General features: G+C 52.2%; 469 protein-coding genes, 10 tRNA genes, 2 other RNA genes, 5 pseudogenes, 2 riboswitches and 1 other annotated feature (1 of these 489 only partly in view). Of the genes and pseudogenes, 273 read left to right on the plus strand and 213 right to left on the minus strand.

The genetic code is table 11. The annotated features are described in order from the left end of the window. Positions 1 to 6: 6 nt before the first annotated feature. The 3 genes from csgF to csgD are packed head-to-tail and all read right to left on the minus strand — an operon-like array spanning position 7 to position 1,493. A complete protein-coding gene (csgF, locus tag JQ822_RS03510; RefSeq protein ID WP_213132297.1) occupies positions 7 to 420 on the minus strand; it encodes a curli production assembly/transport protein CsgF in 414 nt (137 codons plus the stop codon). 25 nt (positions 421 to 445) lie between these two features. Further along, on the minus strand, positions 446 to 838 hold the full coding sequence (gene csgE, locus JQ822_RS03515) for a curli production assembly/transport protein CsgE (protein WP_016152600.1): 393 nt from the start codon (positions 836 to 838) through the stop codon (positions 446 to 448). Positions 839 to 842: 4 nt separating this feature from the next. Further along, positions 843 to 1,493 carry a biofilm master transcriptional regulator CsgD gene (csgD, locus tag JQ822_RS03520; RefSeq protein ID WP_135322390.1) on the minus strand — a complete coding sequence of 217 codons (651 nt, stop codon included), beginning with the start codon at positions 1,491 to 1,493 and terminating at the stop codon, positions 843 to 845. 763 nt (positions 1,494 to 2,256) lie between these two features. On the opposite strand from csgD, the gene csgB reads away from it, so the two are divergent. From csgB to JQ822_RS03550, 6 genes are all read left to right on the plus strand, one after another. After that, positions 2,257 to 2,712, plus strand: a complete 456-nt coding sequence (gene csgB / locus JQ822_RS03525; protein WP_213132298.1) for a curli minor subunit CsgB — start codon at positions 2,257 to 2,259, stop codon at positions 2,710 to 2,712. A gap of 40 nt (positions 2,713 to 2,752) precedes the next feature. Further along, positions 2,753 to 3,202 (plus strand): curli major subunit CsgA, encoded by a 450-nt coding sequence (gene csgA / locus JQ822_RS03530; RefSeq protein ID WP_135322388.1) that lies wholly within the window; start codon positions 2,753 to 2,755, stop codon positions 3,200 to 3,202. Between the two features lie 60 nt (positions 3,203 to 3,262). Then, positions 3,263 to 3,595 carry a curli assembly chaperone CsgC gene (gene csgC, locus JQ822_RS03535; RefSeq protein ID WP_213132299.1) on the plus strand — a complete coding sequence of 111 codons (333 nt, stop codon included), beginning with the start codon at positions 3,263 to 3,265 and terminating at the stop codon, positions 3,593 to 3,595. Positions 3,596 to 3,745: 150 nt separating this feature from the next. Then, positions 3,746 to 4,066 (plus strand): type 1 fimbrial protein, encoded by a 321-nt coding sequence (locus JQ822_RS03540; RefSeq protein WP_213132300.1) that lies wholly within the window; start codon positions 3,746 to 3,748, stop codon positions 4,064 to 4,066. Positions 4,067 to 4,166: 100 nt separating this feature from the next. After that, positions 4,167 to 4,709 carry an O-acetyl-ADP-ribose deacetylase gene (gene ymdB, locus JQ822_RS03545; RefSeq protein ID WP_213132301.1) on the plus strand — a complete coding sequence of 181 codons (543 nt, stop codon included), beginning with the start codon at positions 4,167 to 4,169 and terminating at the stop codon, positions 4,707 to 4,709. Then, positions 4,645 to 6,132 (plus strand): phospholipase D family protein, encoded by a 1,488-nt coding sequence (locus JQ822_RS03550; RefSeq protein WP_446714997.1) that lies wholly within the window; start codon positions 4,645 to 4,647, stop codon positions 6,130 to 6,132. Before ymdB ends, JQ822_RS03550 begins: the two co-directional genes overlap by 65 nt. A 15-nt stretch (positions 6,133 to 6,147) precedes the next feature. On the opposite strand, the gene mdoC is transcribed toward JQ822_RS03550, so the two are convergent. Beyond that, entirely contained in the window at positions 6,148 to 7,308 is a 1,161-nt protein-coding gene (mdoC, locus tag JQ822_RS03555) for a glucans biosynthesis protein MdoC (protein WP_213132303.1), read from the minus strand. A 271-nt stretch (positions 7,309 to 7,579) separates the two neighbouring features. Between mdoC and mdoG the strand changes: the two genes are divergently transcribed. The 3 genes from mdoG (at position 7,580) to JQ822_RS03570 (ending at position 11,938) form a co-directional block, all read left to right on the plus strand. After that, a complete protein-coding gene (gene mdoG / locus JQ822_RS03560; RefSeq protein WP_213132962.1) occupies positions 7,580 to 9,115 on the plus strand; it encodes a glucans biosynthesis protein MdoG in 1,536 nt (511 codons plus the stop codon). Then, positions 9,108 to 11,636: a glucans biosynthesis glucosyltransferase MdoH gene (gene mdoH, locus JQ822_RS03565; protein ID WP_213132304.1), complete on the plus strand. Its 2,529-nt coding sequence runs from the start codon at positions 9,108 to 9,110 to the stop codon at positions 11,634 to 11,636. The genes mdoG and mdoH overlap by 8 nt, the downstream gene beginning before the upstream one ends. 74 nt (positions 11,637 to 11,710) lie before the next feature. Continuing rightward, positions 11,711 to 11,938: a YceK/YidQ family lipoprotein gene (locus tag JQ822_RS03570; protein ID WP_213132305.1), complete on the plus strand. Its 228-nt coding sequence runs from the start codon at positions 11,711 to 11,713 to the stop codon at positions 11,936 to 11,938. Here the strand turns inward: JQ822_RS03570 and JQ822_RS03575 are convergent, their stop codons facing one another. The 3 genes from JQ822_RS03575 to JQ822_RS03585 form a co-directional block, all read right to left on the minus strand. After that, the gene (locus JQ822_RS03575; protein WP_213132306.1) at positions 11,939 to 12,313 is read right to left on the minus strand and encodes a MysB family protein; all 375 of its coding nucleotides are present in this window, start codon (positions 12,311 to 12,313) and stop codon (positions 11,939 to 11,941) included. A gap of 81 nt (positions 12,314 to 12,394) precedes the next feature. Continuing rightward, complete coding sequence (gene mdtG, locus JQ822_RS03580) at positions 12,395 to 13,615, minus strand: multidrug efflux MFS transporter MdtG (RefSeq protein WP_213132307.1); 1,221 nt, start codon at positions 13,613 to 13,615, stop codon at positions 12,395 to 12,397. 153 nt (positions 13,616 to 13,768) lie between these two features. Next, positions 13,769 to 14,689, minus strand: a complete 921-nt coding sequence (locus JQ822_RS03585) for a Kdo(2)-lipid IV(A) acyltransferase (RefSeq protein ID WP_213132308.1) — start codon at positions 14,687 to 14,689, stop codon at positions 13,769 to 13,771. A gap of 222 nt (positions 14,690 to 14,911) precedes the next feature. Between JQ822_RS03585 and trhO the strand changes: the two genes are divergently transcribed. Beyond that, on the plus strand, positions 14,912 to 15,964 hold the full coding sequence (gene trhO, locus JQ822_RS03590) for an oxygen-dependent tRNA uridine(34) hydroxylase TrhO (RefSeq protein ID WP_213132309.1): 1,053 nt from the start codon (positions 14,912 to 14,914) through the stop codon (positions 15,962 to 15,964). Between the two features lie 47 nt (positions 15,965 to 16,011). Here trhO and JQ822_RS03595 read toward each other — a convergent pair whose 3' ends face one another. From JQ822_RS03595 to mdtH, 9 genes are all read right to left on the minus strand, one after another. Continuing rightward, positions 16,012 to 16,587 (minus strand): YceI family protein, encoded by a 576-nt coding sequence (locus tag JQ822_RS03595; RefSeq protein WP_213132310.1) that lies wholly within the window; start codon positions 16,585 to 16,587, stop codon positions 16,012 to 16,014. A gap of 1 nt (position 16,588) precedes the next feature. Next, positions 16,589 to 17,155, minus strand: coding sequence for a cytochrome b (locus JQ822_RS03600; RefSeq protein ID WP_213132311.1), 567 nt, complete (start codon positions 17,153 to 17,155; stop codon positions 16,589 to 16,591). 261 nt (positions 17,156 to 17,416) lie between these two features. Beyond that, the gene (locus tag JQ822_RS03605; protein WP_213132312.1) at positions 17,417 to 17,530 is read right to left on the minus strand and encodes a YceO family protein; all 114 of its coding nucleotides are present in this window, start codon (positions 17,528 to 17,530) and stop codon (positions 17,417 to 17,419) included. Positions 17,531 to 17,581: 51 nt separating this feature from the next. Then, positions 17,582 to 18,700, minus strand: a complete 1,119-nt coding sequence (solA, locus tag JQ822_RS03610; protein ID WP_213132313.1) for an N-methyl-L-tryptophan oxidase — start codon at positions 18,698 to 18,700, stop codon at positions 17,582 to 17,584. 113 nt (positions 18,701 to 18,813) lie between these two features. Continuing rightward, complete coding sequence (bssS, locus tag JQ822_RS03615) at positions 18,814 to 19,068, minus strand: biofilm formation regulator BssS (RefSeq protein ID WP_135322372.1); 255 nt, start codon at positions 19,066 to 19,068, stop codon at positions 18,814 to 18,816. A gap of 341 nt (positions 19,069 to 19,409) precedes the next feature. Next, a complete protein-coding gene (dinI, locus tag JQ822_RS03620; RefSeq protein ID WP_213132314.1) occupies positions 19,410 to 19,655 on the minus strand; it encodes a DNA damage-inducible protein I in 246 nt (81 codons plus the stop codon). A gap of 75 nt (positions 19,656 to 19,730) precedes the next feature. Beyond that, entirely contained in the window at positions 19,731 to 20,777 is a 1,047-nt protein-coding gene (gene pyrC, locus JQ822_RS03625) for a dihydroorotase (RefSeq protein ID WP_213132315.1), read from the minus strand. Between the two features lie 105 nt (positions 20,778 to 20,882). Next, on the minus strand, positions 20,883 to 21,443 hold the full coding sequence (locus JQ822_RS03630) for a lipoprotein (protein ID WP_213132316.1): 561 nt from the start codon (positions 21,441 to 21,443) through the stop codon (positions 20,883 to 20,885). A 115-nt stretch (positions 21,444 to 21,558) separates the two neighbouring features. After that, positions 21,559 to 22,767, minus strand: a complete 1,209-nt coding sequence (gene mdtH, locus JQ822_RS03635; RefSeq protein ID WP_213132317.1) for a multidrug efflux MFS transporter MdtH — start codon at positions 22,765 to 22,767, stop codon at positions 21,559 to 21,561. A 258-nt stretch (positions 22,768 to 23,025) separates the two neighbouring features. Here mdtH and rimJ point away from each other — a divergent pair, with 258 nt between their 5' ends. The 4 genes from rimJ (at position 23,026) to murJ (ending at position 26,879) form a co-directional block, all read left to right on the plus strand. Beyond that, positions 23,026 to 23,610, plus strand: coding sequence for a ribosomal protein S5-alanine N-acetyltransferase (gene rimJ / locus JQ822_RS03640; RefSeq protein WP_096757569.1), 585 nt, complete (start codon positions 23,026 to 23,028; stop codon positions 23,608 to 23,610). Between the two features lie 35 nt (positions 23,611 to 23,645). Beyond that, complete coding sequence (locus JQ822_RS03645; protein WP_213132318.1) at positions 23,646 to 24,296, plus strand: YceH family protein; 651 nt, start codon at positions 23,646 to 23,648, stop codon at positions 24,294 to 24,296. Position 24,297: 1 nt separating this feature from the next. After that, complete coding sequence (locus JQ822_RS03650) at positions 24,298 to 25,221, plus strand: Gfo/Idh/MocA family protein (RefSeq protein WP_213132319.1); 924 nt, start codon at positions 24,298 to 24,300, stop codon at positions 25,219 to 25,221. Between the two features lie 122 nt (positions 25,222 to 25,343). Then, positions 25,344 to 26,879 carry a murein biosynthesis integral membrane protein MurJ gene (gene murJ / locus JQ822_RS03655; protein WP_213132320.1) on the plus strand — a complete coding sequence of 512 codons (1,536 nt, stop codon included), beginning with the start codon at positions 25,344 to 25,346 and terminating at the stop codon, positions 26,877 to 26,879. An 85-nt stretch (positions 26,880 to 26,964) separates the two neighbouring features. Here murJ and flgN read toward each other — a convergent pair whose 3' ends face one another. From flgN to flgA, 3 genes are all read right to left on the minus strand, one after another. Then, entirely contained in the window at positions 26,965 to 27,387 is a 423-nt protein-coding gene (gene flgN, locus JQ822_RS03660) for a flagella biosynthesis chaperone FlgN (RefSeq protein WP_135322364.1), read from the minus strand. 3 nt (positions 27,388 to 27,390) lie between these two features. After that, positions 27,391 to 27,684, minus strand: coding sequence for a flagellar biosynthesis anti-sigma factor FlgM (gene flgM, locus JQ822_RS03665; RefSeq protein ID WP_213132321.1), 294 nt, complete (start codon positions 27,682 to 27,684; stop codon positions 27,391 to 27,393). Positions 27,685 to 27,777: 93 nt separating this feature from the next. Then, positions 27,778 to 28,437, minus strand: coding sequence for a flagellar basal body P-ring formation chaperone FlgA (gene flgA, locus JQ822_RS03670; RefSeq protein ID WP_213132322.1), 660 nt, complete (start codon positions 28,435 to 28,437; stop codon positions 27,778 to 27,780). A gap of 157 nt (positions 28,438 to 28,594) precedes the next feature. Between flgA and flgB the strand changes: the two genes are divergently transcribed. The 11 genes from flgB (at position 28,595) to flgL (ending at position 38,491) form a co-directional block, all read left to right on the plus strand. Then, positions 28,595 to 29,011 (plus strand): flagellar basal body rod protein FlgB, encoded by a 417-nt coding sequence (gene flgB, locus JQ822_RS03675; protein ID WP_096757563.1) that lies wholly within the window; start codon positions 28,595 to 28,597, stop codon positions 29,009 to 29,011. Between the two features lie 3 nt (positions 29,012 to 29,014). After that, a complete protein-coding gene (flgC, locus tag JQ822_RS03680; protein WP_096757562.1) occupies positions 29,015 to 29,419 on the plus strand; it encodes a flagellar basal body rod protein FlgC in 405 nt (134 codons plus the stop codon). An 11-nt stretch (positions 29,420 to 29,430) separates the two neighbouring features. Further along, entirely contained in the window at positions 29,431 to 30,129 is a 699-nt protein-coding gene (gene flgD, locus JQ822_RS03685) for a flagellar hook assembly protein FlgD (protein ID WP_213132323.1), read from the plus strand. A gap of 26 nt (positions 30,130 to 30,155) precedes the next feature. Beyond that, on the plus strand, positions 30,156 to 31,412 hold the full coding sequence (gene flgE / locus JQ822_RS03690; RefSeq protein ID WP_213132324.1) for a flagellar hook protein FlgE: 1,257 nt from the start codon (positions 30,156 to 30,158) through the stop codon (positions 31,410 to 31,412). Positions 31,413 to 31,432: 20 nt separating this feature from the next. Beyond that, the gene (gene flgF / locus JQ822_RS03695) at positions 31,433 to 32,188 is read left to right on the plus strand and encodes a flagellar basal-body rod protein FlgF (RefSeq protein WP_213132325.1); all 756 of its coding nucleotides are present in this window, start codon (positions 31,433 to 31,435) and stop codon (positions 32,186 to 32,188) included. A gap of 13 nt (positions 32,189 to 32,201) precedes the next feature. After that, positions 32,202 to 32,984: a flagellar basal-body rod protein FlgG gene (gene flgG, locus JQ822_RS03700; protein WP_213132326.1), complete on the plus strand. Its 783-nt coding sequence runs from the start codon at positions 32,202 to 32,204 to the stop codon at positions 32,982 to 32,984. 57 nt (positions 32,985 to 33,041) lie between these two features. After that, a complete protein-coding gene (locus JQ822_RS03705; RefSeq protein WP_213132327.1) occupies positions 33,042 to 33,740 on the plus strand; it encodes a flagellar basal body L-ring protein FlgH in 699 nt (232 codons plus the stop codon). Between the two features lie 12 nt (positions 33,741 to 33,752). After that, the gene (locus tag JQ822_RS03710) at positions 33,753 to 34,850 is read left to right on the plus strand and encodes a flagellar basal body P-ring protein FlgI (protein ID WP_213132328.1); all 1,098 of its coding nucleotides are present in this window, start codon (positions 33,753 to 33,755) and stop codon (positions 34,848 to 34,850) included. Continuing rightward, entirely contained in the window at positions 34,850 to 35,800 is a 951-nt protein-coding gene (gene flgJ, locus JQ822_RS03715) for a flagellar assembly peptidoglycan hydrolase FlgJ (protein WP_213132329.1), read from the plus strand. Before JQ822_RS03710 ends, flgJ begins: the two co-directional genes overlap by 1 nt. 64 nt (positions 35,801 to 35,864) lie before the next feature. Next, positions 35,865 to 37,523 (plus strand): flagellar hook-associated protein FlgK, encoded by a 1,659-nt coding sequence (gene flgK / locus JQ822_RS03720; protein WP_213132330.1) that lies wholly within the window; start codon positions 35,865 to 35,867, stop codon positions 37,521 to 37,523. A gap of 14 nt (positions 37,524 to 37,537) precedes the next feature. Beyond that, complete coding sequence (gene flgL, locus JQ822_RS03725; protein ID WP_213132331.1) at positions 37,538 to 38,491, plus strand: flagellar hook-associated protein FlgL; 954 nt, start codon at positions 37,538 to 37,540, stop codon at positions 38,489 to 38,491. A 78-nt stretch (positions 38,492 to 38,569) separates the two neighbouring features. On the opposite strand, the gene JQ822_RS03730 is transcribed toward flgL, so the two are convergent. Further along, on the minus strand, positions 38,570 to 39,769 hold the full coding sequence (locus tag JQ822_RS03730; RefSeq protein ID WP_213132332.1) for an MFS transporter: 1,200 nt from the start codon (positions 39,767 to 39,769) through the stop codon (positions 38,570 to 38,572). A 21-nt stretch (positions 39,770 to 39,790) separates the two neighbouring features. Between JQ822_RS03730 and JQ822_RS03735 the strand changes: the two are divergent. Then, positions 39,791 to 40,815 (plus strand): annotated as a pseudogene (locus JQ822_RS03735) (LysR family transcriptional regulator). 40 nt (positions 40,816 to 40,855) lie between these two features. Here the strand turns inward: JQ822_RS03735 and rne are convergent. Continuing rightward, on the minus strand, positions 40,856 to 44,116 hold the full coding sequence (gene rne, locus JQ822_RS03740) for a ribonuclease E (protein ID WP_213132333.1): 3,261 nt from the start codon (positions 44,114 to 44,116) through the stop codon (positions 40,856 to 40,858). Positions 44,117 to 44,815: 699 nt separating this feature from the next. On the opposite strand from rne, the gene rluC reads away from it, so the two are divergent. Further along, complete coding sequence (gene rluC / locus JQ822_RS03745; protein ID WP_213132334.1) at positions 44,816 to 45,769, plus strand: 23S rRNA pseudouridine(955/2504/2580) synthase RluC; 954 nt, start codon at positions 44,816 to 44,818, stop codon at positions 45,767 to 45,769. 53 nt (positions 45,770 to 45,822) lie between these two features. Here rluC and JQ822_RS03750 read toward each other — a convergent pair whose 3' ends face one another. Further along, positions 45,823 to 46,407: a Maf family protein gene (locus JQ822_RS03750; RefSeq protein WP_213132335.1), complete on the minus strand. Its 585-nt coding sequence runs from the start codon at positions 46,405 to 46,407 to the stop codon at positions 45,823 to 45,825. A gap of 197 nt (positions 46,408 to 46,604) precedes the next feature. On the opposite strand from JQ822_RS03750, the gene yceD reads away from it, so the two are divergent. The 14 genes from yceD (at position 46,605) to ptsG (ending at position 59,101) form a co-directional block, all read left to right on the plus strand. Next, positions 46,605 to 47,126 (plus strand): 23S rRNA accumulation protein YceD, encoded by a 522-nt coding sequence (gene yceD, locus JQ822_RS03755; protein ID WP_213132336.1) that lies wholly within the window; start codon positions 46,605 to 46,607, stop codon positions 47,124 to 47,126. Between the two features lie 16 nt (positions 47,127 to 47,142). Further along, on the plus strand, positions 47,143 to 47,316 hold the full coding sequence (gene rpmF / locus JQ822_RS03760) for a 50S ribosomal protein L32 (protein ID WP_003036242.1): 174 nt from the start codon (positions 47,143 to 47,145) through the stop codon (positions 47,314 to 47,316). A gap of 122 nt (positions 47,317 to 47,438) precedes the next feature. Next, the gene (gene plsX, locus JQ822_RS03765; protein WP_213132337.1) at positions 47,439 to 48,515 is read left to right on the plus strand and encodes a phosphate acyltransferase PlsX; all 1,077 of its coding nucleotides are present in this window, start codon (positions 47,439 to 47,441) and stop codon (positions 48,513 to 48,515) included. 80 nt (positions 48,516 to 48,595) lie between these two features. Further along, entirely contained in the window at positions 48,596 to 49,549 is a 954-nt protein-coding gene (gene fabH, locus JQ822_RS03770; protein WP_213132338.1) for a beta-ketoacyl-ACP synthase III, read from the plus strand. Positions 49,550 to 49,564: 15 nt separating this feature from the next. Further along, the gene (gene fabD / locus JQ822_RS03775) at positions 49,565 to 50,494 is read left to right on the plus strand and encodes an ACP S-malonyltransferase (protein WP_213132339.1); all 930 of its coding nucleotides are present in this window, start codon (positions 49,565 to 49,567) and stop codon (positions 50,492 to 50,494) included. A gap of 12 nt (positions 50,495 to 50,506) precedes the next feature. Beyond that, positions 50,507 to 51,241 carry a 3-oxoacyl-ACP reductase FabG gene (gene fabG, locus JQ822_RS03780; RefSeq protein WP_135322345.1) on the plus strand — a complete coding sequence of 245 codons (735 nt, stop codon included), beginning with the start codon at positions 50,507 to 50,509 and terminating at the stop codon, positions 51,239 to 51,241. A 154-nt stretch (positions 51,242 to 51,395) separates the two neighbouring features. Beyond that, positions 51,396 to 51,632: an acyl carrier protein gene (gene acpP, locus JQ822_RS03785; protein WP_000103754.1), complete on the plus strand. Its 237-nt coding sequence runs from the start codon at positions 51,396 to 51,398 to the stop codon at positions 51,630 to 51,632. A gap of 85 nt (positions 51,633 to 51,717) precedes the next feature. After that, positions 51,718 to 52,959: a beta-ketoacyl-ACP synthase II gene (gene fabF, locus JQ822_RS03790; protein ID WP_213132340.1), complete on the plus strand. Its 1,242-nt coding sequence runs from the start codon at positions 51,718 to 51,720 to the stop codon at positions 52,957 to 52,959. Positions 52,960 to 53,099: 140 nt separating this feature from the next. Further along, complete coding sequence (gene pabC / locus JQ822_RS03795) at positions 53,100 to 53,909, plus strand: aminodeoxychorismate lyase (RefSeq protein WP_213132341.1); 810 nt, start codon at positions 53,100 to 53,102, stop codon at positions 53,907 to 53,909. A 2-nt stretch (positions 53,910 to 53,911) separates the two neighbouring features. Further along, the gene (gene yceG, locus JQ822_RS03800) at positions 53,912 to 54,934 is read left to right on the plus strand and encodes a cell division protein YceG (protein ID WP_213132342.1); all 1,023 of its coding nucleotides are present in this window, start codon (positions 53,912 to 53,914) and stop codon (positions 54,932 to 54,934) included. Beyond that, on the plus strand, positions 54,924 to 55,565 hold the full coding sequence (gene tmk, locus JQ822_RS03805) for a dTMP kinase (protein WP_213132343.1): 642 nt from the start codon (positions 54,924 to 54,926) through the stop codon (positions 55,563 to 55,565). The genes yceG and tmk overlap by 11 nt, the downstream gene beginning before the upstream one ends. Then, positions 55,562 to 56,566 carry a DNA polymerase III subunit delta' gene (holB, locus tag JQ822_RS03810; protein ID WP_213132344.1) on the plus strand — a complete coding sequence of 335 codons (1,005 nt, stop codon included), beginning with the start codon at positions 55,562 to 55,564 and terminating at the stop codon, positions 56,564 to 56,566. The genes tmk and holB overlap by 4 nt, the downstream gene beginning before the upstream one ends. Before the next feature lie 10 nt (positions 56,567 to 56,576). Further along, a complete protein-coding gene (locus JQ822_RS03815) occupies positions 56,577 to 57,374 on the plus strand; it encodes a metal-dependent hydrolase (protein ID WP_213132345.1) in 798 nt (265 codons plus the stop codon). Positions 57,375 to 57,667: 293 nt separating this feature from the next. Then, positions 57,668 to 59,101 carry a PTS glucose transporter subunit IIBC gene (ptsG, locus tag JQ822_RS03820; RefSeq protein ID WP_213132346.1) on the plus strand — a complete coding sequence of 478 codons (1,434 nt, stop codon included), beginning with the start codon at positions 57,668 to 57,670 and terminating at the stop codon, positions 59,099 to 59,101. 55 nt (positions 59,102 to 59,156) lie between these two features. Here ptsG and JQ822_RS03825 read toward each other — a convergent pair whose 3' ends face one another. From JQ822_RS03825 to mtfA, 5 genes are all read right to left on the minus strand, one after another. Continuing rightward, a complete protein-coding gene (locus JQ822_RS03825; protein ID WP_213132347.1) occupies positions 59,157 to 60,935 on the minus strand; it encodes an aminopeptidase P family protein in 1,779 nt (592 codons plus the stop codon). Between the two features lie 15 nt (positions 60,936 to 60,950). Continuing rightward, positions 60,951 to 62,405 carry an AMP nucleosidase gene (locus JQ822_RS03830; protein ID WP_213132348.1) on the minus strand — a complete coding sequence of 485 codons (1,455 nt, stop codon included), beginning with the start codon at positions 62,403 to 62,405 and terminating at the stop codon, positions 60,951 to 60,953. A gap of 118 nt (positions 62,406 to 62,523) precedes the next feature. After that, positions 62,524 to 63,840: a shikimate transporter gene (shiA, locus tag JQ822_RS03835; RefSeq protein ID WP_213132349.1), complete on the minus strand. Its 1,317-nt coding sequence runs from the start codon at positions 63,838 to 63,840 to the stop codon at positions 62,524 to 62,526. A 221-nt stretch (positions 63,841 to 64,061) separates the two neighbouring features. Further along, positions 64,062 to 64,137, minus strand: a tRNA-Asn gene (locus JQ822_RS03840). Positions 64,138 to 64,237: 100 nt separating this feature from the next. Continuing rightward, on the minus strand, positions 64,238 to 65,035 hold the full coding sequence (gene mtfA / locus JQ822_RS03845) for a DgsA anti-repressor MtfA (protein WP_213132350.1): 798 nt from the start codon (positions 65,033 to 65,035) through the stop codon (positions 64,238 to 64,240). A gap of 93 nt (positions 65,036 to 65,128) precedes the next feature. Between mtfA and JQ822_RS03850 the strand changes: the two genes are divergently transcribed. Next, a tRNA-Ser gene (locus JQ822_RS03850) sits at positions 65,129 to 65,218 on the plus strand. Between the two features lie 169 nt (positions 65,219 to 65,387). Here the strand turns inward: JQ822_RS03850 and JQ822_RS03855 are convergent. Continuing rightward, on the minus strand, positions 65,388 to 66,566 hold the full coding sequence (locus tag JQ822_RS03855; protein WP_213132351.1) for a porin: 1,179 nt from the start codon (positions 66,564 to 66,566) through the stop codon (positions 65,388 to 65,390). A 399-nt stretch (positions 66,567 to 66,965) separates the two neighbouring features. On the opposite strand from JQ822_RS03855, the gene JQ822_RS03860 reads away from it, so the two are divergent. The 3 genes from JQ822_RS03860 to JQ822_RS03870 all read left to right on the plus strand — a co-directional run bounded on the left by JQ822_RS03860 (position 66,966) and on the right by JQ822_RS03870 (position 69,613). Next, a complete protein-coding gene (locus JQ822_RS03860) occupies positions 66,966 to 67,661 on the plus strand; it encodes a phosphohydrolase (RefSeq protein ID WP_213132352.1) in 696 nt (231 codons plus the stop codon). 73 nt (positions 67,662 to 67,734) lie between these two features. Continuing rightward, positions 67,735 to 69,165, plus strand: coding sequence for a DNA cytosine methyltransferase (locus JQ822_RS03865; protein WP_213132353.1), 1,431 nt, complete (start codon positions 67,735 to 67,737; stop codon positions 69,163 to 69,165). Beyond that, positions 69,146 to 69,613, plus strand: a complete 468-nt coding sequence (locus tag JQ822_RS03870; RefSeq protein WP_213132354.1) for a very short patch repair endonuclease — start codon at positions 69,146 to 69,148, stop codon at positions 69,611 to 69,613. Before JQ822_RS03865 ends, JQ822_RS03870 begins: the two co-directional genes overlap by 20 nt. Here JQ822_RS03870 and yedA read toward each other — a convergent pair. Then, complete coding sequence (yedA, locus tag JQ822_RS03875; protein ID WP_213132355.1) at positions 69,605 to 70,525, minus strand: drug/metabolite exporter YedA; 921 nt, start codon at positions 70,523 to 70,525, stop codon at positions 69,605 to 69,607. The two genes, JQ822_RS03870 and yedA, sit on opposite strands and share 9 nt — an antisense overlap. A 175-nt stretch (positions 70,526 to 70,700) precedes the next feature. Between yedA and JQ822_RS03880 the strand changes: the two genes are divergently transcribed. Together JQ822_RS03880 and JQ822_RS03885 are read left to right on the plus strand one after the other, a co-directional pair. Then, the gene (locus tag JQ822_RS03880; RefSeq protein WP_213132963.1) at positions 70,701 to 71,615 is read left to right on the plus strand and encodes a DUF808 domain-containing protein; all 915 of its coding nucleotides are present in this window, start codon (positions 70,701 to 70,703) and stop codon (positions 71,613 to 71,615) included. Between the two features lie 77 nt (positions 71,616 to 71,692). Further along, positions 71,693 to 71,872 carry a YodC family protein gene (locus JQ822_RS03885; protein WP_213132356.1) on the plus strand — a complete coding sequence of 60 codons (180 nt, stop codon included), beginning with the start codon at positions 71,693 to 71,695 and terminating at the stop codon, positions 71,870 to 71,872. Positions 71,873 to 72,078: 206 nt separating this feature from the next. On the opposite strand, the gene yodD is transcribed toward JQ822_RS03885, so the two are convergent. Beyond that, positions 72,079 to 72,306 carry a YodD family peroxide/acid resistance protein gene (gene yodD, locus JQ822_RS03890; protein WP_096757522.1) on the minus strand — a complete coding sequence of 76 codons (228 nt, stop codon included), beginning with the start codon at positions 72,304 to 72,306 and terminating at the stop codon, positions 72,079 to 72,081. A gap of 163 nt (positions 72,307 to 72,469) precedes the next feature. Here yodD and dsrB point away from each other — a divergent pair, with 163 nt between their 5' ends. Then, positions 72,470 to 72,658, plus strand: a complete 189-nt coding sequence (gene dsrB, locus JQ822_RS03895) for a protein DsrB (RefSeq protein ID WP_213132357.1) — start codon at positions 72,470 to 72,472, stop codon at positions 72,656 to 72,658. A 55-nt stretch (positions 72,659 to 72,713) separates the two neighbouring features. Here dsrB and rcsA read toward each other — a convergent pair whose 3' ends face one another. From rcsA to fliF, 14 genes are all read right to left on the minus strand, one after another. Further along, entirely contained in the window at positions 72,714 to 73,337 is a 624-nt protein-coding gene (gene rcsA / locus JQ822_RS03900) for a transcriptional regulator RcsA (RefSeq protein WP_213132358.1), read from the minus strand. Positions 73,338 to 73,617: 280 nt separating this feature from the next. Further along, positions 73,618 to 74,412: a flagellar biosynthetic protein FliR gene (gene fliR / locus JQ822_RS03905; protein WP_213132359.1), complete on the minus strand. Its 795-nt coding sequence runs from the start codon at positions 74,410 to 74,412 to the stop codon at positions 73,618 to 73,620. 8 nt (positions 74,413 to 74,420) lie between these two features. Then, on the minus strand, positions 74,421 to 74,690 hold the full coding sequence (gene fliQ / locus JQ822_RS03910; RefSeq protein WP_003030425.1) for a flagellar biosynthesis protein FliQ: 270 nt from the start codon (positions 74,688 to 74,690) through the stop codon (positions 74,421 to 74,423). A gap of 9 nt (positions 74,691 to 74,699) precedes the next feature. Continuing rightward, positions 74,700 to 75,437 (minus strand): flagellar type III secretion system pore protein FliP, encoded by a 738-nt coding sequence (gene fliP / locus JQ822_RS03915; protein WP_213132360.1) that lies wholly within the window; start codon positions 75,435 to 75,437, stop codon positions 74,700 to 74,702. Then, complete coding sequence (fliO, locus tag JQ822_RS03920; RefSeq protein ID WP_213132361.1) at positions 75,437 to 75,814, minus strand: flagellar biosynthetic protein FliO; 378 nt, start codon at positions 75,812 to 75,814, stop codon at positions 75,437 to 75,439. The genes fliP and fliO overlap by 1 nt, the downstream gene beginning before the upstream one ends. Then, a complete protein-coding gene (fliN, locus tag JQ822_RS03925; protein ID WP_196208834.1) occupies positions 75,814 to 76,227 on the minus strand; it encodes a flagellar motor switch protein FliN in 414 nt (137 codons plus the stop codon). The genes fliO and fliN overlap by 1 nt, the downstream gene beginning before the upstream one ends. Then, positions 76,224 to 77,228 carry a flagellar motor switch protein FliM gene (fliM, locus tag JQ822_RS03930; protein WP_213132362.1) on the minus strand — a complete coding sequence of 335 codons (1,005 nt, stop codon included), beginning with the start codon at positions 77,226 to 77,228 and terminating at the stop codon, positions 76,224 to 76,226. Before fliM ends, fliN begins: the two co-directional genes overlap by 4 nt. 4 nt (positions 77,229 to 77,232) lie before the next feature. Next, positions 77,233 to 77,700, minus strand: coding sequence for a flagellar basal body-associated protein FliL (gene fliL / locus JQ822_RS03935; protein WP_213132363.1), 468 nt, complete (start codon positions 77,698 to 77,700; stop codon positions 77,233 to 77,235). Between the two features lie 104 nt (positions 77,701 to 77,804). After that, positions 77,805 to 79,019 (minus strand): flagellar hook length control protein FliK, encoded by a 1,215-nt coding sequence (fliK, locus tag JQ822_RS03940; protein ID WP_213132364.1) that lies wholly within the window; start codon positions 79,017 to 79,019, stop codon positions 77,805 to 77,807. Further along, positions 79,016 to 79,459, minus strand: coding sequence for a flagellar export protein FliJ (gene fliJ / locus JQ822_RS03945; RefSeq protein ID WP_213132365.1), 444 nt, complete (start codon positions 79,457 to 79,459; stop codon positions 79,016 to 79,018). The genes fliK and fliJ overlap by 4 nt, the downstream gene beginning before the upstream one ends. Before the next feature lie 21 nt (positions 79,460 to 79,480). Then, entirely contained in the window at positions 79,481 to 80,851 is a 1,371-nt protein-coding gene (fliI, locus tag JQ822_RS03950; RefSeq protein WP_213132366.1) for a flagellar protein export ATPase FliI, read from the minus strand. After that, positions 80,851 to 81,558: a flagellar assembly protein FliH gene (gene fliH, locus JQ822_RS03955; RefSeq protein ID WP_213132367.1), complete on the minus strand. Its 708-nt coding sequence runs from the start codon at positions 81,556 to 81,558 to the stop codon at positions 80,851 to 80,853. Before fliH ends, fliI begins: the two co-directional genes overlap by 1 nt. Continuing rightward, positions 81,551 to 82,546: a flagellar motor switch protein FliG gene (gene fliG, locus JQ822_RS03960; protein WP_048211311.1), complete on the minus strand. Its 996-nt coding sequence runs from the start codon at positions 82,544 to 82,546 to the stop codon at positions 81,551 to 81,553. The genes fliH and fliG overlap by 8 nt, the downstream gene beginning before the upstream one ends. Further along, positions 82,539 to 84,209, minus strand: a complete 1,671-nt coding sequence (gene fliF / locus JQ822_RS03965) for a flagellar basal-body MS-ring/collar protein FliF (RefSeq protein ID WP_213132368.1) — start codon at positions 84,207 to 84,209, stop codon at positions 82,539 to 82,541. Before fliF ends, fliG begins: the two co-directional genes overlap by 8 nt. 216 nt (positions 84,210 to 84,425) lie before the next feature. Here fliF and fliE point away from each other — a divergent pair, with 216 nt between their 5' ends. Next, the gene (fliE, locus tag JQ822_RS03970; protein ID WP_213132369.1) at positions 84,426 to 84,740 is read left to right on the plus strand and encodes a flagellar hook-basal body complex protein FliE; all 315 of its coding nucleotides are present in this window, start codon (positions 84,426 to 84,428) and stop codon (positions 84,738 to 84,740) included. 26 nt (positions 84,741 to 84,766) lie between these two features. On the opposite strand, the gene JQ822_RS03975 is transcribed toward fliE, so the two are convergent. From JQ822_RS03975 to JQ822_RS04080, 22 genes are all read right to left on the minus strand, one after another. Continuing rightward, on the minus strand, positions 84,767 to 86,062 hold the full coding sequence (locus JQ822_RS03975) for a tyrosine-type recombinase/integrase (RefSeq protein WP_213132370.1): 1,296 nt from the start codon (positions 86,060 to 86,062) through the stop codon (positions 84,767 to 84,769). Between the two features lie 45 nt (positions 86,063 to 86,107). After that, positions 86,108 to 86,353: an excisionase family protein gene (gene xisR, locus JQ822_RS03980; protein WP_213132371.1), complete on the minus strand. Its 246-nt coding sequence runs from the start codon at positions 86,351 to 86,353 to the stop codon at positions 86,108 to 86,110. Positions 86,354 to 86,361: 8 nt separating this feature from the next. Beyond that, complete coding sequence (locus tag JQ822_RS03985) at positions 86,362 to 86,562, minus strand: hypothetical protein (protein ID WP_047355335.1); 201 nt, start codon at positions 86,560 to 86,562, stop codon at positions 86,362 to 86,364. 191 nt (positions 86,563 to 86,753) lie between these two features. Further along, positions 86,754 to 87,122, minus strand: coding sequence for a DUF551 domain-containing protein (locus JQ822_RS03990; protein WP_213132964.1), 369 nt, complete (start codon positions 87,120 to 87,122; stop codon positions 86,754 to 86,756). A 9-nt stretch (positions 87,123 to 87,131) separates the two neighbouring features. Continuing rightward, positions 87,132 to 87,371, minus strand: a complete 240-nt coding sequence (locus JQ822_RS03995; RefSeq protein WP_213132372.1) for a DUF4222 domain-containing protein — start codon at positions 87,369 to 87,371, stop codon at positions 87,132 to 87,134. After that, a complete protein-coding gene (locus JQ822_RS04000) occupies positions 87,334 to 87,771 on the minus strand; it encodes a hypothetical protein (RefSeq protein WP_244848686.1) in 438 nt (145 codons plus the stop codon). Before JQ822_RS04000 ends, JQ822_RS03995 begins: the two co-directional genes overlap by 38 nt. Beyond that, complete coding sequence (locus JQ822_RS04005) at positions 87,771 to 87,989, minus strand: TraR/DksA family transcriptional regulator (protein ID WP_213132373.1); 219 nt, start codon at positions 87,987 to 87,989, stop codon at positions 87,771 to 87,773. The genes JQ822_RS04000 and JQ822_RS04005 overlap by 1 nt, the downstream gene beginning before the upstream one ends. Positions 87,990 to 88,080: 91 nt before the next feature. Then, positions 88,081 to 88,617, minus strand: a complete 537-nt coding sequence (locus JQ822_RS04010) for a hypothetical protein (protein ID WP_213132374.1) — start codon at positions 88,615 to 88,617, stop codon at positions 88,081 to 88,083. Continuing rightward, positions 88,614 to 88,832, minus strand: coding sequence for a hypothetical protein (locus tag JQ822_RS04015; protein WP_213132375.1), 219 nt, complete (start codon positions 88,830 to 88,832; stop codon positions 88,614 to 88,616). The genes JQ822_RS04010 and JQ822_RS04015 overlap by 4 nt, the downstream gene beginning before the upstream one ends. A gap of 2 nt (positions 88,833 to 88,834) precedes the next feature. Continuing rightward, positions 88,835 to 91,279: a Dam family site-specific DNA-(adenine-N6)-methyltransferase gene (locus JQ822_RS04020; RefSeq protein WP_213132376.1), complete on the minus strand. Its 2,445-nt coding sequence runs from the start codon at positions 91,277 to 91,279 to the stop codon at positions 88,835 to 88,837. Further along, complete coding sequence (locus JQ822_RS04025; RefSeq protein ID WP_006809793.1) at positions 91,276 to 91,428, minus strand: DUF1317 family protein; 153 nt, start codon at positions 91,426 to 91,428, stop codon at positions 91,276 to 91,278. Before JQ822_RS04025 ends, JQ822_RS04020 begins: the two co-directional genes overlap by 4 nt. Next, on the minus strand, positions 91,425 to 91,853 hold the full coding sequence (locus JQ822_RS04030; RefSeq protein WP_213132377.1) for a regulator: 429 nt from the start codon (positions 91,851 to 91,853) through the stop codon (positions 91,425 to 91,427). The genes JQ822_RS04025 and JQ822_RS04030 overlap by 4 nt, the downstream gene beginning before the upstream one ends. After that, entirely contained in the window at positions 91,850 to 92,530 is a 681-nt protein-coding gene (locus JQ822_RS04035; RefSeq protein WP_213132378.1) for a lambda exonuclease family protein, read from the minus strand. The genes JQ822_RS04030 and JQ822_RS04035 overlap by 4 nt, the downstream gene beginning before the upstream one ends. Beyond that, positions 92,527 to 92,733: a MarR family transcriptional regulator gene (locus JQ822_RS04040; protein WP_213132379.1), complete on the minus strand. Its 207-nt coding sequence runs from the start codon at positions 92,731 to 92,733 to the stop codon at positions 92,527 to 92,529. The genes JQ822_RS04035 and JQ822_RS04040 overlap by 4 nt, the downstream gene beginning before the upstream one ends. Further along, on the minus strand, positions 92,730 to 93,647 hold the full coding sequence (locus tag JQ822_RS04045) for a recombinase RecT (protein WP_047718940.1): 918 nt from the start codon (positions 93,645 to 93,647) through the stop codon (positions 92,730 to 92,732). The genes JQ822_RS04040 and JQ822_RS04045 overlap by 4 nt, the downstream gene beginning before the upstream one ends. Positions 93,648 to 93,656: 9 nt before the next feature. Further along, positions 93,657 to 93,935 carry a host nuclease inhibitor GamL gene (gene gamL, locus JQ822_RS04050; protein WP_213132380.1) on the minus strand — a complete coding sequence of 93 codons (279 nt, stop codon included), beginning with the start codon at positions 93,933 to 93,935 and terminating at the stop codon, positions 93,657 to 93,659. Beyond that, positions 93,932 to 94,441 carry an HNH endonuclease gene (locus JQ822_RS04055; RefSeq protein ID WP_213132381.1) on the minus strand — a complete coding sequence of 170 codons (510 nt, stop codon included), beginning with the start codon at positions 94,439 to 94,441 and terminating at the stop codon, positions 93,932 to 93,934. The genes gamL and JQ822_RS04055 overlap by 4 nt, the downstream gene beginning before the upstream one ends. A gap of 46 nt (positions 94,442 to 94,487) precedes the next feature. Beyond that, a complete protein-coding gene (locus tag JQ822_RS04060; protein ID WP_110108189.1) occupies positions 94,488 to 94,697 on the minus strand; it encodes a cell division protein FtsZ in 210 nt (69 codons plus the stop codon). Beyond that, positions 94,694 to 94,858 carry a hypothetical protein gene (locus JQ822_RS04065; RefSeq protein WP_213132382.1) on the minus strand — a complete coding sequence of 55 codons (165 nt, stop codon included), beginning with the start codon at positions 94,856 to 94,858 and terminating at the stop codon, positions 94,694 to 94,696. Before JQ822_RS04065 ends, JQ822_RS04060 begins: the two co-directional genes overlap by 4 nt. Further along, positions 94,855 to 95,103, minus strand: a complete 249-nt coding sequence (locus JQ822_RS04070) for a DUF7446 family protein (RefSeq protein WP_032936036.1) — start codon at positions 95,101 to 95,103, stop codon at positions 94,855 to 94,857. Before JQ822_RS04070 ends, JQ822_RS04065 begins: the two co-directional genes overlap by 4 nt. Positions 95,104 to 95,254: 151 nt before the next feature. After that, positions 95,255 to 95,575, minus strand: a complete 321-nt coding sequence (locus JQ822_RS04075; RefSeq protein ID WP_213132383.1) for a hypothetical protein — start codon at positions 95,573 to 95,575, stop codon at positions 95,255 to 95,257. Between the two features lie 152 nt (positions 95,576 to 95,727). Then, positions 95,728 to 95,798, minus strand: a tRNA-OTHER gene (locus JQ822_RS04080). 295 nt (positions 95,799 to 96,093) lie between these two features. Here JQ822_RS04080 and JQ822_RS04085 point away from each other — a divergent pair. Continuing rightward, on the plus strand, positions 96,094 to 96,333 hold the full coding sequence (locus JQ822_RS04085) for a hypothetical protein (RefSeq protein WP_213132384.1): 240 nt from the start codon (positions 96,094 to 96,096) through the stop codon (positions 96,331 to 96,333). A gap of 164 nt (positions 96,334 to 96,497) precedes the next feature. Here the strand turns inward: JQ822_RS04085 and JQ822_RS04090 are convergent, their stop codons facing one another. Further along, positions 96,498 to 97,190 carry an XRE family transcriptional regulator gene (locus JQ822_RS04090; protein ID WP_124047604.1) on the minus strand — a complete coding sequence of 231 codons (693 nt, stop codon included), beginning with the start codon at positions 97,188 to 97,190 and terminating at the stop codon, positions 96,498 to 96,500. Positions 97,191 to 97,317: 127 nt separating this feature from the next. Between JQ822_RS04090 and JQ822_RS04095 the strand changes: the two genes are divergently transcribed. The 49 genes and pseudogenes from JQ822_RS04095 to JQ822_RS04330 all read left to right on the plus strand — a co-directional run bounded on the left by JQ822_RS04095 (position 97,318) and on the right by JQ822_RS04330 (position 131,385). After that, positions 97,318 to 97,569 carry a transcriptional regulator gene (locus tag JQ822_RS04095; protein WP_001514164.1) on the plus strand — a complete coding sequence of 84 codons (252 nt, stop codon included), beginning with the start codon at positions 97,318 to 97,320 and terminating at the stop codon, positions 97,567 to 97,569. Between the two features lie 29 nt (positions 97,570 to 97,598). After that, positions 97,599 to 98,144, plus strand: coding sequence for a toxin YdaT family protein (locus JQ822_RS04100; protein ID WP_213132385.1), 546 nt, complete (start codon positions 97,599 to 97,601; stop codon positions 98,142 to 98,144). Between the two features lie 85 nt (positions 98,145 to 98,229). Continuing rightward, positions 98,230 to 99,129, plus strand: a complete 900-nt coding sequence (locus JQ822_RS04105) for a replication protein (RefSeq protein WP_213132386.1) — start codon at positions 98,230 to 98,232, stop codon at positions 99,127 to 99,129. Further along, on the plus strand, positions 99,126 to 99,815 hold the full coding sequence (locus tag JQ822_RS04110; RefSeq protein ID WP_213132387.1) for a replication protein P: 690 nt from the start codon (positions 99,126 to 99,128) through the stop codon (positions 99,813 to 99,815). Before JQ822_RS04105 ends, JQ822_RS04110 begins: the two co-directional genes overlap by 4 nt. A 1-nt stretch (position 99,816) precedes the next feature. After that, positions 99,817 to 100,116, plus strand: coding sequence for a protein ren (locus JQ822_RS04115; RefSeq protein WP_213132388.1), 300 nt, complete (start codon positions 99,817 to 99,819; stop codon positions 100,114 to 100,116). Then, positions 100,113 to 100,391 (plus strand): flagellar FlbD family protein, encoded by a 279-nt coding sequence (locus JQ822_RS04120; protein ID WP_244848687.1) that lies wholly within the window; start codon positions 100,113 to 100,115, stop codon positions 100,389 to 100,391. The genes JQ822_RS04115 and JQ822_RS04120 overlap by 4 nt, the downstream gene beginning before the upstream one ends. Before the next feature lie 86 nt (positions 100,392 to 100,477). Then, positions 100,478 to 100,735: pseudogene (locus JQ822_RS04125) on the plus strand (ead/Ea22-like family protein); the annotation flags it as partial. An 11-nt stretch (positions 100,736 to 100,746) separates the two neighbouring features. Further along, a complete protein-coding gene (locus JQ822_RS04130) occupies positions 100,747 to 101,502 on the plus strand; it encodes a DUF551 domain-containing protein (protein WP_213132389.1) in 756 nt (251 codons plus the stop codon). A 35-nt stretch (positions 101,503 to 101,537) separates the two neighbouring features. Then, the gene (locus JQ822_RS04135; RefSeq protein WP_129256431.1) at positions 101,538 to 101,786 is read left to right on the plus strand and encodes a DNA polymerase III subunit theta; all 249 of its coding nucleotides are present in this window, start codon (positions 101,538 to 101,540) and stop codon (positions 101,784 to 101,786) included. Continuing rightward, positions 101,783 to 102,406, plus strand: coding sequence for a hypothetical protein (locus tag JQ822_RS04140; protein ID WP_213132390.1), 624 nt, complete (start codon positions 101,783 to 101,785; stop codon positions 102,404 to 102,406). Before JQ822_RS04135 ends, JQ822_RS04140 begins: the two co-directional genes overlap by 4 nt. Before the next feature lie 179 nt (positions 102,407 to 102,585). After that, positions 102,586 to 103,041, plus strand: coding sequence for a YbcN family protein (locus tag JQ822_RS04145; RefSeq protein ID WP_213132391.1), 456 nt, complete (start codon positions 102,586 to 102,588; stop codon positions 103,039 to 103,041). After that, positions 103,041 to 103,211 (plus strand): NinE family protein, encoded by a 171-nt coding sequence (locus JQ822_RS04150; protein WP_213132392.1) that lies wholly within the window; start codon positions 103,041 to 103,043, stop codon positions 103,209 to 103,211. Before JQ822_RS04145 ends, JQ822_RS04150 begins: the two co-directional genes overlap by 1 nt. Beyond that, entirely contained in the window at positions 103,204 to 103,518 is a 315-nt protein-coding gene (locus JQ822_RS04155; RefSeq protein WP_213132393.1) for a hypothetical protein, read from the plus strand. The genes JQ822_RS04150 and JQ822_RS04155 overlap by 8 nt, the downstream gene beginning before the upstream one ends. After that, on the plus strand, positions 103,511 to 104,152 hold the full coding sequence (locus JQ822_RS04160) for a recombination protein NinG (RefSeq protein ID WP_213132394.1): 642 nt from the start codon (positions 103,511 to 103,513) through the stop codon (positions 104,150 to 104,152). Before JQ822_RS04155 ends, JQ822_RS04160 begins: the two co-directional genes overlap by 8 nt. Before the next feature lie 165 nt (positions 104,153 to 104,317). Then, entirely contained in the window at positions 104,318 to 104,434 is a 117-nt protein-coding gene (locus JQ822_RS24305; RefSeq protein WP_244848688.1) for a hypothetical protein, read from the plus strand. Further along, positions 104,431 to 105,120 carry a bacteriophage antitermination protein Q gene (locus JQ822_RS04165; protein ID WP_213132395.1) on the plus strand — a complete coding sequence of 230 codons (690 nt, stop codon included), beginning with the start codon at positions 104,431 to 104,433 and terminating at the stop codon, positions 105,118 to 105,120. Before JQ822_RS24305 ends, JQ822_RS04165 begins: the two co-directional genes overlap by 4 nt. 121 nt (positions 105,121 to 105,241) lie before the next feature. After that, positions 105,242 to 105,316: transfer RNA gene (locus tag JQ822_RS04170), tRNA-Asn, on the plus strand. Between the two features lie 5 nt (positions 105,317 to 105,321). After that, positions 105,322 to 105,396 (plus strand) — tRNA-Thr (locus JQ822_RS04175). Between the two features lie 219 nt (positions 105,397 to 105,615). After that, positions 105,616 to 106,122, plus strand: a complete 507-nt coding sequence (locus tag JQ822_RS04180) for an HNH endonuclease (RefSeq protein ID WP_244848689.1) — start codon at positions 105,616 to 105,618, stop codon at positions 106,120 to 106,122. A gap of 102 nt (positions 106,123 to 106,224) precedes the next feature. Then, a complete protein-coding gene (locus tag JQ822_RS04185) occupies positions 106,225 to 106,449 on the plus strand; it encodes a class II holin family protein (RefSeq protein WP_001752682.1) in 225 nt (74 codons plus the stop codon). After that, positions 106,427 to 106,921, plus strand: a complete 495-nt coding sequence (locus JQ822_RS04190; RefSeq protein WP_213132397.1) for a lysozyme — start codon at positions 106,427 to 106,429, stop codon at positions 106,919 to 106,921. Before JQ822_RS04185 ends, JQ822_RS04190 begins: the two co-directional genes overlap by 23 nt. Beyond that, a complete protein-coding gene (locus tag JQ822_RS04195; protein WP_213132398.1) occupies positions 106,918 to 107,379 on the plus strand; it encodes a lysis protein in 462 nt (153 codons plus the stop codon). Before JQ822_RS04190 ends, JQ822_RS04195 begins: the two co-directional genes overlap by 4 nt. Positions 107,380 to 107,520: 141 nt before the next feature. Further along, on the plus strand, positions 107,521 to 107,952 hold the full coding sequence (locus JQ822_RS04200) for a hypothetical protein (protein WP_213132399.1): 432 nt from the start codon (positions 107,521 to 107,523) through the stop codon (positions 107,950 to 107,952). A gap of 148 nt (positions 107,953 to 108,100) precedes the next feature. Next, positions 108,101 to 108,304, plus strand: a complete 204-nt coding sequence (locus JQ822_RS04205) for a hypothetical protein (RefSeq protein ID WP_213132400.1) — start codon at positions 108,101 to 108,103, stop codon at positions 108,302 to 108,304. A 3-nt stretch (positions 108,305 to 108,307) separates the two neighbouring features. Further along, on the plus strand, positions 108,308 to 108,958 hold the full coding sequence (locus JQ822_RS04210) for a hypothetical protein (protein WP_213132401.1): 651 nt from the start codon (positions 108,308 to 108,310) through the stop codon (positions 108,956 to 108,958). Beyond that, entirely contained in the window at positions 108,955 to 110,514 is a 1,560-nt protein-coding gene (locus JQ822_RS04215; protein ID WP_213132402.1) for a terminase, read from the plus strand. Before JQ822_RS04210 ends, JQ822_RS04215 begins: the two co-directional genes overlap by 4 nt. 80 nt (positions 110,515 to 110,594) lie before the next feature. After that, on the plus strand, positions 110,595 to 111,977 hold the full coding sequence (locus tag JQ822_RS04220) for a DUF1073 domain-containing protein (protein ID WP_244848763.1): 1,383 nt from the start codon (positions 110,595 to 110,597) through the stop codon (positions 111,975 to 111,977). Next, positions 111,931 to 112,911 (plus strand): phage minor head protein, encoded by a 981-nt coding sequence (locus tag JQ822_RS04225; protein ID WP_213132965.1) that lies wholly within the window; start codon positions 111,931 to 111,933, stop codon positions 112,909 to 112,911. Before JQ822_RS04220 ends, JQ822_RS04225 begins: the two co-directional genes overlap by 47 nt. A 102-nt stretch (positions 112,912 to 113,013) precedes the next feature. Then, on the plus strand, positions 113,014 to 113,781 hold the full coding sequence (locus JQ822_RS04230; protein WP_213132404.1) for a hypothetical protein: 768 nt from the start codon (positions 113,014 to 113,016) through the stop codon (positions 113,779 to 113,781). A gap of 66 nt (positions 113,782 to 113,847) precedes the next feature. Further along, positions 113,848 to 115,242, plus strand: a complete 1,395-nt coding sequence (locus tag JQ822_RS04235; RefSeq protein WP_213132405.1) for a DUF2213 domain-containing protein — start codon at positions 113,848 to 113,850, stop codon at positions 115,240 to 115,242. Between the two features lie 3 nt (positions 115,243 to 115,245). Beyond that, the gene (locus JQ822_RS04240) at positions 115,246 to 115,680 is read left to right on the plus strand and encodes a hypothetical protein (protein WP_047500243.1); all 435 of its coding nucleotides are present in this window, start codon (positions 115,246 to 115,248) and stop codon (positions 115,678 to 115,680) included. A gap of 10 nt (positions 115,681 to 115,690) precedes the next feature. Beyond that, a complete protein-coding gene (locus JQ822_RS04245) occupies positions 115,691 to 116,776 on the plus strand; it encodes a major capsid protein (RefSeq protein WP_213132406.1) in 1,086 nt (361 codons plus the stop codon). A gap of 9 nt (positions 116,777 to 116,785) precedes the next feature. Further along, positions 116,786 to 117,151, plus strand: a complete 366-nt coding sequence (locus JQ822_RS04250) for a hypothetical protein (RefSeq protein WP_213132407.1) — start codon at positions 116,786 to 116,788, stop codon at positions 117,149 to 117,151. Positions 117,152 to 117,153: 2 nt separating this feature from the next. After that, positions 117,154 to 117,534 carry a DUF7370 family protein gene (locus JQ822_RS04255; protein ID WP_213132408.1) on the plus strand — a complete coding sequence of 127 codons (381 nt, stop codon included), beginning with the start codon at positions 117,154 to 117,156 and terminating at the stop codon, positions 117,532 to 117,534. Continuing rightward, positions 117,534 to 117,704, plus strand: a complete 171-nt coding sequence (locus tag JQ822_RS04260; protein WP_213132409.1) for a hypothetical protein — start codon at positions 117,534 to 117,536, stop codon at positions 117,702 to 117,704. The genes JQ822_RS04255 and JQ822_RS04260 overlap by 1 nt, the downstream gene beginning before the upstream one ends. Continuing rightward, a complete protein-coding gene (locus JQ822_RS04265) occupies positions 117,701 to 118,018 on the plus strand; it encodes a DUF6527 family protein (protein WP_149381435.1) in 318 nt (105 codons plus the stop codon). Before JQ822_RS04260 ends, JQ822_RS04265 begins: the two co-directional genes overlap by 4 nt. Before the next feature lie 9 nt (positions 118,019 to 118,027). Then, complete coding sequence (locus JQ822_RS04270) at positions 118,028 to 118,378, plus strand: hypothetical protein (RefSeq protein WP_213132410.1); 351 nt, start codon at positions 118,028 to 118,030, stop codon at positions 118,376 to 118,378. A 2-nt stretch (positions 118,379 to 118,380) separates the two neighbouring features. After that, positions 118,381 to 118,845: an HK97 gp10 family phage protein gene (locus JQ822_RS04275; protein WP_213132411.1), complete on the plus strand. Its 465-nt coding sequence runs from the start codon at positions 118,381 to 118,383 to the stop codon at positions 118,843 to 118,845. Next, entirely contained in the window at positions 118,842 to 119,225 is a 384-nt protein-coding gene (locus JQ822_RS04280) for a phage tail termination protein (RefSeq protein WP_213132412.1), read from the plus strand. Before JQ822_RS04275 ends, JQ822_RS04280 begins: the two co-directional genes overlap by 4 nt. Before the next feature lie 64 nt (positions 119,226 to 119,289). Next, entirely contained in the window at positions 119,290 to 120,033 is a 744-nt protein-coding gene (locus JQ822_RS04285; RefSeq protein ID WP_213132413.1) for a phage tail tube protein, read from the plus strand. A 57-nt stretch (positions 120,034 to 120,090) separates the two neighbouring features. Further along, positions 120,091 to 120,762 carry a DUF6246 family protein gene (locus JQ822_RS04290; RefSeq protein ID WP_213132414.1) on the plus strand — a complete coding sequence of 224 codons (672 nt, stop codon included), beginning with the start codon at positions 120,091 to 120,093 and terminating at the stop codon, positions 120,760 to 120,762. 12 nt (positions 120,763 to 120,774) lie between these two features. Continuing rightward, a complete protein-coding gene (locus tag JQ822_RS04295) occupies positions 120,775 to 123,858 on the plus strand; it encodes a tape measure protein (RefSeq protein ID WP_446714998.1) in 3,084 nt (1,027 codons plus the stop codon). Beyond that, complete coding sequence (locus tag JQ822_RS04300; protein WP_213132415.1) at positions 123,858 to 124,355, plus strand: hypothetical protein; 498 nt, start codon at positions 123,858 to 123,860, stop codon at positions 124,353 to 124,355. Before JQ822_RS04295 ends, JQ822_RS04300 begins: the two co-directional genes overlap by 1 nt. Next, entirely contained in the window at positions 124,355 to 124,825 is a 471-nt protein-coding gene (locus JQ822_RS04305) for a hypothetical protein (protein WP_213132416.1), read from the plus strand. Before JQ822_RS04300 ends, JQ822_RS04305 begins: the two co-directional genes overlap by 1 nt. Next, positions 124,788 to 125,204 (plus strand): NlpC/P60 family protein, encoded by a 417-nt coding sequence (locus tag JQ822_RS04310; RefSeq protein WP_213132417.1) that lies wholly within the window; start codon positions 124,788 to 124,790, stop codon positions 125,202 to 125,204. The genes JQ822_RS04305 and JQ822_RS04310 overlap by 38 nt, the downstream gene beginning before the upstream one ends. Then, the gene (locus tag JQ822_RS04315; protein WP_213132418.1) at positions 125,191 to 127,665 is read left to right on the plus strand and encodes a host specificity factor TipJ family phage tail protein; all 2,475 of its coding nucleotides are present in this window, start codon (positions 125,191 to 125,193) and stop codon (positions 127,663 to 127,665) included. Before JQ822_RS04310 ends, JQ822_RS04315 begins: the two co-directional genes overlap by 14 nt. 58 nt (positions 127,666 to 127,723) lie before the next feature. Then, positions 127,724 to 129,799: a tail fiber/spike domain-containing protein gene (locus JQ822_RS04320; RefSeq protein ID WP_213132419.1), complete on the plus strand. Its 2,076-nt coding sequence runs from the start codon at positions 127,724 to 127,726 to the stop codon at positions 129,797 to 129,799. A gap of 61 nt (positions 129,800 to 129,860) precedes the next feature. After that, positions 129,861 to 130,892 (plus strand): acyltransferase family protein, encoded by a 1,032-nt coding sequence (locus tag JQ822_RS04325; RefSeq protein ID WP_213132420.1) that lies wholly within the window; start codon positions 129,861 to 129,863, stop codon positions 130,890 to 130,892. A gap of 103 nt (positions 130,893 to 130,995) precedes the next feature. Next, the gene (locus JQ822_RS04330) at positions 130,996 to 131,385 is read left to right on the plus strand and encodes a HumD family translesion DNA polymerase (RefSeq protein WP_213132421.1); all 390 of its coding nucleotides are present in this window, start codon (positions 130,996 to 130,998) and stop codon (positions 131,383 to 131,385) included. Positions 131,386 to 131,587: 202 nt separating this feature from the next. On the opposite strand, the gene yedF is transcribed toward JQ822_RS04330, so the two are convergent. Beyond that, the gene (gene yedF, locus JQ822_RS04335; RefSeq protein ID WP_000790504.1) at positions 131,588 to 131,821 is read right to left on the minus strand and encodes a sulfurtransferase-like selenium metabolism protein YedF; all 234 of its coding nucleotides are present in this window, start codon (positions 131,819 to 131,821) and stop codon (positions 131,588 to 131,590) included. Further along, complete coding sequence (gene yedE, locus JQ822_RS04340; RefSeq protein WP_213132422.1) at positions 131,818 to 133,023, minus strand: selenium metabolism membrane protein YedE/FdhT; 1,206 nt, start codon at positions 133,021 to 133,023, stop codon at positions 131,818 to 131,820. The genes yedF and yedE overlap by 4 nt, the downstream gene beginning before the upstream one ends. 185 nt (positions 133,024 to 133,208) lie before the next feature. On the opposite strand from yedE, the gene yedD reads away from it, so the two are divergent. Beyond that, positions 133,209 to 133,622, plus strand: a complete 414-nt coding sequence (yedD, locus tag JQ822_RS04345) for a lipoprotein YedD (protein ID WP_213132423.1) — start codon at positions 133,209 to 133,211, stop codon at positions 133,620 to 133,622. Positions 133,623 to 133,662: 40 nt separating this feature from the next. Here yedD and amyA read toward each other — a convergent pair whose 3' ends face one another. The 4 genes from amyA to fliD form a co-directional block, all read right to left on the minus strand. Beyond that, the gene (gene amyA, locus JQ822_RS04350) at positions 133,663 to 135,150 is read right to left on the minus strand and encodes an alpha-amylase (protein ID WP_213132424.1); all 1,488 of its coding nucleotides are present in this window, start codon (positions 135,148 to 135,150) and stop codon (positions 133,663 to 133,665) included. Positions 135,151 to 135,218: 68 nt separating this feature from the next. After that, positions 135,219 to 135,581: a flagella biosynthesis regulatory protein FliT gene (gene fliT, locus JQ822_RS04355; RefSeq protein WP_213132425.1), complete on the minus strand. Its 363-nt coding sequence runs from the start codon at positions 135,579 to 135,581 to the stop codon at positions 135,219 to 135,221. Continuing rightward, entirely contained in the window at positions 135,581 to 135,988 is a 408-nt protein-coding gene (gene fliS / locus JQ822_RS04360; RefSeq protein ID WP_213132426.1) for a flagellar export chaperone FliS, read from the minus strand. The genes fliT and fliS overlap by 1 nt, the downstream gene beginning before the upstream one ends. Before the next feature lie 15 nt (positions 135,989 to 136,003). Continuing rightward, a complete protein-coding gene (gene fliD / locus JQ822_RS04365) occupies positions 136,004 to 137,407 on the minus strand; it encodes a flagellar filament capping protein FliD (protein WP_213132427.1) in 1,404 nt (467 codons plus the stop codon). Between the two features lie 255 nt (positions 137,408 to 137,662). Here fliD and JQ822_RS04370 point away from each other — a divergent pair, with 255 nt between their 5' ends. The 8 genes from JQ822_RS04370 to sdiA all read left to right on the plus strand — a co-directional run bounded on the left by JQ822_RS04370 (position 137,663) and on the right by sdiA (position 145,047). Next, entirely contained in the window at positions 137,663 to 139,168 is a 1,506-nt protein-coding gene (locus JQ822_RS04370; RefSeq protein WP_213132428.1) for a FliC/FljB family flagellin, read from the plus strand. Between the two features lie 162 nt (positions 139,169 to 139,330). Further along, on the plus strand, positions 139,331 to 140,050 hold the full coding sequence (locus JQ822_RS04375) for an RNA polymerase sigma factor FliA (RefSeq protein WP_096757498.1): 720 nt from the start codon (positions 139,331 to 139,333) through the stop codon (positions 140,048 to 140,050). A gap of 57 nt (positions 140,051 to 140,107) precedes the next feature. Next, a complete protein-coding gene (gene fliZ / locus JQ822_RS04380) occupies positions 140,108 to 140,659 on the plus strand; it encodes a flagella biosynthesis regulatory protein FliZ (protein ID WP_213132429.1) in 552 nt (183 codons plus the stop codon). A gap of 100 nt (positions 140,660 to 140,759) precedes the next feature. Continuing rightward, a complete protein-coding gene (gene tcyJ / locus JQ822_RS04385; RefSeq protein WP_135322307.1) occupies positions 140,760 to 141,560 on the plus strand; it encodes a cystine ABC transporter substrate-binding protein in 801 nt (266 codons plus the stop codon). Between the two features lie 107 nt (positions 141,561 to 141,667). Beyond that, positions 141,668 to 142,654: a D-cysteine desulfhydrase gene (gene dcyD, locus JQ822_RS04390; protein WP_213132430.1), complete on the plus strand. Its 987-nt coding sequence runs from the start codon at positions 141,668 to 141,670 to the stop codon at positions 142,652 to 142,654. Between the two features lie 21 nt (positions 142,655 to 142,675). Next, positions 142,676 to 143,344 carry a cystine ABC transporter permease gene (gene tcyL, locus JQ822_RS04395; protein ID WP_135322305.1) on the plus strand — a complete coding sequence of 223 codons (669 nt, stop codon included), beginning with the start codon at positions 142,676 to 142,678 and terminating at the stop codon, positions 143,342 to 143,344. Then, positions 143,341 to 144,093 (plus strand): L-cystine ABC transporter ATP-binding protein TcyN, encoded by a 753-nt coding sequence (gene tcyN, locus JQ822_RS04400; RefSeq protein WP_213132431.1) that lies wholly within the window; start codon positions 143,341 to 143,343, stop codon positions 144,091 to 144,093. The genes tcyL and tcyN overlap by 4 nt, the downstream gene beginning before the upstream one ends. Before the next feature lie 231 nt (positions 144,094 to 144,324). Then, positions 144,325 to 145,047: a transcriptional regulator SdiA gene (gene sdiA, locus JQ822_RS04405; RefSeq protein WP_213132432.1), complete on the plus strand. Its 723-nt coding sequence runs from the start codon at positions 144,325 to 144,327 to the stop codon at positions 145,045 to 145,047. Between the two features lie 66 nt (positions 145,048 to 145,113). On the opposite strand, the gene JQ822_RS04410 is transcribed toward sdiA, so the two are convergent. Together JQ822_RS04410 and JQ822_RS24585 are read right to left on the minus strand one after the other, a co-directional pair. After that, positions 145,114 to 145,338, minus strand: a complete 225-nt coding sequence (locus JQ822_RS04410) for a DUF2594 family protein (RefSeq protein ID WP_213132433.1) — start codon at positions 145,336 to 145,338, stop codon at positions 145,114 to 145,116. A gap of 19 nt (positions 145,339 to 145,357) precedes the next feature. Beyond that, entirely contained in the window at positions 145,358 to 145,405 is a 48-nt protein-coding gene (locus tag JQ822_RS24585; RefSeq protein ID WP_418222342.1) for a hypothetical protein, read from the minus strand. Positions 145,406 to 145,797: 392 nt separating this feature from the next. Here JQ822_RS24585 and uvrY point away from each other — a divergent pair, with 392 nt between their 5' ends. From uvrY to JQ822_RS04440, 6 genes are all read left to right on the plus strand, one after another. Beyond that, positions 145,798 to 146,454, plus strand: coding sequence for a UvrY/SirA/GacA family response regulator transcription factor (uvrY, locus tag JQ822_RS04415; protein WP_003834023.1), 657 nt, complete (start codon positions 145,798 to 145,800; stop codon positions 146,452 to 146,454). After that, positions 146,451 to 148,283 (plus strand): excinuclease ABC subunit UvrC, encoded by a 1,833-nt coding sequence (uvrC, locus tag JQ822_RS04420; RefSeq protein ID WP_213132434.1) that lies wholly within the window; start codon positions 146,451 to 146,453, stop codon positions 148,281 to 148,283. Before uvrY ends, uvrC begins: the two co-directional genes overlap by 4 nt. A 55-nt stretch (positions 148,284 to 148,338) precedes the next feature. After that, positions 148,339 to 148,887 carry a CDP-diacylglycerol--glycerol-3-phosphate 3-phosphatidyltransferase gene (gene pgsA, locus JQ822_RS04425; protein WP_135322300.1) on the plus strand — a complete coding sequence of 183 codons (549 nt, stop codon included), beginning with the start codon at positions 148,339 to 148,341 and terminating at the stop codon, positions 148,885 to 148,887. A gap of 151 nt (positions 148,888 to 149,038) precedes the next feature. Next, positions 149,039 to 149,114 (plus strand) — tRNA-Gly (locus JQ822_RS04430). 52 nt (positions 149,115 to 149,166) lie between these two features. Beyond that, positions 149,167 to 149,240, plus strand: a tRNA-Cys gene (locus tag JQ822_RS04435). 12 nt (positions 149,241 to 149,252) lie between these two features. Next, positions 149,253 to 149,339, plus strand: a tRNA-Leu gene (locus tag JQ822_RS04440). A 177-nt stretch (positions 149,340 to 149,516) separates the two neighbouring features. On the opposite strand, the gene JQ822_RS04445 is transcribed toward JQ822_RS04440, so the two are convergent. Next, on the minus strand, positions 149,517 to 151,706 hold the full coding sequence (locus JQ822_RS04445) for a hypothetical protein (protein WP_213132435.1): 2,190 nt from the start codon (positions 151,704 to 151,706) through the stop codon (positions 149,517 to 149,519). Between the two features lie 257 nt (positions 151,707 to 151,963). Between JQ822_RS04445 and JQ822_RS04450 the strand changes: the two genes are divergently transcribed. Beyond that, positions 151,964 to 152,707 (plus strand): hypothetical protein, encoded by a 744-nt coding sequence (locus JQ822_RS04450; protein WP_213132436.1) that lies wholly within the window; start codon positions 151,964 to 151,966, stop codon positions 152,705 to 152,707. A 41-nt stretch (positions 152,708 to 152,748) separates the two neighbouring features. Here the strand turns inward: JQ822_RS04450 and JQ822_RS04455 are convergent, their stop codons facing one another. The 4 genes from JQ822_RS04455 to JQ822_RS04470 all read right to left on the minus strand — a co-directional run bounded on the left by JQ822_RS04455 (position 152,749) and on the right by JQ822_RS04470 (position 157,813). Then, positions 152,749 to 153,984 carry a cytochrome P450 gene (locus JQ822_RS04455; protein WP_213132437.1) on the minus strand — a complete coding sequence of 412 codons (1,236 nt, stop codon included), beginning with the start codon at positions 153,982 to 153,984 and terminating at the stop codon, positions 152,749 to 152,751. Continuing rightward, positions 153,981 to 155,594, minus strand: coding sequence for a Dyp-type peroxidase (locus JQ822_RS04460; protein WP_213132438.1), 1,614 nt, complete (start codon positions 155,592 to 155,594; stop codon positions 153,981 to 153,983). Before JQ822_RS04460 ends, JQ822_RS04455 begins: the two co-directional genes overlap by 4 nt. After that, on the minus strand, positions 155,576 to 157,183 hold the full coding sequence (locus JQ822_RS04465) for a hypothetical protein (protein WP_213132439.1): 1,608 nt from the start codon (positions 157,181 to 157,183) through the stop codon (positions 155,576 to 155,578). Before JQ822_RS04465 ends, JQ822_RS04460 begins: the two co-directional genes overlap by 19 nt. A gap of 285 nt (positions 157,184 to 157,468) precedes the next feature. Then, entirely contained in the window at positions 157,469 to 157,813 is a 345-nt protein-coding gene (locus JQ822_RS04470; protein WP_213132440.1) for a hypothetical protein, read from the minus strand. 204 nt (positions 157,814 to 158,017) lie between these two features. On the opposite strand from JQ822_RS04470, the gene JQ822_RS04475 reads away from it, so the two are divergent. The 6 genes from JQ822_RS04475 (at position 158,018) to JQ822_RS04500 (ending at position 162,056) form a co-directional block, all read left to right on the plus strand. Further along, complete coding sequence (locus JQ822_RS04475) at positions 158,018 to 158,704, plus strand: DUF1571 domain-containing protein (RefSeq protein ID WP_244848690.1); 687 nt, start codon at positions 158,018 to 158,020, stop codon at positions 158,702 to 158,704. A 13-nt stretch (positions 158,705 to 158,717) separates the two neighbouring features. Continuing rightward, a complete protein-coding gene (locus JQ822_RS04480; protein WP_213132441.1) occupies positions 158,718 to 159,188 on the plus strand; it encodes an SRPBCC family protein in 471 nt (156 codons plus the stop codon). A gap of 240 nt (positions 159,189 to 159,428) precedes the next feature. Next, positions 159,429 to 160,571: a transglutaminase-like domain-containing protein gene (locus tag JQ822_RS04485; protein WP_213132442.1), complete on the plus strand. Its 1,143-nt coding sequence runs from the start codon at positions 159,429 to 159,431 to the stop codon at positions 160,569 to 160,571. After that, the gene (locus tag JQ822_RS04490) at positions 160,549 to 160,905 is read left to right on the plus strand and encodes a mercuric transporter MerT family protein (RefSeq protein ID WP_213132443.1); all 357 of its coding nucleotides are present in this window, start codon (positions 160,549 to 160,551) and stop codon (positions 160,903 to 160,905) included. The genes JQ822_RS04485 and JQ822_RS04490 overlap by 23 nt, the downstream gene beginning before the upstream one ends. Then, the gene (locus JQ822_RS04495; protein WP_213132444.1) at positions 160,902 to 161,183 is read left to right on the plus strand and encodes a heavy-metal-associated domain-containing protein; all 282 of its coding nucleotides are present in this window, start codon (positions 160,902 to 160,904) and stop codon (positions 161,181 to 161,183) included. Before JQ822_RS04490 ends, JQ822_RS04495 begins: the two co-directional genes overlap by 4 nt. Positions 161,184 to 161,390: 207 nt before the next feature. Next, positions 161,391 to 162,056, plus strand: coding sequence for a YecA/YgfB family protein (locus tag JQ822_RS04500; protein WP_213132445.1), 666 nt, complete (start codon positions 161,391 to 161,393; stop codon positions 162,054 to 162,056). A gap of 27 nt (positions 162,057 to 162,083) precedes the next feature. On the opposite strand, the gene tyrP is transcribed toward JQ822_RS04500, so the two are convergent. Then, complete coding sequence (gene tyrP, locus JQ822_RS04505; RefSeq protein WP_213132446.1) at positions 162,084 to 163,295, minus strand: tyrosine transporter TyrP; 1,212 nt, start codon at positions 163,293 to 163,295, stop codon at positions 162,084 to 162,086. 213 nt (positions 163,296 to 163,508) lie between these two features. Between tyrP and JQ822_RS04510 the strand changes: the two genes are divergently transcribed. Next, positions 163,509 to 163,748 (plus strand): YecH family metal-binding protein, encoded by a 240-nt coding sequence (locus tag JQ822_RS04510; protein WP_213132447.1) that lies wholly within the window; start codon positions 163,509 to 163,511, stop codon positions 163,746 to 163,748. A gap of 45 nt (positions 163,749 to 163,793) precedes the next feature. Here JQ822_RS04510 and ftnA read toward each other — a convergent pair whose 3' ends face one another. After that, positions 163,794 to 164,291 (minus strand): non-heme ferritin, encoded by a 498-nt coding sequence (ftnA, locus tag JQ822_RS04515; protein ID WP_016153456.1) that lies wholly within the window; start codon positions 164,289 to 164,291, stop codon positions 163,794 to 163,796. Positions 164,292 to 164,485: 194 nt separating this feature from the next. After that, positions 164,486 to 164,821 carry a YecR family lipoprotein gene (yecR, locus tag JQ822_RS04520; protein ID WP_213132448.1) on the minus strand — a complete coding sequence of 112 codons (336 nt, stop codon included), beginning with the start codon at positions 164,819 to 164,821 and terminating at the stop codon, positions 164,486 to 164,488. A 269-nt stretch (positions 164,822 to 165,090) separates the two neighbouring features. On the opposite strand from yecR, the gene JQ822_RS04525 reads away from it, so the two are divergent. Then, the gene (locus JQ822_RS04525) at positions 165,091 to 165,729 is read left to right on the plus strand and encodes an RpiB/LacA/LacB family sugar-phosphate isomerase (RefSeq protein WP_213132449.1); all 639 of its coding nucleotides are present in this window, start codon (positions 165,091 to 165,093) and stop codon (positions 165,727 to 165,729) included. Between the two features lie 34 nt (positions 165,730 to 165,763). On the opposite strand, the gene JQ822_RS04530 is transcribed toward JQ822_RS04525, so the two are convergent. Next, positions 165,764 to 167,185, minus strand: a complete 1,422-nt coding sequence (locus JQ822_RS04530) for an MFS transporter (protein ID WP_213132450.1) — start codon at positions 167,183 to 167,185, stop codon at positions 165,764 to 165,766. A 128-nt stretch (positions 167,186 to 167,313) separates the two neighbouring features. On the opposite strand from JQ822_RS04530, the gene JQ822_RS04535 reads away from it, so the two are divergent. Then, positions 167,314 to 167,565 (plus strand): DUF2766 family protein, encoded by a 252-nt coding sequence (locus tag JQ822_RS04535; RefSeq protein WP_135322286.1) that lies wholly within the window; start codon positions 167,314 to 167,316, stop codon positions 167,563 to 167,565. 80 nt (positions 167,566 to 167,645) lie between these two features. Here the strand turns inward: JQ822_RS04535 and JQ822_RS04540 are convergent, their stop codons facing one another. Beyond that, complete coding sequence (locus tag JQ822_RS04540) at positions 167,646 to 168,149, minus strand: non-heme ferritin-like protein (RefSeq protein WP_213132451.1); 504 nt, start codon at positions 168,147 to 168,149, stop codon at positions 167,646 to 167,648. 501 nt (positions 168,150 to 168,650) lie between these two features. Between JQ822_RS04540 and JQ822_RS04545 the strand changes: the two genes are divergently transcribed. From JQ822_RS04545 to otsA, 6 genes are all read left to right on the plus strand, one after another. After that, a complete protein-coding gene (locus JQ822_RS04545; RefSeq protein ID WP_213132452.1) occupies positions 168,651 to 169,208 on the plus strand; it encodes a DJ-1/PfpI family protein in 558 nt (185 codons plus the stop codon). A 317-nt stretch (positions 169,209 to 169,525) separates the two neighbouring features. Then, positions 169,526 to 170,515: an arabinose ABC transporter substrate-binding protein gene (locus JQ822_RS04550; RefSeq protein WP_096757470.1), complete on the plus strand. Its 990-nt coding sequence runs from the start codon at positions 169,526 to 169,528 to the stop codon at positions 170,513 to 170,515. Positions 170,516 to 170,580: 65 nt separating this feature from the next. Then, on the plus strand, positions 170,581 to 172,095 hold the full coding sequence (gene araG, locus JQ822_RS04555; protein WP_213132453.1) for an L-arabinose ABC transporter ATP-binding protein AraG: 1,515 nt from the start codon (positions 170,581 to 170,583) through the stop codon (positions 172,093 to 172,095). 14 nt (positions 172,096 to 172,109) lie between these two features. Next, entirely contained in the window at positions 172,110 to 173,096 is a 987-nt protein-coding gene (gene araH, locus JQ822_RS04560; protein WP_135322282.1) for an L-arabinose ABC transporter permease AraH, read from the plus strand. A 164-nt stretch (positions 173,097 to 173,260) separates the two neighbouring features. Next, positions 173,261 to 174,064: a trehalose-phosphatase gene (gene otsB, locus JQ822_RS04565; protein WP_213132454.1), complete on the plus strand. Its 804-nt coding sequence runs from the start codon at positions 173,261 to 173,263 to the stop codon at positions 174,062 to 174,064. Next, on the plus strand, positions 174,039 to 175,460 hold the full coding sequence (gene otsA / locus JQ822_RS04570; RefSeq protein ID WP_213132455.1) for an alpha,alpha-trehalose-phosphate synthase: 1,422 nt from the start codon (positions 174,039 to 174,041) through the stop codon (positions 175,458 to 175,460). The genes otsB and otsA overlap by 26 nt, the downstream gene beginning before the upstream one ends. Positions 175,461 to 175,477: 17 nt before the next feature. On the opposite strand, the gene uspC is transcribed toward otsA, so the two are convergent. Further along, complete coding sequence (uspC, locus tag JQ822_RS04575; RefSeq protein ID WP_213132456.1) at positions 175,478 to 175,906, minus strand: universal stress protein UspC; 429 nt, start codon at positions 175,904 to 175,906, stop codon at positions 175,478 to 175,480. Positions 175,907 to 176,701: 795 nt separating this feature from the next. Here uspC and flhD point away from each other — a divergent pair. The 6 genes from flhD to cheW all read left to right on the plus strand — a co-directional run bounded on the left by flhD (position 176,702) and on the right by cheW (position 182,117). After that, positions 176,702 to 177,043, plus strand: coding sequence for a flagellar transcriptional regulator FlhD (flhD, locus tag JQ822_RS04580; protein ID WP_137399382.1), 342 nt, complete (start codon positions 176,702 to 176,704; stop codon positions 177,041 to 177,043). Then, positions 177,040 to 177,624, plus strand: a complete 585-nt coding sequence (flhC, locus tag JQ822_RS04585) for a flagellar transcriptional regulator FlhC (protein ID WP_135322278.1) — start codon at positions 177,040 to 177,042, stop codon at positions 177,622 to 177,624. The genes flhD and flhC overlap by 4 nt, the downstream gene beginning before the upstream one ends. 125 nt (positions 177,625 to 177,749) lie before the next feature. Beyond that, positions 177,750 to 178,637, plus strand: a complete 888-nt coding sequence (gene motA, locus JQ822_RS04590) for a flagellar motor stator protein MotA (RefSeq protein WP_213132457.1) — start codon at positions 177,750 to 177,752, stop codon at positions 178,635 to 178,637. Then, on the plus strand, positions 178,634 to 179,563 hold the full coding sequence (motB, locus tag JQ822_RS04595; protein ID WP_135322276.1) for a flagellar motor protein MotB: 930 nt from the start codon (positions 178,634 to 178,636) through the stop codon (positions 179,561 to 179,563). Before motA ends, motB begins: the two co-directional genes overlap by 4 nt. A gap of 4 nt (positions 179,564 to 179,567) precedes the next feature. Then, the gene (gene cheA, locus JQ822_RS04600) at positions 179,568 to 181,592 is read left to right on the plus strand and encodes a chemotaxis protein CheA (RefSeq protein WP_213132458.1); all 2,025 of its coding nucleotides are present in this window, start codon (positions 179,568 to 179,570) and stop codon (positions 181,590 to 181,592) included. 21 nt (positions 181,593 to 181,613) lie between these two features. Continuing rightward, a complete protein-coding gene (cheW, locus tag JQ822_RS04605; protein ID WP_115258791.1) occupies positions 181,614 to 182,117 on the plus strand; it encodes a chemotaxis protein CheW in 504 nt (167 codons plus the stop codon). A gap of 69 nt (positions 182,118 to 182,186) precedes the next feature. On the opposite strand, the gene JQ822_RS04610 is transcribed toward cheW, so the two are convergent. After that, positions 182,187 to 183,446, minus strand: coding sequence for a dicarboxylate/amino acid:cation symporter (locus JQ822_RS04610; RefSeq protein WP_213132459.1), 1,260 nt, complete (start codon positions 183,444 to 183,446; stop codon positions 182,187 to 182,189). Positions 183,447 to 183,711: 265 nt separating this feature from the next. Here JQ822_RS04610 and tar point away from each other — a divergent pair, with 265 nt between their 5' ends. From tar to bglB, 9 genes are all read left to right on the plus strand, one after another. Next, a complete protein-coding gene (tar, locus tag JQ822_RS04615) occupies positions 183,712 to 185,373 on the plus strand; it encodes a methyl-accepting chemotaxis protein II (protein WP_213132460.1) in 1,662 nt (553 codons plus the stop codon). A 153-nt stretch (positions 185,374 to 185,526) separates the two neighbouring features. Then, a complete protein-coding gene (gene cheR / locus JQ822_RS04620; RefSeq protein ID WP_213132461.1) occupies positions 185,527 to 186,399 on the plus strand; it encodes a protein-glutamate O-methyltransferase CheR in 873 nt (290 codons plus the stop codon). Beyond that, positions 186,396 to 187,445: a protein-glutamate methylesterase/protein glutamine deamidase gene (gene cheB, locus JQ822_RS04625; RefSeq protein ID WP_213132462.1), complete on the plus strand. Its 1,050-nt coding sequence runs from the start codon at positions 186,396 to 186,398 to the stop codon at positions 187,443 to 187,445. The genes cheR and cheB overlap by 4 nt, the downstream gene beginning before the upstream one ends. A 16-nt stretch (positions 187,446 to 187,461) precedes the next feature. After that, positions 187,462 to 187,851: a chemotaxis response regulator CheY gene (gene cheY / locus JQ822_RS04630; protein ID WP_045444172.1), complete on the plus strand. Its 390-nt coding sequence runs from the start codon at positions 187,462 to 187,464 to the stop codon at positions 187,849 to 187,851. Between the two features lie 13 nt (positions 187,852 to 187,864). Then, on the plus strand, positions 187,865 to 188,509 hold the full coding sequence (gene cheZ / locus JQ822_RS04635) for a protein phosphatase CheZ (protein ID WP_213132968.1): 645 nt from the start codon (positions 187,865 to 187,867) through the stop codon (positions 188,507 to 188,509). Positions 188,510 to 188,668: 159 nt separating this feature from the next. Beyond that, on the plus strand, positions 188,669 to 189,820 hold the full coding sequence (gene flhB, locus JQ822_RS04640; protein ID WP_213132463.1) for a flagellar biosynthesis protein FlhB: 1,152 nt from the start codon (positions 188,669 to 188,671) through the stop codon (positions 189,818 to 189,820). Beyond that, on the plus strand, positions 189,813 to 191,891 hold the full coding sequence (flhA, locus tag JQ822_RS04645; protein ID WP_213132464.1) for a flagellar biosynthesis protein FlhA: 2,079 nt from the start codon (positions 189,813 to 189,815) through the stop codon (positions 191,889 to 191,891). The genes flhB and flhA overlap by 8 nt, the downstream gene beginning before the upstream one ends. Beyond that, entirely contained in the window at positions 191,891 to 192,283 is a 393-nt protein-coding gene (gene flhE, locus JQ822_RS04650) for a flagellar protein FlhE (RefSeq protein ID WP_213132465.1), read from the plus strand. Before flhA ends, flhE begins: the two co-directional genes overlap by 1 nt. Before the next feature lie 270 nt (positions 192,284 to 192,553). After that, positions 192,554 to 193,693: a beta-galactosidase BglB gene (gene bglB, locus JQ822_RS04655; RefSeq protein WP_213132466.1), complete on the plus strand. Its 1,140-nt coding sequence runs from the start codon at positions 192,554 to 192,556 to the stop codon at positions 193,691 to 193,693. On the opposite strand, the gene mrdA is transcribed toward bglB, so the two are convergent. Together mrdA and argS are read right to left on the minus strand one after the other, a co-directional pair. Further along, entirely contained in the window at positions 193,665 to 195,602 is a 1,938-nt protein-coding gene (gene mrdA, locus JQ822_RS04660; RefSeq protein ID WP_213132467.1) for a penicillin-binding protein 2, read from the minus strand. The genes bglB and mrdA overlap by 29 nt on opposite strands. 183 nt (positions 195,603 to 195,785) lie before the next feature. Beyond that, positions 195,786 to 197,519, minus strand: a complete 1,734-nt coding sequence (argS, locus tag JQ822_RS04665) for an arginine--tRNA ligase (protein ID WP_213132468.1) — start codon at positions 197,517 to 197,519, stop codon at positions 195,786 to 195,788. Positions 197,520 to 197,757: 238 nt separating this feature from the next. Between argS and JQ822_RS04670 the strand changes: the two genes are divergently transcribed. Together JQ822_RS04670 and cutC are read left to right on the plus strand one after the other, a co-directional pair. Beyond that, entirely contained in the window at positions 197,758 to 198,324 is a 567-nt protein-coding gene (locus JQ822_RS04670) for a VOC family protein (protein WP_213132469.1), read from the plus strand. 2 nt (positions 198,325 to 198,326) lie between these two features. Beyond that, positions 198,327 to 199,073 (plus strand): copper homeostasis protein CutC, encoded by a 747-nt coding sequence (gene cutC, locus JQ822_RS04675; RefSeq protein WP_213132470.1) that lies wholly within the window; start codon positions 198,327 to 198,329, stop codon positions 199,071 to 199,073. Positions 199,074 to 199,240: 167 nt separating this feature from the next. On the opposite strand, the gene cmoB is transcribed toward cutC, so the two are convergent. The 5 genes from cmoB to JQ822_RS04700 are packed head-to-tail and all read right to left on the minus strand — an operon-like array spanning position 199,241 to position 202,819. Then, positions 199,241 to 200,209, minus strand: coding sequence for a tRNA 5-methoxyuridine(34)/uridine 5-oxyacetic acid(34) synthase CmoB (gene cmoB / locus JQ822_RS04680; RefSeq protein WP_213132471.1), 969 nt, complete (start codon positions 200,207 to 200,209; stop codon positions 199,241 to 199,243). Beyond that, positions 200,206 to 200,949 (minus strand): carboxy-S-adenosyl-L-methionine synthase CmoA, encoded by a 744-nt coding sequence (gene cmoA, locus JQ822_RS04685; protein ID WP_213132472.1) that lies wholly within the window; start codon positions 200,947 to 200,949, stop codon positions 200,206 to 200,208. The genes cmoB and cmoA overlap by 4 nt, the downstream gene beginning before the upstream one ends. A 40-nt stretch (positions 200,950 to 200,989) precedes the next feature. Then, complete coding sequence (locus tag JQ822_RS04690) at positions 200,990 to 201,385, minus strand: MAPEG family protein (protein WP_003833847.1); 396 nt, start codon at positions 201,383 to 201,385, stop codon at positions 200,990 to 200,992. 52 nt (positions 201,386 to 201,437) lie between these two features. Then, positions 201,438 to 202,256 carry a DUF72 domain-containing protein gene (locus JQ822_RS04695; RefSeq protein WP_213132473.1) on the minus strand — a complete coding sequence of 273 codons (819 nt, stop codon included), beginning with the start codon at positions 202,254 to 202,256 and terminating at the stop codon, positions 201,438 to 201,440. Beyond that, positions 202,253 to 202,819, minus strand: a complete 567-nt coding sequence (locus tag JQ822_RS04700; protein ID WP_213132474.1) for a hydrolase — start codon at positions 202,817 to 202,819, stop codon at positions 202,253 to 202,255. Before JQ822_RS04700 ends, JQ822_RS04695 begins: the two co-directional genes overlap by 4 nt. 264 nt (positions 202,820 to 203,083) lie before the next feature. Here JQ822_RS04700 and aspS point away from each other — a divergent pair, with 264 nt between their 5' ends. The 4 genes from aspS to ruvC are packed head-to-tail and all read left to right on the plus strand — an operon-like array spanning position 203,084 to position 206,629. Then, on the plus strand, positions 203,084 to 204,856 hold the full coding sequence (gene aspS, locus JQ822_RS04705; protein ID WP_213132475.1) for an aspartate--tRNA ligase: 1,773 nt from the start codon (positions 203,084 to 203,086) through the stop codon (positions 204,854 to 204,856). 1 nt (position 204,857) lies between these two features. Continuing rightward, positions 204,858 to 205,301, plus strand: a complete 444-nt coding sequence (gene nudB, locus JQ822_RS04710) for a dihydroneopterin triphosphate diphosphatase (protein ID WP_213132476.1) — start codon at positions 204,858 to 204,860, stop codon at positions 205,299 to 205,301. Positions 205,302 to 205,329: 28 nt separating this feature from the next. Continuing rightward, positions 205,330 to 206,073 carry a YebC/PmpR family DNA-binding transcriptional regulator gene (locus tag JQ822_RS04715; protein WP_213132477.1) on the plus strand — a complete coding sequence of 248 codons (744 nt, stop codon included), beginning with the start codon at positions 205,330 to 205,332 and terminating at the stop codon, positions 206,071 to 206,073. Positions 206,074 to 206,107: 34 nt separating this feature from the next. Next, a complete protein-coding gene (ruvC, locus tag JQ822_RS04720; RefSeq protein ID WP_006176048.1) occupies positions 206,108 to 206,629 on the plus strand; it encodes a crossover junction endodeoxyribonuclease RuvC in 522 nt (173 codons plus the stop codon). On the opposite strand, the gene JQ822_RS04725 is transcribed toward ruvC, so the two are convergent. Then, entirely contained in the window at positions 206,626 to 207,231 is a 606-nt protein-coding gene (locus tag JQ822_RS04725; RefSeq protein WP_213132478.1) for a YebB family permuted papain-like enzyme, read from the minus strand. The two genes, ruvC and JQ822_RS04725, sit on opposite strands and share 4 nt — an antisense overlap. Positions 207,232 to 207,434: 203 nt before the next feature. Between JQ822_RS04725 and JQ822_RS04730 the strand changes: the two genes are divergently transcribed. The 4 genes from JQ822_RS04730 (at position 207,435) to ruvB (ending at position 210,646) form a co-directional block, all read left to right on the plus strand. Beyond that, a complete protein-coding gene (locus JQ822_RS04730) occupies positions 207,435 to 208,130 on the plus strand; it encodes a hypothetical protein (protein WP_213132479.1) in 696 nt (231 codons plus the stop codon). 120 nt (positions 208,131 to 208,250) lie between these two features. After that, the gene (locus tag JQ822_RS04735; RefSeq protein WP_213132480.1) at positions 208,251 to 208,913 is read left to right on the plus strand and encodes a hypothetical protein; all 663 of its coding nucleotides are present in this window, start codon (positions 208,251 to 208,253) and stop codon (positions 208,911 to 208,913) included. Positions 208,914 to 209,015: 102 nt separating this feature from the next. Further along, positions 209,016 to 209,627 carry a Holliday junction branch migration protein RuvA gene (gene ruvA / locus JQ822_RS04740; protein WP_213132481.1) on the plus strand — a complete coding sequence of 204 codons (612 nt, stop codon included), beginning with the start codon at positions 209,016 to 209,018 and terminating at the stop codon, positions 209,625 to 209,627. Between the two features lie 8 nt (positions 209,628 to 209,635). Beyond that, a complete protein-coding gene (gene ruvB, locus JQ822_RS04745) occupies positions 209,636 to 210,646 on the plus strand; it encodes a Holliday junction branch migration DNA helicase RuvB (protein WP_213132482.1) in 1,011 nt (336 codons plus the stop codon). Between the two features lie 80 nt (positions 210,647 to 210,726). Here ruvB and znuB read toward each other — a convergent pair whose 3' ends face one another. Beyond that, entirely contained in the window at positions 210,727 to 211,512 is a 786-nt protein-coding gene (gene znuB / locus JQ822_RS04750) for a zinc ABC transporter permease subunit ZnuB (protein ID WP_213132483.1), read from the minus strand. Further along, complete coding sequence (znuC, locus tag JQ822_RS04755) at positions 211,509 to 212,264, minus strand: zinc ABC transporter ATP-binding protein ZnuC (protein ID WP_135322252.1); 756 nt, start codon at positions 212,262 to 212,264, stop codon at positions 211,509 to 211,511. The genes znuB and znuC overlap by 4 nt, the downstream gene beginning before the upstream one ends. A gap of 78 nt (positions 212,265 to 212,342) precedes the next feature. Here znuC and znuA point away from each other — a divergent pair, with 78 nt between their 5' ends. From znuA to lpxM, 3 genes are all read left to right on the plus strand, one after another. Beyond that, a complete protein-coding gene (znuA, locus tag JQ822_RS04760; protein WP_213132484.1) occupies positions 212,343 to 213,287 on the plus strand; it encodes a zinc ABC transporter substrate-binding protein ZnuA in 945 nt (314 codons plus the stop codon). 15 nt (positions 213,288 to 213,302) lie between these two features. Further along, entirely contained in the window at positions 213,303 to 214,622 is a 1,320-nt protein-coding gene (gene mepM, locus JQ822_RS04765; protein ID WP_213132485.1) for a murein DD-endopeptidase MepM, read from the plus strand. Positions 214,623 to 214,741: 119 nt separating this feature from the next. Continuing rightward, on the plus strand, positions 214,742 to 215,713 hold the full coding sequence (gene lpxM / locus JQ822_RS04770) for a lauroyl-Kdo(2)-lipid IV(A) myristoyltransferase (protein ID WP_213132486.1): 972 nt from the start codon (positions 214,742 to 214,744) through the stop codon (positions 215,711 to 215,713). A gap of 51 nt (positions 215,714 to 215,764) precedes the next feature. On the opposite strand, the gene pyk is transcribed toward lpxM, so the two are convergent. Together pyk and JQ822_RS04780 are read right to left on the minus strand one after the other, a co-directional pair. Next, positions 215,765 to 217,207 (minus strand): pyruvate kinase, encoded by a 1,443-nt coding sequence (gene pyk / locus JQ822_RS04775; protein WP_096757427.1) that lies wholly within the window; start codon positions 217,205 to 217,207, stop codon positions 215,765 to 215,767. Positions 217,208 to 217,328: 121 nt separating this feature from the next. Then, positions 217,329 to 218,198 (minus strand): MurR/RpiR family transcriptional regulator, encoded by an 870-nt coding sequence (locus JQ822_RS04780; RefSeq protein WP_213132969.1) that lies wholly within the window; start codon positions 218,196 to 218,198, stop codon positions 217,329 to 217,331. Positions 218,199 to 218,564: 366 nt separating this feature from the next. Between JQ822_RS04780 and zwf the strand changes: the two genes are divergently transcribed. From zwf to kdgA, 3 genes are all read left to right on the plus strand, one after another. Further along, positions 218,565 to 220,040 carry a glucose-6-phosphate dehydrogenase gene (gene zwf, locus JQ822_RS04785; RefSeq protein ID WP_213132487.1) on the plus strand — a complete coding sequence of 492 codons (1,476 nt, stop codon included), beginning with the start codon at positions 218,565 to 218,567 and terminating at the stop codon, positions 220,038 to 220,040. 234 nt (positions 220,041 to 220,274) lie between these two features. Continuing rightward, complete coding sequence (edd, locus tag JQ822_RS04790) at positions 220,275 to 222,086, plus strand: phosphogluconate dehydratase (RefSeq protein ID WP_213132488.1); 1,812 nt, start codon at positions 220,275 to 220,277, stop codon at positions 222,084 to 222,086. Positions 222,087 to 222,122: 36 nt separating this feature from the next. Further along, positions 222,123 to 222,764, plus strand: a complete 642-nt coding sequence (kdgA, locus tag JQ822_RS04795) for a bifunctional 4-hydroxy-2-oxoglutarate aldolase/2-dehydro-3-deoxy-phosphogluconate aldolase (protein ID WP_213132489.1) — start codon at positions 222,123 to 222,125, stop codon at positions 222,762 to 222,764. A 67-nt stretch (positions 222,765 to 222,831) separates the two neighbouring features. Here the strand turns inward: kdgA and purT are convergent, their stop codons facing one another. Next, positions 222,832 to 224,010 carry a formate-dependent phosphoribosylglycinamide formyltransferase gene (gene purT / locus JQ822_RS04800; RefSeq protein ID WP_213132490.1) on the minus strand — a complete coding sequence of 393 codons (1,179 nt, stop codon included), beginning with the start codon at positions 224,008 to 224,010 and terminating at the stop codon, positions 222,832 to 222,834. 131 nt (positions 224,011 to 224,141) lie between these two features. Between purT and yebG the strand changes: the two genes are divergently transcribed. The 4 genes from yebG (at position 224,142) to ptrB (ending at position 227,820) form a co-directional block, all read left to right on the plus strand. Continuing rightward, positions 224,142 to 224,432 carry a DNA damage-inducible protein YebG gene (gene yebG, locus JQ822_RS04805; protein ID WP_196209269.1) on the plus strand — a complete coding sequence of 97 codons (291 nt, stop codon included), beginning with the start codon at positions 224,142 to 224,144 and terminating at the stop codon, positions 224,430 to 224,432. A 119-nt stretch (positions 224,433 to 224,551) separates the two neighbouring features. Then, positions 224,552 to 224,905 (plus strand): protein YebF, encoded by a 354-nt coding sequence (yebF, locus tag JQ822_RS04810; protein ID WP_213132491.1) that lies wholly within the window; start codon positions 224,552 to 224,554, stop codon positions 224,903 to 224,905. Between the two features lie 93 nt (positions 224,906 to 224,998). Next, a complete protein-coding gene (locus JQ822_RS04815; protein WP_213132492.1) occupies positions 224,999 to 225,658 on the plus strand; it encodes a tellurite resistance TerB family protein in 660 nt (219 codons plus the stop codon). 86 nt (positions 225,659 to 225,744) lie between these two features. Continuing rightward, positions 225,745 to 227,820 carry an oligopeptidase B gene (gene ptrB, locus JQ822_RS04820; protein ID WP_213132493.1) on the plus strand — a complete coding sequence of 692 codons (2,076 nt, stop codon included), beginning with the start codon at positions 225,745 to 225,747 and terminating at the stop codon, positions 227,818 to 227,820. On the opposite strand, the gene exoX is transcribed toward ptrB, so the two are convergent. The 3 genes from exoX to JQ822_RS04835 form a co-directional block, all read right to left on the minus strand. Then, positions 227,802 to 228,464: an exodeoxyribonuclease X gene (gene exoX / locus JQ822_RS04825; RefSeq protein WP_213132494.1), complete on the minus strand. Its 663-nt coding sequence runs from the start codon at positions 228,462 to 228,464 to the stop codon at positions 227,802 to 227,804. The genes ptrB and exoX overlap by 19 nt on opposite strands. 23 nt (positions 228,465 to 228,487) lie before the next feature. Continuing rightward, positions 228,488 to 229,144: a carbon-nitrogen hydrolase family protein gene (locus tag JQ822_RS04830; protein WP_213132495.1), complete on the minus strand. Its 657-nt coding sequence runs from the start codon at positions 229,142 to 229,144 to the stop codon at positions 228,488 to 228,490. Positions 229,145 to 229,250: 106 nt separating this feature from the next. Then, on the minus strand, positions 229,251 to 229,475 hold the full coding sequence (locus tag JQ822_RS04835; RefSeq protein ID WP_135322237.1) for a DNA polymerase III subunit theta: 225 nt from the start codon (positions 229,473 to 229,475) through the stop codon (positions 229,251 to 229,253). A 144-nt stretch (positions 229,476 to 229,619) separates the two neighbouring features. Here JQ822_RS04835 and yobA point away from each other — a divergent pair, with 144 nt between their 5' ends. The 5 genes from yobA (at position 229,620) to pphA (ending at position 233,797) form a co-directional block, all read left to right on the plus strand. Next, complete coding sequence (gene yobA / locus JQ822_RS04840; RefSeq protein ID WP_213132496.1) at positions 229,620 to 229,994, plus strand: CopC domain-containing protein YobA; 375 nt, start codon at positions 229,620 to 229,622, stop codon at positions 229,992 to 229,994. A gap of 4 nt (positions 229,995 to 229,998) precedes the next feature. Next, on the plus strand, positions 229,999 to 230,871 hold the full coding sequence (gene copD, locus JQ822_RS04845; protein WP_213132497.1) for a copper homeostasis membrane protein CopD: 873 nt from the start codon (positions 229,999 to 230,001) through the stop codon (positions 230,869 to 230,871). A gap of 16 nt (positions 230,872 to 230,887) precedes the next feature. After that, positions 230,888 to 231,226 (plus strand): YebY family protein, encoded by a 339-nt coding sequence (locus JQ822_RS04850; protein ID WP_213132498.1) that lies wholly within the window; start codon positions 230,888 to 230,890, stop codon positions 231,224 to 231,226. Positions 231,227 to 231,798: 572 nt separating this feature from the next. After that, the gene (locus JQ822_RS04855; protein ID WP_213132499.1) at positions 231,799 to 233,079 is read left to right on the plus strand and encodes a hypothetical protein; all 1,281 of its coding nucleotides are present in this window, start codon (positions 231,799 to 231,801) and stop codon (positions 233,077 to 233,079) included. 76 nt (positions 233,080 to 233,155) lie between these two features. Then, a complete protein-coding gene (pphA, locus tag JQ822_RS04860; protein WP_213132500.1) occupies positions 233,156 to 233,797 on the plus strand; it encodes a protein-serine/threonine phosphatase in 642 nt (213 codons plus the stop codon). Here pphA and JQ822_RS04865 read toward each other — a convergent pair whose 3' ends face one another. The 5 genes from JQ822_RS04865 to yebS form a co-directional block, all read right to left on the minus strand. Next, the gene (locus tag JQ822_RS04865; RefSeq protein ID WP_213132501.1) at positions 233,798 to 233,989 is read right to left on the minus strand and encodes a YebW family protein; all 192 of its coding nucleotides are present in this window, start codon (positions 233,987 to 233,989) and stop codon (positions 233,798 to 233,800) included. Positions 233,990 to 234,091: 102 nt separating this feature from the next. Continuing rightward, positions 234,092 to 234,328: a YebV family protein gene (locus JQ822_RS04870; RefSeq protein ID WP_161959030.1), complete on the minus strand. Its 237-nt coding sequence runs from the start codon at positions 234,326 to 234,328 to the stop codon at positions 234,092 to 234,094. A 100-nt stretch (positions 234,329 to 234,428) separates the two neighbouring features. After that, entirely contained in the window at positions 234,429 to 235,850 is a 1,422-nt protein-coding gene (gene rsmF, locus JQ822_RS04875; protein WP_342344227.1) for a 16S rRNA (cytosine(1407)-C(5))-methyltransferase RsmF, read from the minus strand. 75 nt (positions 235,851 to 235,925) lie between these two features. Then, positions 235,926 to 238,559: a PqiB family protein gene (locus tag JQ822_RS04880; protein ID WP_213132502.1), complete on the minus strand. Its 2,634-nt coding sequence runs from the start codon at positions 238,557 to 238,559 to the stop codon at positions 235,926 to 235,928. Beyond that, entirely contained in the window at positions 238,528 to 239,811 is a 1,284-nt protein-coding gene (yebS, locus tag JQ822_RS04885; RefSeq protein ID WP_213132503.1) for a membrane integrity lipid transport subunit YebS, read from the minus strand. Before yebS ends, JQ822_RS04880 begins: the two co-directional genes overlap by 32 nt. Before the next feature lie 128 nt (positions 239,812 to 239,939). On the opposite strand from yebS, the gene JQ822_RS04890 reads away from it, so the two are divergent. From JQ822_RS04890 to htpX, 4 genes are all read left to right on the plus strand, one after another. Beyond that, positions 239,940 to 240,437 (plus strand): GAF domain-containing protein, encoded by a 498-nt coding sequence (locus tag JQ822_RS04890; protein ID WP_213132504.1) that lies wholly within the window; start codon positions 239,940 to 239,942, stop codon positions 240,435 to 240,437. A gap of 96 nt (positions 240,438 to 240,533) precedes the next feature. Continuing rightward, the gene (proQ, locus tag JQ822_RS04895) at positions 240,534 to 241,220 is read left to right on the plus strand and encodes an RNA chaperone ProQ (RefSeq protein ID WP_135322174.1); all 687 of its coding nucleotides are present in this window, start codon (positions 240,534 to 240,536) and stop codon (positions 241,218 to 241,220) included. Between the two features lie 19 nt (positions 241,221 to 241,239). Then, positions 241,240 to 243,288, plus strand: coding sequence for a carboxy terminal-processing peptidase (gene prc / locus JQ822_RS04900; RefSeq protein ID WP_213132505.1), 2,049 nt, complete (start codon positions 241,240 to 241,242; stop codon positions 243,286 to 243,288). 193 nt (positions 243,289 to 243,481) lie between these two features. Then, a complete protein-coding gene (gene htpX / locus JQ822_RS04905) occupies positions 243,482 to 244,363 on the plus strand; it encodes a protease HtpX (protein ID WP_045444014.1) in 882 nt (293 codons plus the stop codon). 45 nt (positions 244,364 to 244,408) lie between these two features. On the opposite strand, the gene JQ822_RS04910 is transcribed toward htpX, so the two are convergent. Next, positions 244,409 to 245,782, minus strand: a complete 1,374-nt coding sequence (locus tag JQ822_RS04910; RefSeq protein ID WP_213132506.1) for an MFS transporter — start codon at positions 245,780 to 245,782, stop codon at positions 244,409 to 244,411. Positions 245,783 to 245,957: 175 nt separating this feature from the next. Between JQ822_RS04910 and kdgR the strand changes: the two genes are divergently transcribed. Continuing rightward, complete coding sequence (kdgR, locus tag JQ822_RS04915) at positions 245,958 to 246,749, plus strand: DNA-binding transcriptional regulator KdgR (RefSeq protein ID WP_213132507.1); 792 nt, start codon at positions 245,958 to 245,960, stop codon at positions 246,747 to 246,749. A gap of 115 nt (positions 246,750 to 246,864) precedes the next feature. Here the strand turns inward: kdgR and JQ822_RS04920 are convergent, their stop codons facing one another. Continuing rightward, entirely contained in the window at positions 246,865 to 247,104 is a 240-nt protein-coding gene (locus JQ822_RS04920; protein ID WP_003833776.1) for a YobH family protein, read from the minus strand. Positions 247,105 to 247,267: 163 nt separating this feature from the next. Here JQ822_RS04920 and mgrB point away from each other — a divergent pair, with 163 nt between their 5' ends. From mgrB to rlmA, 6 genes are all read left to right on the plus strand, one after another. Further along, a complete protein-coding gene (gene mgrB / locus JQ822_RS04925) occupies positions 247,268 to 247,411 on the plus strand; it encodes a PhoP/PhoQ regulator MgrB (RefSeq protein WP_181617173.1) in 144 nt (47 codons plus the stop codon). 74 nt (positions 247,412 to 247,485) lie between these two features. After that, a complete protein-coding gene (locus JQ822_RS04930) occupies positions 247,486 to 247,767 on the plus strand; it encodes a YebO family protein (RefSeq protein WP_213132508.1) in 282 nt (93 codons plus the stop codon). Between the two features lie 638 nt (positions 247,768 to 248,405). Beyond that, positions 248,406 to 248,549, plus strand: coding sequence for a DUF2627 domain-containing protein (locus tag JQ822_RS04935; RefSeq protein ID WP_003034983.1), 144 nt, complete (start codon positions 248,406 to 248,408; stop codon positions 248,547 to 248,549). Positions 248,550 to 248,561: 12 nt separating this feature from the next. Continuing rightward, entirely contained in the window at positions 248,562 to 248,771 is a 210-nt protein-coding gene (cspE, locus tag JQ822_RS04940; protein WP_001062678.1) for a transcription antiterminator/RNA stability regulator CspE, read from the plus strand. A 219-nt stretch (positions 248,772 to 248,990) separates the two neighbouring features. Then, complete coding sequence (gene ftsI / locus JQ822_RS04945; protein ID WP_213132509.1) at positions 248,991 to 250,736, plus strand: peptidoglycan glycosyltransferase FtsI; 1,746 nt, start codon at positions 248,991 to 248,993, stop codon at positions 250,734 to 250,736. Between the two features lie 63 nt (positions 250,737 to 250,799). Continuing rightward, positions 250,800 to 251,609, plus strand: a complete 810-nt coding sequence (rlmA, locus tag JQ822_RS04950; RefSeq protein ID WP_213132510.1) for a 23S rRNA (guanine(745)-N(1))-methyltransferase — start codon at positions 250,800 to 250,802, stop codon at positions 251,607 to 251,609. Here rlmA and mntP read toward each other — a convergent pair. The 5 genes from mntP to manX all read right to left on the minus strand — a co-directional run bounded on the left by mntP (position 251,606) and on the right by manX (position 255,792). Next, positions 251,606 to 252,172, minus strand: coding sequence for a manganese efflux pump MntP (gene mntP, locus JQ822_RS04955; RefSeq protein ID WP_213132511.1), 567 nt, complete (start codon positions 252,170 to 252,172; stop codon positions 251,606 to 251,608). The two genes, rlmA and mntP, sit on opposite strands and share 4 nt — an antisense overlap. Positions 252,173 to 252,288: 116 nt before the next feature. Beyond that, positions 252,289 to 252,389, minus strand: a riboswitch (yybP-ykoY riboswitch). Between the two features lie 197 nt (positions 252,390 to 252,586). Then, the gene (locus tag JQ822_RS04960; protein WP_096756707.1) at positions 252,587 to 253,045 is read right to left on the minus strand and encodes a DUF986 family protein; all 459 of its coding nucleotides are present in this window, start codon (positions 253,043 to 253,045) and stop codon (positions 252,587 to 252,589) included. A 61-nt stretch (positions 253,046 to 253,106) separates the two neighbouring features. Beyond that, positions 253,107 to 253,958 (minus strand): PTS mannose transporter subunit IID, encoded by an 852-nt coding sequence (locus tag JQ822_RS04965; protein ID WP_135322164.1) that lies wholly within the window; start codon positions 253,956 to 253,958, stop codon positions 253,107 to 253,109. A gap of 12 nt (positions 253,959 to 253,970) precedes the next feature. Further along, on the minus strand, positions 253,971 to 254,771 hold the full coding sequence (locus JQ822_RS04970) for a PTS mannose/fructose/sorbose transporter subunit IIC (protein ID WP_096756709.1): 801 nt from the start codon (positions 254,769 to 254,771) through the stop codon (positions 253,971 to 253,973). 58 nt (positions 254,772 to 254,829) lie between these two features. After that, entirely contained in the window at positions 254,830 to 255,792 is a 963-nt protein-coding gene (gene manX, locus JQ822_RS04975) for a PTS mannose transporter subunit IIAB (RefSeq protein ID WP_213132512.1), read from the minus strand. Positions 255,793 to 256,107: 315 nt separating this feature from the next. On the opposite strand from manX, the gene JQ822_RS24590 reads away from it, so the two are divergent. After that, complete coding sequence (locus tag JQ822_RS24590) at positions 256,108 to 256,266, plus strand: protein YoaL (RefSeq protein ID WP_446714999.1); 159 nt, start codon at positions 256,108 to 256,110, stop codon at positions 256,264 to 256,266. After that, positions 256,254 to 257,813 (plus strand): CNNM family cation transport protein YoaE, encoded by a 1,560-nt coding sequence (gene yoaE, locus JQ822_RS04980; protein ID WP_213132513.1) that lies wholly within the window; start codon positions 256,254 to 256,256, stop codon positions 257,811 to 257,813. The genes JQ822_RS24590 and yoaE overlap by 13 nt, the downstream gene beginning before the upstream one ends. Positions 257,814 to 257,819: 6 nt before the next feature. On the opposite strand, the gene JQ822_RS04985 is transcribed toward yoaE, so the two are convergent. The 4 genes from JQ822_RS04985 to pabB all read right to left on the minus strand — a co-directional run bounded on the left by JQ822_RS04985 (position 257,820) and on the right by pabB (position 263,040). Beyond that, positions 257,820 to 259,418, minus strand: coding sequence for an EAL domain-containing protein (locus JQ822_RS04985; RefSeq protein ID WP_213132514.1), 1,599 nt, complete (start codon positions 259,416 to 259,418; stop codon positions 257,820 to 257,822). A gap of 130 nt (positions 259,419 to 259,548) precedes the next feature. Continuing rightward, on the minus strand, positions 259,549 to 260,913 hold the full coding sequence (gene sdaA / locus JQ822_RS04990) for an L-serine ammonia-lyase (RefSeq protein WP_213132515.1): 1,365 nt from the start codon (positions 260,911 to 260,913) through the stop codon (positions 259,549 to 259,551). 183 nt (positions 260,914 to 261,096) lie between these two features. Next, positions 261,097 to 261,675, minus strand: coding sequence for a CoA pyrophosphatase (locus JQ822_RS04995; RefSeq protein ID WP_213132516.1), 579 nt, complete (start codon positions 261,673 to 261,675; stop codon positions 261,097 to 261,099). A 3-nt stretch (positions 261,676 to 261,678) separates the two neighbouring features. Beyond that, positions 261,679 to 263,040 (minus strand): aminodeoxychorismate synthase component 1, encoded by a 1,362-nt coding sequence (pabB, locus tag JQ822_RS05000; protein WP_213132517.1) that lies wholly within the window; start codon positions 263,038 to 263,040, stop codon positions 261,679 to 261,681. A gap of 83 nt (positions 263,041 to 263,123) precedes the next feature. Between pabB and JQ822_RS05005 the strand changes: the two genes are divergently transcribed. After that, positions 263,124 to 263,309, plus strand: a complete 186-nt coding sequence (locus JQ822_RS05005) for a YoaH family protein (RefSeq protein ID WP_213132518.1) — start codon at positions 263,124 to 263,126, stop codon at positions 263,307 to 263,309. Between the two features lie 6 nt (positions 263,310 to 263,315). On the opposite strand, the gene JQ822_RS05010 is transcribed toward JQ822_RS05005, so the two are convergent. Next, on the minus strand, positions 263,316 to 263,660 hold the full coding sequence (locus tag JQ822_RS05010) for a RidA family protein (RefSeq protein ID WP_213132519.1): 345 nt from the start codon (positions 263,658 to 263,660) through the stop codon (positions 263,316 to 263,318). 142 nt (positions 263,661 to 263,802) lie between these two features. On the opposite strand from JQ822_RS05010, the gene JQ822_RS05015 reads away from it, so the two are divergent. The 5 genes from JQ822_RS05015 (at position 263,803) to rnd (ending at position 270,245) form a co-directional block, all read left to right on the plus strand. Beyond that, the gene (locus JQ822_RS05015) at positions 263,803 to 265,713 is read left to right on the plus strand and encodes an ATP-dependent DNA helicase (RefSeq protein WP_213132520.1); all 1,911 of its coding nucleotides are present in this window, start codon (positions 263,803 to 263,805) and stop codon (positions 265,711 to 265,713) included. Positions 265,714 to 265,771: 58 nt separating this feature from the next. Further along, a complete protein-coding gene (gene tsaB / locus JQ822_RS05020) occupies positions 265,772 to 266,467 on the plus strand; it encodes a tRNA (adenosine(37)-N6)-threonylcarbamoyltransferase complex dimerization subunit type 1 TsaB (RefSeq protein ID WP_213132521.1) in 696 nt (231 codons plus the stop codon). Positions 266,468 to 266,570: 103 nt separating this feature from the next. Then, complete coding sequence (locus JQ822_RS05025; RefSeq protein WP_213132522.1) at positions 266,571 to 267,155, plus strand: Slp family lipoprotein; 585 nt, start codon at positions 266,571 to 266,573, stop codon at positions 267,153 to 267,155. Between the two features lie 204 nt (positions 267,156 to 267,359). Beyond that, positions 267,360 to 269,045, plus strand: coding sequence for a long-chain-fatty-acid--CoA ligase FadD (gene fadD, locus JQ822_RS05030; RefSeq protein ID WP_213132523.1), 1,686 nt, complete (start codon positions 267,360 to 267,362; stop codon positions 269,043 to 269,045). An 84-nt stretch (positions 269,046 to 269,129) separates the two neighbouring features. After that, positions 269,130 to 270,245: a ribonuclease D gene (gene rnd, locus JQ822_RS05035; protein ID WP_213132524.1), complete on the plus strand. Its 1,116-nt coding sequence runs from the start codon at positions 269,130 to 269,132 to the stop codon at positions 270,243 to 270,245. A 159-nt stretch (positions 270,246 to 270,404) separates the two neighbouring features. On the opposite strand, the gene minE is transcribed toward rnd, so the two are convergent. From minE to minC, 3 genes are read right to left on the minus strand one after another with little or no spacing between them, the layout of a single operon-like run. Continuing rightward, positions 270,405 to 270,671 carry a cell division topological specificity factor MinE gene (minE, locus tag JQ822_RS05040; RefSeq protein WP_003833739.1) on the minus strand — a complete coding sequence of 89 codons (267 nt, stop codon included), beginning with the start codon at positions 270,669 to 270,671 and terminating at the stop codon, positions 270,405 to 270,407. Positions 270,672 to 270,674: 3 nt separating this feature from the next. After that, the gene (gene minD, locus JQ822_RS05045) at positions 270,675 to 271,487 is read right to left on the minus strand and encodes a septum site-determining protein MinD (RefSeq protein ID WP_213132525.1); all 813 of its coding nucleotides are present in this window, start codon (positions 271,485 to 271,487) and stop codon (positions 270,675 to 270,677) included. A 23-nt stretch (positions 271,488 to 271,510) separates the two neighbouring features. Next, the gene (minC, locus tag JQ822_RS05050) at positions 271,511 to 272,218 is read right to left on the minus strand and encodes a septum site-determining protein MinC (protein ID WP_213132526.1); all 708 of its coding nucleotides are present in this window, start codon (positions 272,216 to 272,218) and stop codon (positions 271,511 to 271,513) included. A gap of 126 nt (positions 272,219 to 272,344) precedes the next feature. Here minC and JQ822_RS05055 point away from each other — a divergent pair, with 126 nt between their 5' ends. The 3 genes from JQ822_RS05055 to JQ822_RS05065 all read left to right on the plus strand — a co-directional run bounded on the left by JQ822_RS05055 (position 272,345) and on the right by JQ822_RS05065 (position 273,906). Continuing rightward, the gene (locus JQ822_RS05055) at positions 272,345 to 272,638 is read left to right on the plus strand and encodes a YcgL domain-containing protein (protein ID WP_213132527.1); all 294 of its coding nucleotides are present in this window, start codon (positions 272,345 to 272,347) and stop codon (positions 272,636 to 272,638) included. A 69-nt stretch (positions 272,639 to 272,707) separates the two neighbouring features. Then, the gene (locus JQ822_RS05060; protein WP_213132528.1) at positions 272,708 to 273,367 is read left to right on the plus strand and encodes a fumarylacetoacetate hydrolase family protein; all 660 of its coding nucleotides are present in this window, start codon (positions 272,708 to 272,710) and stop codon (positions 273,365 to 273,367) included. A gap of 92 nt (positions 273,368 to 273,459) precedes the next feature. Next, on the plus strand, positions 273,460 to 273,906 hold the full coding sequence (locus JQ822_RS05065) for a YcgN family cysteine cluster protein (protein ID WP_196209307.1): 447 nt from the start codon (positions 273,460 to 273,462) through the stop codon (positions 273,904 to 273,906). A gap of 29 nt (positions 273,907 to 273,935) precedes the next feature. On the opposite strand, the gene JQ822_RS05070 is transcribed toward JQ822_RS05065, so the two are convergent. The 3 genes from JQ822_RS05070 to nhaB form a co-directional block, all read right to left on the minus strand. Continuing rightward, on the minus strand, positions 273,936 to 274,277 hold the full coding sequence (locus JQ822_RS05070) for a DUF1971 domain-containing protein (RefSeq protein ID WP_213132529.1): 342 nt from the start codon (positions 274,275 to 274,277) through the stop codon (positions 273,936 to 273,938). Between the two features lie 110 nt (positions 274,278 to 274,387). Further along, positions 274,388 to 274,918 (minus strand): disulfide bond formation protein DsbB, encoded by a 531-nt coding sequence (dsbB, locus tag JQ822_RS05075; RefSeq protein ID WP_213132530.1) that lies wholly within the window; start codon positions 274,916 to 274,918, stop codon positions 274,388 to 274,390. 141 nt (positions 274,919 to 275,059) lie between these two features. Then, positions 275,060 to 276,604, minus strand: a complete 1,545-nt coding sequence (nhaB, locus tag JQ822_RS05080; RefSeq protein ID WP_213132531.1) for a Na(+)/H(+) antiporter NhaB — start codon at positions 276,602 to 276,604, stop codon at positions 275,060 to 275,062. Between the two features lie 237 nt (positions 276,605 to 276,841). Here nhaB and fadR point away from each other — a divergent pair, with 237 nt between their 5' ends. After that, a complete protein-coding gene (gene fadR, locus JQ822_RS05085) occupies positions 276,842 to 277,561 on the plus strand; it encodes a fatty acid metabolism transcriptional regulator FadR (RefSeq protein ID WP_213132532.1) in 720 nt (239 codons plus the stop codon). 40 nt (positions 277,562 to 277,601) lie between these two features. On the opposite strand, the gene JQ822_RS05090 is transcribed toward fadR, so the two are convergent. After that, positions 277,602 to 279,134 carry a SpoVR family protein gene (locus JQ822_RS05090; protein ID WP_213132533.1) on the minus strand — a complete coding sequence of 511 codons (1,533 nt, stop codon included), beginning with the start codon at positions 279,132 to 279,134 and terminating at the stop codon, positions 277,602 to 277,604. Positions 279,135 to 279,456: 322 nt separating this feature from the next. On the opposite strand from JQ822_RS05090, the gene JQ822_RS05095 reads away from it, so the two are divergent. From JQ822_RS05095 to JQ822_RS24595, 3 genes and pseudogenes are all read left to right on the plus strand, one after another. Further along, positions 279,457 to 280,755 (plus strand): D-amino acid dehydrogenase, encoded by a 1,299-nt coding sequence (locus tag JQ822_RS05095; RefSeq protein WP_213132534.1) that lies wholly within the window; start codon positions 279,457 to 279,459, stop codon positions 280,753 to 280,755. Between the two features lie 12 nt (positions 280,756 to 280,767). Further along, complete coding sequence (gene dadX / locus JQ822_RS05100) at positions 280,768 to 281,838, plus strand: catabolic alanine racemase DadX (RefSeq protein WP_213132535.1); 1,071 nt, start codon at positions 280,768 to 280,770, stop codon at positions 281,836 to 281,838. Beyond that, a pseudogene (locus JQ822_RS24595) lies at positions 281,799 to 281,942 on the plus strand (hypothetical protein); the annotation flags it as partial. The gene dadX and the pseudogene JQ822_RS24595, both read left to right, overlap by 40 nt. Here JQ822_RS24595 and JQ822_RS05105 read toward each other — a convergent pair. Then, the gene (locus tag JQ822_RS05105) at positions 281,886 to 283,619 is read right to left on the minus strand and encodes a potassium/proton antiporter (RefSeq protein WP_213132536.1); all 1,734 of its coding nucleotides are present in this window, start codon (positions 283,617 to 283,619) and stop codon (positions 281,886 to 281,888) included. The pseudogene JQ822_RS24595 and the gene JQ822_RS05105 sit on opposite strands and share 57 nt — an antisense overlap. 97 nt (positions 283,620 to 283,716) lie before the next feature. Continuing rightward, entirely contained in the window at positions 283,717 to 284,631 is a 915-nt protein-coding gene (gene ldcA / locus JQ822_RS05110; protein ID WP_213132537.1) for a muramoyltetrapeptide carboxypeptidase, read from the minus strand. A gap of 98 nt (positions 284,632 to 284,729) precedes the next feature. Here ldcA and emtA point away from each other — a divergent pair, with 98 nt between their 5' ends. Then, a complete protein-coding gene (emtA, locus tag JQ822_RS05115; RefSeq protein WP_213132538.1) occupies positions 284,730 to 285,341 on the plus strand; it encodes a membrane-bound lytic murein transglycosylase EmtA in 612 nt (203 codons plus the stop codon). A gap of 11 nt (positions 285,342 to 285,352) precedes the next feature. Here the strand turns inward: emtA and ycgR are convergent, their stop codons facing one another. After that, entirely contained in the window at positions 285,353 to 286,087 is a 735-nt protein-coding gene (gene ycgR / locus JQ822_RS05120) for a flagellar brake protein YcgR (RefSeq protein WP_213132539.1), read from the minus strand. A gap of 198 nt (positions 286,088 to 286,285) precedes the next feature. Between ycgR and JQ822_RS05125 the strand changes: the two genes are divergently transcribed. Next, positions 286,286 to 286,540, plus strand: a complete 255-nt coding sequence (locus tag JQ822_RS05125) for a GlsB/YeaQ/YmgE family stress response membrane protein (RefSeq protein ID WP_213132540.1) — start codon at positions 286,286 to 286,288, stop codon at positions 286,538 to 286,540. A 41-nt stretch (positions 286,541 to 286,581) separates the two neighbouring features. Here JQ822_RS05125 and JQ822_RS05130 read toward each other — a convergent pair whose 3' ends face one another. The 15 genes from JQ822_RS05130 to JQ822_RS05200 form a co-directional block, all read right to left on the minus strand. After that, the gene (locus tag JQ822_RS05130) at positions 286,582 to 288,552 is read right to left on the minus strand and encodes a TonB-dependent receptor plug domain-containing protein (protein ID WP_213132541.1); all 1,971 of its coding nucleotides are present in this window, start codon (positions 288,550 to 288,552) and stop codon (positions 286,582 to 286,584) included. Positions 288,553 to 288,575: 23 nt separating this feature from the next. Beyond that, positions 288,576 to 289,433 (minus strand): ModD protein, encoded by an 858-nt coding sequence (gene modD / locus JQ822_RS05135; protein WP_213132542.1) that lies wholly within the window; start codon positions 289,431 to 289,433, stop codon positions 288,576 to 288,578. Next, entirely contained in the window at positions 289,430 to 290,242 is an 813-nt protein-coding gene (locus tag JQ822_RS05140; RefSeq protein ID WP_213132543.1) for a class I SAM-dependent methyltransferase, read from the minus strand. The genes modD and JQ822_RS05140 overlap by 4 nt, the downstream gene beginning before the upstream one ends. Before the next feature lie 9 nt (positions 290,243 to 290,251). Beyond that, on the minus strand, positions 290,252 to 291,013 hold the full coding sequence (locus JQ822_RS05145; protein WP_213132544.1) for an ABC transporter ATP-binding protein: 762 nt from the start codon (positions 291,011 to 291,013) through the stop codon (positions 290,252 to 290,254). Then, on the minus strand, positions 291,010 to 291,996 hold the full coding sequence (locus JQ822_RS05150; protein WP_213132545.1) for a FecCD family ABC transporter permease: 987 nt from the start codon (positions 291,994 to 291,996) through the stop codon (positions 291,010 to 291,012). The genes JQ822_RS05145 and JQ822_RS05150 overlap by 4 nt, the downstream gene beginning before the upstream one ends. Then, on the minus strand, positions 291,996 to 293,018 hold the full coding sequence (locus tag JQ822_RS05155) for an ABC transporter substrate-binding protein (protein WP_213132546.1): 1,023 nt from the start codon (positions 293,016 to 293,018) through the stop codon (positions 291,996 to 291,998). Before JQ822_RS05155 ends, JQ822_RS05150 begins: the two co-directional genes overlap by 1 nt. Positions 293,019 to 293,225: 207 nt before the next feature. Then, entirely contained in the window at positions 293,226 to 294,938 is a 1,713-nt protein-coding gene (locus JQ822_RS05160) for an alpha,alpha-trehalase (protein WP_213132547.1), read from the minus strand. A gap of 170 nt (positions 294,939 to 295,108) precedes the next feature. After that, positions 295,109 to 296,539, minus strand: coding sequence for a dihydroxyacetone kinase phosphoryl donor subunit DhaM (dhaM, locus tag JQ822_RS05165; RefSeq protein WP_213132548.1), 1,431 nt, complete (start codon positions 296,537 to 296,539; stop codon positions 295,109 to 295,111). A gap of 10 nt (positions 296,540 to 296,549) precedes the next feature. Beyond that, positions 296,550 to 297,182, minus strand: coding sequence for a dihydroxyacetone kinase subunit DhaL (gene dhaL / locus JQ822_RS05170; protein WP_213132971.1), 633 nt, complete (start codon positions 297,180 to 297,182; stop codon positions 296,550 to 296,552). Between the two features lie 11 nt (positions 297,183 to 297,193). Beyond that, entirely contained in the window at positions 297,194 to 298,264 is a 1,071-nt protein-coding gene (dhaK, locus tag JQ822_RS05175; protein WP_213132549.1) for a dihydroxyacetone kinase subunit DhaK, read from the minus strand. Positions 298,265 to 298,590: 326 nt separating this feature from the next. After that, positions 298,591 to 299,865, minus strand: coding sequence for a Glu/Leu/Phe/Val family dehydrogenase (locus JQ822_RS05180; RefSeq protein ID WP_213132550.1), 1,275 nt, complete (start codon positions 299,863 to 299,865; stop codon positions 298,591 to 298,593). A gap of 323 nt (positions 299,866 to 300,188) precedes the next feature. Then, entirely contained in the window at positions 300,189 to 301,157 is a 969-nt protein-coding gene (locus tag JQ822_RS05185; RefSeq protein ID WP_213132551.1) for a Csu type fimbrial protein, read from the minus strand. A 13-nt stretch (positions 301,158 to 301,170) separates the two neighbouring features. Further along, positions 301,171 to 303,444 (minus strand): fimbria/pilus outer membrane usher protein, encoded by a 2,274-nt coding sequence (locus tag JQ822_RS05190; protein WP_213132972.1) that lies wholly within the window; start codon positions 303,442 to 303,444, stop codon positions 301,171 to 301,173. A 55-nt stretch (positions 303,445 to 303,499) separates the two neighbouring features. Continuing rightward, on the minus strand, positions 303,500 to 304,219 hold the full coding sequence (locus JQ822_RS05195; RefSeq protein ID WP_213132552.1) for a fimbrial biogenesis chaperone: 720 nt from the start codon (positions 304,217 to 304,219) through the stop codon (positions 303,500 to 303,502). Positions 304,220 to 304,233: 14 nt separating this feature from the next. Continuing rightward, positions 304,234 to 304,764, minus strand: a complete 531-nt coding sequence (locus JQ822_RS05200; protein WP_213132973.1) for a Csu type fimbrial protein — start codon at positions 304,762 to 304,764, stop codon at positions 304,234 to 304,236. Positions 304,765 to 305,081: 317 nt separating this feature from the next. On the opposite strand from JQ822_RS05200, the gene JQ822_RS05205 reads away from it, so the two are divergent. Both JQ822_RS05205 and JQ822_RS05210 read left to right on the plus strand, forming a co-directional pair. Then, on the plus strand, positions 305,082 to 305,795 hold the full coding sequence (locus JQ822_RS05205) for a response regulator transcription factor (RefSeq protein ID WP_213132553.1): 714 nt from the start codon (positions 305,082 to 305,084) through the stop codon (positions 305,793 to 305,795). A 2-nt stretch (positions 305,796 to 305,797) separates the two neighbouring features. After that, a complete protein-coding gene (locus JQ822_RS05210) occupies positions 305,798 to 307,264 on the plus strand; it encodes a sensor histidine kinase (protein ID WP_213132554.1) in 1,467 nt (488 codons plus the stop codon). 160 nt (positions 307,265 to 307,424) lie between these two features. On the opposite strand, the gene JQ822_RS05215 is transcribed toward JQ822_RS05210, so the two are convergent. The 3 genes from JQ822_RS05215 to pth form a co-directional block, all read right to left on the minus strand. Further along, positions 307,425 to 308,141 (minus strand): YebC/PmpR family DNA-binding transcriptional regulator, encoded by a 717-nt coding sequence (locus tag JQ822_RS05215; RefSeq protein ID WP_213132555.1) that lies wholly within the window; start codon positions 308,139 to 308,141, stop codon positions 307,425 to 307,427. A 522-nt stretch (positions 308,142 to 308,663) separates the two neighbouring features. Next, positions 308,664 to 309,758: a redox-regulated ATPase YchF gene (gene ychF / locus JQ822_RS05220; protein ID WP_181617137.1), complete on the minus strand. Its 1,095-nt coding sequence runs from the start codon at positions 309,756 to 309,758 to the stop codon at positions 308,664 to 308,666. A 115-nt stretch (positions 309,759 to 309,873) separates the two neighbouring features. Beyond that, on the minus strand, positions 309,874 to 310,458 hold the full coding sequence (gene pth / locus JQ822_RS05225; RefSeq protein ID WP_016153302.1) for an aminoacyl-tRNA hydrolase: 585 nt from the start codon (positions 310,456 to 310,458) through the stop codon (positions 309,874 to 309,876). A 274-nt stretch (positions 310,459 to 310,732) separates the two neighbouring features. Here pth and ychH point away from each other — a divergent pair, with 274 nt between their 5' ends. Next, positions 310,733 to 311,011, plus strand: a complete 279-nt coding sequence (gene ychH / locus JQ822_RS05230; RefSeq protein WP_213132556.1) for a stress-induced protein YchH — start codon at positions 310,733 to 310,735, stop codon at positions 311,009 to 311,011. A gap of 45 nt (positions 311,012 to 311,056) precedes the next feature. Here the strand turns inward: ychH and JQ822_RS05235 are convergent, their stop codons facing one another. The 12 genes from JQ822_RS05235 to lolB all read right to left on the minus strand — a co-directional run bounded on the left by JQ822_RS05235 (position 311,057) and on the right by lolB (position 322,864). Further along, entirely contained in the window at positions 311,057 to 311,866 is an 810-nt protein-coding gene (locus JQ822_RS05235) for a cytochrome c1 (RefSeq protein ID WP_213132974.1), read from the minus strand. A 4-nt stretch (positions 311,867 to 311,870) separates the two neighbouring features. Next, a complete protein-coding gene (locus JQ822_RS05240) occupies positions 311,871 to 313,043 on the minus strand; it encodes a cytochrome b (RefSeq protein WP_213132557.1) in 1,173 nt (390 codons plus the stop codon). Position 313,044: 1 nt separating this feature from the next. Next, positions 313,045 to 313,593, minus strand: a complete 549-nt coding sequence (gene petA / locus JQ822_RS05245) for a ubiquinol-cytochrome c reductase iron-sulfur subunit (RefSeq protein ID WP_213132558.1) — start codon at positions 313,591 to 313,593, stop codon at positions 313,045 to 313,047. A gap of 25 nt (positions 313,594 to 313,618) precedes the next feature. After that, positions 313,619 to 314,059 (minus strand): pseudoazurin, encoded by a 441-nt coding sequence (locus tag JQ822_RS05250; protein ID WP_213132559.1) that lies wholly within the window; start codon positions 314,057 to 314,059, stop codon positions 313,619 to 313,621. An 18-nt stretch (positions 314,060 to 314,077) separates the two neighbouring features. Next, positions 314,078 to 314,899 (minus strand): ABC transporter ATP-binding protein, encoded by an 822-nt coding sequence (locus tag JQ822_RS05255; protein WP_244848695.1) that lies wholly within the window; start codon positions 314,897 to 314,899, stop codon positions 314,078 to 314,080. Further along, the gene (locus JQ822_RS05260) at positions 314,896 to 315,960 is read right to left on the minus strand and encodes a FecCD family ABC transporter permease (RefSeq protein WP_213132560.1); all 1,065 of its coding nucleotides are present in this window, start codon (positions 315,958 to 315,960) and stop codon (positions 314,896 to 314,898) included. The genes JQ822_RS05255 and JQ822_RS05260 overlap by 4 nt, the downstream gene beginning before the upstream one ends. 65 nt (positions 315,961 to 316,025) lie before the next feature. Then, entirely contained in the window at positions 316,026 to 317,078 is a 1,053-nt protein-coding gene (locus tag JQ822_RS05265; protein WP_213132561.1) for an ABC transporter substrate-binding protein, read from the minus strand. A gap of 201 nt (positions 317,079 to 317,279) precedes the next feature. Next, a riboswitch (cobalamin riboswitch) is annotated at positions 317,280 to 317,507 on the minus strand. A 243-nt stretch (positions 317,508 to 317,750) separates the two neighbouring features. Beyond that, the gene (locus JQ822_RS05270) at positions 317,751 to 318,266 is read right to left on the minus strand and encodes a GNAT family N-acetyltransferase (protein ID WP_213132976.1); all 516 of its coding nucleotides are present in this window, start codon (positions 318,264 to 318,266) and stop codon (positions 317,751 to 317,753) included. A gap of 108 nt (positions 318,267 to 318,374) precedes the next feature. Next, complete coding sequence (gene dauA / locus JQ822_RS05275) at positions 318,375 to 320,054, minus strand: C4-dicarboxylic acid transporter DauA (protein WP_213132562.1); 1,680 nt, start codon at positions 320,052 to 320,054, stop codon at positions 318,375 to 318,377. Between the two features lie 124 nt (positions 320,055 to 320,178). Beyond that, the gene (prs, locus tag JQ822_RS05280) at positions 320,179 to 321,126 is read right to left on the minus strand and encodes a ribose-phosphate diphosphokinase (protein ID WP_001518537.1); all 948 of its coding nucleotides are present in this window, start codon (positions 321,124 to 321,126) and stop codon (positions 320,179 to 320,181) included. A 266-nt stretch (positions 321,127 to 321,392) separates the two neighbouring features. Further along, the gene (ispE, locus tag JQ822_RS05285) at positions 321,393 to 322,244 is read right to left on the minus strand and encodes a 4-(cytidine 5'-diphospho)-2-C-methyl-D-erythritol kinase (protein ID WP_213132563.1); all 852 of its coding nucleotides are present in this window, start codon (positions 322,242 to 322,244) and stop codon (positions 321,393 to 321,395) included. Then, the gene (gene lolB / locus JQ822_RS05290) at positions 322,241 to 322,864 is read right to left on the minus strand and encodes a lipoprotein insertase outer membrane protein LolB (RefSeq protein WP_213132564.1); all 624 of its coding nucleotides are present in this window, start codon (positions 322,862 to 322,864) and stop codon (positions 322,241 to 322,243) included. Before lolB ends, ispE begins: the two co-directional genes overlap by 4 nt. Positions 322,865 to 323,075: 211 nt before the next feature. Here lolB and hemA point away from each other — a divergent pair, with 211 nt between their 5' ends. The 6 genes from hemA to kdsA are packed head-to-tail and all read left to right on the plus strand — an operon-like array spanning position 323,076 to position 328,380. Then, positions 323,076 to 324,332, plus strand: a complete 1,257-nt coding sequence (gene hemA, locus JQ822_RS05295; RefSeq protein ID WP_213132565.1) for a glutamyl-tRNA reductase — start codon at positions 323,076 to 323,078, stop codon at positions 324,330 to 324,332. A gap of 41 nt (positions 324,333 to 324,373) precedes the next feature. Next, positions 324,374 to 325,456 carry a peptide chain release factor 1 gene (gene prfA / locus JQ822_RS05300; protein ID WP_213132566.1) on the plus strand — a complete coding sequence of 361 codons (1,083 nt, stop codon included), beginning with the start codon at positions 324,374 to 324,376 and terminating at the stop codon, positions 325,454 to 325,456. Then, on the plus strand, positions 325,456 to 326,289 hold the full coding sequence (prmC, locus tag JQ822_RS05305) for a peptide chain release factor N(5)-glutamine methyltransferase (RefSeq protein WP_213132567.1): 834 nt from the start codon (positions 325,456 to 325,458) through the stop codon (positions 326,287 to 326,289). The genes prfA and prmC overlap by 1 nt, the downstream gene beginning before the upstream one ends. Next, on the plus strand, positions 326,286 to 326,678 hold the full coding sequence (gene sirB2, locus JQ822_RS05310; protein WP_213132568.1) for an invasion regulator SirB2: 393 nt from the start codon (positions 326,286 to 326,288) through the stop codon (positions 326,676 to 326,678). Before prmC ends, sirB2 begins: the two co-directional genes overlap by 4 nt. A 2-nt stretch (positions 326,679 to 326,680) precedes the next feature. Beyond that, positions 326,681 to 327,490, plus strand: a complete 810-nt coding sequence (sirB1, locus tag JQ822_RS05315; protein ID WP_213132569.1) for an invasion regulator SirB1 — start codon at positions 326,681 to 326,683, stop codon at positions 327,488 to 327,490. A gap of 35 nt (positions 327,491 to 327,525) precedes the next feature. Continuing rightward, on the plus strand, positions 327,526 to 328,380 hold the full coding sequence (kdsA, locus tag JQ822_RS05320; protein WP_135322095.1) for a 3-deoxy-8-phosphooctulonate synthase: 855 nt from the start codon (positions 327,526 to 327,528) through the stop codon (positions 328,378 to 328,380). A 107-nt stretch (positions 328,381 to 328,487) separates the two neighbouring features. Here kdsA and chaA read toward each other — a convergent pair whose 3' ends face one another. Further along, on the minus strand, positions 328,488 to 329,588 hold the full coding sequence (gene chaA, locus JQ822_RS05325; RefSeq protein WP_213132570.1) for a sodium-potassium/proton antiporter ChaA: 1,101 nt from the start codon (positions 329,586 to 329,588) through the stop codon (positions 328,488 to 328,490). A 402-nt stretch (positions 329,589 to 329,990) separates the two neighbouring features. Here chaA and JQ822_RS05330 point away from each other — a divergent pair, with 402 nt between their 5' ends. Continuing rightward, positions 329,991 to 330,686: a gamma-glutamylcyclotransferase gene (locus JQ822_RS05330; protein WP_213132571.1), complete on the plus strand. Its 696-nt coding sequence runs from the start codon at positions 329,991 to 329,993 to the stop codon at positions 330,684 to 330,686. A 48-nt stretch (positions 330,687 to 330,734) separates the two neighbouring features. Here JQ822_RS05330 and JQ822_RS05335 read toward each other — a convergent pair whose 3' ends face one another. Continuing rightward, positions 330,735 to 330,980: a DUF1883 domain-containing protein gene (locus JQ822_RS05335; protein WP_096756773.1), complete on the minus strand. Its 246-nt coding sequence runs from the start codon at positions 330,978 to 330,980 to the stop codon at positions 330,735 to 330,737. A gap of 262 nt (positions 330,981 to 331,242) precedes the next feature. Beyond that, positions 331,243 to 331,596, minus strand: a complete 354-nt coding sequence (locus tag JQ822_RS05340) for a DsrE/DsrF/TusD sulfur relay family protein (RefSeq protein WP_213132572.1) — start codon at positions 331,594 to 331,596, stop codon at positions 331,243 to 331,245. Positions 331,597 to 331,771: 175 nt separating this feature from the next. Here JQ822_RS05340 and JQ822_RS05345 point away from each other — a divergent pair, with 175 nt between their 5' ends. Then, positions 331,772 to 333,157 carry a YchO/YchP family invasin gene (locus tag JQ822_RS05345; protein ID WP_213132573.1) on the plus strand — a complete coding sequence of 462 codons (1,386 nt, stop codon included), beginning with the start codon at positions 331,772 to 331,774 and terminating at the stop codon, positions 333,155 to 333,157. Positions 333,158 to 333,164: 7 nt separating this feature from the next. On the opposite strand, the gene narL is transcribed toward JQ822_RS05345, so the two are convergent. Both narL and narX read right to left on the minus strand, forming a co-directional pair. Further along, positions 333,165 to 333,815 (minus strand): two-component system response regulator NarL, encoded by a 651-nt coding sequence (gene narL / locus JQ822_RS05350; protein WP_003020756.1) that lies wholly within the window; start codon positions 333,813 to 333,815, stop codon positions 333,165 to 333,167. Next, positions 333,808 to 335,604: a nitrate/nitrite two-component system sensor histidine kinase NarX gene (gene narX, locus JQ822_RS05355; protein ID WP_213132574.1), complete on the minus strand. Its 1,797-nt coding sequence runs from the start codon at positions 335,602 to 335,604 to the stop codon at positions 333,808 to 333,810. Before narX ends, narL begins: the two co-directional genes overlap by 8 nt. A 340-nt stretch (positions 335,605 to 335,944) precedes the next feature. Between narX and JQ822_RS05360 the strand changes: the two genes are divergently transcribed. The 6 genes from JQ822_RS05360 (at position 335,945) to JQ822_RS05385 (ending at position 346,147) form a co-directional block, all read left to right on the plus strand. Further along, on the plus strand, positions 335,945 to 337,336 hold the full coding sequence (locus tag JQ822_RS05360; protein ID WP_213132575.1) for a NarK family nitrate/nitrite MFS transporter: 1,392 nt from the start codon (positions 335,945 to 335,947) through the stop codon (positions 337,334 to 337,336). A gap of 396 nt (positions 337,337 to 337,732) precedes the next feature. Next, the gene (locus JQ822_RS05365; protein ID WP_213132576.1) at positions 337,733 to 341,476 is read left to right on the plus strand and encodes a nitrate reductase subunit alpha; all 3,744 of its coding nucleotides are present in this window, start codon (positions 337,733 to 337,735) and stop codon (positions 341,474 to 341,476) included. Then, positions 341,473 to 343,011 (plus strand): nitrate reductase subunit beta, encoded by a 1,539-nt coding sequence (gene narH / locus JQ822_RS05370; RefSeq protein WP_213132577.1) that lies wholly within the window; start codon positions 341,473 to 341,475, stop codon positions 343,009 to 343,011. The genes JQ822_RS05365 and narH overlap by 4 nt, the downstream gene beginning before the upstream one ends. Then, the gene (gene narJ / locus JQ822_RS05375; RefSeq protein WP_213132578.1) at positions 343,008 to 343,718 is read left to right on the plus strand and encodes a nitrate reductase molybdenum cofactor assembly chaperone; all 711 of its coding nucleotides are present in this window, start codon (positions 343,008 to 343,010) and stop codon (positions 343,716 to 343,718) included. Before narH ends, narJ begins: the two co-directional genes overlap by 4 nt. Continuing rightward, positions 343,718 to 344,395 carry a respiratory nitrate reductase subunit gamma gene (narI, locus tag JQ822_RS05380; RefSeq protein WP_213132579.1) on the plus strand — a complete coding sequence of 226 codons (678 nt, stop codon included), beginning with the start codon at positions 343,718 to 343,720 and terminating at the stop codon, positions 344,393 to 344,395. The genes narJ and narI overlap by 1 nt, the downstream gene beginning before the upstream one ends. A 237-nt stretch (positions 344,396 to 344,632) precedes the next feature. Beyond that, on the plus strand, positions 344,633 to 346,147 hold the full coding sequence (locus tag JQ822_RS05385) for a tetratricopeptide repeat protein (protein ID WP_213132977.1): 1,515 nt from the start codon (positions 344,633 to 344,635) through the stop codon (positions 346,145 to 346,147). Between the two features lie 90 nt (positions 346,148 to 346,237). Here JQ822_RS05385 and JQ822_RS05390 read toward each other — a convergent pair. The 6 genes from JQ822_RS05390 to JQ822_RS05415 form a co-directional block, all read right to left on the minus strand. Further along, positions 346,238 to 346,367, minus strand: a non-coding RNA gene (locus tag JQ822_RS05390) — RtT sRNA. Positions 346,368 to 346,412: 45 nt separating this feature from the next. Further along, a tRNA-Tyr gene (locus tag JQ822_RS05395) sits at positions 346,413 to 346,497 on the minus strand. Positions 346,498 to 346,534: 37 nt separating this feature from the next. Beyond that, positions 346,535 to 346,619: transfer RNA gene (locus tag JQ822_RS05400), tRNA-Tyr, on the minus strand. Positions 346,620 to 346,649: 30 nt separating this feature from the next. Continuing rightward, a non-coding RNA gene (locus JQ822_RS05405) (RtT sRNA) lies at positions 346,650 to 346,790 on the minus strand. 166 nt (positions 346,791 to 346,956) lie between these two features. Then, the gene (gene purU / locus JQ822_RS05410; protein ID WP_045443630.1) at positions 346,957 to 347,799 is read right to left on the minus strand and encodes a formyltetrahydrofolate deformylase; all 843 of its coding nucleotides are present in this window, start codon (positions 347,797 to 347,799) and stop codon (positions 346,957 to 346,959) included. Positions 347,800 to 347,853: 54 nt separating this feature from the next. After that, complete coding sequence (locus tag JQ822_RS05415) at positions 347,854 to 348,309, minus strand: YchJ family protein (RefSeq protein ID WP_213132580.1); 456 nt, start codon at positions 348,307 to 348,309, stop codon at positions 347,854 to 347,856. A 111-nt stretch (positions 348,310 to 348,420) separates the two neighbouring features. Between JQ822_RS05415 and rssA the strand changes: the two genes are divergently transcribed. The 3 genes from rssA (at position 348,421) to galU (ending at position 351,542) form a co-directional block, all read left to right on the plus strand. Next, positions 348,421 to 349,326, plus strand: coding sequence for a patatin-like phospholipase RssA (rssA, locus tag JQ822_RS05420; RefSeq protein ID WP_213132581.1), 906 nt, complete (start codon positions 348,421 to 348,423; stop codon positions 349,324 to 349,326). A 90-nt stretch (positions 349,327 to 349,416) separates the two neighbouring features. Beyond that, complete coding sequence (rssB, locus tag JQ822_RS05425) at positions 349,417 to 350,430, plus strand: two-component system response regulator RssB (protein WP_213132582.1); 1,014 nt, start codon at positions 349,417 to 349,419, stop codon at positions 350,428 to 350,430. A 203-nt stretch (positions 350,431 to 350,633) separates the two neighbouring features. Beyond that, the gene (galU, locus tag JQ822_RS05430) at positions 350,634 to 351,542 is read left to right on the plus strand and encodes a UTP--glucose-1-phosphate uridylyltransferase GalU (RefSeq protein ID WP_096756793.1); all 909 of its coding nucleotides are present in this window, start codon (positions 350,634 to 350,636) and stop codon (positions 351,540 to 351,542) included. Positions 351,543 to 351,681: 139 nt separating this feature from the next. Here the strand turns inward: galU and hns are convergent, their stop codons facing one another. Then, positions 351,682 to 352,095 carry a histone-like nucleoid-structuring protein H-NS gene (gene hns / locus JQ822_RS05435; RefSeq protein ID WP_096756794.1) on the minus strand — a complete coding sequence of 138 codons (414 nt, stop codon included), beginning with the start codon at positions 352,093 to 352,095 and terminating at the stop codon, positions 351,682 to 351,684. Between the two features lie 646 nt (positions 352,096 to 352,741). Between hns and tdk the strand changes: the two genes are divergently transcribed. Continuing rightward, positions 352,742 to 353,359: a thymidine kinase gene (gene tdk, locus JQ822_RS05440; protein WP_005126397.1), complete on the plus strand. Its 618-nt coding sequence runs from the start codon at positions 352,742 to 352,744 to the stop codon at positions 353,357 to 353,359. A gap of 233 nt (positions 353,360 to 353,592) precedes the next feature. Here the strand turns inward: tdk and adhE are convergent, their stop codons facing one another. Next, entirely contained in the window at positions 353,593 to 356,271 is a 2,679-nt protein-coding gene (adhE, locus tag JQ822_RS05445) for a bifunctional acetaldehyde-CoA/alcohol dehydrogenase (RefSeq protein WP_213132583.1), read from the minus strand. A gap of 487 nt (positions 356,272 to 356,758) precedes the next feature. Between adhE and JQ822_RS05450 the strand changes: the two genes are divergently transcribed. The 7 genes from JQ822_RS05450 to JQ822_RS05480 all read left to right on the plus strand — a co-directional run bounded on the left by JQ822_RS05450 (position 356,759) and on the right by JQ822_RS05480 (position 364,798). Continuing rightward, positions 356,759 to 357,406: a YchE family NAAT transporter gene (locus JQ822_RS05450; protein WP_196209003.1), complete on the plus strand. Its 648-nt coding sequence runs from the start codon at positions 356,759 to 356,761 to the stop codon at positions 357,404 to 357,406. A gap of 770 nt (positions 357,407 to 358,176) precedes the next feature. Next, the gene (gene oppA / locus JQ822_RS05455) at positions 358,177 to 359,808 is read left to right on the plus strand and encodes an oligopeptide ABC transporter substrate-binding protein OppA (RefSeq protein WP_213132584.1); all 1,632 of its coding nucleotides are present in this window, start codon (positions 358,177 to 358,179) and stop codon (positions 359,806 to 359,808) included. A gap of 234 nt (positions 359,809 to 360,042) precedes the next feature. Beyond that, a complete protein-coding gene (oppB, locus tag JQ822_RS05460; RefSeq protein WP_096756798.1) occupies positions 360,043 to 360,963 on the plus strand; it encodes an oligopeptide ABC transporter permease OppB in 921 nt (306 codons plus the stop codon). 18 nt (positions 360,964 to 360,981) lie between these two features. Continuing rightward, complete coding sequence (gene oppC, locus JQ822_RS05465) at positions 360,982 to 361,890, plus strand: oligopeptide ABC transporter permease OppC (protein ID WP_096756799.1); 909 nt, start codon at positions 360,982 to 360,984, stop codon at positions 361,888 to 361,890. A gap of 11 nt (positions 361,891 to 361,901) precedes the next feature. After that, positions 361,902 to 362,915 carry a murein tripeptide/oligopeptide ABC transporter ATP-binding protein OppD gene (gene oppD / locus JQ822_RS05470; RefSeq protein ID WP_213132585.1) on the plus strand — a complete coding sequence of 338 codons (1,014 nt, stop codon included), beginning with the start codon at positions 361,902 to 361,904 and terminating at the stop codon, positions 362,913 to 362,915. Then, positions 362,912 to 363,916, plus strand: a complete 1,005-nt coding sequence (oppF, locus tag JQ822_RS05475) for a murein tripeptide/oligopeptide ABC transporter ATP-binding protein OppF (protein WP_135322073.1) — start codon at positions 362,912 to 362,914, stop codon at positions 363,914 to 363,916. Before oppD ends, oppF begins: the two co-directional genes overlap by 4 nt. Before the next feature lie 45 nt (positions 363,917 to 363,961). After that, entirely contained in the window at positions 363,962 to 364,798 is an 837-nt protein-coding gene (locus JQ822_RS05480; RefSeq protein ID WP_213132586.1) for an ion transporter, read from the plus strand. Between the two features lie 36 nt (positions 364,799 to 364,834). On the opposite strand, the gene JQ822_RS05485 is transcribed toward JQ822_RS05480, so the two are convergent. Together JQ822_RS05485 and cls are read right to left on the minus strand one after the other, a co-directional pair. Further along, positions 364,835 to 365,164 carry an HI1450 family dsDNA-mimic protein gene (locus JQ822_RS05485; RefSeq protein WP_213132587.1) on the minus strand — a complete coding sequence of 110 codons (330 nt, stop codon included), beginning with the start codon at positions 365,162 to 365,164 and terminating at the stop codon, positions 364,835 to 364,837. A gap of 34 nt (positions 365,165 to 365,198) precedes the next feature. Beyond that, entirely contained in the window at positions 365,199 to 366,659 is a 1,461-nt protein-coding gene (gene cls / locus JQ822_RS05490; protein WP_135322070.1) for a cardiolipin synthase, read from the minus strand. Between the two features lie 142 nt (positions 366,660 to 366,801). Here cls and JQ822_RS05495 point away from each other — a divergent pair, with 142 nt between their 5' ends. Beyond that, positions 366,802 to 366,975: a YciY family protein gene (locus tag JQ822_RS05495; protein WP_135322069.1), complete on the plus strand. Its 174-nt coding sequence runs from the start codon at positions 366,802 to 366,804 to the stop codon at positions 366,973 to 366,975. 52 nt (positions 366,976 to 367,027) lie between these two features. Here JQ822_RS05495 and JQ822_RS05500 read toward each other — a convergent pair whose 3' ends face one another. Next, positions 367,028 to 367,324: a YciI family protein gene (locus tag JQ822_RS05500; protein WP_213132588.1), complete on the minus strand. Its 297-nt coding sequence runs from the start codon at positions 367,322 to 367,324 to the stop codon at positions 367,028 to 367,030. A gap of 215 nt (positions 367,325 to 367,539) precedes the next feature. Here JQ822_RS05500 and tonB point away from each other — a divergent pair, with 215 nt between their 5' ends. Then, positions 367,540 to 368,265, plus strand: a complete 726-nt coding sequence (gene tonB, locus JQ822_RS05505) for a TonB system transport protein TonB (RefSeq protein ID WP_213132589.1) — start codon at positions 367,540 to 367,542, stop codon at positions 368,263 to 368,265. A gap of 80 nt (positions 368,266 to 368,345) precedes the next feature. On the opposite strand, the gene yciA is transcribed toward tonB, so the two are convergent. The 4 genes and pseudogenes from yciA to JQ822_RS24315 form a co-directional block, all read right to left on the minus strand. Further along, the gene (gene yciA, locus JQ822_RS05510; RefSeq protein ID WP_096756806.1) at positions 368,346 to 368,747 is read right to left on the minus strand and encodes an acyl-CoA thioester hydrolase YciA; all 402 of its coding nucleotides are present in this window, start codon (positions 368,745 to 368,747) and stop codon (positions 368,346 to 368,348) included. A gap of 154 nt (positions 368,748 to 368,901) precedes the next feature. Then, on the minus strand, positions 368,902 to 369,441 hold the full coding sequence (locus JQ822_RS05515) for a septation protein A (protein WP_213132590.1): 540 nt from the start codon (positions 369,439 to 369,441) through the stop codon (positions 368,902 to 368,904). 56 nt (positions 369,442 to 369,497) lie between these two features. After that, positions 369,498 to 370,241: a YciC family protein gene (locus JQ822_RS05520; RefSeq protein ID WP_213132591.1), complete on the minus strand. Its 744-nt coding sequence runs from the start codon at positions 370,239 to 370,241 to the stop codon at positions 369,498 to 369,500. Positions 370,242 to 370,269: 28 nt separating this feature from the next. Beyond that, positions 370,270 to 370,356, minus strand: a pseudogene (locus JQ822_RS24315) (YkgJ family cysteine cluster protein); the annotation flags it as partial. A 279-nt stretch (positions 370,357 to 370,635) separates the two neighbouring features. On the opposite strand from JQ822_RS24315, the gene ompW reads away from it, so the two are divergent. From ompW to JQ822_RS05550, 6 genes are all read left to right on the plus strand, one after another. After that, positions 370,636 to 371,274, plus strand: coding sequence for an outer membrane protein OmpW (gene ompW, locus JQ822_RS05525; protein ID WP_213132592.1), 639 nt, complete (start codon positions 370,636 to 370,638; stop codon positions 371,272 to 371,274). Positions 371,275 to 371,571: 297 nt separating this feature from the next. Then, the gene (arsR, locus tag JQ822_RS05530; protein WP_213132593.1) at positions 371,572 to 371,925 is read left to right on the plus strand and encodes an As(III)-sensing metalloregulatory transcriptional repressor ArsR; all 354 of its coding nucleotides are present in this window, start codon (positions 371,572 to 371,574) and stop codon (positions 371,923 to 371,925) included. Positions 371,926 to 371,976: 51 nt separating this feature from the next. Next, positions 371,977 to 373,266: an arsenic transporter gene (locus JQ822_RS05535; protein ID WP_213132594.1), complete on the plus strand. Its 1,290-nt coding sequence runs from the start codon at positions 371,977 to 371,979 to the stop codon at positions 373,264 to 373,266. A gap of 12 nt (positions 373,267 to 373,278) precedes the next feature. Continuing rightward, complete coding sequence (gene arsC, locus JQ822_RS05540; RefSeq protein WP_213132595.1) at positions 373,279 to 373,698, plus strand: glutaredoxin-dependent arsenate reductase; 420 nt, start codon at positions 373,279 to 373,281, stop codon at positions 373,696 to 373,698. 163 nt (positions 373,699 to 373,861) lie between these two features. Then, positions 373,862 to 374,137 (plus strand): hypothetical protein, encoded by a 276-nt coding sequence (locus tag JQ822_RS05545; protein WP_213132596.1) that lies wholly within the window; start codon positions 373,862 to 373,864, stop codon positions 374,135 to 374,137. Between the two features lie 101 nt (positions 374,138 to 374,238). Further along, on the plus strand, positions 374,239 to 375,702 hold the full coding sequence (locus JQ822_RS05550; protein ID WP_213132597.1) for a GGDEF domain-containing protein: 1,464 nt from the start codon (positions 374,239 to 374,241) through the stop codon (positions 375,700 to 375,702). Between the two features lie 41 nt (positions 375,703 to 375,743). Here the strand turns inward: JQ822_RS05550 and trpA are convergent, their stop codons facing one another. The 6 genes from trpA to trpL form a co-directional block, all read right to left on the minus strand. Beyond that, positions 375,744 to 376,550, minus strand: coding sequence for a tryptophan synthase subunit alpha (gene trpA / locus JQ822_RS05555; RefSeq protein ID WP_213132598.1), 807 nt, complete (start codon positions 376,548 to 376,550; stop codon positions 375,744 to 375,746). Beyond that, the gene (gene trpB, locus JQ822_RS05560; RefSeq protein WP_213132599.1) at positions 376,550 to 377,743 is read right to left on the minus strand and encodes a tryptophan synthase subunit beta; all 1,194 of its coding nucleotides are present in this window, start codon (positions 377,741 to 377,743) and stop codon (positions 376,550 to 376,552) included. The genes trpA and trpB overlap by 1 nt, the downstream gene beginning before the upstream one ends. A gap of 10 nt (positions 377,744 to 377,753) precedes the next feature. Next, positions 377,754 to 379,112: a bifunctional indole-3-glycerol-phosphate synthase TrpC/phosphoribosylanthranilate isomerase TrpF gene (trpCF, locus tag JQ822_RS05565; protein WP_213132978.1), complete on the minus strand. Its 1,359-nt coding sequence runs from the start codon at positions 379,110 to 379,112 to the stop codon at positions 377,754 to 377,756. A gap of 3 nt (positions 379,113 to 379,115) precedes the next feature. After that, a complete protein-coding gene (gene trpD, locus JQ822_RS05570; RefSeq protein ID WP_213132600.1) occupies positions 379,116 to 380,711 on the minus strand; it encodes a bifunctional anthranilate synthase glutamate amidotransferase component TrpG/anthranilate phosphoribosyltransferase TrpD in 1,596 nt (531 codons plus the stop codon). Then, complete coding sequence (gene trpE / locus JQ822_RS05575; protein WP_213132601.1) at positions 380,711 to 382,273, minus strand: anthranilate synthase component I; 1,563 nt, start codon at positions 382,271 to 382,273, stop codon at positions 380,711 to 380,713. Before trpE ends, trpD begins: the two co-directional genes overlap by 1 nt. 23 nt (positions 382,274 to 382,296) lie before the next feature. Then, positions 382,297 to 382,391, minus strand: a sequence feature (Trp leader region). Further along, positions 382,368 to 382,595: a trp operon leader peptide gene (gene trpL / locus JQ822_RS24600; protein WP_446715000.1), complete on the minus strand. Its 228-nt coding sequence runs from the start codon at positions 382,593 to 382,595 to the stop codon at positions 382,368 to 382,370. (Overlaps the previous feature by 24 nt.) Between trpL and rnm the strand changes: the two genes are divergently transcribed. The 3 genes from rnm to rluB all read left to right on the plus strand — a co-directional run bounded on the left by rnm (position 382,551) and on the right by rluB (position 385,022). Continuing rightward, positions 382,551 to 383,429 carry an RNase RNM gene (gene rnm / locus JQ822_RS05585; RefSeq protein WP_213132603.1) on the plus strand — a complete coding sequence of 293 codons (879 nt, stop codon included), beginning with the start codon at positions 382,551 to 382,553 and terminating at the stop codon, positions 383,427 to 383,429. The genes trpL and rnm overlap by 45 nt on opposite strands. Continuing rightward, a complete protein-coding gene (locus JQ822_RS05590; protein WP_096756817.1) occupies positions 383,426 to 384,046 on the plus strand; it encodes an L-threonylcarbamoyladenylate synthase in 621 nt (206 codons plus the stop codon). The genes rnm and JQ822_RS05590 overlap by 4 nt, the downstream gene beginning before the upstream one ends. Before the next feature lie 100 nt (positions 384,047 to 384,146). Next, positions 384,147 to 385,022, plus strand: coding sequence for a 23S rRNA pseudouridine(2605) synthase RluB (rluB, locus tag JQ822_RS05595; protein WP_213132604.1), 876 nt, complete (start codon positions 384,147 to 384,149; stop codon positions 385,020 to 385,022). A 41-nt stretch (positions 385,023 to 385,063) separates the two neighbouring features. Here the strand turns inward: rluB and cobO are convergent, their stop codons facing one another. Together cobO and JQ822_RS05605 are read right to left on the minus strand one after the other, a co-directional pair. Further along, complete coding sequence (gene cobO, locus JQ822_RS05600) at positions 385,064 to 385,654, minus strand: cob(I)yrinic acid a,c-diamide adenosyltransferase (RefSeq protein WP_213132605.1); 591 nt, start codon at positions 385,652 to 385,654, stop codon at positions 385,064 to 385,066. Continuing rightward, positions 385,651 to 386,412, minus strand: a complete 762-nt coding sequence (locus tag JQ822_RS05605; protein WP_213132606.1) for a YciK family oxidoreductase — start codon at positions 386,410 to 386,412, stop codon at positions 385,651 to 385,653. Before JQ822_RS05605 ends, cobO begins: the two co-directional genes overlap by 4 nt. Positions 386,413 to 386,633: 221 nt before the next feature. On the opposite strand from JQ822_RS05605, the gene sohB reads away from it, so the two are divergent. Then, positions 386,634 to 387,680: a protease SohB gene (gene sohB / locus JQ822_RS05610; RefSeq protein WP_213132607.1), complete on the plus strand. Its 1,047-nt coding sequence runs from the start codon at positions 386,634 to 386,636 to the stop codon at positions 387,678 to 387,680. A gap of 56 nt (positions 387,681 to 387,736) precedes the next feature. Here sohB and JQ822_RS05615 read toward each other — a convergent pair whose 3' ends face one another. After that, positions 387,737 to 387,988 carry a YciN family protein gene (locus tag JQ822_RS05615; protein WP_213132608.1) on the minus strand — a complete coding sequence of 84 codons (252 nt, stop codon included), beginning with the start codon at positions 387,986 to 387,988 and terminating at the stop codon, positions 387,737 to 387,739. 400 nt (positions 387,989 to 388,388) lie between these two features. Between JQ822_RS05615 and topA the strand changes: the two genes are divergently transcribed. The 5 genes from topA (at position 388,389) to acnA (ending at position 395,726) form a co-directional block, all read left to right on the plus strand. Further along, positions 388,389 to 390,986 carry a type I DNA topoisomerase gene (gene topA, locus JQ822_RS05620; protein WP_213132609.1) on the plus strand — a complete coding sequence of 866 codons (2,598 nt, stop codon included), beginning with the start codon at positions 388,389 to 388,391 and terminating at the stop codon, positions 390,984 to 390,986. 195 nt (positions 390,987 to 391,181) lie between these two features. Then, entirely contained in the window at positions 391,182 to 392,156 is a 975-nt protein-coding gene (gene cysB / locus JQ822_RS05625; protein WP_115258322.1) for an HTH-type transcriptional regulator CysB, read from the plus strand. A gap of 295 nt (positions 392,157 to 392,451) precedes the next feature. Continuing rightward, the gene (locus tag JQ822_RS05630; protein WP_244848701.1) at positions 392,452 to 392,592 is read left to right on the plus strand and encodes a YmiA family putative membrane protein; all 141 of its coding nucleotides are present in this window, start codon (positions 392,452 to 392,454) and stop codon (positions 392,590 to 392,592) included. A 2-nt stretch (positions 392,593 to 392,594) separates the two neighbouring features. Next, the gene (locus JQ822_RS05635) at positions 392,595 to 392,765 is read left to right on the plus strand and encodes a hypothetical protein (protein WP_213132611.1); all 171 of its coding nucleotides are present in this window, start codon (positions 392,595 to 392,597) and stop codon (positions 392,763 to 392,765) included. Positions 392,766 to 393,050: 285 nt separating this feature from the next. Beyond that, positions 393,051 to 395,726, plus strand: coding sequence for an aconitate hydratase AcnA (gene acnA / locus JQ822_RS05640; RefSeq protein WP_213132612.1), 2,676 nt, complete (start codon positions 393,051 to 393,053; stop codon positions 395,724 to 395,726). Positions 395,727 to 395,790: 64 nt separating this feature from the next. Here acnA and ribA read toward each other — a convergent pair whose 3' ends face one another. Then, positions 395,791 to 396,381 carry a GTP cyclohydrolase II gene (ribA, locus tag JQ822_RS05645; RefSeq protein ID WP_096756827.1) on the minus strand — a complete coding sequence of 197 codons (591 nt, stop codon included), beginning with the start codon at positions 396,379 to 396,381 and terminating at the stop codon, positions 395,791 to 395,793. 198 nt (positions 396,382 to 396,579) lie between these two features. Between ribA and pgpB the strand changes: the two genes are divergently transcribed. From pgpB to yciH, 5 genes are all read left to right on the plus strand, one after another. Then, the gene (pgpB, locus tag JQ822_RS05650) at positions 396,580 to 397,344 is read left to right on the plus strand and encodes a phosphatidylglycerophosphatase B (RefSeq protein WP_213132613.1); all 765 of its coding nucleotides are present in this window, start codon (positions 396,580 to 396,582) and stop codon (positions 397,342 to 397,344) included. A 149-nt stretch (positions 397,345 to 397,493) separates the two neighbouring features. Further along, positions 397,494 to 397,802, plus strand: coding sequence for a LapA family protein (locus tag JQ822_RS05655; protein ID WP_135321995.1), 309 nt, complete (start codon positions 397,494 to 397,496; stop codon positions 397,800 to 397,802). Between the two features lie 6 nt (positions 397,803 to 397,808). Continuing rightward, positions 397,809 to 398,978, plus strand: a complete 1,170-nt coding sequence (gene lapB / locus JQ822_RS05660; RefSeq protein ID WP_213132614.1) for a lipopolysaccharide assembly protein LapB — start codon at positions 397,809 to 397,811, stop codon at positions 398,976 to 398,978. A gap of 187 nt (positions 398,979 to 399,165) precedes the next feature. After that, positions 399,166 to 399,903 carry an orotidine-5'-phosphate decarboxylase gene (pyrF, locus tag JQ822_RS05665; RefSeq protein WP_213132615.1) on the plus strand — a complete coding sequence of 246 codons (738 nt, stop codon included), beginning with the start codon at positions 399,166 to 399,168 and terminating at the stop codon, positions 399,901 to 399,903. Continuing rightward, the gene (yciH, locus tag JQ822_RS05670) at positions 399,904 to 400,230 is read left to right on the plus strand and encodes a stress response translation initiation inhibitor YciH (protein WP_213132616.1); all 327 of its coding nucleotides are present in this window, start codon (positions 399,904 to 399,906) and stop codon (positions 400,228 to 400,230) included. It begins immediately after the preceding gene. Positions 400,231 to 400,333: 103 nt separating this feature from the next. Here yciH and osmB read toward each other — a convergent pair whose 3' ends face one another. From osmB to fabI, 7 genes are all read right to left on the minus strand, one after another. Then, complete coding sequence (gene osmB / locus JQ822_RS05675; RefSeq protein ID WP_003020583.1) at positions 400,334 to 400,552, minus strand: osmotically-inducible lipoprotein OsmB; 219 nt, start codon at positions 400,550 to 400,552, stop codon at positions 400,334 to 400,336. Positions 400,553 to 400,814: 262 nt separating this feature from the next. Continuing rightward, complete coding sequence (gene yciT / locus JQ822_RS05680; protein ID WP_213132617.1) at positions 400,815 to 401,567, minus strand: DNA-binding transcriptional regulator YciT; 753 nt, start codon at positions 401,565 to 401,567, stop codon at positions 400,815 to 400,817. A 96-nt stretch (positions 401,568 to 401,663) separates the two neighbouring features. Further along, entirely contained in the window at positions 401,664 to 401,846 is a 183-nt protein-coding gene (locus tag JQ822_RS05685) for a YciZ family protein (protein WP_213132618.1), read from the minus strand. Positions 401,847 to 402,029: 183 nt separating this feature from the next. Beyond that, entirely contained in the window at positions 402,030 to 404,021 is a 1,992-nt protein-coding gene (pdeR, locus tag JQ822_RS05690) for a cyclic di-GMP phosphodiesterase (protein ID WP_213132619.1), read from the minus strand. A gap of 263 nt (positions 404,022 to 404,284) precedes the next feature. Then, positions 404,285 to 406,219, minus strand: a complete 1,935-nt coding sequence (locus JQ822_RS05695; RefSeq protein WP_213132620.1) for an exoribonuclease II — start codon at positions 406,217 to 406,219, stop codon at positions 404,285 to 404,287. Positions 406,220 to 406,308: 89 nt separating this feature from the next. Continuing rightward, positions 406,309 to 407,466 (minus strand): carboxymuconolactone decarboxylase family protein, encoded by a 1,158-nt coding sequence (locus JQ822_RS05700; RefSeq protein ID WP_213132621.1) that lies wholly within the window; start codon positions 407,464 to 407,466, stop codon positions 406,309 to 406,311. A gap of 216 nt (positions 407,467 to 407,682) precedes the next feature. Next, positions 407,683 to 408,471, minus strand: coding sequence for an enoyl-ACP reductase FabI (fabI, locus tag JQ822_RS05705; RefSeq protein WP_213132622.1), 789 nt, complete (start codon positions 408,469 to 408,471; stop codon positions 407,683 to 407,685). Positions 408,472 to 408,788: 317 nt separating this feature from the next. Between fabI and JQ822_RS05710 the strand changes: the two genes are divergently transcribed. After that, positions 408,789 to 409,478 carry an EAL domain-containing protein gene (locus JQ822_RS05710; protein WP_213132979.1) on the plus strand — a complete coding sequence of 230 codons (690 nt, stop codon included), beginning with the start codon at positions 408,789 to 408,791 and terminating at the stop codon, positions 409,476 to 409,478. A 41-nt stretch (positions 409,479 to 409,519) separates the two neighbouring features. Here the strand turns inward: JQ822_RS05710 and sapF are convergent, their stop codons facing one another. The 9 genes from sapF to pspF form a co-directional block, all read right to left on the minus strand. Then, the gene (sapF, locus tag JQ822_RS05715; RefSeq protein WP_135321982.1) at positions 409,520 to 410,326 is read right to left on the minus strand and encodes a peptide ABC transporter ATP-binding protein SapF; all 807 of its coding nucleotides are present in this window, start codon (positions 410,324 to 410,326) and stop codon (positions 409,520 to 409,522) included. 1 nt (position 410,327) lies between these two features. Then, complete coding sequence (gene sapD / locus JQ822_RS05720) at positions 410,328 to 411,320, minus strand: peptide ABC transporter ATP-binding protein SapD (protein WP_213132623.1); 993 nt, start codon at positions 411,318 to 411,320, stop codon at positions 410,328 to 410,330. Then, a complete protein-coding gene (gene sapC, locus JQ822_RS05725) occupies positions 411,320 to 412,210 on the minus strand; it encodes a peptide ABC transporter permease SapC (RefSeq protein ID WP_213132624.1) in 891 nt (296 codons plus the stop codon). Before sapC ends, sapD begins: the two co-directional genes overlap by 1 nt. Continuing rightward, entirely contained in the window at positions 412,197 to 413,162 is a 966-nt protein-coding gene (gene sapB / locus JQ822_RS05730) for a peptide ABC transporter permease SapB (protein WP_213132625.1), read from the minus strand. Before sapB ends, sapC begins: the two co-directional genes overlap by 14 nt. Further along, positions 413,159 to 414,802 (minus strand): ABC transporter substrate-binding protein SapA, encoded by a 1,644-nt coding sequence (gene sapA, locus JQ822_RS05735; protein WP_213132626.1) that lies wholly within the window; start codon positions 414,800 to 414,802, stop codon positions 413,159 to 413,161. The genes sapB and sapA overlap by 4 nt, the downstream gene beginning before the upstream one ends. A gap of 268 nt (positions 414,803 to 415,070) precedes the next feature. Beyond that, positions 415,071 to 415,700 carry a helix-turn-helix transcriptional regulator gene (locus JQ822_RS05740; protein WP_213132627.1) on the minus strand — a complete coding sequence of 210 codons (630 nt, stop codon included), beginning with the start codon at positions 415,698 to 415,700 and terminating at the stop codon, positions 415,071 to 415,073. 123 nt (positions 415,701 to 415,823) lie between these two features. After that, complete coding sequence (locus JQ822_RS05745; protein WP_213132628.1) at positions 415,824 to 416,792, minus strand: threo-3-hydroxy-L-aspartate ammonia-lyase; 969 nt, start codon at positions 416,790 to 416,792, stop codon at positions 415,824 to 415,826. A 27-nt stretch (positions 416,793 to 416,819) separates the two neighbouring features. Then, positions 416,820 to 417,215 (minus strand): RidA family protein, encoded by a 396-nt coding sequence (locus tag JQ822_RS05750; RefSeq protein WP_213132629.1) that lies wholly within the window; start codon positions 417,213 to 417,215, stop codon positions 416,820 to 416,822. A gap of 177 nt (positions 417,216 to 417,392) precedes the next feature. Beyond that, complete coding sequence (pspF, locus tag JQ822_RS05755) at positions 417,393 to 418,382, minus strand: phage shock protein operon transcriptional activator (protein ID WP_213132630.1); 990 nt, start codon at positions 418,380 to 418,382, stop codon at positions 417,393 to 417,395. Positions 418,383 to 418,537: 155 nt separating this feature from the next. On the opposite strand from pspF, the gene pspA reads away from it, so the two are divergent. The 15 genes from pspA (at position 418,538) to JQ822_RS05830 (ending at position 432,948) form a co-directional block, all read left to right on the plus strand. Beyond that, on the plus strand, positions 418,538 to 419,206 hold the full coding sequence (gene pspA / locus JQ822_RS05760; protein WP_135321973.1) for a phage shock protein PspA: 669 nt from the start codon (positions 418,538 to 418,540) through the stop codon (positions 419,204 to 419,206). A 54-nt stretch (positions 419,207 to 419,260) separates the two neighbouring features. Further along, complete coding sequence (gene pspB, locus JQ822_RS05765; RefSeq protein ID WP_135321972.1) at positions 419,261 to 419,485, plus strand: envelope stress response membrane protein PspB; 225 nt, start codon at positions 419,261 to 419,263, stop codon at positions 419,483 to 419,485. Continuing rightward, the gene (gene pspC / locus JQ822_RS05770; RefSeq protein WP_213132631.1) at positions 419,485 to 419,844 is read left to right on the plus strand and encodes an envelope stress response membrane protein PspC; all 360 of its coding nucleotides are present in this window, start codon (positions 419,485 to 419,487) and stop codon (positions 419,842 to 419,844) included. Before pspB ends, pspC begins: the two co-directional genes overlap by 1 nt. Positions 419,845 to 419,852: 8 nt before the next feature. Continuing rightward, entirely contained in the window at positions 419,853 to 420,083 is a 231-nt protein-coding gene (gene pspD / locus JQ822_RS05775; protein WP_213132632.1) for a phage shock protein PspD, read from the plus strand. Positions 420,084 to 420,247: 164 nt separating this feature from the next. Beyond that, complete coding sequence (locus JQ822_RS05780; RefSeq protein ID WP_213132633.1) at positions 420,248 to 421,957, plus strand: sugar phosphorylase; 1,710 nt, start codon at positions 420,248 to 420,250, stop codon at positions 421,955 to 421,957. Between the two features lie 13 nt (positions 421,958 to 421,970). Next, positions 421,971 to 423,263, plus strand: a complete 1,293-nt coding sequence (locus JQ822_RS05785) for an ABC transporter substrate-binding protein (RefSeq protein WP_213132634.1) — start codon at positions 421,971 to 421,973, stop codon at positions 423,261 to 423,263. A 20-nt stretch (positions 423,264 to 423,283) separates the two neighbouring features. After that, positions 423,284 to 424,165 carry a carbohydrate ABC transporter permease gene (locus tag JQ822_RS05790; protein WP_135321967.1) on the plus strand — a complete coding sequence of 294 codons (882 nt, stop codon included), beginning with the start codon at positions 423,284 to 423,286 and terminating at the stop codon, positions 424,163 to 424,165. Then, positions 424,152 to 424,994, plus strand: a complete 843-nt coding sequence (locus tag JQ822_RS05795) for a carbohydrate ABC transporter permease (protein WP_213132635.1) — start codon at positions 424,152 to 424,154, stop codon at positions 424,992 to 424,994. Before JQ822_RS05790 ends, JQ822_RS05795 begins: the two co-directional genes overlap by 14 nt. Positions 424,995 to 425,021: 27 nt before the next feature. Then, positions 425,022 to 426,074 carry a zinc-dependent alcohol dehydrogenase gene (locus JQ822_RS05800; RefSeq protein WP_213132636.1) on the plus strand — a complete coding sequence of 351 codons (1,053 nt, stop codon included), beginning with the start codon at positions 425,022 to 425,024 and terminating at the stop codon, positions 426,072 to 426,074. A 16-nt stretch (positions 426,075 to 426,090) separates the two neighbouring features. Continuing rightward, positions 426,091 to 426,879 carry a sugar phosphate isomerase/epimerase family protein gene (locus JQ822_RS05805; protein WP_213132637.1) on the plus strand — a complete coding sequence of 263 codons (789 nt, stop codon included), beginning with the start codon at positions 426,091 to 426,093 and terminating at the stop codon, positions 426,877 to 426,879. 10 nt (positions 426,880 to 426,889) lie between these two features. Then, positions 426,890 to 427,945 (plus strand): Gfo/Idh/MocA family protein, encoded by a 1,056-nt coding sequence (locus JQ822_RS05810; RefSeq protein ID WP_213132638.1) that lies wholly within the window; start codon positions 426,890 to 426,892, stop codon positions 427,943 to 427,945. Beyond that, positions 427,942 to 430,218: a glycoside hydrolase family 65 protein gene (locus JQ822_RS05815; RefSeq protein ID WP_213132639.1), complete on the plus strand. Its 2,277-nt coding sequence runs from the start codon at positions 427,942 to 427,944 to the stop codon at positions 430,216 to 430,218. The genes JQ822_RS05810 and JQ822_RS05815 overlap by 4 nt, the downstream gene beginning before the upstream one ends. After that, entirely contained in the window at positions 430,215 to 430,883 is a 669-nt protein-coding gene (gene pgmB / locus JQ822_RS05820) for a beta-phosphoglucomutase (RefSeq protein WP_213132640.1), read from the plus strand. Before JQ822_RS05815 ends, pgmB begins: the two co-directional genes overlap by 4 nt. 10 nt (positions 430,884 to 430,893) lie before the next feature. Then, positions 430,894 to 431,976, plus strand: coding sequence for an ABC transporter ATP-binding protein (locus JQ822_RS05825; RefSeq protein WP_213132641.1), 1,083 nt, complete (start codon positions 430,894 to 430,896; stop codon positions 431,974 to 431,976). A gap of 66 nt (positions 431,977 to 432,042) precedes the next feature. Beyond that, the gene (locus JQ822_RS05830; RefSeq protein WP_213132642.1) at positions 432,043 to 432,948 is read left to right on the plus strand and encodes an OmpG family monomeric porin; all 906 of its coding nucleotides are present in this window, start codon (positions 432,043 to 432,045) and stop codon (positions 432,946 to 432,948) included. A gap of 31 nt (positions 432,949 to 432,979) precedes the next feature. On the opposite strand, the gene JQ822_RS05835 is transcribed toward JQ822_RS05830, so the two are convergent. Then, positions 432,980 to 433,990: a LacI family DNA-binding transcriptional regulator gene (locus tag JQ822_RS05835; protein ID WP_213132643.1), complete on the minus strand. Its 1,011-nt coding sequence runs from the start codon at positions 433,988 to 433,990 to the stop codon at positions 432,980 to 432,982. A gap of 227 nt (positions 433,991 to 434,217) precedes the next feature. On the opposite strand from JQ822_RS05835, the gene pspE reads away from it, so the two are divergent. The 4 genes from pspE to tyrR all read left to right on the plus strand — a co-directional run bounded on the left by pspE (position 434,218) and on the right by tyrR (position 438,824). Then, positions 434,218 to 434,535: a thiosulfate sulfurtransferase PspE gene (pspE, locus tag JQ822_RS05840; RefSeq protein WP_213132644.1), complete on the plus strand. Its 318-nt coding sequence runs from the start codon at positions 434,218 to 434,220 to the stop codon at positions 434,533 to 434,535. 142 nt (positions 434,536 to 434,677) lie between these two features. Next, positions 434,678 to 436,075, plus strand: coding sequence for a YcjX family protein (locus JQ822_RS05845; protein ID WP_213132645.1), 1,398 nt, complete (start codon positions 434,678 to 434,680; stop codon positions 436,073 to 436,075). Next, complete coding sequence (locus tag JQ822_RS05850; protein WP_213132646.1) at positions 436,072 to 437,133, plus strand: YcjF family protein; 1,062 nt, start codon at positions 436,072 to 436,074, stop codon at positions 437,131 to 437,133. The genes JQ822_RS05845 and JQ822_RS05850 overlap by 4 nt, the downstream gene beginning before the upstream one ends. Before the next feature lie 146 nt (positions 437,134 to 437,279). After that, positions 437,280 to 438,824 (plus strand): transcriptional regulator TyrR, encoded by a 1,545-nt coding sequence (gene tyrR / locus JQ822_RS05855; protein ID WP_213132647.1) that lies wholly within the window; start codon positions 437,280 to 437,282, stop codon positions 438,822 to 438,824. Positions 438,825 to 438,876: 52 nt separating this feature from the next. On the opposite strand, the gene tpx is transcribed toward tyrR, so the two are convergent. Further along, positions 438,877 to 439,383 (minus strand): thiol peroxidase, encoded by a 507-nt coding sequence (gene tpx, locus JQ822_RS05860; RefSeq protein ID WP_213132648.1) that lies wholly within the window; start codon positions 439,381 to 439,383, stop codon positions 438,877 to 438,879. 113 nt (positions 439,384 to 439,496) lie between these two features. Here tpx and ycjG point away from each other — a divergent pair, with 113 nt between their 5' ends. Continuing rightward, positions 439,497 to 440,462: an L-Ala-D/L-Glu epimerase gene (gene ycjG, locus JQ822_RS05865; protein WP_213132649.1), complete on the plus strand. Its 966-nt coding sequence runs from the start codon at positions 439,497 to 439,499 to the stop codon at positions 440,460 to 440,462. On the opposite strand, the gene mpaA is transcribed toward ycjG, so the two are convergent. Further along, positions 440,437 to 441,165: a murein tripeptide amidase MpaA gene (gene mpaA / locus JQ822_RS05870; RefSeq protein ID WP_213132650.1), complete on the minus strand. Its 729-nt coding sequence runs from the start codon at positions 441,163 to 441,165 to the stop codon at positions 440,437 to 440,439. The two genes, ycjG and mpaA, sit on opposite strands and share 26 nt — an antisense overlap. Before the next feature lie 184 nt (positions 441,166 to 441,349). On the opposite strand from mpaA, the gene mppA reads away from it, so the two are divergent. Both mppA and JQ822_RS24540 read left to right on the plus strand, forming a co-directional pair. After that, positions 441,350 to 442,963 (plus strand): murein tripeptide ABC transporter substrate-binding protein MppA, encoded by a 1,614-nt coding sequence (gene mppA, locus JQ822_RS05875; protein ID WP_213132651.1) that lies wholly within the window; start codon positions 441,350 to 441,352, stop codon positions 442,961 to 442,963. 86 nt (positions 442,964 to 443,049) lie between these two features. Continuing rightward, a pseudogene (locus JQ822_RS24540) lies at positions 443,050 to 443,154 on the plus strand (thioredoxin family protein); the annotation flags it as partial. A gap of 64 nt (positions 443,155 to 443,218) precedes the next feature. Here JQ822_RS24540 and JQ822_RS05885 read toward each other — a convergent pair. Beyond that, positions 443,219 to 443,989, minus strand: coding sequence for a DeoR/GlpR family DNA-binding transcription regulator (locus JQ822_RS05885; protein WP_213132652.1), 771 nt, complete (start codon positions 443,987 to 443,989; stop codon positions 443,219 to 443,221). A 119-nt stretch (positions 443,990 to 444,108) separates the two neighbouring features. On the opposite strand from JQ822_RS05885, the gene JQ822_RS05890 reads away from it, so the two are divergent. Further along, on the plus strand, positions 444,109 to 444,492 hold the full coding sequence (locus JQ822_RS05890; RefSeq protein ID WP_213132980.1) for a VOC family protein: 384 nt from the start codon (positions 444,109 to 444,111) through the stop codon (positions 444,490 to 444,492). Between the two features lie 38 nt (positions 444,493 to 444,530). Here the strand turns inward: JQ822_RS05890 and JQ822_RS05895 are convergent, their stop codons facing one another. After that, entirely contained in the window at positions 444,531 to 445,562 is a 1,032-nt protein-coding gene (locus tag JQ822_RS05895; protein ID WP_213132653.1) for a mechanosensitive ion channel family protein, read from the minus strand. Positions 445,563 to 445,810: 248 nt separating this feature from the next. On the opposite strand from JQ822_RS05895, the gene JQ822_RS05900 reads away from it, so the two are divergent. After that, positions 445,811 to 446,071 carry a DUF2534 family protein gene (locus tag JQ822_RS05900; protein WP_135321944.1) on the plus strand — a complete coding sequence of 87 codons (261 nt, stop codon included), beginning with the start codon at positions 445,811 to 445,813 and terminating at the stop codon, positions 446,069 to 446,071. Between the two features lie 55 nt (positions 446,072 to 446,126). Here JQ822_RS05900 and uspE read toward each other — a convergent pair whose 3' ends face one another. Next, a complete protein-coding gene (gene uspE, locus JQ822_RS05905) occupies positions 446,127 to 447,077 on the minus strand; it encodes a universal stress protein UspE (protein WP_213132654.1) in 951 nt (316 codons plus the stop codon). A 137-nt stretch (positions 447,078 to 447,214) separates the two neighbouring features. Further along, positions 447,215 to 447,925 carry the 3' portion of a site-specific integrase gene (locus JQ822_RS05910; protein WP_213132655.1) on the minus strand. Its footprint extends 576 nt past the window's final position, so 711 of the gene's 1,287 nt are visible here — the last part of the coding sequence; its start codon lies beyond the right edge, outside the window; its stop codon occupies positions 447,215 to 447,217.

A 447,925-nucleotide genomic window follows, 5' to 3' on the forward strand; every position in this document is an offset into this window, starting at 1 on the left:
TATATCTTAGAAATCGGCTGACTGTGTTTGTAAACCCGACACTTCTATTGTCGATGTTTTCCCCGTTTTCCTGTCCGTGACATTGAGCTGCAGTTGTCCATCTCGGTTGGCGATATCAATGATAAATTCATTGGTTACCATCCTACCCGGCTTGCCCGTATTAATATTAGTGAGCAGCCCACCAAGAATTTGTGACTGGATAGCTTGGGTAAAGTTATCCAGCGCTGATGGGGTTTCAAAACCGAAATCATCACCACTCGGGTCTTTATATGAGTTTTGCGCCTGCGCACTGTTCAGCAAAAAAGCGCCGTTGTTAGGGTTGCCACCAAAGTTTGGGTTACGGAACTGGAACGTCATGTTTCCGGCCCAACTTAATGGTGAAATTAGCATGAGCAAAACCACTGCATGTTTGACACGCATGAAAGCCTCCGGACAAAATCATTTTTTAGAATTCATCGCGCGCTAAATCGCTCGTGCTTAATAGTGTTTGATCTATTTGCCGGCGATTTAATGCTTCCTCAGTTTCAGCCAGTGCGAAGACTACGATTTTGTCGAAGTCTCTTTTTGTCGGGAATAGAAAAGTCTGGAAGATAACGTCCTGATTGACCGTTATGGTGATCCAACTTCCCCAACGTGCACTGGGCCTTTCATTGATAGTTAAGTTTCCTGTGTACTTACTTTCCCACTTGTCGCTAAATGCACGATAAAAATCATGCCCGATCGAAGAGACAGTGTGGTCGGTTAACAGTCCGGGAACCTCCACTTCTACAGCGGCGTGTAGATTCCCGGCAGCAAGAAATAAATTTGCTGCCACAATCCAGGTCAAATAGCGTTTCATGGCTTTATCGCCTGAGGTTATCATTTGCCCACGAGACCGCCTGCGTACGATTTTTAACAGCTATCTTTTTGAAAAGATTATAAAGATGTGTTTTCACCGTATTTTCACTGATAAACAGTGAGCGTGCGATTTCAATATTTGAGGCGCCGATACGCAGTTTATTAAGGATTTCTTTTTCACGATGCGTGAGTAATGCCGACTCTGTACTGTTGTAACGGTAGTTTCCAGAATGTGTGATCAGGTAGCTGGCGAGTTTTTGCGAAAAGTAACATTCGCCTCGCAAAACACCTTGTAACCCGTTCACCACACGCTGTTCATCTTCTGCTGCGTAAAACACACCATTGATATGCGGCCAGTTTTCAATATCCCGGTAAGGATAATCATCGGGTGTATTCAACAATAACGTCTTTATATTGTTGTTTTTTCTACTTAAGTTATCTTGCCAGTAATGGATCAGTTTTTTATCTGCCTCCATCATATCCAGTAAAACAATGCAGCTGGCGGAAATATCGTCCAGAGAACGTTGAATATTATGTAGTTTTCCGGTGAGCGCCAGCGATTGCTTTAAATGTTGTAATAATGCAGTTGCCTGCAGAGATGGTTTAGTGATCAACAATAATGTATGACCATGAATACTATGGACTTCATTAAACATGATGAAACTCCACTTTTATAGTCGCACACCTGACAGCTGCCTCTACTAAAATAGAGGCACCAGAAGTACTGACAGATGTTGCACTGCTGTGTAGAAATAAAATATCGACCCAAAGGGGTGAAAATATTAAAACAAATGGACTTCAACTGATTTCAATCTAGCTATTACAAATCTTAAAGCAAGTGTTAAACTTGTTACAGGATGTAAATTTATATATTAAAATGTGATTTTAAGGTTTTTATTGAGTTTAGATTTGATAGGAAAGTTGTACATTTTACTGTTATTGCACAGATTTAAAAAATCATACAAATTATATCAATATATTGATTTTAATGATTTTTATTTATGGTTCTTTAGTTTTAGTATTCTAATGATTTCTTAATTCTTTGTCTCAGTTTACGTTGAGCAATTTTCGATAGAAAAAAATGATGTTTGTCACGACTTGCGCCAGTGACTATCTAGGCAACGCGCTGCGAGGCCCTGAATGCGTTGAAGACTGATTTTTTATGATGCTGCATAGAAATGCAATCCCCACGCGGAACAAGAAATAAAATCTATACAGATAACAGCGTTATTGGCTGCTAATTAGTACTTTGGGGTGAATCTGGATATAAAAATACCACTCGTGGGTGAGTTATTTAAAATGTTTCAACGGACATACTCTTCATCGTAACGTGGCGTTAACAAAAATAAGTCACGTTAACAACAAAACTTGAGTGGTAAATAATTTAACTTCATGTACGACCAGGTCCAGGGTGACAACATGAAAAACAAGTTGTTATTTATGATGTTTACAATGCTGGGTGTGCCTGGGATTGCATCCGCAACAAGTTATGATATGGCTAATTCAGAATATAACTTTGCGGTAAATGAATTAAGCAAGTCTTCATTTAATCAGGCAGCCATTATTGGTCAAGTTGGCACTGCGAACAGTGCAAATACACGCCAATCGGGCTCGAAGCTATTGTCGGTCATTTCTCAAGACGGTGCAGGTAACCGAGCTAAAATAGACCAGACAGGATCATATAATCTTGCATATATTGATCAGGCGGGTAGTTCCAATGATGCGAGTATTAAACAAGGCTCTTACGGTAATACGGCAGTTATTATCCAGAAAGGTTCTGGGAATAAAGCAAATATTACCCAGTACGGTACACAAAAAACAGCAGTTGTGGTGCAGAGACAGTCGCAAATGGCCATTCGCGTAACTCAACGCTAATCCATTAGCGACGTTTAAATCAATCCGATGGGGGTTTACCATGAAACTTTTAAAAGTGGCAGCATTCGCAGCAATCGTAGTTTCTGGCAGTGCTCTGGCTGGTGTTGTTCCGCAATGGGGCGGCAATCATCATGGCGGCGGTAATAACAATGGCCCGGACTCTTCAATGAGTATTTACCAGTATGGTTCTGGCAACATTGCGAATGCGCTGCAAAGTGATGCACGTAAATCTGATGTGACCATCACCCAGCATGGTCGTGGTAACGGGGCAACCGTCGGACAAGGTGCTGATGACAGTACCATTAGTCTGAAACAAACTGGCTTTAATAACAGCGCTGACATTAATCAGTGGAATGCGAAAAATGCTGATATTAGCGTGACCCAATATGGTGGTCGCAACGGTGCAGTGGTTAATCAGACAGCGTCTGACTCCAATGTTCTGGTTCGTCAAGTTGGTTTTGGCAACAACGCCACTGCTAACCAACATTAATTCAGTCTTCTGATTGAGAATAAACAGGGCGAAAGCCCTGTTTTTTTTCGGGAGTATATTATGCACACGCTATTACTAATTGCCGCGCTCTCAAATCAAATTACGTTCAATACCACTCAGCAAGGCGAAATGTACACCATTGTTCCTCAGGTTACGTTAACCCAGCCGTGCGTGTGCCAGGTACAAATTCTGTCGTTACGCGAAGGGAAGGGGGGGCAAAGCCAGACACAGCAGAAAACAACGCTATCTTTACCCGCTAATCAGCCGATTGATTTAACCAAACTCAGTTTAAATATTTCAGCTGAGGATTCGGTCAAAATTGTGGTCACCGTTTCGGATGGGCAATCCCTGCATCTCTCACAACAGTGGCCAGATTCATCCAGCCATTCTTGATGTGTTGAAGTATTTGCATAAAGGGTGTGGCTGAGAGCGCATTGCTGTTCTATGAATATAGAAACGTGAATATGTTTTTATCGGGTCGTTAATCGCAGCGGTGAAGGATCATACCGATCTCTCAAGATAGTTAATCATTGAGGAGCCTTTATGTGTACTTTAGCGAACAGAATTCTAAGTATTGGCATAGGTGTTTTTTCTCTTTTTACACTCTCGGTAAGCGCTCAACAAATCTCAAATGGTGGGGTTATTCATTTTCGCGGAGAAATAGTGGAACCACCTTGTGAAGTCAATACCCATCAACAACAGATTGAAATGTCATGTATACGTGACGGTAAGATGCACAGCAGTCGCTTTAACACGCAACAGGTGATGATGGCCCCCCAGAGTGTTAAGCAAATAGCGGCGGTGAAAATGCAATATCTCAATGAGCAGAAAAATCTCGCTATTCTTAACATTGAATATAAATGAATCGTTCTGGCGTAGATATGCAAAGGTATGGTTAAAAATTGAGATTTCCTGGAAAACCCTGCTGTACACTGAGTAGAGGGTGTTTTGTCAGGGGAAATTTATGCAATCGCGTGTTCATGTGTTACAGGGCGACATTACGACGATCGCTGTTGATGTGATCGTCAATGCCGCCAATTCGTCACTGTTGGGAGGCGGCGGCGTGGATGGGGCCATTCATCGCGCTGCCGGCCCTGCACTGTTGGAGGCCTGCAAACAGGTTATCCAGCAGCAGGGAGAATGTCCGACTGGTCATGCGGTGATCACTCTGGCGGGCAATCTTCCTGCGAAGGCGGTGATCCATACCGTGGGACCCGTGTGGCAAGGGGGGCATCATCATGAAGCTGAACGGCTCGAAGAGGCCTATTTAAACTCGTTGCAACTGGCGTTAGCTAATGGCTATCAATCCATTGCTTTTCCGGCGATAAGTACGGGAGTGTATGGTTACCCGCGCGCTGCAGCAGCAGAGATAGCCGTGAAAACGGTGTTGAAGTTTACTACCCGCCGGGCGCTACCTGAGCAAATTTACTTCGTTTGTTTTGATGAAGAAACGGCTCAACTTTATAACAGATTACTCACCCAGCAAGGCGATGATAACCCGGCCTGATATGACGCGACTTGAGCGTGCGATTACTCCTCTTTGCGCCAGCCATCCTGAACTGTGCGGCATTCTTGCGCTGGATGATAGCCTGGACGCGTTCGCTGCCCGCTATCGGCTAACCGAAATGGCGGAACGCTCCCTGGATGTGCAGTATTACATCTGGGAAAACGACATGTCCGGGTTGTTGTTGTTTTCGGTGTTGCTGGCTGCGGCGAAACGTGGAGTTCGGGTTCGTTTACTGCTGGATGACAACAATACGCCGGGTCTGGATGACACGCTGCAATTACTGGATAACCACCCTAATATTGAAGTCCGCCTGTTTAACCCTTTCTCTTTTCGCATATTGCGCGCCGTGGGTTATTTAACCGATTTCGCCCGACTTAACCGCCGCATGCACAATAAAAGCTATACCGCCGACGGGGTGGTGACGCTCGTGGGGGGACGCAATATCGGCGATGCCTATTTTGGCGTCGGTGAACAACCGCTATTTTCTGATTTAGACGTCATGGCCGTTGGACCGGTGGTTAAAGAGGTCGCGGATGACTTTGAACGTTACTGGCAATGCCAGTCCGTTTCGACACTCAAAAAAGTGCTCTCACTGTCTGAGCCAGAGCCTACCCAGCGTATTGATCTGCCAGAGTCCTGGTATAACGATGATATGACTCGCCGCTATCTGAATAAGCTGGAAACCAGCCAGTTTATGGCCAGCCTCGATCGGGGGGCGTTGCCACTGATTTGGGCCAAAACGCGCCTGCTCAGCGACGACCCGGTAAAAGGCGAGGGGAAGGCACCGCGCCATTCGCTATTACCTCAGCGCTTGTTTGATATTATGGGCTCACCCACCGAGCGTATTGATATTATTTCCGCCTATTTTGTACCCACCCGTGCGGGCGTGGCGCAACTGCTTCGTCTGGTGAGAAAAGGGGTAAAGATTGCCATTTTAACTAATTCGCTGGCGGCGAATGATGTGGCGATTGTCCATGCGGGCTACGCGCGCTGGCGAAAAAAATTGCTGCGCTATGGTGTGGAGTTGTATGAACTTAAACCGACACGCGATCGTACCACGGTTGTTCACGATCGCGGATTAACCGGTAATTCAGGTTCCAGTTTGCATGCTAAAACGTTCAGCATTGACGGGCGTAAAGTCTTTATCGGCTCGCTTAATTTTGATCCGCGCTCCACATTGCTCAACACCGAAATGGGTTTTGTGATTGAAAGCGAAACCCTGGCGGCGCTGATTCATAACCGTTTTATGCAGAGTCAGTATGATGTTGCCTGGCAATTGCGTCTCGACCGCTGGGGACGGATTAACTGGGTTGACCGCCAGCAGGGTACTGAGCAGGTGCTGAAAAAAGAACCCGCCACCAGATTCTGGAAGCGGGTATTGGTGAAGCTGGCATCCGTACTACCGATTGAATGGTTGCTCTGAACCTTATCGTGAAAGCTAACCGGCAACTGCCTTGTTTTTGTCCTGCTTAACCGGCGGTTTTCCCGAAAACAGAAACTTCAGCACCGGTATACGTAAATGAATTTCGTACAGTATCACCGCAATCCCGACCACAAACAGCAGTCCGCAGAGAAAACCCAGCAGATTCGATGAGATATATGGCGTGATATACGCGCCGAAAAACAGCGTTAACGGATGGTGTACCAGATAGATAAACAGCGACGCATTGACGAAATAGGTGACGCGCGCAGACTGAAAATTCAATAAGCGATAGCCGAGCGAGAAGACAACGTTAACCATCCACAGTCCCATCACCATGGTTATCACGTATTCGGTTTCGTACATCCAGGCGTCACCGTTGCCGTAGCGTTGGTTAAGCAGGTAGGCCACAAAAGCGATTCCCGCGCCTAGCGTGCAGCCACGCGAGGGGGTGGTGAACAGCGTTTTCAGATTGGAGTTGGTGAACGCCAGCGCGCCGAGCATAAAGAAAGGCACATAAAACAGCGATTGCATGACCACAAAATTAAACATGCCGTCGCTGAGTATAGAAGGGTAGAGGATAAAAATAGTCCGCCTGACGATGGCATACCCCACACCGAGCAAGGCAAAAATCAGCGTTAGTTTCGCCATTGATACCGGGGCGGCGCGGTTTTCCTCTGCGCGCTCCTGCGCTTTTTTCATTTGGGTGAAAACCCACATGCTTACGGTTGTCAACACCACCAGGACCAGTAAAAACCACAGATGAGAAATAAGCTCCCAGGCAAGGGCGTTGTATTTATCGTATCCACTGAGGGTATGCCAGCTGTCTGCTTTTCCCTTCACATATTGCAGCATGATAAATTGCGGCAGGGTGAGCAATGGAATCGCGGTCAACATCGGGATCCCTACGCGTTCAACACGTACTTTCCACCAGCGTTTTAATGGATAACGTAAAAAAAGCATGTAGGAAAAATAACCTGAAATAACAAAAAACACCTGCATGCGAAACGCATGGATGAAGTCGTTAAACAGGGTCAGCCACAACGACGGCTCTGCACTGTTCACGTGCCAGGTGTGTGTGGAATAGATCAATGAGATATGGAATGGGATCCCCAACAACATCAGCCAGGCGCGGATGGAGTCAAGAAAATATTCACGCGGTGGGGGTACAGGGCTCATAGACAGTTACGTATTCTCAGACTTTTCGTCTTATCCCTAAGACGAATAATGGTTACATTCGAGGGCAACCCTACACGAAGTCCAACAACCTGTCTCCAAGATAAGCACGCAAAGTGAAAACAGGCAGATGAACCTGATTAAACCATGAGCCAGCGCGCGAACAATACAGGGATTCAGTTGTCGGAATACCCGATTATCCATTAAAATGGATCGGATCAATATAAGCACACAAAGGGGGAAGTGCTTACTAATTATGAAACATAAACTACAAATGATGAAAATGCGTTGGTTGGGTGCAGCAGTGATGTTAACGCTGTACACATCATCGAGCTGGGCATTCAGTATTGATGATGTGGCAAAGCAAGCTCAATCCTTAGCCGGTAAAGGCTATGAGGCGCCAAAAAGTAACTTGCCCTCCGTTTTCCGCGACATGAAGTATGCGGATTATCAGCAGATCCAGTTTAATCACGATAAAGCCTACTGGAGCAATCTCAAGACCCCATTTAAGCTCGAGTTCTACCACCAGGGTATGTACTTCGACACGCCGGTCAAGATCAACGAAGTTACCGCTACTGCGGTAAAGAGAATCAAATATAGCCCGGATTATTTTAATTTTGGCGATGTCCAGCATGATAAAGACACGGTAAAAGATCTCGGCTTCGCCGGGTTCAAAGTGCTGTATCCGATCAACAGCAAAGATAAAAACGATGAAATCGTCAGCATGCTCGGTGCCAGCTATTTCCGCGTCCTGGGGGCCGGTCAGGTCTACGGTCTGTCCGCACGCGGCCTTGCTATAGATACCGCACTGCCTTCCGGTGAAGAATTTCCCCGCTTTCGCGAGTTTTGGATCGAGCGTCCAAAACCCACTGACAAACGTTTAACCATTTATGCATTGTTGGATTCTCCACGGGCAACCGGGGCCTATCGTTTTGTGATTATGCCGGGCCGTGACACGGTAGTGGACGTTCAGTCCAAAGTTTACCTGCGCGATAAAGTGGGCAAGCTGGGCGTGGCGCCGCTGACCAGTATGTTCCTGTTCGGGCCGAACCAACCTTCTCCGGCGACCAACTACCGTCCTGAGTTGCATGACTCTAACGGTTTGTCTATCCATGCTGGCAACGGCGAGTGGATTTGGCGTCCGCTGAATAACCCGAAACATCTCGCGGTGAGCAGTTTTGCGATGGAAAACCCGCAAGGGTTTGGTCTGCTGCAACGTGGTCGCCAGTTCTCGCGTTTTGAAGATATCGACGACCGCTACGACCTGCGTCCGAGTGCCTGGGTAACGCCAAAAGGCGACTGGGGTAAGGGGAAAATTGAGTTAGTCGAAATTCCAACCAACGATGAAACTAACGACAACATCGTCGCCTACTGGACGCCAGATCAACTGCCTGAAGCGGGCAAAGAGATGAACTTCAAGTACACGCTGACGTTCACTCGCGATGAAGACAAACTTCATGCACCGGAAAACGCGTGGGTACAGCAGACGCGTCGTTCTACTGGTGATGTCAAACAATCAAACCTCATTCGTCAGCCTGATGGTACGATTGCGTTTATGGTGGATTTTGCCGGCACAGAAATGAAAAAACTGCCGCAGGATACCCCAGTTACCGCGCAAACCAGCATTGGCGACAACGGTGAGATCGTTGAGAGCACTGTAAATTACAACCCGGTTACTAAGGGTTGGCGTCTGATGCTGCGCGTGAAAGTGAAAGATGTGAAGAAAACCACTGAAATGCGTGCTGCGTTGGCCAATGCCGATCAGACGTTGAGTGAAACCTGGAGCTACCAGTTACCTGCCAATGAATAAGACAACTGAGTATATTGACGCAATGCCGCTTTCGGATATCGAGAAAGCGGCACTGCCGAAAACTGACATCCGCGCCGTTCACCAGGCGCTGGATGCCGAGCATCGTACTTACTCGCGCGAAGACGATTCACCGCAGGGGTCTGTTAAAGCTCGTCTTGAGCAAGCCTGGCCGGACTCTCTGGCTAAAGAGCAGTTAATTAAGGACGATGAAGGGCGCGACCAACTGCAGGCCATGCCGAAGGCTACGCGTACATCGATGTTTCCCGATCCCTGGCGTACCAACCCGGTAGGCCGTTTTTGGGATCGTCTGCGTGGACGCGACGTCACGCCGCGTTATCTCTCGCGTTTGACGAAAGAAGAGCAAGAAAGTGAACAGAAATGGCGTACCGTCGGAACTATCCGCCGCTACACGCTGTTGATCTTAACGCTGGCGCAAACGGTCGTCGCCACCTGGTATATGAAGACTATTCTTCCTTATCAGGGCTGGGCATTTATTAATCCGGCTGACATGATGGGACAGGATCTGTGGGTCTCCTTTATGCAACTGCTGCCCTATATGCTACAGACCGGTATCCTTATTCTATTTGCCGTGCTGTTCTGCTGGGTATCGGCAGGGTTCTGGACCGCGCTGATGGGCTTCCTGCAACTGCTGATTGGGCGCGATAAGTACAGTATTTCCGCGTCAACGGTAGGGGATGAAGCCTTAAATCCAGAGCATCGCACCGCGCTGATAATGCCTATCTGTAACGAGGACGTTGACCGCGTATTTGCAGGTCTGCGTGCCACGTGGGAGTCGGTTAAAGCTACAGGCAATGCTGCGCATTTCGATGTCTACATTCTGAGCGACAGCTATAACCCTGATATCTGCGTGGCGGAACAAAAAGCGTGGATGGAGCTGATTGCCGAAGTACAGGGTGAAGGGCAGATTTTCTACCGTCGTCGCCGTCGTCGTGTGAAGCGTAAAAGTGGCAACATTGATGACTTCTGCCGTCGTTGGGGGAATCAGTACAGCTACATGGTCGTTCTGGATGCTGACTCCGTGATGAGCGGTGACTGCCTGACCGGTCTGGTGCGCCTGATGGAAGCGAACCCTAATGCAGGTATTATTCAGTCTTCGCCGAAAGCGTCCGGAATGGACACGCTGTATGCGCGCTGCCAGCAGTTTGCTACCCGCGTGTACGGGCCGCTGTTTACCGCCGGGCTTCACTTCTGGCAGCTCGGTGAGTCGCACTACTGGGGTCATAACGCGATTATTCGCGTGAAGCCGTTTATCGAGCACTGTGCGCTCGCACCGCTACCAGGTGAAGGCTCGTTTGCGGGATCGATCCTCTCTCATGACTTCGTGGAAGCGGCGTTAATGCGTCGTGCAGGCTGGGGCGTGTGGATTGCATACGATCTGCCGGGCTCTTATGAAGAGCTGCCGCCAAACTTGCTGGATGAGCTGAAGCGTGACCGTCGCTGGTGTCATGGCAACCTGATGAACTTCCGTCTGTTCCTGGTGAAAGGGATGCACCCGGTTCACCGCGCGGTGTTCCTGACGGGCGTGATGTCTTATCTGTCTGCCCCGCTGTGGTTTATGTTCCTCGCGCTGTCTACCGCCTTGCAGGTGGTGCATGCGCTAACGGAACCGCAATACTTCCTGCAGCCGCGTCAGCTGTTCCCGGTCTGGCCGCAGTGGCGTCCTGAACTGGCGATTGCGCTGTTTGCCTCGACCATGGTGCTCTTGTTCCTGCCGAAGCTGCTGAGTATTTTGCTCATCTGGTGCAAGGGGACGAAAGAGTACGGCGGTTTTGTTCGCGTCACGCTGTCTCTGCTGCTGGAGGTTCTTTTCTCCGTGCTGCTGGCGCCGGTGCGTATGCTGTTCCATACCGTCTTTGTGGTCAGCGCTTTCCTCGGCTGGGAAGTGGTGTGGAACTCGCCGCAGCGTGATGACGACTCCACTCCGTGGGGTGAAGCGTTTATGCGTCATGGATCACAACTGCTGCTGGGTCTGGTATGGGCTGTCGGCATGGCCTGGCTTGATCTGCGCTTCCTGTTCTGGCTGGCGCCGATTGTCTTCTCGCTGATCCTGTCGCCATTCGTTTCGGTGATTTCCAGCCGTTCAACGGTCGGATTACGTACCAAGCGCTGGAAGCTGTTCCTGATCCCGGAAGAGTATTCTCCTCCGCAGGTGCTGGTGGATACGGACAACTATCTGGTGATGAACCGCAATCGCTCGCTGGATGACGGTTTTATGCATGCGGTATTTAACCCGTCATTTAACGCGCTGGCAACGGCGATGGCGACCGCGCGTCACCGCGCCAGTAACGTGCTTGAGATTGCGCGTGACCGTCATGTCGAGCAGGCGCTGAACGATACGCCGGAGAAACTGAATCGCGATCGCCGCCTTGTGCTGCTGAGCGATCCGGTGACCATGGCGCGTTTACACTATCGGGTCTGGAACTCACCGGACAGGTATTCTTCGTGGGTTAATTATTATCAGGGGATTACCCTGAACCCGCTGGCGCTCAGGAAAAAGTAGACGTCCTGAAATGTAAAAATACCGGCCTGGCGCCGGTATTTTTTTATGCGGTTACAACGTTAATGAGGGTTCAGATGCGAATACTTGCCGTTAGTGTCATGGTCTTCTTGCTGAGCGGGTGCGGCAGTATTATTAGCCGGACGATCCCAGGACAGGGACACGGAAATCAATACTATCCCGGCGTGCAATGGGATGTCCGCGATTCGGCGTGGCGCTATGTCACCATCCTCGATCTACCTTTTTCGCTGGTGTTTGATACGCTGCTGCTGCCCCTTGATATCCACCACGGGCCTTATGAGTAATTATCGCTCATCCCATTCGTCGGCTGCCGTTTGACCCTCTTCGGTATCAAGAGGTGGTTCAAGCTGAAATTCACCTTCATCCCACTCGTGGAGGGTGTTTTCTTCCAGCCACTCCTGGCGAATTTCAATCTCATCATAATCGCCATCAAAGACGCTTTGCGCTGCTTCACCGCTGAGCATCGGCAAACATTCGCCTTCCTCATCTTCGTCGGCGAAAAATTCGGCCTGCCACATAATGTCACCATCCTGTAGCACATATTTTTGTACGTTCAGTTGTTGAACGCTGGCGTCGTCAGGTTCAAGGTCGGGGTTATCAGCCAGAAACTCTTCACGGGCAGCATCAATGGCTTCTTCCAGCGTGGCATACATGGTCATCAGCGTCTCCCTTTGATTTAATGAAGTATTCAGGGAAATAATAGTTGATTCTTCGATAGTTCAAGTATGAATGCGCAAAAATCATTCTGCGCGCTGGGCTTCCCGACGTCGGCGCAGGCTGTTCCATGAGTAGATGGCGTTGAATAAGACGACGCCTGCGGTGACGCAGAAGACGGCGCGAAAGCCATAGTTGGCTGAAATAGCCGCACCCATCAGCGGCCCTGTCACGTTGCCAATATCACGAAACGACTGGTTGTAACTGAAAATACGTCCGGCTATTTGGTTGGTTGAGTTATAAACCAGCAGCGTTTGCACGGCAGGCAATAGCGCACCGTCGGCTGCGCCGAGTAGAAAACGCAGAACACCGAGCTGCCAGGGGGTCTGTACAAATGACATCGGGATAAGCAGCAGCACGGAAATGACCAGCGCGACAATCAGGATCTTCTCCGGGCCGATTCGGTCACCCAGTTTGCCCAACCGCGGCGCGCTGATTAAGGCTGCCACGCCGGGAATGGAAGCGATCATGCCGCTAATAAACGCGATATTGCTGACGTTACCGGCAAGTTCCCGCACATATAACGTCAGAATGGGCGCGATAGACCCGGTCGCGACCTGGATTATCAGGGTGGTGATGAACAGACTCAGCACCAGCTTTGGATTTTTTAGGGAGCCGACGACGTCCCGAATGTGCAGCATCTCTTTTTTACTGATTGGTTGAAAATTCTCACGGATAAAAAATAACGTCAGAATAAAACAGAGCAGCAGCACGCTGGCGGTAATAAAGAAAACGGGGCGCAGTCCATACTGGTCGGCAAGTAAGCCCCCCGCCAGCGGACCCAGCAGTGCGCCGCTGACGCCGCCAGTTGATAACGTTCCCAGCGCCCAACCGCTTTTATTACGCGGAACCTGGGTGGCGATCAACGCATTGGCATTGGGAATAAACCCACCAAGCAGCCCTAACAGCGCACGCAGGATTAAAAACTGCCAGATATTTTGCGCCAGCCCCATTAACAGCATCACGATAGCCATCCCCAGCGCTGAACGCAGGAGCATGATCTTTCTGCCTTTGCGATCCGCAAGACCACCCCAGAAAGGTGAAGCGATAGCTGAAAAAAGAAAAGTAATGCTGAACACCAGACCCGACCACATGTTCAGGGCACCGTGTCCCGTTACGCCGAGGCTTTCGACATACAGGGGTAAGAATGGCATCACCAGGCTAAATGCCGCGCCGGTTAAAAAGCAACCGAGCCAGGCAACCGTGAGATTGCGTTTCCAGTTTATGGGGACATCTGAGGGTGACATAGCGATCCGCAGTATGGCGCGCTGTTTGCGCTATCGTTTGAAGATAAATAAGCAGACTAATTATGCGCCTGGTTGATAGTCACCGCAACGCGAAGAGCAGTTAAACCTAAACGGGTGATGTGAGGCGTTGCAGCCCGCGGGCTGCAACCGGGTTCAGTACAGGGAGGGAGCACCTTCAGGGCGCGTTTTGAAGCGGCGGTGTAGCCACATATATTGCTCCGGTGCCATCATGATGCATCGCTCGATAATTTTGTTCATCCATGCGGCGGTGGTTTCAGCGTCGTCGAGCGGTGGCGAACATTCTGGCGGTAGCATAATTAGCTGATACCCTTTGCCGTCGGGCTTACGGCGGGGAACAAATGGTACCAGACACGCATTGGACATCCGTGACAGCATCCACGTACCTGACGTCGTCGCGGCTTGTTCCACGGCAAACAGCGGCACAAAGACGCTGGCACGGGGACCGTAGTCGTGATCCGGCGCATACCAGACCACTTCACCTTTCTTCAGTGCTTTGATCATCCCTTTCAGGTCTTTGCGATCGAGCATTGATTTATTGGAGCGCATACGCCCCCAGGTTTGCAGCCAGTCGAGCAGCGGGTTGTCGTTGGGGCGATACACACCGATACCGGGTTCCTGTAAACCAAACTGGCGTGCGCCCAACTCAAGCGTCAGAAAATGCAGACCGACTAACAGGATCCCGCGCTGCTGCGCCTGAACGTCGCGGATATGCTCCATACCGATGACCTCGGTCCAGCGCGTAATGCGACGGTCGGACCAGAACCAGGCCATGCCGGTTTCCACGACGCCCATACCGACGGACTCAAAGTTTTTTACCACCATCTGCTGGCGTTCTTGCTCGCTCATGTGTGGGAAGCACAGTTCCAGATTACGCGAAACAATCTTTGCCCGGCGTTTCATCACATGTAACGCCAGGCGACCTAATGCACAGCCCAGCTTATAGAGGAACGGATAGGGTAACTGCACGATCAACCAAAGGATGCCAATACCTAGCCAGGTTAACCAATAACGTGGATGCAGTAGCGCAGCCGAGAACTTGGGTAAATTCGTCATGTCTATCCTGTCATTAAACGACCAATGCTCTGTATTGTCGCATTTTTTCGCGCGTATCAAAAATTTGTGACGGGAGAATGGTTGAGTTTTCGTCAATTGTTGTGACGTTTTTATCATGGAGTAGGAAATGTAGCGTAAAATGTGTGGATGTAAATTAGCAATGTTTGCTTTATGATGCCGGCCGATTTTCATCTTTTTTATTGATTGCAGGATTCGTACACCATGCCAGTGTTACACAATCGCATTTCGAATGACGCGCTCAAAGCCAAAATGTTGGCTGAGTCTGAGCCGCGCATCACGATTTCGTTCTATAAATATTTCACCCTCGTGGATCCCCAGCACACCCGTGATGCATTGTACCAGCTGTTCACCGGGCTGAACGTCTTCGGGCGCGTGTATCTGGCGCACGAAGGTATTAACGCACAAATCAGCGTGCCGCAAAGCAAGGCTGAGGCCTTTCGCCAACAGCTGTACGCCTTTGATCCTGCGTTTTCCGAGCTGCGTCTTAATATTGCGCTGGACGATGACGGAAAATCGTTCTGGGTACTGCGCATGAAGGTCCGTGAGCGCATTGTGGCAGATGGCATTGATGATCCAGCTTTTGACGCCAGTAACGTCGGTGATTATCTGAAAGCGGCAGAAGTGAACGCCATGCTTGACGATCCTGACGCGGTGTTTATTGATATGCGCAACCACTATGAGTATGAGGTGGGGCATTTTGAGAACGCCATGGAGATCCCGGCTGATACGTTTCGCGATCAGTTGCCGAAAGCTGTTGAAATGATGCAGGAACATAAAGACAAAAAAATCGTGATGTACTGCACGGGCGGTATTCGCTGTGAGAAGGCCAGCGCCTGGATGAAACACAACGGATTCAGCAAAGTCTGGCATATTGAGGGCGGTATTATTGAATACGCCCGCAAAGCCCGTGAGCAGGGACTTCCGGTACGCTTTATTGGTAAAAACTTTGTTTTTGATGAGCGTATGGGAGAGCGGATCTCTGAAGATGTTATTGCGCATTGTCATCAGTGTGGGGTGGCGTGCGACAGCCATACCAATTGCAAAAACGACGGCTGCCATCTGCTGTTTATTCAATGCCCGGCCTGCGCCGAGAAGCATAAAGGGTGCTGCAGCGACCTGTGTTGTGAAGAGAGTACGCTGCCGGAAGAGGAGCAACGCCGCCTTCGCGCGGGTCGTGAGAACGGCAATAAGATCTTTAATAAATCCCGCGGTCGTCTGAATACCAAACTGGGTATTCCGGATCCTACGCGATAGCATTATGCCGGATGATGGCAGCAGCCTCATCCGGCATAAATAAGACGTTATTTCTGCTGAACGCCTTCCACCGAGATGATTAAATCGACTTCCTGCGAAGCAGGGCCGAGGTCGGTAGTGATGTTAAAATCCTTCAGTTTAATTTTCCCTTGTGCTTCAAAGCCCGCACGGGTGCCACCCCACGGATCGCCTCCCTGACCGATGAGTTTCGCATCCAGCGTGACCGGTTTGGTGACGCCGTTCAGAGTCAGATCGCCGGTGATATCCAGATCGTTACCTGCTTTCTTCACGCTGGTGGAGGTGAAGGCCGCCTGTGGGAATTTTGCCACGTTGAGGAAATCTGCGCTGCGCAGGTGCTTGTCACGCTCAGCGTGGTTGGTGTCAACGCTGTTGGTGTTAATGGTGACGTTCACCTTATCGGCGGCAGGATTTTTTTCATCGAAGGTAAAAGAACCGTCGAAGTCTTTAAAGGTGCCATACAGCCAGCTGTACCCCAGATGCTGAATACGAAAATTAACAAAGGCATGTTGTCCTTCTTTGTCGATTTTGTAATCTGCCGCGATGGCCGAACCGGTGGTAAACAGCAAAGAAGCGAGAGTCAGTCCCAGCAGGTTTTTTTTCATTTTAAGCTCCATAGTCAGATGACGATTTTCCCAACATGCGATTAAGGGTATCGTCGTTATCGATAAAGTGATGTTTCAGGGCCATTAGCCCATGCAGAAGCGACAAAACCACAACGGTCCAGGCAAGCCACAGATGCAGACTACCGGCGAGATCGGCCTGAACGCCCGCGTTGGCAAGGGTGGCGGGGACCTCAAACCAGCCAAAGACGCTGATCGCCTTGCCGTCTGCGGTCGAGATCAGATACCCGCTGATGACGATAGAAAACAGCAGAATATATAAGCTGAGATGGCCCAGGGCCGCCGCAAGGCGCGTTAAACGGGAGTAACTTTTAAGCGCCGCAGGGGGAGGGGAGAGCAGTCGCCAGACCACGCGTATCACCAGCCCCATCATCAGCAGCACGCCGATGCTTTTATGCAGTTCAGGCGCCTGGTGATACCAGCCATCGTAATAGCTGAGCGTGACCATCCATAAACCCAATGCAAACATGCCATACACGGCCAGCGCCACCACCCAGTGCAATGCGGCTGACACCACGCCATAGCGCTGTGGACTATTATTGAATTGCATAAGCACACCGATAGATATTTCAGAAGTGAATGAAAATGGCGTGTAAAAGACATTAATGCAACTAATAAATAACAATAGTGATGATATTTATTTTTAATTCAATAAATTTGATTTATTGATGAGTTAATCATCAGGTGTTTAGAGAAAGGTGGCAGGTGATGCTTGCTTTGCCGGCAGTTGATAGGTTTTTGATTGTTCAATTAATTGCAATGAAAATTAAGGTAATTTCAGTTACTGTAAATTATTGTCAATAAGATAAGGTCAGAAAAACATAATATATATCACGTCCATGATCGCCAGCAGTGACCATAAAATAATGTAGAGCATCAAATGCTCGCGAATATTATTAACCAGATAGTTAATGATGCGGCGCATCAACATTATTCCTCAAATAAAAATGGCCTCAATGACGAGGCCATGTTGTGGTTATTGTTTAAAACGGCTCAGTTTGAACGGCGTCAGGTCAAAGGCTGACGGTTTGTCCTGGGCAAAATCGGCAGCAATTTCCCCCAGCACCGAGGCAAACTTAAAGCCGTGACCGCTCAGCCCGGTAATAATAAGCGTGTTGTCATGCCCAGGCAGTGTATCAATAATAAAGTCTTCATCCGGGGAGTTATCGTAGGTGCAGGACGCACCGTGCAGACAACATCCCACGCCAGGCAGAACAGAACGCAGGAACGGGAAGGCTTCTGAACCATCGCTGGCGACAGCGGCAAACGCTTTACGCTCTTCGGCTGAGTGAATGACCTGTCCACCGTTATGTTTACCAATCTTCAGTTCGTCATTCTCGGCCGGGAAACCGTAATATTGATCGCCATTAGGCAATTCGCCGGTGAAGGCCGGAAAGTTGTTTTTAACGCTGTAGCGCCCGTCGGCCTGATACCACGCGAACACTTTACGCACTGGTTGTATCGGCAGTTCCGGTACTAATGCCTGCACCCAGGTTCCGGCGCTGACCAGCGCTTTTTTCGCGTGGTAGTCGCCGTCCGCTGTCTCAACCGTTACGCCATCATCATGATGGTGAATTGCGGTGACCGGGCATTTAAACAGCTGTGCGCAGCCTGATTCTTCAGCCAGGCGGATCCAGGTCTTAATGGCTAACTCACTGCGCAGAAAACCTGAATCGGCCTCAAATAAACCAATATAGTTTTCCGGGACACGAATTTCGGGCCAGCGAGCCATGATGGCAGCGGCGTCCAGTTGTTCCACGTTGAGCTGCCACTGTTTTGCACTTTGCGCCACGTTAGATAAGAACGTTGAATCTGCCGGGCCGAGGTTGATCACGCCAGAACGAACAAAAACAGGTTCTTCATTATGTTTGGTGAGTTCATCCCACAATGTCTGCGCACGCAGTACCAGCGGAACGTATTTTTCACCTTCACCATAAGCATGACGAATTAAACGTGTATCGCCGTGGTGGCTACCCTGTTGATGCGGTGGCATATGTGCATCGATCATCAGTACATTCAGACCGGCGCGCGTGGCATAGTATCCGGCGGCGGCGCCTACGGAACCGCTGCCAATAATGATTAAGTCGTATCTCATCCGCTTCTCTCTGCAATCGCGATAGTATACCCTAAATAACTGACCCGTATTATTCAACCATGAAATAAGAAAGGCACCGTTACGGTGCCTTTTGATGGTTGGGTGCATCAGATTTAATGACGCTGATACTCATTCGCTGGGAAATCACCTGATTCAATTTTGGCGATTCCGGCTTCTAATATCGAAATAAATTGCCTGGCAACATCAGTGGTTAACCAGAGCGTTTGACCAACTTCAGTCCCATCCGGGTCCGGGCGATTCGGGGTCTGGTAGTGCAAACGCAGCATCAGCGCATCGTAGCTATCAACAGTGCTGATGTCCCATCCTACAAGCGGATGAGTCTGAATGACTTCATTATTCTTTTCCATCATGCCCCCTAATTCGTGTTACTAGACAACGGTTTTCGAGGTTCAATGCGTTTTTTCTGAAGCAAGTTCAGTATATCAATAAATAAGGGTATTCACTGAAAATTTAAAGAGGGCAGGGCATAATTTTTTTGTTTTAAGTGTTATCTGAACGATAAACCGGCATGTTATTCATATTTTTTTAGCATGTTGTGCAGTTATTTTGTGGTTTTGACTAAAAGGTAATCAGTGTGAAAATAAACATTATCTGATTTGTTGGGGGGAGATTGCGCGAAACCGGTAAGGTATGTGGAAATAAAAAAGCCGGGGCGACCCGGCAAAAAAACATCACGGTATATCATTTTTTATTCATTAATGAACCAGTCATCCGCGCTTTCCCATGTCTCTTGCAGGATCTCGCTGATGCGTTCTTTGTCTTCTTTTGTCGCGCCAATGACCGACAGATTGTTTGTGCCAGCATAACGGACGGTGACGTTACCTTCGTTATCCGGAAAACGATGGTGAATACGACGGGAGAGTTCACCTGCCAGCGCGTCAATGGCGCCAGCAGGCAAAGGTGAAGTTTTGGCAATAGTGACTTCAATACGCATAATAGCCCCCTGTTGAATATACTGGTTATTTATACAGTTAACTTCACCAGTTGACAACAGTTGGCGACAATTATTTTAGCGTTTCACTGACCAGCTTACTGTTTCACCACCGAGGAAAGGCACCAGCGTGTCATCGTCCAGCGGGATGCTTTCCGCTATCTGCTGTTCTTCTTTGACCAGTTCAATAAAGGTGTCGTTAACCGGCAATCCGTAGAACTGAGGGCCGTTAAGTGAACAGAAGGCTTCAAAATGGGCCAGCGCGTTCATCTCTTCGAAGACGGTGGCATAACTACCGAGCGCGGTAGGCGCGTTAAAGCAACCGGCGCAGCCGCAGCTGGATTCCTTACGATGACGTGCATGGGGTGCCGAGTCAGTTCCGAGGAATGCACGGCTGAAACCGCTGGCGACCAGTTCACGCAGCGCCTGCTGGTGGACGTTACGCTTGAGGATAGGCAGGCAATACAGATGCGGACGGATCCCGCCGACCAGCATATGGTTGCGGTTAAACATCAAATGCTGCGGGGTAATCGTCGCTGCCAGCAGGTCGTTACCGTCACGCACGTATTCTGCGGCATCTTTGGTGGTGATATGTTCAAACACCACTTTCAGCGCGGTCAGACGCTGGCGCAATGGTTCCATCACCGTCTCAATAAAGCGTGCTTCGCGATCGAATATATCGATATCCGCATGCGTCACTTCACCGTGCACCAGCAAGGGCATACCGAGTTTTTCCATCCGCTCCAGCACCGGCATGATGGCATCAATAGACGTCACGCCGTGAGTGGAGTTGGTGGTGGCATTGGCCGGGTAGAGTTTAGCCGCGGTGAAAACGCCTTCGTTGAACCCACGTTCCAGCTCGTTGGGATCCAGCGTGTCTGTCAGATAGCAGGTCATTAACGGGGTGAAGTCTTGTCCGGCGGGTACGGCATCCAGTATACGCTGACGGTAAGCGATGGCTGCGTCAACCGTAGTGACGGGCGGTGCCAGGTTCGGCATGACAATCGCGCGTCCATAAATTTCACTGGTATAGGGCACGACAGTTTTCAACATGTCGCCATCGCGAAAGTGTAGATGCCAGTCGTCTGGGCGGCGGATCTTTAATACCTGGGATGGTGCAGTCATCAATATGCTCCGGCTGAGGATAGTCTTTTTTGCCGGAAACGAAGGATAAGCGGAAACGTTTTCGTTTGCACGAAAAAAAAGGGCGCTAATGCGCCCTCTGGTGTGTTAATCGGTGAACGGAATGATGATTTCGCCCGGTTTCACCTCAATGCCTTTCGCCAGTTTTTTCGCCAGCGCCTCGCCTTCACTGCTGTCTTCACGCAGGACGTACGCCGGTTGCTGGTTGAAATAATTTTGCAGCGACTGGTTTAAGTACGGCATCAGGGTTTGCAATACCGACTGCATTTTTTCTGGCGTAACGGTCGCATCAACCACTTCCATTTCTTGCAGATAAATAGCGCCTTTTTCTTTATTGAAGACCGGTAACGCTTTTAACTTCAGCTTCATCGTCGCTTTCTGGCTGCCAAACAGGGAGTTCATGTCCAGGTTGGCGTCACCGGTCAGGGTGACTTTATTGGGTTCTTCACGACCGATCTGGCTGGTGAGGTTGCTTAAAACAATGTGGGCTTCAGCCACGCCGGGCAATCCAATATCTTTAGAAAAATTATTATGCTTTGCCAGCGCCTGATTAATTTCTTGCTCGCTTACCGTGTATTGTGTGAGTTGATTACAACCAACCAACAGGCCGCTGACAATCAGTGCAGCAGCAAAAAAAAACTTTTTCATGGGGTTCCTCAACATGATGCTTATGGCGTAATCGTGACACAAAGCAGCATCCAGTACCAGCGCCCCGGACGCCAGCAGAAAAAGCTGAAAAGGTGTCCGTGCGCTGGCTTACGCGTCAGGCATCAGGTTCCAGCATGCCGCGCGACGGGCGTTTATGGCTGAACTGCCAGCCCAGCGCCAGGAAGGTAATAAGGCCGATAACGCCCAGCATCATCCACGGTAATTCGGGCTGTGACAGCGCCTTACCCATATCAAACAGCCAGCCGCCGCCGATGTAGCCTATCGCCCCGCCGATGGCGAGTCCCAGTCGGCTAAAGCCCATATAGCTTCCCCTGGCTCGCGCACTTGCCAGCGACGCGCTAAGCGTTTCACGTGCCGGTTCAGCAATAATTGAGCCGATATAGAATGTGCAGATCAGGGTGAATAACTGCTGTAAGTTTCCGACCAGACCAATCGGCATCATGCTGAGAGACATGATTAACAGACCGGCCATTAAACGGTGTTCGAGGCGAAAACGTTTTTCGCTCCAGCGGGCAATCGGGTAGAGCAGCGTTAAAGAGAGGCACGCTTCGATGGCGTACATCCATTTGACGGCAGCGGGTGAACCGGCAATGTCATTAACCATAATCGGCAGCATCAGCATCACCTGGACTGCCAGCATGTAGTAACCCGCCAGCGTCAGGACGTAGGTGACGAATCGTTTGTCGCGCATCACGTGACTCATTCCTTCGCGCACCGGAATTTTCACCGTCGACAGCTTCCAGGCGGGAAGCAGCCAGGCGTTAAACGCGGCGCACAGGATGAACAGAATGGCACCGGTGGCGCAGACCAGTCGGAAATCGTACTGCAGCAGCCAGCTCCCCAGCAACGCGCCAACGACCGCCCCCGCGCTGTCCTGCATCATCAGGATGGAGAAGAAGCGCCCGCGCTTTTCCGGGCGGATCAGTTTGACCACCAGCGCCGAACGGGGAGGGTCGAACAGCGTACCGCCTAGCCCGGAGAGAAAACAGGAAAACCACAGTAGCCAGGGTTCATGGGCGATCCCCATTGTGGCGAACCCGGCGGCGCGCATCAGCATGCCGGTGACAATCATTGGCTTTGCGCCAAAACGGTCAGCAATGGCCCCGCCAAAAATCCCCAATCCCTGCTGAATAAATTGACGTAACCCGAGAGCGATACCGACCATCACGGCGGCCCAGCCCATTTGGTCGACGAAACGAATTGAGATCAGCGGGAATACAACGAAGAAACCCAGCACGACCAGCATATTATCGATGAGCAGGAAGTATTTACCCAGGTTCCTCGCCTGCGAGACTTGCGACATTTCCCCTCCAGGGAAAAACTCGTCACTCTACTGAGAGTTTTAACGGTAAGCCTGTCTATTCTGCGGTGTTGTCACACCTTTTCCCACCCTCGGCGGGACAATATTTTTTTATCAAAAGTCCGTCTTGATAGAGAGTTTTCATCAAAATGTGTGAATAATTCAAGAAATGGTGTTTTGCTCTTTTCATCGGGCATATTTGTACAGGTATAGTATCGCGAATAGCGTATTGAAGACGTTACGGGAAGGAGTAGGTATAGAATGTTTGGCTATCGCAGTAACGTGCCAAAAGTGCGCTTAACCACGGACCGCCTGGTCGTGCGTTTAGTGCATGAGCGTGATGCCTGGCGTCTGGCAGATTATTACGCAGAAAATCGTCATTTCTTAAAACCCTGGGAACCCATTCGCGATGAAAGCCACTGCTATCCCTCTGGCTGGCAGGCGCGTTTAAGTATGATTACCGAGTTTCATAAACAAGGCTCTGCCTGGTATTTTGCGCTGCTCGACCCGGAAGAGAAAGAGATTATCGGCGTCGCAAACTTCTCCAACGTCGTGCGTGGCTCTTTTCACGCCTGCTATCTCGGCTATTCCATTGCGCAGAAGTGGCAAGGGCAGGGGTTGATGTACGAAGCCCTAGTTGCGGCCATTCGCTATATGCAGCGCACGCAGCATATTCATCGCATTATGGCGAACTATATGCCGCACAATAAACGTAGCGGCGATTTGCTGGCGCGACTTGGTTTCGAAAAAGAAGGTTATGCAAAAGACTACCTGCTGATTGATGGGCAGTGGCGCGATCATGTGCTGACGGCGTTAACAACATCAGAATGGACCCCCGGTCGCTAAGCCGCAGCAGTATTGGCTGATTAATGGAGAAGACGATGAAATACGAATTAACCACTACCGAAGCGCGCGTGATTGGCTGTTTGTTAGAAAAACAGGTCACCACCCCAGAACAATATCCGCTTTCCGTCAATGGCGTTGTGACCGCCTGTAATCAAAAAACAAATCGTGAGCCGGTGATGAACCTGTCTGAATCGGACGTGCAGGATCAGCTCGACAATCTGGTAAAACGCCATTTTTTGCGTACGGTGAGTGGGTTTGGTAATCGCGTCACCAAATACGAACAGCGCTTCTGCAATTCCGAGTTTGGCAATCTTAAGCTCAGCGCCGGTGAGGTGGCGATAGTCACCACGCTGTTACTGCGCGGAGCGCAGACGCCGGGTGAGCTGCGGAGTCGCGCATCCCGCATGTATGAATTCAGCGATGTGGCGGAAGTGGAATCGACGCTGGAACAACTGGCCACCCGCGAAGATGGCCCTTATGTGGTCCGTCTGGCGCGTGAACCGGGTAAACGCGAAAGCCGCTATATGCATCTGTTCTGTGGAGACGTCGATGAGACGGTTGCGACAGCAGCAGACGAGCCTCCGGTAGCATCCAGCGATTTGCTGGCACGCGTTGAGGCGCTGGAAAGCGAAGTGGCAGAGTTAAAGCAGCGGCTCGAATCATTGCTGGCGCATCTGGGAGAGTAATGTGAAAAAACTTCGTATTGGGGTCGTTGGTTTGGGCGGCATTGCGCAAAAGGCCTGGTTACCTGTGCTGGGGAGTTCCGCTGACTGGACGCTGCAAGGGGCATTTTCACCTTCGCGGGAAAAAGCGCAGCGAATCTGCGATACCTGGCGGATACCTTACGTTGACTCACTGGTGAATCTGGCGAAAACCTGCGATGCGGTATTCGTACACTCCAGTACCGCGACTCACTATGCGGTAGTCAGTGAACTACTGAATGCCGGGGTTCATGTGTGCGTGGATAAACCGCTGGCGGAAAACCTGCGCGATGCGGAGCAACTGGTTGAGCTGGCCGCGCGGAAAAAGCTGACGCTGATGGTGGGGTTTAACCGCCGGTTTGCGCCGCTGTATCGGGAGTTAAAGTCGCAGTTAAACCAGGCGGCCTCTATCCGCATGGATAAGCATCGTAGCGATAGCGTTGGACCACATGATTTGCGTTTTACGCTGCTGGACGACTATCTGCACGTGGTCGATACCGCATTGTGGCTGGCGGGAGGGAAGGTGCAGCTAAATGGCGGTACGCTGTTAACCAACGAGTCCGGGGCCATGCTTTATGCAGAACACCATTTCTCCGTCGATCAGTTACAGATAACGACCAGTATGCATCGCCGCGCGGGCAGTCAGCGGGAGAGCGTGCAGGCGGTCACCGACGGCGGGTTAATTGCCGTCACGGATATGCGCGAATGGCGTGAAGAGCGCGGCCATGGCGTGGTTTTGCAACCGATACCCGGCTGGCAAACGACGCTGGAGCAGCGAGGCTTTGCCGGATGTGCACGCCATTTTATTGAATGCGTGCAAAATCAGACTGTTCCTGAGACGGCAGGTGAGCAGGCGATTATGGCTCAGCGCGTGGTGGACAAGCTGTGGCGGGATGCGATGGCCGAATAACCCCCTGTAACATCTGGCGGTAGTAATTCAGCATAATCCAGGTACTATATGCCCACTCAAAATAACCCCTTATTCTGACAGCGAATGTGGGGTTTTGCCTCAGAGTCTGGAATACAACATAGATGAATTTATTAAAGTCGCTGGCAGCCGTCAGCTCGATGACGATGTTTTCACGCGTGCTGGGTTTTGCGCGTGATGCGATCGTCGCCAGAATCTTTGGCGCAGGGATGGCGACAGATGCCTTTTTTGTGGCGTTCAAACTTCCTAACCTGCTGCGCCGTATTTTTGCTGAAGGTGCTTTTTCTCAGGCGTTCGTGCCTATTCTTGCAGAGTACAAAAGTAAGCAGGGTGAAGATGCCACCCGCGTGTTTGTTTCCTACGTGTCAGGGCTACTGACGCTGGCGCTGGCCGTCGTGACGGTTGCCGGGATGCTCGCTGCGCCGTGGGTGATCATGGTTACCGCGCCAGGATTTGCCGATACCGCCGACAAATTTGCGCTGACCACTCAGCTGTTGCAGATAACCTTTCCTTATATCTTATTGATTTCGCTAGCCTCGCTGGCGGGTGCGATTCTTAACACCTGGAACCGCTTCTCCATTCCGGCGTTTGCGCCGACGTTTCTCAACATCAGCATGATCGGTTTTGCGCTGTTTGCCGCACCGTATTTTAACCCACCGGTGCTGGCGCTGGCGTGGGCCGTGACCGTTGGCGGTGTGCTGCAACTGGTGTACCAGCTGCCGCATTTAAAGAAAATCGGTATGCTGGTGCTGCCGCGCGTGAACTTCCGTGATGCCGGCGCGATGCGCGTGGTGAAGCAGATGGGCCCGGCGATCCTCGGCGTTTCTGTCAGCCAGATTTCCCTGATTATCAATACCATTTTTGCCTCGTTTCTGGCTTCCGGTTCGGTTTCATGGATGTACTATGCCGACCGTTTGATGGAGTTCCCGTCAGGCGTGTTGGGGGTGGCGCTGGGGACTATCCTGCTGCCCTCATTGTCGAAAAGTTTTTCCAGCGGTAATCATGATGAGTATTGCCGATTGATGGACTGGGGTCTGCGCCTGTGTTTCCTGCTGGCCTTACCTAGCGCGGTGGCGTTGGGGATTCTGGCAAAACCGCTAACGGTTTCGCTGTTCCAGTACGGTAAGTTTACCGCTTTTGATGCTTCCATGACCCAGCGTGCGCTGGTGGCGTATTCGGTCGGGCTGATTGGCCTGATTGTGGTGAAAGTACTGGCACCCGGTTTTTACTCACGTCAGGATATTAAAACGCCGGTGAAAATCGCCATCGTCACGCTGATTATGACCCAGGTGATGAACCTGGTGTTTATCGGGCCGTTGAAGCATGCCGGGCTGTCGCTGTCGATAGGTCTGGCGGCGTGTCTGAACGCTTCGCTGCTGTACTGGCAACTGCGCAAACAGAAAATTTTCACCCCTCAGCCGGGCTGGGCCTGGTTCCTGACGCGACTGGTGATCTCTGTACTGGTCATGTCAGCGGCGCTGGTGGGAATGCTCTGGATCATGCCTGAGTGGTCACTGGGGACGATGTTGTGGCGTCTGCTGCGGCTGATGGCGGTGGTGCTGGTCGGGATTACGGCCTACTTTGCCGCACTGGCCGTGTTGGGCTTTAAAGTGAAAGAATTTGTGCGCCGGACGGCGTAATGATCGGATTGCCGGATGGCGGCGTTGCGACGTATTCGGCCTACTGAATGTGTAGGCCATAACGCTGCGCGTCATCAGGCAATGACTAAATTGAGAATTTCTTTCCGCCGCGATGGGCTGAGGATGTCTGACCGTTAGCGCCATACAGGGTCGGTTCCTGGTGCGGTTTCAGCACCTCGAGCGCCTGTTGATTCCGCTCGATTTGCCCTTCCAACAGCCAACCATTATGCTGGTTGAGATCGCGTAAATGCTGCGTTTTAGTGGTAATCGTTTGCCAGCGTTGGGCAATATCATCATTGGCGCTGCGCGTCGCGTCGTGCTCAAGACGGCGCTGCTGCTCCAGGTAATCCAGGGTCGCCAGCAAAGAACTTTTTTCTTCTGTAATGCGCTGTAGCTGGCTACCGCTGATGTGGCCTGCGGACAGTTGCTGCTGCTCAGCATCCATCACTGTTTTCAGGTCATTCAGGACAGTCGTCATCTGATCAAGTATTTCTGACAAACGAGTCATACTTTATTTACTCTGTAAGTAGCTCTGTGCCTCGCGGATCAGCGAGTCGGCAATTTTTCCGGTATCCATTTTCAGCTCACCGTTACGGATTGCGGTTTTCAGTGCTTCGACGCGCTCCATATTGATGTCGTTGGTGCCAGGCTGCATCAGCTTGGCCTGCGCGTCGCTCAACATTACGCTGGTGCTGTTCGTCGTTGATATTTTTTCCTTGCGCGCTTTCTGGACCGCAGTGTCGCTGGTTTCGCGCGGCTGGACAGTGCTGACTGGCTTCAATGGTGAGGTACGATCAATGCTCATTTTTTTTATCCTCATCGAGGGGTTGCGCTATAGCGACCCGCTTTAATCATTGGTTGATTATCTATCGGCATCCGCTAAAAAATCTTTAACCTATTATAGGTTAATAAGAATATTCCCATCAGAATCGACGACGCCGCTTACTACCTGGCCGGAAAGCATCCGCACTCTGGCGTTTTGGGCAACCGCCGCATTGTTCAGCGCCTTGCCCTCCGCATTCACGCGAAAACCCTCGCCATTGGCGATAACCAGCACCCGCTGACCTGCTTTTATCCGCCATGCCTGACGCAGCATAGTGAGCTGTATCGGTTGACCCAATACCAGATCGCGTAGGCTCACCGCGTCCTGCACCTGGTTAATGTCCAGCACGGTGCGCGGCGGTAGTTGATCCAGTCGACCCCGTTTTAGCGTCACGCTGGCTGGATTAAGCGCGCTGCCCCGGGCAATGGGGGCGGCAGCAACAACGTAGTCGCCCGTAGCCTGCACGTTCACCTGCAGGTATCGCTTTTCATTGCCACATCTGGCCAGCACATTCACGTTGCCCCACATTTTCGCACTGCCAGACACACTTAACGCAGGCTGCTCGCAGCCAGGTAATAAATTAGGTGGCGTACGGATAGTGACGACGACCTCATCGCTAAACCCTGCCAGCCGCTGGAAAAACCATGCCGTCAGTTGTGAATTCAGGTCTTGCGCCAGCGTCAGGGGGCTGAACAGCAGTGCTACCACGGCTATTCCGCGTTTAAACGTTTGCATCAATACCTCTCGTTTTTTCAGGCAGTGGCTGGATTTTACCTGTGTGACGCAGTCATCAACGCAACAAATAGCGACGCATTTTGCGTTTATTCCAGCGATAACGCGCGCGTAATGGGATTTAAGCTGTCGGCTGAATTTTGTCATTTGCGGAGGAGATATGCTCGACAAGCTCGACGCCGCCTTACGTTTTCAACAGGAAGCGCTGAATCTACGCGCTCAACGCCAGGAAGTATTAGCGGCCAACATTGCCAACGCCGACACGCCGGGGTATCAGGCGCGCGACCTGGATTTCGCCAGTGAATTGAAAAAAGTCATGGTGCGTGGTCGGGAAGAAACCGGCGGTGTTTCGTTGACGTTGACCTCTGCACAACATATTCCGGCCCAGACACTTTCTGCACCCTCGACGGAGCTGCTTTACCGTATTCCAGACCAGCCGTCGCTGGATGGCAACACGGTGGATATGGACCGGGAGCGTACGCAGTTTGCGGATAATAGTCTGAAGTATCAAATGGGACTCACCGCATTGGGTGGACAAATAAAGGGCATGATGACCGTGCTGCAAGGAGGGAACTGATTCGTGGCGTTGTTAAATATTTTTGATATCGCAGGTTCTGCGCTGACCGCGCAATCCCAGCGTCTGAACGTGGCGGCCAGCAACATGGCGAATGCGGACAGCGTGACGGGACCTGACGGCCAACCGTACCGCGCAAAGCAGGTTGTTTTTCAGGTTAACGCCGCACCCGGTGCGGCAACCGGTGGCGTAAAAGTCGCTGACGTCATTGAAAGCCAGGCGCCAGATAAACTGGTTTATGAACCGGGTAATCCGCTGGCCGATGCGAATGGTTACGTAAAAATGCCCAATGTGGACGTGGTCGGGGAGATGGTCAACACCATGTCAGCCTCGCGTAGCTATCAGGCAAACGTCGAAGTGCTCAACACCGTGAAAAGCTTGATGCTTAAAACGCTGACACTGGGCCAGTAAAGGAGCCGTACATGTCAATTGCTGTAAAAATGAATGACCCGAGCAGTACGGGTGTTAATGCCACCAGTAATAAAAGTTCGCTGACGGGCAACAACGCCGCCGATCTGCAAAGCAGCTTTTTGACGCTGTTAGTCGCGCAGCTAAAAAACCAGGATCCGACCAATCCTATGCAAAATAACGAGCTTACCACCCAGCTGGCGCAAATTAGCACCGTAAGCGGGATTGAGAAGCTGAATACCACGCTGGGGTCGATCTCCGGGCAGATCGATAACAATCAGTCGCTGCAGGCCAGCACCCTGATTGGTCACGGCGTTATGATCCCAGGTACCACTATCCTGACCGGTAAAGGGACGGAAGAAGGGGCAACCACCACCACGACACCGTTTGGCGTTGAGCTGCAACAGGCTGCCGACAAGGTCACTGCGACTATTACCGACAAAGACGGCAAAGTGGTACGCACGATTGATATTGGTGAGCTGAAAGCGGGGGTTCATACCTTCACCTGGGACGGCACCATGACGGATGGCACGTCGGCACCGAGCGGTTCATACAATGTGGCGATATCCGCCAGCAATGGTGGCACACAGCTTGTGGCGCAGCCGCTTCAGTTTGCGTTGGTGCAGGGGGTTATTCGCAGCAACGGCGGTAATACGCTGGACCTTGGCACCTATGGAACCACCACCCTCGACGAAGTACGGCAGATCATCTAAGCCTTCACACTTATCAGGAGTAAGTCATGGCCTTTTCTCAAGCGGTCAGCGGTCTGAACGCTGCAGCGACCAACCTCGATGTCATTGGTAACAACATCGCCAACTCCGCGACCTACGGGTTTAAATCCGGTACCGCTTCCTTTGCGGATATGTTTGCCGGTTCTAAAGTAGGCCTGGGCGTTAAAGTAGCGGGTATTACCCAGGACTTTACCGATGGCACCACCACCAATACCGGGCGCGGCCTGGACGTTGCCATCAGCCAGAACGGTTTTTTCCGTATGGTCGACAGCAACGGTTCTGTTTTCTACAGCCGTAACGGTCAGTTCAAGCTCGATGAAAACCGCAATATCGTCAATATGCAGGGTTTGCAGCTGACGGGCTATCCGGCAACCGGTACGCCGCCGACGGTACAGCAGGGCGCGAATCCGGCACCGATTACCATTCCCAATACGCTGATGGCGGCAAAAACCACCACCACCGCGTCGATGCAGATCAACCTGAACTCGACCGATAAGGTGCCAACGAAGACGCCATTTAGCGCAAGTGATGCGGACACCTACAACAAAAAAGGCACCGTGACCGTTTTCGATAGTCAGGGTAACGCCCATGACATGAATATTTTTTATGTCAAAAATGCGCAGAGTAACACCTGGGAAGTTCACACCCAGGATGCTTCGACCGGAGACGCTGCAAAATCTGCAGGGTTTATGCGTTTTAATGAGAATGGTGTGTTTTTAGGTATGAGCGCCACGGCCACCGAGGCGGTACCGACTCCTCCTGCACCAGCGTGGCCAACGAATATCGCGATTCAAACCGGTATGATTAATGGCGCAGACACCGCAAATTTCTCTCTGAGCTTCCTCAACTCCATGCAGCAGAACACCGGTGCTAACAACATCGTTGCCACTAACCAGAACGGTTACAAACCGGGCGATCTGGTGAGCTACCAGATTAACGATGACGGCACCGTGGTCGGTAACTACTCCAACGAACAGAAGCAAATTCTGGGGCAGATCGTGCTGGCTAACTTCGCCAACAACGAAGGACTGGCTTCTCAGGGTGACAACGTCTGGGCCGCGACTCAGTCCTCCGGCGTCGCACTGCTGGGCACCGCAGGCACCGGTAACTTCGGCACGCTGACCAACGGCGCACTGGAAGCATCAAACGTGGATTTGAGTAAAGAACTGGTGAACATGATCGTCGCCCAGCGTAACTATCAGTCGAACGCGCAGACCATCAAAACCCAGGATCAGATCCTCAACACGCTGGTCAACCTGCGCTAAGCGCCTGACGGGATGGCTTAATGGATCACGCAATTTATACCGCCATGGGCGCGGCCAGTCAGACGCTGAATCAACAGGCGGTGACGGCCAGCAACCTGGCAAACGCCTCAACGCCGGGCTTCCGGGCGCAGCTTAATGCGCTGCGTGCGGTGCCGGTTGAAGGACTCTCTTTACCGACGCGTACGCTGGTGGTGGCTTCCACGCCGGGGGCAGATATGACGCCGGGCCAGATGGACTACACCTCCCGTCCGCTGGATGTTGCATTACAGCAGGATGGCTGGCTGGCAGTGCAGACCGCTGACGGCAGCGAAGGGTATACCCGCAATGGCGCTATTCAGGTAAGCCCAACCGGGGAACTGACGATTCAGGGGCATCCGGTGATTGGTGAAGCTGGACCGATTGCGGTACCGGAAGGTTCAGAAATCACCATCGCCGCCGACGGGACAATTTCTGCGCTGAATCCCGGCGATCCGGCGAACACGGTCGCGCCTGTCGGGCGTCTGAAGCTGGTCAAGGCGACGGGGAGTGAAGTGCAGCGTGGCGATGACGGTATGTTCCGTCTGAGCGCGGCGGCACAGGCGACTCGTGGTCCGACATTACAGGCCGATCCCAGCATCCGCGTGATGTCGGGGGTGCTGGAAGGCAGTAACGTCAAGCCAGTTGCCGCGATGAGCGACATGATCGCCAGCGCCCGCCGCTTCGAAATGCAGATGAAGATTATCAGTAGCGTGGATGATAACGCAGGTCGCGCCAACCAACTGCTGTCGATGAGTTAACACAGGACATTTTATGATCAGTTCATTATGGATCGCCAAAACCGGCCTGGATGCGCAGCAAACCAACATGGATGTGATTGCCAACAACCTGGCAAACGTCAGCACTAATGGTTTCAAGCGTCAGCGTGCGGTATTTGAAGATCTGCTGTACCAGACTATCCGCCAGCCTGGCGCGCAGTCTTCTGAACAGACCGTATTGCCTTCAGGTCTGCAAATCGGTACCGGTGTGCGCCCGGTAGCGACCGAGCGTTTACACAGCCAGGGCAACCTGTCGCAAACGAACAATACCAAAGATGTGGCGATTAAAGGCCAGGGCTTTTTCCAGGTCATGCTGCCGGATGGGACGTCAGCCTATACGCGTGACGGTTCTTTCCAGGTGGATCAGAACGGTCAACTGGTGACGGCGGGCGGTTTTCAGGTTCAGCCGGCGATCACCATTCCGGCGAATTCGCTCAGTATCACTATTGGGCGTGACGGTATCGTCAGCGTAACCCAGCAGGGACAGGCTGCGCCGGTACAGGTAGGCCAGCTCAACCTGACCACCTTTATGAACGATACCGGCCTGGAAAGCATTGGTGAGAACCTGTACACCGAGACGCAATCCTCAGGTGCGCCGAATGAGAGCACGCCGGGGCTTAACGGCGCGGGTCTGCTGTATCAGGGCTATGTTGAAACCTCTAACGTCAACGTGGCGGAAGAGCTGGTGAATATGATCCAGGTTCAGCGTGCTTACGAAATCAACAGCAAAGCGGTGTCGACCACCGATCAGATGCTGCAAAAACTGACGCAACTCTAACGTGTTGTCCGGTGGGGTGAAAGCCTCACCGGCACACTGATGTAGAAGATGAAGGCAATGCGAAAATACGCGCTTCACCCATACCCGATTACGGCCCTGCTGGTGGTTTCACTGACAGGATGTGCCTGGATCCCGGCCACGCCTCTGGTGCAGGGCGCGACCTCTGCTCAGCCGGTACCCGGCCCAGCGCCGGTGGCGAATGGATCAATATTTCAGTCGGCTCAGCCTGTTAACTATGGCTATCAGCCGCTATTTGAAGACCGCCGTCCGCGCAATATTGGCGATACGCTGACTATCGTATTGCAGGAAAACGTCAGTGCGAGCAAAAGCTCCTCGGCTAATGCCAGCCGTGATGGCAAGACGAACTTTGGTTTTGATACCGTACCGCGCTATCTGCAAGGGCTGTTTGGTAACGAACGTGCCGATGTGGAGGCCTCCGGCGGGAACTCCTTCAATGGCAAAGGTGGCGCGAATGCCCGTAACACCTTTAGCGGTACGCTGACCGTGACCGTCGATCAGGTACTGGTCAATGGCAATTTACACGTTGTGGGTGAAAAGCAGATCGCCATTAATCAGGGCACTGAATTTATCCGCTTCTCCGGGGTGGTTAACCCGCGCACCATCAGTGGCAGTAACTCTGTTCCGTCAACCCAGGTTGCGGATGCGCGTATCGAGTATGTCGGTAACGGCTATATCAACGAAGCGCAGAATATGGGCTGGTTGCAGCGTTTCTTCCTTAATTTGTCGCCGATGTAAGCGAGGTCTTCAGTGCTTAAAACTCTTGTTGCAATGGTCCTGCTGTTGGCAACCTCACTGGCTCATGCCGATCGTATTCGCGATCTGACCAGCGTTCAGGGCGTGCGTGAAAACTCGCTGATTGGCTACGGGCTGGTGGTGGGACTGGACGGTACGGGTGATCAGACAACCCAGACGCCGTTCACCACCCAAACGCTCAATAACATGCTTTCTCAACTGGGGATCACCGTGCCGACCGGCACCAATATGCAGTTGAAAAACGTGGCGGCAGTAATGGTCACGGCATCTTTCCCGGCGTTTGGACGCCAGGGACAAACCATTGATGTCGTGGTCTCTTCAATGGGTAATGCCAAAAGCCTGCGCGGCGGGACGCTGCTGATGACTCCACTGAAAGGGGTCGATAGCCAGGTGTATGCGCTGGCACAGGGTAATATTTTAGTCGGTGGCGCGGGTGCGGCGGCGGGGGGCAGTAGCGTGCAGGTGAACCAGCTCAACGGTGGACGTATCACCAACGGGGCCACCATTGAACGCGAGTTACCCAGCCAGTTTGGTGGGGGTAACAGCATCAACCTGCAGCTGAATAATGAAGATTTCACCATGGCGCAGCAGATAACCGACACCATCAACCGCTCGCGTGGTTTTGGCAGCGCAACGGCGCTGGATGCGCGCACGATTCAGGTGCGTGTGCCAAGCGGCAATAGTTCGCAGGTGCGCTTCCTCGCCGATATCCAGAATATGGAAGTAAACGTGACGCCGCAGGATGCGAAAGTGATTATCAACTCACGTACCGGGTCCGTTGTCATGAACCGCGAAGTCACGCTGGACAGCTGTGCCGTTGCCCAGGGCAATCTGTCGATTACGGTGAATCGCCAGGCCAACGTCAGCCAGCCGGATACACCGTTTGGTGGTGGGCAAACCGTGGTGACGCCACAAACCCAGATCGATATGCGCCAAAGCGGCGGCTCGTTGCAGAGCGTGCGCTCCAGCGCCAATTTGAACAACGTGGTTCGCGCACTCAATGCCCTCGGTGCCACGCCAATGGATTTGATGTCAATCCTGCAATCAATGCAAAGCGCGGGCTGTTTACGCGCCAAACTGGAAATCATCTGATGATTGGTGACAGCAAACTGCTGACCAGCGCCGCCTGGGATGCACAATCGCTGAATGAACTGAAAGCGAAGGCGGGTCAGGATCCGGCGGCAAATATCCGTCCGGTCGCCCGCCAGGTTGAAGGGATGTTCGTGCAGATGATGCTGAAAAGTATGCGTGAAGCGCTGCCAAAAGACGGGGTCTTTAGCAGCGACTCGACGCGCTTATACACCAGTATGTATGACCAGCAGATAGCTCAGCAGATGACGGCAGGCAAAGGCCTCGGGCTGGCAGAAATGATGGTTAAGCAGATGACCGAAGGGCAGGCGGCGCCTGCGGATGACGCGCCGCAGGTGCCGATGAAGTTTTCACTGGAAACGGTGACCAGCTATCAAAATCAGGCGCTGACGCAGATGGTGCGTAAAGCGTTACCGAAAGCAACGGAAAGCAATGATGAGCCGCTGTCGGGCGACAGTAAGGACTTCCTCGCTCAACTCTCGCTGCCGGCAAAACTGGCGAGTCAGCAAAGTGGGGTGCCGCATCATCTTATTCTGGCGCAGGCAGCGCTGGAATCCGGATGGGGGCAGCGACAAATCCGCCGTGAGAACGGTGAGCCGAGCTTCAACATTTTTGGCGTGAAGGCCACTGGAAGCTGGAAAGGGCCAACCACCGAAATCACCACCACCGAATATGAAAACGGTGAGGCGAAAAAGGTAAAAGCCAGATTCCGTGTCTATAGCTCTTACCTTGAAGCGCTGTCGGATTATGTCGGGCTGATATCGCGTAATCCGCGCTACGCCGCAGTCACCGGTGCGGCTACCGCGGAGCAGGGTGCACAGGCACTACAGAATGCAGGCTATGCCACCGACCCTCACTATGCGCGTAAATTAACCACGATGATCCAGCAGCTGAAGTCGATGAGCGAGAAAGTGAGCAAAACCTACAGCAGCAATCTCGACAATCTGTTTTAAATAGCTCAAGTCTACCCACCCGCTGCCGATAATAACGAGTATTGAAGGATTACAAGGAACCTCCATGTCCAGCTTGATTAACAACGCCATGAGTGGTCTTAGCGCAGCGCAGGCCGCGTTGAATACTGCCAGTAATAACATCTCCAGCTATAACGTGGCCGGGTATACCCGACAGACGACCATTATGGCGCAAGCGAACAGCACGCTGGGTGCGGGGGGCTGGGTTGGCAATGGCGTCTATGTTTCTGGCGTGCAGCGTGAGTATGACTCATTCATCACAAATCAGTTACGTGCAGCGCAGAACCAGAGCAGTGGCCTGACTACGCGTTATGAGCAAATGTCGAAAATCGATAATCTGCTCTCCAGCAAAACCAGTTCTATCTCTACCTCGATGCAGGGCTTTTTCACCAGCCTGCAGACGCTGGTCAGTAACGCGGAAGACCCGGCGGCGCGTCAGGCGCTGATCGGCAAAGCGGATGGTTTAGTCAACCAGTTTAAAACCACCGATCAGTATCTGCGCGATCAGGATAAGCAGGTTAACACCGCGATTTCCGCAAGCGTTGACCAGATCAACAACTACTCGAAGCAAATTGCCAGTCTCAATGACCAAATCTCTCGGCTGACCGGCGTCGGAGCGGGGGCTTCGCCTAACGATCTGCTGGATCAGCGTGACCAGTTGGTGAGCGAGCTGAACACGATTGTCGGCGTCGAGGTTAGCGTTCAGGATGGCGGCACCTACAACGTCACCATGGCGAATGGCTATTCTCTGGTGCAGGGCAGCAACGCGCGTCAGCTTGCGGCAGTACCGTCCAGCGCCGATCCAAGCCGGACCACCGTGGCGTATGTTGATGGGGTTGCCGGTAATATTGAAATCCCGGAAAAACTGCTGAATACCGGTTCACTGGGCGGATTGTTGACTTTCCGGTCTCAGGAGCTGGATCAGACACGTAATACCCTCGGACAGTTGGCGCTTGCGTTTGCCGACGCGTTTAACACCCAGCATAAAGAAGGTTTTGATGCCAACGGCGATCAGGGCAAAGACTTCTTTGCTATCGGCAGCCCGTCCGTGCTCAGTAATGCCAAAAATACGGGAACTGGATCGTTAACAGCAAAAGTCACTGACGGTTCTGCTGTACAGGCTACAGATTATAAAATTGCTTTTGATGGCACAGACTGGCAGGTTACCCGCCTTGCAGACAATACCAGTTTTAAGGCTACCGTCACTGGTGGAAAAATGTCTTTTGACGGGATGGAAATCACAGTAGGTGCCGGTGCGAAAGCGAACGATAGCTTTATTCTGAAACCCGTGAGTAATGCCATCGTTGATATGAAAGTCATGGTGACCGACGAGTCGAAAATCGCCATGGCTGAAGTGTCCAAAAACGACCTTGATCCGAATGTTGATAAAGGTAAGAGCGATAACCGCAACGGTCAGAAACTGCTGGATTTGCAGACCAAGGCCACGGTCGGGAATAAAACCTTTAACGACGCCTACGCCACGCTGGTGAGCGATGTGGGGAACAAAACCGCGACGCTGAAAACCAGCGCCACCACCCAGAACAACGTGGTGACACAGCTTTATAAGCAGCAGCAGTCTATTTCCGGGGTTAACCTCGACGAAGAGTACGGTAATTTACAGCGCTATCAGCAGTACTACCTGGCTAATGCGCAAGTGCTGCAAACCGCGAATGCGCTGTTTGATGCACTGATTAATATTCGATAAGGGAGAGGGACACAATGCGTATCAGCACCCAGATGATGTACCAGCAGAATATGCGCGGCATCACTAACTCTCAGGCTGAATGGATGAAGTTTGGTGAGCAAATGTCGACGGGCAAGCGGGTGATCAACCCGTCTGACGATCCGATTGCTGCGTCACAGGCTGTCGTACTGTCTCAGGCTCAGGCACAAAACAGCCAATATACGCTGGCGCGCACGTTTGCGACGCAGAAAGTGTCGCTGGAAGAGAACGTATTAGGACGGGCAACGACGGCGATTACCACTGCTCAGGAAAAGATCGTCAGCGCCGGGAACGGTACGTTAAGTGACGATAACCGGGCATCCTTAGCCAAGGATTTAGAGGGGATCCGTGACCAGCTAATGAATCTGGCAAACAGTACCGACGGCAATGGTCGCTATATTTTTGGCGGATACAAAACAGAGTCCGCGCCGTTTGCGCAGACAGATGGTGCCTACAGTGGCGGCACAACAAATGTAACCCAGCAGGTGGATGCAGCCCGTTCGATGGTGATTGGCCACACCGGGGACAAAATTTTTAATTCCATAACCAGTAATGCTGTTCCTGAACCTGACGGGAGCAAGTCAGAAACGAATTTATTTGTCATGCTGGATACCGCCATTGACGCATTAAAAACGCCAATTGAAGGCAATGATGCAGAAAAAGCAAAGGCCGCAGCTGCGATTGATAAAACCAGCCGGGGCCTGAAGAACTCGCTCAATAACGTTCTGTCTGTGCGGGCTGAATTAGGCACGCAGCTCAGTGAACTGAGTTCACTGGATTCGCTGGGGGCCGATCGTGCGTTAGGGCAAACTCAGCAGATGAGTGACCTGGTGGACGTGGACTGGAATGCGGCAATTTCGTCCTACGTGATGCAGCAAGCTGCGCTACAAGCATCCTATAAAGCGTTTACTGATATGCAGGGAATGTCGTTGTTCCAGCTAAATCGCTAACGCCTGTTTTTGAAACATATCATGAAACTGGATATGTTTGTCTGCCCGCTCCACTTACACCCCGGAGCGGGCATTTTTTTAGGCCGTTGTTGTCCGATTTGCCGCCGGGTGACCTGTTAGCCTTATCACTAGCGCAATCGCGCCGCTGACGGTCGCCAGCCCGACAACCCCTTCCCAGTTCGCCAGAGTGTATACCTGACTTCCGAGGATTGAACCCAGCGCCATGCCGATGAACACCAGGGTAAACAGCAGGGCGTTCAGGCGACCCCGGGCCTGAGGCTCCAGGTTATAGACCAGATTTTGATGGGCCACCAGGCTGGATTGCAGGCCAAGATCAAAGCCGACCGCTGAAAATGCAATCAGCAACCACTGTCCCTGTACCGGCAGAGCGGGCAGTAAGAACATCAGCGCGAATGAAAGCGTCACTAACAATGCGCCCAGTTGAGTCACTTTTTCGCTACCCACCCTGTCCGCAAGATACCCTGCTAGCGGTGCTGCAAACGCTCCCGCAGCCCCGGCGATGCCAAAAGCACCGGCCACTGCGCTGCCCATGTGATAGTGCTCAGATAACATCACCGCCAATGTTGACCAGAAGGCGCTGAAGGCAATTGACAGGAATCCCTGAGCCAGCGCCGCCTGGCGCAGCGCAGGATAACGTTGCCAGAGTTTAGCCATTGAGATCATTAATGATGGATAGCTCAGCGTGGAATGGGTCGCAAAGCGAGGCAGCATTTTCCACATTACGGTGGTAATCATGGCAATACTGACGGCGGCGAGTTGATACATTTCTCGCCAGCCAAACGCTTCGCCCACCAGGCCGCTGACGGTGCGTGAAAGTAAAATTCCCAGTAACAGGCCGGTCATCACCGTTCCCACCGTTTTTCCCTGTTTGCCCGCAGGTGCAAGAATGGCCGCTGCGGGAACGATGTCCTGCGCCATGGTTGCCGCTACCCCTATCAACAGGCTAATTATCAGCAGTGAATGCAGTTGTCCACTAAAGCTACAGGCCAGAAGCAGCGCAGCAAGTAATACGCTCTTCAGCAGGATGAGCGTCCGGCGGTCATAGCGGTCGCCGAGCGGCAAGAGAAACAAAATCCCCAGCGCGTACCCCGCCTGGGTGAACGTCGGCACCAGCCCCATACCGGTGAGGCTTAAAGTCAAATCCTGGCCGATCAATGGCAGAAGTGGCTGGGCATAGTAGATAGCCGCCACGCTGAATCCAGCGCCTGACGCCAGAACAAATATGATCCAACGGGAAAATGCAGTAGATGTGTTCACAAATGATTCCTCAATCACAGGATGTGCGGCTATTTTTATCCTTCAGTGAGTGGTGCGGTAGCGAGCGCAGTGGTAAAACAGTTATACGTAATACGTATGAAGAAATTGAGAATGATTAAAAATGAACGTATAGACAGGGTGGAACTCATGCGCACATTTGTGCGCATCGTTGAGGCAGGCTCGCTTTCAGCAGCGGCAAAACAGATGGGACAACTCAGGCTACCGTCAGTCGGCGGTTGCAATCCCTGGAAACACTGCTGGGTGTAAAACTGATTTTACGCACCACCCATGCGATGAAACTGACCGATGACGGCGAACGAGGATATCAGCATGCTAAGCATATTATCGACGCCTGGCTGGCACTGGAAGATGGGCTGAATGTCACGGAGGATGAACCGGTTGGCACGCTGCGGGTGCGGGCGCCACATGCGTTTGGTCAGCAACAACTGCTCGAACCGTTGCTGCAATTTCTTGCCCGCTATCCACAGTTATCGGTGGAGTGGATGCTCAATGACAAAACCGTCGATTTTCTTAGCGACAATATTGACTGTGCGATCCGGGTTGGCGCAGAAGTCGATCCGGCAACGGTCTCTGTGCTACTGGCCGAGGTCCCCCGTAGCCTGGTGATCAGTCCGGCATTACTGGCGCAATATGACGACATTACGTATCCCGAGCAGTTATCAACGTTACCGTGGATTGCTGTAAACACGTTTTATCAGCACAGCATTTCCCTAACCGAACGGCAGCGTAGCCATTCTGTCACGGTAGATATTTCGCCCCGATTAAGCACGGACAGCATTTATGTCGCCAGAAATGCAGCCCTGGCGGGACTGGGAGTGACTATTGTGTCAAGCTGGATGGTCGAGGAAGATATTGCCAACGAACGACTGGTTGCGCTGCTACCCGAATGGCATGCGGCGTCGTTGCCTGTGCATCTGGTCTATCCCTGGGCGCGTTACTATCCGACCCGATTACGCAAATTTTTAGCCTTAATGAAGGATGTTATGCCGCAGCTAACGGGGATGAAACGCGTAGAACCGATATAAAAAAGCCGACCCGGAGGTCGGCTTTGATGTTGATTACGGCTTACTCAACAGACTGTGGACGCGTTGCTGGCGCAGTAGCCTGATGCGTGGCGCTGTGGCCGCCAGCTGCACCTTTGCCTTCGAAGCCGAAAGCAGGGCGCTGCCAGTCGCTCTGACGCGGTGCTTCCGGCACATAGTCCGGCGCAGGTGCGCGGGTCATCGGTGCGGTTGCATGGCTGTGAACCGTTTTAGGTTCAGCGACAACAGAGGCACGTTCTACAACGGCTTCAGCGATAACGGCTGGGGCAACAGCGACTTCTTCCTGCACAGCAGGGGACGCTGTAGCGATCTCGACTACCGGCTCAACCACTTCAGGCTGGGCGGCGGCGACATTAACCTGGACAGGTGCTTCGACAACCGGTGTTTCTAACACCTCTGCCACTGGCTCGGCTGCAGCAACAATTTCTTCAGCAACCGGTACGTCGGCTTCAGCGATGACCTGCGGTTGTTCCAGAACTGGCGTCGCAATAACGTCTGGATGCGTGGTTTCAACCACCACTTCCTGAGGTTCGGCAACGGCGGTTTCGGTGACAGCCGGTGCTTCTGTTACTGCTACGGCTTCAACTACAGGCTCAACGACCGCGGCAATGGTTTGTTGTTCAGCGACAACCGGCTGCACCTGTGCAACTTCCTGCTCATGCTGTTCTTCAACCTGCAACTCCTGCGCACGAACAACAGGGTAGCTGATCCATACTTTACCCGATGCTAATTCCGGGGACGCACAGGCGACCGTTATCGGCATCGGCGACTGCACCGGGTAACGTTCGTCACGATAGCGACGACGACGCTGGCCGCTTACGCGCAGATGGCGAGGCGAACGACGAGAACGACGTGGCATGCCGTTGGAATCACGTGCTTCGCTGTTGTCTTCATGCTCTGGTGTGACGACAGCAGGTAGGTCGACTTTTGCCAGTTCAGTACGCTGAGCGACAGCAGCCTGCACAACAGGCTCTGCCACAGCAGCTTCAGCAACAACGGCAGCGGTCGCGACTTCAGCTTCGACGGTTGCGCTATCGGTGAAACGCACCTTCTGGTTCAACTGACGCTGTTTACGGCGAGTCTGAGGCTGACGAACGCGCTCTTCCTGATCCGTATCCTGTGCCGGTTGTTCAGCCAGGTTCAGTTCTTTAACGTCCTGCGGGGCCTGACGCTTGTCATCGTTACGACGGCGGTTGCGTTCACGGCGCGGAGCCTGCTGCTCGTCCCCTGACTTCGCTTTGTCAGCGACGTCGGCGGACTGCTGGCGGTTATCGCGTGCTTCCGCATTTTGTTGCTGTGGCTGGCGACGGTTACGGCGATTTTCATCGCGGTTTTCGCTGCTTTCAGAACGTTCATTGCGGTTGTCACGATCGCGGTTATCACGTTCGCCACGGTTATCGCGATTATCACGGCGATCGTTACGATCGTTACGGTCACGACGATTATTCTGACGAGGCTTACGACGATCCTGCTGGCGTTCAGATTTCTCCTCGACTTTCGGCGCAGGCTGCTCAACCGGCTTCGCTTCTTCACTGCCACCGAAGATTGACTTCAGCGCGCCAAGGATACGACCAAACAAACCAGGCTGCTCTGATCCGGCTGCAACAGCGGCGGCTTTTGGTGCGGCAGCCGCTGCTTTAACGGCAGGCTCCTGCAGAGCAGGGGCTGGTGGCACCTCCGGCATGGCGAAGGTCGCCAGCGCAGGCTGTTCAGGCTGTTTACGCTCGACATACTCTTCTTCTGTCGGCAATGCCATCTCTTCTTCGTGCAGTTTCGGCAGCAGATAGCTCAGCGTCGACGTCTCTTCACCTTTACGCACGCGCAGAACAGAGTAGTGCGGCGTTTCCATTTGATCGTTTGGCACGATCACGCAGCGCACACCGTTCTGGCGGGTTTCAATGGCATTGACAGCAGTACGTTTTTCGTTGAGCAGATAAGACGCAATCGGCACCGGGACAATCGCGTGGACTTCCTGGGTGTTTTCCTTCAGCGCTTCTTCTTCAATCAGGCGCAGAATTGACAGCGACAGTGATTCGTTATCACGCACGGTGCCGGTACCGCTACAGCGCGGGCAGACGTGGTGACTGGACTCACCCAGCGACGGGCTCAGACGCTGACGGGACATCTCCAGCAGGCCGAAGCGAGAGATATGGCTGATCTGGATACGCGCACGATCCTGACGTACCGCTTCACGCAGACGGTTTTCAACCGCACGCTGGTGGCGTACTGGGGTCATGTCGATGAAGTCGATAACAATCAGGCCGCCGAGGTCACGAAGACGCAGCTGGCGAGCGATTTCATCGGCCGCTTCAAGGTTGGTATTAAATGCGGTCTCTTCGATATCGCCCCCACGCGTGGCGCGTGCGGAGTTGATATCAATTGCGGTTAGCGCTTCGGTGCTATCGATAACGATAGAACCGCCGGAAGGCAGGCGCACTTCGCGCTGGAACGCAGACTCAATTTGAGACTCGATTTGGTAGTGGCTGAACAGCGGAATTTCACCGGTATACAGTTTGATTTTGCTGCTGAAATCCGGACGACCCAGCGCGGCGATGTGCTGACGCGCCATCTCCATGACTTTCGGGTTGTCGATGAGGATTTCGCCGATATCCTGACGCAGATAATCGCGGAAGGCGCGAACGATGACGTTGCTTTCCTGGTGGATCAGGAACGGCGCTGGACGGCTCTCCGCAGCTTTTTGAATCGCTTCCCAGTGCTTCAGGCGGAAGCTCAGGTCCCATTGCAGCGCCTCTGCAGATTTACCAACGCCCGCAGTACGCACGATTAAGCCCATGCCATCAGGCAATTCGAGGCTTGCCAGCGCTTCTTTGAGTTCAGTCCGGTCGTCGCCTTCGATGCGACGAGAGATACCACCCGCACGTGGGTTATTTGGCATCAGAACCAGATAGCTACCCGCCAGGCTGATAAAGGTAGTCAGCGCAGCGCCTTTGTTGCCGCGTTCTTCTTTATCAATCTGAACAATGACTTCCTGACCTTCGCGCAACACATCTTTAATGTTGGGACGGCCATGGGAGTTGTAGTTAGCGGGGAAATATTCGCGGGCAATTTCTTTTAACGGGAGGAAACCGTGACGTTCAGCGCCGTAATCAACAAAAGCGGCTTCCAGACTCGGTTCAATACGGGTAATTTTACCTTTATAGATGTTGGCTTTTTTCTGCTCGTGTCCAGGACTTTCGATATCCAGATCGTACAGACGCTGCCCATCTACAAGGGCGACACGCAACTCTTCTTGCTGAGTCGCGTTAATTAACATTCTTTTCATCGTAACTTACTCATTATTCTTACATTGACGACTAAGCTGCGGGCAGAGTAATGCCTTTCCGGGTGTGAACCGATGGCCTCGTGTCTATTCGCGTCGCCAACCTCACGGTTATCGTCAGCTCAAAGAGGCGCAGAGTGTCGGTTGCCTGTATTTCATACGGAAACACAGCGCAATTATCAGGGGAACAGTCTGGGTGTTACTCTCCAGAGACGCTTCCATTGTGCTCGTCGTCTTTCACGCTGTCGTTGCGTTGGCTTCATCTTCTCACCCCAGCCACTTACCAGAGTAAGCTCCTGGGGGTTCCCAGACTTGCCGCCTTCCTACAACGCGAAATTCATAGAGCACTTACCGGTAAGGACTGCAACCCGCAGCCCGCTAACTGCCTGAAAGATCAATACGTCTTACGCCATTGCTGCGTTGATGATCGGTCGGGCAAAATTGGGTCATTCCGGAAAAGTTCTTGTTTTAACAAGATTCAACACGGAGACGACCTCATTATTCCACTGCTAACCTTGTTATAGCAAGATGACTTTTGCCATTTATCACCCGGTTACTCACAGTTTTTACACTTCCGCAGAGTGATTGGTTTAATAACCACCAAATCGAAACTGTTAAACCTGTGTAATAGGGTATAGCAGTTAATATAAGCATAGAAAAATGTGTGGCGCGAATCTTGATGGCTATTTAAAATCAGCGCCCATGAAAACAGAGACTCCAGCCGTAAAAATAGTTGCCATTACCGCCGACGAAGCAGGGCAACGCATCGACAACTTTCTACGCACCCAGCTTAAAGGCGTGCCAAAAAGTATGATTTATCGCATTTTGCGTAAAGGCGAAGTGCGGGTGAATAAAAAACGCATTAAACCTGAATACAAGCTCGAAGACGGGGATATTGTGCGTATTCCGCCAGTGCGCGTTGCTGAGCGTGAAGAAGAGGCGATTTCGCCGCATCTGCAGAAGGTCGCCGCGCTGGCCGACGTTATTCTGTATGAAGATGACCATATTCTGGTGCTTAATAAACCATCAGGCACGGCCGTGCATGGCGGCAGCGGATTAAGTTTTGGTGTGATCGAAGGCTTGCGTGCGCTACGCCCGGAGGCGCGTTTCCTGGAGCTGGTGCATCGTCTTGACCGTGACACCTCCGGCGTGCTGTTGGTCGCCAAAAAGCGTTCTGCACTGCGATCGTTGCATGAGCAGTTGCGTGAAAAAGGGATGCAAAAAGATTACCTGGCGCTGGTAAGAGGCCAGTGGCAGTCGCATGTCAAAACCGTACAGGCGCCGTTGTTAAAGAATATTCTGCAAAGCGGTGAGCGAATCGTGCGGGTGAATCAGGAAGGTAAACCGTCGGAAACGCGATTTAAAGTGGAAGAGCGCTATGCGTTTGCCACGCTTGTGCGCTGTAGCCCGGTGACCGGACGTACGCATCAGATTCGCGTGCATACGCAATTTGCCGGGCATCCTATTGCTTTTGACGATCGCTATGGCGACCGTGAGTTCGATAAGCAGCTGGCCGGTACAGGGCTGAATCGACTGTTTTTGCACGCCGCAGCACTGAAGTTTACCCATCCGGGGACCGGTGAGGTCATGCGTGTTGAAGCTCCGATGGATAATCAACTGAAACGCTGCCTTGAGGCATTACGCCGCAAAGCCTGATAACGTGTTGCTTGTCTGGCCTACGGGATTGCGCCTGTAGGCCAGCACATTAATTAGGCCTTCAACGGGTTCATCTCTTCGCGACGCAGCATCTGACATAACGCGATCAGCGGCAGACCCACCAGCGTATTGGGATCGCGGCCTTCCAGACGTTCAAAGAGCGCAATACCTAATCCTTCACTTTTAAAACTGCCGGCACAATGTAACGGGCGCTCTTTGCGCACGTAGTCGTCAATTTCCGTTTCGCTTAAATGACGGAAATGAACATCGAACGGTTCGACTTCGGTTTGTAAGTGCCCGTTGGCAGAATTATACAGCGCCAGCCCGGTGTAAAACGTCACAATATTGCCGCTGGCTTTGGTTAATTGTTGCCTGGCTTTTTCTTCTGTTAACGGCTTTCCGGTTATTTCTCCATCAAGCACACAAATTTGATCGGAGCCAATAATGAGATGTGATGAGTAGCGGTGGGCAAGAGATTGCGCTTTTTCCTGTGCCAGACGTAGCACCAAATGCCGTGGTGTTTCGCCGGGTAAAGGCGTTTCATCAACCTCAGGCGCTGCGCATTCAAACGGGATGGCCAGTTTTTCGAGCAAGGCGCGACGCCAGGGAGAGGTGGACGCAAGAATGAGTTGAGGCATATTTTTTCCCTCGCATATAGCGTATTGATGAGAGCCATTTTAAACTAGGGCCCTCGACCTTCAAGCTGACTGTTATGGCCTGGCTTGAACGATTTTAAGTCGATGACCCGCAATGTGTGCGAATTATTGGCAAAAGGCAACCGCAGGCTGCCTTTTTCTTTGACTATATGACGTTACAAAGTTAATATGCGCGCCCTATGCAAAAGGTAAAATTACCCCTGACTCTTGATCCGGTTCGTACGGCTCAAAAACGCCTCGATTATGAAGGTATCTACACTTCTGATCTGGTAGAGCGCGTCACCGATTTTGTAGTCAGTGTGGACAGTGATGTGGAATGCTCCATGTCGTTCGCGATCGATAACCAACGTCTTGCCGTTATTACCGGTGATGCGAAGGTCTCGGTTACGCTCGCATGTCAGCGTTGCGGGAAACCGTTCCCACTTCATGTTCACACAACATATTGTTTTAGTCCTGTTCGTTCTGACGAGCAGGCTGAAGCACTGCCGGAAGCGTATGAGCCGATTGAGGTTAACGAATTCGGCGAAATCGATCTGCTTGCAATGGTTGAAGATGAGATTATCCTCTCCTTGCCGGTAGTTCCGGTGCATGATTCTGAACACTGTGAAGTGTCCGAGGCGGACATGGTCTTTGGTGAATTGCCTGATGAAGCGCAAAAACCAAACCCATTTGCCGTATTAGCCAGCTTAAAGCGTAAGTAATTGAGGAGTAAGGTCCATGGCCGTACAACAGAATAAACCAACCCGTTCCAAACGTGGCATGCGTCGTTCTCATGACGCTCTGACCGCAGTCACCAGCCTGTCTGTAGACAAAACTTCTGGTGAACAACACCTGCGTCACCACATCACTGCCGACGGTTTCTACCGTGGCCGTAAGGTAATCGCTAAGTAATCACGCATGGCTCAATGAATTTCCCACTTCGGTGAGAAAAACAAAGAGTACCAGCGTGATGAAGCTTAGTGAGGCTTTCCCCGGGTAACTGGGGAAACACCTAACCGGGCAGCGACGATACCTTGACACGTCTAACCCTGGCGTTAGATGTCATGGGGGGCGATTTTGGCCCTACCGTGACAGTGCCTGCAGCACTGCAGGCACTGAATTCTAATTCGCAACTCACACTTCTTTTAGTCGGGGATCCCGATACAATCACGCCATTACTTGCCAAAGCTGACTTCGAACAACGTTCACGTCTGCAGATTATCCCTGCTCAGTCAGTTATTGCCAGTGATGCCCGGCCCTCGCAGGCTATCCGCGCCAGTCGTGGTAGCTCAATGCGTGTTGCCCTGGAGCTCGTGAAAGAAGGTCGTGCAGAAGCCTGTGTGAGCGCCGGTAATACGGGCGCGCTAATGGGACTTGCGAAGCTATTACTCAAACCTCTTGAGGGGATTGAGCGACCTGCGCTGGTGACGGTGTTACCGCATCAGCAAAAGGGCAAAACGGTGGTGTTGGATTTAGGCGCTAACGTCGATTGCGACAGTACGATGTTGGTGCAATTTGCCGTCATGGGCTCCGTGCTGGCAGAGGAAGTGGTTGGGATTGCCAATCCTCGCGTTGCATTGCTCAATATCGGTGAAGAAGAAACTAAGGGTCTCGACAGTATTCGGGATGCTTCTGCTGTGCTAAAAACAATCCCTTCCATCAACTATATCGGCTATCTTGAAGCCAATGAGTTGTTGACTGGCAAAACCGATGTACTGGTTTGTGACGGGTTTACAGGCAATGTCACATTAAAGACGATGGAAGGTGTTGTAAGAATGTTCCTCTCACTGCTGAAATCTCAGGGTGAGGGTAAAAAACGGTCGTGGTGGCTGCTGTTATTAAAACGTTGGTTACAAAAAAGCCTAACGAGGCGATTCAGTCACCTCAACCCCGACCAGTATAATGGCGCCTGTCTGTTAGGATTGCGCGGCACGGTGATCAAAAGTCATGGTGCGGCCAATCAGCGAGCATTTGAAGTCGCGATTGAACAGGCAGTGCAGGCGGTGCAGCGACAAGTTCCTCAGCGAATTGCCGCTCGCCTGGAATCTGTATACCCAGCTGGATTCGAACTGCTGGACGGTGGCAAAAGCATACGCTCTCGGGGGCGCTGATAACAGTGCGTTTGGGAGTGCAGTCAACGTACCAGTGATTTGCTCGTAGCGGTATATAACCAAAAAGTGACTGAGCGTACATGTATACGAAGATTATTGGTACCGGCAGCTTTCTGCCTGAACAAGTGCGTACTAACGCCGATTTGGAAAAAATGGTTGAGACATCTGATGAGTGGATTGTCACTCGTACAGGTATCCGTGAACGCCATATTGCTGGCCCAAATGAAACCGTTGCGACCATGGGTTTTGCTGCCGCAAACCGCGCACTGGAAATGGCTGGCATCGATAAACAACAAATTGGTCTGATTGTGGTTGCGACCACTTCATCAACGCACGCTTTTCCAAGTGCGGCGTGCCAGATCCAAAGTATGCTGGGAATCAAAGGCTGTCCGGCGTTTGACGTTGCGGCGGCATGTGCCGGTTTTACTTACGCTCTGAGCGTTGCCGACCAGTATGTTAAGTCTGGTGCGGTGAAGCATGCTCTGGTCGTTGGGTCTGATGTGCTGGCACGTACCTGTGATCCAACCGATCGCGGGACGATCATTATCTTTGGTGATGGTGCGGGTGCAGTAGTTCTGAGCGCGTCAGAAGAGCCGGGTATTCTCTCCACGCATTTGCACGCTGATGGGCGCTATGGCGAACTGCTGACGCTGCCTAATGCCGATCGAGTCAACCCGGAAAACCCGATTCATCTGACCATGGCGGGTAACGAAGTATTCAAAGTGGCTGTTACCGAACTTGCGCACATCGTTGATGAAACGCTGGCAGCAAATAATCTTGACCGCTCTGCGCTGGACTGGCTGGTACCACATCAGGCAAACCTTCGCATTATCAGTGCTACGGCGAAAAAGCTGGGCATGTCGATGGATAATGTCGTGGTAACGCTGGACAGACATGGCAATACGTCAGCGGCTTCCGTGCCGTGTGCGTTGGACGAAGCCGTCCGTGACGGGCGAATTAAAGCCGGTCAGCTGATATTGCTTGAGGCCTTCGGGGGTGGATTCACCTGGGGCTCTGCGCTGGTTCGTTTCTAGTATAAGGATTTTAACATGACGCAATTTGCATTTGTGTTCCCGGGTCAGGGTTCTCAAACCGTTGGGATGTTGTCTGAAATGGCAGCAGCCTACCCAATTGTTGAAGAAACTTTTGCTGAAGCTTCAGCTGCGCTGGGCTATGATCTGTGGGCGCTGACTCAACAGGGACCGGCCGAAGAATTGAATAAAACCTGGCAGACGCAGCCGGCATTGTTAACCGCCTCAGTCGCGCTATACCGCGTATGGCAGCAGCAGGGGGGGGCAACTCCTTCACTGATGGCAGGTCATAGCCTGGGTGAGTACTCGGCGCTGGTTTGTGCGGGTGTCATCAGCTTTGCTGATGCGGTACGCCTGGTTGAACTGCGTGGGAAATTCATGCAGGAAGCGGTGCCGGAAGGCACTGGCGGCATGTCTGCTATTATTGGTCTGGACGATGCTTCCATCGCGAAAGCGTGCGAAGACTCAGCCGAAGGTCAGGTCGTATCACCGGTTAACTTTAACTCACCGGGTCAAGTGGTTATTGCCGGGCATAAAGAAGCCGTAGAACGTGCGGGTGCCGCCTGTAAAGCCGCGGGCGCGAAACGCGCTCTGCCGCTGCCGGTTAGCGTGCCGTCTCACTGCGCGCTGATGAAACCTGCTGCAGAAAAACTGGCCGTTGAATTGCAGAAAATCACGTTTAACGCGCCAACTGTACCGGTTGTGAACAATGTTGACGTGAAGTGTGAAACCAACGCGGATGCGATTCGCGACGCGCTGGTTCGTCAGTTGTACAGCCCGGTTCAGTGGACCAAAACCGTTGAGTTTATGGCGTCCCAGGGCGTAGAGCACTTGTATGAAGTAGGGCCGGGCAAAGTCCTCACCGGTCTGACAAAACGTATTGTTGATACCCTGACTGCTTCGGCACTGAATGAGCCGGCGGCGCTGTCTGCGGCGCTTGCGCAATAAAAGAGGAAAACCATGAGTTTTGAAGGAAAAATCGCGCTGGTTACCGGTGCAAGCCGTGGCATTGGCCGCGCTATTGCTGAAACACTCGTTGCCCGTGGCGCGATCGTTATCGGCACTGCAACAAGCGAAAGCGGTGCGCAGGCCATCAGCGATTACTTAGGTGAAAAGGGTAAAGGTCTGATGTTGAATGTGACCGATCCTGCATCTATCGAATCTGTTCTGGGAAATATTCGCGCAGAATTTGGGGAAGTCGATATTCTGGTTAATAATGCCGGGATTACTCGTGATAACCTGTTAATGCGCATGAAAGATGACGAGTGGAACGATATCATCGAAACCAACCTGTCATCTGTTTTCCGTCTGTCAAAAGCGGTAATGCGCGCTATGATGAAAAAGCGTCATGGTCGTATTATCACTATTGGTTCTGTGGTTGGTACCATGGGAAATGCAGGTCAGGCCAACTACGCTGCGGCGAAAGCGGGTTTGATCGGCTTCAGTAAATCACTGGCGCGTGAAGTTGCGTCTCGTGGCATTACTGTAAACGTTGTTGCTCCGGGCTTTATTGAAACGGACATGACGCGTGCGCTAACTGATGAGCAGCGTGCGGGTACGCTGGCGGCAGTTCCTGCGGGGCGCCTCGGCTCTCCAAATGAAATCGCCAGTGCGGTTGCATTTTTAGCTTCTGACGAAGCAAGTTACATCACAGGTGAGACTTTGCATGTCAACGGCGGGATGTACATGGTTTAACCACGATTAAAAATATTTGCGTTATTAGGGCGAATGGCCTCAAAATAACGTAAAATCGTGGTAAGACCTGCCGGGATTTAGTTGCAAATTTTTCAACATTTTATACACTACGAAAACCATCGCGAAAGCGAGTTTTGATAGGAAATTTAAGAGTATGAGCACTATCGAAGAACGCGTTAAGAAAATTATCGGCGAACAGCTGGGCGTTAAGCAGGAAGAAGTAACCAACAATGCTTCCTTCGTTGAAGACCTGGGCGCAGATTCTCTTGACACCGTTGAGCTGGTAATGGCTCTGGAAGAAGAGTTTGATACTGAGATTCCGGACGAAGAAGCTGAGAAAATCACTACCGTTCAGGCAGCCATTGATTACATCAACGGTCACCAGGCGTAAGTGAACATCTCCAGGCGGTCATTCGACCGCCTGAGTTTTATCTTTTTATCCCACTTGAATTATTTTCCCTCCCTGGAGGACAACCGTGTCTAAGCGTCGTGTAGTTGTGACCGGACTGGGCATGTTGTCTCCTGTCGGCAATACCGTAGAGTCTACCTGGAAAGCTCTCCTTGCCGGTCAGAGTGGCATCAGCCTGATCGACCATTTCGATACTAGCGCCTATGCAACGAAATTTGCTGGCTTAGTAAAGGATTTTAACTGTGATGACATTATCTCGCGCAAAGAACAGCGTAAGATGGATGCCTTCATTCAATATGGAATTGTCGCTGGCGTTCAGGCCATGCAGGATTCTGGCCTCGAAATTACGGAAGAGAACGCCCACCGTATTGGCGCCGCTATCGGCTCTGGTATTGGCGGTCTCGGTCTTATCGAAGAAAACCATACCTCTCTGGTAAACGGTGGACCGCGTAAGATCAGCCCGTTCTTTGTTCCGTCGACGATTGTTAACATGGTGGCGGGTCACTTGACCATCATGTACGGCCTGCAAGGGCCAAGCATCTCCATCGCGACCGCCTGCACTTCAGGCGTGCACAACATCGGTCATGCCGCGCGTATCATTGCATACGGCGACGCAGATGCGATGGTTGCGGGTGGTGCAGAAAAAGCCAGTACCCCGCTGGGTGTAGGTGGTTTTGGCGCAGCACGTGCGCTGTCTACGCGTAATGATAACCCGCAAGCGGCCAGCCGCCCGTGGGACAAAGAGCGTGACGGTTTTGTGCTGGGCGACGGCGCAGGTATGGTGGTACTGGAAGAGTACGAGCATGCAAAAGCGCGCGGTGCAAAAATTTATGCTGAAGTGGTCGGTTTTGGGATGAGCAGCGATGCTTACCATATGACTTCACCACCGGAAAACGGTGCGGGTGCTGCACTGGCGATGGTCAATGCACTGCGTGACGCGGCTATCGAGCCAGGTCAGATTGCTTATGTCAACGCACATGGCACGTCTACGCCAGCAGGCGATAAAGCAGAAACTCAGGCAGTGAAATCTGTCTTTGGCGATGCGGCACGCAGCGTAATGGTCAGTTCGACCAAATCCATGACCGGACATCTGTTGGGTGCTGCGGGCGCGGTAGAGTCTATTTTCTCTATCCTGGCGCTGCGTGATGGCGTTGTTCCGCCAACCATCAACCTGGATAACCCGGATGAAGGTTGTGACCTGGACTTCGTACCTCACGAAGCGCGTCAGGTTAGCGGCATGGAGTATGCACTGTGTAACTCCTTCGGCTTCGGTGGTACTAACGGATCACTGATCTTTAAAAAGATCTAAGTTCCGGCTGATGACGCATTTGTGCCCTCGCTAAATGAAAAAGGTCCGCTTGTCGGGCCTTTTTTTATTCGATTTTTCGTTCTTGTCCTGGGTTACTCATCCTGCCAAACTAGCGGACCACGAATAAGGAGCCAGCCACTATGTTCTTAATTAATGGTCGTGAGCAGGATACTCTGGCTGCAAGCGATCGCGCGACGCAGTTTGGTGACGGGTGTTTTACCACCGCGCGAATTATTGACGGTAAAGTGTGCTTCCTTTCGGCGCATCTCCAGCGTTTACAAAACACGTGTCAAAAGTTGCTCATCCCCTTCGATAAGTGGTCAGATTTGCAGGATGAAATGCAAAGACTTGCTGCCGGGCATACGCGTGGCGTGCTGAAAGCGATCATTAGCCGTGGTAGCGGGGGCAGGGGATACAGTGGCCTAAACTGCCATTCTCCTACGCGTATTCTCTCTACTTCTGCCTTTCCTGCACATTACGATCGTTGGCAGAAAGAGGGGATTACTCTCGCATTAAGCCCTGTGCGTCTGGGACGCAATCCAATGCTTGCCGGTCTTAAACATCTGAACCGACTGGAACAGGTGCTGATTCGTTCTCATCTTGAGCAGACAGACGCCGATGAAGCGCTGGTTCTTGACAGTGAGGGATGGGTTACGGAATGCTGTGCGGCTAATGTGTTCTGGCGTAAAGACGATGTGGTTTATACCCCGCGAATGGACCAGGCAGGCGTAAACGGCATTATGCGACAATTCTGTATGCGGATGCTGGCACAATCACCGTTCAGGATTGTCGAAGTGTATGCCCGGGAAGAGGACGTGATGCAGGCTGATGAGATGATCGTCTGTAATGCATTAATGCCAGTGGTTCCCGTGCGTGCCTGTGGCGACAAATTGCTGTCTTCACGTTTGTTATTTGATTTTTTAGCCCCACTTTGTGAGCACCCAAATTAGTCATGAAAAAATTGTTACTCGTTGTTCTTTTATTGTTGGTTGTGCTGGGCATTGCCGCGGGAGTGGGAATGTGGAAAGTTCGCCATCTGGCGGACAGTAAGCTCTTAATTAAAGAAGAGACGATTTTTACGCTGAAAGCGGGTACGGGCCGTCTGGCGCTGGGCGAACAACTGTATGCCGATAAGGTTATTAATCGTCCGCGCGTATTCCAGTGGCTACTGCGTATTGAACCCGATCTTTCGCATTTTAAAGCCGGGACCTACCGCCTGATGCCTGATATGACAGTACGGGAGATGCTGCAACTGCTTGAAAGCGGTAAAGAAGCACAGTTTCCGTTACGTCTGGTTGAGGGCATGCGCCTGAGCGATTACCTCAAACAGCTGCGTGATGCGCCGTACATCAAGCATACCCTGAGCGATGACAACTACGCGACCGTTGCTGAGGTGTTAAAGCTGGAAAATCCTGAATGGGTAGAAGGCTGGTTCTGGCCGGATACCTGGATGTACACCGCCAATACCCCGGATGTGGCCCTGCTGAAACGCGCGCACCAAAAAATGGTTAAAGCGGTTGATAGCGCCTGGGAAGGGCGTGCAGAAGGTCTGCCGTATAAAGATAAAAATCAGTTGGTGACCATGGCGTCGATCATTGAAAAAGAAACCGCTGTCGCCAGCGAGCGCGACCAGGTGGCCTCGGTATTTATTAACCGTCTCCGTATTGGCATGCGCTTACAAACCGATCCGACAGTGATTTATGGGATGGGCACACGGTATAATGGTAAATTGTCGCGTGCCGATCTGGAAACGCCGACCGCGTATAACACCTATACCATTACCGGCCTGCCGCCAGGCCCGATTGCTATGCCGGGCGAAGCCTCTTTGCGGGCTGCCGCACATCCGGCGAAAACGCCGTATCTTTATTTCGTGGCTGACGGCAAAGGTGGTCACACATTTAATACCAATCTTGCCAGCCACAACCGGTCAGTGCAGGATTACCTGAAAGTGCTTAAGGAAAAAAATGGGCAGTAATTATATCGTCATCGAGGGCCTGGAAGGCGCCGGAAAAACCACTGCGCGCGATGTGGTGGTGGAGACACTTGAGCAACTCGGTATTCGCGATATGGTTTTTACCCGCGAGCCCGGTGGAACACAGCTGGCAGAGAAATTAAGAAGTCTGGTGCTGGATATCAAATCAGTCGGTGATGAGATTATTACCGATAAAGCCGAAGTGCTGATGTTCTATGCCGCACGCGTTCAACTGGTAGAAACCGTGATTAAGCCCGCGCTGGCAAAAGGCGCCTGGGTGATTGGCGATCGTCACGATTTGTCGACCCAGGCCTATCAGGGCGGCGGACGCGGCATCGATCAAAACATGCTGGCAACCCTGCGTGATGCGGTGCTCGGTGATTTTCGTCCAGACCTGACGCTCTATCTGGATGTAACGCCTGAAGTCGGTTTAAAGCGTGCTCGCGCCCGTGGTGAGCTGGACCGCATTGAACAGGAGTCTTTTGACTTCTTCAATCGTACCCGTGCCCGCTATCTGGAACTGGCGGCGAAAGATTCCAGCATTCGTACTATTGATGCTACGCAGCCGCTTGAGGCTGTCATGAATGATATCCGTCGCACCATTACTCACTGGGTGCAGGAGCAGGGCGCATGAAATGGTACCCATGGTTACGACCCGATTTTGAAAAACTGGTCGCCAGTTATCAGGCGGGTCGCGGTCACCATGCGTTACTGATTCAGGCGTTACCGGGCATGGGTGACGACGCGCTGATTTACGCCCTCAGCCGCTATCTGATGTGCCAACAGCCAGAAGGGCATAAAAGCTGTGGGCACTGCCGTGGCTGTCAGTTGATGCAGGCAGGAACGCATCCTGACTATTACTCACTGCTACCGGAGAAAGGCAAAAGCACGCTGGGCGTTGATGCGGTGCGCGAAATCAGTGAAAAGCTGTACGAGCATTCGCGCCTTGGCGGTGCGAAAGTGGTGTGGATCCCTGATGCCGCCCAGCTAACGGATGCCGCGGCCAATGCCTTGCTAAAGACGCTGGAAGAACCCCCGGCGCAGACCTGGTTTTTTCTTGCTTGTACTGAGCCTGCTCGTTTGTTGGCCACACTACGCAGTCGCTGCCGATTGCATCACCTTGCGCCCCCGATGGAATCGTATGCAGTTTCCTGGCTGGCCCGTGAAGTGACCGCCGCGCAGGATGCGCTTCTGAGCGCATTACGCCTGAACGCCGGGTCTCCAGGGGCCGCATTAACGCTGCTTCAGGCAGAAAGCTGGGCGCACCGTAGCGATTTCTGCGCGGCGCTGGCGAATACCTTGCACTCTGGCGACTGGTATCTCCTGCTGGCGGCGCTGAACCATGAACAGGCCGCGGCCCGTTTACACTGGCTGGCCACGCTGTTTACCGATGCGCTTAAGCGCCCGTATGGCGTTGCTCATTTAACGAACCCTGATGCGCTGGCATTGATATCATCAATTGCTGAACGGTTATCTGTCGCCCAGATTCAGGCGATACTCGGTGACGTTTGTCATTGTCGCCAACAGTTGCTAAACGTGACGGGTGTAAATCGTGAACTGGTATTAACCGATCTTATCCTGCGTATTGAGCATTACCTGCAACCAGGCACCGTGCTGCCTGTTCCCCATCTTTGAGAGAGACATTATGTTTTTAGTCGACTCACACTGCCATCTTGATGGCCTGGATTATCAATCTTTGCATAAGGACGTGGATGACGTGCTGGCGAAAGCGGCGGCACGTGATGTGAAGTTTTGTCTTGCCGTGGCGACAACCTTACCCGGATACCGCAGTATGCGCGACCTGGTCGGCGAGCGCGACAATGTGGTTTTCTCCTGCGGCGTGCATCCGTTAAATCAGGATGAAACCTATGATGTAGAAGACCTGCGCCGCTTTGCCGCTGAAGAGGGCGTGGTGGCGATGGGCGAAACCGGGCTGGATTACTTTTACACCCCGGAAACCAAAGTTCGCCAGCAGGAGTCGTTCATTCATCACATCCAGATCGGTCGTGACCTACAAAAGCCGGTGATCGTCCATACCCGCGATGCGCGAGCCGATACCCTGTCGATTCTGCGCGAAGAAAAGGTGACGGATTGTGGCGGCGTACTACACTGTTTTACAGAGGACAGAGAAACTGCGGGCAAGCTGTTGGATCTCGGATTTTATATCTCTTTTTCCGGCATCGTCACGTTCCGTAACGCTGAGCAGTTACGCGACGCTGCGCGTTATGTTCCTTTGGATCGTTTGCTGGTTGAGACTGATTCCCCGTACCTTGCGCCGGTACCGCATCGTGGTAAAGAGAACCAGCCGGCTATGGTTCGCGATGTCGCAGAGTATATGGCCGTATTGAAAGGTGTTGCCGTTGAAGAACTGGCGCAAATCACCACTGATAACTTTGCCCGCCTGTTTCACATCGACGCTTCTCGCCTGCAATCTATCCGCTAACTGAGTTTTTTTAAAGCTCGTAATTAATAAGTAAAGCGAGTAAAGTTCACCGCCACAAAATGGGCGGTGAATAACCAGTTAGACACATTCAGATACTCATTTTATCGGATTGTGCGAATTTGGCGGTTATCTACAGCTGAATTGTGATAACCGTCAAACAAAAACAAACTGAATTATTTTACTCTGTGTAATAAATAAAGGGTACTTAGATGCCCTGTCCACGGCGAGGCTCTCCCCCCTCGCCAATGCGTGAGAACGTAGAAAAGCACAAATACTCAGGAGCACTCTCAATTATGTTTAAGAATGCATTTGCTAACCTGCAAAAGGTCGGTAAATCGCTGATGCTGCCGGTATCCGTACTCCCGATTGCAGGTATCCTGCTCGGTGTCGGTTCCGCTAACTTCAGCTGGCTGCCAGCCGTTGTATCGCACGTAATGGCAGAAGCAGGCGGTTCTGTTTTTGCAAACATGCCGCTGATTTTCGCTATTGGTGTAGCATTAGGCTTCACCAACAATGACGGTGTTTCCGCACTGGCGTCAGTGGTTGCCTACGGCATCATGGTTAAGACCATGTCTGTGGTTGCGCCGCTGGTTCTGCATTTACCTGCTGAAGAGATCGCAGCAAAACACCTGGCCGATACCGGTGTTCTCGGGGGGATTATCTCCGGTGCGATAGCAGCGTACATGTTCAACCGTTTCTACCGCATCAAACTGCCTGAGTATCTTGGCTTCTTTGCCGGTAAGCGCTTCGTTCCAATTATTTCTGGTCTGGCTGCCATCTTTACGGGTGTTGTCCTGTCCTTCATTTGGCCGCCGATCGGTACTGCTATCCAGACGTTTTCCCAATGGGCTGCCTACCAGAACCCGGTTGTCGCGTTCGGTATCTATGGCTTCATTGAACGCTGCCTGGTACCGTTTGGTCTGCACCATATCTGGAACGTTCCATTCCAGATGCAGATCGGTGAATACACCAACGCTGCAGGCCAGGTGTTCCACGGCGACATCCCTCGCTATATGGCGGGTGACCCGACTGCGGGTATGCTGTCTGGCGGCTTCCTGTTCAAAATGTACGGTCTGCCGGCTGCTGCTATCGCTATCTGGCACTCTGCAAAACCAGAAAACCGCGCGAAAGTGGGCGGTATCATGATCTCCGCAGCGTTGACCTCGTTCCTGACCGGTATTACCGAGCCGATCGAGTTCTCCTTCATGTTCGTGGCGCCGATCCTGTACATCATCCACGCGATTCTGGCAGGTCTGGCATTCCCGATCTGTATCCTGCTGGGTATGCGTGACGGAACGTCGTTCTCTCACGGTCTGATCGACTTCATCGTTCTGTCCGGAAACAGCAGCAAACTGTGGCTGTTCCCGATTGTCGGTATCGGTTATGCGATTATTTACTACACCATCTTCCGTGTGCTGATCAAAGCGCTGGACCTGAAAACCCCAGGTCGTGAAGACGCGACGGAAGACAGCAAATCCGCGGCGACTGGCGAAATGGCTCCGGCCCTGGTTGCTGCGTTCGGCGGTAAAGAAAACATCACTAACCTCGATGCGTGCATCACTCGTCTGCGTGTCAGCGTAGCTGACGTTGCCAAAGTGGATCAGGCTGGCCTGAAGAAACTGGGTGCTGCGGGTGTGGTGGTTGCTGGCTCCGGTGTTCAGGCTATCTTCGGCACCAAGTCCGATAACCTGAAAACTGAAATGGATGAATACATCCGTAACAGCTAAGCAGTAAGATGTTGGGGAGAACTAAGGCAGCCTGCGGGCTGCCTTTTTTAATGCATTAATTGGCCTGAACGCGAATTGGCGCGGTGGCAGCAAATAGCCATGGACGCGCGCTGCTGTCCACGCGTGGCGACAACGTTTCTCTGACCTGCTGATGGTAATCATCGATCCATTGTTTTTCTGCATCGCTCAACAGATGCAATTCAACCAGATTCAGGTCGATGGGTACCAGCGTCAGCGTGGAGAAGCGGCAAAAACCTGGGCGACTCTCGATAATCTCTACCTGATTCTCAATGCGGATACCGTATTGCCCGGCCAGATAATAACCCGGCTCGATGGTAATAATATTGCCTGCGACCAGAGGCCAGGGGTTCACTTTCTTCGCAATGCGGTGCGGTTGCTCATGGATCAACAACTGGTGCCCCACGCCGTGTCCCGTGCCATGATCGAAATCCAGACCCAGCTCCCAAAGTGCCCGACGGCTAAACGCATCCAGCTGATGCCCCTGAGTGCCACTGGGAAACTGCAGCGTGATCAGCGATAAAAAGCCTTTCAAAACGGCGGTGTAATGCAGCCGACGCTGCGGATCCTGTGGGCCGAAGGCGAGGGTGCGCGTTGTATCCGTGGTGCCGTTTTGGTACTGACCGCCGGAATCATTTAAATACATTGCCTGAGAGGTGATCGGCGTATCGGTTTTTTCGCTGGAATGATAATGACACATCGCCGCATTGCTGGCTGATGCTGAGATAGTGCCAAAACTCTGCTCAATAAACCCCGGCTGTTGCTGGCGAAACGCCAGCTGTTTTGCCTGCGCTTCCAGTTCGGTTACCGGATTACCTGCCGCCTCACGCAATGGCACTTCATGCGCCAGCCAGGCGAGGAAATTCACCCAGGCGGCACCATCCTGCTCATGGCATTCGCGGTAACCTGCCAGTTCAGTGCTATTTTTATGCGCTTTGATCAGGGTGATGGGATCGGGTGCCCAAAGGAGTTCGCCGCCGTGCTCCTCAATAGCAAAACGCAGCGCCACCGGCGCATAGTCTTTATCGACCAGGAAGCGTTTTCCGTGGGCAAGCTGCTGGCAGCGAGGCAGGAAATGATCCTGTGGGGTAATCGTCAATGTGTCCAGCAGCGAATCAGGTAACTGCTGCGTTTTTTTGGCATCAACAAACCACTCCAGTTCACCGCTGCGATGCAGCAGGGCAAACGAAAACGGCACCGGAACCATGTTAAGATCTGAGCCGCGTACATTGAGCAGCCAGGCTATGTTATCGGGCAGGGTAATCGCCAGAAAGTCAGTCTGATGTTGAACAAGTTGCTCGACGATCCGCCCGCGTTTTTGCGCACTGCTTTCACCGCTAATCTCAATGGGCATTTCGCGGATGATACCGCAGGGAGCCGCTGGCCGATCGAGCCAAACCTTGTCAAAGGGGTCAGTTTCAAGAGCGACTAGTTCGCAATGAGTTGCTGATAACGCCTCAAACTGGCTGTTGACCATCAGCAGAGGCTCAAAGCCAATACGGGTGCCAGCGGCAACGTTCGACTGCAAATAATCGGCCAGCGGTTCGTCGTGTAAATGATGAATTTCGAAGTCATCCAGGGAAACTTCGCTGCGCACCTGGACCTGATAGCGCCCATCGACAAACATTAATGCGCGATCGCGCAGCACCAGCGCCAGGCCAGCAGAGCCGCTAAAGCCGGTCAGCCAGGCCAGTTTATTGTCGTGTGGCGTGCAGTCCTCGCTCTGATGAGCATCGGCGCGTGGAACAATCATACCATCCAGTCCCTGCGCTAACAGCAAATTACGCAGAGCGGAAAGGGGAGTTGAGTTATGCATAGTTACCTTCAGGCCTTAACGGAACGGCGGTTCGTTGAACGTGCGTAATTTGCGGGAGTGCAGGCGATCACCCTCGGCGCGAAGACGATCGATTGCCCGGATACCAATCTGCAGGTGCTCGGAAATTGCGCCCTCATAAAAACGGTTGGCTTGGCCCGGGAGTTTAATCTCACCATGCAGCGGTTTATCGGAGACGCAAAGCAGGGTGCCGTAAGGCACGCGGAAGCGGTAACCCTGGGCGGCAATCGTGGCGCTCTCCATATCGATAGCGACGGCACGGCTGAGGTTAAAGCGCAGCGCAGAGGCAGAGTAGCGTAGCTCCCAGTTGCGATCGTCGGTGGTGACGACGGTACCGGTGCGCAGTCGCTGTTTGACCTCTTCACCGGGCATGCCGCTGACTTCTTTGGTGGCGTCATACAGTGCGCGCTGTACTTCGGCGATGCTCGGAATTGGAATATCCGGCGGCAGCACGGCATCGAGCACGTGATCGTCACGCAGATAGGCGTGAGCCAGAACATAATCACCAATTGCCTGGCTTTCACGCAGGCCGCCACAGTGTCCAATCATTAGCCAGACATCAGGACGCAGGACCGCCAGATGATCGCAAATGGTTTTGGCGTTTGACGGACCGACGCCGATATTCACCAGCGTGATCCCCTGACCGTCGGCGGTGATTAAATGCCAGGCGGGCATCTGGTGTTTCTTCCAGGCAAGATCGGAAATGGCTTCTTCCGGGGCTTCGGTTTCGGCAGTGATCCAAATTCCACCTGCGCATGACAGTGCAATATACGGGCTGTCCGGGTCGAGGATCTGGCTGCAGCCCCAGCGCACAAACTCATCGACATAGCGGGTGTAGTTAGTGAACAGCACAAAGGGTTGAAAATGTTCCACCGGCGTGCCCGTGTAGTGACGCAGGCGCGCCAGTGAAAAATCAACGCGTCGGGCGTCGAAGTGCGACAGTGGAGAAAATTCCGCCGGGTGATACGTCCCGTCCGCAGTTTCATCGCCAATCTGCGACAGTTCGGTGGTGGGGAAATGACGGGTTAATCCGGCGCTCATGGAGCGGTCGAGCGTCAGTTCAGAGCCGTCTATCACATAGGGATAGGGGATCTCATGCTGTGACGGTTCGACGCAAATATGCGCATCGTAATCCTGGTACAGTAGGGTGAGCTGTTCTTCAAGATAAGGGCGGAACAGTGACGGGCGGGTAATGGTCGTGGTATAGCAACCAGCATGGGTAAAGCGACCGTAGGCGCGCGTTTTCGGGGGATTCGTTGCGCTGCCATCCCAGGTTACAGAAAGTGAAGGGTAAACAAAAAGACCGTTATCTCGGGCGATGATGTCAGGAAGTGTCCCGGTTTCAATATACTTGCCAATGGCGCTACGCAGAGCCTTAACCGACTGCTCATACAATGCGTCCAGTTTATCCAGCGCCTGAGCCGGGGTCAGGCTGGGGCCCTTATTGTTCATGTCTGTCTCCTTGTTCCACAGATGTGCTGCTCACCCGATAGTATGTCACAGGAATGTGAAACAAAAGTCAGACGTTGAGGAAGAATATGCGAAGACCGAATGGCCTTCGCACAAAGGCTTAGGTGTGCGGTTTATCTTTCATCAGAATTGCGGTCGCGGCAGAAATAAGACATCCCGCCATCAGGTAAATGGCAACGCTATGCCAGTCTCCCCCAGAGAAGGTCACCAGCGCAGCGGCAATAAATGGGGTAAAACCGCCGCCCACGACGCTGGCAACCTGATAGCCAACACCCGCACCGCTGTAACGATAGCTTGCGCCAAATAACCCGGTAAACATCGGCTGCTGTACGCAGACCACCATGTCATGGGCGATGTTTGCCAGCATAATGGCGAAGAACACAATCCAAAAAATAGACTGAGCCTCAAGGGCTATAAAGAACGGGAAGGCGCTGAGCGTGCCGACCAGGGCTCCAGTAATGTAGACCCGTCGACGGCCAAATCGGTCGGCAAGCCAGGCGAAGCAGGGGATTGTCAGACAGCTCAATCCACCAACTAACAGACCAATATTCAGAAATAGTTCACGCGGTAGACCCAGGTTTTGCGTGGAATAATTCAGGGCAAATGCGGTGACGATGTACATGGTTAACAGTTCGCACAGGCGCAGGGCGATAATTTTCATAAATGCCCCCGGGTGTCGGGTCAGCGCCTCAACAACTGGCAGGCGTTTTTTGGTTTGCGTCTGCTGTTGTTTTTGCTGTTCAAACTCTGTCGACTCTTCCATTCGGTTACGCATCCATAATGCGCCGAGCACCAGCACAATGCTGAACAGGAATGGGATGCGCCAGCCCCAGCTCAGGAACTGCTCATCGGTTGTGTGCGAACTGATTAGCGAAACCAATCCCGTCGAGAGCAGAAGGCCGACGCCATAACCCACCTGAACGCCGCTGCTGTAGAATGCTTTTTTGTTTTTTGGCGCGCTTTCGACGGAGAGCAGCGCCGCGCCGCCCCATTCGCCACCGACGGCGAATCCCTGAATGGCACGCAGCGTAACCAGCAGAACCGGGGCCCACCAGCCGATGGTGTCAAAAGAGGGAATAATACCAATCAACGCCGTGGCAATGCCCATCATCCAGACGGTGAGCATCAGCATTCGCTTGCGGCCCAGGCGATCGCCAAAGTGACCGAAGATCACCCCACCTAACGGGCGGAATAAAAATCCGACGCCAAAGGTGGCAAAGGCTGCAAGCGTACCCATCGCCGGGCTGATTTGCGGGAAAAACTCGCGGTTAAAAACCAACGCGGCGGTGATGCCATATAGCAGAAAATCATACCAGTCGACCACGGCACCGGCGAAGCTACCCAGTGCGGCACGTCGGGCGCGATGTAGTGAAGAGGAGTCCTCCTGAGGACCCGTGGAGATGAGGGTGGAATCCATAGCTATCCTGTCTGTACTGATTTTTTGTTATTAGTATTGGAATAAAATTACGCACATTGCAGTCGAGATATTAGCGACTGTGATGAGACTACCGCGACAGACGGGAAGAGAAAACGATTTTATCTCTTACAGCAGGCAAGATGAAAAATATGAGGGAAGAGAAAATAAAAATAGGAAAGCAAAAAAAACCTGCTTAGTTTCCTGAGCAGGCTTCTTAAATTTGGCTCCTCTGACTGGACTCGAACCAGTGACATACGGATTAACAGTCCGCCGTTCTACCGACTGAACTACAGAGGAATCGTGTGAACGAGGCGCATATTACTGACCTCACCCTGACGTGTCAACAGTAAAATTAGCACGTCATTTCAATTGGTTAATTAATCCTCAAAACGCAGTGTTAATGCACATTCGATGAGCGATTATTCTCATCTTCCCGGCTATCGCACAGCCGTTGCAAAGGGTTCTGCCGATAGAATTGCGAGAAACGCTGCCATAATGCAGGGAAACGAGGCGCAAATAACTCGGGGGCGCTGAAGTAATATTCAGATAGCACGGCAAAACATTCGGCAGGATCGGTTGCAGCATAGGCATCTATACTGCAAGCGGTTTCGCCCACCAGGTCGACTTCATCCTGAATGTTATTCATTGCAGCATGCAGGTCGTGTTCCCAGCTAGCGATCTCCCGCAGCGGGATCGCCGGAATACCACTGGCGCGATCGCCATTGCGCATATCCAGTTTATGCGCCACTTCATGAATAATCAGATTAAAACCGGAGGCATCGAAGGAGTCCTGAATGTCGAGCCAGTTCAGGATCACCGGACCTTGTTGCCAGCTTTGGCCGGACTGAACGACGCGTTGGTTATGCACCAGCCCAATGTCATCCTCCCATTCATCATCCACCACAAACGGGGCTGGGTAGATCAGGACTTCATGAAAACCATCAAGCCACTCAATACCCAATTCCAGAATAGGCAAACAGAACAGCAGAGCAATACGCGCACTTTTTAGAGGGTCCAGCTCAAACCCCTGGAGTGCAACTAACCTTTTTTGCTGTAAAAAACGCTCAGCCAGGGCGATAAGTCTGGCTTGTTCTTGCTCGGTGAGATTCACCAGAAGAGGAATTGCCAGGGCGTCATCCCACGGCCAGTCATCATTCCGGGCTGTTTCTTGCTCTTTCCAGGGCCACTTAATCATCGTTTTGCTCGCAAACTCGTCACTTGAACGAAATTGACGGAACGGGGTCTGTTAAAATGCCAAATAACCTGGCATCATGGCAACCGCCAGAACGGAGAGATGCCAGAGCGGCTGAATGGACCGGTCTCGAAAACCGGAGTAGGGGCAACTCTACCGGGGGTTCAAATCCCCCTCTCTCCGCCACTATTCAAGCACTTGCAGGCCCTGCTTTCAACGACAGTTCTCACCGATGTATTTTTCTTTGAATATCCTCACAAGTTTGTCGCCAGATTGCCTGCCGGGCACGTAAATACGTTTCGTATAAACAAAAAGCCCGCTTCATATGAAGCGGGCTTGTGTATTTTTGCACTAATTAGAACTGGTAGACTAAGCCAACGGCAACGATATCGTCAGTTGCGATGCCGTTATCAGAGTAGAAGCTGTCGTCTTCGTCCAGCAGGTTGATTTTGTAATCAACGTAGGTAGACATGTTTTTGTTGAAGTAGTAAGTCATACCCACATCAACATATTTCACCAGATCTTTGTCGGTGTAGCGAGCGTTACCATTGCTATCGTGATCCCAGCCGCCTAAGTCAACGCCTTTAGATTGCAGGAAGGAAACGGCAGGGCGCAGACCAAAATCAAACTGGTACTGAGCGGTCACTTCAAAGTTCTGGGTTTTGTTGGCAATACCGCCAGCCAGTCCATCTCCTGAACCGTAATAGGTCATGTTGCGGGTTTCTGCGTACATGGCAGCCAGGTAAATGTTGTTGGCATCATATTTCGCACCAACGGTCCACGCATCTGCAGTTTCGCCGCCTGCATAGCTGTTGGCATAGCTGCGATCGCTACGACCAGCAGCAACCTGGTTGTTGGTACGGTCAGAGCTGGAGTACGCTGCACCGAGGCTTAAGCCGAAGTCAAAGTCATAAGAGGTGGATAAACCGAAACCGTCGCCGTTTTCTTTAGCCAGTTTACGTCCGTTGCTATTACCAGAACCTTCCTGACCCAGGCTACTGCCTTCATTATTACCCTGATACTGCAGGGCGAAGTTCAGGCCATCCACCTGACCGAAGAAACCGTTATTACGGTAAGTGGCAACACCGTTGGTACGACCGGTCATATAGACGTCGGTTTGTGCCCAGGTATCGCCGCCGAATTCTGGCAGCATATCGGTCCATGCTTCGATGTCATATACGACACCGTAGTTACGACCATAGTCGAAAGTACCATTCTCACCAAAGCCTAAACCGGCAAAGCCCAGACGGGTCCATGAATCGCCTTTATCACCTTCAGTGCCGTTGGCCTGAATGTTATATTCCCACTGGCCGTAGCCGGTGAGCATATCGTTGATCTGAGTTTCGCCTTTAAAACCCAGACGAGCATAGCTCTGATCGCCGTCGCTGCCCGCGTCATCAGAGAAATAACGCAGACCATCAACTTTTCCGTACAGATCCAGTTTATTGCCATTCTTATTATAGATTTCAGCCGCATTAGCTGCGCTTGCAGCTAATAATGCAGGAAGAAGAAGCGCCAGAACTTTTCTTTTCATTATGTATTCCCTTATGATAATAATTGATGTGAATATGTAGTTCTATCCGAAAGACTACATTTGGATACTATTCTATGAAGTTCATTTATTTTAAAATATAACATGTAACAATTGTATTTAAAAGATTTCAAAATATTTCTATTTGGTTTTTTATTATTGATTTAATATATTTATGTGTTTTGTATTTGTCATTTAAATGATATGTTTATCAATTGGTTATGGATCGATATTTATTTATATTGAATTTGAATTTTATATAAATTCAATATGATTTTGTTTATTGTATTTATAAGTTATAGGTTATTGTGTGGATGTGTAATGATTAATAATTTGATGTTATAAATTTAGTGGTGTAATTTATGTTGTTTATATATAGACGCAGCGTTCACGAGGTATGGCATGGAATTACAACACTGGCAGTCGCAATTTGAAGCATGGCTGCGTGAAAATCATGTTGGCCAGGATGCAGCCCATGACATCTTTCATTTTCGTCGCGTGTGGATGACGTCGCAACAGTTGAGTACCGACGCAACCGTTGACTGGCTGGTGGTACTGACCGCCTGTTATTTCCATGACCTTATCAGCTTGCCGAAAAACCATCCTGACCGTCATCGTTCGTCGGCTCTGGCTGCGCAGGAAACTTGCCGCGTGTTGGCGCAGGATTTCCCCACATTTCCAGCAGATCGGTTGCCAGCGGTAAGCCATGCTATTGAAGCACATAGTTTTAGCGCAAAAATTTCGCCCACTACGATCGAAGCTAAAATTGTTCAGGATGCTGACAGGCTGGAGGCGTTAGGGGCCATCGGCTTAGCGCGTGTATTTGCGGTTTCTGGCGCACTGGGGGTAGCACTGTTTGATGCTGAGGACCCTTTTGCACAGCGCCGTACGCTTGACGACAAGCAGTATGCTCTCGATCATTTCCAGACCAAATTATTGCAACTACCGCTGACGATGCAAACGATGCAGGGGCGGCATTTAGCGCAGCATAACGCCGATTTTTTACTGACCTATATGGCCAAATTAAGCGCAGAACTAAAAGGGGAGTATGCGGGACTGGATCTTGCTGCTATTCAGCCCTTTAAGACGCATCAGTAGCCCGCACAGCTGAAACGTAAACGCCTCTGTTTTATGTTAATCTGTCGATAATCCATTTCGGCCGGTTAAATGTATGCAGGAAAATTTTTCAGTAACGAGCACCATGAACCTGATGACAGATGATACCGGGATCGCCGTGCGGGTGATGTTGGAAAAGTTGCTTGAGATTTATGACGTGAGAACGCTGGTGGCCCACCTTAATGGCGTCGGTGAGCATCACTGGAGTCCGGCCATCTTCAAGCGTGTGCTGGCGAACGAATCATGGCACCGCTTGAGCGATCGTGAATTTGCCCATCTGAAGACCTTACTACCGACGCCGCCTGTACATCATCCGCAGTACGCTTTTCGCTTTGTTGATCTTTTTGCCGGGATTGGCGGTATTCGCCGCGGCTTTGAGGCTATTGGCGGGCAGTGCGTGTTTACCAGCGAGTGGAACAAGCATGCGGTTCGCACCTACAAAGCGAATTACTATTGCGACCCTGACCAGCATCATTTTAATGAAGATATTCGCGATATCACGTTAAGCCATCGTGTTGGAGTGAGCGACGAGGATGCAGCTGAACATATTCGCCAGCATATCCCTCAGCATGATGTGCTGCTGGCTGGCTTTCCCTGTCAGCCGTTTTCGCTGGCGGGCGTCTCCAAGAAAAATGCCTTAGGCCGTGCGCATGGTTTTGCCTGCGATACGCAAGGCACGCTATTTTTCGACGTGGTCAGAATCATTGATGCCCGCCGTCCGGCAATCTTTGTGCTGGAAAACGTCAAAAACCTGAAAAGCCATGATCAGGGGAAAACGTTTCGCATCATTATGCAAACGCTGGATGAGTTGGGGTATGACGTGGCGGATGCGGCGGATAATGGACCGGACGATCCTAAAATCATCGATGGAAAATACTTTTTGCCGCAGCATCGCGAACGTATTGTCCTCGTGGGCTTTCGACGCGATCTGAATCTGAAAACCGACTTCACGCTGCGCGACATTGTCACCTGCTACCCGCAACGGCGTATTACGCTGGCGGAATTGCTTGAACCGACCGTTGATGCGAAATATATCCTGACGCCGGTGCTGTGGAAATATTTATATTGCTACGCGAAAAAGCATCAGGCACGGGGGAATGGCTTTGGCTACGGTATGGCGTATCCCGGTAATCCGCATAGCGTGACGCGCACATTATCCGCGCGCTATTACAAGGACGGGGCAGAAATCTTAATCGACCGTGGCTGGGATATGGCGCTGGGTGAACAGGATTTTGACGATCCGCGCAACCAACTGCACCGACCGCGCAGACTCACGCCCCGAGAGTGCGCGCGCCTGATGGGTTTTGAGTCACCCCAGGGATATCAGTTTCGCATTCCGGTTTCTGATACCCAGGCCTATCGCCAGTTCGGTAATTCGGTGGTGGTCCCGGCATTTGCGGCTGTAGCCAGACTGCTGGAGCCAAAAATCAAACAGGCCGTCTCGCTGCGTGAGAAAGAGAACTCGCATGGCAGACGTTCACGATAAGGCCACGCGCAGTAAAAATATGCGGGCAATAGCGACCCGTGATACGGCTATTGAGAAACGCCTGGCCGGCGTATTGACGGAGCAGGGGGTAACGTTTTGCGTCCAGGATGCGACGTTACCTGGCCGTCCCGATTTTGTGGTGAATGACTACCAGTGCGTCATTTTTACCCATGGCTGTTTCTGGCATCACCACGACTGCTATTTATTTAAGACCCCCGCGACGCGCACGGAGTTCTGGCTGGAAAAGATAGGAAAAAACGTCGTGCGCGATGCGCGGGATCGCGAGCAGCTGCAAACGCTTGGCTGGCGTGTGCTGATTATATGGGAATGCGCCCTGCGTGGGCGTAAAAAGCTGGATGATGAAGCGCTGTCTGAACGTGTTATCGAGTGGATCTGCAGCGGTGGCGCCACCGCGCAGATCGACACCCAGGGTATTCATTTACTGTAACGATTTTTCCGACGGTGCGGCGACTGCGTCCGCTTTGACCGGGAACAGGTATTTGCCCAGCGTCACCAGTATCACCGCGAAAACAATTACCCCAAGAGCCAGCCACTCGATGAACGCCAGGCTTTCGCCTCCCAGACCGGTTCCTAACAGCACGGCAACGACCGGGTTGACGTAGGCATAACTGGTCGCCAGTGCCGGGCTAACGTTACGGATCAGGTACATATATGCGTTGATTGCAATAATGGATCCAAACAGCGCCAGGTAAGCAACCGCCATAAAGCCGGAAAACGACGGCATGGTGGTCAGCTTTTCCCCGGCGATAAGCGAGGCGCCCATCAGCACGATGCCTGCGGCTAACATCTCAATGGCCCCGGCCATCATTCCCACGGGTAACGTGATGCGCGAGCCGTACACGGAACCGAATGCCCAGCTCATCGAGCCAATCAGGATCAACACCGCACCCCATGGGTTGCCACTCAAATTCCCGCCGCTGTTGAGCATGATGATCCCAGCCAGTCCAATGGCGATGCCCATCCACTCCAGTTTGCGGGTTTTGATACCAAAGAAATAGCTGAAGCACAGCGTAAACAGCGGGACGGTCGCGACTACCACGGCAGCGATGCCGGAAGGGACGTTCTGGTGTTCTGCGACGGTGACCAGCCCATTCCCCACCGCCAGTAGCAGAATGCCGATCAGCGCGGCATTGAGCAGCGGGCGTAACGGCGGCAGCTTGTGACCGCGCAGAAGTAAAAATGCGGTTAACAAAATCCCCGCAGACAGAAATCGCACGCCGGCCATCATTAGCGGCGGCCAGCTCTCAACGCCAATACGAATAACGAAGTATGTGGAACCCCAAATGATGTATAGCGCGAACAGCGCACTGAAAAGTGGTAGCAATTGCCTGAAACGCATAATCCCTCACGGTGGAAATAAAAAGGCGCAACATAGTAAACGTTAAAACTATCGTGCTGGCGAGATTTATAATTATCCGTTGTTGTTAAATAGTTGTTGACCAGAAAGGTCAGTTTCAGCATGACGTTTTTTACTTCATACTTATGGCTGCAAAAAAATAATATTGAGGGTAAAAATTTTGGCAGGAAGTAGCTTACTGACCTTACTTGATGACATCGCCACGTTGCTTGATGATGTCTCCATGATGGGAAAACTGGCCGCGAAAAAAACAGCGGGCGTACTGGGAGATGACCTGTCGCTTAATGCACAGCAGGTCTCGGGCGTGCGGGCAAACCGCGAACTTCCGGTCGTCTGGAGCGTGGCAAAAGGATCGTTCGTCAACAAAGTTATCCTCGTGCCGCTGGCGTTGCTGATTAGCGCTTTTATTCCCTGGGCGATTACTCCGTTATTAATGATTGGCGGGGCGTTTCTGTGTTTCGAGGGTGTGGAAAAAGTTCTGCATACGTTGCAGGCGCGTAAGCATCAGGAATCGCCTGAAGCGCGACAGCAGCGTCTGGCAGAGCTGGCGGCGCAGGATCCGCTGACCTTTGAAAAAGATAAAATCAAAGGGGCTGTACGGACCGATTTTATTTTATCCGCTGAGATCGTGGCGATTACGCTGGGGATTGTGGCAGATTCGCCGCTGCTCAATCAGGTACTGGTACTGTCGGGTATCGCTTTAGCAGTCACCGTTGGGGTGTATGGTCTGGTTGGCATTATCGTCAAGCTGGATGACATCGGCTACTGGCTGGCGGAAAAGCGCAGCGCTGTCGCTCAGGTGCTGGGTAAAGGTTTGCTGGTTGTCGCGCCGTGGCTGATGAAAACGCTGTCCGTGGTGGGAACCCTGGCGATGTTTTTGGTCGGTGGCGGCATTGTGGTCCACGGGATTGCGCCGTTGCATCATGCGATTGAACATTTTGCTCAGCAGCAAAATTCATTCATTTCAATGATGATTCCGACCCTGCTAAATCTCGTACTGGGCTTTATTATTGGCGGGGCTGTCGTGCTGTTGGTGAAAATGGTGGCAAAACTGCGCGGTGTTTCACACTAATTTTTGTCCATCTGACTACGCAAAATAGTGCCTTGTCGTCTATGGTGAAAAGGTTTCTCTTGATACAGGAGGCAGGTATGGTCTTTTCTGTCAGTGAGGAAGTCACCGTAAAACAGGGTGGCCCACGCATGATTGTCACTGGATACGCTAACGGCATGGTTGAGTGCCGTTGGTACGACGGCTATGGCGTCAAACGGGAAGCATTCCGTGAAGACGAACTGAAATCCGGTGAGGGACAACAACGGCAGGATGTCTGAACACAACGTTCAGCTGTAAGCAGGTGATCTCTCAACCATTAGTTATATTTATCATTTAGGTGAGAATTATTTACTTGTCAGGCAAAAAAATTGCAGATAAGGTTGGCCTCACATCAGATTTCCTGGTGTAACGAATTTTCAAGTGCTTCTTGCATAAGCAAGCTTGATCCCGACCCGTCGAGGGCCGGGATTTTTTTCGCCTCAAGTCAGCGATTGATCTCCGTCACGCTAAAATCGTGGATATCCAGCTCGAACGCCTCGGCTAATTCATGCCATGTATGGTAATCACGGCCGTCGACGCTGACGCGATCCGGGTCATCGCGGCTTCGATGAATCTCGCTCTCACAGATTTCGTTAATCGCCTCCAGCAGTGCGTCCACGTCAACGCTGACCTCGCGTTTGGCCGTCTCGCTGTACTCTTTCGCGGTTTTCATTCACCTACCTCTCAACCGTTACAGATACCGGGCGTGTGCAGCAAAATCTCTGATGCACACAAAGTAAGTATAGACCGTCGAGAAAACCCGCAATCGCGCGCGCCGGGCGCTGCCAGAAAAAGGAATTTGTTCTACACTGGCACAAAGCCACAGGAGGAAAACTATGAAGGTGAATGATCGGGTTACAGTCAAAACGGACGGCGGCCCTCGTCGGCCGGGCGTGGTACTGGCAATCGAAGAGTTTAGTGAAGGCACTATGTACCTGGTTTCGCTGGAAGACTACCCGCTCGGTATCTGGTTCTTTAATGAGTCAGGTCATCAGGATGGTATCTTTGTGGAGAAGATAGACTAATCATACCGCTTTTATCTTTATGCTGACTGGTGGCATTCCCACCAGTCAGCATCGGTTATCGCATATTCACAAAGATACCGTTGGTGACGTTATCGGTGAGTCGAACGACGTGATAGATAACCTGTTTATTATGCGTCTTGATCTTTCGTTTTATATTCCCCTTATGGGATGAGACGGTTTTTGCTTTGATGTTCATTTGATCGGAGATCTGAATGGTTCCCTGACCCTCCATCCACATGCGTAGCATGCTGGATTCGGTGCGACTTAATGACAGCGTCGGTAGATTGACATCGACAACAATATCTACGTCCTTTTTCAGAATATCGCCAAGAAGTTTGTCCAGTGAATCCGGTTTAATCGACTTCGAACTGATTAATAAATTTTTTCTGACTAAGAGATACTCATCAAAATGGACGTTGGCAATAGCCATAAATACAATAAATAATGTACTGGGATGCTGATTAATGATTTGCTTTATTTGCTGACTGTTAGCGGGATCGTGGATGAAGCAGTCTTCATTAATAAACACCACAGCAGGTTGATGTGCGTCACAGGCGATACTGAGTTCGTCAACAGTTGAAATACCGTTGATTTCCTTTTTTTTCACCCCCCGGCTTACCAGATACCCGGTCAACCCTAGCCGGGTGTAACTGCATAAATCCATAATAATCGTTGACATGGCTTACCCTCACTCAATGCGTAACGATAATTCCCCTTACCTGATTATTTCTGCACAACTAAACGGAATAATAATGACCCAAGATGACGATTTTACTGCTTGTTTTCAGGCGGATTTACTATCCCGTAAAGTTGCGTGTAATTTGCCAGGAAACTTCTTAAAGTAAAGTAAATGTTGCGTTCTGTGAGTAATGCGAAAAAAATAAGCCGCGACAGCGTTATCCTGGTGAATATTGTGCGTTTTTAAATTTCGGACAATCCTTAGTAAAACAGGATAAATACTATGGGTTATTATTTGTGGGCATTTCGCTGATGATATCGGCGAGTAAATTAAAAATTTCGCTGAATAAACGTTCACAGAATGGGGCAATTAATGGCATTAACGCGGCCATTAATGAAATACCTACCGTCAGGGTAAGCGGAAAACCGATGACAAATACAGACAGCTGAGGTGCCATACGATTTAATAACCCCAGTGCGAGGTTGAGGGTGAGCAGCAGCGTCATCACCGGCAGCGCTAGCATCAGACCGTTGAGGAATATTAAGCTACCGGCGCGGGCGAGCGCGAGGAAGGCATTGCTGTTTACCGGGTTACCGCCAATGGGCAGAGTATGGAACGTATCCACCAGCAGCGAGATTAGCCATAAGTGGCCGTTAAAGGTCAAAAACAGCAGCATAGCAAGTAAATCCATCAGTCGTGCCAGCACAGGCATGTTCAGACGACTGCCGGGATCAAAGAATGTGGCGAAGGAAAGCCCCATTTGCAGGCCAATTAACTCCCCAGCCGTACGTATCGCAGCAAACGCAAACTGCATGGTAAAACCTAACGCGATGCCGATCAGGATTTGCTGCATCGCCAGCCATAATGCCGCAATGGAGAAAACAGGAACGACATTGGCGGGCAGTGATGGGGCGATAACAACCGTTATCATCAGGCCCAACCCCAGCTTTACCCGCTTGGGTACCGCACGTTCACTGAGGATTGGCGCCGTTGAAATGAGTGCCAGCACGCGCAGTAGCGGCCAGAAATACAGGTTCAGCCAGTAAAGCCATTGATCGCTCGTCACCTGCAGCATGGCGGCGTCTACCCGATGATATAGGGGATATTGCTGAACAGCGTACGTACATAGTCCAGCAACAGATTAAGCATCCACGGTCCGGCCACAATAATGGCGATAAAGACCGCGACAATTTTCGGAATGAACGACAGCGTCATTTCGTTAATTTGGGTTGCCGCTTGCAGGATGCTGATGATAAGCCCCGTAACCAGAGCGACCAGTAACAACGGCGCGGCGAGGGCAAGGGCGACTTTCATCGCCTCGGTGCCCATCATCATGACCGATTCAGGTGTCATTTCGCGCCTCTAACTGTAAAAACTTTGTGCCAGTGAGCCGACAAGCAGCTGCCAGCCGTCAACCAGCACAAACAGCATCAGCTTAAACGGCAACGCAATTGTGGCGGGCGGCACCATCATCATCCCGAGCGCCATCAGCACGCTGGCGATAACTAAGTCGATTATCAGGAAAGGAATGAAAATCGTAAAACCTATCTGGAAGGCCGTTTTCAGTTCGCTGGTGACATACGCAGGAAGCAAAATACGCATCGGCACCGCTTCCGGCCCTTGCAGCGGTCCGCTGTTTGCCAGACGCGCAAACAGTGCGAGATCGGCTTCGCGGGTCTGGCGCAGCATAAATTCACGTAGCGGCTGCGCGCCTTTATCTAACGCTTCCTGCATGGAGATCTTCTCTTCGCTGAACGGTTGATACGCGTCAACGTAGATTTTGTCGATCACCGGCGACATGATGAAAAAAGTCAGAAACAGCGCCAGTCCGAGCAACACCTGGTTGGGTGGTGCGGACGGGGTGCCCAGCGCATTACGTAACAGACCGAAAACGATGATGATGCGGGTGAAGCTGGTCATCATCAGCAAAATGGCGGGCAGGAACGTCAGCGAGGTGATAAACACCAGCGTTTGCACCGGTAACGACCAGCTTTGTCCGCCGCCGGGCAGCGGCTGGCTAACCAGACCAGGAAGCTGGGCAACGGCAACAGGGCTGAACAACCACAAGCCGAGCAGCGTGAGGGATAACAAACGGCGCATCAGGATCTCCCAGGACGCTTGAGCAAACTCTTCATCATGGCCTGGAAATCCGCAGGGGAGGCCGGTTTTTCTTCTGCAACCACGGGCGCAGGGGGGAGGGTATGCAGCACGTTGATGTGCGATGCCGTCACGCCCAGCACCAGACGCGCGTCCTCAACCTCAACAATCACCACGCGTTCACGCGGGCCCAATGAGGTACTGGCCGTGACTTTCAGTCCTCGCGTACTGGCCCCTTTGGGCGAAAATCCCAGACGTTTTATGACCCAGGCTGCGGCGAGGATCAACAGGATAATCCCCAGCAGCGCGCCGCTGACCTGCACCAACGGTGAGTCGGGTACGGCGGCGGGCTGAGAGACGGTAGCCTGGGTGTTCATCATTAACGACTCAGACGGCGCATACGTTCAGACGGTGTAATGATGTCGGTGATACGCACCCCGTATTTATCGGCGACGACAACCACTTCGCCCTGGGCAATCAGGTAACCGTTGATCAGAATATCCAGTGGTTCGCCCGCCAGACCGTCCAGCGCGACGACGGAGCCCTGCGTCAGGCGCAGCAACTCTTTGATGGTCATGCGGGTACGGCCCAGTTCGACGGTCAGCTTGACCGGAATGTCCATGATCAGGTCGATATCTTGCAGTGTGCCGCTGACGTCACCGCCACCTAACTGCTGGAATACCGCATCGGCCGCACTTTTGGTGGTGGTCGTTGTTTGCTCGTTTAACGCGTCAGCCCACAGATCGTCCAATGCGCCAGTGTTCTCATCGGACGGATTATTCATGTCACTCATTTGGGCTGTTCCTCATTCAGCGAATTCAAAATCGGGTTTATCAAATGTTCTACGCGTAACGCATACTGACCGTTTACGGTGCCATATTGGCTGGTCAGCACAGGCACGCCGTCCACATGAGCAATAATGCGGTCGGGTTTTTCAATCGGCAGTACATCGCCGGGTTTCAGCTTTAAAATCTGCGACAGGCGCAGCCCAATGTCGGCAAAGTTCGCCACCAGCTCCAGCTCTGAATGCTGTACCTGACGCACCAGGTTATTACGCCAGTTCTGATCCTCATTGCGCGAGTTTTCCAGCGGCGGGTTAACCAGCAGTTCGCGCAAAGGTTCGATCATGCTGAAGGGCAGACAGATGTTAAATTCGCCGGTCAGGTTGCCAATCTCAACGTGGAACGGCGTGTTCACCACGATGTCGTTTGGCGAGGTGGTGATATTGGTAAATTTCACCTGCATTTCTGAACGCACATACTCGACTTCCAGCGGGTTGATCGCTTTCCAGGCGTCGCTGTAGCTTTCCAGCGCCAGCTTCAGCATGCGGTTGATCACGCGCTGTTCGGTATGCGTAAATTCGCGTCCTTCCACCTTCGTTGGGAAGCGTCCGTCACCGCCAAACAGGTTATCGACGGCGATAAACACCAGGCTCGGCGAGAACACCACCAAACCCGTCCCGCGTAGAGGTTTCAGGTGGATCAAGTTCAGGTTGGTCGGCACCGGTAAGTTACGCGCAAACTCGTGATACGGCTGGATACGGATCGCGCCCACGGTAATATCCGGGCTACGGCGCAACAGGTTAAATAATCCCATCCGGAACTGGCGCGCGAAGCGTTCGTTGATGATCTCAAGCGCCTGTAAACGCTCACGGACGACGCGGCGCTGGGTGTTGGGATCGTACGGACGAATATTGCTTTCGTTTGCAATACCGGAAATAGGTTCGTCTTTGGTGTCGCTATCGCCGTTAAGCAATGCGTCAATTTCAGCCTGAGAAAGAATACTGTCGCCCATGTCTTTACCGCAGAATAAAAGCTGTATAAAGAACGTCGGTGACAACCTGTTTCGGCTGCCCGACAACGAGCGGAGTCGCGAGCGTCTCTTTGATGGACGTAATCAGTTGCTGCTTACCTTGCTCGGTAGCGAGCGTGGCGGCATTCTGACGCGAGAACAGCAGCAGCAAACGGCTGCGCACTTCCGGCAGATATTCGCTCAGGCGCGCGCGCGTTGCTTCGTCTTTCATGCGCAGCGTGACCCCGATGTACAGCACCCGATCCGCATCACCCAGATTGACGGTAAACGTATCCAGCGCAAAAAACACCGGGGCAGGCGGTGGGGGTGGTTCCGCGCTGACGCTGGCGGACGGCTGCTGGTGCATACGCCAGTAGCTATATCCCGCAGTTGCGCAGGCGGCGAGGGTAATTAACACCAGCAGAGGGATCCAAATAGCGCGTTTACTTTTTTTGTTAATCGCGGAGTCAGTCATCAGATACGGGCTTCCTGTTTCGGTACAGCTTATGGGCTGATTATCCCGTGTCCTGTCCCCGACAAAGCGTGGAAAAGACGCGGATAATCATGCTACCTCTGGCGTTAGGCGAAGATGTCTACTGCGCCATCACCGCGCGCAGCGGCTTGCAGCGAGGCCGGAGCGGCCAGAACGGCGTCATCTTCGCTGGCAAAAAGGTCTTGTCCCTGGGCGCGACCCGGCTGTTGTTGCTGGGCGGAAGACTGCTGCTGGCCAGCGAAGCTTTCGCTGCTGATGCTGCTTTGCCCCAGTTGGATCCCGCTTTCAGCCAGCTGAGTACGCAGCATTGGCAATGCCGCTTCCAGTGCCGCACGCACGTGACTGTGCGGGGACACCATTTGCAGCTGCGCCTGGTTGTCATCGAGCTTAAGGGAGATTTGTACCTGGCCCAGATCCTGCGGATGTAAACGCAGTTCCGCACTTTGCTGGCCCTGACGGGTGAACAGCGTGACGTGCTGACTCAGCGATTGCTGCCATTCGTGGCTACCCAGCGGGGCGCTGAGTACCGGAGCGGCAGCAGGCAGCGGCTGTGCGTGCGGCTGCGGGCCAGCCGGTGGCGTGATTGCCGCGCCAACGCTTACCGGGGACGGCGTGCTTTCCATCTCCGCGCGTGCGGTTGCGGCAACCGTCAGCGGGGTTAAGCCTGGATTGCGCGTCGGGTCGACACCAGCGGCGTGCATCGCGACATCCGCCTTACCTTTTTTCACTTCACCGGCAGTCAGTTCGCTATGAGTATTCGCAGGACTGCCAGAGGTATTGCCGCGCAAAAGCGAGGTCAGGACGGTGTCTGCCGGGGCGGGCGCGGTTTCAACGGCTGGCGTAGTGATGGGCTGGCCCGGCAACATGGCAAACAGTGCGCTCAGGCTCGCCAGATCCTCATCGCTGAGCGTGGTGGTCTTTTCGTCCTGTTGTGCGGCTTTGCCTGACGCCGTCAGGGCATTCACCTTCAGCGACGGCGTGAGTGCGGACAACAACTGCTGAGCGTCGGTCAGGTCGGCCAGCGTCGCGTCCGTTTGCCCACCTTTTTGTGCCAGCAGATCCGCTAGCTGTGCGGCCTGACCGTCATCGCCCTGTGTTTGCAGCAACCCTTTTTGCAGTTTGCTGCCCGCCGCCTGGAGATCGGCAAGCGTAAGCGGGGCATCTTTACCCTGTGCGTCGCCCGCGCCTAATGCGCCAGCCAGCAGCGCTAAAAAATTCTCGGGGGAATCTACCGCTTTTCCTGACTGAAGGCCTGCGGCTACGTCGGTGTCGGTGGCGATCAGTTGGGGCAAAGTAATCATTCGGGTTTCCTCATAGCTGCACGCTGAGCAAATTCATCCATTTTTTTCTGATCCAGGCGGTTTTCAGCCAGTAAGGCCGCCGTGGTTTGTCGGTCCTGCAGGGTTTTCCAGGCCTGCAATCGCTGTTTTTTATCGCGCCAGCTGTTCAGCGCCAGGTCAACTTTTTGCGTCCACTGATTCAGCTGTTGGCGATGCTGCTCTATCGCTTTTTCCAGCGTCTGAATAAATTGCTGGTAGTTGATCCAACGGTTACTGGTGATCCCCTGACCCATATCACTATTGAGGTTGTTTCGGTACTCATGCTGATAATCGATCAGCATCTTTAACTGTTCCTCTGCCTGCTGACAGCCGCGCCGCATTTCTCCCAAAAGAATCGCGGCGTCATCGACCTCTTTTTCAGCCAGGTCTTTCAGTGTTGCCAGTGCACCATGTTGTGCCATGACCTATGCTCTCCTGCTTAATCACACACCAGGGAAAATCAGATCCAGAGCCTGCAGGGAATCTTCCCAGTCAGCCCGTTCAAAGATGCCTTGCTGTAAAAAGGCTTCCAGCTGTGGCCACAACGCGATGGCTTTATCCAGCATCGGGTCGCTGCCTTTGGCATAAGCGCCCACGCTGACTAAATCACGGTTACGCTGGAAACTGGACAGCAGTTGTTTAAAGTTACGCACCCGCGCATAGTGTTTTTCGCTGATAAGCGCGGTCATTGCACGGCTGATTGAGGCTTCGATATCAATGGCCGGATAGTGGCCCGCTTCCGCCAGGTGTCGGGACAGCACGATGTGACCGTCGAGAATGGCGCGGGCGGAATCGGCAATCGGATCCTGCTGATCATCGCCCTCGGTCAGTACGGTATAAAACGCCGTTACCGAGCCGCCGCCGTGAATACCGTTCCCGGCACGTTCCACCAGCGCCGGTAATTTGGCAAACACCGACGGCGGATAGCCTTTGGTCGCAGGTGGTTCACCGATGGCCAGCGCGATTTCACGTTGCGCCATCGCGTAGCGGGTGAGGGAGTCCATTATCAGCAGGACGTGCTGCCCACGGTCGCGAAAATCTTCGGCAATACGCGTGGCGTAGGCGGCACCCTGCATACGTAACAGCGGCGAGACGTCTGCCGGGGCGGCAATCACCACCGAGCGTGCGCGGCCGTCAGCGCCGAGGATATTTTCGATAAAGTCTTTTACCTCACGACCACGTTCACCAATCAGCCCGACGACGATGACATCGGCCTGGGTATAACGCGCCATCATGCCGAGCAACACGCTTTTACCGACGCCGGAACCGGCGAATAGCCCCATACGCTGGCCGCGACCGACGGTTAACAGCGCGTTGATGGGGCGCACGCCGGTATCCAGTACGTGCTCAATGGCGGTACGTTGCAACGGGTTAAACGGCGGGGTAATTAACGCCCCGGTTTCGGTGGTGTCGGGCGCGGGCAGGCCGTCGAGCGGTTTTCCGCTACCGTCGAGCACGCGGCCAAGCAGGGCGGGGCCAAGCGGCAACTGCTTGCCACTTTGCAGACCTTCACCGGCAATGTTTTTCGCGTAAACGCGCGCGCCGGGCAGAACGCCTTCAACCTCTTCGAGCGGCATCAGAAACAGACGCTGGCCGTTAAACCCCACCACCTCGCTTTCGACTTCCTGGGTTTCGTTGCCGTTCTGACGCTCAATTACGCAGGTCGCCCCCAGCGGCAGCTGTAAGCCCGTGGCTTCCAGCACCAGTCCGGTTGCGCGGGTCAGGCGTCCGTAGCGACGCACAGACGGCAGCAGCGACATTTTCTCTTCGAAGTTGTCCAGCGTGGTGAGCCAGCGGGTCAGACGAGTGGTCATTACACGACTCCAGGTGCTGCCAGACGGCAAAGTTCCTGCCAGCGCGTGGCGACGCTGGCATCCAGATCGCCTTCGTCCGCGGAGACTTTACACCCGCCATGATGCAGCGTAGGGTCACCGCGCAGTCGCCAGCCGTGCAGGCTGAGGGTAGCGCCGAGCATCTCTTCCACGCGCTGGAGATCGTCCGGGTGCACGCGCAGCTGAGGTTTACCGCTGAACAGCGGCTCCTGCTGTAATAGCTGTTGAATTTGCTTAATCAGCGCGGCGTTATCGACGATGGGCGTCTGACCAATCACCTGTCGTGCGGCTTCCAGCGCCATTTGCATCAGGCGCGAAGCGATCACGCTGTCCAGCGCGTCCAGCGTATTTTGAAACTCGCTCACTAACTGCTGCATGCGGGCGTGAATCGGTGCATGCTGCGTGCGGGCCTGGGTCTGGCCTTGCTCCAGTCCCTGCGCTAATCCTTCCTGATAACCTTGCTCATGGCCTTTTTGCCGACCTTCCGCCAGACCGGCGTTATAGCCTTGCTCATGCGCCTGCAGTTGCAATTGTGCCAGCTGTTGCTCGAGCTGTTGCTCAGGGGACAGCTGCGGCTCTTCCGTCTCGTCTGTTTGCAGGGGGCTGCTGTCATCGGCCAGCACGAACTCCGCCATCGGCGGCGCGAGGTCGTCCGGAGTCCAGACTTTCCACGGTAGTTCGTTAGACATAGGTATCCTCGCCGCTGCCGATCACCATCTCGCCGGTTTCCGCCAGACGACGCACAATAAGCAGGATCGCTTTCTGTTCGTTTTCCACCTGCGACAGACGTACCGGGCCACGGTTGGCGAGGTCGTCGCGCAGAATATCGGCGGCACGTTGCGACATGTTGCGCAGGAACTTCTCGCGCAGCGGCTGTTCGGCACCTTTCAGGGCAATCAGCAGTGACTCGGAATCCACTTCCTGCAGCAGACGCTGGATGCTGCGATCGTCGACGTCCACCAGGTTTTCGAACAGGAACATCTCGTCGATGATTTTCTGCGCCAGCTCGCCGTCGAATTCGCGCACGGCGGTAATGACCGCTTCTTCCTGCTGGGTTTTCATCAGGTTGATAATTTCTGCCGCCGTTCTCACGCCACCCATTTTGCTGCGCTTGAGGTTCTGGCCATCAAGCAGGCCGTTGAGCACTTCGGTCAGTTCCGCCAGCGCGGCCGGCTGCACGCCGCCGAAGGTGGCAATACGTAACATCACGTCGTGGCGCAAACGTTCGTCGAACAGCGCCAGAATATCGGCAGCCTGGCCGCGTTTGAGGTGCACCAGAATGGTGGCGATGATCTGCGGGTGCTCGTCGCGGATAAGGTCGGCGGCGCTTTGCGGCTCCATAAAGTTGAGCGTTTCAATGCCGCTGGTGGTATCGCGGGTTTCCAGAATATCTTCCAGCAGGCTGGAGGCACGTTCTTCGCCCAACGCTTTCACCAGTACCGAACGCAGATATTCGTTGGCGTTAATGTTCAGCGCAGCAAACTGCTCGGCCTCTTGTTCAAACTCGGCCAGTACCTCGGTCAATTGCTTGTTGGAGATCTGGCGTACGTTGGCCATCGCCGTACTGAGAGCCTGCACTTCGCGCGTGGAAAGATGCTTGAACACCTCCGCCGCGCGATCTTCGCCAATGGTCATCAGTAAAATGACGCTTTTATCGGTGCCGCTGAGATTACTCATGTTCGTTATTTATCCACTGGCGGATGACCAGCGCCACAACGCGCGGATCGTTATCTGACATTTCACGAATACGCTGGCTCATGACTTCTGCGCCCAGACGCTGGTTCGTACGACGTTGCTGGGTCTGCTCGTCTTTGCTGAGACGCACTTCTACCGCTTCTTCGGTTTCCTGACGAACACGCGTTTGTTCTTGTGCGACTTTCGCCTCTTCATTGCGACGAGCCAGCTGTGGACGTACCGCTTTGCGCCACAGGATCCAGGCTACCAGCAGAACCAGTAACCAGCGTCCGGCAACCATCAGTTGTTCAATAAAGGACTGCTGCTGCCAGAACGGCAATTCACCACCGGCTTCGTCAGTTGCCGTGAATGGTGAGTTCACCACGTTCAGGGTATCGCCGCGTTTATCGGAGAAGCCCATGGCTTCGCGGGTCAGATCCTCAATCTGTTTCATCTGATCGGCAGTCAACGGCAGCGGTTTACCGTCCGACAGGGTTTTATAGTTGACCACCACCGCTACGGAGAGACGCTGCACGTCGCCGACGTTCATTTTGGTATGGCGAATGGTGCGGTCGACTTCATAGTTGCTGGTTTCATTGCGCTGAGTACTGCGCGGTCCTGCATAACTGTTATTCGCCGTTTGCGTGGTTTGCGCATTCTGCTGATTCGCCGGTGGAGTGTTGATCGGCGCGGTATTCGCAGGCGCAGGCTGATTTGACAGTGCGCCCGGTACGCCGCCAGGGGCTCCGCTACCCACCTGTTCGCTGACATTGAGCTGGCGTGAACGCAGCACAGCCTGTGAGTCATCGCCGTTAGGACTGTATTTCTCTTCAGTTTGTTCTTTGTTGGCAAAATCCAGCTGGGCGGTGACCTGCGCGTGGACGTTACCGTTGCCGACGATCGGTGACAGGATCGATTCGATACGACGCTGAACGCGGCCTTCGACATCACTGGCGTATTTCAGTTGTGCATCATTCAGGTCGCGGCTGCTGGTGTTCGACTGCGTTAACAGATGCCCCGCCTGATCGACCAGCGTGACGTTGCCCGGTGGTAAACCGGCTACGGCGCTGGAAACCAGATGGGTAACCGCGCTGATTTGACCTTCATCCAGCGCCCGACCCGGTTCCAGATTCACGGTAACGGAGGCCGAAGGGGATTTTTGCTCACGCACAAACAGTGACGGTTTCGGCATTGCCAGATGCACGCGGGCGCGTTTCACCGGACCCAGCGTTTCAATGGTACGGGCCAGTTCGCCTTCCAGTGCGCGCTGGTAATTCACCTGTTCGCTAAACTGGCTGATACCAAACTTTTCCTGGTCCAGGAGTTCAAAGCCCACCGCGCCGCCTTTTGGCAGACCTTGCTGGGCCAGACGCAAACGCAATTCATGTACTTTATCGGCAGGAACTTCAATGGCGCCGCTTCCTTCGGCAAAGCGATAGGGAACGTTCATTTGCGTCAGTTGAGTGACGATGGCGCCCCCGTCCTGTTCGGAAAGGTTGCTGAACAGCGTGCGGTAATCAGGCGTTTTAGCCCACAAGACCATCGCCACGATGATAGCGACGGCAGCGGCACCCGCCACAATCAGAGGAATTCTGGGATTCGCGCGCAGGCGGTTTAACCACTCGAGAGGTTTCAGTGGGGTTGCAGTCGATGCTGTCGCACTCATCTCGCACCTCGTGGATTATCGTGGACGGCGTTTTTTGCAAAGTGGAACAAGACTCACTCCCGGGTCAGCAAACTCGAAAAATTGACCGTCACATTATTTGCGGTTTCAAATTTTTCTATGCGCCAAAAACCGAGGGTTTTTATCGTTATTTAGCGCCTTTATCTTATTGACGAGCTGGTAATCTCTGCTACGTGAAAAATCATCCAGGGGATCAGTATGTCGGCAATACAGGGGATTGAAGGGGTCATCAGCCAGTTACAGGCTACGGCGACGTCAGCGAAAATGCAGGATCTGCAGCCACAACCGACCGTGAGCTTTGCCGGTCAGCTGCATGCGGCGTTAGACCGAATCAGCGATGTGCAAACCGCATCACGCGTGCAGGCAGAAAAATTTACCCTGGGTGAGCCGGGCATTGCGCTGAATGATGTGATGACCGATATGCAAAAAGCGTCGGTCTCGATGCAGATGGGGATTCAGGTGCGTAACAAGCTGGTATCGGCGTATCAGGACGTGATGAGCATGCAGGTTTAGGTTGCCTAACCTAATGATATTTATAATTAATAACCATCCGATCCCACAGCGTGGGGCATGGATGGGGCAAACTCACTCAATTTCTGGTTGAGTATGAGTACCTGGTCTTGGTTATTTTCAGCCATCCAGGATCCGTATACCCGGTAAACCATTTGCGCGTCGGTGTGGCCCATTTGCTTCGCGATGAAGTTCGGGTTAGCACCGGCAGCTAACGACCAGCATGCATACGTGTGTCGGGACTGGTATGCTCTGCGATAGCGAATCCCGGCGCGTCGCATTGCCGCTTCCCACGACTGGTTAATCGACCCCACTGCGTAATGATGCCCGGCACGGCCATTACGTGACGCTATCTGCGGGTTGAACACGAACGTGCACGGATGCACATCAGTGCGGCCATACTCGCGCAGTTTCACCTCAACCTGATACTGCTTACCCAGGCGTGTTAATTCGGCCTGGCTCTTCAGCACGTCGATTGCCGGCTGAATGAGGTTGATGATGCGGTCCGTTCCGGCCTCCGTCTTCGGAAGGGTGAACTCCTTCGTTAGCGTGTGGTTGCGGCGGATCATCATCGTACCTGCTTTCAGGTCGATATCTTCCCAGGCCAGCGACACAAGCTCACCGTGGCGCACGCCGGTGTATACGGCCAGCGACCACATGTTTTTCAGCTGCTGGTGGGCGCAAGCGTTAATCATCCTGACAAACTCCTCACGCGTCAGCGGGTCTGGTTCGCAGCGCGACCGCTTAAGAAGGGCGATCCCGGTGAACGGGTTTACCCTGACATACCCGCTGTCAGCTGCAAACTTAAACATCCCGCCCATGATCTTCATGTAATTGTTGACCGTTCTGACTGAACGTCCTTTAACAGGAGTTTTCTGCCCAGCCTTCAGGGTGTGATAACCGGTCAGCAATTCCTTTCTGATAAACAGCAGGTCTTCCTGCGTTACTGCAGATACCAGCCTGTCACCACCGATCCTTGGCACCATGTTGCGCGCTATAGATGAATAGCGAGACATCGCGTTGGTGCTGATCTCCATGCGTTTCAGATCCAGCCACTTATTCGCCAGCTCCAGCACGGTGATTTCCTTGCTCTCCACCCCAAACTTTCTCAGGTTTGGCGAGTCCGGGAACTGTGCGGCATAGTTGAAGTTGCCTGTCTTTATCGCGAAGCACACCGACGCGCGTAACTCGCCAGCGACCTTTCTGTTTTTTGGTGTATCCGGCACGCCTAGGCTTTCACGCACCCGGCTACCTTTATATAGGAACCATATGCGGAGTGTTCCTCCGTGGTTCTCCACGCCTGTTGGGTATGCTGACTTAGCCATTATTCCCTCCTGACGTCCAAGAGCCCGCTAAGCATAAACGGATCTTCATTGGTGCGCACCCGGCTGTTTCTTTTTGAGGCTCTCAACCCATTGGTCGATCGCTTTATGGTTATACAAGCACTCGCTGTTTTCTTTTGGGATGCTGTCAGGAGACATGTGGACGTACTCCCTTCCACACAGCCAGCTTTTCTTGCGGGCCCGCGCTATCGTTCCCGGGCGAAGCCCTGTCATTTTCACAAGCAGGTCTTCTGTCACCCACTCGCTGGGCACGATTTGAATGATTTCGCTCATGATCGCTCCTATGACATCGTTTTATAAAACTGCGGACCGTCTGGCGTGGCCGCGCGTAATTCGTTTTCCGGATGCACTGAATAATTTCGGTCGTCCCACCGCACCCAGAACTGCGGATGGTCGCCGTCCGGGTCCTGAAGGCTATCTACTACGCCATTAATGCCGCCGGTCTTCTTCTGGACTATTGCGCCCACATTAAAAGCAGCCATTGCACACCTTCCGGTTCGTGAAGAAATGAGATGAGAGCGCCCAGCGCCATAAGTGCGGCGATGAGCCAGTTCATGGGGTTTGATTGCATGGTGAACTCCCAAAAAGAAGCCCGGCGCGGGGCCGGGCAAAAGGGATGACGTTGCAGTGCTTTCGCACCCAATAGCCAGCTCATAACTGGCTATAAGTTGCGTCATGCTGATGGGGATGGGGATGGGGATGGGTATGGAAGCCACTCTTCGATTCGAACGTCATCATGCTCAATGCCTTCGATCTGGAAAACCCACTGCCACTTTCCTGTGGGGCCGGAAACGCTCTGCCATTCGGCTCGCCAGGCAATAAGCACGCCCTCACCATTAAGATCGTTAACCAAAACCTGTTCATGTGTTTCTGGAAGACGCTCAGCGCATTTGATCCATGCCATATCGGTGCTGAGCAAAGGGGAAATCCGTGAGAGAAGCGTTTTCTGCGCCTCCTCAATAGTCACCGGCTCGCCGGGGCTGCCAAAAATAGCAAAGAAGTCACTTATTTCTGACTCAACGAGCTGTTTCATTGTTGCCATGTTTACTCCTCATGCCGCGCGCTGGGCACGCAGCGATTTAATGTGCTCACTCGTCTCCAATTCGGCGCGTATCTGTGCCGCCTCACGGTGATCGAGGTATTCAAAGTCATTATTAAAGCGGGCGATTGAAGCGGTGTTGATCCGGCCCTGTCGCCAGTAGCTGACTATCTGTGATGTGCAGCTGTGGATGATGACGGGCCAACCATGCTGGTCAGCGTAAATCTGACCCCGTTGAATTAGCTGGAACATTGGTTAACTCCTGCGGCCCCTGCATCACCTGCACTTTTTTGCTACTCCTGCAATTTTTCGTTGCTCCTGCATCTATTTCTTTCTCCTGCAGCATGAGGAAAACTACCGCGACCGCACGCAGCGGGTTTCGGTGAGTCGAGGCGATGCCAGATTCGTGTGTTGCAGTCCAAACGGTCTTGCCTGATGGGGTGAGGCCGATCCGATGTTTCTTCATTTCGGTGAATAACTCTTCCGCTCGGCGTAGCGGGAAGTAACCAGTATGCTGGACTGTTTTGAACCAGTTCCATGACAGCTGGGCACCGGTATTTTCATGCGGGTGAATAGTGGCGCTGTACTTTGGCTTCAGGAAATATGCGAGCCTGACACTAATTTCACCGTCACTGAGTTTGGTGTAATCCATCAACCCCCCCTTTGCTTGCGTATAAGCTCCAGATCAGCCTGGCAACTGGCGCACGTCTGGCAGCCGGGAACTGCAGCGCGACGCGGCTCGGGAATTGGTTCGTCGCATTCTTCACAACGCTCAGCTGACACGGCGCTGTGGTCGATGCGGTGAGCGGAAAGGGCAGCGTTACGCTGAAGCTCTTCAATCTCTGCTGCGGTGTCGATGATATCGGCCATTGTCAATGCTCCCAGAACTGTCGGTTAATTCGGTTGAAGGTGAACGCCAGCAATAAAAAAGGCCGCGATAGCGACCTAGTTATTAGTGACTTCATGCTGCACGCTCCAGTTCTGCGAGCCCGCCGCGCACCGCGTCGATGATACGTTCGAGGTACTGATAATGATGGTTCGGCACTGAAGGCCATTTTGCGTGCCATGGATCATCGCCTAGCAGGTTAAGCAGCTTGTCGCCGACGAGATAATTGCAGCAGCTCGCCTTCACATCTTCAGCATCTTCAGCCTCATCCCACATTGAGCGGGCTTCATTGCCGTCAATTTCATGCTCGCGACGCAGTTTGATGATCTCATCCTTAACGAAAGCGAGGTTGGCGTCATTGTCATCATCTACTGTGCTTTGCAGTTGCGGGTCGAAATAGCCGATAAGGTACTCATTGCTGACGCGCTTAATGAAGTCCTGAACAGTGTCACCGCCCATAGCAAACCAGGCTCCGGTCCACGCCTTGCCGAAGCAGGTGATGGTGATGCGACCCTTACCTGGCTCATAGTTTTCAATCATCACCCTTACCGGGTCGAGGCGTTCAACGTCTGAAATGGTAAACGCCAGAACATCGCTTTTTTCTACCTTCACGATTCAACTCCGAAGCGGCGATTAAACCGCCCTGTGTAAACGACGAACTCTAGGAGGCTAACTCCCAGAGCTTCAATTTTCTTGTGATGCTTATTGATGATGGGTGGCACTGTTTCGTTCCAGTTAGGCTTTGGCTTCTTGCGCATGGCCTGCTGGATTTCCTCGGTGCAGCGGCGGCAGGCGGCGCGGATGGCGTTGTCTGTTTCTGGCGTCATGGTTAAACCCCCAAAGTAGCGACGATGTCCTTCGCCGTCTCACGCGTACTACCCTTGCTGGATATAGCCCGCCGGGCATCAACATGGTGAAGGGTGAATCCGTGCTGCTGATAAAGCTCAAGAACTCGCGGGGCGGTTGAGTTACTGATAAGAACCTTTGCGCCTCGCTGGTGTGCGGCAACGCAGCTTTCCGTAAGTGAAATCTGATCAGCCCATGAGAAACCGCCAGCGGCGTAATTTGTGAAACCTGCGGTACCAGGCAACGGCTCATACGGTGGGTCGCAGTAAACGACATCACCATCACCGGCCAGCGCCAGAGTCCTGCGATATCCTGCATTCAGGAACACGCATTTATGCGACTTCAGCTTAAAGGCCTTTATCTCAATCTCCGGGAAATAGGGCGCTTCGTACTTGCCCCAGCCGACGTTAAAGAACCCATCACGGTTGTAGCGGATCAATCCGTTAAAGCAGTGTCGGTTGAGGAAGAGAAAGGCAGCAGCGCGCTCAGGCGCGCCCATGCGCTGGTTATTAAACTCATCACGCAGCTCTTTGTACGCCTCCTCGCTGTTGGCACGCTCAAAAAGAATTTTGGCAAGCGAACATACTCGGATGTGGTCAACTTCAAGCATCTGATAGAGGTTAATCAGATCTGCGTTGACGTCAGCCAGCAGGAAAGACTTATGCTTTTCGGAGTTGAGGAAAACCGAACCGCCGCCCACGAATGGCTCAACCAGGCGCTTACCTTCAGGAATTAGGTGATACAGTTCCGGCAGCAGCGAATATTTACCGCCAGCCCATTTCAGGAACGGACGCTGCCAGGTACGCGGCGCTGGTTCTTCTGCTGGCATTGCGGCTGCAATTCGCTCACCAATCCAGCGCATAACCGGTACTGCCATGCTATTGCCGATAGCTTTATAGCGCGGGCCATCCGGGCATTCATCAGCATCTTTTCCGCGCCAGCAGATGAGAGTGTGATTATCAGGAAAGCCCTGAAGGCGCTCGCACTCAACGGGCGTAAGTCGTCGAACTGCCACGCCATGCATTACCGCTGGTGCAAGATTGGTTCCGCTGCTGGCGCTGGTTAATGTCGGTGATTGCTCTTCCGCGTAACCAATGCCACCCGCTTTCGCACCCTGTCCGGCCTTGAATGCATACGCAATAGCTGGAGGCTGGCCGCTGTTAGCATGGCTTTTATCGTGGTTTCCAGCGCGAATCGTTGGCGATAGGTCAGACGTTGCATCAGCCCCATTATCTTTGTAGCTAAATGCGATGCAGGCGTTTTCCTGTCCGTTGTTGCGTCCAAGCGTATGCGCCAGTTCTCGGTTAGTGTCAGGATCCTGCGTACCGTGTACGGCGAAGGTTTCAACTTCAAAGTCTATTCTCTGTCCTTTTGCAGTCAGGCAGGCGGCAACATCGATGTTTCCGCTGCCATTTCCACCGCCATAAGCCAGTACGTTCATGCCCCTGTCGGCGCATGGCGAAGAGTCATGGCGAGCAGTTAACGTGCCAGCGATCTCGTCACCGTATTGAGTTTGCGAACTGACGACGGCATAGGTTTCAAGATCCTCGGCAGTGCTGTCGTTTTCTTTTGCAAGAAGAGTTCGGGAAACATCAGAGTAAGAATCTGATACGAGCCCGGAACCGCGCTGGCTGAACAATTCCTGATTACTGGCGCCGATTCCGCCAATATTGTTGGACTGATTTAGGGTTGGGTGAGGGTTTGCTGGGTTATCCCAGTGACTACCGACTTTAGAGCGTTCTCCAGCATTTCTGGCAATTTCCGGTTGCGTTTCTCGGCGCGGCGCAGAATCCCGGCGCACGCTGTCGAGCTCAAAAAGTACCGCTGCGGGATCGAATCCTTTTCGAGCACTTGCGACAACGAACACACGGCGGCGTCGTTGGGCCACTCCGAAAAATTGAGCATCAAGGACGCGCCAGGCGATAACCCTTTCTGGTCCAGACACACAACCTGCGTGCGTCCATTTTCCCCCTGCTGGCTGCAACTCACTGCTTTCTCCGGCAAGTCCTGCCAGAAAGCACCCGAAGGCATTGTCTTTGCTGCTGAGCACGCCGGGGACGTTTTCCCAGACGATGATCGCTTCCGGCTCACCGCGTTCGCGGCGCTTTGCGTCGATTGCATTGGCTAATTCCACGTAAGAGAGGGTTAACTGGCCGCGGTCGTCAGAAAGGCCTTCACGCAAGCCTGCAATGCTGAATGCCTGGCAAGGCGTGCCACCGACCAGAACATCAGGCGCCTCGACATCACCAGCGCGCACCGCATCGGCGATTATGGTCATGTCGCCGAGGTTTGATACTTCCGGCCAGTGATGGGCGAGGACTGCGGATGGGAATGGTTCGATTTCAGAGAACCAGGCGGGTTTCCAGCCGAGAGGTTCCCACGCTTTACTGGCAGCCTCGATGCCGCTGCGCACGCTTCCGTATTTCATGCCGCCTCCTGCCTTTCCCGATATTCCTCAGCGAGCCGCTGCGCCTTTAATGGATTGCTGACCACTTCACCCCATGGCATTAGCCAGCCGTTACCAATGAAGGGAAGGCACAGTGTGCCAACCCTGATGTCGTCGTGAGCGTGAGTCATAGGATGGACTCCATTTCGTCGATGTAGAGGCCCTGAGCAATCAGGCGGCGACGGCGGGCGGCACGTTCAATGCATTCCTGCCGCCTGCCCTCCTGCGATTGTTCAATGGCACGCCTGGTGAACAGCCGCGATTTACCCTGTGGCGTTACGACCTTTGGCTTCGTTACCAGGTCGAAAGTGCGGTCACATATGCCGTCCTCGTTGAGCCATTTTTCCGACTCAACGATCTGCGCTATCTGTCCGGAGCCGCGGGTAATACCGTTGGCGACCCGGTTAAACTCGATGAGCGTTACGCCAAACTTCTCGGCGATTTCGTTGCCGGTGACCGGGCGGCCGCGCGTCTGGATCATCCAGATAACGCGCTCACGAAGGCCGGAGAATTGCCCGGTGCGCCCGGGTCTGCGGTAGAAGGGTGTGCGTTTCATTTCCACTGCTCCCCGAACGTGAAGCCGATTTCCGCCAGCGCTTCGTCCATCTTCTCGATGAACTCCGGAACCATTTCGTTGAAATCGTTCATGTACTGCGGATCCCGCTCAACGACGACATGGTGAATACCTTCGCGCTTCATGCGCGGGTCGTAGTTGGCAAAGAACCAGGCGTCTTTGCCGGTAACCCACATGCTGTACTGCACTTGGGCCATGTAGGCGGACTTGATGGCTTCGAAACCGCCGAGACGGAATTTCATAAAGTCGCGGGAGGTGAACGGGCATTTCAATTCGAGGCCGAAATCGTTACTGCACAGGCCGTCAGGGGAGCACGCAGTGCGCATGCTCTCGTCACGGAACAGGATCGGAGACTCCGTGACTTTCACGTCGGTGGTGAACTCGAAGAGGGTACGGGCGTCTTCCTCGTACTGCTTCCCCCAGGCCAGCGCCTTGGCGTTAACTTCTGGCGCCACGCCGGTGCATACCTCGGCGAGTAGGGTGTGGAAGTAGGACATTTTCATGTCTGTCCACTTCTTCCCCGATCTTGGCTTGGATATGACGTTGTGCACTTCTGAGGCAGTAATAACGCCGAGCCTTAATTTGGCCCATGCTTCATCACCTTGCTCTACGGTGGACACATCAATTCCGGTCCGGGCAAGGATAATTTCTGGTGTCATAGTTTTACCCTGTATACGTTCTGCTTATTTGAACGGGTGCCATCGTGAAACCATATTGCGCACCTGGTGACTTCTATCCATTTACGCCGCTCAAGCTCGGCGATGAACCATGAAACGCGGGACTTTGTAATGCCTAAAATCTTTGCCATGTCGCGAATATTGTGTTTTCCGCTTCGCAACAGTGAAAGGAGGGAAGGTGTCATGCTGCCGCCTTTTGCCTGAGGAACCCGAGAGCCTTAACACCTTCCACTTCTGTTAGGTCGGCTGGCTGCGAGATAGGACGTTTGAAAATGCGTGAGCAGAGAGGGAGGAGATCGGCATCCCATGTCTTATCCAAGGAGACAAGCAGGTCGTTAATCTCTTTCTGCGTGGTTTCGCTAAGCGGCGTTATATCGCGCTCAGGCTGACGCTCTGCTGTAAAGTTGATACCTTCTTCGCCCTCGGTGTTAACGTGGTCTATGGCGGCGTCCAGGCGCTCACGGCGAGGCCAGTATTTTGCTGCCTGCTTCACGACTGTTTTGAGGATCATCTGTTCTTCGTCAGTGACCCAAGGACACTTTTTACTGTTGTCAGATTTGTACTTCTTCCATGCTTCAGACCGGTCACGGATGGAGTAGATGGCATCGATGCGCATCGTATGGGTGAGGTAATCACCATCGTCAGTTTTTACCGTTACATACGCGCCTACGATGTCCCCGCGCTGCTCTTCAGTATCGAAGTCGTTGTAGATGTGGATCGGCGGCTTATCGAGCCCCTCGCGTCTGAACTGATCGTTTCTGCGAACAATTGCCGACTGGCACCACTTAATGGCGCCAGACTGCTGTGCAATATGCATCAGGCCCATGTAACTGATGTCGAGGCAAATAGCCCCTTTACGCGGAACCAGGTAAGCCAGCTTCTGAGCCGGGTTTAGCGAAATACCGATAGCCGCAACGTTGATGATTGCGTTCTGCGTGCTGGTCTGGTTCTGGAATGCGACTTTCGCGAGGTAGTCATTGTTCTGAAATAGCTGGATGGCGAACTGGCTTTCCTTCGCCCACACCATCCGCTCGTCTGTGGCCGCCTTAATGAAAAGCGGCTCCTGTTGTTTGACGAAATCAACAAGGGTTAAGCTCATAATCACTCCTTAGAACGGGCAGGGCGCTTGGCGCTGCCATTCTTCTTCGGCGCGGGCATATGCGCAGGCCGAAATGTATTCGTTGTATGCCTCTTCGGCCTTTTCTCCGATAAGCGCAAACTGGGCTTCCTGGGGCAGGAACAAGCTGCTCATTTCCAGAGGTTTCGCAGGGAACATGGCGATCAGCTCTTTCGCCCGGTCGTCGATCCACTTCTCTTTCTCGTCGGTGAGCTGCTGCTCAACCCACCCCCGATCTTCGATGAGGTCGTAAGTGAGGTATGCGTTCATAAATTCTCCGGTTTTCTTTCTTCATGAACGGCATGTTTGCCGTGCATGCGCTCTCTTGCTGCAACGACAACGGCCCTGGCCTCATTAAGGTCGGTGAAATTTCCAAGGTGGTATTTTTTGCCGTCTATAGAGCAGCGTGCATGCCAGCGTTTATCTTTCTTGTTCCAATAAACGCCTTTGACGCCGCTTGTGTTATTTTTTGGAGAGAGCTTATTGAGTTGATTAATCCAGTGAGGAACGTCTCTGAGGTTGCATAACCGGTTATCAGTTCTGATGCCGTTTATGTGGTCTATTTCGTGCTCGGGCCATGAACCATAGGAATAAAACCATGCAAGCCGGTGGCACAAATATCTTTCGTGGTCGATTGAGATACGTAGATAGCCAAAGGGATTTAATGATCCGGCTATAGTTCCAGGAACCATTCCACCGGCTGTTTTGAGCCTGGTGAAGATTCCTGTCTCTGCATCGTAGTGAAACAATTCCTTTAACCTCTGAATTGAAAGCATGGCAATGCCTCCCGGTTAGGCCAGGCCGATCGGTTGAATAGGGTGGTTAGTGCTGGATGGGGTTGCCGTGACCGTCCAGGAGGACGTCAATCACGCAATCACTGAGGCGGATGATTTCTGCATCGGTGTGCAGGTATACCCATTTGCGCTCCTGAATGACTGCTGAGACGCGATAGGTGCGGCCCTCATGCATTGCCATCATGCCGGGCATGACGCACTGGCGAATGAGCGGGGTGGTGCCGTAGTGGTGCATCATTTTTTACCCTCCACCTGAGCCAGTAAGCCAGCAACGTGCATCTGCCAGCGGTTCAGTGTGACCTGCTCTCGCGGATTGGTGAGCGACGTTAACCGCCATTCATTATTGTTCAGGGCGCAGCGCTTTACGGAGTACTGCTTGCCGTTGTGGGTGACTGTCATGATGCCTCCCGCTTTTCTTTGATGTCTGCGCGGAGGTGAATCTCGTCGCCATTCGGCAGTGGTATAACGATGATGTCATCGCGAGCAACCATCAGGTGTGCTACAGCGAAAATAGCCTCGTCTGTCACATCAAACTTCTCGCCAGTAAACTGACGAACACCGGGCGCCAATTTGCCTGGCTTTGACCGACCCGCGAAAATTCGCTTAGTCAGACCTGAAAAACCTACTGTGATTGGGTTGCTCATAAATCCTCTTGGCCTTATCGCGGCGAACGGAACGGTTAATACAAGACTTCTGCGCTAATGGTCGGTGGATGGCCGCCGGTTGTCATAACTAAGCCGCCTCGATGAAGCGACTGAGGTATGAAAAAAGCCGCTGGTTAGGCGGCTTATCTGATCACAAATTTTCGTCGTAAAACTTTTTGATGTGTTCTGCGAATAACGCTTCATCGAATGAACCTGCGTCTTCATCACCATCTTCCAACCAGACACCGCCGTCGCCGAACTGACTGATTGTGATATTGCCAATGGTCACGCTGTTTGCTTCACCGTTGTCGGTTGATGGATTGCATTTTGTTTTGCCAAACTTCATCGCCTTACCCTCTGTCGTTACCCGCTGATGCGGGAGAAATGCTTTGGTGGTGAGCACAGCCGGGCGACTAACTCCGGTCGCGTACTCATTGCCAAGCGCCTTCGCCGAGAAGGTTTGCTTCTGCACTCACCCCAAAACATTCCACGGTGTGCCCCGGCATAATCCGGGGCTGAATGTTGGTTTTCAGTCGTCACTGTTGCCTGTTACATAACTCCTCCTATAAGGTGCGCCGCGTCGATAAGGGTGGCAGCGGCTAGCCAGGAACTTTCGAAATGCTTTGGTGGTGTGGTCTGGAATCGAACCAGAGGTACGGCCGTCATGCCCGCGTCTGCCACTGCGCTACCACACCCCAAAGCACTTCGCCACACTCTCGCAGTGGCCGCGCTCATGCCCTTGAGTACCTGTCGCTCATCGCCGCTCATAACCGGTGCGCGTCTGGCTTTCGCGCTGCTTTACCCGCATACCCTTTCCTCGATTAACCCTGACCAGCGGTATGTCGCAGTTCGGACCTGCATCTGGCTCTCACATGGAGACTCGGGGCCGCATCATTACTGCGGCTTGAAAGAGCGGTCTGTCCGCTTTAGTGTTTCATTGGAATCACTCCCCTAAGTTGAATCAGCGCCCCATCATCGGGGCGTTTCAAATTGAGTGACTTATCAGCTCATCGCAGCGTGGTCCTCTACACCTACCGTACGCATACGGACTCAGTGCTTACCTCGATCCCATCGGGTGCCATTTCTTTTTGCCAGGAGCGCTACGGCTTGCCTGTCACTCAGTCTGATTTGTTAAAGAAGCAGGCGACTTGCTGTCCGCCGCTGGCTAACTTCGCTCAGCTGTCGATGTTTCGTTTCGATGAGCTAACAATAGCTAAAGCGATTATTTGAGTCAATCGCCAAAACGATATTTATCATCGATAAAGCGATAATCCCTTGAATGTTAAAGCGATATTTTTTTATTTGCTTAGGAAAAAAGTGATAAGGATTGGGTTTGTATCAGGCGGGAAAGCGGTGGGGAGGTTGGCGGGCAATAAAAAACCCGCCGTAGCGGGTTATGCAAATCGTTTATAGTCGACTGACTGTCTGAGTAGTACCTTGGCCATCACGTAGAACGCGTCCTCATCTTCAGGTTCGACGTACCATTTTTCGTAAATCGGGTTATCGGATATTACTGCCAGTCGGTCACGTTGCATCTGCAGGCGCTTAACGTGCAGTGTCTTCCCAAATACAAAGACGTATACCCCGTCACCATCAAAGTGCGTAACACCGGTATCAACGAAGATCTGATCACCAGGTGAAATCGTGCCGTCCATACTATCGCCATTTACTGTAATCACTTTGACGTGCGCAGCTGGACGGTTGCCGAACAAGGCTCGCGCCTGCTCAGTCGTGTATTCAATGGCTCGTATAGTTTCAATGAAATCGCTGGTGACAATGCTGCCCGGCCCAGCGCTGGCTTTAACGTCGAGTACATCCACGCGGTAAATCCCATTCAGTGACGGCTTAACCTGGTATAGCGCAGACGGTTCTCTTGCGCTACTGGAAGCCATTTCCCCTTCACCAGTAGACAGCCACTCCGGCCGCACACCCAGGACAGAGGCAATTTCAACTGTTTTACGGGAGCCGTTTGCTTCCTTGAGTAGCTTATTAACGCTGGACTGAGCCATGCCGACATCTTTGGCTAATCGGCCCTGTGTATATCCAGCATGTTTCATTGCCTGCGCCAGGCGCTCCGAGAATCCCATATTCACCTCTGTTAATGACTCCTTTAACTCTATCGCTCAAGCGATTATTTAGCAAAAAATCGCCTATGCGATTGACATTCGCTAAAGTGATAACCATAATCGCTTTAAACTGATAGCTGAGGTGATTATGAAGACCCCAACAGTAGAGAAGAACTCCGCAGTAGAGAAAGCGATCGCCATCGCTGGCAGCCAGAAAGAACTAGCAAAACGATGCGGTAAAGCCCAGTCCACCATCTGCGACTGGCTTAACGGAAAGAAACGCATATCCCCGGTTCACGTTCCTGAACTGGTGAAAGCAGTTGGCGGTGAAATCCAGGCTCACGAATTCCGGCCGGACCTACCGTCCATCTTTCCACACCCTGACAACCATGCCGCTTAACGGCGGCCCTAACCACGAAAGGGAAAGCAATGCATTCACTTGCGTATCAACAAGGTAACAAATTTTCGCCAGCGGCGATGATTTACCAGAATCGCCGGGAACCTGATTCCACGGCGTTAAACATCGATGGGATCCGGGCAGCTGTTCGAGCCTGGGCAGCTGATTGCCGCAGCCGTGAATTTGTCGCAGCGCTGATTGTGGAAGAGTGGCGGGCATCAGGCGGCAACGGTCTGGATATCCCGACTGACTCGCATCGCCAGATGCAGAAAGTGTTTCGCTGGATCGATGGCGACACCGAGTACGCCGCCAATAACATTCGACAGCTGGCTCCGGCAATCCTGGCCGTGTTGCCGCTGGAGTACCGCAACCGCCTGGTGCCACAGAACGACACGATGTCGCTGATCGCTTCTGCGATGAAAGAGTGTGCTGAAGCTAAACAGGCTGTGCTGCTGGACGCTCCAGAACATCAGAAACTGAAAGAGGTAAGCGAGGGTATAGCGTCGCTGTTCCGCCTCATGCCGGAGCAGGTAGGCCCACTGATGACGATGGTCACGTCGATGCTGGGGGTCATGTGAGAAGTACAGAAATGGCGAAAGCTGCGGTGCGCGAACACCAACAGCTTTCTGGTGCAAATCGTTTGGACTCTTTGCAGGAGTAAGTATGTCAAACACCGCCAAAGTAATCAAATTCCCTGCGCAGCAACCGGCGCAGCAGGAGAATCGCATGGCCGATCTGGAAAATGGCTATCTTCGCCTTGCTAACCAGATTCAGGATGCCCTGTGTTTCGTAGAGCTTTCAGGGCGTGAGTTCCGCGTGCTGAATGCCATTGTTCGCCTGACGTATGGCTGGTCCAAGAAAGAAGACAGGATCACCAACAGTCTCATCGCAGATAAAACCAGACTGGCCGTTAAGCACGTTTCTGAAGCTGTGCTCAGCCTGGGTTATCGCAACATCATCAAGATGCGCAGAATTGGGCAGACACGTTACATCGGGATTAACACACTTCTGGATAGCTGGGCTTACAAAAAGCCAAAATGTGCAAAGTGCCCGGTCAATTTCCCGGTCGCTGAAGCTGTAACGCAGGTTATTACCATCCCTGAAATCGGGGATAGCGAAATCACCCCGCAAACCATCCCTGAAAACGGGGATAACCATCCCCAAAAACAGGGAGAGGTATCCCTGAAAACAGGGAACACCAAAGACATTCTTCCAAAGACAAATATAAAACCTAATACCCCCTCTAATCCCCCAGGGGGGAAGGGCAAGTTTGATCCGCTCGGAATTGATGTTCCTGAATGGCTAAATCAAACCGCCTGGGAGGAATGGGTTGCCTACCGCAAGCAGTCTGGCAAGCCAATCAAAACTGAGTTGACCGTAACGAAGGCTTTCAAGCTGCTGAAAGAGTGCCTGGAAGCTGGACACAATCCGGTCGACGTGATCAACACCAGTATTGCGAACGGATATCAGGGACTGTTTAAGCCGAAGTTCGCTGTCAAGCCAGCCGTCAAGCCGGATCTGGACTTCAACAACACTGACTGGGCCTATGAGGTGATGCGATGAAATCTCTTGCAGAGCAGATGCACAACCACGACCGCGAGCAGATGAGCCGCATGGCGCATAACCTGCCAGAGCAGTACCAGGAGCGCGCACCGGTCGAGCAGGTGGCTCAGGTATTCAACAAGCTGTTCAACGAGCTCCGCGCCGCGTTCCCGGCCAGCATGGCGAACTTCCGCACTCAGGATGACCTGAACGAATTCCGCCGTCAGTGGCTGCTGGCGTTTCAGGAGAACGGGATCCACTCAATGGCTCAGGTCGATGCCGGTATGCGCATTGCCCGCCGCCAGGAGCGCCCATTCCTGCCTTCACCGGGTCAGTTCGTCGCCTGGTGCAAGCAGAGCGGAGGGGCGATTGGCGTCACCGTTGACCAGGTGATCGCCGAATACTGGGACTGGCGTAACCGCTCGTTCGAATTCACCTCCAGCGAGCAATTCCCCTGGTCGCAGCCGGTCATGTACCACATCTGCGTCGAGCTGCGTCACCGCAGCACAGAGCGCCAGTTAACGCATGGTGAGCTGGCACGCGAGGCGGGTGATCTGCTGGACATGTGGGAGAAGCGCGTCACCGAGGGCAAGCCAGTGCCGCCGGTACGCCGGGCAATTGCAGCACCGGCATCCGAGCACGGGCCGACGCCGATCCAGCTGCTGCAGGCCAAATACAACCGCAACAAGTCGAACGGGATGGTGTGAGATGAAAGGCAAGCAGGCAATTCTGCGTTATCTCGAAACGCACCGGACCTTCGCTGCGAAGGATGTGGCCGCCGAGTGTGGCATGACCATCAACTGCATCACGAAGAACGCTATCGACCTGGAGCGGGCCAGGAAGATTGTGCGCGTGAGCAAGGTTTGGCGAACGGTGACTTATCGTCTGGCGACTACTGAAGAGCAGGCTGGTACCGCGCGTAGCTGCACCAACGGAATATTTCAGGAGTGCCGGAACAGTCCGGCGATGAAAAGGGTATTGATGGTTTGGGGGAGGGTAGGGGTATGAAAATTTTGAAACTGAGTCAGCAGGCAATAGTTTCTCGTCCGGTCGATTCGATTATCGGGTGGGAAGAGAAAACCATCTACGAGCCAATTTTTGTGGTTGCGGAACATATTGAGTCGTTTTCTTTCGCCGGTGTCAGCCATGTCAAAATGACATCGGGTGAAAAAATTGTGGTTAGAGAAACCCCAGAAGAAATTCTGGCGCTGCTGGGTGTCGATGTTCAAACGGACAGCCTGAAAACATGGGATGAAATTGCGCAGAAGGAGGCCGCCCAATGAGCAAAATCGACAAACAAGCGTGCCGTCCTGACGGCGGCGATATAAGCACTGGCCGCCTCAAAGAAATAGCGGACAACCCGTACGGCGACGAAGAGAAATGCTGGCTGGCTAAGCGCGTGCTGGCGCTGCTGGATGAGCTGGAAGCCAAAGACGCGCAAATAGTCAATCTTACAGCCGAGCGCGATGCTCTTCGTGAAGGAGAGATGGGAGACGCGAAGCACAGTAATACGCGTGCTGCAGCCGATATCTATTTCCAGTTGGTTGAAGAGTGTGAAATCCCTCCTGGCGGTTCACTGGTTGAATATGTAAGCGATCTGCGTGACAGAGCCGCAGCAGCCGGTAAAGGGGAGGCATCATGAGCACATACACCAAAGAGCAGTTAATCGCTCGCATTAACCAGGTAACGGCAATCAATAAATACCGCATTAGCAGAGACCCTGACGCTGATGGATTGGCGATGGATAACGAGCTGTTAGCTATCGCGCTGGCATCGCTCGAAGCGGAGCCTGTGGGTTTTATTGTGAGGAACAAGGAAACGGGGCAGTTTGGCAGCTGGATGCACTCAAAAGCTGATTGGTTTAAGGATGATGGCTATGAAGTCCTGAACGCTTATATCGCACCGCCAGCGCCGGTATCTGTGCCTGAAGTCGCACCAGTAGCATACATCTTCAAACATCCGGCAGGCAGGCTGTTCTGGTCGCTGACTGACGAGAGCAACAAGGGGCAATGCGACGTTATGCCGGTTTACTCCGCTCCAGTTCCGGCTTTTGTTCCTCCAGTCATTGAGCCGGATTACGAGGTCATCAAAGGCATACTTCCAACCGCTAATCCAGATGAATATGCGTGCTGCATCGCGGCTGATATGTGGAACGCCTGCCGCGCCGCCATGCTTCAGGGTGCCAATGGCAACTCTCCGGTGGTGCCGGATGGTTGGGTGGCTTGCAGTGAGCGGATGCCGGATGGCATGCAGACCGTCATCACCTCCAACGGTTTCGATATCGGGCAGGGTTGGTGGGATGGAGAAGGCTGGAACTCATTCGACTCACATGACGTTGTTCCCGGTGAAGTAACCCAATGGATGCCACTGCCGGCAGCGCCGCAGCAGAAGTGATGTATAATCCCCTCAAATCATCGAGGGGATTTTTTATGTCCGACTGGAACATAGCAGCAAAGCCGCAGGAGGATCGCGACAAGGTTAACGTTGACCTGGCGGCTTCCGGGGTGGCCTACAAAGAGCGGCTGAACATGCCTGTTATCGCGGAGGTTGTTATGCGTGAGCAGCCCGAGCATTTGCGGGATTACTTCCTTGAGCGTTTGCGATATTACCGGGAAATGAGTATCACTCTGCCTAAGGCATCAGACCCAAGATATTTAAAACAGGAGGAAGTTAAGTGAGCGAGCAATATGCATATAACGTTAAAATCGAACATGACTTCGGGTTCTTCTTAGACCCAAAACATTATGCCCCTCTGCTGAGTGTGAATGATGAGTCTGCAGTTCTTACTAAATTATCGCTCATACTCGAAAACTTTCTTGTTGTTTACATCGATAACGTACGCGACCCAGAAACTAGCAAGTATGTTTATGCATCAAGAAAGTATTTCGCACCTAAACTTGAATTATGCGTAGCACTTGGTCTACCGGTTCCTCTGGCAGATGTCATGTCCGCCATCAATTCTTTAAGGAATCAATATGCGCACGACATACAGAGGGTTATGACAACAGAGGATGTAGATAAGATAGAGAGATTGCTGAGTAAAATTACGCCTGAATTGGTTAATTTTTATGACGCGATGAATTTGTCATCTATAACTCCACTTTTTGTTGATGGGATCAAGAGCCTCCAGTTTTTGAGGGAGTTACCTTTTGCAACTCCAGATAAGCAAAGGATGAGCGCTCGCTTAGTCGCAATATCTTATGCACTGTCCAATTTCTGTGCATTTTTCCTCATTAATAAATTAGCAAGCAAAGGGATTTTTAAGTCAACAAGGGTAGAGGCCGCAGATCAAGATTAACTTTGATTTTCCATAATCAACCCGCCATAATCATGTCATCGGAGCCTGAACAACCCCGGTGACTTCTGCGCATTTAAGGGGACTTAAATGCGACCACAATCTGAACTCCTCACCTTGTCACAGATGCAGAAATGCACCTGCGATTTTCTGCATTCTGCGGCCTCCGTTAAGGAGGCCGTATGACCCTGCCAGTAGACGGCATCAAACTCCATCGCGGTAACTTCGCGGCCATTGGCCAGCAGATTCAGCCATTGCTGGATGCCGGGCAATGTTTCCGCCTGCAAGTCAAACCGTGGCGCGAGAAGCGCAGCCTGTCGCAGAACGCGCTCAGCCACATGTGGTACACGGAAATTAGCGAGTACCTGATCGCCCGCGGCAAGACCTTCGCTACGCCTGAGTGGGTCAAAGACGCGATGAAGCACACCTATCTCGGCTACGAAAGCAAGGACCGGGTAGACGTCGTGTCCGGAGAGGTAACCACGGTCCAATCCCTTCGCCATACGTCAGAGTTGGAAACCGGCGAAATGTACATCTTCCTGTGCAAAGTCGAAGCCTGGGCGATGAATATCGGCTGCCACCTTACCATCCCGCAGAGTTGCGAGTACCAGCAACTGCGCGATAAGCAGGAGGAGTGATGTCTACTCCACTTTCCCGTGTCATCACGAACGAAATCTTCCGCGTTCCGGCGCGCCGCCAGCGCAAGCCAGCGGTTAAGCCGTCCGACATCCCGACCCTGAAAGACTACACCGCCCGTCTGGTGGATCAGAAATGGCTGCGTCTCGCGGCACGGAGGAATCATGTGTGAATTAAAAGTTGGCGGTATGGCAGTTGTTATTTCTTCCGGTAATGCGGATGAAGTTGGCAGGGTTGTTACTTTGGTCTGCGCTATTAGAAGTGGAGAATTTTACAAATTTCCTGATGGTGAAAAATACGGACTTGTCACCAAAACTCCTGAGTTCGTTTGGGTGGTAGAAGGCGATGTATCTGTTTACACCCATGCCAAAAAAAGCTCTGGTGGGATGTCGATTTTCAGGGCAAAAAGCCTCATGCCAATCGAAGGCGGCGACTTCTCTGATGAAATCCATTCAGAAAAGGAGAAGTCACATGCGTAAGCCATCCCGCCGTAAGTGCAAAGTGTGCGGTGAATACTTCGTGCCGAAATTTCACGACATCCGGATCCGCTGGTGCAGCCCGGAGCACGGCGCAATCCTCGCGATGGAAGAGCGTGAAAAGGAGAAGGTGAAAGCCGCTGCCAGGCGCATCAAGGAGCAGAAGGAGGCCGAAAAGGCCGGGCGCAAGCGCCGCAAGGAGCGGCTGGCAGAGCTGCGTCCTGCCGGTTACTACAAGGCGCAAGCTCAGCAGGCATTCAACGCCTACATCCGTGCGCGCGATGCTGATTTGCCATGCATCAGCTGCGGAGAGACCAACCCGCCCGATCTGCACGGCGGCCAGTGGGACTGTGGCCACTTCAAATCTGTAGGTGCTAACCCTGAACTGCGTTTTGAAGAGCGCAATGCCCATAAGCAGTGCAAATCCTGTAATGGCGGCGCAGGCAAATACACCGCCAAAGAGGCGACAGTCAATCAGCACTATGAAGCTGGGCTGATCGCTCGTTACGGCCAGGAATACGTCGACTGGCTCAACGGCCCCCACGAAATGACCAACTACCGCCGTGAAGACTTCATCCGGATCCGGGATGAGTACCGCGCCAAGCTCAAAGCACTGAAACAGCAGGAGGCAGCATGACAGACGCTGTATTTCTATCGGCATATCTCATTGCGGTGTCCTGCCTCCTAATTAGGGAATGGGTTAAGCACAAGAGGCTCAGAAAGAAGATCGACATAAAGATTAGAGCCATTCGATATGCGGAAAAATACCGAATGCTCAAAAGACTAATGAGGGGTTAGGCGTATGAATTTAACCGAATCCCAAAGGTACGAAGCCGAAAGCGTAGCCAGAGCCAATCTACCGCCAGTAGCAAAGCACAGCCAGAATAAAACCAACCAGCCACAGAAGGAAGCCGCATGAACAGTCAGCAACTGGAATACGTACGTCAGCAGCTCATTGTGGCGACCGCAGACCTCAGCGGGGCGACGAAAGGGCAACTGGTAGCTTTCGCTGAGAATGCGCAATTCACCGCGACGGCGCGCAGCCGGGGCAGGAAGAAGGTATTCGACAAAGATAAGCAGCGCATGGTCAACCCGGACGGACCACCGATGAGTGGCAGCCAGTCCCGCGCAAAGGGCTCATCCATCGCGCTGGTTGGCCCGGTTGAGTTCGTCACCGCCTCATGGCGCCGAGCCGTTATGTCATTGGAAGACCACCAGAAGGCATGGCTGCTCTGGAACTACAGCGAGAACGTTAGCTTTGAGCACCAGGTGGCGATCACCCAGTGGGCGTGGGCAGAGTTCCGGGAACAGCTCGGCTCGAAGAAGGTGGCCGGAAAGACGATGGAGCGCCTGAAGAAACTTATCTGGCTGGCGGCGCAGGACGTCAAAGCGGAGCTGGCGGGGCGGGATGTGTATCAGCACCAGGACCTGGCGGCCCTGTGTGGCGTTAAGCCTGATAACTGGTGCCATAACTACGCCGATTACTGGCGTGCCATGTGCGCCATCTTTAAGCGGCTTGATGGTGACTCTCTTCGTTGCGCCGTGAGAACACGATCACAACAAAAGGCGACTTTTTCGCAGCAGGGTATTGCAAAAGTCAATTAAATAAGCCATATTTGACTCTACTTTGATATGCTGCCTAAATTACATCGGCGGCATGAAGATAATAGTCACTATCCAGTTTGTAAAATGAGCCCTGGCATCCCGCCGGGGCTTTTTCATTTCAGGGTCAGAAGCACAGCGGTTGTGCGTTCGGCTGTTAACCGAATGGTCGAAGGTTCGAATCCTTCCTGTCCCGCCAAATTCGCCGGTCTAGTTCAGTGGCAGAACGGCAGCCTTGTAAGCTGCGCGTCAGAGGTTCGATTCCTTTGCCCGGCACCAGAACCCACTACCTGGGACCCTTAGGCCGAAGAGCCGACATTGCCACACCCTCATATTCCCGGCCTGTCGCCGGTTTTTTTTCGCGCTTCGCATGCGCTCCCCAATAACGTCGAACCGATCACTTTGAAATGAGCCTTTGAGGAAGTCAGTTAGTGCTGGCGAGCCTCGACGGGCTGATTTCCTATGCGACAAAGGTTCATCTCAAAGAAGGTCAACGCCATGTTAAAAGATCCTTCCAAGGAAGAAATTGAAAAATACTTTTTTTGCGACCCAATCGCTGGGAGCATTGTCCGGATAGCTAACGCAAGCACCGCTAAGGCCGGGGAAAACCCAATTTATGTTAACAATTGTGGTTACCACATGCTCAGTGCGCTGGGTCAGAGGATTGGTCTACACCGAATAGTTTGGATTGTAGCGAAAGGCTCTATCCCTGAAGGTATGGAAATTGACCATATCAATGGCGACAAGAGCGACAACAGAATAACCAACCTGCGCCTTTGTACGCCAACGCAGAACAGGCAAAACAAGACCAAATATAAAAACAACAAATCTGGCTTTAAGGGTGTCCACTTCGAATCCTCTCCACGGATTAAAAGACCATGGCGAGCAAGGATTGTTGTTAATAAAAAGGCTATCAGCTTGGGAAACTTTATGACCAAGCATGAGGCTCATGAGGCCTATCAAGAAGCAGCCAAAAAATACTTTGGCGAATTCAACAGGTCATAACTTCAGGCCGCAGACAATCAATTCCAGATGCCCCGTAGCTATCGTGTCTGACGGCCTTTCCTACTACACGAACAGCACCCGCAAATAACGCGAGGTGAGAGCATGTATCGAATGGAAAAAATAACCACTGGTGCAGCCTATGGTGCTTCAGCCGGGAGCATCCTCAACGGAATGTTGAATGCCTACAGCCCCGAGCAGTGGAATGCGATCGGCGTGCTGGTGGGTATCATCATTGCCGTACTGACGTACCTGACGAATCTGTATTTCAAGATCCGCGAAGACAACCGCCGCAGCAGGAGCCGAGATGAACCCGACACTCAGGAATAAACTGGTGGGTGCCATTCTTGGCGGATCCGGCGCTATAACTATTGCAGCTGTAATGCTGGGCAACGCTGATGGCCTGGAAGGTCGCCGCTATTACGCCTATCAGGATGTCGTCGGTGTATGGACTGTTTGCGATGGGCACACCGGTGCCGACATTCGCCGCGGTCACCGCTACACCGATAAAGAGTGCGACAACCTGCTGAAGGCAGATCTGCAAAAGGTGGCAAACGCCATTGACCCGCTGATCAAGATTCGCATCCCTGAACCTACCCGTGCTGCTCTTTACTCCTTCACCTATAACGTCGGGTCTGGTGCATTCGCCAGTTCCACGCTGCTGAAGAAGCTGAACTCCGGTGACGTGCCCGGCGCCTGCAAAGAACTGCAGCGCTGGACGTATGCCGGTGGCAAACAGTGGAAAGGGCTGATCACCCGGCGCGAGATTGAGCGTGAAGTCTGCGAGTGGGGCCAGAAATGAGCCGATTAACAGCAATCATATGTGCTGTCGTTATCTGCCTGCTGGTTTCCATGGCCTGGGCTATCAACCACTACCGCGATAACGCCATCACCTACAAAGATCAGCGCGATAAGGCCACCAAGAATCTCAACCTGGCTAACGCCACCATCAAAGACATGCAAACCCGCCAGCGTGATGTCGCTGCTCTGGATGCCAAATACACTAAGGAATTGTCCGATGCGAAAAAGCAGCTTGATGATCTGCAGCGTTGTGTTCGCGATGGCAAGTGTGGGCTGCACGTCAACGCCAGATGTCCCGAGAACGGAGAGACCGGCACCGGCAGCCTGGGCGATGCTTCCGGCCCCCGACTTACTGACTCCGCTGAACGGGATTATTTCACCCTCAGAGAGCGAATCGTCACAGTGACGAAGCAGATCGGTTATCTTCAGGACTACATCAAAGAGCAGTGCCTCAAATAACAGCCCCGCATGTGCGGGGCTTTTTTATGCGCATCGCAGCGCATTACCAACCGAGAGCCTATAGGAAGCGAGCCTGAGATAAATCGTTATCTCTCGGGGCGGCTTATCTATGCGAACAGGCTCGCAACTTATAGGTGAAATATGAAGAAGTTGATGACTACTGCTTTTGTATTCGTGCTGGTCTGGGGGCTGTTTGGCCTGCTAGTCTACGCGACATTACAGGGTAACCATTCACTGATGAGCATCGTCGTGGCGGCATACTGGGCAATCATCGCTCTTGCCTGCTTCATTTCGCCTCTGTTCCTTGTGGTGGTATTCATGGCCGGGAAAGAGAGCGACCCTATGGAGCGTGCCAAGCTTTTAATCCCTCTGAAGGATTATTACAAGCGCAAGGGTGCAATCAGGAAGCTCATTGGGCTTGTGACCATGGCGGCCATCTTCGTCATGTTGTCTTACTCCGGATGGGTATTCACGTCGCTGTTTTACATCCTGGCATGTGGATTTGTCACGTTGCTTAATTCGGTAGGAAGGGACAAGTTCGAAGAACTGACCGGGCACATCGTTAAGCTTTAAGTCATTACAGAAGCTCTTCACTGAGGTGCTTCGATAATGATCTGTGTAACCCCGCAAGGATGGTGATCACATCTTGCTGACGGGTAAGCCGTAAGTGGCTAAGCACTTCTGAGAAGCAGGGCAACCGCTGCGATACGTGGAGAACGAAATGGCTACCGTCTACAGAATCACAATCACCAAAAAATCCAAAGAGTCCTTTACGGGGCTCATGACCAGAAGCCAGCCAGAGATCGTCAATGGTTTTGTCGCACTGGCAATGGATGACGGCAAATGGCGCTACTTCAGCCAGGACAGCATTGATGACTTCCTGTTTGAACCAGTAGAGCAGCCAGCAGAACAAACAAGGGAGTAACGAATGAGCAAACCGGACTGGGAGGCCATCGAGACGGCGTACCGGGCCGGAGTGATGTCCCTCCGAGAAATAGCATCACAGCACGGTATCAGCGAAGGCGCTATCCGTAAGCGTGCCAAGCGTGACGACTGGTCGCGTGACCTCAATGCGAAGATTCAGCAAAAGGCTGACGATCTGGTACGCAAGCAGGAGGTACGCAGGACGGTACGCAACGAAAGCACTTTGACCGAGCGCGTACTGATAGAGGCGACCGCCGAGGTGATTGCCACGGTACGCATGGAGCACCGGGGAGACATCCGCCGGGCTCGCGAACTGACAAACATGCTATTCGATGAGTTGGCCGGTGAGTGTGGCGACGTGGCCGCGCTTGAGATGCTCGGTGATCTTATGCGCCGTGAGGACGACAAAGGTCAGGATAAGCTCAACGATCTGTACCACAAAATAATCAGCCTCCCTTCCCGCGTTAAATCCATGAAAGACCTGAGCGACAGCCTGAAGACGCTGATCGGCCTCGAACGTGAGGCGTACAGCATCGAGAATAAGGCTGAAACGAAAGAGGTCACCCATAACGTCATGCTGGTGCCAACCAGTGACAACGTGGATGACTGGGAAGCGGCAGCGCAGAAACAACAGGGCGGGGTGCTCGGTGGATGAATTACAAAGCTGTATGGAAGCCACTGCCTGGATCACAGTCTCTGGCGCTGAGCTGCCCGTGTAACGAAATTCTGTTCGAAGGCACTCGTGGACCGGGTAAAACCGCTGCGCAGTTAGCCAGGTTCCGGCGCAATGTCGGTGTGGGTTATGGCTCGTTCTGGCGAGGCGTCATTTTCGACACGGAATATAAGAACCTTGCCGACATCATCACTCAGTCCAAGCGTATGTTTCGCCTGTTCAACGACGGCGCGCGCTATCTGTCATCTGCGAGCGAATTGCGATGGGTATGGCCTACTGGCGAGGAACTGCTCTTCCGCTTCGGCAAAGAGGCGGACGACTACTGGGATTTCCACGGGCAGGAATTCCCGTTCATTGGCTTTAACGAGCTGACTAAACAGCAGTCCCCGGAGTTCTACGAAATGATGTTCTCCTGCCGGCGTTCATCGTTCAGGCCGGAAAACTACCCGCTGGAGAATGGCAAGTTACTGAGGCCGATCCCGCTGGAGACGTTCAGCACTACCAACCCCTTTGGTATCGGACATACCTGGGTGAAGAAGCGCTTCATTGAGCCAGCGCCGCGCGGAACCGTGCAGCGCGACCGGCAAATGGTGTTCAACCCTCAGACAGAACGAGAAGAGGAAATTACGCTGACCCGCGTAGCAATCCACGGGTCGTTCAAAGAGAACCCTTACCTCGACCCGCAGTACATTGCGACCCTGATGGCTATTAAAGACCCTAATCGACGAAAAGCGTGGGTAGAGGGATCCTGGGATGTGACCAGTGGCGGGCGATTCGACCACCTGTGGAATGAGTCGCTGCACGTCATTAAGCCGTTTCGTATACCGGATAGCTGGACCGTCGACCGCTCCCATGACTGGGGTGAGTCTAAGCCGTTCTCTAACCTCTGGTGGGCGCAGGCTGATGGTACTGCCGCCGAGCTGCCAGATGGTCGACAGTTCTGCCCGCCGGCAGGTTCGATAATCCTGATCGGCGAGTGGTACGGCTGCCCGCCTGACGAGCTGAACAAAGGCATGAATATGTCATCCACCAACGTTGCGAAAGGCGTGGCGTGGATTGACAAGCGGCTGGTGGGCGAAGAAGTCGACGAGCCGGAAGAGATTCAAATCGACGGTGTCACGCAGGGCCAGCTTCACATTATGCCGGGCATCTGTAGAGAAGTGATCCCCGGGCCAGCTGACGGGGCGATATTCAACACCGGCGATAACGAGTTATCGATAGCTCAGAAGATGGAAGCGCAGGGCGTTACCTGGTTGCCAGCTAATAAGAAGCCTGGCTCCCGTATCAATGGCGCATCTCTTTTTGCGGATATGCTCGAAGCGGTGATTGAAGGCGTGAAGCTGGAATCAGGCATGCCTGAGAAGCCAGCATTCTACGTTTTTGACTACTGCCGTGGCTGGATAAGCCGCATCCCGGTGCTCGTTCGTGACGATAAAAACCCTGATGACGTCGACACTCAGCAAGAAGACCACGACTGGGATGGAACACGTTATCGCGTACTGCATTCGCCGAAGCAGGTCGGCGCAGTATTCTTCTAAGGAGCTCATCAGTGAGTGAATTAAGCACCGGGGAACAGTTCCTCGTTAATGCCCTTGCTGAAGCTATCGGGCGGCAGCGCATGCTGTACGCGGGCCAGCCGGGAAACACCAAACGCACGAAGTTGTGGGATGAGTTCGGCTACCCCAACAGCCTCGAGTTCGACCGATACTACCGGGCATATGAGCGCAACGCGGTGGCGTTTGCCGCAGTCCATAAGCTTCTTGATTCGTGCTGGGTTGATAACCCGACGATCATCGACGGCGACGACGGAAAGGAGTCAACTGAGACAACGGACTGGGAGAAGTCAGCCACTAAGCTGCTGAAGAAACACTGGCCGAAAATTAAGGATGCGGATCGCCGTAACCTTGTCGGTCGGTACTCGGCATTGCTCATTCAGTTCCGGGACGGCAGGGAGTGGAGTGAACCGGTAGACAGGTCGGTGGTGGCACGACTGAAAGGCAAGGCTATTGTTAAGCTGATCCCCGCGTGGGAATCGCAGGTCAAGCCGGGCAACTTCGACACAGACACACTTTCAGAAACGTACGGCCAGCCTGTCTCGTACAACTTCAACGAGCAGCCCGTTGGTGATGATGGCACGTACGGACCGGTTCGCGGCGTTACCGTACACCCCGAGCGAATCATCATTCTCTGCGAAGGTTCCGAAGACGAAAACATGCTCTCCGGCGTGCCATTCCTGCGTGCTGGCTACAACAAACTGCTCGACCTTGAAAAGGTATCGGGTGGTAGTGCCGAAGGGTTCCTGAAGAATGCCAGTCGCCAGCTCGGGATTGCGTTCGATAAAGAAACCAATATCGCGAACCTGACAAAGGCAGCCACAGACGCTGGCTACAAAGACCTTGGCGAAGCGCTTAACGACAAAGTCGCCAAGATGAACCGTGGCACGGATGCGGCGCTGGTGATGCAGGCGGGCACGCCGTCGGTGCTTTCCGTAGCAGCAGCCGATCCTTCTCCTACGTGGACGGTGGCCGCCAACGAGTTTGCATCTTCAATTCAATGCCCGTTCACCATTCTGTTTGGTCAGCAGACGGGGCGACTTGCCTCCGATGAGGACAAAACAGACTGGGCGAAGCGCTGCAATGGTCGCCGCTGGGGATTCCAGTCGATGGTGGTCGAGAGCGTACTTGAGCGCTTCTGGACGGTGGGTGTCATTGACCCGCCTTCATCCGGAGAGGTCACGCTGGCATGGTCTGATCTGCTCGCACCGAGTGAGAAAGAGAAGATAGCCAACATGCAGGCAATGGCTGTCGTGGCGAAAGATACTCAGCAGGCATACGGCACTCCGGCAGTGGATGAAAACGAAATCCGCGCGGTCGGCGAGCTGGAGCCTCGCAAGGTCGTTCAGCCACCTAACCCTGATGTAAAGCAAACCGATAAGGATCCGCTGACAGATGAAGATGACAGCGCAAACCAGGATCGGGACGCCAATCGTACCGCGCAATAAAGTTGACCCCACGCAGTCATCGCGACAGGTCAGCCGGATATTCAATGATATCGAAGACCGGTATCTGAACATCAAGCGCAGGCTTAAGGCACTGTTTGATCAAAGACTGACCGGGCAGCAGCGTGAGGAAAACGCGCAGCAGTCCTGGATGATGTGCAACAACGAAGGTGCAGAGCCTTCGCTATATCAGGTCAATGCCGGAAAGTTCATCTATGACATGACCGCCGCTGAGCTGGCCGACCTGCTGCAGGTAGTTCAGTCGATTCTGGATGATGAGCTTCTTGATGGCGGCAGCCAGAATCTATGGGCGATGGACTATGTCATTGCTGAATATGACCGCGGCACGCTAAACGCCTTCACCAACCTTTCGGTGCAGTCGCAGGTTTACGCCAGCCAGACGACGCTACAGCAGCTGCTTTCGAGTGCTGCATATCAGAACCAGATAGCCAGTGCATACGTCAGCACCTATAGCGACTGGAAGGGCATCAGCGACACTGCGCGCGCAGACCTTGCCAATGTCATTGCCGATTCTATCGGTCGCGGCATTAACCCTCGTGAGACGGCCAGCGTCGTTAGCAAGCGCCTTGATGTCAGCATGGCGAAGGCAAAGAACATCGCGCAGACAGAGCAAGTTGGCGCACTGAGGCAGGCGCAGCGCAATGAAACCGACTGGGCCAAGGACAGGCTTGGGCTAAATACTGCAATCCTCTGGATTTCGGCGTTGAAGCCGACGACAAGATCGTGGCACCGGGCGAGACACGGCAAAACGTACACAACTGAAGAAGTTGCAGATTTCTACTCTCAGGGCGGAAACTCTTACAACTGTTATTGCGCTAACGTTCCTTGCCTGCTTGACGATGACGGCAAGCTCTTTAACGAAGGATTGTCAGATAAGCTCGCAGCCGAGCGCAAAGCGTGGAAGCCGGGGGAATAAAGCGGTAAAATGGTTATGTCCGGCTAGGGTAGCTCCCGAAAACGCAGAACACAGACTGCGCGCCGGACACCATCATCTGTGAAACCTACTGTGAGGTTTGAAATGAGCAATATCGATGATCTGAAATTGCTTCAAAAGCAATCTTTAGCAGCCGCGAGACTCAGCGGAGAAAAGCACTACCGTGGATATGTTCCTTGTAAGCATGGGCATGTTTCTGAACGACTGGTATCAACCCAGCAATGCTGCAAGTGCCTTGAGTTACGAAAACGTGGAATGCGTAAAGCAGTTGGCGTTCCTCAGTCGAAATCATCAAGAGTGAAGAAGAATACAGCCCTCAATCTGGGGAAAACACACTATTTTACAGGTGTGGCATGCAAGCGAGGACACATTGCTCCGCGACTGGTATCGACAAGGCAGTGTACGGAATGCCTATCACTAAGGGATCGCAACGATGCCCCGCAGACTTTAAGCGATGCAGCGAAGATCAGGCGCAATGCTGCTAGGCGTGGTAGAGCTGGAAGAATTAAAAACAGAGCATATTACAACAGTGTTTTGAGACACGACCCCTGCTATAAGCTGCGCCGCAAGGCCTATGACGAAATCAATAATGCTCTCGCCTGGAATAGCGGAAGGGTGAAAATGGCGATTGGCTACACCTCTGACGAACTGCGCGAGCGTATACAGTCTCAATTCCAGCCCGGAATGACATGGAGCAATAGGGGGGAATGGGAGATTGACCACCGCAAGCCCATATCAGCCTTTATCGCTGAAGGGGTGACCGACCTGATGGTCATTAATGCGTTAGATAATCTCCAGCCCCTCTGGAAAGAGGAAAATGCCATCAAGGGCAGCAAATACATACCAGCTTAATCAAACACAACAAGGTCGCTACGGCGGCCTTTTTTTATGCCTGAAATCCACCAATGAGGACCCAGCATGAAACGCAACCGCGTTAACGTGCTGACCGTCGTCAACTCCGCTTCAAACATCACCACTGAAACCATCGACGGCAAGCCACATATCGTGGTTCGCGGCATCACGCCTGTCGTTGACGATATTGTGATGAACCGGAAGTTGTACCCGGCAGCAGAAATCGAAAAGGCCTACAACACGCTCGAGCGTAACCCGATGCCGCTGGGCCATCCGAAGGTGGACGGTAAGCACGTGTCGGCGCGCGATGTACGGGCGGTGAACAACTACCACGTCGGTGCATGGCTGCAGAACGTCAACCATACAGACGGCAAGGTGACGGGCGATATGTATGTCGATCGCCAGTATGCGGAGTCCAGCGATAAAGGTAAGCGCCTCGTCAATCGCCTCGACGAGATGTCAGCCGGTACCAACTCCGACCCGATTCATATCTCAACTGGCTTGCTCTATTCCGGTATCGCCGCCAACGGTGAGTCAAAGGGCAAAAAGTACGACGAAATCGCTACCAACATGAACTTCGACCATGTGGCGGTGCTGTTAGATGAGTCGGGTGCAGGTACGCCTGGCGAGGGAGTTGGGATTTTCGTTAACGCTGAAGGTGATGAGCAAGAGATTGAAGTTGCCAACCTCGCTGATGGCGCTGATTGCACGCGTGAAGGTCCGTGGAACAAAACCAAATTCTTCTTCACCAACGCCTCGAACTTTTCGTTCGATGATATCTCCCGCGCCATCAGCGACAAGCTTCGCGAAGGCCGCGGCAAGGATTCATACCTCTGGCCTGAGTCAGTCTGGCCTGACACCTTCATCTATCGCGATGATGCCAAATATTTCAAACAGAAGTACCTCATCGATGAGGGCGGCAAAGCCGTGTTCGTCGGCGAACCTGTAGAAGTCGTGCGCAAACCCACTGAGTACGAGATTAAAACCAACGGAGAGAACGATCCGATGAAAGAACTGATTATCAATGCGCTGAAAGCCGCTGGTAAGCCGACCGAAGGCAAGTCCGACGACGAGCTGATGGACGCATACAACCAGATGGCCGCCGAGAAGGCAGCCGCGAAAACCGAAACGCCTGAAGAGAAGGCCGCGCGCCTGAAGAAAGAAGCTGACGACAAAGCGAAAGAGCAGGCCAATAACAGCCAGGAAGCTCCAGCATGGTTTAAGCCATTCGCTGATGATTTGGCTGCCGTTAAATCTGGTCTGACAGCCAACTCTGATAAAGAGAAAGGCGAAAAGCGTGCGGCCGTGAAACTGGCGATGAACATGAGCGATGAAGAAGTCGCAGATCTGGATGGCAAAGCTTTAGACCGACTCTATGCCAACAGCCAGAAATCCACCGGCCTGAATGGTGCATTCCGCCAGGTCAATTCCTCAGAATCAGTCAGCGAAATGCCGGAGTAAAAAATGGCTAAAGATGGAAAGCATATCATCCACGCGGGTGGCGTATTCCCGAACCCGCTTCTCAACCGTGAAGGCGGCGCAGCTGCATCTACTCTGCCTGGCACCGTGGGATTCTTCAGTGCCACGGATAAATTCACGGCTTCTGTGGCAGGTGCAGAAGTAGCGATTAAGTACGTGGCAAACAAAGATTACCTGCGCTGCCTGAGCGTTGATGATGCCATTCCAACCAATGAGTTGGTCGTTGGCATTCATCCGTTGCCAGGTATGTTCCTGAACGTTCGGGCCGCTGCCGGTACCTACACCAAAGGCCAGCCTGTTGCCGTCGCAAATGGTCGCGTCACCGCCGTTGTCGCTGATGCCGTTGTATTCGCCTACATCGAAGAAGATAAAGCTGTCACTGCGGTGGCGGGCGATCTGATTCGTGTTGTGTTCAAGTAAGGAGCACTGAATGTTTGTATTCTCCAAGTCTATCGGCGAAAAGACCGGTAACGCAGAAGTTAACCAGTGGCAGTTCAACAACCTGCAAAATGAGCGTAATGCCAGTGCGCAGGCTGTTGCTGACTTTCTGGCTCGCACGCGCTTTGGCGAGAATGGTCATCTGGACGCGGTAAACGCTGTAGATGATATTCGCCGCCTGTACCGCGCATTTGATACCACCGTATTGCAGCAGTTCGAACCGAATACCGAATTCACCCTGTTGAATGACCTGATGCCGCTGTCGCGTTCAGTCCGAATTGAGCAGTCACGTTACGACTACGCACGCACTGGTGGTCGCGGCTGGGCGCATACCTCAATGTCTGGTCAGGTTGGTGCGGCGCTCGATGCTCGCAGCTATTCCTTTGATGGCACGATGGTTCCAATTCATGACTCAGGCTTCAAGTTTGAGTGGCGAGATCCAATCTTCAACAGCCCTCAGGCATTGCAGTCGCAGTCTGATGCGCAGCGTGGTTCGGTTGAAGACGTTCAGCGCCGTTATGTTGACTACATCTTCAACGGTTTCCGCGATAAAGCTGGCAACTTCGCTGTGTTCGACGGCCTGACCTGGAAGGGCATCAAAGACGATGAGCGTGTGGCGCAAATCGACCTCGGTGCTTCTGGCCTGAACATCGACTTTACGTCTGGCACTGCGACATCACAGGCTATCCGTGCAGGCGCGATCGCTTTGCGTGACCAGATGCGTCGCGTGAACAACCAGTATGCAGAGCAGACCTGGTACGTGTCCGGTGAAATCATCTCCAACCTGGAGCGTTATTTCTCAGACAATTTCCAGTCTGGCACGATCATGGATGAAATCCTGAAACTGACCGGTGTTGCGGCGATTAAAGAAGACGGCCAGTTGACTGGTAACGAAATCGTCATCGTGCCACTGGGCGCAGGCGTTATCGCTCCGATCGTCGGACAGGCTATCGGTACCGTTGCATCTCCTCGTCCGGAGTACAACAGCGACTACATCTGGCGGACCTGGGGCGCGATGGGGTTGATGGTTAAGCAGGACATCAACAACAAATACTCCGTCATTCACGCATCAAGCTAAGGATAAATCATGGCACTGGTAGAAATCGTGGCAAGTAACCTGCACGCCGGTGCCAATCTCCGCAAACTGGAGGTTGGTTCGGTGGTGGATGTGGACGACGCAACGGCTGAGCGCTGGATCAGCGCTGGCAAGGCGAAGGAAACCGACAAGAAGAAAGGCGAGAAGCTTTCCTTCGAAGTGGCAACTCCGTCCGCGCAGACGGCAGACCTGTCTGGACTGCAAAAGCAACTCGCCGACGCGCTTGAGCAGAACCAAAAGCTGATCGCTGATGGTGAAGCGAAAGACAAGGCTCACGCCGACGAACTGGCAGCAGAAACAAAACGCGCCGACGATGCAGAGTCCGCGCTGGCTGAAGCAATCAAGAAGGCGAAATAACCATGACTGACCCAATCACAGCGGCAGACGTGCAGGCGTTCCTCGGTGAATTGGGTTACTCCATTCCGGGCGCGCTGCTTACGCCGATCCTCTGCGTGGTAAACAAAATCATCCCGTGCCTCGATGGGGCTGGGCATGACGAGTGCACCGCGAAGCTGATCCTGATGTACGCCGCTGCGCTTATGGCTACGTCTTCAGGCGCGCGGCGCATCAAATCGCAGGGGGCGCCGTCCGGCGCGTCACGCTCGTTTGAATATGGCGATGACAGCATTACCTGGCTGAGAAACTCTCTGTCTCAACTCGATACGAGCGGATGCACTGGAGAGCTTCCTATCAGTGCGGGTAACAGTGTCGGATTCTTTGATGTGGTCGGAGGCTGCTGATGACGTACAAATCAGTTGATCACGGTCTGCCACGCTCGTTCACCCGCGTCTGGGTGATGACCGACACCGGGCGGGAGACTACCGGCTACGTTAAATCGGACGGTGAGTGGTTCATTAACTGCCCGCGCATCCGAGCGACTGGCGCGAAGGTGCTGAGGTGGAAAGAATGACAGAGCGAGTGAAGAAGGCGAGCGATAACCGTTTATCGTTCATGTGCCCCGGGTGCGGTAGTCGCCATGTGGTGCAGGTCGGCACTGGCAATGGTCCGCGATGGGGATGGAATGGAAGCGTTGATAAGCCGACGCTGACTCCAAGCGTTTTGGTTACTGGCTTCATGCCCAGCGATGACCCAGAAGAGTTTGACGACGCCACGAAAGACAAACCGTTTACTTGCCATTCATTTGTGACAGATGGGCAGATTCAATATCTGAATGACTGCACGCATAGCATGGCGGGCATGACGGTGTCGCTACCAGAGCTTTGAGGGGGTGCAATGTCTAGCGTTGCAAACTGGTCATACACCGCCACGGCGACCATATGGCGCAAGCTGGAAGGCAATGACGAATACGGAGACCCGCTTGGCTATGCCGAACCTGAGCAAATCATGGTGGATTACGAAGGTGGTCTGTCAAAGCGTATCGGTAGTCTCGGCGCCGAAATCGTCGTGAAGAATACAGTCTGGACTGAGTTCGCGTTGTCGGCTGCGGGTGATTACCTGCTGATTGGCGTGTCGACAGAAGCGGATCCGGTTGTGGCCGGTGCTGACGAGGTGCGGCAGGTTATCCGTTACGCTGACACGTTCGAGCGCCTGGCGGATGATTACGCCATTCTCACGGGAGTGTAGCCATGGGCATTAAAGTGAAGGGCATCAGCCAGGCGAAGAAGCACCTGAACGATGTCATCAACGACGTTAAGGGGCGCAAAGTTATTCGCGCGTTACAGTCGGCGATGATTCTCATCGGTGCCCGGGCGGCCTATTACACACCGATCGACACCTCTACGTTGATTAACAGCCAGTTTCGCGAAATCGATGCTGGCGGCGTGCTCATCACCGGGCGCATCGGTTACTCAGCCAACTATGCCGCGTACGTGCACGAAGCGTCAGGCAAGCTGAAAGGACAGCCGCGCGCGCACTTCGGCGTAACGAGTAACCGTTCGTCAGTTGGCCCACAGAAACCGAAAGAGTTCGGAGGTGGTACCGGCAAGGGCAATTACTGGGATCCACATGGCGAACCTCAGTTCCTGACCAAAGGTGCGAACGATGAGCGGGATACTATAGACGCTGTGATGCGCAAGGAGCTTTCGCTATGACCCCCATGATGCACGAGAGGGTGCGCAACATGTTCGGCGACGCCGGGCTAACTACCGGCTTCAAGGTGCAGCAGTTGATGTACGACGACCCGGACGACATGTCGAAGGCGATCATGGTATTCAGGCCAAATGGCGGGTCGAATATTCGAACTGACCTTGGCTCTGAGTATCACGTCCTGGTCGATGTCGTAGGCGCGAAAGATAAGCGCAAAGACGCTCTCAATGCTGTGCAGCGTATAGTCGATTACGTCCAGGCCAACCCCATGGCTGACGAGTGCGTCGGCTACATCCAGAACATGGGCGCAATTCCCGCGCCGGTGCTCACAGAAGAAGGGCGAATAGTCTTCCGACTCCAGTTCGCCTGCACTTACGGCGAATAGCCATCCCAACCAAATAACCCGCTCCGGCGGGTTTTCTTTTTTATACGTCAAAGAGGAGTTTCACATGGGTAACTGCCCGAACTCGAACGAGCGCCTTTTCGGCGGTGCGGTCGTGCTGGAAGTCGCCGATGGCTGCCCGGACGTCAAGCCACTCGAAGGGGAGTGGATGGCGCTGGCTGCTGGTACGTCGAAAGGCTTCGACTTCAACCCGAACTCGGTTACCTCTGATGCGGATGACGGCGGCGGCTATGTCGAGACCATCATCACCAACAGTGATTTCACACTGAGCTTTGAAGGTGAAGTGCGCAAGAAGGACAAGCTGGATCAGTACGGCGTTGGCAAGTTCATCAAGTATTTCGCTGACGAGCTGAAGGCCAAGCGCCAGCCTGGTATGTGGGTTCGCATGGATTACGGTCCGGTCGAATTCGTTGGCTACATGAACATCACAGCACTGAGCTCTGACGGCGGTACCAACGATATCGTCACATTCTCCACCGAGTTCAAAGTAGGCGATGCAACCACCATCGAAGTGAACGAGCTGACTGCGGTGGCGGTGACTGGCGTAACAGTAACCCCGGCAACCAGCACCGGCGCGGCTGGCGGCACCAGCACCTTCACGGTGAATATCGCACCAACTGGCGCCACCAACAAAGACTTCACCGTCGCATCAACCGATCCAACCAAGGCCACTGCTACGGCATCCGGTACCACCGTTACGGTGAACCGTGTCGCCACCGGCAGCGCGCAGATCATCATTAACACCGAAGATGGCAACTTTGTGGCCGTGCATGCGGTTACCGTTACCTAACGGATATTCCAAAGGGCGGCGTGCTGCCCTTGATAATGACCGTTTACTGGAAGGCCTATGACTGCTTTAACCGATATTGGTGAAATCTCTGTCAGCGACAGCCGCGAAGGCGGGAAAGACTACCTGCTCAGGCCTTCATTCGAGGCTATGACCAGGATCGGCAGCCCGGAAGAGATAGTCCAGGTTTACGCCACCATCCACGGTAATGATGTCGCTCAGCTCATTGAGGTGTGCGCAGGCACGCTTGGGCGTTTTCCTGACTGGCTATCCCCATCATTCAACCGCGCTGCTGAGAAGTTGCTATCAACGAGCATGCTGGTGCTGCAGGCGTGCTGCGATGACGACATGACGCCAATGATCGGCGAGTGGAAAGGGTGGCGGCACTGCGTCGTCTACCGCCAGGGCCAGATGCCGAAGAACGACATCATCGTACTGGCTCAGCATCTCATGCAGCACGGTGTCGTCGGAAAGGTAAAGGTTCGCCAGCTGCAGCGCCACGAGACCGGCGAACGCACAACAGAGTTTAAGGCCTTCGACTACATCAGCGCTGCACGTAGCCATTTCGGCATGAATCGCGCCGAAGCAGCCCAGCTAACGATGACTGAATTTCAGATGCTGCTGGCGGCGAAATACCCTGACCAGAAAGGCTTTACTCGCGAAGAGTACGACAGCATTGCCGACGAATACCTGGCTAAACAGGCCGCTCGCAGGGCAAAAGCAAAGCAATAACCGGAGAATGACATGGCAGGTGAGAAAGACGCCGGCAGCATCGTCTATACAGTAAGCGCTGATATAGCTCCCTTACTTCAGGCTGGCCGACAAGCCATTGAGTCACTTGACGGAATGGGTGATGGCGCAGGTAAAGCCGCCGATAACTTTTCCGGGCTTGAAAAATCTGCTGATAAATCTGGCAAGTCGATCGCAAGGGCTGCGGATGATGCGAGCAATGCAGCCAAAATCATGGAGCGGCTTGGTAACGAAATAGCAGTTCTTGAAGAGGCAAATAAAAATGGCGCACGCAGCGCTGCCGCCCTCGCAGCTCAGATTGCAGCGTCAGGGGATGCGTCAGAGGCGCAGAGCAGGGAGATTGGGAACCTTGCGGTAAAGCTTTTTGACGTAAAACAGGCCGCTATCGATGCTGCAAAAGCAAATAGCGATAGTGCCGCTGCTTTCAGAGCATCAGAATCGGCTATCTCATCCCTTGAAGGTGAGTTGTCCGTCCTTAACGCTGAGATGATTGAGGGATCTCGCAGCGCCGCTATTCTGTCCGCCCAAATGAAAGCGGGTAATGGGGCAACTGACGAGCAAAAGGCGCGTATTTCTCAGCTTGCTGGTCAGCTCTATGACCTCAAATCTGCTCAAAATGCGTCAGCAAAAGCATCGTCTGAAGCAGCTAAGCAGGCGGCGCAACAGGCCAATGATGCGGCAAGATTGCGCTCAATTTCTCTGAGCCTTACGCAGCAGATCGCAGTTCTCAATGAAGAGCAGAAGAATGGCGCGAGAAGTGCGGCAATGCTATCGGCCAGGCTCCAGGCTGGATCATCTGCTACTGCGGCTCAACGAAAAGAAATTGGCGAGCTTGCAGGTAAATTATACGACCTCAAGCAAGCGCAAAATCAGACAGCAAAATCTTCTGTTGGATTAAAGACAGGGCTGTCTGCAATAGCTTCCGCGATCGCCGTATCTCAGGTAGTTGATTATGGTAAGCGCTTCCTTGAAGCGGCTGACGCCATGTCTCAAATGCAGGCCAGAATCGAGAGGTTAACCGGCAGCGCCGCGGCCGCCACCCAGACAATGCAGGGTTTGATGCGCATAAGCTCGGCAACGGGCGGCTCACTGCAGGACACCGCGAAGCTGTGGGAAACCCTAAGCACAGCATTGCGCGATACCGGAGCGACGAACGGTCAGATTATTCAGCTCACCGAGACACTTCAGAAAATCGGGCGCATCGGCGGATCCTCAACCGAGGAAATGGCTAATGCTCTTCGTCAGTTCGGCCAGTCGATATCTTCGGGTACTATCCGGGCGGAGGAGTTCAACTCCATCCTCGAGCAAATGCCTGAACTGGCGCGTCAGATTGCCGCTGGGATGGGCGTGAGTGTTGGAGAGCTTCGCCAGCTTATGCTGGACGGTAAACTGACTGCTGAAGACGCACTGAATGCCATCCAGAAACAAACCGGCTCAGTAAATGCAGAGTTCGAAAAACTTCCTCGTACTCTGGCTCAAGCCAATAACGCACTGACTAACTCATTCCTGTCGATGATCGACTCAGTTAACCAGGCGACTGGCGCGAGTTCAGGGATGGTAACGGTAATCGACTCGTTAACAGCAGCGTTAGATAGATTGGCAGGCAAAGCTATTTCCGCAGATGCTCAGATCTCTGATCTGAACAGTACGGCTGAAATGTTTAACCGCCGGGCGCGCACCTGGTCCTGGCTTGGGCTTGATGGCTGGGAGGCGCAAAACAAAGCGCTGGCCGGGCTGAGCAATAAAGCCGCCATGCTGGTTGGCGATCTGGCTGCTGTTTCCAAAGCATCACAGACCGCGGCAAACACAAAGCCCATAGAGATAAAGGCGGTGGCGGGAACAGGCAAGCAGAAAAAGACGCAAGCCGAAAAGGACGCTGAAAAATACGCCAAGGCTCAGGAGGCGGTTAATGAAAAGATTGATGAACTCAGGCAAAAATCAGAATTGTCAGCCAATAGCGTTGGCGAGCTTTCTCGTGCACAGGCGATTCTTAATGCCCAGCAATCACTCGGTAATGATGCTACTCAGGAGCAGATCATACTCGCCGGGCAGTACGCGGCTAAAGCATGGGACAATGCCAACGCATTACGCGCGCAGGCCAAGGCGGAAAAGGAACGTACTGACGCGGCCAATAAGTTCAGCACTATCCAGGGAAAAACGAGCAAAACGGCTGGGCTGGATAGCCAGTATCAAAAAGATATCGCCGACATTAACCAGTACGCTCAACTTTACCCGCAGAAGATCGGAGAGGCAGAGGCTGCACGCGCCGCTATCGAGCAGCAGTATCGTGATCAGCGCAACGCGGCGATGTGGGAAGAATGGGCGCAGCAGAACGCGGCCACACAGGCAGCAGCGGCGGCTTTTGATTCTCTCGGTTCAGTCGCAAGCAATGCTTTAACTGGCATCATCACAGGAAGTATGTCAGCCAGTGACGCGATGCGCAGCATAGGGATGACTGTCCTTAACAGCGTGATTAACTCTTTCGTGCAGATGGGCATCGAGTGGGTGAAGTCTGCAATTATGGGGCAGGCAGCGCAAACTGCTGCGATCGGAACTGTCGCGGCTGTTCAGACGGCAGCTGTAGGAACACAGACGGCGGTAAGTGTCGCGGCAGCCGGAACAACGGCGGCGGCATGGACGCCAGCGGCAATCCTCTCATCTATTGCTTCAATGGGTACGGCGGCAGCGATCGGCCTCGGGGCGGTGGCTGGTGTCATTGGTACCAGTCTGCTCGGAAAGCGAAAAAACGGCGGGCCGGTTTCGGCTGGCGGGATGTACCAGGTCGGCGAAGGTGGCATGCCTGAGATTTACCAGGCTAGCACCGGTAAGCAGTACATGATTCCTGGCGACAACGGCAAGGTGATCAGCAATAAGGATATGACAGCAGGCGGCGGTGGCGGGGTGATTTTGAATATCAACAACTACTCCTCCGCGTCGGTCGATGCTCAAGCAACACAGGGCAGCGACGGCACCTGGACCATTGATGCTTTCATTGCGGACATGAATAACGGTGGACCAGCCAGCCAGGCCATAACCGGAAATATGAACGTTAAACGCACGCCAAGGGGGCAAGGGTAATGGCGATTATTGATTATCCTGACTGGCTACCGCTGGCGCAGAAGCCCGGTAAAAACATGATGCTTGATACCGGATTTCAAACAGATCAGCCAGCGGTTGGCCCAGCTATCTTCCAGAACCTAACAGATGATATTAAGGCGACCTGGTCATTGACGTGGATTTTCACACTTGACCAGGAGCGAGCCTTCCAGCAATGGCTGAGAAGCCCTAATTATCTGAATAGGGGTTTGAACTGGTTCCGTATGAGGGTGAATCTCGGCGGCAGTGGCCTGCAACTGCAGGAGTTGCATTTCACTACCATGCCAGTGCAAACCAGCATGGATGGTGGTGTGGTGACATGGACGGGGACAGTTATTGCTAACCACCTGTTTAACGCTGACGACGAGTTCGACGACATTATTGTTGAACTGCCGCCGCCGTGGGATTCGTGGCTGGATATCGTTGTGACGGGTTATCCGGACGGTCGCGATCCCGAAAGTATCCCGAGGGTTCCTTAATGCCATCGTTCCGTCAATATAAGCAGCAGCGCCCGACGCGCGGGCTTTACGACACCATCACCTTCTATCATCCATCGTTTGGCTATGTTCGTCTCGTTGACAAACAGTTCTTCCCGAAGGCACTTGGCGGCCAGACGTATACGCCCGCTCGTTTTGAAATCGAAGAGAGCCAGCAGAGCGGTACGCCGGTGATCGACGCGACTGTGAAGTTAGGACGGCTTTCGTCGGATATTAAAGCGTTGATGAAGCAGTGGAAGGGCTCGGCAAGGCTAACAGCCATCACGGCCACACGGCAGATCTTCGACAGTGGCGACGTTTCGGTACCGATTAAGTCATGGCAGTTATACGTCAAGACCGTGGATATTGACGCCGATGCTGCGTCAGTCACCTTGTCTGTAACGAACCCGCTGAACAACAACATAGGACGACTTTATGATCCGCGCGAGTACACCGGACTACAGTATCTCTGATTTTGTCCGCAGGGTGATCGGCGTGCCGTGGGCTAACCGCGCCTGCTCGTTCGAGAAAGTCGACTGCTGGGGACTGTGTGTGCTGTATTACCGTCACGTTCTCGGAATTGAACTGCACCAGACGCCGGACTACGAAGCCGGTGAGGATTTCTTTACCTGCTATCAGGGTGATGTTGTTTTCTGGATGCAGGTCGATAAACCTGTCGATGGCGGAATATTCGTCGGGTACCGCGGCTCGCAGCCGGCACACGTTGGACTGGTGCTGAACCGGCAGGCGCTACATTCGCGCGGCGAGAACGGAAGCGTGCGTATGGACTCATTGCTGGTCATTCAACGAGCATTCACAAAAGTGGAGTATTTTTCGTATGGCGTTGATTGAACTCCAGCGTTTCCCGGGAACGCCAAAAGAACGCTACAGGGTGCCAAATGGCACCCTTTTTTATGACTGGCTGGCCGCCAATGACAGCAACTTTCACCGCGATCTGCTTATCGTCCGCAACGGTGTGAAGCTGACCGACGATGATGAGCTGGCGTTTGAGCTATGCGAGCTGGATACCGTTCAGATATTCGACCAGCCGAAGGGTATCATTGGCGACATTCTCAGCCCGATTTTCAAAGTTGTCGGCGCGGTCTTCTCGTTCCTTGCTCCCAAACCGGCGATCGCCAATACCGGCGGCAACACGATTGACTCGCCAAACAATAGCCTGACCGGCCAGACGAATACGGCGCGCGTCTACAAAGCAAAACCTGACATCTACGGACAAATACGTTCATATCCTGATCTGATTCAAGAATCGCTTTTTGAGTATGTTCGGCAGAATGAAAATGATGGTGGACTAAAGTTTGTTACAGAGTGGATGTGTGTTGGCATAGGGAAGTACGGCTACGAGTCGGTTCGTTACTCAGAGTCAAGCCTTGGAAGTATGCCTGGTGCCGAATACCAGTTTTTCCAGCCTGGCGAGGTGATCCCCACCATCAACGAAGGCTACGGGTTCGACGACGTCGACGGCCAGGAGGTTCCCGGGCAGAACGAATCTGACAATTTCCCGATCGAGACTGCTACGGCCACCACGGTTGTGAGTGGCACTTATTCCGGCGGGCAGATTGCGGTAAAAATCATCAAGCAGGCTGATTTTGATTACTTCATGGGCCTTGTCCTGCCGCACGCCGTTACCTTCACGATTAACGTTACCTACAGCACACCAACCGGCAACGTAACGCAGGATGTCGATTTCTCCGGCACGCTGATTTCAGCTGTCGAAACAAACGACGGAGCGGTGGTTAACCCGGTCCGGTGGTACACATTCACGATGGGGGATCTGATTGGCCATCCTGACGTTCCGGCAACGGCGACAATCAACACGACGAAGTTCATCCTCAACGATAACGAAGCGCTCGTGGTAGGCCCGTTCTTCTCGCCGGTCGAGTCCTCTCAGTTGTGGCTGCACACTCAGGTACAACTGGGCGGCAAAAAGTCAGCCGACTGGAAGGTCACGATCTGGAAAATTGACGATGACTACAACCAGGTGCCGGGTACTCAGCAGACGTTCACGTATCACCAGGGGACGCCGCACAAATCATCGAGCGAAGTATTTTACCGCACCGACAAGCTGACGCCGACCGGCGGTTTTGGCAAGTACGCTATTAACTTCCAGCGCACAGATAACTCGAGTGATGCCTCTATCCTGAAGGTTGAGGAGATCCACTCGGTTAACGTCAGAACCAACGTCGTGCATCCAACCGATACGCTGGTGCGCGTGAAGGTAAGAGCGACAGAGAACGCGCTGGGCAGTCGTGATCGCAAATACAACGCCCTGGTGACGCGTCAGACCATCACTTACAACCTCACTACTCAGGCGGTCGACTATACGCTGCGACCGTCACGCTCATTTGCTGATGCCGTGGCGCATACCTGGCTTGTTATCGGCGCGCAGTCAGTCAGCAGTATTGACCTGTACGGGCTGTACTCGATTGCTGAAAGCCTGCCCGATGAGCGCCTGAGTTATTTCGACTACACGTTTGACGATGAGAACGACTCTCTCGGCGACCGTGTGCAGGCTATCTGTAATGCTGCATCAGTGATGGCGTACTGGGATGACGGTGTACTGACGTTTACTCGTGATCAAAAGGTCGACTACCCATCGGCGGTATTCAACCGGGCCAACATGAAAACGGATGAGTACAAAATGACGTACGAGGCCACGCTACCTGGTGGCTACGACGGCGTGCAGGTGTCCTACGTGCATCCAACCACGAACAATAAGACTTACATCAACTACCGCGTGCTGAACGGCGCCATCGTCGAGCAGGAAGCGGAGAACCCGAACAAACTGGAGATAGTTGGCTTCCGTAACGAATACCAGGCGCGTGAGCGTGCGATGCGGGAAACGAAACGCCTTATCTACTCGCGGGTGAAGATGAACGCCAAAGTGTTTGAAGACGGGATTATCCAGGTGGGTAGCGTCATTCAGATGCCAGACATCTACGACAGCAACCAGCAGCAGGGCTACATTACTGGCCGGGCAGGGAATAACTTCGATACCAGTGAGCCGATCACTTTTACCGGCTCGATGTATGTGCTTGTAACCGACAGTCTGGGCAATCCCACACTGCGTTATCCTGCGACGGCGCGCGCTGACACGAAGTACGGATTCACCGCCGCAATACCCAACATTCAGCTCAATATCTGGAACGGAGATACAGTGCAGCTCCCATCGCGATATCTCATCGCAACAGTTGAGGAAATGGACAGCCAGCTTTGGACTGTCAACAGCATTAAACCAAACAACGATAACACCGTATCTCTGACCGTCGCGGAGTACAGCGACAACATCTACTAAAAGACCAATCCACCAATCTCAACCCGGCCACTGCGCCGGGTTTTTTTATGGAATAAATATGGCTACGCAACCTACTCAAAATGCTGTACCAAGCGAATCTCCTCGCGACCTGAAATTTAACGCGGGAAAAATTGACGAATTCGCGACTTCATTAGTTCAGCAATACATCGATCGTTTTGGTAATGCCCATTACACGATTGAAGGGCTTAAGCAACTGGTACTGCAGCAAATCTATAACATCGGATGGAGTCTCAAAGGGTCTTTCCAAATCGGTGGTACTGTGACATCTGCTGGCGACCTATTGCAGGATGAAAGTACGAATATTTGGTACCGATGGGATGACCTGGAAACCTTGCCAAAAACCGTTCCGTCAGGCTCTACACCATCTTCTGCTGGCGGAACTGGAGAAGGGAAATGGCAGCCTGTTGATGTCAGCGATGTTCTTCGTAAGGATCTTGCGAGCGCGTTAAGCAACAAAGGCGATTCATTAATTACAGTTAAGCAACCATTTACTGGTGCCGTTGCAAGAACTCAACACGACAAAAATAAAGATGTAGTAAACGTTAAAGATTTTGGAGCCAAGGGGGATGGAATCGATCATCCACTGAGTGAGGTGTTCCCGTCACTCGCATCCGCACAAGCAATCTATCCGTTTGTGACCTCCCTTAGCCAGACGCAGGACTATGCTGCTATCCAGGCAGCTATTAACGCAGCAAAAACTCTAAACTCCGCTGTGTTCATCCCATCTGGCAATTACATTGTAAACAAAACAATCAAAGTTGATTATGCACCAACTATTTATGGTGAAGGCGGTCAGGGCCTGAGGGATGTAGCTTCTACCCATGAGCCATCGCCAGTTCGCGGTTCCTCAATATTTTCAAAAGTTTCATCTGGTAGAACTATCGATATTGAGCCGCCTAAGTTCTGCTTTGGTTTAAATCTTAGAGATTTTGCTGTGTGGGGAGTTGATGGATCTTGTGATACAGGGATTCATCTAGCAAACGTTGGATGGATGGGTATTGTTAGCGGAGTCAACATCCAGCAGTTCCCAAACCAAGGGCTGGAGCTTGGATATCTTCAGGATACGTATTTTAACAACTGTAGCGTTCTGCAATGCGGAAATTCTACTAAATATGCTGTAACCTGTGCCGTTGATTCAAATTACATTTACTTCAATGGATGTCATTTTGAACTTACAGCATACATGTTTAACCTTAACAATTGCTGGAACTTCTCCTGGAATCAGTGCCATTTTGAAGTGGCGAGACCAGTAGGAGACGGGGTTACTGATAATGACAGGTTCTATTACACTTCAACAGCCATTAGTCTTGGAAACTCCTACCGGATGTCATTTACTGACTGCACACTAATACCTGTAGATGCTGCATATCTGGCTACTAAGCTATCACTTCCACGCAAAGATGTGCCTTACTTTATGACTGGTTCTGGACCATATATTACTTTCAGCGGTTGCATCTGGCTGGCGCCTGAGGGAAGCGTTGATGTTGGATATTTTACAGGGTATCACATACACTTTAATTCATGTCAATTAATAAGTATGACCCCATCGAAGCCATCACTTTATTTACAAAAAGGAACAGTATCAAACTGCACTATTACCATAAAAATAGACGATGACTTAGATCAAATGTACGGAATAAGCGTAATTGAAGGTGCCTCTTCTGGTAACTCATTTGTGTTTATTGGATATGATAATTTAACAAAGAGAACGAACGGGTTTATTTTTACTGGTGGCGCCATGTGTAATGGTAACGAGTATCAAGAAAGCCAGTCAGTTCATAAGTATTTAGACAATGCAGCCACTGTGTATGGATTTGATGGAAAAGTACCAAAATATGTAGATGTTAACGTTAGTGGTAACATAGACCTTACTGATTACCACCCATCAACACAGATTAGAGTTGGCGGGAATGATGTAAATATAGGTCACATATACGGTTCACCATATGGAAGGGATGTAATAGTAACAACAAACAATGCTGGAACAATAATCTCTTACTCATCTGATAACATACTTACCTCTGGGGCGGTAAACTACTCTCTAGGGCAGTACCGCACAACTATATTTAAATGCATTAGCACTGGAGTCAGTGTTTTGCAGCAAATAGGTTAATTTGCAAGTTGTTGAATGTGTGATAAGATTCATTTCTTTACATTTAAATTTAAAGAATGAAATGAAGCACATTCAACAACTTGATGGACTAAGAGCGTTAAGTGTAATGGGGGTTATCCTGTACCATTTAGGGATCCCAGGATTCGGTATGGGTTGGCTTGGGGTTTCTTTTTTCTTTGTGCTTTCTGGTTTTCTGATCACAAGGATATTGATAGAGTCTAAAACTAGTAGTAACTTTTTCTCTAATTTCTATATAAGAAGAAGCCTACGAATATTCCCGCTATACTACCTGTACATATTTATTGTGTTTATATACTGCTCCTATCTTGGAATACAAGATACGCAGAACTGGCTTTACTATATCTTCTATGTACAAAATTACACTATGGCATGGAACGGATTCGCTTATGTTCCAGGACAAGAACTTGGTCACACGTGGTCTTTGGCGGTTGAAGAGCAATTTTATTTACTCTGGCCGCTTGTCGTTTTTCTTTGCAACAGGAAGCTTATTTTTATTTCAGCAATAATACTTTCATGTGTGGCAATATCATCAAGATTTTACCTTGCTGAATATACTTCAATAGTTTCTTTTGCTCCTCTATTCTCAACAATGGATACGCTACTAATTGGCGCTATCATTGCTGTTATCTCTGTAAATCAACGAGCGATGAGAATAATTTCATGCACATTGCTTGCTGTGGGCCTGTTCTGGTTCATATCGGTAGTTAAATTTGGTGCGCTTATATATGGCTGGCATAAAGGGATTGAAGCGGCCAATCAAAGTCTTTACCTTTCATCAAGCATTTTATTTGCAGGTGTAATAGGCGTTATCGCGTCAGGAGTGGTGAAAGCTAAATTCCTTACCATTGCACCATTAATTTATCTTGGGAAGGTAAGTTATGGGCTATACCTGTGGCATCCATTTGCAATTCAGATTGTGGACTCACTGCAGTACCGTGGTCATTTATTGTGGATAACTGGGCCAATGGTTTTAGCATCTAAACTGGCCCTAACTATCGCAATTTCTGCACTTTCATTTAAGTTTTTTGAGCTTCCATTCCTCAGGATGAAAGACAGGTTTACAAAGAAGTAACGCTCCAGAGCCCACCTATGTGGGCTTTTTTGTGCATGGCTCTTGATCGATGTCGCAGATCGGTAATACTGTATGCATATACAGTAACTATCAGAGGTGCATCATGGGATTCCCATCGCCAGCAGCAGACTACGTTGAAGAGCACATATCACTCGATAAACGCCTTATCTCCCATCCTTCTGCCACATACATGATGGTAGCCGGGTCGACATACCTGCGCGCCGGAATCATGAAGGGCGCCATGCTTATCGTCGATTCATCACTGACACCGAAAGACGGTTCTCTGCTTGTATGTGCTATTGATGGTGAGTTCAGGATCATGCGCTACAGGACGCTACCGCATCCATGTCTGGAGAACCCTGAAAATGGAAGGAGGGAGCCGTTACCATCGAAGGACGATTTGTCGGATACTTCGCGGCCGGTGTTTGGGGTGATCACCTACAGCATCAACGATGCTCGCTCTGGCGAGTTCGACGACTGCCCGGTGATGTAATGGGGCATGGGTGGGACACAAAACAGCACTCGCTCTAAGATGAACTTAGACGACTGATGTTTTAGACGACTCTAACCATCTGTTATTTGGTGCGCTCTTGGACGATCTTTGTCGATTATGAAAAATGTATGCTCATGTGATGAGCATGCAGGTGTAGTGACCTGAACATTCTCCCGCTGCGCCTTGCAACGGGAGAGCGGGATTACTTCTGAATCAGATAGCGAATGGTTGGCCCATCCTGCTGAATGTCCAATACCGTGTAGCCGTGATTACGCGCATCCAGCGGAATATTATTGATCGACTGTGGGCAATCGCTCACCACTTCCAGAATTTCACCTTTCTTCAACTGCGGCATCGCTTCCAGCGTGGCGACGGCCGGGTAGGGGCATGGTTCACCCACCATGTCGAGACGGTAATCAGGGACGATATTTTTCATACGGATTCCTTAGCAGGCGTCAGCCCTGCACGGCGGAAGAAACGTTTTTCCCAGCCGATGATGAGCATCAGCGCGGCAAACAACAGCAGATAGGTCACCAGCAGGCCGCCGAGAGGACCGAAGGTGTTGAGCAGGTTGACTTTATCCCAGTTAGTGGCAAGCGCCGGAGCGAAATCATCCCAGTAGTAAGCCAGAATGGTCGAGCCGATAACGTTGCCCAGGCCAACCCACCAGTAATGCACCTGGCCTTCAACGGCGCGGTACATCCAGCCAGTTTCACACCCGCCCGCCAGCACGATGCCGAAGCCGAACAGCAGGCCACCGATTACCGCATTGGGGCCGGGCCACATGATCTTCGCCTCAACGCCCAACTGCACGTAGCTGAAGATACCGATGGCACTGACCGCCATGCCGAAGATAATGGCTTTTGCCATATGGGTACGCCCGGAAATCCACAGGTCGCGAAAAGCCGAGGTGAAACAGATTTGCGCGCGCTCAATCAGCAAGCCGAACCCGACGCCAAACAGCATGGCTAACCCGAGTTTGGGTTTATCCATAGCGGTTAACAGCGCCCAGCCGATCATGGCGATAAACACCAGCATACCGAGACGAAAACGACGATGTGCCTGTTCGGGTTTTTGCGTCAGCGGAGAGGCCGCCGAGACTTTCTGCATTTTGACCGGAATACGGAACATGGGCAGCAGGGTGAAGCGTGCGCCAAACCACGAGCCAATCGCCGTGGCAAGCGCAAAGAACCACGCATGCAGGGAGAACTGCGGAATACCGGTGAAGAACGCCGCGAGGTTACAGCCCATCGCCAGACGTGCGCCGAAACCGGCGATCATCCCGCCGATAATGGCTTGCATAATGCGAACCCGGCTGCGCGGCATTCGTAATTTAACGTTGTTAGCCCACAGCGCGGCAGCAAAGCAGCCGCCGAACATGCCGAGGATCATCATGCCGTCGATGCGGGTCAGCGGAGAGCCTTCGAGGTGGATCAGTTTGTAGTAACCCCACTCTTCGGCGTGCACGCCAAACAGCTGCAGGACTTGACCGCCCCAGCGGGTGAACTCGCCGGTTACTGCCCAGAAGGTTCCCGTAATGCCGAAATAGTAAGTGGAGAGAATACCCGCCGCGATGACCGCAGGGGCAGGGGCCCAAAATTTAATCAACCAGGCCTGTTTGAAGTGTTGCCATGACATGCGTTTTGCCTCTGAACTCAGAAGGAATGTAACAAGAAGTGTGGATACTACACCGATCAGAATTTTTGCCTATCAGTAATAAGAAGTAATCCCGATGGGATCAATCTTTCTCCGCGCACCCGAAAGGCTGGCGACATCAGGGGTTTAATGCCACAATCCCATTTTCTTCGCATGCAGGATGAATGATGAAAAAATTAGCAATCGTTGGTGCATTTCTGGTTCTTAGCGGATGCGCCGAGGTCGAAAATTATAATGATGTGGTGAAAACGCCCGCGCCCGCCGGTCTGGAAGGCTACTGGCAGTCGAAAGGCCCGCAGCGCAAGCTGGTGAGCCCGGAAGCGATCGCCTCTCTGGTGGTAACGAAAGAGGGCGATACGCTGGATTGCCGCCAGTGGCAGCGGGTGATTGCGCTGCCGGGGAAACTGACGATGCTCTCCGGCGATCTCACCAACGTGACGGTGAAACGTGAGCTGTATGAGATTGAGCGTGAAGGCAATACGCTGGAATATGACGGGATGACCCTGCAACGGGTCGATCGCCCAACGCCGGAATGCGCTGAGGTGTTACAGAAAGCCCCGCTGGCCACCCCACTGCCGTAAGCGTTTAGCCCCGGTAGCCCGTCGCTACCGGGGTCAATCATTATAAGACCTCTTCAATCACCCACACGCTGACGCTGCCGCCGTTGCAGAAAAACGTCGCCTCGCCATGTTCATCCGTTACCACGCTTTCTTCGCGATTCCCCAGATAGTCACGCCAGGTTTTATTGCCGTAGTTCGCTCCAAGCGTGATGCTCTTTTCACCGTCATTGCCGTTGGACAGGACCACCACGCAGCCGGGATCGTCGTCCGTGCCGCTGCGGCTAAAGGCGATGCAGTTGGGGTGATCAAAATAGAGCGTTTGTACGCCGTGGGCGAATCTCTGGCGGGCCAAAATCAGCTCATCAAGCTGTTCAATGACCGGCATGTCGATGGGATAGATTTCGCCATCACCACCGGTATCTTCATAGTGTGCGCCGTACAGATCGGGGTAGAACACCGACGGCACGCCGTTTTCCCGTAGCAGGATCAGTGCGTAGGCCAGCGGCTTAAACCACGGCTCGACCGGGGCTTCCAGCGCCTGTAGCGGTTGGGTATCGTGATTAGCGACCAGCGTCACTGCATGAAACGGATCGGCCTCCACCAGGGTATCGGTGAAGATCTGGCTCATGTCGTAATCGCGGCCCTGGCGGGAGGCTTCGTGAAAATTCATTTGCAGGGGGGCATCGAACAACATGGTTTTCCCCTCCACCTGATCGATGTAGTTTTGCAGTTTGTCCACCTCGTGGGACCAGTATTCGGCGACGATAAACAGCGGTTTTGGCGCTACCTCCTGCACGTGTTCGATCCACTCTTTATAAAACCAGGCCGGAATGTGTTTGACGGCATCCAGGCGGAAGCCATCGCAATGGGTTTGATCCATCACCCAGCGCGCCCAGTATTTGAGTTCCTCGGTGACGGCGTGATTACGAAAATCGATATTTTCGCCCATCAGGTAGTCAAAGTTGCCGAGCTCGTCATCGACCTGATCGTTCCAGCCTTCGCCGGTGTAATCATTGACGATTTTGAAAATGCCGTCTTCGGTGGGATTTTCGATATGGTCAATGCCGCTGAAGCATTTAAAGTCCCAAATGAATTGCGAATACTGACCGGCGCGGGCGGGAAAGGTGTAGCGCGTCCAGCCCTCGCATTCCACGATCTCGTCGTCAATCTGCGTGCGGTCTTCGGCGTTCACGCGCTGGACGCGAATGGCTTCTTTCTCATCGGCCCCCATTTTGTGGTTGACCACCACGTCCAGCAGTACCGCAATGTCGTTGTGTTTCAGCGCATCGATTGCCGCCAGCAGCTGGTTTTTATCACCGTATTTGGTGGCGACGGTGCCTTTCTGGTCAAACTCACCCAGATCAAACAGATCGTAGGAGTCGTAGCCAACGGAGTAGCCACCGGATGCGCCTTTGTAGGCGGGGGGCAGCCACACCATATTAATGCCGATATCATTGAGGCCGCCCGCGCGTGCGGCGAGTTCGGGCCACAGTTGACCGCCCTCGGGGTAATACCAGTGGAAGTACTGCAATAACGTGGGATTTTTCATCTTCCGTGCTCCAGAAGTCGTTTGGCCGACCTCTGGAGTATGGAAGATTATTCAGACGAGACGGGAAATTATTGCGGGGCGTCGGGAACCAGCAGCATGCCGGAAAGACGGCCATAGGCGTTATTTAGCGTCTTTTGGCGGGTTGACTGACCGATCAGGCCGCTGAGTTCATCCAGTCGCTGTTGTAACAACGCTTTGAGTAACTGCTCGTTATCCAGCGTCTGTTTAATATATCCGGCGACGATGTCCTGAATACTTCGCGTAATGCCAGGTGGAGTTCCATCTTCCATGACCACTTCAATACTTTGCAGATAACTAACTTCCTGTTCCAGTAAAAGGTCCCATTCACCGCGCTGCGCCAGTTCCAGCAGCGAGTGGCTGAGTAGCGCGATGCGCTGCCAACGGTTGATAAACTCCACGGCTGAGGTCATTAACGAGACTCCTGGGACGATGCGCTCGGTGAGATCTGCTTCCAGGCTTCCGCAATGTTGCCGAGCAACCCTTCAACTTCTTCAATGGCTTGACTATCATTGTTCAAATTTGCGTGCAATAAACGCCGGACCATGTACGCGTAAAGTGAAGACAGGTTAGTGGCGAGTTCCCCACCTTTCTCATGATCCAAACCGGCGTTGAGGCCATTATCAATAATATTAATGGCTTTACTTAAGGCTTCACCTTTGGCGACGATATCACCCTGTTGCATAAACAGGCGAGCGCGCACCAGGGCGCTGTGTGCGCCATCAAACAACATTTCAATCAGCTGATGCGGACTGGCGCTCATCACGGCGCTTTCCACGCTGACCTGCGCATAGGCTTTGGTACCGCTCGCGGTATACATGCTTACCTCGTGTTATCAGGAATTATTCATCGCTGAAAATTGTTGGCCCAGATAGGTACTGGTGCTATTCAGCTTACTCATCATGGTATCGAGCTGCGTAAACTGTGCTTTATAGCGTGCCACGACTTCGTCAATGCTGTTACTCACGGTTAGATACTGTTTGGTCAGCATCTTCAGGTTGGCGTTAATATTGTCTTGCGCATTGTCGATAATGCCGTCATCAGCCAGATAGCTTTTTACTTCGGTGGCAATTTTAGTGGTGATACCGGTGTCTTTACCATTGCCAACCAGCAGCTCACGGGTGGCCGCAGTGTTATCTTTTAGCGCCTTAGCCAGCTTCTCGTCATCGATTTTTAGTTTGCCGGTACCGCCGTCTTGCGTAATGCCAATCTCAGACATGGTCTTAAACGGGGATTCGCTGCCGCTGTTCGCAAACGGAGCGCGGATGCCGTTTTGAATAGTACGTAAAACACTGTCACCCAGCAGCGCACCGTTATCGGTACTGGCGGCTTCGCCCGGTTCGACTTCTTTATATTTGGTCAGCGTACCAAAGGTATCGACCAGCGAGTTGTAGGCATCGACCCAGGCCTTAATCGCCGTAGTGGCTTTTTCATCACTTTTGACAACCGTGATGGAGGCGTCTTTGATTTCTTTGGTCAGCTGGAGCGTGATGCCCTGCGGGGCATCGGTCACGGTATTGCTTTGACGTTCAATATCGATGCCGTTAACGGTTAACAGCGCATTTTGCGCGCCAACCAGTTGCTTCATCTTCCCGCTGCCCGCTTTGCTGTCATAGGACAGTAAATCGCTCAGTTTGGAATCATTCGACACCGAGATGGTCATTTCGCTTTCGGTGCCGCTTTCTGCGGTTAACACTAACTGGTAATCGTCTTCTTTAACTTTTACCAGGCTTGCCGAAATACCACTATCAGCATCATTAATGGCATCACGAATATCCTCCAGCGAGGTTTCGCCTTTGCCCAATTTGATTTCCAGCGGCTCTTTACGACCCGGCTGCGAAATCGTGATGGTGCGCTCATCAACGCTGGTGTCACCTAACTGCTCTTTTGTAGAGCTAATTTTCGTTGTGGTCGATAAAGACTGTGCCTGAGCCAGTTGGGTGACGCTAACGGTATATTTCCCCGGCGCGGCACCTGCGCTGGTGCTGACTTTCAAATCTTCTGTGCTGCTGGTGGCCGTGGTGCTTTTAAACAGATCGGCGCTGTTCAGTGCGGTATTCGCTGTCTGAAATTTTTCTAACGCACTTTTCAGCGTGCCGTAGGCGGTTAAGCGCGAAGTGTTAGCGCTCTGCTGTTGAGTAATCGGCGTTAAACGCTTTTTCTCAGCGGTCGTTAAGTTTGTTAGCAATGTATCCAGCGGTAAGTTCGAACCAACGCCCAGTGATGTAAATGAAGGCATGCCTAATTCCTTGTGATTGCAAACAGTAGTTAACCGCTTTATCGGCAATCTGCGCGCAAAGTTTAATAATAGTTTTGCAAAAATAATGCCCAGAATAGTGACAATTAAAGAGGGTATTTCCGCGGCTAAGAAAAAAGAGGGCGGAAACTAAAAATTTTCTAAAGTTCGAAATTAACGTGCCGATACATGGGTTACGGTCAGAAACCGTGGGCAACGGCCCAATAACATCAAGTTGTAATTGATAAGGAAAAGATCATGGCACAAGTCATCAATACAAACAGCCTGTCGCTGTTGACCCAGAACAACCTGAACAAATCTCAGTCTTCCCTGAGCTCCGCTATCGAGCGTCTGTCTTCTGGTCTGCGTATCAACAGCGCAAAAGACGATGCTGCTGGTCAGGCGATCGCTAACCGCTTCACCTCTAACATCAAAGGTCTGACTCAGGCGTCCCGTAACGCCAACGATGGTATCTCCATCGCGCAGACCACTGAAGGTTCTCTGTCTGAAATCAACAACAACCTGCAGCGTGTTCGTGAGCTGGCGGTTCAGTCTTCTACTGGTACCAACTCCCAGTCTGATCTCGACTCCATCCAGGCTGAAATCACTCAGCGTCTGAACGAAATCGACCGCGTATCCGGTCAGACCCAGTTCAACGGCGTGAAAGTACTGGCGAAAGACAACACCCTGACCATCCAGGTCGGTGCGAACGATGGCGAAACCATCGATATCAACCTGCAGGAAATCAACTCCAAAACCCTGGGTCTGGATTCACTGAACGTGCAGAAAAAATATGATGTTTCTGACGTTGCAGTTGCTGATTTTGGTTATAAAGATTCAGCTACAGTAACGCTTGATGTTGCTGGTTTTGGAGCGGATGCTGCAACAGCAGGTAAGCTTGGTACTGCTGCAACAGGCACAACTGTAAGCAATATTAAATTTGATTCAGCAAACAATAAATATTACGGCGAAGTAGAATCTACTGGTGACCCCACTAAAAATGGTAAGTATGAAGTCTCGGTAGCCACTGACGGTAAAGTAACACTGACAGATGCTACCACTGATACGGTTCCTGCAAGTGCTACAGCAGTTACCAAACTGCAAGAAAAAGTGGTGCCTGACCTCACTGCTGCAAAAGCGGCTCTGCAAAAGGGCGGCGTTTCTTCAACTGAAGCTGGTTCAGCTACTTTGGTTAAGGTTTCCTATACTGACAAAAATGATAAAGCAATTGATGGCGGTTATGCGCTGAAAACTGCCAGCGGCAAATATTATGCTGCCTCAGTGGATGACTCAACTAAAGAGGTATCCATCAAAGAAGTAGCGTATACAGATAAAGATGGTAAGGCAGCAACTGCTGCTGTTCAACTAGGCGGTGTCAATGGTAAAACCGAAATTGCTACTGTAGGTGGTAAGGACTATCTTGCAGAGAAAGTAAAAAATCACAATTTCAAAACTGAACCTAAAGTGAATGAAATTGCGACTGCTACTACCGAAAGCCCGCTGGCGAAAATCGACGCGGCGCTGGCTAAAGTTGCTGATCTGCGTTCCGACCTGGGTGCGGTACAGAACCGTTTCAACTCTACCATCACCAACCTGGGTAACACCGTAAACAACCTGTCTGAAGCCCGTAGCCGTATCGAAGATGCTGACTACGCGACCGAAGTGTCCAACATGTCTCGTGCAAACATTCTGCAGCAGGCGGGTACTTCTGTTCTGGCGCAGGCAAACCAGACCACGCAGAACGTTCTGTCTCTGCTGCGTTAATTTACGCTTATCGCGCAAACCCCGCTCCTGCGGGGTTTTTTACATTCCACTTTACCCGTAACCCCCAAATAACCCCTCATTTCACCCACTATTCACCCGATTAAAACCCCTGCAGAAACGGATAATCATGCCGATAACTCATTTAACGCAGGGCTGTTTATCGTGAATTCACTGTATACCGCTGAAGGTGTAATGGATAAACACTCGCTGTGGCAGCGTTATGTACCGTTGGTGCGTCACGAAGCATTGCGCCTTCAGGTGCGTTTGCCGGCGAGCGTAGAACTGGATGACCTGCTACAAGCGGGCGGCATCGGGTTATTGAATGCAGTTGACCGATATGACGCTTTGCAAGGAACGGCATTTACCACTTACGCAGTGCAGCGTATTCGTGGGGCTATGCTGGATGAACTACGCAGCCGGGATTGGGTGCCGCGTAGCGTCCGGCGCAATGCCCGCGAAGTGGCACAGGCGATGGGACAACTGGAGCAGGAATTAGGGCGCAACGCGACGGAAACCGAAGTGGCGGAGCGTCTGGCTATTCCTGTGCAAGAGTATCGTCAGATGTTGCTTGATACCAATAACAGCCAACTCTTTTCCTACGACGAGTGGCGGGAAGAGCATGGCGATAGTATTGAGCTGGTGACGGAAGAGAACCAGCAGGAAAACCCGTTACAACAGCTGCTTGATGGCAATTTACGCCAGCGCGTGATGGATGCGATTGACGCATTACCGGAGCGCGAAAAGCTGGTGTTGACGCTGTACTACCAGGAAGAGCTGAATCTGAAAGAGATTGGTGCCGTTCTGGAAGTCGGCGAATCTCGGGTCAGCCAGTTGCACAGCCAGGCCATCAAACGTCTACGCACCAAGCTGGGTAAGCTATAGGGGTAAATCATTACCCCTGAACAATGCCGCATAACGAATTGACTACCAGGAGTTCTCATGACGGTGCAGCAATCAAAAAGACGGCCTCTAAGCCGCTACCTCAAAGATTTCAAACACAGCCAGACGCATTGCGCCCATTGCTATAAATTGCTCGACAGGATCACGCTGGTCCGCCGCGGCCAGATTGTGAATAAAATTGCCATCGCCCGACTGGATACGTTGCTGGACGCCGCCGACTGGGAGCAGGAGAAAAAAGAGTGGGTGGCGCTGTGTCGTTTTTGCGGTGACTTACACTGCAAACAACAAAGCGACTTTTTTGACATCATCGGCTTTAAACAATTTTTGTTTGAGCAAACCGAAATGAGCCACGGCACGGTGCGTGAATACGTGGTTCGCCTGCGCCGTCTTGGTAATCATCTGACCGAACAGAACATCTCTCATGACCTGCTGCAGGAAGGTTTCCTCGACGAAAACCTCGCCCCGTGGCTGCCGGAAACCAGCACCAACAATTATCGCATTGCGCTACGCAAGTATGAGCAGTTTAAAGCGCATGCGCATATGGGCCATATGCAGAAATCCTCCTGGACAGCCAGTTCTGATATATATTAAAAACGAATAAGGTGTAACAGAGTCGTGTTTGTGAATAGCGATATACGCTCTACACTACGGTCATAAATGATAGTCACTAATGACAATATTCGGGGTAACTATGAAATTAGCACTTCTGGGACGTCAGGCTCTGATGGGTGTAATGGCTGTTGCACTTGTCGCCGGTATGAGCGCAAAAACATTTGCGGACGAAGGTCTGTTAAATAAAGTGAAAGAGCGCGGCACGTTGTTGGTCGGTCTCGAAGGGACCTACCCCCCGTTTAGTTTTCAGGGCGATGACGGCAAGCTGACCGGTTTTGAAGTGGAGTTTGCTGAAGAACTGGCAAAACATCTCGGGGTGAAAGCATCGCTGAAACCGACGAAATGGGATGGCATGCTGGCCTCTTTAGATTCCAAACGTATTGATGTGGTAATCAACCAGGTGACCATCTCTGACGAACGTCAGAAAAAATACGATTTCTCTACCCCGTATACGGTCTCCGGTATTCAGGCGCTGGTGAAAAAAGGCAACGAAGGTGTGATTAAAACCGCGGCTGACCTGAAAGGTAAAAAAGTCGGCGTCGGTCTGGGGACTAACTACGAAGAGTGGTTGCGCCAGAACGTGCAGGGTGTCGATATTCGTACCTATGATGATGACCCGACAAAATATCAGGATCTGCGCGTCGGTCGTATCGATGCCATTCTGGTTGACCGTCTGGCCGCGTTGGATCTGGTGAAGAAAACCAAAGACACGCTGGCGGTGACGGGTGAAGCCTTCTCCCGCCAGGAATCCGGCGTGGCGCTGCGTAAAGGCAATGAAGATCTGCTGAAAGCGGTCGATGCAGCTATTGCGGAAATGCAGAAAGACGGTACTCTGAAAGCCCTGTCTGAAAAATGGTTTGGGGCGGATGTGACGAAATAATCGTCATCCGAATAAAAAAGGCGCCTTTAACAGCGCCTTTTTTTATTTCATTGCGCCTGAGCGTGCATAATAAAAAGAACATCACAACAACGAATACCGGAGGCTGTATGCCACTGCATAACTTAACGCGCTTTCCACGTCTGGAATTTATTGGCGCGCCAACGCCGCTCGAATATCTCCCGCGCTTCTCTGATTACCTCGGGCGCGACATTTTTATTAAACGCGATGACGTCACGCCGATGGCGATGGGTGGCAATAAGCTGCGCAAGCTGGAGTTTCTGGCGGCAGACGCGCTGCGCGAAGGGGCCGATACGCTGATTACCGCAGGGGCCATCCAGTCGAACCACGTGCGCCAGACGGCGGCGGTGGCGGCAAAGCTGGGGCTGCACTGTGTGGCGCTGCTGGAAAACCCGATTGGCACCACGGCAGAAAACTATCTCAGCAACGGCAATCGTCTGCTGTTAGACCTGTTTAATACCCAGGTTGAAATGTGCGACGCGCTGACCGATCCGAATGCTCAGCTGCAGGAACTGGCCACGCGAATTGAAGCGCAAGGGTTTCGACCGTATGTGATCCCGGTCGGTGGGTCGAATGCGCTCGGCGCAATGGGCTATGTTGAAAGTGCGCTGGAAATTGCCCAGCAGTGCGAAGGGGCGGTTGAGCTTTCTTCTGTGGTTGTTGCTTCGGGTAGTGCGGGTACGCATGCCGGTCTGGCGGTGGGGCTGGAACAGCTGATGCCCGACGTCGAGCTGATCGGAGTGACCGTGTCGCGTAGCGTGGCCGATCAAAAACCGAAAGTTGTCGCGCTGCAGCAGGATATTACCCGCGAACTGGAGCTGACGGCCACGGCGGATATCCTGTTATGGGATGATTATTTTGCGCCGGGCTACGGCACACCAAATGAAGAAGGCATGGAAGCGGTGAAACTGCTGGCGCGCCTCGAAGGCATCTTGCTGGATCCGGTGTATACCGGTAAAGCGATGGCGGGCCTGATCGACGGGATCGCCCAGAAGCGCTTCAAAGATGAAGGCCCCATCCTGTTTATTCATACCGGTGGGGCGCCCGCGCTGTTTGCCTACCATCCTCACGTGTAACGGCAAGGTAGAAAAACGCTAATGCAAGAAAGTATCCAACTGGTGATTGATTCACTGCCCTACCTGCTTAAAGGCGCGGTATTTACGCTGCAGCTAAGTATTGGCGGGATGTTCTTTGGCCTGGTGCTGGGGTTTATTCTCGCTCTGATGCGCCTTTCACCGCTGCTGCCTGTGCGCTGGCTGGCACGCATTTATATCTCTATTTTTCGCGGCACTCCGCTGATAGCTCAGCTGTTTATGATCTACTACGGCCTGCCACAGTTTGGCATTGAGCTGGACCCAATCCCGGCGGCGATGATTGGTCTGTCGCTGAACACCGCGGCGTATGCAGCTGAAACGCTGCGTGCGGCCATCTCCTCCATTGATAAAGGTCAGTGGGAGGCGGGGGCCAGTATTGGTATGACGCGCTGGCAAACGATGCGTCGGGCGATCCTGCCGCAGGCGGCGCGGGTGGCCTTACCGCCGCTGAGCAACAGCTTTATCAGCCTGGTGAAGGATACGTCGCTGGCGGCGACAATCCAGGTACCGGAACTGTTCCGTCAGGCGCAGCTAATCACCTCGCGTACGCTGGAAGTGTTCACCATGTATCTGGCGGCCTCGCTGATTTACTGGGTGATGGCGACGGTGCTTTCCGCACTGCAGAACTATTTTGAAGAACAACTGAACCGCCAGGAGAGAGAGCCGAAATGAGTGCGATCGAAGTCAGAAACCTGGTGAAAAAATTTCACGGGCAAACGGTGCTGCACGGTATCGACCTTGAGGTAAAGCCTGGCGAAGTGGTGGCGATTATCGGACCGAGCGGCTCGGGAAAAACCACGCTGTTGCGCAGCATTAATTTACTGGAGCAACCGGAGGCGGGCACGATCAAAGTCGGTGACATTACCATTGATACCGCACGTTCTTTGAGTCAGCAGAAAGGACTTATCCGCCAGCTGCGCCAGCATGTGGGGTTCGTGTTCCAGAACTTTAATTTGTTCCCGCACCGTACGGTGCTGGAGAACATTATTGAAGGTCCGGTAATTGTGAAAGGGGAGTCGAAAGCCGAAGCGACGGCTCGTGCGCGTGAACTGCTGGCGAAGGTCGGTCTGGCCGGTAAAGAGACCAGCTATCCGCGTCGTTTATCCGGAGGGCAGCAACAGCGCGTGGCGATTGCCCGGGCGCTGGCTATGCGCCCGGAGGTGATCCTGTTTGATGAACCCACATCAGCGCTTGATCCTGAACTGGTTGGCGAGGTGCTGAATACCATTCGCCAGCTGGCGGAGGAAAAACGCACCATGGTCATTGTGACGCATGAAATGAGCTTTGCGCGCGACGTTGCTGACCGGGCAATATTTATGGATCAGGGACGTATTGTTGAGCAGGGACCGGCAAAATCCCTGTTTACCGCACCTCAACAACCGCGCACACGTCAGTTTTTAGAAAAGTTTTTAATGCAATAAATAACCTTACTGTACTCACCGATATAGATTTTGGTGAGTACAGGCTGCATAACTATTTATTATTTCTGCTTTATTATTGATGTTAAGCCCTGTCTACAGAGTCCGATGAGTGTAATACTCAAGTAAATCCATTCTTGTCCGATAATTTGCATATATAAAATACATTTATGTGTTAGCTTGTTTCATTCTCATTAATGATGATTATCAATCTCAGGGACATTACCACTTAGTATGCAGGATCAAGATTTCTTCACCTGGCGACGGAGCATGCTGTTACGCTTTCAGGAAATGGCGACGGCAGAGGACGTCTATAATGAATTACAACATCAGACGCAACATCTGGAGTTCGATTTTTACGCGCTCTGTGTTCGTCATCCCGTACCGTTTACCCGACCCAAAACGGCGCTTCATACAACCTATCCTCAAGCCTGGGTGGCGCATTATCAGTCCGAAAATTATCTCGCGATTGACCCGGTGCTAAAGCCCGAAAACTTCAGTCAGGGCCATCTTCCCTGGGACGATACCTTATTTCGCGATGCGCAACCTCTGTGGGATGCCGCGCGTAATCACGGTTTACGTAAGGGGATGACGCAATGCGTAATGTTGCCGAACCGGGCGCTGGGTTTTCTGTCCGTCTCGCGTGCGAGCGCGCGTAATGGCCGCTTTGCGCAGGATGAAGTGGAACTCAGAATGCAATTGCTGGTAAGGGAGAGTCTGTCCGTTTTGACGCGACTGGAAGATGATATGGTCATGGCGCCCGAGATGCGTTTTAGTAAGCGGGAAAAAGAAATACTGAAATGGACCGCAGAGGGAAAAACATCGGCTGAAATAGCGATGATCCTGTCGATTTCTGAAAATACTGTTAACTTCCATCAGAAGAATATGCAGAAGAAGTTTAATGCGCCAAACAAAACGCAGATTGCCTGCTATGCTGCTGCGACCGGGCTTATCTGAATAAATTGTCGTTCTGAGTGTCAGACGCAAAACCGGCTGATTGCAGTGCTATCAGCCGGTTTCATATTACTGACGGTAGGCCTGTTTAATTTGTTTAACCGTGTTGGTAAATACCGCAGTCTGGGTTTGGTCTTCAATCAGCGCGATCTGTTTTTCCATCTTAAGAATCACGCGGCCTGCATCGGCTTGTCCCATTGCCTGCAGCATCAGCGTTAACATGGCTTTCAGGCAGGTGACTTCGTTAGCCAGTTCTTGATTATTCTCAGCAGTGGAAAAATCAGGCGTACTCATTTATTTTCCTCGTTATGTTTCAATGAAAAAGTGCGATGGCGAATGTTAAGGCGGCGGAGTATACCATAAGCGCAGCTAAAAATATCAGTGGCTGTTTTTTGCGCAAACATTAACCGGCGTCATTAAAATAAACAAGATGTTGCAGTGCATATATTTTCTCCATCCTTTGTATATCTCGCGTATTTTACTGGTTAATTATTGTTACAAATTTGCCTGACAATTTATCATTCAGCTGAAGAATATGATCTTTTTGTCACTATTCTGAAACAGCAATGCGCATATAACCCCGGTAAAAGACCGCCAGCAGTGAATGTTTCCACACGGCGTACAATCTAATTTCCAAAAACGAGAGCAAAATCGAAAGACGGGTGTTTTTTACATTTCAAAGTTGAGATAAAACCCGTTAACATAGGATCAGTTAACTATCGGTAGCGTTATCCCTATTCTGGAGATATTCCTTTGATCAACGTTTTTCTTGTTGATGACCACGAACTGGTGCGCGCAGGGATACGACGCATTCTTGAAGATATTAAAGGCATTAAAGTTGTCGGCGAAGCGTGCTGCGGCGAAGATGCTGTAAAATGGTGCCGCTCAAATTCCGTCGACGTCGTGCTGATGGACATGAATATGCCCGGTATTGGCGGGCTTGAGGCAACGCGTAAAATTGCGCGTTCAACGGCTGACATAAAAGTGATTATGCTGACCGTCCATACTGAAAACCCGTTGCCTGCAAAAGTCATGCAGGCGGGTGCCGCAGGATACCTGAGTAAGGGTGCTGCGCCTCAGGAAGTGGTTAGCGCTATTCGCTCAGTCTTTTCCGGGCAACGCTATATTGCTTCTGATATCGCTCAGCAGATGGCGCTCAGCCAGATTGAGCCAGAGAAAACGGAAACACCGTTTGCCAGTTTGTCTGAACGTGAGTTGCAGATTATGCTGATGATCACCAAAGGCCAGAAGGTCAATGAGATCTCAGAGCAATTGAATCTCAGTCCGAAAACGGTGAACAGCTATCGCTATCGAATGTTCAGTAAATTAAACATTCACGGTGACGTAGAACTGACTCACCTGGCGATTCGCCATGGCCTGTGTAATGCGGAGACGTTAACAAGCCAGTGACCGAACAGTTTGATGCCAAAGCGTTTCTGAAAACCGTAACCAGCCAGCCCGGCGTTTATCGTATGTACGATGCCGCCGGGACGGTTATCTATGTCGGTAAAGCGAAAGACCTGAAAAAACGGCTTTCCAGCTACTTCCGTAGCAACCTCGCGTCGCGTAAAACCGAAGCGCTGGTGGCGCTCATTCAGCAGATTGATGTGACGGTGACGCATACCGAAACCGAAGCGTTGCTACTCGAACATAACTACATCAAGCTGTACCAGCCGCGCTACAACGTGTTGCTGCGCGATGACAAATCCTATCCTTTTATTTTTCTCAGCGGTGACACCCACCCGCGCCTGGCGATGCATCGTGGGGCTAAGCATGCCAAAGGCGAGTATTTTGGACCGTTTCCCAACGGTTATGCCGTGCGTGAAACGCTGGCGCTGCTGCAGAAAATTTTCCCGATTCGCCAGTGCGAAAACAGCGTCTACCGCAACCGCTCACGTCCTTGCCTGCAATATCAGATTGGTCGATGTCTCGGTCCCTGCGTGGCCGGTTTGGTGAGCGAGGACGAGTATGCGCAGCAGGTTGACTACGTCCGGTTGTTCCTGTCCGGCAAAGACGATCAGGTGTTAACGCAATTGATCGCCCGGATGGAAAAGGCCAGCCAGAATCTGGAATTTGAAGAGGCCGCGCGTATTCGTGACCAAATTCAGGCCGTACGCCGTGTCACCGAAAAACAGTTTGTTTCCAATACTGGAGATGACCTGGATGTTATCGGCGTGGCGTTTGATGCCGGGATGGCTTGCGTGCACGTTCTGTTTATCCGTCAGGGGAAAGTGCTGGGTAGCCGCAGCTATTTCCCTAAAGTACCGGGGGGGACGGAACTGGGCGAAGTGGTCGAAACCTTTGTCGGACAGTTCTATTTACAGGGCAGTCAGATGCGAACGTTACCCGGTGAGATCCTGCTTGATTTTAATCTGAGCGATAAAACGCTGCTGGCCGACTCGTTGTCTGAACTCGCCGGGCGGCGGATTAACGTCCAGACGAAGCCGCGTGGCGATCGCGCGCGTTACCTCAAGCTGGCGCGTACCAATGCGGCGACGGCACTGACCACGAAATTGTCTCAGCAGTCCACCATTACTCAACGTCTGACGGCGCTGGCGTCGGTGTTGAAGCTACCGGCGGTTAAACGCATGGAATGCTTTGACATCAGCCACACCATGGGCGAGCAGACGGTAGCCTCCTGCGTGGTTTTCGACGCTAACGGACCGTTACGCGCTGAATACCGTCGCTATAACATTACTGGTATCACCCCCGGTGATGATTACGCGGCGATGAACCAGGTGTTGCGTCGCCGTTACGGTAAGGCGATTGAAGAAAGTAAGATCCCGGACGTCATCCTTATTGATGGTGGCAAAGGACAACTGGGGCAGGCGAAAGCGGTATTTGCGGAACTGGATGTGCCCTGGGACAAGAGCCATCCGCTTCTGCTTGGCGTGGCGAAAGGGGCCGATCGTAAAGCCGGTCTGGAAACACTGTTCTTTGAGCCGGAAGGTGAGGGGTTCAGCCTGCCGCCTGATTCGCCTGCGCTGCACGTGATTCAGCATATTCGTGATGAATCGCACGATCACGCGATCAGCGGGCATCGTAAAAAACGGGCGAAGGTGAAAAGCACCAGTACGCTGGAAACCATTGAGGGCGTTGGACCAAAACGTCGGCAGATGCTGTTAAAGTACATGGGCGGTTTGCAAGGGCTTCGTAACGCGAGTGTCGAAGAAATTGCAAAAGTGCCGGGTATTTCGCAAGGTCTGGCAGAAAAGATCTTCTACTCGTTGAAACATTAGGCCCTCTGTAGCAACATAGGGGTAATTTCACTGACAACAGATAGTTATCCGTCATATGCAATTTAATATCCCTACATTGCTCACGCTGTTTCGCGTCATCCTGATCCCATTCTTTGTATTGGCGTTTTACCTGCCATTCACCTGGGCTCCCTTTGTTTGCGCGCTTATCTTCTGTATCGCGGCGATCACCGACTGGTTTGACGGATTTCTGGCGCGTCGCTGGAACCAAAGCACGCGTTTTGGTGCCTTCCTTGATCCGGTCGCCGATAAGGTACTGGTGGCTATCGCCATGGTGCTGGTGACGGAGCACTACCACAGTTGGTGGGTGACCTTGCCTGCCGCTACCATGATCGCACGTGAAATTATCATTTCTGCACTGCGTGAATGGATGGCCGAACTGGGTAAACGCAGCAGCGTGGCCGTGTCATGGATCGGCAAAGTGAAAACTACCTCGCAAATGGCGGCGCTGGCATGGCTGCTGTGGCGTCCAAATATCTGGGTTGAGTACGCCGGAATCGCACTTTTCTTTGTCGCTGCGGTACTGACATTGTGGTCGATGTTCCAGTATTTGAGCGCTGCACGTGGAGATTTGCTTGATCAGTGATCGTTTCGCCGCAAATTTCAGCAAACGATCGTGAGTAGCGAAAAATATCGTTGACTCAGTGCGTCAGGTAAGTAGAATGCAACGCATCGAACGGCGGCACAGATTGCCAGACGATAGCAAAATCAAGTGATTAACAAGATTGCTTGGTCATGCGGGAATAGCTCAGTTGGTAGAGCACGACCTTGCCAAGGTCGGGGTCGCGAGTTCGAGTCTCGTTTCCCGCTCCAAATTTAAAACATCGGCATATTGCGGGTGTTGGCTGAAAAGCCTGAAGATTTCGGCGCGTTAGCAAAGCGGTTATGTAGCGGATTGCAAATCCGTCTAGTCCGGTTCGACTCCGGAACGCGCCTCCAATTTCTTCCCGAGCCCGGATGGTGAAATCGGTAGACACAAGGGATTTAAAATCCCTCGGCTGTAAGGCTGTGCGGGTTCAAGTCCCGCTCCGGGTACCATGGGAAAGAACAGAATAATCAAAGCAATAAGCAGTGTCGTGAAACCACCTACGGGTGGTTTTTTTGTGTCTGAAACCTACCGGTTTCTCGTAAATATAACGCCGGTTATATGGTTAGCGCCATCCTGGTACTGTCTGGCATATGAGCGAGGACGGGGAAGCGGTAAGCAGTAATGTGTTACGTTTTATCCTGGTAGCAGTAACTGATAAATCGAGGTTCGTTGTCGGATGAATAATATTGCAGTTTGCTGTCTTTGGGATTAAACAGCACCTGGAACGACATCGCCGGAAAACCGTGGAAAACCATCGTCAGGGCTAACATGTGAGCGGTGGCGCCTTTCTGTTTATCCGTCACCACTTCTCGTTCTGAGGCGATAACCTGACTCATCCGCCAGCGCTGTGCCAGATCTGATTTAATGGCGCTTACTGTCTCCGGTGGAACTTCTTTTTCCGTACTCCCGTTGAGAATACTATACACGCGATTGCGTAGCACGTTGGCGTCAGGTGACTGGAGTTGACGATTCAGGCTCAGTGCACAATGCAGTCGGGTGGGCGATTCAAAATATAGCGGTTTATCCGTTTTGATCGTTGCGACAGTGAAATCGATTTTTAGCACATCATCGTTAGCCTGTGCCTGAGTCTCAACGTGTTGCCAGCGGTTATTTTGCACCTGCGCAATGACAATCAGCGGATTAGGTTGACTACTCAGACGTACAATTAATGGCGTAAGCATTGTTGTGTCTGACAGCATCTGTACGGGCAGCACTCGTGCTTCTGGCTGCGGTGCCGCTGCGTTTATTCGCCAGATCTTCAGTAACGGCGGCTGCTTTGCGGGTTTATCACTCTCTATCCGATTCAGATCTGCCTCGGACCACGCCATGCCAACCAGCACACTGTGGCCTGCATTATCTGTACGTACCAGAGAAAGGGGTTCATCCGTTTCTTTCACATTGAGCGCAAAACGCTGAACGTTATTGGCATGATTATTCCCCAGTTGCTGGCGAGCGACGGTAACATAATCCGTGTAATTTTTACCGCTATCATCATCACCAAAAGTGCCATTCTTATTCAGTGGAGCCCCGCGAGCAAATACCCACGCCCAACTGGCCTGACCGATGGCATCCTTTTCCAGTAGCATATCGTGGGACAGGAAGCGGTACTGATTGCGTATGGCTACCATCGGACCATTTAACGGGTAGTCTGTCATCTTGTCATCTTTGCGCTCCTCTGGCTTCAGCAGTTCTTGCTGGACGATTTTGACGCTGTTTATCTTTGGGGCACCTGCTGTTCCACGATGTGTCAGCGACACGATTACTGGCTTCCCCTCTACGATGGCAAACTTTTTCACCGAGGCATCAGTGTCAGAGCGGCAGGCATAGATTTTAGCTTTTGGGTCATCAGCCTCAGGGATGTTGTCACCAGGACAGAGAGTCAGTGCCAGTTGAAGGGGGCTGGCATTGGATAACCAGCCAAACCGGATCAGTTTGACGCTGGTATCGTTGGCCCCATCTCGGGCAAGCGATACCAGCGAGCCTGGGCTGGTTGGTGTTTTGCTTTCGCTATCAGCCATACTGGTTAAAATGGGAGGGGTAGCAAGTCTGGCTTCAGGAACTGGCGTGTATGTTTGAGTTTTCTGGCTGCTTTTGCCCAGAATTCTCATACTGACCAGATTACGTTTGAAGTGGAAAGTGCGCACGCCATAATCGGCATTTGGGTCACTGACTCTGTTTTCTGGTACCGCTCGTCCGACGACATAGTCGTTAGCTTTGGCAGGCATAGGGTCGTATTCAAAATAGGTCGAACGGGTGCGATCATGAAACGAACCTGCGCCCTTCAACGAAACGCCCAGTAATACGGTTTTGGCTTCTTTCTCGCAGGGCCGGTACATCGTCCGCACATCGGTAAGAGCATCACCGTGCTGCTCCTGAAGTTGCCGGCATAAACGGAATGCGGACTGCTGCAGCTGTGTATCGCAGTCTGCCTGAGTATATCCGTAAGTGGCATAGCCATGGCGATAGCAAAAATCGTGTATCACACAGGCCTGACGAAAGCGTAGTGAGATATCGGAGCCACCTACTCTGTGTTTAAATGATATTCTGTTGGCGAGTGAGGGAATTGAACAGTTTAACCCTGCAGCCTGGCCACCAAGAATAGCTTCCGTCGCAACTGAAGAGGGATAAGAGGTGAACGTTATCGGGGCTTCTGTTTCTTCAGGCTGAGCCAGGTCCGGGTAGACGGCTTCCGCTGTACCGCCGATGATGGAGTTGCATCCTACACCGATTACCAGCAGGGCAAATGCCATACCTATCAACAATACTGTTACGCACTGTTTATGACACTTCACAGACCAGCTCAATTTCACAGTCATAGCCATTCCTGTTTTCCGATTGTATTAACCAAAAAAGCGAGGACAAAGACGCAACGGTTTAATTGAAACTATCGTAGTTGACGTGGTGAAAAGTGAGAATAATGCAAATTCACGAATTGGTACGACCGCGAGATTAACGGTGGTTTTCAGATACTTTATGCAACGTGTTTTATGGCAAATTCAACATAATTTATTAAGGTTAAAGCCTGAGTGCTGACTACTCTATTTATAAATAAATGTGCTTCAGGAGTGGTGTTATGTTTTTCAGAGTAGGACTTGCCATCATTTTACTCTCAGCATCGCTCGTCACTAATGCAGAGGTAAAAGAAATAACGATGTACTCCGATGGTGTTTCATGTCCGGGTAGCTGCGATGCACACGTCGTTTTTGATAAAGCAATGAATGGTACAGAGTTTGCGCACAACCCAGGGACGAAGTATGCGGCATGTAAGAAGAATGAAGAGTGCCACATCTGCTTTGAATCAGGGGGGAAGCAATGTTTAGACGTCATGTATCGGGGTAATGGTCCACACGCCAATACATTTGACTTTACGCCGAAATTTTACCAGCAAGTTTGCGCTGGAACGCCAACTCAATTACTGCTGGCAGAGGCGTGTAACAATATGAGGAAGAGTGCAAAGAGCCTCGATAAGCGAATTAACTGTATTGCAACTCCAGATAATAATAAATGCCATAACATTATTGCATTAGCAGAATCTGCCCGTAAATTAGATATACCGAAGTATGCAAAATGTCTCCAGCAGGGTGAGCATGCTTATAATCAAAGTGTGCCACCTGCGGAGCAACGCGCTCACAATTGTGCCTACGAATTACAGGGTTCTGGTATCAACAGTCAGGGTCAAACATGGAAAAAACTTCTCCCTGCCGCTTGCAAAGACAATACCTATGTAGGGCGTGATGGACTGGACTGCTGTAGCGGTAATACACTTACCGACGGTCAGCTAGGCCTTGAGTGTAAGGCTTTTTACCCGAGTCGGTAAGGCTGTCCTGTAGCAACAGATATTATTGGTCCTTACTTCGTTCAGTCATACCGAACAACCAGACGCTCAGCAAAAGGACCATTTTTGCTGAGCTTTCCGTCTGCTCCGGGGGCACGGCGTAAACCGGGTTGTTTTAGCAGTGGTTTAAGCATCAAATGAAGGGTGGCTAAGTTAATATAACGCCCAAAACACGCGTGCAGCCCGTAGCCAAAATGCATGTAATCTGAAGCAGGACGATCGGGATTGAACGTCTTTGGATTAGAAACCCGTCGTGGGTCCATCATTGCCGAAGCAAATGCTGCCAACACCTGAGATCCCGCTTTGATCGTTACCTCGTGGGGTGTTCCGCGCGCCAGGGTGACGTCAGCCAAAGCGACGCGCCATAAACCAGGCCCCAGAGGATCAAAACGCATCGCTTCCAGTACATAGCGCCGCAGTTTTTCATTATCGTTATCGCGAGCGGCTGCCTGTGCTTCTGCCAGAATCTGTGGTCGTCGTAGCAGTTGTTCCATTGCCTGTGGAAGCACCATGGGAGGCTGAGGAGGCCCGCCGACCATCATTCCCATTAATGCGGTACGAATTTGTACGTCACTAAAGCCAGGCTCGTTCTTAGACTGGAGAGTAAGACAACGCGCCAACACGTCATCGTCCCCCTTATTTTGCTTGCGCAGGGTTATGATTGCATCAATATGGGCGCGTAAGGCGGGTGCAATCTCATCGACTTCGGCTCGCAGCGCCTTATCATTACCCCCATCAGCGAATTGAAACTCAAATAATCGCGTCGCCCAAACCCGCAAATCACCGTTAGAGGGGGGTGAGATCCCAAGATATGTCGCGAGAAAATCGAAGCTAACCTGACGTGTGAGGTCGTTCACGATCTCTATTTGACCCTTGCTCATTTTTATGATCTGTTCTGCCCGTAATTCGACATCGGCTGCCAGATGTGGCAGATCACCAGGTAAAATGACTTTGCATATTGCTGCAGTATCATATTGATGTTGAAGGAGATCGTCAGTACCCAGAAAAAAAGGTTCCCCACCCATAATGATGTCGAGTTTCGGTTTATACATGACGCCAAATTTGGAATCTGTCGCAAACACTTCACGTACGTGGTCATACCTTGATGTGAGAGTAACCCCCGCCACATTCCATACCGGTTTTACGCATCGTAATATGCTGAAAAAATAGGGCAATATCTTAATGACCCTTTGTTCAGCCCATTTTTTGGGACCGCCAGCACGTGGCCTGAGAACCTCTTTTGAGCTTAGCGCATTCATAAAGCCTCCAGATAGCGAAGGGCCGCTATGCTCGGTAAAAAGAAGTATTCGCCACCCACCATTTGAACGTAGCTTTTTACATCAATGATTTTACGCAGCTGCTCGTCGGGGATAGTGAAACCCCCGCACGGACCCAGCAGGGGGTCGGTTTCATTGTGCAGAACGGCAAAATTAGGGTTTAGAATCCATGTCTGCTGAATGAACTCAAACTGACGGCCAATGTCTGTGTTCAGACAAATAAACAATAAGCCGCGGTCATCTGCATCTGCGCAACGCGGGTCGGAAATTTTAGGGCCATATTTTCTTCCCCGACGTAAAATGCGGTGGCTGTTAGCTGCGTTCAGCAATATATCTTTATCCGTGGAGGATGGTGCAAGTCCGTCGCGTGGGTTTCCTCGGCGTACATGGCTACCCAGTGGGCAGCCATATCCCATTTTGTCGCGGTCAAAAAAACGAAACTCATTATCCGGGCGACCGGAGGCGTTAGCCGGTAAGACTCCTCCAGGGCAAAGAAGGTGACCATTACGATCTCTGCCCATCACCCGACTTGCAACCCAATCAGCATTGACCGGGCTGCTTCCCGCGTTAAGGCTCTTGTTCAGGTGTTTTGCACATTCGTCCATTGAAATCCAGAACTGAGCAACATCTTGTCTGAGCTCTCTAACAACCATATAGCTTCCGTTGAAGCCAAAATCGAGAAAATTTTCTCCACGTGGGTGTGGTCTCAGTTTCCCGGGATCGGAGCCCGATACGTTAGAGCTTATGCCAGACACCACCGGTCCTTTCGCAATTTCACCATGTCCGTTGGGATGCCCCATGAGTATTTCACCTAGCGGTACAAGGTGGACGCTATCATGGCTTTTAGTCAGTGTTTGACTCAGATTGACAACATCTTTTTCGAAGGGGATAGGTTGAGAAATACCATCAGCAAACCCAAAATGTTCTCTTTCTATTTCATTGGTCGAACTCGTCCGGTTAAGCGGCAATTGATGGACGACAGCGACGCCATGAGGAGCAAGGATCTGTGTGACTTGAACGGCCCATTGAGCCACGGCAGCATCGTTATCTTCATAAAGCAGGAGCACTGCATGTACGGTGATATTGGTGGTGATAGCATCAATCGTTTTCTTACCAGTAGATGAGTGAAAAGGACGCGCAGTGCTGTCATGCGCGGCAGTATCAAGCGGCGTGTTGCCACTCCATTTGGGGCCACCGTCGATCACCGTCTTGCTCCATTTGTTTCCACGACGATCGCCAAGTCGGCGAAGACGATCTTCCTGAAACATTCCTTCCTTAAAAGGGCGATCGAAGCTTTCCAGTGAATCAGGATCGAGTCCCATTTTGCATAAACCGAACCAGGTAAAACCTATTGCAGCACAACGTGGATCTGGTCCATCTGCATCCGTGATTGGCGCGATGGAAGTGAGTGCCTTCAGCCAGCTATTGCCTTTGTGGTTTTTACTGAACTTAAATTCTAAAAATAGTGCTCGTGCAAAAGGTTGTTTCGAAAAACCACTGACAACAAGACCTTGCACATTTTTGTTATGTGGGTATGCAAGTGCCCAACTCTCTGAGTCGTTGGAATTGTCGGTCAAAGGTCTTTTATCCATTGCACAGCCCTCTCTTTTGTCATCCTATGGGTTTGCAGACCGAGCGCAATCCGGTAATTTCGCTCGATCTGATCGGTAGTCAGTGTCGGGTAGGCGCTGAACCAGAAATGGCTAATCGCCATAGAGTGGCGAGCCCACTCTTTAAACTGGCGACCGCGACTAGCCCCGTCCAGGATGAGATATCGCGTGGATGGAAAACCTACGCCACAACTCCAGGCAAGTGTGAGCCCGGTATGTGCCTTTTCAATAAAGTCGTCGAGGTAACTTTCCCACGTCTGATCGAAATTTGAGAGAAACATTAATCGACTCTTATTATTCACCAGCGCCCAATGAGCGAAATGGATAGTGCGCATTGAACCAAGATAGCCGTCACGTGCCGTAACACGTAACAACAACCCTAGACCGAGATGTCCAGTACGAATTAAAATAGCGCGCAAGATACCTGGTTTGATGAGAACAACCGACCCCATATGATTCTGAGGGATCCAATCTTCCCGACGCGCCATTTCCCGCAGAAATCGTGGACGAACCCACGGTGCATCTTGCGAACTGTCAGCTTTCTCCAGGGTCCGTAGCCAAAAAAGGATCGCTGCAATGGTGACTGGCATACTTAATAAACCCTGTATTAACCAGATGAGCATATCTAACCAGGCTGCTGCGGTAACCTGGCCTATTATCATCATCAGGAAAGGGATCCCCAATATACTCACCGTGGTGAGATAGATAATGAGATAGAAAAAGAGAAGCCTCCCAAAAGAGGTATTCTGCAAGCTGACGTTTGTTTTTGCTTTATTGCCTGACGACATGCGGCTCATTCGTTTGAATAATGCGGCAATAAGCAGAAGGCTAAGGCCCAGCAAAATGAACGAGAAAACTGGCGGCATTATAAGGGAGAGCATGAGTCCAGGAATCGAAAGGATAAAACTTACCGCGACCACGAATGCCCCCAGCCCGAGCCAATCACCGATGTTTTCCCCGTGCGAAATGCGGGGCGTTGGTGGCGTATCTATCCAGGGAAATTGTTCAACCAATGCAGTACGCAGTTGGTGATGAACCGCAAGGGGATCCAGTTTGCGATAGGTGGCATCATTGTCAGTCAGTTCTGCCTGTACATGTTCAAATAGCGTGAATTCATCAATAATACGTCGACGCGTCATTCCTCGGTTCCCATGGTGGTAGACCGTTGGGGTCAGTGATTGTGCTTCGAGGTAAGGTGCGAGTGGCGCACGTGAATCAGGAGCTATGATGGCAGTGAACAGGGGGCCGAGACGATCCTGCGGGCATTTACAACAAGCCAGAAAACTGCGGATCTCAGGGCCAATAGCGGCTTCAAGTTGCGCCCAAAAGGGGCCTGGCTCACCATCAAAATTGGCTTCGATAACGAATAGTGGATCGTACTCATAGCCAGGAAAGAGACTGAGCGACATAAAATGTAAAACGGGAACGGAGGACAAAAACGGCGCAAACTTGCCGGTGGCGCCTTGTCGATTGGTATTCCGTTTGTCGTGTAGTTTATTCAATAGGTTGGATAAATGCTCGTAACTTTCGGGCTTCACTTCCAGCGCAACAGATAATGTCGATTGTCGCATTTTCTTATTCTCTCAAGACGAATAAATACTGATCTATCGTTTTGTGGACGGCGGAAATCATGTGGTGCTATTTATTAAAAATCGAAGCCTGTTTATATACACTAGTAATCGATATTACATATGTCAATTTTATATTGAAGTGAAATTAAAACTTAATCATTATATATTTATCCTCGTATTTATTCTAACAGTACAGAATGAAGTGGCTATTGTGGGGGTGTATTATTTATTGTCATCAGAATGTTATCGTCTTCTAATTAAAAGTGAATACTATACCGGCCATAATTATCGACGAATGGGCGTACTCAGCATAAAGCCTCCGCGAGCCGGGTTGTTCCTGAAGCCATCTCGGGCGGGATTGGAGATGTGGTTCTGAAAGCGGTTAAACATAACGGGATCGTCAATGCCGTCCTGAATAGCAAAGGGTCGGTGGATCGTGTTGCGGGCTCTGAGAGTGAAACCGAATTCATCCGTCCCTCCAATGATGATGACGCTGTTGCCGGCAGCCAAAGTGGTACTTAATTCACGCTCCCTTGCGGCCTGGTCCTGCAAGGTGCTGGCGGTAGCACAGAATGATGCCAGCAGCAGCATTGTGAAGGCGACGCATGAAGGTACCCGTGGCCGTTTCATGATGAATACCTGATAAAAGTATGGCTATTAAAGTATAGCGTTCTACAGCGTCGATAACCGACGTAAGCAGGATTAATTCTGCCGCTCTGTCTGTGCTAATAATGATTATCCTGGCGGCCAGGGCCTCTGAATTTCCCCCTATAATGAACACAGGTAACAGGTGATAGCGCCTGTTTGCAGACCATGTTGATGCTGGAGGCTTTGATGAGAGGCTTACTCTCTGCGACGGTAATGTCTGCAGCGGTACTCATTTTTAGCACGATAGTGTCCCCGGCAGCGGTGAACGCCGCCGTGGCGTCGGCGCTGTCGCAAGATCCCATCATCTTCGCTCAACAAAGTTTTAACAAAATACAATCCTATCAGGTGGTTATGCGTTCATCGTCCACTGCGGGGGAGCGTAAAATTATTCGCTATAGCTATAAAAAACCCGGTTACGTGCGGATGGACTTTACCCAACCGCATGCTGGCGCAGTGCTGACCTATAACCCCGTCAGCGCGAGAGTGACGTTGTGGCCATTTGGGGTGGGGACGTTGCCTGTGTTAAATCTGTCGCCCACGAATTCAGTGATCCAGGATGAGCACGGTCACCGGGTTGATCGGTCAGACATCGGCGTTTTGCTGGGAAATATCCAGAGTCTGCAGCGTGAGGGGACAACTACTACCGTTGGCGTGGAGAATCTGTCTGGACGATCGGTCACGCATGTTTCGGTGGTGGGACCGGGGACAATGGTTGTTGATGACGTTCATCGCTATGACGTTTGGTTAGATAACTATCATGGACTGCCTGCCAAAGTGGTGAGCTACACGCTGGAGGGCAAACCGCTGGAAACGGTGCTGATGGACGCCATGATCGTCAACCTCCGTTTTCCTGCCGATTTCTTCACACCCTAAAGGAGTCTGGTCCATGGCCGAATATCAGTTCTCCACCATCTGGCGGGTTGAAGCGTCGCTACAGGAGGTCTGGGAGGTGTTCTCGCATCCGGACCAGTGGCCTGAGTGGTGGGTAAGTCTGGAACAAGTCATCGAACTTGAGAAAGGCGATGTGCAGGGGATCGGGGCGCTGCACCGCTATACCTGGAAAGGGGCGCTGCCGTATCGTTTAACCTTTGATATCAACGTACTGAAAATTCTGCCGTGTTCTCTTCTCGAAGGAGAAGCCCGCGGTGAGGTTGAAGGTCTCGGGGTATGGTCTTTTGTTGCGCTTGGTCAGGAGACTATTGTCAGGTACGACTGGAATATACGCACCACCCTTCGCTGGATGAATTACCTGGCTCCACTGGCAGCTCCCGTATTTCGCTGGAATCACGATACGATTATGCGCGAAGGGGCAAGGGGGTTAGCTCGAAAATTAGGCACCCATGTCTCTATGTTTTAGTTTTACTGGAGGTTAGAGGTCAGGGAGCCTGCCTGTTTTATGCATTCTTCGTCTTTTTCCTTGTTGCGCCTGTACTCTTACAGCTGAAAGTGGCTTAATCGGTTCTCTTTTCATTCACAGTTAACAGGTCTGTTATTGATGAATAATCCCCATCGACTCGCCTTTTTATGTCAGCGCCTGTCTGCTGTGATGACCGCCTACGCTTGCCGTAGCTCAACTCATACATATGGACAGACAGCAATGCAACGTCGCCAGTTTCTCAAAAATAGCGTTCTCCTTTCCGCCGCCGGTTTAGTCGGTCCTGCGATTACTAGCCAGACGGTACACGCCGCTGAGCCCTCGGTTGCGGTAGTGGTGCGTCGGCGTTTCGTGTTATCACAAACCTATAAACTCAATCCACCGCAAGGTTCGCGCGGTGTGGTCAAACTGTGGATCCCGTTACCGGTAGACACCGCGTTTCAGCAGATGACAAACCTTGTATTTAGCGGCAACTATAAGCAGGCATACGTCACCACGAATAACAACTATGGCGCCAAAACGCTGTATGCCAGTTGGCCAGATTCGCAGGGGGAATTGCTGATGAAGGTCGAGATTGAGATTGAAACGTCAGACTGGGAACCGCTGAAACATGACGCGCTAAAAACCTGGCAAGCGCCGGAACAGATTATTTACCCACTGGATGTTAAACCGTATCTGTTGCCGACAGCGCATACCCCCATTGATGGACTGGTTCAGGAAACCGCACGTAAAATTACTGGTGCGGAGCAGGATCCATTGAAAAAAGCGCGTCTGATTTATGAGTGGGTTAGCCGTTATATGGAGCGTGATAATGACGTGATCGGCTGCGGCACGGGTGACGTCGCGGAGATCCTGAAAAGTGGCAAACTCAAGGGTAAATGTACCGATATGAGTTCTGTTTTTGTGGCACTGGCTCGGGCCAGCGGAATTCCGGCGCGTGAACTGTTTGGCATCCGCCTGGGGAAAGCCAATAAACTAGAGCGCTATTCAAAAAGCGCGTTTGGCAAAGCCGACAGCGCAGGGGTTGCTGATGTCAGCGGTGGGCAGCACTGTCGCGCTGAGTTCTATCTGGCCGGTTACGGCTGGTTGCCGTGTGACCCGGCAGACGTGACCAAAATGCGTCTGGCAGAGAAAAAAGCCCATCAGGATGCCGATGTCCAGGCCGTCAACGCTTACCTGTTTGGTAACTGGGAAATGAATTGGGTGGGCTTCAACTACGGACGCGATTTTGAACTGTATCCGGCAACCGAGCAGGGTGCGATGAACAACTTTGGTTATCCTTATGCTGAAGTTGACGGCGATCCGATCAATTTCTATGACCCTAAAGCGTTCTCTTACAGCTATGTCGCAACAGAACAACGCTAAGGGCGCGGGGTTAACTCTGCTGACGGCCGCTGCGGCTGCCGTCACCGCGGGTTTATGCTGCGTTGGCCCGCTGTTATATCTGCTGTTTGGTATTTCGGCGGCCAGCTTTGCCATATTCACCCGCGTTGAATTTTTACGTGTTCCTCTGATGGTGCTGACGGTAGGGTTGCTATTGCGGGTATTCTGGCGGCTCTATATTTCTAAAAGACCGTGGTGCACCGGGCGGTTAACCCTGACGCAGATGCGCGTGCTGTACTGGTTCGCACTGATGCTGATTTTGCCCGTGTTATTCTACCCCACGCTGGTGGCCTGGTTTTACGAGGTGTTTGAATGAAAATATTGACGCTACTTATGTGTTTATTACTGCCGTTTTGGGCGCAGGCAGCCAATCAGAAAGTGGTGCTGGATATACAAAATATGACCTGCTCGCTGTGCGTCATTTCGGTAAACCAGGCACTGCGTGAAACCGACGGCGTGATCAAAGCTAAATCTTCGCTAAAGACCCGTCAGGCAGAAGCCATCGTTCCGCAAGGTTTCTCTACCGATACGCTGCTCAACGCGGTAGCGAAAACAGGATATACGGCCACGCTGAACCGTATTGAACAACAGTAAGCCACCTGCGGGTGGTTTTATTGTGCGTTGCAGATATAATGCCGGCGATTTTGTGATCCCTTTTGTGCGTTGACTACCGGAATTACCCCCGTTTCCTGTTAACCTGAACAGGCGGTATCAGTAAGCCGCCCACGCCATTTGTATCCGTTATCCCACACGCCATGTAAGATAATCACAGGCAAGAATTATTGACTAAGGAAAAGCGTTATGAAAACGGGACCATTAAACGAGAGCGAGCTGGAATGGCTGGATGATGTACTGACCAAGTACAATACGGACAAGGCGATTCTGGATGTCTCAGAGCTGGATGGCTTGCTGACGGCGGTGCTCAGCTCACCTTATGAAATTGAGCCGGAGCAGTGGCTGGTTGCGATTTGGGGCGGCGCGCAGTATGTTCCTCGCTGGTCATCCGAAAAAGAAATGGCGCGTTTTATGAACCTGGCATTTCAACATATGGCCGACACGGCCGATCGCCTGGATGAATTTCCGGAGCAGTTTGAACCGCTGTTTGGCCTGCGTGAAATTGAAGGTCATGAGCTGACTATCGTGGAAGAGTGGTGCTTTGGTTATATGCGCGGCGTTGCGTTGTCGGACTGGTCCGCGTTGCCGGATTCGTTAAAACCTGCGCTTGAGGCAATTGCGCTGCACGGGACGGAAGAGAACTTCGAGGTGGTGGAAAAACTGACCCCGGAGGCGTTTGAAGAGAGCGTTGAGGCTATCCGTCTGGCGGCGCTCGATCTACACGCTTACTGGATGGCACATCCGCAGGAAGTCCCGGTTAAGGCTCCGGTAAAAGTCGATGCTAAAGTAGGACGTAACGATCCGTGCCCATGCGGCAGCGGCAAAAAATATAAGCAGTGCTGTCTGCACTAAGAAACAGGGGCGCAAGCCCCTTTTTCTTTACCCCACTTCTGGCAACAATCCTGCCGCAATAGAAAACTGCACCGCTATCACCACAATGCCGCAAATAAATACCAGCGCCAGCGCCGGTGCGCCACCGGCTACGCGATACGTTGCCTGAGGATTGTGTTTTCTGCTCTGCCAGACCAGCATTGACGGGATCAGTAGCGCCAGCACAGCGAGGGCCACGCCTGCGTATCCCAGCGCCATGACAAATCCACGCGGGTAAAACAGGGCGAATGCCAGTGGCGGCAGGAATGTCACTACGCCGGTCTGTATTCTTCCGGCAGCGGTATTGCGACGCTGGAAGAGGTCAGCCAGATAATCAAATAGACCCAGCGCCACACCGAGGAAAGAGGTGGCCAGCGCGAGGTCGGCAAACAGATGCACAGCCAGCTCAACGTGCGGTGAGGCCACCACTTCACGTAACGCCTGTAATAAACCGTTTAAGCCCGCATGGTCAGCTAGCAGCCCCATAAAAGTTGATGAGTTGATGCTGCCGAGTGTAGCCAGTTGCCAGAAAATATAGGCGACCAGCGGGATGGCGCTGCCGCTAATAAATACCCAGCGTAATTTACGGATATTGCCGTTCATATAGCTGACGATGCTGGGGACGCTGCCGTGAAAACCGAATGACGTGAAGATAACCGGAATGGCGGAAAGCGCCAGTCCCTGCTGTAGCGGAAGCGTGAGGAGATTGACTTTATGGACGTGCGGCATCAACAACGCCAGCATCACGACCAGGAAGATAATCTTGGCGCTAAACAGCAGGCGGTTGAACAGATCAACCAGTGATGTACCTACGCATACCACGCCTCCGGCAACAAAGGTGAACAGTAACACACCCATCGTTGGGGACATGCTGGCTCCGGTCCAGTCACTGATGCTTGAGGCCAACAGCTCACCTGCGCCACTGATATATGCCGCTGTGAGTGCGTACATCAAGAACATCATGCTAAAACCGGTGACCCACTGTCCGTATCGACCGAGATAGCGCTTCGCCAGCGTGCCGAGCCCGGTGTCCGCCGGCACGTGTTGATATACTTCCAGCAGCAACAGCGCGGTGTAGCACATCAGTGCCCATAGCCCGATCAACAACACCAGCGTGACGCTAAATCCTACGCCTGCCGCAGCCAACGGCATCGCCAGCATACCGGCACCAATGGTGGTTCCCGCCACGATAAAAACACTACCCAGAGTTCTATTCTTCACGCTTTCCTCTGTCCCAGAGATAGTCAACAGTTGTATCTGCGGCGCAGGGTAAGGCATAACGCTATTTTCGTCAAATGACCGTTACAATAGCTGTACATTAATGTTTACGAATATCAGGTGGTTAAGATGTATTCCAGATGATATTTTTCTGCGTTAGCGCAAAGCGGCGAGGTGCGGTTCACATTAGGCTACGGGCTTTATTGAGGAGGATGTATGGAATCTATTCACGGCCACGAAGTACTCAACATGATGATTGAGTCTGGCGAACAGTATACAAATGCCAGCCTTGAAGCGGCGATTACGGCACGTTTTGGGGAGCAGGCGTGTTTTCATACCTGTTCTGCACAAGGCATGACGGCGGCTGAGTTGGTGGCATTCTTAGCGGCGAAGGGGAAGTTTATTGCCAAAGACGACGGCTTCTCTACGCACGAAAGCAAGATCTGCCGCCATTAAGATTTTTGGCTAACGGTGGTGTATTGCCACCGTTAGCCAACACAATTAATTCTGTGTATCAAGCGTGGCCAGTTCTTTATCGATGAAATAAAGGCCTTCACCGCTTTTGCCTGCCAGCGATAATTTATCAATAACCGATTTAAATAATTTCTCTTCTTCGTGCTGCTCGGCAACATACCACTGCAGGAAATTAAAGGTTGGATAATCCTGATGAGTCATTGCCGCGTGTGCCAGTTCATTAATTTTCTGCGTGATCAACTGCTCATGTTCATAGGTGACACGGAACAGTTCATCCAGAGAAGCATATTCAGCAAACGGCGATGGCACGGTATTAATGCACGGTAAGCTGCCGGTATCGGTCAGGTAGTCGAACAGACGCTGCATATGCGTCATCTCTTCCTGCGCATGACGACGCAGAAACGCGGCGGCACCTTCGAAACTGTGATAGCTGCACCACGCACTCATCTGTTGGTAGAGCAGGGATGAATATAATTCAAGATTCATTTGCTCATTCAGTTGGTCGATCATTTCTGTTTTCAGCATGGTTCTGCTCCACAAACGTTAATTATATTTTGATGTGGCGTCACTATAATTTGTTATTTAATTATTTGCAAAAGGTAAAATAATAAATTTAATTATTAAAAATGCGAATGGGAATAAAACGCATTAACGATATTAAATCGGTGATATAAGTTGGGAAGTCATATAAGACCAGCAACAATATGCTGGTCGACAAATTAATAATTTAAAGAGGGGGTTTGTGCGACAACCGCGCCGTGGCACTGCCAGGCGAGCGTGATTTTGGTATTCATGCACAGGGAGCCTGCGTAAATGCTGCAGGTGGCTACCGGCTGACCAAATGCCATCGCGCTGGCGTACCCCATCTGCTGACACGCCTTCGTTGCCGTACCCTGGGCAACATAATCATCGGTACGTGCCGTTTGCAGCATGGCCTGGTTGTAAGTCAGACGAACCACGCCGGTGACTGCGCTGGCTTCGCTGACCTGTGCCTGTTTAGTGATAGTGCATCCCGTCAGCACGAGCGGCAAGAGGGTTAGGATAAGGGTCTTCATGATATCGCTCTGAAAGTTCGGTGATACGCTATCCTCGCATACACTGCGATCGGGCAATGGCCTGAATAACTCGACGATCACCTGCGATTAATCACAACGACGCCTTTACCATGAGGTAAATCTGCTGTTTCGGGGAAAAAATGTGAGCACTCCATTGCTTTTTAAAACCAAATTTCATTAAATTTGAAAGTGTATTTGCAAGATAGTAATGTGACCTGACTATGGTGGCTTATGGCGGAATTCCCGCGACGTATTCAGGAGAAGACACAATGAAAATTGCATTGATGATGGAAAACAGCCAGGCGAGCAAAAACGCGATCATTTATCACGAGCTTAAGGCCGTCGCGGATGAGAAAGGCTTCCCGGTGTTTAACGTCGGAATGAGCGACGAAAATGACCATCATCTGACCTACATCCATCTTGGCATTATGGCCAGTATCCTGCTTAATTCTAAAGCGGTTGATTTTGTCGTCACCGGCTGTGGTACGGGTCAGGGGGCTATGATGTCGCTGAATATCCATCCGGGAGTGGTGTGCGGCTACTGCCTCGATCCGGCAGATGCCTTCCTGTTTGCTCAAATTAACAACGGCAATGCGCTCTCCCTGGCGTTCGCGAAAGGTTTCGGCTGGGGTGCAGAACTGAACGTGCGCTACATGTTCGAGAAAGCGTTCACCGGGCGTAACGGTGAAGGTTATCCGCCGGAGCGTAAAGAGCCGCAGGTGCGTAACGCCGGAATTCTGAATCAGGTTAAAGCGGCAGTTGTGAAAGAAAACTATCTCGATACCCTGCGCGCTATCGATCCTGAACTGGTGAAAACCGCCGTATCCGGCCCGCGTTTCCAGCAGTGTTTCTTTGAAAACTGTCAGGACAAATCTATCGAAGCGTTTGTCCGTGAGATGATTGGCTAAACGTTGCTGGCCCGGTGGCGCAGGCTGTCCGGGCTTATCTGTTCTTGTTTGACACCGCACTTCCCGCGTCGCGGGTTAGCCGTAACGTATCCACCATGCCAGTCAGGCAAATAAGGGCAATCGCCACAAAAGCCAGACGGAAGCTAATGCCAGGTATATTGCCCAGCGCCAGCCACTCGCTGACCTTATCGCCGATTCTGATACCAATTGCCGCCAGCGAAATCCCTAACCCCACCGCTAATTGTGTGGCCGTGCTGAACAGCGTATTGGCGTAGCTCATCTGTGGCGCGGGGACATCTGCAAAGGCCAGCGTGCTGACGCCGGTAAACTGGATCGAACGGAATACGCCACCCAGATACAGTATCAGTAAAATAACCCACACCGGCGTTTGCGGGGTAATCAACGCGCAGGCCAGCAGCGCCAGCACGTTCAGCGCCCCGTTTACCAACAGCAGTTTCTTAAAGCCCAGCCAGCGTATCAACGGCGTGGTCGCGGGCTTAATCGTCAGGTTGCCGACAAACACTGCCAGTACCAGCGAGCCGGCATGAAAGGCGTTCATGCCAAACCCCACCTGAAACATTAACGGCAGCAGAAAGGGAACGGCGCTGATAGACGCGCGAAACAGCGACCCGCCGTACATGGAGACGCGAAAGGTGGGGACACGCAGGGCATCCAGACGAATCATCGGCCAGGCAGCATGGCGAAAATGACGCAGGGCAAACAGGAAGGTGATTATCCCGAGCGTGAGTAGCCCAGCAGTCAACCAGCCCTGCGGCTGTTGCGATCCCAGTAACTCCATGGCATACACGAGGCTGACCATGGCGACAGAAGTGGCAATAAATCCGGGAATATCGAATGGACGGCGCTCATCGTCATGAATATCGGGGATGAAGCGTAACGCCAGGGTTATCGCCAGTAATCCCAACGGGACGTTAATAAAGAATATCCAGCGCCAGTTAGCGTAGTTGGTGATAAACCCGCCGAGGGGCGGGCCGATGATGGGGGCGACTAATGCCGGCCAGGTCAGGGTTGCAATGGCGGTGATTAACTGGTGTTTTGGCGTGGTACGCAGCACCGCGAGGCGACCGACCGGTACCATCAATGCGCCGCCTACCCCCTGTAAGATACGCATTGCGACAAAGCCTTCCAGACTGGTGGCTAACCCGCATAGCATCGAAGCAAGGGTAAAGATGACCAGCGCCAGGCTAAATACCTTGCGCGCGCCGAAGCGATCGGCAATCCAGCCGCTGGCAGGAATCAGAACCGCCAGGGTGATCAGATAGGCACTGATACCAATGTTCAGATCGACGGCCTGCACGCCAAAGCTTTTTGCCATATCGGGCAGGGCGGTGGCGATGACCGTGCCATCGATAAACTCCATAAAAAAAGCCCCGGCAACGAGCAATGCCGCCGGGGAGAGGCCACGTTTATTCTCAGCCGCTAAATCGTTACTCATGTTGTGCTTGCCATCTCAAAAGAAATCACGGGATCTTTTTTTATTTTCAGCGTAACCGTAATGACGGCACCGCTATCGTTTCGCGCGCTGAATGGGTACTATGGCGACCTTTCTATAAGGAGCTCACTATGTCCCAAACACTGAATGCCGATCAGGAACTCCTCTCGGACGTTGTTGCCTGTCAGCTGGTTATCAAGCAAATTCTGGATGTTATTGATGTTATTGCCCCGGTAGAAGTGCGGGAAAAAATGTCCAGCCAGCTGAAAAGCATCGATTTTTCCAGTCATCCAGCGGGAGCCGATCCGGTTACGATGCGCGCAATTCAAAAGGCCGTTGCGTTGATCGAACTGAAATTCACGCCGCAGAGTGAGTCTCACTAAAATAAACCGTTGTTTCAGGTTTTAGAAAGGTTTTTTTGCGCCTCGCGGAAAGGGAGGCGCAGATTGGGTGATGCCAGGTATTAGTGCTGCTGGTAATTAACCACGTTTAGCAGGTGCTTATCCGTTTGCGCCATGCACAGCCCGGCGCGTTTGGCACTACGCACCTCATCAAGAATCGTTTGTAACAGCACGCCATCCTGCTGCTGTTCTTTTTCCAGATCATGAAGAAAATCAACGGTTGGGGCATCATTCAATGCTTCCGCTTCGTTCGTTAAGCGTGACAGCGTGCTGGCTCGCTGTTGATATTCATCCAGCGTTTTCTGAAATAACTCTTCAAGGCAAGTCAGCTCATTGCCAGGCACGTCGATGGCTTTGACAATGGGGTTGGCGCCCGCGCTTTTCATAAAATTAAACACGCGCATCATTTGCGTGACGTTACTCTGCGCCTGCGTGCGCAGAAACATTGCGGTGCCGGTCAGACTGTGCTCATAGCACCATTCGCTGAGGTGAAGGTAGAGGTTTGATGCGTAAAACTCAAGGTTCATTTGGGTGTTGAGTTTATGAACAATTCCAACTGCAGCCATATCAATATCCTTATTTCCAGAAAGGGAAATGTACGTTACTCACGTCAGTACAACGGGCTGTCGTTGCACTTTACATCTACGTACACGTAATACTGTTAGCAGAATAAATCCGTTCCGCCGGTCCTTTGTGTGATCAATGAGGCAATTCTATGCCGATCGCAAATAAGCATAGCGCCAGCCTGGACATAAGAAAATCCTTAAAACCACGTATTTATGTTTTTTTACATATTGTCATAAGAATATTTTCTAACTTAACGTTTTGATGTAGATCGATGTTGAATGTAACGATATGATTTTAATTATGTTAAAGTTAAATTCTCATTATGAAATGGTGTTTCATGTCGCAAAATTAAATTTCACGGCGAAGTATCCTTTACGTTGCTGCTCATTATTTGACGCCATTTATTGCGCCAGATCATTTTTAATGAATTGCAATAACCAAACGGAATCAATAATTCGGCATTTATTGTTTTATTATGTCGATAATACGAGGAATGAGGTATGAAAAAGGTTGCGGTGCTACTGGCATCCGGTTTTGAAGAGGCTGAAGCCATTGTCACGATTGATATTCTGCGTCGGCTGCACATTGACGTTGAGACGCTGGCCTGCGCTGAGTCGCGCGCGGTGGTGAGCTATCACGATATCCCAATGGTGACCGACAGCACACTGACTGCCCGCCAGGAGATGATTTATGACGCTGTGGTATTACCCGGAGGGCCGCAGGGCAGTGTTAACCTGGCCACCAGCGATGCGGTTATCCAGTTTATTACCCGTCATGATGACGCCGGAAAGCTGATTTGCCCGGTTTGCTCGGCGGCGGCCCGGGTATTGGGTGGAAACGGTTTGCTGAAAGGGCGTCGCTACGTATGTTCGGGGGATTTATGGCAAAACCTCACGGACGGTGAGTACGTCGATGCGCCGGTGGTCGTGGATGGCAATCTGATCAGCGGCAAAGGCTTAGGCCATATTTTTGATTTTGCTTTCACCGTGTCTGCCCGCCTGTTGGAAGATGATGCTCCTGTTCGCGATCATGCAGAGCATATTTATTATCCCTGGTAGCCATTACGTTCCCGAATGCCTTATCTTCGGGAACAAGGATTCACTGGCTGACCTTATGGACTAATCTGCTACACCTCGTTTTTCCCATCGAAAAAAACGCGTTTTTTTATGTCATTTCCCACTGAATTTATGTACGCAATTACTGTAATTCTGTGGTGTGATGCCGCTCTCTTATGGAGAATCAATTTCCCGCTACAACTACTCTCAGCACTGGCATTGATCTTATCAATAAAAGGTAATGCCTTGTTTTATGTCCGAATTACAAAAAATCGTCTGATTTTACCCTACATAAAAGAACGTTAAAGCTGGAGTTAACCATGCACAAATTCACTAAAGCGCTGGCGGCCATCGGTCTGGCTGCCGTTATGTCACAATCCGCTATCGCTGAATCCATGAAGCTCGGTTTCCTGGTCAAACAGCCGGAGGAACCCTGGTTCCAGACTGAATGGAAATTTGCGGATAAAGCCGGTAAAGATCTTGGTTTTGAAGTGATTAAGATTGCTGTCCCGGATGGTGAGAAAACCCTGAATGCCATCGACAGCCTTGCGGCAAGTGGGGCAAAGGGGTTCGTTATTTGTACGCCGGATCCCAAACTCGGGCCTGCGATTATGGCTAAGGCGCGTGGCTACGACATGAAAGTCATCGCCGTCGATGACCAGTTTGCCAACGCCAAAGGTAAACCAATGGACACCGTGCCGCTGGTGATGATGGCGGCAACTAAAATTGGTGAGCGCCAGGGGCAGGAATTGTACAAAGAAATGCAAAAACGCGGTTGGGATGTGAAATCTTCCGCCGTGATGGCGATTACCGCTAACGAACTGGATACCGCGCGTCGTCGTACATCCGGCTCCATGGACGCGCTCAAAGCCGCGGGCTTCCCGGAAAAACAGATCTATCAGGTTCCCACCAAATCCAATGATATCCCCGGCGCATTCGACGCCGCGAACTCCATGCTGGTTCAGCATCCTGAAGTTAAACACTGGCTGATTGTTGGGATGAACGACAACACCGTATTGGGCGGCGTGCGTGCGACCGAAGGGCAGGGCTTTAAAGCACCGAACGTAATTGGCATCGGCATTAACGGCGTCGATGCCATTAGCGAACTGTCGAAAGGCGAAGCAACCGGATTCTACGGCTCACTGCTGCCAAGCCCGGACGTACATGGCTATAAATCCAGTGAAATGCTCTACAACTGGGTAACCAAAGGCGCTGAGCCACCGGCATTTACTGAAGTGACGGATGTGGTGCTGATCACCCGCGATAACTTCAAAGAAGAGCTGGCGAAAAAAGGCTTAGGCGGCAAGTAATACTCAATGCCGGATAAGACCTGAACGTATCTTATCCGGCAACAGATTAGATTCACGGAGACGTTATGCAACAGTCTACCCCGTATCTCTCATTTCGCGGCATTGGCAAAACCTTCCCTGGCGTTAAGGCGCTGACGGATATTAGCTTCGACTGCTTTGCCGGTCAGGTGCATGCACTGATGGGTGAAAATGGCGCCGGGAAATCAACATTATTAAAAATTCTCAGCGGTAACTATGCGCCAACGACGGGATCTTTGGTGATCCGCGGCCAGGAGGTTTCGTTTGCCGATACCACCACCGCGCTGAACGCCGGTGTCGCCATTATTTACCAGGAGCTGCACCTGGTGCCGGAAATGACCGTCGCCGAGAATATCTATTTAGGCCAGCTTCCCCACAAGGGTGGGATTGTGAATCGCTCGTTGTTGAATTACGAAGCCGGTCTGCAGCTAAAACATCTGGGGATGGACATTGATCCAGCCACCCCACTGAAATATCTCTCCATCGGTCAGTGGCAAATGGTGGAGATTGCAAAAGCGTTGGCGCGTAACGCCAAAATTATCGCTTTCGATGAACCTACCAGTTCTCTTTCCGCAAGGGAGATTGAAAATCTGTTCCGCGTTATTCGTGAACTGCGCAACGAGGGACGCATCATTCTGTATGTTTCGCACCGTATGGAAGAGATTTTCGCTCTCAGCGATGCCATTACCGTGTTTAAAGATGGTCAGTACGTTAAGACGTTTACGGACATGCAGCAGGTTGATCACGAGGCGTTGGTTCAGGCTATGGTGGGGCGTGACCTTGGTGACATCTACGGCTGGAAATCCAGACCGTATGGCGCTGAACGTCTGCGCTTGCATGACGTTAAAGCGCCAGGCGTACGCAAGCCGATCAGTTTGTCGGTGCGCAGCGGTGAAATCGTCGGGCTGTTTGGCCTGGTTGGGGCCGGTCGTAGCGAACTGATGAAAGGATTGTTTGGCGGGACGCGGATCACCGAAGGCCAGGTATTTATTGATGAAAAACCGATTGATATCCGTAAACCCAGCCACGCGATTGAAGCGGGCATGATGCTATGCCCGGAAGACCGCAAAGCTGAAGGAATTATTCCGGTCCATTCGGTGCGTAACAACATCAACATTAGCGCCCGGCGAAAGCATGTTCTGGGCGGATGCGTGATCAACAACTGCTGGGAAGAAAGCAACGCTGACCATCATATCCGCTCGCTCAACATTAAAACGCCGGGCGCGGAGCAACTGATCATGAACCTCTCCGGGGGAAATCAGCAGAAGGCGATTCTTGGCCGCTGGTTGTCGGAAGATATGAAGGTGATTTTGCTTGATGAGCCAACGCGCGGCATTGATGTGGGCGCGAAGCATGAAATTTATAACGTTATTTATGCCCTGGCGGCGCGCGGTGTTGCCGTGCTGTTTGCCTCCAGTGACCTGCCGGAAGTTCTCGGTGTCGCCGACCGTATCGTGGTGATGAGAGAAGGTGAAATTGCCGGTGTGTTGCTTCACGAACAGGCGGATGAGCGTCAGGCGTTGAGCCTTGCTATGCCTAAAGTCAGCCAGGCTGTAGCCTGAGTAAGGAGAGTATGATGTCTTCCGTTTCTACATCGGGTTCTGGCGCAGCCAAATCAGCGCTAAATCTTGGCAGAATTTGGGATCAGTATGGGATGCTGGTGGTTTTTGCCGTGCTGTTCCTCGTGTGCGCCCTCTTTGTGCCAAACTTTGCTTCTTTTATTAATATGAAGGGGCTCGGACTGGCGGTTTCCATGTCGGGTATGGTGGCGTGTGGGATGCTGTTTTGCCTGGCTTCCGGTGACTTTGACCTCTCCGTCGCGTCTGTGATTGCCTGTGCCGGGGTCACGACTGCGGTGGTCATCAATATGACCGAAAGTCTGTGGATTGGCGTTGCCGCGGGACTGCTGCTGGGCGTTCTTTGCGGCCTGGTGAACGGTTTTGTCATTGCACGTTTAAAAATAAATGCGCTGATTACCACACTTGCGACGATGCAGATTGTGCGCGGTCTGGCCTACATTATCTCTGACGGTAAAGCGGTCGGTATTGAAGACGAGCGCTTCTTCGCCCTCGGCTACGCTAACTGGCTGGGGCTGCCTGCTCCTATCTGGTTAACAGTTGGCTGCTTCATTATTTTTGGCTTACTGCTGAATAAAACCACCTTTGGCCGTAACACGCTGGCCATTGGCGGTAATGAAGAGGCGGCGCGTCTGGCGGGTGTTCCGGTGGTCCGCACCAAGATCATCATCTTCATCCTTTCCGGTCTGGTCTCGGCGGTCGCGGGGATTATCCTGGCGTCGCGTATGACCAGTGGTCAGCCAATGACGTCTATCGGCTATGAGCTGATTGTGATTTCAGCGTGCGTGCTGGGGGGCGTTTCGCTCAAAGGCGGCATCGGAAAAATCTCATATGTGGTGGCCGGGGTGCTGATCCTCGGGACGGTGGAAAACGCGATGAACCTGCTGAACATTTCTCCGTTCGCCCAGTACGTGGTGCGAGGCTTAATCCTGTTGGCGGCGGTGATCTTCGACCGTTACAAGCAAAAAGCGAAGCGCACCATTTGATGATTTAACACCCAACTTTTTAGTCTAGCTTCTCTCCATCGCCAGCCGCTATACCGGCTGGCGATTGTTTTTGCAAATGGCGAGCCTGGTCACACTGTCTATACTTATACCCGTATTCGGCGCGATCCGCGCGTCGCACAGACAATGATAAGGAGAAGAACCGGGTGACAGCATCGCGAACCGTACCCCCTGAACTATCCGCAAACTGTGCTTATTTTTTTGATCTTGATGGAACACTGGCTGAGATCAAGCCGCATCCCGATCAGGTCATCGTCCCGCAGACGATCCTGCAATTATTACATCGCTTAGCGACGGACAATGCGGGAGCACTGGCATTGATTTCAGGGCGCTCAATGGCTGAACTTGACGCACTCACGCAGCCTTTTTGTTTTCCGCTTGCCGGAGTGCATGGAGCCGAACGCCGCGACATCAATGGTCACACCCATATTGTGAGTCTTCCTCATAACGTCGAACGCGACATTAGCGCGTTATTGCAGGCTGCGCTGGCAGGTTTGCCCGGAACGACGCTGGAGACAAAAGGCATGGCGTTTGCTCTGCATTATCGACAGGCCCCGCAGCATGAAGCCGCGCTGTTGGCGTTGGCGGAACGCATCACGCGCAGATGGCCGCAACTCGCCCTGCAGCCAGGTAAATGTGTGGTTGAGATCAAGCCTAAGGGCACGAACAAAGGGGAAGCGATTGCCGCATTCATGCAGGAAGCGCCTTTTGCCGGACGTCTCCCTGTTTTTGTCGGCGATGATTTAACGGATGAATCGGGCTTCGGTGTGGTCAACCGCGCTGACGGCGTTTCCGTGAAGGTGGGAAGCGGCGCGACCCAGGCGGTGTGGCGTCTGGCTGGCGTAACGGACGTCTGGCGCTGGCTGGAGCAGATTACCTGTCCACAGCAAGAACAAAAAGTAACGAATGACAGGAGTGATGACCATGAGTCGTTTAGTCGTAGTCTCTAATCGAGTTGCCTCACCGGATGACAAAGGTAGTGCTGGCGGCCTGGCGGTTGGCGTGCTGGGGGCATTGAAAACGGCGGGTGGGTTGTGGTTTGGCTGGAGCGGTGAGACGGGTAATGAAGACAACCCGTTAAAAAAAGTCACTCGTGGCAATATCACCTGGGCATCGTTTAATCTGAGTGAGCAGGATTACGAAGAGTATTACTGCCAGTTTTCGAATGCCGTCTTATGGCCTGCCTTTCACTATCGTCTGGATCTGGTTCAGTTTCAGCGTCCGGCATGGGAAGGTTATCAGCGGGTCAACACGTTATTGGTCGATAAACTGCTGCCCTTACTTAATGATGACGACATCATCTGGGTTCATGATTACCATCTCTTACCGTTTGCGAGTGAGCTGCGTAAACGAGGTGTGAACAATCGCATCGGTTTTTTCCTGCATATTCCTTTCCCGACGCCGGAGATATTTAACGCGCTGCCTCCGCATGATGTGCTGCTTGAGCAATTGTGTGATTTTGACTTACTGGGATTCCAGACTGAGAACGACCGTCAGGCTTTTATTGACGCTTTGAGTGTACAAACCAGGGTAACCACGCGCGGCGACAATCACCACCAGGCCTGGAACAAGGCGTTCCGTACCCAGGTCTATCCTATCGGCATTGCGCCTGATGAAATTGCCCGCCAGGCGGCCGGGCCACTACCGCCAAAAATGGCGCAGCTCAAGGCCGAGCTAAAAAACGTGAAGAATATATTTTCGGTTGAGCGTCTGGACTACTCCAAAGGCTTGCCGGAGCGGTTTCAGGCCTATGAGGCACTGCTGGAACGTTACCCCCAGCACCACGGTAAAATTCGCTATACCCAAATAGCGCCGACGTCGCGTGAAGAGGTGCAGGCCTACCAGGATATACGCCACCAACTGGAGACGGAAGCAGGGCGCATCAACGGAAAATATGGGCAACTTGGGTGGACGCCGCTCTACTATTTGAACCAGTATTTTGACCGTAAATTGCTGATGAAGATATTCCGCTACTCGGATGTCGGGCTGGTGACGCCATTGCGGGATGGGATGAACCTGGTTGCCAAAGAGTTCGTGGCAGCGCAAGATCCTGTCAACCCAGGCGTGCTGGTGTTATCGCAATTCGCCGGGGCAGCGCATGAACTGACCTCCGCGCTGATTGTTAATCCTTATGATCGCGATGATGTCGCAAACGCATTAAACCGCGCGTTAACCATGCCGCTTGCCGAACGTATATCCCGCCACGCCGAGATGCTGGACATTATCGTTAAAAATGATATCAACAACTGGCAGGCGAGTTTTATTCACGATTTAAAAAAGGTCACGCCGCGTCAGGCTGAAAGCCAGCCGCACGACACCGTGGCTGACTTTCCAAAACTGGCCTGACGGCGAGTATACCGCCATTAATCACCCGCCAGCGGTACCAATAACACATCGACCTGACTGGCGCTGACCACGCTTTTCGCGGAGCAGGATGCTCGCGAAAAGAAGCTGTGGTTATGGTTGCCATAAATGACGAGATCGACGGCGTGTTTGCGGCAGATATCCAGAATATGTTCATTGAGTGCACCATAGGTAATAAAGGTGTGCTCAATGGGGTACTGCGCCTCATGGGTGAGCTTGTCGATAAAATTTTGCGTCTCTTCTTGCATCACATCACGCAGGTCTTCCAGCATGGGGGCCGCGAACTGGTTATACAGCTCGGGATCCGAGACCAGGGTTATCAGGCTAATACGGGCGTTGACAGGACGAGCGATAGAAACGGCTTTTGCTAACAGCTGGTGGCTTTCGGGGGTGGCGGCAACCGCGACAAGAATGTGCGTATAGCTCATAACTCGCTCCTTAAATACAAGAATTATGAGGGGATGTTTAGCATTACTCCAGGTCCCTCCATACTGCAACGTTTTATGCGGCAATAGTGTGAATGTCATCATGATTATTCATTAATTATTCTTATAAATAGAATAATCACATCACATAAGCTGAAAATTCGTTCAGCGGATTTAAGTGAAACTCACCGCTAATGAAAACAATATGTTAATAAAAAATAAACAATAATTAACATTTGGCATATCGTTACGGCGCGGTATTAATTAATTAAGCTGAATGTTTAAGTTGTTGTTTCTAAAGAGATAAACTTAAGTAGTGGTTTATTGTAAATCTGTGATCCAGCTCGTTATTTCTTTGTGTGATATTAACTGCGGTAAACAAAAGACGATTCGCTTTTAATGCAAGAATATTCACAGGCATGGAATCGAAAGTCATAGCAACTGCTCGTAAAATAATCAAAATAAAAGCTGTGCTGATGGATTTATGTTAAACGTTCAGCTAATTTATGTGATCTGTGTCACATATTCTTTAAATTCGCAGCATAGCTCCGTTGTATGTGTAACTGACGGCGGGTAGAGTTGCGTCGAATTAGGAAAAATCTTAGTCATTTGTAAGAATTGATGTGAGCTTGTAAGGAGCGCGGCCTTCTTAAAAAGGGATGTTTACACAACGCGTAAATGCCGTAACGTTGCTATGTATTTGACCTTTTGCTTTTTTTTTTACCGGGCTTTCCCGGCGACATCACGGGGTGCGGTTCTACCGCATAAAAATAATGTTGGTTATTATGGATGCAAATAATGCATACATCCGAGTTGCTGAAACACATTTATGACATAAATTTGTCATATTTATTGCTTGCACAGCGTCTAATCGTTCAGGACAAGGCTTCCGCGATGTTTCGCCTTGGTATCAGCGAAGAGATGGCGGACACGTTGGGAACATTAACCCTTCCTCAAATGGTCAAACTGGCTGAAACAAACCAACTGGTATGTCATTTCCGTTTTGACGATCATCAAACTGTTACCCGCCTGACGCAAGACTCCCGCGTTGACGATCTTCAGCAAATTCATACAGGTATCATGCTTTCAACACGTCTGTTAAGCGACATCAATGATGCGGCGCGTAAGAAAAGGGCTTGATGATGAGCGAAAAAAGCATCGTTCAGGAAGCGCGTGATATCCAGTTAGCCATGGAATTAATCACACTGGGTGCCCGTTTGCAAATGCTGGAAAGCGAAACGCAACTCAGCCGTGGTCGCCTCATCAAGCTGTATAAAGAATTACGCGGTAGCCCTCCGCCGAAAGGGATGCTTCCTTTTTCAACCGACTGGTTTATGACGTGGGAGCAAAATATCCATGCTTCTATGTTCTGTAATGCATGGCAGTTTCTTCTCAAAACAGGTCTGTGCAGCGGCGTAGATGCCGTTATTAAAGCGTATCGTTTGTATCTTGAACAATGCCCGCAACCGGCTGAAGGGCCGCTACTCGCCTTAACTCGCGCGTGGACGCTTGTCCGTTTTGTCGACAGCGGGTTGTTAGAACTGTCTACCTGTAACTGCTGCGGCGGAAATTTTATTACTCACGCGCACCAGCCCGCAGGCAGCTTTGCCTGCAGTTTATGCCAGCCGCCATCGCGCGCCGTAAAAAGACGTAAACTTTCCCAGAATGCTGCCGATATTATTCCACAACTGCTGGATGAACAGATCGAACAGGCTGTTTAACTGATACGGTGTGGATAGACACTCCAGCAGCGGTAAGCGATTACCGCTGCTTTTTTTTGTCCTGACCTTTGAGTTAACTGCCCGACTGCGCATCCTGTCATAGTCAATTGCGTAAGGATGATATCGTGCTGATCTTATTAGGTTACCTGGTTGTTATTGGTACAGTTTTCGGCGGCTATATGATGACCGGCGGACACCTTGGGGCACTCTATCAACCGGCTGAGCTGGTGATCATCGGTGGCGCGGGTATTGGGGCATTCATTGTCGGTAATAACGGCAAAGCCATTAAAGGGACGATGAAAGCGATCCCACTGCTCTTTCGTCGCTCGAAATACACCAAAGCCATGTATATGGATCTGCTGGCGCTACTGTATCGCCTGATGGCCAAGTCACGCCAGCAGGGCATGTTTTCGCTTGAGCGCGATATCGAAAACCCCAAAGAAAGTGAAATTTTCGCCAGCTACCCGCGCATTATTGCGGATGCCGTAATGCTTGATTTTATTGTCGATTATTTGCGTCTGATCATCAGCGGCAACATGAACACGTTTGAAATTGAAGCGCTGATGGACGAAGAAATTGAAACGCATGAGAGTGAGTCGGAAGTCCCGGCCAACAGTCTGGCGATGGTCGGTGATTCATTACCGGCTTTCGGTATCGTCGCGGCAGTGATGGGCGTGGTCCACGCGCTGGCCTCGGCCGATCGCCCGGCGGCAGAACTGGGGGCGCTTATCGCACATGCCATGGTGGGGACGTTCCTCGGCATTTTACTGGCGTATGGTTTTATTTCTCCGCTCGCCAGCGTCCTGCGTCAGAAAAGCGCTGAAACAACCAAAATGATGCAATGCGTGAAGATAACCCTGCTTTCCAACCTGAATGGCTACGCTCCGCCGATTGCCGTCGAGTTTGGTCGTAAGACGTTGTATTCCAGCGAACGTCCGTCGTTTATCGAACTGGAAGAACATGTTCGTGCGGTGAGAAACCCAACTGCGCAGCAAACGACCGAGGAAGCATGAAAAATCAGGCCCATCCCATTATCGTCGTCAAGCGACGTAAACATAAAAGTCACGGTGGTGGGGCGCATGGTTCATGGAAAATTGCCTACGCCGACTTTATGACCGCGATGATGGCCTTCTTTCTGGTGATGTGGCTCATTTCCATTTCCAGCCCGAAAGAACTGATCCAGATTGCCGAATATTTCCGTACGCCTCTGGCCACTGCGGTCACCGGTGGAAATCGTATTTCAAACAGCCAAAGCCCGATCCCTGGCGGAGGGGATGATTACACCCAACAGCAGGGGGAAGTGAACCGGCAGCCGAATATCGACGAGCTGAGAAAGCGCATGGAGCAAAGTCGCCTGAGTAAATTACGCGGCGACCTGGACCAGCTTATCGAGTCCGATCCTAAGCTGCGCGCGCTGCGCCCGCATTTGAAGATCGATCTGGTGCAGGAAGGGTTGCGTATTCAGATAATTGACAGTCAGAACCGCCCGATGTTTAAGACCGGGAGCGCCGAGGTTGAACCGTATATGCGCGATATCCTGCGGGCCATTGCACCGGTTTTGAACGACATCCCAAACCGAATCAGCTTGTCCGGTCATACGGATGATTATCCTTATGCCAACGGTGAGAAAGGCTACAGCAACTGGGAGCTGTCGGCAGACCGCGCCAACGCTTCGCGCCGCGAACTGGTTAGCGGGGGGCTGGACACGGGGAAAGTATTACGGGTGGTAGGCATGGCCGCCACGATGCGTCTGAGCGATCGCGGTCCTGAGGACGCCATCAACCGCCGTATAAGTCTGCTGGTGCTGAATAAGCAGGCAGAAGAGGCCATTTTGCATGAAAACGCTGAAAGCCAGAATGAGCCGGTAAGTGTCTTACAACAGCCAGCGGTTGTTCCGCCGGCAAGCGTTCCCACATCGCCACCAGCCAATCCGAGGTGATAGCGTGAGCATGGATATTAGCGATTTTTATCAGACCTTTTTTGATGAAGCTGACGAACTGTTGGCTGACATGGAGCAGCACCTGCTTGATTTGGTTCCTGAATCTCCAGATTCCGAGCAACTGAATGCCATTTTTCGTGCGGCGCACTCAATTAAAGGCGGGGCGGGCACCTTCGGCTTTACTATTTTGCAGGAAACGACCCATTTAATGGAGAACCTGCTGGATGAAGCGCGGCGGGGCGAGATGCAGCTCAATGCCGACATTATCAACCTGTTTTTGGAAACAAAAGATATTATGCAAGAACAGCTCGACGCCTATAAAAGCTCAGAAGAGCCCGATGCCGCCAGCTTTGAGTACATTTGTCAGGCGCTACGACAGTTAGCGCTCGAAGCAAAAGGCGAAACTGCACCCGCGGTCGTCAATGCCGCAAAACTGAGCGTTGTTGACGGCACGACGATGCAGGAAGAGACGATTGCGCAGGACACTGTCGCCCTTGACGAAGTGAAAAAACGAATTGTCCTCTCGCGTCTGAAAACCGGTGAAGTGGATTTACTGGAAGAAGAACTGGGGAACCTGGCGACCTTAACGGATGTGGTCAAAAGCAGCGATACGCTGTCGGCAACGATCGAGGGTGACCTCGCGGAAGATGACATCATCGCGGTGCTCTGCTTTGTAATAGAAGCCGACCAGATTGAGTTTACCACCGTCGCGGATGCCCCCGTTGAGGCGGTAACCGTGGCGGATGAACTGCAGCCGGTTGCCGTTGTCCCGGCGGTTAAAGCCGCCGCCAGCGAGCCGGTTCAGGGGCGCGTCGAGCGAGAAAAACCCGCGCGGGCCAGCGAATCCACCAGTATTCGCGTGGCGGTCGAGAAGGTCGATCAGCTGATTAACCTGGTGGGTGAACTGGTGATCACGCAGTCGATGCTGGCCCAGCGTTCTAACGAACTGGATCCGGTAAACCATGGCGATCTCATCACCAGTATGGGTCAGTTACAACGTAACGCACGCGATTTGCAAGAATCGGTGATGTCGATTCGTATGATGCCAATGGAGTATGTCTTCAGCCGCTTCCCACGTCTGGTGCGCGATCTGGCTGGCAAGCTGGGGAAACAGGTTGAGCTGACACAAATTGGTAGCTCCACCGAACTCGATAAAAGCCTGATTGAACGCATTATCGATCCGCTGACGCACCTGGTGCGCAACAGCCTCGACCACGGTATCGAACTGCCGGAAAAACGCCTCGAATCCGGGAAAAGTCCGGTCGGTAACCTGACGCTTTCTGCTGAACACCAGGGCGGAAATATTTGTATCGAAGTCACCGATGACGGCGCGGGACTGAACCGCGAGCGCATCCTGGCAAAAGCCGTATCGCAGGGTATGCCGATCCACGAAAACATGAGCGATGATGAAGTCGGCATGCTGATCTTCGCGCCGGGGTTCTCGACCGCCGAGCAGGTGACGGATGTCTCCGGTCGCGGTGTCGGGATGGACGTGGTGAAGCGAAACATCCAGGAGATGGGCGGGCATGTTGAGATCCAGTCGAAGCAGGGACAGGGTACGACCATCCGGATTTTGCTGCCGCTGACGCTGGCGATTCTGGACGGCATGTCCGTTCGCGTGGCGGATGAGGTATTCATACTGCCACTGAACGCGGTGATGGAATCGCTGCAACCGCGTGAAGAAGATCTGCACCCGCTGGCCGGGGGAGAACGCGTGCTCGAAGTACGTGGTGAATACTTACCGCTGGTTGAGTTGTGGAAAGTGTTTGAGGTTGAAGGTGCAAAAACCGAAGCGACTCAGGGCATTGTGGTGATTTTACAAAGCGCGGGACGTCGTTATGCGCTGCTGGTCGATCAACTCATTGGTCAACACCAGGTAGTGGTGAAAAACCTGGAAAGCAACTATCGCAAAGTGCCAGGCATTTCTGCCGCAACGATCCTCGGCGACGGCAGCGTCGCGCTGATTGTCGATGTCTCTGCATTGCAGGGGTTAAACCGCGAACAACGTGTGGCGATCACCGCCGCCTGATTGAGTGAGAAAGGGAATAATATGACCGGTATGAGTAATGTAACTAAACTGGCCGGCGAACCGTCAGGTCAGGAATTCCTCGTGTTTACGCTGGGGGATGAAGAGTACGGTATCGATATCCTGAAAGTGCAGGAAATCCGTGGTTATGATCAGGTGACGCGCATCGCCAATACGCCATCTTTTATTAAAGGGGTGACTAACCTGCGCGGAGTAATTGTGCCGATTGTTGATCTGCGCGTAAAGTTCAGCCAGAGCGACGTTGATTACAACGAAAACACCGTGGTGATTGTGCTGAATTTGGGTCAACGTGTGGTGGGTATCGTGGTTGATGGCGTGTCAGATGTGCTGTCGCTGACGACCGATCAAATCCGTCCGGCGCCGGAATTTGCGGTCACGCTGTCAACGGAATATCTGACAGGACTGGGCGCGCTGGGCGATCGCATGCTGATTCTGGTGAATATTGAGAAGTTGCTGAACAGCGACGAAATGGCATTGCTGGATATTGCAGCAAGTCACGTAGCGTAACCGCTTCCGGCCTACAACGACGAGCTTTGTAGGCCGGACTAGCACCGCGCCATCCGGCATTATTATCTCTTAGGCTTCCCGTTCAATCAGCTCTGGTTCTTCCTCCAGTAAACCCTCATCCTGTGCCAGCATCGCGGTGGCGATCCCGTTGCCCAATACGTTAATCGCTGAGCGGCCCATATCCAGGAAGTGGTCGATACCCATCAATAACAGAATCCCGGCGACCGGAATATTAAAGCTCGGAATCGTTGCCGCCAGCACCACCAGTGCTGAACGTGGCACACCGGCAATTCCTTTTGACGCCAGCATCAGCGTCAGCATCAGGACGGTGATTTCTGCGAAGGAAAGGTGAATGTTATAGGCCTGCGCAATAAACATCGAGGCAAAAGAGCAGTACACCATCGAGCCGACCAGGTTAAAGGAGTAGCCAATTGGCAGCACGAACGACACGATGTTGCGCGAGCAGCCAAACTTCGTGAGTTGTTCGAGCGTTTTTGGATAGGCGGCTTCAGAGCTGCTGGTGGTAAAGGCTACCAGCACCGGATCTTTCAGCATGCTGACCAGGCGGAAAACCTCTTTTTTCAACATCACATAACCGACCGCCAGCAGGACCAGGCAGGTCAGCAGAATGGCGACGTAGTAACCGCCGATGAAAGACGCATAGTTGAGCAGGATCCCTAAGCCCTGGGTGGCGATGACGGAGGAGATAGCGGCAAAAATAGCCAGCGGCGCAACATACATCACGTAGCCGGTGACTTTCAGCATAATATGGGAGACCACGTCCAGCGCGGCTACCAGCGGCGCGTTAAATTTCTCACCAAGCGAAGCTCCACCGATACCGAAGAACATCGAGAACACCACGATTTGCAGGATCTCATTATTGGCCATCGCCTCGGCGATGCTGGTCGGGATGGTGTGAGTGAGAAAACCTTTCAGGCTCATACCGCTTACGGCAAGGCCTGTATCGGTTGCCTCCAGAGGAATGGCCAGGTTGAGCCCACTCCCTGGTTGTTCAAGGGAGACAACGAAAAGACCGACCAGAATAGACAGCACGGATGAACTGATAAACCAGAGCATGGCTTTGCCCCCGACGCGACCAATGGTAGATGTCTCCCCCAGTCGCATAATGCCGACGGTCAGCGTACTGAAGACTAACGGCGCAATAACCATCTTAATCAGTCGCAAGAAAATGTCGGTGAGCAGCGTAATATTATCAGCCCAGGCGGTCACCACGCCCGGTGAGGCCCAGGAGTGGATCACTGCGCCTGACAGGATCCCCGCCAGCATAAAGACCACGATGAACAACGTGAGTTTGTTTGCGTTTGCCACTAAAAATCCCTCAGTGTTGATTTAACATGTATTTTTTAGCTACTCATTTTTTGTACTTATTAAGTGGTAGCAAAACATTCATCATATAAATTGAATTAAAGCCGGGAGGGATACAACTTTTTTTAATTTTTTATCCATTTTGTTGTGGTGCTTGTGCATCCGCGTTTTTACTCCTCTCTTTCCTGCAGGATTTCCTTTTCGCAAACGTAAAGTTCTTCGGGGGGATGCCGATAACAGTGATAACTCGTTTTCAGGAAGGTGCCTTATGTTTAACCGTATCCGCGTTGTCACAATGCTGATGATGGTGCTGGGGGTTTTCGCACTGCTACAGCTTGTTTCCGGTGGTCTGTTGTTTTCCTCATTGCAGCAGAATCAGCAAAGTTTTGTCATTTCTAACGATTTACGCCAGCAGCAAAGTGAACTCACCTCAACATGGGACTTAATGCTGCAAACGCGCATTAACCTGAGCCGCTCCTCTGCGCGCATGATGATGGATACGTCCAACCAGCAGAGTAGTGCGAAAAACGATCTGTTGAAGAATGCGAAAGGTACGCTGGAGCAGGCACAAACGCATTACGCAAAATTCAAAAACATCACGCCGTTGCCAGAGATGGCAGAAGCCAGCGCTAACGTAGATGAGAAATATCAGCAGTATCATGCGGCGTTAACGGAACTGGTGCAGTTTCTGGAAAACGGCAACATGGATGCGTACTTCGCTCAGCCGACCCAGGGAATGCAAAACGCACTGGGTGAGGCGCTCGGAAAATATGCCAGCGTCAGTGAAAAACTCTACCTTAAAGCGTTTGATGAAAGCGCACGGGATTACCATTTTGCCCAATGGCAGCTCGGCGTTCTGGCCGTAGTACTGGTGCTGATTCTGGTGGTGGTGTGGTACGGCATCCGTCATACCTTGCTTAACCCTCTTGCTCGCGTTATTGCCCATATCCGGGAGATTGCCAGCGGCAACTTAACCACCTCACTAACCGTCAGCGGTCGCAATGAAATCGGCGAACTGGCCAGTACGGTTGATCATATGCAGCGTTCGCTGATTGAAACGGTCACCCTGGTGCGCGAAGGTTCCGATGCGATTTATTCCGGTACCAGCGAAATTGCCAGTGGTAACACTGACCTTTCATCACGTACCGAGCAGCAGGCTTCTGCGCTGGAAGAGACGGCGGCCAGCATGGAACAGCTGACCGCGACGGTGAAGCAAAATGCGGACAACGCACGTCAGGCTTCTCAACTGGCGAAAAGCGCTTCCGATACCGCACAGCACGGCGGCAAGGTGGTTGATGGTGTGGTGAATACCATGCACGAAATCGCCGATAGCTCGAAGAAAATCGCCGACATCATCAGCGTTATCGATGGCATTGCCTTCCAGACTAATATTCTTGCGCTGAACGCGGCGGTCGAAGCTGCACGTGCCGGTGAGCAGGGCCGTGGTTTCGCTGTGGTGGCGGGAGAAGTACGTAATCTGGCGAGCCGTAGCGCGCAGGCGGCGAAAGAGATCAAAGCACTGATCGAAGACTCCGTTTCACGGGTCGATACCGGCTCGGTACTGGTAGAAAGCGCGGGGGAAACCATGAATGACATCGTCAATGCAGTGACCCGCGTCACCGATATCATGGGCGAAATTGCGTCGGCCTCTGATGAACAAAGCCGTGGCATTGACCAGGTTGCGCTCGCCGTGTCCGAGATGGACCGAGTGACGCAGCAGAACGCCTCGCTGGTGCAGGAGTCGGCCGCCGCCGCCGCCGCGCTTGAAGAGCAGGCCAGTCGCCTGACCCAGTCGGTGTCGGCTTTCCGCCTGGCTTCACGTCCACTGTCGGCGAAATCACGCGATGCACGACAAGCTGAGACAGCGGTTCCCGTTTCAACCTCGCGCCAGCTAAACACTGAACCCGATGGCAATTGGGAAACATTTTAACCGGTAGCCCATACCGGATAATACGTCGAACGGGCAGAGAATCTTTCTGCCTGATTCGTGTTTTTAAGCATGAAGAGCAAACCGTAACACAACACAAATTGGCGCAGCTGCTGGCTGCGCCCGTTGTATCCTGAATGTGATTGAGAAGGCGCTATGACATCATCTCTGCCCCCCGGGCAAACGTCATTATTGTTACAGATGACACAGCGCCTCGCGCTGTCTGACGCGCATTTTCGTCGGATATGTCAATTAATTTACCAGCGCGCGGGTATCGTGCTGGCCGACCACAAGCGGGATATGGTTTATAACCGCCTGGTGCGTCGCTTACGTACCCTGGAACTGGATGACTTTGGTCGCTATCTCAGCATGCTGGAAGCCAACCAGAACAGCGCTGAGTGGCAGGCTTTTATTAACTCCCTGACCACCAACCTGACCGCTTTTTTCCGCGAAGGACATCATTTTCCGGTACTGACCGACCACGCGCGTCGGCGTGGCGGCGAATACCGTGTCTGGAGCGCGGCGGCCTCTACCGGTGAGGAGCCCTACAGTATTGCGATCACGCTGGCCGATACGTTGGGTATGGCACCGGGGCGCTGGCGCGTTTTTGCCAGCGATATTGATACCGAAGTACTGGAGAAGGCCAGAAACGGCATTTATCGCCTCGATGAACTGAAAACGCTGTCGCCGCAACAGCTACAGCGTTATTTCATGCGCGGTACCGGACCGCATGAAGGGCTGGTGCGCGTGCGTCAGGAACTGGCGAGCCATGTTGAATTCTCGAGCGTGAATTTACTGGATAAAAAGTACAACGTGCCTGGCCCATTCGACGCCATATTTTGTCGTAACGTCATGATCTATTTTGATAAAACGACACAGCAGGACATTTTGCACCGTTTTGTTCCACTCCTGAAACCTGATGGGCTGCTTTTTGCCGGTCACTCAGAAAACTTTAGCAACCTTGTGCGCGAGTTTAGCCTGCGCGGACAGACGGTGTATGCGCATGCGCCAGTTAAGGATAAATCATGAGTAAAATCAGGGTTTTGTCGGTCGATGATTCCGCATTGATGCGTCAAATCATGACTGAAATTATTAACAGTCACAGCGACATGGAGATGGTCGCGACGGCACCCGATCCGCTGGTTGCCCGGGATTTAATCAAAAAATTCAATCCCGATGTCCTGACGCTGGATGTGGAAATGCCGCGCATGGACGGTCTCGATTTTCTTGAGAAGCTGATGCGTTTGCGCCCGATGCCGGTGGTGATGGTTTCTTCTCTGACCGGGAAAGGTTCGGAAGTTACGCTGCGAGCGCTGGAGTTGGGGGCGATTGATTTCGTCACTAAACCGCAGTTAGGGATCCGTGAAGGCATGCTGGCTTACAGCGAGATGATTGCCGAGAAAGTGCGCACGGCATCCCGCGCGCGTCTGACGGCGCATAAACCCATTGAGGCGCCGAAGACGCTGAAAGCGGTGCCGTTGCTCAGTTCTGAAAAACTGATCGCCATTGGCGCGTCGACCGGGGGAACGGAGGCGATACGCCATGTTTTACAGCCGCTGCCGCTTTCCAGCCCGGCTGTGATTATTACCCAGCATATGCCACCCGGTTTTACCCGTTCGTTTGCCGAACGCCTGAATAAACTGTGTCAGATAAGCGTGAAAGAGGCGGAAGATGGCGAGCGTGTGTTGCCGGGACATGCATATATCGCGCCGGGTGACAAACATATGGAGTTGGCCCGCAGCGGCGCGAACTATGTGATCAAGATTCATGATGGGCCGCCGGTCAACCGGCATCGCCCTTCTGTGGATGTGTTGTTTCATTCGGTGGCGAAACAGGCGGGGCGCAACGCCGTGGGCGTGATCCTCACGGGGATGGGCAACGATGGCGCCGCCGGAATGTTAGCGATGCACCAGGCAGGCGCCTGGACCATTGCGCAAAACGAAGCAAGTTGTGTGGTGTTCGGCATGCCGCGCGAGGCCATCAATATGGGTGGCGTGAGCGAAGTGGTCGATCTTAGCCAGGTAAGCCAGCAGATGCTGGCGAAAATCAGTGCCGGACAGGCAATACGTATTTAATGAGGAGCAGTATTTTATGGCGGATAAAGAGCTGAGGTTTCTGGTTGTGGATGACTTTTCCACCATGCGACGCATCGTGCGTAACCTGTTAAAAGAGCTGGGATTCAACAATGTTGAAGAAGCTGAAGACGGTGTGGATGCGCTGAACAAGCTGCAGGCTGGGGGATTTGGTTTTGTCATTTCTGACTGGAACATGCCGAATATGGACGGACTGGAATTGCTGAAAACCATCCGTGCCGACGGTGGCATGTCCTCTCTGCCGGTGCTGATGGTGACGGCAGAAGCGAAGAAAGAGAACATCATTGCCGCCGCACAAGCGGGTGCCAGTGGTTACGTGGTGAAGCCTTTCACGGCGGCGACGCTGGAAGAGAAACTCAATAAGATCTTTGAGAAACTGGGTATGTGAGGGTGTGATGATGATGATGCAACCACAAATTAAACCTGCTGATGAGCATTCAGCAGGGGATATCATCGCGCGCATCGGTAGTCTGACCCGAATGCTGCGCGACAGCCTGCGCGAGCTGGGGCTGGATCAGGCCATCGCTGAAGCGGCGGAAGCCATCCCGGATGCGCGCGATCGTCTGGATTACGTTGTGCAGATGACCGCACAGGCGGCAGAGCGTGCGCTGAACAGTGTAGAAGCCTCGCAACCGCACCAGGACGCGATGGAAAAAGGGGCCAAAAATCTGAGCAAACGCTGGGACGAATGGTTCGAAAATCCGATTGAACTGTCTGATGCCCGTGAACTGGTGACCGATACCCGTCAGTTCCTTGGCGATGTCCCTGGACATACCAGCTTTACCAATGCCCAGTTGCTGGACATCATGATGGCACAGGATTTCCAGGACCTCACCGGTCAGGTTATCAAGCGCATGATGGACGTCATTCAGGAAATTGAGCGTCAACTGTTAATGGTGCTGCTGGAGAATATCCCGGAGCAGGGCGCTCGTCCAAAACGTGAAAACGAAAGTTTGCTGAACGGCCCGCAGGTTGACACCTCGAAAGCTGGCGTCGTGGCAAGCCAGGATCAGGTTGACGACCTGCTGGATAGCCTCGGGTTCTGATATGTACAGGCCGGATGTTGGGGATTAAGCCTCTCATCCGGCTTGCACGTCATTCAGCTTAAAGCCATAAACCCCGTCTTTTTTGCCGCTTACTCTCCCCATTGCTGTATTGCTCTTCTGGCATCATTCTCGCCTGTGTCTCTATCCAGGGTCTGATGCGTGGCAGAAGAAAGCGACGACGACAAAACAGAAGCCCCCACACCCCACCGACTTGAGAAAGCGCGGGAAGAAGGGCAGGTCCCCCGTTCCAAGGAGCTGACCTCACTGCTTATTTTGCTGGTGGGCGTGTGCATTATCTGGATCGGTGGGGAGTCGCTTGCCCGCCGGTTGGCGGGGATGCTGTCGGCCGGGCTGCGTTTTGACCATAGTATGGTCAATGACCCGAATCTGATCCTCAGCCAAATTATTCTGCTTATTAAAGACGCCATGATTGCGCTGTTACCGCTGATCACCGGCGTGGTGCTGGTGGCGTTGATCTCCCCGGTGATGCTGGGCGGTTTGATCTTCAGCGGCAAATCGCTACAGCCCAAATTTTCCAAGTTGAATCCGCTGCCGGGTATTAAGCGCATGTTTTCTGCGCAAACCGGGGCCGAACTGCTGAAAGCGATCCTGAAATCGACGCTGGTCGGCAGCGTCGCTGGATTCTATCTCTGGCACAAGTGGCCGGAGATGATGCGTCTGATGGCCGAATCGCCGATTACGGCCATGGGCAATGCCCTCGATTTAGTCGGCATGTGCGCGCTGCTGGTAGTACTCGGGGTGATCCCGATGGTGGGATTTGACGTTTTTTTCCAGATTTACAGCCATGTGAAAAAGCTGCGCATGTCACGGCAGGATATTCGTGATGAATATAAACAAAGCGAAGGTGACCCGCACGTTAAGGGAAAAATTCGTCAGATGCAGCGTGCGGCAGCACAGCGGCGCATGATGGCGGATGTGCCGAAAGCGGACGTTATAGTAACTAACCCCACGCACTATTCTGTCGCGCTGCAATATGACGAAAACAAAATGAGCGCGCCACGCGTCGTCGCCAAAGGGGCGGGGCTGGTGGCGTTGCGTATTCGCGAAATTGGCGCGGAACATCGCGTCCCAACCTTAGAAGCACCGCCGCTCGCGCGTGCGTTATATCGCCATGCTGAAATTGGTCAGCAAATACCCGGCCAGCTGTATGCTGCCGTCGCGGAAGTGCTGGCATGGGTATGGCAATTAAAACGCTGGCGTCTGGCCGGCGGCAAGCCGCCACCACAACCTGGAAACCTTCCGGTGCCTGAAGCACTGGATTTTATGAACGAGAAGAATACTGATGGCTAATCTGGTCGCGATGCTGCGTCTGCCCGGCAACCTGAAATCCACGCAATGGCAAATTCTTGCCGGGCCGATCCTCATCCTGCTGATCCTGTCGATGATGGTGCTGCCGCTGCCGGCCTTCATCCTCGACTTACTGTTTACCTTCAACATTGCGCTGTCGATCATGGTGCTGTTGGTGGCGATGTTCACCCAGCGAACGCTGGAGTTTGCTGCCTTCCCGACGATTTTGCTGTTCACCACCTTATTACGGCTGGCGCTTAACGTTGCGTCAACGCGTATTATTTTGATGGAAGGGCATACCGGTTCAGCGGCTGCGGGGAAGGTGGTCGAAGCGTTTGGTCACTTCCTGGTCGGCGGTAATTTTGCCATCGGTATCGTGGTCTTCGTCATTCTCGTCATCATCAACTTTATGGTTATCACCAAAGGTGCCGGTCGTATTGCTGAAGTCGGCGCGCGCTTTGTGCTGGACGGGATGCCCGGTAAACAGATGGCGATTGACGCCGATCTCAACGCCGGACTGATTGGTGAAGATGAAGCGAAAAAACGCCGTTCTGAAGTGACCCAGGAAGCCGATTTTTATGGCTCGATGGACGGTGCGAGTAAATTCGTACGTGGCGACGCCATCGCCGGTATTCTGATCATGGTGATTAACGTGGTCGGCGGCCTGCTGGTGGGGGTATTACAACACGGCATGAGTATGGGAAGTGCGGCTGAAAGCTACACCTTGCTGACTATCGGTGACGGGCTGGTGGCGCAGATTCCAGCGCTGGTTATCTCCACGGCGGCGGGGGTTATCGTAACCCGCGTCAGTACCGATCAGGATGTCGGTGAACAGATGGTGACCCAGCTGTTCAGCAACCCCAGCGTGATGGTGCTCAGTGCGGCGGTACTCGGCTTGCTGGGGCTGGTGCCTGGCATGCCGAACATGGTGTTCCTGATGTTTACCGCGGCATTGTTGGGTCTGGCCTGGTGGCTGCGCGGTCGTGAGACAAAAGCCCCTGCGGAACCCCAGTCAGTCAAAATGCCGGAAAATAATGCGGTGGTGGAAGCGACCTGGAACGACGTCCAACTGGAGGATTCGCTGGGGATGGAGGTGGGGTATCGCCTGATCCCGATGGTGGACTTTCAGCAGGATGGCGAATTGCTGGGGCGAATTCGCAGTATTCGTAAGAAATTTGCCCAGGATATGGGCTTCCTGCCACCGGTGGTGCACATTCGTGACAATATGGATCTGCAGCCTGCGCGCTATCGTATCCTGATGAAAGGTGTGGAGATTGGCAGCGGAGATGCCTATCCGGGGCGCTGGCTGGCCATCAACCCTGGCACCGCGGCGGGCTCGCTGCCGGGTGAAAAAACGGTCGATCCGGCCTTCGGTCTGGACGCTATCTGGATTGAAAGCGCGCTGAAAGAACAGGCGCAAATCCAGGGCTTCACGGTGGTGGAAGCCAGTACCGTGGTCGCCACGCATCTGAATCACCTGATTGGGCAGTTCGCCGCTGAACTGTTTGGTCGTCAGGAGGCGCAACAACTGCTGGATCGCGTGTCGCAGGAAATGCCGAAACTGACAGAGGATCTGGTGCCGGGCGTGGTAACGCTGACCACGTTGCATAAAGTGCTGCAGAATTTGTTGGATGAAAAAGTGCCGATTCGCGATATGCGTACCATCCTCGAAACGCTGGCCGAACACGCGCCGCTGCAAAACGATCCGCATGAACTCACCGCCGTGGTGCGCGTGGCGCTGGGAAGGGCGATTACTCAGCAGTGGTTCCCGGGTAATGATGAAGTTCAGGTTATTGGTCTGGATACACCGCTTGAGCGCTTGCTGTTGCAGGCTCTGCAAGGGGGCGGTGGCCTGGAGCCAGGGCTTGCAGACCGACTGCTGGCGCAGACTCAGGAGGCGTTATCGCGTCAGGAGATGCTGGGCGCGCCACCGGTACTGTTGGTGAATCATGCGCTGCGACCGCTACTGGCCCGCTTTTTGCGCCGCAGCATACCGCAGTTGGTGGTGTTGTCGAACATGGAACTTTCGGATAACCGCCATATCCGCATGACCGCGACCATTGGAGGTAAATAATGCGTAAGTTTCTGTGGCTGTTACTCCTCCCGCTGGTGGCGCAGGCCACCGGAGAAGGGGCCTGGCAGGCCAGCAGCATGGGGATTACCTTAAATCATCGCGGGCAGTCTGCTTCGTCCGCGCCGCTGGTCCCCGGTCAGCCGGTTTCGGGGCTGATGACGTTGGTAGCCTGGCGTTACGAGCTGAACGGTCCCACGCCCGCAGGGCTGCGGGTGCGTTTATGTTCGCAGTCCCGCTGCGTAGAGCTGGATGGGCAAAGCGGTACCACCCACGGGTTTAATAATGTTCCTGCCGTTGAGCCAATGCGTTTTGTCTGGGAAGTGCCCGGCGGTGGTCGCCTGATCCCCGCCTTGAAAGTACAAAGCAACCAGGTGATTGTGAACTATCGTTAATTCCCCTTCTTAAATAGCAGTCAGTAGATGAAACAGCTGGCTGCGTCGCGCTTTTGTTTTGCCTCTTTAATTAAAAAGAAACGCTGTTTTATAAAATAGGTGACTTACGTTGCCGGACTCTTTGTGCTGTTGCCATCTTGCTATTATCCCTGGCAGAAATAAAAAGGTTTCCCGTGCGGTTAGCTTTTACTGTGGCCGTATAAGGACGTCCCGCGCCGAAACTGGAACAGGGCACCGCATTGAATTCGACATTGCACAGAGGTTAAGTAAATGATTGTTTATCCGGTTAAACACAGCCCGTTGTTACGTCAGCCTGAACATTTTATTACCCGAGATGCGTTAAAAACGCTCATCAAAAAGGTGACGCATAACCTGGTCAATATCCATGATGAAAGCGGTGAGTTCTTGCTGCGACTGGATGACGGACGCGTGATTGATACTAAAGGTTGGGCCGGATGGGAGTGGACGCATGGCGTCGGCCTGTACGGGATGTATCAGTATTACCAGCAAACTGGCGACGAAACGATGCGTGATATCATCGATGGCTGGTTTGCCGATCGCTTTGCCGAAGGCGCGACCACCAAAAACGTTAACACCATGGCGCCGTTTTTGACGCTGGCGTATCGCTATGAAGAGACGCGTAATCCGGCATATCTGCCGTGGCTTGACTCCTGGGCTGAGTGGGCGATGCATGAAATGCCACGTACCGATTTTGGCGGCATGCAGCACATCACATTGGCGGAAGAGAATCATCAGCAGATGTGGGACGACACGCTGATGATGACAGTTTTACCGCTGGCGAAGATTGGCAAACTGCTCAACCGCCCCGAGTACGTTGAAGAAGCGACGTATCAGTTCCTGCTGCATGTGCAAAACCTGATGGATAAAGAAACGGGCCTGTGGTTCCACGGCTGGAGTTATGAAGGGAACCATAACTTCGCTAACGCCCGCTGGGCGCGCGGCAACAGTTGGTTAACTATCGTTATTCCGGAATTTCTTGAGCTGATTGATTTGCCAGAAAATAATGCCGTGCGCCGCTATCTGGTGCAGGTGCTGAATGCACAAATTGCTGCTCTGGCGAAGTGTCAGGATGAGAGCGGGTTGTGGCATACATTGCTGGACGATCCGCACGCTTATCTGGAGGCCTCGGCTACCGCCGGATTTGCTTATGGGATCCTCAAAGCGGTACGTAAACGCTATGTCGGTCAGGAATATGCAACGGTGGCAGAAAAGGCGATCAGAGGCATTGTGCAACATATTTCCCCTGAGGGTGAATTGCTGCACACCTCGTTTGGTACCGGAATGGGACACAATCTCGATTTTTACCGCAACATTCCACGGACTTCCATGCCTTACGGACAGGCGATGGCGATGCTGTGTCTTACCGAATACTTGCGTAAGTATTTTTGATGGCGATGCCCGATGACGTTGCGATCGTCGGGCTTGAATGTGTGACAACATCGGGTTGTGCGCTGTTTTCCTGCGGCACAAACAGATGATCCATAATCTGACGCATGACCGGCGCGGCGGTGACGCCGTCGCTGCCGCCGTTTTCCAGAATCAATGCCACCGCGACTTTCGGGTTTTTGTACGGCGCAAACGCGGTATAGAACACGTGGTCACGCAGGCGGATGGGGATCATCTTCGCATTGTAGGTCTGGTTTTCTTTCAGGCTGAAAACCTGTGAGGTTCCGCTTTTCGCCGCAATTCCGTAAGGTGCGGTATGGAAGAATTTATAACCAGTCCCGTTCGGTGCATTGGCCATGCCAAACATTGCCTCGCGTACCAGTCCCCAGTAGGGCGATGAGGCAGAGGCAATTTGCGACTCCGCCATGCTGGCATGATAAGGCGTAACAGATTTGCCGCTCGCTTCATTCTGCAACAGGTGAGGGGCGATCACTTTCCCGTTGTTAATTAGCGCCACCATCGCTTTTACCATCTGGATCGGCGTAGCAATCCAGTATCCCTGGCCGATGCCGACCGAAATCGTATCTCCCTGATACCAGGCTTTCTTATGCACTCTTTGCTTCCAGTCGCGACTCGGTAGCAGGCCGTTGTACTCTTCATCAAGATCGATACCGGTGGGTTTGCCGTAACCAAACTGACTGAGCATGCTGTTGATCCGGTCGATGCCCATCATATACGCCACCTGATAGAAGAACGTATCGGCAGACTCTTCAATCGCTTTGGTGACATCCAGCATGCCATGACCGGTTTTTTTCCAGTCGCGATAATGACGTTCGGTGCCGGGCAATGTCCAGGTCGGCGCGCCGAAGAAACTGGTTTGCGGGGTGATAACGCCGTTGAGTAACGCTGACATGGCCATGTACGGTTTAACCGTGGAGGCGGGAGGGTACAAACCTTGAGTGACGCGGTTAATCAACGGCAGGTCTTTATCCTGCAGCAGCGTGTTGTATTCCTGGTAGCTGATGCCTTTGACGAACGGATTTGGGTCATAGCTGGGGTTAGAGACCATCGCCAACACCGAGCCATCGTGCGGGTCTTCAACCAGCACGGCAGCGCGCTGGCCGACCAGCAGGCTCTCGATGTATTCCTGTAAGTGTAAATCCAGCGTCAGATGGATATCTTTCCCGGCGACGGGCGGCACATCTTTTATCAGGCGCACGATGCGTCCGTGGTTATCGACTTCAACTTCCTGGTAACCTGTTTTACCGTGCAGATCGTTTTCGTAATAGTGCTCGATCCCCTGCTTGCCAATGTTGTGATCGGCGGCGTAATTTTCCGCCAGCCCCTTTTTATCCAGGGCTTTCAGGTCGCTGTCGTTGATTTTAGAAACATATCCGAGCACATGCGCCAGTTCTGCGCCATACGGATACTGGCGATCTTCATAGCTGTTGATGGTGACGCCACTGAAATGAAACTGGTTAACCGAGAAACGGGCAATCTCCACGTCGGTCAGCGCATTTTTGAGCACCACCGGGCGATAGCGGCTGCTGGATTTTAGCTCATGGCGAAACTGATCGATATCTTCAGGTGTAAGGTCAACAATCGGTGATAGCTGCTTCAGCAGGGCATCCATATTGTTGATTTTATAAGGGGTAACGGAAATATCGTACCAGGTGACGTTGCGCACCAGCGGGATACCGTTGCGATCGTAAATGATGCCGCGCGTTGGGGCGACAGGCAGCATTTTGATGTCATTGGCATTTGAGCGGGTGGTGTAATATTGGTGCTCGCGAATTTGTAAATTGTAAAGGTTGTAAATCAGGATGCCAAAACAGATGACCACCAGGCCAAAGGCTACTATCACACGCCGCTTGAAGAGTTTCTCTTCCGCCTCAAAATCTCTGAATGTCATTGACCCGTACCCGATTAATTTGCCGCCTAATGATACGGAGGCTTATTCGGGATGACAGACAAAATATGTTCCATATCTCTACGGAAATGTGTCATTCCTTGTGAGTTGTTACAGATTGCCCTTTACGGCAATAAAAAAGGCCTGAGTGCGTTATCCGAACTCAGGCCTGATTTATTTGCGCACTTACATGCGTTCTACGGTTTCGATACCCAGCGTATCCAGACCCAGCTTCAGCGTTTTCGCCGTCAGCTGCGCCAGCTTCAGGCGGCTGTTACGAATGTCTTCGTTCTCAGCGCTGAGGATCGGGCAATGTTCGTAGAAGCCAGAGAACAGGCCGGCAAGATCGTACAGGTAGGCACACATGACGTGCGGCGTGCCTTCACGTGCGACAACGGTCAGCGTCTCTTCAAACTGCAGCAGACGCGCTGCCAGCTGGGCTTCACGATCTTCACTGATGATGACGCTGGCGTTGGCAAGTGCGCTTTCGTCGATATCCGCTTTACGGAACACGGACAGTACGCGGGTGTAGGCATACTGCATGTACGGCGCGGTATTGCCTTCGAACGCCAGCATGTTGTCCCAGTCGAAGATGTAATCGGTGGTACGGTTTTTTGACAAATCCGCATACTTCACCGCGCCGATACCGACCGCATTCGCCAGTTTTTCCAGCTCGTCGGCAGGCATGTCCGGGTTCTTCTCTGCCACCAGACGACGTGCGCGCTCCAGCGCTTCATCCAGCAGATCGGCCAGTTTGACCGTGCCGCCAGCACGCGTTTTGAACGGTTTACCGTCTTTGCCGAGCATCATGCCGAACATGTGGTGTTCCAGCGGTACGGAGTCCGGCACATAACCGGCTTTACGCACGATGGTCCATGCCTGCATTAGATGCTGATGCTGACGGGAGTCGATGTAATACAACACGCGATCGGCATGCAGCGTTTCGTAACGATATTTAGCGCAGGCGATGTCGGTAGTGGTGTACAAATAGCCGCCATCTTTCTTCTGAATGATGACGCCCATCGGTTCACCTTCCTTGTTCTTATACTCATCAAGGAATACGACGGTAGCGCCTTCGCTCTCAACGGCCAGACCTTTGGCTTTCAGGTCGGCAACAATGCCTGGCAGCATCGGGTTGTACAGGCTTTCACCCATCACATCGTCGCGGGTCAGAGTGACGTTCAGACGATCGTAGGTAAGCTGGTTTTGCGACATGGTAATGTCGACCAGTTTGCGCCACATTTCGCGGAAATAAGTATCGCCACCCTGTAATTTCACTACATAGCTACGGGCACGCTCTGCGAATTCTTCATCTTCGTCGTAATGTTTTTTCGCATCGCGGTAAAAACCTTCAAGATCGGCTAACGCCATCTCTCCGGCATTTTCCTGTTGCTGCTTTTCCAGCCACGCGATGAGCATACCGAACTGGGTACCCCAGTCGCCAACGTGGTTTGCGCGAATGACCTTATGACCGAGAAATTCCAGCGTCCGGACAGCGGCATCACCGATGATGGTGGAGCGCAGGTGACCTACGTGCATCTCTTTCGCCACGTTTGGCGCAGAGTAGTCAACAACGATAGTCTGCTTCTCAGGCTGTGCTACGCCCAGACGATCGGACGTCAGCGCCTGCTGCACGTGCTGTGCCAGGAATGCCGGGTCGAGGAAAATATTGATAAAGCCCGGACCAGCGATTTCGACCTTGCTGGCAATCCCGTTGAGATCCAGATGAGTCAGTACCTGCTCAGCCAGTTGTCGCGGCGCCATACCCAGTTTTTTAGCAACTGCCATCATGCCGTTGGCCTGATAGTCGCCGAACTGTACTTTTGCTGACTGACGAACCTGAGGTTCGCAATCTGCAGGCGCACCTGCAGCAATCATGGCCTGACGGACTTTTTCTGAGAGAAGAGCCTGAATATTCACCGGAATACCTTACATTTATGAAGCGGATTAAAATTCACCGCACCAGTTTAAGAATTTAGGGCGGGAGTATACTGCAAATGCCCGTTGTCGTCAGCATTGCGAGCACCGCCAGCAGCCTGAAATATAAACAATGCCATTGCGTATAATTATTCATATGACGTTCGAAAAAATCATCGGTTGGATGGGACTGCGCAACAGAGTAAATTATCGGCTTTGAACATGGATATGAGCATTCAATATGGCGAACTGGCAAACTGTTGCTGAACTGCATGATATTTCGGCAGATGTAGGACATTTCACTCAGGCGTTAACAGAACTTTCCACCCGTCTGGGTCTGGATGTCGCACCGCTTGACGCCGATCACATCTCTTTGCGCTGCCATCAGAATACGACCGCAGAGCGCTGGCGTCGCGGGTTTGAACAGTGCGGCGAGCTGCTGTCGGAAAATATTATCAACGGCAGACCGATTTGCCTGTTCAAACTGGATGAGCCGGTTTGCGTGGCACACTGGCAGTTTTCTATTGTGGAATTACCATGGCCGGGTGAAAAACGCTACCCGCACGAGGGTTGGGAACATATTGAAATTGTTCTGCCGGGCGACCCGGAAACGCTAAATGCGCGGGCGCTGGCGTTGCTTTCCGATGAAGGATTGAGTCAGCCCGGGATCTTTGTCAAAACCAGTTCGCCGAAAGGCGAGCGTGAGCGTTTACCGAATCCGACGCTGGCGGTCAGCGATGGCAGCGTGACCATTAAGTTTCATCCGTGGTCAATTGAAACGATTGTGGCAAGCGAACAACAGGAGTAAGCATGGCACTGCTGGAAATCTGCTGTTACAGCATGGAGTGTGCGCTGACGGCGCAGCAAAATGGCGCGGATCGTATTGAATTGTGCTCGGCGCCCAAAGAAGGGGGCTTAACGCCGTCGCTGGGCGTATTGCGTACTGTACGTCAACATATCGATATTCCCGTCAATCCGATTATCCGCCCGCGCGGGGGAGATTTTTGCTATACCGACGGTGAATTTGCCGCCATGCTTGATGATATTGCCATGGTCAGAGAACTTGGGTTCTCCGGGCTGGTGACCGGGTTATTGGATGTTGATGGCAACGTCGATATGCTGCGTATGGAAAAAATTATGGCGATCGCCGGTCCGCTAAAGGTTACGTTTCATCGGGCCTTTGATATGTGTGCCAACCCATTAAATGCGCTGAAAAATTTATCTGAGTTGGGGGTCGCCAGAGTGCTGACTTCCGGGCAAAAATCAGACGCGCAGCAAGGTTTAACAAAAATAATGGAACTTATTGCACAGCCCGGTGCTCCAATCATTATGGCCGGAGCGGGGGTTCGCGCCGCGAATGTGTCGCAGTTTCTCGACGCCGGAGTGCAGGAAGTCCACAGTTCTGCCGGAGTATGGATGGCTTCACCCATGCGTTATCGCAATGCGGGGTTGTCGATGTCTTCGGATGCGCAAGCGGATGAATATTCTCGCTATGCGGTAGACGGGGCGGCGGTTGCTGAAATGAAAGCGATTATTGCACTCCATCAAGCCAGCTGATTTTTACCGTTGCATCATGTCGCCCAATATGATGCTTGCTCGTACCAGGCCCCTGCCATTTCAACAGGGGCCTTTTTTTATCTTTCATATTTCAAGCCGCAGCGGTGTTGGCTGCCTTGCTGCAACTTGAACTATTTTGGAGAAAATGTGCCACCAGTCAAAAATGACTAGGGCTTACGTGCGATCAATACCGCGCGTAATGGGGCGGGGTAGCCTTCGACCGTTTTGCTGTGGTCGTTCGGGTCGAGGAAATCAGCCAACGATTCGGTAATCATCCATTCAGTGCGACGTTGTTCTTCGGTAGTGGTCACACACACGTCGGCAATGCGCACATCGACAAAACCGCATTTCTCCATCCAATTTTTTAACGCCAGCGCAGACGGAATAAAGTAGACATTGCGCATCTGCGCGTAGCGATCGCCCGGCACCAGCACGGTATTTTCGTCGCCTTCAACGACCAGCGTTTCCAGTACCAGTTCACCGTCTTTTACCAGCTGATCTTTTAGCTGCCAGAGATGTTCCAGCGGGGAACGGCGGTGATAGAGCACGCCCATCGAGAAAACGGTATCAAACGCATTCAGTGCCGGAAGCTGTTCAATACCCAGCGGCAGCAAATGTGCGCGCTGGTCGTTGCCCAGCAATTTGCGCACGGCTTCGAACTGACACAAAAACAGTTGAGTCGGATCGATACCGACAGCCAGATGCGCGCCCGCGCCAATCATGCGCCACATGTGATACCCGCTGCCGCAGCCGACATCAAGAATGGTCCGTCCGGTCAGGTCGGATAAATGCGGCAGTACCCGATCCCATTTCCAGTCAGAACGCCATTCGGTATCGATATTGACGCCATACAGCGAGTACGGCCCTTTACGCCATGGCATCAGATTACGCATCAACGTATCAATGCGTTTAATCTGACCGTCGCTGAGCGGCTCTTTGCTTTCAGCGGTCACGCTGTGCAGTAGATCCAGACGATGCGGCGTCAGTTCGGGCAGAAACTCTACCGCGTTCGACCATTGCTTAAACAGGCCGTGCTGATCGCGCTGCCAGGTTGCAATTTGTGCCGGGAGGGTTTCCAGCCAATGAGAAAGGTGATTTTTGGCAATTAGCTGATAAAAGTTACCAAACTCGATCATGCCGCTACCTCAGCTTTCAGCGCTACCAGGGAACCAAAGTTGAAGCACTGGAACCACAGTTCGCTGTGCTCAAAACCCGCCTGATGCAGACGCGCTTTGTGCGTTTCGACCGAGTCGGTCAGCATCACGTTTTCCAGCATGCTGCGCTTCTGGCTGATTTCCAGTTCGCTGTAGCCATTTGCCCGCTTGAAGTCGTGGTGCATGTTGAACAGCAGTTCGCCAACCGTTGTATCTTCGAAACTGAATTTTTCTGACAGCACCAGTGCGCCGCCGGGATTCAGTCCCTGATAAATCTTATCCAACAATGCCTGGCGCTCCGGTGGCTCAAGGAATTGCAGGGTAAAATTCAGCACCACCATTGAAGCGTTTTCGATAGTGATGTTGCGAATATCCCCTTCGACAACCTCGACCGGAATGGGGGCTTTATATGCGTCAATATGACGGCGGCAGCGTTCAACCATCGCCGGGGAGTTATCAACGGCGATAATTTTACAGTTGTCATGCTGAATATTGCGACGCACCGAGAGCGTCGCCGCACCCAGAGAACAGCCCAGATCGTAGACCTGCGTGTTGGGTTGCACGAAACGTTCGGCCAGCATACCAATCATAGAAATGATGTTGGAGTAACCAGGAACGGAACGCTGGATCATATCCGGGAAGACTTCAGCTACCCGTTCATCAAAGGTCCAGTCACCCAGACTGGCGATAGGCGCAGAAAAAAGCGTGTCGCGGTGAGACATAACGTAAAAATCCGGGAAAAATAAAGTGGCGTATTGTGCGCTAATGCAGGGAGAAAACCAACTCCCAGGGCATATACCAAAGATTCGCCAGCACCATTAGCAACAGCGAACACCAGGTCGCGCTCATGCCGGAACGACGCCAGCGGAAAAGCCGGTGGTGGAATCCGTAATAATGCATCAGCCGACCGGCAATTAACATCAGCCCGCAAATATGCACCATCCACGTTTCTGCGCCGTTCATTTCCATAAATAACAGCAGCACTAATGCGACGGGAATATATTCCACCGCATTACCGTGAATGCGGATGGCGCTTTGCAGTTCGCTGAAGCCGCCGTCACCATAGGCAACGCGGTATTGCATGCGCAGGCGAACAACGTCAAAAGAGAACTTTATTAACAATAACGCACCCAATACGGCATACAGCGCGCTTACCATACAAACTCCCTTTTAAAATGGCTGCTGGCATTGACTATGATAGGTGGCATTTTCAGAAAAGAGAAGATTGCTGTGGAATAGACGGTGCTGATCCGATCTCTGGCAGAGCACTGCGTAAATCTGCCCATAGCGTATCAACAAGCTCTGGAGCCTGCGCGATATCCGGCGTATGCAAAAAAAGATACGGCGTCGTGGTCTGTGCCCAGAGCGGCAGTTTTTTAAGCCAGGCCGCGAATAATTCCCGGTTCTGCGCCATATCATCGCTGCCGATAAAGCGCACCATCGGATTGTTTGCCGTCACCACGGCATGTACCGGGACTTTCGGTTTTTTGCGCTGGGCATCACGTATCGCTTCAGTATGCGGAATTGCAGCATGCACCGGGCGACTGTCTAAAATCACCCGATTGACTCCGCGCTCGTGTAAACCACGATTGAATAGCTGCTCGGCTTCACCTTTGGCAAAGAATTCAGGATGACGAACCTCAACACCGTAGGTAAACGATGTGGGCAGTGCATCGAGAAATGCCCACAGAGCAGGGAGGTCGCGTGGGGAAAAGGTGGCGGGCAACTGCAACCAGTACTCTCCGATACGGGTTTCCAGCGGCGACATACGGGTTAAAAATTCCTGCACCAAATCATCACAGTTACGCAGCGCGGCCTGGTGCGAAATGGTGGCCGGAAATTTAAAGCAGAAGCGAAAGTCGTCGGAGGTTTGCGCCAGCCAGCGTGCAACAATCTCGGCTTTTGGCAGTGCGTAAAGCGTGGTGTTACCCTCCACACAGTTAAAATGGCGGGCATATTCTTCAAGGCTGGTGATCCCCAGGCGCACCCACTTTGGGTGCGACCACTGCGGCAAGCCGATATAAATCATAGCGCGTGCAGGATCTCGTCGACGCTGCGCACACGCGCTATGCGCGGGAAGATATGCGCCATGCTGCCCTGATGCTGATCGGCACTGGCCGCGCTGCAGGCATCTTCGGCAATCACCAGGTTAAAGCCCAGCTCCCAGGCGTTACGCGCCGTGGATTCAACGCCGATGTTGGTGGAGATGCCGCACAAGACAATAGTATCAACGCCCCGACGGCGCAGCTGTAGCTCGAGGTCGGTGCCGTAAAATGCGCCCCACTGGCGTTTGGTGATCTCAATGTCACTGGCGTGTTTACCCAGCGCCGTTGGATAATCCCACCAGTTTGCGGGAAGCGCTTTTGCCGCAGCCTGGGCGTCAACCGGCTGTTTCAGGGCCTCTGCGTAATCGTCAGACCAGCCGACGCGAACCATCACTACCGGTGAACCCTGAGCACGGAAGTGTTCCGCCAGACGCGCGGCGCGGGTAACCACGTCGCTTGCCGAATGAGGGCCGCCGGCGAAGGGCAGGATCCCTTCCTGCAGGTCAATAACGACAAGGGCGGTTGTTTTAGCGTTCAGTTCCAGCATGGTGGCTCCAGTAAAAAAAGAATTCCGTTACACCTTAATCGCGATTGTGTGTGAAAGGGGCGACAATTTTTGTTATTTTTTGTGAGATTACGCAATACCCGCGTAGGAAACACGCGTACAGTCAGTACCGGACTTATCGTGCGGCAGAATTTCCAGTATAATAGCCGCCTTTTTTCATTCAGTTGTGACATTCAGCTAAAGCTGCGACTTAGTCATCTGCAAGGCAGGTGACAATCCGCCTGCGGCAAAGTTAAGGGATATCTCATGCGTACAGAATATTGCGGACAGCTACGTCTGTCCCACGAGGGGCAGCAGGTGACTCTGTGTGGTTGGGTCAACCGTCGTCGTGATCTTGGTAGCCTGATCTTTATCGATATGCGCGACCGCGAAGGTATCGTGCAGGTATTTTTCGATCCGGACCGTGCGGATGCGTTAAAGCTGGCCTCCGAACTGCGTAATGAGTTCTGCATCCAGGTTACGGGCACCGTGCGTGCGCGTGACGCGAAAAACGTCAACGCCGATATGGCGACCGGCGAAATTGAAGTTCTGGCTTCCTCTCTGACTATCATCAACCGTTCAGAATCACTGCCGCTGGACTCTAACCACGTTAACACCGAAGAAGCGCGTCTGAAGTATCGCTATCTGGATCTGCGTCGCCCGGAAATGGCACAGCGTTTAAAAACCCGCGCCAAAATTACCAGCCTGGTACGTCGCTTTATGGACGAGCACGGTTTCCTCGACATCGAAACCCCGATGCTGACCAAGGCAACCCCGGAAGGCGCACGTGACTATCTGGTGCCTTCTCGCGTACATAAAGGTAAATTCTACGCGCTGCCGCAGTCCCCGCAGCTGTTTAAACAGCTGCTGATGATGTCCGGCTTTGACCGTTACTATCAGATAGTAAAATGCTTCCGTGACGAAGACTTACGTGCGGACCGTCAGCCTGAATTTACCCAGATCGACGTTGAGACTTCTTTCATGACCGCGCCGCAGGTGCGTGAAGTGATGGAAGCGTTAGTACGTAATTTGTGGCTGGAAGTGAAAGGTGTGGATCTGGGTGATTTCCCGATCATGACCTTTGCCGAAGCTGAGCGTCGTTACGGTTCTGATAAACCGGACCTGCGTAACCCGATGGAACTGGTTGACGTTGCTGACTTGCTGAAATCTGTCGATTTCGCCGTCTTCTCTGGCCCGGCTAACGATGCGAAAGGTCGCGTAGCTGCGCTACGTGTACCGGGCGGGGCGAGCTTAAGCCGTAAGCAGATCGACGATTACGGTAACTTCATCAAGATCTACGGCGCAAAAGGCCTGGCTTACATCAAGGTCACCGAACGTGCGAAAGGCCTGGAAGGGATCACCAGTCCTGTGGCTAAGTTCCTGAACGCAGAAATTGTCGAAGCGATTCTTGAGCGCACTGGCGCACAAGACGGTGACATGATTTTCTTCGGTGCCGACAACAAGAAAGTGGTTGCCGACTCAATGGGCGCACTGCGTCTGAAACTGGGTAAAGATCTGAACCTGACCGACGAGACCAAATGGGCGCCGCTGTGGGTTATTGACTTCCCGATGTTTGAAGACGACGGTGAAGGCGGCCTGACCGCGATGCACCATCCGTTTACCGCACCGAAAGACATGACTGCCGCTGAGCTGAAAGCCGCGCCGGAAGAGGCTGTTGCCAACGCTTACGATATGGTTATCAACGGCTACGAAGTGGGCGGCGGTTCTGTGCGTATCCACAATGGCGACATGCAGCAAACCGTGTTTGGTATTCTGGGCATTAACGAGCAAGAGCAGCGCGAGAAGTTCGGCTTCCTGCTGGACGCGCTGAAATACGGTACTCCGCCGCACGCGGGCCTGGCGTTTGGTCTGGATCGTCTGACCATGCTGCTGACCGGTACCGATAATATTCGTGACGTTATTGCCTTCCCGAAAACCACGGCTGCCGCGTGTCTGATGACCGAAGCGCCAAGCTTTGCCAACGAAGCTGCGCTGGCTGAACTGGGCATTCAGGTTGTGAAGAAGGCCGAGAATAACTGATATGAAGTACAAACAGCCTGTCTCGGTGTTAGTCGTAATTTATGCAAAGGACACCGGGAGAGTGCTGATGTTACAGCGACGCGACGATCCTGATTTCTGGCAGTCGGTCACCGGCAGCCTTGAAGAAGGTGAAACCGCGTCGCAAGCCGCTATGCGCGAAGTAAAGGAAGAGGTCGCCATTGATGTTGCCCGCGAGCAACTGACCTTAATTGACTGTCAGCGCACGGTGGAGTTTGAGATTTTTAGCCATTTACGTCATCGCTACGCACCGGGAATCGAACGGAATACGGAATCCTGGTTTTGCCTGGCACTCCCCTCGGAACGAGAGATCGTGTTCACTGAACATCTGACCTATCGTTGGGTCAATGCGACAGAAGCTGCGCAGTTAACCAAGTCGTGGAGTAACCGGCAGGCGATTGAAGAATTTGTAATTAACGTCGCCTGAGAAGGCGCGCTTTTTGGAGAGATTATTTATGGCAGGTCATAGTAAATGGGCCAATACCAGACATCGTAAAGCAGCGCAGGATGCTAAGCGTGGTAAAATTTTCACCAAAATCATTCGTGAACTGGTGACGGCAGCTAAGCTTGGCGGCGGCGATCCGGATGCGAACCCGCGTCTGCGCGCAGCGGTTGATAAAGCACTGGCTAACAACATGACGCGTGACACCCTGAACCGTGCTATCGCACGTGGCGTGGGTGGTGACGATGATGCGAACATGGAAACCATCATTTATGAAGGTTACGGTCCTGGCGGTACAGCGGTCATGATTGAATGCCTGTCTGACAATCGTAACCGTACCGTTGCGGAAGTACGCCATGCGTTCACCAAAACCGGTGGCAACCTGGGTACCGACGGTTCTGTTGCGTATCTGTTCAGCAAAAAAGGGGTTATCTCTTTTGAGCAGGGCGACGAAGACACTATCATGGAAGCGGCGCTGGAAGCCGGTGCTGAAGATGTTGTGACCTATGACGACGGCGCGATTGACGTCTACACCGCGTGGGAAGAGATGGGCAAAGTGCGTGACGCACTGGAAGCTGCCGGTCTGAAAGCGGACAGCGCTGAAGTCACTATGATCCCATCCACCAAAGCGGACATGGATGCAGAAACGGCACCAAAACTGATGCGTCTGATCGATATGCTTGAAGACTGCGATGACGTGCAGGAAGTTTACCACAACGGCGAAATCTCCGATGAGGTTGCAGCTACGTTAGAATGACGTGGTTGATCAATAAAATAACAGGAGATGCGTGATGTCTATTATTCTCGGCATTGACCCGGGCTCGCGCATCACCGGTTATGGCGTGATTCGCCAGGTCGGTCGACAGTTGACCTATCTGGGCAGTGGATGCATTCGAACGAAAGTGGATGATTTACCGTCGCGCCTGAAGCTGATTTATGCAGGCGTATCGGAAATCATCACCCAGTTTCAGCCAGACTACTTTGCCATTGAGCAGGTGTTTATGGCGAAAAACGCCGATTCGGCGCTTAAGCTGGGGCAGGCGCGCGGCGTGGCGATTGTTGCCGCCGTCAACCAGGATCTTCCGGTGTTTGAATACGCCGCACGTCAGGTGAAACAGACCGTGGTGGGTATCGGTAGCGCGGAGAAAAGCCAGGTGCAGCACATGGTGCGCACGTTGCTAAAACTCCCGGCGAACCCGCAGGCGGATGCCGCGGATGCGCTGGCGATTGCTATTACCCACTGCCACGTCAGTCAGAACGCCATGCAAATGAGCGAATCGAGATTGAATCTGGCGCGAGGTCGATTACGTTAGTTTGATGCCTCGGTCTCTGAAGACTGAGGCGTTTCAATTCCCTTTTCGTCAATCAGCTCTAAATTTGGATGATGCCACAAACTGGCTGGCGTCACCGTTTTCCGCTCCCAGGGAATAGAACCTAAAAACCACAGTTTCCAGAAGGTGAGCTTCGCACCGGGGTTGCTGTGCAGCAATTCTTCAAACGTCTCGACGTCGCCTATCGGAATACACAACGCTTCTTTGTAGATATCAAACACAAATTTCGAACAGAACTGGCGTGATGACTCGTATTTAAATCCCGTGTGATAAAATTTATTTAGCCGGGCAGGAATCTGCTCCATGATCGCGAGTTTCTGTTCGACCGTCAGGCCGCCGCGCAGGCGACGAACGGCATAACGCTGTTCAGCGGAACGCTGAATAAACAGCGATAGCGTGGTGACGGTTGAAAGAGGGACGCGGCTTTCAGCCACCAGATAGTCTTCGCCGTTGTGGCCGATAATTATGCCAACATGGTTGCTCCAGCATTGTGATGCGGTTGAGATCTGGCCGAAAAGCGCAGCACCTATACAGGTAAAGACAATATCTCCGGTTTCATATTGCGTTGAATAATGTTTTTTCATGCCCTCGTTCCATAGTGATTTTCTGAAATGACGCCCTTTATTTTACGCTGTTAGATAATTAGCATTATATTCGTGCCATGACAAGGAATGGGTTATTGATAAATTATCTTGACGAATGCTGTTGTCTATAATCATTTGAGATATTAATGTGTTTCTTACAGCGTTAAAAATAAGAGCGCTTAATTTTATCAGAAGGAAGGGGAATGGAAGGTAAACAGTCGCAGGGAAGACGAAAACTATTCTATCCGCCTTATGTATGTATTTGCATCAGCATGCATTTGTTTCTGAGCTTATGTTATTGTCTGGTTGTTGATATAACGGAGGCTAATGCAATCGTTTTTTTATTGAAGCCAGGCACTATTTCGCTGTTCTTTTTATTTATCCCTATCAAGGCGCGAAGTGTCAGAATGCTGGTGGTGTTTGTCTCGATTGTTATCACTTTTGTCTTTAATCAATGGCCCCTGGCTACAGGAAATAAAACCTTAGTTTTGTGTGTGCAGGTCGCATGGTTTATCGCATGCTGGTCCATAACGGCGGCAAATAAATCAGGCTGGCTGATGATGAGCGTAGCGTTATTTTTGCTCTGCAATTGGGGTGTAATCAGGCAGGAGCGGATAAAACAACAGTTTAACGCTGCTGATATTTATATTGTTAATGATGGAGTAAGTTGTGGCGCAAACGGTCACTGTTTCCAGTATATTGCGGCACAAGGTTATGGCTTGACGGCGAAACGACAGACGATTTTTAGTAGTGAAGATTATGTGAATATTTATTACAGCTACCCAGAAGGTGTTCCTGCTGTAAATTTTGATGGAATGAACGGCGACTTTTCACAATATTTGCTATGTCATGGTCGTTTAACGCATGTTGAGCATAATAGCATGGCGGTATGCAATTGAATTCAGCAAGCTTAAACCGTGTTGTCCGTAACGTTATTATTCAATATGCCAGGTTATACTGGTATTGTTGTAATAATATTGGCTTCTGATTAATCAGCATAAATGGTTAGGGGGCTGCTGGTGAATATGCGTAAACTAATGGCCATGAAACATAGATTGTGGATAGTACCGATCATTTTCAGTGGCTATGTTTTGTTCACCGATTATGGCTATTATCATAACAGCGTTCGTGATAGCGGGCTCGTTTCCGCCGTTCATTACGTTAGCACCGCTGAGCGCAAGATGAACGGTGATTGTCATTTAGCGCGAGATACGTGTGCGGGCTTCTATTCGTACGACGCGACCTGGCAGCAAGGAGATCAATCTTACGTTTTTCATACCGACAGAGAACTAAACCCGCCAGCAAGGGTGATGTGCGTGCAATTTGTCCAGAACGATCCAAGCGTAGCCAAACTCTGCCATCATCTCTTTTTCAATGCCAGCTTTGTACTTTATTTAATCGCTATCTGGTCAATCGCCGCTTTTATGAGTCTGACGCTCTTTGTCCACCATAAACTGCATCCCCGCCTGCCGGTGCTGGAGACCTGGCGTATTATTAATCGCCTTCATCAACGGTTACTGGAAACGCAGGATCGGGAAGAGGCGCTACGATTTATCGGTAGAGGTTATCGAATTTGCCATACGACGCGCGGGCAGGAGGTTATCCGGGTGGGGCGAAAGAAAGTCGATAATCATTATACGGTATATTTTGTTCGTGCCAGCAACGGTACCCGCAGGCGATAAAGCGCCTGGCAAATCGCTAAAGACGTTTTTCATCTGGATATTTATCCAGCCTTTTTTTATTATAGAACATTACTCTTTCAGCCCTTAACGCAGGAGCGTCACGTGATAGGCAGACTCAGAGGCATCATTATTGAAAAACAACCCCCGCTGGTCCTTCTGGAAACAGGCGGGGTAGGCTATGAAGTCCATATGCCGATGACCTGTTTCTACGAGTTGCCGGAAGCCGGGCAGGAAGCGATTATCTTCACCCATTTTGTGGTGCGTGAAGACGCGCAGTTGCTGTATGGCTTCAACAACAAGCAAGAACGCACGCTGTTTAAAGAGCTGATTAAAACCAACGGCGTCGGGCCAAAACTGGCGCTGGCGATCCTCTCTGGTATGTCTGCACAGCAGTTCGTTAATGCCGTTGAACGCGAAGAGCTTGGCGCACTGGTTAAATTACCTGGCATTGGTAAGAAAACCGCTGAGCGTTTGATTGTCGAAATGAAAGACCGCTTTAAAGGACTGCATGGCGATTTGTTTACGCCAGCGACCGATCTGGTGCTGACGTCTCCGACAAGTCCATCAACGGACGATGCCGAGCAGGAAGCCGTTGCTGCGCTGGTGGCGCTGGGCTATAAACCACAGGAAGCCAGCCGTATGGTGAGCAAAATAGCCCGCCCTGATGCCAGCAGTGAAACCCTGATTCGTGAAGCGCTCCGCGCTGCATTGTGAGGTAAAGGATGATTGAAGCAGACCGCCTGATTTCAGCTGCCAGCACTACACCTGAAGACATAGTGGATCGTGCGATCCGCCCCAAATTGCTGGATGAATACATCGGCCAGCCTCAGGTTCGCTCGCAAATGGAGATTTTTATCCAGGCGGCGAAGTTGCGCGGTGATGCCCTTGACCATCTACTGATCTTTGGTCCTCCGGGCCTTGGAAAAACCACCCTTGCCAATATTGTTGCCAATGAAATGGGCGTTAATCTACGCACGACGTCCGGCCCGGTGTTGGAAAAAGCGGGTGATTTAGCGGCAATGCTGACTAACCTTGAGCCTCACGACGTTCTGTTTATCGATGAGATCCATCGCTTATCGCCGGTCGTGGAAGAAGTATTGTATCCGGCTATGGAAGACTATCAGTTGGATATCATGATCGGCGAAGGGCCTGCTGCGCGCTCGATTAAAATCGATCTGCCGCCGTTTACCCTGATTGGCGCAACAACCCGCGCCGGGTCGTTAACCTCTCCGCTGCGTGACCGCTTTGGTATTGTGCAGCGACTGGAGTTTTATCAGGTTGCCGATCTTCAGCACATTGTGGGGCGCAGCGCGCGTTATATGGGGCTGGAAATGAGCGAGGAGGGCGCGCTGGAAGTGGCTCGTCGCGCGCGTGGCACGCCGCGAATTGCCAACCGTCTGCTGCGTCGCGTGCGTGATTTCGCCGAGGTGAAGCATGACGGCACTATTTCGGCAGACATTGCCGCGCAGGCGCTGGATATGCTCAACGTTGATGCGGAAGGGTTCGACTATATGGACCGGAAGCTGTTGCTGGCGGTTATCGATAAATTCTTCGGCGGGCCGGTTGGGCTGGATAACCTGGCCGCAGCGATTGGGGAAGAGCGTGAAACCATTGAGGACGTGCTGGAGCCGTATCTGATTCAGCAAGGTTTTCTGCAGCGTACGCCGCGTGGGCGTATGGCGACGGTGCGGGCGTGGAACCATTTTGGCATTACGCCGCCGCAAATGCCTTAATGTCCGATGGCGCTTCGTTTGTCAGACCTACTCGATTTTGTAGGCCCGGTCTTACAGAAGCGCCACCGGGCAATAAATGCTTAACTTGCCTGCTTCTTCATCATGCTGAAGATAAACAGTAACGCGGCACACAGCACCACTGATGGCCCCGCTGGTGTATCATAAAATGCTGAAAACGTCAGGCCGCCTGTCACCGCTATCATTCCCACGCCCACGGCTACACCGGCCATCTGCTCTGGCGTACGCGCGAAACGGCGTGCGGTGGCAGCAGGAATAATCAGCAGTGACGTGATAATCAGCGCCCCGACAAACTTCATCGCCACACCAATGGTTAACGCCGTGACAAGCATCAGCAACAGCTTCACGCGCTGCAACTTCACGCCATCGACAAACGCCAGATCCGGACTTATGGTCATCGACAACAGATTGCGCCATTGCCAGAAGAGAATAGCCAGCACAATGACGACGCCAATGGCGATGAAAATCAGATCTTCCGGCGTAACCGCGAGCAAATCGCCAAACAGGTAGGCCATGAGATCCACACGAATATTGGACATCAGGCTGACAACCACCAGACCCAGCGACAGGGCGCTGTGCGCCATAATACCGAGTAAGGTGTCTATTGCGAGGTGAGGGCGCTTTTCCAGCCACACCAGACCTGCTGCCAGCATCAGGGTGACGGCGATAACCGCATAGAAAGGGTTTACATCTAACAGCAGACCAAAGGCCACGCCCAACAGTGACGCGTGCGCCAACGTGTCGCCAAAATAAGACATACGACGCCAGACCACAAACGAACCCAGCGGGCCAGCGGCGCAGGCCAGCATGATCCCGGCTAACCAACCGGGTAATAACAATTCAATCATGAGTGACCATTTCCCCGGCGTAATACGATGCGACCCTGTAAATCGTGGCGATGATTATGATTGTGGCGGTATATTCCGAGCTGTTCGGCACCGCGTTGCCCGAACATGGAGATGAATTCCGGGTGCATAGAAACCACTTCCGGCGTGCCGGAGCAGCAAATATGGTGGTTGAGGCACAGCACTTCGTCGGTCTTTGCCATTACCAGATGCAGGTCATGGGAGACCATCAGCACGGCGCAATCCAGCTCACGTCGCAGCTGGTCGATGAGGTCATACAGTGCAACCTGGCCATTGACATCTACGCCCTGAGTGGGCTCATCCAGTACCAGCAACTGTGGTCGATTCAGCAATGCGCGGGCCAGCAGGACACGCTGGGTTTCCCCTCCGGACAGTTTCTGCATCGGCGCGTCCATCAGGTGTCCGGCCTGAACACGCTTGAGCGCCGGGAGAATATCGTCTTTCTTTGTACCCGGGCGTAAGCGTAAAAAACGGCTGACAGTCAGAGGCAGCGTGGTATCAAGATACAGTTTTTGCGGGACATAGCCTATCCGCAACTGCCCGTTACGCTTGATAACGCCTTCATCTGCTGCTACCAGCCCGAGGACAACGCGCACCAGCGTAGACTTCCCGGCACCGTTCGGACCGAGAAGCGTTAAAATTTTGCCGGGTCGTAGTTCAAGCGAAACGTCAGAAAGGACGCGGCGTTGACCATAAGAGACCGAGACATTTTCCAGTGAAACCAAAGTCGTCATATCAATTTTAGTCTTGCAGAAGTTATAGAATGTTATAATATCACATTCCTCACATTCATTACGATGATTGGTCGCATTATGTTACATAAAAATACGCTTCTTTTCGCAGCATTATCCGCTGCTCTTTGGGGGAGTGCAACACAGGTGGCAAATGCTGCCGTGGTTGCCTCACTTAAGCCGCTAGGTTTTATTGCTTCGGCGATTGCCGATGGTGTCACGGATACCGAAGTTCTACTGCCTGACGGTGCATCTGAACATGATTACTCACTGCGTCCGTCTGACGTAAAACGCTTACAGGGCGCGGACTTAGTCGTTTGGATAGGTCCTGAGATGGAAGCGTTTATGGAAAAATCTGTCAAGAATATTCCTAATGCGAAGCAGGTAACGATTGCGCAGCTCAATGACGTGAAACCGTTGCTCATGAAAGGGGCTGACGACGACGATGACGATCATGGACACAATGATGCCCAGGGTGAAAAAAGTGACGAACATCACCATCACGGCGACTACAACATGCATCTTTGGCTCTCCCCAGAGATAGCGCGGGCTACAGCGGTTGCAATCCATGAAAAATTAGTGGAACTTATGCCGCAAAGTCGAGCCAAACTTGACGCCAACCTGAAGGATTTTGAGGCACAATTAGCCGCAACCGATAAGCAGGTAGGTAACGAGCTCGCGCCGCTCAAGGGGAAAGGTTACTTCGTTTTTCATGACGCCTACGGCTACTACGAAAAACACTACGGACTAACACCGCTTGGTCACTTTACCGTGAACCCTGAGATTCAACCTGGTGCGCAGCGTTTACATGAAATAAGAACACAGTTGGTTGAGCAAAAAGCAACCTGCGTTTTTGCTGAGCCACAGTTCAGGCCAGCGGTCGTTGAAGCCGTTGCGAGAGGGACATCCGTTCGAATGGGAACGTTGGATCCACTCGGAACAAACATCAAACTGGGTAAAACAAGCTATTCAGCGTTTCTGAACCAATTAGCCAACCAGTATGCGAGCTGCCTGAAAGGAGATTAATGAGGAAGTGAATACGTGCAACAGATAGCCCGCTCTGTCGCCCTGGCATTTAATAATCTGCCACGACCCCATCGCGTTATGTTGGGGTCGCTTACTGTTCTTACCCTGGCCGTCGCCGTCTGGCGGCCTTATGTTTATCATCCCGATTCTGCACCGATTGTCAAAACCATCGAGCTCGAAAAAAGCGAGATTCGCTCGCTGTTGCCTGAGGCCAGTGAACCTATCGATCAGGCTGCTCAGGAAGATGAAGCTATCCCTCAGGATGAACTGGATGACAAAACCTCAGGAGAGGCCGGTGTTCACGAATATGTTGTCTCTACCGGCGATACGCTGAGCAGCATCCTGAATCAGTACGGTATCGACATGGGCGATATCAGCAAGCTTGCTGCCTCGGATAAAGAGTTGCGTAACCTGAAAATTGGTCAGCAGCTTTCCTGGACGCTGACTTCAGACGGCGATTTGCAGCGCCTGACCTGGGAAGTTTCTCGTCGTGAAACCCGTACGTACGATCGCACCGCGACGGGTTTCAAAATGAGTAGTGAAATGCAGCAAGGTGACTGGGTTAACAGCCGTATCAACGGCACGGTGGGCGGCAGTTTCGTCGCCAGTGCAAAAGAGGCGGGATTGACCAGTTCTGAAATCAGCGCGGTGATTAAGGCTATGCAGTGGCAGATGGACTTCCGCAAACTGAAAAAAGGCGATGAGTTTTCGGTGCTGATGTCGCGCGAGATGTTAGATGGCAAACGTGAGCAAAGCCAACTGCTGGGTGTTCGCTTACGCTCTGAGGGCAAAGACTATTACGCCATTCGTGCGGAAGACGGTAAGTTCTATGACCGCAACGGTACCGGGTTGGCGAAAGGCTTTATGCGTTTCCCGACCGCGAAACAGTTCCGTATCTCGTCTAACTTTAACCCGCGTCGTCTGAATCCAGTTACCGGACGCGTTGCGCCGCACAAAGGCGTCGACTTTGCGATGCCGCAGGGGACGCCGGTGCTGTCGGTGGGTGATGGCGAAGTGGTCGTCGCGAAGCGTAGCGGCGCTGCGGGTTACTATGTCGCAGTTCGTCATGGTCGTACCTACACCACCCGTTATATGCACCTGCGTAAGCTGTTAGTCAAACCAGGGCAAAAAGTGAAACGTGGCGATCGTATCGCGCTGTCAGGCAATACCGGGCGTTCAACCGGCCCACACCTGCACTATGAAGTATGGGTGAACCAGCAGGCCGTGAACCCGTTAACGGCGAAACTGCCGCGTACGGAAGGGCTGACCGGTTCGGATCGTACCGACTACCTGGCGCAGGTTAAAGAGGTACTTCCTCAGTTGCGCTTCGACTAATCAACATCCAGACAGAGCCGGTACGTTATGCGTGCCGGCTTTTTTATTTTGTACGGGGCACGACGCGCCGCTACACTATCAGCAGATTTACTTTTCGCGGTACCAGACACTGGAAGAGCATGGAAACGAAAAAAAAGAATATTGAGTACATCCCTGAGTTTCATAAGTCATTCCGCCACCCGCGCTACTGGGGCGCCTGGCTGGGTGTGGCTGCGATAGCAGGGATTGCGTTAACGCCCGCATCTTTTCGCGATCCTGTGCTGGCGAAACTAGGACGTCTTGTCGGAAGATTAGGAAAGAGTTCGCGCCGCAGAGCGCTGATCAACTTATCCCTGTGCTTTCCTGAGCGCAGCGAAGCCGAGCGTGAGACTATCGTTGATGAGATGTTTGCGACCGCGCCTCAGGCAATGGTAATGATGGCAGAGCTTGCGTTACGTGGCCCGGAGAAAATCCAAAACCGGGTGGACTGGCAAGGTCTGGAAATCATTGAAGAGATGCGTCGTAACGAAGAAAAAGTGATTTTTCTGGTTCCGCACGGCTGGGGGGTAGATATTCCGGCTATGCTGATGGCCTCTCAGGGTCAGAAAATGGCCGCGATGTTCCACAACCAGGGCAATCCTGTTTTTGATTATGTCTGGAACACGGTGCGCCGTCGTTTCGGCGGTCGTTTGCATGCGCGAAATGATGGCATCAAACCCTTTATTCAGTCCGTGCGCCAGGGCTATTGGGGATACTACTTGCCGGATCAGGACCATGGGCCTGAACACAGCGAGTTTGTCGATTTTTTTGCCACCTACAAAGCAACATTACCGGCGATTGGCCGCTTGATGAAGGTGTGTCATGCGCGTGTTGTCCCGCTGTTCCCGGTTTATGATGGTAAAACGCATCGCCTGACGATTCAGGTTCGCCCGCCGATGGACGATATCCTGACCGCTGATGACCACACCATTGCCAGACGCATGAATGAAGAAGTGGAGATTTTTGTTGCGCCGCACCTCGAGCAGTACACCTGGATTTTGAAGCTGCTTAAGACCCGCAAACCCGGCGAAATTGAGCCGTATAAACGAAAAGATCTCTACCCGAAGAAATAAAAAAAAGCCTCTCGTTTGAGAGGCTTTTTGCATCAGGCGTAAAGCTTGCCGTTATTCTACGGTCAGAATACGCGTGGTGTTGGTGGAGCCAATGGTGCTCATGACGTCGCCCTGGGTGACAATCACCAGGTCGCCAGAAACCAGATAGCCTTTATCACGCAGCAGGTTCACCGCTTCGCTAGCGGCAACGACACCGTCGGTTTCGCTGTCGAAGTGAACCGGGGTGACGCCACGATACAAGGAGGTCAGATTCAGCGTACGCTCATGACGCGACATGGCGAAAATCGGCAGACCAGAACTGATACGTGAGGTCATCAGCGCGGTGCGACCGGATTCGGTCATCGCGATGATGGCGGTAACCCCTTTCAGGTGGTTTGCCGCATACATTGCTGACATGGCGATCGCTTCTTCGACGTTATCAAATTGCACGTCGAGGCGGTGTTTAGAGACGTTGATGCTCGGGATTTTTTCAGCGCCCAGGCAGACGCGCGCCATCGCGGCGACGGTTTCAGCCGGGTACTGACCCGCAGCGGTTTCTGCCGACAGCATGACGGCGTCGGTGCCGTCGAGCACGGCGTTAGCCACGTCCATTACTTCCGCACGAGTCGGCATCGGATTGGTGATCATCGACTCCATCATCTGCGTGGCGGTGATCACCGCGCGGTTCAGCTGACGCGCACGACGGATCAGGGCTTTCTGAATACCGACCAGCTCAGGGTCGCCAATTTCAACGCCAAGGTCGCCACGGGCCACCATCACGACGTCAGATGCCAGAATGATGTCATCCATTGCATTCTGATCGCAGACGGCTTCTGCACGCTCTACCTTGGCGACAATTTTCGCGTCGCAGCCAGCATCGCGCGCCAGACGGCGGGCATAGTTCAGGTCTTCACCGCAGCGCGGGAAGGAGACGGCCAGGTAGTCAACGCTGATTTGCGCGGCGGTGATGATGTCGGCTTTGTCTTTTTCGGTCAGCGCTTCAGCAGAGAGACCGCCGCCCAGTTTGTTGATGCCTTTGTTGTTGGAAAGCGGGCCGCCGACGGTGACTTCGGTGAAGACTTTCATGCCCTGAACTTCCAGCACTTTGAGCTGTACGCGACCGTCATCCAACAGCAGGATGTCGCCGGGGACAACGTCAGCAGGCAGCCCTTTATAGTCAATACCGACTTTTTCTTTATCGCCTTCGCCTTTACCCAGGTTGGCGTCTAACAGAAACTTGTCGCCAATATTGAGGAATACTTTGCCTTCTTTGAAGGTTGATACGCGGATTTTAGGTCCCTGCAGGTCACCCAAAATAGCAACATGACGTCCCAGTTTGGCGGCAATTTCACGGACTTTATCCGCCCGCAGTTTGTGATCTTCTGGAGAGCCGTGCGAAAAGTTCATACGTACGACGTTTGCGCCCGCGGCGATAATCTTTTCAAGGTTGTTATCGCGGTCAGTTGCTGGGCCTAACGTGGTAACGATTTTGGTTCTGCGAAGCCTTCTGGACATGTAATACTCCGTTGACTGAAACAACTAGGTGTTGCGTGTGAACATTGATCCGGCCGTTCTTAAAAATAACGGTAAAAATGAACGACCCGGATGATAAAAGGGTAGAACATCGTTATTGCTTTTAGCGGTCATCACTCTTGATGAGTAATTCTTTATCAAAACGCGATTCCTTGAGCGCTTCCTTGACACGCTTCAAGTTATCTCTAAATTTTGCCCCTCGACGCAAAGTAAATCCCGTAGCCAGCACATCTATCACGGTCAGTTGAGCAAGTCGAGAGACCATGGGCATATAAATGTCAGTATCTTCCGGCACATCCAGGGTAATTGCCAGCGTGGCTTCACGTGCCAATGGGCTACCGGGCGAGGTGAGCGCAATCACCATGGCATCGTTTTCCCTTGCCAGTTGCGCCAGCTCAACCAGGTTCTTTGTTCTGCCGGTATGTGAAATGAGTACAATGACGTCATCATCGCTACAATTCATACAACTCATGCGTTGCAGTACAATATCGTCAGAATAGATAATCGGTACGTTGAAACGGAAAAATTTATTCATGGCGTCGTGTGCCACGGCGGCAGAGGAGCCCAGGCCGAAAAAGGCGATTTTCTTCGCCTGGGTTAATAAATCTACCGCCCGATTGACCGCTGCGTTATCCAGCGACTGACGGACATGGTCCAGGCTTGCCATCGCGGATTCGAAGATTTTCCCCGTGTAGGATTCAACGCTGTCATCCTCATCGACATTACGATTAACATACGGGGTACCATTTGCCAGACTTTGCGCCAGATGCAGTTTAAAATCAGGAAAGCCTCGCGTGTCCATGCTGCGACAGAATCGATTCACGGTTGGTTCGCTGACGTTGGCTTCCAGGGCCAGCGCGGCAATACTTGAATGGATCGCCCGGTCAGGCGACGTCATAATGACGTCGGCGACTTTACGTTCTGACTTGCTCAGATGTTCCAGTTTTAACTGGATTTTTTCCAGCATATTCATGATGTAGGTAGACTCATGGGTCATGGGCAAAAACGATTTCAACGATATGGGGAAATCGAGCGGTAACTCTGGTAGATATTACCCCCGCTAACTCACGTTCGGGACAAAATGGACAGAAAAGTTGTTGTTTTTTTTCAATACATGATCGGAGTCGGGTTTTCTTACGTCTTTATGGACCCGCAAAAAAAGCGACTTTTTTATCCATTTTGCTGACGTAGACGCCAATAACACCGTTGTTCACGGTAACAGCACGGCTGGATAAGCGTTTACGGTTCACGGAATCACGTAAAAGCAGTACAGTGCACTGTAATAAAATTACATTCAGTGTCTGGCAAAAACACCAGGCACTCAACTGAGGAGAATGACATGGCGGTAACGCAAACAGCCCAGGCATGTGACCTGGTCATTTTCGGTGCGAAGGGCGACCTTGCACGTCGGAAATTGCTGCCTTCCCTGTATCAGCTGGAAAAGGCCGGCCAGATTAACGCGGATACCCGCATTATTGGGGTGGGCCGCGCTGACTGGGACAAAGCAGCCTATACCAAGGTTGTACGCGAAGCGCTCGAAACTTTCATGAAAGAAAAAATCGATGAAAGTTTGTGGGATACCCTCAGTGGTCGTCTGGAGTTTTGTAATCTGGACGTCAATGACACCGCTGCTTTTAACCGTCTGGGTGAAATGCTGGATCAAAAAGCACGCACCACCATTAACTACTTTGCCATGCCACCAAGCACGTTTGGTGCGATCTGCAAAGGTTTAGGTGAAGCGAAATTGAACGCCAAACCGGCTCGTGTGGTGATGGAGAAACCGCTGGGAACGTCTCTGGCGACCTCACGCGAGATCAACGACCAGGTTGGTGAATATTTTGAAGAATGCCAGGTTTACCGTATTGACCACTATTTGGGCAAAGAGACGGTACTGAACCTGCTGGCATTGCGTTTTGCTAACTCCCTGTTTGTGAACAACTGGGATAACCGCACTATCGATCACGTAGAAATTACCGTGGCAGAAGAGGTGGGTATCGAAGGACGTTGGGGCTATTTTGACCAGGCCGGTCAGATGCGCGACATGATCCAGAACCACCTGCTGCAGATCCTGTGCATGATAGCCATGTCGCCACCTTCCGATCTGAGCGCCGACAGCATCCGTGATGAGAAAGTGAAGGTCCTGAAATCACTGCGCCGCATCGATCGCACGAACGTGCGTGAAAAAACGGTTCGTGGTCAGTACACCACCGGTTTTGCGCAAGGTAAAAAAGTACCGGGATACCTGGAAGAAGAGGGCGCGAACAAGAGCAGCAACACCGAAACCTTTGTTGCGATCCGCGTGGATATCGACAACTGGCGCTGGGCGGGCGTACCGTTCTACCTGCGTACCGGTAAGCGTCTGCCGACCAAATGCTCTGAAGTAGTGGTGTACTTCAAAACGCCTGAGCTGAACCTGTTTAAAGAATCCTGGCAGGATCTGCCGCAGAACAAGCTGACTATCCGTTTGCAGCCTGATGAAGGTGTTGATATCCAGGTACTGAACAAAGTGCCGGGCCTGGACCATAAGCATAATCTGCAGATCACTAAGTTGGATCTGAGCTATTCCGAGACGTTCAATCAAACGCACCTGGCCGATGCCTATGAACGCTTGCTGCTGGAAACCATGCGCGGCATTCAGGCGCTGTTTGTGCGTCGTGATGAGGTTGAAGAAGCGTGGAAGTGGGTCGACTCCATCACCGAAGCCTGGGCAATGGACAACGACGCGCCGAAGCCGTACCAGGCAGGGACCTGGGGACCGGTTGCCTCGGTGGCCATGATCACCCGTGACGGTCGTTCCTGGAACGAATTCGAATAAAATTTCATCTAGCCATTAGGTGTTATTTTACCGGTAACATGATCTAACACAGATTGTAGAATAATTTTTGCACTTTTAAGCCTCGCGTGGATTCACCCGCGGGGCTTTTTTTATTACACTGCCTGAAACGATTTTGCCCCTGAGCTACGGCCAGCAAGCTATTCAGCGTGGTTTTGCCATACTGAAACGCATTGTGAATCCTCATGCTCTGACAGATAAATTTTAGGAGCCTCTATGAATCCGAATTTGTTACGCGTAACACAACGCATCGTTGAACGTTCTCAAAAGACGCGTTCTGCCTACCTCGCCCGTATCGAACAGGCCAAAACGACAACCGTTCACCGTTCACAGCTGGCATGCGGGAATCTGGCCCATGGTTTTGCCGCCTGTCAGCCAGAAGACAAAGCATCACTGAAAAGCATGCTGCGTAACAATATCGCGATCATTACCTCCTATAACGACATGCTCTCTGCGCATCAGCCGTATGAGCATTACCCGGATATCATCCGCAAAGCCTTGCATGAAGCCAATGCGGTAGGTCAGGTTGCTGGCGGCGTGCCTGCGATGTGTGATGGCGTAACCCAGGGACAGGACGGGATGGAGCTTTCCCTGCTGAGCCGCGAAGTGATCGCAATGTCTGCTGCTATTGGCTTATCTCACAACATGTTCGACGGTGCGCTATTCCTCGGCGTGTGCGACAAAATTGTTCCGGGTCTGGTGATGGCGGCGCTGTCGTTTGGTCACCTGCCGTCCATCTTTGTTCCTTCCGGTCCGATGGCGAGCGGCCTGGCGAACAAAGAAAAAGTCCGTATTCGCCAGCTCTATGCTGAAGGCAAAGTTGACCGTATGGCGTTGCTCGAGTCTGAAGCCGCGTCTTATCATGCACCGGGAACCTGTACCTTCTACGGTACTGCCAACACCAACCAGATGGTGGTGGAGTTTATGGGTATACAGTTACCTGGCTCCTCTTTTGTGCACCCTGACGCCCCGTTGCGCGAAGCGCTGACCGCGGCGGCGGCCCGCCAGGTTACGCGTCTGACCGGTAACGGCAACGAATGGATGCCAATCGGTAAAATGATTGATGAAAAAGTAGTGGTGAACGGTATCGTCGCGCTGTTGGCGACCGGCGGTTCAACCAACCATACGATGCACCTGGTGGCAATGGCGCGTGCGGCGGGCATTCTCATCAACTGGGATGATTTCTCCGATCTGTCCGACATCGTGCCGCTGATGACGCGCTTGTACCCGAACGGTCCGGCCGATATTAACCACTTCCAGGCCGCAGGCGGTGTACCGGTGTTAATGCGCGAGCTGCTCAATGCTGGTCTGCTGCATGAAGATGTCAACACTGTCGCAGGTTTCGGCTTATCGCGTTATACCCTGGAACCGTGGCTGAACAACGGCGAGCTGGACTGGCGTGAAGGGGCTGAGAAGTCGCTGGACAGCACGGTGATTGCGGCGTTTGACCAGCCGTTCTCGCATCATGGCGGCACCAAAGTGCTGAGCGGCAACCTGGGGCGCGCGGTGATGAAAACCTCCGCAGTACCGGTGGAAAACCAGGTGATTGAAGCTCCGGCGATTGTCTTTGAAAGTCAGCATGATGTGTTACCGGCGTTTGATGCAGGCCTGCTGGACCGGGATTGTGTCGTCGTTGTGCGTCATCAGGGACCAAAAGCGAACGGCATGCCAGAATTACATAAACTCATGCCGCCACTTGGTGTATTATTGGACCGTTGTTTCAAAATTGCGTTAGTTACCGATGGACGACTTTCAGGTGCTTCAGGTAAAGTGCCTTCAGCAATCCATGTAACCCCGGAAGCCTATGATGGCGGGCTACTGGCAAAAGTACGCGATGGCGACATCATTCGTGTGAATGGACAGACAGGTGAATTAACGCTGCTGGTTGATGAAGAGGAACTTGCCGCTCGTCAGCCCCACATACCCGATCTCAGCGCATCGCGCGTGGGTACAGGGCGTGAAATGTTCAGCGCGTTGCGCGAAAAGCTGTCCGGTGCCGAGCAGGGCGCAACCTGTATCGATTTTTAAGACTCATTTTGTAATCAGGCGAGAGAAGAAACTCTGATGAAAAACTGGAAGACAAGTGCAGAAGCAATCCTGACCACTGGCCCGGTTGTACCGGTTATTGTGGTGAATAAACTGGAACACGCGGTGCCGATGGCAAAAGCGCTGGTTGCAGGTGGTGTGCGTGTTCTGGAAGTGACCTTACGTACCGCATGTGCGATGGATGCTATTCGTGCAATCGCCAAAGAAGTTCCGGACGCTATCGTCGGTGCGGGTACCGTATTGAACCCGCAGCAGCTGGCGGAAGTGACGGAAGCAGGCGCACAGTTTGCGATCAGTCCAGGACTGACCGAGCCTTTGCTGAAAGCGGCAACCGAAGGGACGATTCCGCTGATCCCAGGTATCAGCACCGTTTCTGAACTGATGCTGGGTATGGACTACGGTTTGAAAGAATTCAAATTCTTCCCGGCTGAAGCGAACGGCGGCACAAAAGCGCTGCAGGCGATTGCGGGTCCGTTCTCCCAGGTGCGTTTCTGTCCGACTGGAGGCATCTCTCCGGCCAACTATCGTGACTACCTGGCGCTGAAAAGCGTGCTGTGTATCGGCGGCTCCTGGCTGGTTCCGGCGGATGCGCTGGAAACAGGCGACTACGATCGCATCACTAAACTGGCGCGCGAAGCAGTAGAAGGCGCGAAGCAGTAATGACGTAAAATGCCCGGTAGCGTTGACCGGGCATGTGAGTCTATAACGGGCCATCCGGCCCGTTTTTTTATCCTGCTACGTTCACCTGTGCGGCGGCGATTTTCGCCCGCTCAACCGCCTCGTCAACGCTTTCTGCCGTCGCCAGCACGACGCCTAAACGGCGCGAGCCTTCGATTTCCGGCTTACCGAACAGACGAAGTTGCAAACCGGCGCCAACGGCACTTTCAATGTTACCAAACGTCACATTTTGGCTGGTGAGCTGCGGCAGAATAACGGCTGATGCAGACGGTCCATACTGGCGGATTGCACCAACGGGCAATCCGAGGAATGCGCGAACGTGCAGCGCAAATTCAGACAGATCCTGCGAAATCAACGTCACCATCCCGGTATCGTGTGGGCGAGGGGAGACTTCGCTGAAAATCACCTCGTCACCGCAAACAAATAACTCAACGCCAAACAACCCGTAGCCACCCAACGCCAGCACGACTTTGCGGGCAATCTCCTGCGCACGTTCCAGTGCCAGCTTACTCATCTGCTGCGGCTGCCATGATTCGCGGTAATCGCCATCTTCCTGACGATGGCCTACCGGCGCACAGAAGTGTACGCCGTCAACGGCACTGACGGTCAGCAGGGTGATTTCAAAATCGAAATTGACTACGCCTTCGACGATCACGCGCCCGGCACCTGCGCGGCCTCCCTGTTGGGCATACTCCCAGGCTTCGGTAAGCTGCCCGGCGGAACGAATAAAGCTCTGCCCCTTACCGGAAGAGCTCATGACCGGCTTCACGATACACGGAAAGCCGATTTCGGCTACCGCATCACGAAAGCGGGCTTCGCTATCAGCAAAGCGGAAAGAGGACGTGGGTAAGGACAACTCTTCAGCAGCCAGGCGGCGGATACCTTCACGGTTCATGGTTAGCTGCGTGGCGCGAGCACAGGGCACGACGTTCAGACCTTCCTGCTCGAGTTTTACCAGCATATCCGTGGCAATGGCTTCAATTTCGGGCACGATATAATGTGGTTTTTCACGCTCGACGACTTCGCGCAATGCGTCGCCATCCAGCATATTAATTACGTATGCGCGATGGGCTACGTGCATCGCCGGCGCGTCGGGGTAACGATCCACGGCAATGACTTCCACACCCAGGCGCTGGCATTCAATTGCCACTTCTTTACCCAGTTCCCCTGAACCTAATAACATCACTCGCGTTGCTGCCGGACGCAGCGCTGTGCCTAATAACGTCATAAATTAATCCCCTGTTTTATCTGGGCGTAGTATATACGAAAACGTTTGCGTCTGTCTTTATTACCAGGTTGATTTTGCGGCTGAAAAAGAATATACTGTACATAATTACAGGTAATTTAAGAGGCTGCAAAATGGCGGTTGAAGTTAAATACGTAGTCATTCGGGAAGGTGAGGAAAAAATGTCGTTTACCAGCAAAAAGGAAGCCGATGCGTATGACAAAATGCTGGATACAGCAGACCTGCTAGACACATGGCTGGAACAGTCACCGGTCGCGCTGGAAGATGAACAGCGTGAAGCGCTTTCCCTGTGGCTGGCCGAGCAAAAAGACGTGCTGAGCGCCATCCTGAAAAACGGCAAACTGCCGTCACCTCAGGCGGTCGAAAACACGGCTTCCGACGAGGATGATACACAAGCAGCCTGATCCAACTTGCGCTCCCGGCGTTTTGTACCATGCTTTTCCCTGAATCATTGTGCTGTACCCAGCGAATTTCGCGTTGCATTTCTGCGGCCTGAAAGACGTAGGGGATAAAGGAGAAAAGAATGAATAAAAGAAAAACGCTGTTGAGCCTGCTGCTGTTATCCGCCAGCGTATCGGCCTTTGCTGCAAATACGGAAAGTAAGACCGTTCAGTTCCCCAAGTGTGAGGGACTGAACGCCGACGGTATTGCGGCAAGTGTAAAACGTGATTATCAGCAAAATCGCATTGTACGCTGGGCTGACGATCAGAAAAAACTGGGACAGCTCGATCCCGTCGCGTGGGTTAATCCGCAGGATATTGTCGGTAAAGATGGGCAATGGACGGTTCCTCTTACCGTACGCGGCAAGAGTGCGGATATTCGCTATCAGGTGAAGGTGGATTGTAAAGCGGGTAGTGCGGAGTATCTGCCTCAGTAACCCGGTATTTGCGCATCTTTTGCGATAATAGACACTTCCTGACATCCCCTCGGGTACGCTGTGATGATTAATCGTCGGTACTTGAGGGGCAAAATGGTTAACTGGCTGAATCAACTACAATCTCTTCTTGGGCAAAAAGGATCTTCCACCTCCTCTTCGGGCGATCAGGGACTGAGCAAACTGCTGGTTCCCGGCGCATTAGGCGGTCTGGCGGGATTACTGGTTGCCAGTAAATCCTCACGCAAATTGTTAACCAAATACGGTACCAGCGCGCTGTTAGTGGGTGGCGGAGCGGTTGCCGGAAGCGTGTTATGGAATAAATACAAAGACAAAGTTCGCACGGCGCATCAGGATGAGCCGCAGTTTGGTACGCAAAGTACGCCAGTGGATGAACGAACTGAACGCCTGATCCTCGCGCTGGTCTTTGCGGCAAAAAGTGATGGTCATATCGATGCGAAAGAACGTGCGGCCATTGAGCAGCAGTTGCGTGAAGCGGGTGTAGAAGAGCAGGGACGCATTCTGATTGAACGCGCTATCGAACAACCGCTTGATCCTCAGCGTCTGGCACAGGGGATCCGCAATGAAGAAGAGGCTCTGGAAATTTATTTCCTTAGCTGTGCGGCGATTGATATTGACCACTTTATGGAACGCAGCTATCTGAACGCGCTGGGCGATGCCTTAAAGATCCCGCAGGATGTGCGTGAAGGTATTGAGCAGGATCTTAAGCAACAAAAACAGGCGTTGCCTGGCTAAATAGTTACTGCGAAGAAGCATGTTTCGCTTGCATCATTGCTGACTTTTGCCACCCTTATAGGATGTTTAAGCAAAAGAACAATGACATGCTACCCAAAGCTTCCCGTATTCCCCACGCCATGACGCAGCATGGCGACACCCGCGTTGATAATTATTACTGGTTGCGAGATGACACCCGCTCGCAACCAGAAGTGCTGGATTACCTGCAGCAAGAAAATGCCTGGGGTCGTCAGGTTATGGCCTCGCAGCAGGCGTTGCAGGATCGTGTGCTGAAAGAAATTATCGACCGTATCCCCCCGCAGGATGTTTCCGCGCCCTATGTGAAAAACGGTTTTCGCTACCGGCATATCTACGAACCAGGCTGCGAGTACGCCATTTACCAGCGCCAGTCTGCGCTCAGCGAAGAGTGGGACGCATGGGATACGTTGCTGGACGGGAACCAGCGCGCAGCCCACAGTGAGTTTTATACGCTGGGCGGTCTCGCAATATCCCCGGACAACGCTGTTATGGCGCTGGCTGAGGATTATCTCTCGCGTCGGCAATATGGCGTGCGCTTTCGCAATCTGCAAAGCGGTAACTGGTATCCGGAAGTCCTCGACAACGTTGAGCCTGAATTAGTCTGGGCAAATGACTCGCTAACCTTCTATTATGTGCGTAAGCATGAGACCACGTTGCTGCCATACCAGGTCTGGCGGCACACCGTCGGCTCGCCGTCATCCCAGGATCGGCTGGTCTATGAAGAGGCGGACGATATGTTTTATGTCAGTCTGCATAAAACGACCTCACAGCATTATGTGGTTATTCATATTGCCAGTGCGACTACCAGTGAAGTTCTGCTGCTTGACGCCGAGCTGGCCGATGCCGAACCGCTGGTTTTTTTAGCGCGGCGTAAAGATCATGAGTACAGCCTCGATCACTATCAGCACAACTTTTATCTGCGTTCTAATCGTGAAGGTAAAAACTTTGGTCTGTACCGTACCCGTGTGCGCGATGAACAAGCCTGGGAAGCGTTAATCCCGCCGCGAGCGAGCGTTATGCTGGAAGGGTTTACGCTGTTTACTGACTGGCTGGTTGTGGAAGAACGTCAGCGGGGTTTAACCAGTCTGCGACAGATCAACCGCAAAACGCATGAAGTAGCCGCGATCGCTTTTGACGATCCGGCCTATGTTACCTGGCTTGCTTATAACCCCGAACCGGAAACATCCCGGCTGCGTTATGGCTATTCATCAATGACGACGCCAGATACGCTCTTTGAGCTGGATATGGACACCGGAGAGCGGCGGGTGCTCAAACAGACGGAAGTCCCCGGTTTTGATGCGGCAAATTACCGTAGCGAGCACGTGTGGATCGCTGCGCGTGACGGCACAGAGGTGCCGGTTTCGCTGGTTTACCATCAGAAGCATTTCCAAAAAGGGAAAAATCCGCTGCTGGTATACGGTTATGGTTCTTATGGTGCCAGTATGGATGCTGATTTCAGTAGCGGCCGTTTGAGTCTGCTGGATCGCGGCTTTGTGTATGCCATTGCCCACGTTCGTGGCGGCGGTGAACTGGGGCAGCAGTGGTACGAAGACGGTAAGTTTTTACTCAAGAAAAACACCTTTAATGATTATCTCGACGTCTGCGATGCGTTGCTCAGGCAGGGGTACGGCTCACCTTCATTATGCTATGGCATGGGAGGAAGCGCCGGTGGGATGCTGATGGGCGTCGCCATCAACGAACGCCCGGAGTTGTTTCACGGAGTAGTTGCCCAGGTGCCATTTGTTGACGTGTTGACTACGATGCTGGACGAGTCGATTCCACTGACCACCGGGGAGTTTGAAGAGTGGGGCAATCCGCAGGATGCACAATATTACGCCTACATGAAAAGCTACAGCCCGTACGATAATGTCACCGCGCAGGTCTATCCGCATCTGCTGGTCACCACCGGGTTACACGATTCCCAGGTGCAATACTGGGAACCGGCAAAATGGGTGGCGAAACTGCGGGAGCTGAAAACGGACGATCATCTACTGTTGCTGTGTACGGATATGGACTCCGGGCACGGCGGTAAGTCTGGTCGCTTTAAATCGTATGAAGGCGTGGCCCTTGAGTTCGCCTTTTTGATTGGTCTGGCACAGGGGACGTTACCTGGTCACTCTGCCGTTCAGGCATTATCCAGATAATGTTTCAGCGTTAATCGCAGTTCCGGGCTCATGCTGTCAAGGTTATTAAACAGCCAGCGCAGATAGCCCGGATCGCGTTCGGCCACCTCGGAAACGGGTTTACCGCGATATTTACCGAAGGTAAATGTGGTTAACAGCGCAGGACGACCGGTGATGTCGACCATTTGCTCTGCCGACCAGCCTGAGGTGTTAATGATATCGATCAGCAGTGCCGCGGTAATATAGCAATCATAAAGCGCGCGGTGCTGATGCAAACCGACGGGCGTCTGTACGCTCAGCTTACGGGAGTTATACAACGCCATGTTGCTGTATTTGATCCCCGGCCACAGGCGGCGGGACAGTTTCATGGTGCAAATCCATTCACCGGGCATGTCAGGCAATACGCGACGATCGAAACTGGCATTGTGCGCAACGTACCACTCGCTGCCGTAATAATGTGAGATGACGTCTTCAATCCATGGCTTATCCGCCACCATGGCTTCCGTAATCCGATGAATCGCCATTGCCTGCGGGCTAATGGGACGGTCTGGTCGCACCAGGTGACTCATTGGATTAACAATTTTGCCATCAACCACATCGACAGAAGCGATCTCAACAATGCCTCCCTGCAGGCCGCAGGTTTCTGTATCTATTATGCGCAACATGCCATGCTCCTGGCCGAAAACGACTAGCGTAATGGAATGATATCGCCTTGCCAACCCTGAGAGGTGCGTTGACCGGTTAAGAGCAATGAACCACTGTCCGCACGCACAATTAAACGACCGCGTTCATCCCATAATGCGCTGCTGCCGCGCGCATTGGCCATCAGCACCGCAATGGCGAACTGATGTGAGAAATGTTGCAGGCGAGAGGTAGAGGAGAGGAGTTCAGGTTCGCTGACGCACTGACTGGTGGTAAATAGTGAAAACGCAGGGTCAATATCGATACCTTCCGGCTGGCTGTCGACGACGCTGATGGTTTTTCGCTGTCTGGCAATACAGGCACCATGACTCTGGTGAAACGTTAACGGTGACGTCATCCACGGAGAAAAAAGTGCGATACCTTTCACAAAACGTTCTTTATGTTCAACCGGTAACCCCACGATAATGGTCATGCGATACGTCATGGCGGCGTGGGCGAGGGGTTGCAACAGAGATTCATCGGGCGGGGCGGGAAGCTCATCGCGTTCATCAATACAGCCCAACAGAGACAGAGAGGGAAAAACCAACAACTCACATTGGCATTTTGCGGCGGCTCTGATGAACTGCAGGTGATGGGCGACGTGTTCAGTTAGTGATGATTGGAGCGGTTCGTACTGCGCTGCAGCGATTTTCCAGTGTGACATAATGACTTCCTTTTCATAGTGTCTACATTCATCTTTAAAGTATAGATTAAGAATATACTTATACTGTAGCAGTCATCATGTAAGGAATCGTAACGTATTATAAGTTTTATTTAACTTTCGGCTCGTAAGGTAAACGTGAGAGGGAAACGGACGCCAAACGATGCGCAATTAATCGTTCACGAAACCAGTCTCGCAAATGTTCAGGTTGCTCACGCTCGACGACTTCTGCAACAACAGGCATGTTATAGCGCTCTTTAAAGGCGACGCCCGCCGCAGCCAGGTCGACATTGACCTTATCCATTTCAGCTTGTTCGAGTTTGGCCAGATTCATGTGTTTCTCCTTATTGGTATCCCGTAGCGCGCAAAAGTTACTAAGAGTGTGCGTTAATGGCAAGCCTGAATTGATGATTCTCGACTCGTTCATTGTAGAAGGTTATTCTCTATAGATTAGACATAACAAAAAGGAATAGTTGATATGGCTTCATCTGCATCTACACTGCGCTCTGCTTTCATCGTATTCGCCAGCATTCTGGCAACACCCGCTGCATTGGCTCATGCTCACCTGACAAAACAAAGCCCGTCGGCTAATGCCGAGGTCGCGGCATCTCCCCAGGCGTTGACGCTGAATTTTTCTGAGGGTGTCGAACCGGGATTCAGCGGCGCAACGCTGACCGGCCCAAACAAAGAACAGATCAAAACGGGCAAGGCGACACGTAATGAACAGGACAAGACGCAACTGATCGTGCCAGTTGAACAGTCACTGGATGCCGGAAAGTATACGGTTGACTGGCATGTTGTGTCAGTGGATGGCCACAAGACGAAGGGACACTATACCTTTAGCGTGAAATAAAACGATGCTGGCATTCACCTGGGTTGCGCTGCGGTTTATCCATTTCACCTCTTTGATGCTGGTGTTTGGTTGTGCGCTGTATGGTGCCTGGCTGGCCCCCGTTTCGATGCGGCGTTTAATGATGCGCCGTTTTACGCGCCTGCAACGCCATGCCGCGACGTGGAGCTTTATCAGCGCGACGCTGATGCTGGTGGTCCAGGGGGGATTGATGGGTTCCGGCTGGCAGGACGTGATCGCCGTTGATATATGGGGGGCGGTCCTGCAAACGCAGTTTGGTGGCGTATGGCTGTGGCAAATTATCCTTGCCCTGGTCACGCTGGCGGTGACCCTTATTGTGCCGCGTAGCATGTCACGATTGCTGCTGATGCTGACGATTGCGCAGTTCATTTTATTAGCCGGTGTCGGACATGCGACGCTTCATGACGGTGCAACGCGGGCCATACAGCAACTTAACCATGCGCTGCATCTGGTCTGTGCTGCCGCCTGGTTTGGCGGTTTGCTGCCGGTTCTCTACTGTATGAGAATGGCCCAAGGTCGCTGGCGACAGCAGGCGATCGACACCATGATGCGTTTTTCCCGCTTTGGGCATCTTTTCGTTATTGGTGTCTTGCTCACCGGTATAGCGAACGGGCTGTTTATTGTTGGGTTGTCCTTCCCCTGGCACGCGGCCTATGGGCAACTGTTGTTGTTAAAATGTGTGCTGGTCGCGCTAATGGTGGCGATTGCGCTGGCGAACCGGTATCTTCTGGTACCACGTATGCAGCAGGATAACCGCTGCATGACTCTCTATTTTATTTGGATGACTAAGATTGAATGGGGAATAGGGGCCGCTGTGCTGGCGATTGTCAGCCTGTTTGCAACCCTGGAACCGTTCTGACGGACTGGCAAAAAGTATGAAAAAATTGATTATCTCGGTGTTACTGCTGGCAAGCTCAGGGGCGGCATTCGCTGCGCCGCAGGTCATTACCGTCAGTCGTTTTGAGGTTGGTAAAGACAAGTGGGCGTTTAACCGCGAAGAAGTGATGCTGACGTGTCGACCGGGTAACGCGCTGTATGTCATTAACCCGAGCACGCTGGTGCAATACCCGCTGAACGATATCGCCAGGCAGCAGGTTGAAAGCGGAAAAACTACCGCCAAGCCTATCGACATTATCCAGATTGACGATCCGGCAAAACCCGGCGAAAAAATGAGTCTTGCTCCGTTTATTGAACGCGCGGAAAAGCTCTGTTAATTGCCAGATGTATCGTTCTGATTTCCAATAAAAAACCGCAACGTTCTTGCAGAAGAACTTGCGGTTTTTGCGTTGTAGCGGGTGACAATCGTCCTTTTTTTCAGGCCACTTTGGTCGCGGACTGGAAAACCTGGCGCTGTCATCTATTCTTAAATGGCAGGGTAACTTAGCCTGCATTAATGCCAACTTTTAGCGCACGGCTCTCTCCCAAGAGCCATTTCCCTGGACCGAATACAGGAATCGTATTCGGTCTCTTTTTATCTGGCTTTAATTTCAGACAGTTATGGTTCCATGTCCGAAATTTGTCCGAGTTGTAATATTCGGCCTTTGTTCGTTATACCATACTGCTTTTAACATTCACACTTCATTTGCACAGAAAAAAATCAGATAGTGATACCCATTTTCTTCTCATATCCAGGCGTGTATCCGGCTTAAGCGTCAGCATTTCAGCTGGCGCTTGCTCACTGGAGGTTTGGACTCGCTTGTACCCATAGCGGTATAATTCTTCGTCAATGGGTGACGTCCTGACCTCTGATGCATGGACTCAGGTTCTCAATAAAGAGATATAAGAAATGGAAAAGTTAAAAGAAAGACTCGTGATGGAGATTGGTAGTGCTGAAGATCTCTCTGCATCATTAAAAATATATACCAGTTTCTATCTATTAATCCCAGAGTATAAATTTGTCTTTTCATCACCTAAAGGGCCATATCCGGGGTTTCAAACTAACAAAAAATTCGAGCATGGGGCATCTATACGTTCTTTATTCAATGATGAAAATGTTTTCGTTATGGACCCCAAAACTATAGAGGAAATGTTCAGTGATAAAGGCCACTCGACATTTAAAATAGATTACTCAATATCCCTTGATAGCCAGGCGTTAAGTTACCTCAGACCGTATATCAAAGGCAAAGTTTCTGGTCTGGATGATGACATTGAAGAAATATTCAAATTTATTTCTCATAAAAATACACAAGTAGACTCTGTACTATATGAGCTGGAGAACCTTGAAAATTTGGATGGGAAAGAAAGTCATCATAAAATATTCGATAAGTTGATGGGTTACGAATTTATAAAAGATGTTGATCTCATTAAGTCCGGGACTACCGGGATATTGACTTCAAAAATATCTCAAGGCGAGCTTTTTCTTAATACCGATAAACATTTTAGTTCACTACTTACTAAACACAAAGACTCTGAGTTCAGACGTGCGTTAAGATACCGATACGATAGCATATACGCTTATGTTCTTATGATGAGTATTATCCAAATCAAATCGCCAGCCAGAACGCTCAAGAATAAACTGATCGACCTGTTACGTTTTGCTGATACCAAAGTTGGTTTTTTGGCTACGAGAGAGCTAATTCTTGCAAGTGAGTTTTTTAAACGCGGGACTGAATTTAGATTTTTTAATAAGATACATAAGAAATCGAAAAATATGTGGCCAGCATTACAAGGTATGGCGTGGGACCTGACTCACTGTCGGTATTTAGAACAAGCTATCACGTTCAATACAGGAAATGATGAACGGTATTTTTTTCCGGGAATATTGAGCTGTGATAGAGGTTTTATTGAAGTGATGGAGCTCACGCCGCTTAAAGCTGTTGCATTTGATACCCAAGGCGGGCCACCGTTGCTCTTTTATCATGATAATGATGTAAAAAAAATCACCGGGGATATACCTGCGGTTAATGATTTCTATCAGCAATTGTGCAGTAAACAGAAAAGAGAGGAAAGAGCCAACGTGCGTAATGCTCCCACTTATGACCTGCACTATATGGTGACTGAGCTGGAAGAAGAACTTGAATCTGTTGCGCTTGTGCCTCGCCAACGCGCTGATAGCGCAGGGTCCTGATGCATGCCTCGGTCGTTCTGTTTTTACTGCTATGGTTTAATTTAGCTAAGTGCAATATGCGTATGCAGGAGGTCAAATGGGACACCCTGACAATATCTATCAACGAATCGAAGGTTCGCACTGGCGCCACGTCTGGGTGGTGGGCGATCTTCACGGCTGCTTCTCCCAATTGATGGATAAATTGCGGCAGTGCCGGTTTGATCCGTGGCAGGATCTGCTGGTTTCGGTGGGTGATGTGATTGACCGTGGACCTGACAGCCTGCGCTGTCTGCAGTTACTGCGCAAAAACTGGATGGTGGCGGTCAGGGGCAATCACGAGCAGATGGCGCTCGATGCCCTGGCGACGGGCGAGCAACTGTTATGGCAGATGAATGGAGGTGAATGGTTTACCCATGCCGTGCAACCCGCAGCGCGGCGCGCGCTTGAGGAGTGCCAGCAATTACCCTGGATTGTGGAACTACGCTGTCAGAATGGGTTACACGTTATTGCTCATGCCGATTACCCGGATGATGAATATCAGTGGCAGAAGAATGTCGATTTACAGCGGGTGTTGTGGGATCGCACGCGTCTGCTCAACAGGGCGGGCGGAATTCGTGGCGCGGATCATTTCTGGTTTGGTCATACGCCGCTGCGTCATCGTCTGGACGTAGACAACCTGCACTATATCGATACCGGTGCGGTATTTGGCGGCGAACTTACGTTGGTGCAATTACAATAATCAAAAATCGCTGTACTCTTGGGCAGGTTTCCAGAAGCTGTCGATGTAGCCATCCGCCGGCAAACATCCGCCGTTGCGAATACGCTGATCGTCCATCGAAATAAGGCACTGCTGCTCCGTATTGTAGACATCGACCACGATATCTTCACAACCGCCATCCAGGTAGCAAACAAAAAGAACCAGCGTGAACATTCCATCCTCAAATTGTACTGCCGTACCCATAGTGTAGAAGAGGTTGTTGCGAGGGGGAAATTAAGAAATAAATAACCCGCCTGGCGACGGGTTCTTTTTGAATCAGGCAAAACGCATGATCCAGGCATCTGACTTACGATCGTAGTGCTCACGGAATAGAACAGAATGTTCGCCATTAAGAAGGGCCGGGACGCTGGTATCGGCATCCCAGGCGTCCAACTGCATACATAAATCCGGATCGGATTTACACGGAATGGTTAACGTTCGGTCTCCCGGCGATTCGCCATGTAACTCGGCGTCGTCGATCTCAAAAGCGCCAATGCGCACACTGGTTTTCATCATCGTGCTCTCCGTTAGTTTACTGGTTGTGGTACGACCAGTTAGGTCGTCCATTTTTCAGCGTAGTCAACGTTAGCAAAAGCGCCAGTAAAAACGTGCGTTATCTGCTAAAGAGCTTACCATCCCGCACAAGATCGCGCGGATAGCTGTTTTTCAACCGTGAATTAATACGTTTTGCCAGCCCAATAGGCTGTCGCTGGAAAGTGACCAGCACGTCGTCTGTAGTTGGAACGGTTTGCGGGTAGACATCTCTGCCTCTATACCACTCTTCCGCTTCTTCGAGGGTCAGTTCGAACGCATTGCCGTGATGTGGGTTGGCGAGGGCGATGACGGCCTCATGCTGCCAGCGATAGCCTTTATTGTGGGTTTCAGCCAGCTTAATCCCGAGGCGGGAAAAGCGGACTTTACCAATGAGTGATTCAATCTCAACAGGGAACAACCAGATCTCTTTATCACGCTGCCAGAGGCGCAGATTGTCTTCCCACTGTAATCCGCTGGCATTAGCCGCTGCGGTGATTTGTGCGGTTTCGCGGCCTTTCAGCGGGCTGAACGGAAAATTGCCGACCTTATATTTCGGGGCGGGCAGAGCAGGGATAGCGGCTGTTTTACGCAAACGAGCGACGAAGAATCCTTCACAGTCGTAAATTTGCGGGAAGACATGCAGAAAACCTTCTGGCGTCAGCGCGCGTTCGGCTTCTGGGAACAAATCGCCCAAGGGGAGAAACTCCACGGCGTCCGGATAGGTTGTTATCAACCACTGCATGACAGATTCATTTTCATCACGGTTCAGCGTACAGGTGGAATACACCAGCGTGCCGCCGGGGCGCAGGGCATGAAACGCGCTGTCGAGCAGTTCGCGCTGAGTAGCAGCAATTTCCAGATTACTTTCTACCGACCAGTTCTTTAGCGCATCGGGATCTTTACGCATTACGCCTTCGCCGGAACACGGCGCGTCCAGCAGAATGGCATCGAAAGATTCCGGCAGCGCAGCACCAAACACGCGTCCGTCAAAATGGGTGAGGGCAACGTTAGCGATCCCGCAGCGGCTGATGTTGGCATGCAGCACTTTGACACGGCTGGCGGAAAACTCATTGGCCAGAATTGCGCCTTTATTGTTCATTCTCGCAGCGATTTGTGTGGTTTTCGAGCCTGGTGCTGCGGCGACGTCCATCACGCGATCCGGCATGTTACCCCTGGCAAACAGTGCGGCAACCGGCAGCATTGAGCTGGCTTCCTGAATATAAAATAGCCCACTCAAATGCTCAGCGGTGCTGCCCAGCGGCACTGACTCCTCATCGTCTCGCTCGATCCAAAAACCCTCTTCACACCAGGGAATCGGTGTGAGCGACCAGTCGTAAGGTGCGGTTAAGTCGAGGAAATCGGCAACGGAGATTTTCAGCGTATTAACGCGAATGCTGCGTCGTAACGGGCGCTGGCAGGCGGCGAGAAAATCATCGAAAGAGAGCGAAGAAGGCATTGCTTCCCGCATTTGAGTCAGAAAGGCGTCAGGAAAATAAGCCACTTGGTTACACCGGAAAAAAAACAGGCGCGCAGTGTAGCATATTTGCTCCGGCGCGAGTACGCCGGAGCAGGGTGATCAACGTGGCAGGGCGGTTCCCCATTCACGCCACTCTTTCGGTTCGCTTTCTAACAACAGGAAGTGTTTACCGGCCTGTGCTTTCGGCGCCAGTGGTGTACCCGGTGGGGTGGCGAAGGCAATACCGCCGCGAATGAACTGATTGAAGGTACCGGTCTTAACGACGCCGCCTGTCAAGCCAAAGTCGAGATTGTAGCCAGATGCAAGCCAGAACACGGAGTTGTTGCGCACCAGATGCTGGTAGCGCTGGCTGATGCGCATGGCAACCATCACACGATCGGAAAGCGAGCCCAGCGTCAGCCCGGTGACGGTACCCACTTCAATGCCCCTGAACAGAACGGGCGTGCCGATATTCAGCGAACCGGCTTCCGATGCTTCGACCACGATGCTCAGACCATCAAGATAACGCGAGTCGGTAATGGTGGCTTCCTGCAACTCAAAATCACGGCGCGGATTCCCACGACCCGGCTCCACGTTAATGTAAGGCTGTAAGATCGTATCCAGGTGCTCCACGCCCGCTGCAGAGATTTGCGGGGTAATAACCGAGAAGCGTGTCCCGCTGCGCGCAAATGTCTGGACATATTCCGGGTACAGTACCGCCTTCGCCTGCACTTCGTTGCGCGCGGTGATAAGCTCCAGGGTCTGGATCTGACCGATATCGATGCCCAGATAGCGAATTGGCATGCCTGCGGCGAGCTTACCGGCGTCAAAGGCGTGCAGGGTAATTTGTCCCCCCACAGCACGTGCGGCGGTTTCTGAGGCGTACAGGATCCGCTTGTCTCCTTTGCGCTGGCTGGCGCTGGCGCCGCTCAGATTGTCGAAGCTAATCGCACCTTTTAACGCGCGTGACAAAGGTGACGCCTGTACGGTCAGGCCGCTACCGTTAAGCTGGACTTTTGCGCCACCTTCCGCCCAGAACACGCTGTTGTTGGTCAACAGGTTGCGGTATTCCGGTTTAATATGCAGATCGATATCAAACGCGTCGGCGCGGGGGCGAACGCTAATGACCTCACCCACCTCGAATTTACGGTATAACACCACTGAACCGGCCTGAACGTCGGGTAGCGTTTCGGCGCGCAGGCTGAGCGTGGTGGTGGGCAGATCGCTCAGGCTATTTTCAATCGCCTTTTCCAGATTGGCATACAGCGGGTAGCTGCTTTTCATTTCACCCTTGGTGCCGGGTAAAATTCGGATACCACCGCTGATCCATTCGCTGGCGCTGGCACCTAAGAACTCCACGCCGTCAATGCCTACTTTGACGTCAACCCGGCTGTTGACCACAAATTTGCTGTCACCTTGTACCAGGTCGCGATGCTGGGGTTCGATGGCGACGGTAAAGGAGACGCCTTTGCTGGACAGCGTACGCTCAATCACCTGGCCAACCTGGACACCGTGCAGGATCAGCGGTTGACCCTCCTCAATGCCGTAGCTTTCCGGCGCGGTCAGGGTGAGCGTCATCACGCCCGGATCGTGCAGTAAGGATTTTTCGCCGGGAACCACCACAAACTGGCTGCGTGGTTCGCCCTCGCCGGGGACCAGTTCGAAGGTTTTACCGGTTAACAGCGAGCTGAGGTTCGCATCACTCAACGACAATTTGGGACTGTGCAGTTCTATGCGCGTGTTGTCTCGTAGTAACGAGACGACGCTCGGATCAACCGTCATTTCGCCGGTGACTTTGCCGCCCGGGATCAGTTCCAGTTTCGTCAGTTCACCGACCTCCAAACCCTGGTACATCAGTGATGTTGAACCTGCTTTTAGCCCATCGCCGCTGGGTAATTCCAGCTTCACGATTACGCCGCGCTGGCTGTGCGCGAGGTCCTGATACAGGCCAAAGGTGTCGTCTGCGGCAGCCGGTTGCGAATCTTCCGGCGAATCAAAGGCGATAGTACCGTTGACCAGCGCGGCCAGGCTTTCCAGTTTGACCTTCGCCCCGCTGAGGCTGATATCCGCATTGACGCCAGACACATTCCAGAAACGGCTGCCTTTTTTTACCAGATTAGTAAATCGGCGCTCAATCAGTACGTCTATGGTCACGCCCTGATTGTTGGGGTTAATGGTGTAGTCATACACCCGGCCCACGGGTATTTTGCGGAAATACACCAGCGAACCGCTATTTAGAGAGCCGAGATCGGGCGCATGCAGATGTAGCATCAAATCGCCGTTATTCAGACGGTACTTTGGCTGCGTATCCAGTGCGACGAAATGATCTTTCGGCTCTCCGGTTCCGGGCATCATGCCGATATAGTTCCCACCGACCAGCGCATCGAGTCCGGAGACCCCTGCCAGCGATGCTTTCGGCGTCACCAGCCAGAACTGCGTATCTTTACGCAGGGCATCCTTCATGCTGGATTTGATGCTGACGCGAACTTCAATCTTGCGCAGATTTTTGCTGAGACTGATATCCTGCACCGTGCCAACTTCGACACCCTGGTAGCGAACGGGCGTTCGGCCTGGCACAATACCGTCTGCAGACATAAAGTCGATAGTGACGGTGTTGCCGCGATCTTCATAGCTTCCCCAGATCAGCCACCCGGCGATCATCAGCGCGATGAAAGGCAGCAGCCAGAACGGAGATATGCGGCGTTTTGTTTTAATCTGCGCTTCAGTCTGCGAAGCGGGCGTTTCCTGACTCATGTGCATCCCAAAGTAAGCGGCTGTCCAGCCATTCCACAGCAAGAATAGTCAAAATTACCGCCGCGCCGAAATAAAACGCAGCCGGTCCCATAGTAAAAGCAAGTATCTGGTCACGATTAATCAGCGACATGGTTAAGGCGATAACAAACAGATCCAACATCGACCAGCGGCCGATCCACGTCACCAGGCGCAGCAGCAAAATGCGAGCGCGTAAGCCCTGTTCACATTTAAAATGGATGCTAATCAATAGCGTAAGCATCACAATCACTTTAGTGAAAGGCACCAGAATACTGGCAATAAAGACGATTGCCGCGACGCCAACATTGCTATTTGCCAGCGACATAATACCGGACAGTATGGTGTCTTCCTGCCGGGAACCGTTGACGTAAATGATGGAGATAGGCAGCAGATTAGCAGGCAGTAGCAGGACAATCGAGGCCAGCAGCGCGGCCCAGCACTTTTGTATGCTTTGATTCCTGCGCCAGCGCAACGGAATATGACAGCGAGGGCAGCGACCTCGGGCGTCTGAATAACCTGTAAAGTGGCAGCCGAGGCACACGCGAAGCTGCTCATCTGGGCGTCGTGCGGGTCTTTGCGGGTAAAAACGGTCCCACAACTGTTCTACATTAAGGTGTGACAGCGTCAGAATACTGAGGATCACCAGCGCAAAAAAAGCATACAGCCCCACGCCGGGTAGCAGGAAAGCATAGTCCTGCACTTTAATTGAAGCGACGCCAATACCCACCAGGTAAATATCAAGCATGACCCACTCTTTGAGCCTTTCCAGCATCAGCAGGACCGGGCGCAGGTTCATACCGAGTATGTTACCCAACCACAGATACGCAATTGAGGAGACAAGTATTATCGGTGCGCCCATCACGCAAAATAGCACAAAGGACGCGGTTAGCGGATCGCCCTGGCGGGTCATTTGCCAGATGCCCTGAACCACATTGGCATCAATGCGAATACCTAATAAATAGATGTGTAATAGCGGCTCTCCCCAGGCAAACGGCATCAGCAGCAGCATGGTGAAGGCCATTGCCGCCAGCCGCGTCAACGACCAGTCGCGTCCGTCACGGATTTTTGCCTGGCAGCGGGGACAGTATGCACTTTGGTTCGAACGCATTTTCGGCAAGCTAAATAGCATGTCGCATTCGGGACAGCGATGATAGTGCGCGCGGGGTAGCGCCTCACCGACAGACCTGATCGCTATTTTTTTGGATGGCTTGATGCGTGGAGTATTTAGGGCCATGTATCGCGGATCAAAGTGTTAGAGTAATGTTATCTTAACTCATGACGGGAATGATCTTGAGCATTAACGCATTTAATGTTTATTTTAGTAGGCTGCAGTTTTAAGTAAGACAACTAAGTGATTACATAATGAACAAAATAGAGCTATACACGGATCTGAACCGTGATTTTCGCGCATTAATGGCAGGTGAAACCAGTTTTCTGGCAACGCTGGCGAATACCAGCGCCTTGTTGTACGAGCGTCTTTCAGATGTGAACTGGGCCGGTTTTTATCTGCTCGAGAACGACACGCTGGTGCTTGGCCCCTTCCAGGGAAAGATCGCCTGCGTGCGTATCCCTGTCGGGCGTGGCGTGTGTGGTACTGCGGTGGCGCAGAACCTGGTTCAGCGCATTGAGGACGTTCATGCCTTTGACGGGCACATTGCTTGCGATGCCGCCAGCAATGCTGAAATCGTTCTGCCGATCACGGTCGAAAATCAGATAATCGGCGTGCTGGATATTGATAGCACGGCGTTTGGTCGGTTTACCGAAGAAGATGAACAGGGGCTGCGTACGCTTGTGGCACAGCTTGAAACCGTGCTTGCAATGACGGATTACAAAAAATTCTTTGCGACCGTCGCAGGATAATCAACGGATAACGTAGCAATTACTGATGGCGTCATTATAATGACGCCTGTTCATGCCTGCGCTTGTTGGCTACGTCCGTTGTAATCAGGAAATTTCATGGAAAATCAACCTAAGTTGAATAGCAGTAAAGAAGTTATCGCGTTTCTGGCCGAACGCTTCCCGCAGTGTTTTAGTGCGGAAGGCGAAGCGCGCCCGCTGAAAATTGGCATTTTTCAGGATCTGGTAGAGCGTGTTGAGGGTGAAATGAACCTCAGCAAAACACAGCTTCGTTCTGCCTTACGTCTCTACACTTCAAGCTGGCGTTATCTGTATGGCGTTAAGCTGGGCGCAACGCGTGTCGATCTCGACGGCAACCCATGCGGTGAGCTGGATGAGCAGCACGTTGAACATGCGCGTAAACAGCTTGAAGAAGCAAAAGCCCGCGTTCAGGCGCAACGTGCCGAACAACAGGCGAAAAAACGCGAAGCGGCCGCTGCTGCTGGTGAAAAAGAAGGCGCACCGCGTCGCGAGCGTAAGCCGCGTCCTGCTCCGCGTCGTAAAGAAGGCGCAGAGCGTAAACCTCGCGCTGAAAAACCGGCCGCTCAAGCACCGCGTGCTCCTCGCGAAGAACAGCATACCCCAGTGTCTGATATTTCAGTGCTGAAGGTAGGGCAGTCCTTAAAGGTGAAAGCAGGTAATAATGCGATGGATGCCACCGTATTAGAAATCACCAAAGATGGCGTCCGTGTACAGCTGAATTCGGGTATGTCTTTGATTGTACGCGCAGAACACTTGGTGTTCTGAAACGGAGGCCTGGCCTGGCATGAACACTTTTTTTAGGCTTACTGCGTTAGCTGGTCTGCTTGCATTAGCAGGCCAGGCACTCGCTGTGGAAGACATCACGCGTGCCGATCAACTCCCCATACTAAAGGAAGAAACGCAGCACGCGACGGTGAGCGAACGTGTTACATCGCGCTTTACGCGTTCACATTATCGCCAGTTCGATCTGGATCAGGCGTTTTCGGCAAAAATTTTTGACCGCTATCTGAATCTGCTCGACTACAGCCATAACGTGCTGCTGGCGAGCGATATAGAGCAGTTCGCCAAAAAGAAAACCGTCCTCGGCGATGAACTGCGTACGGGCAAGCTGGATGTCTTTTACGATCTCTACAACCTGGCGCAAAAGCGCCGGTTTGAACGTTACCAGTACGCGTTAAACGTGCTGGCACGTCCAATGGATTTCACCGGTAACGACACGTTTAACCTCGATCGCAGCAAGGCCCCGTGGCCAAAAAGCGAAGCTGAGTTAAACGCCTTGTGGGACGGTAAGGTTAAATTCGATGAACTTAGCCTGAAACTGACCGGTAAAACCGATGCTGAAATTCGCGAAACGCTGACCCGTCGCTACAAATTTGCTATTCGCCGTCTGGCGCAGACCAACAGTGAAGATGTGTTCTCATTGGCGATGACGGCGTTCGCGCGCGAAATAGACCCGCATACCAACTACCTGTCTCCGCGTAACACCGAGCAGTTCAATACTGAAATGAGCCTGTCTCTGGAAGGTATTGGCGCGGTTCTGCAAATGGATGATGACTATACCGTCATTAACTCTATGGTGGCGGGCGGCCCGGCAGCCAAGAGCAAGGCGATAAGCGTAGGCGATCGTATTGTTGGCGTCGGACAGTCGGGCAAAGGCGTGGTCGATGTGATTGGCTGGCGTCTTGATGACGTCGTCGCGCTGATCAAAGGACCGAAGGGCAGCAAGGTTCGTCTTGAGATCCTGCCCGCTGGCAAAGGCACTAAAACGCGTACCGTTACGCTAACGCGCGAACGTATTCGTCTTGAAGACCGCGCCGTTAAAATGTCGGTCAAAACCGTTGGCAAAGAGAAAGTCGGCGTACTGGATATTCCTGGTTTCTATGTTGGTCTGACGGATGACGTCAAAGTTCAACTGCAGAAGCTGGAAAAACAGAACGTGAGCAGCGTGATTATCGATCTGCGCACCAACGGTGGTGGCGCACTGACCGAGGCCGTTTCGCTTTCCGGTCTGTTTATCCCTTCCGGTCCGGTTGTTCAGGTACGTGACAATAACGGTAAAGTGCGCGAAGACAGCGATACTGACGGTGTTGTTTACTATAAAGGTCCGTTGGTGGTACTGGTTGATCGCTTCAGTGCCTCGGCATCCGAGATTTTTGCAGCGGCAATGCAGGATTATGGCCGTGCGTTGATCGTCGGTGAACCGACCTTTGGTAAAGGCACCGTGCAGCAGTACCGTTCTCTGAACCGTATCTACGATCAGATGCTGCGTCCGGAATGGCCTGCGCTGGGTTCCGTTCAGTACACTATCCAAAAATTCTACCGCGTTAACGGTGGCAGCACGCAGCGTAAGGGCGTGACGCCGGATATCATCATGCCGACAGGCAATGAAGAAACCGAAACCGGTGAGAAGTTTGAAGATAACGCCTTGCCGTGGGATAGCGTCGATGCGGCAACCTATGAGAAGTCAGATAATTTAACGCCGTTTGGCCCTGAATTACTGAAAGAGCATAATGCGCGTATCGCCAAAGATCCTGAATTCCAGTACATCATGAAGGATATTGCCCGTTTCAATGCCCTGAAAGATAAGCGCAACATCGCGTCTCTTAATTTTGCTCAACGTGAGAAAGAGAACAACGAAGATGATGCCCTGCGTCTGGCGCGTATCAACGATCGCTTTAAGCGTGAAGGAAAACCGCTGCTGAAGAAACTGGACGATCTGCCGAAGGATTACCAGGAGCCGGATCCGTATCTGGATGAGACGGTGAAAATCGCGCTCGACCTGGCGCATCTTGAAAAAGAGAAGCCAGCGGAACAGCCCGCAACCAGTCAGTAATCTCCAACAGGCACAAGAAATTGTGCCTGTTTTTTTTAACAACTACATGAAGTCGTCAGTCTGATACGATAAAATGTAAAGTTGTGTCTTTCTGGTGACTTAGCACGTATGCATGCTTGAAAATAGCCGTAAGACCCATACGATATGGGTAATCGCATAGTGCGTTTTGTTAAATTGAGGTTAAAAGAAAATTATGATGCGAATCGCGCTCTTCCTGCTGACGAACCTGGCTGTGATGGTCGTTTTCGGGCTGGTATTGAGCCTGACAGGGATTCAGTCAAGCAGCGTTCAAGGCTTGTTGATTATGGCACTGCTGTTTGGTTTTGGTGGTTCCTTCATTTCGCTGCTGATGTCCAAATGGATGGCATTAAAGTCCGTTGGTGGGGAAGTGATTGAGCAGCCCCGTAATGAAAGAGAACGCTGGCTGATGAATACTGTGGCGACACAGGCTCGTCAGGCCGGGATCGCTATGCCGCAGGTGGCTATTTACCATGCGCCAGATATTAACGCGTTTGCGACCGGCGCGCGCCGGGATGCGTCGCTGGTGGCTGTCAGCACCGGCTTGTTGCAAAACATGAGCCCGGATGAAGCGGAAGCCGTTATCGCGCATGAAATCAGCCACATTGCTAATGGTGATATGGTCACCATGACGCTTATCCAGGGCGTGGTGAACACCTTTGTTATCTTTATCTCGCGCATTCTGGCGCAAATCGCCGCCGGTTTTATGGGCGGAAACCGCGAAGAAGGCGAGGGTAGCAACGGTAACCCGTTAATCTACTTCGCCGTCGCAACGGTGCTGGAGTTAGTGTTTGGTATTCTGGCGAGTATTATTACCATGTGGTTCTCACGCCATCGTGAATTTCACGCGGATGCGGGTTCTGCCAAACTGGTCGGTCGTGAGAAAATGATTGCTGCGCTGCAGCGTCTGAAAACCAGCTATGAGCCGCAGGAAGCAACCAGCATGATGGCCTTCTGCATCAACGGTAAATCCAAGTCGCTGAGCGAGCTGTTTATGACGCACCCACCGCTGGATAAGCGCATTGAAGCGCTGCGCAGTGGGGAATACCTGAAATAACCCACGGCATTTAAATGAAGAAGCGCGTCGATAGACGCGCTTTTTTTACATCTTAACCCGAGGTTGGGTAATCCGTAGCCCACTGACAATGGCAGCAAGGGTTGCCAGAATGCCTGCCGTCAGCAGTGACACGTGCGTTCCGCTGTCGCCAAACTGGTTCAGCATCAGCGCCACTAACGCGGCTCCGGTGCTTTGACCCAGCAAACGCGCCGTTCCCAGCATCCCGCTTGCGCCACCGCTACGTTCACGCGGTGCGGAAGTGATAATAGTGTGGTTGTTTGGCGACTGAAACAGGCCAAAGCCTGCGCCACACAGAATCATCGGCCAGATGATATTGAAGTCCGACGGTGTGGATGGCAGCAACACCAGCGAAAATAATCCACACGCCATCACCGCCATTCCCAGGGCACCTAAAAGCCCGGCGTGGACGCGTTCAATGAGATAACCCGCCAGCGGCGCCATGACCATGGTGGCCAGCGGCCATGGGGTCAACAGCAGGCCTGTTTCAACCTCACTACGACCCAACACGGTTTGTAAAAAGAAGGGCAGGGACACCATGGCCAACATTTGCGCGCAGAAAGAACAGATTGAGGTGCAGATGGAGAGTGAAAAAAGCGGTATACGCAGCAAGTCAACCGGTAAGAGTGGAACAGGCAGTGACAGCTGTCGGCGGATAAAGAAAAATCCTACTACGATGAGCCCCATCAGTTCAGCGCCGATCAGTGCTAATGACTGTCCCTGGGCAAACCCGCTGAGTGCGGTGATCAGCAAACCGAACGTTAACGCATTCATCACCGCACTGGGTAAATCAAAGCGAGGCTTATTACTGCGTGCAGCGTTCGCTGGCAAAAAGCGCATAGCCAGCAGCAGGGCAATAATCCCGAGCGGAACGTTGATCAAAAACAACCATTTCCATGAGGCAATGGAGAGGATTGCCGCAGCAATAGTCGGTCCGGCGGCGGAAGAGACCGCCACGATGAATGAGTTAATACCCATCCCGCGACCAAGTTGGCGCTGAGGGTAAATAAGCCGGATCAGCGCCGTATTCACGCTCATTAACGCGGCTCCGCCAAACCCTTGAGCCACGCGGGCCAGCGTTAGCATATGCAGCGAATCTGACAACGCACAAAACAGCGAAGCGAGCAGAAACACGACCAGCCCGCATTTATAAATACGGCGGTAGCCAAACATATCGCCCAAAAACGAGAGTGAGAGCAGTGAAACCACAATCGCAATTTGATAAGCGTTAACAACCCAGATTGAGCTGGCGGGGGAGGCCTGAAGATCGGCAGCAATTGTCGGCAGGGCAACATTCGCAATTGCACCATCCAGTACGGCCATCGAGATACCAATAATAATGGTTAAAATTGCGCCATATCGTTGGGGCAACGGCAGGCCATCGGCCTGGAACTTATCCATAGTGAGTCAATATTGTCGGAGATTAAGATGAGAATAATAATTTTAGCATTGATATTCAGGCGGTATGTCGCAGATTTGTAACTAAGTAAGCAAAGAGCGATTGCGAGCATCGATACGTGAAATTATAATAAAAACCGGTTCTGATTTTTATAAAACACTCGTAATGAGGTGATAAATGGCTATCGCAGATCTGGATAAACAACCTGATTCTGTTTCTTCCGTGCTGAAAGTTTTTGGCATTCTGCAGGCGCTGGGTGAAGAGCGCGAAATTGGTATTACCGAATTGTCGCAACGCGTAATGATGTCAAAAAGCACCGTTTATCGCTTTTTACAGACCATGAAAACGCTGGGCTATGTGGCGCAGGAAGGGGAGTCTGAGAAATATTCGCTGACCCTGAAATTGTTTGAATTGGGCGCGCGTGCGTTGCAAAACGTGGATTTGATCCGCAGCGCTGATATTCAGATGCGCGAACTGTCGCGTTTGACCAAAGAGACGGTACACCTTGGTGCGCTGGACGAAGACAGCATTGTCTACATCCACAAAATCGACTCGATGTACAATTTGCGCATGTATTCTCGCGTAGGTCGTCGTAATCCGTTATACAGCACGGCGATTGGTAAAGTGCTGCTGGCATGGCGTGACCGTGACGAAGTAAAACAGATTCTTGACGGTGTTGAATATAAGCGCAGCACCGACCGTACGATCACCAACACTGATGAATTGTTGCTGCTGCTGGATAAAGTGCGTGAGCAAGGTTACGGTGAAGATAACGAAGAGCAGGAAGAAGGGTTGCGCTGCATCGGTGTTCCGGTGTTTGATCGTTTCGGTGTGGTCATTGCGGGTCTGAGTATTTCCTTCCCAACCCTGCGTTTTTCTGAAGAACGTTTACACGACTATGTCGAGATGCTGCACACGGCTGCACGTAAAATTTCAGAGCAAATGGGTTATAACGACTATCCATTCTGATTTGATTAATTTGCCATAGGCTAAAAAGCCCCAGGTATTAAGCTACCGGGGCTTTTTTAATGAACAAATTTAACGCAACCTGGCACAAATAATGAACGGCTATATTGCCGTAATATTAGCCATTATCGATAATCACGGTGCTTTTCCTTAACAGAGGGCAGTCCGACAGTCCGATGATACCGCTGTTGGTATGCACATACTGTGCGGTGCTGGTGCCTCGTGCCGTCAGGTACTGGCATTGCAGGCCGAGTCCTGCTGCGTTCTCTTTGCTTCCTATCAATACGCCGTAGCCGCTGAGTAATAAACCGATCCAAACCAGAGCCAACAAAACAATCGCGCGAATAATCAGACGCATTACAACCTCTTATCTTTTCTCGTTATTATAAGATTAGCTTGTACACTGAATGAAACAAGTTAATCATTCCTAAAAAGAGTAATGCCGTTACAGTTAACGCTGGGTTTAGGTAACGCATGATAATTTAGTCGCATAAGATGTAGATTCGGAGAGTGGAGTTGGAGTGAAAAAAATTCGGTGGGTGGTCCTGATAGTTGTCGTACTGGTATGCATGCTGATGTGGGCGCAGGTGTTCAACATCATGTGCGATCAGGACGTACAATTTTTCAACGGAATTTGCGCCATCAATAAATTTATTCCCTGGTAAGCGCATTTTAGCAACAGTTGATTACCTTCTTGTGCGGCAGTGGTAAACTACGCTGTCTACATTGAGGTGGTGAAATGAACGAAGTTTTGAACTCTGGCGCGTTAAGCTTTGCGTCTTTAGTTGTATCGGTGGTGGTTCTGGTTATCGGGCTTGTATTGTGGTTCTTCATCAATCGAGCAAGCTCACGTACTAATGAGCAGATCGAGTTACTTGAAGCGCTGTTAGATCAGCAAAAACGGCAGAACGCATTGCTCCGTCGACTTTGCGAAGCTAACGAACCCGAAAAGGTCGCGGAGCCTGCGGGGCAAAAACAGGATGAAGATGATGACATCATTCGCCTGGTAGCAGAGCGCTAGTAACCTGAAAGACAGGGTGGGCGTCTGACAACGCTGTTCTCAGATACGCCATCCTGTCGTCAACCCCGTCAGATGATTTTCTTCTGTAACCTGCGGGGTGTTCGCGTATTGATCGGTATGTAACGCTCTTCCTTCTATTCCCGGTGCCCCATTAATTTCCTGCCTGCGACCGGCGTTAAATATAATTACCCATACGTTAATAATATGATTGTGTCATTTTTGTGATAACGATCGTTTTTATTATTAGCGAAACGTTTCTCTTACTTTTTTGTGCTTTGTCATCATTCTTTCATTATTTTGCTGCAAAACCAGAAGACGGATCTCATTTTTACCGTTGTGACAAATTATGCATTACTAAGCATAAAAAATGATATTCAGCACATGGTGCATCAGAGTATCTGGAACAACCGAACAAGGTGAGCTATGGTAGACATGTCACGGCTGCTGCGTATGCCAGCCGGGACTGGGCGAGAGCGGTGAGAATATATCCAGACTGGGTTTGGCGCATAACTGTGCAGTTGTCGTGAGATGAACTTCGGGATTTGTGCGACCGATCGAGACACGTTTAAAAATGGCTTGCCATTATTATCGTTGTATGTGATAACACGTTTTGGGTTAAACGAGGTACAGTTCTGTTTATGTGTGGCATTTTCAGTAAAGAAGTCCTGAGTAAACACGTTGATGTTGAATACCGCTTCTCTGCCGAACCTTATATTAGTGCCTCAAGCAGTAATGTCTCAGTTTTATCTATGTTATGCCTGCGGGCGAAGAAAATACTCTAAGGAATTTTGCAAATGGCAAAGATTAAAGGTCAAGTTAAGTGGTTCAACGAGTCTAAAGGTTTTGGTTTCATTACTCCGGCTGATGGCAGCAAAGATGTGTTCGTACACTTCTCTGCAATCCAGGGTAACGGCTTCAAAACTCTGGCTGAAGGCCAGAACGTTGAGTTCGAAATTCAGGACGGCCAGAAAGGTCCGGCTGCTGTTAACGTAACAGCTATCTGATCGAAACCACTGATTTGAAGCGCTCAGGCGCAGCAATTTCAGATATAAAGCCTCGCATTTGCGGGGCTTTTTAATTCAGATTACGTCAAAATATTTCAAAATGCCTTCCCATTAGCGCTTTGTTGCAAAGGCGTGATGTTCGTAGCATTGTTTCCCCCGCTTTCTGCCGCTAATTCTCGTTAAATCAGTCACCTGAAAAACTATCTTGCTGGAGACCAGGTGAAAAAGAAAAACGACGGCGATACACGTAATTTCACTCCCGTACGTTTTGCCCTGCTTTGCGCGGCAATTTTATTAAGTCTGGGTCTGCTCCTGGGGCGGGTTGCGTGGTTGCAAATCGTCACACCGTCCAGCCTGGTGAAGCAGGAGGATATGCGTTCGTTACGTGAAGTCACAACGGCATCTCCGCGCGGAATGATCACCGACAGAGAAGGGAGACCGCTGGCGGTGAGCGTACCGGTTAACGCTGTCTGGGCCGATCCTAAGACGATTATCAGCAAAGGCGGTGTCGGCTACAACGAGCGCTGGCAAGCGCTGGCAAAGACTCTGCATTTGTCGCTTGCCTCACTGGCGGAACGCGTTAACAGCAATCCCGCCGGACGCTTTATCTACCTGGCGCGCCAGATTTCACCCCAACAGGCGCAGTGGGTTGATAAACTGAATCTTCCGGGGATCAATCTGCGCGAAGAGTCCCGCCGCTTTTATCCTGCCGGGCATGTCGCCGCGAATCTGATTGGCTTCACCAACATTGACGGCCAGGGAATTGAAGGGGTAGAGAAAAGCTTTAATAGCCAGTTGATGGGTAAACCCGGCTCGAGACTGGTGCGCAAAGATAAGTTTGGTCATGTGATTGAGAACATCACGGAAGTAATGCCAGTGCCCGCACATGAGTTGCAGCTCAGTATCGATGAGCGCCTGCAGACCGTTACCGAAGATGCACTGGATAATGCTGTCACGTGGAATAAAGCCGAGTCAGGCGCGGCGGTGCTGGTCAGTATCGCTACCGGTGAAATATTGTCGATGGCGAGTTTCCCCGACTTCAATCCTAATAATCGCGATGGTGCCGTGCTGGACGATTTTCGTAACCGTGCGATTAGCGATACCTTTGAGCCGGGGTCTACCGTTAAGCCGTTGGTGCTTATGACCGCCCTGCAACAGGGGATTGTGCAGCCAGACAGCGTGATTGATACCCATCCCTTTAATCTTGACGGGCATCGTATCCGTGATGTTGGCTATTACCCCGAATTGTCGCTGACCGGTATTTTGCAAAAATCGAGCGATACTGGCGTGTCGCATTTGTCATTAGCCATGCCTATTCAGCGGCTGTTAGACACCTATAAGAGCTTTGGTTTTGGCGAACCGACCGGGCTGGGGTTGACCGGCGAAAGCAGTGGTTTAATGCCCCAGCGGCGTTACTGGAGTAGCCTGGATCGCGCAACCTTTGCGTTTGGTTACGGTTTAATGGTTACCCCGCTACAACTGGCGCATGTTTACGCCACCATTGGCAGTTTTGGCCTCTATCGACCGCTATCCATCACCCGTATTGATCCGCCGGTGATAGGCCGACGCGTGATGTCTGACGCGTTAGTTCATCAGGTTGAGCATATGATGGAAAGCGTCGCGCTACCCGGTGGCGGGGGAACAAAGGCTGCGGTACGAGATTATCGTGTGGCGGTGAAAACCGGGACGGCAAAGAAAATTGGTGATGACGGTAAATATGTCGATAAATACGTGGCGTACACGGCTGGCGTTGCCCCGGCAAGCGATCCGAAGTTTGCGCTGGTGGTGGTTATCAACAATCCGCAAAACGGGGCATATTACGGCGGTGCAGTATCGGCCCCTGTCTTTAGTCAGATAATGGGGGATGTGCTGCGTCTGGAAAATGTCAAACCGGATGGCATGCCCGCCGACTCTGAGCACTTGCTGGTGATGCACGGCAACAGTGTCTCCTCTCCGTCGCTGTAAGTTATTTTCCCAGGGCGCGATTCGCGTTACACTTGCGCCCTGAAGCCATCTGCCGGAGTTGTCATGTCGTTTTCCTGTCCCCTTTGCCATCTGCCTCTTACTCAAGATAAAAACAGTTTTGTCTGCCCTGGACGGCATCAGTTTGACCTGGCGAAGGAAGGGTATGTCAACTTACTTCCTGTTCAACACAAGCGTTCGCGCGATCCGGGTGACAGTGCGGAAATGATGCAGGCGCGCCGGGCATTTCTCGACGCCGGGCATTATCAGCCGCTGCGTGAGGCGATTGTGAATGTCCTCCAGGAAACGTTAACCCCAGATGAAGCGACAATCCTGGATATCGGCTGTGGGGAAGGGTATTACACGCATGCGTTTGCCGATGCGATATCAGGAAGCGCGACTTTTGGCCTGGATGTCTCGAAGGTGGCGATTAAGGCTGCTGCAAGGCGTTATCCGCAGGTGACTTTCTGTGTTGCGTCAAGCCATCGTCTGCCTTTTGCCGATGCCTCAATGGATGCCATTATCAGAATCTACGCCCCCTGCAAAGCTCAGGAGCTGGCTCGCGTGGTTAAACCGGGTGGATGGATTATTACAGCCACGCCAGGGCCGCGCCATTTAATGGAGTTGAAAGGGCTGATTTACGATGAGGTGCGTCTGCATGCGCCGCACGCCGAACAGCTGGAAGGCTTTGCGCTGCAGCAGAGTATCGCGCTCGGCTATCAGATGCAGCTCAGTGGCAGCGAGGCTGTGGCATTGCTGCAAATGACGCCTTTCGCCTGGCGGGCAAAACCGGAAGTCTGGGAAACGCTTGCGGGGATAACGACATTTGACTGCCAGACAGACTTCAATATTCATATCTGGCAACGCGTGAATTAACCGTGGAAATGTGCCCAGAGGATTTGGGCACCGATGCCAATCAGTACCACCCCGCCGAGAATTTCAGCGCGTTTACCCAGCATCGGGCCAATAAAGCGCCCGATCATCATCCCCAGCGTGGACATAATCAGCGTGGCGCAACCGATAGCCAGCGCGGTGGCTATAATGTTGACCTGCAGGAAAGCCAGGCCGACGCCGACGGCCATTGCATCCAGGCTGGTTGCAATGGCGGTGGTCACCAGCAGCCAGAAACCGTGGCGACGCTGCGGCTCTTCATCTTCATCATCGTTGTCACGGAAACCTTCGATTATCATTCGTCCACCGAGGAAAATCAGCAAGATGAAGGCAATCCAGTGATTCCACTCAAGTACGAATTTACTCGCCAGCATGCCCATTCCCCAGCCAATCAGCGGGGTCAGCGTCTCGACTGCACCGAAAATAAGACCCGTGCGCAGGGCTTCAGAGAATTTGGGTTTGTGTAGCGAGGCGCCTTTGCCAATTGATGCAGCGAACGCATCCATCGACATGCCGAAAGCGAGAAGAACAGTAGCGGTGATATTCATAACAGCGTCCTGACCGGGGTAACCATTAAACACATCACTGCCCCCAGTAACCATGCACGCCAGAACACGCAGTTCAGAAGACATGCATTGCAGTTGATGTGTCTATGGTCTCGCCTGACTGTATGTTTACAGTCCGTACGCGCCACGTCTTGCGACGAGTATGTTGACACGTACATTTCCGGAGTCTGGAAATCGGCTACTCCCCAATGACGGACGCAACCTTAACATAATTTGAGAATATAAAACAAGAAACGCGGAAATATTATTTGACTTCTAATTGAAAACGATTTTCATTTAGATCTAATTATCGATAAAACGTTAAATTAAATAACAAATAGAGGGCGGGAATATAGCCTGTGCTATGTCTTTTTTACGTCAATATACAAAAATTATAGCCCAGGCTATGATTGTAACTTATTGATTTGATATGAGGAGTTTATATATCCTCTCAAGGTCGTCTATATTTCGCACGCGGATAAGCAATCGCCGATGTTCTAATTGCATCACCAGTACGCCGTCTTCAGATAAATTCATCTCTTTAATCCGGCTATATTCCACCCAAACATTGGCGAAGAAAAAACCTTTTTGTTTAAAGATGATTTTTGGCGTGCGGATCCAGAAAAGATATATCCCCATCAACACCAGCGCACATAATAACCATGTGGTGAATTGTGCTCCATGGCTGGTGACGTTGTTGTAGATAAGGATCGCGATTAACCCAATGAAGATAACGCTATCGACGCGGCTGCGAGGCAGCAGGGGAACGGCAAGCAGAGTAGGGCCATTACGGCGGGGCATGATGAACTGATCGTAGATGGCAAACGCCAGTAGCGACAGGATAAAAAGAACCAGCACCAGGTCCGTGATAGTCATGAATCCTCAACCTTCTAAATAGAAAAACCGGGAGCAGGGCCCCCGGCGTTGTATAGCAGTCTTACAGGCCGAGCAGGCCGACAGCGTAACCTGCGATACCGATGACGAAGAAGCCAACGATAATCCACAGGGCGTTTACTTTCTTACGCAACAGCCACATACAGGCGAATGTCAGCAGCAGAGGTACCAGGCCAGGCATCAGCTGGTCAAGGATAGTCTGCACGGTGGTCACACGCGTTTGGCCATCCTGACCGGTGATGGTGGAAACCACCAGCGGGATGTTCACGTGCGTCCACTTGTTCACCAGGGCCCCCATGACAAACAGGCCGAGGATTGACGCCCCCTCAGTCAGTTTCTGCAGGAAGCCGCCGCCCATATCTTTAACGATATCGACACCTTTACGGTAACCGTACGCCACGCCGTAGTAACGCGTAGCCAGACGGACCATGTTAAACAAGATGAAGAACAGCAGCGGCCCCAGCAGGCTGCCGCTCATCGCGATACCTGCGCCGAGTGCGGCAAATACTGGACGTACGGTACCCCAGAAGATTGGGTCGCCCACGCCTGCCAGCGGTCCCATCAGACCGACTTTGATACCGTTGATGGCACCATCGTCAATCTCTGCGCCGTTAGCACGCTGTTCTTCCATCGCCAGCGTTACGCCGAGAACCGGTGCCGCAACGTAAGGATGGGTGTTAAAGAATTCCAGGTGACGCTTAATAGCTTGCTTACGTGCGTCATTGTTCTCCGGGTACAGGCGGCGGATTGCCGGTACCATGGAGAAGCAAAAACCCAGCGCCTGCATACGTTCGAAGTTCCATGAACCCTGAAACAGGTTAGAACGAATGAACACGCCACGAATATCACTCGGAGTGAGTTTTTTCTCGGTGGTAGTTTTAGTCATATCAACCATTTCGCTCACCTGCTAGTCCAGTTCGTTATCAAGGTCATTGTTGCCAGCAGCTTGCGCTGGCGCACCCGCTACGCGGTTATATTTCGGGCTCAACTGAATGTAGAGGATGGCCATTACTGCGCCGATCACACCCAGTGCAACCAGGTTGAAGTTAGTAAATGCCGCGGTGACGAAGCCGAGGTAGAAGAACGGCATCAGGTAGCCTGCGCGCATCATGTTGATGACCATCGCATAACCCACGACGACGATCATGCCGCCTGCGATGTTCAGACCGCCGGTGACCACTTCAGGGATCGCGTTCAGCAGGCCCTGGACTTCACTGGTACCGACAGAAATTGCCACGATAACCGCAGGGATCGCGATACGCATTGCCTGCAGGAACAGCGAGGACACATGCAGCCAGGAGAGCGCCGTCAGGTTGCCGCTCTCAGCTGCCTTATCTGCAGCGTGCTGGAAGGCAACGGTAATGGTACGAACGATGATGGTCAGAACCTGGCCTGCTGCTGCCAGCGGGATAGCCAGCGCGATGCCGGCACCGATGCTTTGGTGACCCGCGATAACCAGAACGGTAGAAATAATTGAGGCCAGTGCGGCATCCGGTGCAACGGCAGCACCGATGTTCATCCAGCCCAGGGCGATCATTTCCAGGGTACCACCGATGATGATACCGGTTTTCATGTCCCCGAGAACGGCGCCAATCAGCGTACAGGCCACCAGCGGGCGGTGGAACTGAAATTCATCGAGTACCGACTCCATACCCGCGATACATGCGACGATGAACACCAGCACAATCTGAAGAGTGGTAATCTCCATTGTACTTCTCCTATTGCTATACAGACTTAAGTGTGAAAACTAAGTAAATGCCAGGTAATTATTTCGCCTTGGCAATCAAATCCATCATTTTCAGTTTCTGATCGGTAGAAACCTTACGGGCTTCGAGTTCAATGCCACGTGCGTTGAGTTTCTTGAAGGCTTCGATGTCTTTTTCATCAACGGAAATCGCGTTGTTAACCTGCGTTTTACCCTGACGGAAAGCCATGCCACCAATGTTTACCGAAGTGATTTTCACGCCACCTTCCACGACACGTTCGACATCGGTCGGGTTAGTGAACAGCAGCATCACGCGATCGCCTGCATATTTCGGGTTGTTGTAGACGCGGATCATTTTCGCGACATCAACCACGTGCGCCGTTACACCCGGGGGCGCAACCTGAGTCAGCAGCGTTTTGCGCACGGTATCTGCGGCAACTTCATCGCTGACGACGATAATGCGGGTCACGTTGGTCTCTTTGGTCCAGCGCGTTGCTACCTGACCGTGGATTAAGCGGTCATCAATACGCGCCAGGCCGATCTGCATATAATCGTTCGGGCCCATCGGTTTAGCTGGCGCCGCTGCTTTTACTGCTGCAACTGGGGCAGGGGTGGCTTTCTCAACCGGTTTTGCTTTCAGCGCTTTCACGCCTTCGCTACCGGTTTCAACTGCCAGTGCGACTAATTCATCAAAGCTTGGGTTGTCATCACGCGCCATGAAGGTTTCGACCAGCATGGGAATGTTCACGCCAGCGATTACTTCGTAATGCTCTTTGTCGACGACAATGCGGCTCGCAGCGTTGAACGGGCTGCCTCCCCATGTATCAACGAGAAACAGCACGCCTTTACTGGTGTCGAGTTTTGCCAACTGAGCGTTGTACTTTTCGATCAGCGTTTCGGCATTTTCGCCTGGAACGAAATCGATCCAGCCGACATTTTCCTGCTCGCCTAACAGCATCTCTGCTGTCTTAAGTAACTGCTCTGCAGCCCAACCATGTGTGCCTATTACAATAGCAATGGTCACTTGCTACCTCCTTTATTATCGTTAACACATCGATATGAGAGATGTATTTTGAATCGCCGTCCGCAATCGAATCGATTCAGATAAGGGTTACAATGGAAAACCTATGATTTTCGTGAATTATTTTAGATATCGAAAAAAATATTTTATGTGATGAAGATCCGTAATTTAACTTCCGATTAAAAGAAATTTCGAAGGGTAAAATATCTCCGAAACAACTTATTGCAAAGGAAGGTAAATCTTTGCTAAAAACCGGTTGTCTCTGTTATGTTTAGCATATGTTTAATTATTCAGGAGTATAGGGCAGTAGCCCACCGTATGGATCGTCACCGACGTCATTTCACCTTTAGGTCGCTTCGCGCCTGTCAGTTTGGCACTTTTTGCCACAAACTCTATCTGCATATTGCTTTAACGCCTGAGATGTCCAGGGCGCAGTTTAGCCATTCTTTAAGCAGGAGCTTGTCATGGAACTCTTAATGGACCCGCAGATTTGGGTGGGTTTGCTCACGCTTGTTGTTCTCGAAATTGTGCTGGGTATTGATAACCTGGTCTTTATTGCGATTCTGGCCGATAAGCTGCCGCCAAAACAGCGAGATAAAGCGCGTCTGATCGGTTTGTCACTGGCGCTGGTTATGCGTCTGGCACTGCTGTCTGTTATCTCGTGGATGGTTACGCTGACGAAACCGCTGTTCACGGTGATGGAATATTCATTCTCGGGGCGTGACTTGATTATGCTGCTGGGGGGGATCTTCCTGCTGTTCAAGGCCACCACCGAGCTGCATGAGCGGCTGGAAAACCGTGAACATGATACCGGTCAGTCAAAAGGCTATGCGAGTTTCTGGGTTGTCGTGACGCAGATTGTGATCCTTGATGCGGTGTTCTCTCTGGATGCGGTGATCACTGCCGTCGGGATGGTGAACCATTTGCCGGTGATGATGGCGGCGGTTGTGATTGCGATGGCGGTGATGCTGCTGGCGTCCAAGCCGCTGACGCGATTCGTGAACCAACATCCGACGGTTGTGGTGCTGTGTCTGAGCTTCCTGTTGATGATCGGTTTGAGCCTGGTCGCCGAAGGGTTTGGCTTCCACATTCCGAAAGGCTATCTGTACGCTGCCATTGGCTTCTCGATTATTATTGAACTGTTTAACCAGATTGCCCGTCGTAACTTTATTCGCCACCAGTCGACGCTGCCGCTGCGCGCACGCACCGCCGACGCCATTGTGCGCCTGATGGGCGGTAAACGTCAGACCGGTATGCAGGTAGAGTCCGACAACCCGGTGCCGGTACCTGTTCCGGAAGGGGCGTTTGTTGAAGAAGAACGCTATATGATCAACGGCGTGCTGTCGCTGGCCTCACGATCTTTGCGCGGCATTATGACGCCGCGTGGTGAAATCAGTTGGGTGGATGCGGATCTGAGCGTGGCAGAAATTCGTGAGCAGTTGCTCTCTTCACCACACAGTTTGTTCCCAGTGTGTCGCGGTGAACTTGACGAAATTATCGGTATCGTGCGGGCTAAAGAGCTGTTGGTGGCCCTCGAAGACGGCGTGGATGTGGTGGCCATTGCCTCTGCGTCACCGGCTATCGTTGTCCCTGAAACGCTGGATCCGATTAATCTGCTGGGTGTATTGCGTCGAGCTCGCGGTAGTTTTGTCATCGTCACCAACGAATTCGGCGTCGTCCAGGGGCTGGTCACGCCGTTGGATGTGTTAGAAGCCATCGCTGGTGAATTCCCGGACGCCGATGAAACCCCGGAAATCATCGCCGATGCGGGCGGCTGGCTGGTAAAAGGCGGTACCGATCTGCATGCTCTGCAGCAGGCGCTGGATGTTGATACGCTGGTCGATGAAGACGAAGACATCGCGACGGTGGCGGGGCTGGTTATTGCGGCGAACGGCCATATCCCGCGCGTTGGGGATGTGATCGAGGTTGCACCGCTGAGCATCACCATTGTCGAAGCTAACGATTATCGTGTGGATCTCGTTCGCATTGTTAAAGAGCAATCTGCTTACCACGAAGACGAATAATCTGGCCTAACGAAACGGTAAAATGGGCATGATATGCCCATTATGCCGGGCGGGTGGTGGTGTACTGCCCGCCAGCCATTTTGGAAAATCACGCAATGGCATCGGCCTGGCATAGAGAAATCCCTGCAACATATGTACGCCATGTCGGCGCAAATGCTGTGCCTGTGCCTGCGTTTCAACCCCTTCAGCGACCAACTCTATATTCAGTTTTTTCCCCAATGCGATGATGATATCGGTGACGGTCGAATTGACGGCGTCAGTACCGATAGCAGAGGTGAATGATTTATCAATCTTCAGGACATCCGGGCGTAATTTTTCCAGCCACGAGAGCGAGCTGTTGCCGGTACCAAAATCGTCGATGGCCAGTTTTACCCCCAGATGGTGGAGTTCATGCACCAGCCGATAATCGACATCAAGAAGCGCATCACGCTCGGTCAGTTCAATAACCAGTTGCTGAATGGGATGCTGGCTGAACCAATATTGATTAAGGTCTTTTAACAGCATTCCATCGCGAAAATGGCTGGCGGCGACGTTGATACCAATATGGAACTGGCTGCTCATCGGGAAAACATGTCGTTGCTGAATAGTTTCTGCAATGACGTGACGGGTCAGGGGCACAATCAGGTTGTGTTCTTCAGCAATCGGGATGAACACTTCAGGTGAAATCCATCCCTGACGCGGGTTGTTCCAGCGTAAGAGAATTTCAACGCCCGTGCACTGCTGAGTACTGGCATTTAACAATGGCTGACAAAATAGCTCAAACTCCCGTTCAGCGAGGGCCAGATTGATTTCCCAGGAAAAACTCATTCTGTTAGCGGTAGCCAGCCATGCCAGATACCCGACCAACAGACTGAGCATCACCGCTAACGGTAGCTGCGTGGGCAGGTGTTTTAACGCCAGCTCGCTGGCCCCTGGCCCGCTGACGCTAACGGCAAAGGGAAAATGTTGTGATGAAAGCTGGTAGCGTTGTTCATCATCAGTCTCCGGTAGTTTGTCGACGACGCCTTGTCCGTAAAGCAGATGCCGTTTCCCGAAGGATAGGCTGGCATTGGTAATTTGCGGGGGCTGCGGTTCAAGCAGCATGCTCGCCAATAATTCAATATTGACGATTTCCAGCACCCCATCTTCGCCATTGGCAGACGACGGATACCACTGCGTCAGAATAGGACTGCCTTTAATCAGCGAATGATCGGTGGACAGCAACAGCTGCGGCTCCCGGCTGGGCAATTCAGGTTGCAGTTGCTGGATTGGCACATTGCGATAGCCAAAGATACTTGAACAATAGAGGATGCCGTCCTGAACAAGGTTAACAGAACGTACGGTTTGCAGTCTGGCGGCATGTTTACTCAGGGGTAAACGCGCCACGGAGCAGGGCAGGCCGATTAACGGTAACAGTACATCGCGTCCGGTTTGCAGCGGGAGCAGGATCTCATCCAGCTCTTCTACGGCATGGTTGGCGAACGTAACGGTGTAATGATGATTTAAATTACGCTCCGAAATAAATCGGACAGATAATGTAATAATGAGCGTCAGTAGTGCACAAACAGTGCAGACGATTAAGCGATTACGGCGATAGTTTTTGATGATCCGTTGTGCTGTTTGCATGCGGGCCGCCCGATAAGCCGTTGGTCACAGAAGCCAACAGCAACAGAGCAAGTGTAGTGGGGAAAATTACAGTAGACGAGGGTGAGGAAGTAAATTCGCCCATCCGTCGCAGATGGGCGAAAATTAAGTATTAGTCACACTGAACTTTAATTGCCAGGCCGCCGCGTGAGGTTTCGCGGTACTTGGCGTTCATGTCCTTGCCGGTTTCGTACATGGTTTCGATGACTTTATCCAGCGAGACGCGTGGGGCACTGGTACGACGCATGGCCATCCGTGCCGCGTTGATCGCTTTAACGGAGGCAATCGCGTTACGCTCAATACATGGCACCTGTACCTGTCCGGCAACCGGGTCGCAGGTTAGGCCAAGGTTGTGTTCCATACCGATTTCGGCTGCCACACATACCTGCTCCGGGCTTGCGCCCAGCAGCTCTGCCAGGCCTGCAGCGGCCATGGAACATGCCACACCCACTTCACCCTGACAGCCTACTTCAGCGCCAGAGATCGAGGCATTCATTTTGTACAGCGCGCCAATCGCACCGGCTGCCAGGAAATAACGGATATAGATATCCGGGCTGACGGGCTCAATGAAATGATCGTAATAAGCCAGAACCGCAGGCACGATACCGCAAGCACCGTTGGTTGGCGCTGTGACTACGCGACCACCTGCGGCGTTCTCTTCGTTCACGGCCAGCGCGAACATGTTCACCCAGTCAATCACGTTCATCGGATCGTTGGAGAGTTTGTCGCTGGAGACCAGCATACGGCGCAGGGCAGAGGCACGACGAGGCACGCGCAGCGGGCCAGGCAGAATGCCTTCGGTGTTCATCCCACGGTCGATACAAGCCTGCATGGTTTGCCAGACGTTGCCAAAGTACGCCTCAATCTCTTCTTTGCTGTGCAGCGCAAGTTCGTTCTGCATCACCATGCCAGAGAGCGACAGGCCCGTGCTGTTGCAGTATTCCAGCATTTCAGCGGCGGATTTGAACGGATAAGGCACGCTGACCTCATTCGCGGCATCCTGACCAAAATGTTCTTCATCAACGATGAAACCACCGCCAATGGAATAATACGTTTTGCTGTAAATAACGGTTTCACCGTTGAACGCGTGAATTTGCATACCGTTTTCATGCAGCGACAGGTTGCCGTCGCGAAAACGCATGCCGTCATTCTGCGGGAAATCGACTTCGCGCTGACCCTGCGCAAGCAGCAGGCGTCCACGCGTTTCGACATCGCGGATAAATCCGGGAATGCTGTCGATGTCCACGGTAGCAGGCTCATTGCCCGCCAGACCCATAATAATGGCGATATCGGTGTGGTGACCTTTACCCGTGAGCGACAGTGAACCATATACGTCGACGGCAACACGAGTAACGCTGTCCAGTAATCCTTTTTCGACCAGGTCATCGACGAACTGTTTACCCGCCTTCATAGGCCCTACGGTATGGGAAGATGAGGGACCGATCCCCACCTTAAACATGTCGAATAGACTAATCACGATAATACTCCTACAGGGCGACTGGGCTTTCCAGTAACGATGTTATAACTGCGCATAGTGTAAGAGGGAACGCGGCGATCGGCTTAACTATTCACATGAATTAAACTAATAGATAACCGCGGTTTTACTAATGTTGTGACCTGAGTTTCAAGTTGTCTGTGATATGCGTAAAGATAAGTATAGTCAGGGCTTGACGCCAATTTGCAGCGCCAGCTCACGAATTATTCCGGCGGTCATTCCCCAGACGAAATATTGCTCATACCACGAAAGCCAGACGCGGTGCGAGTCACCCCGACGGTAAATATCTAATGGGTGATAACGACCCAAATGCAACGCCTGTGCCAGCGGCATTTCGAACACCGCAGAGACTTCATCTTCACTTGCTCGATACGGCAGATTGGGCGGAATAATACCGACTACCGGCGTGACCTGAAATCCGGTGACGCTATCAACCGGTGGCAAAACGCCAATGACCTCAACGCACGACGGTGGAATGGCGACTTCTTCCTCGGCTTCTCGCAGCGCGGCGGCAATCAGCGATGCGTCGCTGCTGTCCACGGCACCGCCCGGGAAGGCGACCTGTCCGGCGTGTTTACGCAAATGCACGGAACGTTGGGTTAACAGCAATCCTGGCTGCGGGCGTCGAACAACGGGGATCAGCACGGCGGCCTGGCGCTGGTTTAACGCTTCATGATTGACCTGCGGGCGCAGGAGTAGAAAGCGCGATAAAAAATCATCAAGCGTCAGGCTGCTGTTTTCCACGGTTCAGTTCTCCAGTTGGTGCAAAATACGGTTCACTTTATCAAACGTTTCCTGATACTCCGCGTCTTCCTGACTGTCCGCAACAATGCCACCGCCAGCAGAACAGTAAAGCTGTCCGTTTGTGGCGGTAAGCGTGCGAATGGTGATGCTGGTATCCATATTGCCGCAAAAACTCAGATATCCCACGCTGCCGCACCAGGCGTTACGTCTGTGCGGCTCCAGCTCATCAATAATTTCCATGGCCCGGACCTTTGGCGCACCGGTAATGGAGCCGCCAGGGAAGGCTGCGCGTAGCAGATCCGTGGCGTGCAGCGATTCCGGCAAACGGGCGGTAATGGTGCTGACCAGGTGATGCACGGCAGGGAAGGGCTCGACCACAAACAATTCGGGAACCTTGACCGATCCCGGTACGGCGACGCGGCCAATGTCGTTACGCATCAGGTCCACGATCATCAGGTTTTCTGCACGATCTTTCGTAGAATTTGCCAGCGTTTGTGCCTGCAGGCGATCGGCCTCAGGGCAGTCGAGTCGCGGCAGAGTACCCTTTATGGGGCGCGTCTGGATCTGCTGGTTTTCTAACTGAATAAAGCGCTCCGGTGACAGGCTGAGAATCGCACCTTCCTCGAGGCGGATAAACGCACTGAACGGGGCGCGGTTGGCGTGATTGAGTTGCACAAAGGCGAGCCACTCATCCCCCTGATACTGCGCCTTGAAACGCTGGGCAAGGTTGACCTGATAGCAGTCGCCGCTGTGCAGATAACGCTGCACCTGGCGGAACTTTTCACCGTACTGCGCGCGACTCATATTCGACTGCCATGCTGACGTTAACGTAAAGGGTTTACGCGTTGGCGCGCGCCGGCTTTCCAGCCAGCGGCGTCGGGCTTGCACATCGCGATGGCTGAGTAGCGACACGGTTTGTCGCTGGTGGTCGACAATCAGTGCCCAGTCGTAAATGCCAACCGCCATGTCCGGCAGGGTGATATCACGTTCGGCAACGTTCGGCAGCGCTTCGAAACGTCGGCCTAAATCGTAACCAAACAGGCCCAGCGCCCCTCCCTGGAAGGGTAAATCGGGATTATAATCGGCCTGATAAGCCAGTGAAGTTAGCGCCGTACGTAATACCGTCATCGGATCGTCAGGCGTGTGCGTAATTCCGTCCTGGTTATGAACAACGGTGTCTTCGCCGCGCGTGACCAGCGTCATAACAGGGTCAGCGACCAGAATGTCAAAACGATTATGCGGGTGATCGGCGTGGCCCGAATGTAGCAGCATCGCCCACGGCAGATGGCTTAAGCTCGAGAAATAGCGTTCAGCGGCGTCCTGACGCCAGGGTAATGTAATTACTGCGGGAGATAACGTCTTCATCAGTCCTGACTCGTTACTACTTTACTGGCTTACTGCCCGGTAGCATGAAATAATTAGCGCAGACAATTTAGCAGGAGTTAACAATGTTTGCAGGTTTACCTTCACTCAGTCATGAACAGCAGCAAAAAGCGGTCGAGCGCATTCAGGAACTGATGTCACAGGGAATGAGCAGCGGGGAGGCGATCACTCAGGTCGCGGCTGAAATTCGCGCCACTCATACCGGCGAACGGATCGTGGCGCGTTTTGAAGATGAGGACGACGAAGAGTAACGCCCGTTACAGCGCGGCGATAATCTTGATCTCTACTTTGTATTTTGGGTTCATTAGCCCGGCCTGAACGGTGCAACGCACGGGCGCGTGACCGGCAACGACCCACGCGTCCCAGGCTTTATTCATGGCGGCAAAGTCGCTTTTGTCCGTCAGAAAAATGGTTGCGTCAAGAATACGTGACTTGTTGCTACCCTGTTTTTCCAGCACCGCATCAATTTGCGCCAGCGTGTTAGCCGTTTGTTCAAACGCGTCCGCGTCCAGGTTTTCCGGTACGCCGGTGTAATACAACGTGTTGTTATGGCAAACCACGTCAGACCAACGATCCTCGGCATCAATGCGCACGATAGTCATAAATTATTCCTCATTTACGTTTTTAACTAATGGGTTTCAGCTGGCGACAAGACTGCCATAATGTTGTGCCCTCGTCACCTCTTCAACTGGCGAAAGACCCGCTGGCCTGACATAATCCCTGTTCAAATGAACAGGGGGTAGTGTGACGGACGATTTTGCAGCAGACGGTCAGTTGGCTAAAGCGATACCGGGCTTTAAACCGCGTGAACCACAGCGACAGATGGCCGTCGCCGTCGCGCATGCCATTGAAAAATCACAGCCGCTTATCGTAGAAGCCGGGACCGGTACGGGGAAAACCTATGCCTACCTTGCGCCCGCACTGCGCGCTGGCAAGAAAGTCATCATTTCTACGGGCTCGAAAGCACTGCAGGATCAGCTCTACAGCCGCGACCTCCCTACCGTAGCAACAGCGCTGAAATTTACCGGCAAACTGGCACTACTGAAAGGGCGCTCCAACTATCTGTGTCTGGAACGTCTCGAGCAGCAGGCGCTGGCTGGCGGTGACCTGCCGGTGCAAACCTTAAGCGACGTGATCCTGCTGCGCTCCTGGTCGAATCAAACCGTTGATGGCGACATCAGCACCTGCGTTAGCGTGGCGGAAGACTCACACGCCTGGCCGTTGGTGACCAGCACCAACGACAACTGTCTGGGCAGCGACTGCCCACTGTATAAAGACTGCTTTGTTGTTAAGGCGCGTAAAAAAGCCATGGATGCGGATGTGGTGGTCGTCAACCATCACCTGTTTCTCGCCGATATGGTGGTGAAAGAGAGCGGATTCGGTGAGCTAATCCCGGAGGCTGACGTGATGATCTTCGATGAAGCCCATCAGCTACCGGATATCGCCAGCCAGTATTTTGGTCAGTCGCTCTCCAGCCGACAGCTGCTCGATCTGGCCAAAGACATTACCATTGCCTATCGTACCGAGCTAAAAGACACTCAGCAGCTGCAAAAATGCGCCGACCGTCTGGCGCAAAGCGCGCAGGATTTTCGCCTGCAGCTGGGCGAGCCGGGCTATCGTGGCAACCTGCGTGAACTGCTGGCAGATCAGCGCGTTCAACGGGCATTCCTGCTGCTCGATGACACACTGGAACTGTGCTACGACGTGGCGAAGCTGTCGCTCGGACGTTCGGCGCTGCTGGATGCCGCGTTTGAGCGTGCCACGCTGTATCGCGCCCGGCTGAAGCGCCTGAAAGAGATCAACCAGCCGGGATTCAGCTACTGGTATGAATGCACCTCGCGGCATTTTACGCTGGCGCTGACGCCGCTCACCGTAGCGGATAAATTCAAAGAGGTGATGGATCAAAAGCCGGGCTGCTGGATTTTTACCTCCGCCACGCTGTCGGTAAACGATGACCTCCATCATTTCACCGCGCGACTGGGTATTGAAGATGCCGAGTCGATGCTGCTACCGAGCCCGTTTGACTACACACGGCAGGCGCTGCTGTGCGTGCCGCGCAATCTCCCGCAAACTAACCAACCGGGGGCGGCGCGCCAGCTGGCCGCCATGCTGCGACCGATTATTGAAGCCAATAATGGCCGCTGCTTTATGCTGTGTACTTCACATGCGATGATGCGCGACCTGGCGGAACAGTTTCGTGCCACCATGACGCTTCCGGTCTTGTTGCAAGGGGAGACCAGCAAAGGGCAGCTGTTGCAACAGTTTGTCAACGCAGGGAATGCCTTGCTGGTGGCGACCAGCAGCTTCTGGGAAGGCGTGGACGTGCGTGGCGACACGCTGTCGCTGGTCATTATCGACAAACTGCCGTTTACCTCACCGGACGATCCGCTGTTAAAAGCGCGGATGGAAGACTGTCGTCTGCGCGGCGGGGATCCGTTTGATGAAGTCCAGTTGCCGGATGCGGTGATCACACTAAAACAAGGGGTGGGGCGCTTGATTCGCGACGCGGACGATCGCGGCGTACTGGTGATTTGTGATAACCGACTGGTGATGCGGCCCTACGGTGCCACCTTCCTTGCCAGTCTGCCACCGGCACCTCGCACACGTGACATCGCCCGCGCGGTTCGCTTCCTTGCCATACCAACGACTGAGTAATTTGTTACAGACTGTGGTAAGATGCGCGCCAAATTTATTGATCTGATCACGAAGACTCATGCGAATTCTGGCTATCGATACCGCCACAGAAGCGTGCTCTGTTGCCCTGTGGAATGACGGTAATATCAACGCTCATTTTGAGCTTTGCCCACGAGAACATACCCAACGGATCCTGCCGATGGTTCAGGATATCCTGACCGCTGGCAATGTCGTATTAACGGATATCGACGCCCTGGCGTTCGGGCGCGGTCCCGGCAGTTTCACCGGCGTGCGTATTGGTATTGGTATTGCTCAGGGGTTAGCGTTAGGTGCAAACTTGCCGATGATCGGCGTGTCCACGCTGGCGACCATGGCGCAGGGAGCCTGGCGCAAAAACGGCGCAACGCGCGTGCTGGCTGCAATTGATGCGCGCATGGGCGAAGTCTACTGGGCTGAATATCAGCGCGATGAAAACGGCATCTGGCACGGTGAAGACACCGAAGCGGTGCTAACCCCTGAGCAGGTTCACGAGCGACTGCTGCTGCTTTCCGGCGACTGGGTGACGGTCGGCACGGGATGGCCTGCATGGCCTGAACTCGGTAAAGACAGTGGCCTGGCGCTCCGTGACGGCGATGTTTTGCTTCCGGCGGCTGAAGATATGCTGCCTGTCGCTGTGCAAATGCTGGCAGCCGGTAAAACCGTGGCGGTTGAACATGCTGAACCGGTTTATTTACGTAACACCGTGGCGTGGAAGAAACTTCCCGGTAAAGAATGAATCTTAGTAGTACATCCCCCGATGAATTTAAACTGGCTCAACGCGATGAATGCGCAGCAGTTTGAAGCGCGTCGGGGCAGGCGCTAAGAAAAGGGAGTCGCACATGGCGGTTCAAAAGCAATTAATGAAAGGTGTGCTGGCAGGCGTATTGGCGGTATCGCTAAGCGGTTGCGTCACCATTCCTGATGCAATTAAAGGTTCAAGCCCAACGCCGCAACAGGATCTGGTGCGGGTAATGAATGCGCCACAACTGTACGTCGGGCAGGAAGCTCGCTTTGGTGGCAAGGTGGTAGATATTCAGAACCAGCAGGGGAAATCCCGACTGGAGATTGCCACCGTTTCTCTCGACAGCGGCGCGCGTCCGATTCTGGGTGAGGCTTCGCGCGGGCGAATTTATGCCGATGTTAACGGTTTCCTCGATCCGGTGGATTTCCGCGGACAATTGGTCACCGTCGTAGGGCCGATTAGCGGCACGGTGGACGGTAAAATTGGCAGTACGCCGTATAAGTTCATGCTGATGCAGGTAACCGGTTATAAACGCTGGCATATTACTCAGCAGATTGTGATGCCTCCGCAGCCCATCGATCCCTGGTTCTACGGTGCGCGTGGTTGGCCTTACGGTGGCTACGGCGGATGGGGATGGTACAATCCGGGTCCTGCACAGGTTCAGACGATAGTTACAGAATAACCCATTGATTTATTAGTAAAAGAAGCAGCGGCGTGTCCGCTGTTTCTGCATTCATGTGGATATAAGAAAAATAAATAGTGACGTGCTTCGCAACCTTGTCGTTGTGTAATAAACAAACTGGTACGCTGAGTTAATATTATGTTAATGGTTTGTTTATTGTCTGGGGTTGTGATGACGACGAATACGCATTTTAGAGGTGATGTATTGAAAAAGGTTTGGCTTAACCGTTATCCCGCAGGCGTTCCCGCGGAGATCAATCCTGACCGTTATCAATCCCTGGTGGAACTCTTTGAACATTCAGTAAGGCGCTATGCCGATCAGCCCGCGTTCGTGAATATGGGGGAGGTGATGACCTTCCGCAAACTTGAAGAGCGTAGCCGGGCATTTGCGGCGTATTTGCAACAGGGGTTGGGGCTGAAAAAGGGCGATCGTGTCGCGCTGATGATGCCGAACCTGCTGCAGTATCCTGTGGCGCTGTTCGGCATTCTGCGTGCCGGAATGATCGTGGTAAACGTGAACCCTTTATACACTCCGCGTGAGCTGGAGCATCAGCTTAATGACAGCGGCGCGACAGCGATTGTGATTGTGTCCAACTTTGCCCACACGCTGGAGAAAGTGGTCGATAAAACGTCGGTTCAGCATGTAATCCTGACGCGAATGGGCGATCAACTTTCTACCGCCAAAGGGACGCTGGTTAACTTTGTGGTGAAGTACATCAAGCGTCTGGTACCTAAGTATCACCTACCTGATGCCATCTCATTTCGAAGCGCGCTGCAAAACGGTTATCGCATGCAGTATGTGAAGCCTGAAGTGGTCTCTGAGGATTTAGCGTTCCTGCAATACACCGGTGGTACTACCGGCGTGGCGAAAGGCGCAATGCTCACGCACCGCAATATGCTGGCTAACCTTGAACAGGTCCATGCCACCTACGGTCCGTTGCTGCATCCGGGCAAAGAGCTGGTGATAACCGCACTACCGCTGTATCACATTTTTGCCTTGACGATGAACTGCCTGCTGTTTATTGAACTGGGTGGTCAAAACGTACTTATCACTAACCCGCGTGATATTCCGGGCCTGGTGAAAGAGCTGGCGAAATACCCGTTTACCGCCATGACCGGCGTTAACACGCTGTTTAACGCTTTGTTGAATAACAAAGAGTTCCAGCAACTGGACTTTTCGACGCTGCATCTTTCTGCGGGGGGCGGTATGCCCGTTCAGCAGGCGGTTGCAGAACGCTGGGTGAAGCTGACCGGACAATATCTGCTGGAAGGTTATGGCCTGACCGAGTGTTCGCCGCTGGTGAGCGTCAACCCGCACGATATTGACTATCACAGCGGCAGTATTGGTCTGCCGGTTCCCTCCACCGAGGTTAAACTGGTGGATGATGACGATAATGAAGTCCCGCCGGGCGAGCCGGGTGAACTGTGCGTGAAAGGCCCGCAGGTGATGTTGGGTTACTGGCAGCGCCCTGATGCGACTGATGAAATTGTTAAAGACGGTTGGTTGCACACCGGTGATATTGCGGTGATGGACGACGAAGGCTTCTTGCGTATCGTCGATCGCAAAAAAGATATGATCCTGGTTTCCGGTTTTAACGTCTATCCTAACGAAATTGAAGATGTGGTGATGCAACATCCTGGCGTCCAGGAAGTGGCGGCGGTGGGCGTGCCATCGGGCAGCAGTGGCGAAGCCGTGAAGATTTTCGTCGTGAAGAAAGACGCGTCACTTACCGATGAAGCACTGATCACCTTCTGTCGCCGTCAGTTGACCGGCTATAAGGTCCCGAAGCTGGTGGAATTCCGTGATGAGTTGCCAAAATCTAACGTTGGAAAAATTTTGCGACGAGAATTGCGTGACGAAGCCCGTGGCAAAGTGGACAATAAAGGCTGAGCGTTAAGTCAGTCATCAGAAAGCGCCGGTTAATCCGGCGTTTTTTTTGGCGCAAAACTGAGAGAGCACGATTTGAATTACCAAATGATTACCACGGACGACGCGTTGGCCACGCTGTGCGAAGCCGTTCGTGAGTTTCCGGCGGTTGCCCTGGATACTGAATTTGTTCGCACGCGTACCTATTATCCGCAGTTGGGGCTTATTCAGCTGTTTGATGGCAAACATGTTGCTCTGATCGATCCGCTGGGGATCACCGACTGGTCGCCACTGCGCGAAATTCTGCGTGACACCACGATAACCAAATTCCTGCACGCGGGAAGTGAAGATCTGGAAGTGTTTCTCAACACCTTTGGCGAACTTCCGCAGCCGCTAATTGATACTCAAATTCTGGCCGCGTTTTGCGGTCGCCCGCTGTCGTGGGGATTTGCCGCGATGGTTGAAGAGTTTACGGGCGTGGCGCTGGACAAAAGCGAATCCCGCACTGACTGGCTGGCCCGACCGCTGACCGAACGCCAGTGCGAGTACGCCGCCGCGGACGTCTGGTATTTATTACCGATCACCACAAAACTGATGGCTGAAACCGATGCCTCTGGCTGGCTACCGGCCGCGCTGGATGAATGTCGTCTCATGCAGCAGCGTCGCCAGGAAGTGCTGGCACCTGAGGACGCGTGGCGTGACATTACCAACGCCTGGCAACTGCGTACCCGCCAGCTTGCCTGCCTGCAGTTACTGGCCGACTGGCGACTGCGTAAAGCGCGTGAACGCGATCTGGCGGTGAACTTCGTGGTGCGTGAAGAACACCTGTGGGCGGTGGCCCGTTATATGCCGGGAAGTCTGGGTGAACTGGACAGCCTCGGTCTTTCTGGCAGTGAAATTCGCTTCCACGGCAAGACGCTGATTTCTCTGGTAGAAAAAGCGCAGGCCCTGCCGGAAGCATCATTACCTGAACCGCTGCTGAATTTGATGGATATGCCGGGCTACCGTAAAGCCTTCAAAGCTATTAAGGCGCTGGTGGCAGAAGTGAGCGCGGAACAAAATCTCAGCGTTGAGCTGCTGGCTTCCCGCCGTCAGATTAACCAGTTGCTTAACTGGCATTGGAAATTAAAGCCGAAGTCTTCCTTGCCGGAGCTTATTACCGGCTGGCGTGGCGAGTTAATGGCAGAGCGCCTGAACGCACTGCTGCTGGAATATCCGCAGTAAGCGATCAAAAACGAGAGCCGGGTGCTGAACTTGAATGGTACCCAGCTTTACGGAAATATCTGATGAGAAGTATCCGACGTTTACGCTGGAATAACGGTGAAAAATAAAAAGGCAGAATAATCTGCCTTTTTTGCGACCATGACTGTTTTACAAAAGCGGTTATTTCGACTCTTCTGCTTCTGGTAATGTCACGTTAAGTTCGAGAATAGAAATATCGCCATCCTTTTGTTCAAGCTGTACGGTGACCATCTCAGGATCAATTTGTACATACTTACAGATAACGTCGAGAATATCTTTCCTCAACTGTGGTAAATAATGCGGTTCGGCGTCACTACGACGACGTTCTGCAACAATGATCTGCAGGCGTTCCTTAGCGATGTTTGCTGTGCTCTTTTTCCGCGAGAGAAAAAAATCCAGTAATGCCATAACTTATCCTCCGAACAGGCGTTTGAGGAAACCTTTCTTCTCTTCTTCAACGAAGCGGAAAGGACGTTCTTCTCCCAACAGGCGGTCTACGGTATCTGCATAGGCTTTGCCAGCATCAGCTTCGATGTCGAGAATCACCGGCTCACCCTGGTTAGAGGCGCGCAGGACTGACTGATCTTCCGGAATCACGCCGACCAGCTTGATTCGCAGAATTTCCAGCACATCTTCCATGCTCAGCATGTCGCCTCTGTTTACGCGACCAGGGTTGTAGCGCGTAAGCAGAAGGTGTTCTTTAATGGGATCTTCACCATTTTCCGCGCGGCGAGATTTCGACGCCAGAATGCCCAGAATACGGTCAGAGTCGCGTACTGAGGACACTTCTGGGTTGGTGGTAATGATCGCTTCATCGGCAAAATACAATGCCATCAATGCGCCGGTTTCAATACCCGCCGGGGAGTCGCAGACGATGAAGTCGAAGTCCATCGATTTCAGGTCTTCCAGAACTTTTGCGACGCCTTCACGCGTCAGCGCGTCTTTATCGCGAGTCTGTGAGGCCGGAAGAATAAAGAGATTTTCAGTACGCTTATCTTTGATTAACGCCTGATTTAACGACGCATCGCCCTGAATAACGTTGACGAAGTCGTAAACGACGCGGCGTTCGCAACCCATGATCAAATCAAGGTTACGCAGGCCGATATCAAAATCAATAACGACAGTTTTCTTTCCCTTCTGGGCCAAACCTGTAGCGATGGCCGCGCTGGAGGTGGTTTTGCCAACGCCCCCTTTACCCGAAGTAACAACAATAATGCGTGCCATAGAAATTCCTTGTTAAAAAGGGATCAATTCAACGGTTGAACTGTCAAAGCGTTCTCTGCTAACTGCAGACGCGCCGCTTTGCCATAAAATTCTGCCGGGATTTTATCACTCAGCCAATAAACACCTGCGATAGACACCAGTTCTGCCGTCAGGTGGGTACAAAAAATTTGCGCTTCCCGATCGCCGCCTGCACCTGCCAGTGCGCGGCCTCTCATCATGCCATAAACGTGAATATTACCGTCAGCAATCAGCTCTGCGCCCGCGCTGACGTGGCTTGTAACAATCAGATCACATTGTGGTGCATAAATGCGCTGACCGGAACGAACCGGGACATTTATTAATCGTGTTTTTGTGATGGGAGTAACGTTTTGCACTGGTGCGGCAGGGGCGGGTTCAGCAATGGCGGCAGTGCGCAGCGCCTTTTCCTTACCTTCAGTCAGTAAAGGAAGACCCATTTCGTCGATTTCTGCCTTCAGTTTGGCATCTTTGCAGCCGCTAACGCCGATAATGCGCAGACCGGTAGACGCGACAACTTTCTGCAGCGCCGGCCAGTTTACCGGGCTTTCAAGGCCACTGACGTTGATCACCACGGGAGCATGTTTTAAAAAAGCAGGAGCCTGCGCGATTTTGTCTTCCAACGCCTGACGAATAACCTCGGGTTCTGCTTTGTGTAAGTGAACCACTGATAAGGTGAAGCTACTGCCTTTAAGCTCGATTGGCGTGTTTGACATCCTGGCCTTACTCAATTTGCTATGTATCATCCCCAGTGCGGGGTGATATTCCGAAGACTATAAGGCATGTTATAGTCAGTATTATATTGAGGCAAGCCACCATTCCGCGAATTCAGAGTAAAAGATATGTTTTGTGTGATCTACCGAAGCAGCAAACGTGACCAGACCTATTTATATGTCGAAAAAAAAGACGATTTCTCTCGTGTTCCTGAAGAACTGATGAAAGGTTTTGGTCAGCCGAAACTGGCAATGATTTTACCGCTTGATGGCCGTAAGAAACTGGTGAACGCCGATCTTGAAAAAGTAAAACAGGCGTTAACCGAGCAGGGCTATTATTTACAATTACCGCCACCGCCAGAAGATTTACTCAAACAGCATCTGTCTGTGGCAAAACAAAATACACCAGACGCTAAAGGTTAAACTGTATCCGGCAGCAGCGTGTCCCGTCGATGCAGTTCCTGAAATCTAAGACGACGTTAGGGGAAAGTCATGTATCAACATCACAACTGGCATGGTGCTCTGCTGGATTACCCAGTGAGTAAAGTGGTTTGCGTGGGCAGCAATTACGCAAACCATATTAAGGAGATGGGTAGCGCAACCCCGGATGAACCGGTGCTGTTTATCAAACCGGAAACGGCGCTGTGCGACCTGCGCCAACCGCTGGTTATCCCGGCGGATATGGGGTCGGTGCACCATGAAGTTGAGCTGGCGGTGCTAATTGGCGCAACCCTGCGCCAGGCGACGGAAGAGCATGTGCGTAAAGCCATTGCCGGTTATGGCGTGGCGCTGGATCTGACCTTGCGTGATATTCAGGGCAAAATGAAGAAAGCGGGGCAGCCGTGGGAGAAAGCGAAGGGATTTGATAACTCCTGTCCGCTTTCGGGGTTTATTCCGGTGTCTGAGTTTAACGGCGATCCGCAAAATACAGCGCTGAGTCTGACGGTAAACGGTGAAACACGTCAGCACGGTTCAACGGCGGACATGATCCATCACATTGTGCCGCTGATTGCCTACATGAGTCGTTTCTTCACCCTCAAAGCGGGGGATGTGGTACTGACAGGAACGCCAGAAGGCGTAGGGCCGTTACGCAGCGGTGATGAGCTGGCGATCGGTTTTCACGGTCAAACGCTCACGACGAGAGTGCTGTAATCTCTTCTTGCCGCCTTTTCGGGCGGCAAAACTTGCATCAGCGTGCCAGACTGGTTATAAGGTGCAGCTTTATTGCAATAGCGGATACCCTGATGAGCGACATACCTTTCTGGCAAAGCAAAACCCTGGATGAAATGACCGATGCCGAGTGGGAGTCATTATGCGACGGATGTGGTCAATGCTGCCTGCATAAGCTGATGGACGAAGACACCGATGAAATCTATTTCACCAACGTCGCCTGTAAGCAGCTCAATATTAAAACCTGCCAGTGCCGTAACTACGAACGCCGCTTCGAATACGAGCCTGACTGCATCAAGCTGACGCGTGATAATCTGCCCACTTTTGAGTGGCTGCCGATGACCTGCGCGTATCGTCTGCTGGCAGAAGGGAAAGGTTTGCCAGACTGGCACCCGCTGCTGACCGGCTCTAAAGCGGCGATGCACGGTGAGCGTATTTCAGTTCGTCATATTGCGGTGAAAGAATCAGAAGTGCACGACTGGCAGGATCACATATTAAACAAACCTTCATGGGCGGACTGAGCCGCCCATTGGCTAACAGGCGTTAAGGATTAAGACTTTTTCGCCTGATACATCTCATCTCCGTGGTTGTCATCTTCAACCCAGAAATTAATGTTGAATTGTGCGTCGTCGCTTAATTCAACGCGATGCCAGTACTGCGGTGGGCTGGTCGCAAACTGACCGGCATTAATCACCACTTTCACTTCAGGTTCTTTCGCGTCTTCATCCGCAAAGCCGTAATACGTTACCGTACCTTCCATCACGCAGAGCTGTCCAAAGACGCCCGCAGCGGTGTTATGGTGCGAAAGCAGCGCTGCAGGGACGGTGTCTTTCGTAAAGAAGGGAGTAGAGCGTTTAACTTTCCAGTTTGCCGGGATGCGTAAATGGGACATGGGACATCTCCTTGGTGCGGCATCTATAAGATGTATTTAATATACATCTTATAGGCGCCGACAGGCAATGAATTTAAGGTAAAAAAAACGCTCCCGAAGGAGCGTCTCTGTTAGCGACCGAAGAGGTCACGTCTTTTCGGTTTAAACGGTTGGGCAATCACCACCAGCACGGCCACTACCAGGTAGGCGGCGAAGATCCCCAACAGCCACTGTGGCATTTCGAGGGTTAAAAAAGACCACTGACGTTCGGCGCAGTCACCGGATGCCAGGAAAACCTGAGGCAGCCACTTGTCCAGCGGTAACCAGCTCGGGAAGCGTGCAGCAAAATCACAGGTCATGAACGGTGACGGGTGAAGCTGGATCATGGTGTGCTCGTAGGCTAATTGCAGACCACGCCAGGCGCTGTAAATCCAGATAGCTATCGCTACAAAGCGCAGCGGTGTTTTTGGCGCAATAGCACCCACCAGTCCTGCAGCCATCACGCCGAATAACGCACTACGTTCGTAAATACACAACACGCAAGGTTTAAGCAGCATAACGTGCTGGAACCACAGCGCAACCAGTTCCAGCGCCAGGGCGGTTAGCGCCAACAATAACCATGCTCCGCGACCTCGGGAGCACTGGTTTAAAAATCGCAACATAATAATTTCCCTGCAACATGCGTAGAGAGCGCAGTTTAAACCAATTCAATTTATGCGCCACTAGCAGCCATTGAAATATTGTGTAATCGGATAATTATCATGCAAAAAGTCAAACCGGGCCGTGATTTGCCCGGTAAATTGTTATGAAAGTGTAGCTAACCAGCCTATTTGGGTCATCCACTCGGTCACCGGAACGAGGGTGAATTCCACGCACAGAAGACCGACCAGAGTCAGCACGAGAGTGTAAGGCAGCGCCATCCACACCATACGGCCGTAAGAAAGGCGAATCAACGGCGCCAGTGCGGAAGTCAGCAGGAACAGGAAAGCCGCCTGACCATTTGGCGTGGCGACGGAAGGCAGGTTGGTTCCGGTATTAATGGCTACCGCCAACAGTTCATACTGATTGAGGCTGATTGTTCCATGTTCCAGCGCCGCTTTGGCTTCGTTGATATAAATCGTCCCAACAAAGACGTTATCGGAAATAGAAGACAGCAGGCCGTTGAAGAGATAGAACAGCGTGAGCTGCGCATGTTCTGAGGCCTGTAGTACAAACTGAATAATCGGTGCGAATAGCTGTTGGTCGATAATCACGGCGACAATCGAGAAAAACACGGTCAGCAGCGCGGTGAACGGCAGCGACTCGGTGAACGCTTTACCGATAGCATGTTCGTCCGTTACCCCGGTTAATGAGGTGGCCAGGATGATAACCGACAGCCCAATGAGCCCAACTTCGGCCAGATGCAGGGCCAGGGCGATCACCAGCCAGACGCCAATAATCGCCTGCACAATCAGTTTGATTTTGTCCTGGCGGGTACGCTGCTGGCGGCTCTGATCGTCAAATTGCTGCAAAACGTCACGCACCTTTTCAGGCAACGTTTCGCCATAACCAAACCAACGTAATTTCTCGACCAGCATGCAGGTTAACAGTCCGCAGATAAGCACCGGGACGGTGACCGGCGACATACGCAGGAAGAAATCACCGAAATGCCAGCCTGCCGCTTTGGCGATAATCAGGTTTTGCGGTTCGCCCACCATGGTCATCACGCCGCCTAACGCCGTTCCGACGCCTGCGTGCATCATCAGACTGCGCAGAAAACCGCGGAACTGTTCGAGCACGGCTTTGTTGTGCTGATCGATATGGCTGTCATCGAGCATATTATTATCTTCCGCACGTGAAGAGGCGATCCGGTGGTAAATGCCGTAAAAACCGACCGCTACGCTTATCACTACGGCGACCACGGTCAACGCATCGAGGAACGCGGACAGGAAGGCGGCGGCTACGCAGAAGGACAACGACAGCAGCATTTTAGAGCGAATGCTCAGCAGCAGTCGGGTAAAAATAAACAGCAGCAGCTGCTTCATAAAGTAGATGCCCGCAACCATAAACATCAGCAGCAATAACACCTCAAGATTGGCGGCGATCTCTTCGCGCACGTGCGTGGCGCTGGTCATGCCGATGACCACAGCTTCAATCGCCAGCAGCCCGCCCGGCAGCAGGGGATAACACTTCAGCGCCATTGCCAGCGTAAAGATAAACTCCGCCACCAGCAGCCAACCAGCAACAAACGGGTTGATGAAGAAGATAACTGGGTTAACGATTAAGAAGACTAATAATGCCAGTTTGTACCAGTCCGGCGACTGGCCTAAAAAATTGCGCCACAGCGCGCGACCCCAGGATAGCTCCATGGCAGTTTCCCTTACCTTTAAAAATGAAATCATGTTTTTATGTTTGACCGCAAAGCTTAGCGGGAGGAGGGAGTACAGGCAAGCTATTCACGCGACTGGCACGGCTGGCTGCGATTCAGCGTTATCTGCAAAATGAAGACTTGATCCACTTTTTCTTCGTGGTGTCCGCTATCAGCTATGAAACCCGTCTGGTATGATAACTGTAACTATGTTTTGCTGTGTAATGGAATTATTACTATGGTCATTAAGGCGCAAAGCCCGGCGGGGTTCGCGGAAGAGTACATCATTGAAAGTATCTGGAATAACCGCTTCCCACCTGGCACGATTTTGCCCGCTGAACGTGAACTCTCCGAACTTATCGGAGTAACACGAACCACGCTACGCGAAGTGTTGCAGCGCCTGGCACGAGACGGCTGGTTGACCATTCAGCACGGCAAACCGACGAAAGTGAATAATTTCTGGGAAACGTCCGGGTTGAATATCCTTGAAACGCTGGCGCGCCTCGATCACGAAAGCGTTCCGCAGCTCATCGATAATTTGCTGTCGGTACGAACCAACATCTCGACGATCTTTATTCGTACTGCATTCCGTCAACATCCGGATAAAGCGCAGGAAGTGCTGGCGACGGCAAACCAGGTGGCCGATCACGCTGACGCCTTTGCTGACCTGGACTACAACATTTTCCGTGGCCTGGCATTCGCGTCCGGTAACCCGATTTACGGCCTGATCCTCAACGGCATGAAGGGATTATATACCCGCATTGGTCGTCATTATTTCGCCAATCCGGAAGCCCGTGGCCTGGCGCTGAGCTTCTACCGTAAGCTGTCAGAACTCTGCGAGCAGGGTTCCCATGATCAGGTGTATGAAACGGTACGCAGTTACGGTCACGACAGCGGCGAGATTTGGCATCGTATGCAGAAAAATCTGCCCGGCGATTTAGCCATTCAGGGCCGCTAAGCCGCTAAATAAGAAACCCCTCATTTGAGGGGTTTTGTTTTTACAGGCCATTCATTCTCGGCGGGCAACGCTCCAGCAGTTCAACGCTGCCATCCTCATTCTGTTGTTCCAGCGTCACGTCAAAACCCCATAACCGATGAACGTGCTTCAGCACCTCTTTGCGGCCCTTATCCAGCGGGGCGCGATTATGCGGGATATAGCGCAGAGTAAGGGAGCGATCGCCACGCAGATCGACATTCCACACCTGAATGTTTGGCTCCAGGTTGCTCAGGTTATACTGTGACGACAGCCGGTTGCGAATTTCACGATATCCCTCTTCGTTATGAATCGCTGAAATTTCCAGGTAATTGTGTCTGTCATCGTCCAGCACGGTGAACAGGCGGAAATCACGCATTACTTTCGGTGACAGGAACTGGCTGATAAAGCTCTCGTCTTTAAAATCACGCATGGCGAAGTGCAGCGTTTCCAGCCAGTCAGAACCCGCAATATCCGGGAACCAGTATTTATCTTCCTCGGTCGGGGACTGACAAATACGCTTGATGTCCTGGAACATGGCGAATCCAAGCGCATAGGGGTTGATTCCGCTATACCACGGGCTGTTGTACGGCGGCTGGAATACCACATTGGTATGGCTGTGTAAAAATTCCAGCATAAACCGTTCGGTGACTTTGCCTTCATCATAAAGGTGGTTAAGGATGGTGTAATGCCAGAACGTCGCCCAGCCTTCGTTCATTACCTGGGTCTGTTTCTGCGGATAAAAATACTGGCTCACTTTGCGCACAATGCGCAGGACTTCACGCTGCCAGGACTCCAGCAGCGGGGCATTTTTTTCCATAAAGTACAGCAGGTTTTCCTGTGGTTCAGAGGGATAACGCCGCGCTTCGAACACGGTTTTCTCTTCCTCTTTTTTCGGCAAGGTGCGCCACAGCATATTCACCTGGCTTTGCAGATATTCCTCACGGCTTTTTTGCCGCGCTTTCTCTTCCTGTAGTGAAATTTTTTGTGGGCGTTTATAGCGGTCGACGCCGTAGTTCATCAGTGCATGGCAGGAGTCGAGCAGTTTTTCGACTTCATCGACGCCGTAACGCTCCTCGCACTGGGTAATGTAGTTCCGTGCAAAAATCAAATAATCAACAATGGAGCTGGCATCCGTCCAGCTACGGAAAAGGTAGTTGTTCCGGAAGAAGGAGTTATGCCCGTAGCAGGCGTGCGCCATCACCAGCGCCTGCATGGTGATGGTGTTCTCCTCCATCAGATACGCGATGCAGGGGTTAGAGTTGATGACAATCTCATAGGCCAGCCCTTGCTGACCGTGCTTATACAGGCGCTCGGTTTCAATAAATTTCTTACCGAACGACCAGTGGGTATAGTTAATCGGCATCCCGACGCTGGAGTAGGCGTCCATCATCTGTTCGGAGGTGATGACCTCGATTTGGTGCGGGTAGGTCTCCAGTCGGTAGAGTTTTGCCACGCGGTCTATTTCCGCCAGATAGACATCCAGCAGATCAAACGTCCAGTCGGGTCCATCGCTCAACCGTGTGGTGTCCTTGTTCATGGAATCAATCGTAGCCATTCGCGCACCCTCATTGTTGGCGGTACTCTCTGTCTGGAGTACCTCATTTCAAGCATAGAACACGGTGTTAAAAAGCGTGCTGCAGCAGAAAATTTTTCTTTGCGATATCACGTCAATGCAGCGCCGAAAAACGCGATGTCCACAAAATTTTATGCTGGATAAAAATGACGCGCAGCAGGAGATGCCAAAGCAGAGACTTCCCTGTCATTAGCGCCATGTGTGAGATACATCACCATAAAAAAGCCATATGTTGAATAATATTTTCAACTGAGTTATCAAGATGTAATTAGATGATTGTTCTTTTACTGTTAACGGAGTGGCTATGCGAGTTGTCATACTGGGAAGTGGTGTCGTTGGCGTGACCAGCGCCTGGTATTTAAGCCAGGCTGGACACGATGTCACCGTCATTGATCGTGAGCCCGGCCCGGCACTGGAAACCAGTGCGGCAAATGCGGGGCAAATCTCTCCAGGTTATGCAGCACCCTGGGCGGCACCCGGCGTACCGCTGAAAGCGATTAAATGGATGTTCCAGCGCCATGCTCCGCTGGCCGTTCGCCTTGACGGGACCCAGTTCCAGTTGAAATGGATGTGGCAAATGCTGCGCAACTGCGATACCAGCCATTACATGGAAAACAAAGGCCGCATGGTGCGTCTGGCGGAATACAGCCGTGATTGCCTGAAGACGCTGCGTGCCACCACCGGCATTGAATACGAAGGTCGTCAGGGCGGGACGCTGCAGCTGTTCCGTACCGCGCAGCAGTATGAGAACGCCACGCGCGACATCGCCGTTCTGGAAGATGCGGGTGTACCTTATCAACTACTGGAAGCGAATCGCCTTGCGGAAGTAGAACCGGCGCTGGCCGAAGTGGCGCACAAGCTGACCGGCGGTCTGCGTTTACCGAATGACGAAACCGGGGACTGCCAGCTGTTTACGCAACGCCTGGCGAAAATGGCGGAGTTGGCGGGGGTTAAATTCCGCTTCAACACGCCGGTCGATAAGCTACTCAGCGACGGCGAGCAGATTTATGGCGTGCAGTGCGGCGAGGAAATTATTAAAGCCGATGCCTATGTGATGGCGTTTGGTTCTTACTCCACGGCAATGCTGAAAGGGATGGTGGATATTCCGGTTTATCCGCTTAAAGGGTATTCGCTGACCATTCCGGTCGCCGATGAGGATGGGGCGCCGGTATCGACTATCCTTGATGAAACCTACAAAATCGCCATTACCCGCTTTGATAACCGTATCCGCGTGGGTGGTATGGCGGAGATTGTGGGATTCAATACCGAATTATTACAGCCGCGTCGTGAAACGCTGGAAATGGTCGTGCGCGATCTCTTCCCGCGCGGTGGTCATGTGGAGCAGGCAACCTTCTGGACCGGGCTACGTCCGATGACGCCGGATGGCACGCCGGTGGTAGGGCGTACTCGCTTTAAGAATCTGCTGCTCAATACCGGCCACGGTACGCTGGGCTGGACCATGGCCTGCGGTTCGGGACAACTGCTGAGCGATATCCTTTCTGGCCGGACCCCCGCAATCCCGTACGACGACCTGAGCGTGGCACGTTACAGCCCGGGGTTTACGCCGTCACGTCCACGACATTTACACGGCGCACATAGCTGATAAGGACGCGAGATGACCCGCCCGATACTGGCCAGCATTGACCTGCAGGCGTTGAAACAAAACTTAAGCATTGCGCGGCAGGCCGCACCGGACGCCCGCGTCTGGTCGGTGGTGAAAGCCAATGCCTATGGACATGGCATTGAGCGCGTCTGGAATGCGCTGGGGACCACCGATGGTTTCGCCATGCTCAATCTGGAAGAAGCGATAACGTTGCGCGACCGGGGCTGGAAAGGCCCGATCTTAATGCTGGAAGGTTTTTTCCACGCCGAAGACCTGACGGTGTATGACCAATATCGACTGACCACCTGTGTACACAGCAACTGGCAGCTTAAAGCGTTACAAAACGCCCGACTGAACGCCCCGCTGGATGTTTACCTGAAGGTTAACAGCGGCATGAACCGTCTGGGATTTTTGCCTGAGCGGGTAGAGACCATCTGGCAACAGCTGCGAGCGATGCCTAACGTGGGCGAAATGACGCTGATGTCGCACTTTGCAGATGCCGAACACCCGGATGGCATTCAGGAAGCGATGGCGCGTATTATGCAGGCGACGGAAGGTCTGGAGTGCAAACGCTCGCTGTCGAATTCGGCTGCCACGCTATGGCATCCGGAGGCGCATTTTGACTGGGTTCGTCCGGGTATTATTCTGTACGGTGCCTCTCCGTCGGGACACTGGCGAGACATTGCCAACACCGGCCTAAAACCAGTGATGACCCTGAGCAGTGAAATTATCGGTGTGCAAACACTCAAAGCTGGCGATCGAGTCGGTTACGGTGGACGTTACACCGCCCGCGGCGAACAACGCATCGGGATAGTGGCGACCGGATATGCAGACGGTTATCCGCGCCATGCGCCAGGCGGTACACCGGTGCTGGTGGACGGTGTCCGTACCGGGACGGTCGGCACGGTGTCAATGGATATGCTGGCAGTGGATCTGACGCCGTGTCCGCAGGCAGGCATTGGGACGCCGGTGGAGCTGTGGGGTAAAGAGATTAAAATCGACGACGTGGCTACCGCGGCCGGTACGGTGGGGTACGAGTTAATGTGCTCGCTGGCGCTGCGCGTGCCGGTTGTGACGGTGTAACTTTTCAGGTTGCCGGGTGGAATGCGCTACCCGGCAACCTGTCTCAGTTATTCATCTTCGTCTTCTGCGACACGTACACCCACTTTCAGCACCGAATTATCTTCTTTCTCGGCGACCGTCCAGATCATCCCGGCAAATTCCACCTGGTCACCGACGACCGGCGCGGCGCCTAACAGTTGCTGGACGATTTCACCCAGCGTTTGCTGCTTATCACGATACTCAGTGCCATCGTCGAGGCCATAAATCAGCGCCACGTCGGCGTATTTGGCGCTGGCTTCAAGAATAAAGTCACCAAAGAATCGCTGGTCTAACGACACCGGCGGCGACTGGCTGAACAGCTTACCTAACGCGGGGAGATCGCGTTCGCGGCCAATAACGCACAGCACGTCGCCTTCACGCAGGCGGGTGCTGCCCGATGGATGAAACAGCACGTTGTCACGAAACAGTGCGGCAATTCGCGTCTCCTCTGGCATATGCAGATCGCGCAGTGCGGCCCCCACACACCATTTATCCGCACTCAGCTGATAAACAAACTGCTCCCAGGGATTATCCGGATGAATATCCAGCCCAATACGGGAGACGGGCCGGCCGACCGGCGGAACCACCACTTTGGCTTTTTTGGCCGCCCAGGAGAGCGATGTCCCCTGAAACAGCAACGAAATTAATACCACGAAGAACGCGACGTTAAAGAACAGACGCGCATTCTCAAGCCCGGCCATCATGGGAAAGACGGCGAGGATGATCGGCACCGCGCCGCGCAGGCCTACCCAACTGATGAAAATACGCTCGCGCAGGTTGAAACCCCGAAACGGCAACAGCCCGGTGAACACCGACAGCGGACGGGCAAAGAAAATCATCCAGGCGGACAAAATCAGCGCCGGAATTGCAATTGGCAGCAGGTCGGACGGCGTCACCAACAGGCCCAGCACCAGGAACATGGCAATTTGCGCCAGCCAGGCCAGACCGTCAAAGTTTTGCAGAATGCCAAACCGGTTACGAATCGGGCGATTACCCAACAGGAAGCCGCACAGATAGACCGCCAGAATACCGCTGCCTTCCAGCGCGGTGGTGACGGCAAAGACGAGGATCCCGCCGCTTAAGGCCAGCAGTGGATACAATCCGGCTGGCAGCGATATCCGGTTAATCATTTGCAAAAGCAGATAGCCGCCGCCGAGGCCGAGCGCAATACCCAGACCAAACTGTTGGATTATATGCACGGCGAACATCCAGCTTAAACCGGTCTCATGGTTTTGGATCATTTCGATAAGCGTGATGGTCAGAAACACCGCCATCGGGTCATTACTGCCCGATTCTATTTCCAGCGTCGAACCGACACGTTCGTTAAGCCCCTTACCGCCGAGCAAGGAAAAAACCGCGGCGGCGTCGGTTGAGCCGACAATCGCGCCAATCAGCAGTCCTTCAATGAGATCCAGATGAAACAGCCAGGCGGCCATCATGCCGGTTAAACCGGAGGTGATAAGCACGCCAACGGTCGCCAGCGATAATGCCGGACCCAGCGCCACGCGAAAGGAGCTGGCCTGGGTGCGCATTCCGCCATCGAGCAGAATTATCGCCAGCGCCAGGTTACTTACCATGTAGGCGAAAGGGTAGTTATCAAAAGGAATGCCGCCAATGCCGTCCACGCCCGCTAACATACCGATAGCGAGAAATATCACCAGAATAGGGATACCAAGACGTGATGAAAATGAACTGAGTAAGATACTGCAGGTGACGAGAACGGAACCCAAAATAAAAAGGCTGATAATTGCTGCGGCATCCAACGTTCGGTTACTCCTGAATTACGCTGTTTCGTATTAATAAACCCTAACATAATAACGACAGAAACAGCGTTTTACTTAGCCCTGTTAGCGGCTTTTTTTACGATTTCAGTACCGGATGCCCGGTCAAAGTGAGCTGACTGCTGTTTTTAGCGTTTTTCAGCACCGCTTTCGCTCCCAGCGGGAGCGTGACGGTGCGCTGCTCATGACCAAAATCGAGGCCGCTAATCAACGGAACTGACAGTCTGGAACGCAAAAACCTACAGACTTCATCCAGATTATACCCTGCGTCATAATCGTTCGGCGCGCTGCCGCTAAAGCTGCCGAGGATAATGGCGTTCTGACGGGCTAAAATCCCCGCGTGGTACAACTGTAACAGCATGCGCTCAATGCGAAACGGATGCTCGTTAATGTCTTCCAGCACCAGGATACCGTTATCGATGGCCGGCATCCACGGCGTGCCCATCAGCGAAATGAGCATCGCCAGATTTCCGCCCCACAGTGTCCCTTCGGTGGCACAGTCCGGGCCATTACCCTGCCAGTCAATCGTAAATTGCGCATTATGCAACGCCTGCCAGAAATGATGCTCGGTAAAGGCGTTCATCTCTTCAGCACCGAAGTTGGCTGCCAGCATCGGGCCGCTGAAGGTGATGACGTTGCCTTGAGCCAGCAGCCCGCACTGGATCGCCGTAAAGTCACTGTGTCCGCAGATAAGCAGCGGGTCTTTTTGTTGGCGGTCGGCCAGAGCCTGCCAGTCAATATCATCCAGTAAACGGCTCGCGCCATAGCCGCCGCGCACCGGCATCACAATGGTTTCGGGCGTTTTCAACTCAACCAGTGAATTTACATCCGCCAGTCGTTCGGCGTCAGTACCGGCAAAACGCTGGTAGCGACGCGCAATAACCGCCGAATTGGCAACCTGATGACCAGCCTCAGTAAGACGCGAAAGCCCGCGTAATGCCGCTTGCTGGTTGATACAGTAGCCCGAGGGGGCAATTAAGTGAAACCGGGACATGGCATTTCCTTGCTACAACTAAAACCAAATGTATATCATGCCGCGTAGGTATGTCGTTGTCACCTCAGCGACAGGTTCCGGCTATAAGGATAGATGACGTGAAATTGAGATGGTTTGCTTTTTTGGTTGTATTACTTGCGGGCTGTAGTTCAAAACAGGATTACAAAAATCCGCCATGGAATGCTGAAGTTCCGGTTAAACGTGCAATGCAATGGATGCCGATCAGTGAGAAAGCCGGCGCGGCCTGGGGGGTAAGCCCACAATTGATTACGGCCATCATCGCCATTGAATCGGGCGGAAATCCTAATGCGGTCAGTAAATCTAACGCTATCGGTCTGATGCAACTCAAAGCCTCCACCTCAGGGCGTGATGTGTACCGTCGGATGGGCTGGAGCGGCGAGCCGTCGACCAGTGAGTTAAAAAACCCTGAGCGCAATATCTCGATGGGTGCGGCGTACCTGAATATTCTTGAAACCGGACCGCTGGCTGGCATCGAAGATCAACAGGTAATGCAATATGCGCTGGTGGTGTCGTATGCCAACGGTGCGGGGGCGCTGCTGCGGACATTCTCCTCTGACAGGAAAAAAGCCATCAGTAAAATCAACGATCTCAGCCCGGATGAGTTTATTGAACATGTCGCTGATAATCATCCGGCGCCGCAGGCTCCGCGCTATATCTGGAAACTTCAGCAAGCGCTGGATGCCATGTAGTTCGCGTGATGCTACTCGCGCACTTTATTAGATTTTTCCCGGGCTTCCCGCTCGAGTGAAAAAATAATCCGCTGTAAGTTCCGCTCCACCGCCGGGCCGACGTTGAGAAAACGGAAGCTCAGGCGGGGAGTGGTGATGGTTTCATTTTTCCCGTCGATAACAACGCGTTCGCTGATGGAAATAAGCTGGGCGTCAACGTGGTACATCCCCCATTGCTCCATGTCGATTTCTACCTGAGAGAAGCGCATGCCTTCTACCAGCCCTTCTGGTTTTGCCTCCTCTAACAACGCGCCCATTCCGCCGAGAGATAAATCGAATAAACGAAACCGCAGAATGCTGTTATCCGGCATTTTTGCCGTGCAGTGATAGGGCGGATGCAGCGGAGCGCCAATGCGGAAATATTCCCGGCGCTGGACAAACCACAGCGCAGGCGGCAGCGACGAGATAAATGCCGGTAGCCGTTGATATTCACCCTTCGTGAGCTGTGGCAGGGTGAATTCGACCTTGGCCCCCTGTGTTTCGGCGACGATCGAGATCTGGCTGGCCCGCTGAACGGCCTGATTTTCATATTCCTGACTGCCAAAATCCATGATCAATTCGTCCGGGCTCACCGCGAGAATTTTGCTGATGAACTGCCCACCTGACCAGGAGATACGCAGTGGGGTCTGCTGTGAATTTAAGTCCCGGAGAACGCCTAACACCGCTAATGGATTTTGCTTCAGGAACTGCTCATGGTAGTTGCTCACACCTAATGACTCCTGGATGCCTGGTTTATCGCTGGATTATCGGCATCAATCGACAGAACTTAATACAAATGGATGAAATTTTTTATTATGTCTGCTGAATTCAAGCTGAAGGAAAACACCGTGCAACGGCTTGCCTATACTTAAGGTGTTGGCGCAGGAATGGCTTGCGCGCGCGTTCATTGGAAAGAGGGCCTGAAAATGGGAATTATTACCTGGATTATTTTTGGTCTGATTGCGGGCGTTATCGCCAAACTGATTATGCCGGGGCGTGATGGTGGTGGATTTATTCTGACCTGTATTCTCGGTATTATCGGGGCCGTGGTCGGCGGATGGCTGGCAACCATGTTTGGTATTGGCGGTGATATCAGTGGGTTTAATCTGCACAGCTTCCTGGTGGCCGTGGTCGGCGCAATTCTGGTGCTGGGGATTTTCCGACTGGTGCGGCGAGATTAATTGAACGGCCCCTGCGGGGGCCGTTTCGCTCTCACTCATCGTTAAAATTTATACTCAACCCCTGCCCAGAAATTACGGCCTTCTTCGATAAATCCTTCGCTGTATACATACTGCGTGTCGAACAAGTTGTTGACCGAAGCGTTCACACTAAACCCGTAGCCGATGGTGTAGTCCGCACGGAGATGGGTAATAGCAAACCCGGCTGCTTTTTGCGAACCGTCGGTATTGCTGTAGCTTGACGAACGGGCCTCTTCAGACAGCGTAATGCTGAGCGGATCCCACGGTTTCAGCGTCATCCAGGCGGTGAGGGTTTGCGTTGGCAGGTCGGTCGTTTTGCCAATATCGCTACGTTTTACGTCTGCATGGATAAGCCCATAGCTCAGCCCCACGTCCAGCATATCAAAGACTTTACCTTTGACTCCTGCATCCAGTCCTGTGTAGTCCACCCGACCGCTGTTTTGGTTCTGGATCGTGTCGGCGTCAATATTGTGCGACAGAATCGCGTCAGTAATGCGGTTGTAATACACGCTGGCTTCAAATCCCCAATCTTTGCTGAGTGATCCGTTCCAGGTGAGATCGACGCTGCGGGCGCGTTCCGGTTTTAGCTGCGGGTTAACCAGCGCCACCTGGTTATAGGCGGGTTTTGAGGTGGTGTAACGTTCTTTCAGCGTCGGGAAACGCGTTCTGTCAGAGTAGGACAACGCCAGCGTGTCGGTATTTTCAAAGTGATATTTGCTCATCACCTGCCAGTTAAAGGCTGACTGATTGTTGTCGTCATAGTGGGTGACGCTGCCGTTTTTCTCGTGCTTCATGCCCTCCAGACTGTCGCGCCAGTCGTAGCTTATTCCCGCCACCACATCAACATTGTCCGCGGCGGCCCACTGGTATTCACTGGCAACGGACCAGGTACGGTCTTCATAACGATCGTAAGCTGCATTTGGCGCACCTTTCTCACGGTGAACATCGTCTTTCCAGTTCACTGCGAAAGAGAGTAAATCGTTTTCGCGCATATCAGCAGCCAGTTGTAAGCCTGCGCCGTCGCTGTAGTCAGAATAGTGGCTGTAGCTGCCTTTCTTATTTTTCAGATCGGCAAGCGAGTTGTACATCATCAGCGTATTTTCAAAAGTGTCGCGATACAGCCGACTTTTGAGGGTAAAGCGGTCGCCCAGATGCGTAGTACCCTGATAGTAATAACTCTCTTTATCGTATTGGGGCCATTGCCAGTAGCGCGACTTCTGGCTGCTGGTTCCGGCGTACGGCGGGTTATCCTTTTCGCCGTCCTGGTTAATATAGGTCAGCACATATTCGTCATCGCCGCGCGGGGTGAATCCCAGCTTGACGATCCCCCGTTTGTCATCGGCGGAGGAGTTGGTCATCTTGCCGTGACTGCCGGCCACTGGATTATCCACACCGTGCGGTAATCCGAGGAAATCCTGCTTTAGCTGGCTACCGCTGAGCTGGATATATCCCAGATCGTTGCTGGCGCCAAAGGAAGCATGCATATCATGGGCATTGTCCTTGCTGCGACTCCAGCCCTGGCTATAGCCAATGCTGCCTTCAATCGGTTTGGTGGGTTTCTTCGTCGTAATGTTGATAGCCCCCCCCATCTGGTTTGGGCCCTGCAACAACGATGAATAGCCTTTGGAGACTTCAACTGAGGCGATATCAGAGGTGAGAAAACGGCCTAAATCGAGATTGCCGTCGTAGGGGATATAGACCGGAACGCCGTCGAAAAAGACGGGCACCTGGCGGCTGTCAAACCCGCGCACTTTAACCTGTTGCTCATTACGGTTGCCGGATTTTTGCAGCACTACACCGGGGACCACGCTCAGTGCCTGGGCCACGTTTTGTTTATCCAGTTTTTGTATTGTTTCCTGACCCAACACTGTGGTGGTCGCGGCGGAGGCCGGGCTTGACCAGACGGTCATGGTTTCGCTTTCCTGCCCAGCAAAAGCGTTCTGCGCGAAAGCAAGCGACAGCGCTGTGTAAAGACAACTCTTGGTGAAGTTCATTATTTTTAGTCCATTTATAAATGTTATATGCCACGTGCGTCCGGGCTCAGGCTCACTTTGATATCCGCGGGTGGGGCGTAGTAAGGCGCGGAGGTGATAAAGAGTCTGATGCCACAGTCGAGATAACTCGCCAGGGAGGCGAGAGTAATGCCGCCAGTCAGCGCCAGCGTGCAATGGGGGGCCAGAGAAGAGACTTGACGGGCAATGTCTGCCGCCTGCTCGGGGGTAAATTTGTCGAGTTGCAGGACGTCGGGGGCGGCGCGTAGCGCGGCCAATGCCTCATCAGGTGTATCCGCTTCGACCACGATCTTTTTTTCTGGCGCATGGCTGCGTAAGCGTGCCATCGCGCCTGTCCAGTCGTTTGGGTTGGTAAGAAAACGGCGGTGATTAGCAAACAGCAATACCGTTTCGGCGCATCCTCCGCGATGAATAATGCCCCCGGCGGCGAGTATTGCCTGAGTCGCCAGCATACGCGTGCCGGGGATAGCTTTGCGGGTGCAGGCTATCTGCCCATCGGGATAGCGTTGACGCAGAATGTTCAGCATCTCGTCGAGATAGTGGGAGACACCGCAGCTCCACTCCAGCACATTTTGCACCGCTTTCCAGCCCTGATGCAGTGCCGCCGCGTTGCCGTAGGCGCGAATGAGCAACTGCCCGGCGGTCGCGTGTTCGCCATCGGCCAGCTGCTCAGTGACGGTCAAACCTAATGAGCTCAGCATTTGTCTGGCGACAGCGATACCGCTCACGCATCCACCCTGGCGATGACAGAAATCCATAACGCCTGGCTTCGCGCCAATCCCCAGCGCCCGGGTAGTCAGATCGCCGCCCTGAATATCTTCCTGTAGCAGCGCGTCAGTTTGCGCCTGCGAAAAGTAGATCATTGCAGCGACTCCCGTGGCACGCTGTCCCACCAGATCAGCGCCCAGTCGCGGCTGGCGGGCGCAATAGTGCGGGGATCCTGCTGCTGATACCAGTGCTCCAGCCGTTCAGTTTCGTCTGTACTAAGTTCGCCCATGCTCCAGCGTACGTTCTCCAGAAAACGTGTCCAGGTGCTGTTGTCCTGCTGACAGTTTGGCCCGCGGATAAAATCAACGTGAGCGTGGATGCCCATCTGATACAGGACATTCAGCGCATAGATATAGTTGGGAAGTTCAATCACCTCACGGCCCAGTGCGCGCTGAATGGTGGGGGAGACAAACGAGGAACTGACAAGATGGGTGGTGTACACCCGCAGCCGGGCCTGATTATTCAGTTTGGTCATGGCCTGGCGCATGTCGGCGACCAGCGTGGAACGCGAGGCGACGGCAATATCGCACCGGGGTAAGTCGTCCCAGTGCTCTTCCCAGGCGCGCTGTACCCATTGTACGTGGTGGGCGTTCATCTGACCGGCGCGACGAGCGGCAACGCTCAGCATTCCCTGGCTGTAATCCACGCCGTAAATTATCGGCATTTGTTTGGCCAGCGCCAGTGACACCGTACCGGGGCCGCAACCCATGTCAAACAGTGATTCTGCGCCTTTCAGATCAATCTTTCCCAGCAGTTGGAGCAGATAGCTGTCGGTTAGTGTGGCGCAATTCTCGGCCATTTTCTCCGCACGCTTGTCCCAGTGTTCTGGCTTTTTCTCGGTGCGGTGCGCCAAAAGCAGCTGTTTACGGTAAAGATCGGCAAAATCAATGTCGTCAATGAGCATTGTTACTCCTTAATTGTGTGAGCCAAAGAGGTGGTGGGCGATTTGTGACGGTGTAACGCGATACAGCGTGGCCAGTCGGTCGGCGGCGAGCTGTTGTTCAGGAAGACCTTGCGACACTACGCCGTCTGGCTCCACGCGCACTACGCTGTCGGCTATTGCCCGGGCATGCAGCGGATGGTGGGTCGACATCAGCAGCGCCATGCCGGAATTTTTTAGCGTAATCAGCGTGTCGAGCAGGCGGATCTGATGACCAAAATCAAGGCTGGATGCGGGTTCATCGAGCAGCAGCAGACGTGGACGTTGGGCCAGCGCGCGGGCAATCAACACCAGTTGGCGCTCTCCACCGCTGAGGGTGTTCCAGCGTCGATGCGCCAGATGGCTAATTTCCAGCATTGCCAGTGGCTGTAGGGCTGTTTCCTTCTCCCTGGCCCCGGGGAGTGCAAATGCCGCCATTTGCGGGGCAAGTCCCATCATCACCATATCGAGAACGGTGAAAGCAAACGCCCCGTCATGTGCCTGTGGTACCCAGGCGATGGCGCGGGCGCGCTCACGATCGCTGAGCTGATTTATCGCAACGCCATCGAGCAAAATGTCGCCTTGCAAGAGTGGGAGAACGCCAAGAAGAGTGCGCATCAGCGTGGTTTTCCCGCTGCCGTTTGCGCCGAGCAGGCAGCAAATGGACCCTTCTTCCACGCTGAACGAAACGTGGCGTAGTACGGGATGTCGGGCGTGGTATCCCAGGAAGGCATGTTGCACGGTCAGCAGCGTCATGAACGGCTTCCCCGCAGCAGTAGTAACAGGAAGAACGGCGCGCCAACAAACGCGGTCAGGATCCCCAGTGGAATTTCCGTGCTGCTCAACGTGCGCGCGAGGGTGTCGGTCAGCAGCAGCAAAATGGCCCCGATGCCCATTGAAACCGGCAGCAGTTGCTGATGATTATTGCCGCTCAGTAGTCGGCCAATATGCGGTACCACCAGCCCGATCCAGCCGATAATCCCGGCAATGGCGACGGTACAGGCGGTAATCAGCGTGGCGCAGACAATCAGTGACAGCCGCAGTCGGGACACGTTGATTCCCAGCGAGCGGGCTTCATCATCCGAGAGCGTGAGCAAATTCATGCGCCAGCGCAGCAGCAACAGCGGGATCGAACCGGCAGCAATCAGGGGGGCAGAGAACCAGAGGTCGTGTGCCGTAATGGTGGATAAACCGCCAAGCAGCCAGAAGGTAATTGACGGTAGCTGGGTATATGGATCGGCCAGCGTCTTGGTTAGCGAAATTCCTGCACCGCACACCGTGCCCAGCGCAATGCCAACCAGTACCAGCGTTAATACCGGATCATGACGCTTTACCCGTCGGGTGATCAGCCACACGCCCGCGACCACCAGCAGGCCACCGACAAACGCATACAGCTGAATAAACAGGACAGGTAAACCCAGCAGGATGGCTAAGCAGGCACCTAAACCAGCACCGGCCGCCACGCCGAGAATGTCCGGCGAGACCAGCGGGTTACGGAACATGCCCTGATAGGTTGTTCCGGCCCCCGCCAGCGCTGCGCCCAGCAGTAGTGCTGCCAGAATGCGCGGCAAACGAATTTGCCAGAAGACAATTTTATCCTGCGCCAACACGCTATCCTGACCTGTAATAAGCGCCATGACGTGATGTGCATCCAGGCGATAAGCACCGGAAACCGCGGCGACCATTACGCACGCCACGATAGCTGCCGTTAGCAGAATACTGAGGGTGGTGGTTCTCATCAGGCCGCCACCAACGTTTGAAATTGTGAATCGCTCAGCGTGGTATGCCAGAACAACTCAGCATAGCTCTGCATATCGGTTTTAAAGCGTGCCTCAACGTGCGGATCGAGCCAGGCGTGCAGGCGGCGTAACCCCAGCAAACGGTTGATACCGGGAGGCGCATCCAGCCAGCCAAACGGCAGGCCGCTGAGAAACAGAATGCGCTGGTCGGCTACGGCTTTAACCCCTTGCCACACTGGATCTTCTCGCAGGTACTGCGCCGTCACCGCGTCCTGAACCAGAATAATGTCAGGCTGCCAGCTCAGCAGGTTTTCCATCGACACCTGCGCCAGTCCATGTCGACCGGGGATCTGCGCCACGTTGTTCAACCCCAGTAACTCTGCCGCTTCGGTATGCAAAGAACCTTGCAAACCGGTTTCCAGCCCCCGGGCTCCACGAGCGGCATAGAAACGCAGGTTGGCGGCGGCAGAATGTGAGAACGTATCAGCTTCATCAATGAATTGCCGGGCAAGCTCGGCCTGCGCGCGGGTTCGCGTTGCGGTTCCCAGTGCGTTACCCGCGGCAGTCAACTGCGCTGGCGTTTGCCGAAGTTCACCGTTAATCAATAGCCAGGGAATTTGTGTTTGCGCGCTCACCTGCCGCGCCTGAGAAAGCCAGGTTTCGTCAGCGTTCCCGCAGTCAACCACCAGATCGGGTTTGAGCGCCAGTAAGGATTCGAGCGACAGGGTGCTGGCGCGCCCCGCCAGTCTTCCCAGTTTGGGTAATGTCCGGATGTCATCGGAAAAAGGGAGGGCGGACTGGCGGGAAAAATCGAAGGACGAAAACCCGACCAATTTCTCTGGCGCGACGGCCAGCAGCAGCACATCAGCGGGTGCTCCCGCGCTCACCACGCGCTGAATATCATCAGGTCGAGGCAGAGAACCGACATCCACGGTGATCGGCGTTTGCGCCAGGACCGGAAGGTGGCGTAACAGCAGCCCCGAGGCCAGAAGTTGAGCAAACATCCGTCTTGTCAGCGGCATTTCATTGATTCCACAAGGTGATAAATTCGCTATATATTTACATATACAGCGAATAAAAACATGTTCAGAATCAATTTCACACGGATGAAAACAGGGGATACCCCATAAGGGCTAGATGCAATAGAGACACCTGAAAAAGACAGAAGAAGACAAAAAATCCGCGACGAGGCGCGGATTGGGGGAATAACAAACGAGCCAGCGAGGGCGTTAAGGCGTGGGTTGCACCTGTTTTGCAGGTTCCGCTGGCGTACTGTTGGCTGGCGCTGGCCGCGTTGAGGGTACGCTGTCACAGGGTTTGTCTTTGGCGCAAATCAGGTCGAGCATTTTTAACGTTACGCCGTTGGTCCAGCCAAAGCCGTCCTGTAACGGGTACTCGCCACCGCCGCCGCCGGTCCCTGTGGTGCTGACATCATATTTTTCGACCAGTTTTTTCTCCCGGTCATAGGTGTGCTGGACGTTGGTGAGGAAGCGCCAGGTGACGTCCATGGCGACCTTATCCTGGCCGTAGTTTTGTAACCCGGACGCCGCAACCCACTGTAGCGGGGCCCAGCCGTTGGGAGCATCCCACTGTTGACCGCTTTTCACCGACGTCGTGGCCAGACCGCCGGGTTGCAGCAGATGCGCCTGAGTTGCCGCAGCCACTTTGCTGGCGCGATCGTTGGCCGCTGCATTGACATACAGTGGGAACAGGGCGGCGGCGGTCAGCTGATTGCGTACTTTCTTACTTTTCAAATCGTAGTCGGCATACCAGCCTTCTTTGTCGTTCCACAGATACTTTTCGATCCCTTTTTGCCGCGCATTGGCGAATCCTTCGTACTGAGCGGCTTTAGCTTCATCGCCTGCGGCTTTGCTGGCAAGCGCAATCATTTTCTCCATCTTGTACAGCAGTGCATTGAGATCGACAGGGACGATGCTGGTCGTGCGCAGGGTGCTCAGCTGGTTTGGATTGTCCATCCAGCGCGAGCTGAAGTCCCAGCCGGATGCGGCGGCTGAACGCAGGTCGCGGTAAATTTCCGTGGCTGGACGGTTCGGATTGCTTTTAGCGGTGGCGATATCTTCAACCCAGGACTCCGGCCTTGGCGTATCGCGGTCATCCCAGTAGCGGTTTAACACGGTGCCGTCGCCCAGTTTAACCACCCGCTTATTCTGCTGATTGGGCTGGAGCGTTTCGACGCCTTCCATCCAGTAGTTGTATTCTTTCTGCATCTGCGGCAGGTATTTTTTCAGCGCGTCATCGCCGTCGTGCTGCGCCAGCAGTTCAACCATAAAGGCGAAGAATGGCGGCTGGGAGCGGCTCAGGTAGTAGCTGCGGTTACCGTTAGGAATGTGTCCCCAGGCATCAATCTCGTAAGCGAAGTTCGCCACCATATCGGAGACCTTATCCCAGTGGTTGCTCTCGGCAAGCCCCAGCATGGTGAAATAACTGTCCCAGTAATAAATTTCACGAAAACGACCGCCCGGCACGACATACGGTTTCGGCAGCGGCAGCAACGAGTCCCATTTTTCGGTGTCGGTTGTTGAGCGCGTTAACACCGGCCACAGCCCATCAATATGCTCGCGCAGCGACTGCCCGGCGGGTGGCACGTATTTCTCGCCCTCTTTGGGCAGCGTAAAATTCACGTCGACAAAATGGCGCAAATCGAAGCCGGACTGGTTTTTCTGCATCCGGTAATCGGCAAGGATCATCAGCGGATCGTTGTTGGGCACCGCATCGGCAAAGGTTTTCTGATCCGGGAACAGTTTGGCTGTTTGTACATCATTAAACAAAGGACCGAGCAGGATATCAGGGGGTTGCGGCGTACCGGCTGGCTGTTCCTCGGCGTGGGTGCCGAATGAGGCAAGGGCAAAAAGGGTGCTTGCGAGCGTCAATTTTATAACAACAGAAAGTGGGCCAGGGTGGCGAATTGCTGGCGTTATCATCGGGTAATCTCCTTAGCGGCATGCCGAAGTTGCGGCATTTACCATGAGAAAACCTTAGTTCAGGATCGACCGTTGCGCGTTATCGAGACCTCATTTTGCGAACAAACAGACATTTCCTGATCGGTGATGAAAGTTGCACGCCCTTTGCGCTAAAAGGGCGTGCAGCGGCTTTAAGCCGTGTGAGCAACCAGATGCGCCACGCAGTCGAGGGTCACGGTGTCACCCATTTTGATGTCATCAAGCGCCTCGCCTTGCTGACAGACCCAGCCGATGCCCATTTCGCGGGCAATAATCGCCGAATGGGAGGCTTCGCTTCCGGCCCGCAGACAGATACCTTTGATGGTCAGCGGATCCAGTTGCAAAACGGTGGAAGGGTAAATGACATCTGCTACCAAAATGGTCGGGCGAATAAAGGTCGGTATTTGCGCAGGGATCCCGGTCAAATGCCGCAGCGAGCGGTACAGCAAATCGTCAATATCGATATACCGCGCCTGCAAATAAGGATCGTCGAGCCGGAGATACTGCTGACTCAGATCGCTCAGTACCGTGTGCCAGGCATATTCAGCGCGACACTGTTTTTCGCGCATTAAATCACAGGCCATGTCATACAACTCTGCATCGTCCAGCAGGGTGTGGTGACCGGAGAAAATCGCGGCAATATCCGCGGAGTATTTCTCTTCGGCAAGCGCCGTTAAGCAGCTCAAATCTTCCAGCGTATTGTGGATAGCCGCCTGTAACCGCTGCTGTTCGTGCTGTAAATCTGCGGCTGGCTGCGGGGCTACTTCCGCTGCGAGCGGCGTATAGCAAAAGGCCACTCCCGTCACCTGTGCGGGTGCCGAGTTTGTGATGCCGCCAGCATGCGGTAGCTCAACAGATTCACCAAAATTCTCTGCGGCCAGCTGTTTGAACGCCGCCAGTGCGTCGTCGGCCTGCTCGCCTTTGGCAATTAAGCGCAGCGTGTCATTACAGCGCACCTGCAGCAGGGCGATTTGGTTCAGGCTGTCCGGGACCACGCACTTACCGTTTTTCTCAAGCAGCATGTCGGCGCGAAAGCCAGACAGCGTTGAGACCAGCCGCGACGCCGGGCGAACGTGGATGCCGTTGGGGTTTTTGACCACCACGGCAATTGAGCGGGCCTCGGCATCGGCAGCAAGAGCTGTCGGCGTGGTAATGGTCGGGGACGACGAGGGTAAACCCAGTTGCTCATATTTGGCGTCGAGGGCGTTCATGGCATCGCGAATGACGCGGTCGATGTCGCCACCTGCGGCTGCGCTGACCGTTGCGGCCAGCGTCCCTTCAACCAGCGGGGCTGCGCACAAGCGTACCTTCGCAGCGATTGCCGGATCGAGCAGCTCCAGTGCGGTTTCCGCACTTAATAGCGCGCTGCCAATATCCATCATTACCAGCACGTGATCGGTATCCGCGACGGACTCAATGGCTTCCATCACCTTAATCGGGTCGGTGCCAATCGGGTTCTCGGGATCGTCAATACCTGCGGCGATCGCCAGTTTGCAACCTTCGCCCATTAACATTTGTCGGGCTAACTCGCCGACGCCTGCGCCCAACTGAGCGCTATGAGACACAATAACCAGGTTTACCATCGCTTTATCCTTACTCTCTGGCCGCCTGAGCCAGCATTTGCATCATAAACATCACGGACGTTGCGCCGGGATCCTGATGCCCAATACTGCGCTCACCAAGGTAGCTGGCGCGGCCCTTGCGTGCCTGCATGGTGATGGTGCTTTGTGCGGCGGCTTCTGCTTGCTGGCTCGCCGTCTCCAGTGCCGCCTGCACGCTTAATTTTTGTTCGCAGGACTGACGCAGCGACTCGACTACCGGCACCCAGACATCGCACATGGTTTTGTCTCCAGGCTCGGCTTTACCCCGGCTAATCACACCCTCTGCGCCATCGCGTATCATCTGATACAGCTCGTCCAGCGTCAGGCTTTGATGGGCCTGAGTGACCTGCGCGGCGCGGATGAAGAAGGTGCCGAACAGCGGACCGCTGGCCCCCCCGACGCTGGAGAGCAGCACCATGCCGGTGTTTTTCAAAATAAAACCGATGTCTTTATCCGCAATGGACGGTAGTTTTTCGACCACTTTACTGAAGCCACGGTGCATATTCAGGCCGTGGTCGGCATCGCCAATTTCCCGGTCAAGACCGGTCAGAAAATCACTTTCAGTGGTGAAAATTTCACCGCATCGATAGAGCCAGTTAACAATTTGCGTTCTGTTGAGGGACATCATGAATCTCCTTATTTACCCCAGTTGAGAGCAGGGGTGTGCACCGGTGCATCCCATAGGTTCAGCGTTTCGTCATCGACCTTTAACAGGGTGATGGAGAAACCGGTCATATCCAGAGAGGTACAGTAAGAGCCGATCAGATTGCGTTCGATGGTAATGCCCATATCCTGACAGCGGCTCTCAAGACGGTTATAGACGCCGTAGAGTTCGGACAGCGGCGTTGCGCCGAGGTTATTGACCAGTGCGATGACGCGGTCGCCTTGTTGCAGTGCCTGCTTGGTTTCTTTACCTTCCAGCCAGGCGCCCTGGACATTATCCCAGTGGCGCAGCGTACGGCTGTAGTTACCGTTTTCCAGCAAAGTGTCGAACATTTCATCCACGGTCTGGTTGAGAGATGAGAAGGCGCGGCGGTCGATCCCCGGTTCCCCGTGAATGCCGACACCAAACTCCATTTCGTTATCCTGCAGCGTGAACGAGGGCTGCCCGGCGGCCGGGACGGTACAGGCTCCGATGGCGATACCAATAGAGTGGCCGAGGTTATTCAGCGAGCGACCCAGCGCGGCGCACGCGTCCAACGAATCCCCGCGTTCGGCGGCCGCGCCGACCAGTTTTTCAATCAGCACGGTATTGGCCACGCCACGACGTCCGGCGGTATACAGGCTGTCTTTTACCGCCACGTCGTCATCGACGACCATGGTCGTGACCTTGACGCCGCTTTCGTGCAATAACTCGGTGGCGGTTTCGAAGTTCAGAATATCGCCAGTGTAATTTTTGATGATTAGCAGCACGCCTTCGCCACCGTCAATCTGCATGGCGCATTCAAACATTTTGTCCGGGGTTGGCGAGGTGAAAATCTCACCTGGACAGGCGCCCGCGAGCATGCCCTGACCAATATAGCCGCAGTGCATCGGCTCATGCCCGCTGCCGCCGCCGGAAAGCAGCGCCACTTTGCCCATCACCGGCGCGTCAGCACGGGTGACGTACACCGGGTCCTGATGCAGCGCGAGGGAAGGGTAAGCTTTTGCCAGTCCGGCGAGTTGTTCATTCAGTACGTCTTCAACACGGTTGATCAATTTTTTCATTTTTATGCTCCGTAGACAGTCCTGAGATGGCTGCAAAAAACGGCAGACATCTGATGTAGGGTATCGGTGATGTACAACGCCACGGCGACCGCTCGCTGCCGATAAGGTAATTTTGCACACGGGCCGTCAAAAGAAAATTGCGGTGATGAGCGTTTCAATACGAAACTTCTTCGAGGCATAACGTTCCAGTTTGAAACGTCATGGCGCATTAATCAGCGGAAATGAGAGATGCGGCAGGTTTGACGCAGAACGCCTGAGCGTGGTGGAGTGCGATGTAAAAACCACCTGCAGTGCAGGTGGTTTTGTACGCAAGAGGGGTTCCGGTATTAGCCAGGATAGATACCGCGGTCTTTACGCGCCAGCAGAATACGCTCACAGGCTACAATGTAGGCCGCAGTACGCAGAGAACAAGATTTCTCGGCGGCTTTTTCCCACACGTGGATCATCGCGTCGGTCATGATTTTATCCATGCGCGCGTTGATCTCTTCTTCGCTCCAGAAGAAGCTTGCCATGTCCTGCACCCATTCGAAGTAGCTGACGGTAACGCCGCCGGCGTTACACACCACGTCAGGCACGACGACGATACCACGGCTTGCCAGAACGTCATCAGCGTCCGGGTAGGTCGGGCCGTTTGCGCCTTCAAGCACCAGCTTACAGGTCAGCGTTTCTGCGCGATGGCAGGTAATCTGGCCTTCAAGCGCCGCCGGGATCAGAATATCCATCTCCAGGCTCCAGAATGCTTCGCTGGCGATGGTTTCAGCGCCCGGGAAACCGGCAATCTGTTTGTGCTCCAGCTGCCAGGCGGTGAGGGCGTTCATGTCGATCCCAGTGGTGTTAAACAGAGTTGCGGTATGATCCTGAATAGCCACCACGCGTGCGCCAGCGCTGGCGAACAGGCGGGCTGCTTCACTACCCACGTTACCAAAACCCTGTACCGCCACGCGTGCGCCTTCAATGGCAATGTTGGCACGGCGCGCCACTTCCAGACCGCTGACGAAAACGCCGCGACCGGTGGCTTTATCACGGCCCAGAGAGCCACCCAGATGAATAGGTTTACCGGTGACTACGCTGGTTACGGTGGTGCCGTGGTTCATGGAATAGGTGTCCATCATCCACGCCATCACTTTGCCGTTAGTGCCGACATCTGGTGCAGGAATATCTTTCTGCGGTCCGATTATAATGCCGATTTCGCTGGTATAGCGGCGGGTCAAACGCTCCAGTTCGCCTTCAGACAGCGAGAACGGATCGACGCGAACGCCGCCTTTCGCGCCGCCGTACGGCAGGTTAAGCGCGGCGCATTTGATGGTCATCCACGCAGAAAGGGCCATCACTTCATTAAGATCAACATCAGGATGATAACGCACACCACCTTTACCAGGACCTCGGGAGAGGTTGTGCTGCACGCGGTATCCTTCGAAATGGCGGATAGTACCGTCATCCATTTGTACCGGGATATCGACAATCAGCGCGCGTTTTGGGTGACGCAGGGTATCCACCCAGTGGGAAAGTTCGCCCAGGTAAGGGGCCACACGCTCGATTTGTTGCAGGTAGGTATTCCAGGCAGATGTGTTGCTATCTGAAGCGTAAGATAACTTATCCATGATAAACCTTAGTTATAAAAAGTAATATGTTCTTAATTTCGCCGTGGTATACAGTGGATCTCACTATATAAACTTAAATTTAACATTTTTTTCAAAAAACAGCCTGTCTTCAAGGCACGCTTTGTCACACGGATAGCATTCACTCTTCGGTTGGAAATGAATAATTACCCATTTTCAAACTGAAAATATGGCGATATTCGTAATAACAAACCGAATAAAATGAATAATATCGAAGGTCTGCTATTTGTCAGATTTATGACGCACCTCAAAAAGTAAAAAATATGATAATAATTTGTATTTTACTTATTGCATTTATGATGAGGTCAGTAAGTCACGGAGATAGTCACGGTATCGGCATAGTCGTCAGGGGTGAAATTGGCGCTGGGGACGGTGGCGTAAACCGGATAATCGGTGGTTAAACCCGTACCGTTGCCAGCCACGGTGTTGGGCGAGGTGCTCCCCCATACCGTGCCGCTGGGACCCGGTGTCGAACTCAGCTGATATGGCACTTTATCCTGATTGGTTCCGGTTCCTTTCAACACACCATACCCTGCCGTATTGCCGTTCGATGGCTGTAATCCAATGGTATACGGGGTGTTATTGGTACAGGCGACGCCGAGCGCGCTTTTTGCCGTGACATTGCGATCGGTGGCCTTAGAGGGAGTAAAGCTAATGTTGTTGGCGTAGCTGATCGCGCACTGTTTTGTGACATTGGCTGTGACGGTGAAGGGCAGTCGGGCCACAACGGTATCACCGCAGTTAGTGGGGGGGAAAAGCAGGCCAGGATTGATTGTGACCAGCGCCGTCGCTGCCGTATAGCTATCCTGATAGTTTCCCGGTACCGCGGCGGTTTGCGGGGCGACAAGCTTCGCAGACACCGTCAGCGTACCGGTCACCGGCGTCAGGTTGAGTAAGTTAAGTTGCACCATCGGGAAGGTGGTGCCCGACTGATACTGGCTTCCCCAGATTTTGCTGTACCCGGCGTCCTGGTACAGTTGATAGGCCAGCGTTCTGGCAGGCGTGCCGCTTAATGACATTGTCCTGGTGCCGACCTGTCCGCTGACGCCGGAGATACCGATATTAAAACAGAGATTGATCCCCGCCAGCACGTCGCCAAGCTCTTTGGCGCAGCTGTAGCTAAAGGTCATCGATGACGTTGCGCCAGAGGTCGACAGCGGATTCACCGTGCCAAAATTAACCGGCTGCACATTGCTCACCGAACAGGTGACCGCATAACTGACTCCCGGGCATCCGAGAAATCCGACAATCAGGACCAGATATCTTAGCCGCATAAAAATACTCCTGTTATCGGCATACCAGTGGGCCAATCTGCACGATGCCTCGCGCTGAAGCAGGATAGTCAAACGTCACGCTACAGGTACCGGTTTCTGTATTTACACGCAGGGCATTGTGCTGTTCCAGCGTGTCGAACCAGGTCATACCGTCAAACCCGACGAGAGATGACTGACCCGCGCCGGTGGTGGCGATGGCCACGCTCCCTTCAGGAATAGCCTGACCCTGTTCATCAACGAGGATCACCTGCGCGGCGCGTACGGGAGTGATGCCAAAACTGACCAGCGTGCCGGAACGGTCTGCAGGCGTGGCATTCGCCTCGACGCGGGCGATGCGCATATTGGCGGGCAGATCCATCGGGTCAATGCTGATTTGGTTATTTTGATAGCTGTTCAGGGAGGTGACCAGCAGCAGGCCATTGTCATCGCTGGTGCCGATCACGTTGTTCTGTAGCTTGACTGGAACGTCCGGAATACCATCTGTTGACACCACGGCAAAGCCATTGTTGATTTCACGTGCGGCAAACAGGCCGCCGCCCATCATCACCACGGAACCGGTCGCGCCAGCATAGCTATAGTGGTTATCCGGCAGCCGACTGAAGCCGGTGTAGGCTTTTCCATAACGGCCTAAATATCCCACTTCTCCCTGACCGCTTTGCTGCGATGCTTGCTGGCTGGCGGCCACGTTCCAGCCCCAACCGCCGTCCGCGGGCGGTGTCTGGCTGGCATTAAGCTGATAGCCCATTTCATCATGGGTGCGCTGCATGGTGCTGCTGACGCTCAGGTTACTGCTGGTGGTGACGGTCAGCATCAGGTAGACGCTGCGATCGCGGCCATCATCAACGTTCTGATTGAAACCTGCGTTAAGGGACACGTTGTCGGAAAGGGACTTGTACCAGCTGGCGTTGGCATAGCGCACTGCGCGTTCGTGCGGATAGCGAAACTGCAGGTAGCTCAGGCTGATATTCCCGGCAGACGCCAGAGAATAGCCAATCACCGTATTGCTGCTCAGCGTTGGCGGTGGTTCACCATAATGGGTCGCTACATCACGATAATCGCCGGAGGTGGCGGTGGTACTGGTGCTGAAATTAAATTTTTCTCCGGACCAGCGATATCCCACACTGTATAAAAAACCGTTCTTTCCGGAATCCGCACTGGCGGCAAATGCCGTGGAGAGCGTTCCACTGCGGCTACCGGGGATCCAGTCGTTGCTGACACCGGCGTTAATCAGCCCATCGCTGGTCTCGGCGTGCGCACCGGCGGTGACGCTATTGCTGAACCCCCGACGCCAGGTACCGCTGAACACCGGGGCGCTGGCATAATCAAACGAGGAGTAGCCGTAGTTCTCTCGCACCACGCCAAGCTCGGCTGACCAGGAGGTCAGGCCTGCGCGCAGCAACTGCTGATCGTTGTAAAAAGAGAAATTTTGCACCGTCGTTCTGCCCAGCGCATCCGTCATCATCACCTGGCCGGTTCCCGCGCCGCTGATATTGGGCATGGTGTTAATCTGAAAACTGCCCGCCGGGACTTCGCCGTTGTAGTACCTGACCCCGTCAACATACAGCTCTACGTTGGATGGCAACGTCGCGGAGCCGAGATACGCGGGAAGCGGGGTGGTTGGCATATACGGCTGCAAACCAAAATCGGTCCCTATCTGAATGCCTCCGATACGGGTTGGGCGAGATCCGGCGAGCGAACTGGTCAGCGTATCGCCCACGGTCAGCGCCAGCATCTTTTCCGGGAACGATGAGCGCCAGCTGGTATCCAGCCGGTTGAAGGTGTTATCTGCATCGGTTTCGGTGGAATACTGAGTAAGCTGAGTGGTACTTAACACCCCTGAACCATTAAAGGCTCGCAGCTCGCTAAACGTGTTCACGCTGCTTTTATCGCCCTGCTCTGCGTAAATATCATAATTAAGCAACGCCCCGCGTGTTGATGAGACCATCGGGGCGGCTTCTGCTGGTGGGTTTATCTGGGCGGGGGCAAGGTCGAGTTCACTCAGTGGCACAGTAAGTGCCAGCGTTTGCAGCTGTTTGTTGTAGTCAACATGGAGTTGGGAGATATCGTTCAGCGCGACGGGCTTAGTGGCTCCCTCTGGCAGACGAAACCCCAGCGTGCGTAGGGTATTGGCACCGCCGTACAGCTTTTCGTTTTCATAGCCAAAATGAACCAACCCGACGGAATTGCCGTTTACCGTCACGTCGAGATATAAATCGACGCCGGGCAGGGGGGAGTCGTCACGAATAACGCCATTTTCTGTCGTGTTGTTTATCTGCGCGTAAGTCATTCCCGATAGTAATGCCCCGCTAAGCAAGCCACATGTCACCACAAGCCAGGGCCAGTCAGAGATCGTGTACTGTTTTTTGGCCATTGACCGTGACTTCAACTTTACCGCCGTAATGGGTATCACTGGCAGACGGGGATATTATCCACCGCATCGTTGAACCGGGAAGAACGTAGCCTAACAGCCCTGGACTCATCACTTTTTTCACGCCATTACGCTGTATAAACGTGGCGGCTGACAACTGGGCATGGGCATTTCCCTGATTACTGACTTCAAGAAAATTTTTGCCGTCACGCTGCTGTATCTTCCAGCGTAATTTGGCCGCCATCTCAGCCTGCGTTGTTGGTTGAATAAAAACGGGCACGGAATAATGCATCACAAATTGCAGTTTATTTTTTTGTAATTTCGCTGGCGGTAATTCATCAATGGATAAGCGATAGGCTTCTTCGGTAGATGCTGATGGCGGCGCAGTTCGAATCACGCGGATAAGTTGCCGTTCACCCGGGGCTAATGCCAGCATTGGCGGGCTGATGACCAGCCCCTGAGACGGCGACAGCCTGTCGCCGTCAGCGCCCTGACGCCAGTGAAAAACGCGTACCTGGGCATTCAGTACGCTTTCACCTGCGTTGCTTAACCAGATACCGTCGGCGTTTTGCGTCGCCTGCAATGTTAAGGTTACGGGGGCTATCTGCAGCCCGCCTGCCGTCGCGATGTTGATGTTCATCGCTATTACTGACAGGCATGCGAAGGCACACTGCACAGGCAGTTTCAGTGTCATTGGTCGTCCTGAGGTTAGTAGTTAACGTTAACCGTTACGATGTCGGCATAGTCATCAGGCGCGAAGTTGGCACTCGGTGCGGTGGCATATACGGTGAAACTTTGCCCGAGCCCGGTTCCGGTCGACGCAACCCCATTTCCCATGCTTTCTGCGGTGGCTGTATTTCCCCAGACCGGACCTGTTGCTGACGTTTGATTCAGCTGGTACGGCACTTTATCTGTGTTCGTTGCCGCGTTTGCCACCGAGGACATAGCGCCCCTGCCCGTGGTATTCCCGCCGTTAGCAACCGAGGGTGCCAGGCCAATAAAATAAGGTGTAGTCCTGGAGCAGTTAATCGAAATTGTGTTACTTGCCGATGTATTTGTCGCTGTAGCATTAACCGAGCCCAGTGAAATATTTGACCCTGATCCTGCGGTGACGGTACAGGCTTTTTGAATTGTCATCAGCACCTGAAATGTGCCGTTTGCGGTTGCAGCATCTGCCACTGGCATTATGGAAAAGGTGCTGCAACAAAGAATTAAGCGGGTGACTATAACTGGAGCCATATTCTTTACCTTTTTCAAATAACCACACTTTTTGCTTTGAAAAAACAATAATGTGATACAACGAGTCATGATTTAACCCTAGGATAAGTATTAGTCTTATGCCAGTTGGTCTAATGAATTTTACTTAGGAAAAAGGTGATGGTGTCGACAAAAAATAATACCATCAGGTGAGTATCTGGTTTCTTTTTATTTACCCTTAGACATGCAACGCGTAGACGCTGCTATTCCCCGATTCCCGCAAAGTTAACTAAAATGTGACAACTTTCTGCCTGCTTGTTGTGTAGAATTTCAGTATCTGGATCGTGAGGGCCAATGAAGTGAATCAGGATAAGAAACTACTTATCGTAGAAGACGATGAAAACATCGCTGAACTGTTGCAGTTACATCTACGTGGGGAGGGGTTTACGGTAACTCATGCGATAAATGGCAATATCGGTATGGCGTTGCTTAACCAGGGCGATTGGGATGCCCTGATCCTGGATCTAATGCTTCCTGGCGTTGACGGACTCGAAATCTGTCGCCATGCCAGAACCATGACGCGTTATACGCCAATCATTATTATCAGTGCCCGCTCAGGTGAAACCCAGCGTATTCTCGGGCTTGAACTGGGCGCTGACGATTACCTCGCTAAACCGTTTTCAATGCTTGAACTGGTCGCCCGTGTAAAGGCGCTCTTTCGCCGTCAGGAAGCAATGAGTAAAAACTTACGCCTGGATGCTGGAGTGCTGATTTTCGATAATCTCTCTATTGATCCGCTGGCCCGGGATGTTCAACTTAATCATCAGTCGGTTGAGTTGACGCCCAGAGAGTTTGATTTACTCTACTTTTTTGCCCAGCATCCGGATACCGTCTTTTCGCGTTTGGATCTGCTAAAACAGGTCTGGGGATACGAACACGAAGGCTACGAGCATACGGTCAATACGCATATTAATCGCCTACGCCTCAAGATTGAGGAGAATCCAGCGGAACCTAATTTTATCCGTACCGTCTGGGGAAAAGGCTATAAATTCACTGCACAGCCACGCGAGTAATCATGCGAACTTATACTCTTTCACAGCGTTTAACGTTGGTTTTTGCACTCCTGTTTATTACCTCGTGTGCTCTGTTAGGCTGGTTGCAGGTGCGAACCAGTACCGAATACAGTAAGGCTGTTATTCAGCAACTTTCTGCGGGCCTTGCCGGGCATATCAACCAACGTTACCCGCTGCTTGAACATGATGGTCTGAATAAAGATTCAATGCGTAACTTGTTCAATCATCTAATGGCCGTGAACCCCAGTGTAGAAGTCTATTTACTGGATAAATATGGCAATATCATTGGTGATGCCGCACCACAAGGGCGCATTAAGCGTCATCGGGTCGATTTACAGCCGATACAGTCAGCCCTGAACAATCCTCATTACCCTATTTACGGCGACGATCCCCGTAGCGTTGATGCGAAGAAAGTGTTTAGTGTCTCACCAATGCGCCAGGATGGGCAGATAAAAGGCTACTTATACGTGATTCTGCTTGGGGAAAATTACAATGCCTTAAACAGCAACGCGCAATTTGAAGCATTGCTGAAGATAGTCTTACTTTCCATCAGTCTTGTTGCTTTATTGGGGCTGGTGGTCGGTGCTCTCGCCTTGCGCTGGATAACCCGCCCCCTGCGCGAACTCTCTTCTCAGGTTCATGCCCTGGAAACCGGGGGGATAGAAGAAATGCAGACAATGGCGGCACAGCCCCGGCAAATTAATACCAGTAACGATGAAATTAGCCAGCTTCGCCAGGGGGTGATCTCCATGGCTCAACGCATCTCAGAGCAATGGCACCGACTTTCACAACAAGAGCAGTTACGACGTGAATTTATCGCCAACATTTCCCATGATTTGCGCACACCGTTGACTTCATTACACGGCTACCTTGAAAGCCTGTCCGTGATGTCAGCCAGCCTGAGTGAAGCAGATAAACAGCGTTATCTTAATATCGCCCTCGCACAGAGCCAAAAAGTTGGCACACTTGCCCAGTCGCTGTTTGAGCTTGCTCGCCTGGAATATGGCGTGGTCAAACCCCAGAAAGAGACATTCTCGATAAGTGAACTGCTGCAGGATGTTTTTCAGAAATTCGAACTTTCCGCGCAAACCAAACAGCTGGACTTGCTGGTAGATATTCAACCTGGCCTGCCACTTATTGACGCAGATCTGGGAATGATCGAACGTGTTCTTACCAATCTGCTGGATAATGCTATTCGTCATACTCCCGACAAAGGCGTTGTTGCTGTGCGCCTGTGGCGAGAAGCGGATAAAGTGATGGTGCAAATTAGCGACACCGGTCCTGGGATCCCGCAAGAATTGATGGAGGGATTATTCATTCGTCCTTCGATTGCTAACCCGGCAGGTATAAGGGTAGGTGGGCTGGGGCTGATGATTGTGCGCCAGATGCTACAGCTACACGGCAGCGAAATTACGCTGATTGAAACACCGAAATGCGGTGCCTGCTTTCGCTTTGGGCTAACGATCTGACAACCGTTTCTCAGATATGCATAGCCAGAAAGGTGATTACTGAGTGTAGAAAGTAATATTTATCCATTTCTTATAATCACTATATCTGGCTAGATATGCTTTTTATAATATTTCAATAAGTTAAAAATCTGCCATAACGACAGATTTTTATAATTTATAATTAGAGATTTGCAACGTTATGATATACTTTTTGAACATCATCGTCATCTTCAAGGGCATTAACAAGTCCTTCAAAGATTTCTAAATCTTCTGGTGAAAGTTCAACTTCTGACTGAGCAATCATTTCTAATTCTGTTGTTGAGAATTCAGTAATTCCGGCTGCTTTAAGCGCTGCAATTCCTTTGTGAAGGTCAGTGGCTTCAGTATAAATAACGATGTTCCCTTCTTCTTCGGTAACATCACGAACATCAACTTCAGCATCAATCAATATTTCAAAAATATGATCAGAGTCTGATCCTTTAAATACAATCACTCCAGTGTTGTCAAACATATAGCTGACAGAACCTGCCGCTCCGATATTCCCGCCTTTCTTATTAAAAATTGTGCGGATATTAGCAATCGTGCGGTTAACATTTGAAGTCAACGTTTCAGCGATAACCATAGAACCACTTGGTCCAAAGCCTTCATACCGCCCTTGCACGAACGTTTCATCTCCGCCACCTTTGGCTTTATCAATTGCTTTATCAATAACGTGCTTTGGAACTTGTGCTTGTTTCGCACGTTCAATAACGAATTTTAAAGATGAGTTTGATTCTGGGTCTGGTTCACCTTGTTTAGCCGCCGCATAGATTTCCACACCGAATTTTGCATATATATTAGACGTTGCACCGTCTTTAGCCGTTTTTTTAGCAACAATATTGGCCCATTTACGTCCCACTGGAATAGTCTCCTCGAAAATTTATTTACATTACTAACAGGTTAATAACCTTTGTGTTTTCCGCTATATTATATCATGACATGTAAATTCTCGTCTATGAGAAAGAAAAACATCACAATTTTGCGTGCTGTTACTTTAATTTTTTAATGGTTAATGTTGTGGGTAAGTTATTTCAAAATTTTACTCTGGTTCTTTTGTTATTACACTTAATAAATGAATCGTAGTAATAATATATAATACAAAAGAAACGATTGTGATAATCCAGACAAAAAAAATCTACTATTAAATTTGCTACAGCACTGCTTACAGAGCGCTACAGCCCCTCACTCAGCGAAATCAGTCGCTACACCATACTGTTATCCACTGTTTTATAAAGGTAAGTCTGTTGGAGCCTTGAGCGTAGGCGAGGGGAGTTGGAAGCAAGATGGAAGGATGAAAAAAATCCACGCAATTGCGTGGATTTTATAGGATTTTGTGATTTTCATGAGATTCAATACAACCTCATGAGACAACAAATTTTATTTAGACGTTAAACAGGAAGTTCATTACGTCGCCATCTTTAACGATGTAATCTTTACCTTCTGCGCGCATCTTACCTGCTTCTTTCGCGCCTTGCTCACCCTTGTAGGTGATGAAGTCTTCAAACGCGATGGTCTGTGCGCGGATAAAACCTTTCTCGAAGTCGGTGTGAATTTTACCCGCAGCCTGCGGTGCGGTAGCGCCGACAGGAATGGTCCATGCACGGACTTCTTTTACGCCTGCGGTGAAGTAGGTCTGCAGGTTCAGCAGTTCGTAACCGGCGCGGATCACGCGGTTCAGACCTGGTTCTTCAATTCCCAGCTCAGCCATAAATTCTTCACGATCGGCATCGTCGAGTTCGGCGATATCGGATTCAACAGCAGCGCACACGGCAACCACAACGGAACCTTCGGCTGCAGCGATCTCACGTACTTTATCGAGGTACGGGTTGTTCTCAAAACCGTCTTCGTTGACGTTGGCGATATACATGGTCGGCTTCAGAGTCAGGAAGCTCAGGTATTTGATGGCGGCTTTGTCTTCGTCAGTCAGGTTGGTCAGTGAACGCAACATACCGGCGTTTTCCAGCTGCGGCAGACATTTTTCCAGCGCGGCCAGCTCAGCTTTGGCGTCTTTGTCGCCGCCTTTGGCTCTCTTTTGTACGCGGTGAATTGCGCGCTCGCAGGTATCCAGATCAGACAGCGCCAGCTCGGTGTTGATGACGTCGATATCGTCAGCCGGATCCACTTTGTTATTAACGTGGATGATGTTGTCGTTTTCAAAGCAGCGCACCACGTGGCCGATTGCTTCGGTTTCGCGGATGTTGGTCAGGAACTGGTTGCCCAGACCTTCACCTTTGGACGCGCCTTTTACCAGACCTGCAATATCGACAAATTCCATAGTGGTCGGGAGAATACGCTGTGGCTTGACGATCTCAGCCAACTGGTCCAGACGCGGATCGGGCATCGGTACAACGCCAGTGTTCGGCTCGATAGTACAGAACGGGAAGTTAGCCGCTTCAATACCCGCTTTGGTGAGCGCGTTGAACAGGGTGGATTTGCCTACGTTTGGCAAACCGACGATACCGCATTTGAATCCCATGTTTAAATCACCTTAATCTTTTGATATTCAACCTGTTATGGAAAACAGATTGTAGAAAAGTAAATAACTCTGCCCATTATACACAGCACGCGGCAAAAATGCCGCACATCGCTGCTTATTGTGCTTTAAAGGTATGTAACCGGCTGGTTGCTTTGGTCAGGCCATCTTTGAACAAAATCTCGGTACAACGCGCCGCTTCGTCGATGGCTTCATCAATTAACTTCTGTTCAGAAACAGGCGGTTTGCCTAACACAAAGCCGACAACTTTATTTTTATCGCCGGGATGACCAATTCCCACGCGTAAGCGATGAAAGTTCGGGTTATTGCCTAACTTGCTGATGATGTCCTTCAGACCGTTATGTCCGCCATGCCCGCCGCCGAGCTTAAATTTCGCGACGCCCGGGGGCAGATCTAATTCGTCGTGGGCGACCAAAATTTCATCGGGGTTAATCCGGTAAAAGCTGGCCATCGCGCCGACTGCCTTGCCGCTCAGATTCATAAATGTGGTTGGTACCAGCAGACGGACATCTTCACCTTCGAGGGTTACTCTGGAGGTGTAACCGAAGAATTTCGGCTCATCGCGCAGGGGGGCGCGTAATCTCTCCGCCAGCAAATCGACGTACCATGCGCCTGCATTGTGTCGCGTAGCCGCATATTCTGCGCCGGGGTTTGCCAGACCGACAATCAATTTAATCGTCACGTATTTTGTCCTGAGTGTGTCCATAACCGGCGTGTAGTTTACTGTCTGTCGGCGCGCTTGACAAAAAACTGCGTGCGTACCTGCAAATACTGAATAATTGCTCTGCTGGACTATTAGAAAATGAGACAGTTCAGTAGGTTAATTGTAAAGTTTTGTTGCATGAGTGTTTGTAATTGTGATCGCTGGCGCACATGCGAACGGGAGTGTTGTCTATACTTTACACATAAGGATTAGGGGTATTCCCTGTAGCAACCCAAAGTTCCGGAGGTGACACATGAAACGCAAAAACGCTTCTTTACTCGGTAACGTGCTCATGGCTTTAGGGTTGGTGGTGATGGTTGTCGGTGTTGGCTATTCAATCTTAAATCAACTGCCGCAATTTAACCTGCCACAATTTTTCGCACACGGTGCCGTGCTCAGTATTTTTGTTGGCGGCGTACTCTGGCTGGCGGGTGCCCGCGTCGGCGGTCATGAACAAATCAGCGATCGTTACTGGTGGGTTCGCCATTACGATAAACGCTGTCGTCGTAATAATGGCCAACGCCATAGCTAAGCGGTGACATTTTCTGCAGACCAGCCAGCTCACGCTGACTGGTTTTCAGCTCGCTTTATTTTTGTGCGAGCGAGACCGGATGCGCAGCAGTAACGCTAATAGCGCTAAAACAACCGCCAGATATCCCATCACGTACATTCCCTGATGTTTTCTTGCTGCTAACTGCGGATCGGCCACCCATGCCAGAAACGCGGTGACGTCGCGCGCGTACTGTTCTTCGGTTTGTGGGATATGGGCTTGCCCGGTCCAGGTGATTTCACCGTCTGCCAGTGGTTTTGGCATATTGATAATCCCGCCGGGGAAATAGCGGTTAGCCTTAAGCTCGGGATCGTCAGGGAGATAGCCGGTCAGCAGCGCATAAATATAATCAGCACCGTTGTCGGTATAGGGAACGAACGCATCGAAGATAAACTGCGGAAACCCGCGATCGTAGCTTCGCGCCCGCACGATATAGCTCAGATCCACCGGTAGCGCGCCATTGTTGAGGTATTTGGCTTCCTGCTCGTTCAGATAAGGAGAGGCGAAAACATCGCTCAGGGTACCGTCCCGTTCACTGGGCTGGCCATCATCTTCAACTGTCGTAAACACGTAGCCACTGGCCAGTGTTTTGGCTTCGGCCTGCGTGAGATGCGGCCCTCCGGGTTGGGTCAGTTCTCTAAAGGTGAGATATTTCATTGCGTGGCAGGCCCGGCATTTTTCTTCGTAAACCTGCAAACCCCGACGCAACTGTTCGGTGTCATATTTGCCGTTCACACCGCTAAATGTCCATGGCTGTTGGGGCGGAAGTTGTGCACAAAGCGTGTTACTGAAGAACAAACTCAGGCCCAGGGCAGCAAAGGTTAACCATCGTCCCATCATGTTAGTCCTGTTTTTCCAGTAAGCGTCGGCACGGCATCACAATCAAAAACCATGCGAAATAAATAAGCGTTGAAAGCTGAGAAGCGGCGCGGATCCAGCCCTCTTCATTACTGAAACCGTCCACCAGATCGGGTCCGACCAGCGCTTTTGACCCCAGCCAGCCAAGAAAGAGGGCGTTGCCGACCCAAATCCAAAAACCGGCTTTAACGAGCTTACTCAAGTTGCGAAACCGCGCGCGGGAGGTATCCAGCCAGGGTAAGAAATAGAAGATCAATACCGAGGCGCACATGGCGACAATGCCTGCCAGCTCACCGGGAAAACAGCGCAGAATGGAAAAGAAGGGCAAAAAATACCACTCGGGCGCGACGATGGCTGGCGTGACCGTCGGGTCGGCGGGGATGAAGTTATCAGCACTGCTGAGATAGTGCGGCGCAAAGAATAAGAACCAGGCAAACAGCATTAAAAACAGCGTCAGTTTGAGGGCATCGCGCTCGGTAACGCGAAAATCAAACAGTAAACGTTGCGACTCGCGGGCGGTAAACGTTTTTTTCATCGCATGGGCGAAAGCCGACTGGACGGTGCGCACATGCCATATCGTCACCGCGACAATGGCGAAGGGAATAATAAAGTGCAGCACATAAAAACGGCCCAGCGTCGGCGTGCCGGGAGTATATCCCCCGACCAAAAAGGTATACAGCGTATCGCCGACGAACGGTATTGCGCGGGCGAAGCTGGTGATGACCGTGGCGGCCCAATAGCTTTTTTGCCCCCAAATCAGGCTATAGCCGAGAAATGCGGTGATCATCAGTAACACATACAGCGTCACGCTGATGGTCCACATCTTCAGATACGGTTTACGGTAAACGTTGTAATACATCGCGCGAAAGATATGCAGATAGCAGGCGAAGAAGAAAAGTGAAGCGCCAATGGCGTGCAGGTTACGCACCAGCTCACCGTGCCTGACCGTGCGCATAATATGAACAATGGAATCAAACGCGGATCCTGCCGTGGGCACATAGAACATCGCCAGCACGATACCGGAGAGAATTTGCACGCCCAGCATGACCAGTAAGATGATACCGACGGCAAAGATCCACACGCCGGCCACCGAGCGGGGGAACGGAAGGCGAAATTGAACATGGCGCAGGGGCGTGGTAGGGGACGTGGCGTTCATATCAGACCTCTTTTGCGCCGAGGCGTACGCTCAGACCATCGGCGGCCAGAGTATAATCGGGGATCGGCAGATTCGCCGTGGCCGGGCCTCGCGTCACGCGCCCGGAGGTATCAAATTCTGACCCATGACACGGGCAAATCCAGCCCTGTCCGCTGGGATTGGCGTTTGGCACGCATCCGGCGTGCGGGCAGTGGCCCTGAACAATCAGCCACTGTGGATGTGCCGCTGTGACCCGCTCGCTATCCGCCTGCGGATCGAGCAATCGTCGGGCATCGGCCTGCTGCGCTGCCGCTACCTCGTCCGGCGTGCGGTGGCGAATCAGGATCAGTTTTCCCTGCCAGATCCGTTTCACCGTCTGGCCAGCCGCCACTCCTGCGAGAGAAACGTCTACAGGCTCATTTTCTGCCACTGTTTTATCGTCCGGACCCAGCGCTGAGATCAGCGGCCAGACTGCGGCTGTAACGCCTGCGGCACCGACAAATTTTGTCAGCTTGCACAGGCAGTCGCGCCGCTGGGTGTGGACTGCCTCGCTATCTGTTTTTTTATTCACCGCCGTTATCCTCTTATGGTTGCTGTTACTGCTTCTCAATGCGGTTATAAATATCCTGAAAGCGTTTATCGGCAAGGCCAGGGGCTTTAAACGCGCGGTAGCTGTTGGGCAAAACGGCGTCGCCGACCTTGATCAGCATGATCATGCCCTGCGCGTAGTGCGGTGAACATTTGATGCCGTAGAAACCGGCGGTGTCGTATTTGATTTCAATCTCTTCATCGATTTTGCCGATAAAACCGGGGTAACCGGCGGGGGAGAGCTCGGCAATTGAGGCCGCATTGTGGCTTTTGTGCTTGCGAACAAATTTCACGCTATCGCCCGGCTGGATCGCCAGATAATCCGGTTCGTAGACCATTGGTCCGCCGGTGCCACGGTTTTTCATCAGGACTTCGTAGGTTTGTGCGAAGGCCGTCGAGGTGAACGCGAACAGGCACAGGACGAGCAGATGTTGCTTAATACATTTCATAACGGTTCCTTGTGGTATTTACGCCGGTCGTTGATAGCGGATGAAGCAACTCGCCTCATCGGGAGCGCGTTCGACAATCGCATCGATGCCAAACCAGCTGTTAAGATTTTCACGGGTGAAGACAGCCGCAGGACGGCCCTGCATCGCCAGGCGTCCGGCCGTCATCACCATGATGCGATCGCAGAACATCGCGGCATGATTCAGGTCGTGCAGGGCGGCAATTACGGTCAGTTTTTCGCGCTTGACCAGGTTAAGCAGGCCAATCTGATGCTGGATGTCGAGATGATTCGTTGGCTCATCCATCAGCAAGACCTGCGGCTGTTGCGCCAGCGCCCGGGCAATATGCAGGCGCTGACGCTCGCCGCCCGAGAAGGTATGCCAGCAGCGATGCTGGACGTGTTGCAGGGCGACTTTCTCCAGCATCGTCTGCACAATATCGTCATCGGTCCGCGACCACGGTGATAGCAGGCTTAACCACGGCGTGCGCCCGAGTGAAACGGCCTGGATGGCGGTCAGACGCTCGCTGGTTTCTGCCTGCTGCTCAACCAGGGCGACCTTTTGCGCCAGATGGCGTCGGGAATAGCCGCGAATGTCTTTGCTGTCGAGCGAAACGCTACCGGCGGAGGGTTTGAGTAAACCGGCCAGCAGGGAAATCAGCGACGTTTTCCCTGAACCGTTGGGGCCGATAATGCCAACAAACTCTCCGGGCGCGACCTGAAAAGAGACATCATTGACGATGGCTTTGCCCTTCACCTCCCAGTGCAGGTGCTGCGCGCAGACCGCATGACTGGCCGTGTTTGCCGCGCGTAGCGGCGAGGTAAAACGTGGGTTAGCCGTCATTTGCTCGGATTCCCTCGGATCAAAATAATCGAAAATGCGGGAGCGCCAACCAGCGCGGTGATAACGCCAATGGGCAGCACCTGCCCCGGCAGCAAGGTACGTGAAATGACGTCCGCGACAATAAGAAAGATGGCGCCAATAAGGGCGCTGACGGGCAATAAGCGGTGGTGCTGATTGCCCACCAGTAACCGCGCGGCATGCGGGATAACCAATCCGACAAAGCCAATGGCCCCGACAATCGAGACCATAATGGCGGTCATCCCCGTCACCGCAGTAATCAGGACGCCACGGGTGCGTTTAACTGGAATGCCCAGCGAAGCCGCCGACTCTGCGCCAAATGAAAATGCGTCCAGATGGCGGGCGTAGCAAAAGCAAACGATGATGCCGACCAGCGCGGTTGGGATCGCCAGCACCACGTCGGGCCAGCGTACGCCGCTCAGATTGCCGAGTAGCCAGAACATAATGCCCCGCGCCTGCTCGGCATTGGCTGAGCGGGTAATGACGAGCGAGGTAATGGCATTAAACAGCTGCGAGCTGGCAATCCCGGCCAGAATAATTTGCGTGGTGGCAGAGCCGTGTTTTCCTCTGGCCGCCACGGCTAACAGCGCGACAAACAGAAACGCCGTCAGCGCGCCGATGAACGCACCGAGTGACATGCTGATAATCCCCGCGCCCAGCCCGGTCAGTGCGATCAGCACCGCCCCCGTCGACGCCCCGGCCGAGATCCCCAGCAGATAAGGCTCGGCCAGCGCATTACGCAGTAAGGATTGCAGCACCACGCCGGAAACCGCCAGACAGGCACCGCAGCTGGCAGAGACCAGCGCGCGGGTCAGACGGTAATTCCAGATGATCCCGGCATCTAGCGCGTCTACCGCATATTGGCTGCCAAACAGGTGGTTTGCCAGCGTGCGGGTGACATGCTGCCATGGGATAAACGTCTCACCAATGGAAATCCCGGCCAGCAGCACCCCGCACATCACCACGCTGACCCACAGGCTGTGCAGCAGTGCCCGTTGGGTAAACTGACTCATCGCCCGACGCGTCCTGCGTAATTCGCTCATTGTTTACGGCTTTCCTGAGTGCGAAAGCGCGTGATGCTCGCGCACGGCATCACGCGCGATAAGGATTAGTGAGAGGTCTGCGGATGTGCCAGACCGTACTGCACCAGCGCATCGGCGAGTTTTTCCAGCCCGTCAAGGGTTCTGATGCCAGCATTCATGGTTTGCACATCTATCACCGGTAGATGGTTGTCTTTTACCGCCGGGATCAGTTGGGTGACCGGGTCAGATTTGAGGTATTCCATTTTGACCTTCCAGTCATCCGCCGGGAAACGACGACGGCCCATTTCGCCGAGAACGATGACCGACGGGCTGGCTTTAGCAATAGTTTCCCAGCCGACCGTCGGCCACTCCTCGGCGGAATCAATGACATTTTTCACCCCGAGGGTTTGTGCGATCCACGCGGCGGGGCCAAATTTACCGGCGACATAAGGATCAAGCTGCAGGTCGGCGCTGGAGAACCAGAAGACGGCAGAGACGTTATTGTCCATCCCGGTGATTTTCGTTTTTGCTGCAGCCTCGCGGGCCTTGAGGCTGGCTATCAGCTCGTCGCCTTTGTCCTGCACATCGAAGATTTTCGCCAGATCGGCGACTTCCTGGTAGACCATGGCGATATCAAACATGCCTTTACGCACGCCATCGCCGCCGTCTTCGTTGTCTTTTGCGCAATCGGCAGGGGCGGTGTAAACCGGAACGTTAAGTTCGCTGAATTGTTCGTAAGAAGCAACCGTACCGGCAGGGCCAATCTGCCATTCAAACTGACTGGCAACCAGGTCCGGTTTTTTGGCGATAATGCCTTCAAAGCTGGGGATGTTTTGTGCGATAACCGCAATGTTGCTGTTTGCAGCCTGGAACTGTTCCGGTAGCGGACCAAACCACAACGATGTTCCGACCACGCGATCGGCCAGCCCCAAAGAGTAGAGGATTTCAGTGCTGTTCTGACCCACGGTGGTCACGCGCTGCGGGGCTTTATTAAAAGTAATATCCCGACCGCAATTTTTGATGGTCAGCGGATATTGCGTCTTCGCCGCTGTAGCCATATTACTGGTCAGGAAAAGTGCTGCGCCAGTCAGCGCCAGAAGTGAATATTTGCGGTAAGAAGAGGTAATATCAGAATACATTATCATTGTCCCGTTGATGCCAGAATCTTAGCGTCTGGTCATTGTTTATTTCGCGGGACAGGCACATGACGATAGATGACATCTAATCATGAAATTCAGACAAACTAATATGAAAATAAATCATATTGTTGCCGGTTTGATCAGGAATCAATTTTGTTCATTCGTCAAATAAATCACCCCATGGACCATCCCGTCCACTCAATGTATAAAACCATGACAGCAGGTCTCCTGGCTCACGGTAATCAGAATATCGGCCTTCCCATAAAAAATACTTTACAGTGACCTGCAGTGAATTATCACTGCACAAGGATATTCAGCATCCGCTTACAGTTGCGGGGGCAGCTATGGCATAAGATTGAAATAATCCGCACCATATTCCGTTTCAAAATAATAAAAAGGTTCTGAAATACTGTCGCCGAGGACTGTAACGGCATCCCATTATCACGTCAACAGCTTGAATCAGTAGGTATGTTTGTCTAATTTCGATTAAATATATAAAAATCAATAAGATGTATTTTTGCCATTAACCTGGATTTAACATTGATAACGAATATAGAAAAACTAAACGAGAATTATTTGATGTTGATCAACTAATGCTTTCTCCGTGAAATAATCGAAGAATAAATAATAAGGACTGCTAAATAATTTAATTATTAGCGCGCTGTCACATTATTAAGATTGTTTTTCCATATGCACGATTTGCTGTTCACCACCTTCGTCTGAAAAAACGGTGAAATGATGACGCAACCAGAACTGATACCCTCCGGGTAAAAAGTGATGAGTATGAAGATAACGCACTTTATATTGCTGACGATGGCAAAATTGTTCTGCCAGCGCGACTAATTGGCTGCCAATGCCTTGTCTACGGTAATCCAGTTCGACATAACAACGACAGATTTCAGCCGTTTCGGACAACAAATAACGTCCTTTTAATGTGGGTATTCTGTCATCGTACTGGCATACAGCCAGCGTGGCGATAAGTTGCTCTTGCGTATTCCAGACGCCGAGTAACAGATTTCTTTGCTGCTGAATATACTGGTGATTGATGCCAAATACATCTTCATGTGGATGGGGGAGTGACCTGTTGGCACTAAAGTAAAGATTCAAATGGTGGATAATAAACGACTGAACGGCTGGGATATCCGCCTCGGTAATTTCGCGAAAGATATACGTAGAATTAGAGTTCATCACTGTGGCTATCGTCAGAAGTAGGGGGAAATGATAATAGCAACTCAGACGTGTTTGCAGAAGTGAAGTGTGACCGGCAAGTAAAAATCAGCCGGTCACTACTAGACGTTAAATATCGGCCAGCGCGGCGTCACGGTTCGGGAAGAATGCCAGACGGCCGGGGATAGGTTGAATACCCGCACGCGCCATGGTGCGCAGCGGCTGGAACTCCAGATTACTGATACGTAATTCACAGCCTTCCGGCAGTCGTTTAACAAAGCGCTGGAAGGCATCCAGTCCACCGGCATCCAGTACCGGAACGGCATCCCACTTCAGGACGATGATGCGCTTGCCTTCAAGACGAGATTCGAGATCGGTAAACAGTCCCTCTGCGGCGGCAAAGAACAGCGGGCCAATCACGCGCAGTACCAGCACATCGTCCGGTACGTTTACATTCACCGGCGCCAGGCGTGTCATGCGCGCAATTCGACGCATAAACAACAGCGAGGCAAGAACAATACCTACGCTGATGGCGATCACCATATCGAACAGCACGGTCAGCGACATACACATCAGCATCACGATGATGTCGTCTTTCGGCGCGTGACGCAGCAGATCCACCACTTTGTGGGCTTCACTCATGTTCCACGCCACCATCAATAGCAGCGCGGCCATGGCGGAAAGCGGCAGCCAGGAGAGCCAGGGGGCTAATACCAGCAGGGCAAGGATCACCAGAATTGCATGGATTACCGCAGAAACAGGTGAGGTGGCCCCGGCACGTACGTTAGCCGCAGAGCGGGCAATCGCAGCGGTGGCGGTAATGCCGCCAAAGAACGGCGCGACGATATTACCCAGCCCCTGACCAATCAGCTCGCTGTTGGCTTTGTGCTTGGTGCCGGTCATTCCGTCGAGCACCACGGCGCACAGCAGAGATTCAATCGCCCCCAGCATCGCCATTGAGAAGGCTGCGGGTAACAGTGCCTGTAATGAACTCCAGCTCAATGTAAAGTCGGACCCCGGCATATCCCATGGCAGTACCAGTTGCGGCAGCAGTTGTGGAATACCGTTGCCCTGCGAGCCATCGGCCAGAATGTAGTGGAACTGAGACCCGATGGTTGCTACATGACCACCTGTCAGGTTAACGATACCCATCACCGCGCAGCCAGCCAGCAGAGCCGGGAGGTGACCGGGCAGGCGGATCCCCAGACGCGGCCAGAAAATCAGGATCCCCAGCGTGACTACGCCAATGGCGGCATCGCCAGGGTTAATGGTCGGTAGGGCCATGAACAGCGCCCCCACTTTTTGCAGGTAGTGTTCCGGGACATGCGCCATCTGCAGCCCAAGAAAGTCTTTAATCTGCATGGTGCCGATGGTGATACCAATACCCGAGGTAAAACCTAAGGTGACGGAGACGGGAATATATTCGATCAACCGACCAAAGCGGGCGAGGCCGAAAAGGATCAGGAATATCCCGGACATCAGCGTGGCAACCAGCAGGCCTGCCAGCCCAAACTGTTGCGACACCGGGTACAAAATCACCACGAAGGCGGCAGTTGGGCCAGAAACGCTAAATCGTGAACCACCGGTAAGGGCGATAACAATCCCGGCGACGGCTGCGGTATACAGACCGTACTGTGGCGCAACGCCACTGCCAATTGCCAACGCCATTGCCAGCGGGATAGCAATAATCCCCACGGTTATCCCGGCGATCAAGTCACGGGTAAAGCGCGAGGCGGTATATTTTTCTTTCCAACAAGCGTCAATGAGGGCGCGGAAAGGCATCACATGTGAGGAAAATAATTTATTCACAATAATGTTTCATCCATGAGCGCATCATCTATCTAGAAAATGATAGTTGAAGTTGGCATAAGTCATACAAATAAATAAAACGGATAAAAAAACCCGCCGCAGCGGGTTTTTGAGCCGGGCTCGATTAATGTTCGAACATGGCAGAGATGGATTCTTCGTTGCTGATACGACGAATCGCTTCGGCCAGCATACCCGACAGGGTCAACGTACGCACGTTCGGCAGTGCTTTGATTTCGTCGGTCAGTGGAATGGTGTCACAGACCACGACTTCATCAATCACCGAGTTGCGCAGGTTGTTTGCCGCATTGCCTGAGAAGATCGGGTGAGTCGCATACGCAAATACGCGTTTGGCACCACGTTCTTTCAGAGCTTCTGCTGCTTTGCACAGCGTACCGCCGGTATCGATCATGTCATCAACCAGGACGCAGTCACGACCTGCAACGTCACCAATAATGTGCATCACCTGAGAAACGTTCGCACGTGGGCGACGTTTGTCGATGATAGCCATATCAGTATCGTTCAGCAGCTTAGCGATAGCGCGGGCACGCACGACGCCACCGATGTCCGGAGAAACCACAATCGGGTTATCCAGGTTCAGCTGCAGCATGTCTTCTAACAGAATTGGGCTACCGAATACGTTATCAACCGGTACGTCAAAGAAGCCCTGGATCTGTTCAGCATGCAGGTCAACGGTGAGGACGCGGTCAACGCCAACGCTGGACAGGAAGTCCGCGACGACTTTTGCGGTAATCGGTACACGAGCGGAACGTACGCGACGATCCTGGCGTGCATAGCCGAAGTAAGGAATAACGGCGGTGATACGGCCTGCGGAAGCACGGCGCAGAGCATCGACCATAACGACCAATTCCATCAGGTTGTCGTTAGTAGGGGCACAAGTGGACTGGATGATGAAAATATCACCACCGCGTACATTTTCATTAATTTGTACGCTGACTTCGCCGTCGCTAAAGCGACCTACAGCGGCGTCGCCGAGTGAAGTGTACAGGCGGTTGGCAATACGTTGTGCTAGTTCCGGGGTGGCGTTACCAGCAAAAAGCTTCATATCAGGCACGAGAAGAACCTCAGGCATGCGTCCATTGGTGGAAAGAATCTGCCGAAAACTGTGCGGGCCAGGCAGTATCCTCTCCAGGCGGTGTATTAAAGAGCGCGATGCAACGTCTGGAACAGGGTGACGTTGTCACCGCAACTCAGCTTGCCCGGCTTACTCGTTATCCTTCGCGTTTCATGTGCGCTGGCATCGATTCCTCACACCAGTCACATACTTTTGTATGCTCCTGGCGATTCGTCATCTCGCCATCTTCCTGAAACCCGAATGATTTAGAGTAACGCTCTATGCAATGGGGAGAGGTTGACACCTTTCGCCACAAAGCCTTTGAGCCATTCCGGGGCTTGCTCAAGCACCTGGCGAGCACGAGACTCTGTATCAAATTCAGCAAAGACACAGGCCCCTGTACCAGTCAGGCGCGACGGCGCATATTCTAACAGCCAGGAAAGCGCCGCATCAACCTCGCGAAAACGTTTTCTTGCGATAACCTCGCAATCATTGCCGAATTCACATTTTAGTAACGTTTCTATTGACCTTTTTGGCGTGTTGCGCGGGAGTTCCGGGTCTTTAAAAATTACCGGCGTTGGAATACTGACGCCAGGATGAGCAACCAAGTACCATTTTTCTGGCGGATTGACCGGCGTGAGGATTTCTCCCACGCCCTCGGCGAAGGCCGCATGCCCGCGTACGAATACCGGCACGTCGGCACCCAGAGTTAACCCAATGGTTGCCAGTTCATCGACAGACAACCCGCACTGCCAGAGATAGTTCAGCGCCACCAGAACGGTGGCGGCGTTCGAAGAACCGCCGCCCAGGCCGCCGCCCATAGGCAGGCGCTTTTCAATGCTGATGGCCGCGCCGCTACCGGCGGGTAAGCGTCCGCTCAGTGCGGCGGTTTTCATCAGTAAACGCGCGGCGCGCACGATCAGATTATCTTCATGCTCAACCCCGGCTACCGGGGTGAGCAGACGAATGTCGCCGTCGTCGCGCACCTCAATGCGGATATCGTCGCCGTAATCGAGAAATTGAAACAGCGTCTGCAGCGTGTGATAACCATCCGCACGTTGTCCGGTAATGTATAAAAACAGATTCAGTTTTGCCGGAGAGGGCCAGTGGGTCATCATTTCACGATCCAGTTATCCATTTTCAGCTTAATGCGCTGGTCGCCGTCTGACAGTTCCATGTTCGCGGGCATCGCCGGCTGCGTTTTGCTGTCGTAGGCGCTGTAAACTACTTTCCAGCTTTTGCCGTTCTGGCTGTAGTTCACTTCGCTCAGACGGTACTGTTCGTCGAGTTTATAATCGGTGGCATCGCCGGGGAGGCCGAGGATCCACTGACGCAGGCTATTGAGCGGGATCGGCATGCCGGTCAGTTTGCCAATCATCTCTTCGGCGTCGTCGGCGGTGTAATGCTTACCTTTGTTGTCGACAAGCTCGACGTTGCCCGGCTGGGCTTTCAGTTCCAGTTCGGTACTGCCCAGCGGATTGGTCAACAGCAGACGATAGCTGTCCTGGCCGGTTTGTTGCCAGAAGAAGCGGGCATACACTTTCTGCTGGTCGGAAATATAGGCAAACGCGCCGCGTGTCTGATATTGATGCAGCGCACGCACGTCCTGCTGGTGCTGACGCCACTGCGGGGAGTCTGGGCTTTTGCCGGGGCCTTTCGGCGCATTGAGCGTACAGGCGGTGAGGACCAGGCTTGCCAGCGGCAGCAGGCGGATCAGGCGAAAATCAGGCAGGGTCATAATGATGACAAATCCTTGAGGTACGTTGCAGTTATAGTTCTTAATGCTAGCGCCGCCGTCTGACCTCGTCTACGTTCACGTTGTCTTAAATCACTAAAATTTGTGCACTAAGCTATTACTCCAAAAGGGGGCTGTCTCTTTTATTGGCCGCACGCATCCTGTATGATGCCCGCAGTCTAACCTTATCAACGCTGGTACTATTCCCGCACACATGACCCTTTTAGCGCTTGGTATTAACCATAAAACGGCACCTGTATCGCTGCGAGAACGCGTAACGTTTTCGCCGGATACGCTCGATCAGGCGCTGGACAGCCTGCTTGCGCAGCCAATGGTGCAGGGCGGGGTAGTGTTGTCGACGTGTAACCGCACGGAGCTGTATCTCAGCGTCGAAGAGCAGGACAACCTGCAAGAGGCGCTGGTTCGTTGGTTGTGCGAATACCATAATCTGAATGAAGAAGACCTGCGTAGCAGCCTTTACTGGCATCAGGACAACGACGCCGTCAGCCATTTGATGCGAGTCGCCAGTGGCCTGGATTCGCTGGTGCTCGGCGAACCCCAAATTCTCGGTCAGGTGAAAAAAGCCTTTGCGGATTCGCAAAAAGGCCACCTGAACGCCAGTGCGCTGGAACGCATGTTCCAGAAATCATTCTCCGTTGCCAAACGCGTTCGTACAGAAACCGATATCGGCGCCAGCGCGGTGTCTGTGGCGTTTGCGGCCTGTACGCTGGCCCGGCAAATCTTTGAGTCGCTGTCGACGGTGACCGTGCTGTTGGTTGGCGCAGGCGAGACCATCGAACTAGTGGCGCGTCATTTGCGCGAACACAAAGTGAAGAAAATGATCATCGCTAACCGTACGCGTGAACGTGCGCAGGTGCTGGCAGATGAAGTCGGTGCCGAGGTGATTTCACTGAGTGACATCGATGCGCGTTTACAGGACGCCGATATTATTATCAGTTCTACCGCCAGTCCGCTGCCGATTATCGGCAAAGGGATGGTAGAGCGCGCGCTGAAAAACCGCCGCAATCAGCCGATGCTGCTGGTTGATATCGCCGTACCGCGCGATGTAGAGCCGGAAGTCGGCAAACTGTCGAACGCGTATTTGTATAGCGTTGACGATCTGCAAAGCATCATTTCGCATAACCTGGCGCAGCGTAAAGCGGCGGCGGTGGAAGCTGAGACGATCGTCGAGCAGGAAACCAGCGAATTTATGGCCTGGCTACGCGCCCAAAGCGCGAGTGAGACCATCCGCGAGTATCGCAGTCAGTCAGAGCAGGTTCGTGATGAACTGACCGCCAAAGCGTTGGCTGCCCTGGAACAGGGCGGTGATGCGCAAGCCATTATGCAGGATCTGGCCTGGAAACTGACAAACCGCCTGATCCATGCACCAACCAAATCACTTCAACAGGCTGCCCGTGACGGGGATAGTGAACGCCTGAATATTCTGCGCGACAGCCTCGGGCTGGAGTAGCAGCACACCAATCTTATTTTTTACAGGGTGCATTTACGCCTATGAAGCCTTCTATCGTTGCCAAACTGGAAGCCCTGCATGAACGCCATGAAGAAGTTCAGGCGCTGCTCGGCGATGCGGGAACCATCGCAGACCAGGATCGCTTTCGTGCGCTGTCGCGCGAATATGCTCAGTTAAGCGATGTTTCTCGCTGTTTTACGGACTGGCAACAGGTTCAGGAAGATATCGAAACGGCACAGATGATGCTCGACGATCCTGAAATGCGTGAGATGGCGCAGGATGAACTGCGCGAAGCAAAAGAAAAATGTGAACAGCTGGAACAGCATCTGCAGGTTCTGCTACTGCCGAAAGATCCGGATGACGAGCGCAACGCGTTCCTTGAAGTGCGTGCCGGGACCGGTGGAGATGAAGCGGCGCTGTTTGCCGGCGATCTGTTCCGTATGTACAGCCGTTACGCTGAATCTCGCCGCTGGCGCGTGGAGATCATGAGCGCCAACGAAGGTGAACATGGCGGCTACAAAGAAATTATTGCCAAGGTGAGCGGCGACGGCGTGTATGGCCGACTGAAGTTCGAGTCCGGCGGCCATCGCGTACAGCGCGTTCCGGCCACCGAATCTCAGGGGCGTATCCATACTTCTGCCTGTACGGTAGCGGTGATGCCGGAACTGCCGGAAGCCGAACTGCCGGACATCAACCCGGCCGATCTGCGTATTGATACCTTCCGTTCATCGGGGGCTGGTGGTCAGCACGTCAACACCACCGATTCTGCTATTCGTATTACCCACTTGCCGACCGGTATTGTGGTCGAGTGTCAGGACGAACGCTCGCAGCACAAAAACAAAGCCAAAGCGATGTCGGTGCTGGGTGCGCGTATTCGTGCCGCCGAAGTGGCGAGACGCCAGCAGGCGGAAGCCTCCGAACGTCGTAACCTGTTAGGCAGTGGCGATCGCAGCGATCGTAACCGTACTTATAACTTCCCGCAGGGTCGTGTCACCGATCATCGCATCAACCTGACGCTCTACCGTCTGGACGAAACGATGGAAGGTAAACTGGATATGCTCATTGAGCCGATTGTCCAGGAATACCAGGCCGACCAGCTGGCGGCGCTGTCCGAGCAGGATTGATGGACTATCAGCACTGGCTGCGTGAAGCGATAAGCCAATTACAGGGCAGCGACAGCCCGCGCCGTGACGCCGAGATCTTACTCGAGTACGTCACCGGCAAGGCGCGCACCTTTATTCTGGCGTTTGGTGAAACGGAATTAACCGCGGCACAGCATGAACAGCTGAACGCGCTGCTGGCTCGCCGTCAACGCGGAGAACCTGTGGCGCACCTGACCGGTGTTCGCGAGTTCTGGTCACTGCCGCTGTTCGTGTCACCCGCGACGCTTATCCCACGCCCGGACACCGAATGCCTGGTCGAGCAGGCGCTGGCACGTCTGCCTGCCTCACCGTGCCGTGTTGTTGATCTGGGAACCGGTACGGGGGCTATTGCGCTGGCGCTGGCCTCCGAGCGCCCGGATTGTGAAATTACTGCAGTTGACCGGATGCCGGATGCCGTAGCTCTGGCGACCCGCAATGCGCAGCATCTGGGCATCAAGAATGTGCGAGTACTGCAAAGCGACTGGTTCAGCGCCTTGCAGGGACAGCAGTTTGACATGATTGTCAGTAACCCGCCGTACATTGATGAGCAGGACCCGCATCTGGCGCAAGGTGATGTGCGCTTTGAACCGCTGACCGCGCTGGTGGCTGGCGCGAGTGGTTTGGCGGATATTGTGCATATCATCGACCAGTCTTCGCGCGTATTAACCCCCGGTGGCTATCTGTTGCTGGAACATGGCTGGCAGCAGGGGGAGGCGGTGCGCGATGCGTTTATGCGTGCCGGGTACCTGGCGGTCGAAACCTGTCGTGATTACGGCGGCAACGAGCGTGTTACGCTCGGGCGAATCGCTGCATGAATACCTTCAGTGTGTTACTCAACGTTCATCTTATTAGCATCGCGCTGTCCGTCGGCCTGCTCACGCTACGTTTTTGGTGGCGTTATACCGACGCACGCCTTGCGTCTGCGCGCTGGACGCGGGTTATCCCACCGGTCATTGATACCGTTTTGTTACTCAGCGGCGTGGCGTTGATCGCTAAAACGCACATCCTGCCATTCACCGAACAGGGTACATGGCTGACTGAAAAGCTGTTTGGAGTTATCATTTACATCGTTTTGGGTTTTATTGCGCTCGATTATCGTCGGGCGCGCAGCCAGCAGATGCGTTTAATCGCCTTCCCGCTGGCGCTGGTGGTGCTGTACATCATCATTAAACTCGCCACCACAAAAATACCGTTACTGGGGTAATCATGAGGTCGTTAGCTGATTTCGAATTTAATAAAGCGCCGCTGTGCGATGGGATGATCCTGGCATCGGAATCTATCCGCCTGGATTTCCCTACGCAATCTGTCTACGACGAACTGGAACGTCTGGCCAGCCTCGCGCATGAAGAAATTAGCCAGCTCCTGTCTCAGGATGAGCAACTGGATAAATTGCTGGCACTTTTTTACGGCGACTGGGGGTTTACGGATACCCGCGGCGTCTATCGTCTTTCTGATGCACTCTGGCTCGACCAGGTCCTGAAAAATCGCCAGGGCAGCGCGGTGTCGCTGGGCGCAATCTTATTGTGGCTTGCCAATCGGTTGGATCTGCCGCTGGTGCCGGTGATTTTCCCGACGCAGTTAATCCTGCGCATTGAATCACTGGAAGGCGAAATGTGGTTGATTAACCCGTTCAATGGCGAAACGTTAAATGAGCACACGCTGGAAGTGTGGCTGAAGGGCAACATTAGCCCGGTTGCGGAGCTGTTTAACGAAGATCTCGATGAAGCGGATAACGCAGAAGTGATCCGTAAGCTGCTCGACACGCTGAAATCGTCACTGATGGAAGAACAGCAAATGGAGCTGGCATTGCGCGCCAGCGAAGCATTATTGCAGTTTAATCCTGAAGATCCGTATGAAATACGCGATCGTGGATTGATTTACGCGCAGCTGGAATGTGAACATGTTGCGTTAACCGATTTAAGTTATTTCGTTGAGCAGTGTCCGGAAGACCCGATCAGCGAAATGATCCGTGCGCAGATTAATACTATTTCGCACAAGCAAATTGTATTGCATTGATTAATGACACTTTACCTACCGTTTAAGGCGATCCTATGAAACAAAAAGTGGTTAGCATTGGCGACATCAACGTGGCAAATGACCTGCCATTCGTGCTGTTTGGCGGCATGAACGTGCTGGAATCCCGCGATCTGGCGATGCGCATTTGTGAGCACTACGTAACCGTTACTCAAAAGCTGGGTATCCCTTACGTGTTCAAAGCCTCCTTTGATAAAGCCAATCGTTCTTCCATCCACTCTTATCGTGGTCCGGGCCTTGAAGAAGGGATGAAAATCTTCCAGGAACTGAAGCAAACTTTTGGCGTAAAAGTGATCACCGACGTTCATGAAGCCAGCCAGGCGCAGCCTGTGGCTGACGTTGTGGACGTGATTCAGCTTCCGGCATTCCTCGCTCGCCAGACCGATCTGGTCGAAGCGATGGCGAAAACCGGTGCCGTTATCAACGTGAAAAAACCGCAGTTCGTAAGCCCGGGTCAAATGGGTAATATCGTGGATAAATTCCATGAAGGCGGTAATGACAAGGTTATTTTGTGCGACCGTGGCGCGAACTTTGGTTACGACAACCTGGTTGTGGATATGCTGGGCTTTGGCGTGATGAAGAAAGTCTCCGGTAACTCGCCGGTTATTTTTGACGTCACCCACGCGCTGCAGTGTCGCGACCCGTTTGGTGCTGCATCAGGTGGTCGTCGTGCGCAGGTTACCGAACTGGCACGTGCCGGTATGGCAGTTGGTCTGGCGGGTCTGTTTATTGAAGCGCATCCGGATCCAGCCAATGCAAAATGCGACGGTCCTTCCGCGCTGCCGCTGGCTAAACTGGAGCAGTTCCTCACGCAGATCAAAGCGATTGACGATCTGGTGAAAAGCTTCGATGAACTGGATACTGAGAACTAAGTTTGCTCTGTGTGCCCGAAGGCGCTTACGCTTATCGGGCACGACAAAGTGCAATCAAAATGAAGGCCGGATAAGACACTTTGCGTCGCATCCGGCTTTTTCATGCATCAGGCAAAGATCGTCATCAGATACCCGATAAACAGTGCCAGATGCGCCGCACCGTTAAGCACATTGGTACGCCCGGTGGAGAAGGAGATGTGGCACAGTACCAGTGATGAGACCATCACAATCATCTCTGGCGCGCCCAGGGCAAACACCAAATCATTCCCCGTTGCCCATGCGATCAGCGTCACTACCGGTACGGTCAGTGAAATTGTGGCTAATACCGAGCCGAAGAACAAATTCATCGCCCGCTGTACCTGATTACTCAGCACCGCTTTCAGCGCACCCAAGCCTTCAGGGGAAAGGATCAGCAATGCGACGAGGAAACCGGTGAATGCAACAGGCGCATTTAACTCCGTTAACAGAGTCTCCAGCGAATTGGCGTTCATTTTGGTGACCGCGATAACCGCAATTAAATGGACGATCAGCCAGGCCGCATGCCACATATTGCTGTGCGCTGATGGCTTACCGTGATGCGGGTCGTCGTCGTCACCCTCGTCTTCATGTTCGTAAATAAACAGACTCTGGTGCGTTTTGGTCTGAATCAGCAGAAACACGCCGTACATCGCGGCAGAAATTAATGCCACCAGCAGTGCCTGCGCGGTGGTGAAATTCGCCCCCGGCAATGCCATCGGGAACACCAGCACAATAATGGCCAGCGGGAACAAGGCTATCAAATACTGCTTAATACCGAACAGGTTCATATACTGGGTGGCGAATTTACGCCCGCCTAACAGTAATGAAAAACCGACCAGGCCACCGGTAACAATCATAATGATGGAGTAGAGCGTATCGCGCATTAGCGTAGGTGCGGCGTCGCCGGTCGCCATTAATGCGGAGATTAAACTGACTTCAAGAATAACGACTGACAGACTGAGGATCAGGGAGCCATAAGGTTCGCCGAGTCGGTGTGCTAATACGTCTGCGTGACGAACAACGCTAAATGCGCTGCTTAATATGCCCACCAGGGCAAGCGCATTTATGCCGATAACCACTGGTAGTGACTGGCTGCTCCCCCATAAGAACAGAACTACCAGCGCCACAATCGGGAAGACGAGTGAGGTCTCCTTATGGCGGGTTTTTACCGCCTCATGTGCATGTGTCATTTAAGTCATTCTCCATCTCTGCAGGCATATATAATTATAAATGTATTAAAGAATGTAAAAAATAACAGATATCTCGGTATTTCCGATCTGTTTTTACGTAATTTTACGGCATGGCCCGTTTCTTGCTTTAAAGTGAGTAAAATCACTTATCTTGTTTAGAGAGCATTTAAATAACAACGTGTTAGTTTTAATTGAGCACAAATATTGACACTGATAATGGGGAAAATGCCAGTCCCGTCTGAGCCATAAGGACAGGATATAAAGTGCCGTTGAGTCTTTGTTGCCTTGCATGCAGCCGGTGAATTGCCTATTGTCCTGATATTGGTTTCAAAATGAGCAGCAAAAAAGCCCGGAAGGCGTCAAAAAGTTGTCGCAGGGAAGTTGCAGTGGCGGAGGTGTAAGGTGTTAACGCGTGATTTTTTATTAAATGCCGACTGTAAGACGGCATTTGGTGCTATTGAAGAATCACTACTCTGGTCAGCGGAACAACGGGCAGCCTCACTGGCCGCTACGCTCGCTTGCCGACCAGATGATGGACCGGTGTGGATCTTTGGTTACGGATCGTTGATGTGGAACCCGGCGTTAGAGTTTGAAGAGTCATGTACCGGAACGTTAGTCGGCTGGCACCGGGCATTTTGTTTGCGTCTGACGGCAGGACGAGGAACGGCGTGTCAGCCTGGACGGATGCTGGCCCTGAAAGAAGGAGGGCGTACCACCGGTGTGGCCTATCGCTTACCGGATGCCTCACTGGAGCAAGAGTTGTCGCTGCTGTGGAAGCGTGAAATGATCACCGGTTGCTATCTTCCTACCTGGTGTCAGTTAACGCTTGATGACGGGCGAACGGTCAATGCGCTGGTCTTCATTATGGATCCGCGGCATCCGCTGTTTGAGTCCGATACGCGTGCGCAGGTCGTTGCGCCGCTGATTGCCGCCGCCAGTGGGCCATTGGGGACCAACGCGCAGTATCTGTTCTCGCTGGAACAAGAGCTGTCACGGTTAGGGATGCAGGATGATTGCCTGAACGAACTGATAGTCACGGTTAAAAGATTGCTGGGCGAGGTGTTGCCGGAAGGGGTCATGCGACCGGGATTTGCCTGAATCAGGTGAACTGCCCGATGCGCGTGTGCGCTATCGGGCAGCGAACACTCAGGCTGCGATATAACTGATGGAATGCTCCAGCGACTGGCTGTGGCTGTCGATCAGAACATTCCACGTGCCGGTATACGGCACGGTCAACCATGCGTTATCACGATCCTGCACGCTTAAAATGTCGGTCTGCGTGTCTTTGACGTGATTTTTCTCGCTCATCAGATGAATGTGGCAGCGCTCAGAGCAGCGCACCACAACGGTATCCCCACCAAATAATTTCAAACTTGCCTTCACTAATGCCATTTTTCACCCCGTTCTTGAAAACAACGTACTTTCTGTCGAAAGTGCTGCGTGATGTTGTTCACATTTCACTCATGGCATAACACCAAAGGGGGAGAAACAGGATGCTGATTTTGATCAAATAATGGCGTAACGATTAAACAAAAATGACAAAATCCCTGAAAAGGGTTGAAAGGGCGTGCTAACGTTTAGCGAAACCGCGCCCCTGGCAGATTAAATCTGGAAATATCTGGCCCTTTCAGTGCGCTTGCCTGAAAAGCGCCTGTCAGAAGGTCAGAACCTTATCGGCCGCCAGCGTCCACTGGGCTAATTCCACCAGCGTACCGACTTCAACGCCGTCAATTAACGGCAGCGCGGTGATCCCACGACCATCGGTACAGGTTTTGCACAGTTTGACCGGGATGTTTTGCGCGGTCAGGATCTCCAGCATTTGCTGAATATTGTAGCCTTCTGCCGGCTTCTGCCCACGTAATCCCGCCGTTACCGCGTCCGACATCAAAAAAAGTCGCAGGTCGAGGCTGCCATCCTGCTCGCGCAGGGCAATAGCCAGGCGCAGGCTGTTAAATAACGATTCGCTTCCATAGGCCGCACCGTTGGCGACGATCACTATCTTTTGCATTTTGACTCCTGTTGCTGCAAGTGAGCGTTAATAACCGACAGGTATGTTACACCTATTTATCGATACCAGGATAATGCCGAAAAAAGGGAGGGTGGCTGCAAATCAAAGCTGAAGACGTTATGGTTTAAGATAAGTATGCCGCTGTGGCTAATTGATGTAAGAAACAACTAACGATTTGAGCCGTATTATTTTTTCTTCTCCCGCGGTATTTGCACTCTTGCTCCTGGCAGGCGGTGCTGCCAGCGCGCAGCCCTCGTTTATTCAGCAGGCTGCCACCCCGTTCGATAACGATAATGATGGTTTGCCCGATCTCGGTATGGCGGCGGAGTCACGGGTAGGCGAAAAGCATTTTGCCGAAATGGTTAAAGCGTTTGGCGAAGCCAGCATGACCGATAACGGGCTGGATACCGGCGAGCAGGCGAAGCAGTTCGCGTTTGGCCAGGTGCGTGACACGGTCAGCGAGCAGGTGAATCAGCAACTGGAATCCTGGCTCTCTCCCTGGGGAAATGCCAGCGTCGGGTTACAGGTGGATAACGAGGGCCGCTTTACCGGCAGCCGGGGCAGTTGGTTTATCCCCTGGCAGGATAATCAGCGCTACCTGACCTGGAGCCAGATGGGGTTGACCCAACAAGATGAGGGGCTGGTCAGTAACCTGGGTGTTGGACAGCGCTGGGTGCGCAATGGCTGGTTGTTAGGTTACAACACGTTTTATGACAATCTGCTGGATGAAAGCCTGCCGCGCGGCGGCGTAGGTGCCGAAGCGTGGGGTGAGTATTTGCGCTTATCCGCCAATTATTACCAGCCGTTCTCATCCTGGCAGGTGCGCACTGAGACGCAAGCACAGCGTATGGCGCGTGGGTACGATCTCACCGCGCTGATGCGGGTTCCGTTTTATGAACATCTCAATACCAGCGTCAGCGTTGAGCAATATTTTGGCGATCGGGTCGATCTGTTTCATTCGGGAACCGGATACCACAACCCGGTGGCGGTAAAGCTGGGGCTGAATTACACGCCGGTGCCACTGGTGACGGTGACCGCGCAACATAAGCAGGGTGAAAGCGGGGAAAGTCAGAATAGCGTTGGCCTAAAGCTCAATTATCGCTTTGGCGTACCGTTAAAAAAACAGCTGATGGTCAGCGAAGTGGCAAGCAGTCAATCTCTGCGCGGCAGTCGCTATGACGATCCGCAGCGTAACAACCTGCCGACGATAGAATATCGCCAGCGTAAAACGCTGTCTGTGTTTCTGGCGACCCCGCCGTGGGATCTCAAGCCTGACGAAACGGTGGCGCTGAAGCTTGCGGTGCGCAGTCTGCACGGTATTCGGCATCTGACGTGGCAGGGCGATACACAGGCGCTGAGCTTGACGGCCGGGACAACCACCCGAAGCGCGGAAGGCTGGACAATTATTATGCCGAAATGGGATCGCAGTGAAGGGGCAGCAAACCGTTGGCGGCTGTCGGTGGTGGTGGAAGACGGTCAGGGTCAGCGTGTCTCTTCCAATGAGATCACGCTATCACTGACCGAACCGTTTAGTACGGTGTCGGAAAATGATCCTCGTTAATGCGATATCAGAAAATGCGTTCCTGATGCACCCACACCGCCGCTTCAACGCGCGATTTGAGCTTCATTTTCTTCAGCATATGCTTCACGTGGACTTTGACCGTGCTTTCAGTGATGTCCAGACGGCGGGCAATCATTTTATTAGGCAGGCCCTGGGCAATCAGTTTCAGGATGTCGCGCTCGCGCGGCGTGAGCTGGGTAACATCGCGGTCTGAAGTCGCGCGGTTAGCACGCAGGCTGGCGGCCAGCACCGGCGTCAAAGCTTCGCTCAGCACCATTTCACCGGCTGCTGCTTGCTGCAACGCCTTCAGTAAATCTTCCGGTTCCATGTCTTTTAACAGATAACCGTCCGCGCCGCGTTTCAGGGCGGTTACCACGTCTTCTTCATGATTCGAGACGCTGAACACCACGATGCGGCCAGACAGGGATTTTTCACGCAGCTTATCGAGCGTTTCCAGACCGTTCATGCCGGGCATATTGAGATCCAGCAGGATCAGATCGGGGTCAAGTGATTCAGCCAGCTCGATACCCTGCTCGCCATTACTGGCTTCGCCGACCACGGTAATATCGGGCGCCATGCTGACAAGCTGTTTTACACCGGTTCGCAGCATCGGATGATCGTCGATCAGCAGGATGGTTGCCGGTTCCAGATTACTCATGGGTATCTCCTTGGACTTCTGTGAAGTTTGTTTCGGGAATAAAAGTGACAGCAACTTCAGTACCGCCTGTCTCGCGACGGCGTACACGGCAATCGCCGCGCAAGCTCTGCGCACGATCGCGCATAATAATCATGCCGTAGTGGTTACTGCGTTCGGCGTTTTCCGGTACGCCGCGGCCGTTATCTTGCACTGTCAGTTTGACCTGTTTGCCATTTTGCACCACCGTCACGACCACTTCATTGGCCTGAGAGTGTTTAAGCGCGTTGCTCAGTGCTTCACGAGCAATTTGTAGCAGGTGAATCGCCTGATGCGAAGGGACCAGACGCGGTGGTAGCTGATAATCCAGCTTCACCGTAAAACCAAAGCGGGCGCTGTATTCCTGACAGCTGGCTTCCAGCGCCGGACGCAATCCGGGTTCTGTGAGCTGTAAACGGAAGGTGGTTAACAGCTCACGCAACTGCACCCATGACGTGTTCAGTTCGTTACGGATTTGGCTTAACAGGTCGCGGCAGTTTTCCGGCAGCGCTTCACCTTGCATTTGCAAACAGCTGACCTGCATCTTCATGCAGGAAAGTGATTGCGCAATAGAATCATGCAGTTCGCGCGCAATGGTGGCACGCTCTTCCATGACAATCAACTGCTGCTGACGCTCCTGGTGCCGGTCCAGCGCCAGCGTCGCGGTCAGTTGTTCCACCAGGGTATCAACCAACTGCTGTTGATCGTGGCTAAGGTGACGCCCGTGCGGCAAGGTGGCGAGCAGAATACCATACTGGGTATGCGCATCGGTCAGCCGCCATTTCAGCGTAATACCGCCGTCAGTCGCAGGCAGGGTACCGCGCGGACACAGATGACACCCTTTTTCATCACAGCTGATGTTTGACTGACAGGTAAACTCCTGATGATTGTCTTCATCTTCCAGGTCATAGACCCGCAGTTCGATATCATGTAGCAGCGTTAAATTTTGTAGCCCGTTGAGTACCGGAGAAAGACGTTCGCACAGTGGGACCTGAGAGTGCAGGCGGCGGTTGGCCTGCCACAGGAAGGAAAGGATCTGGTTTTTATGTTCCAGACCGGCCGTTTTCTCCCGCACCCGCTGTTCCAGCACCGCGTAACTCTCGGCTAACTCCTCTGACATATTGTTCAACGCCGAGCCCAGGGCCGCCATCTCATTACGCCCGCTGATATGCGCGCGTTGGGTAAAGTCGCGTTGGCTGACGGCACGCGCCATTGCCAGCAGCTGTTTCCAGGGTTGCAGCAGACGCACGCGCAGCCAGATAATGGTGAAGACCAGCAGCAACGCCATAAAAATGGCCATCAGGCGATGCAACATGACAACGCGTTCAATACGCAGTTCGGTGGTATGGTCAAAGGCGGTAACCAGCTTATCCAGTCCGGTCACAAAACGTGAAACGTCTTGTGCAACCGCATCGCCTGTTTGCGCATGGGCAAGTCCTGGCGCCAGTTCGGTATGCCAGTAATCCTGTAATGCTTTCAACTGGACCTGCTGTCCATCGCGCTTAGCTGCGCGCGTCAGTTCAGGACTGAACGCCGTTTTTTCCATTTCGTCCAGCAGGGGTTGGTCATCGGCACCCAGCGGAACCGCCGCCAGCAGACGATAGCTCTGCATGCGCAGGGAGCCCGCTTTATTGATTGCATGCGCGCTGCCCTGTACGCCCTGAACCAGCCAGCCAGAGACAGCCATACCCGCCACGCCAATCGCGGTGGACAGTAAAACAATTAGCGCCACCTGGTTGACCAGCGTAAGCGGGGAGAGACAACGTTTAAACATGGTGACTTGTTCCTTCGGGTTTTCGTTGCGCCGAAAACCTTATTGAATGACGATTCTGCCGCAGGCAGTGGCGTTATTCTCAGCGATACACTGGAGTATACCCATACCTCAAACGGGCTACCTCTTAATTGTCACTGGTGGGAGAGATCCCAGGCTGGGAGGAGTAGGAGGCGACAGAAGCGTGAAAAACCACATCTTTTTCACCGATGTTATGTACTCATTTGGGGTAATGATAAATTTTAAGCATTAATAATGACGCCTTTTCCTTTGATTTATATCAACTTACCCCCCGCTGTAAACCCTAATGTGGCAGGCATCGAAACAAGTATCAGAGGTGTCTATGAGTCACTCATCTGCCCCGGAAAGGGCATCTGGATCTGTAATTACAGAATGGCGGCCGGAAGATCCCGCCTTTTGGCAACAAAGAGGTCATCGTATTGCCAGCCGCAACCTGTGGATTTCCGTCCCTTGTCTGCTGCTGGCGTTTTGCGTGTGGATGCTATTCAGCGCCGTGGCGGTGAACTTACCGAAGGTCGGCTTCAATTTTACCACTGAGCAACTGTTCATGCTGACGGCATTACCGTCGGTCTCCGGTGCACTGCTGCGCGTCCCGTACTCCTTTATGATCCCCCTGTTTGGTGGACGCCGCTGGACGGCATTCAGCACCGGTATCCTGATCATTCCTTGCGTATGGTTAGGTTTTGCCGTGCAGGATACCGCCACACCGTTTAGTACTTTTATTGTCATCTCTCTGCTGTGCGGTTTCGCCGGGGCAAACTTTGCCTCCAGCATGGCCAACATCAGTTTCTTCTTCCCGAAACAGAAACAGGGCGGTGCGCTGGGTCTGAACGGCGGTCTGGGTAACATGGGCGTCAGCGTTATGCAGCTGGTTGCTCCGCTGGTGGTGTCATTGTCCATCTTCGCTGCATTTGGCAGCCACGGTGTGGAACAGCCGGATGGCACGCAGCTGTATCTGGCTAATGCCGCGTGGATTTGGGTACCGTTCCTGGCTATTTTCACGCTGGCTGCGTGGTTTGGTATGGACGAGCTGGCAACCTCTAAAGCGTCACTGAAAGAGCAGTTGCCGGTACTCAAACGCGGACATTTATGGATTATGAGCCTGCTGTATTTGGCAACCTTCGGCTCCTTTATCGGCTTCTCTGCTGGTTTCGCGATGTTGTCCAAAACGCAGTTCCCTGAGGTTCAGATCCTGCATTACGCCTTCTTTGGCCCGCTGATTGGTGCCCTGGCACGTTCTGCCGGTGGGGCAATTTCTGACCGACTGGGCGGGACACGCGTGACGCTGGTGAACTTTGTCCTGATGGCGATATTCAGTGCTCTGCTGTTTCTGACGCTGCCAACAAATGGTGCTGGTGGTAGCTTTATCGCCTTCTTTGCGGTGTTCCTGGCGCTGTTCCTGACGGCCGGGTTGGGGAGTGGTTCAACCTTCCAGATGATCTCCGTGATCTTCCGTAAGCTGACGATGGACAGAGTGAAAGCCGAAGGCGGATCGGAAGAAAAAGCGATGCGTGAAGCGGCAACCGACACGGCTGCGGCACTGGGCTTTATCTCAGCCATCGGTGCAATTGGCGGCTTCTTTATTCCAAAAGCGTTTGGTACGTCGCTGGCATTGACCGGTTCACCGGTTGGGGCGATGAAGCTGTTCCTGATCTTCTATGTCGCCTGCGTGGTCATCACCTGGGTGGTATACGGACGTCATTCTAAAAAATAAAAAAGTAATAGTTGTTGATTATCCATTGCGCGGTGTTAGACCGCGCTTTTTTTTTGCTTGTAATTAGTTACAACATACTTTTGCATTTACGGAGGCCAACCGTTTGTCAGAAGGGTGCTCGCAATATGCCTGCCAGGGGGAATACCCCTTAATACCCACTTGTAAAGAATTTAACATTTGTATGAAGTGTGAATTTTAAAATATGCTTGAAAATCAAATGATTATTCACATCATCAATATCCCACTTAGGGGGTATATAAAATTCAACCCCTCTTTTCCATCCCTGCCTGCCTTGATCGTTATCAATTCTCACGCGCTTTCATAGCGTTACCTTCGCAGGCAATCAAGCAATGTCGATTTATCAGAGAGCCGTCAGGCTCCTACAGGAGACAACCGATGAGTAAATTCCTGGACCGGTTTCGCTACTTCAAGCAGAAGGGCGAAACCTTTGCCGATGGGCACGGCCAGCTTCTCAATACTAACCGGGATTGGGAGGATGGATACCGCCAGCGTTGGCAGCATGACAAAGTTGTGCGATCAACTCATGGGGTAAACTGCACCGGCTCATGCAGCTGGAAAATTTACGTGAAAAATGGTCTGGTGACCTGGGAAACCCAGCAAACTGACTACCCGCGCACCCGTCCAGACCTGCCAAACCATGAACCACGTGGCTGTCCGCGCGGTGCGAGCTACTCCTGGTATCTCTACAGCGCTAACCGCCTGAAATACCCGCTGATGCGTAAACGCCTGATGAAGATGTGGCGTGAAGCGAAAAGACTGCACAGCGACCCGGTAGACGCATGGGCCTCCATCATCGAAGACGCCGATAAAGCAAAAAGCTTCAAGCAAGCGCGTGGTCGTGGTGGTTTCGTCCGTTCTTCCTGGCAGGAAGTGAATGAGCTGATTGCCGCTTCTAACGTATACACCGTCAAAACTTATGGCCCCGACCGCGTAGCGGGCTTCTCGCCGATCCCGGCGATGTCGATGGTTTCTTACGCCTCTGGCGCACGCTACCTGTCACTGATTGGTGGTACCTGCCTGAGCTTCTACGACTGGTACTGTGACCTGCCGCCTGCTTCTCCGCAGACCTGGGGTGAACAGACCGACGTTCCTGAATCCGCCGACTGGTACAACTCCAGCTACATCATCGCCTGGGGTTCTAACGTTCCGCAAACTCGTACTCCGGATGCGCACTTCTTCACTGAAGTCCGCTACAAAGGGACCAAAACGGTTGCGATTACCCCGGATTATGCCGAAATCGCCAAACTGTGCGACCTGTGGCTGGCTCCGAAGCAGGGTACTGATGCCGCGATGGCGCTGGCGATGGGCCACGTTATGCTGCGTGAGTTCCACCTTGATAACCCAAGCCAGTACTTCACCGACTACGTGCGCCGTTACACCGACATGCCAATGCTGGTGATGCTAGAAGAGCGTGACGGTTACTATGCGGCGGGTCGTATGCTGCGTGCTGCCGATCTGGTCGATTCTCTGGGTCAGGAAAATAATCCAGAGTGGAAAACGGTTGCCGTTAATACCGACGGCGAGATGGTCGCGCCAAATGGTTCGATTGGTTTCCGCTGGGGCGAAAAAGGTAAATGGAACCTTGAGCAGCGCGACGGTACGTCCGGTCAAGAAACCGAACTGCAGCTCAGTCTGTTGGGCAGCCAGGATGACATCGCAGAAGTTGGTTTCCCGTACTTTGGCGGCGAAGGTACCGAGCACTTCAATAAAGTCGAACTGGAAAACGTCCTGCTGCACAAACTGCCGGTGAAACGCCTGCAGTTGGCGGACGGTTCTACCGCGCTGGTGACCACCGTTTATGATCTGACCATGGCCAACTACGGCCTGGAACGTGGTTTGAACGATGAAAACTGCGCAACCAGCTACGACGACATCAAAGCGTATACCCCGGCATGGGCAGAAAAAATCACCGGTGTATCACGCGCTCAGATCGTGCGTATCGCCCGTGAATTTGCCGATAATGCCGACAAAACCCACGGTCGCTCAATGATTATCGTCGGTGCCGGTCTGAACCACTGGTATCACCTCGATATGAACTATCGTGGCCTTATCAACATGCTGGTGTTCTGCGGCTGTGTCGGTCAGAGCGGTGGCGGTTGGGCGCACTACGTGGGTCAGGAAAAACTGCGTCCGCAGACCGGCTGGCAGCCGCTGGCGTTTGGCCTTGACTGGCAGCGTCCAGCACGTCACATGAACAGCACTTCTTACTTCTATAACCACTCCAGCCAGTGGCGCTATGAGACGGTGACTGCGCAGGAATTGTTGTCGCCGATGGCCGACAAATCTCGCTATAGCGGTCATCTGATCGACTTTAACGTGCGTGCTGAACGTATGGGCTGGCTCCCTTCGGCTCCACAACTGGGCACCAACCCGCTGTACATTGCGCGTGAGGCGGAAAAAGCCGGGATGACGCCGGTGGATTACACCGTGAAATCCCTCAAAGAGGGTTCTATCCGCTTTGCGGCGGAACAACCTGAAAACGGCAAAAACCATCCGCGTAACCTGTTCATCTGGCGTTCTAACCTGCTGGGCTCATCCGGTAAAGGTCATGAATACATGCTGAAGTATCTTCTGGGTACCGAACACGGTATTCAGGGGATGGATCTCGGCAAGCAGGGCGGCGTGAAGCCAGAAGAAGTGGAATGGCAGGACAATGGTCTTGATGGCAAGCTGGATCTGGTGGTTACGCTGGATTTCCGCCTGTCGAGCACCTGTTTGTATTCCGACATCGTGCTGCCGACCGCAACCTGGTATGAAAAAGACGACATGAATACCTCGGACATGCATCCGTTTATTCATCCGCTGTCTGCCGCTGTTGATCCGGCCTGGGAATCGAAGAGCGACTGGGAAATCTACAAAGCCATCGCTAAGAAATTCTCTGAAGTCTGCGTGGGTCACCTTGGCAAAGAAACTGACGTGGTGACGCTGCCTATCCAGCACGACTCCGCTGCCGAACTGGCGCAGCCGCTGGATGTTAAAGACTGGAAAAAAGGTGAATGTGACCTGATCCCAGGCGTTACCGCACCGCATATCATGACCGTTGAGCGTGACTACCCGGCAACCTACGAGCGCTTTACCTCGATCGGTCCTCTGATGGATAAAGTCGGTAACGGTGGTAAAGGGATTGCCTGGAACACCCAAAGTGAAATGGATCTGCTGCGTAAGCTCAACTACACCAAGGCAGAAGGCCCGGCGAAAGGCCAGCCTTGTCTTAATACGGCGATTGATGCTGCTGAGATGATCCTCACCCTGGCCCCGGAAACGAACGGACAGGTGGCGGTAAAAGCCTGGGCTGCGCTGAGTGAATTTACCGGCCGTGACCATACGCATCTGGCGCTGAATAAAGAAGACGAGAAAATTCGCTTCCGTGACATTCAGGCACAGCCGCGCAAGATTATCTCCAGCCCGACCTGGTCAGGTCTGGAAGATGAACATGTCTCTTACAACGCTGGTTACACCAACGTTCACGAGCTGATCCCATGGCGTACGCTGAGCGGTCGTCAGCAGCTGTATCAGGATCATCAGTGGATGCGCGATTTCGGTGAAAGCCTGCTGGTCTATCGTCCGCCAATTGACACGCGTTCGGTGAAAGCCGTGATGGGCGAGAAATCTAACGGTAACCCGGAAAAAGCGCTCAACTTCCTGACGCCGCACCAGAAATGGGGCATTCACTCCACCTACAGCGACAACCTGCTGATGCTGACCTTAGGTCGCGGTGGTCCAGTGGTGTGGATGAGCGAAGAAGATGCCAAAGAGATCGGTATTGAAGACAACGACTGGATCGAAGTCTTTAACAGCAACGGTGCGCTAACTGCGCGTGCGGTTGTGAGCCAGCGTGTGCCGGCCGGGATGACCATGATGTACCACGCGCAGGAACGCATTGTTAACCTGCCAGGTTCAGAAATCACCCAGCAGCGCGGTGGGATCCACAACTCGGTGACCCGTATTACGCCGAAGCCTACGCATATGATTGGTGGTTATGCACACTTGGCCTACAGCTTTAACTACTACGGCACCGTAGGGTCAAACCGCGATGAGTTCGTGGTGGTACGTAAGATGAAGAACATTGACTGGTTGGATGGTGAAGGCAATGACCAGGTACAGGAGAGCGTAAAATGAAAATTCGTTCACAAGTCGGCATGGTGCTGAATCTCGATAAGTGCATCGGTTGCCACACCTGTTCAGTAACCTGTAAAAACGTCTGGACCAGCCGTGAAGGGACCGAGTACGCCTGGTTCAACAACGTTGAAACCAAGCCGGGTACCGGTTTCCCGACTGACTGGGAAAACCAGGAAAAATGGAAGGGCGGTTGGATCCGCAAGATCAACGGTAAGCTGGTGCCGCGCATGGGTAACAAAGCGCTGCTGCTGGGTAAAATCTTCGCTAACCCGCATTTGCCGGGTATCGATGATTACTACGAACCGTTTGATTTCGATTACCAGACGCTGCACAACGCACCGGCTGACAGCAAAGCGCAGCCGATTGCACGTCCGCGTTCGCTGATCACCGGTAAGCGTATGGATAAGGTAACCAAGGGACCGAACTGGGAAGATGACTTGGGCGGCGAGTTCGAGAAGCTGTCGAAAGACAAAAACTTCGAGAACATGCAGAAGGCGATGTACGGCCAGTTCGAAAACACCTTCATGATGTACTTGCCGCGTCTGTGCGAGCACTGCCTTAACCCGGCGTGCGTGGCGACCTGCCCGAGTGGTGCCATCTATAAGCGTGAAGAAGACGGCATTGTGCTGATCGACCAGGATAAGTGCCGCGGCTGGCGTATGTGCATCACCGGTTGTCCGTACAAAAAAATCTACTTCAACTGGAAGAGTGGTAAGTCAGAGAAGTGCATCTTCTGCTACCCGCGTATCGAAGCCGGGCAGCCAACCGTGTGCTCCGAAACCTGCGTCGGTCGTATTCGTTACCTCGGCGTGCTGCTGTATGACGCCGATGCGATTGAAAGCGCGGCCAGCACCGAGAACGAGAAAGATCTGTACCAGCGTCAGCTGGACGTGTTCCTCGATCCGAACGATCCGGCGGTCATTGAACAGGCGCTGAAAGACGGTATTCCGCTGAGCGTTATTGACGCGGCCCAGCAGTCACCAGTGTACAAAATGGCGATGGACTGGAAGCTGGCGCTGCCGCTACATCCTGAATACCGCACGCTGCCAATGGTCTGGTACGTGCCACCTTTGTCACCGATTCAGTCTGCGGCTGATGCGGGCGAACTGGGCAGCAACGGCATTCTGCCGGACGTGGACAGCCTGCGTATCCCGGTTCAGTACCTGGCGAACCTGCTGACCGCAGGGGATACCCAGCCGGTCGTGCTGGCGCTGAAACGTATGCTGGCGATGCGTCACTATAAACGTGCGGAAACCGTCGACGGTAAAGTCGACACCCGTGCGCTGGAAGAGGTCGGTCTGACCGAAGCTCAGGCGCAGGAGATGTATCGTTATCTGGCGATTGCGAACTACGAAGATCGTTTCGTGGTGCCGAGCAGCCATCGTGAACTGGCGCGTGATGCGTTCCCGGAGAAAAGCGGTTGCGGCTTTACCTTCGGTGACGGTTGCCACGGTTCTGATACTAAATTCAATCTGTTCAACAGCCGCCGCATCGATGCTGTCGATGTGACCAGCAAAACGGAGCCGCACCAATGATTGAACTCGTCATTGTTTCGCGTCTGCTCGAGTACCCGGATGCTGCCCTGTGGCAGCATCAGCAGGAACTCTTTGATGCACTCGCGTCATCTGAAAACCTGGATAAAGAGGATGCCCAAACCCTGAGCGTCTTCCTGCGCGATTTAACCGCACAGGACATGCTGGATGCGCAGTCCAGCTACAGTGAACTGTTCGACCGTGGCCGGGCAACCTCGCTGCTGCTGTTTGAACATGTGCATGGCGAATCCCGCGATCGCGGTCAGGCGATGGTTGACCTGATGGCTCAGTATGAGCAGCACGGTTTACAGCTCGACAGTCGCGAATTACCGGACCATCTGCCGCTGTATCTGGAATATTTGGCGCAGTTGCCGAAAGACGAAGCGCTGGGCGGTTTGCAGGATATCGCACCGATTCTGGCCTTGCTCAGCGCGCGTTTGCAACAGCGTGAAAGCCGCTATGCGGTGCTGTTCGACCTGCTGCTGAAACTGGCGAATGCCGCTATCGACAGCGACAAAGTGGCGGAGAAAATTGCGGATGAAGTTCGTGATGATACCCCGCAGGCACTGGACGCGGTCTGGGAAGAAGAGCAGGTGAAATTCTTTGCAGACCAGGGGTGCGGCGAGTCCGAGATTTCTGCTCACCAGCGTCGTTTTGCCGGGGCCGTTGCGCCGCAGTATCTGAATATCACCACCGGAGGACAGCAATAATGCACTTCCTGAATATGTTCTTCTTTGACATCTATCCGTACATTGCGGGTTCTGTCTTCCTGATCGGTAGCTGGCTGCGTTATGACTACGGGCAGTACACCTGGCGTGCAGCGTCCAGCCAGATGCTGGATCGTAAAGGAATGAACATGGCGTCAAACCTGTTCCACATCGGGATCCTGGGTATTTTCGCCGGTCACTTCCTTGGCATGTTAACGCCGCACTGGATGTATGAAGCGTGGCTGCCGCTTGAAGTAAAACAGAAGATGGCGATGTTTGCGGGCGGGGCGTCCGGCGTGATGTGCCTGGTCGGTGGCGTATTACTGCTCAAACGTCGTTTGTTCAGCCCACGGGTGCGAGCAACCACGACCGGTGCGGATATTCTGGTGCTGTCCATTCTGGTTATCCAGTGTGCGCTGGGTCTGCTGACGATTCCGTTCTCAGCCCAGCATATGGACGGCAGCGAGATGATGAAGCTGGTGAACTGGGCACAGTTCGTGGTGACCTTCCACGGCGGCGCTTCTCAGTATCTGGACGGCGTGGCGTTTATCTTCCGTATGCACCTGGTGCTCGGTATGACGTTGTTCCTGCTGTTCCCGTTCTCGCGTCTGGTGCACATCTGGAGCGTTCCGGTCGAGTATTTGACCCGCAAGTACCAGATTGTCCGTGCGCGTCACTAGTCGGTTATCTGCGTAAGACAAACCCTGCTCCGGCGGGGTTTTTTTATGGCTGTTTGCCGGATGGCGGCGTAAACACCTTATCCGGCCTGCCCGAGTTTACAGCGGATCTGCAAGGCCTGACATCTGGATCCGTACTCTCAATTTTTGGTTTTTTCAGCACCTGTGCGAGTTTTTTGTCCACAGAAAAAGGATGATGCAGCATATAATAACGACATAAGCGACAATAAGGATTGTTGTATGCGTTATTCATTAATTTTCAAAATAATAATATTAAATATATTTATTGCAAAAATGGCTCATGCTGCTGTCTGCGAGGAGCGTTATCCTCCCGACTCGGAAGAATGCCAGTACGTTCAGGAATTAGAGCAAAAAGCGGAACAAGGAGATGACAGTGCGCAATTTTCGCTTGGAAGTTGGTATGCGGAAGGTCGATACGTCAAACCTGATTATAAGCTGGCCATAAAATGGCTGGAAAAAGTAGGTAAATCAGGCAAACAAGGGGATGCTTTTTCCTACTTCATCATTGGCTATCACTATAATTATGGTGAAAACTTTCCGCTTGATAGACAGCAAGCACTGAAGTGGTATCGCAAGGCGGCGGAGTTAGGGGATCGTTTTACGCAAGAAATATTAGGCAATGCCTATTTGTACGGTGACGATCTTCCCCAGAATACTCAGCTGGCGCTGGAGTGGTATCGTAAAGCTGCCTCTCCAACCGATGGCTCTGGTTCAAGCGCCCAATACAAGATTGGCGTGATGTACGCGCATGGCCAGGGTGTCCCCCAGGATTACCAACAAGCGGCAAGCTGGATGCGTAAAGCGGCGGAAAAAATGTACAACCCCGCGAGGCTTTATCTTGGCGTTGCCTATTTTTATGGTGAAGGCGTGCCTCGGGATTATCGTCAGGCGGTTTACTGGCTTAATGAAGGTATACCAGGTAGCGATACGCCAGGCCACATTCCGCTGAATGCGCTCTATGATAAAGCACACCCCGCTGACCGGTTTTATTCCCAGAAGTGGTATAGAAAAACAGCGAAAAGCGTGATGGCAAAGGTGCAGTACAATTTTGGCGTATGGTATTACAACGGGTATCACTTATCGAAAGATCACAACCTGGCGCTGGAGTGGTATCGCAAAGCGGCAGCGCAGGGGCTGGCCGAGGCGCAGGATGCGATCGGCGTGATGTTTATGCAGGGCGAGGGCGTTTCTCAGGACTACCAACAAGCGCTGATGTGGTATCGCAAAGCCGCGCGGCAGGGACTGGCTGCTGCGCAAACGCATCTTGGCATTATGTCTGCATTTGGGCGCGGCGTCGTGCAAAGCGACAGACAGGCTATCGCATGGTATCGGAAAGCGGCAAAACAGGATTTTGCGCAGGCGCAATATCAGCTTGGCGTGGCATACAGTACGGGAAAAGGCGTGCCTGAAAATAACAGGAATGCGCTGAAGTGGTACCTTAAGGCGGCAGAACAGGGGTTTGCTCCGGCACAATCAGCGCTTGGGGAAATTTATTCTCATGGGCAACAGGGCGTGCCTAAAGATAATAAGCTGGCCTATATTTGGTATGACATGGCGAGTCTGTATACGGGAAAATCTGCGGATGAACGTTTAGCGATTATTGCCGAAAGGAACAGACTCAAAGAAACGCTCACACCGACTCAACTTGGCGAGACGTATGACGCCTTTGATCTCATTAGGCGGAAAATTGACCAGTCAGAGACGGCGAAAAAGACTGCCAGGAAGCAGTATTGATAAGATAACCAATAAGTCAGCGAAGTCTGCCTGTGTAGTAAGAATACGGGGAGATGAGGATTGATTTAAAGTTAGAGCTTTAAGAAGTGATGGTGGTGGGGAAGGATTACTCAGCGCTAGGCGCTTCGCCCTTCGGGTCGTTGCCTGCGGCAACGCTTTCTCGCTACGCTCGAATCGAACCTTAGTCGAAGCTTCTCATCCTTCCCTGCATGGGCAGAATATGAAATAAAGTGCGTTTAGTAGAATGAGTGCTTTTTAGAAGTGATGGTGGTGGGGGAAGGATTCGAACCTTCGAAGTCGATGACGGCAGATTTACAGTCTGCTCCCTTTGGCCGCTCGGGAACCCCACCAGGGGTGTACTGATTTTTATAAATCTACCGGAATGAATGGTGGTGGGGGAAGGATTCGAACCTTCGAAGTCGATGACGGCAGATTTACAGTCTGCTCCCTTTGGCCGCTCGGGAACCCCACCACGGGGTAAATTCATTGTGCTGCTAGCATCCTATAGTTAGAAGGATTATTCGGAGCTAAAGCTGCTCACCCTTCGGGCCGTTGCCTGCGGCAACGTTCTCTCACTATCGCTCGAGTCGAACCTTGAAGTCGATGACGGCAGATTTGCAGTCAGCTCCCTTATGATCGCTCGGGAACCCCACCACGGGGTAATGCTTTTACTGGCCTGCTTCTGTTGGAAGCGGGGCGCATCATATCAAATGACGCGCCGCTGTAAAGCATTCCTTTGCTTAACATGAACCGTTTGCGTACTTTTCATCCGTAACGCAGTAAAGCTAATCAATTCATATTATTGGTGATTACAGAATAATCGTTCGATTACCGTAAACAAAGACACGCTGGGCCAGTACCTGATACAGCGCACGGCTTAATACGTTTTTTTCGACGTCACGGCCTGCGCGCATCATATCTTCAGCGGTATAGGTGTGATCGACGTGAATCACGTCCTGCATAATGATTGGGCCTTCGTCGAGGTTATCATTCACATAGTGAGCCGTCGCGCCGATGATCTTCACGCCGCGCTCATATGCCTGGTGGTATGGACGCGCACCAATAAAGGCAGGCAGGAACGAGTGGTGAATATTAATGATCTTATTCGGGAAGCGTGAAACAAATTCTGGCGTCAGGACGCGCATATATTTTGCCAGTACGACGTAATCTGGCTGATGGGCGTCGATTGCATCGGCCATTTTTTGATCGTGTTCTTCGCGCGTTAATCCTTCGTGGCTGACCAGCTCAAAAGGAATATCAAAACGTTCAACCAGCGAGCGTAGCGTATCGTGGTTGCCGATAACCGCCGCAATTTCGACATCGAGTCCGCCATAATTGGCTTTCATTAACAGGTCGCCCAGACAATGAGCTTCCTTGGTGACTAAAATGACGATGCGGCGACGGCCTGCTGGCGTGAGTTCGCGAATGGATCCTTCAGGCAAGGCGCTGTCCAGATCGGTCAGCAGCGTGACGTCATTAAAAATGCCTTCCAGCTCCGTACGCATAAAAAAGCGGCCGGTACGGTGGTCAACAAACTCATTGTTTTGCACGATGTTCAGTTCATGTTTGTAACAAATATTGGTGATGCGTGCGATCAAACCTTTTTGGTCGGGGCAGATAGTGCGCAGAACTTTACGTTGTTGTGAATGCATTGCCGGGGTATTCCTGTTGAAAATGTTTGCATATTAGATGCTGTCGGGCGTTGACTAGCCGCAGCACTTTTTAAATTTTTTACCTGATCCACAAGGGCAGGGATCGTTACGGCCAATTTGTGGGCGCGTACCATCAATATAATACCATTGGCCGTTTTCTTTTAAAAAACGAGAGCGCTCGATAATTGCGCCTGTTTTCCCCTGTTCGGAAAAACGCGCCACGAAGCTGACATAACCGATATTTTCTGTTTCCGACGTCGCCTGTTCAAAAATGGTGAGTCCGAGCCATTCTGTATGGGCAAATCCTGCGCTAATGTCATCGCGAAACGCGGCAGCATGGCAGTCGGGATGCCAGGTCTTAATCAGATAATCTGCGTCTTTCATCACAAAAGCACAGTAGCGAGAACGCATGAGGTGTGACGGCGTAGGTGCTACTTGTGCGCCAGACACATAACGGTAGCAACATAGGCTATACTCGACAGCGCTACCACAGGGACAAAGCTGAGACACAAAAAACTCCCTGGAATAAAAAAACGGCGTAAAAACGCCTCGGTGGCACTATGTTAACTGAGCCGTAGTGATGTTGCTACGTCTGCAAGCCAGGGGAAGTCTGTAGGTACAATGAGAAAAATAAAAATTGGGCTGGCGCTAGGTTCCGGCGCGGCGCGTGGCTGGTCGCACATTGGTGTGATTAAGGCCCTGAAACACATGGGCATTGATATTGATATCGTTGCAGGTTGTTCTATCGGCTCGTTGGTTGGCGCCGCTTATGCCTGCAATAAATTACCTGCCCTCGAGCAATGGGTCTGCTCATTCAGCTATTGGGATGTTTTACGCCTGATGGATCTTTCGTGGCGTAGAGGCGGATTACTGCGCGGTGAACGCGTGTTCAATCAATACCGTAACGTCATGCCTGTGCAGGAAATAGAACAATGCCAGCGCCGGTTTGCTACCGTCGCTACGAATCTGAGCACGGGGCGTGAACTGTGGTTTACCGAAGGCGATTTACATCTTGCCGTCCGGGCCTCCTGTAGTATTCCTGGTCTGATGTCCCCCGTTGCGCATAATGGTTATTGGCTGGTTGATGGCGCGGTGGTTAACCCCGTTCCTGTCTCGCTGACGCGCGCGTTGGGTGCCGATATCGTCATTGCCGTTGACCTGCAACATGATGCACACCTCATGCAGCAAGATTTGCTCTCCTTTAACGTCAGCAATGATACCGAGTCGAGCGATGACGAGCTTTCATGGCATGCACGTCTGAAAGAGCGGTTGAGTAATATTACCGCCCGACGCGCCGTCACTGCGCCAACGGCAATGGAGATTATGACGACCTCTATTCAGGTGCTGGAAAACCGGCTGAAACGTAACCGCATGGCCGGTGACCCACCCGATATCCTGATTCAGCCGTTTTGTCCGCAAATATCCACTCTGGATTTCCACCGTGCTGGTGCGGCCATTGCCGCGGGGCAGCTTGCGGTAGAGAAAAAAATGGACGAGCTGCTGCCTCTGGTGAAAACCAACATCTAACGCATTTTTTATCAATACTTAAGTCAATTCTGACAGGCGTGAGTAGCAATAGCATGCCACTATTGATTAAAGCCAGTCAGGGGGGAGAATATGACGCAGCCATTGGTCGGAAAACAGATTCTTATTGTTGAAGATGAGCCTGTATTTCGCTCGCTTCTGGACTCATGGTTTTCCTCTTTGGGAGCGACAACGGCGGTAGCGGGTGATGGGCTTGATGCGCTGGAATTATTAGGGCGCTTTGTACCCGATCTAATGATCTGCGACCTTGCGATGCCGAGAATGAACGGTCTTAAACTGGTTGAATACCTGCGTAACCGCGGTGACCGGACGCCAATCCTGGTTATCTCTGCGACGGAAAATATGTCCGATATTGCCAAAGCGCTTCGTCTTGGTGTGGACGACGTACTGCTGAAGCCGGTGAAAGACCTCAACCGGTTGCGGGAAACGGTTTTTGCGTGTCTCTATCCCAATATGTTTAATTCCCGTGTAGAAGAAGAAGAGCGGTTGTTTCGTGACTGGGATGCCATGGTTGGCGATCCTGCCGCCGCGGCAAAACTGCTGCAAGAATTGCAGCCTCCGGTTCAGCAGGTTATCTCGCATTGTCGTATCAACTACCGTCAGCTGGTTGCGGCCGATCAACCGGGGTTGGTACTTGATATTGCGCCGCTGTCGGAAAACGACCTTGCCTTCTATTGTCTGGATGTGACGCGGGCAGGGGATAATGGCGTGTTGGCGGCTCTGTTGCTGCGGGCGCTGTTTAATGGCCTGTTGCAGGAGCAGCTTGCGCATCAGAATCAGCGGTTGCCGGAGCTCGGTGCGCTCCTGAAACAGGTTAACCATCTGCTGCGACAAGCCAATCTACCCGGACAGTTTCCGTTGCTGGTGGGGTACTACCATAGCGGATTAAAAAATCTGGTCCTGGTCTCCGCAGGCCTGAACGCGACCTTAAATACTGGCAGCCACAATGTGCAAATCAGTAATGGCGTTCCGCTGGGGACCCTGGGGAATACTTACCTTAACCAGCTAAGCCAACGCTGCGAGTCCTGGCAGTGCCAAATTTGGGGGGCTGGCGGTCGCCTGCGCCTGATGTTGTCTGCGGAATGAACAATCGAGAGGCAGGGGATTAAATTGGTTCACATCCCTGTCTTTTGGAGTGCTACTATCAGCGCCAGATTTATTCGTATTTATCTTAATTATACCGACGCGCGTCCTTTTCAGACCTGAAGCTTGTCGCGGTGCTGATATACTCGGATGCGATACAGATTGATGAACACGTTCAATACATGAACAGTCCAGGAGAGTTTTAAATGGCTGCCCTTAATTCGAAAGTCAAAAAAGCCGTTATCCCGGTAGCGGGATTAGGAACCAGGATGTTACCGGCGACCAAGGCAATTCCTAAAGAGATGCTACCGCTGGTTGATAAACCATTAATTCAATACGTCGTGAACGAATGTATTGCTGCGGGCATCACTGAAATTGTACTGGTGACTCACTCGTCTAAAAATTCTATTGAAAACCACTTCGATACCAGCTTTGAACTCGAAGCTATGCTGGAAAAACGTGTTAAGCGCCAGCTGCTGGAAGAAGTGCAATCTATTTGCCCACCGCATGTGACGATTATGCAGGTACGTCAGGGGCTGGCAAAAGGTCTGGGTCACGCTGTATTGTGTGCGCATCCGGTTGTTGGCGATGAACCCGTCGCGGTTATCCTGCCGGACGTTATTCTGGATGAATATGAATCTGATTTATCCCGCGATAACCTCGCCGAAATGATTAGTCGCTTTGATGAAACAGGTAGCAGCCAAATTATGGTGGAACCTGTCGAAGACGTGACGGCTTACGGTGTTGTGGACTGTAAAGGTGTTGAATTAGCGCCGGGCGAAAGCGTACCGATGGTGGGGGTTGTTGAAAAACCGAAAGCTGATGTGGCGCCATCTAATCTTGCTGTTGTCGGTCGTTATGTCCTGAGCGCAGATATCTGGCCTCTGCTGGCAAAAACGCCTCCGGGAGCGGGTGACGAAATTCAGCTGACCGATGCTATCGATATGCTAATTGAAAAAGAAACGGTTGAAGCCTATCACATGAAGGGCAAAAGCCATGACTGTGGTAATAAGCTGGGTTATATGCAGGCGTTCGTCGAATATGGTATTCGTCATAATACCCTCGGCGCTGAATTTAAAGCCTGGCTTGAAGACGAGATGGGTATTAAGAAGTAACATCGCGTTATTAATCCGATTACAACGGCGCTGTTTATCCAGCGCCGTTTTTTTATACCTAAATCGGGTAGGGTGTTATGCGAAGTACAGGTATAAAAAATCCCGCCAATGGCGGGATTTTGAGCAAACTAATTGTGGATTAATCCTTGATCAGGAAATCGTCCAGTTGTTTACCTTGCTCTTCCATCGCTTTTTTGATCACGGCCGGTGTACGACCCTGGCCGGTCCAGGTTTTAGTTTCACCGTTTTCGTCAACATAGCTATATTTAGCCGGACGTGCTGCACGCTTAGCTTTAGCGCCGGTTTTAACCGCAGCCATGCTATTCAGCAGTTCGTTCGGGTCAATACCGTCAGCAATCAGCATTTCACGATATTGTTGCAGTTTACGAGTGCGCTCTTCAACTTCAGCAGCAGCTGCGCTTTCTTCTTCGCGACGCTCGCTAACGACAACTTCTAATTTTTCCAGCATTTCTTCAAGCGTTTCCAGAGTACATTCTCTCGCCTGCGCACGAAGAGTACGGATGTTGTTCAGAATTTTAAGTGCTTCGCTCATTGTAGTAATCTCAAACTTATATTGGGTGGGGTTTGTTGAGCTAATAATAGAGCGATAAATTCAGATGTGCAATAGCCAGGAATGTAAGGAATTCAAAATTGCGCTTTATTTAGTCCCTGTATTAATTCTTTGCCGTTCAATTTTCCACAATGTGGGGCATAAAAAAGGCTTATTGGTACGGTGGATACTCTTCGCTCAAGAGTGAAAATTCAAGATTCAGGTCACATTTTATGGTGTTGCAATTGTATCTGTTTGCAGTAATTTCAACCTTTTGTATTAGTTTTGCTTACAGGAATTCGCTATTACGAGGGGGGATGTCATGGGGGGCAATAACAATAACAGCAGGGTTTCTTTATTGAACTGTGACGATAAGCAACGTTGATGAATTTCAAGGGCACTATTTGTGAAAGAATGTGTATATACCTTCAAGCATCGGGTTGTTCGAACATAGAAAGCGTTCATTGGCCTTCGTCCCATACTTAAGCTGTTCCCTGAGCTTTCCCATAGTACGTCATATTTAGGAGGGTAATGAGTGATGCTGACGCGATGTTTTATACGTGTTGGGTGGTAACGCCGAGCAGATATGTTTGTGAATTATGATACAATCCCGCCCATATTTATTTACCCAGGTGAGGGCCAACGGTCAATGGCACAGCTATATTTTTACTATTCTGCTATGAATGCGGGGAAGTCGACCGCGTTGCTGCAATCTTCATACAATTACCAGGAACGTGGCATGCGTGCCGTTGTATATACAGCGGAAATTGACGACCGATTTGGGGCTGGGAAAGTAAGTTCACGTATAGGTCTGTCGTCACCTGCAAAACTGTTTAACCAAAATTCATCTTTGTTCGAAGAAATTCGCGCGGAGAATGCGCAACAGAGAATACATTGTGTACTGGTCGATGAGTCGCAGTTTTTGACACGCCAACAGGTTTATGAATTATCCGAGGTGGTCGATCAACTGGATATTCCGGTTTTGTGTTATGGGTTACGTACTGATTTTCGCGGTGAATTATTTGGCGGCAGCGAATACCTGCTTGCCTGGTCAGACAAGCTGGTCGAATTAAAGACCATTTGCTTCTGCGGGCGTAAGGCCAGCATGGTATTACGCCTTGATCAGGCCGGACGACCTTATAACGAGGGCGAGCAGGTGGTTATCGGTGGGAATGAGCGCTATGTATCGGTATGCCGCAAGCACTATAAAGAAGCGCAGTCTGAGGGCTCTCTGACGGCCATTCAGGAAAGGCATAGCCACGATTAACCCACGCTTACCTGGGCGCTGATAACAGACAGGGTAGACCCACGCATTAGCTGGTGCGCTCTACCCTACAGTCGCCTTTGTAGGCGCTTTTCTCACATCCTCTCTCAATACCCTACTGACATAGCCCTTCGCCGCGTTGGTCTGTATGAGCGTTGTCCTATTAAGACTAAAAAGACGAAAAAAACGGTCCCGAAGGGACCGTTTAGGGTAATACAAAATCTTAGGCGTTTGAATTAAGCGGATTTCTTCGCTTTTTTCTCAGCTTTAGGTGCGGCAACGGCTTCAGTCTTAGCAGCAGTTTCACCTTCGTTGTATTCACGACCGTAGAAGGTATCCAGCAGAATCTGTTTCAGTTCAGAAATCAGCGGGTAACGCGGGTTAGCGCCGGTGCACTGGTCGTCAAACGCATCTTCAGACAGCTTGTCAACGTGCGCCAGGAAGTCAGCTTCCTGAACGCCAGCTTCACGGATAGACTTAGGAATACCCAGTTCAGCTTTGATTTCATCCAGCCATGCCAGCAGTTTCTGGATTTTCGCTGCGGTACGGTCGCCCGGTGCGCTCAGACCCAGATGGTCTGCGATTTCAGCGTAGCGACGACGAGCTTGTGGACGGTCGTACTGGCTGAAGGCAGTCTGTTTAGTCGGGTTGTCGTTCGCGTTATAACGAATAACGTTGCTGATCAGCAGGGCGTTCGCCAGACCGTGAGGAATGTGGAACTGAGAGCCCAGTTTGTGCGCCATGGAGTGACATACACCGAGGAAGGCGTTAGCAAACGCGATACCCGCGATGGTCGCTGCACTGTGTACACGCTCACGTGCTACCGGGTTCTTAGAACCTTCGTGGTAGGACGCTGGCAGGTTTTCTTTCAGCAGTTTCAGCGCTTGCAGAGCCTGACCGTCAGAGAACTCAGAAGCCAGTACGGAAACGTAAGCTTCCAGAGCGTGAGTGACGGCATCCAGACCACCGAAAGCACACAGTGACTTCGGCATATCCATCACCAGGTTGGCGTCGACAATCGCCATATCCGGGGTCAGCGCATAGTCTGCCAGTGGATATTTCTGGCCGGTAGCATCGTCGGTAACAACCGCAAATGGTGTAACTTCAGAACCGGTACCGGAGGTGGTGGTGACGGCGATCATTTTCGCTTTCACGCCCATTTTCGGGAACTTGTAGATACGTTTACGGATGTCCATAAAGCGCAGCGCCAGTTCTTCGAAGTGAGTTTCCGGATGTTCGTACATGACCCACATGATTTTCGCGGCGTCCATCGGGGAACCGCCACCCAGCGCGATGATCACGTCTGGTTTGAAGGAGTTGGCCAGTTCAGCACCTTTGCGAACAACGGTCAGCGTCGGGTCAGCTTCAACTTCAAAGAACACTTCGGTTTCAACGCCAGCGGCTTTCAGAACGGAGGTGATCTGGTCAGCGTAGCCGTTGTTGAACAGGAAGCGGTCGGTCACGATCAGTGCACGTTTGTGACCATCGGTAATCACTTCATCCAGCGCGATTGGCAGTGAGCCACGGCGGAAGTAGATAGATTTCGGAAGTTTGTGCCACAACATGTTTTCAGCTCGCTTAGCAACGGTTTTCTTGTTGATCAGGTGTTTAGGACCAACGTTTTCAGAGATGGAGTTACCACCCCAGGAACCACAACCCAGAGTCAGGGAAGGTGCAAGCTTGAAGTTGTACAGGTCACCGATACCACCCTGAGAAGCCGGGGTGTTGATCAGGATACGCGCGGTTTTCATCATCTGACCGAAGTGAGCAACGCGTTCTGGCTGGTTGTCCTGGTCAGTGTACAGGCAAGAGGTGTGACCGATACCGCCCATTGCAACCAGCTTTTCAGCTTTAACAACAGCGTCTTCGAAGTCTTTTGCACGGTACATTGCCAGCGTCGGAGACAGTTTTTCGTGAGCAAACGGCTCGCTTTCGTCAACAACTTTAACTTCACCAATCAGGATCTTGGTGTTAGTTGGCACGGAGAAACCAGCCAGTTCAGCGATTTTGTACGCAGGTTGACCAACGATAGCCGCGTTCAGTGCGCCATTTTTCAGGATGATGTCCTGGACAGCTTTCAGCTCTTTGCCTTGCAGCATGTAGCCGCCGTGGCTGGCGAAACGTTCGCGAACAGCGTCATATACGGAGTCTACAACGACGACGGACTGTTCAGACGCACAGATTACGCCGTTGTCGAAGGTTTTGGACATCAGTACTGATGCAACGGCACGTTTGATATCAGCCGTTTCGTCGATAACAACAGGGGTATTACCTGCGCCTACGCCGATGGCCGGTTTACCGGAGCTGTATGCTGCTTTAACCATGCCTGGACCACCGGTCGCAAGAATCAGGTTAATATCCGGGTGATGCATCAGTGCGTTAGACAGTTCAACGGAAGGTTGATCGATCCAGCCAATCAGGTCTTTTGGTGCGCCAGCAGCGATAGCAGCCTGCAGAACGATGTCCGCCGCTTTGTTGGTCGCATCTTTAGCACGCGGATGTGGAGAGAAGATGATGGCGTTACGCGTCTTCAGGCTGATCAGCGATTTGAAGATTGCGGTAGACGTTGGGTTAGTGGTCGGAACGATACCGCAGATGATACCGATCGGTTCAGCAATAGTGATGGTCCCGAAAGTATGGTCTTCAGCGAGGACACCACAGGTTTTTTCATCTTTATAAGCGTTATAGATGTATTCAGAAGCGAAGTGGTTTTTAATCACTTTATCTTCAACGATACCCATGCCGGATTCGGCAACGGCCATTTTCGCGAGAGGAATTCGAGCGTCTGCGGCAGCCAGAGCGGCGGCACGGAAGATTTTGTCAACCTGTTCTTGAGTGAAACTGGCATATTCACGCTGGGCTTTTTTTACGCGCTCTACAAGTGCGTTAAGTTCAGCGACATTAGTAACAGCCATAATGCTCTCCTGATAATGTTAAACTTTTTTAGTAAATCATCTGCTCGCTACGAGAGTATAGACAGATCGACGAAAATTTGTGTAACGTTTTGAAAATCAAACGGTTAATTAACGTACGCCGTGCATTGATTTACTAAAAGAGCTTATACGCTCGCGTCATTAAACTCTAACGCGTTTCCTCCAGGTGGCGTAAGCAAGATTACTCACTTCTGAGTAGTAATTGCGTGATCTGGATCAAATTTACGCAAAGCTGACACCTTTCAGCAGGCTCTTTAAGCACTTGTCGGCAAATGTTAATAAATAGATGTGGTGAATGAGGGTGACATTAGCATATTTAATACATATTAATAACACTGAGTATTGGTAGCATGTTTACAGAGATATACACAGATAGAAGGTGAAGAATGCTGCCAAAAGGCGTATCTTCAGCGCGGTTTTTAACAGTTTTCATGACTCATTTTATCCGGCTAACGCTTCGGAGCTAACCGTGATCCAAACGCTATTTGATTTTCCTCTCTATTTTAAATTTTTCATTGGGTTATTTGCGTTGGTTAACCCCGTAGGGATCATTCCTGTCTTTATCAGCATGACCAGCTACCAAACCGCAACTGCACGTAATAAAACCAACCTGACGGCAAACCTGTCGGTGGCCATCATCCTGTGGACCTCGCTGTTCCTCGGTGATGGTATCCTGCAACTCTTCGGTATCTCGATTGATTCGTTCAGAATTGCCGGTGGGATTCTGGTGGTGACCATCGCAATGTCGATGATCAGCGGAAAGCTCGGTGAAGATAAACAAAACAAACAGGAAAAATCAGAGACCGCTATACGTGAGAGTGTCGGCGTTGTCCCGCTGGCATTGCCATTGATGGCGGGGCCGGGGGCGATAAGTTCAACCATCGTTTGGGGAACACGCTATCACAGTGCATTAAACCTGTTCGGTTTCTTTGTGGCGATTGCCCTGTTTGCCCTGTGCTGTTGGGGGCTGTTTCGCATGGCGCCCTGGTTGGTCCGCTTGCTGGGACAGACGGGCATCAACGTTATTACGCGTATTATGGGGTTACTGCTCATGGCGTTGGGTATTGAATTTATCGTCACCGGCATTAAATCCATTTTCCCCGGCTTGCTGGCCTGACGGCACCGCTCACTGTAAACGGAGTTGGCCATCAACTCCGTTCTTTTCATTATCAGTAAAACTTCTCACTAAAGTTGAAAATCAGCGTTGAAATTGTAAAAGAAGCCGAACGCCAATCTCCCTCTCATCCATTGATTTAAAAGGTAATTATTTTTTCGGCTACCTAGCTAAACAGAGTGCACGTTGTTATTTTGCTAACATCATACACTGGGGCTTGCTGTAGGATTATCGAAATGTTATTAGTTATTTCAGCATCTATTTTAGATGAATGTGCTAATTAATAACCAATTGTTAAATTTATGTGCATTTTGACAGCGAATGGACACCGGACAGGGTAATCAGTCATGCTGTTAACGCAGTGCGTTGTTTATTATGTGTTTTTTATAAAAAACTCTATTTTCGAGACCCAGTTTTGTGGGCTTTTTTTTCGATAAAAGAGAATTGGTTAACAAATCTGTAAAATGTATTGGCGGTTAAGAAACGCATTTGATACTTTCCGGCCAGGTATTTTGCAGAAGATTTAACGTTGATGAGAATTATTTTCACTTGGTCTTTGTCAACAGAGTAACCGTGTGTTTCCGGCAGGGGAGGCACGCAGATAATCGACGCAAGGCGGTCGTACGAATCGCCAGAATAAATAAAGTCGGTGATAGCAAGCAGTAAACAATAAACCACCTGACGGCAGAAAATCTCCGGTGCCGTACAGGGATCCGTACAGGATTAACAGTCTGGTTAAAAAACCAGCCATAATAATGAGGGAGTACAACACAATGACTAACATCACTAAAAAAAGTTTAGTAGCTGCGGGGATTCTATCTGCGCTAATTGCGGGAAATGTTGCCACGGCGGCAGACGTGCCTGCCGGTGTTCAACTGGCAGAAAAGCAAACGCTGGTGCGCAATAATGGCTCGGAAGTTCAGTCCCTCGATCCACACAAAATCGAAGGTGTACCGGAATCCAACATTAACCGTGACCTGTTTGAAGGTTTATTAATCAGCGACGTTGATGGCAAGCCATCTCCTGGCGTGGCTGAGAAATGGGAAAATAAAGATTTTAAAGTTTGGACGTTCCATCTGCGTAAAGACGCGAAATGGTCGGACGGATCCCCCGTTACCGCACAAGATTTCGTTTATAGCTGGCAACGTCTGGCGAATCCGAATACCGCTTCACCGTACGCCAGCTATTTGCAGTACGGCCATATCGTTAATATTGACGATATTATCGCCGGTAAGAAACCGGTCACCGATCTCGGCGTGAAAGCCATTGATGACCATACTTTTGAAGTCACTCTCAGCGAACCGGTTCCTTATTTCTACAAACTGCTTGTTCACTCCTCCGTTTCCCCAGTGCCTAAAGCGGTGGTGGAAAAATTTGGTGATAAATGGACCCAGCCTGCGAACATCGTTTCTAACGGCTCTTATAAATTAAAAGATTGGGTCGTCAACGAACGCATTGTGCTTGAGCGTAATACCAACTACTGGGACAACGCAAAAACTGTGATTAACCAGGTAACCTACCTGCCAATTTCTTCTGAAGTGACTGACGTTAACCGCTATCGCAGCGGTGAAATCGACATGACCTACAACAACATGCCGATTGAGTTATTCCAGAAACTGAAAAAAGAGATCCCGAACGAAGTACACGTTGACCCGTATCTGTGTACCTACTATTACGAAATTAATAACCAGAAACCACCGTTCAACGATGTGCGCGTTCGTACTGCCCTGAAGATGGCGCTGGATCGTGATATTATCGTCAACAAAGTGAAGAATCAGGGCGACCTGCCTGCGTACAGCTTCACTCCGCCGTATACCGATGGGGCAAAACTGGTTGAGCCAGAGTGGTTCAAGTGGTCCCAGGAAAAACGTAACGAAGAAGCGAAAAAACTGCTGGCTGAAGCAGGTTTCACGGCGGAGAAACCGCTGACCTTCGACCTGCTGTATAACACCTCCGATCTGCACAAGAAACTGGCTATCGCTGCTGCCTCTATCTGGAAGAAAAATCTGGGTGCCAACGTTAAGCTGGAAAACCAGGAGTGGAAGACCTTCCTCGATACCCGTCATCAGGGTAACTATGATGTCTCTCGTGCTGGATGGTGTGCGGATTACAACGAACCGACCTCCTTCCTCAATATGGTGCTGTCAGACAGCTCCAACAACACCGTTCACTATAAGAGCGCGGCATTTGATAAGCTGATTGCCGATACGCTGAAAGCGACTGACGAAGCGCAGCGCAGCGAGCTGTATTCGAAAGCGGAGCAGCAACTGGATAAAGACTCTGCAATTGTACCGGTTTATTACTATGTTAACGCCCGTCTGGTGAAACCATGGGTAGGCGGATACTCCGGTAAAGACCCGATGGATAATATCCACGTTAAAGACTTGTATATTATCAAGCATTAATGGCAAGACGTGGGGCAATCTTTTGTTGCCCCACAGTGTCTTTTTCTTCGAACTATAAATACCTCTTTAGACAAAGAGAGGTATACCCTAAATAATTCACGTTGCAGGAAGGCGGCAACGCAGCGAATCGTCAGGAGCTTACTTAAGTAAGTGACTGGCGTGAGCGAGTAAAGCCAACGCACCTGCAGCTTGAAGTATGACGGGTATAAAGGCACACGCCAGAAGGTACGGGCAATGTTAAAATTCATATTACGTCGCTGTCTGGAAGCGATTCCGACGCTATTTATACTTATTACGATCTCATTCTTTATGATGCGTCTTGCGCCGGGAAGTCCTTTCACCGGTGAACGCGCGTTACCGCCAGAGGTACTGGCGAATATTGAAGCGAAATATCATCTTAATGATCCTATCACCACCCAGTATTTCAGTTATCTGAAGCAACTGGCGCACGGCGATTTTGGACCTTCCTTTAAATATAAAGATTACACGGTTAACGACCTGGTGGCCTCGAGCTTTCCGGTTTCAGCGAAACTGGGTGCCGCTGCCTTTATCCTGGCGGTACTCGTTGGCGTCAGTGCCGGAGTCATCGCTGCGCTGAAGCAAAACACGCGCTGGGATTATACGGTGATGGGGGTGGCGATGACCGGGGTGGTTATCCCCAGTTTTGTGGTCGCGCCCTTATTAGTGATGATATTTGCGATAACGCTGAAATGGTTGCCCGGTGGTGGCTGGAACGGTGGGGCGCTGAAATTTATGATCCTACCGATGGTGGCGTTGTCGCTGGCCTATATCGCCAGTATCGCGCGTATCACCCGTGGGTCGATGATTGAAGTACTGCACTCTAACTTTATTCGTACCGCACGGGCGAAAGGCTTGCCGATGCGGCGGATTATTTTCCGTCACGCGTTAAAGCCTGCGTTGCTGCCGGTATTGTCCTATATGGGCCCGGCGTTCGTCGGCATTATTACTGGTTCGATGGTTATTGAAACTATCTATGGTTTGCCGGGTATTGGACAACTGTTCGTCAACGGCGCACTGAACCGCGACTACTCGCTGGTATTGAGTCTGACCATTCTGGTGGGGGCATTAACGATTGTGTTCAATGCGATTGTTGATGTGCTGTATGCCGTAATCGACCCGAAAATCCGTTACTGATACTGGAGCTCGCTATCTATGATGTTAAGTAAGAAAAACAGCGAGACGCTGGAGAATTTCAGTGAAAAGCTGGAGGTCGAAGGCCGCAGCCTGTGGCAGGATGCGCGTCGACGCTTTATGCATAACCGCGCGGCGGTAGCAAGTCTGGTCGTGCTGGTGATTATCGCGCTGTTTGTGACCCTTGCGCCGATGCTGTCGCAGTTTACCTACTTCGATACCGACTGGGGAATGATGTCCAGCGCGCCGGACAGCGAGTCCGGGCACTATTTTGGTACCGACTCATCGGGGCGTGACCTGCTGGTGCGTGTGGCGATTGGCGGACGTATTTCGCTGATGGTCGGGATTGCCGCGGCCCTGGTGGCGGTTATTGTCGGCACGCTGTACGGTTCTCTGTCGGGCTATCTCGGCGGTAAAATTGACTCCGTAATGATGCGTCTGCTGGAGATCCTCAACTCCTTCCCGTTCATGTTCTTCGTCATCCTGCTGGTGACCTTCTTTGGGCAAAACATCCTGCTGATTTTTGTGGCGATCGGCATGGTCTCCTGGCTGGATATGGCACGTATTGTGCGTGGTCAGACGCTGAGCCTGAAGCGCAAAGAGTTTATTGAAGCCGCGCAGGTGGGTGGGGTGTCGACCGTGCGTATTGTTATTCGCCACATTGTACCGAACGTGCTGGGCGTGGTGGTGGTGTACGCATCGTTGCTGGTGCCGAGCATGATCCTGTTTGAATCCTTCCTGAGTTTCCTTGGGTTAGGGACACAGGAGCCTTTAAGTAGCTGGGGGGCGTTGTTAAGCGATGGCGCTAACTCAATGGAAGTCTCACCGTGGTTGCTGCTGTTTCCGGCAGGTTTCCTGGTGGTGACGTTGTTCTGTTTCAACTTTATTGGCGATGGCCTGCGTGATGCCCTCGACCCGAAAGACCGTTAAGGAGTGCAGCCATGAGCGTAATTGAAACCTCAGCCGCGCCGCTCGCGCAACAACAGGCTAACGCACTGCTGGACGTGAAAGATCTTCGCGTAACGTTCGCCACCCCCGATGGAGACGTCACTGCGGTAAACGATCTGAACTTTTCGCTGCGTGCCGGAGAAACGCTGGGTATTGTCGGTGAATCTGGCTCGGGGAAATCGCAAACGGCGTTTGCCCTGATGGGACTGCTGGCGGCCAATGGTCGCATCGGCGGTTCCGCGACGTTCAACGGACGTGAGATTCTAAATTTACCGGAACGCGAACTGAACAAACTGCGTGCCGAACAAATTTCGATGATTTTCCAGGATCCCATGACCTCTCTGAATCCGTATATGCGGGTCGGGGCGCAGTTAATGGAAGTGCTGATGCTGCATAAAGGCATGAGTAAAGCGGAAGCCTTTGAAGAGTCCGTCAGAATGCTGGATGCGGTCAAAATGCCGGAAGCGCGCAAGCGTATGAAGATGTATCCGCATGAGTTTTCCGGCGGGATGCGCCAGCGTGTGATGATCGCCATGGCGCTGCTGTGCAGGCCGAAGTTATTAATCGCCGATGAGCCGACAACCGCGCTCGATGTTACGGTTCAGGCGCAAATCATGACGCTGCTGAATGAACTCAAAAGCGAATTTAATACCGCGATTATTATGATCACCCACGACCTTGGCGTGGTTGCCGGGATCTGTGACAAGGTTCTGGTGATGTACGCCGGGCGTACCATGGAATATGGCAGCGCGCGCGATGTCTTTTATAAGCCCGTTCATCCCTATTCTATTGGTTTGCTCAACGCAGTGCCGCGTCTGGATGCTGAAGGGGAAGAGATGCTGACTATCCCGGGCAACCCGCCAAACCTGCTGCGTTTACCAAAAGGATGTCCGTTCCAGCCTCGTTGCCCGCATGCGATGGAAATCTGTAGCAGTGCCCCACCGCTGGAAGAGTTTAGCCCGGGCCGCCTGCGCGCCTGCTTTAAACCGGTGGAGGAACTGGTATGACAACAGCGACTGAACAACGAAAAGTGCTGCTCGAAATAGCCGACCTTAAGGTTCATTTTGATATCAAAGATGGCAAGCAGTGGTTCTGGCAACCCTCAAAAACCTTGAAGGCTGTTGATGGGGTGACTCTGCGACTGTACGAAGGTGAAACCTTAGGTGTGGTGGGCGAGTCAGGCTGTGGTAAATCCACTTTTGCCCGTGCAATTATCGGTCTGGTGAAAGCCACCGATGGTAAGGTAGCCTGGCTGGGTAAAGATCTGCTGGGCATGAAACCCGATGAGTGGCGGGCCGTACGCAGCGATATTCAGATGATTTTCCAGGATCCGCTGGCCTCATTAAACCCGCGTATGACCATTGGTGAAATTATTGCCGAACCGCTGCGCACTTATCATCCCAGTCTGTCTGGTCAGGAAGTGCGCGACCGCGTGAAGACGATGATGATGAAAGTGGGGTTACTGCCAAACCTTATCAACCGCTATCCGCATGAGTTTTCGGGCGGGCAGTGTCAGCGTATCGGGATTGCTCGCGCATTGATCCTCGAACCGAAGCTGATTATTTGTGATGAGCCGGTTTCCGCGCTGGATGTGTCTATTCAGGCGCAGGTAGTTAACCTGTTGCAACAACTGCAGCGTGAAATGGGATTATCGTTAATCTTTATTGCCCATGACCTGGCGGTGGTTAAGCATATTTCCGATCGTGTGCTGGTGATGTATCTGGGACATGCGGTGGAACTGGGCACCTACGACGAGGTGTACCATAATCCGCTGCACCCTTATACCAAAGCGCTGATGTCGGCAGTACCGATCCCCGATCCTGACCAGGAGAGGAACAAGACCATTCAGTTGCTGGAAGGCGAATTGCCGTCACCGATAAATCCGCCGTCTGGCTGCGTGTTTCGTACGCGCTGTCCGATTGCCGGACCGGAATGCGCGAAAACGCGACCGGTTCTGGAAGGAAGTTTCCGTCATGCGGTTTCCTGCCTGAAAGTAGACCCGCTATAATCGTGAGGGCTGTCAACGGCAGCCCTTATTATAGATGAGGTAAATGTGTCTGGCTTAGTCTCTTCTGTTCGTCGAACTCTGTTTCGAACATTATTCGATTTAAACACACGCTCGGGGCGCCGTTTTGAAGGAATGTGCGCGCTGTTCGCATTGCTTAGCGTAATAGTTATCTTCATTGAGTCTGGGGTTGGGACGCAATACCATTTAACCTACGATGAATGGCATATTTTTGTCTGGCTGGAAGTGTTTATTACTCTGGTCTTTACCATCGAATATCTGCTTCGCTTATGTTGCTGGTCTAATCCCGCAAAATATGTGTTTAGCTTTTGGGGAATTATTGATCTTGCCACCATCCTGCCGCTGTATGTGATGTGGCTCTGGCCGGAAATCAGTTTGAGCTATGTTTTCGCCTGGCGCGCGATGCGTGTGTTGCGCGTACTGCGTATTCTCAAACTGCTGCGCTTTATGCCTTCACTGCGCGTGTTCTGGAACGCAATAAAAAGCGCCCGTCATCAGTTGGTCCTGTTCTACTCTTTTATTGCCATTTTGATGATTATTTTCGGCGCGCTGATGTATCTCATTGAGGGGCCGAAGTATGGATTTGATACGCTGAATGCGTCGGTGTACTGGGCAATAGTGACGGTAACGACGGTCGGTTATGGGGATATTGTGCCGCATACGCCGCTGGGCCGCATGGTGGCATCAGTGCTTATCCTGATCGGCTATTCTGTGATTGCCATCCCGACAGGATTGATCACCACGCACATGAGCAGCGCGTTTCAGCATCGGCAGAATCAGCGCAAATGCCCTCAGTGCCAGCAGCATCAGCATGAGCACAGCGCGCAATTTTGTAACCGCTGTGGAAGTAAGCTTCCCGATTAAATAAAAAAAGCTGCGTGAGCAGCTTTTTTGTCTGGATTACTCGCGCCAGAGAATATGGCAGAGCTTATGATCTTTTTCGCGGCATAACAGGACGCGTGCGAAAATATCGTTAATCTCGCCATCTTCTGAGTCAGCCAGACCAATCACCACTTCGGCAAAAAAGTCAGGGTTCAGATCAAAGTCAACATGCTCCTGCCAGTCTTCCGCGGGGTCAAATAACTCTGCGCCACCGCGCTCTTCAAACTGCAAATTGAACAGCAGAATGTCAGCAGGGTCGAGATTGTCGGCCGCCAGTTCGAGAAAAATGTCATAAGCCTGCTCAAGCGTTTCGTCTTCAGTCAGGCGATTGTTCAAATCCATATCCATAATGACTACCTGTTTACTGTCTCTTGGGCACGTTTTACAGCAACGGGCTAAAGAAGTAAAACAGTCGCTCGGTTATCCGTTGCCAGAGAGGCCTTTTTAGCCACAAACGCGCATCAAGCAGGCGAGAGCGGGAGATATAATCGTCCTGAACTGCCGCGAGGTCGGCACCAAATCCGGCATCGTCAATCACCAGCGTGATCTCAAAATTTAGCCACAGACTGCGCATGTCCAGATTCACGGTACCGACCAGACTCAGCTCGCCATCGACCAGCACGCTCTTGGTATGTAGCAACCCTCCTTCAAACTGGTAAATCTTAACCCCAGCGGCCAGCAGTTCGGTGAAAAAGGCCCGACTTGCCCAGCCAACCAGCATGGAATCATTTTTACGAGGAAGAATAATGCTCACATCGACACCACGCTGGGCCGCCGTACAGATGGCATGCAGCAGATCATCGCTGGGGACGAAGTAGGGCGTGGTCATGATTAAATATTCGCGTGCAGAGTATGCCGCGGTGAGTAAGGCCTGGTGAATCAAATCTTCAGGGAAACCGGGACCGGAGGCAATAGTATGAATCGTGTGTCCGCTGGCCTGCTCAAAAGGCATAATATTGACATCGGGCGGTGGGGGTAAAATCCGCTTACCGGTCTCAATTTCCCAGTCGCAGGAATAGACAATCCCCATGGCGGTGGCGACCGGGCCTTCCATTCTCGCCATCAGATCGACCCATTGACCGACGCCGGAATCCTGTTTAAAGAAACGTGGATCGACCATGTTCATACTGCCGGTGTAGGCGATGTAATTGTCGATCATTATCATCTTACGGTGTTGACGCAGGTCCATACGGCGTAAGAAAACACGCATCAAGTTAACTTTCAGCGCCTCGACAACTTCAATACCTGCATTACGCATCATCGCGGCCCACGGGCTGCGGAAGAATGCTACGCTGCCCGCAGAATCCAGCATTAAACGACAGTGAATACCGCGGCGTGCTGCGGCCATTAATGATTCTGCAACCTGATCGGCCATACCGCCCGGCTGCCAGATATAAAAAACCATCTCAATGTTATGGCGCGCGAGTTGAATGTCGCGGATCAGCGCCTGCATTACATCATCGGAGCTGGTAAGCAGTTGAAGCTGGTTCCCCTTAACGCCGCCTATGCCCTGACGACGTTCGCACAGCTTAAAGAGAGAAGAGGCGACGCTGCTGTTCTCCTGAGCAAAAATATGCTTACAGGCTTTCAGGTCGTTCAACCACTTGGCCGTTGAAGGCCACATCGCTCTGGCGCGTTCGGCACGACGTTTACCCAGGTGGAGTTCACCAAAGGACAGATAAGCAATGATCCCGACCAATGGCAGAATATAGATGATCAAAAGCCAGGCCATTGCGGAGGGCACTGCGCGTCGCTTCATCAGAATGCGTAATGTTACGCCAGCAATGAGTACCCAGTATCCCAGAATGACCAGCCAACTCACCACGGTGTAGAAGGTTGTCATAAATTTAAAAATCCTTTTGAAAGCGTATTGTTAAGAGTTTACGCATCAGGATTCATCTGGCAAATAAAAACACGGGAAAACTACTGGTCTGCCTTCGGTCTGGCGGTATAATGTCCGCTCTGTGACTGTAAGAGTAGTTAACATGAAGCGTAGTAGAACGGAAGTGGGGCGCTGGCGGATGCAGCGTCAGGCTAGCCGCCGTAAAGCGCGTTGGCTTGAAGGACAATCGCGCCGTAACATGCGCATCCACACCATCAGAAAGTGCATTCTCAACCATCAACGTAACTCGTTGCTGTTTGCAATCCACGGTATCTGATCAAAAAGGGCACCGCTGGCGGTGCCCAATGTTTGCTTGTTCGTTGTGTTTATTAAAATACTTTTTTATACGGTTTTACTGAAACCTGCGCGTAAACACCTGCCGCTACATACGGGTCAGCTTCTGCCCACGCCTGTGCTGCTTCCAGTGATTCAAATTCGGCAATCACGGTTGAACCGGTAAATCCTGCCGCGCCCGGGTCGTTGCTATCTACTGCGGGCATAGGACCTGCGGTCAACAAACGTCCTTCGTCATGAAGTAATTGCAGACGTGCCAGATGCGCTGGGCGCACCGAAAGCCGTTTTTCGAGAGAATCGGCGATATCTTGACCATAAATTACATACAGCACGGGTAGCGCTCCTTGAACGGTAAAAGTCGTTAATTACGTTATTGGAAAGGCTTTATAACTGCAACGGAAAGATAACCGATTTGTTAAGCCCACATTTTTGAAATGGTTTATTATCATAAAATCGCGTTTTAAATGCCGCTTAGCGCCATGGGCTTATTGAATATGATTGCTATTTGCATTTAAAATCAGGGCCTGGTTTTTTAACTGAAACGATTATGACTTCAATGACCCTTGATTTACCTCGTCGCTTTCCCTGGTCGACGTTACTTTCCGTCGGCATTCATGGTGCTGTAGTGGCAGGGCTACTGTATACCTCGGTACATCAGGTTATTGAACTGCCTGCGCCCGCGCAGCCGATTTCTGTCACGATGGTCGCACCTGCTGACCTCGAACCACCGGAGGTCGTTCAGCCGCCACCGGAGCCCGTTGTGGAGCCTGAACCGGAACCCGAGCCGATTCCTGAGCCGCCAAAAGAGGCACCGGTTGTCATTGAGAAACCGAAGCCGAAGCCAAAACCAAAGCCTAAACCGGTGAAGAAGGTTCAGGAGCAACCGAAGCGTGACGTTAAACCGGTAGAGTCGCACCCGACCGCACCGGTTGAAAACACTGCGCCTGCGCGTTCGACCACCAGTACTGCACCAGCGACCAGCAAACCGGCCGTGAGTGCGCCTGCTGGCCCGCGTGCGCTGAGCCGTAATCAGCCACAGTACCCGGCACGTGCGCAGGCGCTGCGTATTGAAGGTCGCGTAAAAGTGAAATTTGACGTGACGTCAGATGGACGGGTTGAGAATGTGGAGGTACTTTCCGCGCAGCCTGCCAACATGTTCGAACGCGAAGTGAAGAATGCCATGCGCAGATGGCGCTACGAGGCAGGAAAACCCGGCTCCGGGCTGGTGGTGAATATTGTCTTCCGTCTGAACGGTACGACGCAGATCGAGTAAGAAGTAAGCCGGATGAGACGGTACGCCGCCATCCGGCAATTGTCACGGTGATGGCCTGATAGTGACGTTAGCGCGTTTTATCAGGCTGATGCGGGGATCGGACGGGGTTTGCCGTCTTTATCGACAGCCACGTAGATAAATAATGCTTCGGTGGCCTTGTAGCGCTGCCCAATTGGCTCCGATGCCACTTTCTTAACCCAGACTTCAATATTGATGCTGATTGACGTGGTGCCACGTTTCACACAACGCGCATAGCAACAAACCACGTCACCCACGGCAACCGGGCGTAAAAAACTCATTCCTTCCACTCGCACCGTTACCACACGACCGTGTGCGATTTCTTTGGCCTGAATAGCGCCACCAATATCCATCTGTGACATCAGCCAACCGCCAAAAATATCGCCGTTAGCGTTGGTATCGGCAGGCATGGCCAGAGTACGTAAAACCAGCTCACCCTGAGGGGTGTTATTCGTTGTTGTCATTGTAGAACCGACTGTAGAGAAAGATTACAGGCGGATGCTACTAGAATTTTTGGGCTGAGAACAGAGGGGATACGGCGCGCAACGCAGTGTTAGGGGGAGAGAAGAACGTAGTGGAATAAAAATTCGCCAGATCCGCAGATCTGGCGAACGGTTATTACGATTTATCTTCCTGTGGCAGATGGCGGTATATATAAACCCCGCTCAGCAGCGTGAAGACCAACGTCAGGGCGGTTAAGCCGAACACTTTGAAGTTAACCCAGATATTTTGCGGCAGCCAAAACGCGATGTAGATATTCGCCAGGCCGCACAGGATGAAAAAGACGGCCCAGGCCAGGTTCAGTTTCGACCACACCGGTTGCGGCAGCGTCAGCTCTTTGCCTAACATGCGCTGGATCAGCGGCTTTTTCATCACCCACTGGCTTATCAGTAAGGCCCCCGCAAAGAGTCCATAAATCACCGTTACCTTCCACTTAATGAATTCATCGTTGTGGAAGAAAATGGTCAGGCCGCCAAATACGGCCACCAGAATAAAGGTGAATAACGCCATCTTCTCGACCTTGCGATAGCGAACCCAGCTGTAAATCAGCACCACGGCCGTCGCGACAATGAGCGCTGAGGTCGCCGCATAGATGTCATAAAGCTTATAAAAAGCGAAAAAGACAACCAGCGGTAAAAAATCAAGAAACTGCTTCATTCTTCGATTCCGTAATCAAAAAAGCATCGACCGGGAGGCCGGGATGCATACAGGGTTTATTGGCGAATCAGCATATACAGGCGGAACAAATAGATTAGCAAAACGGCAGAAATCATATTGCTCAGCGTATTCGCCACTACCGCACCAACGTTCGGCGTTAATACTGCAAAAGTGGGTGCCAACAGCAACAGTGACGTTTTTGCCAGCAGCCAACCGATCACCGCGGGCGCAACCAGTCGCATATTAGACCACGCCAGACGCATACTGTTGCGCATCGCGACAAAGACACCCATTTTGTCCTGAACCATCATCACTGGCGCAAGCGACAGCAGAATGGCCAACAGAATGCCGGGAACAACGACCAGCATAATACCGATTTGCACCAGCAGGGTAGTCAGAAAAATCAGAATAAACAGCTTAGGCAATACCGGCGCACTGGCGCCAATCGCCCGCAGCGCACTGACCCGATGGCCTGCTGAAATTAACTGAATCATCAGAATAATGCCGCCGGCGAGGATTGCATTGCCAATGAGTCCAGAAAACGTCGATGCCGCAGATGCGCGTAACAGGATTTGCTGTTGTTCCGGTGTCATGTTCTGTACCAGATCGAACAGTCCCACACTGTTGGTTATCTGATCCCCTTCACTGAGTTGCGCAATCTGCGCGTCGCTGGGGGAAAAAGCATGCCCTAACACCACTGTGATAAACGCGCACAACAGCGATACCAGTAAGATGGTAATGAATTGATTGCGGAAAAAGTTTCCCGTGTCACGGTAAACGGACTTCGCCGTGATTGACATGCACTCTCCTTGAGTTTTGCAGGTGTTCATTTGCGGGCAATTGTACCCTGGATAACTCTACAGTGGCAGCATCGCAAGGTGTATGGAAAAGCATATCTTTGTAAAGCGCCGGTAATTTTTGGCTATGACTTCAGCGCTATGCAAGAACGCTGGTTGTTCCGTGTACACCATGGCGTCCATACGCCTGTTACCATCGGTGGGGAAATGCTTGCGAGGTGGAAATATATCAAAATTGATCTGAATTAAGTTAACCAGGATTTTGAATACAAGTTCTAACTTAATCTGGATCAATAAATGTTAAATTACAGGCCTTAATGTGATCTGTGTTAGATCATTTATTACTCCATTGTAGGTATATTCATTCCGCTTTTATAACCATAACGATGGAGCGGAGATGAAAAAATTAACAGTGGCAGCATTGGCTTTCACAACTCTACTTTCCGGGAACGCATTTGCGCATGAAGCTGGAGAGTTCTTTATTCGCGCAGGTTCTGCAACCGTAAGACCGACGGAAGGCGCGGGCGGTACCCTGGGAAGTTTGGGTGGTTTTAACGTCAGCAATAACACACAACTGGGGCTGACATTCACCTATATGGCGACTGACAATATCGGTGTTGAATTACTGGCAGCAACGCCGTTTCGTCATAAAATCGGCACGTCAACCACCGGTGATATTGCGACCGTTCACCACTTACCACCAACGCTAATGGCGCAGTGGTACTTTGGTGACTCAAGTAGCAAACTGCGTCCTTACGTTGGCGTCGGCGTTAACTACACCACGTTCTTCGACGAAGGATTTAACGATAACGGCAAAGACACCGGACTATCTGACCTGAGCCTGAAAGACTCCTGGGGTGCGGCGGGACAGGTGGGGATGGACTACCTGATCAACCGTGACTGGTTGATCAACATGTCGGTCTGGTACATGGATATCGACACCACGGCAAGCTACAAACTGGCTGGCGCACAGCAGCATGACAGCGTACGCCTCGATCCGTGGGTGTTTATGTTCTCTGCGGGTTATCGTTTTTAAGTTCTTCTGCAAAACCCTTGTAAAACTCTTCTGCAAAACTGGTCATCAAATGACCAGTTTTTAGTTCGTCCAATTCAACGTCAACAGGCTGCACCATTGCCTCCTTCAGGGCCGATCCGGCGCAATTACTGATAGAAGAATAAAAACGCCGCAAAGCGACTGTGTTCACTAATTGATGAGTAACTCATCCGTAAAAGTAGAATTAAAGCCACATGACTACACATTTGAAAAATCGAATATGTAGTTGACGATGCCCAACTATTGCCTGAAACTACAGGGAGAATTCAGGGGATTAAAATGGTTGAACTAACTTCTCTACAACTTTTCAAAAACCTTTCCGACGAAACCCGCTTGGGCATCGTGTTGCTGCTCAGAGAGGTGGGAGAGCTGTGTGTGTGCGATCTCTGCACGGCACTGGACCAATCACAGCCTAAGATCTCCCGTCATCTGGCAATGCTTCGGGAAAGTGGCTTATTGCTGGATCGCAAGCAGGGCAAGTGGGTTCACTACCGTTTATCCCCGCATATTCCTTCCTGGGCCGCTCAGGTGATCGAGCAAGCCTGGTTAAGCCAGCAGGACGACGTACAGACCACCGCCCGTAAGCTGGCATCGGCAAACTGCTCTGGTAGCGGTAAGTCTATTTGTATCTAAAAAATTTGCCTGAACATATATGCTTTTTCGAATATGAAGTGAGGGAAGGTTATGCTACTGGCAGGCGCTATTTTTGTCCTGACAATTGTTTTGGTTATCTGGCAACCGAAGGGATTAGGGATCGGCTGGAGCGCGACGCTTGGCGCGGTACTGGCTTTGATTTCTGGCGTTGTACATATAGGTGATATCCCGGTAGTGTGGCATATCGTCTGGAACGCGACGGCAACGTTTATTACCGTGATTATCATCAGCCTGCTGCTCGACGAATCTGGATTTTTCGAATGGGCGGCGCTGCATGTTTCACGCTGGGGAAACGGTCGCGGTCGTTTGCTCTTTACGTATATTGTTCTGCTCGGCGCAGCGGTATCGGCACTGTTTGCCAACGATGGCGCGGCGTTAATTCTGACGCCAATCGTTATTGCCATGCTGCTGGCATTAGGGTTCAGCAAAGGGACAACACTGGCATTCATCATGGCTGCAGGGTTCATTGCCGATACTGCCAGCCTGCCGCTTATCGTGTCGAACCTGGTGAATATCGTATCGGCGGACTTCTTTGGTCTGGGATTCGCCGAATATGCTTCGGTGATGGTCCCGGTTGATATCGCAGCCATTGTTGCCACGCTGGCTATGTTGCATCTGTTTTTTCGCAAAGATATCCCGCCGACTTACGATCTGACCCTCCTTAAAACACCGGCAAAAGCAATTAAAGATCCGGCTACGTTTCGCACTGGCTGGATTGTTTTGACTCTTCTGCTGGTGGGTTTTTTCATCCTTGAGCCGCTCGGTATTCCCGTTAGCGCAATTGCAGCAGTTGGCGCTGTAATCCTGTTTGCAGTGGCGAAACGAGGCCATGCTATTAACACCGGTAGCGTGTTGCATGGTGCCCCCTGGCAGATCGTCATCTTCTCACTGGGGATGTATCTGGTGGTTTATGGCTTGCGCAACGCAGGGCTAACGGAATACCTTTCAGGTGTACTGAATGTGCTGGCGGATAACGGCCTATGGGCCGCAACGTTAGGGACGGGGTTTCTGACGGCTTTCCTGTCTTCTATCATGAACAACATGCCTACCGTGCTGGTTGGCGCACTGTCTATCGATGGCAGCACCGCAACCGGCGTTATTAAAGAGGCGATGATCTACGCCAATGTGATTGGCTGCGATCTGGGGCCGAAAATCACACCTATTGGTAGCCTTGCAACGCTGATCTGGCTGCATGTACTTTCACAGAAGAATATGACGATTACCTGGGGCTATTACTTCCGCACCGGGATTATCATGACCCTTCCTGTGTTGTTTGTAACGCTGGCCGCGCTGGCGCTACGTCTCTCTTTCACTTTGTAATGAGATACTGAAATGAGCAACATCACGATTTATCACAACCCCGCCTGCGGTACGTCGCGTAATACGCTGGGGATGATCCGCAACAGTGGTACCGAGCCGACCGTTATTCTTTACCTCGAGAACCCACCGTCACGCGATGAGCTGGTCAAACTCATTGCAGCCATGGGCATTTCAGCCCGGGCTTTGCTGCGTAAAAACGTTGAGCCTTATGAGGAACTGGGACTCGCGGAAGATCAATTTACTGACGATCGGTTAATCGGCTTTATGCTGCAGCATCCGATCCTGATTAACCGTCCGATTGTGGTTACTCCGCTGGGAACAAGACTGTGTCGTCCTTCAGAGGTGGTTCTGGATATCCTTCCGGATGCACAAAAAGGCGCTTTCGCGAAGGAAGATGGCGAGAAAGTTGTTATTAATGCACCGCTTCCTTAGGTGTTTATGTTCTCTGCGGGTTATCGCTTCTAACTCTGTGATTCACATAGTGAAAGCTGGTCGCATTGTGGCCAGCGTTTTGTGTCCTGTTTTTCCTTTCCCACCTTTTCACTCTTCGATGAAATGCTACTCTTTAGGAAAACCCGCTTTGAGGGCATTAGCGATGGAATTGACCCGCCAACTGCTGCAACAAAAAATTTCACTTCTGGAATCTTCAACCAACGATGACATGGCAGATTTCACCCTGTATGCTGCGCGCGCGCTGCTGGCGTACATGAGTCGGGTGGAAAGCCTGGAAAAAGCCCTTGCTGTACCGATCACATTACCTTTTTGTAGCACCAGCCCGGTTTGTGAAATTGAAGCCGGTTATGCCGCAGGAGTCAATGACTGCCGCGAGGCAATTCGCCGGGCGGGTTATCCGATTGATGGTGATGATTAGTTTGCATTTTTGTTAAAAGATATATGATTTTTATGTGTAAATCTGTAACTTAGCGCTCAGGTAAATGATTTGGCAATGTTGTTAACTCTCAGGGTGGACTCGTGAAGATTGTGCAGGATAAGCTCAGAAACCGGCAGGCATTGCTGGTCTCGGGCCTCATTACACTGATATTTACTTCACTGTTCCTGTTTATCATTTACGAACAACGCATGGCCACATCGAGTGAAGGGATTAATCGTCTGCAAACTCGTATGATGGAGATCTTCAACGACAATGAACTCATCGCTGATGCGATAGGTGAACGATACCATCACATCAAAATTGGTGGGCAATGTGGCGATATGTCACTCTTTACTCCGCGGAATAGTGATGAATGGGGAATCAATGCCGATCGCAAGCGGGTACATTCGGCATCGGGAACGATCATTGCCAAAGCACCCAGTATAGAAGCCTTGTGTATGTTCACCGCAGCAGAATTTATTCGTAGCATGGTTAATGCGCTCAATCCGGGCAGCTTTGATGCACATCGCTACATCATCGCCAAAGACGCAGATTATTTTTACTGGTTTACACCAGTCGATTCGCGCAACTTTAATTTTTATGATTCCGACATGGCGAAGGGTATTTCCAACTTTTTCTATCCACCAGTTGATTTTTATACCCGATTACTGCAAAAAAACGTCAAAAACAAAGCCCTCAGCTCAACAAACTTTTATACCGATAAAATTACCGGAGAAAAAGCGTTTAGCGTGGTGAGCTATATTTACGATCTTTCAGGTAAAGAAGTCTCTGACCATATAGTGGCATATCTGGTGTATGACCATGCGAGACCTGAACTTCAGGAGTCGCTGGCAAACGCGTTTGAACATCAACTCCCACCGGGACTCAACGTGGAGTTGGTGAATCTGCTTAACCAGGAGAGCCTCTGTTTAGCCGGTAAATGTGAAGCCCTGAACAACCCTCATGTCAGGTTATTGTCAGAAAAATATGCGCTGCACTATTCGCTATCATTAGGTCGTTTTATGGTGCGCGATGCACAGGCGGGGATTGTGATTCTTCTGGCGCCGTTCTTCTTTATTATTATTAGTTTTTCGCTGAAGTCGTGGCTGAATGAAAGTGACCTCAAGGTGTATATCGATTCTCTGACCGGTTGCTTTAACCGCAGGATCCTCGACATTATTAAACGCCGGGATTTATCCCACTGTTCGGTCGTGCTACTGGATTGTAATAAGTTCAAGGCCGTCAACGACACCTGGGGCCACGCGGCGGGCGATCGTGCGCTGCAAATCATTGCCAACAGAATGCTGTCGAATACCCGAACCAGCCACGATCTGGTGATTCGTACCGGTGGGGATGAGTTTATGATCCTGCTGTTTCGCTCTCAGGCCAGTGACGCTATCGCCATCGCCGAGCGCATTAGCGGGCAGGTTAACAACCATGTATTTGTGGTGGATGGTCACACCGTACCGCTGTCTGTGTCGTGGGGGATTGCGGAGGTAAACGGCCAACTGGATATGGCTATTCAGAATGCGGATAACGCCATGTACCAGATGAAGCAGGCATAAGAAGGGTAAAACCGCCAGAGGGCTCTGGCGGTTGCTGCATTTTACTGATGTGTGGCGGCTTTCATCGCACTGACAAAGGCTTTTAGCTCAGCCAACATCTGTTCCGGTGCGTTGACATTTTTTTCGATAATTTTGACTATCGCCGAGCCAGAAATCGCCCCGGCAGCACCGGCTTCAATCGCTCCCGTTACCTGATCCGGCGCAGAGATACCAAAGCCCTGCAAAGACGGCGGTGCATCGTACTGTTTTAGCTTCTCGACCAGATGATGCAGCGGTAACGCGGCACGATTTTCAGCGCCGGTAACACCAGCACGCGACAGCAGATAGGTATAACCGCGACCATAGGACGCAATCTGGCGCAGCAGTTCGTCATCCGCGTTAGGCGGGCAGATGAAAATAGGCGCAACGTTGTGGCGTAATGCTGCGGTCCTGAATGGCGCTGACTCCTCGACCGGTACATCGGCAACCAATACTGAATCCACACCGACTTTTTCGCACTGCGCGTAAAATGCGTCAATGCCTTTGCTGAACACCAGGTTGGCATACATCAGCAGGCCAATTGGGATGGTCGGATACTTTTGGCGGATTAGCGCCAGCATTTCGAAACATTGTGACGGTGTAACGCCTGCGGCAAAGGCTCGTAAGGTCGCTTCCTGAATGGTTGGACCGTCAGCCAGCGGGTCAGAGAACGGAATACCGAGTTCCAGCGCGTCAGCACCCGCGTCGATCAGCGTATCAATAATCTTCAGAGACTGCTCAACAGAAGGGTCGCCGAGGGTGACGAAGGGGACAAATGCACCTTCTTTGCGGTCCTTCAGCTGTGCAAACAGGTTTTCATAACGTTCCATCAGATTTCCCCTCGTGCTTTCAAAATATCGTGTACGGTGAAAATGTCTTTGTCGCCGCGACCGGAAAGGTTAACCACCAGCAGTTGCTCTTTTTCCGGATTATCACGCATCATTTTCAACGCGTGGGCCAGGGCATGAGATGACTCAAGAGCCGGGATGATCCCTTCGTGCAGGCACAGGGTTTTGAAAGCGTCCAGCGCTTCGTCATCGGTAATCGACACATAGTCGGCGCGGCCAATGCTGTTCAGGTAGGCATGCTGTGGCCCGACGGACGGGAAATCCAGACCGGCTGAAATCGAGTAGGACTCTTCGATTTGCCCTTCTTCGGTTTGCATCATCGGCGACTTCATGCCGAAGTAAATCCCGACGCGACCATGCTTTAACGGTGCGCCGTGTTCACCGGATTCAATCCCATGACCGCCCGGCTCAACGCCAATCAACCCGACGCTGGTTTCATTGATAAAGTCAGCAAACATACCGATAGCATTCGACCCACCGCCCACACAGGCGATAACGGCATCCGGCAGGCGACCTTCTTTTTCGAGGATCTGTGCTTTGGTTTCTTCACCGATCATGCGCTGAAACTCACGCACAATGGTTGGGAAAGGGTGCGGGCCTGCCGCCGTACCGAGCATATAGTGCGCGGTATCGTAGCTGCCAGACCAGTCGCGCAGCGCTTCATTACACGCATCTTTCAGCGTCGCGGAGCCGCTATGTACCGGGATCACCTCGGCACCCATCAGACGCATACGGAACACGTTGGGTGACTGACGTTCGATGTCTTTCGCGCCCATATAGATGCGACACTTCAAGCCAAGCAACGCACAGGCGAGTGCGGAAGCGACGCCGTGTTGACCAGCCCCCGTTTCGGCGATGATCTCGGTTTTACCCATGCGCTTTGCCAGTAACGCCTGACCCAGCACCTGGTTAGTCTTGTGCGCGCCGCCGTGCAGCAAGTCTTCACGCTTAAGATACAGCGTGGTGTTGGTGCCTTTAGTAATGTTCTGGCATTTGGTCAGCGCGGTAGGGCGGCCGGCGTAGTTTTTCAGCAAGTCGGTGAACTGCGCCTGAAATTCAGGATCTTTCTGCGCGCTGACGAAGGCTTCTTCCAGCTGGCGCAGGGCAGGCATCAGAATCTGTGGCACATACATGCCGCCAAATTCACCAAAATAGGGGTTGAGTAATGTTGTCATGTCCTTTTCCTTAATATGCGCGCAGTGTTTGAAAGACCGAGGCCAGCAGGTGAGCATCTTTGATGCCCGGCTGCGACTCTACGCCAGAATTGAAATCGAGACCGGCACAGCCGGTTTTTGCCGCCTCGACGCAGTTATCTGCACCGAGCCCGCCAGCCAGTAAAACGTTATCCAGCGATTGTCCACCCAACAGGGACCAGTCAAAGCGCTGTCCGCTGCCGCCATGACCGTTGTCGAAAACGTATTTATCAACATACTGATAGCGACGGGCTGGCAGTGACTCGCCCACGCTCAGCGCCTTCCAGATTTGCACCTGCTCGGGCAGCACATCGCGCAGGGCGTCCACATAAGCTTGATCTTCGCTGCCGTGCAGTTGCACTGCGTTGAGCGACAGCGCTGACACTTTTTCGCAAACGTCGGAAATGTCGGTGTTACGGAACACGCCAACGTACTGCAACGGTGCGCCGGTCATGACTTCCCGCGCCTGCTCAACGCTCACTGCGCGCGGGGAGGTAGGGACAAAAATCAACCCGCCATAAATCGCGCCGGATTCATACGCCGCGTTGGCATCCTGCGCGCGTGTCAGTCCGCACACTTTATTCTCGCCAAGCAGCACGCGACGCACCGCTGCATGCAGGTCCTGATGTGACATCAGCGCGGAGCCAATCAAGAAACCATTAGCGAAGTGGCTCAGTTCGCGCACCTGACCGTAGGTATTAATGCCGGATTCGCTGATGACGGTCACGCCGTGGCCCAGTCGCGGAGCCAGCTGGCGGGTGCGATTGAGATCGATAGACAAGTCACGCAGGTCGCGGTTGTTAATGCCCACGACTTTTGCGCCAAGCGCAATGGCACGTTCCAGCTCTTCTTCGTTACTGACCTCGGTCAGCACGCCCATTTTCAGACTGTGCGCAACGGCGGCGAGCTGACGATATTGTTCATCATCCAGTACCGACAGCATCAGTAAACAGGCGTCAGCCTGGTAGTGACGCGCCAGGTAGATCTGGTAAGGATCGATAATAAAGTCCTTACACAGAATCGGCTGCGGCGCGATGCGGCTGACGATGGGCAGAAAATCAAAGCTTCCCTGGAAATATTTCTCGTCGGTCAGCACGGAAATCGCTGAGGCGTAATGTTTATACACGCCCGCAATGTATGCCGGGTCGAAGTCATCGCGGATCACGCCTTTTGACGGAGAGGCTTTTTTGCACTCCAGAATAAACGCGGTACGCGCCCCTTGCAGCGCATCATAAAAGTGACGCGAGCTTGGCTGAACATCATTTTGAAAGCTGGCCAGCGGTTGTTGCTGTTTGCGGGCTTCTACCCAAATCGCCTTGTCTGCGACAATTTTCGCTAAAACGGTTTGCATCATTTACCCTCTTGCTGCCAGTGCAGTGACCCGGTCATAGGCCGCGCCGCTACGCAGTACATTAATCACGATTTGCGCGTTGGCTTTTAAATCTTCTTCGCCGTGCAGGCGCATTAACATGGCGACATTCGCCGCCACGGCTGCTTCATGAGCGGCTTCACCTTTACCTTGTAACAGGCGACTGAGAATGTCACGGTTTTCTTCCGGCGTACCGCCTGCCAGCTGTTCCTGGTGGTATGGCGTCAGGCCAAAGTCGTCTGCCGTCAGCTGATAACTCTTGATTTCACCATCATGCAGTTCGGCCACAATGGTCGGCGCGTGCAGTGAAACTTCATCCATTCCGCCGCTGTGCACTACGGCTGCACGCTGATACCCCAGCACGCGCAGCGTTTCGGCAATAGGCAGCACCAGTTCCGGGCTGTAGACGCCAATCAGCGCCAGCGGCGGGTGTGCCGGGTTAATCAACGGGCCGAGCACGTTAAACAGCGTGCGAGTTTTCAGCTGCTGACGAACCGGCATGGCGTGACGAAAACCGGTGTGGTACTTCGGCGCAAACAGGAAACACACGCCCAGTTCGTCGAGCGCCAGGCGCGACTTATCGGCATTCATATCCAGATTGATGCCAAAGGCCGCCAGCAGATCCGATGAACCAGACTTACTGGAGACGCTACGGTTGCCGTGCTTCGCCACTTTCATCCCACAGGCAGCCGCGACGAACGCACTGGCGGTGGAAATATTGATGCTATTGCTGCCGTCGCCGCCGGTCCCGACAATATCTGCGAACAGATAGTCCGGGCGCGGGAACGGGGCGGCATTTTCCAGCAGGGCGGTCGCCGCACCGGCAATCTCATTCGGATGCTCGCCGCGTACTTTCATGCTAACCAGCGCGGCAGCTAACTGTTCCGGCTTCAGTTCACCGCGCACGACTGCAGAGAACAGCTGGTGGCTCTCCTGCTGGGACAGCGTCTGGGCCTGATACAACTTCTCCAGAATAGGTTGCAGCGTATTGGTTTGTTCAAGCTTCTGCTGCGCCCAGGCCAGCGTTTGTTCCAGCAGACGCGCGCCCTGAGTCGTAAGAATTGATTCCGGATGGAACTGGAAGCCGCACACGCGGTCAGTGTCGTGGCGAACCGCCATCACCATGCCGTTGAAGTGGGCGTTAATGGTTAACCCTGCCGGTACATTGCTGCCGACCAGCGAATGGTAGCGCGCCACCGGCAGTGGATTAGCCAGACCGGCGAACATCTCCTGGCCGTCGTGTTCAATGCTGGAGGCTTTACCGTGCAGAATTTCACCCGCCTGACCCACATACCCGCCGTAGGCTTCAACAATTGCCTGATGCCCAAGGCAAATACCGATGATCGGCAGCTTGCCTCGCAGTCGGGTCAGTAGCTCTGGCATGCAGCCCGCTTCGCTTGGCGCGCCCGGGCCAGGAGAGAGCATCAGCACCGGATTTTTCATGGTGGCTAAACGGTCAATTAACGTCTGTGCCGGGATATGGTTGCGGTAAATCACCACGTTGTGACCGTTGGTACGTAGCTGATCTGCCAGGTTATAGGTAAAAGAGTCGATGTTATCGAGCAGCAGAATGTCAGCCATTAGAAAATCTCCTGTGCATGGTGCGCGGTGGCGATGGCACGCAGAACCGCACGTGCTTTATTACGGGTTTCATCGGCTTCAGACTGCGGTACAGAATCCAGAACAATCCCGGCACCGGCCTGCACGGTGGCGATACCGTCTTCCACCAGGGCGGAACGGATCACAATGCAGGTATCCAGATCGCCATGGGCGGTGAAGTAACCCACCGCGCCGCCATAGCTGCCACGGCGACGACCTTCGGCCTCGGCGATAAGCTGCATCGCGCGAACTTTTGGCGCACCGCTTAGCGTGCCCATATTCATACAGGCGCGATAAGCATGCAGGACGTCCAGATCGTGACGCAGCTCGCCAACTACGCGGGAGACAAGGTGCATCACGAAGGAATAACGGTCGACTTTGGTCAGGTCGGCCACGTAGCGGCTGCCCGGTGTACAGATACGCGCCAGGTCATTACGCGCCAGGTCAACCAGCATCAGGTGCTCGGAAAGTTCTTTATGATCGGTGCGCATTTCCAGCTCAATACGGCTGTCGAGATCGCGGTCCAGAGAGCCGTCCGCGCGACGACCGCGTGGGCGAGTCCCGGCAATCGGGTAGATCTCAATCTGGCGGCTGGTGGCGTCGTATTTCAGCGAGCTTTCCGGAGAAGCGCCGAACAGAGTGAACGCATTATCCTGCATGAAGAACATGTACGGGCTGGGGTTGCTCTTTTTCAGCACATAATATGCCGCCAGCGGCGACGGGCAGGGCAGCGAAAAGCGGCGGGAAGGCACCACCTGGAAAATCTCACCGGCACGAATGGCTTTTTGCAAACCGCGCACTACGGCACCGAACTCTTCATCACTCTGATTACACTCGCAGCGCATTTCCGGTACCTCAATGACGGGCAGCGGTGGTGCGGGTTCAGTTAACTGCTGGCTCAATTGCGTCAGGCGGCTGGTCAGACGCTGTTTTTCGTCCTCGCAGGGGGTGAATAAGCTGGCCTGAATGCGGGTGCTTTTTTTCTGATGGTCAATGACCATCAGCGTTTCAGCAAGATAAAAGCAGTAGTCAGGGCAACGGTTACCGGCTTCAAGCTGGGGTAAATCTTCGAATCCGGCGACCAGATCGTAGGAAAATAAACCGCCGAAGAACATGGCTTCACGTTCCTGTTCCGGCACGTTAACCAGTTCCTGCAGTAAACGGAACGTGTCAAACACCGACAGGGAACATAAGCGGGCATCTTCATCCAACAGCGGGCTGACGGCCGGAAAATGCAGCTGGCGGGCATTGGGTTGTTGTTCATTTTCAACACCGGCTGGCAGGGCGGCATCCAACAGCGGAAGCAGGGAGGCGCCATTCGCCGACAATGCCTGGATAGTGACGGTGTCACCTAAAGCGGTAATGCGCAATGCGCTGTCAACCAACAGCAGGCTTTTCAGGTCATCCTTGCTGTCGATATCGGCGGATTCCAGCAACAATGTCGCCGGGCGCGCGCCGCAGACCTGATGAAACAGCGCGGTCGGGTTCTCACGGTAGGCGGCTTCACAGGCCAGCAGTTCGAGTGTCGGTTTTTGTGTTTGCATCGTTATTCTCATTAATTTTGTTCAAAAAAAAGCCCGCTCAGTTGGCGGGCCGGGTATCTGGTTGCATATTGCAGACGTAAGACACTGCCCGAAATCAGGAAGTGCGCCACCAACCGTGCAGGACATATGTTGCTTTCATCTCAGATACCTTTTTCTTCATGTGAACTTGCGTACTAGTTAACTGGTTCAATGGAATAAAGTCAACACCTGATTTCAGTAAATTTGTCGAAAACGCTATGATGGGCGTGATACGACATTTATTGAAACGGGAGCCGCCTTGAGCGACACGAATTACGCAGTGATTTACGACCTGCACAGTCATACAACGGCGTCCGATGGAAGATTGACGCCTGAAGCGTTGGTACACCGTGCGGTAGAGATGCGAGTCGGGACACTGGCGATCACCGATCATGACACCACGGCAGCCATTCCGGCGGCAAGAGAAGAAATTTCACGTTCAGGTTTGGCCTTGAATTTGATAGCCGGCGTTGAAATTTCCACGGTCTGGGAAAACCACGAGATCCATATTGTCGGTTTGAATATTGATATCGCGCACCCCATGATGTGTGAATTCCTGGCGCAGCAAACGGCACGCCGTCAGCAGCGCGCACAGCTGATTGCTGAGCGACTGGACAAAGCGCACATCCCGGGCGCGTGGGAAGGGGCGTTGCGCCTGGCTGATGGCGGGGCCGTCACGCGGGGCCATTTTGCCCGTTTCCTGGTGGAGAGCGGCAAAGCCACGACCATTGCGGATGTATTTAAAAAATACCTTGCCCGTGGGAAAACCGGTTATGTTCCGCCACAGTGGTGTACAATAGAACAAGCTATTGATGTCATTCATCATTCTGGCGGTAAGGCAGTACTGGCCCATCCTGGTCGGTACGATCTTAGCGCTAAGTGGCTGAAAAGACTGGTTGCATATTTTGCCGAACATCACGGTGACGCGATGGAAGTGGCGCAGTGTCAACAGTCCCCCAATGAGCGTACCCATCTGGCGACCCTGGCGCGTCAGCATCAGCTGTGGGCATCACAAGGGTCTGATTTTCATCAGCCGTGCCCGTGGATTGAATTGGGTCGTAAGCTCTGGTTGCCCGCAGGCGTTGAAGGCGTCTGGCAACTCTGGGAACAGCCCGAGACCACAGAGAGGAAAGTATGAGTCAGTTTTTTTATATCCATCCTGATAACCCACAGCAACGTCTGATCAATCAGGCCGTTGAAATTGTGCGTAAAGGTGGGGTGATCGTTTATCCCACCGATTCCGGCTATGCGTTGGGCTGCAAAATCGAAGACAAAGGGGCGATGGAGCGTATTTGCCGTATCCGTCACCTGCCTGATGGACACAACTTCACGCTGATGTGCCGTGACCTGTCCGAACTGTCGACCTATTCGTTCGTGGACAACGTGGCCTTTCGTTTAATTAAAAACAATACGCCGGGCAACTATACCTTCATCCTGAAAGGGACGAAAGAAGTACCGCGCCGACTGCTGCAGGAAAAACGTAAGACCATCGGTCTGCGCGTACCGTCCAATCCGATTGCGCTGGCATTGCTGGAAGCGCTGGGCGAGCCTATGCTCTCCACCTCGCTGATGCTGCCGGGCAGTGAATTTACCGAGTCCGACCCCGAAGAGATCAAAGATCGTCTGGAGAAGCAGGTTGATTTGATCATCCACGGCGGGTATCTCGGTCAGCAGCCCACTACGGTTATCGATTTAACCGATGATTCGCCAGTGGTGCTGCGTGAAGGCGTCGGCGACGTTAAACCTTTCTTATAAGGGCGCAACTCGGTATACTACGCGGCCTTAAAATGGCGCTGACTGGCGCCGTTGATTCTCCTGTTCGACGCCTGTGAAGGCGACACCTAAAGGAAGCTCTATGAGCGAAAAGTTACAAAAAGTGCTGGCGCGCGCTGGCCACGGCTCTCGCCGTGAAATTGAAACCATTATTGCAGCAGGTCGCGTGAGCGTTGACGGCAAAATTGCCACGCTTGGCGATCGCGTTGAAGTGACGCCGGGTCTGAAAATCCGTATCGACGGTCATCTGATTTCGGTGAAGGAATCTGCGGAACAAATCTGTCGCGTTCTGGCGTATTACAAGCCGGAAGGTGAACTGTGTACCCGTAACGACCCGGAAGGTCGTCCGACCGTTTTTGATCGCCTGCCAAAACTGCGCGATGCGCGCTGGATTGCCGTGGGGCGTCTGGACGTGAATACCTGTGGTTTACTGCTGTTCACCACCGACGGTGAACTGGCGAACCGTCTGATGCACCCGAGCCGCGAAGTTGAACGTGAATACGCGGTGCGCGTGTTTGGTCAGGTGGATGAAACGAAATTGCGTGACCTGAGCCGTGGCGTGCAGCTGGAAGATGGTCCGGCTGCATTTAAAACCATCAAATTCAGCGGTGGTGAAGGGATTAACCAGTGGTATAACGTCACCCTGACCGAAGGGCGTAACCGTGAAGTGCGTCGCCTGTGGGAAGCCGTTGGCGTGCAGGTAAGCCGCCTGATCCGTGTGCGTTACGGAGATATTCCACTGCCGAAAGGTCTGCCGCGCGGCGGCTGGACGGAGCTGGATCTCGCGCAGACTAACTATCTGCGTCAACTGGTAGAACTGCAGCCGGAAACCAGCTCTAAAGTTGCCGTTGAGAAAGACCGTCGTCGTATGAAGGCGAACCAGATCCGTCGTGCGGTTAAGCGCCACACCCAGGTAGGCGGCAGCCGTCGTCCGGGTGGTCGCAACAACAACGGTTAATCTACTGTGGTTGTGAATAAAAGGGCCCCGTGGGTCCTTTTTTAATAATCAATCCCCATCTGCGCTTTAATACCCGCTTCAAAGGCATGCTTGACCGGGCGCAACTCGCTGACCGTGTCGGCTAACTCCAGAATATCGCGATGACATCCCCGACCGGTAATAATCACCGTCTGGTGTGAAGGGCGCGCACTTAAGGCGCTGAGCACCTCTTCCAGCGGCAGATAGTCATACGCCACCATATACGTCAGCTCGTCCAGTACGACCATATCCAGTCTAGGGTCGGCCAGCATCCGCTTACCGTGCTCCCACACGGCCAGGCAGGCTGCGGTGTCGGAATCACGGTTTTGTGTCTCCCAGGTGAATCCCGTCGCCATCACCTGAAACTCCACTCCGTGGGGTTCCAGTAAGTTTCGCTCGCCGTTGGGCCATGTGCCTTTAATGAACTGTACCACACCGACTTTCTTACCGTGACCGACCGCACGCGTGGCGGTACCAAATGCGGCGGTCGTTTTCCCCTTACCGTTGCCGGTAAAGACGATAATGATGCCGCGCTCGTCTTTTGCGGCGGCAACGCGGGCGTCAACCCGATCTTTTACGCGCTGTTGGCGCTGCTGATAACGTTCTTCACTCATTGGGCGATTCCTGGTTTACGGCCCGGTTGGGCGTCGAAGGTCATACCGGTTTTACGGCGGCTGTCGTCGCCCATCAGCCACAGGTAAAGCGGCATAATGTCGGCGGGTGTTTTTAATTTTTGCGGATCTTCTGTCGGGAATGCGCTGGCCCGCATGCCGGTGCGCGTACCGCCTGGGTTAATGCAGTTTACGCGTAAATGACGATTCTGATACTCGTCCGCCAGCACCTGCATCATACCTTCGGTGGCAAACTTAGAGGTGGCATAGGCTCCCCAGTTGGCTCGCCCCTGACGACCGACGCTGGATGAGGTAAAGACCAGCGATCCGGAATCAGACTTAAGCAACAGCGGGAGTAACGCCTGGGTCAGCATAAAGGTGGCATTGACGTTCACCTGCATTACATCCTGCCAGACCTGCGGGTTTTGTTCGCTCATCGGGCAGATTTCACCCAGTAACCCGGCATTATGCAAGACGCCATCCAGTCGCGGGTAATTGGCGGAGATACGCTGCGCCAGCTGGTGACATTCTGCGGATGTGCAGGTCAGCAGATCCAGCGTAAGCCACTGTGTGGGTGTACCATTTTCTGCGGCAATGGACTCGGCGACCTGACGGAGTTTATCTTCATTGCGCCCGAGCAGAATAACGGTCGCGCCGTAGCGGGCATAGGTCAGCGCAGCTTCACGGCCGATGCCATCACTGGCTCCGGTAACCAGAATAATGCGATCCTGCAACAGATCTTGTTTAGGTTGGTAATGCACGGCTACTCCTCGGCGACGCTCTGGCCATCCCGTTTTCGATAACTTGTCGGCTTTATGCCTTAAACCCTGCTATTTTTCAATCAGCCAAAGGTAATAACACCGTAAAATGAACGCTTTGTCATGCTTTTTACGGAATACCAAGCGGATGGATGAAGCAAGACGGGCTTACACGCCTGTTGTACACTGAGCGAAAGTAGCGTTGTTTAACCAAGGTGGGACTCGTGGAATTGTTGTCTGAATATGGGCTGTTTTTGGCAAAAATCGTCACTGTTGTGCTGGCGATTGCGGTGATTGTCATGCTGATCGTTAATGCGACACAACGCAAGCGTCAGCGCGGGGAGCTACGGGTCATCAATCTCAGTGAACAATATAAAGAGATGAAAGAAGACCTGGCGATGTCTTTGCTGGACAGCCACCAACAAAAGCTCTGGCATAAAGCGCAGAAAAAAAAGCACAAGCTGGATGCGAAGGCGGCCAAAGCCAAAGCGAAACTGGGGGAGAGCACATCGTCGGGTAAACCGCGCGTCTGGGTGCTTGATTTTAAAGGCAGCATGGATGCTCATGAAGTCAGCGCGCTGCGTGAAGAGGTGACGGCGGTGCTGGCGGTGGTAAAACCGCAGGATCAGGTAGTTATCCGCCTGGAAAGCCCCGGCGGCGTGGTCCATGGCTATGGACTGGCGGCATCGCAATTGCAGCGTTTGCGCGATAAGCAGATCCCCTTAACGGTGACCGTCGATAAAGTTGCTGCCAGCGGTGGATACATGATGGCTTGCGTGGCCGACAAAATTGTCTCAGCGCCGTTTGCTATTGTCGGATCAATTGGCGTGGTGGCGCAGATCCCGAACTTTAACCGTTTCCTGAAAGGCAAAGATATTGATATCGAACTGCACACTGCTGGGCAGTACAAACGTACGCTGACGCTGCTCGGCGAGAACACGGAAGAAGGTCGACAGAAGTTCCGCGAAGATCTGAACGAAACGCATCACCTGTTTAAAGATTTTGTGCACCGTATGCGTCCGACTCTGGACATTGAACAGGTTGCCACCGGAGAGCACTGGTTTGGTCAACAGGCGCTGGAAAAAGGGTTGGTGGATGAGATCAATACCAGCGACGAAGTGATCCTCGGCTTGATGGAGGGTCGAGAAGTGCTAAACGTGCGCTATCTGCAGCGTAAAAAATTGATGGACCGCTTCACCGGTAGTGCGGCGGAAAACGCAGACCGCTTGCTGCTGCGCTGGTGGCAGCGTGGGCAAAAGCCGCTGATGTAAAGCAGGCAGGTAGTGGCGACACAGCAAAACGCGAGGCATGGCCTCGCGTTTTTACGTTAATCGATCAGGTGATACTTTTCAGAAAGGACATGCGCCAGATGTTTAAAAATATTAAACACGGCTGTGCTTTTGGGCGTTGGTAGCCCTTGCTCGTCTAAAAAGTAATCTCCGCTGAAAACCAGCACGCCATTGCGCTGCGTGACGCCGGTGGCGACAATCCCCGCCAGCGTGTCCTCATGCTCACGAATGATTTTGTTGGCTTCAATCAGCAGTGTTTCGCGATCGATGGGTTGAGTGTCTTTATGCATTATTTACTCCTTAAACAAGGGCATTAGTCTACGCCGAGCCCGCCTTGTGGGCAAATATTCCCTGATAAAAACGGTGGTCTTATAGCAGCGTCACGACTGGCGAGATTTGTTTTTGCATGCTAATAAAGTTGCGTAACGCATTTTATCAGGTACAGTGTGACGCTTTCGTCAATCTGGCAACAGATTTGCTTGACATTCGACCAATATTCCGTCGTGCTTTAGCGTTTTCGTGAAATAAAACCTGTTAACTCAGTTACATGGGAGTTACATTACGAACGCGTAATCAGTACTAGGGGTTGATATCCGCCGACGCAGAGACCATATCGATGGCTCGTCGCCAGTGGAAGGTGAATCAACGCGCGACGCATTCCTGGAAGAATCAAATTAGGTAAAGGTGAATATGGGTAAAGCTCTTGTCATCGTTGAGTCCCCGGCAAAAGCCAAAACGATCAACAAGTATCTGGGTAATGACTACGTGGTGAAATCCAGCGTCGGTCATATCCGTGATTTGCCGACCAGTGGCTCAGCAACTAAAAAGAGCGCCGACTCAACCTCCACCAAAACGGCTAAAAAGCCCAAAAAGGATGAACGTGGCGCTCTCGTCAACCGTATGGGGGTTGACCCGTGGCACAACTGGGATGCGCGCTATGAAGTGCTGCCCGGTAAAGAGAAGGTCGTCTCTGAACTGAAACAATTGGCTGAAAAAGCCGACCACATCTATCTCGCAACCGACCTTGACCGCGAAGGGGAAGCCATTGCCTGGCACCTGCGGGAAGTGATCGGGGGCGACGACACCCGCTACAGTCGCGTGGTGTTTAATGAAATCACCAAAAATGCTATCCAGCAGGCGTTTGAAAAGCCAGGTGAACTGAATATTGACCGTGTCAATGCTCAACAGGCGCGCCGCTTTATGGATCGCGTGGTGGGTTACATGGTTTCGCCGCTGCTGTGGAAAAAGATTGCCCGTGGCCTGTCTGCCGGTCGTGTACAGTCGGTCGCCGTGCGTCTGGTGGTTGAACGTGAACGTGAGATCAAAGCGTTCGTTCCGGAAGAGTTCTGGGAAGTTGATGCCAGCACCACGACGCCTTCTGGTGACGCGTTGCCGCTGGAAGTGACGCACCACAACGACAAACCGTTCCGTCCGGTTAACCGTGAACAGACGCTTGCTGCGGTAAGCTTGCTGGAAAAAGCACGTTACAGCGTGCTGGAGCGTGAAGATAAGCCGACCAGCAGCAAACCTGGCGCGCCGTTCATCACCTCAACGCTGCAACAGGCTGCCAGTACCCGTCTGGGCTTTGGCGTGAAGAAAACCATGATGATGGCGCAGCGCTTGTATGAAGCGGGCTACATCACCTATATGCGTACTGACTCAACCAACCTGAGCCAGGATGCCGTTTCTATGGTCCGGGATTACATCGGCGAAAACTTTGGTAAAAAGTATCTGCCGGAGAGCGCGAACCAGTACGCCAGTAAAGAAAACTCGCAGGAAGCGCACGAAGCCATCCGTCCTTCAGACGTCGCCGTACTGGCAGAATCGCTGAAAGATATGGAAGCTGACGCGCAAAAACTGTACCAGCTGATCTGGCGTCAGTTTGTCGCCTGTCAGATGACGCCTGCCAAATATGACTCCACCACGCTGACCGTTGGCGCGGGTGATTACCGCCTGAAGGCGCGCGGTCGTATTCTGCGTTTCGATGGTTGGACAAAAGTGATGCCAGCACTGCGTAAAGGTGATGAAGATCGCATCTTACCGGCAGTGGATAAAGGCGATGTGCTGACATTGGTCGAACTGACGCCAGCACAGCACTTTACCAAACCGCCTGCGCGCTTTAGCGAAGCGTCACTGGTTAAAGAGCTTGAAAAACGCGGCATTGGTCGTCCATCTACCTATGCGTCGATCATCTCGACGATTCAGGATCGCGGCTATGTCCGTGTTGAGAACCGTCGTTTCTACGCAGAGAAAATGGGTGAAATCGTCACCGACCGTCTGGAAGAGAACTTCCGTGAGTTGATGAACTACGACTTTACCGCGCAGATGGAAAACAGTCTCGACCAGGTGGCGAAGCATGAAGCCGAGTGGAAGGGCGTGCTCGACAACTTCTTCAGTGATTTTACTCAGCAGCTTGATAAAGCCGAGAAAGATCCTGAAGAGGGCGGTATGCGTCCAAACCAAATGGTGCTGACCAGTATTGACTGCCCAACCTGTGGTCGTCAGATGGGCATCCGTACCGCCAGTACCGGCGTTTTCCTTGGCTGTTCCGGCTACGCGCTTTCTCCGAAAGAGCGTTGCAAAACCACCATTAACCTGGTGCCGGAAAACGAAGTGCTGAACGTGCTGGAAGGCGACGATGCGGAAACCAACGCGTTACGCGCGAAGCGTCGTTGCCAGAAGTGCGGCACGGCGATGGACAGCTACCTTATCGATCCAAAACGTAAGCTGCATGTGTGTGGTAACAACCCAACCTGTGACGGTTACGAAATCGAAGAGGGTGAGTTCCGTATCAAGGGTTACGACGGTCCGATCGTAGAGTGCGAGAAATGTGGTTCTGAAATGCACCTGAAAATGGGGCGCTTCGGTAAGTACATGGCGTGTACTAACGATGAGTGTAAAAACACCCGTAAGATCCTGCGTAACGGCGAAGTTGCGCCGCCGAAAGAAGATCCGGTTCCGCTGCCAGAATTGCCGTGTGAAAAATCGGATGCGTATTTCGTGTTGCGTGATGGCGCAGCAGGTATTTTCCTGGCCGCTAACACCTTCCCGAAATCTCGTGAGACACGTGCGCCGTTAGTGGAAGAGTTGTACCGCTTCCGCGATCGTTTGCCGGAAAAACTGCGCTACCTTGCGGATGCGCCGCAGACCGATCCAGACGGCAACAAATCGATGGTGCGTTTTAGCCGTAAAACCAAGCAGCAGTACGTCGCTGCGGAGAAAGACGGCAAAGCGACCGGCTGGTCCGCGTTCTTCGTTGACGGTAAATGGGTAGAAGGTAAGAAGTAACAGCCTGACAGCTGAACTTCTCCTGAAAGGGTCGCGTAAGCGGCCCTTTTTTATAGCGGGCGGCATCTATACAGCTCAGATTAAAATGATATAGTGGTTATAGTTAACAAACTTTTTATTATTAAATCGTATTAGCAGCGCGCTGCAGCCTGCTCATAAACGATGGTCTGATGCCGCTAATCTGGATGGTCTAACATGAAATTACAGCAGCTTCGCTATATTGTTGAGGTGGTTAACCACAACCTTAATGTCTCCTCAACGGCCGAAGGACTTTATACCTCTCAGCCGGGTATCAGCAAGCAAGTTCGTATGCTGGAAGATGAGCTGGGTATTCAGATTTTTGCCCGTAGCGGTAAGCACCTGACGCAGGTTACCCCGGCAGGGCAGGAAGTTATTCGTATTGCGCGCGAAGTGTTGTCTAAAGTGGATGCCATTAAGTCGGTTGCCGGTGAACATACCTGGCCGGACAAAGGCTCGCTGTATATTGCCACAACCCACACCCAGGCTCGCTATGCGCTGCCAAACGTGATTAAAGGCTTTATTGAGCGCTATCCCCGCGTCTCTTTGCATATGCATCAGGGGTCACCGACGCAAATTGCGGAAGCGGTGTCAAAAGGCAATGCGGATTTTGCCATTGCGACCGAAGCGCTGCACCTGTACGACGATCTGGTGATGCTGCCGTGCTACCACTGGAATCGTTCGATTGTCGTCACGCCCGATCATCCTCTGGCGGGTAAATCCTCTGTGTCGATTGAGGAACTGGCGCAATACCCGCTGGTGACTTACACCTTTGGTTTTACCGGACGTTCGGAACTGGACACTGCGTTTAACCGGGCGGGGCTGGAGCCGCGAATTGTTTTTACCGCGACCGACGCTGATGTCATTAAAACCTACGTAAGGCTCGGACTGGGCGTGGGCGTGATTGCCAGCATGGCAGTCGATCCGATTTCCGATCCGGATCTGGTACGGGTTGACGCGCATGATGTTTTCAGTCACAGCACAACCAAAATCGGTTTTCGCCGCAGCACGTTCCTGCGCAGTTACATGTATGATTTTATTCAACGTTTTGCACCACATCTGACGCGCGACGTGGTGGATACGGCGGTTGCGCTTCGTTCTAACGATGACATTGAAGCGATGTTTAAAGATATTAAATTGCCTGAGAAATAATAACGGCCCAGACAGCGTCGGTATCTCTATAAGTTAAGAGCTACCGGCGGGGGCGTCTGAATTAATATATTAACCGCATATTGTTTATGGGGAATACACGCTAAAGTAGTTTTAAATTAGACATGCTGCCCAAAACCCTGCCAAATATTTATATCGGATCAAACAATTGATTTATTCACCCGCCTGGATTGGAAAATTAACTGGCTTTTTTACGCCATTTTCTTTAGGATTTCTCTCATCTGGTGATTAGTTGTACCAATCGTTTGGTGCCAATATGATAAGTAATTTCGATAGTATGAGGTTAGCGATGCCTTCTGGAAACCAGCCTGCACGCCGGGATCCCGCACTGAAACGTAAAGCATGGTTCACGGTCTTTATTGGCTCCGTGCTGTTCTGGGTTGTGGTTGCGCTGGTGATTTGGAACGTGTGGGGTTAACCATGTCCGCACAGGAGCAGCAACCCACGACTACGCCCTCTCAACAGGACAATGAGCACGCGCAGGAGCCGACCCCTGAATATGGGAAAAATATACCTGACGCGTGGCAACTTTCCCCACAGCAGCAGGCTTTTATTGATCTGTTCGATGAAGACGAAGAACAGAAGCAATAATCAACACGCATTTTATACTCATCCTAATTAATCCATCGTATTGAATGACGTAATTCCCGGGCAACCGGCGTGCGTATAAAACAGTGAATTACCGGCGGTGCACAGCATTGTGCCGCAATTCGGTAACGTCCTCCTTCACGTCTTAATTCTCCTTTACCGTCATTTACGGCTCTCTGCTTTTATCAATTTGAGTTGTTATCAAAGCGTTACATTTTGTTTGTGTTATCTTTAATACTAACCCTGAGAAAAGTCAGGGGATCCCACCCTGTCATTTAAGGAGGAGCTATGTCGTCGACCCTACGCGAAGCCAGTAAGGACACATTGCAGGTTAAAGATAAAACCTACCGCTACTACAGTTTGCCTCTGGCTGCCAAATCACTGGGCGATATCGCCCGGTTGCCCAAATCGCTAAAAGTCTTGCTGGAAAACCTGCTGCGCTGGCAGGACGGTAATTCGGTTACCGAAGAAGATATTCATTCTCTGGCGCGTTGGCTGGACAATGCCCATGCCGATCGCGAAATTGCTTATCGACCCGCCCGCGTGCTGATGCAGGACTTTACCGGTGTCCCGGCGGTGGTCGATCTGGCGGCCATGCGTGAAGCGGTTAAACGCCTTGGCGGTGATACGGCGAAAGTGAACCCGCTTTCACCTGTTGATCTCGTGATTGACCACTCGGTGACGGTGGATCGCTTCGGGGACGATGACGCTTTCGAAGAAAACGTCCGCCTGGAAATGGAGCGCAACCACGAGCGCTATGTGTTTCTGAAATGGGGGCAGCAGGCGTTCAGTCGCTTTAGCGTTGTACCGCCGGGTACGGGGATCTGCCACCAGGTTAACCTCGAATACCTGGGGAAAGCGGTGTGGAGCGAATTGCAGGATGGCGAGTGGGTGGCATACCCGGACACGCTGGTCGGTACTGACTCCCATACCACGATGATTAACGGCCTTGGCGTACTGGGTTGGGGCGTTGGCGGGATTGAAGCTGAAGCCGCCATGCTGGGACAGCCTGTGTCGATGCTGATCCCGGATGTTGTGGGCTTCAAACTGGACGGGAAACTGCGCGAGGGGATCACCGCCACCGATCTGGTCCTGACCGTTACCCAGATGCTGCGTAAACACGGCGTGGTGGGAAAATTTGTTGAATTCTATGGAGATGGCCTCGATACCTTGCCTCTGGCTGACCGTGCCACCATTGCTAATATGGCGCCAGAATATGGCGCAACCTGCGGCTTCTTCCCAATCGATGGCGTGACGCTCGAATATATGCGCCTGAGCGGTCGTAGCGAAGAGCAAGTTGAGCTGGTCGAGTCCTACGCCAAAGCGCAGGGGATGTGGCGCAATACTGGTGATGCGCCGGTCTTTACCAGCTCGCTGGAACTGGACATGGCCGATGTGGAAGCCAGCCTGGCCGGACCGAAGCGTCCGCAGGATCGGGTTGCACTGGGGGATGTCCCGCAAGCATTCGCGGCGAGCAATGAACTTGAGGTGAACAGTTCGCAGAAAGACCGTCAGCCCGTGGACTATGTTCTGAATGGTCATCAATACCAGTTGCCGGAGGGCGCCGTGGTGATTGCGGCCATTACCTCCTGTACCAATACCTCAAACCCGAGCGTATTGATGGCGGCGGGGCTGCTGGCGAAAAAAGCGGTTACTCTTGGGCTGAAACGTCAGCCGTGGGTCAAAGCCTCGCTGGCGCCTGGCTCAAAAGTGGTGTCTGATTATCTGGCACAGGCTCGACTGACCCCGTATCTTGATGAACTGGGGTTCAATCTGGTTGGCTATGGCTGTACCACCTGTATTGGCAACTCTGGCCCGTTGCCCGATCCGATTGAAACGGCCATTAAAAAAGGCGATCTGACGGTGGGGGCAGTACTTTCCGGTAACCGTAATTTTGAAGGACGCATTCACCCGTTGGTGAAAACGAACTGGCTGGCGTCTCCGCCGCTGGTGGTGGCTTATGCGCTGGCGGGCAATATGAACATCAACCTGACCAAAGATCCGCTCGGGCATGATAAAAAAGGCGATCCGGTTTATCTCAAAGATATCTGGCCTTCGGCACGGGAAATTGCCCGCGCTGTTGAACAGGTTTCCACGGAAATGTTCCATAAAGAGTATGCAGAAGTGTTTGAAGGCACGCCGGAATGGAAGACGATCAATGTTGATCGTGCCGACACCTACGGCTGGCAGTCTGACTCGACCTACATTCGCCTGTCGCCATTCTTTGATGGTATGCGGGCTACGCCGGACCCGGTACAGGATATTCATGGCGCGCGTATTCTGGCGATGCTGGGGGACTCGGTGACGACTGACCACATCTCACCGGCAGGCAGCATTAAGGCAGATAGCCCGGCAGGACGCTATCTGCAGAATCATGGTGTCGAGCGTCGGGATTTTAACTCCTACGGTTCACGACGGGGAAATCATGAAGTGATGATGCGTGGCACATTTGCCAACATTCGTATTCGCAATGAAATGGTTCCGGGTATTGAAGGGGGCATGACCCGCCATTTGCCAGGTACGGAAGTCGTTGCTATTTACGATGCTGCCATGCGCTATCAACAGGAGAACGTTCCACTGGCAGTGATTGCCGGGAAGGAGTACGGCTCTGGTTCCAGTCGCGACTGGGCGGCAAAAGGCCCGCGTTTACTGGGTATTCGCGTGGTTATCGCAGAATCGTTTGAACGTATTCACCGTTCCAACCTGATTGGTATGGGGATCCTGCCGCTGGAATTTCCGCAAGGGGTTACGCGCAAAACGCTGGGGCTCACCGGTGAGGAAGTGATTGATATTACGGATTTGCAAGATATTAAACCGGGGGCTGCCATTCCGGTGAATATGGTGCGTGCGGATGGCAGCAAAGAGGTGATTTTGTGCCGCTGCCGCATTGATACCGCCACGGAGTTAACCTACTACCAGAATGACGGTATTTTGCACTATGTGATTCGTAACATGCTGAATTAAAAAATGAAAAAGCCTGCGCGAGCAGGCTTTTTATCGGGCAGGTAAACGTGCAATTATCTGGCGATCACTCGCTCAACAAATGGCCCATCTTGGCGGCTTTGGTGTCCAGATAATGCGCGTTTTTTGGGTTCCGGCCCACAATCAGCGGTACGCGTTCGACAATATTGATGCCCGCTTCTGTCAGAATTTCTACTTTCTTCGGGTTATTCGTCAACAGGCGTACAGCGTCGACGCCCAGCAGCTTAAACATATCTGCACACAGGGTGAAGTCGCGTTCGTCGGCTGCGAAGCCTAACTGATGGTTGGCTTCGACGGTATCGTAACCTTGATCCTGCAACGCATAGGCACGGATCTTGTTCAGCAGACCGATGTTGCGTCCTTCCTGACGATGGTAGAGCAGAATACCGCGTCCTTCTTCAGCAATGTGCGTGAGCGCCGCTTCCAGTTGGAAGCCGCAATCGCAACGCAGGCTAAACAGCGCATCGCCGGTCAGACATTCGGAATGGACGCGTGCCAGGACCGGTGTTTGACCCGAAATATCGCCAAATACCAGCGCGACATGATCGTGCCCGGTCGCCAGTTCTTCAAATCCCACCATCAGGAAATCACCCCATGGGGTTGGCAGTTTGGCTTCTGCCACACGTTTAAGCTGCATGTATTTCTCCAGATTACGCTGGCACTCGCCGTGCCGTCGCTTATTGGCATTCTGTATTGCGCTATTTTGCCATAAGCCGACAGTGTTCGCCTAATTGCGACAGCGCTTTCATATTTGGAATGGCACAAAATTGTCAATTTTTCCGACGCGCACTTTTTTCGGTTATGATTGTGAGACTTATCGACGAAAGGAGAGGCAATGCTTTCTATCGCAAAGCGAACCACCGTAGGTGCGGCACTGTTGCTTATCATGCCGGTGTCCGTGTGGGTGTCTGGCTGGAGTTGGCAGCCTGGGCACAATGTCTGGTGGTTAAAATCCTTATACTGGATAACGGAAACGGTGACCCAACCCTGGGGGATTATCACTCACGTTGCGCTCTGTGCATGGTTTCTGTGGTGTCTGCGTTTTCGTCTGAAGGCTGCGGTAATGCTATTTGCGATCCTGGCAATGGCGATTTTAGTGGGTCAGGGCGTGAAGTCCTGGGTTAAAGAAAGAGTACAGGAACCACGACCCTTTGTGGTTTGGCTGGAAAAAACGCACCATGTTCCTGTTGATGAGTTCTACACTTTAAAGCGTAAAGAACGCGGGCATTTAGTCAAAGAACAATTGTCAGGGCAGCAGGATATCCCGGTCTTTTTACGCAAGCACTGGCAAAAAGAAACGGGTTTCGCATTTCCCTCCGGGCATACGATGTTTGCAGCGAGCTGGGCTTTACTGGCGGTGGGATTGTTATGGCCACGCAGACGCACGCTGACAATTGTTTTCTTGTTGATCTGGGCGACGGGCGTGATGGGCAGTCGTTTGCTGCTGGGAATGCACTGGCCGCGTGATTTAGTTGTAGCCACGTTGATATCGTGGCTGCTGGTTACGCTGGCGACATGGCTGGCGCAGCGGGTGTGCGGGCCATTAACGCCGCCGGTGCAGGAGCAACAAGAAATCGCGCAGCGTGAACAAGAAAGCTGACCGCGATTGATTTATTGCGTTTTGCCCTTAAATCATAAAGAGTAAGGCGCTTTTCCGTTTCGCACTCGTCGTGAAAATGGTAATTTAAAGGGCTCAACGCGGTAAGTTGTACACGATTTATTCGCTCAAACCACATAACGGGAAGTAATGTGAAATATTTACTCATTTTCTTACTGGTGTTGGCGATTTTTGTTATTTCGGTGACATTAGGTGCGCAAAACGATCAACAGGTAACGTTTAACTACCTGCTGGCTCAGGGGGAGTATCGTATATCTACGCTGCTTGCCGTGTTGTTTGCTGCAGGATTTGCGATTGGTTGGTTAATTTGCGGCCTTTTCTGGCTGAAGGTTCGTGTGTCGCTTGTGCGCGCCGAACGTAAAATCAAACGACTGGAAAACCAGCTTGCGCCTGCGACCGACGTTGCGGTATCTGCCGATTCGTCGGTTGTGAAGGAATAATTATTTATGCTGGAGTTGTTGTTTCTGCTTTTACCTGTAGCCGCTGCCTATGGGTGGTATATGGGTCGCAGAAGTGCGCAACAAACAAAACAGGACGAAGCTAACCGTTTGTCGCGCGACTATGTCGCCGGGGTAAACTTCCTCCTGAGCAACCAACAAGATAAAGCGGTGGATCTGTTCCTCGATATGTTGAAAGAGGATACCGGCACCGTTGAGGCTCATCTCACCCTCGGAAACCTGTTCCGCTCGCGCGGTGAGGTCGATCGCGCTATCCGTATACATCAAACGCTCATGGAAAGTGCATCGCTGACCTACGAGCAGCGTTTGCTGGCAGTTCAGCAACTGGGACGTGACTACATGGCTGCGGGTCTGTATGACCGAGCGGAAGACATGTTCAATCAGCTTACCGATGAGACTGATTTCCGCGTAGGTGCGTTGCAGCAACTGTTGCAGATCTACCAGGCAACCAGTGAGTGGCAAAAGGCCATTGATGTTGCGGAACGCCTGGTCAAGCTCGGTAAAGATAAGCAGCGTAACGAGATCGCCCACTTTTACTGCGAACTGGCCCTCCAGCAACTGGGCAGCGACGACATGGATCGCGCCATGGCGTTGCTGAAAAAAGGCGCTGCTGCCGATAAAAACAGTGCGCGAGTTTCCATCATGATGGGCCGCGTGTACATGATGAAGGGCGATTACGCAAAGGCGGTCGAAAGCCTGCAGCGCGTTATTTCTCAGGACAAAGAGCTGGTAAGCGAAACCCTGGAAATGCTGCAGAGTTGCTACCAGCAACTCGGTCAGAACGACGAATGGGCAGAATTTTTACGCCGCGCCGTGGAGGAAAATACCGGTGCAGCCGCTGAGCTGATGCTGGCTGATATCCTCGAAGCGCGCGAGGGCAGCGATACCGCGCAGGTCTATATCACCCGTCAGCTGCAGCGTCATCCTACGATGCGCGTCTTCCACAAGCTGATGGACTATCACCTCAATGAAGCAGAAGAAGGGCGCGCCAAAGAGAGCCTGATGGTGCTGCGAGATATGGTCGGCGAGCAGGTACGCAGCAAGCCACGCTACCGTTGCCAGAAATGTGGTTTTACCGCCTACACGCTGTACTGGCACTGCCCGTCCTGTCGTTCATGGTCAACGATTAAGCCAATTCGCGGACTTGACGGTCTGTAATTTAAAAAAATACCTATTTTAGTTACAACATACTTGTGTTTTATCTTCACTCCCATACCTGAACCTCTGAGCCACATCGCCTGGCAGAAATGTAATCGAACCTGTTAATTTTCTATGACCACAGGTAGAATGCACGCCGTTTACCCATTTTGTACCGCAAGGTGCCCATCTTCAGGAAGGTCTGGTTATGACGTTTACTGCTTCATCTTCTTCCCGCGCTGTTACTGATTCTCCTGTCGTTGTCGCTCTGGATTACAATAATCGCGATAAAGCGTTAGCTTTCGTCGACAGAATTGATCCTCGTGATTGCCGTTTGAAAGTGGGCAAAGAGATGTTCACGCTTTTCGGACCCCAGCTGGTGCGTGACCTGCAACAGCGTGGATTCGACGTGTTTCTGGATCTGAAATTCCACGATATTCCCAATACCACGGCACATGCCGTTGCGGCAGCAGCAGATCTTGGCGTGTGGATGGTCAACGTTCATGCCTCTGGCGGGGCACGCATGATGACGGCGGCCCGTGAAGCCTTAGTACCCTTTGGCAAAGATGCGCCGCTGTTAATTGCCGTGACGGTGCTGACCAGCATGGAAGCCAGCGACCTTGCCGACATTGGCGTGACGTTGTCACCCGCGGAGCATGCGGAAAGACTGGCACGCTTAACGCAAAAATGCGGGCTGGACGGTGTCGTCTGCTCGGCACAGGAAGCGGTGCGATTCAAGCAAGAATTGGGTCAGGCCTTTAAGCTGGTGACCCCAGGTATTCGTCCTGAAGGCAGTGAAGCAGGCGACCAGCGCCGCATTATGACGCCGCAACAGGCGTTATCAGCGGGTGTGGATTATATGGTGATTGGTCGTCCGGTTACGCAGTCGACGGATCCGGCGCAGACGCTGAAGACGATCAATGCCTCACTGAAGCGAGGTGTGTAAATGAATGACGATAACTCTCGCCTGGTTTACTCCACCGAGTCCGGGCGTATTGATGAACCTAAAGTGGTGCCAGAACGTCCGAAGGGCGATGGCATTGTGCGTATTCAACGCCAGACCAATGGTCGAAAAGGTAAGGGGGTTTGCCTGATTACCGGTATTGACCTGAACGATACCGAATTGACCAAATTAGCCGCTGAGCTGAAGAAAAAATGTGGTTGCGGTGGGGCAGTGAAAAATGGCGTAATTGAAATACAGGGCGACAAACGTGACCTGATTAAATCGCTTCTGGAAGCCAAAGGAATGAAAGTCAAACTGGCGGGCGGTTAATAAAAAAAGCCACGAAATAATCCGTGGCTTTATTATTAGTAATATAAATAGTACGGTTGCGAAAAAGTAAACGTATTATTATATCGAGCCGGTCAACCGTAGCTTATTTGCCCACCTGGTGGCCGATAATACCACCTACTGCAGCACCACCCAGCGTTCCCAACGTGCTGCCGTCCGTCAGGACTGCACCACCAATGGCACCTGCACCCGCACCAATTGCGGTATTACGGTCTCGTTTAGACCAGTTAGAGCAGGCGCTCAGAGACATTGCCAGAGTAATCGCCAGAATGGCAGCGGTCATTTTTTTGCTCGTTACTAACATAATACTTTCTCCTGAATGATTGATTCACAGAATCCAGTCTCTTTAATCATAGCGTTAAATTAAGGCTATTAAAGGTATTTCCGTGAAACCGTTTAGCGCAGGCACTACAATCAATCACCTGTTGATGTTTGTTCCTGTCATATCGCTAACATTAATTTTACGACATTGTCCTGTTAACGACAGGTAAAAAGTCTTAATTGAACTGTCAGATAAGTCTCAGAGAGATGATGATTTGCCAGCAGGCAAATCATCGGGTGACGTATTATGCGTGGGTATCGATGATGTTAACGGTTAATCCCGAGTGCTCCAGCTGCATTTGAACACTGGCACTGAGTTTTGCGTCAGTTACTACACGACTGAATCGCTCCAACGGGCCCAGGGTGTAAGGATGAATGGCATCAAATTTTGAACTGTCGGTGAGCACAATCACCTCTGCGCCTTTTTCCAGCACCGCATTGACCACGTCAGAGCGCATCATATCGCGACCGGTGAAGCCGGTTTCAGGCTGCCAGCCATCAATACCAATAAAGGCCTTACTAAAGTGAACCTGTTGGATAAACTGCCGCGTTAACGGCCCAACCATGCTCTCGCTTTTTTTCTGATAGATCCCGCCGAGAAGGATCACTTCGCAAGGGGTTTCTTTGAGCAGGTGAGCGATATAGCTGCTCACCGTAATGATGGTGACGTCTTTTTGCTCCGCCAGCGTTCTGGCCAGCAGTGCATTACTGCTACCGTTCTCAATAAATACGGATTCACCCGGATTAACCAGCGAGGCGGCAAATTCAGCCAGTTCACGTTTCAGGGGGAAATTGGTCATCATGCGCGTTTCGACATCGTCGCTGTTCAGTGAAACCGCGAAGCCGTGCGCACGGCGCAAATAACTCTGTTTTTCCAGCGTGTTCAGATCCTGTCGAATCGTCACTTCTGAGACACCGGTGATTTTAGCAAGCTCAGCTACGCTTATCTGGCCTTTATCGGTGACCATCTGCAAAATAGATTGTTGTCGGGAATTCATAGTATTAATTTTTATAGCGATATCGTATCGGAAATTAAACGGAGGCTTCGTTATCAGCGATCTGAAGCCAGCAACCATATAAAAAGAACAAAGCCGTCAGATCTCCCACGGAGCTTTGTGTTTATTTGACAAAGACGCTGTCTCTTCGTGGCTCGTGTTTAACAGTTCTGCTTTTAGAATTTCGAGGTTGTGGATGGCTGAGTGGGTGTCGCCAGCAACAAGGATATCCAGCACGGTATCAATGCGTTCGGCCAGTCGTTGTGCGTTGATATCAGACATTGTCATCATCCTGGTGTCAAAAAAGTTTGAATTTCATGATGCAGAAATTTATGACAAAAGAGAAGGGAAAAATAGTATTAACCTGCACGATTGGAAAATATTATATATTCCGTGATTACAGACAGATACGATAGTCGCGAAATGTCCATTTTTCGCTATTTCACCACGGTTATTCCTGCATTGTCAGCGCATTTTTTTATTCAGATGCCGTTTGTACCAGCGTTCAAACGCAGCGGCCGGCATCGGCTTAGCAAACAAGAATCCCTGCCGCTCATTGACACCATTCTTGGTCAGGAAGGCATCCTCTTTCGCGCTTTCAACACCTTCAGCGATCACCTGTAGGTTTAGCGCCTGCGCCACCGCAACAATGGCGCGAACCAGCGACTGCGAAATAGACTGTTTGTGGATGTCCCGGACGAAGGTCTGATCCAGTTTAATCGCATCGAGTGGGAAGCGGGCGAGTTGAGAAAGCGAAGAGTATCCTGTGCCAAAATCATCCAAATGGATCTGGGCACCAAGCTGGCTAAACTGCTGAATAACGGACAGTGCCAGTTGTTCATTCTCAATCAAACTGCTTTCCGTTAATTCGACGTCGATTGGGCAATATTCAAAATTAAGATCGTGTAGAACCTGCTTCAAATCGGTGAATAGCGTTTGATCGGCCAGTTGACGCGCCGAAACGTTGACCGCCACGCGCAGATTGATCCCCTTGTCGCGCCACTTCGCCACCTGGCGCACAACATCCAGAATCACCCATCGCCCCAGCGGGACGATAAGTCCTGATTCTTCGGCGTAAGAGATAAACTCCAGCGGCGGGATTAATCCCCGCTCCGGCGACTGCCAGCGAACCAGCGCCTCCAGACTACGGACTTCACCACGCCAGGTTATTTTAGGCTGGTAGTGGATCAGCAACTGATCGTTTTCCAGCGCCTTTCGCAGGTTGGTATCCAGCCAAAGATATTCGAATACTCGCTGGTTCATTTCGGGGGAGAATACGCAAAACTGCCCGCGTCCACCTTCTTTGGCGGTATACATGGCAGTATCCGCGTTGCGAATGACGTTTTCGCAGTCATTGCCATGTTGGGGGGCCAGGGAAATACCGATAGAACAGCCGGTATACACTTCAATCAGACCGATACGAAACGGCAGGCGCAGGCGAGTCAGAATGCGCGAGGCCGTAGCTTCCAGTGCGCTCTGGGAGGTTTGCGTGGCGAGGACAATGAACTCATCACCGCCGAAGCGAGCCAGTAACTGGTCATCTTCGAGGCAACTGAGGATCGCCAGCGAGACGCTCTGCAAGAGTTGATCGCCAAACATATGCCCGTAGGCATCGTTCACCTTTTTGAAATTATCGAGATCGAGATAAATAATCCCTACCTGCGTGTCGCCCGCGTTCTCAATGGCCTCGCTAATCATCTCATGAATGGCGTTACGGTTGGGTAATCCGGTGATGGAGTCGGTGTTAGCCAGCACGCGTAGGCGTTCCTGGGCGCGCCGTTCCTCGGTAATATCGGTCCCGGAACAGATCAGAAAAATTTCATTCTTACCGCTGCCGTTATGCACGAATTTATTGCGAAACAGGAACAACCTCTGACCTTTACAGGTCTTCACCCAGCGCTCGACTTCATACGAGTTGCCTTCGCGGAAAAAAACGTCAATGTTGCGTCTTGATGCCGCTGCTTCACGTCGGCTCATAAACAGCGCGAAGACGCTTTGCCCGATGACTTCACGTTCTTTTAGTCCGGTGTACTCTTCGCACAACCGATTAAATCGCTGAATATTTCCCTGGCGGTCAAGAATAACGATAACGGAATTGGCCTCTGAGACAACCTGTTCGGCAAACGATAACCCTTGCGCCAGGTCGCGAGCGACAGAAGGGGTGTCGTCCCAGGCGGATGCGCTGCCAGCCCATTCGCGTTTATTAATTCTCCTCCCGACCAGGTGCACGGGAATATCATCCGTATCTATAGGAAGGGTCATTAACAGGCTTGAGGTAATCACCGTCATTTCCCGAATGCGGTCGGCTTGTTCAGGCGATAATTCGATGGTTTGATCTGATTCGGCTGCTTCGTCAATAGAGAAATGCAGGATGTTACAATCCTCTGACAAACGCCAGTAGGGGTTGTGAGTACCCACGTAGCTATACAACGTAACCAACTCCCGAACGTCTTTCATGATGTGTACTATCCCGTTTAAAGCGCATAGAGCCTCAAAAGTAAGAGTAGCCATGATTCATTCAGGGTGATTATGGCTGAACATATTGTTTTATTTATATATTTATGTTTAATCCAGATTCAGAAAAAAGCAAAGCTGCGGAACTGAAAATAACAAAAAATAAATTGGACTGGATGAGGGAAGTGTAGTGCGTGGCGGCGTTTAAGGTAGGAAAAAAGAAAACGGCCTTTCACAAAAAGAGAAAGGCCGTGAGTCTATTTGTGCTATGCGGCTGGGCGAGCGATTACGCTGCGGGTTTCCATCCGCACTTCGGCGATAGTGACATCAATCACGTCGGTGACCTTGTAAACCACTTCGCCTTTGATCTGCACCGTACCGCTCTCCTGGCTACAGACCAGTTCATCGCGAACGGCGTGCAGGAATGGCGCAGGAATAAATGCGACAGCGCCATTATCGACTAAACGCACACGCATGCCGCCACGGCTGACATCGATGATTTCGGCGGCAAAACGGGTGTCGGTACCGGCTTTGTCGCTCAGGAAACGGGCGTACAACCAGTCACCAACGTCACGTTCGGCCATCCGGTTCAGGCGACGACGCTCTGCCATCTGCACCGTGATATTATCCTGTGGACGAGCTATGGTTTCGCCTTTAATCACAGCTTTCAGCAGGCGGTGGTTGATCATATCGCCATACTTACGGATAGGGGAAGTCCATGTGGCATACGCTTCCAGACCCAATCCAAAGTGAGGACCTGGCTCGGTACTGATTTCGGCATAAGACTGGAATCGGCGAATACGGCTATCGAGGAAACCGGAAGGTTGTGCATCCAGTTCACGACGCAGCTTACAGAAGCCTTCCAGCGTCAACACTTCTTCAGCATCTACGTGCATACCATGGGTTTTCAGCAGTGCGGCCAACGCCTCAGCATTCGCCGGATCGAACCCCATATGTACGTTATAAATCCCGAAGCCTAGCTTGTCGCGTAGAACACGCGCGGCGCAGATATTCGCCGCAATCATGGATTCTTCCACGATCCGATTGGCTATGCGGCGAGGCTCTGCCACGATATCCAGCACTTCACCTTTTTCACCCAGTACAAAGCGGTAATCCGGGCGATCTTTAAACACCAGGGCGTGGTTATGGCGCCACTCGCCACGGCTCAGGCAGATACGTTGCAGCAGACGGATTTGCTCGGCAATGGCGTCGTTTTCGGGCTGCCAGCCATTATTACCTTCCAGCCAGTCAGACACGTTGTCATAGGCCAGTTTCGCTTTGGATTCGATGGTCGCCGTAAAGAAGGTGATGTCATCTTCAATCGCACCGTCAGCCGTAATCGTCATGCGGCAGGCCAGTACCGGACGCACTTCGTTAGCACGAAGTGAACACAGATCGTCCGACAGTTCACGTGGCAACATTGGGATATTGAAGCCCGGCAGATAGTTGGTGAACGCGCGAATTTTCGCGGTGTTATCCAGCTTGCTGCCTTCGGCAATCCAGGCGGTAGGATCGGCAATTGCGACGGTTAATTGCAGTTTGCCATCCGCCAGTTCTTCGGCGTACAGCGCATCGTCCATGTCTTCAGTGCTGGCACTGTCAATGGTGACGAAATTGAGCGCGGTGAGATCCTGACGCACCAGGCCCTCATCCAGCATCTCGGTGGCTACGCCATCCGGTGCTTCTTTTTCAAGGTTATGGCGTGCCAGCGTGACCCACCATGGGACGAAATGATCGTCTGCAAAGGTGATGAACTGGGTTAACTCAGCGTAGAAGGTGCGGTCGCCTTTAAGCGGATGGCGACGCATTTCTGCGACGGCCCAGTCACCTTCTTTAAATTCATGTTCCACACCGCGAGCGGCACGGCAGGGGATAGCGTCTTTCAGTAACGGATGATCCGGCACAATAGACAGACGATCGTTCTTGCCCTGAACTTTACCCACGAAACGCGTCAGGAACGGTTCGACCAGTTCTTCCGGCTCGGCAGACTCGCGATCTTTTTCGCTATGGATCACCGCGACAATGCGGTCACCATGCATCACTTTTTTCATCTGCGGCGGTGGAATAAAATAGCTTTTTTGTGCGTCGACTTCCAGGAAGCCAAAGCCTTTTTCCGTGGCTTTGACCACCCCTTCAGCACGCGGCGTCTGGGAATGTAGTTGCTGTTTAAGCTGCGCTAGCAGCGGGTTGTCCTGAAGCATAATTGTCTATTTTCGTGGCCTAAAGAGCGGCTGACAGTTTTACGCGAAACTGCCAGTCGCAGCAAGCGCTCTTTCAATGAGCGGAAGGGTTAATGCGTCTCGCCCAGCGCGATTTTCAAGCGATTCAACCATCCGCACAATCCGCTCCAGGCCAGTAAGTTAATAGCCTGTTCCGATGAGACACCCTGTTCAAATAACGGGGTTAACAGTGCGGCGCTAAAACGATCGGGCGCCCGGGTTAGCCATTGTACCGCTTGTAGAGTGACGCGCTCAACCGGATGTCGTTGCTCCCAACGCTGTAATTCACGTTCATCAAGACGCAGTATCGTGATGATGTCGGTCAGTTGATGTGCTAAGCCAGCCTGTTCATTAAAGCAGGCGACGCTGCCGTTAATGCGTGACGTCAGCAGCGCGGCGAGAGAAAACGCCCTCGACGGCGCATCTGCGCGCAGCGTGCTGGTCAGCAATGACTGGAGTAAAGCCAGTACCGTCGGTGAATGTGCCAACATTGGTACAAGTGCGTGTAACTCCGGGAACCGTCCGTTTTGGCTACTGCGGTCTGGCAATGATTCGCGAGGAGGGATGATTTCAACCTGGAATGCGGCTGCATGCCATTGGGCATCAGCATTGTTAAATAACGATGCCTGCGCGTATTGCTGAATATCAAGGCCCGGTATTCGACGCACAGGGTGACCAAAATAAGCCTGAAGGATCGCCACGACGCGAGCCTGGAATCCAACAAAGCCGATTATTTGATTGATCAGGATGATATCGCAGGTCGTTAACCCAACCTCATCAAGATGCTGGCGATCGCGCGCATTGATAACGGCGGGTGAGTAGGCAAGCTGGCGAGCATACTGGGTAATTTGCGCCAGCCGATGATTACTCTCGCGAGAAGAGTCCGGGCCAGGAAGTGGGGTCAAACGTGCCGCATAGTGGTTACACAACCGCTGGATGCCGTAAACCTGAGCGACGGTTAAGGCGGTACTCATGCGTTCATAGGCGCTGAACGTATGTAACTGAGTCAGCGCAATATCAGTAGGGAAGAAAAAGTGAGCAAGTTCGCGGGCAGGTTCTAACCAGGACTGAAAGGGTAATAGCGCGACTTCGGGTATCGCCATGTCCAGCAAAAAACTGTCTTCGACGTTTGCCGCTTCTGGCACCAGCGGGAGAACATCTTGCGGATAGGTGCTGGACTGCGTTTCATGATACCAGTGGCTTTTGCCTTCAATTCGGCGTTGTTCCATGGGCGTTCCTTGGTCTAAAAAGTGGCGACCCGGATACGTCGTCATACTTGTCCGCCGGATCGTTTGCGCTGCAATATCCTGGCGTAAGCCGATGAGGGGATAAAAGATTGTTACGTGATAATAAATATCAGAAAGGTATATATGGCAGGGAGCGGAAGGCGGGGAGAGTGGAAATCATGGGCGACATTGCGCCGCCCACAGAGGAGGTCTGAAAGATTATTTCAGTTCCAGTTCGTTCATTGCGGCGATGCTAAAACCACCGTCAACGTGAACAACTTCACCAGAGATACCGGCAGACAGGTCAGAGCACAGAAATGCTGCAGAGTTACCCACATCTTCAATGGTCACGGTACGGCGAATCGGGGTAACCGCTTCGCAATGCGCCAGCATTTTACGGAAATCTTTAATACCGGAAGCTGCCAGAGTACGGATTGGGCCTGCGGAGATCGCGTTGACACGCACACCTTCCGGACCCATCGCGTTAGCCATATAGCGAACGTTGGCTTCCAGAGAAGCTTTCGCCAAACCCATCACGTTATAGTTTGGGATAGCGCGCTCTGCGCCCAGGTAGGACAGAGTCAGCAGTGCAGAGCCCGGGTTCAGCATCGCGCGGCAGGCTTTCGCCATCGCAACAAAACTGTAGGCGCTGATGTCATGAGCGATTTTAAAGCCTTCGCGGGTTACCGCATTCACATAGTCGCCATCCAGCTGGTCGGCCGGTGCGAAACCGATGGAGTGTACGAAACCGTCGAATTTCTCCCAGGATTTGCCGAGTTCAGCGAACATGGTGTCGATGCTGGCGTCTTCAGCCACATCACACGGCAGGACGATGTTGGAACCGAGTTGAGCTGCAAATTCTTCCACGCGGCCTTTCAGTTTGTCGTTCTGGTAGGTGAACGCCAGTTCAGCACCCTCGCGGTGCATCGCCTGAGCGATACCGTAGGCGATGGACAATTTACTGGCAAGACCGGTCACCAGAATGCGCTTACCGGAAAGAAAGCCCATAGCTTTAATCCTTATAGTCATTACTTATTTTTAGGAGTATATCACTCCCCTGGGTTCTGCCTCATCCAACCAGACAGGAAAAGGGGTGAGGGCAGAAAACACAAGGCCTCAGCGGCGTTAAATGATATGATTTGGCTTTAGTCGATGTTTGCTAACATATCAATGTAAGAAGATTCTTAAAACAAAAAAAACGACTATTTTCAGCCTGTTATTATATATTGTTTTTATCGATCAATATCTAATCATTGATCGATATTATTGATTGATTATAATTAGAAGTGCATTATCAGAACGTTATGATCAATTGGAGTGGTCTTATGCACTATCATTTCATCGCGGATCCGATGAGAGACACAACGGATAAGTTGCTGGGTGTTGAAATGAATGCCCGGTTTACGTCAGAGTCGGTGCGTCCTTTGTATTCAGATGTCATCATCACAGCGTGGAGTAGCGAGCAAAAGCGGCATTTCATGCTCGAACAAATACAGTTAGTCGCCCAAAAGCGTGACTGGTTTGAGAAAAATAACCTTTTTTGTACGCTTAACCTGATTGATGAAATGGCGCTTTTCGCGATCGGCGACCCGGCGATTACCACTGCCTTGCATGCCATGCCGTTTATTGCACTACAACTTTCAGAACGCGTCCTGTCGAATACCGCTTGCCTGAATAACCTGCTGATAAACTCTCTGATCGACGGACCCAATGCCTTGTGGCTGGGCAATCTTGGCTCCGGCAGCACGGGGGCGGGCCCGCTGGTCAGCGGCAATTTTGATGTGGTTAAAATGGATCGCAGCTTCTTTTTGTCACAGTTCGAAAAGCCGATGTTCCCGGTTCTTATCAAGAACATCAGGGAATATTGTGACCGCGTGGTAGTCGAGGGGGTTGAAGACGCACGGATTATTAATGAGCTAAGCAATGCGGGTATCTGGGCGGTGCAGGGCGATATTTTCCCGCCGGTTGCATTTAGCGAAATTGAAGCATTGATACCGGCAGACGTTTACCACTGACGATAGACAAAGCCCTCCATCAAAGGAGAGCGTCTATGACGTTAACGATCTTTCCGCCAGGCATCGGCGGTAAGTGCTTCACCGAAATGCCCGGCTATCAAACGGCGGGTCAGTTCATGCAGCGGAGAGGCCAGCACATCCGCCGTACTGCCGCGTTCGACGACTTCCCCCTGGTGCATGACTAACACCTGATCGCTGATGTGTTTCATCATCCCGATATGCTGAGTGACATAGATATAAGAAATACCCTGTTTTTCCTGTAGCTCCAGCATCAGGTTAATCAGCTGCGAACGCATCGACATATCAAGAGAGGCCAACGCTTCGTCAGCGATAATGACTTTAGGGCGCAAAATCAGGGCGCGGGCCAGCCCCAGACGCTGTTTTTGCCCTGGTGCCAGCATATGCGGGTAGTAGCTGACATGATCGGGCAGTAAACCAACCATACGCATGGTTTCAACGATCTGCTTGCGGCGTTGCTCCGGTTCCAGGTCAGTATTCAGGCGCAGCGGGAAATCGAGGATCTGCGAAATACGTTGACGTGGGTTCAGCGACGTTGACGGATCCTGGAAAATCATCCGAATACACTGACTGCGAAAGGAATAATCGCCGTATTTTAGCGGATGATCGTCAATCAGCAGTTCACCGCTGGTGGGTTCCACCATCCCGGCCAGCATTTTCGCCAGCGTCGATTTACCAGAACCGTTTTCGCCAATGACGGCGAGCGTCTGGCGCTCGCGCAGCGTAAAGCTCAGGGGCTTGACCGCTTCGACGGTCTGACGGCGGAATAACCCCGTCCGATAGCGAAAGGTTTTGCTCAGGTTACGTACTTCGAGCAGTGTTTCTACCATCTCACTCTCTCTCCATGTTCAGCGGGAAATGACAGGCATAGAGATGATTCTTTGCTCCGGTCAGTCGTGGGGTTTCAATGCACTCACGTTGAGCATAAGGGCAGCGTGGTCCCAGGCGGCATCCCATGGGTAACTGTTCCAACAATGGAATTGCGCCAGGCATCGTATTCAGGCGGCTTTTATGCGGCATCGGACTACCAAAATCAGGAATAGCGCGGATCAACGCCTGCGTATAAGGATGGTGCGGAATAGTCACCAAATCTTTACTCAGTGCGGTTTCCACCGTTTGTCCGCAGTACATGACGTTGATTTTGTCCGCCCACTGGCTAAGCATTTGCAGGTCATGGCTGATCAGCAAAATGGTGGTGTTGCTGTTTTGATTCAGCCGGGTCAGCAGACGGAAAATCTGCGCCTGAGTGGTGGGCTCCATCGCATTGGTCGGCTCATCGGCAATCAATAAACGTGGCTGATTAGCCAGCGCAATGGCAATCATCACTTTCTGACACTCGCCGTCGGTCAGTTCATACGGGAAACTGCGCATCGCGTCTTTATGATCTTTTATTCCAACACGGTGCAGCAGTTCAATCGCGCGACGTTTGCGCCAGCCAATGCGTTGCCACCAGCGTCCCTTATAGGTCCAGCCGGGAATGTTCTGCATCAGTTGTCGTCCAATACGTTCGGACGGGTCGAGACAGGACTGCGGTTCCTGAAAGATCATGGAAACGTTATGGCCGACCAGTTTGCGCCGCTCGCGGGCAGACAGGCGCAGCAGATCGATATCGTCAAAGCGCATGCGGTCAGCGGTGACGCGCCAGTTATCTTTTGCCACGCCGCATATGGCCTTGGCGATGAGGCTTTTACCGGAACCAGACTCGCCGACCAGCCCGCGGATCTCGCCTTCATTCAGGGTCATACTGACGCGGTCAACGGCCTTCACCCAGTCATCGCCGGTCCTGAATTCAATGGTCAGGTTACGAATATCCAGTAATGGCATTATTCCACCCCCGCAATAATTGCGCGGCGCACACCGTCACCTAACAGGTTAACCAGCAGGACGCTTATCATGATTGCCGCACCGGGCAGCATGACCGTCCACGGTGCCACGTAAATCAATTCCAGCGCGTCGCCAAGCATGGCTCCCCATTCCGGCGACGGCAGTTGCGCGCCGAGATCCAGAAAGCCCAGCGCGGCGATATCCAGTATCGCCATCGACAGTGCGCGGGTAATTTCGGTGATCAGCCCGGCGGTAATATTGGGCAGAATTGCAAACCACAAAATGTTGAGCGTGGAAGCCCCATCCAGGCGGGCAGCAATGACATACTCTTTTTCTAATTCGTCATGCACCATGCTGTAGACGGAACGCACCATGCGAGGCAACAGCGCCAGCCAGACGGCAAACATCGCGTGCGTCAGATGAGGGCCGGCAAACGCCACTACAATAATCGCCAGCAGCAGTGACGGGATAGAGAGCAGGGTGTCGAGAATATGGTTCAGCACCGCTGAGCGTAAACCGTGGGTCGCCCCGGCTAAAACCCCTAACACCAGACCGCACAGTGTGGCGGCGAGCGTGACGACAAATGCACCACCGACGGTAGGGGCCGCACCGCTGAGCAGACGACTTAAAACGTCACGCCCCAGGTCGTCGGTCCCGAGGAAGAATGACACCTCGCCGTAGCGCGACCAGGAAGGCGGGAGCAATTGGTAGCCCAGAAATTGCTGATCGATACCGTAGGGCGCGAACCAGCCTCCGAAAACACACAGTATGACCAGCCCTGCACAGCCATACAGGCCGACCATTGCCGACGCATCGCCATAAAAATTGCGCCAGGCGGTACGCAGCGTGCCAGGCGGGCGCTTTTCGCTGTATACGCTATCGTAAGGCATACCATTCCTTATGTTTCAGAGGGTTAGCCATAGCACCCAAAATATCAGAGATCACGTTAACGATAATCACCAGCGAACCAATCACCATCACGCCGGCTGAAATTGCGGCGTAATCCTGCTGGCGAATGGCGTTGATAAGCCAATGACCAAGCCCTGGCCAGCTAAAGACCATCTCGGTGATCATTGCCAGCGTTAGCATGGTGGAAAACTGCAGGCCCAGACGCGGGATCACCGGCGGTAGGGCGTTGTGTAGTACGTGGCGACGCAAAATGGTTAACCGCGACAGGCCGCGGGTGGCCGCTGCTTTAACATAGTTCTGATCGAAAACTTCGATAGTGCTGATACGCATCAGGCGAATCACTTCCGTTGTTGGTGCAACGGAGAGCGTTAACACCGGGAGCACCATGTGGCGAATGGCGCTAATCAGCATTTCGTCACGCCACGGCGAGTCGGAGATCCATGCGTCGATAATGGCAATGCCGGTGACCGGTTTCACCTCATAGAGCAGGTCAAAGCGGCCGGACACCGGCAGCCAGCCGAGCGTCAACGAGAAGAACAGCGTTAGCAGCAGCGCCAGCCAAAAGACCGGGATGGAAAACCCCATCAGTGCAAACGCACTGATGCAGCGATCCGGCCATTTATTGCGCGTGATCCCTGCCAGCATGCCAACGGGGATTCCAACCATCAGGGCAAAGCCAAAGGCGAGAATGCACAGCTCCATCGTGGCGGGGAACACCTCTTTCAGTTGCTCTGAGATAAGCTGGCCGTTGATGCTGGACACGCCGAAATCCCAGTGGATTAAGCCATTGAACCAGAATAACCAGGCATTCCACAGCGAGGCGCCTTGCAGAGGGGCATGGGGAGTAAAATAACTCAGGCTGAACCCAATAAACGTCAGAAAAAACAGGGTGACCAGAAGTAATAAAAAACGACGCAGGGTAAAGATAATCATGGTTTTTTCACCTCATCTTTCTTTTCCCTGTAAACCCCGGCAAAGGAGGCGTTACCGAACGGGCTGAGCACCAGTCCCTTGATGTCATAGCGATAAGCCTGCAGGCGTAGCGATGAGGCCAGAGGCAGGATCGGTAGCTCCTGCGCCAGGATCGTTTGCGCTTCGTCATAGGCATCAATGCGCGACGAGAGCTGCTGCGACGACAAGGCTTTGCGCAGAATGCTGTCAAACTCAGGATTGCACCAGTGGGCAAAGTTGGTTTGCGAGTTGATGGCGGCACAGCTGAGCAGCGGTCGGAAAAAACTGTCAGGATCGTTACTGTCTGTCGCCCAACCGGACAACGTCAGATCATGGTTCATGTCCATTAATCTCGCCTCCTGAAAACGACCTTCCACCGGAATAATCTTCACATTCACACCAACCTGCGCCATGTCTGCCTGAATAAGCTCTGCGGTTTTCAGCGGACTTGGGTTCCAGGCCTGGGAACTGGTTGGCACCCAAAGCTGTAACGTCAGGTTCTCCAGCCCCAGCGCCTTTAACTGTTCGCGGGATTTTGCCGGGTTGTATTCTGTAATTTTAGCTTCGTTGTCATACGCCCACGAGGCGCGGGGTAAAATAGATGCTGCGGTTTCTGCCGTACCGTAATAGATGGACTGCATCAGACGCTGGTTGTTAATCGCCAGTGCCAGCGCATGGCGAACGGCTGGGTTGTTGAGTGGAGGTTTATTGGTATTGAAAGCCAGATAAGCAATGTTCATTCCCGGTCGCAGCGTCAGGCGTAAACGTGGGTCATCGCGTAAGATGCTGAGCTGACTGGCAGCGGGCCAGGCCAGTACGTCGCATTCACCGGTGAGCAGTTTCGACAAGCGTCCGGTACCGCCAGAACCGAGATCAACGACCACCTGCGGCATTAAGGGTTTACCGCGCCAGAAGGTGTCGTGACGTTGCAGGCGAACATATTGCCCGGCTCGATTTTCTGAAAGCTGGTACGGACCGGTACCGACTGGCTGCCTGTCGAGCAGTTCCTGACGATCCTGTTTTGCCAGCTGCGCGGCATATTCAGCAGACATAACCGACGCGTAGTGCGTGGCCAGATGCCACAGGAAAGACGCATCTGGTTGGGTCAGGCGAAACTCGACGGTGTTGTTGTCCAGCTTGCGTACGCTTTGTACGTTATCGGCGAACTGGAGGCTGTCAAAGTAGGGGAAACTGCCGCCGTTAACATTGTGCCACGGGTGCTGACGGTCAAAGATGCGCTCGAAGGTAAACACCACATCGTCCGCATTCAGTTTGCGGGTAGGGGTGAACCAGGCGGTCTTTTGAAAGGGAACGTCGCGACGCAGGTGGAAACGGTAGGTTGCGCCGTTATCCAGCACCTCCCAGCTTTCGGCCAGTTCCGGCACCAGGCGGTAGGTGTAAGGATCCACATCAAGCAGACGGTCATAGAGCTGGGCGGCAAGCGTGTCGACGATCAGCCCACTGCTTGCTTTTTGCGGGTTGAACGTATTGACCTGTCCGCTGACGCAATAGACAAAGCCACTGTCCCGAATATCGGCAAGCGTGGTCTGCTCAGGTGCGGCAGCAGCCTGACCACTCAGAAGTCCAGCCATCACGATCAGAGATGATAAAACCAGGCGCATAATTTTAAGGAGTTATGTGTAAAAGAGCTATCTTACTAATATTTAATGACATTCGCCATTACCGTTTGTGTTTGGGGGCATTATGGGGAAGCAGTATTGATAAGCGCGGATGGGGCATTGCGACCTGCTCAATATTTATACCTGCTATCCACTTTTGCTGTACCTTATTCACTATCTTAGCATTTTTACGCCCGATCTGACCCGCAATAAACGCGGGAGTAGCCCCAGCGACTCACTTCCAGCGAGGCATACTTTCTTATTCGCTCATTTAACGCGCCTGGCGGGCATAAAGGTAGGCGGTAGCCCTGGATACGCCAAGATGCTGCGCCACCGTATCCATAGATTTTCTTACGTTAAGTAAGCCTTCCTGACGTAATTGCTGAATCAGTACCTTTCTGTCTGCCGTTTTTAAGGCTCGCGCCGTCGTTGCGCGTTTGGCGGCAAAGTCATCAATACGCTGGCGAATCACCTCATTACTGCCAGGATCGAGATGTTCGTTCACGGGTGACATTTCGGTTTCTGTAAAGCGGGCAAGCGCGCTCTGCATACCGCGAAACAGCGTCATATCGACATTAAGGCATAGCGCGGCGACATATTTGCCGTCTTCATCCTTGATGCCGATAGAGGTACTTTTTACCGGTCTGCCGTCGGCAAACTGATTGCTGTAGTTGGCAACGATATTTGGAAAGTCAGGCGATGCGATGCGTGCCAGACCCAGCTCTGTTGCTGGCTGACCGGGTTTACGTCCGGAAAGATTATTGTGTATGGCCAAAATCGCATGTTCAGGATTCTTGAGGTCATGAACAACCACTTCACAAAAAGGGGCAAAGGTATCGCTTAGCCCTCTGGCGATAGTGTCAATTTGGTTGAGCAGCGTGTTATCGTCGTTTTTTGGCATGCCAGTCTCCTGCAGTGATGCCTGTTGCCATTATTGCGCGCAGTTTACAGCGTCCTTACAGCGTTTTTCCAGACGGGAATGAGTAGACAGGGATCGGGTATCTGCAATCAGATACCCGATTTATCATCCAGCGAGGAATTCACTGTAGCGACTGATATCAACGTTCCCACCGCTAATAATAATGCCGATTTTCTTTCCGTGAAGTTCAGCCTTACGCGCTCTCGCGGCAGCAAAACCAAGACAGCCAGTGGGCTCGACGACGATTTTTATTCGCTCAGCGAAAAACTTCATCGCATTAACTAATTCAGAGTCTGAAACAGTCAGTATATCGTTTACATTTTTTTGGATCAGCGGAAACGTATAATGCCCAAGGTGTTGGGTCTGTGCGCCATCCGCAATGGTTTTCGGCGTATCGATGTGAACGATGCTGCCGCTGCGAAACGACTGTTGGCCATCGTTACCGGCCTCTGGCTCTACACCATAGATGATGCAGTCCGGAGACAGTTCTCGAGCTGCCAGTGCGGAACCGGATAGCAGGCCTCCGCCTCCCAGGCAGACGAAAAGCACGTCCAGCGGACCCACTTCTTCGATCAGTTCTTTCGTCGCGGTACCTTGACCTGCAATAACATGCGGATGATCGTAAGGGGGGATTAGCGTCAGCCCCTGTTTTTCTGCCAGATCCCGACCAATTTTTTCTCGATCTTCGGTATAGCGGTCGTAAATCACAACATTTCCTCCATACCCTTTCGTGGCTGCAACTTTGGCTGCCGGCGCATCATGCGGCATGATAATTGTTGCCGGAATGCCAAGCAATTTTGCGGACAGAGCGATGGCTTGCGCATGATTCCCGGAAGAAAATGTCACGACCCCGGCAGCTCGCTGTTGCGGCGTAAACTGGCGTAGCGCATTCATTGCTCCGCGAAACTTGAACGCACCCATCCTCTGGAGGTTTTCGCATTTAAAGAAGATATCAGCACTAAATTCTTCATTGACCGTTCGCGATGTCATTACCGGCGTCTGGTTAGCGTAACCTTTGATGCGTTCAGCCGCAGCGGCAATATCGTTATAATCAGGAAGTGTTATTTCACTCATGTTTGTTCACCTGTATGCCGTTAAATGTCATGCCTGTTGTGCTAACGCAACCGCTTCAATTTCTACGGCAAAGCCGTAATGAAGCTCTGATACGCCAGCGACAGCGCGGGCAGGGCGGAAATCACCGATCCACTCGCCATAGATTCGATTAAACGTCGGCCACTGGCTGATATCCGTCACGTAGACGCGCACTGACACCAGTTGCTGACGAGAAACGCCCGCACCAGCCAGACAAGCATCAACATTCTGTAGCGCCAGTCTGGTCTGATCTTCAAATGAAGCATCTGCTTTTTTTTCGCCCTCAATGGTGACTGGCAACTGCCCTGAAATGAAGACGAACCCCCCGGCAGTCACACTATGTGAGTAATGGCCCGCAGGTGGGAAACTGTCGGTGGTTGAATTCAGTGTAATGTTTGTGGACATAAACGAATCTCCTGGCGTAATGAATAAGTCAATTTGTATAAAATAATACTGTTTGTATTGTTTTATACACCATTGCTTTATTTTCAGCCAGTGCCCGTTTTCACTTCAGGTGATCGTTAAGTCAATATCATCCACATAACACGGGCGCAAGTGTGGGCGATTGGTGTCGAGGAACCGCTAAATCTGATGCTTTTTGAGCAATGCGCGTAGCTGGTGGTAGGTCAGACCGAGCAATTCAGCCGCCTTTTTCTGATTGAACTTTGCCTGCTGCAGGCTGGTTTGCAAAAATTCCTTTTCTTGTTGCTGCTGAAAATCGCGCAGATCCAGCGGTAATGTTACAGATGCCTGTCCGTTTTCCTGCGCCTGAGGCTGCACGGCCTGACGTTTGAAAGGGTCAATCACGACCTCATCCAACGGAAACTCGCTGGTGCCATGGCGGTAAACGGAGCGCTCGACGACGTTTTTCAGTTCACGAATATTGCCCGGCCAACGGTAATGTAGAAGTGTCTCTCTGGCCTGTGCGCTAAAACCCGGAAACAGCGGTAAGCCGATCTCGCGGCACATCTGAATGGCAAAATGCTCGGCCATTAACATGATGTCGCTTTGGCGCTCCCTTAACGGTGGGAGTTGCACCACATCGAAGGCCAGTCTGTCGAGCAGATCCGCGCGAAACGTGCCTTCACTGACCATCTGGGGTAGATCGGCGTTGGTTGCGCAGACCAGACGCACGTTGACCTGCAGCGGTTGGCTGCCGCCAACCCGCTCCAGCTCCCCATACTCGATCACGCGCAGTAACTTTTCCTGTACCAACATCGGGGCGGTTGCCAGTTCATCAAGAAACAGCGTCCCGCCATCGGCGCGTTCAAAGCGTCCGGGATGGCGTTTTTGTGCGCCGGTAAAGGCGCCCGCTTCGTGACCGAACAGTTCTGAATCGAGTAAGTTTTCATTGAGCGCCGCACAGTTCAGCGAAATAAATGGCCCCTGCCAGCGCGAGGAGAGGTAATGCAGGCGGTTGGCGATCAGCTCTTTACCGGTTCCTCGTTCACCGATCACCAGCACCGGCTTATCCAGCGGCGCCAGCTGAGAAACCTGCTCCAGTACCTCAATGAAACTGTTGGCTTCGCCGAGGAGATTGTCTTTGTATTCTGCCATGATGAAATTCACCATTTGTTAGTGTTATTCACCAATGTATCCTAAATTTGATATCAGGTAAAATTAACAATTCTTTTTATAATCAATGAATTGAAAAGTTGGCATGTAATCTGCAATAGCACAGCAGCAGGGCATCGCCCGATATCAGAACAGTAAGTGAGGATTACATTATGGGTATTTTTTCTCGTTTTGCCGACATCGTGAACGCCAACATTAATGCGTTGCTGGAAAAGGCTGAAGATCCGCAGAAGCTGGTGCGGTTAATGATTCAGGAAATGGAAGACACGTTGGTTGAGGTACGTTCCAACTCGGCGCGCGCGCTGGCGGAAAAGAAACAGTTATCCCGCCGTATCGAACAGGCTACCGCGCAACAGGTTGAATGGCAGGAAAAAGCGGAGCTGGCGCTGCGCAAAGAGAAAGAAGATTTGGCGCGCTCTGCCTTAATTGAAAAGCAGAAGCTCACCGACTTGATTACCTCTCTGGAACATGAAGTGACGCTGGTTGATGACACGCTGTCACGTATGAAAAAAGAGATTGGTGAGCTGGAGAATAAACTCAGCGAAACCCGTGCTCGTCAGCAGGCGTTGACGCTGCGTCATCAGGCCGCCAGTTCTTCTCGTGACGTTCGCCGTCAACTGGACAGCGGTAAGCTGGATGAAGCAATGGCACGCTTTGAGTCTTTTGAGCGTCGTATCGACCATATGGAAGCCGAAGCTGAAAGCCATAACTTCGGTAAGCAAAAATCGCTGGATCAGCAATTCGCCGACCTGAAAGCGGATGATGAAATCAGCGTGCAGTTGGCACAGTTGAAAGCCAAAATGCAGCAAGACAAGCAATAATAATATCTGGCGGCGCCCGAACGCGCCGCCGCTCATCACCTGTAAGGAGTACTCATGAGCGCGCTATTTCTGGCCATCCCGTTAACCATTTTTGTGCTGTTTGTTTTACCGATTTGGTTATGGCTGCATTACAGCAACCGTTCCAGTCGCGGCGAATTGTCGCAAAGCGAACAGCAGCGTTTAGTGGAACTCAACGCTGAAGCGCAGCGCATGCGTGAGCGTATTCAGACGCTGGAAGACATTCTGGATGCTGAACATCCTAACTGGAGGGACCGCTAATGGGAGGCGTTAACCTGAACAAAAAATTGTGGCGTATTCCGCAGCAGGGCATGGTGAAAGGCGTCTGTGCAGGTATCGCGCAATATCTCGACGTGCCGGTGAAGCTGGTACGGATTCTGGTGGTACTGTCGATTTTCTTTGGTCTGGCCTTTTTCACTTTCATCGCCTATATCGTACTGACCTTTGTTCTGGACCCGATGCCGGACAATGTGGCAACCGGTGAACAGCAGCCGTCCAGCGGTGAACTGTTGGATGCCGTCGACCGTGAACTGGCGGCAAGTGAAAATCGTTTGCGTGAAATGGAACGTTATGTGACGTCAGATACCTTCACATTGCGTAGCCGCTTTCGTCAATTGTGAGGATTGAGATGAACAATCGCTGGCAACGAGCCGGGCAGAGGGTGAAGCCGGGCTTTAAAATAGCAGGCAAGCTGGTTCTTTTTACGGCACTTCGCTACGGTCCAGCGGGCGTGGCCGGATGGGCGGTAAAATCCGTCGCCCGCCGTCCGCTGAAAATGTTGCTGGCGCTGGTACTGGAACCGTTATTGAGTCGGGCAGCGGCAAAATTGTCGAAACGCTATTCCGGCAATCAATCCTGATATCCGAAACAACAAAAGCAAGCAACAATTAATCAACATTCCCTCAGTTAATTTGCGGCAGCTCACAAATACGATTTTTTGGCTGCCAAAATTCTTTTATAACCCCCCTCCAGAACACCTACCCGGATTGACAGCTTATTTTCTCCAGAGTAGTCTCTTGCTTCATGGGACCGCTACCACGGAAAATTAAGGTGAATCACAAAATCCAAAAATGTTTGACTGAAGTCTATGGAGAAGCATTTACGCCGCTTCACTATGAAGCGCTGATTTCGCGTTTAGAAAAGTCGCAAAAATTAATTGCAAAAGCACGTAAAACGCATTGGGATGAGAGCGATGTCGTTCTGATTACCTATGCCGATCAATTTTCTGCTGCAGACAAAAAACCACTCCCGACGTTTAATCAGTTTTACAATGAATGGCTTAAGTCGACATTTTCGCATGTCCATTTGTTACCGTTTTATCCGTGGTCATCGGATGATGGTTTTTCAGTGATTGATTACCATCAGGTTGCCGAAGAAACAGGGGACTGGGAAGATATTAAGCAATTAGGTCAATCCAGTCGTCTGATGTTTGATTTTGTTTGTAATCATATATCAGCCAAAAGTGGATGGTTTAATAATTATTTACAACAGATAGACGGTTATGAAAATTTCTTTATTGCGATGGTACCGGATACGGACCTGAGTAACGTAACGCGTCCCCGCGCATTACCTTTACTCTCACCATTTACGCTGAAAGATAATACGGTGCGTCATTTGTGGACGACGTTCAGCGACGACCAGATTGATCTCAACTACGAGAATCCGTTGGTTTTGCTGGCAATGGTCGACGTGCTGCTGAGCTATCTTGAACAGGGTGCAGACTACGTTCGTCTGGATGCCGTTGGCTTCATGTGGAAAGAGCCTGGCACCAGCTGTATCCATCTGGAAAAAACACATCAGTTAATTAAATTATTCCGCGCGATTGCTGACTGTGCAGCACCTGGTACCGCCATCATCACAGAAACGAACGTTCCGCATAAGGATAATATTTCCTACTTTGGCAATGGACGGGATGAAGCGCACATGGTGTACCAGTTCTCGCTACCGCCGCTGGTGCTTCATGCCGTACAACGACAGGATACAACGGTGCTGTGCCAATGGGCGCAATCACTGACGTTGCCATCCCACGAAACCACCTGGTTTAATTTTTTGGCATCACATGACGGTATAGGACTAAATCCATTACGGGGCCTGTTACCCGAAGACGAAATTTTGCAACTGGTCACGGAACTACAGCAGGAAGGTGCGCTCGTTAACTGGAAAAATAACCCTGATGGCAGTCGCAGTCCGTACGAAATTAACGTGACATATATGGATGCGCTAACACCGGGTAATAGCAGTGATGCTGAAAGAATTGCTCGCTTTGTTCTTGCGCACGCCATTTTACTGAGTTTTCCGGGAGTGCCTGCAATTTATATCCAAAGTATTCTGGGTTCACGTAATGATTACAAGAACGTGGAAGAACTGGGATACAATCGGGCAATTAACCGCAAAAAATATCAGATAAGACAAATAGGCACGGAACTGGCAGATGAAACCAGTTTACGTCACGCTATTTATCATGAGTTATCCCGATTAATCGTTTTGCGACGCAGTAATAAAGCCTTTCACCCTGATAGTAATTTTGATGTTAATAGTATTACGCCGACCGTGATGCAAATTAAACGCACGGCAGAAACGGGCGAAGAAATTATCTGTTTATTTAATGTTAGTGACCAACCTCAAACCATTAAGATTGATATTGAAAATGGATTTGATTTGATTGGTGAAATTAATGTTTCGGCTGGGGAATTAACACTACACGCCTGGCAGGTTATGTGGGTTAAAAGATAACAAGGAATATTTCATGCTTAAAACAAAAATTGTGCTGTTATCAGCACTGGTGTCCTGCGCCTTGATATCAGGGTGCAAAGATGATGATAAATCCTCGGTCGCTATTGAATTTATGCACTCTTCGGTAGAACAGGAGCGACAGGCGGTCATTGCGAAACTGATTGAGCGCTTTGAAAAAGAGAACCCTGGCATCACCGTCAAACAGGTGCCTGTCGAAGAGGATGCCTATAACACCAAAGTGATAACTCTGGCGCGTAGTGGTTCGCTACCTGAGGTGATTGAAACCAGCCATGACTACGCCAAAGTTATGGATAAAGAGTCGCTGATTGATCGCAACGCTGTCGATAAGGTAATCAACAGCGTGGGGGAAGGGGCTTTTTATGACGGTGTGCTGCGTATTGTGCGCACCGAAGATGGTACCGCGTGGACCGGGGTTCCGGTCAGTGCGTGGATTGGCGGGATCTGGTATCGCAAAGACGTGCTGGCAAAAGCCGGTTTGCAAGAGCCGACAAACTGGCAGCAACTGGTGGATGTGGCACAAAAATTAAACGATCCAGCCAACAAGAAATATGGTATTGCGCTGCCAACGGCGGAAAGCGTTTTGACCGAACAGTCTTTCTCTCAGTTCGCGCTGTCTAACCAGGCCAACGTATTTGATGGGCAGGGAAAGATAACGCTTGATACCCCAGAGATGACACAGGCGCTGCAATATTACCGCCAGCTCGCAATGAACACGATGCCAGGCTCTAACGACATTATGGAAGTTAAAGACGCTTTCATGAACGGTACGGCGCCGATGGCTATTTATTCCACCTACATTCTGCCTGCAATTATTAAAGAGGGTGATCCCCAAAATATTGGCTTTGTGGTGCCGACGGAAAAAACATCCGCGGTATACGGCATGCTGACATCGCTCACTATTACTGCGGGTCAGAAAACGGAAGAGACAGAAGCGGCGGAAAAGTTTGTCACCTTTATGGAGCAGGCCGACAACATTGCTGACTGGGTCATGATGTCTCCCGGCGCGGCCTTACCGGTGAATAAAGCCGTGGTGAATACGGCGACATGGAAAGACAACGATGTAATTAATGCGTTGGGTGAATTGCCTAATCAGTTGATTGCCGAACTGCCAAATATTCAGGTGTTTGGTGCTGTAGGCGATAAAAACTTTACCCGCATGGGCGATGTTACCGGCTCCGGTGTTGTCAGTACCATGGTGCATAACGTCACGGTAGGAAAAGCCGATCTTTCAACGACTATCAAGGCCAGCCAGATAAAACTGGATGACCTCGTTGAACAGCGCTGATGGGGAAGTGGAAAGCCGTGATGAATAAGTTTTTTTCAGGCCGTTCTGATATGCCATTCGCCATGCTGCTGTTGGCGCCCAGTTTGCTTTTACTGGGTGGTTTAGTGGCATGGCCGATGATTTCTAACATCGAAATAAGCTTTATGCGCCTGCCGCTCAATCCACAAATTGAATCCACGTTTGTCGGTCTGAGCAACTACATCCGAATCCTGTCCGATCCCGGGTTCTGGCATTCGTTGTGGATGACGGTCTGGTATACCGCGCTGGTGGTGGCGGGAAGCACGGCGCTGGGGCTGGGCGTGGCGATGTTCTTTAACCGCGAGTTTCGCCTGCGCAAAACGGCGCGTTCACTGGTGATCCTCTCTTACGTGACGCCATCCATTTCGCTGGTGTTTGCCTGGAAGTACATGTTCAACAACGGCTACGGCATTGTGAACTACCTCGGCGTCGATCTGCTGCATCTCTACGATCAGGCGCCGCTGTGGTTCGACAATCCCGGCAGCAGTTTTGCCCTGGTCGTGTTGTTCGCCATCTGGCGCTACTTCCCGTATGCGTTTATCTCGTTTCTGGCCATTTTGCAGACGATCGACAAATCACTGTACGAAGCTGCGGAAATGGACGGCGCGAACGCCTGGCAACGGTTTCGCATCGTCACGCTGCCCGCGATTATGCCGGTGCTGGCGACCGTGGTTACGCTACGTACCATCTGGATGTTCTACATGTTTGCCGACGTTTATCTACTGACCACCAAAGTCGATATTCTCGGGGTGTATCTCTATAAAACAGCGTTTGCATTTAACGACTTAGGTAAAGCAGCAGCGATCTCTGTGGTCCTCTTCGTCATTATTTTCGCTGTGATCCTGCTGACCAGAAAACGGGTGAACCTCAATGGCAACAAATAAGCGCACGCTTGGCCGCATTGGCTTTTACTGTGGATTAGCCGTCTTTTTGGTCATCACGCTATTTCCCTTCTTTGTGATGCTGATGACCTCATTTAAAAGCGCGAAAGAGGCGATTTCGTTACATCCCACGCTGCTACCACAGCAATGGACGCTGGAACATTACATCGACATCTTTAACCCGATGATCTTCCCGTTTGTTGATTACTTCCGTAATAGCCTGGTGGTGTCGGTAACCTCATCGGTGGTGGCCGTTTTTCTTGGGATCCTCGGCGCTTACGCCTTGTCGCGCTTGCGTTTTAAAGGACGGATGACCATCAACGCCAGCTTTTACACGGTGTACATGTTCTCCGGGATCCTGCTGGTGGTGCCATTGTTCAAAATCATTACCGCGCTCGGGATCTATGACACCGAAATGGCGTTGATTATCACCATGGTCACCCAGACGCTACCGACGGCTGTGTTCATGCTGAAGAGTTACTTCGACACGATCCCGGATGAAATTGAAGAAGCGGCGATGATGGATGGTTTGAATCGTCTGCAAATCATCTTTCGCATTACCGTGCCGCTGGCGATGTCCGGGCTGGTTTCGGTGTTTGTTTACTGCTTTATGGTGGCATGGAATGACTATCTTTTTGCGTCGATTTTTCTCTCCAGTGCCAGCAATTTCACCTTACCGGTTGGTCTGAACGCGCTGTTCAGCACCCCTGACTATATCTGGGGGCGCATGATGGCCGCGTCGTTAGTGACTGCATTGCCGGTCGTCATTATGTATGCACTTTCCGAACGTTTTATTAAGAGTGGTTTGACCGCAGGTGGCGTGAAAGGCTAAGCGGCCAGTTTAATTAAGGAGTTGTAAATGAAAAAGTTAGTTGCCACAGAACCGCGCGTCGCGGCATTGGTGGAATATGAAGATCGCGCGGTTGCAGCCCATGAAGTGAAAGTCCGTGTCCGCTTTGGCGCCCCAAAACATGGCACCGAAGTGGTTGATTTCCGCGCTGCCAGCCCGTTTATCGATGAAGATTTCAACGCCGAGTGGCAAATGTTTATGCCGCGTCCGGAAAGTGCGCCGCGCGGCATTGAATTTGGCAAATTCCAGCTTGGCAACATGGTGGTGGGCGATGTTATTGAATGCGGCAGCGATGTGACCGATTACGCCGTGGGCGACTCTGTTTGCGGCTACGGCCCGCTGGCTGAGACGGTTATCTTTAACGCGGTGAACAACTACAAACTGCGCAAAATGCCGGAAGGCAGTTCGTGGAAAAATGCCGTGTGCTATGACCCGGCACAGTTCGCCATGAGCGGTGTGCGTGATGCCAATGTGCGCGTGGGCGATTTTGTGGTCATCGTGGGGTTAGGGGCGATTGGTCAGATCGCGGTGCAGCTGGCGAAGAAAGCGGGCGCGTCGGTCGTGATTGGCGTCGATCCTATTGCGCATCGCTGTGACATTGCCCGTCGTCATGGGGCGGATTTCTGTCTTAACCCGATTGGCACGGACGTGGGTAAAGAGATCAAAACGCTGACCGGCAAGCAGGGCGCAGATGTAATTATCGAAACCAGCGGGTATGCGGATGCGCTGCAATCAGCGTTACGCGGCCTGGCCTATGGTGGAACGCTCTCCTATGTCGCGTTTGCTAAGCCTTTTGCAGAAGGCTTCAACCTGGGCCGTGAAGCGCATTTCAACAATGCCAAAATCGTCTTCTCTCGCGCCTGCAGTGAACCTAATCCTGATTATCCGCGCTGGAGCCGCAAGCGTATTGAGGAGACCTGCTGGGAACTGCTGATGAACGGTTATCTGAACTGTGAAGAGCTGATTGATCCGGTAGTGACCTTTGCCAGCAGCCCGGAAAGCTATATGCAGTATGTCGACCACCACCCGGAAAAGAGCATCAAAATGGGCGTGACGTTTTAATTAAGGAATACAGAAAATGAAAATTGGAACACAGAACCAGGCTTTTTTCCCCGAAAATATTCTTGAGAAATTCCGTTACATCAAAGAGATGGGGTTTGACGGTTTTGAAATTGACGGCAAATTGCTGGTCAATAATCTTGAGGAAGTTAAAGCGGCTATCAAAGAAACGGGTCTGCCCGTGACCACAGCCTGCGGTGGTTACGACGGTTGGATCGGTGATTTTATTGAAGAGCGCCGCCTGAACGGTTTACAGCAGATCACCCGCATCCTGGAAGCACTGGCGGAAGTGGGTGGTAAAGGCATTGTTGTTCCGGCTGCATGGGGCATGTTTACCTTTCGCTTACCGCCGATGACCTCGCCGCGTAGCCTGGAAGGCGATCGCAAAATGGTAAGTGATTCGCTGATATATCTCGATAAAGTAGCAGAACGCACCGGAACGGTGGTGTATCTGGAGCCGCTCAACCGCTATCAGGACCATATGATTAATACCCTGGCTGATGCCCGGCGTTATATCGTGGAAAACAACCTGAAGCATGTGCAAATCATCGGTGATTTTTACCATATGAACATCGAAGAAGATGATATAGCACAGGCACTGCACGATAACCGCGATCTGCTGGGGCATGTGCATATCGCCGATAATCATCGCTACCAGCCAGGGACCGGTACGCTGAATTTTGCCGCGCTGTTTGACCAACTGCGTGAAGATAATTACCAGGGATACGTGGTGTACGAAGGGCGCGTACGGGCAGAGAACCTGCCGGATGCTTACCGTCGGTCGCTGGCCTGGCTGCGAACCTGTTAAGAGGATTTCCGTGAAAAGTGCAATGACAAGCTCTCCGCTTCGCGTCGCCATTATTGGTGCCGGGCAGGTGGCGGATAAAGTTCATGCTTCGTACTACTGCACCCGCAACGATCTGGAACTGGTGGCTGTCTGCGACAGCCGCCTGTCACAGGCTCAGGGGCTTGCAGAGAAATACGGCAATCCGCAGGTTTGGGACGATCCTCAGACGATGTTACGCGACGCTAAGCCAGATATCGTCAGCATCTGTTCACCCAATCGCTTCCATTATGAACACACGCTGCTGGCGTTGAACGCCGGGTGTCATGTGATGTGCGAGAAACCCCCGGCAATGACGCCAGACGAAGCGCTGGAAATGTGTAAAACGGCGCGTCGGATGGGGAAAGTGCTGGCTTATGATTTTCATCATCGTTTCGCACTGGATACACAAATCTTACGTGAGCAGGTAATGAGCGGCGTGCTGGGTGAAATTTATGTCACCAATGCCCGCGCATTGCGTCGCTGCGGTGTACCCGGCTGGGGAGTTTTTACCAACAAGGAATTACAGGGCGGCGGACCGCTGATTGATATCGGTATCCATATGCTTGATGCCGCCATGTATGTACTGGGGTTTCCGGCGGTAAAACGCGTTAGCGCACACAGCTATCAACGCATTGGTACGCGTAAGAACAGCGGCCAGTTTGGGGAATGGGATCCCGCAACGTATACCGTTGAGGATTCATTATTTGGCACGATTGAATTTCATAACGGCGGTATCCTGCGCCTGGAAACCTCTTTTGCGCTGAATATTCCAGAACAATCCGTCATGAACGTGAATTTTTGTGGCGATCTTGCGGGGGCAACACTGTTCCCGGCGCAGGTTTATACCGATCGTGATGGGACGCTGGACGTTTTACTCCAGCGAGAAATAGCCGATGACAATCGTCATTATCGCAGCATGGAAGCCTTCGTGAATCATGTTCTGGGCGAGCCTGTCGCTATTGCTGACGCAGAGCAGGGCGTCGTTATTCAACAATTGGTGGCGGCGCTTTACGAGTCGGCTGAGAAAGGGATGTCTGTGGAATTATGATGAAGCCAGTAACGTTAACCGAACCGACTTTTTGCCCACACAGTTTGAATAAATTCGCGTCACTCATGACGATCGGCAATGGTTACATGGGGATTCGCGCCAGCCACGAAGAAGCCTATACCTTACAGACTCGTGGCATGTATCTTGCGGGGTTGTATCATCGGGCGGGTAAAAGCGAAATTAATGAACTGGTCAATTTGCCTGATGTGGTCGGTGTGGAGATCGTGCTCAATGGCGAGATTTTCACGCTAAACAGCGGCGTTATTGAGAGCTGGCATCGTGAACTGGATTTTGCCAGCGGGGAATTACGCCGTGCGCTGGTCTGGCGTGCGCCGGGTGGTGCGCGTTTCGCCATCGAAAGCAGGCGCTTTGCTTCTGCACAGCAACTGCCGCTGTTTGCTATGGAAGTCGTCGTTATGCCGCTGGATGCCGATGCCAGCATTGGCATTTCGACTGGTATTGATGCCACGATCACCAATCATGGTCGCCAGCATTTGGATGAAACGCAGGTCCGGGTTTTTGGTCAGCATCTTTTGCAAGGCATTTACACGACCCAGGACAATCGCAACGATATCGCCATCACCGCGTATTGTGATGTAGACGGTGCGGCACAGCGTTGCTTCACCGCGAAAGAGCGTCGGTTGTTACAGCACAATACCATTCACGCGAAAGCCGGACAGCGCGTCACGCTGACGAAAATTTGCCGGGTTGACTGGGCGATCGAACGCAACTTGTCGCTTGAAACCTGGGGGCGTCAGTCGCTGCGCAACCTGGAAGTATGTGCACAGCAGGGCTATGACGCACTGCTGGCGGAGTCAACCGCCAACTGGCATGACTGGTGGCAAAGCCGCCGCGTTCAGGTCACGAGCCTGGATGGGAGCGATCAGCGAGCGCTGGATTATGCGCTGTATCATCTGCGAGTGATGACCCCAGGTCACGATGAACGTAGCAGTATTGCGGCAAAGGGGCTGACGGGGGAAGGGTATAAAGGCCATATATTCTGGGATACCGAAGTTTTCCTGTTACCGTTTCATCTATTCACTGAACCGAACATCGCGAGAAGTTTATTACGTTACCGCTGGCATAATCTGCCGGGCGCACGCGAAAAAGCCCGCCGCAACGGCTGGCTGGGCGCGCTGTTTCCCTGGGAGAGTGCGCGCAGCGGTGAAGAGGAAACGCCAGAGTTTGCGGCGATCAACATCCGCACCGGACTGCGACAGAAAGTGGCCTCCGCACAGGCTGAGCACCACCTCGTGGCGGATATTGCCTGGGCGGTGATCAATTACTGGCATGCCACCGGGGACAAGGACTTCATGTCCAGTGAGGGAATGACGCTGCTACTGGAAACAGCGAAGTTCTGGGTAAGCAGGGCGATCATGGTGAATGAGCGCTTAGAGATCCACGATGTTATTGGCCCGGATGAATACACAGAGCATGTGAACAACAATGCGTTCACCAACTACATGGCCTGGTACAACGTGGAACAGGCGCTGAGTTTCGCTCGTCGACTGGGTTGTAGCGATGAAACGTTTATTCACCGTGCAGAACACTTTTTGCAGCATCTCTGGCGGCCGGACGTTCAGCCCGATGGCGTACTGCCTCAGGATGATTCGTTCCTGAGTAAACCGGCTATCGATCTGTCTCAGTACAAAGCCAACGCCGGCAAGCAGACGATTTTGCTCGATTATTCCCGTGCAGAAGTCAACGAGATGCAAATTCTCAAGCAGGCTGACGTGGTGATGCTGACTTACATGCTGCCGGAGCAATTCAGCCCGCAAACCTGTCTGGCGAACCTGCGTTTTTACGAGCCGCGCACGATTCATGATTCCTCTTTGAGTAAAGCCATCCACGGCATAGTGGCGGCGCGTTGTGGCGATCCCACGCAGGGCTATCGGTTCTGGAAAGAAGGATCGCTTATCGATCTTGGGGACGATCCGCATAGCTGTGATGACGGCATTCATGCGGCGGCAACGGGGGCTATCTGGTTGGGCGCTATTCAGGGATTCGCGGGAGTCAGCGTCCGTCATGGTGAGTTGCATTTGGATCCCGTTTTACCTGCGCACTGGCAGGCACTGTCTTTCCCACTGCGTTGGCAGGGCATCGACATGCAGGTAACCCTCAATGCAACTGAGATCCGTATTGCCAGCGCCGCGCAGATTCACCTGTGGGTGAAGGGAGAAAAGATCTGCCTACAGGGGGAATCCGTTATCAGTTACGACGGATTTATTACATCGGCGAATGGGACCGCTACCACAAAGAAGGACGATAAATGAAACTCAACCCGCAGGCCGTTATTTTCGATTTAGATGGGGTGATTACCGACACCGCGCACCTGCATTTTCTCGCCTGGCAACATATTGCTAACGACGTTGGGATCATGATTGATGAAGCCTTTAATGACACGCTGAAAGGGATCAGTCGCGGTGAATCACTGCAACGTATTTTGCAACATGGCGGGAAAGCAGGGGAGTTTACGCCTGAGGCTTGCGCACAATTGGCCGAGAGAAAAAACCGTCTGTATGTCCATTCTTTGCGCCAGTTAACGGTCAACTCCGTGTTGCCGGGAATTCGCGAGCTGCTGGTTACGCTGCGGGAAATGCAGATTCCTGTGGGATTAGCGTCAGTGTCGCTTAACGCGCCTGCTATTTTGCAGGCGCTGGATATTAGCCACTATTTTGATTTTTGTGCGGATGCGGCACTGATCGGCCGCTCTAAACCCGATCCGGAGATTTTTCTCGCGGCCTGTGCTGGTCTCGGTGTTGATCCGCAGCAGTGCATTGGCATCGAGGATGCACAGGCGGGCATTGATGCTATCAATGCTTGCGGCATGCTCTCCGTTGGCATTGGTACGGGCCTGACCGGGGCAAGTATGCAACTCTCTTCGACCGAACTTCTGACGTGGCCGTGCTTATCGGCTTTCTGGCAACACGACAAGTAAAGGATTCAACATGGCACAGCTTTCGTTGCAACATATTCAAAAAATATACGATAACCAGGTGCACGTCGTTAAAGACTTTAATCTGGAAATTGAAGATAAAGAATTCATTGTTTTTGTTGGCCCTTCTGGCTGTGGGAAGTCAACGACGCTGCGTATGATCGCCGGACTGGAAGAGATCAGCGGTGGCGATCTGCTGATTGACGGTAAGCGGATGAACGATGTGCCGGCAAAGTCACGCAATATCGCCATGGTTTTTCAGAACTACGCGTTATACCCGCACATGACCGTCTATGACAACATGGCGTTTGGCCTGAAAATGCAGAAGATTGACCCGGCTGTCATTGAGGAGCGCGTCAACTGGGCGGCGCAGATCCTTGGACTGCGCGATTACCTGAAGCGTAAACCGGGCGCGTTATCAGGAGGACAGCGCCAGCGTGTGGCACTCGGGCGTGCGATTGTTCGTGAAGCAGGGGTCTTCCTGATGGATGAGCCCTTATCCAACCTCGATGCCAAACTGCGCGTTCAGATGCGGGCGGAAATCAGTAAACTGCATCAGAAACTCAATACCACCATGATTTATGTCACCCATGATCAAACCGAAGCCATGACGATGGCGACGCGGATTGTGATTATGAAAGACGGTATTGTTCAACAGGTTGGCGCGCCAAAAACGGTATATAACCACCCAGCCAATATGTTTGTGGCCGGGTTTATTGGTTCGCCAGCCATGAATTTTATTCGTGGTGCGCTCGATGGCGATAAATTTGTGACAGAAACGCTGAAGTTAACAATTCCGCAAGATAAATTAGATGTATTAAAAGCGCAGGGCTATGAACATCAGGCCGTCACGCTGGGAATACGCCCGGAAGATATTCATCCGCAAATATATAATGAAAACAGCATATCGGCAAAAATTAGCGTAGCGGAATTAACCGGCGCGGAATTTATGCTTTATACCGTTGTTGGGGGGCATGAGTTGGTGGTCCGTGCCGGGGCTATGAATGATTATCACGCAGGAGAAAACATCACCATTCACTTTGATATGGATAAATGCCATTTCTTTGATGCTGAAACCGAAATCGCAATTAAATAATAATTGGGGGATGAATATCCCCCAAAGCTTGGTGCATTTTTAAAAGTATTTTAACAAGGAATAAAAATGAAAACCTTACTGACCTCTACTGCGCTGGTCATGTGCGCAGGAATGGCCTGCGCGCAGGCTGCAGAAAACAATGACTGGCATTTTAATATTGGTGCCATGTATGAAATTGAAAATGTCGAAGGATCTGGCGAAGATATGGATGGTCTGGCCGAACCGTCCGTGTATTTCAATGCGGCAAACGGTCCGTGGAAAATATCCATAGCCTATTATCAGGAAGGGCCGGTTGATTATAGCGAGGGTAAACGCGGTACCTGGTTTGATCGCCCGGAACTGGAAGTTCGTTATCAATTCCTTGAAAGCGATGACCTGAATTTCGGTTTGACCGGCGGTTTTCGTAATTACGGTTATCACTATGTCGATGAACCTGGTAAAGACACCGCTAATATGCAGCGCTGGAAAGTGCAGCCGGATTGGGATGTTAAACTTACCGATGATTTGCGTTTCAGTGGATGGCTGGCGATGTACCAGTTCGTCAATGATTTAAGCACTACGGGTTACTCAGACAGCCGTGTTGAAAGTGAAAGTGGGTTGAATTATACCTTTAACGAAACGGTGGGGCTGACGGTAAATTATTATCTTGAGCGCGGTTTCAATATGGATAAGTCACGTAATAATGGTGAGTTTTCCACCCAGGAAATCCGTGCCTATTTACCTCTGTCATTCGGCAATACCACTCTGACACCGTACACCCGACTGGGCCTCGACCGTTGGTCTAACTGGGACTGGCAGGATGATATGGAACGTGAAGGCCACGATTTCAATCGACTTGGTTTGCTGTATGCGTATGATTTCCAGAATGGTATTTCGATGTCGTTGGAATATGCCTATGAATGGGAAAACCATGACGAAGGCGAGAGTGACAAATTCCATTATGCGGGTATTGGCGTCAACTACGCATTCTAAAACGAACTGGGGCATCATGATGCCCCAGTTTTTACACAAGCGATTCAGTGAGTGATATTTGCGTACTGACTGTAATGTCCTGAAGCCCTTTTTCCCCGGCAATCAGATTGAAGAGTAAATGACAGCTTTGTTCACCTAATTGTTGCGTGGGGACATCAATCCCCCCCGGAACCGGCGTTAGCATAAAAGATAACAATTCATTACTGTAGCCCACAACGGCCAGTTTCTGCGGTATTTTGATGTTTTTCTCAGCCGCCACGCGATATAAACTCATTAATTTTAAACTGTCAGTTGCAAATACTGCATCGGGCAACGGTTGCTGGCTAAGTAATTTCTGCGACGCGAGTAGGGCCGTTTCATGGGTATAGCCTCCATCAATAATCCATTCGTCGCGGACTTCAATATTATGTTCTTGCAGACTGGCTATATAACCGTTAACGCGATCAATGGAAACATGAACGTCAAGCGGCGCGTGCAAGCAGGCAATATTACGGTGACCACTTTCAATGAGCGCATTTGTCAGCGTAATACTGTCGCCGAAGTTGTCGGTGTCGACAGAGTAGACATTGGAATATTCACCTTCTACTTTACCAATCACCACGACTGGGACGTTGTATTTATCCAGTCTTGCAAAAAATGATTCATCAGCCGGAGAGCTCAGCATAATGATACCTTTGATCAATTTTTGCTTAATTTTACTTTCACATTTCTGTAAGTCGTCTTCGGTGCTGCGTGACGTCTGTAATATGACATCAAAACCAACTTCTTCCGCTTTGGCGGTAATCGCATGCAGCACTTCAGAGAAGAATGGGTTACCGGCAGTTGTTTTTGCAGAGCGGGTGGAGATCACCATTATTGCGTCAAACCCGGAGGAGGTGAGTGCACGCGCCAGCTTATTGGGCTGATATTGTAATTCATCAATTGCGCGCAGGACTTTTTCTTTCGCTTCAGGCGAGATATTAGTTTGCTTATTCAGCACGCGCGACACCGTGGATTTTGATACGCCAGCGGCACGTGCAATATCATAAATGGTAGGAGACATAGATCCCAAGCTCCGTCCGAGAGTCAATGGCGCACATATTATGGAGTTAATTGCTGAATGACAACAATCTCAGAGGGTTGACCGCAAAACCAAAGAGTATCTGGCCCACAAATTCGCCCAGGTAGCAATGTACTCTGCTGGCTCATACGATGATAATGCGATCGCAATATTTTCTTAAGATCTGGCGTATAGTCTCTTCTCCATTCAGTGACAGTCAGGAAGATATTATGTTGAGAAAAGGGGTATTTGCGCTAGCGTTGCTCATAGGTATGCCGGTTTTTGCCGCGGAACACTGGATAGATGTCCGCGTACCTGAGCAATACCAGCAGGAGCATATTCAGGGGGCCGTCAACATTCCCTTGAAGGATCTCAAAGCGCAAATCGCATCTGAGGTTCCGGATAAGACCGACACCGTGAAGTTGTACTGTAACTCTGGGCGGCAATCGGGACAGGCAAAAGATATGCTTACCGAGATGGGATACACGCAGGTGACGAACGAAGGGGGGATCAACAGCATTGACCTTCCGAAAGTAGAGACGAAATAATCCGCGTGATTTCCTTCTGATACAGGCGGCATTAATCATGTCGCCTGAAATATTTCAGGTAGTTGATAAATAAGAATTGCCCCCCATCTTTACTTCCTGTTTGTTATAATTTCTATGGTTCCTTCAGCATAACGGGATGGCGATGAAGCGACTTAAAAATGAACTCAATTCGCTGGTTAATCGTGGCGTGGACAGGCATCTGCGTCTGGCCGTCACCGGGCTTAGCCGCAGTGGTAAGACGGCGTTTATCACCGCCATGGTAAACCAGTTACTCAATATTCATGCCGGTGCTCGTTTGCCGCTGCTCAGCTGCGTGCGCGAAGAGCGCCTGCTCGGCGTTAAACGGGTTCCACAACGTGATTTTGGTATTCCGCGCTTTACCTATGATGAAGGACTGGCCCAGCTGTATGGCTCTCCGCCGACCTGGCCGACGCCGACGCGCGGCGTGAGTGAGATTCGCCTGGCGCTGCGTTACAAGTCTAATGACTCGTTGCTGCGCCACTTTAAAGATACCTCCACGTTATACCTCGAAATCGTCGATTATCCGGGTGAATGGCTGCTCGACTTACCGATGCTGGCGCAGGATTACCTGAGCTGGTCGCGGCAAATGACCGGGTTATTACAGGGCCAGCGGGCAGAATGGTCGGCAAAATGGCGGCAGTTAAGTCAGGGGTTAGATCCGTTAGCGCCCGCCGATGAAAATCGTCTGGCAGAAATTGCCGCTGCATGGACGGACTATCTGCATCAGTGTAAGCAGCAGGGGCTGCATTTTATTCAGCCCGGGCGCTTTGTTTTGCCGGGCGATATGGCGGGCGCGCCCGCGCTACAGTTTTTCCCGTGGCCGGATGTTGACGCATATGGCGAATCAAAACTGGCGCAGGCCGATAAACACACCAACGCCGGTATGCTGCGCGAGCGGTTCAATTACTACTGCGAGAAAGTGGTGAAGGGGTTTTATAAGAATCACTTTCTGCGCTTTGACCGCCAGATTGTTCTTGTCGACTGCCTGCAACCGCTCAATAGCGGACCTCAGGCGTTCAATGATATGCGTCTGGCGTTAACGCAGCTGATGCAAAGCTTCCATTATGGACAGCGCACCTTGTTCCGGCGGCTGTTTTCGCCGGTGATCGACAAATTACTGTTTGCCGCCACCAAGGCCGACCACGTGACGGTTGATCAGCACGCCAATATGGTGTCGCTCCTGCAGCAATTGATTCAGGACGCATGGCAAAACGCCGCCTTTGAAGGCATCAGCATGGACTGTCTGGGCCTGGCGTCGGTACAGGCCACCACCAGCGGATTGATCGATGTGAAGGGTGAGAAGATCCCGGCACTGCGCGGGAACCGCCTGAGCGACGGCGCGCCGTTAACCGTTTATCCGGGGGAGGTGCCTGCTCGCTTGCCGGGGCAAGCGTTCTGGGACAGCCAGGGCTTTCAGTTTGAGGCGTTTCGCCCGCAGGTTATGGATGTGGATAAACCCTTACCGCATATTCGTCTTGATGCCGCGCTGGAGTTTTTAATAGGAGATAAATTGCGATGAGCGAGCCGTTAAAACCGCGTATCGATTTCTCAGGTCCGCTGGAAGTGGAACAAAATGCGGCGTTTAAAGCACAGCAAATGTTCAACGACACGGAAGCACAGACGTTTTCTCCGGCAAAGCTGGACGAGCCGCTGGAAGATGAAGGTCAGGCGGAAGCGGTCATCGATGCCGCCTTACGCCCGAAACGAAGCCTGTGGCGCAAGATGGTGATGAGCGGGCTGGCATTGTTTGGCGTCAGCGTTGTCGCCCAGGGTGTGCAGTGGACGATGAATGCCTGGCAGACCCAGGACTGGGTTGCGTTGGGCGGCTGCGCTGCCGGGGCGCTGATCGTAGGTGCGGGCGTGGGTTCGGTGGCGACCGAGTGGCGTCGACTGTGGCGTTTGCGCCAGCGAGCGCACGAGCGTGACGAAGCGCGGGATTTACTGCATAGCCACGGAACGGGCAAAGGTCGCGCGTTTTGTGAAAAACTGGCGCAGCAGGCGGGGATCGATCAGTCTCATCCGGCACTACAGCGCTGGTATGCCTCCATACATGAAACACAAAATGATCGTGAAGTAGTCAGCCTGTATGCCAGTCTGGTACAGCCAGTGCTGGATGCGCAGGCGCGGCGCGAAATCAGCCGCTCTGCGGCGGAATCTACGTTGATGATCGCCGTCAGCCCGCTGGCGCTGGTGGATATGGCGTTTATCGCCTGGCGGAACCTGCGGTTGATTAACCGCATTGCGACGCTGTACGGCATCGAATTGGGTTATTACAGCCGCTTACGCTTGTTCCGTCTGGTGCTGCTGAATATCGCCTTCGCCGGGGCCAGTGAGCTGGTTCGCGAAGTGGGTATGGACTGGATGTCGCAGGATCTGGCGGCTCGCTTATCCACGCGTGCTGCCCAGGGGATTGGTGCCGGCCTGTTAACGGCGCGTTTGGGGATTAAAGCAATGGAACTGTGCCGTCCGCTTCCGTGGATCGACGATGATAAACCGCGTCTCGGTGATTTTCGCCGCCAGTTGATTGGTCAGGTGAAAGAGACCTTACAAAAGAATAAAACCTCGCGAGAAAGTTAAGTAAAAATGGGTGCCGATCGTATAACTTTACGCCCCGGCGCCTAATTTTCCAGCGTGCTGTCAATATTTGTTGACAGAATCCTTCCTGCTAATGAAATACTGGCATATCATCTAACATATGATCCCTTGTTCAGGTGAAGGTTCCCATGCGTCTGGAAGTGTTTTGTGAAGACCGACTTGGTCTGACCCGCGAATTACTCGATTTACTGGTGCTTCGAGGCATTGACTTACGCGGTATCGAGATTGACCCTATCGGGCGAATTTACCTTAATTTTGCGGAACTGGAGTTCACCAACTTCAGCAGCCTGATGGCTGAAATCCGCCGTATTGCTGGGGTTACGGATGTGCGAACCGTGCCCTGGATGCCTTCTGAACGCGAGCACATGGCGCTGAGCGCGCTGCTTGAAGCGCTTCCTGAACCGGTCCTCTCCCTGGACATGAAAAGCAAAGTAGAGATGGCAAACCCGGCAAGTTGCCAGCTTTTTGCTCACACTCAGGATCGCATGCGTAACCACACGGCGGCGCAGTTAATCAATGGCTTTAACTTCCAGCGCTGGCTGGAGAGCAATCCGCAGGATTCCCACAGCGAGCATGTGGTAATTAATGGACAGAATTTCCTGATGGAAATTACCCCCGTCCATTTGCAGGGCGAAAATCAGGAACAGATGTTAACCGGTGCCGTGGTGATGCTGCGTTCCACCATCCGAATGGGTCGTCAATTGCAAAATATGACCACCCAGGATCTGAGCGCATTTAGCCAGATTATTGCCGTCAGCGCCAAAATGAAACACGTGGTAGAGCAGGCGCGTAAGCTGGCGATGCTGAGTGCACCGCTGCTGATTACCGGTAATACCGGAACGGGTAAAGATCTGTTTGCTCATGCCTGCCATCTGGCAAGCCCGCGTGCGGCGAAACCTTATCTGGCGCTGAATTGCGCGTCGATCCCTGAAGATGCGGTTGAAAGCGAACTGTTCGGTCATGCGCCGGAAGGTAAAAAAGGCTTTTTTGAGCAGGCGAACGGCGGTTCAGTGCTGTTGGATGAGATTGGCGAAATGTCGCCGCGTATGCAGACGAAGTTGCTGCGTTTTCTTAACGACGGAACCTTCCGCCGCGTGGGTGAAGATCATGAGGTGCATGTTGATGTGCGAGTGATTTGCGCGACGCAAAAGAATCTGGTGGAGCTGGTGCAGAAAGGCTTGTTCCGTGAAGATCTCTATTATCGTCTAAATGTTCTGACGCTAAATCTGCCGCCGCTGCGCGATTGTCAGCAAGATATTATGCCGCTCACCGAGCTATTTGTGGCGCGTTTTGCCGACGAACAGGGCGTACCGCGTCCGAAGCTGTCTGCCGATCTCAGCACGGTGCTAACCCGCTACGGTTGGCCGGGTAACGTGCGCCAGCTGAAAAATGCTATCTACCGGGCGTTAACCCAGCTTGAAGGCTATGAGCTGCGTCCGCAGGATATTTTATTGCCGGACTATGATGCGGCGACGGTGGCTGTTGGGGAAGAAGTGATGGAAGGGTCGCTGGATGAAATTACCAGCCGCTTTGAACGCTCTGTGCTGACGCAGCTGTATATGAATTATCCCAGCACGCGCAAACTGGCTAAACGGCTTGGTGTTTCTCATACCGCGATCGCCAACAAATTACGTGAGTATGGCCTGAGCCAGCAGAAAAAAAGCGAAGAGTAATGATGTAAATGAAAATGCCTCCGTTCGGAGGCATTTTTGTATTCAGGGCGACTTAGGCTTTCAGTACGTCCAGAGCGGCAGTGTAGTCCGGCTCGTTGGTGATTTCATTGACTAGCTGGCTGAAAATGATGTTGTCATTCTCGTCGATAACCATTACAGCACGCGCGGCCAGGCCTTTCAGCGGGCCTTCGGCGATTTCAACGCCGTAGTTTTTCAGGAATTCCGCGTTACGCAGGGTGGACAGGGTGATCACGTTGCTCAGACCTTCCGCGCCGCAAAAGCGAGAGTGCGCGAATGGCAGGTCGGCGGAGATGCACAGTACGACGGTATTGTCGATTTCTGTCGCCAGTTGGTTAAACTTACGTACCGATGCCGCACATACGCCGGTATCGATGCTTGGGAAAATATTCAGCACTTTGCGCTTACCGGCAAACTGGCCCAGCGTAACGTCAGACAGATCTTTAGCCACAAGGGTAAAAGCCTGCGCTTTGCTACCCGCCTGAGGAATGGAGCCGGCAACGGCAACCGGGTTGCCCTGGAAATGAACGGTTTGTGACATGGTTATCTTCCTGTTTACATATAGTTAACGTCGGGGTTAGTTTATGCCATCAACAGTTAACACGGCAAACGCTATTTGCGGATATCCACTTATGGGCTGTATAAGGAAAATAAATGAGAACAGTTAAGGTATATGAGGAAGCCTGGCCGTTACACACTCCCTTTGTAATTGCCCGTGGGAGCAGGACCGAAGCGCACGTGGTGGTGGTCGAACTGGAAGAAGATGGCGTGAAGGGGATCGGCGAGTGCACGCCGTATCCTCGCTATGGCGAAAGCGATGCTTCGGTACTGGCGCAAATTATGAGTATCGCCCCGCAGCTGGAAAACGGGCTGACTCGCGAAGAATTACAAAAGCTGCTGCCCGCCGGTGCCGCGCGTAATGCCGTTGACTGCGCACTGTGGGATTTAAGCACTCGGCAGCAGCAGAAAACGCTGGCCGGGTTGATTGGTGTCGAGCTAAGTGCGACGGTGACGACGGCCCAGACGGTGGTGATCGGCACGCCGGAACAAATGGCAGCAAGCGCTGCCGCGCTGTGGGAGAACGGGGCTACGCTGCTGAAAGTCAAACTGGATGCCCGCCTGATTAGTGAACGAATGGTCGCCATCCGTGCGGCTGTTCCTGATGCCACGCTGATTGTTGATGCCAATGAATCCTGGCGTGCCGAAGGTCTGGCTGCGCGCTGTCAGCTATTGGCTGATTTAGGCGTTGCCATGCTGGAGCAACCGCTGCCCGCTCAGGATGATGCCGCGCTGGAGAATTTTGTGCACCCGTTGCCCATCTGTGCCGATGAGAGCTGCCATACCCGCAGCAGTCTGAAAGCGCTGCACGGACGCTATGAGATGGTGAACATTAAGCTGGATAAAACCGGCGGCCTGACGGAAGCGCTGGCGCTGGCGACCGAAGCACGCGAACAGGGATTTGCTTTAATGCTGGGATGCATGCTGTGCACATCCCGCGCTATTAACGCCGCCTTGCCGCTTACGCCGCAGGTGAGTTTTGCCGATCTGGACGGTCCGACCTGGCTGGCAAACGACGCACAGCCTGCCTTGTATTTTACGACCGGGCAGCTCCATCTTTAGGGTGCCAGCGCAGCAAATTGGACATCGCCAGCAGGTATTTTTCGCTGGCTTCATCAGAAGAGATGGGGGGGAACTCTGCGGTAATGCAGTGTAAGTTCAGATCGGCACACCAGCTACCGAAGGACCCCGGCGTTTCATAACCCACGCTGGTTACGAGGGGGAGTTCAAATCCCCGCGCCAGCCACTCGCCCAGCTCGCTGTGCCTCGGATCTTCAATACAGGCCAGCGGGTCGTGAAAAGAAACCACCCAGGCGGGGTGAATGCGGTGAATAAGCTGACACAGCGCCTGGGTTTCTGGTTCCGATCCTGGATGCTCACCGGTCAGCAAAACCACATCGCGCTCTTCCGCGCTACTGTTCCAGCGATAGACTGTTTCCCCTGCCTTCCAGTTCGCTGCCGGGAAATTACGGTTGAGATCAACACCGTTAGCATTGGCGCGCAGGCCAAGCTGACACCCGTCTGGATTTACCGCCAGGATAACGTGGTGACGTCGCAGGGAAGGGTTAAGCGTACGCAGGGCGCAGGATAGCGTCACAATTGATGAGTTTTCGTCACCGTGGGTACCCGCCAGTATCAGGCCGCTTTCTCGATCGACTGCTGGCGCAGGAAACCAGATTAGCGGGGCGCCTAACAATGAACGTCCGTAATGTTCGGTTCCTGGCGGAAATGCGCCACGCTCGGCGCGGGGACGGGTAACGGTCATAGTTATCTCTGAATGCAAGAATTGTTACTCGCAGTGTTGTGCAAAATGTATGGATAATCAAATCGTTTTCACACACTTATCTTTTCAGGTGTAATATCACTTTCTTGTCGGAAGTTAATTGCAATTCCTGCTGGCGATACAAATAATTACACATTCACTTAATAGCCAGATTTGAGGGTATCTTATGAGGCATTCTGTTTCAGTAACCTGTTGTGCGCTGTTGGTTAGCAGCATTTCCTTGTCCCATGCTGCAGATGTACCCAGCGGTACGGTACTGGCAGAGAAACAAGAACTGGTGCGTCATATTAAAGATGAACCGGCCTCGCTCGATCCGGCCAAGGCCGTCGGGCTGCCCGAGATTCAGGTTATTCGTGATTTATTTGAAGGGCTGGTTAACCAGAACGAGAAGGGCGAAATCGTTCCTGGCGTTGCCACTCAATGGAAGAGTAACGATAACCGCATCTGGACATTTACGCTGCGTGATAACGCAAAATGGGCCGACGGTACGCCGGTGACGGCTCAGGATTTTGTCTATAGCTGGCAGCGTCTGGTGGATCCGAAAACACTATCCCCGTTTGCCTGGTTTGCGGCGCTAGCCGGGATCAACAATGCGCAGGCGATTATCGATGGTAAAGCTACGCCGGATAAGCTGGGCGTTAGTGCGGTCGATGCGCGTACCCTGAAGGTTCAACTGGATAAACCGTTGCCCTGGTTTGCGAATTTAACGGCTAACTTTGCGTTCTATCCGGTACAAAAAGCCAACGTCGAGAGCGGTAAAGAGTGGACGAGACCGGGTAATTTAATCGGTAACGGCGCTTATGTATTAAAAGATCGCGTGGTTAATGAAAAATTGGTGGTGGTACCAAATACGCATTATTGGGACAACGCAAAAACCGTGCTGCAAAAAGTAACCTTCCTGCCGATTAACCAGGAATCTGCGGCAACAAAACGTTATCTGGCCGGTGATATTGATATTACGGAATCCTTCCCGAAAAACATGTACCAGAAACTGTTGAAGGAAATTCCCGGACAAGTTTATACACCGCCGCAGCTCGGCACCTATTATTATGCGTTTAATACTCAGAAAGGCCCGACGGCCGATTCACGCGTGCGTCTGGCGCTCAGCATGACTATCGATCGTCGTTTGATGGCGGAAAAAGTCCTCGGGACCGGCGAAAAACCGGCCTGGCATTTTACGCCGGACGTCACGGCGGGATTTACGCCTGAACCTTCACCGTTCGAGCAAATGAGTCAGGAAGAGCTGAACGCGCAGGCGAAAACGTTGCTGCGTGCGGCGGGTTATGGACCACAAAAACCGCTGAATCTGACGCTGCTGTACAATACCTCCGAAAACCATCAGAAGATTGCCATCGCCGTCGCGTCTATGTGGAAGAAAAATCTGGGCGTTGATGTGAAGTTACAAAACCAGGAATGGAAAACCTATATCGATAGCCGCAACACCGGCAATTTCGATGTTATCCGCGCCTCCTGGGTGGGCGATTACAATGAACCGTCTACGTTCTTGTCGTTATTAACCTCGACCCACACGGGCAATATTTCGCGGTTTAATAATCCGGTGTACGATAAAGTGCTGACCCAGGCCACAATGGAAAATACTGAAAAAGCACGAAATGCGGACTATAACGCGGCAGAAAAAATTCTGATGGAGCAGGCACCTATTGCACCGATTTATCAGTACACCAACGGTCGTTTAATTAAGCCATGGCTGAAAGGGTATCCGATTACCAACCCTGAAGATGTGGCATACAGTCGCAGCATGTATATTGTGAAGCATTAATTTCTGTAGGGCTGGTGGGGATTTTCGCGCCAGCCCGTTTTCTTATTCTTCCGGCGGCTGATGTTCCCGACAAATCAGCTTTGCAGGTGGCGGAGGCTGAATTGGCTGGCGTGAAGTCCGTTCCTGCACTGGTGATCGACGGCAACGTGCTACATATCAACTTCGGCGCGCCCATCGAGGCGCTGAAATAGCGCAAAGCGTTCGGGAAGTGGCGTAAGTTATTTCCCGAACATACGAGCAAAAAGGGAAGAGGTTTTACACGGTATAAATACGGATGTCGTGCTCCTGAAAGGCGGTGTCGTACTGTTTGCTACTATTTTCCTCTACCACTATCACATCAATCTCACTACTCTGGGCGACCACATAGCGGGCCACTGCGGGGATCTTATCTGACGTCAGCGCGACAATGGTTTCATTGCACTGCTTAATTACTGCTTTCTTGAACTCACAGTCGGCGTAGTCAAACCCGGTTAATCCTGATTCCGGTGCCATCGCGCAGCCACCAATAAATCCCTGGTCAAATAAGATTCCCTTCACCTGGGATATCGCTGCGGTACCCACACTGCCGCCGGACGATCTCTGTACCTGGCCGCCGAGAATAATGACGTCGTACAACGGTTTTTTGAGCAGAACAGCGGCTATTTCCGGAGAATTGGTCACGACGGTTAAGGCCAGTTCGGCAGGCAATGCTTCTGCCATTGCTAAATTGGTTGTACCGGTATCGATAAAAATACAGCTGCCGGATTTGACCAGCCGGGCACACCGTTGCGCGATGCTGTTTTTTTTTGCCGTATCTTTCGTTTTTCGAAGCGTAATATCTTCAGATTCCGGCAAAGAAATGACGGCTCCGCCATATACTTTTTTGCATACGCCTTCTTTACTCAGTTCATGTAAATCCCGGCGAATAGTGTGTTCTGACACGCCCAGTCTGCTGGCAAGCTCGGAACAGATAACTCTGCCGTTTTCCTGCAGGATCTGATAAATCAGCGACTGGCGCTGTTCCGGGAATGCAGCATAATCGAGCATGAAAACTCCTAGTATAAATAAACACCGAGCAATAATAAGCATAATCGTGCATTATGACTGGCGATGTCAACATCCCTTAACGGGATCGTACGAGTACGGATAAACGAGAGAGGTTGGTGATGAAGATTGCTCATATGGCGCTGTGGACACAGGATCTCGAGCGACAGGCCCATTTCTGGATCACATTTTTTGGCGGCGAGATTAATGAAAAATACTGCAGTAAAACCAATCCTGGTTTTGAATCCTACTTTGTCAAAATCGGCGAGGATATTGCGATTGAATTAATGACCAAACCAGGGCTGTCTCAGGTGGTGCCTGACAATAACACCACCGGATGGATACATCTGGCGATTGCAGTTGATGGGGCTGATAACGTCAATTCAATGGCGATGCGCGCCAAAGAGCAGGGGATTTTAGTCTCTGGTCCACGCACCACCGGCGACGGATATTACGAAGCTGTGATACAGGATCCTGATGGAAATTTAATTGAGATTGTCGCCTGATCTCTGAATAAATTTGGCGCAGGACCCGTATCATCATTTTAATTTGCAGGCGCTTGTGTGGCGGCGTCTTCCATATAAAGCGTCTGGCTGGGGAAGGCAAAGTCAGCGCCGTTTTCCTGAACCAGGGTGATTATTTTTAAGTAAACATCCTGCTGTACAGCAAGCCACTCCTGCCAGACGGTTGTTTTGGTGAAGCAGTAGACCATGATATTCAGCGAAGAATCGGCAAACTCATTAAAATAGACCAGCAGGGTCTGCTTCTGGTCAATTCCAGGATGATTTTGTAGCATCTGTCTGACTGCATCGACGATTGTACTTATTTTATCGGCATCTTCATAACGTAACCCGATCACCGTTTTTATCCGTCGATTGCTCATCCTGCCCGGATTTTCTACGCTAATTGATGAGAAAATGGAGTTGGGCACATACAGCGGACGATGATCGAAGGTATTTATTTTGGTCATACGCCAACCAATTTCGGTCACCGTACCTTCGATATTTCTGTCCGGGGAGCGGATCCAGTCACCGATGCTGAACGGCCTGTCGAAATACAGCATGATGCCTGAGAAGAAATTGCTCAGAATATCTTTCCCCGCCATACCAACAGCAATACCACCGATGCCGCCAAAGGTTAACAGGCCAGACAGACTCATGCCGAAATGTTCGCCGTACAGCAAAATAATGGCGACCACGATTGTAATTTTAATAATACGCGACAGGATCCGGGCGCTGGTGATGTCCCGGCCTTTGTTGATCTGCGTTTTCTCAAACTGGTTAATAACCAGAAAGAGTTTTGTGGTCAAAATCAACGCAATCAATGAGGTACAGAGAAAGTCGACCACGCTGGGCGAGATAAATGCAAGCTTATAGCTGTCGATAACGTTATTGGCGATGCTGCCAAACGTACCGATAATAACGGCGTAGACGAAAAACTGCGCCGCGTGGAATATGAACCCTTTGCAGTGTTTTTCACTACGATGAAACCAGACGCTCATCAGTACTAATGCTGCACAGCAGCTGAGAATGACCGTCAGATTAAAGGCATTACTCATAAACAATTCAGCGATCATGATTCTCCCTGGCTACTCCGTGTTAGCAAAATATCATCTGATATCCTGATTATCAGGTATTTTACCCGCAACAGGCTGTCATATCATTCATCATGAGGAGATAGAAATAATATAATCAGCGATATTTTCAGTTGAATAACGTTGATGTCAAGCCCGTAAGCAGTTTATGTAGCAGACAGTTAGTTGATGTCATGGTATTGTTATCGCAAAGTAACAAGGTTTTCATCTGCACAAGAAAGGACGAGACTATGATCATGGCTAAGCTGAAGACAGCGAAGGGAAGAAAATTTCTGTTGTGTCTGCTTGGGGTGTTTATCATCGCAGCATCGGTGGTCACACGAGCCACTATCGGTGGGGTAATTGAACAGTACAATATTCCGCTTTCTGACTGGACAGCATCAATGTATGCCATTCAATCGGCAATGATTTGCGTCTACAGTATGGTGTTTACTATTCTGCTGGCGATCCCGCTTGGGATCTATTTCCTGGGTGGTGAGGATAAGCACTAAGCACTAAGCGCTTAGGATGCCGGATGACATCGCCATCCGGCATGTTACTGCGTGGTTAATCGTCTTCTTCGTCGTCAAGTTCGACCGGCGTCTGGTACTGATCGGGTTTAATGACCAGTAGATCGCAACGTAGATGGTCGATGACCTGTTCCGCCGTGTTTCCCAGGAAAGCAGCTGAAATACCGGTACGCCCAACGGTACCCAGTACCACGATACCTGCCTGTAAATGCTCCGCTAAATCAGGAATGACCTCTTCAGGCAGTCCTTTTTCAACGTGTGTGACTTTCTCATCAATGCTGAATTTCTGGCGCAGCGCCTTCATGGCCAGCAGGTGCTGTCCACGGATTGCGTCGTTATAAACACTCGGATCAAATTCAGGTAGTTCAATGGCGATGTTGATAGGGGTAACAGGGTAGGCACCGACCAGGTGGACTTCGGTATGGTTGACCTGCTCTGCGAGTAGTATCGTCTCTTTGACCAGTTTTTCGTTGAGCGCGTTGTGATAAGCCTCTTCACTGGCGAGGTTGACCGCAACCAGCGCTTTCCCGCCTTCCGGCCACGGCTGGTCTTTGACCATCCACACCGGGCTTGGGCACTTACGCAATAAATGCCAGTCGGTCGGGGTGAAAATCACCGCTTCCAGGCGGTCGTGCTGGTGCGCCATTTTAAGGACCAGGTCGTGCTTAGCACTGATGACTTCCTGGATGATGGCTTCGAAGGGACGGTTGTGCCAGACCACTTTAATATCAAGAGGAATACCTGCATCAATATAGTATTTCGCTTGTTCACGTATCCATGCTGTTCGCTGACTGATGACACCCTGACGCATTGCCGTACGCTCATCTGGCGACAGCAGGGTGGTCATCTCATAAGAAAAGTCATAGATCGGCAGAAAGGCTTTAATTTTGCCACCAATCCGTTGATGCAAATAAACAGCTCGCCGTAATGCAGGTTGATCGTCCTGGTTCGGATCGATGACCACCAGCATATTTTGATACATAGCCATACAGGGTCTCCTTACAACTGTCACCGCAGTTTGTAACTAAAAGAGTAACCCAATAATGTGGATTGAAACAGGGGAGAACCTCCTGCCAGATCAATAAATCGGGAAAATCTATAGATTTCGTTCACATCTCGCTAAAACTAAACGACTTTTCTCAGTATTTGTGCCCCTTTGGGGCGCCCTGGGGGCAACGCTGTTGGCATACGATTATTTAGCATACTGACTTGATCCTGGTTCATATCACCAATCCATTTTGAATAGACTTCGTAAACCATACGCGCATCTTCGTGTCCCATCTGACTGGCAATAAACGAAGGATTTGCCCCAGCGGAGAGTGCCCAGCAGGCATAAGTGTGTCGGGACTGATAGGCGTGCCGGTTTCTTATATGAGCGAGCCTGATGCCGCGTCGCCATCCATAAGAAATCGATGTTTTACAAAAGTAGCCGTTCTTTCTTTTGGAGTTAGATCTTGGAACAAAAACAAATCTGATTTCCTGTAGCTCAGTTCTCCCGTGCTCTCTGTGATGAAAGCAGATCTCCTTTTTAGGTAATACACCGGTTACTTTAAACTGCTCTTTTAGCGCATCAAGAGCAGGTTTCAGAAGCGTAATGGTCCTGATCCCGGCGTCGGTTTTAGGCGGGACAAATAAGCCTTTATTCGTCAGATTCCTTGATATGTGAATTTCGCCCTTATGGAGGTCAATATCGTCCCAGGCAAGGGCACATAATTCGCCATGTCTCATGCCGGTATGTACAGCGAACGTCCAGATGAGCGCGTGATATTGGGGCAGAATAGAAATCAAAGACTGGTATTCCTGCAAAGTGAGAGGATCGGGTTCTCTTTTTGAAAC

Origin of the sequence: Citrobacter sp. FP75 (assembly GCF_018342065.1) — a bacterium.
GTDB lineage: Bacteria > Pseudomonadota > Gammaproteobacteria > Enterobacterales > Enterobacteriaceae > Citrobacter.

What these genes read in the sequence shown, in the direction of transcription:
- tonB (WP_213132589.1), top strand. Translation starts at nt 367,540, where the DNA reads ATGACTTCAATGACCCTTGATTTACCTCGTCGCTTTCCCTGGTCGACG.
- edd (WP_213132488.1), top strand. Translation starts at nt 220,275, where the DNA reads ATGAATCCGAATTTGTTACGCGTAACACAACGCATCGTTGAACGTTCT.
- JQ822_RS05630 (WP_244848701.1), top strand. Translation starts at nt 392,452, where the DNA reads ATGAGGTTAGCGATGCCTTCTGGAAACCAGCCTGCACGCCGGGATCCC.
- JQ822_RS04730 (WP_213132479.1), top strand. Translation starts at nt 207,435, where the DNA reads ATGGAAGGTAAACAGTCGCAGGGAAGACGAAAACTATTCTATCCGCCT.
- csgD (WP_135322390.1), bottom strand. Translation starts at nt 1,493, where the DNA reads ATGTTTAATGAAGTCCATAGTATTCATGGTCATACATTATTGTTGATC.
- JQ822_RS05270 (WP_213132976.1), bottom strand. Translation starts at nt 318,266, where the DNA reads ATGAACTCTAATTCTACGTATATCTTTCGCGAAATTACCGAGGCGGAT.
- JQ822_RS04190 (WP_213132397.1), top strand. Translation starts at nt 106,427, where the DNA reads ATGAACCCGACACTCAGGAATAAACTGGTGGGTGCCATTCTTGGCGGA.
- trpA (WP_213132598.1), bottom strand. Translation starts at nt 376,550, where the DNA reads ATGGAACGTTATGAAAACCTGTTTGCACAGCTGAAGGACCGCAAAGAA.
- JQ822_RS04315 (WP_213132418.1), top strand. Translation starts at nt 125,191, where the DNA reads ATGGCGTTGATTGAACTCCAGCGTTTCCCGGGAACGCCAAAAGAACGC.
- JQ822_RS05140 (WP_213132543.1), bottom strand. Translation starts at nt 290,242, where the DNA reads ATGCTCATTGACGACATTGATTTTGCCGATCTTTACCGTAAACAGCTG.
- JQ822_RS05210 (WP_213132554.1), top strand. Translation starts at nt 305,798, where the DNA reads ATGCGAACTTATACTCTTTCACAGCGTTTAACGTTGGTTTTTGCACTC.
- mdoG (WP_213132962.1), top strand. Translation starts at nt 7,580, where the DNA reads ATGATGAAAATGCGTTGGTTGGGTGCAGCAGTGATGTTAACGCTGTAC.
- JQ822_RS04935 (WP_003034983.1), top strand. Translation starts at nt 248,406, where the DNA reads ATGTGTGGCATTTTCAGTAAAGAAGTCCTGAGTAAACACGTTGATGTT.
- narI (WP_213132579.1), top strand. Translation starts at nt 343,718, where the DNA reads ATGCACTTCCTGAATATGTTCTTCTTTGACATCTATCCGTACATTGCG.
- nhaB (WP_213132531.1), bottom strand. Translation starts at nt 276,604, where the DNA reads ATGGAGCTATCCTGGGGTCGCGCGCTGTGGCGCAATTTTTTAGGCCAG.
- mtfA (WP_213132350.1), bottom strand. Translation starts at nt 65,035, where the DNA reads ATGATTAAGTGGCCCTGGAAAGAGCAAGAAACAGCCCGGAATGATGAC.
- fliH (WP_213132367.1), bottom strand. Translation starts at nt 81,558, where the DNA reads ATGTCTAACGAACTACCGTGGAAAGTCTGGACTCCGGACGACCTCGCG.
- JQ822_RS24305 (WP_244848688.1), top strand. Translation starts at nt 104,318, where the DNA reads ATGAATTTAACCGAATCCCAAAGGTACGAAGCCGAAAGCGTAGCCAGA.
- JQ822_RS04865 (WP_213132501.1), bottom strand. Translation starts at nt 233,989, where the DNA reads ATGTTCACGCTGGTTCTTTTTGTTTGCTACCTGGATGGCGGTTGTGAA.
- flgF (WP_213132325.1), top strand. Translation starts at nt 31,433, where the DNA reads ATGGATCACGCAATTTATACCGCCATGGGCGCGGCCAGTCAGACGCTG.
- yceD (WP_213132336.1), top strand. Translation starts at nt 46,605, where the DNA reads ATGCAAAAGGTAAAATTACCCCTGACTCTTGATCCGGTTCGTACGGCT.
- JQ822_RS04280 (WP_213132412.1), top strand. Translation starts at nt 118,842, where the DNA reads ATGACCCCCATGATGCACGAGAGGGTGCGCAACATGTTCGGCGACGCC.
- pphA (WP_213132500.1), top strand. Translation starts at nt 233,156, where the DNA reads ATGGGACACCCTGACAATATCTATCAACGAATCGAAGGTTCGCACTGG.
- JQ822_RS04835 (WP_135322237.1), bottom strand. Translation starts at nt 229,475, where the DNA reads ATGAATCTGGCCAAACTCGAACAAGCTGAAATGGATAAGGTCAATGTC.
- arsR (WP_213132593.1), top strand. Translation starts at nt 371,572, where the DNA reads ATGGTTGAACTAACTTCTCTACAACTTTTCAAAAACCTTTCCGACGAA.
- chaA (WP_213132570.1), bottom strand. Translation starts at nt 329,588, where the DNA reads ATGACACATGCACATGAGGCGGTAAAAACCCGCCATAAGGAGACCTCA.
- otsA (WP_213132455.1), top strand. Translation starts at nt 174,039, where the DNA reads ATGAGTCGTTTAGTCGTAGTCTCTAATCGAGTTGCCTCACCGGATGAC.
- JQ822_RS04025 (WP_006809793.1), bottom strand. Translation starts at nt 91,428, where the DNA reads ATGACTCACGCTCACGACGACATCAGGGTTGGCACACTGTGCCTTCCC.
- sapA (WP_213132626.1), bottom strand. Translation starts at nt 414,802, where the DNA reads ATGCGCCTGGTTTTATCATCTCTGATCGTGATGGCTGGACTTCTGAGT.
- trpL (WP_446715000.1), bottom strand. Translation starts at nt 382,595, where the DNA reads ATGACTGTGCAGGTCGTAAATCACTGCGTAATTCGTGTCGCTCAAGGC.
- JQ822_RS04155 (WP_213132393.1), top strand. Translation starts at nt 103,204, where the DNA reads ATGTGTGAATTAAAAGTTGGCGGTATGGCAGTTGTTATTTCTTCCGGT.
- JQ822_RS04690 (WP_003833847.1), bottom strand. Translation starts at nt 201,385, where the DNA reads ATGGTAAGCGCGCTGTATGCCGTATTGGGTGCGTTATTGTTAATAAAG.
- fliI (WP_213132366.1), bottom strand. Translation starts at nt 80,851, where the DNA reads ATGACCACTCGTCTGACCCGCTGGCTCACCACGCTGGACAACTTCGAA.
- cspE (WP_001062678.1), top strand. Translation starts at nt 248,562, where the DNA reads ATGGCAAAGATTAAAGGTCAAGTTAAGTGGTTCAACGAGTCTAAAGGT.
- JQ822_RS04120 (WP_244848687.1), top strand. Translation starts at nt 100,113, where the DNA reads ATGAAAATTTTGAAACTGAGTCAGCAGGCAATAGTTTCTCGTCCGGTC.
- fabG (WP_135322345.1), top strand. Translation starts at nt 50,507, where the DNA reads ATGAGTTTTGAAGGAAAAATCGCGCTGGTTACCGGTGCAAGCCGTGGC.
- JQ822_RS04270 (WP_213132410.1), top strand. Translation starts at nt 118,028, where the DNA reads ATGTCTAGCGTTGCAAACTGGTCATACACCGCCACGGCGACCATATGG.
- JQ822_RS03550 (WP_446714997.1), top strand. Translation starts at nt 4,645, where the DNA reads ATGAAGAAACGGCTCAACTTTATAACAGATTACTCACCCAGCAAGGCG.
- rssB (WP_213132582.1), top strand. Translation starts at nt 349,417, where the DNA reads ATGACGCAGCCATTGGTCGGAAAACAGATTCTTATTGTTGAAGATGAG.
- galU (WP_096756793.1), top strand. Translation starts at nt 350,634, where the DNA reads ATGGCTGCCCTTAATTCGAAAGTCAAAAAAGCCGTTATCCCGGTAGCG.
- ycjG (WP_213132649.1), top strand. Translation starts at nt 439,497, where the DNA reads ATGAGAACAGTTAAGGTATATGAGGAAGCCTGGCCGTTACACACTCCC.
- JQ822_RS04465 (WP_213132439.1), bottom strand. Translation starts at nt 157,183, where the DNA reads ATGCGACAATCGACATTATCTGTTGCGCTGGAAGTGAAGCCCGAAAGT.
- ribA (WP_096756827.1), bottom strand. Translation starts at nt 396,381, where the DNA reads ATGCAGCTTAAACGTGTGGCAGAAGCCAAACTGCCAACCCCATGGGGT.
- bglB (WP_213132466.1), top strand. Translation starts at nt 192,554, where the DNA reads ATGATTGTTTATCCGGTTAAACACAGCCCGTTGTTACGTCAGCCTGAA.
- tcyL (WP_135322305.1), top strand. Translation starts at nt 142,676, where the DNA reads ATGCAAGAAAGTATCCAACTGGTGATTGATTCACTGCCCTACCTGCTT.
- mdtG (WP_213132307.1), bottom strand. Translation starts at nt 13,615, where the DNA reads ATGTCACCCTCAGATGTCCCCATAAACTGGAAACGCAATCTCACGGTT.
- JQ822_RS04165 (WP_213132395.1), top strand. Translation starts at nt 104,431, where the DNA reads ATGAACAGTCAGCAACTGGAATACGTACGTCAGCAGCTCATTGTGGCG.
- JQ822_RS04295 (WP_446714998.1), top strand. Translation starts at nt 120,775, where the DNA reads ATGGCAGGTGAGAAAGACGCCGGCAGCATCGTCTATACAGTAAGCGCT.
- pspE (WP_213132644.1), top strand. Translation starts at nt 434,218, where the DNA reads ATGTTGAGAAAAGGGGTATTTGCGCTAGCGTTGCTCATAGGTATGCCG.
- JQ822_RS04325 (WP_213132420.1), top strand. Translation starts at nt 129,861, where the DNA reads ATGAAGCACATTCAACAACTTGATGGACTAAGAGCGTTAAGTGTAATG.
- JQ822_RS03885 (WP_213132356.1), top strand. Translation starts at nt 71,693, where the DNA reads ATGGTCTTTTCTGTCAGTGAGGAAGTCACCGTAAAACAGGGTGGCCCA.
- JQ822_RS04715 (WP_213132477.1), top strand. Translation starts at nt 205,330, where the DNA reads ATGGCAGGTCATAGTAAATGGGCCAATACCAGACATCGTAAAGCAGCG.
- acpP (WP_000103754.1), top strand. Translation starts at nt 51,396, where the DNA reads ATGAGCACTATCGAAGAACGCGTTAAGAAAATTATCGGCGAACAGCTG.
- JQ822_RS04180 (WP_244848689.1), top strand. Translation starts at nt 105,616, where the DNA reads ATGTTAAAAGATCCTTCCAAGGAAGAAATTGAAAAATACTTTTTTTGC.
- hemA (WP_213132565.1), top strand. Translation starts at nt 323,076, where the DNA reads ATGACCCTTTTAGCGCTTGGTATTAACCATAAAACGGCACCTGTATCG.
- JQ822_RS04700 (WP_213132474.1), bottom strand. Translation starts at nt 202,819, where the DNA reads ATGCTGGAACTGAACGCTAAAACAACCGCCCTTGTCGTTATTGACCTG.
- JQ822_RS04210 (WP_213132401.1), top strand. Translation starts at nt 108,308, where the DNA reads ATGAGCAAACCGGACTGGGAGGCCATCGAGACGGCGTACCGGGCCGGA.
- JQ822_RS03645 (WP_213132318.1), top strand. Translation starts at nt 23,646, where the DNA reads ATGAAATACGAATTAACCACTACCGAAGCGCGCGTGATTGGCTGTTTG.
- cheZ (WP_213132968.1), top strand. Translation starts at nt 187,865, where the DNA reads ATGATGCAACCACAAATTAAACCTGCTGATGAGCATTCAGCAGGGGAT.
- murJ (WP_213132320.1), top strand. Translation starts at nt 25,344, where the DNA reads ATGAATTTATTAAAGTCGCTGGCAGCCGTCAGCTCGATGACGATGTTT.
- pspA (WP_135321973.1), top strand. Translation starts at nt 418,538, where the DNA reads ATGGGTATTTTTTCTCGTTTTGCCGACATCGTGAACGCCAACATTAAT.
- JQ822_RS05850 (WP_213132646.1), top strand. Translation starts at nt 436,072, where the DNA reads ATGAGCGAGCCGTTAAAACCGCGTATCGATTTCTCAGGTCCGCTGGAA.
- tcyJ (WP_135322307.1), top strand. Translation starts at nt 140,760, where the DNA reads ATGAAATTAGCACTTCTGGGACGTCAGGCTCTGATGGGTGTAATGGCT.
- minE (WP_003833739.1), bottom strand. Translation starts at nt 270,671, where the DNA reads ATGGCATTACTGGATTTTTTTCTCTCGCGGAAAAAGAGCACAGCAAAC.
- oppC (WP_096756799.1), top strand. Translation starts at nt 360,982, where the DNA reads ATGATGTTAAGTAAGAAAAACAGCGAGACGCTGGAGAATTTCAGTGAA.
- araG (WP_213132453.1), top strand. Translation starts at nt 170,581, where the DNA reads ATGCAACAGTCTACCCCGTATCTCTCATTTCGCGGCATTGGCAAAACC.
- holB (WP_213132344.1), top strand. Translation starts at nt 55,562, where the DNA reads ATGAAATGGTACCCATGGTTACGACCCGATTTTGAAAAACTGGTCGCC.
- hns (WP_096756794.1), bottom strand. Translation starts at nt 352,095, where the DNA reads ATGAGCGAAGCACTTAAAATTCTGAACAACATCCGTACTCTTCGTGCG.
- JQ822_RS05835 (WP_213132643.1), bottom strand. Translation starts at nt 433,990, where the DNA reads ATGTCTCCTACCATTTATGATATTGCACGTGCCGCTGGCGTATCAAAA.
- JQ822_RS04225 (WP_213132965.1), top strand. Translation starts at nt 111,931, where the DNA reads ATGACAGCGCAAACCAGGATCGGGACGCCAATCGTACCGCGCAATAAA.
- fabI (WP_213132622.1), bottom strand. Translation starts at nt 408,471, where the DNA reads ATGGGCTTTCTTTCCGGTAAGCGCATTCTGGTGACCGGTCTTGCCAGT.
- JQ822_RS04445 (WP_213132435.1), bottom strand. Translation starts at nt 151,706, where the DNA reads ATGACTGTGAAATTGAGCTGGTCTGTGAAGTGTCATAAACAGTGCGTA.
- tmk (WP_213132343.1), top strand. Translation starts at nt 54,924, where the DNA reads ATGGGCAGTAATTATATCGTCATCGAGGGCCTGGAAGGCGCCGGAAAA.
- proQ (WP_135322174.1), top strand. Translation starts at nt 240,534, where the DNA reads ATGGAAAATCAACCTAAGTTGAATAGCAGTAAAGAAGTTATCGCGTTT.
- flhD (WP_137399382.1), top strand. Translation starts at nt 176,702, where the DNA reads ATGCATACATCCGAGTTGCTGAAACACATTTATGACATAAATTTGTCA.
- lolB (WP_213132564.1), bottom strand. Translation starts at nt 322,864, where the DNA reads ATGACCCTGCCTGATTTTCGCCTGATCCGCCTGCTGCCGCTGGCAAGC.
- csgF (WP_213132297.1), bottom strand. Translation starts at nt 420, where the DNA reads ATGCGTGTCAAACATGCAGTGGTTTTGCTCATGCTAATTTCACCATTA.
- JQ822_RS04160 (WP_213132394.1), top strand. Translation starts at nt 103,511, where the DNA reads ATGCGTAAGCCATCCCGCCGTAAGTGCAAAGTGTGCGGTGAATACTTC.
- pyrC (WP_213132315.1), bottom strand. Translation starts at nt 20,777, where the DNA reads ATGACTGCACCATCCCAGGTATTAAAGATCCGCCGCCCAGACGACTGG.
- csgE (WP_016152600.1), bottom strand. Translation starts at nt 838, where the DNA reads ATGAAACGCTATTTGACCTGGATTGTGGCAGCAAATTTATTTCTTGCT.
- pdeR (WP_213132619.1), bottom strand. Translation starts at nt 404,021, where the DNA reads ATGAAAGACGTTCGGGAGTTGGTTACGTTGTATAGCTACGTGGGTACT.
- kdsA (WP_135322095.1), top strand. Translation starts at nt 327,526, where the DNA reads ATGAAACAAAAAGTGGTTAGCATTGGCGACATCAACGTGGCAAATGAC.
- dsrB (WP_213132357.1), top strand. Translation starts at nt 72,470, where the DNA reads ATGAAGGTGAATGATCGGGTTACAGTCAAAACGGACGGCGGCCCTCGT.
- JQ822_RS04095 (WP_001514164.1), top strand. Translation starts at nt 97,318, where the DNA reads ATGAAGACCCCAACAGTAGAGAAGAACTCCGCAGTAGAGAAAGCGATC.
- JQ822_RS04015 (WP_213132375.1), bottom strand. Translation starts at nt 88,832, where the DNA reads ATGACGCCAGAAACAGACAACGCCATCCGCGCCGCCTGCCGCCGCTGC.
- dinI (WP_213132314.1), bottom strand. Translation starts at nt 19,655, where the DNA reads ATGCGTATTGAAGTCACTATTGCCAAAACTTCACCTTTGCCTGCTGGC.
- JQ822_RS05200 (WP_213132973.1), bottom strand. Translation starts at nt 304,764, where the DNA reads ATGGCTCCAGTTATAGTCACCCGCTTAATTCTTTGTTGCAGCACCTTT.
- rpmF (WP_003036242.1), top strand. Translation starts at nt 47,143, where the DNA reads ATGGCCGTACAACAGAATAAACCAACCCGTTCCAAACGTGGCATGCGT.
- csgB (WP_213132298.1), top strand. Translation starts at nt 2,257, where the DNA reads ATGAAAAACAAGTTGTTATTTATGATGTTTACAATGCTGGGTGTGCCT.
- purT (WP_213132490.1), bottom strand. Translation starts at nt 224,010, where the DNA reads ATGACGTTATTAGGCACAGCGCTGCGTCCGGCAGCAACGCGAGTGATG.
- uspE (WP_213132654.1), bottom strand. Translation starts at nt 447,077, where the DNA reads ATGGCTATGTATCAAAATATGCTGGTGGTCATCGATCCGAACCAGGAC.
- JQ822_RS05615 (WP_213132608.1), bottom strand. Translation starts at nt 387,988, where the DNA reads ATGCATAAAGACACTCAACCCATCGATCGCGAAACACTGCTGATTGAA.
- JQ822_RS05340 (WP_213132572.1), bottom strand. Translation starts at nt 331,596, where the DNA reads ATGCAAAAGATAGTGATCGTCGCCAACGGTGCGGCCTATGGAAGCGAA.
- fliT (WP_213132425.1), bottom strand. Translation starts at nt 135,581, where the DNA reads ATGACCTCAGCCGTGGAGTTTATCAACCGTTGGCAGCGCATCGCGCTA.
- fliG (WP_048211311.1), bottom strand. Translation starts at nt 82,546, where the DNA reads ATGAGTAATCTCAGCGGCACCGATAAAAGCGTCATTTTACTGATGACC.
- JQ822_RS04500 (WP_213132445.1), top strand. Translation starts at nt 161,391, where the DNA reads ATGAAAACGGGACCATTAAACGAGAGCGAGCTGGAATGGCTGGATGAT.
- JQ822_RS04890 (WP_213132504.1), top strand. Translation starts at nt 239,940, where the DNA reads ATGAACAAAATAGAGCTATACACGGATCTGAACCGTGATTTTCGCGCA.
- adhE (WP_213132583.1), bottom strand. Translation starts at nt 356,271, where the DNA reads ATGGCTGTTACTAATGTCGCTGAACTTAACGCACTTGTAGAGCGCGTA.
- JQ822_RS03595 (WP_213132310.1), bottom strand. Translation starts at nt 16,587, where the DNA reads ATGAAAAAAAACCTGCTGGGACTGACTCTCGCTTCTTTGCTGTTTACC.
- JQ822_RS04090 (WP_124047604.1), bottom strand. Translation starts at nt 97,190, where the DNA reads ATGGGATTCTCGGAGCGCCTGGCGCAGGCAATGAAACATGCTGGATAT.
- znuC (WP_135322252.1), bottom strand. Translation starts at nt 212,264, where the DNA reads ATGACGACTTTGGTTTCACTGGAAAATGTCTCGGTCTCTTATGGTCAA.
- JQ822_RS04330 (WP_213132421.1), top strand. Translation starts at nt 130,996, where the DNA reads ATGGGATTCCCATCGCCAGCAGCAGACTACGTTGAAGAGCACATATCA.
- exoX (WP_213132494.1), bottom strand. Translation starts at nt 228,464, where the DNA reads ATGTTGCGCATAATAGATACAGAAACCTGCGGCCTGCAGGGAGGCATT.
- trhO (WP_213132309.1), top strand. Translation starts at nt 14,912, where the DNA reads ATGCCAGTGTTACACAATCGCATTTCGAATGACGCGCTCAAAGCCAAA.
- JQ822_RS04985 (WP_213132514.1), bottom strand. Translation starts at nt 259,418, where the DNA reads ATGCAAACAGCACAACGGATCATCAAAAACTATCGCCGTAATCGCTTA.
- cysB (WP_115258322.1), top strand. Translation starts at nt 391,182, where the DNA reads ATGAAATTACAGCAGCTTCGCTATATTGTTGAGGTGGTTAACCACAAC.
- JQ822_RS03825 (WP_213132347.1), bottom strand. Translation starts at nt 60,935, where the DNA reads ATGCATAACTCAACTCCCCTTTCCGCTCTGCGTAATTTGCTGTTAGCG.
- kdgR (WP_213132507.1), top strand. Translation starts at nt 245,958, where the DNA reads ATGGCTATCGCAGATCTGGATAAACAACCTGATTCTGTTTCTTCCGTG.
- JQ822_RS04145 (WP_213132391.1), top strand. Translation starts at nt 102,586, where the DNA reads ATGACCCTGCCAGTAGACGGCATCAAACTCCATCGCGGTAACTTCGCG.
- JQ822_RS04065 (WP_213132382.1), bottom strand. Translation starts at nt 94,858, where the DNA reads ATGACAGTCACCCACAACGGCAAGCAGTACTCCGTAAAGCGCTGCGCC.
- narH (WP_213132577.1), top strand. Translation starts at nt 341,473, where the DNA reads ATGAAAATTCGTTCACAAGTCGGCATGGTGCTGAATCTCGATAAGTGC.
- JQ822_RS04470 (WP_213132440.1), bottom strand. Translation starts at nt 157,813, where the DNA reads ATGAAACGGCCACGGGTACCTTCATGCGTCGCCTTCACAATGCTGCTG.
- JQ822_RS04460 (WP_213132438.1), bottom strand. Translation starts at nt 155,594, where the DNA reads ATGGATAAAAGACCTTTGACCGACAATTCCAACGACTCAGAGAGTTGG.
- ychF (WP_181617137.1), bottom strand. Translation starts at nt 309,758, where the DNA reads ATGGGATTCAAATGCGGTATCGTCGGTTTGCCAAACGTAGGCAAATCC.
- sapC (WP_213132624.1), bottom strand. Translation starts at nt 412,210, where the DNA reads ATGCCTTACGATAGCGTATACAGCGAAAAGCGCCCGCCTGGCACGCTG.
- JQ822_RS04850 (WP_213132498.1), top strand. Translation starts at nt 230,888, where the DNA reads ATGAAAAAATTGATTATCTCGGTGTTACTGCTGGCAAGCTCAGGGGCG.
- sdiA (WP_213132432.1), top strand. Translation starts at nt 144,325, where the DNA reads ATGCAGGATCAAGATTTCTTCACCTGGCGACGGAGCATGCTGTTACGC.
- JQ822_RS04110 (WP_213132387.1), top strand. Translation starts at nt 99,126, where the DNA reads ATGAAATCTCTTGCAGAGCAGATGCACAACCACGACCGCGAGCAGATG.
- zwf (WP_213132487.1), top strand. Translation starts at nt 218,565, where the DNA reads ATGGCGGTAACGCAAACAGCCCAGGCATGTGACCTGGTCATTTTCGGT.
- JQ822_RS05795 (WP_213132635.1), top strand. Translation starts at nt 424,152, where the DNA reads ATGGCAACAAATAAGCGCACGCTTGGCCGCATTGGCTTTTACTGTGGA.
- JQ822_RS05710 (WP_213132979.1), top strand. Translation starts at nt 408,789, where the DNA reads ATGCACTATCATTTCATCGCGGATCCGATGAGAGACACAACGGATAAG.
- csgA (WP_135322388.1), top strand. Translation starts at nt 2,753, where the DNA reads ATGAAACTTTTAAAAGTGGCAGCATTCGCAGCAATCGTAGTTTCTGGC.
- gamL (WP_213132380.1), bottom strand. Translation starts at nt 93,935, where the DNA reads ATGAACGCATACCTCACTTACGACCTCATCGAAGATCGGGGGTGGGTT.
- JQ822_RS05365 (WP_213132576.1), top strand. Translation starts at nt 337,733, where the DNA reads ATGAGTAAATTCCTGGACCGGTTTCGCTACTTCAAGCAGAAGGGCGAA.
- JQ822_RS04275 (WP_213132411.1), top strand. Translation starts at nt 118,381, where the DNA reads ATGGGCATTAAAGTGAAGGGCATCAGCCAGGCGAAGAAGCACCTGAAC.
- flgG (WP_213132326.1), top strand. Translation starts at nt 32,202, where the DNA reads ATGATCAGTTCATTATGGATCGCCAAAACCGGCCTGGATGCGCAGCAA.
- JQ822_RS05750 (WP_213132629.1), bottom strand. Translation starts at nt 417,215, where the DNA reads ATGTCCACAAACATTACACTGAATTCAACCACCGACAGTTTCCCACCT.
- JQ822_RS03995 (WP_213132372.1), bottom strand. Translation starts at nt 87,371, where the DNA reads ATGTTCCAGCTAATTCAACGGGGTCAGATTTACGCTGACCAGCATGGT.
- trpCF (WP_213132978.1), bottom strand. Translation starts at nt 379,112, where the DNA reads ATGCAAACCGTTTTAGCGAAAATTGTCGCAGACAAGGCGATTTGGGTA.
- JQ822_RS03630 (WP_213132316.1), bottom strand. Translation starts at nt 21,443, where the DNA reads ATGAAAAAGTTTTTTTTTGCTGCTGCACTGATTGTCAGCGGCCTGTTG.
- tcyN (WP_213132431.1), top strand. Translation starts at nt 143,341, where the DNA reads ATGAGTGCGATCGAAGTCAGAAACCTGGTGAAAAAATTTCACGGGCAA.
- JQ822_RS05800 (WP_213132636.1), top strand. Translation starts at nt 425,022, where the DNA reads ATGAAAAAGTTAGTTGCCACAGAACCGCGCGTCGCGGCATTGGTGGAA.
- JQ822_RS05260 (WP_213132560.1), bottom strand. Translation starts at nt 315,960, where the DNA reads ATGAGCGAATTACGCAGGACGCGTCGGGCGATGAGTCAGTTTACCCAA.
- JQ822_RS05590 (WP_096756817.1), top strand. Translation starts at nt 383,426, where the DNA reads ATGAGTCAGTTTTTTTATATCCATCCTGATAACCCACAGCAACGTCTG.
- sirB2 (WP_213132568.1), top strand. Translation starts at nt 326,286, where the DNA reads ATGAATACCTTCAGTGTGTTACTCAACGTTCATCTTATTAGCATCGCG.
- oppB (WP_096756798.1), top strand. Translation starts at nt 360,043, where the DNA reads ATGTTAAAATTCATATTACGTCGCTGTCTGGAAGCGATTCCGACGCTA.
- ruvC (WP_006176048.1), top strand. Translation starts at nt 206,108, where the DNA reads ATGTCTATTATTCTCGGCATTGACCCGGGCTCGCGCATCACCGGTTAT.
- JQ822_RS03540 (WP_213132300.1), top strand. Translation starts at nt 3,746, where the DNA reads ATGTGTACTTTAGCGAACAGAATTCTAAGTATTGGCATAGGTGTTTTT.
- ldcA (WP_213132537.1), bottom strand. Translation starts at nt 284,631, where the DNA reads ATGTCCCGGTTTCACTTAATTGCCCCCTCGGGCTACTGTATCAACCAG.
- ispE (WP_213132563.1), bottom strand. Translation starts at nt 322,244, where the DNA reads ATGATGACCCACTGGCCCTCTCCGGCAAAACTGAATCTGTTTTTATAC.
- prfA (WP_213132566.1), top strand. Translation starts at nt 324,374, where the DNA reads ATGAAGCCTTCTATCGTTGCCAAACTGGAAGCCCTGCATGAACGCCAT.
- xisR (WP_213132371.1), bottom strand. Translation starts at nt 86,353, where the DNA reads ATGAGCGAAATCATTCAAATCGTGCCCAGCGAGTGGGTGACAGAAGAC.
- yciA (WP_096756806.1), bottom strand. Translation starts at nt 368,747, where the DNA reads ATGACAACAACGAATAACACCCCTCAGGGTGAGCTGGTTTTACGTACT.
- aspS (WP_213132475.1), top strand. Translation starts at nt 203,084, where the DNA reads ATGCGTACAGAATATTGCGGACAGCTACGTCTGTCCCACGAGGGGCAG.
- rcsA (WP_213132358.1), bottom strand. Translation starts at nt 73,337, where the DNA reads ATGTCAACGATTATTATGGATTTATGCAGTTACACCCGGCTAGGGTTG.
- tar (WP_213132460.1), top strand. Translation starts at nt 183,712, where the DNA reads ATGTTTAACCGTATCCGCGTTGTCACAATGCTGATGATGGTGCTGGGG.
- JQ822_RS05520 (WP_213132591.1), bottom strand. Translation starts at nt 370,241, where the DNA reads ATGTCAATCACGGCGAAGTCCGTTTACCGTGACACGGGAAACTTTTTC.
- dcyD (WP_213132430.1), top strand. Translation starts at nt 141,668, where the DNA reads ATGCCACTGCATAACTTAACGCGCTTTCCACGTCTGGAATTTATTGGC.
- ompW (WP_213132592.1), top strand. Translation starts at nt 370,636, where the DNA reads ATGAAAAAATTAACAGTGGCAGCATTGGCTTTCACAACTCTACTTTCC.
- JQ822_RS04045 (WP_047718940.1), bottom strand. Translation starts at nt 93,647, where the DNA reads ATGAGCTTAACCCTTGTTGATTTCGTCAAACAACAGGAGCCGCTTTTC.
- JQ822_RS03855 (WP_213132351.1), bottom strand. Translation starts at nt 66,566, where the DNA reads ATGAAAAGAAAAGTTCTGGCGCTTCTTCTTCCTGCATTATTAGCTGCA.
- JQ822_RS05535 (WP_213132594.1), top strand. Translation starts at nt 371,977, where the DNA reads ATGCTACTGGCAGGCGCTATTTTTGTCCTGACAATTGTTTTGGTTATC.
- JQ822_RS04920 (WP_003833776.1), bottom strand. Translation starts at nt 247,104, where the DNA reads ATGCGTCTGATTATTCGCGCGATTGTTTTGTTGGCTCTGGTTTGGATC.
- motB (WP_135322276.1), top strand. Translation starts at nt 178,634, where the DNA reads ATGAAAAATCAGGCCCATCCCATTATCGTCGTCAAGCGACGTAAACAT.
- ymdB (WP_213132301.1), top strand. Translation starts at nt 4,167, where the DNA reads ATGCAATCGCGTGTTCATGTGTTACAGGGCGACATTACGACGATCGCT.
- fliD (WP_213132427.1), bottom strand. Translation starts at nt 137,407, where the DNA reads ATGCCTTCATTTACATCACTGGGCGTTGGTTCGAACTTACCGCTGGAT.
- JQ822_RS05825 (WP_213132641.1), top strand. Translation starts at nt 430,894, where the DNA reads ATGGCACAGCTTTCGTTGCAACATATTCAAAAAATATACGATAACCAG.
- JQ822_RS04370 (WP_213132428.1), top strand. Translation starts at nt 137,663, where the DNA reads ATGGCACAAGTCATCAATACAAACAGCCTGTCGCTGTTGACCCAGAAC.
- JQ822_RS05545 (WP_213132596.1), top strand. Translation starts at nt 373,862, where the DNA reads ATGGAATTGACCCGCCAACTGCTGCAACAAAAAATTTCACTTCTGGAA.
- araH (WP_135322282.1), top strand. Translation starts at nt 172,110, where the DNA reads ATGTCTTCCGTTTCTACATCGGGTTCTGGCGCAGCCAAATCAGCGCTA.
- yciH (WP_213132616.1), top strand. Translation starts at nt 399,904, where the DNA reads ATGAATGACGATAACTCTCGCCTGGTTTACTCCACCGAGTCCGGGCGT.
- JQ822_RS04260 (WP_213132409.1), top strand. Translation starts at nt 117,534, where the DNA reads ATGACGTACAAATCAGTTGATCACGGTCTGCCACGCTCGTTCACCCGC.
- mdtH (WP_213132317.1), bottom strand. Translation starts at nt 22,767, where the DNA reads ATGTCGCAAGTCTCGCAGGCGAGGAACCTGGGTAAATACTTCCTGCTC.
- pyrF (WP_213132615.1), top strand. Translation starts at nt 399,166, where the DNA reads ATGACGTTTACTGCTTCATCTTCTTCCCGCGCTGTTACTGATTCTCCT.
- pspC (WP_213132631.1), top strand. Translation starts at nt 419,485, where the DNA reads ATGGGAGGCGTTAACCTGAACAAAAAATTGTGGCGTATTCCGCAGCAG.
- cutC (WP_213132470.1), top strand. Translation starts at nt 198,327, where the DNA reads ATGGCACTGCTGGAAATCTGCTGTTACAGCATGGAGTGTGCGCTGACG.
- JQ822_RS04960 (WP_096756707.1), bottom strand. Translation starts at nt 253,045, where the DNA reads ATGACTATCACGGACCTGGTGCTGGTTCTTTTTATCCTGTCGCTACTG.
- JQ822_RS04510 (WP_213132447.1), top strand. Translation starts at nt 163,509, where the DNA reads ATGGAATCTATTCACGGCCACGAAGTACTCAACATGATGATTGAGTCT.
- JQ822_RS05185 (WP_213132551.1), bottom strand. Translation starts at nt 301,157, where the DNA reads ATGCGGCTAAGATATCTGGTCCTGATTGTCGGATTTCTCGGATGCCCG.
- JQ822_RS04305 (WP_213132416.1), top strand. Translation starts at nt 124,355, where the DNA reads ATGCCATCGTTCCGTCAATATAAGCAGCAGCGCCCGACGCGCGGGCTT.
- JQ822_RS05335 (WP_096756773.1), bottom strand. Translation starts at nt 330,980, where the DNA reads ATGGCATTAGTGAAGGCAAGTTTGAAATTATTTGGTGGGGATACCGTT.
- JQ822_RS04055 (WP_213132381.1), bottom strand. Translation starts at nt 94,441, where the DNA reads ATGCTTTCAATTCAGAGGTTAAAGGAATTGTTTCACTACGATGCAGAG.
- JQ822_RS04725 (WP_213132478.1), bottom strand. Translation starts at nt 207,231, where the DNA reads ATGAAAAAACATTATTCAACGCAATATGAAACCGGAGATATTGTCTTT.
- JQ822_RS04780 (WP_213132969.1), bottom strand. Translation starts at nt 218,198, where the DNA reads ATGAATATGCTGGAAAAAATCCAGTTAAAACTGGAACATCTGAGCAAG.
- fliR (WP_213132359.1), bottom strand. Translation starts at nt 74,412, where the DNA reads ATGCTGCAGGTGACGAGCGATCAATGGCTTTACTGGCTGAACCTGTAT.
- tyrR (WP_213132647.1), top strand. Translation starts at nt 437,280, where the DNA reads ATGCGTCTGGAAGTGTTTTGTGAAGACCGACTTGGTCTGACCCGCGAA.
- JQ822_RS05265 (WP_213132561.1), bottom strand. Translation starts at nt 317,078, where the DNA reads ATGTATTCTGATATTACCTCTTCTTACCGCAAATATTCACTTCTGGCG.
- JQ822_RS04005 (WP_213132373.1), bottom strand. Translation starts at nt 87,989, where the DNA reads ATGGCCGATATCATCGACACCGCAGCAGAGATTGAAGAGCTTCAGCGT.
- narX (WP_213132574.1), bottom strand. Translation starts at nt 335,604, where the DNA reads ATGTTTAAACGTTGTCTCTCCCCGCTTACGCTGGTCAACCAGGTGGCG.
- sapF (WP_135321982.1), bottom strand. Translation starts at nt 410,326, where the DNA reads ATGGTAGAAACACTGCTCGAAGTACGTAACCTGAGCAAAACCTTTCGC.
- JQ822_RS04550 (WP_096757470.1), top strand. Translation starts at nt 169,526, where the DNA reads ATGCACAAATTCACTAAAGCGCTGGCGGCCATCGGTCTGGCTGCCGTT.
- JQ822_RS04200 (WP_213132399.1), top strand. Translation starts at nt 107,521, where the DNA reads ATGAAGAAGTTGATGACTACTGCTTTTGTATTCGTGCTGGTCTGGGGG.
- JQ822_RS04670 (WP_213132469.1), top strand. Translation starts at nt 197,758, where the DNA reads ATGGCGAACTGGCAAACTGTTGCTGAACTGCATGATATTTCGGCAGAT.
- solA (WP_213132313.1), bottom strand. Translation starts at nt 18,700, where the DNA reads ATGAGATACGACTTAATCATTATTGGCAGCGGTTCCGTAGGCGCCGCC.
- JQ822_RS04870 (WP_161959030.1), bottom strand. Translation starts at nt 234,328, where the DNA reads ATGAAAACCAGTGTGCGCATTGGCGCTTTTGAGATCGACGACGCCGAG.
- JQ822_RS05485 (WP_213132587.1), bottom strand. Translation starts at nt 365,164, where the DNA reads ATGGATATGGATTTGAACAATCGCCTGACTGAAGACGAAACGCTTGAG.
- cobO (WP_213132605.1), bottom strand. Translation starts at nt 385,654, where the DNA reads ATGAGTGAAGAACGTTATCAGCAGCGCCAACAGCGCGTAAAAGATCGG.
- JQ822_RS05160 (WP_213132547.1), bottom strand. Translation starts at nt 294,938, where the DNA reads ATGATAACGCCAGCAATTCGCCACCCTGGCCCACTTTCTGTTGTTATA.
- yedA (WP_213132355.1), bottom strand. Translation starts at nt 70,525, where the DNA reads ATGCGTTTCAGGCAATTGCTACCACTTTTCAGTGCGCTGTTCGCGCTA.
- yobA (WP_213132496.1), top strand. Translation starts at nt 229,620, where the DNA reads ATGGCTTCATCTGCATCTACACTGCGCTCTGCTTTCATCGTATTCGCC.
- dsbB (WP_213132530.1), bottom strand. Translation starts at nt 274,918, where the DNA reads ATGTTGCGATTTTTAAACCAGTGCTCCCGAGGTCGCGGAGCATGGTTA.
- JQ822_RS24590 (WP_446714999.1), top strand. Translation starts at nt 256,108, where the DNA reads ATGGATCGTCACCGACGTCATTTCACCTTTAGGTCGCTTCGCGCCTGT.
- JQ822_RS05885 (WP_213132652.1), bottom strand. Translation starts at nt 443,989, where the DNA reads ATGCTCGATTATGCTGCATTCCCGGAACAGCGCCAGTCGCTGATTTAT.
- flgN (WP_135322364.1), bottom strand. Translation starts at nt 27,387, where the DNA reads ATGACTCGTTTGTCAGAAATACTTGATCAGATGACGACTGTCCTGAAT.
- flgE (WP_213132324.1), top strand. Translation starts at nt 30,156, where the DNA reads ATGGCCTTTTCTCAAGCGGTCAGCGGTCTGAACGCTGCAGCGACCAAC.
- znuA (WP_213132484.1), top strand. Translation starts at nt 212,343, where the DNA reads ATGTTACATAAAAATACGCTTCTTTTCGCAGCATTATCCGCTGCTCTT.
- JQ822_RS04965 (WP_135322164.1), bottom strand. Translation starts at nt 253,958, where the DNA reads ATGGTTGATATGACTAAAACTACCACCGAGAAAAAACTCACTCCGAGT.
- ptrB (WP_213132493.1), top strand. Translation starts at nt 225,745, where the DNA reads ATGCTACCCAAAGCTTCCCGTATTCCCCACGCCATGACGCAGCATGGC.
- pspF (WP_213132630.1), bottom strand. Translation starts at nt 418,382, where the DNA reads ATGGTGAATTTCATCATGGCAGAATACAAAGACAATCTCCTCGGCGAA.
- JQ822_RS03815 (WP_213132345.1), top strand. Translation starts at nt 56,577, where the DNA reads ATGTTTTTAGTCGACTCACACTGCCATCTTGATGGCCTGGATTATCAA.
- JQ822_RS04135 (WP_129256431.1), top strand. Translation starts at nt 101,538, where the DNA reads ATGTCCGACTGGAACATAGCAGCAAAGCCGCAGGAGGATCGCGACAAG.
- mrdA (WP_213132467.1), bottom strand. Translation starts at nt 195,602, where the DNA reads ATGACATTCAGAGATTTTGAGGCGGAAGAGAAACTCTTCAAGCGGCGT.
- JQ822_RS05695 (WP_213132620.1), bottom strand. Translation starts at nt 406,219, where the DNA reads ATGCTTCAGGACAACCCGCTGCTAGCGCAGCTTAAACAGCAACTACAT.
- narJ (WP_213132578.1), top strand. Translation starts at nt 343,008, where the DNA reads ATGATTGAACTCGTCATTGTTTCGCGTCTGCTCGAGTACCCGGATGCT.
- JQ822_RS03750 (WP_213132335.1), bottom strand. Translation starts at nt 46,407, where the DNA reads ATGCCTCAACTCATTCTTGCGTCCACCTCTCCCTGGCGTCGCGCCTTG.
- JQ822_RS04545 (WP_213132452.1), top strand. Translation starts at nt 168,651, where the DNA reads ATGAAAAAGGTTGCGGTGCTACTGGCATCCGGTTTTGAAGAGGCTGAA.
- rluC (WP_213132334.1), top strand. Translation starts at nt 44,816, where the DNA reads ATGAAAACAGAGACTCCAGCCGTAAAAATAGTTGCCATTACCGCCGAC.
- pspB (WP_135321972.1), top strand. Translation starts at nt 419,261, where the DNA reads ATGAGCGCGCTATTTCTGGCCATCCCGTTAACCATTTTTGTGCTGTTT.
- mntP (WP_213132511.1), bottom strand. Translation starts at nt 252,172, where the DNA reads ATGAATATCACCGCTACTGTTCTTCTCGCTTTCGGCATGTCGATGGAT.
- JQ822_RS05095 (WP_213132534.1), top strand. Translation starts at nt 279,457, where the DNA reads ATGCGAGTTGTCATACTGGGAAGTGGTGTCGTTGGCGTGACCAGCGCC.
- JQ822_RS05255 (WP_244848695.1), bottom strand. Translation starts at nt 314,899, where the DNA reads ATGACGGCTAACCCACGTTTTACCTCGCCGCTACGCGCGGCAAACACG.
- rssA (WP_213132581.1), top strand. Translation starts at nt 348,421, where the DNA reads ATGAGAAAAATAAAAATTGGGCTGGCGCTAGGTTCCGGCGCGGCGCGT.
- JQ822_RS04880 (WP_213132502.1), bottom strand. Translation starts at nt 238,559, where the DNA reads ATGAGTCAGGAAACGCCCGCTTCGCAGACTGAAGCGCAGATTAAAACA.
- pabC (WP_213132341.1), top strand. Translation starts at nt 53,100, where the DNA reads ATGTTCTTAATTAATGGTCGTGAGCAGGATACTCTGGCTGCAAGCGAT.
- mdoC (WP_213132303.1), bottom strand. Translation starts at nt 7,308, where the DNA reads ATGAGCCCTGTACCCCCACCGCGTGAATATTTTCTTGACTCCATCCGC.
- ychH (WP_213132556.1), top strand. Translation starts at nt 310,733, where the DNA reads ATGAAACGCAAAAACGCTTCTTTACTCGGTAACGTGCTCATGGCTTTA.
- JQ822_RS03830 (WP_213132348.1), bottom strand. Translation starts at nt 62,405, where the DNA reads ATGAACAATAAGGGCCCCAGCCTGACCCCGGCTCAGGCGCTGGATAAA.
- JQ822_RS04235 (WP_213132405.1), top strand. Translation starts at nt 113,848, where the DNA reads ATGAAACGCAACCGCGTTAACGTGCTGACCGTCGTCAACTCCGCTTCA.
- cmoB (WP_213132471.1), bottom strand. Translation starts at nt 200,209, where the DNA reads ATGATCGAGTTTGGTAACTTTTATCAGCTAATTGCCAAAAATCACCTT.
- fliK (WP_213132364.1), bottom strand. Translation starts at nt 79,019, where the DNA reads ATGATTACTTTGCCCCAACTGATCGCCACCGACACCGACGTAGCCGCA.
- oppA (WP_213132584.1), top strand. Translation starts at nt 358,177, where the DNA reads ATGACTAACATCACTAAAAAAAGTTTAGTAGCTGCGGGGATTCTATCT.
- trpD (WP_213132600.1), bottom strand. Translation starts at nt 380,711, where the DNA reads ATGGCTGACATTCTGCTGCTCGATAACATCGACTCTTTTACCTATAAC.
- JQ822_RS04020 (WP_213132376.1), bottom strand. Translation starts at nt 91,279, where the DNA reads ATGAAATACGGAAGCGTGCGCAGCGGCATCGAGGCTGCCAGTAAAGCG.
- JQ822_RS03865 (WP_213132353.1), top strand. Translation starts at nt 67,735, where the DNA reads ATGCAGGAAAATTTTTCAGTAACGAGCACCATGAACCTGATGACAGAT.
- uspC (WP_213132456.1), bottom strand. Translation starts at nt 175,906, where the DNA reads ATGAGCTATACGCACATTCTTGTCGCGGTTGCCGCCACCCCCGAAAGC.
- fliE (WP_213132369.1), top strand. Translation starts at nt 84,426, where the DNA reads ATGTCGGCAATACAGGGGATTGAAGGGGTCATCAGCCAGTTACAGGCT.
- JQ822_RS05895 (WP_213132653.1), bottom strand. Translation starts at nt 445,562, where the DNA reads ATGATCGCTGAATTGTTTATGAGTAATGCCTTTAATCTGACGGTCATT.
- JQ822_RS04815 (WP_213132492.1), top strand. Translation starts at nt 224,999, where the DNA reads ATGGTTAACTGGCTGAATCAACTACAATCTCTTCTTGGGCAAAAAGGA.
- rluB (WP_213132604.1), top strand. Translation starts at nt 384,147, where the DNA reads ATGAGCGAAAAGTTACAAAAAGTGCTGGCGCGCGCTGGCCACGGCTCT.
- cmoA (WP_213132472.1), bottom strand. Translation starts at nt 200,949, where the DNA reads ATGTCTCACCGCGACACGCTTTTTTCTGCGCCTATCGCCAGTCTGGGT.
- JQ822_RS04230 (WP_213132404.1), top strand. Translation starts at nt 113,014, where the DNA reads ATGAGCAATATCGATGATCTGAAATTGCTTCAAAAGCAATCTTTAGCA.
- amyA (WP_213132424.1), bottom strand. Translation starts at nt 135,150, where the DNA reads ATGAAAAATCCCACGTTATTGCAGTACTTCCACTGGTATTACCCCGAG.
- JQ822_RS04300 (WP_213132415.1), top strand. Translation starts at nt 123,858, where the DNA reads ATGGCGATTATTGATTATCCTGACTGGCTACCGCTGGCGCAGAAGCCC.
- JQ822_RS05815 (WP_213132639.1), top strand. Translation starts at nt 427,942, where the DNA reads ATGATGAAGCCAGTAACGTTAACCGAACCGACTTTTTGCCCACACAGT.
- pabB (WP_213132517.1), bottom strand. Translation starts at nt 263,040, where the DNA reads ATGAAGACGTTATCTCCCGCAGTAATTACATTACCCTGGCGTCAGGAC.
- JQ822_RS04930 (WP_213132508.1), top strand. Translation starts at nt 247,486, where the DNA reads ATGAACGAAGTTTTGAACTCTGGCGCGTTAAGCTTTGCGTCTTTAGTT.
- JQ822_RS04000 (WP_244848686.1), bottom strand. Translation starts at nt 87,771, where the DNA reads ATGGATTACACCAAACTCAGTGACGGTGAAATTAGTGTCAGGCTCGCA.
- JQ822_RS03600 (WP_213132311.1), bottom strand. Translation starts at nt 17,155, where the DNA reads ATGCAATTCAATAATAGTCCACAGCGCTATGGCGTGGTGTCAGCCGCA.
- JQ822_RS04195 (WP_213132398.1), top strand. Translation starts at nt 106,918, where the DNA reads ATGAGCCGATTAACAGCAATCATATGTGCTGTCGTTATCTGCCTGCTG.
- fliZ (WP_213132429.1), top strand. Translation starts at nt 140,108, where the DNA reads ATGACGGTGCAGCAATCAAAAAGACGGCCTCTAAGCCGCTACCTCAAA.
- JQ822_RS04485 (WP_213132442.1), top strand. Translation starts at nt 159,429, where the DNA reads ATGCAACGTCGCCAGTTTCTCAAAAATAGCGTTCTCCTTTCCGCCGCC.
- dadX (WP_213132535.1), top strand. Translation starts at nt 280,768, where the DNA reads ATGACCCGCCCGATACTGGCCAGCATTGACCTGCAGGCGTTGAAACAA.
- yoaE (WP_213132513.1), top strand. Translation starts at nt 256,254, where the DNA reads ATGGAACTCTTAATGGACCCGCAGATTTGGGTGGGTTTGCTCACGCTT.
- JQ822_RS04525 (WP_213132449.1), top strand. Translation starts at nt 165,091, where the DNA reads ATGAAAATTGCATTGATGATGGAAAACAGCCAGGCGAGCAAAAACGCG.
- JQ822_RS05145 (WP_213132544.1), bottom strand. Translation starts at nt 291,013, where the DNA reads ATGACGCTGCTGACCGTGCAACATGCCTTCCTGGGATACCACGCCCGA.
- znuB (WP_213132483.1), bottom strand. Translation starts at nt 211,512, where the DNA reads ATGATTGAATTGTTATTACCCGGTTGGTTAGCCGGGATCATGCTGGCC.
- narL (WP_003020756.1), bottom strand. Translation starts at nt 333,815, where the DNA reads ATGAGTAATCTGGAACCGGCAACCATCCTGCTGATCGACGATCATCCG.
- flgJ (WP_213132329.1), top strand. Translation starts at nt 34,850, where the DNA reads ATGATTGGTGACAGCAAACTGCTGACCAGCGCCGCCTGGGATGCACAA.
- JQ822_RS04290 (WP_213132414.1), top strand. Translation starts at nt 120,091, where the DNA reads ATGACTGCTTTAACCGATATTGGTGAAATCTCTGTCAGCGACAGCCGC.
- fliJ (WP_213132365.1), bottom strand. Translation starts at nt 79,459, where the DNA reads ATGGCACAACATGGTGCACTGGCAACACTGAAAGACCTGGCTGAAAAA.
- cls (WP_135322070.1), bottom strand. Translation starts at nt 366,659, where the DNA reads ATGACAACCTTCTACACCGTGGTGAGTTGGCTGGTCATTCTGGGATAC.
- cheR (WP_213132461.1), top strand. Translation starts at nt 185,527, where the DNA reads ATGACATCATCTCTGCCCCCCGGGCAAACGTCATTATTGTTACAGATG.
- JQ822_RS05780 (WP_213132633.1), top strand. Translation starts at nt 420,248, where the DNA reads ATGGGACCGCTACCACGGAAAATTAAGGTGAATCACAAAATCCAAAAA.
- JQ822_RS03575 (WP_213132306.1), bottom strand. Translation starts at nt 12,313, where the DNA reads ATGACCATGTATGCCACGCTGGAAGAAGCCATTGATGCTGCCCGTGAA.
- JQ822_RS05195 (WP_213132552.1), bottom strand. Translation starts at nt 304,219, where the DNA reads ATGACACTGAAACTGCCTGTGCAGTGTGCCTTCGCATGCCTGTCAGTA.
- JQ822_RS05830 (WP_213132642.1), top strand. Translation starts at nt 432,043, where the DNA reads ATGAAAACCTTACTGACCTCTACTGCGCTGGTCATGTGCGCAGGAATG.
- mppA (WP_213132651.1), top strand. Translation starts at nt 441,350, where the DNA reads ATGAGGCATTCTGTTTCAGTAACCTGTTGTGCGCTGTTGGTTAGCAGC.
- JQ822_RS05785 (WP_213132634.1), top strand. Translation starts at nt 421,971, where the DNA reads ATGCTTAAAACAAAAATTGTGCTGTTATCAGCACTGGTGTCCTGCGCC.
- mdoH (WP_213132304.1), top strand. Translation starts at nt 9,108, where the DNA reads ATGAATAAGACAACTGAGTATATTGACGCAATGCCGCTTTCGGATATC.
- JQ822_RS03570 (WP_213132305.1), top strand. Translation starts at nt 11,711, where the DNA reads ATGCGAATACTTGCCGTTAGTGTCATGGTCTTCTTGCTGAGCGGGTGC.
- JQ822_RS04255 (WP_213132408.1), top strand. Translation starts at nt 117,154, where the DNA reads ATGACTGACCCAATCACAGCGGCAGACGTGCAGGCGTTCCTCGGTGAA.
- JQ822_RS03870 (WP_213132354.1), top strand. Translation starts at nt 69,146, where the DNA reads ATGGCAGACGTTCACGATAAGGCCACGCGCAGTAAAAATATGCGGGCA.
- JQ822_RS05010 (WP_213132519.1), bottom strand. Translation starts at nt 263,660, where the DNA reads ATGACTATCGTGCGCATTGATGCCGAGGATCGTTGGTCTGACGTGGTT.
- JQ822_RS04540 (WP_213132451.1), bottom strand. Translation starts at nt 168,149, where the DNA reads ATGGCTGCAGTTGGAATTGTTCATAAACTCAACACCCAAATGAACCTT.
- kdgA (WP_213132489.1), top strand. Translation starts at nt 222,123, where the DNA reads ATGAAAAACTGGAAGACAAGTGCAGAAGCAATCCTGACCACTGGCCCG.
- tdk (WP_005126397.1), top strand. Translation starts at nt 352,742, where the DNA reads ATGGCACAGCTATATTTTTACTATTCTGCTATGAATGCGGGGAAGTCG.
- flgB (WP_096757563.1), top strand. Translation starts at nt 28,595, where the DNA reads ATGCTCGACAAGCTCGACGCCGCCTTACGTTTTCAACAGGAAGCGCTG.
- prmC (WP_213132567.1), top strand. Translation starts at nt 325,456, where the DNA reads ATGGACTATCAGCACTGGCTGCGTGAAGCGATAAGCCAATTACAGGGC.
- JQ822_RS04030 (WP_213132377.1), bottom strand. Translation starts at nt 91,853, where the DNA reads ATGAAACGCACACCCTTCTACCGCAGACCCGGGCGCACCGGGCAATTC.
- JQ822_RS04070 (WP_032936036.1), bottom strand. Translation starts at nt 95,103, where the DNA reads ATGAGCAACCCAATCACAGTAGGTTTTTCAGGTCTGACTAAGCGAATT.
- dhaM (WP_213132548.1), bottom strand. Translation starts at nt 296,539, where the DNA reads ATGGTAAACCTGGTTATTGTGTCTCATAGCGCTCAGTTGGGCGCAGGC.
- ruvB (WP_213132482.1), top strand. Translation starts at nt 209,636, where the DNA reads ATGATTGAAGCAGACCGCCTGATTTCAGCTGCCAGCACTACACCTGAA.
- mpaA (WP_213132650.1), bottom strand. Translation starts at nt 441,165, where the DNA reads ATGACCGTTACCCGTCCCCGCGCCGAGCGTGGCGCATTTCCGCCAGGA.
- JQ822_RS04535 (WP_135322286.1), top strand. Translation starts at nt 167,314, where the DNA reads ATGTCCCAAACACTGAATGCCGATCAGGAACTCCTCTCGGACGTTGTT.
- flgA (WP_213132322.1), bottom strand. Translation starts at nt 28,437, where the DNA reads ATGCAAACGTTTAAACGCGGAATAGCCGTGGTAGCACTGCTGTTCAGC.
- rlmA (WP_213132510.1), top strand. Translation starts at nt 250,800, where the DNA reads ATGTCGTTTTCCTGTCCCCTTTGCCATCTGCCTCTTACTCAAGATAAA.
- yecR (WP_213132448.1), bottom strand. Translation starts at nt 164,821, where the DNA reads ATGAAGACCCTTATCCTAACCCTCTTGCCGCTCGTGCTGACGGGATGC.
- purU (WP_045443630.1), bottom strand. Translation starts at nt 347,799, where the DNA reads ATGCATTCACAACAACGTAAAGTTCTGCGCACTATCTGCCCCGACCAA.
- flhA (WP_213132464.1), top strand. Translation starts at nt 189,813, where the DNA reads ATGGCTAATCTGGTCGCGATGCTGCGTCTGCCCGGCAACCTGAAATCC.
- rne (WP_213132333.1), bottom strand. Translation starts at nt 44,116, where the DNA reads ATGAAAAGAATGTTAATTAACGCGACTCAGCAAGAAGAGTTGCGTGTC.
- fliF (WP_213132368.1), bottom strand. Translation starts at nt 84,209, where the DNA reads ATGAGTGCGACAGCATCGACTGCAACCCCACTGAAACCTCTCGAGTGG.
- nudB (WP_213132476.1), top strand. Translation starts at nt 204,858, where the DNA reads ATGAAGTACAAACAGCCTGTCTCGGTGTTAGTCGTAATTTATGCAAAG.
- JQ822_RS05790 (WP_135321967.1), top strand. Translation starts at nt 423,284, where the DNA reads ATGAATAAGTTTTTTTCAGGCCGTTCTGATATGCCATTCGCCATGCTG.
- JQ822_RS05900 (WP_135321944.1), top strand. Translation starts at nt 445,811, where the DNA reads ATGATCATGGCTAAGCTGAAGACAGCGAAGGGAAGAAAATTTCTGTTG.
- JQ822_RS04100 (WP_213132385.1), top strand. Translation starts at nt 97,599, where the DNA reads ATGCATTCACTTGCGTATCAACAAGGTAACAAATTTTCGCCAGCGGCG.
- JQ822_RS04245 (WP_213132406.1), top strand. Translation starts at nt 115,691, where the DNA reads ATGTTTGTATTCTCCAAGTCTATCGGCGAAAAGACCGGTAACGCAGAA.
- pgpB (WP_213132613.1), top strand. Translation starts at nt 396,580, where the DNA reads ATGCTTTCTATCGCAAAGCGAACCACCGTAGGTGCGGCACTGTTGCTT.
- lapB (WP_213132614.1), top strand. Translation starts at nt 397,809, where the DNA reads ATGCTGGAGTTGTTGTTTCTGCTTTTACCTGTAGCCGCTGCCTATGGG.
- topA (WP_213132609.1), top strand. Translation starts at nt 388,389, where the DNA reads ATGGGTAAAGCTCTTGTCATCGTTGAGTCCCCGGCAAAAGCCAAAACG.
- fliL (WP_213132363.1), bottom strand. Translation starts at nt 77,700, where the DNA reads ATGACTGACTCCGCGATTAACAAAAAAAGTAAACGCGCTATTTGGATC.
- JQ822_RS05845 (WP_213132645.1), top strand. Translation starts at nt 434,678, where the DNA reads ATGAAGCGACTTAAAAATGAACTCAATTCGCTGGTTAATCGTGGCGTG.
- copD (WP_213132497.1), top strand. Translation starts at nt 229,999, where the DNA reads ATGCTGGCATTCACCTGGGTTGCGCTGCGGTTTATCCATTTCACCTCT.
- JQ822_RS05150 (WP_213132545.1), bottom strand. Translation starts at nt 291,996, where the DNA reads ATGAGAACCACCACCCTCAGTATTCTGCTAACGGCAGCTATCGTGGCG.
- trpB (WP_213132599.1), bottom strand. Translation starts at nt 377,743, where the DNA reads ATGACAACATTACTCAACCCCTATTTTGGTGAATTTGGCGGCATGTAT.
- tsaB (WP_213132521.1), top strand. Translation starts at nt 265,772, where the DNA reads ATGCGAATTCTGGCTATCGATACCGCCACAGAAGCGTGCTCTGTTGCC.
- yedD (WP_213132423.1), top strand. Translation starts at nt 133,209, where the DNA reads ATGAAAAAATTAGCAATCGTTGGTGCATTTCTGGTTCTTAGCGGATGC.
- yebS (WP_213132503.1), bottom strand. Translation starts at nt 239,811, where the DNA reads ATGGCCCTAAATACTCCACGCATCAAGCCATCCAAAAAAATAGCGATC.
- JQ822_RS05125 (WP_213132540.1), top strand. Translation starts at nt 286,286, where the DNA reads ATGGGAATTATTACCTGGATTATTTTTGGTCTGATTGCGGGCGTTATC.
- cheW (WP_115258791.1), top strand. Translation starts at nt 181,614, where the DNA reads ATGACCGGTATGAGTAATGTAACTAAACTGGCCGGCGAACCGTCAGGT.
- dhaL (WP_213132971.1), bottom strand. Translation starts at nt 297,182, where the DNA reads ATGTCCCTCAACAGAACGCAAATTGTTAACTGGCTCTATCGATGCGGT.
- rimJ (WP_096757569.1), top strand. Translation starts at nt 23,026, where the DNA reads ATGTTTGGCTATCGCAGTAACGTGCCAAAAGTGCGCTTAACCACGGAC.
- JQ822_RS03605 (WP_213132312.1), bottom strand. Translation starts at nt 17,530, where the DNA reads ATGCGCCGCATCATTAACTATCTGGTTAATAATATTCGCGAGCATTTG.
- pspD (WP_213132632.1), top strand. Translation starts at nt 419,853, where the DNA reads ATGAACAATCGCTGGCAACGAGCCGGGCAGAGGGTGAAGCCGGGCTTT.
- prc (WP_213132505.1), top strand. Translation starts at nt 241,240, where the DNA reads ATGAACACTTTTTTTAGGCTTACTGCGTTAGCTGGTCTGCTTGCATTA.
- yebG (WP_196209269.1), top strand. Translation starts at nt 224,142, where the DNA reads ATGGCGGTTGAAGTTAAATACGTAGTCATTCGGGAAGGTGAGGAAAAA.
- pgmB (WP_213132640.1), top strand. Translation starts at nt 430,215, where the DNA reads ATGAAACTCAACCCGCAGGCCGTTATTTTCGATTTAGATGGGGTGATT.
- JQ822_RS05745 (WP_213132628.1), bottom strand. Translation starts at nt 416,792, where the DNA reads ATGAGTGAAATAACACTTCCTGATTATAACGATATTGCCGCTGCGGCT.
- JQ822_RS05060 (WP_213132528.1), top strand. Translation starts at nt 272,708, where the DNA reads ATGTATCAACATCACAACTGGCATGGTGCTCTGCTGGATTACCCAGTG.
- JQ822_RS04830 (WP_213132495.1), bottom strand. Translation starts at nt 229,144, where the DNA reads ATGTCACACTGGAAAATCGCTGCAGCGCAGTACGAACCGCTCCAATCA.
- fabD (WP_213132339.1), top strand. Translation starts at nt 49,565, where the DNA reads ATGACGCAATTTGCATTTGTGTTCCCGGGTCAGGGTTCTCAAACCGTT.
- csgC (WP_213132299.1), top strand. Translation starts at nt 3,263, where the DNA reads ATGCACACGCTATTACTAATTGCCGCGCTCTCAAATCAAATTACGTTC.
- JQ822_RS05240 (WP_213132557.1), bottom strand. Translation starts at nt 313,043, where the DNA reads ATGAACGCCACGTCCCCTACCACGCCCCTGCGCCATGTTCAATTTCGC.
- JQ822_RS03990 (WP_213132964.1), bottom strand. Translation starts at nt 87,122, where the DNA reads ATGGCAACAATGAAACAGCTCGTTGAGTCAGAAATAAGTGACTTCTTT.
- minD (WP_213132525.1), bottom strand. Translation starts at nt 271,487, where the DNA reads ATGGCACGCATTATTGTTGTTACTTCGGGTAAAGGGGGCGTTGGCAAA.
- JQ822_RS04240 (WP_047500243.1), top strand. Translation starts at nt 115,246, where the DNA reads ATGGCTAAAGATGGAAAGCATATCATCCACGCGGGTGGCGTATTCCCG.
- dhaK (WP_213132549.1), bottom strand. Translation starts at nt 298,264, where the DNA reads ATGAAAAAATTGATCAACCGTGTTGAAGACGTACTGAATGAACAACTC.
- fadR (WP_213132532.1), top strand. Translation starts at nt 276,842, where the DNA reads ATGGTCATTAAGGCGCAAAGCCCGGCGGGGTTCGCGGAAGAGTACATC.
- arsC (WP_213132595.1), top strand. Translation starts at nt 373,279, where the DNA reads ATGAGCAACATCACGATTTATCACAACCCCGCCTGCGGTACGTCGCGT.
- JQ822_RS05090 (WP_213132533.1), bottom strand. Translation starts at nt 279,134, where the DNA reads ATGGCTACGATTGATTCCATGAACAAGGACACCACACGGTTGAGCGAT.
- fabH (WP_213132338.1), top strand. Translation starts at nt 48,596, where the DNA reads ATGTATACGAAGATTATTGGTACCGGCAGCTTTCTGCCTGAACAAGTG.
- JQ822_RS05250 (WP_213132559.1), bottom strand. Translation starts at nt 314,059, where the DNA reads ATGAAATGTATTAAGCAACATCTGCTCGTCCTGTGCCTGTTCGCGTTC.
- JQ822_RS04410 (WP_213132433.1), bottom strand. Translation starts at nt 145,338, where the DNA reads ATGAGTACGCCTGATTTTTCCACTGCTGAGAATAATCAAGAACTGGCT.
- JQ822_RS04530 (WP_213132450.1), bottom strand. Translation starts at nt 167,185, where the DNA reads ATGAGTAACGATTTAGCGGCTGAGAATAAACGTGGCCTCTCCCCGGCG.
- flgL (WP_213132331.1), top strand. Translation starts at nt 37,538, where the DNA reads ATGCGTATCAGCACCCAGATGATGTACCAGCAGAATATGCGCGGCATC.
- pyk (WP_096757427.1), bottom strand. Translation starts at nt 217,207, where the DNA reads ATGTCCAGAAGGCTTCGCAGAACCAAAATCGTTACCACGTTAGGCCCA.
- JQ822_RS04450 (WP_213132436.1), top strand. Translation starts at nt 151,964, where the DNA reads ATGTTTTTCAGAGTAGGACTTGCCATCATTTTACTCTCAGCATCGCTC.
- fliP (WP_213132360.1), bottom strand. Translation starts at nt 75,437, where the DNA reads ATGCGCCGTTTGTTATCCCTCACGCTGCTCGGCTTGTGGTTGTTCAGC.
- flgM (WP_213132321.1), bottom strand. Translation starts at nt 27,684, where the DNA reads ATGAGCATTGATCGTACCTCACCATTGAAGCCAGTCAGCACTGTCCAG.
- JQ822_RS04150 (WP_213132392.1), top strand. Translation starts at nt 103,041, where the DNA reads ATGTCTACTCCACTTTCCCGTGTCATCACGAACGAAATCTTCCGCGTT.
- yebF (WP_213132491.1), top strand. Translation starts at nt 224,552, where the DNA reads ATGAATAAAAGAAAAACGCTGTTGAGCCTGCTGCTGTTATCCGCCAGC.
- JQ822_RS05180 (WP_213132550.1), bottom strand. Translation starts at nt 299,865, where the DNA reads ATGGATAAGTTATCTTACGCTTCAGATAGCAACACATCTGCCTGGAAT.
- yedE (WP_213132422.1), bottom strand. Translation starts at nt 133,023, where the DNA reads ATGTCATGGCAACACTTCAAACAGGCCTGGTTGATTAAATTTTGGGCC.
- JQ822_RS05635 (WP_213132611.1), top strand. Translation starts at nt 392,595, where the DNA reads ATGTCCGCACAGGAGCAGCAACCCACGACTACGCCCTCTCAACAGGAC.
- JQ822_RS04480 (WP_213132441.1), top strand. Translation starts at nt 158,718, where the DNA reads ATGGCCGAATATCAGTTCTCCACCATCTGGCGGGTTGAAGCGTCGCTA.
- oppF (WP_135322073.1), top strand. Translation starts at nt 362,912, where the DNA reads ATGACAACAGCGACTGAACAACGAAAAGTGCTGCTCGAAATAGCCGAC.
- JQ822_RS05805 (WP_213132637.1), top strand. Translation starts at nt 426,091, where the DNA reads ATGAAAATTGGAACACAGAACCAGGCTTTTTTCCCCGAAAATATTCTT.
- cheB (WP_213132462.1), top strand. Translation starts at nt 186,396, where the DNA reads ATGAGTAAAATCAGGGTTTTGTCGGTCGATGATTCCGCATTGATGCGT.
- JQ822_RS04105 (WP_213132386.1), top strand. Translation starts at nt 98,230, where the DNA reads ATGTCAAACACCGCCAAAGTAATCAAATTCCCTGCGCAGCAACCGGCG.
- modD (WP_213132542.1), bottom strand. Translation starts at nt 289,433, where the DNA reads ATGATCTACTTTTCGCAGGCGCAAACTGACGCGCTGCTACAGGAAGAT.
- JQ822_RS04855 (WP_213132499.1), top strand. Translation starts at nt 231,799, where the DNA reads ATGGAAAAGTTAAAAGAAAGACTCGTGATGGAGATTGGTAGTGCTGAA.
- JQ822_RS04455 (WP_213132437.1), bottom strand. Translation starts at nt 153,984, where the DNA reads ATGAATGCGCTAAGCTCAAAAGAGGTTCTCAGGCCACGTGCTGGCGGT.
- JQ822_RS03705 (WP_213132327.1), top strand. Translation starts at nt 33,042, where the DNA reads ATGCGAAAATACGCGCTTCACCCATACCCGATTACGGCCCTGCTGGTG.
- flgD (WP_213132323.1), top strand. Translation starts at nt 29,431, where the DNA reads ATGTCAATTGCTGTAAAAATGAATGACCCGAGCAGTACGGGTGTTAAT.
- pgsA (WP_135322300.1), top strand. Translation starts at nt 148,339, where the DNA reads ATGCAATTTAATATCCCTACATTGCTCACGCTGTTTCGCGTCATCCTG.
- bssS (WP_135322372.1), bottom strand. Translation starts at nt 19,068, where the DNA reads ATGGAAAAGAATAATGAAGTCATTCAGACTCATCCGCTTGTAGGATGG.
- yceG (WP_213132342.1), top strand. Translation starts at nt 53,912, where the DNA reads ATGAAAAAATTGTTACTCGTTGTTCTTTTATTGTTGGTTGTGCTGGGC.
- yodD (WP_096757522.1), bottom strand. Translation starts at nt 72,306, where the DNA reads ATGAAAACCGCGAAAGAGTACAGCGAGACGGCCAAACGCGAGGTCAGC.
- JQ822_RS03860 (WP_213132352.1), top strand. Translation starts at nt 66,966, where the DNA reads ATGGAATTACAACACTGGCAGTCGCAATTTGAAGCATGGCTGCGTGAA.
- JQ822_RS05025 (WP_213132522.1), top strand. Translation starts at nt 266,571, where the DNA reads ATGGCGGTTCAAAAGCAATTAATGAAAGGTGTGCTGGCAGGCGTATTG.
- JQ822_RS05360 (WP_213132575.1), top strand. Translation starts at nt 335,945, where the DNA reads ATGAGTCACTCATCTGCCCCGGAAAGGGCATCTGGATCTGTAATTACA.
- tpx (WP_213132648.1), bottom strand. Translation starts at nt 439,383, where the DNA reads ATGTCACAAACCGTTCATTTCCAGGGCAACCCGGTTGCCGTTGCCGGC.
- flhE (WP_213132465.1), top strand. Translation starts at nt 191,891, where the DNA reads ATGCGTAAGTTTCTGTGGCTGTTACTCCTCCCGCTGGTGGCGCAGGCC.
- osmB (WP_003020583.1), bottom strand. Translation starts at nt 400,552, where the DNA reads ATGTTAGTAACGAGCAAAAAAATGACCGCTGCCATTCTGGCGATTACT.
- JQ822_RS05740 (WP_213132627.1), bottom strand. Translation starts at nt 415,700, where the DNA reads ATGCCAAAAAACGACGATAACACGCTGCTCAACCAAATTGACACTATC.
- fliN (WP_196208834.1), bottom strand. Translation starts at nt 76,227, where the DNA reads ATGAGTGACATGAATAATCCGTCCGATGAGAACACTGGCGCATTGGAC.
- sapD (WP_213132623.1), bottom strand. Translation starts at nt 411,320, where the DNA reads ATGCCATTACTGGATATTCGTAACCTGACCATTGAATTCAGGACCGGC.
- JQ822_RS04115 (WP_213132388.1), top strand. Translation starts at nt 99,817, where the DNA reads ATGAAAGGCAAGCAGGCAATTCTGCGTTATCTCGAAACGCACCGGACC.
- JQ822_RS04040 (WP_213132379.1), bottom strand. Translation starts at nt 92,733, where the DNA reads ATGACACCTTCCCTCCTTTCACTGTTGCGAAGCGGAAAACACAATATT.
- yciT (WP_213132617.1), bottom strand. Translation starts at nt 401,567, where the DNA reads ATGAATTCCCGACAACAATCTATTTTGCAGATGGTCACCGATAAAGGC.
- JQ822_RS05070 (WP_213132529.1), bottom strand. Translation starts at nt 274,277, where the DNA reads ATGTCCCATTTACGCATCCCGGCAAACTGGAAAGTTAAACGCTCTACT.
- JQ822_RS04215 (WP_213132402.1), top strand. Translation starts at nt 108,955, where the DNA reads ATGAATTACAAAGCTGTATGGAAGCCACTGCCTGGATCACAGTCTCTG.
- fliM (WP_213132362.1), bottom strand. Translation starts at nt 77,228, where the DNA reads ATGGGCGACAGTATTCTTTCTCAGGCTGAAATTGACGCATTGCTTAAC.
- JQ822_RS05700 (WP_213132621.1), bottom strand. Translation starts at nt 407,466, where the DNA reads ATGGAACAACGCCGAATTGAAGGCAAAAGCCACTGGTATCATGAAACG.
- JQ822_RS04490 (WP_213132443.1), top strand. Translation starts at nt 160,549, where the DNA reads ATGTCGCAACAGAACAACGCTAAGGGCGCGGGGTTAACTCTGCTGACG.
- JQ822_RS04035 (WP_213132378.1), bottom strand. Translation starts at nt 92,530, where the DNA reads ATGACACCAGAAATTATCCTTGCCCGGACCGGAATTGATGTGTCCACC.
- fliQ (WP_003030425.1), bottom strand. Translation starts at nt 74,690, where the DNA reads ATGACACCTGAATCGGTCATGATGATGGGCACCGAGGCGATGAAAGTC.
- JQ822_RS04130 (WP_213132389.1), top strand. Translation starts at nt 100,747, where the DNA reads ATGAGCACATACACCAAAGAGCAGTTAATCGCTCGCATTAACCAGGTA.
- JQ822_RS05065 (WP_196209307.1), top strand. Translation starts at nt 273,460, where the DNA reads ATGAGCGACATACCTTTCTGGCAAAGCAAAACCCTGGATGAAATGACC.
- trpE (WP_213132601.1), bottom strand. Translation starts at nt 382,273, where the DNA reads ATGCAAACACAAAAACCGACACTCGAACTGCTGGCCTGTGAAGCCGCC.
- flgK (WP_213132330.1), top strand. Translation starts at nt 35,865, where the DNA reads ATGTCCAGCTTGATTAACAACGCCATGAGTGGTCTTAGCGCAGCGCAG.
- JQ822_RS05515 (WP_213132590.1), bottom strand. Translation starts at nt 369,441, where the DNA reads ATGAAGCAGTTTCTTGATTTTTTACCGCTGGTTGTCTTTTTCGCTTTT.
- JQ822_RS04220 (WP_244848763.1), top strand. Translation starts at nt 110,595, where the DNA reads ATGCTGTACGCGGGCCAGCCGGGAAACACCAAACGCACGAAGTTGTGG.
- JQ822_RS05385 (WP_213132977.1), top strand. Translation starts at nt 344,633, where the DNA reads ATGCGTTATTCATTAATTTTCAAAATAATAATATTAAATATATTTATT.
- JQ822_RS03585 (WP_213132308.1), bottom strand. Translation starts at nt 14,689, where the DNA reads ATGACGAATTTACCCAAGTTCTCGGCTGCGCTACTGCATCCACGTTAT.
- fliS (WP_213132426.1), bottom strand. Translation starts at nt 135,988, where the DNA reads ATGTATACCGCGAGCGGTACCAAAGCCTATGCGCAGGTCAGCGTGGAA.
- JQ822_RS05890 (WP_213132980.1), top strand. Translation starts at nt 444,109, where the DNA reads ATGAAGATTGCTCATATGGCGCTGTGGACACAGGATCTCGAGCGACAG.
- sapB (WP_213132625.1), bottom strand. Translation starts at nt 413,162, where the DNA reads ATGATTATCTTTACCCTGCGTCGTTTTTTATTACTTCTGGTCACCCTG.
- JQ822_RS04185 (WP_001752682.1), top strand. Translation starts at nt 106,225, where the DNA reads ATGTATCGAATGGAAAAAATAACCACTGGTGCAGCCTATGGTGCTTCA.
- acnA (WP_213132612.1), top strand. Translation starts at nt 393,051, where the DNA reads ATGTCGTCGACCCTACGCGAAGCCAGTAAGGACACATTGCAGGTTAAA.
- JQ822_RS04320 (WP_213132419.1), top strand. Translation starts at nt 127,724, where the DNA reads ATGGCTACGCAACCTACTCAAAATGCTGTACCAAGCGAATCTCCTCGC.
- JQ822_RS04910 (WP_213132506.1), bottom strand. Translation starts at nt 245,782, where the DNA reads ATGGATAAGTTCCAGGCCGATGGCCTGCCGTTGCCCCAACGATATGGC.
- JQ822_RS04265 (WP_149381435.1), top strand. Translation starts at nt 117,701, where the DNA reads ATGACAGAGCGAGTGAAGAAGGCGAGCGATAACCGTTTATCGTTCATG.
- JQ822_RS04250 (WP_213132407.1), top strand. Translation starts at nt 116,786, where the DNA reads ATGGCACTGGTAGAAATCGTGGCAAGTAACCTGCACGCCGGTGCCAAT.
- JQ822_RS04695 (WP_213132473.1), bottom strand. Translation starts at nt 202,256, where the DNA reads ATGATTTATATCGGCTTGCCGCAGTGGTCGCACCCAAAGTGGGTGCGC.
- sirB1 (WP_213132569.1), top strand. Translation starts at nt 326,681, where the DNA reads ATGAGGTCGTTAGCTGATTTCGAATTTAATAAAGCGCCGCTGTGCGAT.
- JQ822_RS05155 (WP_213132546.1), bottom strand. Translation starts at nt 293,018, where the DNA reads ATGCCGCTGACAAGACGGATGTTTGCTCAACTTCTGGCCTCGGGGCTG.
- JQ822_RS04060 (WP_110108189.1), bottom strand. Translation starts at nt 94,697, where the DNA reads ATGATGCACCACTACGGCACCACCCCGCTCATTCGCCAGTGCGTCATG.
- JQ822_RS05190 (WP_213132972.1), bottom strand. Translation starts at nt 303,444, where the DNA reads ATGACTTACGCGCAGATAAACAACACGACAGAAAATGGCGTTATTCGT.
- htpX (WP_045444014.1), top strand. Translation starts at nt 243,482, where the DNA reads ATGATGCGAATCGCGCTCTTCCTGCTGACGAACCTGGCTGTGATGGTC.
- ftnA (WP_016153456.1), bottom strand. Translation starts at nt 164,291, where the DNA reads ATGCTGAAAACAGAAATGATCGACCAACTGAATGAGCAAATGAATCTT.
- shiA (WP_213132349.1), bottom strand. Translation starts at nt 63,840, where the DNA reads ATGGATTCCACCCTCATCTCCACGGGTCCTCAGGAGGACTCCTCTTCA.
- lpxM (WP_213132486.1), top strand. Translation starts at nt 214,742, where the DNA reads ATGGAAACGAAAAAAAAGAATATTGAGTACATCCCTGAGTTTCATAAG.
- ptsG (WP_213132346.1), top strand. Translation starts at nt 57,668, where the DNA reads ATGTTTAAGAATGCATTTGCTAACCTGCAAAAGGTCGGTAAATCGCTG.
- JQ822_RS04205 (WP_213132400.1), top strand. Translation starts at nt 108,101, where the DNA reads ATGGCTACCGTCTACAGAATCACAATCACCAAAAAATCCAAAGAGTCC.
- JQ822_RS04475 (WP_244848690.1), top strand. Translation starts at nt 158,018, where the DNA reads ATGAGAGGCTTACTCTCTGCGACGGTAATGTCTGCAGCGGTACTCATT.
- JQ822_RS05055 (WP_213132527.1), top strand. Translation starts at nt 272,345, where the DNA reads ATGTTTTGTGTGATCTACCGAAGCAGCAAACGTGACCAGACCTATTTA.
- minC (WP_213132526.1), bottom strand. Translation starts at nt 272,218, where the DNA reads ATGTCAAACACGCCAATCGAGCTTAAAGGCAGTAGCTTCACCTTATCA.
- JQ822_RS04495 (WP_213132444.1), top strand. Translation starts at nt 160,902, where the DNA reads ATGAAAATATTGACGCTACTTATGTGTTTATTACTGCCGTTTTGGGCG.
- JQ822_RS05130 (WP_213132541.1), bottom strand. Translation starts at nt 288,552, where the DNA reads ATGAACTTCACCAAGAGTTGTCTTTACACAGCGCTGTCGCTTGCTTTC.
- oppD (WP_213132585.1), top strand. Translation starts at nt 361,902, where the DNA reads ATGAGCGTAATTGAAACCTCAGCCGCGCCGCTCGCGCAACAACAGGCT.
- JQ822_RS05235 (WP_213132974.1), bottom strand. Translation starts at nt 311,866, where the DNA reads ATGGGACGATGGTTAACCTTTGCTGCCCTGGGCCTGAGTTTGTTCTTC.
- JQ822_RS05685 (WP_213132618.1), bottom strand. Translation starts at nt 401,846, where the DNA reads ATGTCTGATATCAACGCACAACGACTGGCCGAACGCATTGATACCGTG.
- JQ822_RS04285 (WP_213132413.1), top strand. Translation starts at nt 119,290, where the DNA reads ATGGGTAACTGCCCGAACTCGAACGAGCGCCTTTTCGGCGGTGCGGTC.
- JQ822_RS05495 (WP_135322069.1), top strand. Translation starts at nt 366,802, where the DNA reads ATGAAGCGTAGTAGAACGGAAGTGGGGCGCTGGCGGATGCAGCGTCAG.
- JQ822_RS04310 (WP_213132417.1), top strand. Translation starts at nt 124,788, where the DNA reads ATGATCCGCGCGAGTACACCGGACTACAGTATCTCTGATTTTGTCCGC.
- JQ822_RS05005 (WP_213132518.1), top strand. Translation starts at nt 263,124, where the DNA reads ATGTTTGCAGGTTTACCTTCACTCAGTCATGAACAGCAGCAAAAAGCG.
- rnd (WP_213132524.1), top strand. Translation starts at nt 269,130, where the DNA reads ATGATTACCACGGACGACGCGTTGGCCACGCTGTGCGAAGCCGTTCGT.
- fliO (WP_213132361.1), bottom strand. Translation starts at nt 75,814, where the DNA reads ATGATGAACACCCAGGCTACCGTCTCTCAGCCCGCCGCCGTACCCGAC.
- JQ822_RS04970 (WP_096756709.1), bottom strand. Translation starts at nt 254,771, where the DNA reads ATGGAGATTACCACTCTTCAGATTGTGCTGGTGTTCATCGTCGCATGT.
- JQ822_RS03975 (WP_213132370.1), bottom strand. Translation starts at nt 86,062, where the DNA reads ATGGCTAAGTCAGCATACCCAACAGGCGTGGAGAACCACGGAGGAACA.
- cheY (WP_045444172.1), top strand. Translation starts at nt 187,462, where the DNA reads ATGGCGGATAAAGAGCTGAGGTTTCTGGTTGTGGATGACTTTTCCACC.
- JQ822_RS03985 (WP_047355335.1), bottom strand. Translation starts at nt 86,562, where the DNA reads ATGGCTGCTTTTAATGTGGGCGCAATAGTCCAGAAGAAGACCGGCGGC.
- yedF (WP_000790504.1), bottom strand. Translation starts at nt 131,821, where the DNA reads ATGAAAAATATCGTCCCTGATTACCGTCTCGACATGGTGGGTGAACCA.